Raw genomic sequence first — 451,807 nt, 5'->3', positions numbered from 1 at the left:
GATCGCCGAGGCCGAGGAAGGAAAGGGCAGCTTCGGTGAGGATCGCCGCGGCGACAATGATGGCCGATAGTGCCAGAACCGGTGGCAGGGCGTTGGGCAGGATTTCCCGGAAGGCAATTTCGGCCGGATGCATGCCGATCACCCGGGCGGAGGCGACATAATCCCGCTCGCGGATGGAAAGCACCTGCGCCCGCGTCAGCCGCGCCGGATCGGCCCAGGCGCCGAGCGCGATTGCCAGAACCACGACCGGCACCGAGGCGCCGATGACGCTGACGAAGGCGAGCGCCAGAAGGAAGCTCGGGACGATCTGGAAGGCATCGACGACACGCATCAGCCCCTCGTCGATCAGCCCTCCGGCAAAACCAGCCGTCAGGCCGACACAGAGCCCGATGGCAATCGCTGCCAAGGCCGCCGCAAGACCGACTGCCAGAGAGGTGCGGGTTCCGTGGAGAACACCGGCCAGCACGTCGCGGCCGAGCCGGTCGGTGCCAAGCGGGAAGGCGGGATCGGTGAAAGGCGGCAGCAGCGCCCGGCCGGCGATGTGCAGCGGATCGCCGGGGGACAAGGCGGGTGCAAACAGGGCCACGAGCACCAGAAGCGTCAGAATGCCGAGCCCGATCGCGCCTTCCGGCGCGCGGACGAGATCTCGAAGGAGCCTCATGCGCGCGCCCTCACGGTCGCTCTCTCGCGCCCTCTCATCGGTTGGGCTCCGAGGCGCCGACACGCGGGTCGAGTGCGGCATAAACGAGGTCGATGACGAGATTGACGGAGATCACCAGCACGGCGCTGACGACGATGATGCCCATCAGCAGCGGTGCGTCGCGGCCGCTGACCGCCTCCTGCGCCAGCCGTCCGAAACCTGGAATGGCAAAGATGCTTTCGATGACGACGCTGCCGCCGAGCATGGCGGCCGATTGCAGGCCGAGCATGGTGACGAGCGGGAGAAGGGCATTGCGCGCCACATGGCGCAGGACGATGCGGCTGCGGGAAAGACCCTTGGAGCGGGCGAAGAGCACGAAATCCAGCGTCCACGCCTGCGCCATGCCGGAGCGCATCACCCGCAGGAACAGTGCCATATAGATCAGCGCCAGCGCACCGACGGGCAGGACGAGATGCCTGGTGATATCGGCGGCGCGGGCAAGCCCCACCTTGCCGGAGGCGATGGTCTCGATGCCCGAGGTTGGCAGCCAGCGGAGCTGGACCGCGAAGACGATGCTGAGCACCAGGCCGAGCCAGAAGCTGGGGATCGCGTAGAGGATAAGAGAGCCGGTCGAAAGCACTCTGTCTCTTATGCTTTCCGGCTTTGAGCCGGCGACGATGCCGAGCGCCGAACCGAGCCCGAAGGAGATCGCTGTGGCGCTGCCCATCAGCAGCAGGGTATTCGGCAGGCGTTCGAGGATGAGTTCGAGAACCGGCCTTCCGAAGGCGACCGACCAACCGAGATCGAGCTTCGCCAGCGACGAGACATACAGCCACAGCCGGGCGAGCATAGACTGGTCGAGGCCGTAGGCCTGGCGCAGCGACTGGGCGACCGTCGCATCGCCGCCGCCGATCGACAGGAGATAGGCGTCCACCGCATCGCCGGAGGCGGATTCGAGCAGGAGGAAGGTCAGGACGACGACGATCAGCAGCACGGGGATGCTGCTGATCGCGCGACGTCGGATCAATCGAATGGCTCGGTTCACGCCGGAAAGCGCTCCTGAATCGGATAGTGCGGAGAGCCTATCACGATTTCAGCGCGGTATCCGACCAGTTCGATACGGCCCAGCGCGGATTGTTGGAGACGTTCTCCACCGTATCGCGCGCCACCGTGATAAAACCCCATTCGGCGACGTTGATCAGCGGCAGGTCGGTAGCGACGATCTGCTGGAACTGCTTGTAGAGTTCCGTGCGGGCCGCGGTATCGACCGTTTCCGCAGCCTTGGCGATGATGCCGTCGAGCTCCTTGTTCTCGTAGCCGCCCTGGTTGGAGAAGGGCACGCCGGCCGGAATGCCGGACCGGACGAGGATGGTCGTCGAGATCGCCGGGTCGCCACGGAAAACCGGCGGGCCGATGGCAAGATCGAAATCGTGATCCGTATAGACCGCCTTCTGGTGGGCGGCGGAATCGGCGTTGATGAGCTGCGCGTCGATGCCGACGGCTGCGAGCGCCTGGCGGAGATAGTCGCCGAACTGCTTCGTCTCGTTGAAATAGGGCGCCGGGCGCAGCTTCAACGAGAAGCGGGTGCCATTGGCGCCCTTCTTGTAACCGGCCTCGTCGAGCAGGGCATTCGCCTTGGCGGTGTCGAAAGCGTAGGTCGGCACGCTGGCGTCATAAAATTCCGGGGCGTTCTTCGGCACCGGTCCGGTCGAGGCGGCGGCGTAACCGAGGAAGATCGTGTCGACGACGAACTTCCTGTCGATCGCATGGGCGATAGCCTGCCGCACCTTGAGGTCGGCGAGCTCCTTGCGGCGATGGTTGATCTCGACCACGAGCTGATAGGTCAGCGCTTCGTAGCCTTTCGAGATCACCTTGATGCCCGGCACCTTGGAAATGCGGGCAAGATCGGTAAGCGGCACCGCCGAGAACGCGGCGAGCTGGATCTCTTCCGCTTCGAGCGCCGCACCCGCTCCGGCGCGATCCGGCAGGACGCGGAAGATCACCTCGTCGAGCTTCGGCTCGCCCTTGCCCCAATAATCGGCATTCCTGGTCAGGCGGTAATATTCGCCCGGCTTGTATTCGGTGAGCTTGAACGGACCGGTGCCGACCAGCTTCACATTGGCCGGATTCGTGGCGATGTCCGTGCCTTCGTAGAGATGTCTGGGCACGACGCTGCTGACGACCGGCAAAGCGTTGCGGATAAGCTGCAGCGGGGTCGGCTTCGAGAACTTGAAGACGGCGGTCGTCGCGTCCGGCGTGTCCACGGCTTCGAGATTGGCGAAGACGAGGCGGCCGAGATTCTGCAGCGGCTTCCAGATATTGAGCGCCGAATAGGCGACGTCGGCCGAGGTGAACGGCTTGCCGTCATGCCATTTCACGCCTTCGCGCAGCTTGAAGGTGACCGACTTGCCGTCCGCCGATCCCTCCCAGGACGTGGCGAGACGTGGTGCGAGGCCATCCTTGCCGTCGAAGGAAGCTTCCGCGAGCGGCTCGATCACCTTGCTGGCGATGAAGAACACGCCGTTCGAGGCGACGATCGCCGGGTTGAGGTTTTTCGGTTCGGAATCTGCGGCGACGATCAGGCGACCGCCGGCGGGGGCGCCTTGAGCAAGGGTGAAGGTCGGCAAGGCGGTCGAGGCAAGCAGCGCGCCGCCCGCCTGCAGAAGGGTCCGTCGAGATAGGTTGGCGATCGTCATTGCTCTCTCCTGCATCCAGCCATTTCTCACATATTGCCAGCGAAATCGCGGGCCGCACAGGCAGGAAATTCTTCATGGAGGCGTTCGGGAACAAATTCTGGGGTGCAGCCGGGCGGTGGGCGCATTTCCGTTGCGCCATAAGGGCTTAGTGCCTGGTCTCCAGCTCGTCGCGAAGGGCAGCAAGGATTTCCGCCGCAAGCGGCACATCGCCGACCGCGCGGGCGAGCGTCAGCCCACCGACCATCTGCGACAGGATGACGATCGACCTGTGGCGCCGATCCCCGTCGTCATTGCCATCAACGATCTCCTGAAGCAGCTGCAAATGGTTTTCGATGCCCTCGGCGAAGACGGATTGCACCGCTTCACCCTGGCGGGAGGCATCGGCGCAGAGCGAGGCGAAGGTGCAGCCCTTGGCCTTGAAGATCAGGTTCGGCCGGGACAGATACATGCCGGCAATCGCCTTGAGGGCCTTTTCACGGGTGCGGCCGATGGTCTCCCGCCAGGCAGCGGCATTGAGCGCCAGCGCCTGGCGCGAAGCCTCTGCCGCCAGATCCACCTTGGATTTGAACTGGCCGTAAAATCCCCCATGCGTCAGGCCCGCCGCCTTCATCAGGTCGGCAATGCCGATGCCGTCAAAGCCGTATTCGCGGAACAATTCGCCGGCTTTCAACACCACGCGACTGCGGTTCTCCTCGGCTTCCTGGCGGCTCACCTTCATCATCTTCTCCTTCGGACCATCTTGACTCTTATATTTTGATCGTCATGTAAAAGGAGATATATGATGATCAAAATTTAAATCGAGGTGAAACATGGCGGCAAGATCAGGCGCGGGAAGAGTGGGCGACAGGCCAGGCGACAGGATCGTGATCACCGGCATGGGCATGGTTTCGCCGCTTGCGAGCGGCGTGGAGGCCACCTGGAAGCGCCTGATCGAGGGGCGCTCCGGCCTGCGCCGGCTTGCCGACGACATGGTGCCGGATATCGATGCCAAGGTCGGCGGCGTCGTGCCCGGCATCGACGAGGACGAGTTCGGTTTCGATATCGATCTTGCGGTTCCGCACAAGGAGCGCAAGAAGATGGACCGTTTCATCGGGTTTGCGCTTGAAGCCTCGCGGCAGGCGCTGGAGCAATCCGGCTGGGTGGCCGATACCGACGACAAGCAGGATCGCACCGCGACGATCATCGCCTCGGGCATCGGTGGGTTTCACACGATCGCCGAGGCGGTGCGCACGGTGGATGGGCGCGGTGCCGGTCGGCTGTCGCCCTTCACCATACCGTCCTTCCTGGTCAATCTTGCGGCCGGGCATGTGTCCATCCGTTACGGCTTCAAGGGCCCGATCGGGGCGCCGGTAACCGCTTGCGCGGCAAGCGTGCAGGCGATCGGCGACGGCGTCAGGATGATCCGGAGCGGTGAGGTCGATGTCGCCCTCTGCGGCGGCACCGAGGCCTGCATCAACCGCGTGGCGCTTGGCGGATTTGCGGCGGCGCGGGGGCTTTCCACCGCGTTCAACGAGACGCCTGAAAAGGCTTCGCGGCCGTTCGACGCGGCACGCGACGGTTTCGTCATGGGCGAGGGCGCCGGTATCGTCGTCATCGAGACGCTCGAGCACGCGCTGGCGCGCGGTGCGACACCGCTGGTCGAAGTGGTGGGCTACGGCACCAGCGCCGATGCCTATCATCTGACGGCCGGTCCGGCCGATGGTTCGGGTGCCCAGAGGGCCATCCGGCGGGCGCTGCAGATGGCGGGCCTTCCGCCGGAAGCGATCGGTTATCTCAACGCGCATGCCACATCGACGCCGGTGGGTGACGCGGGCGAGCTGGCTGCCATCAAGACGATTTTCGGTACAGAAGGCGGTCCGGCGATCTCGTCCACCAAATCGGCAACCGGCCATCTGCTCGGCGCGGCGGGCGGCCTCGAAGCAATCATCACCGCGCTTGCGCTGCGCGACGGCATATTGCCGCCGACCCTCAATCTCGAAGACCCCGATCCGCTGGCCGAAGGCCTCGATCTCATCGGTCCGCATGCACGTCACGCCAAGGTCGAATACGCGCTGTCCAACGGTTTCGGTTTCGGTGGCGTCAATGCCAGCGTCATCCTGCGCCGCTTCGACGAAAACGCAATCTAGGGAGAGCCACCATGTCCGAAGTCGTCATCGTCCAGCCGGTCCGCACCGCGATCGGCAAATATAACGGTTCGCTCGCCGGCATCGCGGCGGTCGATCTCGGCGCCGCGGTGATCCGCGAAACCATCGCGCGATCCGGCCTCGACGCCGCCGAGGTGGCTTCGGTCACCATGGGCAATGTCGTGCAGGCCGGCAACAGGATGAACCCGGCGCGGCAGGCGGCGATCCATGGCGGCCTGCCGGTCTCGGTACCGGCCGTCACCGTCAACCGCGTCTGCGGCTCGGGTGCCGAGGCGGTCGCCAGCGCGGCCAAGGATATCTGGCTCGGCCATGCCAAAGTCGCGATTGCCGGCGGCATGGAGAACATGGACCGCGCGCCCTACCTGATGAGCGGCGGCCGCTGGGGTTACCGCATGGGCCATGCGGAGATCTTCGACAGCATGCTGCTCGACGGCCTTCACGATGCCTTCTCCGACAAACATTCCGGCTGGCACACGGAGGATATGATCGCCTCGCGAGAGATCAGCCGCGCGGACCAGGATCGCTGGGCGGCCCGTTCGCAGCAGCGCTTCAGCGCCGCGCAGGCGGACGGCAGGTTCGCGGCCGAGATCGTCGGCATCGATCTTCCGGTGAAGGGCGGCGTCAGGAGTTTTGCTGCCGACGAAACACCAAGGCCCGACACGACGGTCGAAGCGCTTGCGAAGCTGAAGCCGGTCTTCCGCGACGACGGCACGATCACCGCCGGCAATGCGCCCGGCCTCAACAGCGGCGCTGCGGCAATGATCGTCGCGGATCGGGGTTTTGCGGAAAGCAAGGGTCTGAGGCCGATGGCGAGGCTGGTGTCCTATGGCGTCGCCGCCGTCGAACCCGGCATGTTCGCGCTCGGGCCAATTCCAGCCGTCAACCAGGCGTTGGAACGGGCCGGCTGGACGATCGGCGACATCGAGCGGATCGAGATCAACGAGGCCTATGCGGCGGTGCCACTCGCGGTCCTCAAGGGGCTCGGCCTGCCGGAGGACATCGCCAATGTCGAAGGCGGGGCGGTTGCGCACGGCCATCCAATCGGCGCGACGGGAGCGATCCTGACGACCAGGCTTCTTTATTCGATGCAGCGCGACGGCCTGAAGCGGGGCGTCGTGACGCTCTGCATCGGCGGCGGTCAGGGCATTGCGCTGGCGCTCGAAATGATCTGATTTGCGAAGCAACGCCCGGCGAGGTTTTCCGCCGGGCTGGACCGGATCGGCGCTGGCCCGCCCTGTAGGCTTACGTTGCCTCGCGCCGTAGGTCGTCATCCTCGGGCTTGACCCGAGGATCCAGCATCCGCACCGCCAGCACCATGGATCCTCGGGTCAAGCCCGAGGATGACGTCGAGTGCGAGGATGACGTCGAGTGGAGGTGAGGCCGAGGGGAGAAGGGTCGGTGGGAGCAAGGCCTTGGGTAGCAAGGTTGGTAGGCGACGGTTGTCTGAGGATGCTCGAAGCCACCCGATGCCTATACACCGGGCCTTGGTCCGAATCCACGAAACCTGAGGTTCCCCTCAGATCTCAACCACGACATAGTCCTCGTCGATGGAGACCTGGAAGGTTTCGGCCTGATAGGGGCCTTCCGTCAGCGCTCCGCCCTTGGCGACGGAAACGTCGAAGCTTTTCACGCGGGTGCGGGCCGGGTCGCACCAGGATTTTCCGGTGCGGATGTCGAATTCCCAGCCGTGCCAGGGGCAGCGGATGAGTTCCCCGTGCCGCGTCATGCGGACCTTGCCGGGCTCGTCGGCTTCGGCAAGCCCGACCACCTGGCCGCGGCACAGGTCGGCACCTTCGTGCGGGCACCGGTTGGCGATGGCGAAGAACTCGCCCTTGACGTTGAAGAGGGCAATGTCGCGGCCTGCGACCTTCACCAGCTTGGACTTGCCGATGTCGAGTTCGTCGACCTTGGCGATGACGTGACGGGCCATTCTCTGTTCAATCCATCGATGTTGACTGCATTTTCCGGAGGAGCTGATGTTTGCACTCCGTGTTCAGGGCAGACGGTAGACGCTTTTTGCATTGTCGCGAAAGATCCTTGTGCGCTCCGTCGGCGACAGGGGCACCTTGAAGGCATAGCGCGGATCGTCGAAATCCCAGTGCGGATAGTCGGTCGAGAACATCAGCCGGTCGGTGCCGACCCAGCGCAGCGTGTCGAGCAGGTGGCGGTTGTTCTCCGGCTCCTCGATCGGCTGGGTGGTGAACCAGACGTTTTCGCGGATATATTCGGACGGCGGCCGCTTCACATGCGGCACCTCGGAGCGCATCCGCTCCCACTGCTTGTCGAGCCGCCACATCAGCGGTGCCGCCCAGGCGAAACCGCCTTCGACGACGACCAGCTTCAGCTTCGGGAAACGTTCGAAGACACCCTCGAAGACCATGCTGGTCACGACGCTCTGCAGGCTGTGCGAGAAGGCGTAGTGCTCCTCGATATAGAAATTCAGCCAGCCGGCGCCACTGTTGGTGTGCTGGCCGTAGGCGGCCGAATGCATGCCGATCGGCATGTCGTAATGTTCGGCAGCCTCGTAGATCGGCCAATAGCGGCGCCGGCCCGCCGGCTCGATGGTACGCGGCGGGATGGCGATCTGGGCAAAGCTCCTGTCGCCGATACGCGCCTCGATTTCGGCGAGGGCTGCCGGCACGTCTTCCTGGGTGACCGAGATGGAAGCTTTCAGGCGCGGATCGGGGCCGGTCCACTTGTCGAGCTGCCAGTCGTTGACGGCCGCGCACATGGCCGCGCCCAGTTCCTGGTTCAGCGTCGAGGAACCCGCCGCGAGCGGCTGCAGGATGCCGTATTCGATGCCGAGCGGGTCGAGCAGCTGCTCCTGCAGATAGGCAAGGTCGGAGGCCGGCGGCCCGCCGTTCGGGGGCCAGGCGTCGCGGCGCATGCCGTTGCCGGGCGTCATGCGCGGATAGGGCAGGGTGCCGACCACCGGATTGGCGCTGCGCTGGCCGTAATCGGCCAGATGGTCGCGCCAGCGCACGGGCAGGAATTTCGCAAGTTCGCTGGGCGAGCCGAAAGCCGGGTGAATATCGCAATCGACGATCCCGAGCCTGGTTTCGCTCCCTTTTTCGAAAGTGGTGTCCTTTTCCAGAACGGCCTGGCTCATGGCTTAGTCCTCCAGTCCTGAATTGCGGGGCAGTCGCGGATAGGTGGCGAGCGCATTCTCCCGAACCAGCCGGTCGATCAGGCGTTCCGGGAAACCAGCGGGGATCGCGGCCTCGCCCTCGAATTGCGCATGCGGATAGTCGGTCGAGAACAGCAGCATGTCGTCGCAATCGAGATGTTCGATGATGCGCTCCAGTTCGGCCGGGTCGCGCGGCGCGTCGAAGGGCTGCGTTGTCATGCGGATCTGGCGGCGGACGAGTGCCGACGGCGGTTCCTTAACCCAGGGGATCTCGATGCGGGCGCCGCGCCAGTCCTTGCTCATCCGCCACATCTGGCCGGGCAGCCAGGAGACGCCGGATTCGATCAGGACGATCTTCATGTCCGGGAATTTGCCGAGCACGCCCTCGGCGACGAAACTGCCGACCTGCGCCGCAAAACCCTGGATCTGATGGACATAATCCTCGGCGAGATAGGAGAGGAAGCCGCTCTGGCTCGGCGCGTGGCGATAGGCGCTGCCGGCATGCACGCCGAGCGCAAAACCGTGGCGCTGGGCAGCCTCGTAGATCGGCCAGTAGATACGGCGGCCAAGCGGCATTTCGCCCATGCAGAGCGCCAGGATCTGAACGAAGCGCTTGTCGTCGGCAAAACGCTCGATCTCCTCGACGGCGGCTTCCGGGTTCTGCCAAGGGAGCACAAGGGAGGCGCGCAGGCGCGGGTCCCGGTCCAGCCATTCCGCCTTCAGCCAGTCGTTGGTGGCGCGGCAGACGGCGGTTGCGAGATAGGGATCGTAGATCGCGTGCACGGCGGTCACGCAGTTCAGGATCGCATATTTGAGGCCGAACGGATCGAGCAGGTTTTTCCGCAGCTTCTCGACGCCCTTGCCCTCCGTCTTCTTCCAGTCCTCCCGGAAGAACGGCTTGGTGCGGGTCGGGAAGTTGGTGAGCTCGAGGCGGTCGACATCGCGCGTGGTGACGATCTCGCGCCAATATTCGTCGAAATAGGGAAGAAGATCCTCTCGCCCCGGTGCGTCCGGATGAACGTCGCAATCGATCGCGCCCAATTGCGAAAGCACAGGGCGCCGCTGGGCCACAGCAGTATCCACCGCTAAAACCTCCCTTGTCTGTCGGCCGAACCGCTCGTTTGGCGGCGGGCCACAACCTCACTCCCGGGCGGCGCGTCGCCAGACGGTCACCACCCCCGCATCAGCGATGCGTTTCCTCGATCCGGGAGGGTAAGGGCCGCCGGGGGCCAAGAGAATATGTTTTTTCATCGTAGCGGCTTTCTCGATTCGAGAAAGCCGAACCGCTTTCAGTTTTTCTCCAGGAGCAAAGGCGTGGCGCTCATGCTGCTCGATCACCCGGAACGAGAGCCGCGTGCATGTGAATGCGCAGCCATTCCATCAGCGCGCGTACGGTCGGTTTGCGCGCTTGGGTCTGAGGGATGAGCGCCTTCAGCCAAAGTTCCGCGACGGGATAGTCCGGCAGGAGTTCGATCAGCTTGCCCGTCCGGATGGATTCTTCCGCCACGTAGTTCGCCACCATGGCGACGCCACGGCCTCGCAGCGCCAGGTCGTGCAGGATCTGGGTATCGTTGGCGCTGAAGGCGGAGCGCACCTCGACATCGATCGGCCCGCCGGGGCTGCGGAACGACCAGGTCGAACCCGTCGCGTGAAACGTCAGACAGATATGATTGACCAGGTCGCGCGGATGTTTCGGCAGGCCGCGGTTCTCGAGATAGTCGGGAGCGGCGCAGAGTTTTCGCGGATAGGGGCAAAGCGGTTCGTCGACGACGTTGGAATAGGAGGCGGGCAGGGCGCCGAGCGCGATATCATATCCCTCTTCCGCCGGATTGACGGAACGATCGACCAGCGCAAGATCCATGGTGACGTTCGGGTTCTCTTGCTGGAAGTCGCTGAGGATGCGGGCGAGGAAGGCGATCGTCACCGTCGTCGGTGCCTTGATCCTCAGATGTCCTTCGATCCGCTGGGCGACGGCTGCCGCTCCGCTGATGGCATCGTCGATCTCCTTGACCAGGGATTGGTAGCGGGGCAGGTAGCGCTCGCCGATCTCCGTCAGGATGATCTGGCGGGTCGAGCGGACGAACAGTTTCACCCGCATCTGGTCTTCCAGCCGGCTGATGCGTTTGGTCACGACCGACGGTGCAACGCCGAGATGACGGCCCGCCGCCGAGAAGCTGCCCGACCGGGCAACCGCCAGGAACGTGCGGATATTGATAAGTGTATCCAATGTCTTAGGTCTCCCATGCCACTCTCCCAAGCGGCCCTCCGCGTCAACGGTAGCACAATTCATCTTTCTATTTTCGAGAAAAGTGAATGTAAAAAAATGGTGCTTTTCCCCTGCACGGGAAAAGGTCAATCTAACAGAAGAGGGAATTCCGGTGCCGGACAGCATCGCCGCGACTGGCAGGGAGAGCCGGCGCAGATCGGAATTCAGAAAAGGGAGTTTTCAGTTGGCCGAGGCCGATCCTGCCTGAACAGAAGGCCTGAATGATCCGCGTTCATGCGGTGCTTATCAGGGAACTTGCCAATCGCCGGGCGTGCGCCAGATCGTTTCAGGAGCGACAGTTCGGTTATTGGGATCGGGTAGCTGTTCGGGAAAACAGCACTGCTTGCGGTGAAAAGGGAGATCGCGGTCGGTGGCCGCAGAAATTTTGAGCGTCGAGTGCCGGGACCTAAGTCCCGGACGCGGCGTTCGATCGTCAGTTCCAGGGAGGAGAGACACGTGACGACAGACACATCCATGACTTCGGCCATTCAAAAATGGTCGCGCCGGTTTTTTATGGCGGCTGCGGGCAGCCTTGCCATTTCGGCAGCAGTCGGCATGCCCGCTTTCGCGCAGGATGCCGAGTGGCAGAAGGTGATCGACGCGGGCAAGAAGGAAGGTTCGCTTGTCCTCTATACCGCGCTCGTCGGCCAGCCGAGCACCAAGCAGATCGCCGAGGCCTTCACCAAGCAGTACGGAATTTCCGTCGAAGTGCTTGAAGCGCGCGCCTCGGAAATCCGCGAGCGCGTCCGCGTCGAACAGGCCGCCGGCCGCTTCGCCGCCGACGTGATGTTCACCAGCGAAGGGCAGACCATGCTCTACGACAAGGAGGACAAGTCCGTCGATCCGCTGCCGGCGACCCCGAATTCGCAGAAGATCGGCGACAAGTTCAAGCTCAAGGTGCCGATGGCCTCGGTCATGACCATCCCTTACGGGATCATGATCAATACCGGCCTCGTGAAGCCTGCCGACGAGCCTAAGAGCTGGAAGGACATTGCCGATCCGAAATGGCAGGGCAAGATCCTCTCCGACGACCCGCGGGCGATCGGCGCCGGTTACCTCTGGTTCTTCTCGACCTATGACAAGATCGGCGAAGACTATGTGAAGAAGGTTGCGAGCCAGAAGCTGGTCTTCACCCGCGACCAGCGCGAATCGCAGCGCCGCACGGCGCGCGGCGAATATTCGATCTACATGCCGGTCATCATGACCGACTTTTCGGACCTGAAGGGGCTGCCGGTCAAGTTCATCATTCCCGAGGAGGGCGTTCCTTACGTTCTCTACGGCAACGTGATGCTCAAGAAGGCTCCACACCCGAACGCCGCCAAGCTCTATCTCGATTTCATGCAGGGCCCGGTCGTGCAGAAGATCTATGCGAGCCTTGGCTACGGTCCCGTCCTTCCCGGCATGACCGAAGGCCTGCCGCCGGACGTCAAGGCGATTTCCGAAGCCAAGCTCTACGGCACGACGGACACGACCCGCCAGAACGAGATGCTGGCCAAGTCGAAGGACATCTTCAAGTAATGCTGCCAGCGCTGCCACGGGTGCTCCCCGTGGCAGCGCCGCTTTTTCCATCAAATGGAGCCGCGAGGAATCCATGACGATTATCCATAATCGCCCCCTAGACGATATCGCCGAAACTGCGCCGACACTGGGCGGCAACGCCTTTACGCGCGCCTTTTCCGGCGGTTCGCTATGGCGGCTGATCGGCATGCTGGTGCTGGTCCTGATCCTCGGCTTCCTGACGATCTATCCGCTCGCCATGCTGCTCTATGGCAGCCTGCATTCGACGCCGCCCGGCATGGCCGGCGAGTTCAACCTGAATGGCTATCGCTCGATCATGACCACCCAGAACCTCATCGTTCTGGCCAACACCATCGGCATATCGCTTGCGAAAACCATACCGTCGCTGACGATCGCGGTGTTTCTCGCCTGGATCGTGGCGCGCACCGACACGCCGTTCCGCGGCACGCTGGAAGTGCTGATCACGCTGCCCTTCTTCATTCCGCCGATCCTGACCGCCATGGCCTGGGGCATGCTCGCCAATCCGCAGGTGGGCGTCATCAACATGGTCTGGCGCTGGGCGACCGGCGCAACCGATCCGCTCGTCAACATCTATTCCTATGGCGGCGTCATCTGGCACATGTGCCAGTATTCGATCCCGTTCCTCTTCCTGTTCATGGTCGACGCCTTCCGGGCGATGGACCCGTCGCTCGAAGAGTCTAGTCGCATGTGCGGCGCCTCGCGCTGGACGACGTTTCGCAAGATCACGCTGCTGCTGATGCTGCCGGTTTTGACCAGTTCCTTCATGCTGAGCTTCATCAAGGGCATTGAGACCTTCGAATCGGCGCTGTTCTTCGGCCTGCCGGCGGGCATCAAGGTGATCACCACCGACATCTACGAGTCGATCAACCACCGCGCCACGCCCGACTACCAGTATGCGACCTCGCTTTCCTTCGCGATCATGGGGCTGATGTTCCTGCTCGTCGTCTGGCAGTGGTGGATGCTGCGCGGCAAGAGTTTCCAGACCGTTACGGGCAAGGGTTTTCGCCCGAGCGTCATGGAGCTTGGCCCCTGGCGCTGGGTGACCTTCGCCTTTTGCGCGTTGTTCTTCTTCATCACGGTGGTGCTGCCGATCGGGCAGCTGATGCTCGGTTCGTTCTTCCGTTTCTTCGGCTTCTACACCTACGACATGCTGACGCTTGAGCATTACAGGTCCGTCTTCGCCAACAGCGAGTTCTGGCGGGCGGTGCGCAATACGATGCTGCTCGGCCTACTCGGCGCCACCGCCACCATGGCGCTCGGCGCGATCGTCGCCTACATTTCGGTGCGCACCCGCTGGCGCGGCCGCAACCTGATCGACGGCATGGCCTGGCTTCCCTGGATGATGCCGGGCATGGTGCTCGGCGTCGGTTTCCTCTGGGCGTTTGCCATGCTGCCGGGGCCGATCCCGATCTACGGGACCATCTGGGCGCTGCTGCTCGCCTATATCGCGCTCGGCACGCCGGTTTCCGTGCGGGTGATGACCGGCGCCTATCACCAGCTTTCCTACGACCTGGAGGAATGCTCGCGCGTTCACGGCGCAAGCTGGTTCCAGACCATGTGGCGGATCATGGTGGCGCTCGCCTGGCCGGCCTTCGCCGTCGGCTGGGTGCTGACCTTCTTCGGCATCATGCGCGAACTGTCGGCGTCGATCCTGCTCTATTCGGTCGGCTCGGAGACGCTGGCGGTGGTGCTGATGAAGCTCTGGGCCAACGGCAATGCCGAACAGGTGAGCGTCATCGGCCTGATGATGATGCTTCTGGTCATCGTGTTCCGCTGGGTGCAGCTGAGCTTCATCAAGTCACGCATCAGCAAGCTCTAGGTCCTCGATTCATGCGGGCGGCTCGGCGCCGCCGGCAATGTCCCGGTTTCAATAAGCGGATCTTCAAAGATCCGTGTTCGACAAGGAAGAGAAATATGGCTTCGGTGACGCTCGAAAACGTGAGCCGCATGTATGGCGCGATAACCGCCGTGGACAACGTGAACCTGAAGATCAAGAGCGGCGAATTCGTCACGCTGCTCGGCCCGTCGGGCTGCGGCAAGACGACGACGCTGCGCATGGTGGCGGGCCTCGAAAAGAACACAGGCGGCCGCATCTCGATCGGCGACAATGTCGTGTCGGATTCGGAAAAGGGCTATTTCGTGCCCTCCGAACGCCGTCGCCTCGGCATGGTCTTCCAGTCCTACGCGATCTGGCCGCATATGACGGTGTTCGACAATGTCGCCTATCCGCTGCGCATCCGCCGCCGTCCCGACACGGAAATCCGGGACCGCGTCATGAACGCGCTGCGTCTGGTCGAGATGGAGCAATATGCCGAGCGGCCGTCGCCTGCGCTTTCCGGCGGCCAGCAGCAGCGCGTCGCGATCGCCCGCGCGCTGGTGTTCGAACCGGAAGTGCTTCTGCTCGACGAGCCGCTCTCCAACCTCGACGCGCGGCTGCGCACCCAGATGGGCGACGATTTTCGCGCGCTGCAGCAGCGCCTGAAGATCACCGCGCTCTACGTCACCCACGACCAGGCGGAGGCGATGGCGCTGTCCGACCGGGTCGTCGTCATGCATGGCGGCAGGATCCTGCAGGTCGGCGCGCCGGAAGAGATCTACCGCCGGCCGGAAAACCGCCAGGTCGCCGCCTTCTTCGGTACGCCAAACCTGCTCAATGCGACGGTCAAGGACTGCCGCCCGAATGGCGGTCAATATTACAAGCTGTCGGTCGAAGGCCAGGGCTGGGCCGGCGACTGTCATGCGGCAACCGAAATGCCGAAGGGCGCCGATGTCACCGTCATGGTTCGCCCCGAAAACCTGAATGTCCGCAATGCGGGCGAGGTGAACGGCGATCTTTCCTGGTCGGGCGAGGTGTCGCAGGCGATCTTCCGCGGTTCGCACCGCTCGATCATGGTCAAGACCGCGGCCCAGACGCTGCATGTCGAGGCATCGTCGCTCTCCGATGTGGATATCGGCCGCCCGGTCACGGTCGCCGCACCCGTGGAGGCCGCCTGGGCCGTACGGAACTGATCGTTGCCGTTGCCCCGGGCCCATCCGGCTCGGGTTTGGGCCGGCGATATGGAAAACTTGCGTTTTGTCGCAGATATTCAATATTGAAGCGATGTTCCCGCCGGCCGTTTCCCGTCCGGCGCGATCCGCATTTCGATATGGCGCAGGTGAGGCCCAAGCATGACCACAGGCACCCGAACTCAGAACACTGCCGGGCCTGAGAAGCAGGAAACCCGCCAGCAGCACGTGATCGACAAGCTCAGGACCTGGGCGAGCAACGGCACGATCGACCCGCGCAAGAAACTGTCCGAATCCGGTTTGGCCGAGGCGCTCGGCGTGTCGCGCACGCCGATCCGGCATGCGCTGGCCGTGCTCGTCGAAGAGGGCGTGCTGCAGCGGGTCGGTGCCCGCGGTTATCGCGTCCGGGCTTACAAGGTGGCCGACGTCATCGAAGCAATCGAGCTGCGGTCGATGATCGAAGGATATGCGGCCAAGAAGATTGCCAGCGAAGGCCCGTCGCCGACGCTGCTCTCCGAACTCAAGGATTGCCTGCGCGAGGGAGACGATATCTTCGAGAACGGCGGTATCGACGATCCCGTCAACGAGGAGCGCTACGCGGCGATGAACCTGCGTTTCCACACGCTGATCATCGAGGCGGCCGGCGGAAACCTGCTGCACCAGCTCACCAGCCTGTTCGACCGGGTGCCCTTCGGCGCCCCGGATTCGATCCGCTTCGACAATATTACCCGCAAGGAGCGGGCGCAGCACCTGCATTACGCGCACTGGCAGCACCACCACATGGTCTCGGCGCTGATCGCCCGCGACGGCGCGCGTGCCGAGAGCCTGTTCCGCGAACACGGCGAAGGCGTGAAGATCAGCCTCGGGATCAGCAAGGGGCTTTTTGCGATCGATGGTTCACGTATCCTGCCGATCGTCGATCTCGACAGCCCGGCCGAGCATATCAACGGCCTGATGCAGGACGAAAACGAGGATTAGGCCTACGTGTTGCGGATGCCGTGATGTTCGTTTGGGATCCCAAATATCCCAATTTCTCCTTGAAGGGCGACAATCTGGATCCGGTTGGTTTTTCCGCACTGCATCAATTATGACCGATATATTATAGAGGCTGCGCAATTCTAATGGGTTGTCGCGGCGCTTTTCGCCCCTGGGCCAAAATCGGGTATTGTATCCCAAATTCGATTGCTCTATGAATCGTTCCGACCGGGAGGAGGCCTCGATTTCCGCCAAGCCGTCGAGGCGAGGTTCGAGAACCGGGCTGTTTGAGAGGAGATGGCGGGAGGAGACCGCTGACCCTCGTTTGCATGAGACATCTTGAGACGATGCATATCGTATCCCGAACCGGTTTTGACCGGTGGAGCGACATGCAGGAGAGAACCCGAGGGAAGGTTAAGTAAATGGCTAAGAATCTGACCCAGATCCTGAAAGAGAAGGGCAATACTGTCGAGATGCTGCGCAATTCGCGCATCGGCATGTATATCTATCCGGTCGTCGCGCCGGAATTTTCCAACTGGCGCACCGAGCAGATGGCATGGCGCCACTCGGCGGTCCTGTTCGACCAGTCGCACCACATGGACGAACTGATCGTCGAAGGCCCGGATGCGGCGAAGTTCCTGGAAAGCCTGGCGATCAACAGCTTTGCGAATTTCGGCGTCGATCGCGCCAAGCATTACGTTCCGGTGACGCCGGCCGGACATGTGATCGGCGACATGATCATCTTCCGCGAAAGAGATGACAAATTCGTGCTCGTCGGCCGGGCGCCGACCGCCAACTGGCTGCGCTACAACGCCTCGCTCGGCAAGCACGACGTCAAGCTCACCCACGACCCGCGTTCGCCTTCGCGCCCGGACGGCAAGGAAGTCAACCGCGTTCACTACCGTTTCCAGATCCAGGGTCCGGACGCTCCGAAGATCTTTGAAAAGATGAATGGCGGCCCGATCCCCGACATCAAGTTCTTCCATGTCGACTGGATCAATATCGGCTCCAAGAAGGTCCAGGCCCTGCGCCACGGCATGGCCGGCGCTCCGGGTCTCGAAGTCTGGGGTCCCTATGCGGAGAAGGACGAAGTCCGCGAGATCATCGTCAAGGCCGCCAAGGATGCCGGCGTCGACCTCTACCTTGTCGGCGCGCGCGCCTATTCCACCAACACGCTGGAATCCGGCTGGATCCCGTCGCCGCTGCCGGGCATCTATACCGGCGCGGAACTGCAGGGCTATCGCGACTGGCTGACGGAAGACAGCTATGAGGCGACCGGCTCGATCGGCGGCAGCCTCGTCTCCGACAATATCGAGGACTATTACGTCAATCCGTACGAACTCGGTTACGGCATCTACATCAAGTTCGACCACGACTTCGTCGGCCGCGCCGCTCTTGAGGCCATGAAGGACAAGCCGCAGCGCAAGAAGGTTACCTTCGAGTGGAATGCGGAAGACGTCATGAAGGTCATCGCCTCGAACTTCGTGCCGGGCGGCGAGGCCTATAAGTGGATCGACCTGCCGCAGCCGAACTATGCGTCTTCCAGCGCCGACAGGATCATGCATGGCGACAAGGTCGTCGGCATGTCGATGTTCAACGGCTATAGCTACAACGAACGCTGCATGCTGTCGCTCGGCATCGTCGATGCCGACGTCCAGGAAGGCGACGTCCTGACGCTGATCTGGGGCGAACCGAACGGCGGTACTGAGAAGACGTCGATCGAGAAGGGCCACAAGCAGGCCGAGATCCGGGTTCGTGTCTCGGCAACGCCCTATGCCGCCGAAGCCCGTGAAAACTATGCGGAGAGCTGGCGCACCAAAAAGGCCTGATTGTCTCGCATTGCCTCCCAGGGCCGAAGACAAAAGCGGCGTCCGAGAGGGCGCTGCTTTTCGTTGCGTAAAAGCTGGAGCCTGGGCTTAGGTAGTGGTCCGCTTTCGGCCCTAAGCGGCCGTTGGTCCTCGCAAATGTCTGTCGCGAAACTTGGACCTTTGCGAAGGGGTTTTACGGCGGGCATGCCACGACCGGGTAGCTTTCTGCCCGATTCATGGGGCCCGATCCGGCAATATCAGCCGACCCTCATCACATGCAGAGCCGGAACATCGAAACTGCCGCAACCATTCGCCCGCGTGCATGTCCTCTGCTTCTACAATAAGCCGGTCCAATGCGAGAAGTGTCCGTTTTCTTGGGCAGACATGATCCTCTCACAAACTGTCTCCTATCCTACAGTTTACCTGAACAGCGGCCTATGCAATCAATAAGAGTATCGAGATTCGGGGCGGACGGATGATACTTACCTTGACCTGCCACGGGTAATTTCCTCCAGAATGGATTAGAGTCCGGCCCATAAAAGGACGGACGAATGAAGAAGCAGCGATTTACGGAAGAGCAGATTATTGCGGTGTTGAAGGAGCAGGAGGCAGGAGCGAAAGCGGCCGATCTCTGCCGCAAGCACGGAATTTCAGAAGCGACGTTTTATAATTGGAAAGCCAAATACGGCGGCATGGAGGTCTCCGAGGCGAAGCGGCTGAAGGCGCTTGAGGACGAGAACGCGAGGCTGAAGAAGCTGCTGGCCGAACAGATGCTGGATGCAGCCGCACTGCGCGAGCTTCTTGCAAAAAATGTATGGTCCGCCTCGTCCGTGCAAGAGTTCGCGACATCGCAAATGACGATTCCAGTTGCATAAATGTATCCGGCCTCTCGCGAGTGGACTGCGGTTGCAGCCAGGCCATGATGAGATCCGCACACGCCGTTCCCAATAAATGGTCCAGGCACGAAGCCCGCTTTTTTGCACAGGGCTTACGGCATGTTGATCCACTGTTTCGTCATCACTATTCCCGAGCCTTGCAATCGAGCTTGGATCCTCAGGTGAAGGCAGGGTCTCTGCGTTCGTAGAGCGCTCCAGGCCTGGTCAGGACGACCCAGACGATCCGGGCCATTTTAGCGGCAAGTGCGACGACAGCTTTGTTGGGGTGCATCCGAGCCTGAAGGCCATCCAGCCAGTTCCCCAATCGATCTCGTGTTCGGTCGAGGTGCCGAAAGCAGGATCGTGCTCCATGTACGAGGAGCTTGCGCACATAGCGGTTCCCCCGCTTGCTGATGCCGAGAAGCTTCTGCTTTCCTCCGGTCGAGTATTCCCGTGGCACAAGGCCAAGCCACGCTGCCAGATCGCGAGCTTTCTGGAATTGCCGGCCGTTTCCAATGGCAGCCAGGAGCGCAGTTGCCCCCAACGCTCCGATCCCAGGGATCGTCATGAGCCGTCTTGCGGCATCCTCTCGACTGGCTACAGCTTCGATCTCGCGTGTGACGTCGCCGATGCGTCGTTCCAACTGGCCTAGATCGGTGAACAAATCTGCAAGCAGCTTACGCATCGCCGACGAAAGGTCGTTTGACCGGTCCTCGATAACTTGCGGCAGGTCGAGCTTGAACAGGCCCGCGCCTTGCCGCAGGGCGATCCCGTATTCGAGGCAGAATGCTCGCATTTGATTGATCAGGCGTGTCCTTGTGCCGATCATCTGATCCCGCACCCGGTGCAAAGCCTGAAGATCGGCTTGTTCTTCGCTTTTGAGTGCTGCAAACCGCATCGTTGGTCGGGTCGCCGCCTCAGCGATCGCCTCCGCATCGATGATATCGGACTTGTTCGATTTGACGTAGGGCTTCACAAACTGTGCGGGGATCAAGCGTACCCTATGCCCGAGAGCCTGTATCTTCCTGGCGATCCACTGAGATCCCGCGCACGATTCCATCCCCACGATCGCCGGCGCCGCTCGTTCGAAGAACTGCAGCAGTGTGTCGCGTCGGAACCGAACCTTCTGGACGGGCACGCCATCGCTTCTGAGACCGACGACGTGGAATATGTTCTTGCCGATATCAATTCCGTAGACAGCCGCTGGGCGCGGCACATTGCGCTGTGGCATTGCAACCTCCTTCAGTTTGAAAGCCTCATGATGCGGCAGGAGGACGAGGCGGACCATCCCATTAATGGTAGGGCCTGCCGCCAAGCGTGACGCCGTCACGCATCTGAAGGCCGTGATGGGTCTTTCGGAACGGCGGGCCTGCCAGATCATATCCGCTGACCGCAAGATGATCCGCTACCGGTCGTGCCGACCGCCGGAGGTGGCGCTGCGAGCAAAGCTGCGCGACTTGGCCAATGAACGACGGCGCTTCGGTTATAGAAGGTTGTTCATCCTGCTCCGGCGGGACGGAGAGCGGTCTGGCGTCAATCGCATCTACCGGCTCTATCGCGAGGAAGGTCTTTCCGTCCGCAAGCGGAAAGCCAGGCGGCGTGCCGTCGGCACGCGTGCGCCGATCCTGGTCGAGGCGAAGGCCAATGCCCGCTGGTCGCTGGACTTCGTGCATGACCAGTTTGCCTGCGGCAGACGCTTTCGCGTGCTCAACATTGTCGATGATGTGACGCGCGAATGCCTGGCAGCGATCCCGGACACGTCTATCTCTGGTCGGCGGGTCGCCCGAGAACTGACGACGCTGATCGAACGACGCGGCAAGCCAGGAATGATTGTCTCCGACAACGGCACCGAACTCACGTCGAATGCCATCCTCGCCTGGTCGAAGGATCACAAGGTCGAATGGCACTACATCGCGCCAGGAAAGCCGATGCAGAATGGCTATGTCGAGAGTTTCAACGGGCGCATGCGCGACGAGCTGCTCAACGAAAGCCTGTTCTTCGGCCTCGATCATGCCCGCAGCGCCATTGCTGAATGGGCGGACGACTACAACCATTTCCGGCCGCACTCCTCGCTCGGATACCAAACCCCGGCAGATTTTGCCGGGACCATCGCCGCAACCGGCTCCAACGCTACGCAAGATGAAGGCTACGCGTTTCCGCCGGTTGCTCACACCGCGCCACTTGGCGTATTCAAAACCGCCGGGGCTCTAGTCGCCGCTGGATGAAAGTTCCATGGCAGGTCATCGCGGCTCTGAGACGTTTTTCAGCGGTTTCATTCCTGGCATATCAGGGATTCCGAATGTTGAGCAAAAAAACTCGAAGCGGGTTGTGCTGAAAGCTTGCTCATTCGGTGACTCCAACGTTTATCTCAGGAACGCTCTAGATCTTCTTTCGCCAGACGACTTAGCTCAGATCGAGGCATGGCTTGATCCGCTCTTGGGCCTAGTTAAGCTGAAGGTCAGGTTCAATGAGGCTACTGACTTTGATATTCATGCTGAGGCCGAGATTGATGGGCGGTCAACGCCACTTGAGCTACTTGGCACGGGATATCTCCAGCTTATACAGATCTTTTGCTATATCTTGTTGTTTAAGCCAAAGATTTTGCTGATTGACGAGCCGGACATTCATCTGCATCCGAGCGTTCAAGAGAAGTTGGCACAGAGCCTGCTACAAATTGCGGGTGCGCAAGGTATCAAGATCATCATGACCACACATTCCCCGTTCATCGTTCGTGGTGCACCGGCGGGTACTAAAGTTGTTTGGTTGGCAGATGGTCAGAAGAAGACCGACGATCGGACTGTAGTGGAGCTAGCTTTAGGCTGGGGGGCCTTTGGGAAGAAGGTAATCATAGTCAGTGAGGACGCGAAAAACGATTTGTTGAAAAAGCTACTCCGCCAGTGGCCGGACCTTGAGTCTGCGGTGACAGTGCTCCCCGGCAGAGGCTATAAACACCTTTTAACAAAGGACGAAGCGCAAGAACTCCGGTCGTCCCTCGGCAACAAGTTCAAGATCCTTGTGCACCGAGATCGAGATTCGCTCACCGATGACGAGATCTTAAAGCTGAAAAATTCCTACGAAAGTGACGGCATTCGACTGTGGTTCACTGACCAATCTGACCTTGAGGCTGAATTTTGCGATCCCGAGTTCTTAGCGGCGTTAACTGGTCAGCCGATACAGACGTGCGAAAACTGGCTGACAGAAATTTCAAATCAGAACCAAGTACCTATAAAGGAACAATTCGCCAGTCAGCGTGCTGCTCACAACGACGAATTGCACAAGGCTGGCGGCAGCCCTACGAACGATGACGTTTGGGCTGCGTTTCAAGAACGGACTCTAAAAGGAGCCAAAGGAAAATTTGTCTTCAAACAATTGAAGAACAAGGTTCCGGGCAACGCGTTCTCTGAGGCTACGGTTGAGTCCCTTGTCACTTATCCCGAGCGCGCAGCAAGCCTGAAGGCTAACCTTGAGGACTTACTTGCGTAGTGTCCCTCTGACTTTGGATTAAGCCCTTTCCGCTCCCATGAGGGAGTGGGTGGCGGTTCAATAAGCGTCTACAATGTGATTGATTGGCAGCCAAGCCATTATCGCGATAATCCCGATTAAAAAGGAATTGTTTCTAGCCTCAGGCAACGGCGTGCAATAGGTAGCTTTGCGGCGTGGAAAAGTCCGCTTTTGGCGCAAAGCGACCACCAATGCCCAAGTTCAGGGTGCGGTGTTCTTTGCTGCTTCTACTAGCCCTTCGCTTTGGCTCGGGACGTTCCTCGCTACAATCGGTTCACCGGATCGATCGGTCAGGCTTCGTCTCACCCCGCATCCCCCATCTTGCCCGGGTTCATGATCCCCTTGGGATCGAGCGCCTTCTTGATCTTCTTCATCACATCCACCGCCTTGCCGTGTTCCTTGCGCATGAATTTCAGCTTCGCGATGCCGATGCCGTGTTCGCCGCTCGCCGTGCCGCCCACTTTCAGCGCCCTTTCGACGACCCGGTCGGCCATCTCGTCGGCTTGCCTCAGGTGCTCCGGATTGTTCGGATCGATCAGGTAGGCGGTGTGGAAATTGCCGTCGCCGACATGGCCGATGATCTGGCCCTTCAGCGACGAGGCCTCGATATCGGCGCGGGCCGCGACGATGCTTTCCGCGAGCCGTGAGATCGGCACGCAGATGTCGCCGGTATAGAGTTCGTAGCCGGGAATGATCGCCTTGGTCGCCCAGTAGAGGTCGTGGCGGGCCTGCCAGAGTTTGGCGCGCTCGTCGGCATCCGCGGTCCAGCGGAATGAGATCGCGTTGTGGCCGCGGGTGATCTCCTCGGCGAGCTCGGCCTGTTCCTTCACCCAGGCTTCCGTCCCATGAAACTCGAAGAACAGCGTCGGGGCGACGGGCATGTCGAGCTTCGAATAGTTGTTGACGCCGGCGATCGCCACCTCGTCCAGGAATTCGACGCGGGCGACCGGGATGCCGTATTGCACAGCCTCGATCACCGCCTCCACGGCATTGGCGACGGTCGGGAACGGGCAGAAGGCGACCGACACCGCTTCCGGAATGGGGTGCAGGCGCACCGTCAGTTCGGTGATGACGCCGAGCGTGCCTTCCGAACCGACGAAGAGATGCGTCAGGTCGTAACCGGAAGAGGATTTTCGGGCTCGCGAACCGGTCCGGATGGCCTCGCCGTCCGGTGTCACCACGCGGAGAGCCAGCACGTTTTCGCGCATCGTGCCGTAACGGACTGCAGTCGTGCCGCTGCCGCGCGTCGATGCCATGCCGCCTATCGAGGCATCCGCTCCTGGATCGACTGAGAACATCAGGCCGGTTTCGCGTAGTTCGACATTCAACTGCTTGCGGGTGACGCCGGGCTGCACGACGGCCAGCAGGTCTTCCGGCCGGATCTCGACAATCCTGTTCATTTCGCGCGTATCGAGCGAGACGCCGCCGCGGACCGGGATCGTATGGCCTTCCATCGAGGACCCCGCGCCGAAGGGCACGACCGGAACGCCATGCGCAGCACAAGCCGAGACGATCGCCTGGACTTCCGCCTCGTCGCGCGGAAAGGCCACAGCGTCGGGCAGGTGAGGGGCAAGCCGCGAGGTGTCGTGGCTGTGATGTTCCCGCACGGAAGCGGAGGTCACGAGCCTTTCGCCGAGAATGTCCTTCAGTTTCGCAATCGCCTTGCCGACCGGCGTGACGAGATCATCCATTTTTCTTCCTCCCTGATGCCGCAATGATGAATTGAATAACCGTGGCCGAGGCTCGATCCGGCATTCGGATCCAAAGCAACCAGGGCCGGAAATCATGGTGCGTTCCGGCGTTTCCGCGGAACGGTTTTGGATGCCGATATCGTATCCCAACCGATTGGCCGGCGGATTCGTCCGGCCCGACATCCCTCCCCAGATCAGGGCCTCCCAGCCCCCGCTTCGTTGCCGCATTCATCCCTCCTTGTATGCATGGGATGAGTACCGCGACATTCTAGACGGTTTAAACCGCGGTTGAAGAGCCTATCGTAAAAATCTCAGGCCCCCTGACTTTTTGTATCCTAAAACGAAATGGAAGCTTGTCGTTTCGGCCTGGATGTGTTGAAATTCGGATGTTCGGGTAGGCGATGTCGAGAGGACGGCGTCGCCTTGGGAGACCGGGCATGGGAGGAAATCGATGTATACACAACTGGTCGGAACAGTTGCTTCTGCCGTAGACATGGCAGGTTCGGTTTCGGGTTCCGCGACGGCGTGCGACCGCGTCTTCCCTGATCCCCTGGCGCACCTTATGCCGGCCGTTTTTCCGCGTCCGGCGGTTGCGCTTCCTCGAAGAGTTTCCAACGACTTTGTCGATCCGCCCGGGATTTAATTCTCCGGGTGGATTGACCGCGATATTTGCTGGCCGCAACGGGGAGGGAGCCCCGCCGGTCTCTGATCTCAAAGGGAGGAGAACACATGAAACTGAAGGCATTGCTCGCTTCGGCCTGCCTCGCGGCGCTGACTGCACCCGCTCACGCCGCCGATGTGGAACTGACGTTGTCGCATTGGGTCCCCGCCACCCATGCGCTGCAGCCGGGCGGGATGGAGCCCTGGGCGAAATCGATCAAGGAAGCGTCCGGCGGGCGCATCAATATCACCATTTACCCGGCCTCTCAGCTCGGTGCCGCGCCTGACCACTACGACATGGCGCGCGACGGCATCGTCGATATCGGCTTCATCAATCCGGGTTATCAGCCGGGGCGCTTCCCGATCATCGCGGCGGGCGAAATTCCCTTCCTGATCGCCAATGCCAAGGGCGGATCGCGGGCGCTCGACGAATGGTATGGGCAGTACGCCCAGAAGGAAATGAAGGACGTCTACGTGTGCATGGTGCATGTGCATGACCCCGGCACGCTGCATGGCGTCAAGGGACCGATCCAGGTTCCTGCCGACCTGAAGGGCAAGAACATCCGCCCGGCGCACGCGACCATGGCCCGCATGGTGAGCTCGCTCGGCGCCGCATCGGTGCAGGTGCCGGCGGGCGAAATGCGCGAACTGATCTCCAAGGGAGGCGCCGACATGACCGCCTCGCCGTGGAACTCGATCTATACGTTCGGCCTGCAGGACGTCACCAAACATCATCTCGACCTGCCGTTCTACGCCACGACCTTCGCCTTCGTGATGAACAAGGCGAAGATCGACGGGCTTTCCGCCGCCGACCGCAAGGTGATCGACGATCACTGCACGCCCGAATGGGCCGAGAAGATGGCCAGCAAATGGGCGGACGCGGAAGCGGCCGGGCGCCAGAAGATGATCGATGCCGGCGGCCACACCCTCTACAAGCCGACCCCGGACGAGGTGGTTCTCTGGAAAAAGGCGACCGGTTCGCTGCAGGGTGAATGGGAGGCCGCGGCCACCAAGGCCGGCATTGACGCGAAAGCGGCCTGGGCGAGCCTGCAGGAGACGCTCAAGAAATACGGCGCAGACGTGAAGTAGCTCACGCGGGACCGTTCGCAGGCGGGTGCTGTCGCGGCGCCCGCCGTTTTCAATCCGTCCATCGAGTGCTGTCCATGAACCGCTATCTGGAACGCTTCTGCGACATGGTCGATCTTGTGGCAGGCATCCTGCTGGGGCTGTGTACCATCCTGATCGTCGCTTCCACCGTCGGCCGCTATGTCTTCGCGTGGCCGATACCCGATTCCTTCGATGTTTCGCGCTATCTGATCGGCGCCTGCATCATGTGGGGCCTGGCGTCGCTCGGCTATCGCGGCGGGCATATCGCAGTCGATCTGCTCTACGAGCCGATGGGGCCGCGGGGGCGCCGCGTCCTCAATTTCATCGCCTGGGCGCTGCTCCTCGCCTTCACGGCCATGCTTGCCTACATGATGTTCTTCCGCCTCGCCAGCGCCTATCGGAGCAATGAGGCGACGTTCGATCTGCGCATCCCCGTCTGGCCCTTGATGGGATTGATCTGGCTGGGCTGCGCTTCGGCCGTCGTCACCACCGCGATCTCGCCCTTCGTTCGGCGCGAACCTGAAGACATCGATCCGCTCGAGGGCGTTGGCGTATGAATACCGCTGATCTTGTGGCTATCGGCGGCTTTGTCGCCATGTTCGTGCTCATGGGCCTGCGCGTACCGCTCGGCGTTTCGATGGGGCTGGTCGGCATATTCGGCTTTGCAGCCATGCGCGGCATGTCGCCGGCGCTCAACCTTTTGACGACATCGCCGATCCGGGTGATTACCGATTTCAACCTGACGCTGGTGCCGTTCTTCATCCTGATGGGAGCCTTTGCCACCAATTCCGGCATGTCGCGGGAATTGTTCAGGACGGGCAATGCCTGGCTCGGACAGTTCCGGGGAGGGCTGGCCCTGTCCACGATCGGCGCTTGCGCAGGGTTCGCGGCGATCTGCGGCAGTTCGATTGCGACCGCCGCGACCATGACCCGCATCGCGCTGCCCGAAATGCGCAAGGCGAAATATGCCGATGCCACCTCGACCGGCGTTATCGCCGCGGGCGGCACTCTCGGCATTCTGATCCCGCCTTCGGTGATCATGGTCGTCTACGCCTTCCTGACGGAAACGGATGTCGCGCAACTGCTGATGGCCGGCATCATCCCGGGCATCATGGCGACCTTGATGTACATGGCGACCGTGCTGATCGCCCATGGCAAGCGCCTGCCGCCCGGAAAGCCGTTCGAGCTGAGGGAAGCTCTCGCATCGCTTCGTGATGTCTGGGCGGTCATGCTTCTTTTCATTTCCGTCATCGGGGTCATCTATCTCGGTATCGCAACCGCAACGGAAGCGGCGGCGGTCGGCGCCTTGATGACCATGGTCATCGGTGTGCTGCGTGGCCGGCTAAACTACCGCTCCATCATGGCGAGCCTCGTGGAGTCGCTCCGGACGTCGGTTTCGCTGTTCAGCGTGCTGATCGGCGCCATACTGTTCGGCTATTTCCTGGCGATCACCCAGTCGCCGCAGAAGCTGACGGCGCTGCTGGTCGGGATGGACCTGGGGCCATACGGAACATTGGCGCTGATCCTGGTCATTTTCCTGATCGCGGGGGCCTTGATGGACGAGATGGCGATGATCATCCTGCTCGTGCCGATCGTGTTCCCGGTCATCAGCCATCTCGGCTTCGACCCCGTCTGGTTCGGCATCATCATCGTCGTCGCCTGCCAGCTCGGCATGATCATGCCGCCCGTCGGCATCAATGTCTTCGTGATCAATTCGATTGCGAAGGACGTGAAGATCACCACGATCTATGGCGGCGTCATGCCGTTCATCCTGAGCGATATCGTCCGGCTTTTCCTGCTGGTGGCGTTCCCGGTGATCTCGCTCTGGCTACCGCAAACGATGAGGTAACGCAGATGATGGCACCGAGCCTCAGGCAGCTTTGCGAAATCCGCGCCGAACTCGGCGCGCCGATCGAGAAGGGAGGCGGCCCGGGCGGCCGCTGGCGGATTATCCCGATCATCGGTGGCGTGGTCGAGGGGGAACGCCTTTCCGGGCGCGTCCTCAATCTCGGCGCCGATTGGCAGAGCGTCTATGACGCCGGTTATGCGGAGCTCGATACGCGCTACGTGATCGAGACCCATGACGGGGCGATGATCGACATCCGCAATTTCGGTTTCCGGCATGGACCGCCGGAGGTGCTGGCGAGGCTGGCGGCCGGCGACACCGTCGATCCGGCGCTCTATTACATGCGCACCACGCCGCGCCTGCAGACGGGCGATCCGCGCTACGCATGGCTGAACCACACCATGTTCATCGGCACCGGCGAGCGCCTGGCAAATGCGGTCAGGATAGGTGTTTTCGAAGTGCTCTGATCCACCGGCCAAGTCGGCTCCGGACCTTCTGAGATATCAGAAGGTAGGCCACTTTGCCGTCATCCTCGGGCTCGACCCGAGGATCCAGCATCCGCAGTGCCAGGGGCGTGGATCCTCGGGTCGAGCCCGAGGATGACGACGAGTGGGGAGCCAGCCCTGACCGCAAATGGAAAGGCCGCCGGATCATCAACCCGGCGGCCTTTGTTCTCGATGAAACCCAGCCGGCCTTCAGGCCATATGGATCGTCTTGACCTCGAAATAGTTCTCGAGCCCTTCCGGGCCGCCTTCGCGGCCGATGCCGGACTGCTTGAAGCCGCCGAACGGATGATGGATGTCGACGATCATGCCGTTGACGGTCACGCTGCCGGTGCGCATGCGGCGGGCAAACGCATAACCGCGCTCCGGATCGGACGTGAACACCGCGCCGGACAGGCCATACGTGGTGTCGTTGGCGATCTTCGCCGCCTCGTCATCGTCCTTGTAGGTGATGATAGACACGACCGGTCCGAAAATTTCCTCCTGGGCGATCTTCATGTCCATCGTCACGTCGGTGAAGACTGTCGGCTCGATGAAGTAGCCCTTGTCGAGACCGGCCGGACGGCCGCCGCCGCAGGCAACCGTCGCTCCGCCTTCGCGGCCGGCGGCGATATAGCCTTCGACGCGCGCAAGCTGTCGCGCCATGGTGAGCGGGCCCATCTGGGTGGTCGGATCCGCCGGATCGCCGACCTTGATGTTCTTCACCGCGCCGACATAGAGGTCGATGAATTCCTGCTTGCGGGATTCCGGCACAAGGATGCGGGTCAGCGAGAAGCAGACCTGACCGGTGATCGGCATGGAATAAACCATCAGGGACGGCAGGGCCTTGGCGAAGTCGGCGTCGTCGAGAAGAACGGCTGCGGATTTGCCGCCGAGTTCGAGGCTGACGCGGGCGAGGCGGTCGGCGCAGGCGGCGGCGATCGTCTTGCCGGCGATGGTCGAGCCGGTGAACGACACCTTGTCGATGCCCGTGTGGCGGACGAGGTAGTCACCGCCTTCACGGCCGGCAGGAACGAGGTTGAAGACGCCCTTCGGAATGCCGGCCTGTTCGATGCATTCGGCCAGGAGGTAGGCGTCCAGCGGGGTCTCCGGCGACGGTTTGGCGACAACCGTGCAGCCGGCGGCAAGCGCTGCCGAGATCTTGTAGTTGAGGAGCACCATCGGCGCGTTCCACGGCGTGATCGCGGCGCAGACGCCGACCGGCTCACGCACGACACGCACTTCGCCGCCGTCGGCGCGCTTGCGCTGATCGACGAACTCGTCGTTCTCGATCAGGCCTGCATAGTAGTTGTAGAGGCCGGGGTTCTGGCCGACGAGCTTCTTGGTGAGGAAGATCGGCGCACCGACCTGGGTGGTCCAGGCATTGGCGATCTCGTCGAGGCGGGCGGTCAGGAGATCGGCGACCTTGCGCAGGTAACCGGCGCGTTCCTTGAAGGTCATGCGCGGCCACGGGCCGTTGTCGAAGGCATCGCGGGCAGCCGCCACGGCCTTGTCGATATCGGCGTTGCTGGCTTCGGGATAGCTCATCAGCACTTCTTCGGTCACCGGCGAGATGACGTCGAGCTTGTTGGTGCCGAGCGGGGCGACCCACTGACCGCCGATGAAGAACTTTTCCGGGGTCCTCAGTATCTGTTCGTTTCTGACAGCGACATTCATTTCAGTCTCCTCCTCCGATAGGATGATTTCCAAAAGCCGCGGCCCCTTCATCTTCAGAAGGTCCCGCAGGCAAGACGATAGTTCCTCGCCCTTTTCGCAGCGGACGGCCTTGCAGCCCTGCGCCTCTGCGATCTTGACGAAATCCAGGTGACCGATATCGACGCCGTCGATGCGGCCGGAGCCGGCCCGTTCGGCAATCGCCTTCAGCACCTTGTAGCCGCCGTTGTTGAGGATGACGATCATCAGATCGGCATCGTATTCGACGGCGGACCAGATCGACTGGATGGAATAGAGGCTGGACCCGTCGCCGATGACGGCGATGACCGGCTGTTCCGGCCTGGTCAGGGCGGCGCCGACCGAGCCGGGCAGGGCATAACCGAGGCCGCCGCTGGCGGTGGCGAAAAAGCCGCCGGGCCGTTCGATCGGGAAGAAGTCGTGCAGCGCATCACGCCCGCCCGGGGCTTCCTCGAAGACGATGCTCTCGGGCGAACGCACGTCGGCGAGCGTCTGATAGAAAAACTCCTGGGTGATACCCTTCGGCTGTTTCAGGCGCGGAATGGTGCGGGCCGGGCCGTCGGCGCGTTGCGTGCGGCAGTGCAGGCGGTAGACGAGGCTTTCGGTCGCAGAACGCAGGTTGGAGACCATCGCGTTGCCGACGATGGCGCTCGCCGCCTGGGCCGGATCGTCGGTGATCAGCCAGAGCTCCGCGCCCTCCGGAATATCCGGGCCGGAGCCGGCGAAATGATAGGTGAAGGCCGGCGCGCCGAGAACCAGAACGAGGTCGGCACCGGCAAGGCAGCTGGCGAGCTTCGGCTGGAAGGCGGGCAGGAAGCCGGCAAACAGCGGATGGCGCTCCGGAAAGCTGCAGCGCGACGAAAGCGGGCTCACCCAGACCTTCGCCTGCAGGATTTCCGCCAGCCGCACCGTGGCGTCCCAGGCATTGTCGAGATCGACGCCGGGGCCGACGACGAGCACCGGCTCGCGGGCGTCGTTCAGCCGGCGGGCGAGATCGTCGATTGCCGAGGCCGGCGCGCTGATCACCGTTTCCACGTCGCGGATGGCGATCGGGGCCGCCTCAGCCTGCCAGTCGCCCAAGGGGACCGACACCATGACCGGGCCGCGGGGCGCCTGCATCGCCATGTGGTAGGCGCGGGCAATCGCTGCCGGCACGTCTTCGGCGCGGGCCGGTTCGCAGGCCCACTTTATGTAAGGCTTCGGAAAGTCGGTCGGGCTTTCGGCAAACAGGAACGGATCATGCGGCAGCAGCTCGCGGCTCTGCTGGCCGGTGGTGATGATCAGAGGCGCGCGGTTACGGTAGGCCGTATAGATATTGCCAAGCGCATGGCCGAGACCGGCGGCCGAATGCAGGTTGACGAAGGCCGGCTTGCGGGTCGTCTGGGCATAGGCGTCGGCCATGGCGACGACGATCGATTCCTGCAGGCCGAGCACGTAGGAAAAGTCTTCCGGCACGTTGACGAACATCGGCAGTTCGGTCGAGCCCGGATTGCCGAAAATTCGGTCTATGCCCTTCTGCCTCAGAAAGTCGAAAACCGCCTCGCTTACGGTTTGTCCACGCAGCTTCGTGCTGCCGGACAGGAAATCCAGCGACATTCTGTTCATTGTTAGAGGCCTCCTCCCGGCCTTCAGGGCTCCCACCCCGAGCGCATATCCTGTCCGGGGAGTGTTGCAGATAGCACCTCCTCTTGGAATTGAAGAATTTCCAATAATCCATTACACCAAGGCATGACTTTGGATGTGCGCTCTGCTCAGATCGTTCTGGAATGCGCGCGGCGCGGCAGCCTTGGCGCGGCGGCGACGGCCTTGAACATGACGCAGCCGGCCATCACCCGCATGCTGAAGCGGCTTGAGGACAGCTACGGTGTTCCTCTCTTCGAACGAACCACGCGCGGCGTGGTGCCGACCGTGTTCGGCGATGCGCTGCTTCCCTATGCCAAGCTGGTGGTTTCCGAGATCGGCAATGCGACGGACGTCATCCAGCAGATGCGGGGCGCCAGCCGCGGCGTGGTCAGGATCGGCGGAGTGGCGAGCGTCGTCGGTGGCTTCATCATCGCCGTGATCGGCGAAATGCGCAAACAGCACCCGGAAGTGCAGTACCAAGTCATCGAGGATCTCGAGGACCGGGTGCTGGAAGGGCTGAAGGGCGGCACGATCGACATCGCAATCTCTCCCGAACCCTATCTCGACGACGACATCATCATGGCGACGCCTGATATCATGCATGACATGGTGTCGGTCTTTGCGAGGTCCGATCACCCGATCATCAGCCGAGAGCATGTAACGCTTGCCGAAGCGGCGGGGTTCGACTGGGCCATGCCTCCACCCGGAACGCCGACCGTCAGGGAGTGGCAGCGGCGGTTCCATGACAATGCGCTGGAGCCGAACGCGCCATCGATCATCTCCCGCTCGGTGCCGGTTCTGAAAGCCGCTGTTCTCTCGGAAGCGCTGTTCTGCTGGATGCCGCTGCCCCTGGTGCGCGAGGAGGTCGAACGGGGCGATATGGCGCGCGTCAACGTGCCCGAACTCGACTGGCAGCGTACGTTCCGTGTCTACCGCCGCAAGAAGGGCCTGATGACGCCGCCGACAGTCAATCTGCTGCGATGCATTCGCCAGATCAGCGAGACATGGTCAATGTAGGCGGCAGGGGCGATCAAGCCCTATTTCTGCTTGGCGCCTGCGCTCTTGCCGTCCGAACTTTTCGACCTTTCCTCGAAACGGTCGGCGCCCTTGGCGAGATCAGAACCCTTCTGGGCCTCGACCTTCTTCTCTTCCTTGCGGGTGCTCTGTTTCAGACCGCGGGCGGATTCCCGGCCCTTTTCGGTCGGAGCCTGTTCGATACCCATGATTTCTCCTCCAGCGCCCGATTGGCGCTGTGGTCGAACGGACGGCAGCAGAAGGCGTTCCCGCCATCCGCATCTTTTTGCAGATATCCGTGGGCAAGCTCGGTCAGCCGCCCGAGGTCGTCCGGAGAAATGGGCTGTTCGACGATGCGGGGCGAGGTCAGGCCGTTTGGCCGAGCCGTGGCAGCGACGCGAACTCCTTGAGATAGGCGCGCCAGCCGCCATAGGCGGTGATGTCGAGCGCGCCCTGAAGCGCGAACGGCTCGGCGAGGAAGCCCTTCGCCGATGTGCCGTCCGAGAGCGTGACGGTGCCGATGCCAAGTGGCGGCGGGATTGCCGCTACGAACAGGCCGAAGGCCGCCGGTGTCAGTTTCCAGATCTCAACCTCGATCTCGCCGCCTTCGCCTTCCGCCACGCGGACCATGCCGGGTTTCGGCGGTACGGTGCCGGCAAGCGCATAGAGCTTGTAGGCGGCCGACGTGCGGGCCGCGCGGGAGAAGGTACCGTTCAGATCGGTGAGCTGATGGTTGAGCGGCATGCCGGAAAGGTGTGCGCCGACCACGATCACGTCGATCAGGTCGTCGCCGGCGGAGGCAACGGGCGGTTCGGATGATGCCGGAAGCGGCCAGCCGGTGGCGCCGAGGGTGAGGCCGCTTGCCGCGTGCAGATCCCGGGCAAGCGATGCCGTGAGGCCGTCGCGGCCGAACGGGGCGAGCAGCGTCACGCTTGCCGGCAAGCCGTCGGCGCGGGTGCCGGTCGGCACGGCGATGCCGCACATGTCGAGCAGGTTGACGAAGTTCGTATAGGTGCCGAGGCGCGAGTTCTCCCGGATCGGCTCCGCCGCCAGGTCGGCGCGGGTATAGTGGGTCGGCGCGGTCGGCACGCAGAAGAGGTCTACCGAGGCAATCAGCGGCGCGAGCGTCTTCTTGAGCGTCTGCAGCGCATAAAGGCCGTTGAAGGCATCGGCTGCGGAGAGCAATTTGGCGCTGCCGTAGATCTTGCGCGTCACCGGGTGAAAACTATCCTCCTTCGCATCGAAAAACGCCTTCACTGCCGCATAACGCTCGGCCACCCAGGCACCTTCGTAGAGAAGGTTGGCGACCTTGTAGAAATCGCCGAAGGGCACTTCGACGATCCGGTGCCCCAATCTCGCGAGCATCGACACGGCATCGCCATAGGCGGCTTCCATCACCGTGTCGCCGAAGAATCGCAGGTCGGCCTTGGCCGGCACGCCGATCGTCAGCACCGCCGGCGCCGTGCCGAAACCGGTCGCCGGAACGACCTTCGAATAGGCGTCCGTCTCGTCGTATTTCGCAGCGGTGGAGAAGACTTTCCAAGCGTCATCGGCAGTGAGTGCGAAGATCGAGACGCAGTCGAGCGTGCGGCAGGCGGGGATGACCCCGGTGGTCGACAGCGCACCGACGCTCGGCTTCAACCCGACGATGTTGTTGAGGCCGGCCGGAATGCGCCCTGAGCCTGCGGTATCGGTGCCGAGCGCGAAGCTGACGATGCCCTGGGCCGTGGCGACCGCCGAGCCGGAGGAGGAACCGCCGGGCACGAGTTTCGGGTCGATGGCGTTTCTCGGGATCGGATAGGGCGAGCGGACGCCGACGAGCCCGGTCGCGAACTGGTCGAGATTGGTCTTGCCGATGACGAGCGCGCCGGCTGCCTTGAGCAGGCCAACCACGGTCGCGTCCCTCTCGGGCACATAGGCATAGTCCGGGCAGGCCGCCGTGGTCGGCAAACCGGCGACGTCGATATTGTCCTTGACGGCAAAGGGGATGCCGAACAGCGGTTTTGCCGGATCGAATGCGCCGAGTTTTGCCGCCTCCGCCAGCACCGCCTGTTTCTCCGCCAGATGGATGAATATGCCGGGATCGTTTACCTCGGCAATGCGTGCGAAAACCGCTTCGACGATCCGCACGACACTGCCGCCGCCTTGATAGAATGCGTGAAGCGAAGCGATATCGAAGGCTGGTGTCGCGATCATGCCATTTCCTCTTCCAGTATTTTCACCGGCCGGTCCCACTGGATCAGCACGACGCAGCCGGTATCGCTCCAGACGGAGTGTTCGGTCCCGGGTGCATTGACGATGTAGCTGCCGCGGCCGTAATCGCCAGCCTCGTCGGATTGCACGCCGTCGAGCACCAGGATGGTTTCAAGGCCCTCGTGGCGATGACGGGGAACGCCCGCGCCGGCCTCGTATTTCAGGAGCGCCACGCCGGGCTGGTCGCCCTCGAAGGGGCGAATCCAGTGGATCGTAACCTCGTCGCGGAAAGGCTCGAATTCCAGGTCTTTCCAGCCGCCTAGCGTCAGAAGTTCGCGAGTTGATTCAGGCATTGGTTATCCCCTTTGGCGCGAGCCCCTCCAGAATGTCGTCCACATGCGCGGTCCAGCCGACGATGGCGCCCTGGGCGCGGATCATGGCGATGGCGGCCGCCTTGAACTCGGGAAAATAGCTCTCCGTCGCTTCTTCGGCGAGCAGGCATTCGTAACCCCGGTCGTTCGCCTCGCGCATGGTCGTCTGGACACAGACCTCGGTCGTCACACCGGCGAAGACGAGCTGGCTGATACCCTTCGTCTTCAGCACGTCGCCGAGTTCAGTGGCGTAGAAGGCGCCCTTGCCGGGCTTTTCGATCACCACCTCGCCGTCGATCGGCGCGAGTTCGGAAATGATCGCCGTGCCCGGTTCTCCGGAAATCAGCACGCGGCCCATGGGGCCGACATCGCCGATCCGGAGTGTCGGGTTGCCGCGATCGCGCTTGGCGGGCGGCAGGTCGGAAAGGTCCGGCCTGTGGCATTCCATCGTGTGGATGACGGGCAGGCCGGCATCGCGAAATCCCTGGATCAGGCGTTTGACATCCGGCACGATCTTGGTGATCCGGCCGACGTCATTGCCGAGGCTCGCTCCGAAACCGCCGGGTTCGGCGAAATCGCGCTGCATGTCGATGACGATCAACGCCAGGGCCTCGGGTTTCGCCGGGAAGGCGAAGGGTTCTGCCGTGATCTCGACTATCCCCTCGGCCATCAGTGATGCCCCGCCATGTGGGCGCCGATCACGCCGATATCGGCTGCGCGGATCGGGGTTTCATAGACCAGCTTGCCCTCCGAGATCACCATGATGCGGTCCGACATTTCCAGCAACTCGTCGAGGTCTTCCGAGAGCAGCAGCACGGCAGTCCCTGAATTGCGGGCCCGCATGATGCGGGCGCGGATTTCCGCGACGGCGGAAAAATCGAGGCCGAAACAGGGGTTGGAGACGATCAGCAGATCGACATCGCCGGTGAGTTCGCGGGCGAGCACCGCGCGCTGCACGTTGCCGCCGGAAAGCGCGGCAATCGGCGAGGAGGAGGAGGCGGTCTTGACTTTGAAATCCGAGATCAGCGACGAGGCGCGTTTCTTCATCTCGCCCTTGTTCAGCCAGATCGCATCCTTGCCGTCGCCCTTCAGGTCGAAGGTGCGGAAGGCGAGATTTTCGCTGACCGTCATTTTTGGCGCGCAGGCGTTCTGCAGCGGTTCTTCCGGGATGAATCGGACATTGTTTTTGCGCGTCTCGGGCCGGGTCGCGCCATAGGTTTCGCCGTTGACGGTCACCGTGCCCCGGTCGGTCGGGCGCTGGCCGGCGAGGATTTCGGTCAGTTCCTTCTGGCCGTTGCCGGAAATGCCGGCAATGCCGACGATCTCGCCGGAACGGACCGTCAGGCTGTCGATCTCGATCGTCTTCAGGCCGGAGCGGTCCGGCGCCTTGACCTGTTCGACCTTCAGCACCGATTTCGCCGTCTCCGCCACGGGCAGGCGGCTGTCGAGTTCCGCGAGCTTGACGTCGCCGATCATCATCGCCGCCATCTCGGCGGTCGAAAGTTCGCCGACCTTGCCGGTTCCGACCAGCTTGCCGCGGCGCAGGATCGATACCGCATCGGCAAATTTCGTTACCTCGTGGAACTTGTGGCTGATCATCAGCACGGTCAGTTCGCCGCGCTCCGTCATGCCGCGCACGATGCCGAGCATCTCGTCGGCTTCGGCCGGCGTCAGCACCGAGGTCGGTTCGTCGAGGACCAGGAAGGAACGGCCGAGATAAAGCTGCTTGACGATTTCCAGCTTCTGCTTCTCGCCGGCCGCGAGCTCGCTGACCGGCCGTTCGAGCGGGATCTGGAAGGGCATGCGCTCCATGAAGGCGGCGAGATCCTTGCGTTCCTTCGCCCAGTTGATCACCGACGGCACGGAGGTGCGGCTGATCACCAGGTTTTCGGCGCCGGTCAGCGAGGGAACCAGCGTAAAGTGCTGGTAGACCATGCCGAGCCCGTAGGTGGCGGCATCCTTGGGCGAAGCGACCGAGACCTCTCGGCCATCGACCGAAAGCGAGCCCGAGGTCGCGTGGTAAAAGCCCATGATGCATTTGACCAGCGTCGACTTGCCGGCGCCGTTTTCGCCGAGCAATGCATGGAACGAGCCGGCCGGCACCGAGATCGAGACGTTGTCGAGCGCGGTGAACGAACCGAAGCGCATGGTCATGCCGAGCGTCTCGATGCCGACGGCCTTGCCGGCTTGGGGGAGCGGAGTGTCGCGGACGATGCTCATGGCAGCTGGCTCACCAGGTTCGAGGAGTTGGAGACGGAACCGAAGACGCCGCCCTGCATCTTGACCATCTTGATGGCGGCGAGATGGTTGCCATAGTCGGTGGCGCCGCAGCAGTCTTCGAGCATCAGGCATTCGAAGCCGCGGTCGTTGGCCTCGCGCATCGTCGTCGAGACGCAGACATCGGTGGTGATGCCGGCCAGGATGAGGTTCTCGATCCGTTTCTGGTTGAGGATCAGCTCGAGATCGGTGGCGCAGAACGAGCCCTTGCCGGGCTTGTCGATGATGACCTCGCCTTCGATCGGATAAAGTTCCTCGATGATGTCCCAGCCGGGCTCGCCCCTCGTCAGGATGCGGCCGCAGGGGCCGGGATCGCCGATGCCGGCGCCGATGCGCTGCGAGCGCCAGCGCTTGTTGGCGGGCAGGTCGGCGAGGTCGGGGCGGTGGCCCTCGCGGGTGTGGATGATGTGATAGCCCTTTTCGCGCATGGCGGTCAGCACGCGCTTGATCGGCTCGATCGGCGCCTGCACCAGCGACAGGTCGTAACCCATATGATCGACGTACCCGCCCTTGCCGCAGAAATCGGTCTGCATGTCGATGATGATCAGGGCGGTGTTTTCGGGTCTGAGATCGCCGTTATAGGGCCAGGCATAGGGATCGGCGTCGATATAATGCCCTTTGGTTTCAACCATCGCGTCCATCATTGTCTCTCCTATTCGCCAGCCAGCTTGAAAGTCTCGCCATAAGACCGCACGGGTTTGTCAAAGCCGCAGGAGGTGCCGTCGGTGACCTTCACCGCGTCCTCCCAGGGCAGCCTGTATTTCCCGGCAATCAGGTCGTGCATGTAGGTATAGGGCGCATCACCCGCGCCGCCGGATACCGCGACGTAGCCGCGATGGCCGAACTGGTAGATGTTGTTCTCGACGCCCCAGCCGAGCCGCGCCTCGCGCACCAGATCGGGGCGCACTTCGGCGGTGATGATCTCGTTGACGCGGCCGGACGTGCCGTGGGCGATGATCGTGCCGTCGAAATTGCAGACCATGCCTTCGCCCATGGAATCGAACGTGCCGTCGGTGCCGCACATGCAGACACTCGCCGTCACCATCAGGTTGCAGAAGGCGTTCGACTGGTTGGTGAATTTCCAGCTTTCGCGGATCGGCGCGGTGTAACCGGCGGTGCGGATCATGATCTCGGCGCCCTTGTAGGCGCATTCGCGGGCCATTTCCGGGAACATGCCGTCATGGCAGATGATCAGCGCCAGCTTGGCGCCCTTCGGCCCGTCGATGACCGGGATGCCGAAATCGCCCGGCTCCCAGGGTTCGACCGGTACCCAGGGGTGCATCTTGCGGTAATAGAGTTTCAGGTCGCCGCTATCGTCGATGACGATGCCGGAATTGTAGGGCATGCCGCCGGGATTGAGCTCCATGATCGAGAAGCAGCCCCAGATGGCGTTGTCCCGGCAGGCCTTGCGGAAGGCCGCGACTTCCGGGCCGTCCAGCGTGCACATGATCTCCGGATTGATATCCATCGAAAGCCCGTGCAGGGCGTATTCGGGAAAGACCACGAGATCCATGCCCGGCTGGTTGCGCCGGGCCTTGGCGACGAGATCGACGATGACCTGTGTCTGCCGGGCGAGGTCCGCCCGGGTGACGGTCACTGGAAGCTGGAGCTGGACGAGGCCGATACCGACGCCGTGCTCCGATTTGTTGAGGCCGCCCAATCCGTTCATGACTGGTCTCCCTTACTTGGTCAGCGACAGCGCGCCCGGTGCGCCGGCAAGCGCGCGGGTGGGCGAGGAGGTGGCAATCAGGATGATCAGGGTGAGCACGTAAGGTGCCGCGTAGAACAGGTAATAGCCTTGCGTGACGCCGACCGATTGCAGGGCGGGGCCGAGCGCGCCGGCGCCGCCGAAGAGGAGGGCGGCGAGAAAACAGCCGATCGGGTTCCAGCGGGCGAAGATGACCAGCGCCACCGCCATCAGGCCCTGGCCTGACGAGATGCCTTCGTTCCAGGAGCCCGGATAATAGAGCGACAGGTAGGCGCCGCCGATCGCGGCGAGCGAGCCGCCGACGGCGGTTGCAAGAAGGCGGACGCGGTCCGGGCTGATGCCCATGGCACGGGCGGCATCGGTGCTGTCGCCGACGACGCGCAGGATCAATCCCATGCGGGTGTTCCTGAACGCCCACCACAGGAAGAGGGCAAGTGCCGCGCCGATGAAGAACAGCACGTTGATGTTGAGCGCCGCCTGAACCTGGGGTGTTGCCGACCAGCCGCCGAGCGGGATGGAGGGCAGTTTCGGCGCGACCGGCTGGATGAAGGACTTGCCGAGGAAGAAGGCGAGCCCCAGGCCGAACTGCATCATGGCGATGCCGATGGCGATGTCGTTGACCTTCGGCCATTTGCAGATCCAGCCGTGGATGGTGCCGAACATGGCGCCGGTCGCCATCGCCGCCAGCACGCCCAGTGTCGGCGAGCCGGTCATCACCGCGACCGCGTAAGCCGTCATGGCGCCGAAGACCAGCGTGCCTTCAAGCCCGAGATTGATGCGGCCCGAACGTTCGGTGATCGTCTCGCCGAGCGAGACGAAGATGAAGGGGGTCGAGACGCGGATGGCGCCCGCGAAGATCGCCAGCGGCACGCCCCAGAGGCCGATACCTGTGTCTTCCATCGGTCAGCTCCTTTTCCAGAGGTCGGGATTGAAGATCTTGAAGCGGCCGTAAAAGGTCTCGCAGAACAGGATGACGATGAAGAGCGTGCCCTGCAGCACCAGAACGGTGGCGTCGGGAAGCCCCATCCGCCGCTGGATGAGGCCGCCCGAGGCGGAGATGCCGCCGAGCAGGATGGCGACCGGGATGATCGCCAGCGGATTGTGCCGCGCCAGGAAGGCGACGAGGATGCCGGTGTAACCGTAGCCGGCGGCGAGCGAGGCATTGGCGCTGCCCTGCACCGCGGCGACCTCGATCATGCCGGCGAGGCCGGCAAAACCGCCGGCAATCGCGGTGAAGCCGACGATCAGCCTGCCGACCGGCAATCCCTGTATCTGCGCGGCGCGGACATTGCCGCCGGCGATGCGGGCCGCAAAACCGAAGCTGGTGATCTCGATCAGCACCCAGGAGAGGATGCAGGCAACGACGCCGATGACGAGGCCCCAATGCACGTCCATGCCGGGGATCTGGCCGAGCATGTAATCCTTCGGCAGGGGTTTGGTGGACGGCTTGTTGAGGCTTGCCGGATCGCGCAGCAGCCCTTCGACGAACTGGTTCATCAGGGCAATCGCGATATAGGCCAGAAGCAGTGAGGAGATCGTTTCGTTGACGCCGCGGTAGTGGCGCAGGAGACCGGCAAAGCCGATCCAGATGCCGCCGACGATCATCGCGGCGATCGCCATGAATATGAACAGCACGATCGGCGGGACGATGCCGACGAAGGGCATGGCGCTTGCCGCCGCCGCGACGCCGCCGAGCACGACCGCGCCCTCGGCACCGATGATGACGAGGCCGAGCCTTGCCGGCAGCGCCACGCAGAGCGCCGTCAGCAAGAGCGGCGCGGCGCGGGAAAGGCTGTTCTGGATCGAGAACCAGCTTCCGAAACCGCCCGTGTACATGAGCTGGAAAAGGGTGATCGGCGACTTGCCGACCGCCAGGATGAAGAGGGAAAAAAGCGCCAGGCCGATTAGGATCGCCACGAGCCCGATCGCGACGGGCTCCGCCCGTCGCGCCAGCCATTCGAGGAGGAGGCGGAAGGACGCACTGCCCCCCGCCGTGATGGATAGTCCCGGATCGTTCGCTTCGACCGTCATGGCGCTTCTCCCTTGAGGTAGGGTTTGGGAACGTTGGGCCTTAGGAGGTCGAGCCGACCACGCCTTCGACCAGATAGCCCATGCTTTCAAGCTCGATCGCATCCTCCGCGAAGGCGGTGCCGGCGGTGACGACGACGTTGCCCTTGTTGTCCTTGATCGGGCCCTTGAAGACCGAGAACTTGCCGGACATGATCTCGGCAAGCGTCGCCTCGAACTTCTTGCGGCCCTCGGCGGAAACGGCCGGTCCGAGCGGGCTCATCTTGACGAAGCCGTCCTTCAGGCCGCCGCGGACGAAATTGCCGAGCTTGCCGCCGCTTTGGGCCGCCTTGATGAAGTTGGTGTAGACATTGCCCCAGGCCCATTCGGCGCCGGTCAGGTACTTGTCCTTGGCGAGCGCGCTCTGGTTGGCATGGTAACCGCAGACGAAGGCGCCGCGGCCGGCAGCCGTCTCGACCACGACCTTCGGGCTGTCCACATGGCAGGTGATGACGTCGGCGCCCTGGTCGACCAGCGCGTTGGTGGCTTCGGCCTCCTTGACGGCGAGCGACCACTCGCCGGTGAAGATCACCTGGCAGGTAATCGACGGATCGACCGAGCGGGCGCCGAGCAGGAAGGAATTGATGTTCTGGACCACCTGCGGGATGGGCTTGGCGGCGACGAAGCCGATCTTCTTGCTCTTTGTCGCGTAAGCCGCGGCGATGCCGTTCAGATACTGGCCCTGGCCGATATAGCCGAAATAGGAGCCGGTATTCATCGGGTTCTTGCCCTCCTGCCAGAGGCCGCCGCAATGGCGGAACTGGATCTTCGGGTATTTCGCGGCCATCGCCAGCATATGGGGGTCGAAATATCCGAAGGATGTCGGGAACAGCAGCGTGGCGCCATCGAGGTTGATCATCGATTCCATCGTCTTCTGGACGTCGACGGTTTCCGGGACGTTTTCCTCCTCGACCAGCGTGATGCCCGGCATCTTCTTGATGACGGCGGCACCCTCGGCATGCGCCTGGTTGTAGCCATAGTCGTCCTTGGGGCCGACATAGATGAAGCCGACGGTGAGGGCGGTCTGGGCAGCGGCCGGCGAGCCGATCAGGCCTGGGGCGACGCCAGCAGCCAAGCCGGCAGCGGAAGCCTGGAGAAAATTGCGGCGGTTCATGGAAAGGAGTTTGGTCATCGGAATGCTCCTTGCGGCGCTGGGCCGGTTTCGAACGGGTACGGTAAAGTGAATGCAATGCGCGTGCCAGAAATTAACGCGTTGTTATTGCGGTATAATTTTAACCGTCAAAAACTACGCCGCGAAAAGTGCATACAGATTCATCGCGTTTCCGCTTAAGAAATAATCAGGAGGCATTATTTGTTCAGCAATCCAGCGGACGGGGCAATACGGCAATTGCCGGTGCCGGTTTTCAAGCTTCGAAAATGTAAAATTACCAATATCTTGCACGGGTCATTTGACTTATGGAGTCCGGAACGGCATCTGTATGCAGGTTGTGAGAGTTAAGAATCGTCCCGTGAAGCAGGCCAGGCGCAGAGAAGTCATCCGTACCGGAACCACCGTCGAGCAGATGGTGCGGGCGATTGCCGACATGATCGTCACCGGCGCCATATTGCCGGGAGAGAAGCTCGACGAGATCTCGCTCGCCTCACGTTTCGAGGTTTCCCGCACGCCGGTGCGCGAAGCGTTGCGCGAGCTCGGGGCCATGGGGCTCGTCGGTCGCGAGCCGAACCGCAGCGCCGTCGTCACCAATGTCAGCGGGACCTATCTTCATTCGATGTTCGAGGCGATGGCCGAGCTCGAAGGTATCTGCGCGCGGCTGTCGGCGGAGCGCATGACGGTGGACGAGCGGCGGGCGCTGGAGCTCGAACATCGCGGCTCGATGCGGCTGGTGCATTCCGGCGCGGAAGAGGAATACGCCGCCCACAATACCGAATTCCACACAAGGCTTTATCGCGGCGCCCATAACGACCATGTGTTCGAGATGGTGACCCAGACACGGGCGCGGCTCGCACCCTTCCGCCGGGCGCAATTCCGCCTGCCGGGGCGGCTTGCGAAATCCTACGAGGAGCATGACCAGATCGTCACCGCGATCATCCGCGCCGATACGGTCGCGGCGGGGCAGGCGGCCTATGCGCATGTGGCGATCGTCAGCGATGCGAGCGCGGTGTTCGCGACGGCCGGGGAATAGGCGGCAGGTCCTCGTCGCGACCTCTTTTGCAGACAGCACTTTTGGCCGCGCGGATGAAAATCCGGCGGTTCCGTTCTGCGGGAATGGGGCAGGCGGGGTATTTCGGGGTATCGGGTATTCAGGCTTTCCGCCTGCCCCGGCCGATTTTCGCGTTTCCGGGGATTGTCAGGCCCCTTAAACCGCTTCCTCGACCGTCACCGGAAACCGGACCTTGCGAGCCGGATGATGCGGCCGGCTCGCGAACCCGGTTTCCCATCCGATGACGGGGAGATTATGCGGGTGGTTGCGAGATGCGGGGATGAAGGGGGAAGCGAAAGCGGCTAAGTGGCTGAACGGCGGCGGAGAATTTTTCGGGGGTGTCGAAAACGTCCCCGTTTTGGGCGGGATGCTTGTCGGAGCAATATGAGTGAGTGAGGCGCTTTCCGGGGGGCGCTTCGCTGCCGAGTTCTCGGTTTTACCACCCTCATTCCTGTGCTTGTCACAGGAATCCAGCCACGGCGCGTCTGCGCCGTGAGAGGAGTCTTTCGCACCCAAGGACTTGGGTGCACTGGATCCCTGTGACAAGCACAGGGATGAGGAACGTGTGGTGGCTGCTTGAACGACCGCGAACTCCGCACGTTGCCGGTCGGGCAGACCTATGAAATCACTGCCCCGCCGACCGTGCCGAAACGAACACCTGCGGCTCGAACGTGAAATCCTTGTCGAACGGGTAGGTCGGCCTGACCTTACGATGCCGCTCCAGGCGCTCGACGAACTGGTCGACAACGCCCGGCGACAGGGCCATCAGGTTGGGATTGGCGATCGGCGCCAGTTCCGGGGAGAGATAGCCGGACTTCACGACGATGATCTTTGCGCCGTTCGGGTCGAGACCGAGGCGGGTGAAGTCGGCGATGTAGTGGTAGGGGCGGCGCTTGGCCGAGAGGACCAGTTCAATGCCGCCGATGGCGACCACCGCCTGGCGGTCGGCGAGGTCGGTCGTCTCGTGGAGGAACTGGACCTTGACCCTCGCCTTGACCGGCTTGCTGCCGATCGTGTCGAGCGAGGCGCCGATCGAAAGATCGAGTTCGGCGCCGATACCGGCCGCATAGCAGGCCTCGGTCGCCGCCTTGTCGGCGATGCCGGCGAAGACGACGCCGGTCGCCTTCTTGGCGATCAGGTCGGCCAGCACCTCGGCGCGGTCGCCGACGCCGCCGCCTGTCGGGTTGTCGCCGGATTCGGCGAGCACGACCGGTGCGGTCTTCGAGGCGATCGCCCTGTCGACGCATTCCGGAATCGAGCCCGTCTCGCATCCGAACACGAATTTTTCGCGCGCGTCCCAATAGGCTTTTGCGACGCGCTTGGCTTGCCGTTCGAGGACGGCGCGGTCGGTGCCGGTCATGATCGCGGCGGCGGTGCCGCGCGGCTCGTCGGCCCAGACGTAACCGACCATCAGCGAGGCATCCCAGACGCCGTCGATCGCGTCGATTTCCGGCATCATCTCGTAGAGGCTCTTGGCCGGCTCATCGACCGTCGAAGTGCGTTCGCCGGGCAGCACGACCGGGATCGGCGCCCAGAGCAGCACCGGTTTGACGCCGGTCTTCAGGCTCTCGACCAGCATTTTTACCGAGCGGCGCATGGTTTCCTCGACGTCGATATGCGGCGCGGTGCGGTAGGTGGAATACATGTCGAGCGCATCGATGATCCGCTGGCTGACATTGCCGTGCAGGTCGTAGCTGGCCGAGACAGTGCAATCGGGGCCGACCAGGTCGCGGGCGGCGGTGATCCAGTCGCCCTCCGCATCTTCCATGCCCTGCACATACATGGCGCCGTGCATGGCCAGATAGAGGCCGTCGAGCGGCAGAAGCGGTTTCAGGCGGTCGAGGAACTCGGCCTTGAAACGCTCGTAGGTGGAGCGGGAGACCGGGCCGCCGGCAATCGCGCGGCAATGGATCGTCGGCAGGAATTCGGCGTCGTAGTCCTTGAGGAAGGCGAAATAGGGCGCTGCCGTCAGTTCCTCGCCGCGCACGACGCGAAAATCCTTCTCCTCGTTGAGGACCGGATTGTAGGTGCTGCATTCGATATGGATGCCGCCGACAGCGATGCGCAAGGACCTGGACATTCGGGGAAAAAACCTCAGTTGGAGTTGGGGCCGATCAGGAAATTATGGGCGGCGATGCTGGCGGCACCCCGCGCCCAGACATCGCCATCGACGCGCTTGATGCGGATCGGCGTCTGGCCGGCATAACGCGGCAGCACGTTGGTTTCGACCGCCTGGTTAACCACCGTGCCGAACAGGCCGTCGAAAGAACCTTCGACATGGGTGATCAGGATCATGCCGGGGTCGTTCATCTGGATCAGGTTGGCGATGGCAAGGCCGAGCGCGGAGCCGGCCCGGTGCAGGATGCGGATCGCGGCCGCATTGCCGGTCGAGGCCTCGCGTTCGATGTCGGAGAGCGACGTGCATTCCAGCCCTTCGGCGCGCGAAACTTCCTTGATCGCCTTCATCGACGAGACGGTGTCGAGACAGCCGCGCTTGCCGCAGCGGCAGGGGGAGCCGCCGGGCTCGATGGTGCAATGGGCGATTTCGCCGGCGCCGCCGTGATTGCCGCGATAAAGCTTGCCGTCGATGAAATGGGCGCAGCCGATGCCGTCCCCCAGAGAGACGACGCTGAAATTCTGGATTTCGCGGGCGCTGCCGAACAGCTTTTCGCTGACCGCGACGGCCTTGGCGTCGTTCTCGATGAAGGTCTCGATGCCGGAGCGCTCGCGGATGATCCTGGCGAGCGGCACGTCCTGCCAGCCGAGCAGAGTGGACTGCACGCAATTGGCCTGGGATTCGTCGACGAAACCGGAGAGCGCCACGCCAATGCCGGAAAGCTTTTTCCTGGCATCCGGATGGGCTTCCAAAAGGCCCGGCAGCCCTTCGGTGATCGCTTGGGCGATCACCTGCGGATCGCGCGACAGCGGCATCGACTGGCGGGCGATGATCTTGCCGTTCAAGTCGCTGAGGATCATCGGGGCCGGGTCCTCGAGCAGCGAGATACCGACGAAGAAGGCGCATTCCGGGTGCAGGTCGAGCCGCACGGACGGTCGCCCCTGGCCGTAGACGGTCTCGGTCTCGTGCAGCACGCCGAGGTCGATCAGTTCGCGGGCGATGCCGCTCATGGCGCCTTTGCTCAGGCCAAGCATGTTCGCCATCTCGGTCCGGCTGAGCGGGCCGGACGTGCTGATGACGCGCACGAGCTGGCGCTGGGATGAGGTGAGCAAGGCGTTCAAGGCAGTCGTTTTCTGTTTGTGAATGTGGCTTGACACTAAGTTCAGGAAATGAACAAATCAACGCCAATAAATTATAAAAATGATCTAAGGCGGCAATGTCCGCCCTCATGTCAACAAAACCAAGGGTGAACAATCATGACCATGTTCCTGAAAAGTCGTCATTTTGCGCTGGCCTGCGCGGTCGCGGGCAGCCTCGTGTTGCCGATCGCCGCCAATGCCGCGACACTCAACGTGATGCAGACCGAGGCCCCGCGTTCGATGGACCCGGGCGATCAGACCGCGACCTATACCGCCGCCCTGCTCGACCCGATGTATGAAGGCCTCGTCAAGCGCGATCCGGACCTGTCCCTGAAGCCCGCGCTCGCCACCGAATGGTCGGCGGATGCCTCCGGCCTCGTCTGGACCTTCAAGCTGCGTCCGGGCGTCAAGTTCCATGACGGCACGGCCTTCGATGCCGACGCGGTGGTCAAGAATTTCACCCGTCACCTCGACACCAAGCGCGGCCTTGCCGCCAGCGGGCGTCTGCGCACCTTCCTCGAAGGTGTCACCGCCGTCGATCCGATGACCGTGCAGTTCAAGCTGAAAACCCAGTATCCGGCTTTCATCGCGCTCCTTTCGACCGGTCCCTGCCTGATGGTCAGCCCGACGGCGGATGCGGCCGGCACGATCGGCTCGAAGGCCGTCGGCACCGGCCCCTACAAGCTGCAGGAATACAAGTCCGGCGAATACGTGATCCAGGCCAAGAACACCGAATGGTGGGGCGGCGCGCCGAAGGGCGAGGACCAGATCAAATGGACCTGGACCGCCGAGCCTTCGGTGATGAACATGGCGCTGCAGACCGGTGACGCCGACGTCATCAACCCGTTCCCGGCCGCCTTTGCGACACAGGTCAAGGCGAACCCGGAGATGAAGCTTTCGACCACCGACGGTTCTGCCGTGTTCTGGGTCTCGCTCAATACCAAGCTGAAGCCGCTCGACGACGTGCGCGTCCGTCAGGCGCTGAACTACGCGACCGACCGCGACGGCATCGTCAAGGCGTTCATGAACGGTTATGCGACGCCGGCCAACTCGCCGCTCGCACCGGTCACCCCCGGCTACGACAAGTCGCTCAATCCCTATCCGTACAATGTCGAGAAGGCGAAGCAGCTTCTGAAGGAAGCCGGTTATCCGGATGGGTTCTCCATGTCGACCATCGTGCAGGAGCAGGAATCGCGCATCGGCGAACTGCTGCAGGCGATGTGGGCCAAGGCCGGCGTCAAGCTGGAAGTGCGCAAGATGGAAGGCGGCGTCTGGTCGAAGGCGGCCTTCCAGGACCCGGCCGGCAAGGAGAAGGACAATATCGGTTCGTCCATCGCCTCCTGGTCGTCCGGCGTCAACGGCGCCGACCTGCAGTTCCGTCCGCTCTACTATACGAAGAGCGCGTCTCCAGCCGGCGCCAATCTCGGCTTCTTCTCGGACGCAAAGCTCGACGAGTTGATCGACAAGGCCGCTTCAACGCTCGACGAGAAGGCCCGCAACGCGATCTATGTCGATGCCCAGAAGCAGGTGAACGAGCAGGCTCCGCATGTGCTTCTCTATACGAAGCAGGACCTGTTTGCGACGCGCGCCAGCGTCAAGGGCGCCTGGGTCATTCCGGGTGGCCTGATCGTCGTCAAGGACGCGAAGAAGCAGTAGGACTTGCCTGTGAAGGTACGAGGCGGCAGGTTGTAAAGTCGCCCCTCACACTAGCCCTCTCCCCGCAGGCGGGGAGAGGGGACGTGGCCCACGCGGCGTTTGAGAGGGACGGAGAGGGTGCGGCATATCCCCTTCGCCCCGCATGCGGGGAGAAGGTGCCGGCAGGCGGATGAGGGGCAGCGCCCGATCCGATTGTCTTGCCGATATGCGGATCGATGCTCCGCTTCCCTCCGTGAACGAAATCTGGAAATAGAAGGCGGATGAAAGCCTATATCGTCAAAAAACTGCTGGCCCTGCCGCTGATCCTCGTCGGCGTGTCGCTGCTGGTCTTCGTGGCGATCCGCGCGCTGCCGGGCGATCCGGCGCGGCTGATGGCCGGACCCGAGGCGACGCAGGAAGCGGTCGACAACATGACCGTGCGGCTCGGCCTCGATCGCAGCCTGCCGGCGCAATACGCGTCCTTCGCTTATGGCGCGGTGAGGGGCGATCTCGGCACCTCGATCAAATCGAAGCTGCCGGTCGTTGCCGAAATTGCCGAGCGCCTGCCGTTCACCATCGGGCTGGCGATCACCGCCTATCTGATCGCCATCGGCATCGGCGTGCCGGCCGGCATGATCGCGGCGATCTACCGGCACGGCTGGCCGGACCAGTTCGTGATGATCCTTGCCATCGCCGGGGCGTCGATCGCCAATTTCTGGCTGGCCTTGATGGCGATGAATACGTTTTCCGTCCAGCTCGGCTGGCTGCCGCTGCTCGGCGCCGCGTCCTGGAAAAGCTTCATCCTGCCGTCGATCACGCTTGCGGTGCTGCCGACGGCGGTCATCGCCCGCATGACCCGTTCCAGCATGATCGAGGTGATGAGCCAGGACTATATCCGAACCGCCTATGCGAAGGGCGTGCTGCCGAGGAACATCTACTGGAGCCATGCGCTGCGCAACGCGCTCTTGCCGATCATCACCATCGTCGGCCTGAATTTCGGCAGCCTGATGGGTGGCGCTGTCGTGACGGAATCGGTCTTCAACTGGCCGGGGATCGGGCGGTTCCTTGTCGATGCGGTACGTTATCGCGACTATCCGGTCATCCAGGGCGTGACGCTGGTGGCGGTCACCGGCGTGGTGATGATGAATTTTCTCGCCGAGCTGCTGATCGCCATCCTCAATCCGAAGATAAGGTTCGACTGATGGCATTGCTCGACACCGATATGGCGCCGCGTCGGCCTGCCATCCTGCGGGGGCTGCGCTGGATGGCGACCCATCGCAGCATTACGCTCGGCGGACTGCTGATCGGCATCATTGTGCTCGCTGCGATCTTTGCACCGCTGATCGCACCTGCTGATCCCTATGTGCAGGACCTGCTTGCGACCATGGAGCCGCCGTCGCTGGCGCATCCGTTCGGCACCGACGACAATGGCCGGGACATCTTCGCCCGGGTGATTTTCGGGGCGCGCATCTCGTTGCTGGAAGTGGTTCTGGCCGTCGGGCTGGCGGTGCTCGTCGGCGTGCCGCTCGGCATTCTCTCCGGCATGAGCGGCCGTTATGTCGACCAGGCGATCATGTGGACGATGGACATCCTGTTTGCCTTTCCGGGCATCGTGCTCGCCATCCTGATCGTCAGCGTACTCGGCACCAGCCTGATCAACCTCCTGATCGCCATTGCCATCTTCTCCGTCCCGGTCTACGCCCGGCTCAGCCGCAACCTGACACTGGGCCTGAAGCGCATGGATTATGTCGAAGCCGCCATCTCGCTCGGCATTTCGCGCCGCCGCATCATGAGCCATTACATCCTGCGCAATGCGATCGGGCCGATCATCGTGCAGTCGACGCTGACCGCCGGCACCGTCATCCTGTCGGCCGCCAGCCTGTCGTTCCTGGGGCTCGGCGCCCAGCCGCCGCTGCCGGAATGGGGTGCGATGATGAGCGACGGTCGCAACTATCTCGGCCTCAACATCTGGATGTCGCTGTTTCCGGGCCTTGCGATCATGATTACCGTGCTCGGTTTCAACATCCTCGGCGACGGTCTTCGCGATCTTCTGGATCCGCGCAAATGAGTATTGCCGCCGTATCCCGCACACCAGGCCAGGCACCAATTGGCAGCACCGGGCCGGCAAAGCCGGTCTTCTGCGTCGATATCGGCGGGTCGTTCATGAAGTTTGCCGTCTCGCCGGCGCCGGGCGCGCTGGTGCCGCTCGAAAAGGTGGCGACCCCGGCTGCGAGCTGGGACGATCTTGCGGCCTCGCTCTCGGGCCTGATCGGCCGGCATGCGCAGGCGGGTGATCGGACTTCGCCGCTGGCGTTGTCGATTGCGGGTCTCATCGATCCCAGGAACGGCATTGCGACCTCGGCCAACATCCCCTGCATCACCGGACGGCGGATCGGCGACGAACTTTCAGGCATCCTCGGCCGTCCCGTGCTTGCCGCAAACGATGCGGACTGTCTGACGCTGGCGGAGGCCAACGAAGGCGTCGGGCGCGGCCATTCGGTTGTCTTCTGCGCCATCATGGGCACCGGCATCGGCGGCGGGCTGGCGATCGACGGGCGGCTGGTGCGCGGGGCAGGCGGTGTTACTGGCGAATGGGGTCACGGCCCGATCCTCAACACGACAGTCGTGCTGAACGGCGAGACGCTCCATATTCCGCGCTTCTCCTGCGGCTGCGGCCAGTCCGGCTGCGTCGACACGATCGGCGGGGCGCGCGGCATCGAGCGGCTGCATCATTTCCTGCATGGCTGCGAGGAAACGAGCTATCGGATTCTTGAGGATTGGCAGGCGGACGAGGCGAGGGCCGCAAGGACTGTCGCCGTCTATCTCGAACTGATCGCCGATCCGCTGGCGCTGTCGGTGAATGTCACCGGCGCTTCGATCGTGCCGGTCGGCGGCGGGCTCGCCTCCGTCACGCCGCTCATCGATGCGCTCGACCGGGCGGTGCGCAGGCGTATCCTCAACCGGTTCGATCACCAGCTGGTGATGCCTGCGCTTCGGCAGGAGGATGGCGGGCTGGTCGGCGCCGCCGTGCTCGGCCATCAGAGCGCCGTTTAGGGTTGCTAAGAGGCGGCCCAAGGTTACCGTGAGTGCCGGTCATCAAGGAGATTGATCCTGTCCATCCTGCTCGAAGTCTGTGTCGATAGTCCCGAAGGCCTGGCGGCCGCCATCGCCGGCGGCGCAAATCGGATCGAACTGTGCGCCGCGCTCGATGTCGGCGGCCTGACACCTCCGCCGGGCATGATCGCGCTTGCCTCCAGGGCGCCGGTCCCGGTTTATGCGATCATCCGGCCGCGCGCCGGGAGCTTCGTCTTCGACGCCGGCAACGAGGCCGCGATGATGGCCGATATCGACGCGGTGCGCGCGGCAGGCCTCGCAGGGGTCGTGATCGGCGCGAGCCGACCGGACATGGCGCTCGACATGCCCTTGCTTAAGCGGCTGATGGCGCAATCACAAGGCCTCGGCGTGACGCTTCACCGCGCCTTCGATCTGGTGCCGGATCCGTTTGAAGCCCTGGAACAGGCGATCGAGCTCGGTGTCCAGCGTGTCCTGACGTCCGGCCTCAAGGTCAATGGGCCGGATGGGATCGGGATGCTGAAGGTGCTGGCTGAGCGGGCAGGGGACAGAATGTCGATCATGCCCGGCGGCGGCATCAACCTCTCGACCGTCGAAAGCGTGGTGCGGGAAACCGGCGTGCACGAGGTACACAGTTCCTGCCGCCGGCGGGTCGAAGGCAGGGACGAGCGCGCCGTCGCCTTCGGTTTCCAGGCGCCTGTTTCGCACCAGACGAGCGGCGAGATCGTCCGGCAGATGCGCGGATTGCTCGATGAACTGGGGGCTGCGCGGGGCTGATGTTCCGGCGGCTGCCGATCGTCGGCCACGACTTTGCGGCAGGCCGTCCGGGGGAGGACGACCTGCCGCTCAGCAGCTAGGGAGGATGCTATGGAAATAAGGAGATAGGCACTTGCTTGGTCTACGGACGACCGCCGTTCGTCCGCTCATGCACTGCTATGCACTGTCATTCACTGTCAGGCGCAGAGGCTGCGGAGTGCTTCGTGCTTCTTGATCTCGATGCAACGAATGCTCCGCAGTTTGATAAGGCCGGCCGTCCGGAGTTTTGCGAAAACGCGCGACACCGTTTCGATGGTCAGGCCTAAATAGTCGGCTATATCAAGCCGGGTCATGGGTATGTCGAAGTGTTCCAGCCCGCCCTGGCGTTCCGCCATATCGACGAGGAAGCCGGCGATCCGTTCCACCGCCGTCTGGCGGCCGATCATCATGATATGTTCCTGGGCGCGCAGCATGCCGCGCAGCGCCAGAGAAAGCAGTTCCGGCAAGGCCTGATCGTTGGCGGCGCGGCTGATGGCGCGCACCCCGGTCGGAGCGATGGCTTCGGCGAAGAAACTATGGGTCCGGTCAGCCTCGAACCCGAAAGTTTCCCCGGCCAGATGGAAGGCGATGACCTGCCTTCTTCCGTCCGACAACAGGCGGTGGATCCGCACGGCGCCGAATTCGACGTGATAGAATGTTCCTGCCTTGTCGCCCGGGGCATAGATCTCGGCGCCGGCGTTGAAGGTCGTTACGGTATTGGCCCTGAGGAGACCCGCGGTCTGGGACGCGATCACGATCTGGCTCTTGGTGAGCTCCAACTTCGTGGCATGAGCGGCTGCGGTGTGCATCTTCACGTCTCCCCTTGCTGTAGGTTCAAGATGACAGAAGACGTGCAGGAGAAAAATTGGGTTGTATCACTAGGGGGATTTACGTAGGGGGCGCTTTGAGGCGGCTCAGGCCGTGAGTGCAAGGTTCTTGACGAGACCCAGAAGATCGGCGCCGTTGAACGGCTTGGCGAGGCTCAGGATCGGGCCGAGTTCGCCTTCGATGGGTGGAGACATGCCGTCGGTGAGCAGGATCACTGCCTGACCCGACTGGAGCAGGCGCTCCAGCGCATCGCTCGACGCGCGCAGTACCTGGTCGTCGATGATCATGCAAAGCGTCGGACCGAGGATGACGGTGTTCTTGCGCCAGGATTCATGGGCCTCGACGCGGTATCCCTCCACCTCGAGTGCGAATGTCAACGACTGCCTGAGACCAAGGTCGGGCGCGATGACGACTATGTTTCTCGCTTGTGATAACACCAAACTTCCCGCGCGGGTGGCGCAGCCGCAGAGCCGCTCAAATCAGACATCTAGTGCCTGCGTCGGGAGGAGCGCTTTGCGATAGATCAAGAAATTCCAATATTTTTCCAGTGTTCAATTGGGGCCGAAACCGGCGGCTATCGCCATGCGAACGAGCTGCGGCAGGCTTTTCGCCTTCATCTTGGCCATGACGTTGGCGCGATGCACCTCGACGGTGCGAGGACTTATGTCGAGATCGTAGGCGATCGACTTGTTCGGCAGGCCTGCGACCACGGCGGCCAGCACCTGCCTCTCCCGCTCGCTCAGGCTTTCCAGCCGCGTCTGGACCTCGGCCAGATCGTCCGTGTCGGGCATTTTGTCCGACAGCAGCTGGGCAGCCCGCTGGATCGCTTCGATGATGACGATGTCGCCGAACGGTTTCTCGATGAAGTCGATGGCGCCTGCCTTCATCGCCTCCACCGCCATCGGCACGTCGCCGTGGCCGGTGATGACGATCGAGGGAATACCGGTCCGGCCGGTGGTCAGCTTGCGGATCAATTCGACGCCGGTCATGTCCGGCATCCTGAGGTCGGTGACCAGGACGCCGTTTCGGACGCTCGGCGCGAACTGGAGGAAGGATGAGGCGGTTTCGTGCATGCGCACGGCAAAGCCGTTCATGGTCAGCATGAAGGCAAGGGACTTTCTGACCGGCTCCTCGTCGTCGACGATATGGATCGTATAGTCACCCGTCTGCATTCTCGCGTTCCTCCTTGTCGATCGGGAGTGTGAAACGGAAGGTCGCTCCTCCGGCCGCATTGCGGGTCACCGTCATCTCGCCGCCATGCGCCTCGACGATGCGTTTGGAAATCGAAAGCCCGATCCCCATGCCGCCGGCCTTTGTGGTGACGAAGGGTTTGAAAAGCTGCTCGGCGATCTCTTCGGGGATGCCAATGCCTGTATCCTGGACGATCACCTGAATCATGTCTTCGTCTTCCTGGAGGGTGCGGACGACCAGTTCCCGCCGCTGGCAGTCGCGCATCGCCTCTATGGCGTTGCGCATCAGGTTGGTGAGCACCTGCTGGACCTGGATGCGATCGACGATGACCATTTCCGGTCCTTGCGCGAATTCGAAAATCGCCCGGACGCCTTTTTCGCGTGAACCGACCAGCGCCAAGGCGCCAGCTTCTTCTATCAGGCGTCGAACGTTCTCCGGCGCCTTTTCAGTCTCACCCTTGGTGACGAATTCCCGCAGATGCTTGATGATCTGGCCGGCCCGGAGCGACTGGTTCGCGGTCTCCTCCAGAGCCTCGCGCATGCGCACTGCCACCGCTTCGTCCATGTCACGCAGGAGGCGTGCGCAGCCGTGCACATAATTGGCGATCGCCGAGAGCGGCTGGTTCAATTCGTGGGCGAGGGTGGATGCCATTTCGCCCATTTCGTTGAGGCGGGCGAGGCGGGCAAGCTCTCCCTGGATCTCCTGCAGGCGGGCAGCCGATTCCTCCCGTTCGGTCAGGTCGCGCACGAAACCGGTGAAGAAGGTTTCCCCGCCGGTATGGGTCTCGCCGACCGCCAGTTTCATCGGGAAGGTCGAGCCGTCCTTGCGCCGCCCGACGACCACGCGGTCCATGCCGATGATCCGTTTTTCGCCGGTCCTCAGATACCTTTCGAGATAGCCGTCGTGTTCGCGGCGGTAGGGTTCCGGCATCAGCATGCGCAGGTTCTGGCCGACCACCTCATCCTCGGCGTAGCCGAACTGGCGGATTGCCGCGGCATTGAAGGAGACGATCGTCCCGTCCCGGGTGCTGACGATGCTGGCATCGAGAACGGTGTCGAGGACGGAGCGAAGATGCGCTTCGCGGGAATCAGCCTTCGCCTGGGCTCTTTCGATCGCCTTGCGGGCGGAGTGAAGGATTTCGCCGACCAGCGCGATGACCACGCCGACGATGGCGATCGTGGCCATTTCCGAAAAATAGGCCCCCCGCGGCGTCAATTCCTTGATGATGTAGGCGGCCAGAACGGAAAGGGCGACTGCGAAAAGCGAGGCCCGCATGCCACCGATCAGGGCGGCGACGAGGATCGGCGGAATAAAGAACGTGAAAGGCGCCCTTTCGTCGAGGACGCCATGCAGCGAAAAGCGCAGCGCGAACGCGATCAGCACGGCGACGGTCGCAATGACATAAGTCTCGGCGGGGGAAAACCGACGGCTCAAGAATGCCTGAATATAGTCATCCTTCTTATCGGCGATCGTTTTGGAAGCCATGTCGCCTACCTGAAGCCGATCGTCTGCAAGAGGAACCTCATTCCCTTGTGCATATCAAACCTGACAGCATGTCCCTGAATTCGTTCTAGCACGGGCACGGATACCGCGTCCAACGGCGGAAGCGGTTGTAGCTTAAAAAGCATATACTTTTGCGCGTTTATTTATGCCGACATGCGGCGCGGGTGGCGGCACGAACGAAGCGGCGGCGATGCGCCGCCTGCGCAAATCCGGCGAACCTCCATGGGCCAGGGGTTCACTGTTGCGGGATATCGGCCACCCTGACGTAGCCGGACCGAGCCGCGCCCTCCTTCTTCCCACGGATGATCCTCTCTCGCGGTGAATACCGGTCGGGCGCACCTCGCCGACGCGACTTCATGCGATAATGTATAATTATATTTGATTTTATCAACTGTTCTGGATAGAAAACGTCCCACGCAGAAACGCGCTTTCGGGAGAGGAAGAATGACCGCCAATACGACCACGCAATCCGCCGCAGCGCTCGATCTCGACCGTTTCCGGCTGAAGAATTTCGTCGAGGGCCTGAGCGCCGACGAACTGGAAATCCGTGAGGAGAAGGTCGATCTGGCCGATGTCGCGGCCATCCTGCAGAACAACCCGAAGGCCGTCTGGTTCAAAAATGCCGGTCCCGAAGGCCAGCAGTTGATCGGCAACGTGGTCGGCAGCCGTTCCCGTCTCGCAAAGGCTTTCGGCGTGCCCGCCGGTGAGGTGGCGCTGGAGATGCGCCGCCGCCTGTCGCTGAAGCCGGAACTGGTGAAGCTCTCCCGGGACGAAGCACCCGTTCAGCAGGTCGTGCTGACCGGCACCGACGCAGATCTCCTCAAGCTGCCGGTCCACGTGCAGCACGCGCTCGACGGCGCGCCCTACATCTCGGCGACGATCGACTATACGATCGACCCGAAGGATGGCCGTTACAATTGCGGCATGCGCCGGCTGATGCTGCGTGGCCCGCAGGAAGCCGGCGTCGACTTGATTGCGCCGAGCGACCTTCGCGTCATGTACATGGCCGCTTCCGGGCGGGGAGAGCGGCTGAACGTGGCCTACGTGGTCGGCTGCCACCCGATCGACATGGTTTCCGCCACCATGAAGGAGCCGGTCGACGAACTGGAGCTGATCTCCTCCCTGCGCGGGGCGCCGCTGCCGGTCGTCAAATGCGTCACCAACGACATCATGGTCCCGGCCGATGCGGAAATGGTCATCGAGGGGTATTTCGACGAGCGCGGTTACGTGGAGAAGGAAGGCCCTTACGGCGAATATCTCGGCTATTACGGCGTCGTGAAGACCAATCCGGTCTTCCACGTCACCGCCATCACCCACCGCAGGGACGCGCTCTTCCAGACCGCGACCATCAGCGGTAACCGCATGGACTTCACCGATACCTCCAACCTCGAAGCGCTGCGCATGGAGATGAACGTCTGGAAGACGCTCGGCGACGTCGTGCGCCAGCCGGTCGCCGTTTACGCGCCGGTCGCCGCCGGCGGCTCGATGAGCATGCGCTTCTCCATCCGCCAGACCTATCCGGGCGAGGCCCGTTCGGCGCTCTATGCGGTTCTCGGCGCCGTCGGCGTCAAGAATGTCTTCGTCGTCGATCCGGATATCGACATCTTCGACGACAGCCAGATGGAATGGGCGTTCGGTACCCGTTTCCAGGCGGATCGGGATCTTGTCATCGCGACCGGCGTTCGGCTGTCGCCGCTCGATCCGTCGCTGCACGGTTCCCGTACCGGCGCCAAGGCCGGCTACGACCTGACCTGGCCGATGCAGCATGCCCAGAACTGGGAACTCGTGACCCCGCAGGCTCCGTCCTACCCGGGCGAACGGTTCCCCTCGCTGGAGGCGGCATTGAAGGATGGCGCCAAACATTTCGAGGAACTGATGGCCGCCGTCGGCAGCCGCGATGGCCGCGAGGTCGTCCGCGAACTCGACACCTTCCGCGCCAAGGGGCTGGAGCGCGACGAGCGCGGTCGCTACTACCTTCCCGGATAGGATGATCCATTTTGGGGCATTATGCCTTGCCCACGCAACCTCCCGGGTACAAATCCGGGAGGTTTTTCATTCTAAGTCGAAAAAGCTCTCTTCCTTCCTGCCGAATGGGCGGGGCCCCTGCCAAATACCATTCATTTCTTGGGGTCGCCCCGTTATGCTTTTTCTAATGGATGGATTTCTATGGTAGCGGCACTACCGCCCGCCTCTGGAGCAGAGATGTCTTACGCCGACAGCATCGATATTGCAGAGCGCAGACGGCTCGACGCTCTGGCGAATTACCGTATCTCGGGGTCCGGGCCGGAAAACCGCTTCGATCGTATCTGCCGTTTTGCCTCCGAGCTTTTTTCCACGCGCATGGCTTTCGTGACGCTGATCGAAGAGGATCGGCAATGGTTCAAGGCCTGTTCGGGTCTCGATATCAAGGAGACCCACCGATCCGAATCCTTTTGCGATCACACGATCCGCACGGACGATGTTCTGGTGGTGTCCGACGCGCGCCTGGACGCACGGTTCTCGAGCCTGCCCATCGTCACCGGGGAGCCATTCATCCGGTTTTATGCCGGCGCGCCGCTGATCTCGCCGGGCGGTTTCCGGCTCGGAGCGCTGTGCATCGCCGACACGCAGGTGCGGGATAGTTTCTCCGAGCGGGAAAGGCGGACGCTCGCGGGCCTTGCCGCAATGGTCATGGAGCATATGGAACTGCGTCGCGAGGGCATACCGCAGGCGACGGCTGCCAACTTCGCGGATGCCACCGATCTTTCGCTGATTACCGTCGATCCCACCGGCCGGGTCGAGTTCGTCAACCAGGCGGCGCTCGACATGTTCGGTTTCGGCCGGGAGGAGATGATCGGCAGCTCGCTCGATCTGATCGTGCCCGAACGCTTCCGCGCCGCTCACAATGCCGGTCGCGCGCGCGTGGCCGCGGGCGGCAGTTCCATGCTGAAAGGCAAGACCGTCGAGATTTCGGCATGCCGCAAGGATGGCACGGAGTTCCCGGTCGAGATGGCGCTTTCGATCTGGCGCGATCAGCGCGGCATCGGCATGGGCGCCATCATCAAGGACATATCCGAACGCCGCGACCGCGACGTCCGGCTCCTGAGGCTGGCAAGCCAGGATACGCTCACCGGCTTGTGCAATCGGCACCGTTTCGAAGACCTGCTTCGCGAGGAACTGGCCCGTAAACGACCGCTCGCCGTGCTGCTCTTCGACCTCGACGGGTTCAAGGATGTCAACGATCGCCTGGGGCACGGCATCGGCGATTCCCTGCTGCAGGCAATCGGCGTGAGGTTGCCAGCCGTTCTCGACCGCAACGTCACGGTCTCCCGGTTCGGCGGCGACGAGTTTGCTATTCTCATCCCCGGAACCGGGGACCCCCTTGTCGCCCAGAAGACCGCGAATGCGGTCATCGAAGCTTTCAAGATGCCGTTCGAGGTTGCCGGGCACACGTTCCGTGTCGGCGCGAGCGTGGGCTTTTCGCTCGCACCGAACCATGGCTCCGATTCCGAGGAGCTCATCGCCAGTGCCGACTTCGCGCTCTACCGGGCCAAGCAGGCCGGCGGCCGCGTCGTGCGCATGTTCGAACAGTCGATGCGCAACGAGACCCTGGCAAAGCGAATGCTGCGGGACGAGTTGCTGCGGGCGCTGAACCGACACGAACTGGTGCTGCACTACCAGCCGCAGGTGACGCTCGACACCGGTGAGGTATTCGGCGTCGAGGCGCTTATCCGCTGGCAGCATCCGGAACGCGGTCTCCTGTCACCGGCCGCTTTTCTCCCCGCTCTGGAGCAGAGTTCGATCGCGCTCGACGTCGGCTTCTGGGTGCTGGACGAGGCGGGCCGCCAGATGGCCGCCTGGGATGCGGCAGGGTATCCGCCGGTTAAGATGGGCATCAACCTGTTTCCCGCGCAGGTCCGGGCCGGCGATCTGGCGCGCAACGTGGTCGATCTGATTGCACGCTACTCCCTCGATCCGCGTTTCCTGGAGATCGAGATCACTGAAACCGTGACGCTCAACGACGACGACCAGTCGCTCGAATCGATCCAGGCGCTGCGTGAACTCGGCGTCGGCATCGCCTTCGACGATTTCGGTACGGGTTACGCGTCGCTCGGTTCGCTGCAGCGCTATCCGCTGACGACGCTCAAGATCGACATGGGGTTCGTGCGGGATCTCCTGACCAAGCCGCGCGACGCGGCCATTACCCGGGCCCTGATCACGCTCAGCAGGGAGCTGGGGTTGAAGACGATTGCCGAAGGCATCGAGACCGAGGAGCAGGAGGCGGCGCTTCGCCTGATGGGCTGCGAAGCGGGGCAGGGCTACCGTTACGGCAAGGCGATGCCCGCCGACGAGGTTGCCCGGCTTTTTGTCCAGCCGATCGAAACGCGGTGCATCCGAGCCAAGTAATTCGGCTTGGCCCCCAAGAGGCGGTGCCGGAACCGTAAGCAAAATCGGGGTGTTAAATATCTTTTAGTGTCTTGCGATAATCCCGTGGGAGATTTGCGGAACCCTCCTGATTTCAATTGTCAATAATCGCGGAAACCCTATAACTGAGGGCGCATTGGCATCAGGGACGGCGCATGTTCAGACTGACGGAGCTTTCCGAAATCGATCTGAATCAGTTGTTCAACCTCTCGCCCAATCCCTATGTCATACTCGACCGGGAATTGCGGCTTGTCGGAATGAACGACGCTTATCTGGCGGTGACGGGGCGTAGCCGTGAAGAGCTTGTCGGCCGCACCGTGTTCGACGCGTTTCCAAGCGAACCGGGCTCGGTTCCGGGCCGGCTGCTGCGCCAATCCTTCGCCAAAGTGCTTTCCACTGCCGAGGTGGATCACCTGCCGCTGATCCCCTATCCGATTGCAGGTCCCGATGGAGAGCTTGAGGATCGTTACTGGAGCGCAACCCATACGCCGATCAAGGACGAGGCGGGGCGGCTGATCTTCATCCTGCAGCATACGGTGGATGTGACCGAGCTTCACCTGTTGCGCGGCCGGTTCGCGGGCGATGGCGTGCTCAGGGTTCATACGGATCTGATGCGCCGGGCCGATGCCGTCCAGGGGCAGAATGCCGTGCTCGGCGAGGAGCGGGAATATCTGCGCATGCTGTTCGAGCAGGCTCCCGGCTTCATGGCCGTGCTGCGCGGTCCGGAGCATGTCTTCTCAATCGTCAACAGTTCCTACCGGGCGATCGTCGGCCGTGAGAACCTGATCGGAAAGACGGTGCGCGAGGCTCTGCCGGATATCGCCGGGCAGGGTGTTTACGAACGGCTCGACGAGGTCTACCGGACGGGTACGCCTTATAGCGCCTATGGCGCGCGCGTCGTTTTCCAGTCCTCCGAAAGCGCCGAGCCGGAAGAGCGCTTTCTCGATTTCGTCTATCAGCCGATCCGCGATCAGGACGGAATGGTCAATGGCATTTTCGTGCAGGGCCAGGACGTCACGGAGCTTCGCCGGGCGCAGGAGGCGGCCCGCGAAAACGAGGACCGTTTCCGGACGCTCGCCCAATCCTTGCCGACACATGTGTGGACGGCGACGCCGGATGGCCGGATGCAATGGTGCAACGACCAGATCTTCACCTATAGCGGCCTGGAATCCTTCTATTTCGACAGGGAGCGGCGCTCCGAGATGCTGCATCCGGACGATTCCCCCCGGATTGCCGCCGCCTGGGCCGAGGCCTTGCGCACCGGAAGCCGGCTGGAGACCGAAATCCGGCTTCGCCGCCACGACGGCGTCTATCGCTGGTTCATCAGCCGTGCGGTGCCGATCAAGAATGCCGAGGGCGAGATCACGCTCTGGGTTGCCACCAATACCGATATCGACGAGCAGAAGAAGACGGAATCGGAGCTGTCCAGCCTCGCGGAAACCCTCGGCCACCGTGTCGAGGAAAGAACGATCGAGCTCGAGCGGACCCAGGAAGTGCTTCGCCAGAGCCAGAAGATGGAGGCGATCGGCAATCTCGCCGGCGGCATCGCCCACGATTTCAACAACCTCCTGCAGGTGATTACCGGCAACCTTCAGCTTCTCGGCCGGGAGTTCGCGGGCAACGAAGTTGCCGAAAGGCGGTTGAACAGCGCGCTTGCGGGGGCTTCGCGCGGCGCCCGGCTTGCTTCGCAGCTTCTCGCCTTCGGCCGACGCCAGCCGCTTTCGCCGAAGGTTGTCAATCTGAGCCGCCTGATCCGGGAAATGGATCATCTCCTGAGGCGCAGCCTCGGCGAAGCGATCGAGATCGACACGATCGTCGGCGGCGGGCTGTGGAACACGCTGGTCGATCCGAGCAATGTGGAAAATGCACTGCTCAACCTCGCGATCAACGCGCGCGATGCGATGAACGGCCAGGGCAAGCTGACGATCGAACTGGGCAATGCCTTTCTCGACGACGAATATGCGCGCCACACGTTCGACATCGAGGCCGGCCAATATGTGATGCTCGCAGTCACCGATACCGGTACGGGCATGACGGCTGACATTCTGGAGAAGGTTTTCGATCCCTTCTTCACCACCAAGCCGGAAGGCAAGGGGACAGGACTCGGCCTGTCGATGGTCTACGGTTTCGTCAAACAGTCGGGCGGCAATATCCGCATCTACAGCGAGCCGGGAAATGGCACTACCGTGAGGATATATCTTCCGCGATCGATGGAGGACGAGGATATGGTCGCCGAAAATGCCGGCGGTGCCGCATTGGGCGGACACGAGACGATCCTGGTCGTCGAGGACGACGAAGCGGTGCGGGAAATCACCGTCAGCCTGCTTGCCGAACTCGGCTACCGGGTCCTGCGGGCGAAGGATGCCGACAGCGGGCTTGCGATCATCGAGAGCGGCGTGCCGATCGACTGCCTGTTCACCGACGTGGTGATGCCAGGCCGGCTGAAGAGCCGCGATCTCGCCAAAAGGGCCAAGGAGCGGCTTCCGCATCTCGGCGTGCTGTTCACCTCGGGTTACACCGAAAACTCGATCGTCCACGGCGGGCGGCTCGACCCGGGCGTCAATCTGCTGAGCAAGCCCTATACCCGCGAAGCGCTCGCCCGGAAGATCCGCCAGGTGATCGACCAGAATCGGCTGGCTCCGCAGCCGCGCTTGCCGGAAAGCCCTCCCGAGGCGGTTTCGGCCAAGCCTGCGGTCGAGCGACCGCCGGCGCCGGATCTGCCGATCGCCGTCCTGCTGGTGGAGGACGAAGCGCTGATCCGTATCTCGACGGCGGATTTCCTGCAGGATTCCGGCATGACCGTGATCGAGGCCGGGTCGGCCGCCGAAGCGATTGCCGCGGCCGCGAGCGATCCGATCGACATCCTCGTCACCGACGTGCATCTGCCCGAAATGAGCGGATTGCAGCTCGCCTTGAAACTGCGCGAAACGCTTACCGATCTGCCGGTGATCTTTGCGACCGGCGACCGCAACGTGCCGGGATCGGAGGGACTTGGCGATACGGCGCTCATCACCAAGCCCTATGACTACGACCAGCTGACCAGCCGTATCCGGGCGATGGTGAGTCCGCGGGCGGGCAGCTGAGCCGTCTTTTCGCTGAAGCCTTGCCGCTATTCCTCCTTCATGCCCGCGGCCACTTCGGTCTTGCGTAGCAGCCAGAGGATGATGATGCCGGCGCCGGTCGCTGCGATTGCCACGATCCACATGCCGAGGCCGACGCAGAGCCCGATCGCGCCGGACAGCCACATGCTGGCACCGGTGGTCAGGCCCTTCACGTTGCCGCGCATCTGGAAGACGACGCCGGCGGCGAGGAAAGCTATGCCGGCCGTGACCGCCTCGATCAGGCGGATCGGATCCATCTGGACCGTATCGGGCCGATTGCCGAATTCATGCATGATCTGCAGGCTGGCCAGAGTGAACACGGCGGATGCGAGGCCGATCAGCATGTTGGTGCGCAGGCCGGCGGAATTGTTGCGGAACTCGCGTTCCAGGCCGATCAAGCCGCAGAGGATTGCCGCGCCGATAAGTCTGACCAGAAGTACCTCGATCGCAACGGGGGCCTCGTGCGAAAATTCCTCGCCGAGAGTGCTGAGCATGGCCGCGATATCCCGATGTTACAAATTCATGACACCGGGAAACCGACGCGGGCCTGGATGGTTCCGTCACCGCAGGGTGACATCTGCACTGACGCCTCAGATGCGCCCTTCGGCCTCGGCGATAACCTTGGTCAGGCTGCCATCGGCCGGAAAGAGCGGGATGAGGCAGGCCTGCAGGGCGTGATAGATATCGCCCTTGCCGGGGAAGAGAGTGTGGGCCGGGGCGAGATCCTCGGTCAGTTCCTCGTGCCAGCCGCCGTTTTTGTGATCGATGAAGCGGTTGGCGATCGTGCCCCAGATGCGCCGGTAGCTGTCCTCGTAGAAGTCGTCGGCCGGCAGGTGCTCGTTGAGGAAATGCGCCGCACCCGCTGCCTCGCACATCGGCCACCAGAGCTTGTTGGTCTTGGCCGGCTTGTCATCCCAGTCGAGCGTATAGAAAAAGCCGCCCTTCTCCTTGTCCCAGCCGAGTGACATGGACTGGACGAACAGGGATTTCGCCGCGTCGGGCATCCAGCCGTGCTTCTTGCCGCCGAGCGTCCAGAGCTGCAGCAGCAGGCGCGACCATTCCAGCCAATGGCCGGGGGTGGTGCCGGCGGGGCGGAACATCTCGTCAGGATGGTAATAATCCTTGTCGATCGTCCAGTCGGGATCAAAATGTTCGGCGACCCGGAAACCGACGCTGCCGGCGGAACGGCGGATGACGAGGTCGGCGATGCTTTCCGCCTTGCCGAGATAGGCCTTCTCGCCGGTCGCTTCGTATGCGGCCATCAGCGCTTCGGTGAGGTGCATGTTGGAATTCTGGCCGCGATAGCCGCCGCCATCGATCGGCGACCAGTCGCGATTGAATTCTTCCGCGATCGCGCCATGGCGCGGTTCCCAGAAGCGGGTTTCGAGAATTTCGGCAATGTCGGCCAGCATCCGGTCGGCGAGCGGGTGGCCGGCGACCTTGGCCGACGCGGCGGCGAGCAGCACGAAGGCGTGCCCGTAACCCTGCTTGGCGGAATCGGCTGCGCCGTCGTCGTTGACCTGCCAGAAATAGCCGCCATATTCCGTATCACGATGGCGCTCCCACAGAGTGCGCATGCCGTGGTCGATGATATCACCGGAGCCGGGCCGGCCGAGCAGGTAGCCGATCGAGAAACAATGGACCATGCGCGCCGAGGCATGGATGCCCCGCGTCGGGTTGGAGCCACCGATCGGGGAACCCTGGTCGTCGAGATCGAAGAAGCCGCCCTTTGGGTTCGTCGCCCGGTACTGGAAAAAATCGAAGAGCCCGTCGGCCTCGTTCAGGAGCCAGCGACGATGGTAGGGAAGGCTCGCCCACTTGGCTTCTGTCTGACCGGTGTCGCTCATGAAAACCTCGGAATCGCTATGACGGGGGCATTTGGACCAGAACGCCTATAACGCCCGGCCGGTTTCATGTCATCGACTATTCGCGATCCAATTTCCTATCCGCTTCTATCTCCGAGACAGAGGTTATATATTGACATAAACATATCTTTATGCGGTTATTGAGCTATCTGGAAATGAGGAAGGGCTGTGCCATGTTCGACGAACTCTTTGGTCCCGAAGCCGCCGCGCGCGACGGCGCTGAGATTCTGGCGGCACTCAAGGCTGCGGCTCGTGAGCGCATCCTCATCCTCGACGGTGCGATGGGCACCGAAATCCAGGGGCTCGGTTTTGACGAGGGGCATTTCCGCGGCGAACGATTTGCCGGCTGCGCGTGCCACCAGCAGGGCAATAACGACCTTCTGATCCTGTCGCAGCCGCAGGCGGTCGAGGAAATCCATTACCGCTATGCCAAGGCCGGTGCCGACATCATCGAGACCAACACCTTCTCCTCGACCCGGATTGCCCAGGCCGATTACCAGATGGAGAACGCCGTCTACGACCTGAACCGCGACGGCGCCCGGCTGGCGCGGCGCGCGGTGCTGAGGGCTGAGAAGGAGGACGGCCGCCGCCGGTTCGTGGCTGGCGCCATCGGCCCGACCAACCGCACGGCCTCGATCTCTCCCGACGTCAACAATCCCGGTTACCGGGCGGTGACATTCGACGACCTGCGCCTTGCCTATGGCGAACAGCTGGACGGCCTGATCGACGGCGGCGCCGATATCATCCTGATCGAGACGATCTTCGATACGCTGAACGCCAAGGCGGCGATCTTCGCCTGTGCCGAGCGCTTCGAGGCGAAGGGCATCCGCCTGCCGGTGATGATTTCCGGCACGATCACCGACCTCTCCGGCCGCACCCTGTCCGGCCAGACGCCGTCAGCCTTCTGGTCTTCCATCCGGCATTCGAAGCCCTTCACCGTCGGTCTCAACTGCGCGCTCGGCGCCGATGCGATGCGGCCGCATTTGCAGGAACTGTCGGGCGTCGCCGACACGTTCATCTCCGCCTATCCGAATGCCGGCCTGCCGAACTCGTTCGGCGGTTACGACGAGACGCCTGACGACATGGCCCGCCAGATCGAAGGGTTTGCGGCAGAAGGTCTGGTCAACGTCGTCGGCGGCTGCTGCGGATCGACGCCGGAACACATCCGCGCGATTGCCGAGGCGGTCGCGCCGCACAAGCCGCGCGAAGTGCCCGAACACCGGCCGTTCATGTCGCTTTCGGGCCTCGAGCCCTTCGAGTTCACCAAGGACGTGCCGTTCGTCAATGTCGGCGAACGCACCAACGTCACCGGCTCGGCGAAATTCCGCAAGCTGATCACCGCAGGCGATTTTACCGCCGCACTGGCGATTGCCCGCGACCAGGTGGAAAACGGCGCTTCGGTCATCGACATCAACATGGACGAGGGCCTGATCGATTCGCAGCGGGCGATGGTCGAGTTCGTCAACCTGATCGCCGCCGAACCGGATATCGCCCGGGTGCCGATCATGCTCGACTCGTCGAAGTTCGAGATCATGGAAGCGGGCCTGAAATGCGTGCAGGGCAAGCCGGTCGTCAACTCGATCTCCATGAAGGAGGGCGAGGAGAAGTTCATCGCCCAGACGAAGCTCTTGCGCAATTATGGCGCCGCGGTCGTGGTCATGGCCTTCGACGAGCAGGGCCAGGCGGATACCTACGAGCGCAAGGTGGCGATCTGCGAACGCGCCTACAAGCTCCTGACCGAAGAGGCGGACTTCCCGCCGGAAGACATCATCTTCGACCCGAACATCTTTGCGGTGGCGACCGGCATCGAGGAGCATAACAGCTACGGTCTCGCCTTCATCCAGGCGACGAAGACGATCCGCGAGCGGATGCCGCTGGTGCATATTTCGGGCGGCGTCTCGAACCTGTCCTTCTCGTTCCGCGGCAACGAGCCGGTGCGCGAGGCGATGCATGCGGTGTTCCTCTACCACGCCATCCAGGCGGGCATGGACATGGGCATCGTCAACGCCGGCCAGCTGGCGATCTACGAGAACATCGATCCGGAACTGCGCGACGCCTGCGAGGACGTCGTTCTCAACCGTCGCGACGACGCGACGGAGCGGATGCTCGAAATCGCCGAGCGTTATCGTGGGACCGGATCGAAGGAAGCCAAGGAGAAGGATCTCGCCTGGCGCGAATGGCCGGTCGAGAAGCGGCTTTCGCATGCTCTCGTCAACGGCATCAACGAGTTCATCGAAGCCGATACGGAAGAGGCGCGCCAGAATGCGGAGCGGCCCCTGCATGTGATCGAAGGTCCGCTGATGGCCGGCATGAATATCGTCGGCGACCTGTTCGGCTCTGGAAAAATGTTCCTGCCGCAGGTCGTGAAGTCCGCTCGCGTGATGAAACAGGCCGTGGCCGTGCTTCTGCCCTACATGGAAGAAGAAAAGCGCCTCAACGGCGGCGACCAGAAGAAGTCGGCCGGCAAGGTGCTGATGGCGACCGTCAAGGGCGACGTCCACGATATTGGCAAGAACATCGTCGGCGTCGTGCTCGCCTGCAACAATTACGAGATCATCGACCTCGGCGTCATGGTGCCGGCGACGAAGATCCTGGAAACGGCGATTGCCGAGAAGGTCGATATCATCGGGCTTTCCGGCCTGATCACCCCGTCGCTCGACGAGATGGCGCATGTGGCGGCGGAAATGGAGCGCCAGGGTTTCGACATTCCGCTGCTGATCGGCGGCGCGACGACCAGCCGTGTCCACACGGCGGTCAAGATCCATCCACGTTACGATCGCGGCCAGGCGATTTACGTGACCGATGCCAGCCGTGCGGTCGGCGTCGTTTCGTCGCTTCTCTCCGAGGACGCAAAGCCGGGCTATATCAGCACGGTGCAGGCGGAATATGCCAAGGTAGCGGCCGCGCATGCCCGCTCGGAGGCGGAAAAGACCCGACTGCCGATCGCCCGCGCGCGTGCCAATGCCGAGAAGGTCGACTGGTCGTCCTACCAGCCCAGGAAACCGCAGTTCACCGGCACGAAGGTGTTCGAGACCTACGATCTCGCGGAACTCGCGAAATACATCGACTGGACGCCGTTCTTCCAGACCTGGGAACTGAAGGGCCGCTTCCCGGCGATCCTCGAAGACGAGAAACAGGGCGAGGCGGCGCGCCAGCTTTATGCCGATGCGCAGGCGATGCTCGACAAGATCATCGCGGAAAAATGGTTCCGGCCGCGGGCGGTGATCGGCTTCTGGCCGGCCAATGCGGTGGGAGACGATATCCGCGTTTTCGCCGATGAAAGCCGCGCTGAAGAACTCGCGACCTTCTTCACGCTGCGCCAGCAGCTTTCGAAGCGGGACGGCCGTCCGAACGTGGCGCTGTCGGATTTCGTCGCGCCGGTCGCGACCGGTCTCGACGACTATGTCGGTGGTTTCGTCGTCACGGCGGGTATCGAGGAAGTGGCGATCGCCGAACGGTTCGAGCGGGCGAACGACGATTATTCGTCGATCCTCGTCAAGGCTCTGGCCGACCGCTTCGCCGAAGCCTTTGCCGAATGCATGCACGAGCGGGTCCGCAAGGAATTCTGGGGGTATGCGCCGGACGAGAATTTCACTTCCGAGGAACTGGTCACCGAGGCCTATCACGGCATCCGCCCGGCACCCGGTTATCCGGCCCAGCCCGACCATACGGAAAAGGCGACGCTGTTCCGGCTGCTCGACGCGGAAGAGACGACCGGCGTCGTCTTGACGGAAAGCTATGCGATGTGGCCCGGCTCGTCGGTCTCGGGCCTCTATATCGGCCACCCGGCATCCTATTATTTCGGAGTGGCGAAGGTCGAGCGGGACCAGGTCGAGGACTATGCCAGGCGCAAGGGCATGTCGGTCGAGGAGGTCGAGCGCTGGCTCGGACCGGTCCTCAACTACGTGCCGTCGTCCGACCAGGATGCGGTGGACGACGCGGCGTGAGGTTTAATGCGTCATGTTCGTCCTCGGCTTAGCCGAGGGCGACATCAGCAATAGTTCGATGTGATCCCGTCGCTTCGATCCTTGGCTCAAGGCCAAGGATGACGGCGGAAGCGCGTCAGGCTTCCCAGCCAAAATCAATCCCGGATGATCAGGAAATCGTGGGCGTTGAAGCGCAGCGTCAGGGTTTCGCCCGGCTGCGGCAGGACCGCATCCGGCGAGTTGAACATGTCGAAGCAAATCTGGCTTCCGCCGACATCGAGCTTGGTGCGGATGACCGAGCCGAGGAAATGCGAGGAGATCACCTGGCCGGTCAGCGAGGTGTCGCCCTTGGCGTTTTCCAGCAGCGAACCCGCTTCCGGACGCAGTGCGATCGACAGCTTGTCACCGCCCTTTAAGGCTCCGATCGATTCACGCAGCCGGATGGTGTTCTCGCCGACCTTGACCGTGTTGGCTGACGGATCAATGACGGTCGCCTCGATGATGTTGAGCGTACCGACGAAGGACGCGACGAAGCGGGTGGTCGGACGGTTGTAGATTTCCGACGGCGTGCCGATCTGGTCGGCGCGGCCGGCATTCATGACGACGACGCGGTCGGAGATCGACAGGGCCTCTTCCTGGTCATGCGTCACGAAGACGGTGGTGATGCCGAGCTGGCGCTGGATTTCACGGATCTCTTCGCGCAATGAAACACGGATCTTGGCATCGAGCGCCGACAGCGGTTCGTCGAGCAGCAGGACCTGCGGCTTCGGCGCAAGCGCGCGCGCCAACGCCACGCGCTGCTGCTGGCCGCCGGACATCTGGTAGGGGTAGCGGTCGGCCAGATGGTCGAGGCTGATCAGCTTCAGCATTTCCTTGACGCGCGTTTCGATCTCCGTCTTGGACTTGCCGGCGACCTTCAACCCGAAGGCGACGTTGTCGAAGACGTTCATGTTGGGAAACAGCGCATAGGCCTGGAAGACCATGCCGATATTGCGCTGGTTGGTCTTCAGCGTGTTCTGGTTCCGGCCGTTGATCGAGATGGCGCCGTCGCTCGGGCTTTCGAAGCCGGCGATCATGCGCAGCACGGTCGTCTTGCCGCAGCCCGACGGTCCGAGAAAGGAGACGAACTCGCCCTTCTCGATGGACATATTGAAGTCCTTGACCACCTGAGTCGGGCCGAAACTCTTCTTGATACTTTCGAGAACGAGGAACGACATCAAAATTCCTTAAGGCCTGGAAGGCGTCAATTTGCTGAAGCGGGAAACGAGCTGGATCAGACCCATCGACAGCCAGGTGATCGCAAACGCGATGACGGCCAGCGCCGAAGGCTCGTAGGCCTTGTTGGCGCCGACGAGCTGGAGGTAGGGGCCGAAGGCCGGACGGTTGAGAAGCGCCGCCATGGTGAATTCGCCCATGACGATCGCAAACGTGATGAAGGCGCCCGAGAGCACGCCCGACATGACGTTCGGGAAGATGCAGCGGAACATGATCGTCGGCCATTTGGCGCCGAGGATTTCCGCGGCCTCGGTCAGCGTCCGCACATCGATGGTCCGCATCGCGGTATCGACCGAGCGGTACATGTAGGGAAGCGCCAGGGTCACGTAGGAAAAGGTCAGCAGGATGTTCGTGCCCTGCGTCGAGCCCGTGAACGGGATCCACGACGAGGAATTGTAGAGGCGCAGGTAACCGAACACGATGACGATCGCCGGGATGACGAGGGGCAGGAGGGTGATGAACTCGACGACCGGCCGCATCTGCGGCAGCCGCAGCCGCACCCAATAGGCCGTCGGCACGATCAGCAGCATGCCGACGACGATGGTCACCAGCGCCATCAGCATCGAGAAGCCGAAGGTCGCCCGGAACTGCGCGTCGGTGAAGACCGACTGGTAGGCGTCGAAGGAATAGGCGCCGCGCCGCATGCGCAGCGAGAACTCGAACGTGCCGATCAGCGGGATGAAGAAATAGATGGCGCCGATGGCGATCGCGATCCAGGCGAAGATCTTGTGCGCCTTCATTTCTGCCACCGTTCGGCGCGGGTGCGCAGCCAGATGTAGAGGATGTTGGAAATGCCGGTGATGACGATCATGCCGAGAGCGAGCGCATAGCCGAGGTTGGGATTATGCAGCACGTCGCCACGGATCTGGGCGTAGAGCAGGATCGGCACGATGTTGAGCGAGGCACCGGTCAGCGCAAAGGCGGTGGCGATTGCGCCAAACGCGTTGGCGAAGAGAAGGAGCGTCGCGCCCATCAGGCTCGGCCAGAGGATCGGCAGCACCACCATGCGCCAATATTGCCAGCTGGATGCCCCGAGAATCTCGGATGCCTCGCGCCATTCCTTCTTCAATCCGTCCAGCGCCGGGGTGAGGATCAGCACCATCAGCGGGATCTGGAAGAACATGTAGGTGATGGTCAGGCCGAAGAAGGAGAGAAGGTTGAAGCCCGTCGAATAGAGATTGAAGCCGAACCAGTCCCGCATGAAGACCGTAACCAGACCGGTACGGCCAAGCGTCGCGAGGAAAGCGAAGGCGAGCGGCACGCCGGCGAAATTCGAGGCAACGCCGGAAAACGTCAGCAGGCTGGAGCGGATCCAGGACGGCACGCCACCGAGCACGACCGCCCAGGCGAGGAAAAAGCCGATCAACGCGCCACCCAGTGCCGAGGCGACGGATATCCGGATGCTGATCCAGTAGGCGCCCAGGATGGAAGGCGAAAAAAGGTCGACAATGTTCTGAAACGTGAACTCGCCGGCCGGATTGAAGAAGGCGCCGACGATCAGATAGAGCGTCGGAACAATCAGGAAGGCGAGCGCAAATACCATGAACGGCACGATGCCGAGCCAGTCGATGACTGTCCGGCGATCGATGAATGACGTGGAAGCGGTGGTCATGAATGCTGGCCATCCAGGTGAAAACGGGAAAACTCCCGCGCCTGATGGCGCGGGAGCTCAGTCTTGTTCCTGTTACTTTGCGACGTTGGCGCCGACTACGCTATCCCATTTCTTGGTAATGGTTTCCTTGGCGGCGGCCTGTTGGGCGAGCGTCGGGAATACGGCCTTCTCATAGGCTGCTGCCGGGGGCAGGGCGTCGAGCAGGTTCTTCGGAATCTTGTTGTTCTTGGCAAGATCGTTGAAGCGGATCGGGTGGCAATATCCCTTCAGCCAGCCGAGCTGACCTTCGTCGGAATAGAGGTATTCCATCCACAGCTTCGCAGCGTTCGGATGCGGAGCGAAGGCGGAGATCGCCTGGACGTAGACGCCCGCGACGACGCCGCTTGCCGGGACGACGACCTCGAAGGGCGGGTTGCCCTTCAGGCTTTCGCCCCAGGAGAGCGCGTTATAGTCCCAGGCGATGATGATCGGCGTGGTCCCTTGCGCGAACGGCGCGGCCTTGCCGGTCACCGGAACGAAGTTACCCTTCTTGTTGAGTTCGGCGAAGAACTTCAGGCCTTCGTCGCCGGCCTTGGCGGAGTCGCCCTTGGCGCCGGAGAGTCCGGCAGCGTAAACGCCCTGGACGGCCTGGTTGGCGCTGCGCGGGTCGCCGGCGAGAGCGACGGCATTGGCATAATCGGACTTCAGGAGGTCGGGCCAGTCCTTCGGAGACGTCTTGACGAGGTCCTTGTTCACGAGAAAGGCCAGAACGCCGTAGTAGTCGCCGTACCAGTAGCCGTCTGCATCCTTGGCGTCGGCCGGGATCGAATCCCAGGTGGAGACCTTGTAGGGCTGGATCAGGCCTTCGGCCTTGGCGGACGGGCCGAACGACAGGCCGACGTCGATGACGTCGGGAGCCTGCGGGCCCTTGTTGCCCTTATTGGCCTTGATCGCTTCGATTTCGTCGCCCGAACCGGCATCCGGGTTCAACTCGTTGACTTCGAGGCCGTATTTCGCCTTGAAGCCGGCGATGACGTCGCCGTAGCCGCACCAGCTATGGGGCAGGGCGATCGTTGTCAGCGTGCCTTCCTTCTTGGCGGCAGCGATCAGCTCGGCGCTCGGCTCGGCGGCGGCGATGGCGGTGGAGGCGATGACGATGGCGGTCGTCAGGGAAAGAAGACGTTGGGTCTTGTTGAGCAAGGTATCCTCCTAAGGGTTCAGGTCGTGTAGTCCGGATCGGTTCGGCGCGACTCGTAGAGCCAGTTCATGTATCGTATGTGACAGCCCGGAGGATGAGCATTTGCTCATAAAATCCCCGGATTGCCGGCATATTCAGGGCCCCGACGGTCAGTCGGGACGACTCTGGCGGCCCGGCCGGCGGAACAGCATCGTCCGCTCGAAAAGACCTTCCAGAGAGTTCATGCGTTCGCGGGTCTCCTCCCAGGTCGCGCTCTGGACCGCCTCGATCAGCGCCTCGACGACGAAGAGAGTAATGACGGAGCTGTCCCAGGCCGACGGCGCTTCGATCCGCACCTTGAATGTATGCTGCGCATGCTTGGCAACGGGCGAGGCCCAGACGTCGGTCAACAAGATGATGACGACGCCGTTGGCCCGTGCGGCCTCTGCCAGCGTCGCCATCTCCTGCTCGTAGCGGCGGATGTCGAAGATCACCAGGACGTCGCCGGCGCTCATGTTGAGAACATGCTGCGGCCAGGAACTGGAATTGGTGGAGATCAGGGTCGTCCTGGGGCGGATGACCTGCATATGCGTGAAGAAGTATTCCGCCAGCGCCCCGGTGATGCGGCCACCGACGAAGTAGATGCTGCGGTCGCGATCACGCAGAAGTGCGGCCGCACCTTCAAAGGTCGTGGTGTCGAGAGCCGAAAGCGTGTCGCGCAGATTGGCGGTGATCGCGTCGGCGAAACGGTTGAGGATATGCGTTCCCGGCGCATTGGACGCCCAGCGGTCATGCTTGGCGATCGGGTTGGAGATGGTTGCCTCCAGCTCGTGGTGCAGATGCGACTGGAATTCCGGATACCCCTTGTAGCCGAGCTTCTGCACCATGCGCGCAACCGTCGGCGTGGAAACGCCGGCATTCTCCGCGATCACAGTGATGCTGCCGAGTCCCGACACCGGATAGTTCTCCAATAGGCTGTCCGCCAACTGTTTTTCCGCGCGCGTCAGGCTGTCGTAACGAACACGAATGACATCGGATACGGTGCGCGCAGTTAGTGGCACTAAAGCTGTTCCCTCCGGTCTTCGCCGGTTTGTGACACGAGTTAAAAGTACTTTTGTGACAGGTGTCAATGGAGCGGGTGAAGAGAAATTTTCAGAATCACGTTGACGGCGGCCGGAAAGTGAAGAATTCTCTTCTTAATCCAATTTAAACGATTTTTTCCGGAACGCGTTGATGCTGGTGCAGTCGGAATTCTTTACGGAGGCGGATGGCGAGCCCGTCGCCGTGGACAATCCCGGCGGTCGGGGAGAGGTGCTTCTCGTCTGCGAACATGCGTCGCTGCGCCTGCCGGAACGTTATGGCGATCTTGGGCTTTCCACGGAGGCGCTCACCTCGCATATCGCCTGGGATCCGGGGGCGCTCGCAGTCTCCCGGCTGATGTCGAAGAGCCTCGGCGCGACGCTGATCCACCAGCGCTTTTCGCGCCTCATCTACGACTGCAACCGGCCGCCGGAATCGCCCGCCGCCATCCGCGACGTGTCCGAGATCTTCCGGATCCCCGGCAATGAGAACCTGTCGGAGGCGGAGAAATCGCGCCGGACCACGGCACTCTACCTGCCGTTTCACGGCCGCATCCGCGAGGAGATCGCGGCGCGCCGGGCCAGGGGGCAGAAGACCGTACTGGTCACCATTCACAGCTTCACGCCGGTCTATTTCGGCAGGCAACGCCCGGTCGAGATCGGCGTGCTTCACGATACCGACAGCCGGCTCGCCGACCGGATGATGCAGGCAGCATCCGATACGCATCTCTACCGCGTCGAGCGCAACGAGCCCTACGGGCCGGCGGACGGCGTAACCCATACGCTGGAAGTCCACGCCCTGCCGGCTGGGCTTCTCAACGTCATGATCGAAATCAGGAACGATCTCATAACAGACGAAACCGGCCAGGGGGTCGTGGCCGATTTTTTGACAGGATTGCTGCGGGAAAGCCTCGCAGACATCCAAGGATAAGACCCGGGGAGCAGCAGCTCGCATGCCCGCGGTCGATTGCCGCGGGAAGGACAAACCGGATGGCCGCGATGGCGCGGTCTTTCTGCCAACAGGGGGAAGTCATGTCCGAGTATACCGAAGGCGACAAAAAGCAGGACATTCATATCCTGCATTCCATGGGTTATGCGCAGGAACTCGAGCGCCGCATGAGCTCGTTTTCCAATTTTGCAATTTCGTTTTCCATCATCTGCATTCTCTCCGGTGGCATCAACTCGCTGGGCCAGGCGACTGCCGGCGCCGGCGGCGCGGCGATCGGCATCGGCTGGCCGCTCGGCTGCCTGATCTCCGGCATCTTCGCACTCGGGCTGGCGCAGATCGGCTCGGCCTATCCGACGGCGGGCGGCCTCTATCACTGGGGATCGATCCTCGGCAACCGCTTCACCGGCTGGCTTTCCGCCTGGCTCAACCTGCTCGGTCTCGTCACCGTGCTCGGCGCCATCAATGTCGGGACGTTCTATTTCTTCTTCGGCGCCTTCGGGCCGGCTTTCGGCATCGAGGATACGCTGACGCACCGGGTCGTCTTCGTTGCCATCATCACCGGGCTGCAGGCCGGCATCAATCATTTCGGCATCGGCCTGACGGCTAAGCTCACCGACTTTTCCGGCTATCTGATCTTCGCGACCGCGATCCTGCTGACGATCGCATGCCTTATCGCGGCCCCCGGCTTCGATTTCGCACGGCTCTTCACCTTCGCCAACTATACAGGCACGGAGGGGGCGGCACTCGTCTGGCCGACCAGCGTTTCCGGCACGATGGCATTCCTTCTCGGCCTGCTCCTGCCGATCTATACGATCACCGGTTATGACGCTTCGGCCCATACATCCGAGGAAACCGTCAAGGCGGCGGAATCGGTGCCGCGCGGCATGGTCTCGGCCGTCGTGTGGTCTGCCGTGTTCGGCTACATCATGCTGTGCGCCTTCGTACTGATGATCCCCAACATGGACGATGCGGCCAAGCAGGGCTGGAACGTGTTCTTCTGGGCGATGGACGCGCAGATGAACCCGGCCGTGAAGGGCATCCTGTATTTCCTGATCTTCATTTCGCAGCTGCTTTGCGGCCTGGCTACCGTCACGTCGTTATCGCGGATGATCTTTGCCTTCGCGCGCGACAAGGGCCTGCCTGCGTCGTCCGTACTCGCCAAGGTCAGCCCAAAATACCGTACGCCCGTCGCGGCGATCTGGACCGGCTCCATCCTCGCCGTCCTGTTCGTCTGGTTCACCTCGGCGATCACCATTGCCGGCACGCCGGCCTATTCGATCGTCGTGTCCTGCACGGTCATCTTCCTGTTCCTATCCTTCGTCCTGCCGATCGCGCTCGGCCTGTTCACGATCGGCACGGCGAAATGGCCGAACATGGGACCCTGGAACATGGGTATTCCGGTCTACAGGCTGGTCGCTGTCCTCGCGATCATCTTGATGATCGTCATCTTCTTCATCGGTATCCAGCCGCCGAACGACTGGGCGCTGGAAATCACCGTCGGCTTCCTGGTGCTGACCGGGATCGTCTGGTTCGCCTTCGAGAACCGGCGCTTCATGGGGCCGCCGATCGGTGACGCCATCGCCAAGCGGCAGGCCGAGATCGCTGCTGCGGAAGCGGCTGTCGGAGAAACGTAAGCGCGACCGGGCTTGACGCCCCAATGATCCCACCGCCACGACACTCGAAAGGTTGTGGCGGTCCACCCTTTTGAAACGGATGTGAGGCATGACCCCGATTTATTCTTTCGACGATCTGAAACGCGATGTCGCCGATGGCCGCATCGATACGATCATCGCAGCCCAGGTGGACATGCAGGGCCGCCTGATGGGCAAGCGGTTCCAGGCGGAATATTTCGTCGAGAGCGCCTATCAGGAAACCCATAGCTGCAACTACCTGCTGGCAACCGATATCGAGATGGAGACCATTTCCGGCTACAAGGCGACCAGCTGGGAACAGGGCTACGGCGACTACACGATGAAGCCGGACCTTGCGACATTGCGGAAGCTGCCCTGGCTCGAAGGCACGGCGCTGGTGCTTTGCGACGTGCTCGACCATCACACCCATGCCGAAGTGCCGCATTCGCCGCGCGCCATCCTGAAGGCTCAGGTGAAGCGGCTGGAAGCGATGGGCATGTCCGCCTTTATGGCGACCGAACTCGAATTCTTCCTGTTCGACCAGACCTACGACCAGGCCCGCGAAAGCGGCTACCGCAACCTCAAGCTCGCGAGCGGTTACAACGAGGACTACCACATCTTCCAGACCACCAAGGAAGAGGAGGTGATGCGGGCGATCCGCACCGGGCTGCAGGGCGCCGGCATTCCGGTCGAGAATTCCAAGGGCGAGGCTTCTGCCGGCCAGGAGGAAATCAACGTCCGTTATGCGGATGCGCTGACCATGGCCGACCGGCACGTGATCATCAAGAATGCGGCCAAGGAAATCGCCTGGGGCAAGGGCAAGGCGATCACCTTCCTCGCGAAGTGGAACTATGCGGCCGCCGGCAGCTCGTCGCATATCCACCAGTCGCTGTGGAGCGCCGACGGCAAGACCCCGCTGTTCTTCGACAAGGACGGCGAGCACGGCATGTCGGAACTGATGAAACACTATATCGCCGGGCTGCTCGCCCACGCGGGCGAGATCACCTATTTCCTGGCACCCTATATCAACTCCTACAAGCGTTTCATGGCCGGCACGTTCGCGCCGACCAAGGCCGTCTGGTCGAAGGACAACCGCACGGCCGGTTATCGCCTCTGCGGCGAGGAAACCAAGGGCATCCGCATCGAATGCCGCGTCGGCGGTTCCGACCTCAACCCCTATCTCGCCATGGCGGCACTGATTGCCGCCGGCATCGACGGGATCGAAAAAAAGATGGCGCTGGAGCCGGCTTTCGTGGGGGATGCCTATGGCGGCAAGGGCATTCGCGAGATCCCGAAGACGCTGCGCGACGCGGTCGATCTATTGAACGGCTCGGAACTGCTGCGTTCCGCCTTCGGCAACGACGTCATCGACCATTATGTCCGCGCCGGCCAATGGGAGCAGGAGGAATACGACCGCCGCGTGACGGATTGGGAAGTGGCACGGGGATTTGAGAGGGCTTGAGATTATCACAACGGCGTTGCGCGATTGTTGCCTTCATCGCATCATGATATGGTTGCGAGGAAGGTAATGCGGAGGTGGCCATGGGAACGATCGACAGCGCCTGGTTTCATGAAAAGCTGGCCGAAAAAGGCAGTTCGTTGCGGGACATGGCGCGTTTCATGGAACTCGACCCCAGCGCAGTCTCGCGTATGCTGAGCGGCGAGCGGAAGATGAGCGCGGACGAGCAGGACCAGATCTCAGCCTTTCTTGGCATCGATCTCGACGAGATTGCAGCTCATCGACGCGGCGAGGCGAGAGGCTTTTCGGAAAGCAAACAGGCGGCCTATGAGCGTGAGTTGCTGCCGCCAGAACGTCATGTGAATATGTTTACGGAAGCCGATATCATCTACGAGGATGGCAAACGCTGGATGGAAAAGGAGGACGGCACCCTGATAGAATTGCATCCCGCCTACGGCTGCATGAAAGGTACGATGATCATCCCTCCGGATCTTGACCTTACAGCGCCTGCCGATCCCGATTGGGGTAAAGTCTACGAGGATGACTGATCGATATCTATTGGACACCTGCGCCGTCATCTGGCTTGCGAACGGTGCTCCGCTGGGTCGAGATGCCAATACGGTTCTCAGCGAAAATCGCGCTCGGAGTGGGGCTTTGGTTATTTCCTCGATGTCTGCATGGGAGATCGGAATGTTGGTAAGCAAGGGTAGATTGCCGACAACTAAAAATGCAGTAGCCTGGTTTAACGACGCGCGCGAGATGATTGGCGCTAATATCGTGGATATATCCCAATCGGCTTTGATCGAGGCCTCCTTCCTCCCGCAACCCATCCACAACGACCCCACGGACCGCATTCTGATTGCCACCGCCCGTGAAAACGACCTGACCATCATCACGCGGGATCGCGCGATCCTTGCCTATGGCGATATCGGCTATGTTCGCACTCTTGCCTGTTAAACCTTCAGGCCTGTTGAATTTCTGGAGTATGATTGAATGACAATGATCCAATGTATCTCGCCGGTCGACGGTTTGGTCTATGCTGAGCGTCCGGTCATGTCGCCGGAGGCGGCGGTGGAGGCAGTAGGCCGGGCTCGGCAGGCGCAGAAGGCCTGGGCGAAGCGGCCGCTCGACGAGCGCGTCCAGCTGGTGCTCAAGGGCGTTGCACGTCTTAACGAGATGGTCGACGAGGTGGTGCCGGAGCTTGCCTGGATGATGGGCCGGCCGGTGCGTTATGGCGGCGAGTTCAAGGGTTTCAACGAGCGCTCCAACTACGTGGCCTCGATCGCGGCCGATGCGCTGGCGCCGCTGCGGGTCGAGGACAGTGCTTCTTTCGAGCGGCGCATCGAACGTGAACCGCATGGTGTCGTGTTCGTCATCGCCCCCTGGAACTATCCCTATATGACGGCGATCAACACGATTGCTCCGGCTCTGATGGCCGGCAACGCGGTCGTCATCAAGCATGCCTCGCAGACGCTGCTGGTCGGCGAGCGGATGGTGCGCGCCTTCGTCGAGGCGGGTGTTCCGGAGGATGTCTTCCAGAATGTCTTTCTCGATCATGCGACGTCGGCGAAGCTGATTTCCGAGGGACTGTTCAACTTCATCAACTTCACGGGTTCGGTCGAAGGCGGACGGTCGATCGAACGCGCCGCCGCGGGAACCTTTACCGGGCTCGGTCTCGAACTCGGCGGCAAGGATCCGGGTTATGTGATGGACGACGCCGATCTCGACGCCGCCGTGGACACGCTGATGGATGGCGCGACCTACAATTCCGGCCAGTGCTGCTGCGGCATCGAGCGTATCTACGTGCACGAATCGCTCTACGATGCATTCGTCGAGAAGTCGGTCGCCTGGGTGTCGAACTACAAGCTCGGCAATCCGCTCGACAAGGAAACCACGCTCGGGCCGATGGCCAACAAGCGCTTCGCCAAGGTGGTGCGCCAGCAGATCGCCGACGCGGTGGCGAGCGGCGCCAGGGCTCTGGTCGATCCGAAGCTTTTCCCGGCCGATGACGGCGGCGCCTATCTTGCGCCGCAGGTATTGGTTGACGTCGATCACTCCATGGAAATCATGCGAGAAGAGACTTTTGGCCCGGCCGTCGGCATCATGAAGGTGAAGACCGACGACGAGGCGATCGGCTATATGAACGACAGCCGGTACGGGTTGACGGCATCGCTCTGGACGCCGGATGTCGATCGTGCCAACCGGATCGGCAGCCAGCTCGAAACCGGCACGGTGTTCATGAACCGCGCCGACTATCTCGATCCGGCGCTGGTCTGGACCGGCGTCAAGGAAACCGGGCGCGGCGGCTCGCTCTCCGTCCTCGGCTTCCACAACCTGACCCGCCCGAAATCCTACCACCTGAAGAAGGTCACGAAATGAATATCGTCGCGAACTGGAGCTATCCGACCGCCGTCAAGCTGGGCCGCGGACGGATCAAGGAACTGGCGGACGCCTGCAGGACGCTCGGCCTGAAAAAGCCGCTTCTGGTCACCGACCGGGGACTGGCCTCGATGGCGATCACCGGTCATGCGCTGGATGTACTCGAAGAGGCGGGCCTCGGCCGGGCGATCTTTGCGGATGTCGACCCCAATCCGAACGAGAACAATCTCGAAGCCGGCGTCAGGGCTTACAAGGACGGCGGCCATGACGGTGTCGTCGCCTTCGGCGGCGGTTCGGGCCTCGATCTCGGCAAGCTGATCGCCTTCATGGCCGGCCAGACTCGGCCGGTCTGGGATTTCGAGGATATCGGCGACTGGTGGACCCGCGCCGACGCTTCGAGGATCGCGCCGATCGTCGCGGTGCCGACCACCGCCGGCACCGGTTCGGAAGTCGGCCGGGCAGGGGTGCTCACCAATTCGGTCACCCATGTGAAGAAGATCATCTTCCACCCGAAACTGCTGCCGGGGGTCGTCATCTGCGATCCGGAACTGACGATGGGCATGCCGAAGGCGATCACCGTCGGCACGGGCATGGATGCCTTTGCGCATTGCCTGGAAGCCTATTCGTCGCCCTTCTACCACCCGATGTCCGGCGGTATCGCGCTCGAAGGCATGCGGCTCGTCAAGGAGTTCCTGCCTCGCGCCTACAAGGACGGAGCGGATCTGGAAGCGCGCACCAACATGATGTCGGCCGCCGCCATGGGCGCGGTCGCCTTCCAGAAGGGCCTCGGCGCCATCCATTCGCTGTCGCATCCGATCGGGGCGGTCTACAACACCCATCACGGCATGACCAATGCGGTCGTCATGCCGCCGGTGCTGCGCTTCAACCGTCCGGCGATAGAGGAGAAGATAGCCCGCGCCGCCGCCTATCTCGGCATCGCCGGCGGGTTCGAGGGGTTCTACGATTATGTCCTGTCGCTGCGCTCGGAACTCGGCGTGCCGGACAATCTGACGGCCATGGGAATCAGGCCGGACCGAATCGATGAGCTGACGGCCATGGCGATGGAAGACCCGAGCTGCGGCGGCAACCCCGTCGCCATGACGATGGAAAACACCAAGGCGCTTTTCCTCGACTGCTTTTAAGACTTCCGAATCCTCGCAGGATCCGCTTCAACGAAGGCCCGGAGGCCGAAACCTCCGGGCTTTTCCGCGTTTTAGAGCCAAAAGCTAAATCTCCTGAGTGATATTAATGGTGGCCAAATTTGCAATTCGTTAACCATGTTTGGAAAGGATGTGCCTATGACACCATGCTTCCCGGTGTCCTCGTGAGCGATGTGGCTCAAGACTTGTTCGAGGACCGAAAATGCCTGTAATTTCCTTTGCCAACGCCAAGGGTGGAGCCGGAAAAACGACCGCTGCGCTCCTGCTCGCCACCGAACTTGCCCATCAGGGTTTTCGCGTCACCGTCATCGATGCCGATCCACAGCGCTGGATCAGCCAGTGGTTCGAAACCTCAGGCACCGTGCGCAACATCGAGGTGGTATCGGAAGTAACCCTCGCATCGCTCCAGTGTCATCTCCGGGAAATGGCCTCGCGCACCGATTATTTCATCATCGACCTCGCCGGCGCCCGTGATGCGCTGGTCACCACCGCGATCGGGCTTTCCGACCATGTGATGATCCCGGTCCAGGGTTCGGCCATGGACGCCAAGGGTGCGGCGCAGATCCTCGACCTTCTCGCCTATATGAAGGAGAGGGCCAGCCTGGTGATCCCGCATTCGGTGGTGCTGACGCGTGTCACCTCGATGGTCACCACCAAGGCGCTCCTGACCATCAAGGGCCTGCTGGCCGCCCGCGGCGTGCATGTCCTCGATACGCCGATCGGTGAGCGGATCGCCTTCAAGGAACTGTTCGAGATCGGCGGGACGCTCCACACGCTGGATCCCGCCAAGGTCAGCAATATCGACAAGGCGAAAGAAAACGCCAGGTCCTACGCACAGGAAGTCATGCGCCTGATGCCCGTCAAGGTCACCCGGTCTGTAGCGTCGCGCCTCTTCGGATTGGGCCGCTACGCTGCCTGATCGCCATCAGGGCGATCCCAAGACTTCCCTTCAGAGGCGGTCGGTTCGAAAGAGCCGGCCGCCTTTGCATATGCGCTGGTCGCCCGGATGGCTGCGGTCGCAGTTGCGATCAGGTCCTGCTCTGCCTGATGGGCCGGAACGCTGCGCGCGGCAAAGCGGTCGGCAGCAGGTGCCGACGGCTGACATGTTGTTCCAGAAGCTTACTCGGTGAATTCCACCGTCGTGCCGGGCTTGACCATCTTGGCGAGTTCCCTCGCATCCCAGTTGGTCAGGCGCACGCAGCCGTGGCTGTTGGTCTTGCCGATCTTGGAGGGTTCCGGCGTGCCGTGGATGCCGTATGTGGGCTTCGAGAGGGCAATCCACACCGTACCGACCGGGCCGTTCGGCCCTGGCGGGATCTGCAGGATCTGGTCGTTGTTGCCCTGCTTGAAATTGATCTTCGGGTTGTAGGTGTAGCCGGGATCGAGCGCGATGCGTTCGACCGTATGGGTGCCTGTCGGAGAGGGCGTGTCGGTCGAGCCGATGGTTGCCGGATAGGCGGCGATCAGGCGCCCGTCAGCGCCGTAAGCGAAAACCTGTTTCCTTGCCTTGTCCGCGACGATGCGGGTGACCTGACCGGCCTTGGGCTGGCCGGGATTGATGACCTTGATGGTCGAGCCGGGAATGGTGAAATCGACGCCGGGATTGAGCGCCTTCAGATAGTTCTCGTCCATGTGGAACTGCTCGGCGAGCTTTTCCGTCACGGATGTGTAGGACATGGCCGGCAGTTGCGACTTGTGGGCATAGTCTTCCGGGATCGACGCGACATAGGGACCGGCCGCATCCGCCGGCGTGATCGTATAATCGACGATCGGCAGGCCGCCCGAATAGGTCAGCCGCTGCATGATGTCTTCGGAATTGTTCGGATCGAGCGTCTCGCCGGTCATTTCCTGCCAGGCGGCAATTGCCTTGTTGACGTTGTCGCCGAGGTGACCGTCGATGACGCCGGGCGAGATGCCCTCGCGATCGAGAAAGACCTGAAGGGCCGCGATCTCCGCCTGCGGTTTCCTGGTGACGGTGATGATCGGCTTCTGCGGCGAAAGCGTTTCCGCCGGTCGCCGGTCCGGTTCGATCGAAGCTTCCTGCGGATAGCCCAAATCGGCGTCCGGGAGGGGCTGATCGTCGAGCGGCATGCGGCTGACCGAGCCTTGACCGGGGATGCCACCGGTGATCGCCCCGGGTTCGCCCGGCCGGTATTCGCGGTAGTCGCGATAACCGCCTGCACCCTGCTGGTAACCGCCTGTGTCGCGCAGGGAGCGGTAACCACCCGGCACCGGCGGATATTCCTGCCTCCGGTTGGGGCGATAGCTTTCCTGGCGGATCTCGGTTGCGACGATATTGCCGAAATGGTCGATCAGAACGCGGCGACCCATGCCGTCGCGGCTGATAATGACGTCACGGCGATCCGGTTCATAGTCGAGAATCGAACCGTCGGGAGCGACGAGCATCGTTTCCGAAGGATAGCGACCATAGCGGTTCTGCGCCTCGGCTGAGGGAATTCCTTGTGCCGCGGTCAAGATCACCAGGCTTGCGCATGCAAAAAATAGCCGCTTCACGATGCCACCGACTTCCTTGTTTCCTACCTAAACGTAATCGGGAAATCGGACATTGGTTCCCGCCCGTTCGCCTGTCGCCACAGACAAGTTAAATTTGACCGTAGTGTGGAAAAAGTGAATTCGTCATGAACACACCGTTAAATTCGCCTCACGATCGGTTAGAAGTTCTGACGAAACCGTGAAGGGGATGATTATGAAGGCTTTTTCCGCCGCCAACGGACCGAGGATCTTCCTCGACGAGAGTTCCGTTCTCGACATCGGAGGCTGCTTTGTCGGCGATGTCGACCTTGCTCCGGGTCGGGCCATTCCGGACGACGGTGATCCGCGAATCGATCACTCGCTGGAAGGCTTTCTCTTCACCTGCGGGCCTGACCATATTCGTCACCCCGAGGCGATCGAAGGCGCCGCCGACGGCCGGAAATATCCGCTGCACGGATCCTTCTCCTCCCACCCCGCCGAAATCCTGTTCTGGGATGCGCAAGGGCCGGATGCGGAGTGCCGTGCCCGCGTGCCGCTGACCCTTGCGACCGGCGAGCCGGCTCTGCTGGAACGCCATTGGCGGATCGACGGCGCGACGGGCGAGGTCAGCCTGTCGGACAAGGTCACCAATACCGGTTCGAAGCCGTTCGCGCGGGTGCATATGTACCACATGAATATCGGCGCATGGCTGTTCGACGATCGGGTCCGGCTTGCCGGCAAGATGCTCGAAGGCGGCGGTTTGCCCTGGACGTTCGGGGGCGAGACAGGCGGCATATTCTGCGTCCCGGCGGCCGTCGAGGGCGAGCAGTGGGCCGAAATTGCGCTCGGTCCGATCGCCGCGATCGGTGGGCTGACGCTGAAGGTGAAATTCAGGACCGACACGCTCCCGCATCTGCAGGTCTGGCGTAACCAGAAGGCGCCGGCGCATGTGCTTGGGATCGAGCCGGTCTCCCATCGCCTCGCAAGCCGTCAGGAACTTGCCGGGACGGGAGAAATGGGGTGGATCAAGCCCGGCGAAAGTGCCGAATACGGCCTGCGCTTCTGTTTCGTTTGAGACCTGCTCGTGCGCAACTGACGCGGCAATTGACGCCCACGCGGCACCGTCGTAATGCTGGCGCCTCAATCAGAACGGAGGGCTGAAAGCCATGGATATCCGCCAGATCAACGACGAGTATTCCGTCACCGGCCAGATCACCGTCGAGGATCTCGACCAGATCAAGGCCATGGGGTTCAAGTCGGTCGTCTGCCATCGTCCTGACGACGAGGAGCCAGGCCAGCCGCATTTTGCGCAGATCGAAGCCCGCGCCAAGGAGCTTGGCCTCGACATCAGCCACATCCCGGTCGGCCGCATGGGCGTCGATGAACAGGGCGTCAGGGCGATGGTCGATGCGCTTGACGAATTCCCGCGCCCGATGCTCGGCTTCTGCCGCTCCGGCGCCCGTTCGACGGCGATTTATGAAAAAAGCCAGCATCTGCGCGGCTGAAGATTTTCCGCGGTCTCGTGCTTTTCGCGCGGGTCCTTTTCCCCCAAGCTCAATTTTTTGAGGAGAATTCCATGAGCATCCAGCGCATCGAGCCGGCCGCCCGCATGAGCGGCGCCGTCGTCCACGGCAACACCGTCTATCTCGCCGGCCAGGTCGGCGAAGGCGAGAGCGTTACCGACCAGTGCAAGGACGCACTCGCTGAAGTCGATCGCCTGCTGGCGGTCGCCGGCAGCAACAAGTCGAAAATCCTTCAGACGATCATCTATCTCTCGGACATGGCCTCTTTTGGTGAGATGAACGCAGTCTGGGAAGCCTGGATCGACCCGGCCAACCCGCCGGCCCGCGCCACCAGCGAAGCCAAGCTCGCTGCGCCGAAGTACAAGGTCGAGTTCATCGTAACCGCTGCGATCTGATCGCTGCCGATTCGAATCAAAAAGCCGGCCTATCGCTCTGACAGGCCGGCTTTTTCTGTTTTATGCCTTTTCCCGGATCTGCGTTAGTGTCCGCGTCGGCGTGATCGCTTCGGGATCCAGTCTCACCTCGATGATCGACGGCTTGCCGCTGGCGCGCGCCCGCTGATAGGCGGGGCCGAACTCTTCCGTTTTTTCCACCAGTTCCCCATGCCCGCCAAAAGCCTTGGCATAGGCGACGAAATCCGGGTTGACGAGGTCCGTGGCGCTGACGCGGCCGGGATATTCCCGCTCCTGATGCATGCGGATCGTTCCGTAGATGCCGTTATTGACCAGCACGGTGATGATCGGCAGACCGTAGCGGACGGCGGTGATGAATTCCTGCCCGTGCATCATGAAGCAGCCGTCACCGGCGAAGCAGACGACTTCGCGCTCCGGAAACAGCTGTTTTGCGGCAACCGCGGCCGGCAGGCCGTAGCCCATCGAGCCGGAGGTCGGGGCGGACTGGGTGTTGTATTTCCGGAAGCGGTGGAACCGGTGCAGCCAGGTGGCGTAATTGCCGGCGCCATTGGTGAAGATCGCGTCGTCGGGCACGTTCTCCTCGATCCATTGCATGATCGGGCCCATGTGCACCGCGCCCGGACCGGCCTCCGGCGGCGTCGACCACTTGAGGTAGGCGTCATGCAACGCCGATTTCCGCTCGGCCCAGATCGGCGCGGCAGGCGGTTCGAGATCCTTCAGCGCGGCGACGAATTCCGCGGGTGCTGCGCAGATCGCCAGGTCCGGCCGGTACATGCGGCCGAGTTCTTCGGGGTCGGGGAAGACATGGACGAGCGTCTGCTGGGGATAGGGGATGTCGATCAGCGTGTAGCTGGAGGAGGGCATTTCCGACATGCGGCTGCCGAGCAGCACCAGCAGGTCCGCCTCCTTCACCGCCTTGGCGAGCACCGGATTGATGCCGATGCCGACATCGCCGGCATAGGATGGGTGCAGATGATCGAACAGCATCTGGCGGCGGAAGGAGCAGCCGACCGGCACCTTGAAGCGGCTGGCGAAAGTCTGGAAGTCTGCAACCGCCTCTTCGCTCCAGCGGGTGCCGCCGAGGATGAACATCGGACGCTCGGCATTCTTGAGCATGGTTTCGAATGCGGCGATCTGGCTTTTGCCCGGATGGCTTTCGACCGGCATGTAGGCCCGGGCATCGACTGCTTCGACCTCTTCGACCAGCATGTCTTCCGGCAGCGTCAGCACGACGGGGCCGGGGCGGCCGGAGGTTGCGACCGCAAAGGCGCGGGTGACGAATTCGGGAATGCGGCGGGCATCGTCGATCTCGCCGACCCATTTGGCGAATTCGGTGAAGGCGCGGCGGTATTCGACCTCCTGGAAGGCCTCGCGCTCCTTCATGTCGCGGCCGATCTGGCCGACGAAGAGGATCATCGGAATGGAATCCTGCTTTGCGATGTGCAGGCCGGCAGAGGCGTTGGTGGCGCCGGGGCCGCGGGTCACCATGCAGATGCCGGGCTCGCCGGTGAGGCGCCCCCAGCTGTCGGCCATCATCGCCGCGCCGCCTTCCTGGCGGCAGACGAGCACCTCGATGCCGCTTTCATAGAGGGCGTCGAGCACGGCGAGATAACTTTCGCCCGGAACGCAGGAGATCCGCTTGACGCCGTTTGCCCTCAGCGCCTCGACGATGAGTTGCCCCCCGGTTTTCATGGCCGTCTTCATCTCTCGCTCCCCTCTTTTCTATTTTCTATTTGATCGAGTTCCGCCAGCACCTCGGCGGTATGTTCGCCGAGGGCAGGGCTCGGCCGGTGATAGGCAAGCGGCGTTTCCGACAGCACGATCGGGCTGCGCACGCCCGGAATGACGGTGCCGTCGGCGGCCTCGAGATCGATTCGGAGCTCGCGTTCCTTGACCTGTGGGTCGTCGAACATTTCGGCGATCGAATTGATCGGCCCGGCCGGAACGGCATTGTCGCCGCAGGCGGCGAGTAGTTCCGCCTTCTTCCATTTCGATGTCTGCGCGAGGATCAGCCGGCGCACCTCGACGCGGTTGGCGACGCGTGCCTTGTTGGTGGCGAAACGTTCGTCGTCGGCGACCCCCTCGATGCCGAGGATGCGGCAGAGGCGGCGGAACTGGCCGTCATTGCCGACCGCGAGAATGAGATGGCCGTCTTCGGTCGGGATGACCTCGTAGGGGCTGATATTCGGATGGGCGTTGCCGAGCCGCACCGGCGCCTCGCCCGAGATCAGGTAGTTCATGTTCTGGTTGGCGAGGATGCCGGCCTGGACGTCGAGCAGGGCCATGTCAACATGCTGGCCTTCGCCGGTCTTCATCGCATGGATCAGGGCGCCCTGGATGGCGGTCACCGCATAGATGCCGGTGAAGATGTCGGCGATCGCCACGCCCGCCTTCATCGGCTGGCCGTCCGGTTCTCCGGTGATCGACATGAAGCCGGACATGCCCTGGACGATGTAGTCGTAGCCGGCGAGATTGGCGTAGGGGCCGTTCTGGCCGAAACCGGTGATCGAGCAATAGATCAGCTTCGGATTGATCTTTTTCAGGCTCTCGTAGTCGAGGCCGTATTTGACGAGGCCGCCGAGCTTGAAGTTCTCGATCAGCACGTCGGCGCTGGCAGCCAGCCGGCGGACGATGTCCTGGCCTTCCTCGGTCTTCAGGTCGACGGCGATCGAGCGCTTGCCGCGATTGGTGGAGTGGTAATAGGCGGCAGACAGGTTTTCGCCGTTCTTGCCCTCCACGAAGGGGGGACCCCAGGCGCGGGTGTCGTCGCCGCCGTCGGGGTTTTCCACCTTGATGACGTCGGCGCCCATATCCGCCAGCATCTGGCCGGCCCAGGGACCGGCGAGCACACGGGCGAGTTCGATGACGCGGAAGCCGGAAAGCGGTGGTTTCTTGGGTGTCTGGGTCATGTCACGGGGTCATGGTTGATTTGGCGGAGCCGGTTACGGGCTTGGTGGAGGCGACCCGGCGTTCCCGCCAGATGATGTAGAGGCCGGAGCCGATGATGATCGCAATGCCAAGCCATTTGATCGGGTCGGGAAAGTCGCCGAAGACCAGCCAGCCGAACAGCGTCGCCGAAACGATCTCGAAATATTGCAGCGGCGCAATCACAGACGCAGGGGCGGCGCGATAGGCATAGACGGCAAGGACGCCCGAAAGTGCGGCGAACACGCCGACGCCGGCAAGCCATATCAGGGTCCTTCCGTCCGGCATGGAGGGCATCAGGAAGGCGATACCGGTCCGGTCGCCGACAATGAGGAGGATGGTGGAGATCGGAATGCCCCAGAGCGCCATCTGGAACTGCATCGACCACGGATCTTCGCGATGGGCCAGCGCCCGGGTCAGGAGCGCGAAGATCGCCACGCAGAAGGCGGTGACGATCGGCAGCAGCGCCACGAAGCCGATCTCCTGGAAGCTGGGGCGGATGACGATCAGGGCGCCGACGAAGCCGGTGGCGCAGGCGGTATAACGCCGCCAGCCGATGATTTCCTTGAGGAAGATGCTGGAGAGCACCGTGAGGATGATCGGTTCGACGAAGAAGATGGCGATTGCATCGGCCACTTCCATGACCGCCAGCGTCGCCACGAAACAGACCATCGAGATCGTGATGAGGGTCGCGCGGATCGCATGGAAGACGCTGAGCCGCCAGGCGAATGCCCGCCAGTAGCCGTTCCAGAGCACGATCGGCAGCATGCAGAGCGCCTGGAAGACGAAGCGGGCGGCGGTGATGAAGGTGGGCGATGCGGTATCGGTCGCAAGCTTTGAAAAGATGTCGATGAAAGGGGCGATCAGCATCGCGACGATCATCAGGCCGAGGCCGTTGACGATCCGGTTCGGGGCTGATGCGGCAACGCTTGCGGGCGACGAATTCATGGATTTCCTATAGCCGGGAGCGGCCCCGGAAGCACTTGATTAAATGTCATGAACTCATTCCGTTTGATGTCGAGGGGCCATTTGATGGTGAGGGATCGCTTGATGTCAGGGGCCGTTGATATGAGAGCGGTTTCAGATCGCGGCCGCGGGCAAGGGGAGGGCGGCCCTCGCCCAGGCGGCGAATTCGGCGGTGGCGCGCGCCCGCACCGTATCGTTGAGCGTCTCGTGGCGCGTGCCGGGCCAGACCTTGGTGGTGACATTCGAAAAGCCGCGGCTGTTGAAATGCTCCGAGAGCCACAGGATTTCGCGGCCGCCATTGGTTGCCGGGTCTTCCGCCCCGCCGATCAGGTGGATCGGCAGCTTCTTCGCCAGCCGGTCGATCATTTTTGGTGCACGGAAGGTGAGTTCGAAGAGATCGAGCCACAGCGAGACGCTGGCGTCGAAACCGCAGAGCGGATCGGCGATATAGGCATCGACGATATCCGGGTCGTGGCTCAGCCAGTCGAATTCGGTGCGGTGGCCCTGAATGGATCTTCCCCAGGCGCCAAACGTGAGTTTCGGCAGAAGCCCGCTCGGCACGTCCGAGCCTTTCAAGGCTTTTTCGATGCGCAGGATCACTTGGGCGGCGCGGCCGGCGGGGCCGGGATGGAAGTTGGAATTCCAGACTGCGACCGCATCGAAGCTTTCCGGATAATCGACGGCGGCATTGAGCGCGATCAGGCCGCCCATGGAATGGCCGAACAGCAGGACCGGCAGGCCCGGATGGACGGCTGCCGCCATGTCACGCATGGCTTTGACGTCCTCCAGCACCCGGCTGACGCCGTCGTGCCTGGCGAAGCGGCCGATCGGCGCATCCGGCGCGGTCGTCTCGCCGTGGCCGCGATGGTCGAAGGCGTAGACCTGGAAACCATGGCCGGCCATCGCCTCGGCGAAAGCCCTGTAGCGCCTGGAATGCTCGGCAAGTCCGTGCGAGATCAGCAGGATGGCGCTGGCCGGTTCCGCCGCCGGCTGGTAGTGATAGGCAAGGCTTGCGCCCGTCGGGCTCGTAAACCGCCTCGTTTCGTCGAACATCCTCGCTCCCTCGACCGTTCGCGCATTGCTCCCGGCTCCCAATTCGCCTACATAGCGGCAAACCGAAATTCCCCCCGGAGCACTTTTATCCATGGCACGTCAGTTCATCTATCACATGTCGGGACTCAACAAGTCCTACGGCGCCAAGAAAATCCTTGAGAACGTCAATCTGTCTTTCTATCCCGATGCCAAGATCGGTATCCTCGGCCCGAACGGCGCCGGTAAGTCGACCGTGCTGCGCATCATCGCCGGCCAAGATAAGGAATATACCGGCGAAGCCTGGCTCGCCGAAGGCGCGACCGTCGGTTATCTCGAACAGGAGCCGCATCTCGACGAGACCAAGACGGTTTTCGAGAACGTCATGGTGGGCGTCGCCAAGAAGACGGCGATCCTCGACCGCTACAACGAACTGATGATGAACTATTCCGACGAGACCGCGGACGAGGGCGCCAAGCTTCAGGACGTCATCGACAGCCAGAACCTCTGGGATCTGGAAAGCCAGGTCGAGATGGCCATGGAAGCCTTGCGCTGCCCGCCGCGCGATTCGGAAGTCACCAGCCTGTCCGGTGGTGAGCGCCGCCGTGTCGCCCTCTGCCGACTTCTCCTCTCGCAGCCGGACCTGCTGCTTCTCGACGAACCGACCAACCATCTGGACGCCGAAACCATCGCCTGGCTTGAAAAGCACCTGCGCGACTACCCGGGCGCCGTGATGATGATCACCCACGATCGCTACTTCCTGGACAACGTCACCGGCTGGATTCTCGAGCTCGACCGCGGCCGCGGCATTCCCTACGAAGGCAATTACTCGGCCTACCTGCTCGCCAAGGCCAAGCGCATGCAGCAGGAAAACCGGGAAGAGGCAGGCCGCCAGAAGGCGATCAGCCGCGAACAGGAATGGATCGCATCCAGCCCGAAGGCGCGCCAGGCGAAATCCAAGGCGCGTATCAAGTCCTACGAGCAGCTGGTGGAAGCCGCCGAGAAGCAGCGTCCCGGCGACGCGCAGATCATCATCCCGGTCAGCGAGCGTCTCGGCCAGGTGGTCATCGAGATGGAAGGCATCACCAAGGGCTTCGAGGGCCGCACGCTGATCAACGACCTGTCGATCAAGCTGCCGCCGGGCGGCATCGTCGGCATCATCGGCCCGAACGGCGCCGGCAAGACGACGCTGTTCAGGATGATCACCGGCCAGGAAAAGCCGGATGCGGGCTCGATCCGCATCGGCGAGACCGTCCATCTCGGTTATGTCGACCAGAGCCGCGATGCGCTTGACGGCAACAAGACCGTCTGGGAAGAAATCTCCGGCGGCGCCGAAATCATCAAGCTCGGCAAGTTCGACATGAACTCCAGAGCCTATTGCGGCGCCTTCAACTTCAAGGGCGGCGACCAGCAGCAGAAGGTCGGCAACCTCTCGGGCGGCCAGCGCAACCGCGTTCACCTCGCCAAGATGCTGAAGGCCGGCGGCAACGTTCTCCTCCTCGACGAACCGACCAACGACCTCGATACGGAAACGCTGGGTGCGCTCGAAAGCGCGCTTGAGAATTTTGCCGGCTGCGCAATCATCATCAGCCACGATCGCATGTTCCTCGACCGCCTGGCGACGCATATCCTCGCCTTCGAAGGCGACGGCCATGTCGAGTGGTTCGAAGGCAATTTCGAGGACTATGAGCAGGACAAGGTCCGCCGACTCGGTCCCGACGCCCTCAACCCCGGCAGCCAGGCCCACAAGCGTTTGACGCGTTAATATTTTTTAGCTTTGTCTAAGTTAGAACCCCGGCTTTGCCGGGGTTTTTGTTTGTGCGAAGTTAACAAAGGCTAAAATCAGAACCCCCAAAATTATGGGTATTTTTGACCTGACCCGATAAAGACAATCGCAAAGATTGCCGGCGCATTTTCCGGGCCGGGGAGACCATGTCTGCTTGGGTCTCGACGCTGTCATGATGACGGCCCGTTTCAGAGGGTTTTATTCATGCTGCATTTGATCGAACGTTTGCCTTTCCGTATGTCGTTGACGCTTCTCGCTTCCGTCCCGCTGCTGGCCGTGATCGGGCTCGGCGCGTTCGCAAGCTGGGAAGCCTACAACCAATACCGGGAGCTGAACCGTGCGATCGCTCTCGAAAGCCTGGCGCTTGCCGGCGGCGAGCTGATGAACGCCATCCCGGAAGAGAGTTTTGGTTCTCTGGCGCAGCGGCCTCAGGCCCGTGCGAGCGTGGATGCAGCGGAAAAGCGACTTGTGAGCCAGTATAAGGCGATCGACGCACAGGGTTACGGCGAGCCTGGTTTGCGCGAGCTGGTCGCCGCAGTCGATGAGCGTTTCCTGCGGATGCCGGAATATCGTGCCAAGATCGATAGCGGGGATACGAACCAGCTTCTGTCTGCGCAATACGTCACGCCGGTTTCCGAAAAGACGCTCGATATCATCGGCCTTGTCGGCGGACTGACGGAGGACCGGGCGCTTGCCCGCTACGTGGACGGCTTTCATGCGCTTGTCCAGCTCAGCAACGGCTACGTCATCGTCAACCGGATGGGGCAGCAGTACACCAAAAACGGTGCGTTGACCGTCGAAGAGGCCGCCCGTTTCATGCAGGGGCGACAGCAGGTCAGGCTCTATGAAAAGCCGATGCGCGCTTTCCTGTCCCCCAGGTTGATTGCGCAGTACGACGCTTATTTCCAGACCCCTGACGGACAGCTGATCACCAATACGCTGAAGGCGCTCGACAGCCTGAAGCCCTATACGCCGGCCGCAGACGACTTCAGCGCATGGGCGCGCGCCATGGAAAACCGCCGCGTGTTCACCTCCGGTATCATCGCCCAGGCCGCGAGCGAATTGAAACAGCTGGGCGATCAGAAATCTTCCGACGCTGCGTCCAGCCTGCAGGTTCTCTTTGCGTCGCTTGCGATCTTCATCGTGGCCGTCATTGCGCTCAGCGTGGTGATCGCGCGCAGCCTGTCCGGCTCGATCCGCAAGATCGGCGACCGGATGGCAAGCCTTGCCTCCGGCAATACCGAGGAGGCTATCCCTTATTCGGATCGCAAGGACGAAATCGGCGCCATGGCGCGTTCGGTCGAGGTTTTCCGCGAAGCCGCTATCCGCAACCTTCAGCTTGAAGCCGAGGCGGAGGCCACCCGTCGTCGCTCCGAAGCCGAGCGCCTCGAAATGCAGCGCCAGAGCGAGGCGGATGCGGAGGCGAAGCTGACCCAGGCGACCGGTGCGCTTGCCGCCAACCTCCGCCGTCTTGCCGCCGGCGACATGCTCTGCGAGGTGAACGAGGCTTTGGCGCCGCAGTTCGAAGGCCTGCGCCACGACTTCAACACCTCGGTCCGCCAGTTGCGCGACGCGCTGCTCAGCGTCGGCAATTCGGTCGCCACCGTCACCAGCGGTTCGAGAGAAATCTCCGACGCATCCGACAACCTGTCCAAGCGCACGGAGCAGCAGGCCGCCTCGCTGGAAGAAACGGCGGCGGCGCTCGAAGAGATCACTGCGAACGTTGTTTCGACCTCGAAGCGCACCGGCGAGGCTCGCGACGTCGTCCGTGACGCACGGACCCGCGCGGACCAGTCAGGTCAGGTCGTCCGCAATGCGGTCGCCGCCATGGAGCGGATCGAGAAGTCTTCGCAGCAGATCGGCCAGATCATCGGCGTGATCGACGAAATCGCCTTCCAGACCAACCTTCTCGCCCTCAACGCGGGCGTCGAGGCGGCACGCGCCGGCGAAGCCGGCAAGGGTTTTGCGGTCGTCGCGCAGGAAGTCCGCGAACTCGCGCAGCGTTCGGCAAACGCCGCCAAGGAAATCAAGTCGCTGATCTCCAACTCGGCGGTTGCCGTCGGCGAGGGTGTCAAGCTCGTCAGCGAGACGGGCGAGGGGCTCAGCGTGATCGAACAACTGGTTCAGACCGTCAACGGTCACATGGATGCAATTGCGACCGCGGCACAGGAGCAGTCGGTCGGCCTTGCGCAGGTCAACACCGCCGTCAACCACATGGACCAGTCGACCCAGCAGAATGCCGCAATGGTCGAAGAGATGAACGCCGCCGGTGCGGGCCTTGCCCAGGAAAGCGGAAAGCTCAGCGCTCTTCTCTCGCACTTCCAGCTCGGCGGCGGAGCCTCCGGCCAGCTTCGCGAAACGGCAAGCCGCATGCGTGCCCCGGCAGCTCCGGTCTCACGCCCGGTCGCTGCCGCACCGAGCCGTCCTGCGCCGTCGCGCGCTCCGGTTTCCCGCGGGAATACAGCGCTCGCGCAATCCGCCGACGAATGGGAAGAATTCTGATCCCGTATTCTGATCCCACAGGCACGAACAGAACCCAAGGGGGCGGCTTCGGCCGCCTTCTGCGTTTTGGTGGGGCCGGACCGGATCCATCAGTTGCCGCTTGCATAGGGTTGTAAAATCATATAAACATATCTTTATGTCTTGATTGCATAAGGACGCGGCTGAATGGGATTGGCGCTCGATACCCTGGTGGACGTACTGAAAACAGCCGGCGAGCCGACGCGCTTTCGCCTGCTCGCGCTTCTCGCTGCCGGGGACCTGACCGTCACCGATCTCACCGAAATCCTGGGTCAGTCGCAGCCGCGCATTTCACGGCATCTGAAGCTGCTTGCCGAAGAATCGCTGATCGATCGCTACCAGGAAGGCGCCTGGGCCTATTTCCGGCTGAAGCAGGAAGGCAAGGCGGCAACGCTGGTCAGGACGCTGCTCGCCGCCGCCTCGGAGGAGGATCCGGTCCTGCTCAGGGACAGCGAGCGGCTGACGACGGTCAAGCGGCTGCGTGCAGAACGCGCCCAGGCCTATTTCACGCGCAATGCGTCCGAATGGGATGAACTTCGCCGCCTGCATATCAGCGATGCGGCAGTCGAGTCGGCGCTGCTCAAGCTTATCGGCCCGGCGCCCGTCGATGCGCTTCTCGATCTCGGGACCGGCACCGGCTGGATCCTGCAGCTTCTGTCCAACATCTACCGTCGCGCCGTCGGCATCGATGCGAGCCGCGACATGCTGTCGGTCGCCCGCTCCAATCTCGACAAGGCCGGGATCGTCAAGGCGTCCGTCCGGCATGGCGACATTCTCAACCTGCCGCTCGAAGGGCAGGATTTCGACCTGATCACCGTTCACCAGGTGCTGCACTTCCTCGACCAGCCGGAACTGGCGATTGCCGAGGCGGCCCGGGTGCTGCGCCCGGGCGGTCGCCTGCTGATCGTCGATCTCGCACCGCATACGCTCGAATACCTGCGCGACGACCACGCCCATGTCCGTCTCGGCTTTTCCCATCAGGTGATGGCGGAATGGCTGGAGAAGGTGGGCCTGGAAGTCGAGCAGGCGATCGATCTCGGCTCCGGCAAGGAAGGGGGGCTGACTGCCACCGTCTGGCTCGCCCGCGACCGCCGCCTGCTGATCGCCGCCCATCATGCATCTGCCCAATCGCAAACCGTCCTTTAAGGGAGCTGAACCAATGACCGCCGATAGCGAAACTTTCAGCGTTTCCTTCGAATTCTTTCCGCCGAAGTCGGAAGAGATGGAGGGGCAGCTCTGGAACACGGTTGATGAACTGGCGCTCTGGGATCCGCGTTTCGTGTCCGTCACCTATGGGGCCGGCGGTTCGACCAAGGCGCCGACGATCAATACGGTGCGGCGCCTGGTCGGCGAGACCTCGCTTGCTACCGCCGCGCATCTGACCTGCGTGGACGCCACGCGCGAAGAGACGCATTCTGTCGTCGGCGAGTATCGCGCTGTCGGCATACGCCACATCGTTGCCCTGCGTGGCGATCCGGCGAGCGGTATCGGCACCGACTATCGCCCGCATCCGCAGGGTTATGCCAATGCAGCGGAGCTGGTGCGCGGCCTGACGGTACTCGGCGGCTTCGACATTTCCGTCTCGGCCTATCCCGAAAAACATCCGGAAAGCGCCGATCTTGGCGCGGATATCGAAATGCTGAAGCGCAAGGCGGATGCCGGTGCTGCCCGCGCGCTGACCCAGTTCTTCTTCGACAACGACGTCTTCGAGCGTTACCTCGAAAAGGTCCGGGCCGCCGGCATTGCGATCCCGATCGTGCCGGGCATCATGCCGATCCAGAACCTGACCCAGCTCAAGCGTTTCGCCGGTCGTTGCGGTTCCTCGGTTCCGTCCTTCCTGGATGCCCGTTTCGAAGGATTGGATGACAAGCCCGAGGATCGCGCGAGCGTGGCCGCCGATATCGCCGCCGAACAGATCGAGGACCTGATCCGCCGCGGCCTTGGCGATTTCCATATCTACACGATGAACCGTGCTCCGCTGGTATCCGCCGTCCTTCAGCGACTTGGCCGCCGGCAGATCCGCACACCCCGAATCGCCGCCGCCTGAGCGCGTTTTGAAAAAAAACGCATGCTCCTACGAAAGGAGCATGCGTCTTCACCGGAAGTGCTGGTTATCAAACGGTCGTGGATGCGATATTTGAACTGGTAGTGGAACTGGTGGCGCTCAAATGAAGAGCATGGATGCCACAAACACAAACGCTGCACCGACTACCAAGACATTGAGAGAGTATGTACGTCCCATGTCTGCCTCCTTGCGTTGACGGGCAGACTTTATGTCGGTTTTGTGCCGGTTGGGAAGCGTGTTTCGATGCTGCAGTGCCGCAGGCTTGTTATCCTTACGGCGTCGGTAATCTTATAAGATACTGATATTTTTAAATAAACCAACCGTTAATCTTAATTTATGCACGGTTAAAAAGTCGTGTACCGCTGTTAACTTCTGACATATTTCGTGATGGTTTCGCTCCGTTACGGTGCTCCGGTCGCCGAATTGCTGCGTCTGCGAAGGAGCCTTCCGTCCAGCAGCACGAGGCCTAAACCGATCAGCAGCATGCCGATCAGGTCGGTCGCCTCCAATCTTTCGCCGAGGAAAAGCGCGCCGAGCAGAATGGCGCTCGGGGGTACGACGAGCGTCACCAGAGAGGCGTTGGTGGCACCTGCGAGCCCCAGAATCCGGAAAAAGAGGAGATAGGCAAAGGCGGTCGATAGCAGCGCCAGGGCGAGGATGGCGAGGACGGCGTTCATGGATGGCGTCGGCAGCGCCCAGGGCTGGTCGGCGATCAGCGACACAGGCAGCATCATCAGGCTGGAGGCGGTGAGCTGTCCGGTGGCGCTGACGGGCGCGGGCAGGCTGCGGAAACGTTTGCCGTAGGTGCCGGCCACGCCGTACGAGATTGCTGCGAGGACCGGCAGGATCAGCGCCCAGAACGGCACGGAGGCGGCGGCCGTGATCCCGGGGCCGATCAGCACTGCCGTGCCGGCGAGGCCCGCCAGACAGCCGGCGATTTTCGCGTTCGTCAGTTTCTCGTCGGTCGTCCAGCGATTGGCGATCAGCACCGTCCAGATCGGGGTTGTCGCGTTGAGGATCGAGGCGAGGCCTGCGCCGATCTCGGTCTGGCCGAAGAAGATCAGCGTATGGGGCAGGGCGTTGTTGATGAAGCCCATGACCAGGAAGGAACGCCAGTGGGTGGCGAGTGTCGCGTAGAGCCCAAACCGGCCGTGCAGATAGATGTGCAGCGCCGCTGCTGCCAGGAACAGGCGCAGGAAGACGAGGGTAAAAGGCGGCACTTCCAGGACCGCTACGCGCGCGAAGAAGAAGGAACCGCCCCAGATCAGCCCCAGCAGCAGGATCATGGCCCAGGCGGCGGCGCCGGGCTTCGAAATGGCGGCGGTTGTCATGCGGTATCTCCCTCGCGGTCAAGGCGAGGGAATAACCCTATGGTGCGCGAGTCGCCACCCGATTTCGTTCGGATGGCGACGGTTGCGCTTTTTAAAGAGCAGACAGCAGAGACTGGGTCGGCCATCCGTCGGCCGGCAGGCCGAGGCGTGCCTGTTCCTTCTGGACGGCCTGGCGGGTGCCCGATCCGAGGATGCCATCGACCTTGCCGATATCGTGGCCAAGCGCTTCGAGCTTGGTCTGCAGCGCCTTCATGCCGCCATCGTCGAGGCCCTGTTCCGGCGTGCCTTTCTGATAGGTCGGAGCGCCGGCAAGCCGGGTCGCGAAATAGGCGGCCGAGGTCGTGTAGATGAACGACTGGTTCCATTCCAGATAGATGTTGAAGTTCGGGTAGGTCAGGAAGGTCGGTCCCTTGCGGCCCTGTGGCAGGATGAGGGCTGCCGGCAAGTTGCCAAAAGTGGTCACGCCGTCGCGCGGGGTGACGCCGAGCTTGAACCATTCGCTTGCCGGGATCTCGTTGCCGAGGCCCGACTTGTCCCAGGGGAGATTTTCCGGCAGCGTCACTTCCTGGATCCAGGGCTGGCCGGGCTTGAAACCCATGCTCTGGATGAATTTGGCGGCGGTCAGGATGGCGTCCGGTGAACTGGCCTTGACGTTGATATGGCCATCGCCATCGCCATCGACGCCGTGCTCGATAATATCCTCGGGGAGCATCTGCACCTGGCCGATCTCGCCTGCCCATGCACCCGTGTTGGTCGCCGGATTGAGGTCGCCGTGCTGGACCATCTCGATCAGGGCGATCAGCTGCGGGCGGAAAAGCTGCGGGCGGCGGCAGTCGTGCGAGAGCGTCACCAGCGCATTACGGGTGTTGAAGTCGCCCTGGACGGCGCCGAAATCGGTCTCCATCCCCCAGAAGGCGGTGATGACGCCGGGCGGCACGCCGAATTCCTTCTCGGCGCGTGCGAAGACGTCCGCATATTGCTTGATCTTCTGGCGGCCGATGTCGAGGCGCGCCTGGCTGACGGTGCGCTGCGAAAATTCGAGGAAGGTCTGGCGGAAGACGCCCTGGGCCCGGTCGCGTGACAGAACTTTCTGATCGATCTGGGCGCCGGCAAGCGCTTCATCCGCCGCACCTGCCGAAGCACCGCTGGAAATGGCTTCCGCTTTCACGCCGTTCAGGAAAGCGCCGAGATCGCCGCCGCAGGCAGGGGCCGGCGACTGGGCAAGCGCGGTGGAGGCAAGGCAGCCGGTGAAGACGGAGGCGAGGGCGAGGCGGCGGGCAAAGCGAGCGGACATTCGGCGTTCCTAGAATCTGAGTAAGCGCCGTCCGATCTCGGAAAAATTTGTGACCGAAACATGGGCGGCAGCCGTGTTGGCGCAGTTTTTATCGCAACTGCTCACACAATGCCAGACACCACTTCGCCAAGGGAACGTGGTTTACTTTGCGACTGCCGCAACCCAGCTATGCCAATTCTTGGACGTGCCCGCAAAGACGTTGATATCCATTTCGCCCTTGATGCCCGGCACGACGCCCGTTGAGGTATACTGCCAGAAAGCCCAACGTCGATCCGGGTAGATCTTGGTCGGATGCTGTGCCACGGCGCGGAGCCAGAAATGGTAGTTGCTGAAAGCGCCGACCAGATTGTCGCGATGGAAATCCACGGACGTGTAGATGATCGGCCGCTTGCCGTAATAGGCCTCGAGGCGGTCCATGAAACGCTGCATGGAGGCGCGCACCGTTTCGGGGTCCGGGCGGGTCTTGCAGGTCGGCGAGGACTGGTTCCATTCCATGTCGAGGACCGGCGGCAGCTTCACCGCGTCTTTCGGGACATTGTTGATGAACCAGTCGGCCTGTTCGTCGGCCGTCGAGCAGAAATAATAGAAGTGATAGGGCGCATAGGGGATGCCGGCCGATGCTGCGCCCCGCCAGTTCAGCTCGAAGGTCGGATCGATACGATCCTTGCCTTCCGTCGCCTTGATGAAGACGAAGGCGATGCCGGATTTCTTGACGGCGGGCCAGTCGATATCGGTGCCGTTCCACTTGGAGACGTCGATGCCATGGATCTCGTGCAGGCCCGGATGGTTCTTGCCGAAATCCTGCGGGTCACTGTCCTTGAACCGCATCTTCTTGACCGACGAGGTTTCCATCAGGTCATAACTTGAGGAGGTGCATCCCGTGGCAAGGAGCGCGGTCGCAAGGAGGGCCAGAAGAAGCCGAGGCATGAACATCCCGTGTGGTGTCGATGTGGAAGCCTCTTGCCCCGTTCAACGCAAAACAGGGAGGCATGAACCCCATATTCACCATAACGTCGTAAAAAATCGGTTAGGGCAAGAGGGTTTCCGGTCTGGAATGGCGGGAGGCGCGGGATTTTTAGCCGCGGCGGCGGATGACGGCATGCCAGGCATAACCCCGACCGATCTCCTCGAAGATCATGTCGGCATCGGCGCTTGCCAGCTTGCTCTCCAGCACTTCGTGCAGGTTTGGCCGCGGCGTGACGTGGAAACGCGTCAGCCAGGCCTTCAAAAACCGACCGAACCAGCCCGGCAGCCGTTCCTGCTGGCCGAAGTCGACGATATGCAGCGAACCGTGCGGTGCGAGCGCTGCAAGCGAGGCGTCGATCGCCTTTTCCCAGTCGGGAATCATCGACAGCGCGTAGGAGATGAGGATGCGGTCGAAGCCGGTCGTGCCGAATTCCTCCGCCTTGAAGTTCGTCGCATCGGCGACGCGGAATTCGGGCGTGACCGGCTTGCCGCGGAAATTGGCGCGTGCGCTTTCCAGCATCTCGGCGGAGATATCGAGGCCGTAGAGCTTCGCCGCCGGATAGTGGCGGTGGGCAAGCGCCAGGTTGCGGCCGGTGCCGCAGCCGACTTCGAGCAGCGAAGCGTTCGGCGGGACATTCAGTCCGGCAATCGCCCGGTCGCGGCCGAAGAGGTAATATTTGCGGGTGATGTCGTAGATATGGCGCTGATACCGGTACATCCGGTCCATGCGCTCGGCGTGGCCATTCGACAGGGGGCTGCTCGCCATATCCGTCGCCATCAGGATTTCTTCACATAGATATGGAAACCGCCGTAGATCGCCGAGCGATCCTCGAGGTTGAGTTCGTTGGAGCGTTCTTCCAGATAGGACCACTGGTCGAGCAGGGCGGAAGAAAGGCGGCCGTCGAGCACGCTCTTTTCGGCGGCGGTGCGGAAGATCACGCGGGCGCCGGGGGCGGCGGTACGGGTGATTTCCGACCAGACGTCGTTGAGCTGCTCGTCGTTCATCCAGTCCTGCGCGTCGAGCAGGACGTAACGATCGACCGAACCGGCGGCCTTCTGGGCCAGGAGCTCGGTGAAGCTTGCATGATGGACCGTGACGCGCTCGGCATTGTCGCGGATGGCGCGATAGTTTTCGGCCTTGAGGTAGGTCGGCAGCGTGCCTTCCTCCGGCTTCGGATAACGGCGCGCAAAGGCCTGCCAGGCGAAATAATTGTCGCGCAGCGGGAAGTGGCAGGCGAGCTTTTCGAGCCGCTGGCGGAGAACCGGGGCGATCGAGCCATCGGAGGCGAGGCTCGCCAGCTCGTCATATTGCTGCGGCGGAATGCCGAGGCCGAACAGCGAGCTCTTGCGGCTGGTGATCCAGCGGATCAGCGGCTTGTCGAACAGCGGCGCGATACGGTCGTCGAAGAACTGGCGCTGCTCGCGCAGCGACTTGGCATTGGCCATTTCGGTCAGATTGATGCCATGCAGGCGGGCGATCAGGTGACCGGCGCCGATGAAACGTCCGAGCAGGCCGGTCTTGTAGATGTTGCGGTCGAACACTTCGATCCGGCGGCGGCCGGCGAGCGAACGCTTGCCCCAATAGGAACGGGTCGCCGCATCGAGGTTCGGGGCGATGAAGGTGTCGTAGCTCCGGCTGTTGGTGCGGACGCCGTCCATTCCGAAATGGCGCACGACATCGCCATGGCCGGGCAGGTGGCGGAAGGCGGCGAGCTTCAGGCGGTTCAGCGCGACGTGATGCGGGTTCAGATCGACGACATCGATCTTTTTCGGCGATCGGGACAGATAGGCGAGCATGTTGCAGCCGCCGGAGCCGATGGTGACGATCGAATGCCGGTCGGAAAGCTCCATGGCGGTCATGTCGACTTCCGGGTCTTCCCAGATCTGCGGATAGACGAGGCCGGAGAACAGCAGGCCGAAAAGCCTTTCCGAGAAACCCTGCCGGGACAGAGCTTTATGCTGCAGAAGCGCGTCCTTCAGCTTCTGGTTTTTCCGAAAACCGGCTTCCTGTGCAATATCCGCCATGGTCGAGTCCCGCCTTGTCCAGAGTTTCAGGGCGTGTAAACCCGTCATGCTACAGATTGATGACGAGGCCTGTGGCCAGTCCCACTTCCAGGCGGCTGCGGCCGAACCCCCTCTTCCTTGCGCCCAGGAATCCTGATTGCATGCGGCCTCGAAATGGGAGGCAGGCATGCGGTTTTTGGTTCGGTTCGTAAAAGTCCTCTGCGTCGCCGTCGTCGCCGGCGTGATCGGGCTCGGGGTCTGGCTTTATACGTCGCCGCCGGAACTGCTGAGGGTGGGCAGCGGCTATTCCGCCAAGATCGTCTGCTCGAACGTCTTTCTTGCCGGTCGCGACAGCGGCGAGGTGCTTTCCGTCGATGTGCAGGCTCCGGGTCATCCGCTTCTCAGATTGATGCGGGTCTCCGTCGATCGAACGGAAAAGCGGGTTCATGCAGCACTGCTCGGCATTTTTGCCGGCAATGACGCGGTCTACCGCGAAGGGTCTGGCTGCACCGTGGTCCCCGATGAGACACCGCTGGCTGCCGTGGGCGTTCCGGTCCCTGCCGTTACGTCAGCGGATCAATCTGTGCTTTGGCCGGAAGGCGGAAAAATCGAATCCAACCCGTCGGTTGCGCGGGTTCTTTCAGACGCGGATCTTGCCGGTCCTGGCATGCGGGCGGTGGTGGTGGTCAAGCGGGGACGAATCGTCGGCGAGGCCTATTCGACCGGCTTTTCCAAGGATACGCCGCTGCTCGGCTGGTCGATGACCAAGACCGTGAACGCCGCGATCCTGGGCACGCTGATTCTCGACGGAAAGCTGTCGCTGGAAGACAAGGGCCTGTTTGCGCAATGGCAGGGCAACCAGCGCGGCGATATCCGAATTGCCGACCTCGCCGCCATGGAGAGCGGGCTCGCCTTCAACGAGAATTACGGCGCGGTCGCGGACGTGACGCGCATGCTCTACCTCGAGCCGGACATGGCGAGTTTCGCTGCCGACCAGCCGCTCGAGGCGGATCCCGGTTTGCGCTTCAGCTATTCCTCCGGCACGGCGGTGATGCTGTCAAAGATCTGGATGGACAAGATCGGCGGTGGGGCTGCGGCGCTTTCCTATCCCCGCGCCGCCCTGTTCGGTCCGCTCGGCATGCAAAGCGCCGTCATGGAGGCCGATGCGGCGGGCACCTTCGTCGGCAGTTCCTACATGTATGCGACGGCGCGCGACTGGGCCCGGATGGGACTGCTGCTTGCCCGAGACGGCGTCTGGAACGGCAGCCGGATTTTACCGGAAGGTTTTGTCGATTTGATGCATCAGCCGAACGCCACGTCGAACGGGCGTTATTCGAAAATGCAGACCTGGCTGCCGGGCAACAACAATCCCGACATGCCGGCGGATGCTTTTTTCCTGCAGGGGCATGACGGGCAGACGATTACGGTCATCCCGTCGCTCGATCTGGTGGTGGTGCGGCTGGGGCTGACACCGAGCTGGAACCGCTACGATCCGACCCGGCTTGTCGCCGAGGTGGTGAAAGCAACAACGGCGCCCTGAGGCGCCGCTGAACATTTTCCACCCAGGCATTTTCCAGCCCGGCTACTTCTCCAGAACGTCCAGCATGTTCTTGCGTTTGGCGTCATAATAATAGCCACGCGCATAGAGCTTGATGGCGTTGTCGTTTCTGTTATCGGCGACAAGCCAGGCGCCGCGCAGGTATTTGATTGCGTATTTCAGGTTGGTCTCGGCGTCGAGCAGGCCGGCCGGTGGGCCTTCGTAGCCCATCGACTTGGCGGTCGAATACTTGATCTGCATGAGGCCCCAATAGCCGTTCTTGTGATAGGCCTTAGGATCGTACTTGCTTTCCCGATGCACGACGCGATGCACCAGCGATTCCGGCACGCCGTACATGCCGGCGTAGCGCTTGATGAGCTTGTTCAATTCCGGCGGCGCATCGGATGCCGTGGTCGGCATCGGCTCGCCGGGGGCCGGAGGGAATTCCATGGCCGATAGTGCGGCTATGGCCCGAGGCTGCGATGCATAGGCAAGCGTCGCGGTGTCCGGGCGCGGAGTGGGAACGACGGTCTGCAGCGCGACCATGTCCGGTGTCAGTTCCCGTTCGTCGAGCGCGATCGCCGAGGCTGCCGCCGGCTGGATCTTACCTTCGCTGACCGCTGGCGCGATGGGCGGCGACACCAGTCGGCCGGCCTTCGGCATCGCGAGGTTGGCGGGCTGGGCGGAAGCGAGAATTGTCGATGTGGTCGGAGCAACGGGCGGCGGCATCATCGCCGGGCCGGGCATCGGGGCAAAGGCGACGATTGGGGCCATCGTGGGCGATGCCATCGCGGCCGACTGAACGGATATCGCATCGGCGGCGGCGGGCATTGGAATGGCAAGTCTTGTCGTCTTGGCGAGCGCCACGGTCGGCTGTGTGCCGGCTGCCGGGGTGGCCGAAGCAAGCTGAATTCCCGGAGGGGGCATCTGGCCGGCAACCTGCGGCCCGTATACGGGCAGGTCGGTCTTGTGGATCGTCGTCTGGCCATCCGCGGAGGCCGTCTGCACAGGTCCGGTCGCCTGGCCGCTGGTCGGGGCAGCTGTCTGCGTCGCTGCGAGATTCTGCTCGCGTTCGACGCTCGAACATCCGGCGAGAGCCGAAGAAACGGCGCACACCACAACCGTCCCGCGGCCGAGGAATCGGATTATCGCCATTGGGTCGCTTTCATGAAAAATTGGTTACCCCAGTCGCCCAAACGCCACCAAAAGAGTGTTTTGATTAACCTATTGGGCGGCGTCCGGCAAGACGGCGAACGTCAGGCGGCGATCCGGCGATAGCCGGCGGTGACGGCGCGGCGGGAAATGAAGCGGGTCTGGGGCTTGCGCGAGGCGGAGTTGAGGTTGGCCGGCTGGCGTCTGCGGCTGAGCACGCGGCGCGGAAAAAGCACGTGAATCCCGGCTCCAAGGGCTGCGCAGACAAGGAAGGTCGCCTGCATTTCGAGAAGCTGGGGCAGCAGCGCCCGATCGGGATCGACGAACTGGGCAAGCACCGCTGCAAGGACGAAGGCATAACGGGCCCGGAAGGCGGATTTGCCGAACAGGCATCCGAAGATTCGCGCCGCCCGGCATTCCGGCAGATTGTCGTTGTCGGCGATCGGGCCGGAGATTCGCGGGTCCTGGTAGGACCAGAGCACATAGAGCATCAGGTAGCCGAGCCCTGCCCAGGAAATCACGTCCATGAACTTGGGCAGGTATACGGCGATCAGGGCCATGGGGATCATCGCCACGATCAGGGCCGCGGACATTCCGGCGGCAAGCCCCGGGACAGTCGCGATCGCCGTACGGCGACCGCGCTGGAGTGAGAAACTGGCAGTCAGACAGGCGAGAGGGCTCGGAAGGAGGGCGAGGAAGATCGCGGTCGCAGCAAAAGCGAGCCAGATGTCAGCCGTCATTCCATTTCCTCCCGGACGCCGAGGGATGGCGCCCGCCAAATTTCCTGTCTCATGCCGTTTCGAAGGGCTGGCCGATATGATCCATCACTTCGCCGAACCATTTTGCCGTCAGATCGAAATGTTTTCCACCCTTGATTCTGGGAAATTCGATCGTGCGCAGTTTTCCGTTCTGATCCTCGTCGTGGCCGGTGACGCCCGAAACCTTGTTGAGCGCGCTTTCGACCGCCAGATCCACCATGCCCTGGATGAGGCGCAGGTCGTCGCCGTTTGCCGGCGCCGAGCGGGCGAAATAGCCGGACTTCTGCACCATCGAGCGATCGGCGCCGATCAGCGCCGCGAACTGCTTCTGGAACCAGCCGCCGACATTGATCGAGTCGATCTTAACATGGCCGAACGCGTCGCGCTTGACGGATTCGCCGGCGGCTTCCCGCTCGGCGACGATCGTATCGAGACCGGCACCTTCCGAAACGAACAAGGTCACGAAACCGCGCTTGTCCATGACGTCCTTGAGGCGCGCGGCCTCCTTGTCCAGGTCGAAAGCCATCTCCGGCAGGTAGACACCGTCGATGTTCTTCATCGCGCTGTTCATCATGAAGCCCTCGACATATTCATTGCCTTTGGTCTTCTGAATATAGGCCCGCGCGGTCGCGGCGGTAAGCCAGCCGCAGTGACGTCCCATCACTTCGTGAATCACAAATGTGCGAGGAGCGGCGCTCTGCTCGTTGGAAACGTTGTCAAAGAAGTATGCGCCGACTTCGGCAGCCGTCCAGGCGCCGAGCGACTGGCGGATCGGCACGATGTCGTTGTCGACGGTCTTCGGCAGGCCGACGACGGTCAGATCGTAGCCGTTGGCGCCGAGATAGGCGGCGAGGTCGGCGGCCGTCGTGTTGGTGTCGTCGCCGCCGATCGTGTGAAGGATGGTGATCCCATCGGCTGCCAGCCTGTCGGCGGCAACGCGAAGCGGGTTCTCGCCTTCCTTGACGAGGCCGCGCTTGACGCAGTCTGCGGCATTGGTGAGCTTGACGCGGCTGTTGCCGATCGGCGAACCGCCGTAGCGGTGAAGCAAATGGGCCTTTTCGCGCATGTCCCTGGTGATTTCGATGCGGTCGCCGAGCAGGACACCCTGATAACCGGAACGATAGGCGACCATCTCGATATCAGGCGCGACGTCGTTGTAGCGCTCGATCAGGCCTCCGACGGCGGAGGACAGACAGGGCGCGAGGCCCCCTGCGGTCAGCATTGCTACTTTCTGTTTGGCCATCGATCCTCCTTCACGCGCATGCCCGCGTACAGTTCAAAACCGCTGGAATGGATGCGACAGAGACCGGCCCCTGTAAAGTGAATTTCTCAAGAAAAACCGCAGCTTCGACTCTTTGGCACAGGAGAGCCTAATATAATCGATTCAACCGCCGCGGCGCCTCGGGTCCCGCCTGTGGAAAAGGAAATCCGGAGGCTTCCCAATTGTCCCGAAGCGCAGGGTAACCTGTCTGTGAGCGCCGGTGATTGTTCGGAAAACATGAACATAGTTTAATCTGAGACGGACCGTCGGTCGCCTTGCAATCCCAACTGTAATCTGGTCCACTGCGCTCATGATCTGGGATTTTGCCTGCCTTCACTTTTCCTCCCTCTGGGAACGGCTTCTCGGCGCCGTGGGCGACGCTGCGGGCAACGCGCTCAGCGGCGTCGTCGAGGCGATCCGCACGACGTTCGAGGGCGATCCGGAAACGCGCCGGCAGGTATCCTTCTCGGTCGCCATCATCGCGCTTTCGGCGAAGATGGCCAAGGCCGACGGTATCGTCAGCGAGGCCGAGGTGAAGGCCTTCCAGCAGATCTTCGACTTTCCCGACGAGGAAGCCCGCAACGTCGCGCGCCTCTATAACCTCGCGCGTCAGGACGTCGCGGGTTACGAAGCTTATGCGACGAAGCTGGCCGGCCTGTGCAGCCCGGGTGCCGGCAAGGCTCATAATTGCCCGATGCTGGAAAACGTCGTCGACGGCCTGTTCCATATCGCCAAGGCGGACGGCCTTGTGCATGAGGCGGAGCTTGCCTTCCTTTTCCGCATCGCCGAAATCTTCCACATCGACGAAGGGCATTTCCGCCGCATCATGGCGCGGCACGTGCATCTCGACGGCCGCGATCCCTATCTGGTGCTCGGCGTTTCGCCGGAAGACGATTTTGCAAAGATCCGCAAGCAGTACCGCCTGCTGGTGTCCGAGCATCATCCGGACAGACTGATCGCCCGCGGCGTTCCGGCTTCTCTGCATGCCGCTGCCAATGAACGCATGGCGGCACTCAACGCCGCATATTCGGCGATCGAGAAAGAGCGCCGCGCCGCATGACGTTCAACGCCGATTATGCCGGCGCGATGGTAAGGCCTTCCCCAAACCATGGTGAGCGTGCCGGCGGGCGCAGGCCCGACATGATCATTCTGCATTATACGGGCATGCCCAGCGGTGATCAGGCACTCTCCTGGCTCTGCAACGAGGAAAGCCAGGTCTCCAGTCATTATTTCATCCACGAGGACGGGCGCGTCGTGCAGCTCGTGCCGGAGGAGCGTCGTGCCTGGCATGCCGGCAAGAGCTCATGGGGCGGCGAGAGCGACATCAATTCCTGTTCGATCGGCATCGAGATCGCCAATCCGGGGCATCCCGGAGGCCTGCCGGAATATCCGTCCGTGCAGATCGAGGCGGTCGTCGAATTGTGTCGCGATTGCGGCCAAAGGTGGCAAATCCGGCCTGAAAGGGTGCTCGGGCACTCGGATGTCGCCCCGATCCGCAAGGTCGATCCGGGCGAAAATTTCCCCTGGGAAAAATTGCACCTTGACGGCGTGGGCCACTGGATCGATCCAGCGCAAATCGGCGGCGGGCGGTTTTTCCAGTTCGGCGAGAGCGGCCAACCCATCGAGGCATTGCAGTCGATGCTGTCGCTCTATGGCTACGGAATTGAAATCACCGGTAATTTCTGCGAGCGCACGAAGGGCGTGGTGGAAGCTTTCCAGCGCCATTTCCGGCCGCAGCTCGTGGATGGGATAGCCGATTTTTCGACGATCGACACGCTTCATCGGCTGCTCAAATCGTTGCCGAAATTCACCTAGTCCGAATGTCTCCCGAGACTGTTTGGTTCCGCGTTCAAATCGTAAAATTTTGCAGTGCCACATCATCTCCTTATTAGCCCGGTCTAAAGGACCCGCGAACGGCAGCCGCCATGTTGGACGGGGGTTGCAGAGATAAACGACCAGGATTCGTGAAACATCGCGCCGTCAATCCGGCGACGCGCTGAGAGGGTGTTTGCGTAACCACGCCCGCGGTTCCTGTTGGTCCGGAGACACTTCACCTACATGAATACTATGATTGTTGCTGTCGCGGCTGGCCTTGCCATGCTGGTCGCGGGAACCGAACTCGTGCGCGCTGAAGACGACAGCGTCAATGTCTATACCAAGCCCCTGATCATTCCATGGGAAACGCGCGAAACCGGTTTTGCCGCGCCCACGGACGAAGCAAGACGGCTCGTTCGGCAGCTTCATTATTCTCAGCTGATCTCGAAATATGCGGACGAATATGATGTTCCGGAGGAGATCGCATTGGCCGTGGTGCAGATCGAGAGCAATTTTCGGCCGACCGTCAAGGGCAGTGCCGGCGAGATCGGGCTGATGCAGATCAAGCCGGCTACGGCAAGGCTGATGGGGTACCGGGGACCGGACTACGGTCTCTACGATCCTGAGACAAATATCCGTTACGGCATGAAATATCTGGCCGGCGCCCATGAGCTCGGTGGCGGCAAGATCTGCGGCACCATCCTCAAATACAATGCCGGCCACGGCGCCAAGCGTATGAACCCGGTTTCCAAGCGTTACTGCAATCGGGTCCAGGCGGTCATCGAGACCGCCGAACAGACCGCCGAACAGACTGCGTCGCTTTCGCCTGTGGCATTCTGATTCCGAAAACGGCTAGAAGTGTCTCCAGGATAAGACATTTCGGCCGGTGGAATCGAAAGGCGAGGGCATGACGGAGCGGTTCAGATTTATCGTGATCGGGAGGGGCATGATGGGCGCTGCGGCGGCCCGCTACCTCTCGAAATGGACCGACGGTGTTGCGTTGGTCGGTCCCGGTGAGCCGGCGGACTACGGGCGCCATGACGGCGTCTTTGCCAGCCACTACGACGAGGCGCGCATCACCCGGACGATCGATCCCGATCCCGTGTGGGCGCGCCTCGCCAACCGTTCGATCGAACGTTACGGCGAGATCGCGCGCGCGAGCGGCGTGGATTTCTATTCCGAATCGGGTTGCCTGCTGGTTGGCCCCAAGCGCGGCGGCGGGCCGTCTTATGTCGGCAATGTCCTCGAGGCGGCGGACAAGCTCGGCGTTTCGACCGAGACGCTGTCGGATGCGGATCTTGGCGGCCGATTCGGCTTCTTCTCCTTCCCCAGGGAGAGCGAGGGCGTCTGGGAACCGAAGAATGCCGGGCACATCAATCCGCGCCGGCTGGTGAAGGCGCAGGCCCTGATTGCCGAGCGCCAGGGCGCGACGATCATTCCGGAGACGGTTTCCTCCGTGCGGCAGGACGGTGATTCCGTCACCGTCACGACCGCCGAGGGAAAGAGCTACTGCGCCGAAAAAGTGCTGGTTGCGGCCGGCGGATTCTCCATCAACGAGAATCTCCTGGGCGCGCGACTTGATCTGGAAGTCTACGCCCGGACCGTCGCCTTCTTCGAGGTCGACGAGGCGGCGATGGATGTCTGGGGCAGGGTGCCTTCGCTGATCTGGAAATGGCGCGAGGGCGAGGACGGCATCTACCTGCTGCCGCCGGTACGCTATCCCGACGGCAGGATCTACCTGAAGATCGGTGGCGATCCGGACGATCTGCTGCTGCCGACCGAGCCGGACATCCGCGCCTGGTTCCGCTCCGGCGGACGCGAAAGCACGCGGGCGCGGCTAACCGAGATCATGACGCGGCTGATGCCGGAACTCGATCTCTCCCGCTCCTCCATGGCTGCCTGCGTCACCTCGTTCACACCGAGCGGATATCCGGCGATTACGATGACCGGGGCCTCCCGGATCGGCGTCCTCAGCGGCGGCTGCGGGGCGGCGGCGAAGAGTTCCGACGAGATCGGCCGGCTCGGCGCCGAGTTGATCCTCCATGGGAAAATTCGGGACGACGCCTATCCGACGGATTTCCGGGCCGATTATCTCTGATCAATCAACCCTGGCCTATGGCTTTCGCTCCGCATGTCGGTTATGTGACCCCTGCCAGTTGGCCGGGCAGCCGCGCTTTACCAATGCCGAAAGGCGGTAGGGTGAGGAAAGTCCGGGCTCCACGGAAACACGGTGCCGGATAACGTCCGGCGGGGGCGACCCCAGGGAAAGTGCCACAGAAAGGAAACCGCCCCGCTTGCTGTACCGCTTCGACAAAGCGGCAGAGCTGGCGGGGTAAGGGTGAAAGGGTGGGGTAAGAGCCCACCGCGCTTCTGGTAACAGCGGCGGCAAGGTAAACCCCACCGGGAGCAAGACCGAATAGGGATGACGCGGGTCCAAGCGAAAGCGCGGGCTACAGCCTGTTTCCGGGCCAGTCATCCGGGTGGGTTGCGTGAGGCGATATGCAAATATCGTCCCAGATGAATGGCTGCCACGTTCCGGTGCTTGCACCGGGGCCATACAGAACCCGGCTTACAGGCCAACTGGCGTTTATCCCCCTCCTCGCGATTGTGTGTACGTCTACCCGATGCGGGGCGGGCGTGACGGGAGGCCGATTTCGCGCCTTGAGTTTTATTTGAGGCTTTCTGAAAGCTATTTTGTTTTCCGCAGCTTAATGGGTGTCCCAAACCGACTTGCCGGACACTGCCAAGGCGGTTTCTTCGCTTCTTCTAATAACCCTTTGTTAAACTTAACAGCTTATAAATAAATCCTGCTTGGGAGTGGCTAGCGGGGCTTCTCCCATTGACGCCCATATGGTCCCATGGTATCCCAAAATCGCACTGCACAAGGGCGAATGAGCGCCCGCCAATCCCAGAGTTTCGGTCGTCCAGCGGCCGGGCGGATATCCGCCCATCCGGAGGGCGAAGCTATGTTTGGTGTGGTGTCAACGGGTGGGCGGGCTTCCGTCCAGAACCATAACGGGGCGGATGTTTGGCGTGATGAGCCGCTTCCTGTCGAATGCGACGAACAGGATCGATGCGAAGGGGCGGGTCTCCGTTCCGGCGAGTTTTCGTGCGGTCCTTTCGGAGCGCGGGATCCAGGAGCTTTATTGCCTCCAGGATTTCACCTATCCGGCGATCAGCGTCGGCGGGCCGGATCTGCTCGATCGTTACGAGCGGCAGATCGCCTCCGTCGATCCGTTTTCGCCGGAAGCGAACCGGATGTCGCTGCTCGTTCACGGTGGCGGCGTCTTCATGAGGCTCGATGCGGAGGGCCGGCTGATGGTCACGGATTTCATCCGCGACTTCACGGGAATCAGCTCGGATATTACCTTCGTAGGGCGCTCGGATCATTTTCAACTTTGGCAACCGCAGGCGTTTCACGAGGCGCAGGCGGCGGCGAGAGAGGGGCGCTTCGGTTCGCGCCCCGCGTAAGACAGGGGAACGGAATGGCGGCGAATCCAGGCGACGGAACAACCGAGCCCGAAGGCGGACCGGTTCGTCACATTCCGGTTCTTCTGAAGGAAGTTCTCGAGGCACTCGAGCCCCGGGCCGGCAAGATCATTCTCGACGGCACGTTCGGGGCGGGCGGTTATACATCCGCGATCCTTGCCGCGGATGCCGAGGTGATCGCGCTTGATCGCGATCCGAATGCGATCGCCGCCGGCAAGGCGCTGGTCGATGCGCACAAAGGCCGTCTCCACCTCATTCATTCGCAGTTCTCCGAGCTTGCCGATCACGCTCCGGAAGGCGGGCTCGACGGTATCGTGCTCGATATCGGCGTCTCCTCCATGCAGATCGACGAGGCCGATCGCGGCTTCTCGTTCCAGCGCAACGGGCCTCTCGATATGCGCATGTCGGCGAGCGGCGTCTCGGCGGCCGATGTCGTCAATCGCGCCAAGGTCGGCGATCTCACCCGCATCTTCGGTTTTCTCGGCGAGGAAAAGCAGTCGGGCCGTATTGCCCGCGCCATCGAGAAGCGCCGCCTGACCGAACCGTTCACCACCACGCGCGAACTCGCCAACCTCATCGAGACGGTCAATCCGCGCAAGGCCAAAGACAAGATCCATCCGGCGACCCGCGTCTTCCAGGCGCTCCGGGTCTTCGTCAACGACGAACTCGGCGAGCTCGCTCAGGCGCTGTTCGCCGCCGAACGGGCGTTGAAGCCGGGCGGCCGGCTGGTCGTCGTCACCTTCCATTCGCTCGAAGACCGGATCGTCAAACAGTTCTTCGCCGATCGTTCCGGCAAGGCCTCCGGTTCGCGCCACCTGCCGATGGTCGAGGTCAAGCCCGCGATCTTCGACCCGCTCGGCAAGTCTATGATCTCGGCGAGCGACGAGGAGGCGGAGCTCAATCCGCGTGCCCGTTCCGCCAAGCTTCGCGCGGGCATCCGGACGGAAGCCCCGCCGAGGGCCGCCGACATGTCGATTTTCGATCTGCCCGATCTCGCCAGCCTCGCCAAGATGGGAGCCTGATACATGCTGCGTAGCTTCGATCTTGTCCTGATCGGCGTGATGACGGCAGCGGCCGTCGTCACCTATTCGATCAAGCACCGCGCCGACGAGAAGCTCAACGAGGTTCACCGGCTCGAAGCGGAAATCAAGCTGGAGAAGGACACGATCGACCTGCTCAAGGCCGACTGGGCCCTGCTGACCCAGCCGAACCGCCTACACCGGCTGATCAACGTCTACAATTCCGAGCTGGCGCTCGCGCCGACCGAGACGACCCAGCTTGCGATGCCGAAGGAGCTGCCGATGCCGAAGGCACGGCTTCCGCAGCCCGAGACGACCATCGAGGACATCATCGCCGGCAAGAACAGCGAGGTCGCCGCCGCGCTGAAGGGTGTTGCCGCCGCCAAGGCCAAGCCCGCCGTCAGAATTCCCGTGCCGCTGCGGCGAGGTCCCATCGAAGTCATTTCCACAGGATCGGTGAAACGCTGATGTCTTTCCTGTCCCGCATCATGATCGTCAAGAGCCGTGCGCATTTCTCGTCCGGCAGCCGTGGCCGCGGCTCCGAGAAGGCGTCCTTCGAAGGGACCCGCAAGCGCAAGTCCGCCCAGGCGAAAAACCGGGTCGGCCTGCTGATCGCCGGCTTCACGGCCTTCTACTGCGTTATCGGCGGCCGCCTGATGCAATATGGCGTGGCGCAGCCGATGACGACGTCGAGCATCCTGCCGGCGGACCGGCTTCTGGCTTCGCGTCCCGACCTCGTCGATCGCAACGGCGCGGTTCTGGCGACCGACATCCGCACGGTTTCGCTGTTTGCCGAGCCCAACAAGATCATCGATGCCGACGAGGTGATCGAGAAGCTCGGGACGGTGCTGAACGATCTCGACGTCAAGGGCACCTATTCGAAGCTCACCTCGAACTCGCGCTTCCAATGGCTGCGCCGCCAGCTGACCCCGAAGCAGCAGAGCCAGATCCTGGCGCTCGGCATTCCGGGCATCGGTTTCCGGCCCGAGAAGCGCCGCTTCTATCCGGGCGGCCCGACGGCCGCGCATGTCGTCGGTTACGTCAATATCGACAACCGCGGCGTCGCCGGCATGGAGCGTTACGTCGACAACCAGGGCCTTGCGGATCTCGCGGCCGTCGGCATGACGTCCAGCCAGCCGCTGGAGCCGGTCAAGCTGTCCATCGACCTGCGTGTCCAGTCGATCGTTCGCGACGTGGTGTCCGAGGCGATCGGTAAATACAGCTCGATCGGCGCGGGCGCGGTCGTTCTCGACGTCCATACCGGCGAAATCGTCGCCATGGCGTCAGCGCCCGATTTCGATCCCAACAATCCGGCCGAAGGCGGCGAGGAGGGCTGGTTCAACCGCATGTCGAACGGGACGTTCGAAATGGGTTCCACCTTCAAGTCCTTCACCATCGCCATGGGTCTCGATTCCGGCAAGGTGAACCTTCAGAGCACGTTCGATGCGCGGTTCCCGATCCGCATCGGCGGCTTCACCATCAAGGATTTCCACGGCAAGGGTCGCGTGCTGAGCGTTCCGGAGATCTTCCAGTATTCGTCCAATATCGGCACCGCCAAGATTGCCGATACGGTGGGCATCGAAGGCCACAAGGATTTCCTGACCAAGCTCGGCCTGCTCACGAAAATGCATACCGAGCTTCCGGAAGTCGCCACTCCGAGCCAGCCGCGCGAATGGAAGAAGATCAACTCGGTCACCATTTCCTTCGGCCATGGTGTCTCGACAACGCCGCTGCAGACGGCGGTTGCCGGTGCGGCACTCGTCAACGGCGGAAAATACATCCCGCCGACCTTCCTGCCCCGCGACCGCGCGGAAGCCGACAAGATCGCGACCCAGGTGCTCAAGCCCTCGACCAGCAAGGACATGCGCTTCCTGTTTGAATGGAACGGCGTCAACGGATCGGGCAGAAACGCGCGCGTCGCAGGCTTCAACGTCGGCGGCAAGACCGGGACGGCCGACAAGGTGGTCAACGGACGCTACGCCCATGACAAGAACTTCAACGCCTTCCTCGCGGCCTTCCCGATGGACAATCCGCAATACGTCGTCCTGACGTTCTGCGACGAACCGAAGACCGAGAAAGGCAATGGCGCGGCTCTTGCGGCGACATCGGCCGCTCCGATGGTCAAGGAGATCATTACCCGCGCTGCGCCCATTCTCGGTGTAAAGCCGAAATTCGGCAATGACGGTTCTGCCCTGCTTGTGTCTTATTGAACGATAACAACGTGAGCGGACGAATCGAGGGGACGACGCTCAGAATGGACAATCAGCTGATGAAATTGCGAGAACTCGCCGGAGGGGATTTCCCGGAAATATCCGACCTGATGGCCGGGCCCGCGGGCGATCTCGATGTGACCGGCCTCACTTCCGACAGCCGCAAGGTGACGCCCGGCATGTTGTTTGCCGCGCTCGCAGGCACCAGGGCGGATGGTTCGAGCTATATCGGCGATGCCGCCGCGCGAGGCGCGGTCGCGGCGATTGCGGGGCATGTGGCGGAGGCGGGCATTCCCGTCCTTGCTGTTTCCAATCCGCGCCGGCTGCTGGCGCTTGCCGCCGCCCGCTTCTACGGTGCACAGCCGGAAACCATGGTCGCCGTCACAGGCACCGCCGGCAAGACCTCCGTCGCGTCGTTCACCCGCCAGATCTGGGCGCATGCCGGCCATCCTGCTGCCCAGATCGGCACGACCGGCGTCGTCTCGCCCACGCGCAACGACTACGGAACGCTGACCACGCCGGATCCGGTCGAACTGCAGCAGTTGCTGGCGGAACTGGCTGCCGAAGGCGTTACCCATGCCGCGATGGAAGCTTCCAGCCACGGCCTCGACCAGAGCCGGATCGATGGCGTGCGTCTTTCCGCAGCCGGCTTTACCAATCTCGGCCGCGACCACATGGATTACCATCCGACGATCGAGAGCTACATGGCCGCCAAGATGCGGCTTTTCGATACGCTGATGCCGAAGGGCTCGCCGGCCGTCATCTTCGCCGATGACGCCTGGTCGGAAGAAGCGATGCGGGTGGCGACGGTTGCCGACCTCGACGTCCGCACGGTTGGCCGAAGGGGCGACTATCTCTGCCTCAAGCGGGTCGAGCATTTCCGCCACAAGCAGATGGCGGAGATCCACATCGGCGACCAGATCTTCGAAGTCGATATTCCGCTCGCGGGTGATTTCCAGGTGTCGAATGCGCTGGTCGCGGCAGGGCTTGCCATGTCGACCGGGGTTCCGGCCGCCGTTGCCATGTCAGCGCTCGAAAAGCTGGTCGGCGCCTCGGGTCGCCTCGAACTGATCGGCCAGACGAAGGACGGCGCGCTTGCCTATGTGGATTATGCCCACAAGCCCGACGCGCTGGAAAACGTGCTGGCTTCCGTCCGGCCCTTCACCACCGGCCGCGTCATCGTGGTGTTCGGCTGCGGCGGCGACCGGGACAAGGGCAAGCGGCCGATCATGGGCGACGTGGCGACGAGGCTCGCCGATATCGTCATCGTCACCGACGACAATCCGCGCTCCGAGGTTCCCGAAGTCATTCGTTCCGAAATCCTGGCAGCGGCTCCGGGCGCGATCGAGATCGGCGACCGGGCGAACGCGATCCGCGAGGCAGTCAGTATGCTGCAGTCGGGCGATACGTTGATCGTTGCCGGCAAGGGCCATGAACACGGCCAGACGATCGGCACGACGGTCCTGCCGTTTTCCGATCACGTCGAGGTCCGCAAGGCGCTGGAGGAGTTGAAACCGTGAGCTGGCTATGGACATCCGAGGATCTGACGGCTGCCATGGGTGGCCGCCCGATCGGTGCGCTTCCGGCGGGCATTACCGGCATCTCGATCGACAGCCGCTCCATCGGCCAGGACGAGGCTTTCTTCGCCATCAAGGGCGACCGCGTCGACGGTCATGATTATGCCAGCCTCGCGGTTGCGAACGGCGCGACGCTGATCGTCGTCAACGAGGCGAAACTGCCGGCGCTCGGCAAATTGACAGTGCCGATGATCGTCGTCGAGGACGTGCTTGCCGCGCTTGGAAAATTGGCGCTTGCGGCGCGCGAACGCAGCAGAGCCCGTATCGTTGCGGTGACCGGTTCGGTCGGCAAGACGACCACCAAGGAAATGCTGCGGCATGCGCTGGCGCCTTCCGGAAAGGTGCATGCCGCCGTCGCCTCGTTCAACAATCACTGGGGCGTGCCGCTGACGCTCGCCCGCATGCCGGAGGATACCGATTTCGGCGTCTTCGAGATCGGCATGAACCACCCGGACGAGATCCGCCCGCTGGTGAAGATGGTGCGCCCGCATGTGGTGATGATCACCACGATCGCGGCCGCCCATCTCGGCCATTTCAAGAACCTCGAGGAAATCGCCGCCGCCAAGGCCGAGATCTTCGAAGGCCTGGAGTCCGGCGGTTCGGCGATCCTCAACCGCGACATCAAGCAGTTCGGCTTTCTGCAGAAAAAGGCGCAGGAGGCGGGGGTCTCGCATATCCACACCTTCGGCCAGCATGCCAAGGCGGATTTCCGGCTGGCGGATTTCGAGGGCAATGCCGATAACTCGGTCGTCTGGGCGGTGCTGAACGGCGAGACGTCGGAAGTCCATATCGGCGCTCCCGGCCGGCATATCGCCGAAAACGCGATGGCGGTTCTCGGCGCCTGCCTGCTGGTCGGCGCGGACATGGCCGGCGCCATGGCGGCGCTTGCGGCGCTGAAGCCGGTCAAGGGCAGGGGCGAACGCCACCGGCTTGGCATCGGCGAAGGCCATCTGACGCTGATCGACGAGAGCTACAATGCCAACCCGGCCTCGATGCGCGCGGCGATCGCGCTGCTTGCCTCGGCTACGCCGGACCTGACCGGCCGGCGGATCGCGGTTCTCGGCGACATGCTGGAAATGGGCGAATTCTCCGCCAAGGTGCATGAGGAACTGGCCGGCCCGCTGCTTGCCGCCGGCATCGAGCATGTCTGGCTGGCAGGAAAAGAAATGGCGGCACTCAAGGAATCGCTGCCGGCAAACGTCCAAGTAACGTATTTCGAAAAAACGGCGGATCTCGCCGAATACGCAGTGCGCTCGGTGGTGCCGGGCGACGTGGTGATGGTGAAATCTTCGCTTGGCATCGGTTTCGGCAAGATCGTGGCCGCGCTTATTGACAACTACCCGGCATTCTCCGACACGGAACGCCACTAATTAAGACGCGGCTTCTAGAAAGGGCGCTGAATGCTGATCTGGCTTGTGGAACTGGCGGACAAAGTCCAATTTTTCAACCTGTTCCGGTATATCACCTTCAGGACGGGCGCTGCGCTCTTTACGTCTGCGCTGATCGTCTTCCTGTTCGGGCCGATGATCATCGCGTCGCTTCGCCTGCGCCAGGGCAAGGGACAGCCGATCCGCGCCGACGGGCCGCAGACCCATTTCAAGAAGGCCGGTACGCCGACCATGGGCGGCCTGATGATCCTCGCCGGCATCGTCGGCGGCTCGCTGCTCTGGGCCGACCTTTCCAATGTCTACGTGGTGGCAACCTTGCTCGTCACGCTCGGTTTTGGCGCGATCGGTTTTTATGACGACTATCTCAAGGTCACCAAGCAGACCGACAAGGGATTTTCCGGCAAGGCGCGTCTCGGCATCGAGTTCGTGATCGCCGGTATTGCGGTCTTCTTCATGATGCGGGTGGCGCTCGCCACCGGCCAGTCCAGCAATCCGACGCTCGGCACCTCGGTCGCCTTCCCGTTCTTCAAGGACCTTTTCATCAATCTCGGCGTCTTTTTCGTGCTGTTCGGCGGTTTCGTCATCGTGGCGGCCGGCAATGCCGTGAACCTGACGGACGGGCTCGACGGGCTCGCTATCGTGCCTGTCATGATCGCCGCGGCCTCTTTCGGCGTCATCGCCTACCTCGCCGGCAACGCGGTGTTTGCGGGATACCTGCAGATCAATTTCGTGCCCGGCACCGGCGAGCTTGCCGTCATCCTCGGCGCGGTGATCGGCGCAGGCCTCGGTTTCCTGTGGTTCAATGCGCCGCCGGCCGCGATCTTCATGGGCGACACGGGATCGCTGGCGCTTGGCGGCCTGATCGGCTCCGTCGCCGTCGCCACCAAGCACGAGATCGTCATGGCGATCGTCGGTGGCCTGTTCGTCATGGAGACATTGTCCGTCATCATCCAGGTCGGTTTCTTCAAGATGACCGGCCGGCGCGTCTTCCTGATGGCGCCGATCCACCACCATTTCGAAAAGCTCGGCTGGACGGAAAGCCAGGTAGTGATCCGCTTCTGGATCATCGCCGTCGGCCTTGCCATGCTCGGCCTTTCGACGCTCAAGCTGCGGTGACACGGCGATGATCGCGGTCACCACGTTCAAGGATAAACCCGTCGCGCTCTTCGGGCTCGGCGGCTCGGGGCTGGCGACCGCCAAGGCGCTCGTCGCAGGCGGCGCCAGGGTCGTCGCCTGGGACGACAATCCCGACAGCGTTGCCAAGGCCGCGGTCGAGGGGATAGCGACCGCCGACCTGCGCGGCATCGACTGGCCGGCACAGGCCGCCTTCGTCCTGTCTCCGGGCGTGCCGCTCACCCATCCAAAACCCCATTGGAGCGTCGATCTCGCCCACGCCGCCGGCGTGGAGATCATCGGCGATGTGGAGCTTTTCGTGCGCGAGCGCCGGGCGCATGCGCCGGATTGCCCCTTCATCGCGATCACCGGCACCAACGGCAAATCGACCACCACGGCGCTGATTGCCCATATCCTGAGATCCAGCGGCCGCGACACGCAACTCGGCGGCAATATCGGCACGGCGATCCTGACGCTCGATCCGCCGAAAGCCGAGCGTTATTTCGTCGTCGAATGCTCGTCCTACCAGGTCGATCTGGCGCCGACGCTCAACCCCAGCGCCGGCATCCTGCTCAACCTGACGCCTGATCATCTCGATCGCCACGGCACCATGCAGCACTATGCCGACGTCAAGGAACGGCTCGTCGCCGGCAGCGGCACGGCGGTGATCGGTGTCGATGATTCGTTCTGCGCCCTGATCGCCGACCGCGTCGAGCGGGCCGGCGTCAAGGTGCGTCGGATCTCCAAGCGGGTCGTCGTTGCCGACGGGCTTTATGCCGAGGGCAGCCGGATCATCGAGGCGCATGGCGGAGCTGCGTCGCTGCTCGTCGATCTCGACGGTATCGAGACGCTGAAAGGCAGCCACAACGCCCAGAACACGGCGGCGGCGATCGCCGCCTGCCTGGCGGTGGGCGTGTCGCGGGACGAGATCCGGGCGGGACTGAAATCCTTCCCCGGTCTGAAGCACCGGATGCAGCCGGTTGGCCGCCGGGTGCAGGTGGTATTCGTCAACGATTCGAAGGCGACCAATGCGGATGCGGCGGCACCGGCGCTCTCCAGCTACGACCGTATCTACTGGATTGCGGGCGGCCTGCCGAAGGAGGGCGGCATAGTCAGCCTCGCTCCACTCTTCCCGCGTATCGTCAAGGCCTATCTGATCGGAGAAGCCGCGCCGGCATTCGCGGCGACGCTTGGCGAGGCGGTGCCCTACGAGATTTCGGGCACGCTCGAAAAGGCGGTCGCTCATGCCGCGGCGGATGCGAGCGCCGATACCACGCCGTCCGCGGTGATGTTGTCGCCGGCCTGTGCCAGCTTCGATCAGTTCAAGAATTTCGAGGTTCGCGGCGATGCCTTTGTCGGCCATGTCGCGGGTCTCGACGGCGTCACGATGTTGATAGACTTGGGTTGATCGAGTTTGGATTGATCGAGACGGAAAAGGGGAACGACAGATGGTAAGCCGCGCAGACCGTGGGCCGCTCGCAGACTGGTTCTGGACGATCGACCGTTTCTTCCTCGTCGCCTTCGTGATGCTGATGGGGGTCGGCTTCATGCTCTCCTTCGCCGCCTCGCCGGCGGTGGCGGAACGGATCGGCCTCGACAGCTTCCATTTCGTCGAGCGGCATGCGCTGTTCCTGCTGCCGTCGCTGGTGGTGATGGTCGGCCTGTCCTTCCTGACGCCGCGGCAGGTGCGGCGGACCGCGATCGTGCTCTTGATCATCTCGCTGACGCTGATGGTGCTGGCGCTGTTCTTCGGCGTCGAGGTCAAGGGATCTCGGCGCTGGATCGGTGTCGGCATGTTCTCCATCCAGCCTTCGGAATTCATGAAACCGGCCTTCGTGGTCGTCTGCGCCTGGTTGTTCGCCGAGCACGCGCGGCAGCCGGAAATCCCCGGCAATCTCTTCGCCATCATCCTGTTCGGCATCGTCGCGGCCCTGCTCGTCGCCCAGCCCGACCTTGGCCAGACCATTTTGACGAGCGTCGTCTGGGGCGGCATGTTCTTCATGGCCGGCATGCCCTGGCTGTGGATCGTCCTGCTCGGGGGCGTCGGTGCCGGCGGTATCGTCACCGCCTATTACATGCTGCCGCATGTGACCGCGCGTTTCGACAAGTTCCTGACCGGCGAGGGCGACCGTTTCCAGATCGAGACGGCGCATGAAGCGATCCTGCAGGGCGGCTGGTTCGGCCAGGGGCCGGGCGAGGGAATCGTCAAGCGCATCCTGCCCGACAGCCATACGGACTTTGTGTTCTCGGTTGCAGCCGAGGAATTCGGCATTATCTTCTGTATGGCACTGGTGGCGATCTTCGCCTTCATCGTGCTGCGCGGCCTGAACCACGCCTTCAAGGAGCGCAACGACTTCAACCGGTTCGCGGTCGCTGGCCTCGTGCTGCAGATCGGCATGCAGTCGCTCATCAATATCGGCGTCAATCTCGAACTCATGCCAGCCAAGGGCATGACGCTCCCCTTGATCTCCTATGGCGGCTCCTCGATGATCGCGATCTGCATCACAGCAGGATTCATCCTGGCGCTCACCCGCCACCGTCCGGAGAAGCGAGCGCAGGAGCGGAGCCTTTTCCGGGTCGCCCAGGGCGTTCCCGCGGAGTAACGTTAAATGAGCAAGGGCATTATCCTGCTTGCCGCCGGGGGAACCGGCGGCCATGTGTTTCCGGCGGAAGCGCTGGGACACGAACTGAAGGCGCGCGGTTATTCCGTGCATCTCGTTACCGACAGCCGGGCCGAGCGTTATGCCGGCACGTTTCCGGCTGATGAGATCCATGTCGTGCCTTCCGCGACGTTCGGATCCAAGAACCCGATCGCGCTCGCCCGCACCGGCTGGAAGCTGTGGACGGGCCTGCGCGCCGCCCGCCGCCTGATCGGCCGGCTGAAGCCGCTCGCCGTCGTCGGTTTCGGCGGTTATCCGACCGTACCGCCGCTGATGGCCTCGACCGCCATGGGCGTGCCGACGATGATCCACGAGCAGAACGCCGTGATGGGTCGTGCCAACAAGGCGCTGGCCGCCAAGGTCCAGGCAATCGCCGGCGGCTTCCTGCCGGAAGGCAGCGGTGCCTATGCGGACAAGACCGTCACGACGGGCAATCCGGTGCGTCCGGCGGTGCTTGCGGCCTCGAATGTTCCCTATGTCGCCTCCCGTGGCGACGATCCGTTCCGCTTGGTCGTGTTCGGCGGCAGCCAGGGCGCGCAGTTCTTTTCCTCGGCCGTACCGACGGCGCTCAGCCTGCTCGACCAGGCCGAGCGTGATCGTGTCGTCGTCACCCAGCAGGCGCGTCCGGAAGACAAGGATCGCGTCAGTTCCTGCTTTGCGAAGCTGAAGGCGCCCGCCGATATTTCGTCATTCTTCTCGGACATGGCCGAACGGCTTGCGGCGGCCCACCTCGTCATCTGCCGCTCCGGCGCCTCCACCGTGTCGGAAATCGCGGTGATCGGCCGTCCGGCCATTCTCGTGCCTTACCCGCATGCTCTGGATCACGACCAGGCGGCGAATGCGCAGGCGCTGGTGGCGACCGGCGGCGCCAAGGTGGTGCAGCAGTCGGATCTTTCGCCGGAGAAGCTCGCCTCGATCATTTCCGGGGCAATGAAGGACCCGGAGAAGCTCGAGAGAATGGCGGCAGCCGCCAAGTCCGCCGGACGGCCGAATGCGACCGGCCTGCTTGCGGATCTGGTCGTGGCGATCGCCGAGCGGAAATCGATTTCGGAATTCAAGACACTGGCAGACAGGGGAGTGCATTCATGAAGATGCCGAAGGCCATCGGGCTCGTCCATTTCATCGGCATTGGTGGTATCGGCATGAGCGGTATCGCCGAGGTGCTGCATAATCTCGGCCACAAGGTCCAGGGGTCCGACCAGGCCGACGGCGCCAATGTCCAGCGCCTGCGCGACAAGGGCATTCCGGTGTTCGTCGGTCATCAGGCGGAAAACATCGGCGACGCCGAAGTGGTCGTCGTCTCCACCGCGATCAAGAAGAACAATCCGGAGCTGGTGGCGGCGCGCGAAAAATCGCTGCCGGTCGTCCGCCGCGCCGAAATGCTGGCCGAACTGATGCGCTTCCGCAATGCGATCGCCATCGGCGGCACGCATGGCAAGACGACTACGACCTCGATGGTCGCGACCTTGCTCGAGGCCGGCAATCTCGATCCGACCGTCATCAACGGCGGTATCATCAACGCCTATGGAACGAACGCCCGCATGGGCGAGGGCGAGTGGATGGTGGTCGAAGCCGACGAATCGGACGGCACTTTCCTCAAGCTGCCCGCCGACGTCGCTGTGGTCACCAATATCGATCCCGAACATCTCGACCACTACGGCAATTTTGATGCGGTCCGTGCCGCGTTCCGGCAGTTCGTCGAGAACGTGCCGTTCTACGGGTTCGGCGTGCTCTGCCTCGACCATCCGGAAGTGCAGGCGCTGGTCGGCCGCATCGAGGACCGCAAGATCGTGACCTACGGCGAAAACCCGCAGGCGGACGCGCGCTTCTCCAATGTGCGGATGGAAGGCACCAAGTCGATCTTCGACGTGGAGATCCGCCGCCGTCGCACCGGAAGGGTATTCCAGTTCAAGGACCTGGCGCTACCGATGCCGGGTCGCCACAATATTTCCAACGCCACGGCCGCGATCGCGGTCGCCAACCGGCTCGGCATTTCGGAAGAGGATATCCGCAAGGGGCTCGCCAATTTCAGCGGCGTCAAGCGGCGCTTTACCCTGACGGGGACCTGGAACGGCGTTTCGATCTTCGACGATTACGGCCACCATCCCGTGGAGATCAAGGCCGTGCTGCGGGCAGCCCGCGAATCCTGCCAGGGCCGAATCATCGCGGTGCACCAGCCGCATCGTTACACGCGTCTGTCGAGCCTGTTCGAGGACTTCGCCAACTGCTTCAACGATGCCGACAGCATCCTGCTGGCGCCGGTCTATGCGGCGGGCGAGGAACCGATCGAAGGGGCCAATTCGGAAACCCTGGTTTCCCGCATCCGGTCGGGCGGTCATCGCGACGCCCGATACATGGCATCGCCGAGCGAACTCGCTTCGATTGTATCGGGCATTGCGAAACCGGGTGATTTCGTGGTTCTTCTGGGGGCAGGTAATATCACGCAGTGGGCGGCGGCATTGCCGAAGGAACTGGAAAGCATATCGGGACGATAGGAAATGAAACAGGTGAACGGGGAAAAGCTTCTGGCGTCGTTGGGGGATGACGTCAACAAACTGCGCGGCAGGCTGACGCCGGACGCGCCGATGGATCGCGTCACCTGGTTCCAGGCCGGCGGGCTCGCCGAACTGATGTTCCAGCCCCATGACGTCGACGATCTCGTGACCTTCCTGCAAATCCTGCCGGAAGAGGTGCCGCTGACCGTGGTCGGCGTCGGTTCGAACCTGCTTGTGCGCGACGGCGGCATTCCCGGCGTGGTTCTGCGCCTCTCGGCCAAGGGGTTTGGCGGGGTGGACCTCGTCGGTGACAACCGCATCAAGGCCGGTGCGATCTGCCCCGACAAGCACATAGCCGCAATGGCGATGGACAACGGCATCGGCGGTTTCGCGTTCTATTACGGCATTCCCGGCTCGATCGGCGGCGCCCTGCGCATGAACGCCGGCGCCAATGGCGGCGAGACGGCGGCGCGGGTCGTCGAAGTCCATGCCGTCGATCGCAAGGGCGTCAGCCATGTCTTCTCAGGTGCCGAGATGGGCTACAGCTACCGCCATTCGTCGGTTCCGGCCGAGATGATCTTCACCCATGCGGTGTTTGAAGGTTATAGCGAGGAGCGGGCAAGGATCCGCGCCGAGATGGATGCCGTCCGTCAGCATCGCGAGACGGTGCAGCCGATCAAGGAAAAGACCGGCGGCTCTACCTTCAAGAACCCGGAAGGTCATTCTGCGTGGAAGCTGATCGACGAGGCAGGCTGCCGCGGACTGGTCAGCGGCGGAGCACAGATGTCGTCGCTGCATTGCAACTTCATGATCAATATCGGCCATGCCAGCGGCTACGACCTGGAATATCTCGGCGAGACCATTCGCCAGCGGGTCTTCGAACATTCCGACATCAAGCTCGAATGGGAAATCAAGCGCCTCGGCATCTTCATGCCTGGCCGCGAGGTGAGACCGTTCCACGGCATGACGAGCGAATGACGGGAAACCGGCCGACGGTCTGAGGCACGAAACACTCCGCCGAAGCATAATCACGCTTTTCCCGAGAAAATTTCGGGAAAGCAGGATTTTATGACGGTCCTCTCGCATCTGGGTTTCTCGGTCCCCTACCGGAAACCCCCGCCTTATTGTGAACGCGTTTTTCAGAATCTGCTTATTCATTGGGCATTCATGAGCGTGTATTGCATAATGACCCTGTTTTGAATGAGATTCGTGCCAGGAACCGGCGGGGTGCCGGTGGCGCGAGCAGGGGGATATCCGATGTTTAAAAAAATAGCGGCCGAGTTTTTCGGCACTTTCTGGCTCGTCTTCGGTGGATGCGGCAGCGCGGTTCTGGCTGCTGCATTTCCGGATCTCGGTATCGGCTTCGTCGGCGTTGCGCTTGCATTCGGCCTGACGGTACTGACCATGGCCTATGCGGTCGGCGGTATTTCCGGCGGGCACTTCAATCCGGCCGTCTCGGTGGGACTGACGGTTGCGGGCAGGTTTCCGGCATCAAGCCTCCTGGCCTATGTCGTCGCCCAGGTGGTGGGGGCGATTGTCGCGGCCCTGGTTCTTTATCTCATCGCCTCCGGCAAGGCTGGTTTCCAGCTCGGCGGCTTTGCGTCCAACGGCTATGGCGAGCATTCGCCCGGCGGCTATTCGTTGACCTCCGCGCTGTTGATCGAACTGGTTCTGACCGGTTTCTTCATCTTCATCATTCTCGGCGCAACCGGGCCGAAGGCGCCGGCCGGGTTTGCTCCGATCGCAATCGGCCTTGCGCTGACGCTGATCCATCTGATCTCGATCCCGGTCACCAACACATCCGTCAACCCGGCCCGTTCGACCGGCGTTGCGCTGATCGTCGGCGACTGGGCTCTCGGACAGCTTTGGCTTTTCTGGGTGGCTCCGATCGTCGGTGCCGTCCTCGGCGCGCTGGCGTGGAAGCTGGTGGACGATTCGGAAGGCCGGGCCGCGGCATGATATAGGCGGAACGACGCGTTCCGCAGAGGTAGAAAGCCCGCGAAGCAGAGTGCTTCGCGGGCTTTCTGTTGCCCTGATTTTGCCTGAGAGCTGGGGCGATCCATGGGGCTGGGCAACGGCGCGCTGAAATGGCTGACTGGTCAGGCCCGTCATGGTTGTCCGAGGCTTTGAGAATATTGGCGCCGGGTCTCGCGAATTCCGTATCGATTCGACCGACTCGCCTGTCGTTTTATCGTCGTCCCGAATGTCGCCTCAAACTCGGCGTTAATATCTGGCCAGTCGATTTTTCCTTTGTTTTCATGCTTTTGGCTGTCCGGGTTAATCAAGGTAAACGGTTTGTTAACTATATTCAGGCACTAATGCAGGCATGCCTAACGTCCGGCGGGAATCGTCCGGGTAAACAGGTTGGCGCAAGCGCCGCAGTTTAGAGTGAAGTCCTTTTGGCGGGAGTGATTGATGGGCGACAAGCACGTGGCTGTTTTGATGGGAGGGTTTTCCTCCGAGCGGCCTGTCAGCCTGTCCTCGGGCAACGCCTGCGCGGAGGCTCTCGAAGGCGAGGGCTATCGCGTTACCCGCGTCGATGTCGGCCGGGATGTGGCGGCCGTTCTCTCGGAGCTTCGGCCGGACGTTGCCTTCAATGCCTTGCACGGGCCTTTCGGCGAGGACGGAACGATCCAGGGCATCCTCGAATATCTCGAAATTCCCTATACGCATTCCGGCGTGCTTGCCTCGGCGCTCGCCATGGACAAGCATCAGGCCAAGCACGTCGCAAAGGCGTCCGGCATTCCGGTTGCGGAAGCCAGGGCCATGAGCCGATTCGATATCGGCAGCGCTCATCCGCTGAAGCCGCCCTATGTGGTGAAGCCGGTCCGCGAAGGGTCGTCCTTCGGCGTCGTGATCGTACAGGAGAATCAGTCGCATCCGCCGCAGGTCATCGGTTCATCCGAGTGGCGTTATGGTGATCGTGTTCTGGTCGAGCGCTATATCTACGGCCGCGAGCTGACCTGCGGCGTGATGGGCGATGTGGCGCTTGGGGTTACCGAAGTGGTGCCGGTCAGCCACGCCTTTTACGATTACGATGCGAAATATGCGGAGGGTGGTTCGAAACACGTCATCCCGGCGCAAATTTCACCGAATATTTACCAAAAGATTCAAACACTAGCGCTCAAGGCGCATCAGGCGATGGGCTGCCGTGGCGTCAGTCGCTCCGACTTTCGCTACGACGACCGGTTCTCCGAGAACGGCGAGGTTATCTGGCTGGAAATCAACACGCAGCCGGGCATGACCCCGACATCGCTGGTGCCCGAAATGGCCGCGCATGCCGGCCACTCGTTTGGTGAACTCGTCCGTTGGATGGTGGAGGACGCTACGTGTTTGCGTTGATCGGCAGAAAGGCGGGTGGACCGCGCGGCCGTTCTCAGGCTCTTTATCTCGGTGTCGAAGAGCGCCGGGTGCTTCCGCGTCCGCTTCGCCGGGTGTTCCGCTTCTGTGTGAGCCTTGCCACCGGCCGCATCCATATCCCGGCCCATGCCGGAACCGTTTCGGCCATCGGCTTCTTCGCTGCGGTCGGCCTCTACGGCATGTCGCTGGGCGGCCATGGCCAGGCGGTCGCCCAGGCGACGACGGCGGCTGTCGGTTTTGCGATCGAGGACGTCCGCGTCTCGGGCAACGATCAGACGTCCGAAATCGACATCCTGCAGCTTCTCGGCCTCGATGGCACCACGTCGCTTGTCGCCCTCGATATCGATTCGGCCCGCCGCAAGCTCTCCGCTCTTCCGTGGGTCCAGTACGCGGAAGTCCGCAAGATCTATCCGAAGACGATCGAGGTGATGCTGAAGGAGCGTCAGGCCTTCGGCATCTGGCAGCACGGTGCCGAGCTGTCGCTCATCGAAAGGAACGGCAGCGTCATCGCGCCGTTGCGTGACAACAAGTTCGCCTCGCTGCCGCTCTTTGTCGGCCGGGATGCCGAGACGGCCGCGTCCTCGTTCGAGGATGCCATGGCCGGCTGGCCGGAGCTGAGAAATCGTGTGAAGGCCTATGTCCGCATTGCCGGTCGCCGCTGGGATCTGCATCTCGACAACGGCGTCGTGCTGAAGCTGCCGGAAGCCAACGTCGCCAAGGCGCTCCGCGTGCTCGCGCGGCTCGAAAAGGAGCAGGGGTTGCTGGAGCGCGATGTCGCCGCGGTCGATCTGAGGCTTGAGGATCGTACCACCATCCAGCTCACTCCCGGTGCCGTGGATCGCCGCAAGGAGGCGCTCGAGGCACGGACAAAGGCCCTGAAGAAACTGGGAGAGCAGTCTTGAGCGTATTCGGTTCCTCCCATTTCGGCCTGCCGCGCATGAAGCCGCTGTCATCCAAGCGCAGCCACGTCGTCTCGGTCCTGGATATCGGCTCCACCAAGGTGGTATGCATGATCGCCCGGCTGACGCCGCGCCAGGAAAGCCAGGTCCTGCCCGGCCGCACGCACAACATCGAAATCATCGGCATCGGCCACCAGCGCTCGCGCGGCGTGAAGTCCGGCGTGATCGGCGATCTCGACGCAGCTGAAAGTGTCGTTCGTCTCGCGGTCGATGCCGCCGAGCGTATGGCAGGGCTTACCGTCGATAGCCTGATCGTCAACGTCTCCGCCGGCCGGATCACCAGCGACGTCTATACAGCGACGATCGATCTCGGCGGCCAGGAAGTGGAAGAGGCCGACCTCAAGAAGGTTCTGGTCGCGGCAAGCCAGCAGTCGCTGCGCCAGGATCGCGCCATCCTGCACTCGCTTCCGACCGGTTTCTCGCTCGACGGCGAACGTGGCATTCGCGATCCGCTGGCGATGTTCGGTGATACGCTCGGTGTCGACATGCACGTCGTCGCCGCCGAGCGCGCCACGCTGAAGAACCTCGAACTCTGCGTCAACCGCGCGCATCTCTCGGTCGAGGGCATGGTCGCGACGCCTTATGCCAGCGGCCTTGCGGCGCTTGTCGACGATGAAGTGGAACTCGGCTGCGCTGCAATCGACATGGGCGGCGGCACGACGACGATCTCGGTGTTCGCCGAAGGCAAGCTCGTCCATACGGATGCGATCAGCCTCGGCGGCCATCATGTGACCACCGACCTCGCCCGCGGCCTCTCGACCCGTATCGAGGATGCCGAGCGCATGAAGGTCGTGCACGGTTCGGCGCTCGCCAACGGCGGCGACGAGCGGGATGTGATCTCCGTTCCGCCGATCGGCGAGGATGATCGCGACCAGCCGACCCAGGTGCCGCGCTCGCTGGTCACCCGCATCGTGCAGGCGCGCATCGAAGAGACGCTCGAACTCATTCGCGACCGCATCCAGAAATCGGGCTTCAGCCCGATCGTCGGCAAGCGCGTCGTGCTGACGGGGGGTGCCAGCCAGCTTACCGGCCTTTCGGAAACGGCGCGCCGCATCCTGGCGCGCAACGTCCGGATCGGCCGTCCGATGGGTGTCTCCGGCCTGCCGACGGCCGCCAAGGGACCGGCCTTTTCGACGGCAGTCGGGTTGATGATCTATCCGCAGGTCGCGGACCTCGAAACACACGCTTCGCAGAGCGGCCTGATGGCCACGCTGGGAAGCGGCAATGGCAGGCTGGCCCGCGTGGGCCAGTGGTTGAAGGAAAGTTTTTGATGCGAGGGGCCTCGGCCCGCGCATCGGAGAAGAGTTGCAATGAATTGGCCGGCGGCGATGCGGCCAGCAAAAGAAGGAACTGGTGCAATGACCATCAAGCTGCAGAAGCCTGATATCACCGAATTGAAGCCGCGGATTACCGTGTTCGGCGTCGGTGGCGGCGGCGGTAACGCCGTCAACAACATGATCACCGCGGGCCTCGAAGGCGTCGATTTCGTCGTCGCCAATACCGATGCCCAGGCGCTGACCATGACCAAGGCCGAGCGCATCATCCAGATGGGTGCCAGGGTCACCGAGGGTCTTGGCGCCGGTTCGCAGCCGGAAGTCGGCCGCGCCGCCGCGGAAGAATGCCTCGACGAGATCGTCGATCACCTGCACGGCACGCACATGTGCTTCGTCACCGCCGGCATGGGCGGCGGCACCGGTACGGGTGCAGCGCCGGTCGTCGCGCAGGCCGCCCGCTCGAAGGGCATCCTGACCGTCGGCGTCGTCACCAAGCCGTTCCATTTCGAAGGCCAGCGCCGCATGCGCCTTGCCGAATCGGGCATCCAGGAACTGCAGAAGTCGGTCGATACGCTGATCGTAATTCCGAACCAGAACCTCTTCCGCATCGCCAACGACAAGACGACCTTCGCCGACGCGTTCGCGATGGCCGACCAGGTTCTCTATTCGGGCGTCGCCTGCATCACGGACCTGATGGTCAAGGAAGGCCTGATCAACCTCGACTTCGCCGACGTCCGCTCGGTGATGCGCGAGATGGGTCGCGCGATGATGGGTACCGGCGAGGCATCCGGCCCGGGCCGCGCCATGCAGGCCGCTGAAGCCGCGATCGCCAACCCGCTGCTCGACGAAACCTCGATGAAGGGTGCCCAGGGCCTCCTCATCTCGATCACCGGCGGTCGCGACCTGACGCTGTTCGAAGTCGACGAAGCCGCGACCCGCATCCGCGAGGAAGTCGATCCGGACGCCAACATCATCCTCGGCGCGACCTTCGACGAAGCCCTCGAAGGCCTGATCCGCGTGTCGGTCGTGGCGACCGGCATCGATCGTGCCGCCGGCGCCGTCGATATCCGTGCCGCCGAGATGCGCGCCGCTGCAAAGCCGATCATCCGCCCGTCGGCGGCCATCGCTCCGGCTCCGGTTGCCGCTCAGCCGGCTCCGGTCATGCAGGCAGCACCGGCTCCGAAGCCGGTCATCGACCCGATCGCCGAGACGATCCGCATGGCGGAAGCCGAGATGGAACGCGAACTGGCGATTGCAGAACCGCAGCAGCAGTATGCGGCACCGGCACCTCAGCCGGTCGCGCCGCAGCCGGTCATGCAGCAGCAGGAGGAGTTCCGTCCGCAGAGCCGCATCTTCGGTGCTGCTCCGGCCGAAGCTGCCGCACCGGTCATGAGCCGTCCGGCGCCTGCTCCGGTTCATCATCACGTGCAGCCGCAGCCTGCCCCGGTCATGAGCCAGCCGGCTCCACGCCCGCCGCAGCCGGTCTACCGCGAGCCGATCGCACCTTCGATGTCGCAGGTGGTCGAGCCGGTTCGCATGCCGAAGGTCGAGGATTTCCCGCCGGTCGTGAAGGCCGAAATGGATCGCCGCGCCCAGCCGGTGAGCCACGTGCAGGAAGAGCGCGGCCCGATGGGCCTCCTGAAGCGGATCACCAATTCGCTCGGCCGCAGGGAAGAGGAAGAGCCCGCCCACGTCGAGCCGGCGGCACCTGCTCCGGCCCCGCAGCAGCGTCGTCCGCTGTCGGCGGAAGCAAGCCTCTACGCACCGCGCCGGGGCAATCTCGACGACCATGGACGTGCGGTTCCGCAGGCTCATCACGAGGAAGACCAGCTCGAAATTCCGGCCTTCCTGCGCCGCCAATCCAACTGATCTGGCGAACTGATAAAGACGGTCATTAAATGTGAAGAAGGCCCGGATCACGCATCCGGGCCTTCGGTCGTTTTATCAATCAAGACGCAGAGTTAACAACGTAACAATCCGAAATGAACAGTGATTTGGATTGTGCCAAACGGCTGCGTATGAAAGACGCTAGGACACGCCAACAGAGACGACCGATTCACGCGATCGGTCCGAAGGCGCTCAAGAATATCGGATCCTTTTCGTTTACGGATCCGGCGAAAAGAAGGCAGCAGGAATGACCATCGGACTGTTCGGTTTCCAGACCACCATCGCCTCCCCGGTAACCCTGAAGGGGATTGGTGTTCATTCCGGAGCCCCCGTCAGCCTCACTTTCCAGCCTGCCGAAGCCGGCACCGGCGTGATCTTCACGCGTCTTCTGGACGACGGAAGCTCGGTCGAATATCGCGCCGTCTCCTCCCAGGTCGGCAATACCGATCTCTGCACCGTTCTCGGCACCTCGCTTTCCCGCTCCGTCGCGACGATCGAACATGTGATGGCCGCGCTCTACGCGCTCGGCGTCGACAATGTCATGGTCGAAGTCGACAGCGGCGAGATGCCGATCATGGACGGCAGCTCTTTTCCCTTCATCGAAGCGATCGAGCAGGTCGGCATCGTCGATCTCGGCATCAAGCGCCGCTACATCCGCGTGCTGAAGCCGGTGCGCATCGATAGCGGTGCTTCCTGGTCGGAGTTCCGCCCCTATGACGGCACGCGTTTCGAAGTCGAGATCGATTTCGCTTCGCCGCTGATCGGCCGCCAGAGCTGGAAGGGCGACCTGACGCCCGAGACCTTCAAGCAGGAACTTTCCCGCGCCCGCACCTTCGGTTTCATGCGCGACGTGGAACGTCTCTGGGCTGCCGGTTACGCACTCGGTTCCTCGCTCGAAAATTCGGTCGTCATTTCCGACGACGACTCGATCGTCAATGTCGAGGGCCTTCGTTACAAGGATGAATTCGTCCGTCACAAGACGCTCGACGCCGTCGGCGACCTGGCGCTTGCCGGCGCGCAGTTCATCGGTTGCTACCGTTCCTATCGCGGCGGCCACAAGATGAATGCCAATGCGCTGAAGGCGCTGATGAGCGATCCGACGGCTTATGAGGTCGTCGAGGCTCCGTCGTCGCGCGCCGCGCGAGTTCGGGCAAGGGAGTTCGTGCCGGTCAATGTGCCGGAGCTGGCGTCCTGGTTTGCCTGATAAAGTTGACCCAGTCGACTCGGCCGCTTCTCCGGAAGCGGCCTTTTTCTTTTTGTGAGACCGGTTCCGGATTTAACCTTGAAATGCCGTATTGCGGCGGCGTGCCACAAAAATGCATTAATGCCACAGCATTGCGTTGCTCTCCCTTTGCTTTTATGGCTAGAACGGCCTCTCTGGGCAGCGGGCTTCTCAGGCGCGGGACGATCAGGAACTGTCGAATGAACCATGTAAGGTCTGTTGGAATGCGTAAGACGGCAAGAGTAGCGCTTGTGTCGCTGGTGCTGGCCGGCGCCGGCTTTGGCATGACCGCCTGCCAATCGGATCCCGATATCGACATCACCAAGCTCGGTCTGGAAACGGACGCGCCGGAGACGCTCTACAACCAGGGTCTCGCCAACATGAAGGCAGGCAACCTTGCCGAGGCGGGCCGCAAGTTCGATGCGATCGACCGCCAGAATCCGTTCACCGAATGGGGCCGTAAGGCGCTCGTGATGAGCACCTTCACCAAGTACCGGCTCGGCCGCAACGACGAGGCGGTCGCCACCGGCAACCGTTACATGAGCCAGTATCCGCAATCGCAGGATTCGGCCTATGTCCAGTATCTCGTTGGTCTCGCCTATTCCAAGCAGATCGCCGACGTGACCCAGGACCAGCGCGCCGCCGTGCGCACCATCGATGCGATGAACAAGGTCGTGACCAATTATCCGAGCTCGGAATATGTCGAGGATGCGCAGGCCAAGATCCGCTTTGCGCGCGACCAGCTCGCCGGCAAGGAAATGCAGATCGGCCGCTACTATCTGGAGCGCAAGGAATATCTTGCCGCGATCCAGCGCTTCCGAAACGTGGTCGAGCAGTACCCGAACACCAATCAGGTGGAAGAGGCGCTGGCGCGCCTGACCGAAGCCTATTATGCGATGGGCATTACCGAAGAGGCGCAGACCGCTGCCGCCGTCCTCGGGCGCAACTATCCCGACAGCCAGTGGTATGCCGATTCCTTCAAGCTATTGAAGGGCAATGGCGTCGAACCCCGCGAGAATAGCGGCTCGTGGATTTCCCGCGCCGGGGCCAAGCTGATCGGCGCTTAAGGTCTCAAGACATGCTGATCCAGTTGTCGATCCGCGATATCGTTCTGATCGAGCGGCTGGATCTTGCCTTCGAGACCGGCCTTTCGGTGCTGACCGGCGAAACCGGTGCGGGCAAATCGATCCTGCTCGACAGTCTTTCGCTGGCGCTCGGCGGTCGCGGTGACGGCGGCCTGGTGCGTCATGGCGAGGACAAGGGCCAGGTGACCGCCGTCTTCGACGTATCCGGCAGCCATGGCGCGCGAAAACTTCTTCGCGACAACGGCATCGATGACGATGGCGACCTGATTTTCCGCCGCGTCCAGTCGGCCGACGGGCGCACCCGCGCGTCGATCAACGACCAGCCGGTCAGCGTGCAGCTGATGCGCCAGGCAGGCCAGCTGCTCGTCGAGATCCACGGCCAGCACGACGACCGGGCTCTGATCGACACGGACGCGCACCGCACGCTGCTTGACGCCTTCACCGGCCTCGGCGACGAGGCGTTGCAGCTGTCCACCCTCTACCGCTCCTGGCGGGATGCCGAGCGTGCCTTCAAGACCCATCGCGCCAAGGTGGAAGCCGCCGCCCGCGAGGCCGATTATATCCGCGCCTCGGTCGAAGAACTGGAAGCGCTTTCGCCGCGCGATGGCGAAGAGGACGAGCTTGCCGAGCAGCGCTCGCGGATGCAGAAGTCCGAACGGATCGCCGGCGACATTTCCGAGGCCTCCGAATTCCTCAACGGCAACGCATCCCCCGTGCCGCTGATCGCCTCGATGGTGCGGCGGCTGGAGCGCAAGAGCCACGAAGCGCCGGGCCTGCTCGAAGAGACGGTCGAACTTCTGGACCAGGCGCTCAACTATCTTTCCAATGCGCAGATGGAAGTCGAGGCGGCGCTCAGGCGCACCGAGTTCGATCCGCGCGAACTGGAGCGGGTGGAGGAACGGTTGTTTGCGCTCAGGGCGGCCGGCCGGAAATATTCGATCCCGGTCTCAGACCTGCCAGCGCTGGCGGAAAAGATGATATCGGACCTTGCCGATCTCGATGCCGGCGAGGAGAAGCTGGGCGAGCTGGAAAAACTGACTGCCGCCGCGAAGGCCGCCTACGATGAGGCCGCCGTCACCCTGTCCGGGAAGCGCCGGCATGGCGCCGAGGCGCTGGCCGAGGCCGTGATGGCCGAGCTGCCGGCGCTGAAGCTCGAGCGCGCCCGTTTCATGGTGGATGTGGCGAGCGATCCGGAAGCGGCAAGCGCCGAAGGCATCGATACCGTCGAGTTCCACGTCCAGACCAATCCCGGCACGCGTCCCGGCCCGATCATGAAGGTTGCTTCGGGCGGCGAGCTGTCGCGTTTCCTCTTGGCGCTCAAGGTGGCGCTCGCCGACCGAGGTTCGGCTCCGACGCTGGTCTTCGACGAAATCGATACCGGCGTCGGCGGCGCTGTGGCGGACGCAATCGGCCAGCGGCTGAAACGGCTGTCGGACAAGGTGCAGGTGCTCTCCGTCACCCACGCGCCGCAGGTGGCCGCGCGTGCCGCGACCCACTTGCTGATCTCCAAGGGCCCGGCCGGCTCGGGCACCGACAAGATCGCCACCCGCGTCGCCACCATGGAGCCGGAACACCGCACCGAAGAGATCGCCCGCATGCTGGCCGGCGCCTCCGTTACGGACGAGGCGAGGGCGGCGGCCAAGCGGCTGCTGGCTGGCGGCGGTTAAGCGGATTGAACGCCCGCCGGGGCAACGACTTGCCCTTGCCTTCAACAGGAAAATGAGTGGCTGCAGAGGCTAGGCCGCTTTCGAGATATCCGGAATATCGATGTGCACGTCGGCATAGGGAAAGATGACGCCGTCTTCAGCTCTATCGAGGAGGCCGATCTTTACGAGTGCCGTTATGTCTGCGTGAACGGGGCGGAAGTCGCGCTTTACGAGCCGAGACACTTCCCGCATCGTCATGCCACCCTTGTCTTTCATGGCGGCCAAAATCGCGACCCTATTGGGGGTCAGGGCAGAATGCAAAGCCTCCCATGTCGGAAAGCTGTAAATCGGTTCCCCGAGATGCCGGCCGGCCTCGAAATCGGCGATGATATCGTCTTGTGAAGCAATATTGATTCTAAGAGTTTTCATCGTCTTCCATCCTTTCGACTTCTGCGAAGAAATCCCGCAACAACGTCGATACGTCCCGAAACGAGTAGGGCGCCTCGACGAGGCCGATATGCTTGTGGTCTCCTTTTCCCGCCTCGTTGTCGTACCGCAGGACGCACACCTCATCGACGACATAAGCCAACCGATATTTGTAATTGTGTGAGCTGCCCTTGAGCGGAACGGGTACTTCGAAAACGGAGAGATCCACGAACGATCGCGACGTGCGTTCCTGCCGTCTTTTCAACAGGAGTTTTGCGTTTGCCATGATGACTTCAATATCATCAGCCGGTGATGACTTCAATAGCATCACCGGTCTTCCATGCTTCTTGACGCCTTGCGATGGGTGATCCTCTTCCCCTTGGGGAAATTTGCGCTACAAAACGACTCCTCGCTACCCGAGGAGTAGATCCGCATGCCCGCCGAACAGACGCCTGTCGAAAACCTGAGCGAAGAACAGGCCGCAGCCGAGCTCGCCTATCTGGCGGCCGAGATCGCCCGCAATGACGAGCTCTATCACGGTCAGGACGCGCCGCGGATTTCGGATGCGGATTACGATGCGCTGAAGCGGCGCAACGATGCGATCGAGAAGCGGTTTCCGCGGTTGGTCCGCGCCGACAGCCCGTCGATCCGGGTGGGTGCCGCTCCCCTGCCGACCTTCGCGGCGATCACCCATTCGCGGCCGATGCTGTCGCTCGACAATACCTTTTCCGACGAAGACGTGCGCGACTTCGTCTCGTCCGTCTACCGGTTCCTCGGCCAGCTTCCGGACGGTTCGATCGCCTTTACCGCCGAACCGAAGATCGACGGGCTGTCCATGTCGATCCGCTACGAGAACGGCCGGCTGGTGAATGCCGCGACACGCGGCGACGGCACGACCGGCGAGAACGTCACCGAAAACATCAAGACCATCAAGGAAATCCCCAATCGTTTGCCGGCCGGCGTGCCCGATGTCGTCGAGGTGCGCGGCGAGGTCTATATGACGAAAAGCGACTTCCTGGCGCTCAACGAGAAGATGGCGGCGGAGGGCAAGCAGACCTATGTCAACCCGCGCAACACCGCCGCCGGGTCGCTGCGCCAGCTCGACGCCAAGGTCACCGCCAGCCGCAACCTGCAATTCTTCGCCTATGCTTGGGGCGAGATGTCGGAAATGCCGGCCGATACCCAGATGGGCATGGTCGAGAAATTCAGGGAATGGGGTTTTCCCGTCAACCCGCTGATGAAACGCCTTCATGCGGTCGAAGACATCATCGCCCACTACAACGAGATCGGCCTCAAGCGCCCGGACCTCGACTACGAGATCGACGGCGTCGTCTACAAGGTCGATAGGCTCGACCTGCAGGCGCGGCTCGGTTTCCGCTCGCGCTCGCCGCGTTGGGCAACGGCCCATAAATTCCCGGCCGAACAGGCATTTACGCATGTCGAGCGCATCGACATCCAGGTCGGACGCACGGGAGCGCTGACGCCGGTCGCCCGCCTGACGCCGGTGACGGTCGGCGGGGTGGTCGTCACCAATGCGACGTTGCACAACGAGGACTATATCAAGGGGCTCGGCAATTCCGGCGAACCGATCCGCGAGCCGGATCACGATATCCGTGTCGGCGACACCGTGATCGTCCAGCGGGCAGGGGATGTCATCCCGCAGGTGCTCGACGTGGTGATGGAGAAACGCCCTCAGGAAGCCGTGCCTTACGAATTCCCGAAGAAATGCCCCGTCTGCGGCAGCCATGCGGTGCGGGAGCGCAACGAAAAGACCGGCAAGCTCGATTCGGTCACCCGCTGTACCGGGGGTTTCGTCTGCCGGGCGCAGGCGACCGAGCATTTGAAGCATTTCGTCTCGCGCAATGCCTTCGATATCGAAGGTCTCGGGTCCAAGCAGATCGATTTCTTCTTCGAGGCGGAAGACGAGGCGCTGAAGATCCGCACCGCGCCGGATATTTTTACGCTGAAGAGGCGGCAGGAGGGATCGACGCTCACCAAGCTCGAGAATATCGAGGGTTTTGGCAAGGTCAGCGTCAAGAAACTCTTCGATGCGATCGATGAGCGGCGCGAGATCGCCCTCCATCGCTTCATCTATGCGCTCGGCATCCGCCATGTGGGCGAGACCACAGCCAAGCTCCTGGCGCGCGCCTACGGTACCTACGAGGCGTTTGCGAAGGCCATGCAGGATGCGGCCGAGCTTTCCGGCGATGCCTGGGACGACCTCAACAATATCGAGGGCATCGGCGAGATCGTGGCGCGGGCCATCGTCGAGTTCTTCAAGGAACCGCGCAACGTCGAGGTCATCACCCGGCTTCTCGAAGAGGTGACGCCGCAGGCGGCCGAACAGATCGCCGCGAGCAACAGCGTGATTGCCGGCAAGACGGTGGTGTTCACCGGCTCGCTCGAAAAGTTCACCCGCGACGAGGCCAAGGCGCGGGCGGAAAGTCTTGGCGCCAAGGTGGCCGGATCGGTCTCCAAGAAAACCGACTATGTGGTCGCCGGCCCGGGCGCCGGCTCCAAGCTCGACAAGGCGAGGGAACTCGGCGTCCAGGTGATGGACGAAGACGAATGGCTGGCGTTTATCGGGTGAGGGCGGTCACGCCCTTAAGCCGCGCCATCGAATAGGCATCGACATATCGTCCTTCGCGGAAGGCGAATTGTTTGAAATGGCCATCCACCTCGAAGCCGAATTTTCGGTAGAGCGCCAGTGCAGCCTCGTTGTCGGTATAGACGGTCAGTTCGAGCCGGCGGATATCCAGCCAGTCGTCCGCCACCTGTACCATTTCGCCGAGCAAGGCGCCGCCTACTCCGCGTCCGACGAAATCGTCGTGTACGCCCATGCCGATGCCAGCCGCGTGGCTTCGCCGGCCCTGAAACCGATTGATGCCGCCGTTGCCGACGATCTGGCCCTCATAGTCGGCCACCAGTGCGATATTTCCAGGGGCCGGGCTCTCGACCCATTTTCGGGTCTCCTCCAGTCGTGCGTGCGGCAGACGCAGGGTTCCGTAGCGGAAACCGGGCATATTGGCCAAGGCGTTGACGGCCTCGGCGTCCGTTGTTCGTATGGCACGAATTTGAAGCCCTTCCAGTCTTGCCTGACGGGGCGGTTTTTCCTGGATGTCGTCGGTTATCTTCATCTTGCTCTCCTGGATCTTTTGCCGAGGCAGAGCGGAAACACCGGACCCTGCCATGTTGCGGCAGGGTTGGTGGACGGATGACCGGCTAACGCGCCAAAACCGCCACGCACCCTGCGGGGTGAATGGTCACGGTAAGATGCATGTGGGCGGCGAAACGGATCATGGCGGTCAAGGTCTCAAACATGCGCCAAGGCGTCAAGAGGGGTTACAGCACTGGCCGCCTTTGCCGAATCGAAGTCCCACCTGTAGAAGTTCTGCGACATTCACCCGGAACCCGCCCTTGAAAACCATCGCCATCGATTTCGAAACCGCCAACGAGCAGCGCGGCAGCGCCTGTTCGGTCGGGCTTGCATGGCTGGAGGGCGACGAGGTCGTGCGGGTGGAGGAACGCCTGATCCGGCCAAAGGACATGCGGTTTTCCTCCTTCAACGTGGCGATCCACGGCATCCGACCGGAACATGTCGAAGATGCCGGCGAGTTTCCCGAGGTGATGGACGAGTTTGCCGACGATTTTCGCGGCGCGACGATGATCGCTCACAACGCCGCCTTCGATTTCAGCGTCTGGCGGGCCTGCCTCGATGCCTACCGGCAGAGCTATCCGGAACTCTCCTATCTCTGCAGCGTGAAGATGTCGCAGAAGGTCTGGCCGCATCTCGGCTCGCACAAGCTCAACGTCCTTGCCCAGCATCTCGGTCTCCGGTTCGCCCATCACAACGCGGCAGAAGACGCCGCGGTCTGCGCGCGCGCGACGATCGCAATCGCCAAATCGCTCGCCGCGCCGCATGTCCGTGATATTCCGGCAATGATCGGCATGAAGGTCGGACGGCTGTTTTCCGGCGGCTATCAGCCCTGCACCTGCCGGCTGAAATAGGGGACTTTGCCGGCCCTGCTTGTTTCCGCTCCGGCAATCCTTATCTCAGATCACGGATCGTTTACCGGAGCCGCGCCCCCATGAAACAGCCCATCAACCGCTTTGCCTGCCTTGCATCTGCAGTCGCTCTCTCGCTGGGTGCGCTTGCCGCGCCCGTCTCCGCTCAGGTGGTCGGTGAAGTCGGCGTCGACTGGATCGGCAACGACATCATCGTCGAGGCGGTCGCCGATCCGCAGGTGAAGGGCGTCACCTGCCACGTGACCTATTTCGAGCGCGGCATCATCGACCGGCTGAAGAACGGCAACTGGTTCGAGGACCCGTCCAACAACTCCATCGCCTGCCGCCAGACCGGCCCGATCGAGATCGGCGAGATCGACCTTGGCAAGGCCGGCGAGGAGGTGTTCCGGCAGGGCCGCTCGCTGATCTGGAAGGACCTGCTCGTCAAGCGCATCTACGACAAGGCGAACGACACGCTGATCTACCTCGCTCACTCGCGGCAGGTGGTGGACGGCTCCGCCAAGATGGCGATCTCGACCATCCCGCTCTATAACCAGAACGTCGCCTGGAAGAACGGCAAGCCCAAGCCGTAAGCGGGTTCAGCCGAGGGCGGCCGCCGCCGCCCGGCCGGCATTGCGGCCGGAAAACAGGCAGCCGCCGAGGAAGGTTCCTTCGAGCGCCCGGTAGCCGTGCATGCCGCCGCCGCCGAAACCGGCGGCCTCGCCGACGGCATAGAGCCCGGGGATGGCTTCGCCGTTCTCTCCGAGGACGCGGGCCGAGAGGTCGGTCTCGATCCCGCCCAGTGTCTTGCGCGTCAGGATATTCAGCCTTACCGCGATCAGCGGTCCATGTGCCGGATCGAGGATGCGGTGCGGTTTTGCGGTCCGCACCAATTTTTCTCCGAGCGAGCGGCGGGCATTGTGGATGCCCATGATCTGCGCGTCCTTGGCAAAGGGATTGGCCACCTGGCCGTCGCGGGCCAATATTTCGCGCTCGATTTCTCCGATCTCCAGAAGATTGCTCCCCGCAAGCCGGTTCATGCCGGCTACCAGCTCGGCAAGGCTGTCGGCGATCACGAAATCCTCGCCATGTTCCTTGAAGGCCTCGACCGGCCCCGCCGCCTTCCTGCCGATTGCGCGCCTCGCCGTCAGCTTCCAGTCGCGCCCGGTGAGATCGGGGTTCTGCTCCGAGCCGGAGAGCGCAAATTCCTTGCGGATGATGCTCTGGTTCAGCACGAACCAGCTGTAGTCGTAGCCCGTCGCCATGAGGTGCTGCAGCGTGCCGAGCGTATCGTAGCCGGGATAGAAGGGGGCGGGCAGGCGTTTGCCGGTTGCGTCGAACCACAGCGAGGAGGGGCCTGGCAGGATGCGGATGCCATGGTTTTGCCAGATCGGGTTCCAGTTCCGCAGGCCCTCGGTATAGTGCCACATGCGGTCGCGATTGATCACCTGCCCACCGGCTGTCCGGGTGATGCCGATCATCCGTCCGTCCACGTGCTTCGGCACGCCCGAGACCATGAAGGCCGGCGGTCGCCCGAGCCTTGCCGGCCACATCTGCCGCACGAGATCCTGGTTGCCGCCGATGCCGCCGGAAGCGACGATGACGATCGGCGCATTGAGCTCGAAGTCGCCGGCCGGTGTCCTGGAGGTTTCCTCGCCGCGCAGCGCCGTGCTTGCCGCAAGGACCGTGCCGGCGACCCCTGCCACAGCCCTGCCGGTCTTCACCAGACTGTCGACGCGGTGCCGCCAGAGAAAACGTATCCTGCCGCTTTTCTCCGCCTCGCGCGCCCGTCGCTCGAACGGTTCGACGACGCCGGGGCCGGTGCCCCAGGTGGTGTGGAATCGCGGTACGGAATTGCCGTGGGACGTCGCCGAGCCGCCGCCGCGTTCCGCCCAGCCGACAATCGGAAAGATGCGGTGGCCCATCTGCCTGAGCCAGGCGCGCTTCTCGCCGGCCGCGAAGGCGACATAGGCTTGCGCCCACAGCCGCGGCCAGTGGTCCTCCTCGCGGTCGAAACCGGCGGTGCCCAGCCAGTCCTGCCAGGCGAGATCGAGCGAATCACGGATGCCCATCCGCCGCTGCTCGGGGGAATCGATGAGGAACAGCCCGCCGAGCGACCAGAATGCCTGTCCCCCAAGATTCTGTTCCGGTTCCTGATCGAGGATGACGACGGAGCGGCCAGCATCTGCAAGTTCGGTCGCGGCGACGAGGCCCGAAAGGCCGGCACCCACCACGATGACGTCAACTCTGTCGCTCAAGCGCGCTCCTCCCAAGGCGTGAAGATGCAAACCATGCTGCATCCTTACGGCGAATACAGTCATGCGGTGTAGTCGAGGTCAACGGTACAGCCGACAAAACGACGAAACCGGGCTCGGCGAACGAGCCCGGTTTCGAAGCGCCAGGAGGGCGGTGGCGAATCAGCGGACGTAGACGGTCCGGCTGCCGTCGGCGGCGGTGTCGATCGCCACGACGTTGTTGAGTTCGACATTCTGGCTCAGAAGATCGGCGCGCAACGCGCGATCGGTCTTCACCTCGTTCTGGGCCTTCTGGATGGTGGCCTGATCCGGATGGATGAGGGTGTCCGGAACGTCAAGCCGCTTGGCGCTATCGTCGAGTTCAGGGTTGGTAAAGACGATCGCGACGTCGCCGGCGGGTTTTGCCGTCATGCCCATATCGCGGGCATAGGCGGTTCCCACCGTGGCGGCGGACATCAGGACTGCGAGAGCAAAAGCCTTGTTCATGGTCGTTCTCCTATCTTGGGTAACCAGCCGAAGAGCTTTTGAAGCGGTCCGGTTGGGCGTTTGCGGCAGGAGAACTCGCAAGGTAGGTTCCGGTTCCGTCTTTGAACATTACAAATATGCAATAATTACAATAAGTTAATCTCCCGTCACATCTGCGTGTGACGGGAGATCCGGACATAGTTTCGGACTTTTTTGCGCCGTAATTTACGCGGCTTCGCGCGCGAGTTCGTCGGCAATGACGGTGTCGAGGTTCAGGAAGCAGACCATGGTCTTTTCGAGCGCGACGATGCCGCGGCAGAAGGCGCGCTGGGCTTCCGGGATGATTTCCGGGGCCGGCTGCAGGTCTTCCCCACGAATGGTCATCATGTCGGAAACCTGCTCGACCAAAAGGCCGACCAGCTTGCCGGCGATGTCGGTGACGATGATCGCCGAGCGTTCCGACGGTTCGGTCATCTTCATGCCGAGACGGCAGGCCATGTCGATGACCGGGATCACCGCGCCGCGCAGGTTGATCAGGCCGAGCACGTAAGGCGGCGTGTGCGGCATCGGCGTCACCGGCGCCCAGCCGCGGATTTCGCGGATCGCCATGATGTCGATGCAGAATTCCTGGTCTCCGAGATGGAAGGAGACGATTTCAAGGTAGGCGCCGGACTGCTTGATGGCATTGCTCATGTCAGAACTCTTCCCATTTGTCTGAGGATCCCACGGCCTTCGGCTTGGCGGAGGTGGGGCTATTGCTGAAGGCTCCCGCGAGCTTGTTCATCAAGTTGAGTGCGGGCGATGGTTTGGGTGGCGTGGAAGCGCCTGCTGCCTCGACGGCGCGCGGGCCATTGCCTCCACGGATCTGGAAATGGCTGATCAACTGGTTGAGGTTTTCGGCGTCGCTTGCCAGCGAATGGCTGGCGGCAGTGCTCTGCTCCACCATTGCGGCATTCTGTTGCGTTGCTTGGTCCATCTGGCCGATCGCGATATTGATCTCGGTTAGTCCGGTCGATTGTTCGCGCGCAGAAGTGAAAATCGCGTGAACGTGATCGTTGATTTTCAGCACGTCGTCACCGATCCGGGTCAGGGCATCGCCCGTCGCCTTCACCAGGTCTACGCCGGTCTTGACCTCGTGGTTCGAGCGGGTGACCAGGGCTTTGATATCCTTGGCGGCACCAGCGGCGCGCCCGGCGAGTTCGCGCACTTCCTGGGCGACGACGGCAAAACCCTTGCCGGCCTCACCCGCGCGGGCCGCCTCGACCCCGGCGTTGAGTGCCAGAAGATTGGTCTGGAAGGCGATTTCGTCGATGACGTTGATGATCTTGCCGATTTCGGCGGTCGCGTCCTCGATCCGCCCCATGGCGGCCGTGGCATCGCGAACCACGCCGGAGGACTGTTCGGTGTAGTCCTTGGCGTCGCTCACCATCTGGGTCGCCTCTTCGGCGCGGCTGGTGGCGTTGCGCACGGTCGAGGTGATTTCTTCAAGGGCTGCCGATGTTTCCTCGAGCGAGGCCGCCTGTTTCTCGGTCCGCTTGGCGAGGTCGTCGGCGGCGGAGCGCATCTGGTTGGCGTTGGCGCCGATGGAGCTGGAACTGTTCGCGACCTCGGTCATGATATGGCGCAGGCGTTCGACGACCCGGTTGAAGTCGGTGCGCAGGCGCTCGAGATCGCCCCGGAAGGGGCGGTCCAGGGCGGCCGCGAGGTCGCCTTCGGAAAGACGGTTGAGTGCGCCGGCCAGTGAATCGACGGCAAAGTGGAGCGCCTGGGCTTCGGCCTTCTGTTCCGACTCGCTTGCCTGCCGTTGGGTTTCGTTCCGGCGGCGCTCGTCCTCCAGGCTGGTCTCCAGGGTCTGGCGCTCGACTGCTGCAAGCCGGAAGATGTCGGTGGCGCGCGCCATCTCGCCGATCTCGTCGCCACGGTCGATACCGGGCACGGGGGTCCTGTAGTCGCCGCCGATGATCCGCTGCATGCTGGCGCGAACCCCGTCGATGCCGCGCCGGATGGCGCCGCCGTGAACGCTCTGCAGTATCGCCATGGCGACCAGTGCGATCAAGCCGCAGCCGAGCTGCACATAAAGCGCGTTCGAGGAAAGCGTGTTTGCCTCGTGGACGCGGTTGCTGACAAGCTTCTCGCCCGCGACAGCCGCTGTCTCGAGCGTTGTGCCGACCCGTTCGCCGGCACCGTCGATGACGTCGTCGATCCTGTCATAGGCGTCATCGGGCGCGCCCGTTTCGACCATTTTTCTGAGATCGACCTGGATCGCCGTCGAAACAGCCGCGAGATCCGTCTCAAAACTCGACACGAGGCCCGGATTGCCAGTTTCGGCCGCGAGTTTCTTCAGATCGCCCGAGGAAGTTTTCAGCTTGTCGATCGAGTCCGCCATCGCCTTCAGCCGGGCAGGATCGACGCGTTTGTCGTCGCGGTCAACGATCGTGTCCATCGCCGCCAGAACGAGTTCCAGGTTGGCGATGCGCATGCCGTTGACGGTATCCACGTGCTCCCGGACCTCGGTGGCGCGCTGCAGCGCGCCTTCGACCTGCCGCCCCTCGTACCAGCCGACAAGCAGCATGGCGCCGATCCCGGCAAAGGCGGATCCTGCCAGGGTCCATAGTCGGTGATTGACCGAGAGTGTCTTGCGAATGGATTTTGCCGTCATGCCGTTGAAATTCCTCCCGATGCCGGACGGGTCCGGCAGACTTTCGGATAGAGATGGAAACAGGGAGCGAGCCGATATCGGCGACGTCATGTCTTTGGTGGTCCTGGCGGTATCGCGGCCCTCAGTGCGATGCGTCCGCATCCTCACTTCCATCTTGCCGCAACGATTCGTGAACCATCTTCGCCTTTATAAGATCTCAGACAGGTATTAATCTTACGCTAAGCTTGTTTCGAGGTTGTGCCGACCTTTCGGAAAGCCGGAAAAGGTTGTAGATTGAGCGCCATGGATCGCACTGTCGAGGGTTCCCCCCTGCCGCTGATCACCGCCGTAGGCCTGCTTTTGCTCGGGCTTGGCGGCGTCGCCTTTTATGGCTGGCTTCGGTTCGGCTCTTCCATTCTGCTGACGCTCGGTGAAAACGGTCTTTCCTGGTGTTTCTGACCGCTGCCGTATCGTTGAGACAAATCAGCGCGATGTCTTTCGAAAACGACTTCTTGAATTGCGTGTCCGCCGGCTCGGGTCTATCGCTCCGTCAACCAGGCCTGAGCTGAAGAGATACCGATGAAGAGCTTTCGAATCGTTCTGTGGATCGCCGTCGTTGCATTGGCGGGCGTGCTGGTCACCCTCACGATGACGTTCACGCGTTCGAAACAGCAGCTTGCCGAAGGTCCCTTCGGCGTCCCGTTCCAGCTCGTCGCCCAAAACGGCCAGCCGATCACCGAGAAGGCGTTTCAGGACAAGCCGACGGCGCTGTTCTTCGGTTTCACCCATTGCCCGGAAGTCTGCCCGACGACGCTGTTCGAGCTTAACGGCTGGCTGCACAAGGTCGATCCGGACGGCACCAAGCTCAACGGATATTTCGTCAGCATCGATCCGGAACGCGACAGCCCTGAACTGCTCGGCCAGTATGTCTCCAATGTCACCGACCGGGTGAAGGGCATTTCCGGCCCGCCGGCCAAGGTCCAGGAGATGGCCAAGGGCTTCAAGGTCTATTTCAAGAAAGTGCCGGTCGACGAGAAGGATCCGAACGGCGATTACACGATGGATCATACGGCTTCGGTATTCCTGCTCGACAATGGCGGGCGCTTCGCCGGCACCATTGCCTACGGCGAAAACCCCGACGTCGCGGTCAAGAAGCTCGAAAATCTGATCAAGGGCTGATACGTTTGGCGTTGAAGCCGACACGGCTTCTGTGGCAATCCTCTCCGCCACAGATCAATAGCTGAGAGACCGTTTCCTTGAGCGAAATCCGCCTTTACGTCACGTCCACCGAAAAAGGTGCGACCGAGATCCTCGATATCCTGTCGGAGGTCTTCGGCGAGGAGGATTTCGCCATCGCCACCACCGAAGTCGATGAAAAGAAAGACATCTGGGAAGCCTCCGTCTACATGATGACCGAGGACGAAGAGGCGGTGCGCGAGCGTATCGCCGAGGGCCTTGCCCAAGCCTTTCCCGCCTTGGAAATTCAAAGGGAAGTCATTCCGGATATCGACTGGATCGCCAAGTCGCTGGAGGGGTTGAAACCGGTGAGGGCCGGGCGGTTCATCGTCCACGGCTCGCATGACCGCGACAAGGTGAAAGTCAACGATATCGCCATCGAGATCGATGCGGGCCAGGCCTTCGGCACCGGCCACCATGGCACGACTGCCGGCTGCCTCGAAGTGATCGAGGACGTGATGGGCACAAGGACGGTCCGCAATGCGCTCGATCTCGGGACCGGGAGCGGTGTACTGGCGATCGCCGTGCGCAAGCTGCGCAACATTCCGGTGCTCGCTACCGACATCGATCCGGTTGCTGTGCGGGTGGCCAGGGAGAATGTCCGCCGCAACGGTATCGCGACGGGCATCCGTCTGGAAACCGCGCCTGGATTTCATTCTCCGGCGTTCGGTCGCGAAGGGCCGTTCGATCTGATCATCGCCAACATTCTTGCGCGGCCGCTGATGAAGATGGCTCCACAGCTGGCGGCACATCTAGCCCCGGGCGGGTCGGTCATCCTGTCCGGCATCCTCGCAGGACAGCGCTGGAAGGTGCTGGCCGCCTATAGGGGCGTCCATCTCGCGCATGTCCGCACTATCTGGCGCAACGGCTGGGTGACGATCCATCTGCGCCACGAGTGATTTTTCGCATTGCAGCATTGAATTCCGCGCATGGTTGCTGATGCCAAGACAGCAAAAAGGCGGCACCGTTGGCGCCGCCTTGCGATCAGTTTGAGACTGATCGAACCCGCGAGCGTGAGGGAGGATCTGCTCGAGCGGGCCTCGTATTCTGGAAGCCGGGGCGGGTGAGGGAGGAGATCCCGCGCCAGCCGTAAAATCAGAATACGTAGCTTTGAGCGCCCTTGCGGCGCAGTTCTTCGCGGCTGGTGCCGAGGTCCTTCAGCGTTGCATCGTCGAGGCTCAGCAAAGCGCCGTTGATATAACGGGCAACCTGACGCTCGCGAGCTTCGACCACCCGGTTGAAGGCATTGCGGAAGAAAGAGTTGGCCATGGAAACGATCCTTTTGAAACGGGCCTTGTTTGGCGCCCGTTCGATGATGTGAATATAGCTATTGCTGCACTGCACAGTGAGAGGGCTTCTCTCATTGGTGGTATGCGTGCGCTGCATAGGACGATCAGATCTGCGCCACACCTGTTGAGCAGATGCACAATCGCCGCTCACGCGGCTCGGCTGGCGCGGCTCGGCTGGCAATGTCTGTCGAAGATCGGCTAACATGGTTTCAACCTCTCGGAATCAGGCAGCCCGGAAAACAACCCCATGTTCCAGTCCTTCGAAGTGAAGTCCGCCCCGCAGTTCGGCCGTGATCGCGTCAGTGCGCTCAGGACGAAATTCGCCGACCTCGGCATCGACGGTTTTCTCGTCCCCCGTGCCGACGAATATCAGGGCGAATACGTGCCGGCTTCCGCCGAACGCCTGTCCTGGCTCACCGGCTTCACCGGATCCGCCGGCATGGCGCTGGTCACGCAACGTGAGGCTATCGTTTTCGTCGATGGACGTTACGTTACCCAGCTTGCCGAACAGGTGGACGGCTCGGTCTTTACCGCCGGCGATCTCGTCAACGAACCGCCGCATGTCTGGCTGCCGCGCCACGGCGCTAAAGGTTTCCGGCTCGGCATCGATCCGTGGCTGCATGCGGGCGCGGAAGTGCGCCGGCTTGAAAAGGCGCTCGCCGGGATCGGCGGTTCGCTGGTGCTGCTCGACGCCAATCCGCTCGATGTGATCTGGACCGATCGGCCGGCCGAACCGCTCGGCGCCGTCTCTATTCAGAAGCAGGAGCACGCCGGCACTCTGGCGAGTGAAAAGATCGCGGCGATCGCCGCGCTGGTGAAGGAGAAGGGGGCGGCCGCGGTCGTCATCGCCGACCCGACATCGGTCGCCTGGATATTCAACATACGCGGCGACGACGTTCCGCACACGCCCTATCCGCTATCGCGCGCCATCATCCCCGCCGAAGGCAAGGCCGAGATCTTCCTCGACCAGATGAAGACCGGCATCGAACAGGCCGCCTATCTCGCCCAGATCGCCGTGCAGCGTCCGCCTTCCGAGTTCCTTTCGCGACTTGCGGCCTTTTGTGCGGACGGCGCAAAGATGCTGGTCGATCCCGACCTGACGCCGCTCGCGCTCACCAAGGCGATCGCGGCCGCCGGCGGCGAGGTGGTAGAGGGAACCGACCCGGCCAAGCTGCCACGTGCCTGCAAGAACCGCGAGGAACTCGAAGGCTCGGCAAAGGCTCATCTGCAGGATGGCGCGGCGATGGTCGAGTATCTCTATTGGCTCGACAGCCAAGCGCCCGGAACGATCACCGAAATCGACGCGGTCAAGGCGCTAGAGGCAACCCGCGCCCGGGTCGGCCAAAACATGCAGAACCCGCTGAAGGACATTTCCTTCGAGACGATCTCGGGTGCGGGCGAACATGGCGCAGTCATCCATTACCGCGTCACGACCGAGACCAACCGCAAGCTCGAAGCGGGCGAGCTTTTCCTCGTCGATTCGGGTGCGCAATACGTCAACGGCACGACCGACATCACCCGCACGGTCGCAGTCGGCGCCGTTCCGGAAGAGCACAAGCGATTCTTCACCCTGGTGCTGAAGGGCATGATCGGCATCAGCACGGCTCGTTTTCCCAAGGGCACGCGCGGCTGCGATCTCGATCCGCTCGCCCGCATCGCGCTGTGGAAGGCCGGCGGCGACTATGCGCATGGCACCGGCCACGGCGTCGGCTCGTATCTCTCGGTGCACGAGGGGCCGCAGCGCATCTCGCGGCTGGCGACCCAGGAACTGCTACCCGGCATGATCCTGTCCAACGAGCCCGGTTATTACCGTCCGGGCTCCTTCGGCATCCGCATCGAAAACCTCATCTATGTGACGGCGGCGGAAGAGATCGACGGCGGCGACCAGCCCATGCTCGCCTTCGAGACGCTGACCTGGTGCCCGATCGACCGCCGCCTGGTGCTGCCTGCGCTGATGACGGCGGAGGAACTCGGCTGGCTCAACGGCTACCATGCGGCCGTGCGCGAAAAGCTGCTGCCGCTGATCGACGACGAAGCCGTCAAGGCCTGGCTGGTGAAGGCGACCGAGCCGCTCTCCTGAATTAAAGGTTCTCTAACTCAGAAGCCCAGCAGGTGGCGGCAGAGCATCGCTGCCACCCAGCCGGCGCCGAGCAGCAGCAGGCCCGGATATCGGATGCCGACGACGAGTGCTGCAAGCATGGCGATCTTGACGTCCCAGCCGCCGTTGAAGAAGGCGGGGGCGACGAGCGTGGTCAGGACAGCGGCCGGCACGGCGTTGAGTGCCTGTTCCATGCGCGGCGGGATCGTCTTCATCCGGGTGATCAGCACATAACCGCCGATGCGGGTGAGGAAGGTCGCGACCGCTGCGGCGAGAATGAGAACAACCATGTCCATCGAGAGCTGGTCTGCCATATCAGCTCTCCGTCTCGGCGATGGCCGTCATCGGCGCGGGCTCGGTGGACAGCGGCAGGAAGGCGGCGGCGACCACGCCGACCGCAGCACCGATGCTGACATGCCAGGGCGAGCCGACAAAATGATAACCGAGCACGGAGCCGAGCGCGCTTGCCATCACTACCGGATAAAAACCCGGCTTGCGGCGAAAGCCGATAACCAGCCCGAGGAAATAGACCGGCAGCAGAACGTCGATTGCAAGCGCACGCGGATCGCCCATCATCCGCCCGAAAAACGCACCGACGACGCTGAAGAACAGCCAGGGGAAATAGATTGCGGCGCCGAAGCCGATATACCAGGGGAAGCTGACGCCCTGGCCGCTTTCGCCTCGCTTGACCGCTTCGGCAAATTGCGGATCGGTGAGCACGAAGAAGGTGAAGAACTTCTGGACCGGGGTAAAATGGGTAATGAACCGCGTCAGCGCCGCCGAATAGAGGATATGGCGGAAATTGACCGCGAATACGGAGAGCACGATCAGCCACGGAGCCACGTGGTGGCCGAAAAGCTCGATGCCGACGAGCTGGCTGGCGCCGGCGTAGACGGTCGCGCTCATCAGGCCCGCTTCCACGACCGAGAGGCCGTTGTCGCTCGCCACTGCGCCGAACAGTACCGCGAAAGGCGCCGAGGACAGGGCGATGATGAGGCCGCCCCTCAGGCCCTGGTTGAATTCGCTGCGATTCATTGACGAAATCCTTTTCGCACCGGCTTTAGAGCCCTGCGAGACCTCGCGCAATTCAATTGGGCTGATGGAACGATCGATTCCGCTGAACCATTGGGCTGTGCGGCCCCCAATTCGGGCGGTCAGGCGGCAAGGATGTCCTTGCTCGAAACGATGCCGATGCCTTTGTCCCTCATCTCGGCAATGGCGCTCTTCACGCCTTCCGGATCGATTCCACGACTGGCGTCCTCGATGAAGCGCACTTTTACGCCCGGCAGCATCTCGACGGCATCCAGAGCGGAGAATTTCACGCAATAATCGGTCGCAAGCCCGCAGAGATCGAGTTCGGTCACCTGCTGGGCTCTCAGATAACCGGCAAGGCCCGTTGTTGCGGCCTGGTCGTTGTCGCGAAAGGCGGAGTAGCTGTCGACCGCAGGGTTTTCGCCCTTCTGCTGGATATAGTCCACGGCCTCGACGTTGAGGTCAGGATGGAATTCCGCATCCGTCGTACCCTGGACGCAATGATCCGGCCACATGACCTGCTTCTGGCCGGATAACTCGCCCATGTCGAACGGCTTCTTGCCCGGATGCCGGGAGGCAAAACTACCGTGGTTTTCCGGGTGCCAGTCCTGCGAGGCGACGATGACGTTATAACCGCCGCCCTCGATCAGTTGGTTTGCGATCGGCACGATTTCATCGCCATGGGCGACGGGCAGGTTGCCGCCCGGACAAAAACCGTTCTGGATGTCGATCAGGAGCAGCGCTTTCATCGGTCGTCCTCCGGTTCCCGTATCGCTGGAGGATGCCAAGGGTGGAGGGCAGGATCAAGGGCGATATGTTTTTGCGGTGCAACGGTCGGTGAGCTTCCTCGGCATTCGCTGATCTCCATGGACCCGCATATCAACGATCATCCGGTCGTTTTATGGGTGCGGGAAAACGACCCGGAGAACGCGATCGTGGTGCGGCAGAACTAGGTCTCTGCAACGCTGTCGAGTATTCGCGGCTGACTGGCCATCGGGCTGTTTTCGGAGTTCGCGGCGGTCGGTGACGAGGGCCTGGTCTCCTGCTTCCAACTCCGGATGCGGGCTGTTGCGGAGATCTGGCTGATCACTCTGAACGGCTTCGGTATACACCTCGGGTCCGGGCTGTCATGGACGTCGCCAGGGCACTGCTGTCGGAACATGTGCCCGAGGAGCTGCGGCATGCGGGGAGGGAATTGGTATAAAATTCGTATCAAGCCTTGAAAGAATAAGATTTTGTGGCTAAACAGCAACGGTCGTTGGCTTGACTAGCCTCAATTACGCGCGGGGCGGACACCCCGTTGCCGCAATTTGGTTAAACTTCCGACGGCATGCGCTTTTATGTGCACCACCGAAACCAAATCGGGGCGACGTAAAGACATTGGTTACCATAATCGTTCATCCTCACATGCAGTCGATAGGCGGCAGTGAGCAAAATCTTCGTTTGCTCAGCGCTCGCCAGGGTTGTGTTGGCGGTCTCGCGGAAGCGATGCCCGCCGGTGTGAGTAACGGTTCGGGTAACGAGTGATGGCGCGTTCGGTCCAGACGTCGGTAAGTGGCAGGCAGGCAGGCAAAGTTCCGCAGCGCGGTAAAAAATCCCGCTCTCTCCTGGTCAATGTCACGGTCGGTTTCGGCCTGACGGTCGCCGCCCTGATGGGTGCGTCGATAGTTACCATGGCGACCGCGGTGAAGTCGGCTTCCGATGTAAAGTTCGAGACGGCGTTGGCAAAGCCGATCGCTCTTCCCGTTGCCGCAACACGTGAGCGCGAAATCGACGTTTCGAAATTCTCCCGCCTGCCGGGCAGCGCGCCCGCAGATCCGAAGGGCCGGCGCCTGGCTGGCGCCGAGGTGGCCGCTCTTGAAGCCCGCAAGCCCGATATTTCGAATGTCAGCCAAATGCTCAACGTGGCGATGGCCAAGGCCGCCCGGCATCAGGAACACGAGCAGCGGTTTGCCGCACTCGAAAAGGCCCGTCCGGACGCCAATGCCATCCGCGCCGTGCTCGGCTCAGCGATGGAAAGCCTCGTCGTCGTGGCGCCCCGCGCCGCCAGCGGCACCTTGCCGGATATGATCCAGGATGCCCAGTCGGTCACCACTGTTGCCGGGCTCAAGGACATGAAGCCGGTCGAAATGGCTGCGCTCGAAGAAACAGCCCTGGAAGAAGACGATGCCGACGAAAGCGAGGTCGCGGTGGTCGAGGAGGCCGTTCCCGCGGCGCCTTCCTATGCCCTGCCGAAGGCCGGTCCGCTGCCGGTGATCCGTCCGGGCTCTGCCGCCGACAAGCCCACCAAGCCGGCAGCCCTTGCAGCCATCGCCGCTGTCGCGCCGCAAAAGCCCGCCAAGGCGGATGACGGCGACGACAAGCCGACGGCGCTCGCCTTCGCCAAGCCCGACAACCCGATGCGTGAGGAACCGACCCGTCCCTCGCAGTCCGCGCCAGCCTGGCCCGGCATCGGCACGAAAGTCGCCGTCTACGATATTTCCGGCGGCATGGTCTATATGCCGAACGGCTCGAAGCTCGAAGCGCATTCCGGCATCGGCAAGATGCGCGACAACCCGGCCTTTACGCATGTGACGATGCGTGGCCCGACGCCCCCCGGCACCTATAGGCTGTCGATGCGCGAAAAGCTGTTCCACGGCGTTGCCGCGATCCGCCTGACACCGGTTGACGGCAAGGCGCCGCAGGGCCGCACCGGTCTGCTCGCCCACAGCTTCCTGCTGCGGGTACGGGGCGACTCGCACGGCTGCGTCGCCTTTGCCGATTACGACAAGTTCCTGAAAGCCTTCCAGCGCGGGGATATCACCCACATGGTGATCGTGCCCAAGTGGGATGGCAAGCGCCCCGGCCGCGGCACCAATGGCGGCTTCATGGCCAAGCTGTTCGGCAATAACGACGCCTGATCGGGACCCGATGACGTGACGCCGGACGAGAGGCGTCACCACCAGGACTTCAGCCCAGAATATCCCTCGCCACGCGCGTAAAAATCCTCGTGCCGATCGGGATCAGGTCGTCGGGGAAATCATAGTTCGGATTGTGCAGGTTCGGCATGTTTTCGCCGGCGCCGAGGAAGAACATCGCCGACTTCGAGACGCTTGCGAAGCGGCCGAAATCCTCCGAGCCGCGCATGGTCTCGCCGGCATCGTGGGGAACGCCTTCGGCATCCATCGCCACCCGCAACATCCCGGCGGCCTCGGCGTGGTTTTCGCAATGGCCGAAGATGTCGTGATAATCCATCTCGCATTCCAGACTGCCGGCGGCGGAGATCTCGCGAACCAGGTTTTCGGCCCGGGTCGTCAGCGCTTCCATCTGGCTGTCGGTCATCGTGCGCAATGTCACCCATACCTCGGCATGGCCGGGGGCGATGCCGAATGCGGGTTCGCCGATCGAGGCATGCGTCACCGTCGCGAGTACGAGGTCGCCCGTCGCGATCGAGCCCTGGCTGAGAGCGGTCAGCGCCGGCATCAGCGTTGCGACCGCCGGGACCGGCGAAATGCCCGTCTCCGGCATGGAGGCATGCGCCGTGCGCCCGGCCAGCGAGATCCGCAGGCCGCGCGAGGCGCAGTTGACGATCCCGTCCTTCAGCCAGGCATTGCCGAGCGGAAGGCCCGGCATGTTGTGCAGCGAAAAGCTGTAATCCGGCGCCATTTCCCTGAAATTCGCGTCGGCGACGACCGCCGCAGCGCCAGCGCCCGTCTCTTCCGCCGGCTGGAAAAGCAGGATGACGCGGCCGCGCTTCGGCCTTTCTCGTCCGAACTGCCGTCCGAGTGCCGCAAGCATGGCCATATGGCCGTCGTGCCCGCACATGTGGCCCTTGCCGGGGATTTTCGAGCGATGGTCCGGCGTGCCAACCTCCTCGATCGGCAGCGCATCCAGTTCGGCGCGGAACAGCACGGTCGGGCCGGGAAAGCCGCTGTCATAGACGACCGCGACGCCGGTGCCGCCGAGGCCGGTCACAACCCTGTCCGGCCCGGTATCGGCGAGAAAGCCTTGCACCTCTTCGGCCGTCGCGATCTCTTCGCCTGATATCTCGGGCATGGCATGCAGCCTGCGCCGCCATGCGGTGAGCTCGATGATATCCTGGTTGGTGAGAAACATGGGGCTGCTCCCTGATCGCCGGGTTTGTCCCGAGGTAACCGGGGCAGGGGTTCTCCGCAAGGAAAACCTCTCCCCGACCAATCACCACTCGATGCCGATCTTGCCGAAATGGCTGCCGCCCATCTCATAACGGAAGGCGTCGGCGAGTTTTTCGAGCGCGAACACCTTGTCGATCACCGGCCTGAAGAGGCCCGTATCGAGCGCCCGCACGAAATCCTGCTGCTGGCGGCGGCTGCCGACCAGAATGCCCGACAGCACCGCCTGCTTGCCCATCAATGCCGCGGTCGGCACTTCGCCGCGCGGGCCGGTCAGGACGCCGATCATGGCGATATGGCCGCCCATCTTCACGGCCTGGATGGACTGGCCGAGCGTCGCGGGACCGCCGACTTCCACCACATGATCGACGCCGCGGCCGCCCGTCCAGTCAAAAACCTGTCTGCCCCAGTCGGTTTGTTCCTTGTAGTTCACCGTAAACTCGGCTCCGAGTTTTTTGGCGCGCTCCAGCTTGTCGTTGGAGGAGGAGGTGATCGCCACCCGCGCGCCCATGGCTCTCGCGAGCTGCAGCGCATAGATCGAAACCCCGCCGGTGCCGAGCGCCAACACCGTCTCTCCGGCCTTCAGCCGTCCGAGTTCCACCAGAGCGCGCCATGCGGTCAGGCCCGCGGTTGTGATCGTCGCCGCCTCTACATGGCTGAACCCTTTCGGAGCCAGCGTGAAGGCGCAAGCCGGCCGCACCGCATATTCGGTCGCGAACCCGTCGATACCATCACCCGGCGTGCGCGAAAAACCGCCCGCGGGCGGAGGGCCATCCTGCCAGTCGGGGAAGAAGCAGGAGACCACACGATCGCCCGCCTTGAACTCGCTCACCCCTTCGCCGACCTCCTCGACCACGCCGGCCCCATCCGCCATCAGCACCCGTCCATCGGTCGGCGTCCTGCCGCTTGCGACGCTCAGGTCATGGAAATTGATCGAACTCGCATGCAGCCTCACCCGGATCTCGCCAAAGCCGGGTTCGCCCGGATCCGGCAGATCGACGAGTTTCAGGGCATCGAGGCCACCGGGGGCGGTGACGATGGCTTTCATGAATTTTCCTCCCTCTAAAATTCAAAATCTCCTGTGCGTGAGGTAGCGGGAGACAGGGAGGCTGACAAGGCCGTCACTTTGGCCGCAAATGCAATCTGGAACGGTGCGGGCTATCGTTGCAATTTTATGTGGAAGATGTCATTTCTAGTAGTACTTGGTTAAATGGGGGAGAACATGCGTACGGTCCTGTTTCCAGTTCTTATTTCCTTGGCAACACCACATGCTGCTTTTGCTGGAGAAAAGGCTGCTACCGCAGCAGTTCAAATCATAAGTGAATACGCAGATCGTATTTGTGGGGTAATGCCCGTTAACGGAGAAACCAGCAATCTTACCCTGGATGGTGAAACAGAAGCAAAGTTGAATGGACTTGTTTCAAAGTTAGCGGACCTGGGTATTAAGGGAACCGCAAAATATGAGTTTAAGAACTTTAAAAATGTTCTTCAGGCAGACCTTCCGAAATTAATAGAAAAGCAGGTCGAGTGCAAAAGTGCGGTAAGCGATAAGATGTCAGGCGCTATTCTCGATGCCTTTAAAGTCGATGATAACGACATAAAACAATCGACAGGCAATATCACTAACAACGGAGATGGAAATTTCAATAATACCGGCATTCAGAATAAAATAGAGATTAAATAATGCTATATAAATTTATGGTGTTATTTTTGGCAATTTTCGCATCGACAGTTTTTGCGCGTGCTCAGACCGGCGGAATCTCAAATAATGGAAATTGCAATATAAATATTACCGGAACCGGTAATAATGTTTCGGTTAATAACCCTTGCGGAAACACATCGTCCTCCAGTGATTTTCTTACTGTCTTTACTGGCAACGCCATGTATCCAATATTTGGATTGAATAATTATAACGTAAACTGGGCCATGAGTGACCTCACTCTAACTGTTGATGATAAAGTCATTATAAATCAAGATCTGGGTAGTGTCTTAAATCCCAAAAATAGAAGATTGAAAAAAGGAAGTCATTATTACGAAATAGAGATTTCCGTGTATTTTCTTAACGGAGTGAATTCCAGCGCGACTTGTGGTGGCATCATCAATTTACAAGCCGATGCTGTTCTCATGCCGCGAATTTCAGTGGTCGCGAACCCTGTCGGGCAACTTTTCTCACAGGGCTGTGGGTTTGAACTGCGTCCTTAGGTAAAGGGTGCAGGGCGATCTCACACCCGCTCCACAAACCCATCCAGCACCCGTTTTTCTCCGGCTCGGTCGAATTCGATGGTCAGCTTGTTTCCCTCGATCGCGGAAATATTGCCGTTCCCGAACTTGACATGGAACACCCGGTCGCCAACCGAAAACTGCGACGGCGTGTCCGCCACGGACTTGGCCACCAGCTCCCCGTCGATCGTCCGTGTCCGCGGGCCGCTTTCGCCGTAGCCGATGCGTTCCACGGCGTGGCCGGAGCGGGTGCCCCAGTTGTCGCGGGTGGCGTCGGTCTTGTTGGCCTGGGCGCGTTTCCAGCCGGGTGTCGAATAATTGTTGGTAAAGGGATCGGCCTTGTCGAAACGCGACTGGCCGTAGCCCCCGCGTCCGCCATAACCGCCGTAATTGCTGTCTGACGCCGCGACATCCACGTGGGCGGCCGGCAGCTCGTCGAGGAAGCGCGACGGCATGGTCGATTGCCACAGGCCGTGGATGCGGCGGTTGGAGACGAACCAGATATGGCAGCGGTGTTTGGCGCGCGTCAGGCCGACATAGGCGAGGCGGCGTTCCTCTTCGAGCCCCGAGCGGCCGCCCTCGTCGAGCGCCCGCTGGTGCGGGAACAGGCCTTCCTCCCAGCCGGGCAGGAAAACGGTGTCGAATTCCAGGCCCTTGGCCGAATGCAGCGTCATGATCGAGACGGCATCGAGGTTTTCGTTGGTCTCGGCATCCATGACCAGCGACACGTGTTCAAGGAAGCCACGCATGCTCTCGAAGGCTTCCATCGAGCGGACGAGTTCCTTGAGGTTTTCCAGCCGGCCCGGCGCTTCGGCCGTCTTGTCGTTCTGCCACATGGCGGTATAGCCGCTTTCGTCGAGGATCTGCTCGGCAAGCGTGGTGTGCAGGGTGTTTTCGAGCAGGCCCTGCCAGCGGCGGAAATCGGTGACCACGTCGAACAGCGCCTTGCGCGCCTTCGGCTTCAACTCGTCGGTCTCGATGAGATCGGCTGCCGCCTGCAGCATGGGGATGTCGCGGGCGCGGGCATAGTCGTGCAGGTAGCGCACGGTCGTGTCGCCAAGGCCCCGTTTCGGGGTGTTGACGATCCGCTCGAAGGCGAGATCGTCGGAAGGCTGGCAGACCATGCGGAAATAGGCCATGGCATCGCGGATCTCGAGCCGCTCGTAGAAGCGTGGGCCGCCGATGACGCGGTAGTTGAGGCCCAATGTCACGAACCGGTCTTCGAACTCGCGCATCTGGAACGAGGCGCGCACCAGGATCGCCATGTCGTTGAGCTTGTGCTTGCCGCGCTGTAGGTTCTCGATCTCCTCGCCGACAGCGCGCGCTTCCTCTTCCGAATCCCAGGCGGCATGCACCACCACTTTTTCGTCGTCGGGGTCGGAGCGGTCGGTGAACAGCGTCTTGCCGAGCCGGCCCTCGTTATGGGCGATCAGGTGGCCGGCGGCGCCCAGGATGTGTTCGGTGGAACGGTAGTTGCGCTCCAGCTTGATCACTTTCGCGCCCGGAAAATCCTTCTCGAAGCGCAGGATATTGTCGACTTCGGCGCCGCGCCAGCCATAGATCGACTGGTCGTCGTCGCCGACGCAGCAGACGTTCTGCGGGACGTCCTTCGGCCGCTGGGCGAGCAGCCGCAGCCACATATATTGTGCCGTATTGGTATCCTGGTACTCGTCGACCAGGATATAGCGGAATTTGCCGTGATATTCCTTGAGCAGATCCGGGTTCTTGCGGAAGATCGCGATCGGGTGCAGCAGAAGATCGCCGAAATCGCAGGCGTTCAGCGTGCGCAGACGGTTTTGGTAGGCGGCGTAGAGTTCGCGGCCCTTGCCGTTGGCAAAGGCGCGGGCATCGCCTTCCGGGATGTCGGCCGGCAGCAGGCCCTTGTTCTTCCAGGTATCGATCATGCCGGCAAACTGTTTTGCCGGCCAGCGCTTGTCGTCGAGGCCCTCGGCCTGGATGATCTGCTTGATCAGCCGCACCACGTCGTCGGTATCGAGAATGGTGAAGTCGGAGCGAAGGCTCGCGAGTTCCGCATGGCGACGCAGCAGTTTCACGCCGATCGAGTGGAAGGTACCCATCCAGGGCATGCCCTCGACAGCGCCGCCGACCAGAACGCCGACGCGTTCCTTCATCTCGCGTGCCGCCTTGTTGGTGAAGGTGACGGCAAGGATCTGCGAAGGGAAGGCCCGGCCGGTCGCGAGGATGTGGGCGATGCGGGTGGTCAGCACCCGCGTCTTGCCGGTGCCGGCGCCCGCGAGCACGAGAACCGGGCCGTCGAGGGTCTCGACCGCGTCGCGCTGTTCCGGGTTGAGGCCTGCGAGGTAGTCGGGCGCCCGGTGCTGGTCGCGGGCCGCCATGGCGCGCGCGGCGATGCCGAGGCCGCCATTGCCGGCAGCTTGCGGCGGGGCTTTACGCGGCGCCTGGGGGTGCTGCGGTTCTTCGTCGAAGAACGGAATGTCGTCGAAACTGTTCGTCATGCGGCCAATGTAGTGATTCGGACCTGAAAGACCAGAAAATGTTCTGCTTTCATTCCGACTGTTCACACAAGGCAAGGCCAAATTGTGAAGAGGCCGCCGGTTGCCCACTGCGAAAGCGGCGATTTTAGGAGTATATGTATGCTTCCGAGCTAACATATGCGTGAAATTTCGTGAGGTTACATTTTTGTAAGGTTGCCGAACACCCATTGCGTGAGCAGCCGCAAAAAAGGATAATCCCGGGCAATATGGCCTCTTGTTGCCGCCATCGGAGAATTGAATGCGGATTTGGAAACAGCTTCTGCTCTGTCTCGTAGTTCTGGCCGGAGCGCTCGGCCTGTGGGTCTACCTGGTGCCGAGCGCCGGCGGAACCCTTATAAAGATGGGTGTTCCCGGCGAAGTGATCGCCGCCGTCATTCCGAAATCAGCGGCCCAGCCCGCACCTGCTGCGGCGGGTGGTGCCGGCGGCAATGCCGCGGCGCGTTCGCAGGGCGAGGGCGGAGCACAAGGAGCCGCGCAGAATGGGCAGCGCGGGGCAGGCGGCCAAGGCGGCGGACAGGGTGGCGGCAATCGCGCCACGCTCGTCGTCGCCCAGCCGGTCGCGACCGGCACCGTCAACGACCGCCTCTCGGCGATCGGCAGCGGCGAGGCGATCCAGTCGGTCGTCGTCATGCCGCAGGCGTCCGGTACCATCAACGAGATCATGGTGACGTCGGGTCAGAAGGTCACCAAGGGCCAGGTTCTCGCCCGCCTTGACGACGAGGAGCAGACGATCGAGCGCGACAAGGCGCGGGTGGCGCTGACCAGCGCCCAGGAAAAATCCGCTTCCTACAAGAACCTTCAGTCATTCTCGCGTCTCGATGTTTTCGATGCGCAGATCGCCGAACAGGCCGCGAAGCTTGCGCTCTCCACCGCCGAACTCAATCTCCGGCGCCGCGATATCGTCGCACCGATCGACGGTATTGCCGGCATCGTCGCGGTCAATATCGGCGACAACGTCACTACCCAGACCAATGTCGTGACGATCGACGACCGCTCGGCGATCCTCGTCGATTTCTGGGCGCCGGAACGTTTTGCCGTCGCCATCGAACCGGGCCAGGCTGTCGAGGCGAGCTCGATCGCCCGTCCGGGCCAGGTGTTTTCCGGCAAGGTAGAAGCAATCGACAACCGCATCGATCCCGCCAGCCGCACGATGCGGATCCGTGCCCGGGTGGAAAATGCGGGGGACGTGCTGCGCGCCGGCATGGCCTTCAACGTCGGCATGCGCTTTGCCGGCGAAAGATATCCGGCGGTCGATCCGCTGGCCATCCAGTGGGATGGCGAAGGTTCGTATGTCTGGCAGGTCACGGACAATAAATCCGTAAAGACCCGGGTGCGCGTCGTTCAGCGCAATCCCGATGCAGTCCTCGTGGGCGCCGAGCTCAAGGAAGGCGACAGGATCGTGACCGAAGGTTTGCAGCGTGTGAGGGAAGGGGCGGCGGTCCGGATTTTCGGGGCGCCGGAAACGGCTGAGGTGGCGCGCCAATGAAGACGGAACTCCCAGGCGTTGGCCATGAGGACGACGGCAAGGCAGAGGCGGAGAAATCCGCGCAGAGCTTTACCGCCCTTTTCGTCCGCCGACCGATCCTTGCCGCAGTTCTGAACACGCTGATGGTCGTCGCGGGTCTTGCGGCGCTCGCCGGCGTCGAAGTGCGCGAACTTCCCGACGTCGACCAGCCGGTCATCACGGTGCGCACCAATTACGACGGCGCCTCGCCACAGACGATGGACCAGGAAGTTACCCAGGTCATCGAAGGCGCGGTCGCCCGCGTCTCCGGCCTCAAGGCGCTGTCCTCGCAGTCGCAGTTCGGCTCCAGCCGCGTGACGATGGAATTTTCCGACAGCGTCGATCTGTCGGAAGCGGCAAACGACGTGCGCGATGCGGTCGGCCGTGTCGTCAACCAGTTGCCGGACGATGCGGACGAGCCGCGCATCGTCAAGGCGGACGCCGATTCCGACGCGATCATGCGCCTTGCGGTCACCTCGTCGAAACTGTCGATGGAAGACCTCACCCAGCTCGTCAACAATGAGGTCGTCGATCGGCTCGCCGCCGTCGAAGGTGTGGCGGACGTCGATCTTTATGGCGACCAGGACAAGGTTTTTCGCGTCGATGTCAACCAGGCTGCATTGGCCGGCCGAGGGCTCACCGTCGCCGACGTCTCCAAGGCGCTGTCGAGCGCCGCGCTCGACGTCCCGGCCGGCTCGCTGAAGAGCACGACCCAGGATATCGTCGTTCGCGCCACCGCCAACCTCACCACGCCGCAGGATTTCGAAAATGTCCTGGTCGGCCCGAATGTCCGTATCCGTGATGTGGCGACCGTGGCGCTCGGCCCGGACGACGGCACGACCGTGCTGCGCGCCAATGGCGTCCAGGGCGTCGGCCTCGGCATCATCCGCCAGGCGCAGTCGAACACGCTCAACATCTCGAAGGGCGTCAAGGCCGCCGTCGCGGAGATGCAGAAGACTTTGCCGGAAGGCACCCGCATCGCGATTACCGGCGATGATGCGATCTTCATCCAGGGCGCGCTGCACGAGGTCGAGATCGCCCTGACCCTCTCGGCCACAGTCGTCGTGGTGGTCATCTTCCTGTTCCTGCGCGATTGGCGCGCAACGCTGATCCCGGCAATCACCATGCCGGTGGCGCTGATCGGCACGCTGGTGGCGATCTACCTCGTCGGTTTCTCGATCAACATCCTGACACTGCTCGCCATCGTTCTGGCGACCGGTCTTGTGGTCGATGACGCGATCGTCGTGCTCGAAAACATTGTCCGGCGCCGAGCGGAAGGCATGGGTCCGCGCGCCGCCGCCGTGCTCGGCACCCAGGAAGTGTTCTTCGCCGTCATCGCGACCACCGCGACGCTCGCGGCCGTCTTCATTCCGCTCTCCTTCCTGCCCGGCCAGATCGGCGGCCTGTTCAAGGAATTCGGCTTCGTGCTCGCCTTCTCGGTGGCCCTGTCGTCGGTCACCGCCCTGACGCTCTGCCCGATGCTCGCGTCGCGCATGCTGACCAAGCCGATGAAGGAAGACCACGGCCTGCTCGGCGCCTTCGGCAACCTGTTCGCCAGCGTCTATGCATCGGCGCTGCGGTTCTGCCTCAATGCGCCTCTGGTCGTCATCGTCGTTTCCGTGGTCTTCTCGATTGCCGCCTACAATGTCTTCGGGCTGGTCAAGAGCGAACTGACGCCGCGCGAGGACCGCGCCACGATCATGCTGCGCCTGACGACTCCGCAGGGCGTCAGCCTCGACTATACCCGCGACCAGATGCAGCGCGTCGAAGAGAACCTGAAGCCGCTGCGCGATTCCGGCGAGATCACCAATGTCTTCTCGATCTCGGGTTTCGGCAGCAATAACAATAGCGGCTTCATGGTGCTGACGCTGGCGCCCTGGGACGAGCGCACCCGCAGCCAGGACCAGATCGCCGCCGACGTCAACGCCGCGGCGCTCCGGGTTCCCGCCCTGCGCGGCTTCACCATGCAGGCGAACAGCCTGAAGATCCGCGGCGCCGGCAACGGCCTGCAGATGGCCCTGGTCGGCAACGACTACGACGTGCTGACCTCGACGGCCCTGAAGCTCGTGTCGCATATGGAAGGCGAGGGAGCCCGGTTCTTCGATACGCCGCGTCTCACCAACGAGCCGACCCAGGCGCAGCTTTCGGTCGCGATCGACCGCGAACGGGCCTCCGACCTCGGCATCGACATTACCGGCCTGTCGACCGCCATGCAGTCGCTGCTCGAAGGGCGCTCCGTCGTCGACGTCTTCGTCAACGGTGATGCGCTGCCGGTCAAGCTCACCTCGACCACAAGGCCGATCGACGACCCGACCGATCTCGAGAACATCTTCCTGAAGACCGGCGACGGCAAGATCGTGCCGATGTCGACGATCGCGACCTTGAAGGAAGGCGCCGTGTCGCCGCAGCTCAACCGCGAGGAACAGCTTGCATCTGTCTCGATCTCGTCGAACCTGCGCAACGGCGTGGCGCTCGGCGATGCGGTCAGGGAAGTCTCTGCGATCGCCCAGCCGTTGCTGCCGGCGGGCGTCCGGCTGGTGCCGATGGCGGAAGCCAAGACGCTCGGCGAAAATTCCAACGCCATGCTGATGACCTTCGGTTTTGCGATCGCGATCATCTTCCTGGTTCTGGCGGCGCAGTTCGAAAGCGTGCTGTCGTCGATCATCATCATGTCGACCGTGCCGCTTGGGCTTGCCTGCGCCGCCATCGCGCTGGTGCTGACCGGATCGAGCCTCAACGTCTACAGCCAGATCGGCCTCGTGCTGCTCGTCGGCGTCATGGCCAAGAACGGCATCCTGATCGTCGAATTCGCAAACCAGCTCCGGGATCGCGGGGCGAGCGTGCGCGAAGCGATCGAAACCGCCTGCGCGCTCCGCCTGCGCCCGGTGATGATGACGATGATCGCCACCGTCATCGGCGGCGTGCCGCTGCTGCTTGCCCAGGGCGCCGGTGCGGAAGCCCGTATCGCGCTCGGCTGGGTTATCGTCGGCGGGCTCGGCTTCGCGGTCATCGTGACACTGTTCATCACCCCGGTCGCCTACCTTCTGATCGCCGGTTTCGCCAAGCCGCATATGCACGAGGAAGCACGGTTCCATCAGGAACTGGCGCATGCCACGCAGCGCGGGCAGGAGAAGCAGGACAACGAGAAGGAAAAAGAGGAACAGCTGCTCGCTGCCGAGTGAGCCTGTTCGGGAGCGCCGGCGCAAGCCGTCGCTTCGCGTTGCAGCGGAGCCGATCCCCGGGGACTGTGGAAAGGACCCGTCTGCTCTACCGGCCGAGCAGCGCGTTCAGCTGGCCGGCAAGCTCGCCGCCACCTGCCCGATCATCGGCCATCTTCTGAAACAATCCGGCCATTCCCCTGAAGATCAGCGAGGCCGGATCGTCTTCGCCGAGGAATGCGGCGATCTCCTCCATTTCCGCCACCCAGCGATAGGCCTTGGCATACATGTCGGGAATGGCGCTTGAGAGTTTCCGGTCGAGGTCGGGGTTGCTTTCGGCCATCTCCTGCCTGAGGCTATGGTCCGCACCTGATCCGATCGCGGCAAGAAGCATGGCGGTGCCAAGGCCGGTGACGCCCTTGTTAATGCCGGCATAACACATCTTCAGCGCCGAGGCCGCCCCGACCGCGCCTTCGATCCGGCGGACTTGAAGCCCATGCGCGGCGAGGACGGCGCTTCTGTCCTCCCCGTCACCACTGATATAGAGCTTCGGTCCGGCTTTCCCCGGCTGCGGCGGCAGGCCGATGATCGAGCCGTCCAGGACGTTCGCCTGTCCGGGCCTGAAAGCCGCTGCAACCTGGCGCATCGTGTCTGGCGAGATCGCGTTGCAATCGATGAATGTCATCGGTGTCCGGCGTTCGCCGATCGTTGCCGACAGGCGTTCTGCGACGCCGATCGCTTCGGCGGGCGGGACGATCGACAGGACGATCTCGGCCTCGATGATCTCTTCCAGCGAGGCGGGCTCCATTCCCGCGGCCGTGGCGCGGGCTTGAGTGTCGGGCGAGCGGCCTTCCAGATAGGTCAGCACTTCGGCACCGCCGTCTGCCAGTTGACGGCCGATCCCGCTCCCCATCGCACCCGCTCCAATGATTGCAATCGTCGGCATCGTTGATTCTCCTGAGGCGTGAAAAGGCAGGAGCTGATTTAGAGCATCGATCGGTGACTTGCAGGTGAACTATTTGCGCCGCGACAAAAGATCTGCGGTGGCGCCGGCGCGAAAATTCCCGTTTCCGCATCATGCCGGCAGTCAAAGACCATGCCTGCGATTCGCGTCCGGCTCTTCGAAGCTCGTCATGTCCGGCCTGACGGACTCACCAGCGCGGGAAGTTTGACGGCAACATCCCGTTGTGGTGGTCTCTTTCGAGACTTCTTGTCGTCATGATGTCCACGACCGGGGCCTGTTAAACTTGCGGCAACCATGGGCGTGGCATGGCATATCTGGCCACGCAGCAGAAGGAGAGACGTATGGCACTGATCGGCTTCAAGAACACCCATAACCAGGCCGTATATATCAATCCCTCGCAGGTGCTTTATGTCACGACCTTCGAGGAGGAAGTCACGATTATCGCTCTTGCACTCGCCAGCAGCGGCGGCAAGCCCACGGCTGTGTATGTCCGCGGTCATGTCGACCAGGTGCAGCAGCGGCTGAACATGGCCGTAGCCGGCTAGGTTCCGCGTCCGTCATCCTCATATTCGGGTGCGTCTGGCAGTACCGTCGCGGGGACGTCCCAAGCTCTACCCGCACGTCTGCTCAACGACTTAATCCAGAGCCCCATCCCATTTCATCCCCGCCCTCCCGACCCGTGCCTAAATCCCCTCGTTCCGTCACGGATACACCGCAAGGTCTTGCGGCGAGGCAGGACCGGCGCGGGTCATTGGGAAACGGCACACATGGTGGCAAACCGGATGGCTTCGCCGGATTTCCATAAGTCCGTTCGATACGTTCGGCGAAACCAGCGGAGGCAGCTTTCAGCTCCCCCTCCGAAACAAGACCGAAATCGCCAAGGCCGGACATCGCCCGGTCGGTCCATCGCTGTTCCGTCTGGACAAACCTCGACCCGTCGCCTAACCAATCCCTTGAAAAGACAAGGAGGAGAATGGTCATGGCGGTCAAGGACGTGAAGGCGGGCCTTCGCAACGAAGAGGGCATCTCGACGGTCCTCGGCATCCTCAAGCAGTCCTTCGGTGAGCGTTTTCAGACCGGCCAGTCGTTTCGCGAACAGCATGCGCACACGACGACATATCTGCCGGCGCAATTGCCGGATGGCGTCGTCTTCGTCGAGAGCGCCGACGACGTCAAAGCCGTGGTCAGGGCCTGCGCCGAGCACCGCGTGCCGGTCGTGCCCTTTGGCGTCGGCTCCTCGCTGGAAGGCCAGGTAAATGCGCCGTCCGGCGGCATCTCGATCGATTTCAGCCGCATGAACAAGGTGCTCCGGGTCAGCCCCGCCGATCTCGACGTGACCGTGGAGCCCGGCATCACTCGCGAGGAACTGAACCGCGAGCTTCGCGACACCGGCCTGTTTTTCCCGATCGATCCCGGCGCCAACGCGTCGATCGGCGGCATGACCGCCACTCGCGCGTCGGGCACCAACGCGGTGCGCTATGGCACGATGAAGGACAATGTCCTGTCGCTGACCGTCGTCACCGCAGACGGCGAAGAAATCCGCACCGCGCAACGGGCCCGGAAATCCTCGGCCGGTTACGACCTGACCCGTCTCTTCGTCGGTTCGGAAGGCACGCTCGGCGTCATCACCTCGGTGACGTTGCGGCTGCAGGGCATTCCCGAAAAGATCGGTGGCGGCGTCTGCGCCTTCCCGAGCGTCAAGGCCGCCTGCGACGCCGTGATCATGACCATCCAGATGGGCATCCCGGTCGCCCGCATCGAATTGCTCGACGACGTGCAGATGCGGGCCTGCAACGCCTATTCCAAACTCTCCTATCCGGAAAAGCCGACGCTCTTCCTGGAATTCCACGGCACCGAGGAGACGGTGGCGCTGCAATCGGCGCAGTTCGCCGAGATTGCCGCGGAATGTGGCGGCGACGAATTCCTATGGACCGCCAATGCCGAGGAGCGGGCAAAGCTGTGGCACGCCCGGCACAATGCCTATTGGGCGAGCCGGGCGCTGGCCCCGGAACTCGACGGGCTGTCGACGGATGTCTGCGTGCCGATCTCGCGGCTGGCCGAATGCGTCGCCGAGACGCAAGCCGATATCGCCGAGCAGGGTTTGCTCGCGCCCATCGTCGGCCATGCGGGCGACGGCAATTTCCACGTCCTGGTGCTTTTCGACGGCAAGCACCCGGCCTCGGTCGACAAGGTCGAGGCGTTCATCGCCCGCCTCAACAACCGGGCGCTTTCCATGGACGGAACCTGCACCGGCGAGCATGGCATCGGCCAGGGCAAGATGTCGTTCCTGGAGGAGGAACTGGGCGGCGCCGTCGGCCTGATGCGGACGATCAAACAGGGCCTCGATCCGGATAATATCTTCAATCCGGGCAAGATATTCAGGATTGCCGAATGAGATGCTCCCGCAAGCTTGACTTGCCTGTGAACCCGATGGAACTAGTCTCTTAAGCAAGATCAGGGAGACGGATACCGTGCTCGGACGCATCCTGTTGGCATTCGGCGGATTGGTGGTGGTGGCGCTGTTCACAGCGCTGCTTGCGCCCGTCTTCGTCGACTGGTCGAGCCTGCGCGTCGGCTTCGAGGAACAGGCGAGCCGCATCCTCGGCAAGAAGGTCACCGTCCACGGCAATGTCGATGCACGTATACTGCCGTTTCCCTCAGTCACCCTGCATGACGTACGGGTGGGAGCCGATACGGATGGCGAGCCGCTGGTGCGGGTAGCCCGGTTTTCGATGGATATGGAGCTTGCGCCCTTCCTCTCGGGCGAGGCGCGCATTTTCGACATGCGCATCGAGGAGCCGAAGGCTCGGCTCCGGCTGTTGAAGGATGGCTCGCTCGACTGGATGCGCGGCAGCCGCGCCGCGATCCCGGCCCGCACCGTGGTCATCGAGGACGTGCATATCACCGGCGGCGAGATCAGCCTGATCGATGAACAGTCCGGCCGGTCGCGGCAGGTTACCGGCCTCGCAGCCGATTTTTCCGCAGGGTCGCTGCGCGGTCCGTGGCGCGGCGAAGGCAATGCGACGCTCGATGGTTATGAGACGCGGTTCAACCTGGCGAGCGGCACCGCGGATGCCGAGGGCAAGCGTATGCCGCTGCGCCTCAGGCTCTGGCCGGATGCGCAGCCCGTCGAGGTCAATCTCGACGGCGAGCTCACCGTTGCCGACAACAAGCCCGCCTATAACGGCAGCTTCACGCTCGACTTCCTGCAGGAGGAAGATGAGACCGAGCCGGTGACGCCGCCACCGCCCGGGCCGCGTCTCAAGGGCGGTTTCGAGGTTACCAACGAACGTATCCGCGTGCCCCAATACCGGCTGGAAGTCGGGGCGACCGACAACCCTTACGTGGTGACCGGCGAGGCGACGCTCGATACGGGCGGGAAGCCTGAATTCCTGCTGACCGCCGACGGCCAGCAGATCGATGTCAACCGGCTGGGCGAGGGGGCACGGGCCAAGACCGGCCGCGATGCCGCCGCCTCGGCGCAGCGCCGCATCAACAATTTCATCCGGCTCGCGGCATCGATCCCCATTCCGCAGGTGCCTGGCCGCGCCAGCCTCCGGCTGCCGGCGATCGTCGCCAACGACACGACCATACGCGATATCAGGCTCGACATACGGCCTGCGGGGCGCGGATGGACGGTGGACAACGTGGTGGCGACCCTGCCGGGCCGCACGCAGCTGGAGGCCAAGGGCAGCCTCGTGCTGCGCGACCGGACGTCCTTCGTCGGGGATATGCTGGTCGCCTCCAGCCAGCCATCCGGACTTTCCGACTGGCTTTCGGGCCGGGTGGCGCCCGAGTTGCGACAGCTCCGCTCCGCCGGCTTTTCGGCGAAGGTCAATCTGACGCCGGACCTGCAGCGGTTCGACAACCTCGAACTGGCGGTCGGTTCGGCGACGCTCAAGGGCCGCCTCGAACGCCAGTCCGCCCAGGGGCAGACGCCCAATCTTTCGATGAGCCTTGCCGGCAACGAGATCGATATCGATGCCATGCGGGCGCTCGCCTCGTTGTTGACCGGCGACGACGCCGGGCAGGACGTGCTCGACCATCGGGTTGCCGCGACGCTGAAGGCCGACCGATTCACCGCCCTGGGGGTCGCCGCCAACAACGTCGATACCGCCTTCACCCTCGCCGGTGGCGCTCTGTCGCTGGAGCGCCTGACGATCGGCAATATCGAAGGTGCCACGGTTTCGGCACGCGGTCGCATCGAAGGCTCGCTGCTTGCCTATTCGGGCAATGGCAGCGTCACCTTCCGTTCCGCCGATCCGACGGCTTTCCTGACCATGCTGCGCGATCGGCTGCCTCCACATCCGGCCCTGGCCCGGCTCGCGGCAAACGGCGCCTGGTTCGCCAATACGGATCTCGGTGGCAGCCTGACGGTCGGCGGGAGCTTGAACGGGGTTGAGGTCGTCGTCAAAGGCAAGACGAACGGCAGCGCGCTCAACGCCAACCTGAAGCTGCCCGGTCTTTTCGACCTGACGAGCGGCACCGACATGACGCTTGTCGCCTCGCTCGACAATCCCGATCCGATGGTTCTCCTGGGGCAGGCGGGTCTCGATCCCCTGCCTTTCAAGGGGGACGGTGCGGGCGAGCTGCTGCTCAACGTCCATCAGGGTCCGGATGCCGCGGCAAAGACTGGGCTGACGTTCACGACCGAAAACACCTCGTTGGACCTTAACGGCGATATCCGGATCGGCAGCGAGGGCTTTGGCGAGGGCAGCGGTCACGTCACGCTGAAAAGCGCCGACCTGGAGCCTTATCTGCTGATGAACGGCATCGGCCTGCCGCAGTTCGGGACAGGCCTGCCGGTCACGCTCGACGCGGATATCAGCATGACCCCTCAGGCCGTGAAGATCGCGGCCCTGAAAGGTGCGGCAGACGGCAATGCGATCAGCGGCGACATCGCCATCGACCGCAAGGCGCCGGGCATGCCGGCCACCGGTTCGCTCAGCGTCGACAGTCTTGATCTTGCCTGGCTCGGGGAGGCGATCTACGGGCCGGTCAGCGATCCACAGAGCGCGGCGTTTTCGTCCAGGCCCTTCGCCCGGCCGATCTTTTCCGGCGCGGATGTCGCTTTCGACGTCACGGCGCGAAGGTTCGATGCCGGCATGTTCGGGAATATCGGTAATTTTGCAGCCCGGGTCACCCACCGCAGCGGCGGCATCACCATCGAGAACGGCGCAGGCGACTGGCAGGGGGGCCGGATCGCCGGCCGGCTGCTGATGTCGAACGGCGACGGAACCGGACTTCTGCAGGCCCGGCTCTCTGCGGAAAACGCCGATCTTGCGCCCCTCGTCTGGAAGGCTGGCGGCAAGCCGGTCGCCAGCGGCAAGCTCGACTTCAACATGTCCGCCGAATCGACCGGCAAGACCCTGGCCGAACTCCTTGGTGCGACCAGCGGCTCGGCCGAATTGCGGCTGAAGGACCTGACCGTCGCCGGCATCAATCCCGATGCGATGAAGCCCTTGATGGCCGGGGTCGACAAGCTCGGCGGCGAGGTGACGGAGGCGCGGGTGCGGCCGATCGTATCCGGACTGCTGCATCAGGGAAATTCAGCGATCGGCAACGTGACCATTCCCGTCACCATCACGGCGGGCGAAGCGCGGGCACAGAACATCACGGCTGCCGCCGGCGCGACGAAACTGTCGGGCGAGGGTCGCTTCGACCTTCTGGACGATACCGTGAACGCAAATCTGGCGGTCACCTACGATGCCGGCGAGGAAGCGCTTGCCGGTGGCGATCCGACCATCCGGCTCGAATATTCGGGGGATCTCGCAGCACCTGCCAAACGGATCGATATCGCGGCGATGACGAATTTTTTGTCGCAGCGCGCCTTCGAGCAGCAGCGGCGGCGTGTCGAGACGCTGCAGGCGAGCGTGCTCGAAAAGCAGCGGCTTCGCCGCGAGGTGACGCTCTATAACTTTCAGGCGATCGAGCGGCAGGCGGCCCGCGACAGGGCGGCGGCCGAGGAGCGCGCCCGTCAGCAGGCAGCCGAGGCTGAACGCCAGCGGCAGGCGGTGGAAGCGGCAGCGCGTGCGGCGGAAGAGGTGCGTCAGCGCCAGATCAGCCAGCCGCCGCAGCTCATCGTGCCGCCGACCGACGGCGCGATCCGCCAGAATTTTCCGAGCCTTCCGCCCGCCGGCATTTCCAATATGCCGAGCCTGCCGGGGGTGCAGCAGTAGCTGCCCCGACGAGTTCGGGTCTGCCTTTGCAGGCGCGGTGCGTTTGCGTCGGGTTTATCCTGTCCGGCAGGGATCCAGGCTCGATATCGGCGGTGCCGGTTTCCATTCTATGAGGACTTGAGCCATGTCAGGACATGGACGCGCAACGCCGACGAGAGGTTGCTGTCGGCACCCCTTCGATCGTCGATCTCGGCGATCAGGGTTGCCAGGCTGATATCGCGTTGTGCGGCGATTGCCTTCAACTCCACCCAGAATTCGTCCTCGAGGGAAAAACTGGTGCGATGACCGTGAAGGGTTGCGGAATGTTTGCGTATCACGAAACTCTCCGGGCCTTCGGAACAAGCTCGCTTATTCAGACTGTGCTACTTCCCGCGTCAAGCCGATCGGCTCAAGCTTGGTTAGCGGGCCGTTAATATGCACCGGAAGGAAATTCAGTCGTCCTTTCCGGGCTTTTCCAGGCGGCTCTGGTCGAGCCCCTTCTCCGCCTTCTCGTTGCGTGCCTTGGTCAGAGACTTTTCGACCTTGGTACGGCCGAAGGTGAGGCGGTTCTGTTCCGCCTCCTTTTCCTTTTCGATCCGTTCCCTGGCTTTGCGGAACTGGCGAAGATTGACGATTTCGGCGCTCATGGCTGACGCGCCTCCCGGCGCTTACTGCTTCTTGCGGAAGGAATCGAGCGAGATGACCGAGCCGGGCTTCTTCTCTTCGCCGGGCTTGGCTTCGGTGTCGGCAGACTTGGAAACCGCGTCTACAGGAATGGCGGTGATTTCGGCGGAGGTGTTCTCGTCCTCGTCGGCGAGCGGTACTTCGAATTCAAGTTCGAAATTGACCGAGGGATCGTAGAAACCGCGAATGGCATTGAAGGGAACGACCAGGCGTTCCGGGGTGTCGGAGAAGGAAAGGCCGACCTCGAACTGGGTATCGGAAACCTTGAGATCCCAGAACTGGTGCTGCACGACGATGGTCATCTGTTCCGCATATTTCGCCTTGAGGTGCTGCGAAATGCGCACGCCCGGAGCGCCGGTGAGGAACGTGATGAAGAAATGATGGTCGCCCGGCAGACGGCCCGTGGCCGCAACCTCGGTCAAAACCTTACGGATGACGCCGCGCAAAGCGTCCTGCGCCAGAATATCGTAACGGATGTGGTCCTGCCCCATACGGTCCTGTCTTTCCATTCTCTCGTCTTTTAGTCAGACGCGTTATGCCATGCCGACCGGTTGCGGGGAAGCCCCGACGAGCATCCGAGTCAGTTCCATAGTATTCGACTGGGGAGCGAAGGTGAAGGCTTCTGTTGCCAGGTGCCTTCGGACCCCGCCTTAAAGTGCTACCTCCAAGGACTTAGTTCGGATTTCCCGCACCGCCATTAGGCAGCGAGAGCATAACCCTTAGCGTTGTTGTCGTTTGCAACTACACTTTTTGACCCGATAACGGTGGTATCATGCCGAGCAAAAGTTCGATCTTTAAGCCCTTGTCGATCCTATTTCGCCCCCATCAAAAGCCGGTCCGCAGGGTTTCCAATGCGACCGACCGGTTTTTGGTGGAGGCGCCGGGTACCGCCCCCGGGTCCAATAGGTTTATTACACCGACCGTTTATTGCCATAGCCGGACCGAAGTCCGGCAACCGTGATATAGGCGCTTCCTCCGCCGGTGAAAAGGGGTAGGAGCCGTGAAAGGCCCCGATAACCTCTCCTTACGATGATTTTTGCCTCTGGTCTGGGAAATCAGCGCCCGGCGGGCCGTTCCAGGTCATTCAGGCAGGATGTAGCGGCACCATCCGCGCCGCAGCCGGCCTCCCAGGCGGCAAGCCGCGCTCCCTTGAGGAAGCGCGGCCGCGATGTCACTTTACCTGCGTCACCGTCAGCTTGCCGTTGACGCGTTCAGCGACGAACTGCACGTTCGCGCCTTCCTTCATCTTCCCGAGCATCGCCTCGTCGGCCACGTTGAAGACCATGGTCATCGCGGGCATTTCGAGGCCCTTCAGCTCCTCATGGATGAGCGTCACCTTTTTGGCCTTGGCATCGACCTTCTTGACCGTGCCCTTGGTGAATTCCTGGGCAAACGCACCAGATACCGAGGTCAGGGCGAGCGCTGCGGCGAGAGCAAATTTGAAAACGCTTTTCATGGAATACTCCTTCCTTCTTACTTGTTGGCGACGGTGACGTCGCCGTGCATTCCGGCGTCGTAGTGGCCGGGAACGAGGCAGGCGATCTTGAAGACGCCGTCATTGGTGAATTTCCAGACGATATCGCCGGACTTGCCCGGCTTCAGGCGGATCGCATTCGGATCGTCATGTTCCATGTCCGGGAACTTCTCCATGACCGCCTTGTGCTCCATCACCTTGGCCTCCTGATCGAGGACGAACTCGTGGTCGAGTTCGCCTTCGTTCTTGATGGTGAAGCGGATGGTCTGGCCCTTGCGAACCTTGAAGTCGTTGGGCGTGAAGATCATCTTGCCGTCGGGTGTCTCCTTCATGCTGACGCGGATGGTCTGGCTGACCTTCGACTTGTCGCCGGGTTCGCCAACGGCCATTTCGCCATGACCGCCAGCGTGGCTGCCCGATGCCAGAACCGGCGTTGCGAGGGTGGCCAGGAGGAGGCCGAGGATTGCAGTTTTCATATTCATGTCCTTTGATTGTTTTGGGGGTATTCGATCAGCCGTGGTTCGAATGTTTCGAGGGCGGCTGTGTCTTTGCGTCTTTGGCCTTGGGGGCGTCGGGAAGGCTTCCCGTCCACTCCCAGGCCTGCGTCCCGGGCGGGTTCTCGTACCAGCCCGGATCGCTGTAATCGCCCGCCGAGATGCCCTCGCGGACCTTCACCACGGAAAACATGCCGCCCATCTCGATGGGGCCGTGAGGACCCCAGCCAGTCATCATGGGAACGGTGTTTTCCGGTATTTCCATGGACATCTCGCCCATATCCGCCATGCCGGCGGTTCCCATCGGCATGTACTCGGGACGGATCCGCCTGATCTTTTTGGCGACTTCCTTCTTGTCGACGCCGATGAACGTTGGGATGTCGTGGCCCATCGCATTCATCGTGTGATGCGACTTGTGGCAGTGAATGGCCCAGTCGCCGACATACTTGGCGTCAAACTCATAGGCGCGCATCGCGCCGACGGGGATATCGATGCTGACTTCGGGCCAGCGCGCCTCCGGACGGACCCAGCCGCCGTCGGTGCAGGTCACTTCGAAATCGTAGCCGTGCATGTGGATCGGATGGTTGGTCATCGTCAGGTTACCGACGCGGACCCGCACCCTGTCGTCCTTCGAAACCACCAGCGGATCGATGCCCGGGAAGACGCGGCTGTTCCAGGTCCAGAGATTGAAGTCAGTCATCTCCATGACGCGCGGCACATAAGTGCCGGGGTCGATATCGTAGCCGCTGAGCAGGAAGACGAAATCCCGGTCCACCGGCATGAACTTCGGGTCCTTTGGGTGGATCACGAAGAAACCCATCATGCCCATCGCCATCTGGACCATCTCGTCCGAGTGCGGGTGGTACATGAAGGTGCCGGACTTCACGAGGTCGAACTCGTAGACGAAGGTCTTGCCGACGGGAATGTGGGGTTGCGACAGCCCGCCGACGCCGTCCATTCCCGACGGCAGGATCATGCCGTGCCAGTGGACCGTGGTGTGTTCCGGCAGCTTGTTGGTGACGAAGATGCGAACCCGGTCGCCCTCCACCGCCTCGATGGTCGGACCTGGCGATTGGCCGTTATACCCCCACAGATAGGCGGTCATGCCTTCCGCCATCTCGCGTTCGACCGGTTCCGCGACCAGATGGAATTCCTTGACGCCGTTGTTCATGCGGAACGGCAGGGTCCAGCCGTTCAGGGTCACGACCGGATTATAATCTGCTCCGACAGAAGGGCGGACCGGTGTCTGGGTTGCGGGGGAATCCATGGCGGCTGCTTCCGGCAGACCCATGTTCGACGTCTGGCCCCAGGCCTGGGAGGAGACGAGTGCGGCACCTGCTCCGAGCAATTGTCTTCTATTGAACATTCTCGTTTCCTTTCTCAGTCTTCGGCTTGTTCAGCCGAAGCGACTTCGGTTTCTGCCGAGGCCGAACCGGTGCCGCCGCCATAGATGACGGGGGCAAGGTTCGCTTCGGCGAGCCAGAAGTCACGCTTGGCGTTGACGGCGAGGATGGTGGAGTCGATCTTCTCGCGGGTGTCGGCGATCAGTTCGAAGGCGCTGGTGATCATGCCGTTGTAGGTGAGGAGGGACTGTTCCTCGATGGCATTGCGCAACGGCAGGACGTTGTTGCGGTAGTGGCGTGCGATATCGTAGTTCGACTTGTAGGCCAGATAGGCAGAGCGGGCTTGTGAACGGGTGTTGACCGCAAGTTCCGCCAGCTGGTTGGCAGCTCGCATGTAGGCGAGCTCGCCCTTTCGCAGACGCGCCTGGCCGGAATCGAAGATCGGGATCCTGAATTCCAGTCCTGCCGTCTTCGACACGTCCGAAAGGATCTTGCCGTCCTCGCGCTCGCGTTCCTTTTCGTAAGTGCCGACCAGTTCGATGTCGGTGACGATGCGGGTGACATCTTCGAGCTTGTAGGACTGGGCGGTCGCCTGAAGCTCCAGGCGGGCGACCTGCAGATCCATGCGCTTGTGAATCGATTCGGCCTCGATGTCGTCGCGCTTGATCAATGCCTTCGGCAGTGAGGGCAGGCGGTTCGGAATCTGGAAATCGATGTCGGAACCGGTGAGGCCCATCAGCCTGATCAGCTCTTCCTTGGCCAGCCTTGCTTCAAGGCGGGCCTTCGCGGTTTCTCCAGTCAATTCGGCATAGAAGACGTGTTCACGAGCCTGGTCGGCCTTCGGCATCGACCCGGCTTCGCCGATCTTCTTGGCGAGTTCGGACGCGGCGTCGGCGGCGACCTTGGCCTGGTTGAGATAGGCGACGTTTTCCCATGCCGCTACGGCGTTGATCCACGCCCTGCGGGTATCGGCAGCCAGCGAGATCGTCGCGAGCGCCGCGTTGAGCTGGGCCTGACGGAACCGCGTGTCTGCCAGCTTGATGTTCTTGTCGTATGTCGCCAGAGTCAGAATATTGGTCGCGACCGCCCCTTCGAGAACACGATAGGCCTCAAGTCCGGGTGTGGCTATCCCGGTGAGGCCGACGGAAAAGGTCGGCAAGACCGAAAGCTGCGTCTGCCATGCGTCCGCCGCACTATCCCCGAGATCGGCATAGGAAGCCTGGAGGCCCTTGTTGTTCAGGAGAGCGACCTGGACGGCGGTCTCGACGTCGATGGTCTTCTTCGCCATCAGCGCCTTCACGCGGTCCCGGACAGCCTGAGCCTGCTGTCGGTTTTGGACCCACACGGTTTGCTTGCCGGTCGCCTCGCTGCTTTTCGACGAGGCATTCATGAAACCGGCGTCTTTGGCCGAGTAGTCCGTCGTAGCGCAGCCGGCGGCGACAAGCGGGAGCACGACGGCGGACACGAGCTTGATGTGACGTGCAATCATCGTGCTCATCCTTTTTTCGGAGCCTGGGCGTCGTTGAGACCGCGCCAGGGCTTCGGATCGACGGGCATGCGATGGGTGTAGCCGCCAACGGGGCTCTGATACCGGACGGGCCTGACGTCGGACACGGTGTCGGGGTGGTCCGTCGAAGCGACGACTTCAGGCAATGTGGATGCACATCCGCTCGCAAAAAGCGGAAGGGCAACCACCAGGAACAAACGTTTCATGGTGAAAAATCCGAGAATATGATCGCAATTGCGCCATGGCGCTCATTCGCGCACAGGCACAGCAAAACCCGCTCTACGGGTGCTGGTTCTCAGATGTTAGGTGGACGATGCAGGCTCGGCTTCTGACCGGCAGTATCCGTGTCGTCGATGAACTCGCGAATGGAGACCACGCGCGGATGGCTCATCGAGGAGCCGGAGCAGGTGATGGCCGCAACACCGCAATAATCCGTGCAGCAGGAACTCTTGGATTTTTCCGGGCTGCCGTGGTCGTGCTGGTTGCCGTGATGATCGGCATCGGCCATCGCGGCGCCGTCGTCGGTCTGGTGAGCGGCGTGACCATTTTCGACGTGCGAAACCTGGACGGAGCTTTCGGCCTGGGTGGAGCTTTCGGGATGCATCGCAGCGCTGACGGCAGAAAAGCTGTAGCCGGCCAGTGACACAATCATCACCAGTCTGAACATCAGTGCCATTGCTTTAGATGTGATTCGATACATCCCGCTCATGCCTATCAGGATCGCCAGAGCCTTCGAGCTTGTCAACCGCCGCCCCTTCAAACCATAGTTTCACGTTGTTTGTGTGGCATCGCAACAACGCCACGAAGGCAGGAAGGCAGGAAGGCCGACTTGCCGTATCGGAGGTCAGGGGGCGCCAATTGCATTGGTTTTAATTGGGCCGGTCCGAACCACCGTAGTAGTCGCCGCTGTTGGTGGTCCTCGGGGTCGTGTCCCAACCGTTGCGAAGCGCCGGATTGTTGATCGATCCGGTATATCCGTAGCGGGCGTCTCGGGCTGCAGATGCTTCGACCGGAGGGTTGCGGTCAGCCCCTTCGTAGTAATTACCTTCCTGGGCCTGTGCGGAGGCGCTCAGAAAAATTGCGGCCAGAAGCGCGGTAGCGGAAGCTGCTTTCATCATTGTAGATAATCCTTCAGAATTGCCGACCACTGGAGTTAGCGACCATGGTCGACGCGTTGCCGATGTCTTGAATGTCGGGCAGGAAATGCCGATCGACGGCAGTTGAAAACTCGTCTGCGCCGAATCGGGCGATGCCCAAGTTCAGCGGTTGTCGCGGGATTTATGGAGTTCAGCACGCGGATCGGTTACGGAAACGGTTCCGAACCGCTTGTTGGTGCGCTCAACGATGCCATTGTCGAGGACCCGGAACGTCACGTTCATATTTGACTTGGCAACGGCGGTTTCTCCGGGTTTGCCATGACCTTGAACAATAGCATCCACAGGAGACGCTCCGGAGGCCAGAGGACCGTTTGCCAGGGCGGGGACTGCGACGGCTGCGAAACCAACCGATAGGACTAGGAGCTTGGAATTCATGATATTTTCCTCGTTCGACTGCGTGGTGCAGCGTGAGGAAGTTACATCGTGGTTTTGTCGGCGGCCTTTCGCCAAGTTTACAAAATTGTAAGGTGGACCGGCTCGCCGCCACGGCTATCACGGGTCAGGCGGGGCTGATATCCTGCCGCAACAAAGCCTGGATCGTGCCGCTTGGAGCATCGGCGAGCGCGCGATCAAAATACTGCTCTACAGACCGGAAGCCTTATGAAGATCCTCCTGATAGAAGACGACAAGAAGACGGCCACCTATATCGTCAAAGGTTTTACGTCTGCTGGACATGTCGTGGATTGGGTTCTCGATGGCAGAGACGGGTTGGCGGCCGGACTCGATGCGTCCTATGACGTGATGGTCGTAGACCGGATGGTTCCAGCCCTGGACGGCCTCACGCTTGTAAAGAGCCTTCGCGCAGCCTCCGTCCGAACCCCGGTTCTTTTCCTTACGGCCATGAGCGGTGTCGATGACCGCGTCGAGGGTCTCGAAGCCGGGGGCGATGACTATCTCGTAAAACCTTTCGCCTTCTCGGAGTTGACGGCGAGAATCAACGCGTTGCTCAGGCGTCCGCCAATGACTGCGGAGAAGACGAAGCTGCGCGTCGGGGATCTTGAACTCGATCTGGTCAAACGAACCGCCGAACGAGCTGGAATGCCTCTGGAACTGCTGCCGAGAGAATTCACGCTGCTGGAGCTTCTGATGCGAAACGAGGGAAGGGTGCTCACCAAAACGATGCTTCTGGAGAGGATCTGGAACTTCAATTTCGATCCGCAGAGCTCCGTGGTCGAAACCCATATCAGCCGATTGCGGTCGAAGATCGATAAACCGTTCGACTTCCCGCTCCTGCACACCGTCCGCAACACCGGCTATAGCCTGCATGCGCGGCGGTAGCTTCTTCAAGAGCACGGCCGTCCGGCTTGCCTTCCTCTACATATCGCTGTTTGTCGTCTCCTACCTCGCGGCCAACGTCATCGCCTACCAGATGGTGTTGAACTTTCTCGACGACCGGCTCAATGCAAACGTTATGGAGCGATACAGGGAAATCGGGTCAGCCTACGAGGCTCGCGGCCTCCCAGGCGCGATCAGCATGATCAACAGCCATGGTCCGGCGATCCGAGGCGAAGAGACGATCTACACGCTCCGGAACTCATCCGGAGCTCTGATTGCCGGAAACGCTGAATTGAAAGGGGTTGCGGAAGGCTTCTCCACCCTAAGGCCGAAAGATCAGCATCAAAGCGACACGAACTATAAGCTGTTCCGGGGCCAGCTCGACGGGAACGACCTGACGGTTGGCATCAGCTACGGCGACACCGACGAGCTGGCACGGATCGTGCTGGTCAGCTTCGGGTGGGCCACCGCTATCGTATTTACTGTCGGATTAGGGGGAGCGGTCGTCCTGAGATATCGCACCCGCCGACGGATTTCCGAGCTGTCTCAAACCGCTCATGCCATCGGCCGCGGCGAGCTTGCGAGGCGACTGCCGGTCTCGTTGAGGATGGACGAGATCGACATGTTGTCGTCGGAGGTCAATGTTGCGCTGGAGCGTCTGGAGGCGAGCGTCGCCACCTTGAACCATGTAACGACGGACGTTGCCCATGACCTGAAAACGCCGATCGGTCGGACGTTTCTGATTCTGGACGATGCTCTGCAAGCAGAAACAATGGAAGAGGCCAAAAACGCGGTAGAAGCCGCTCTCGCTGAACTGACCGCGATAGCGAACACATTCGACGCACTCCTGAGGATTGCCCAGATCGAGGCCCGCAACAGGACGGCCCATTTCAAGTCAATCGATCTCACTGCGCTGGTCCGCGACATCTACGACATTTACGACGCGATCGTCGCCGAGGACGGCTACACGCTTCGCATACAGGAAGCGGGAGAGGAATGTCAGGTTCGCGCCGATCCGGACCTGATAAGGCAAATGTTGGCCAATCTGCTCGCCAACGCGCTCCGTCATACCCCGTCCGGCTCCACCATCACATTGGGCTTGACGCATCGTGGCGGCGCGATCTGCCTGAGCGTATCCGATGACGGCCCAGGCATTCCTGCGGAAGAGCGGGAGCGGGTATTCGATCGCTTCTATCGGCTGGAAAAAAGCAGAACCACCGTCGGATCGGGCCTTGGCCTCAGCCTCGTAAAAGCGATTGCAGAGCTTCATGGTGCAAAGGTCCAGTTGCTGGACAATGCGCCGGGGCTGTCTGTGGTTATCCTGTTTCGCAGCATCTGAAGACCGCAAATCAATGCTTCGCACCGGCGGCAGGCGTTCCTCGTCCGGGGCGCGCGTGACTACTGCACTCTCCTTGAAGCGGAGGCGGTGGCCGGTGGGGCGATCGGCGTTGACGGGCAGGCGGTGCCATGCTTGATCGTCGACCGGGAACGTCGCTGTCGGCCATGCCGGGTTCGCAACGGGTGTGCGGGCGATATAGTCAGCCGCGGCAAAGGCCGGATTGGATTTGAGGAGGCGCCATCATGGGCAAGCGGATCGTATTCACCGGCGGGAGCGGCAAGGCGGGGCGGCATGTCGTGCCGTATCTCGTAGGGCAAGGGCATGAGGTCTTCAACCTCGACCTGGTGCCGCTCGATTGCTCCGGCGTCAACACGCTGATCGCCGATCTGAGGGACGGTGGCGAGACCTTCAACGCGCTCTCCATGCATTTCGGCTTCCGGGGGCTGGAGAGCGGCAAAGGGCCTGCCCCGGTCGATGCGGTGGTGCATTTCGCCGCCGTGCCGCGCATCCTGATGCGCCCCGACAACGCGACCTTCTCGGCCAACACGATCTCTACCTACAACGTCATCGAGGCGGCGATGAAGCTCGGCATCCCCAAGGTGATCATCGCATCCAGCGAGACGACCTATGGGGTCTGCTTTGCCGAGGGGGACAAGGACTATCATTCGTTTCCCCTCACGGAAGACTACGATGTCGACCCGATGGACAGCTACGGCCTCTCCAAGGTCGTCAACGAGAAGACTGCGCGGGCCTTTGCCATGCGTTTCGGCGCGGACATCTACGCGCTTCGGATCGGCAACGTGATTTCGCCGGAGGACTACAGCCGCTTCCCAGGTTTCCTGGCGGACACGCCGTCGCGCAAGCGCAATGCCTGGAGCTATATCGATGCCCGCGATCTCGGCCAGATCGTGGATCTCTGCATCGAAAAGGACGGTCTGGGCTTCCAGGTCTTCAATGCGGTCAACGATACGATCACGGCGCTTGAGCCGACCCGGCCGTTCCTCGAGCGCTGGGCGCCCGGCACGCCCATCGTCGGCGAGATCGGCGAATTCGAGGCTCCGATCAGCAACCGCAAGATCAGGGAGGTGCTGGGTTTTTCCGAAAACCATAACTGGCGGAAATACGTCTCCCGATGATCTGCGGCATCCGGCCCTGCTAAAATTCGGGGAAAGATCTTCCTTGCGATTGGTTCATCCCTTCCATGCTATTATATTCCCGTGACGATGGAATCGGCGGCCTGACCCATGAAACAATATCTCGATCTTCTCCGGCATGTGATGGAAACCGGCACCGACCGCGGCGACCGCACCGGCAAGGGCACACGCTCGGTATTCGGCTACCAGATGCGCTTCGACCTCGCAGAAGGTTTTCCGGTCCTGACGACCAAGAAGCTGCACCTGAGATCGATCATCCATGAGCTCCTGTGGTTCCTGAAGGGCGATACGAATATCGCCTATCTCAAGGAAAACGGCGTCTCGATCTGGGATGAATGGGCCGATGAGAACGGCGAGCTCGGCCCTGTTTACGGCTATCAGTGGCGTTCCTGGCCCGCACCGGACGGCAGCCATGTCGATCAGATTTCGCAACTGATCGAGGGACTGAAGGTCAACCCCAATTCGCGCCGGCATATCGTGTCCGCCTGGAACGTCGGCCAGCTCGACGACATGGCGCTGCCGGCCTGCCATTGCCTGTTCCAGTTCTATGTCGCCGACGGCAAGCTCTCCTGTCAGCTCTACCAGCGCTCAGCCGACGTCTTTCTCGGCGTGCCCTTCAACATCGCATCCTACGCATTGCTGACGATGATGGTGGCCCAGGTGACCGGGTTGAAACCGGGCGACTTCGTCCACACGCTCGGCGACACGCATATCTATTCGGATCATTTCGAGCAGGCGGAGCTGCAGCTGACCCGTACTCCCAAGGCGCTGCCCACCATGCGCATCAATCCCGCCGTGAGGGACATCTTCTCCTTCCGCTTCGAGGATTTTGCGCTCGAAGGATATGAGGCCGATCCGCATATCAAGGCGGCGGTGGCGGTGTGAGCAAGCCGCGCCTCGTCATCATCGCGGCGGTGTCGCAGAACGGCGTCATCGGCCGGAACGGGGACATGCCCTGGCGGCTTTCGACCGATCTCAAGCGGTTCAAGGCGCTGACCCTGGGAAAACCGGTCATCGTCGGGCGCAAGACTTTCGACAGTTTCGGCGGAAGGCCTCTTCCGGGGCGGCCGCATGTGATCGTCACGCGCAACCAGGATTTCCGCTACGAGGGCGTCGATGCGGCCGTATCCCTCGACGCGGCTCTGGAGATCGCCGGTCGCAGGGCCGCGGAGGTTGGGGCCGACGAGATTTATGTGCTCGGCGGCGGTGAGATCTACGCTCAAGCGATCACGATCGCAGACATGCTGCGCGTCACCCATGTCGAGACCGATATCTTAGACGGCGATACGTTCTTTCCTGCCATTGATCCGGCAGCCTTCGAGAAGGTGGAAGAGGTTGCCGTTCCGGCCGGCGAAAGGGACAGTTATCCGACCCGTTTCACCACTTATGCCCGCCGAACCGCGACAAACTGAAACATTTCGTTACCGTTGAACGGGAAGTTATTGAACCCGCGTTGAAAGCGGGCTTCCCCATCCCTATAACGGGCAATAGCCAGACGGCTGCCACACGGTGGGGTCGAGGCTGGGAGCGAATACGAACAAAGAGGTTTTGATGCCCTGGAGCAATCAGAATGGTGGCGGCGGCGGCCCTTGGGGCGGCGGTGGCGGTAATAATCAAGGGCCCTGGGGACAGGGACCGAACCGCCCACGCGGCGGGGGGGGAGGCGGCGGGCCGCCGGATCTCGAAGACATCATAAGGCGCAGTCAGGACCGGCTGCGCAGCGTGATGCCGGGTGGCTTCAACGGCGGTGCCTTCGTGATCGTGCTCATCGTGATCCTCGCCTTCCTCGCCTTCCAGTCCGTCTACACGGTCCAGCCGGACGAGCGCGGTGTCGAACTGCGCTTCGGCCGCCCGAAGGACGAGATCTCCATGCCTGGCCTGCATTTCCATTTCTGGCCGTTCGAATCCGTCGAGATCGTCAAGGTCACCGAACAGCAGCAGAATATCGGCGCGGCCCGGGGCTCAAGCTCCAATGCCGGCTGGATGCTGACCGGCGACCAGAACATCGTCAACGTTCAGTTCTCCGTTCTGTTCACCGTGACCGATCCCAAGGCCTATCTCTTCAATCTGGAAGGCCCCGCCTCGACGCTGCAGCAGGTTTCCGAAAGTGCCATGCGCGAAGTCGTCGGCCGCCGTCCGGCGCAGGACATTTTCCGCGACAACCGCGAAGGCATCTCGACCGAAGTGCGCAACATCATCCAGGGCACGATGGATACCTACGGCTCCGGCCTTTCCATCAATGCCGTGCCGATCGAGGATGCCGCGCCGCCGCGTGAAGTGGCCGACGCCTTCGAAGAAGTGCAGCGTGCCGAGCAGGACGAAGACCGTTTCGTCGAAGAGGCGAACCAGTATTCCAACCAGAAGCTCGGCCAGGCCCGTGGTCAGGCAGCCCAGGTTCGGGAAGAGGCATCCGCTTACAAGGACAAGGTCGTCAACGAAGCGCAGGGCGAGGCGCAACGCTTCGTCTCGATCTACAACGAATATGCCAATGCGCCCGAAGTGACGCGCCGGCGCATCTTCCTCGAAACCATGGAAGCCGTCCTGAAGAATTCCAACAAGATCATTCTGGATAGCAAGGACGGCGTCGTTCCCTATCTGCCGCTCAACGAGATGATAAAGCAGCCGACGCCGCGTGGAGGCACCCGATGAACTCCAATCGACTCCCAGCATTTCTGATCGGCCTCGCCGTTCTCCTCGTTCTCATCTATTCGTCGGTCTTCGTGGTCAACGAGCGCGAGCAGGCGATCGTTGTCCGCTTCGGCGAAATCCAGGATGTCAAGCGCGAGCCGGGCATCTATTTCAAGCTGCCTTTCGCGTTCATGGATGCCGATCGTGTCCAGTACGTCGAGGACCGGGCATTGCGCTTCGATCTCGACAATATCCGCGTCCAGGTGCGCGGCGGTGCCTTCTATGAAGTCGATGCTTTCGTCGTCTATTCGATCATCGATCCGCGGCTCTTCCGGGAGACGGTGTCGGGTGATCGCGAATCGGCCGAATCGCGCCTTCGCACCCGCCTCGATGCGGCCTTGCGCCGAGTCTACGGTCTGCGCAATTTCGACGCGGCGCTTTCCAACGAGCGCTCTTCGATGATGCAGGAAGTTCGCGCCGACCTCAGCGCGGCGGCGGAAACCCTCGGGCTCACGATCCGCGACGTTCGTATCCGTCGGACCGACCTCACCCAGGAAGTGTCGCAGCAGACCTTCCAGCGCATGAAGGCGGAGCGGCTTGCAGAAGCTGAACTGATCCGCGCCCGTGGTAACGAGCAGGGCCAGCGCCGTCGCGCCATAGCCGACCGTCAGGTCGTTGAGTTCGTCTCCGAGGCACAGAGGGATGCGGAAATCCTGCGTGGTCAGGGCGATGCCGAACGCAACAAGATCTTCGGCGAAGCCTTCCAGCGGGACCCGGCCTTCTTCGAGTTCTACCGCACCATGCGGGCCTATGTGGCGGCACTTGCCGACAACGGCACGACAATGGTGCTGTCGCCGGATTCGGAATTCTTCCGGTTCTTCAACTCGTCCGCAGGTCAGGCACTTGCGCCGGTGCAGCCCCCGGCACCGCCTGCCGCGCCCGCGGCGCCGGCGAACTGATCCGACAAACCTGGGGCGGCGCTAAGCCGCCCCTTTCACGACAAGACCATCCACAGGCGTGAGGGGCGCAGCGTGCAATCCTCACGAAAAGGTAATTTCCACAGTCGTCATTCCGCCTTATGCTCTGCCGAAACTCCGCCCGATTCAAAGGTTCCTATAGCCTGCCCGGATAGGGACCGCTCTTCAGGGGCGATGCGGACAATCCAACAGCGAGGACGCCAGATGGCCCATTCGGTTCGATCGACCTTCAAGCGCACCGTCACGCTTGCGGCAACTTTTGCCCTGCTGGCGGCGCCCTTGCAGGCGATTGCCCAGACCCCGGTCCCTGCCGCTCCGGGGCAGAATGCCAATCCGCCGGCCGCCGGTTCTCCGGGCGTCATGCTGCCGGCCCCCCCGACACCGTCTCCGAGCATCAATCCCCCTCCGGCTCCAGGGCCGATGGCAGGCGGCGGTCCGGGGTCGATCGCCGATCTCGCGGAGGGTCTGCTCGATGCCGTGGTCAACATCTCCACCTCCCAGAGCGTCAAGGACCAGGGTGCCGGCCCGCAGCCCCAGATTCAGGAAGGCTCGCCATTCCAGGAGTTCTTCGAGGATTTCTTCGACGGCCAGGGCAAGAACGGCAACCAGAAGGTTTCTTCGCTCGGCTCCGGCTTCGTGATCGATCCTTCCGGCTACGTGGTCACCAACAACCATGTCATCGAAGGCGCCGACGACATCGAGGTGATTTTCCCGAACGGCATGAAGCTCAAGGCCAAGCTGGTCGGCACCGACACGAAGACCGACCTGTCGGTCCTGAAGGTCGAGCCCAAGGCGCCGCTGAAGGCCGTGCGCTTCGGGGATTCCCGCCGCATGCGGATCGGCGACTGGGTGATGGCGATCGGCAATCCGTTCGGTCTGGGCGGATCCGTCACGCTGGGCATCATCTCGGCCCGCGGCCGCAACATCAATGCCGGCCCCTATGACAACTTCATCCAGACCGATGCGGCGATCAACAAGGGCAATTCGGGCGGCCCGCTGTTCAACATGCGCGGCGAGGTGATCGGCATCAACACCGCGATCATTTCGCCGTCCGGCGGTTCTATCGGCATCGGTTTCGCCGTGCCGACGGAACTCGCTGAAAATGTCGTCCACCAGCTGACCGAATTCGGCGAGACGCGCCGAGGCTGGCTCGGCGTGCGTATCCAGCCGGTCACCGACGACGTGGCGGCAAGCCTCGGCCTCGACAAGGCGCGCGGCGCCCTGGTATCCGGCGTCGTCAATGGCGGGCCGATCAAGAACGGCGAGATCAAGGCCGGCGACGTGATCCTCACCTTCGACGGCCAGTCCGTCAACGAGATGCGCGACCTGCCGCGCATCGTCGCGGAAAGCCCCGTCAACAAGGAAGTCGACGTGGTGATCCTGCGCGACGGCAAGCAGCAGACCGTCAAGGTGACGCTCGGCCGCCTGGAAGACAGTGCCGAGCCGGAGGAGGAAGACGACCAGCCGGCCTTGCCGGAAGGCCAGGGCGAGAACAAGGCGCCGGACAACAATGCGCCCGGCGACCAGAAGGGCGAACTAAACCAGGACCCTGCCGCCGCCTTCGGCATGACGCTCGCCGTGCTCGACGAGGACCGCCGCAAGAGTTTCAGCATTGTCGAAAGCGTCGAAGGGGTACTGATCACCGCCGTCGCGCCGAACTCGCCGGCCGCCCAGAAGGGGCTGAAGGCCGGCGAGGTCGTGGTCGAAGTGGCGCAGGATTTCGTCGAAAGCCCGGCCGACGTCGTCAAGCGGATCGCGGTCCTGAAGTCCGAGGGTCGGCGCAACGCGCATGTGATGGTCTCGGATCCTTCCGGAAACCTGCGTTTCGTGGCGCTGCCGCTGGAGTAAATCGAAGCAAGGCGGTCAGCCGGTACGTCCCGAGGCCGCTCCCTGGCGCAGCCATTCGTCGCGCGTGACCGCATAGACCACATGCGGTTTCAGATGCGGATGGGTATCCGGCACCCGTGGATGATCAAAATCCATGCCGGCGATCCGGTGTAGGCCGAGCCGCGTCATCACCGCGGTCGATCGCCTGTTTTCGCCGACCGCGAAGGAGACGACCGCGTCGAGATGCTTTTCGCCGAAGGCGAAGTCGAGGAGCGCGCGGGCTGCTTCGGTGACATAACCATTCCCCCAGAACCGGGTCGCCAGCCGCCAGCCGATCTCCACCGTTTCCACCGGAAAGATATCCGGCATGCTGGCGAGCGACAGGCCGCAGAACCCCATGGACTCCCGGGTTTCCTTCAGTTCCAGCGCGAAGAAGCCGAGCCCGGTCTCGGTGATCGCATCGTTGAGCTTGGCGAGGAAGGCATCCGCCTCTTCGTGGGTGCGGCGGAACGGAAAGAACTGCATCACCTTCGGATCGGAATTGATCTCGCGAAAGAGATCGCGATCGCTGTCGATCCAGCTTCTGAGGCGCAGGCGTTCGGTTTCGAGGATGATCATGGGATCGCGCGTCGTCGATATTGGTGGCATTGCTTTACGACGCTTTCGCGGAGGATTTCGGCTTTTCGAAACGGATGCGCAGCTTCGTGCCGGTTGCATCGGCAAAACGCTGCAGGGTCCGGGTCGAAGGCATGGAGCGTCCGCTCTCCAGCCGGGCTATCGCCGCCTGCGTCGTGCCCATGACCCTGGCGACGTCTTCCTGCGTCATGGAGGCCTGGGCACGCGCCTTGATCAGCGCTTCCGCGAGGGCGAACTCCTCCTCGAGCGCATCATAGGCCGCAACGAATTCGGGGTCCTTGAACCATTCCTTGGCGGCTTCGCTTACCAGGAGGCTTTTCTTGGTCATCTCACATCCCTTGCCCGTCTCAGCGCAATCTCGATATCGCGTCTGGGCGTTTTCTGCGTCTTCTTTCGGAAGACATGCAAAACCACGATCCGATGGCCTGAAACCGTTACATACGCTGCCCGGGCTATCCCATCGCGACCGCGCATTCGCATTTCCCAAATCGGCCCTTCCAGGTGCTTCACGTAGGGTTCATGGACCTTGGTGGGTCCCTCCAGCTCGATCAGCCTCACGATGCGCAGAAAGCTGGCAACAATATCCGCGGGAAAAGCTTCGAGTTCGACTCTGATGCGATCGTTCAGAAACTCCATCTTCCAATGCATTGAATATACCATTTTTGCAATGATCTTCAATACGCATGATGCAATGCGGATTTCAATCCGTCAAACGCTTAGGTTGTGTCAGGCCGTCGTGAAATCCGTTTTGCGATAACCCTGGATGTAAAGGAGGGCGGTCAGGTCGCCGTGGTCGATGCGCATCTTGGCCTGGGCGGCGACGGTGGGCTTGGCGTGCAGTGCCACGCCGGAGCCGGCGATGCCGAGCATGCCGAGATCGTTGGCGCCGTCGCCGACGGCGATCGTGTCTTCCGGCGAGATTTGAAGCTTTGCCGCGATGGCGAGCAGCGCGTCCACCTTGGCCTGCTTGCCGAGGATGGGTTCGGCCACTTCGCCGGTCAGGATGCCGTCTTTTTCGAGAAGGATATTGGCGCGGTTTTCGTCGAAGCCGAGGGTCGCGGCGATGCGGCTGGTGAAGACGGTGAAGCCGCCGGATACGAGGGCGGCGTAGTAGCCCCTGGCCTTCATGGTGGCGATCAGTTCCGGCCCGCCCGACGTGAGCGTGATGCGCGTGGCGATGACGTCGTCGACAACGGTGATCGGCAAGCCCTTCAGCAGGGCGACGCGTTCGCGAAGGGCGGGTTCGAAGGCGATCTCGCCGTTCATGGCGCGGGCGGTGATCGTCGCGACCTTGTCCTTCAAGCCCACCACATCGGCAAGCTCGTCGATGCATTCCTGGCCGATCATGGTCGAATCCATGTCGGCGATCAGGAATTTTTTCCGCCGCGTATCCGCGTCCTGGATGACGAGATCGATCGGGGCGCTTCCGATGACGGCCCTCATGTCGGCCTCGACGTCCTCGATATCCGAACCGTCACGGAGCGCGATGTCGCAGGCGATCCCGTCCGCCAGCCAGTAGAGGCCCGAGGCTTTCACTGCCTCCGCCGCTTGTTCTCCGAGCGTTGAGTTGAGAACGGGGTTTGACGGATGGGCAATGAGCGTGGCAACGAAAGCCATATGAGCGACCTTATCGACAATTTTGATGCGATCCTGATAACCGGGCCGACGGCCAGCGGCAAGTCGGCGCTTGCATTGCGCCTGGCCCGCGAGAGAAACGGCGTTGTGATCAATGCCGACAGCATGCAGGTCTACGACACGCTCAGGATCCTGACGGCGCGACCGGCCGAGGACGAGATGGACGGCGTGCCGCATCTGCTCTACGGGCATGTGCCGGCGACGAGGGCTTATTCCACCGGCGAGTGGCTGCGCGACGTGACGGCGCTTCTGCCGGAATTGAAGCGCGAAGGCCGGCTGCCGGTGTTCGTCGGCGGCACCGGGCTTTATTTCAAGGCGCTGACGGGCGGCCTTTCCGATATGCCGGAAATATCGCAGGAGATCCGCTGCGAGGTTCGGCTGCGTCTGAAGGAGGAAGGGCCGGAGGCGCTGCATGCGGAGCTTTCGGCACGCGATGCGGCGGTGGCGGCAGGCCTCGAACCGAAGGACGGGCAGAGGATCGTGAGGGCGCTGGAAGTTCTGGCCGAGACCGGTCGTTCCATCGCCGAGTTTCAGGGCAGGCAGGGGCCGATGGTGATCGATCCTTCGCGTGCGAGGAAGATCGTCGTGCTGCCGGATCGAAAAATCCTGCACGGGCGGATCGACCGGCGTTTCGCGACGATGCTGGAGACCGGGGCCGTGGACGAGGTGAGGGCGCTGCTGGCGCTCGGCCCTTCACCCGACCTGCCTGCCATGAAGGCGATCGGCGTCACCCAGATCGCCGAGATGCTGGAAGGCCGCATGAGCCGGGAAGATGTTATCGAACGCGGGTCCGCACTGACGCGGCAATATGCCAAGCGCCAGATGACCTGGTTTCGCAACCAGATGGACGAAAGCTGGGAGCGGCTGGCCTGAGGCCGGCTCAATCCTTGTCGTAAAGGCTGCTCAGCGGTTTCTTGAGCAGGCTTTCGCGCAGCGATCCTTCGCGCTTGAGCAGCGGATTCGGACGTGGCGCGCCTTCGGGCGTCGGCGGACGCTGGAACGTCGGAGGCGCAGGCTGATACGCAGGCGGCTCGGGCGGGCGTTCGCGGCGCAGATCCGCGAAACGGTCGGGGCGGGGCGCTGTGGGCAGTCCAGGCGCGGCAGCGCGCGGCAGCATGTCCGGCCGGTAGGGCTCCGGCTGCGGGTTGCCTGCCATGGGCGGTGCCGGATTGATCGTCACATGGCCCGTTGAGCGGATCTCCCGGTTCCAGCGATCGAGCTCGGCATCGCCTGCCGGCGGGAAATCATCATCCGTGTCTTCCTCGGCACCGGAAGCGCCCTCCGGGAAGGGTGCCGCCGCGGTGGAGTAGCTTTGCTGGAAGGCGGAAATATCCGGGCCGCTGACGGCGCGCATGCGGGCGATCACCGTGCGCAGATCGACGGTGTCCGGCGTATCCTCCGTGCCCTTGTCGACAACGCCGTTGGCCTTCGGCAGGTATTTCTTCTCGACGCGGGCAAACCGCATGCGCATCGGCACGGAAATCGCCTCGCCGAAGGCGATCGCTTCTCCATTGCCGATCGACGATAGAAAGCTGGTGGTGGAGATCGACGAGTTGGGGATCGCCGACTTGATGATTTCCTGGTCGCGGTCGTTGGACAGCCGCATCGCAAATACGGTCGAGCATTGCGACAGGATCGTCTGGTCGAGTTCGCCGGGGCGCTGGGTGATGACGCCGAGCGAGACGCCGTATTTGCGGCCTTCCTTGGCGATGCGCGAAATGGCCTGTCTCGTTGGGAAGAAGCCGAGTTCGCGGTCGGCCGGCACGTAGCGATGCGCTTCCTCGCAGACGACGAGCATGTGGATGGCGCCATTGCTCCAGAGCGCCAGTTCAAACGCCATGCGGCAGAGGATCGAGGCGACGGAATTGACGACTTCGGACGGGATGCCCGCGAGCTGGAAGGTCGAGATCGGCCGGTCGCCGCCGGGGATGCGGAAGATATAGGCGATCGTCTCCATGATCGTGTCGTTGATCGTGTTGTTGGAGAACATGAAGTGGTAGCGCGGGTCGTTGATCGCCGACATGATGCGCATCTTCAAGGAGCGCAGGAAGGGCTTCTCGCCGCGGCCTTCCAGGCGACCGATTCGCTCGTCGATCAGCGCCAGCAGGTCCGCCATGCGGTAGGGTACCGGCGTATCGGCGGTGACCGAGCTTTTTTCGGTCGAGCGGCGCATCAGCGAGGTTTCATTGCCGCGGAAGGCGCGTTTCGCCTCCGGGATCAGGTCGCGCAGGATGTCGAGTTCTTCCGCCACCGCCGGACGGCCGCGAAAGACCACTTCGGAGAACTCCTCGAGCCGCATCAGCCAGAAGGGCAGGTCGAGCGTTTCGGTATCGATGACGACCGCATGCTCGGGGAAGGCGGCGGCAAACTCGTTGTGCGGATCGAGGATGAGGACGCGCAGCTTCGGGTCGGTCTCGATCGCCTTGTGGAGGAGCAGGGAGACGGCGGTCGACTTGCCGACGCCCGTCGAGCCGACGATGGCGAAATGTTTCGACAACATCGACGGGATATGGATCGTCGCGTCGATCGTTTCATCCTGGGTCAGCTTGCCGACCACGCAGGTTTCGTTCTTGCCGGTATCATAGATGCGCAGAAGGTCGGCGGCACGGATGCGGTGCGCGACGGCGCCGAGATAGGGATAACAGGAGATGCCGCCGGTGAATTCGTCGCGGCCGTCCGGTCCCTTGCGCACCTCGCCGAGCAGCTCGGCCTCGATGTGGAAGTTGGTGTTGCCGCCTTCGCTCCACTCCTTGCCGCCGGTCTGCATCGCATAGGCGAGCGCCACGACACGGTTTTCGCCGACGCTGATGGAGATCAGCCGGCCCACCGACCAGAGTTCGGTAAGATCGGTCTCGCCCTGTTCGGCAACGGCGGAAATGGTGGCGTGCGAGCCGTTGCAGGCGACGACGCGGCCAAGCATGCGGTTGCCGGGCTTCTGGACGTCGCGACGATCCTGCTCTCCTGCAGACGTGGAACGGTGCAGATCGTTGTTCAACAAACTCGGGCCCCTATCATTGGGGTGGCGGATCGGGTCATGGCTCATCCGTCGGGTCACCGCCCTCCAAACGCCGGGACTATATTGTGCCGGGCTTAACAACTCGTGTAGGAAATTGCGTCACTGGTGAGTGGATACGAAGCAGCAAAATCAGTCCGATGAGGATTTTTGGTGCATGCCCACGTTGACGAACGACATTTATCTGGCTAACACTTCGCGCCATGAAGATTTCGATCGCTCTTATTGTGGTGGGAACGCGCATGGGCAGGACGGTGTAACCGTCCGGCGACAGCCACCCATGCGCGGAAAGACAGGCTCCTCCAGGGGGCCTTTTTTTATGCCTTCAATCCGGCTCGGAGGAGCCGCCGGTAAAAATCCAGCAGCGAATGGACCAAGACAATGACGGATACGAACAATCAGCAGCCAGGTAACCAGATGCCAGATAACCAGATGACTGGCGCTGAGATCGTCCTGAAGGCTCTGAAAGACAATGGTGTCGAGCATATCTTCGGATATCCGGGCGGCGCCGTCCTGCCGATCTATGACGAGATCTTCCAGCAGGACGACATCCAGCACATTCTGGTGCGCCACGAGCAGGGCGCCGGCCATGCGGCCGAGGGTTATGCCCGCTCCACGGGCAAGGTCGGGGTCATGCTGGTGACCTCCGGTCCAGGCGCTACCAATGCCGTTACCCCGCTGCAGGATGCGCTGATGGATTCGGTCCCGCTGGTCTGCCTGTCGGGCCAGGTCCCGACGACGCTGATCGGCTCGGACGCTTTCCAGGAATGCGATACCGTCGGCATCACCAGGCCCTGCACCAAGCACAACTGGCTGGTCAAGGACGTCAACGAGCTCGCCGGCATCATCCATGAGGCCTTCCGCATCGCCCAGACCGGGCGGCCGGGGCCGGTCGTCGTCGATATCCCGAAGGACATCCAGTTTGCGACCGGCACCTATACGCCGAAGCCGAAGGTCGCCCAGAACACCAGCTATCAGCCGCGAACCCAGGGCGACATCAATGCCATCCAGGCGGCCGTCGAGCTGATGGCCTCGGCGCGGCGACCGATCCTCTATACCGGCGGCGGCGTCGTCAATTCCGGTCCGGAAGCCTCCCGCCTGCTGCGCGAGCTGGTCGAGCTCAGCGATTTCCCGATCACCTCGACGCTGATGGGGCTCGGCGCCTATCCCGCTTCCGGCAAGAACTGGCTCGGCATGCTCGGCATGCACGGTTCCTACGAGGCGAACATGGCGATGCACGACTGCGACGTCATGGTCTGCATCGGCGCCCGTTTCGACGACCGCATTACCGGTCGCCTCAACGCGTTTTCACCGAATTCGCGCAAGGTCCATATCGATATCGACCCGTCCTCGATCAACAAGAACGTGCATGTCGATATCCCGATCCTCGGTGATGTCGGCAGCGTTCTCGAGGACATGGTTCGCCTGTGGCGGGCTCTCCCGAAAAAGCCGGCCAAGGCGCAGACCGAGGAATGGTCGAGCCAGATCAACCGCTGGCGGGCGCGCAAGAGCTTTTCCTACAAGCATTCCAACGACGTCATCATGCCGCAATATGCGCTGCAGCGCCTTTTCGAGGCGACCAGGGGGCATGATACCTACATCACCACGGAAGTCGGCCAGCACCAGATGTGGGCGGCGCAGTTCATCGAGTTCGAAGAGCCGAACCGCTGGATGACTTCGGGCGGTCTCGGAACGATGGGTTATGGACTGCCGGCGGCGATCGGCGTTCAGGTCGCCCATCCGGACGCTCTGGTCATCGACGTCGCCGGTGACGCATCGATCCAGATGTGCATCCAGGAAATGTCCTGCGCCATCCAGCATAACCTGCCGGTCAAGATCTTCATCCTCAACAACCAGTATATGGGCATGGTCCGCCAGTGGCAGCAATTGCTGCACGGCAACCGCCTGTCGAATTCCTATACGGAAGCGATGCCCGACTTCGTGAAACTCGCGGAAGCCTATGGCGCCGTCGGCATGTATTGCGACGATCCGAAGGAGCTGGACGGCAAGATCGAGGAAATGATCGCGGTCAAGAAGCCGGTGATCTTCGATTGCCGTGTCGCCAATCTCGCCAACTGCTTCCCGATGATCCCCTCGGGCAAGGCGCATAACGAGATGCTGCTGCCGGACGAGGCCACCGACGAAGCGGTTGCCAATGCCATCGATGCCAAGGGTCGCCAGCTCGTCTGAGACGAGCTGCCATCCCTTCAACAAAATTCTGAGGAAATGGACCCAAGACCATGAATGCGCATCAGCAACCGACCGGTTCCGCCTATTTCATCGCGCCCGAGACGGCAAAAGCCGAAAGCCACACGCTTTCGGTTCTCGTCGCCAACGAACCGGGCGTGCTCGCACGGGTGATCGGCCTGTTTTCCGGTCGCGGCTACAATATCGAAAGCCTGACTGTTTCGGAGACGGAACACGAAGCGCACCTATCCCGCATCACCATCGTGACGCGGGGCACGCCGACGGTGCTCGAACAGATCAAGGCGCAACTCGAGCGGATCGTGCCGGTGCATCGGGTCGTCGACCTCACGGTGCGCGCCCATGCGCTCGGCCAGGAGCGGCCGATCGAGCGGGAAGTGGCGCTGGTCAAGGTCGTCGGCCAGGGTGACCGCCGCGCCGAGACGCTGCGGCTTGCGGACGCCTTCCACGCCAAGGTCGTCGATGCCACCGTTGAGCATTTCATCCTGGAAATCACCGGAAAATCTTCCAAGATCGACCAGTTCGTGGCGATCATGAAGCCGCTTGGCCTGGTCGAGGTGTGCCGCACAGGGATCGCGGCGATGAACCGCGGTCCGCAGGGAATGTAAACGGCTCCGGCGGAGATCGGTGTCTTCCGGGCGGTCGAGATGCTGGCGGGGTGTCGGACGCACGATCTCCGCTAGATCATCTCCAACGGCGCCTTGCGCGACGGCGGTGGGAAGGCGGCGTCGAGGGCCGTCCAGTCCGCTTCGCTGAGATCCAGATCGACCGCTTCGGCATTTTCCGCCACCCGGTCCGGATTGGCGGACTTGGGAATGGCGATGACGCCGTCGCGTTCCAGGAGGAAGGCCAGCGCCACCTGCGCCGGCGTCGCCTGATACGCCTTGGCGATGCGGATCAGCTCGCCGCTTCTGGCAAGCCGGCCCTGCTCGATCGGCGAATAGGCCATGACCGGGATGCCGCGCTCCTGGCACCAGGGCAACAGATCGTATTCGATGCCGCGGCGGGAGAGGTTGTAGAGGACCTGGTTGGCGGCGCACATTCCGCCATCCGGCACCTCCATCAGTTCCTGCATGTCGTCGAGATCGAAATTCGAGACGCCCCAGGCGCCGATCTTGCCGGCCCGGCGCAGTTCCTCGAAGCCGGCGACGGTTTCGGTCAAAGGATGTTCGCCGCGCCAATGCAGGAGATAGAGGTCGAGGCGGTCGGTCTTCAGCCGGTCGAGGCTGCGTTCGCAGGCATCGACGACGCCCTTTCGGCTGGCATTCCAGGGATAGATCTTGCTGACCAGAAACACCTCGTCTCGCCGGCCGGCAATCGCTTCGGCGGTGATTTTTTCGGCGCCGCCTTCGCCATACATTTCCGCCGTGTCGATCAGGGTCAGGCCGAGGTCGAGGCCGCGCTTCAGGCTCTCGATCTCAATGCCGGCCTTGCGGGCATCCTCGCCCATCTGCCAGGTGCCGAGGCCAAGCGCCGGGACGGAAATGCCGGAGGGCAGGGTGACTGTCGGGATATCGGACATGGCGGGTCTCGATCTGTTGCTGCTGGAAAATCCATCCTACTCAGATATGGCTTCGATTGAAGCTGCCAAGTTCCGCTTGAAGATCGTCTCCAACGATCCTATCACCGGAACAACAGGCCGTCCGCGAAACGAGGCGGTCGAGGCAGCCGGGGCGGATTGGCGCTAGGAGAAAATATGTCGCTGGAAACCTTTCTGGCCCTGATCCTGTTCGCCTTTACCACCTCGATCACGCCGGGGCCGAACAATATGATGCTCTTTGCGTCGGGCGTGAATTTCGGCTTTACGCGGACCATTCCCCACATGCTCGGCATCGGTGCCGGTTTTCTGTCGCTGCTGATCGCGGTCGGCCTCGGCCTCGGCGCGCTGCTGCACTCGGTGCCGGTCGTCTACACAGCACTGAAATTCGCCGGCGGCGCATATCTGCTCTGGGTCGCCTGGAAGATCGGCACGTCGCGCAGCCTGTCGGACGGCAGGACCGGAGCGCAGCCGATGACATTTATTGGCGCGGCGGTCTTCCAATGGGTCAATCCGAAGGCCTGGGTCATGGCGGTCACCGCAATGGCGACCTATACGGACCCGGAATATTACCTGCCGACCGTGATGCTCGTGGGGTTGGCGTTCGCGGCCGTCAACCTGCCGAGCGTGTCGACCTGGGCCGGTTTCGGTTCGGCGCTGCGCGAATGGCTGTTGGTGCCGGCGCGGCTGAAATGGTTCAACATCACCATGGCGCTCTTGCTTGTCGCGAGCCTCTGGCCAATGCTGAAGTAAGGGAGACCGCCATGTCTGAGGATCATCATCACCACGATCACGACCACCACCATCACGGCCATGGGCATGACCACGCCCACGACAATCGCTACAGCGATATGCAGGCACGCGTCAAAGCGCTGGAGACGGTGCTGACCGAAAAGGGATTGATCGATCCGAAGGCGATCGACGAGATCGTCGAGACCTATGAGACGAAGATCGGCCCCCGCAACGGTGCCCGGGTGGTCGCCAAGGCCTGGAGCGATCCAGACTTTGCCGAATGGCTGAGGACGGACGCGACGGCGGCGATAGCGAGCCTCGGCTATACCGGCCGGCAGGGTGAACATATGCGGGCGGTGTTCAATACGCCCGACACTCATAACCTCGTCGTCTGCACGCTGTGCTCCTGTTACCCCTGGGCGGTGCTCGGGCTGCCGCCGGTCTGGTACAAGGCGCCGGCCTATCGGTCGCGCGCGGTCATCGATCCGCGCGGCGTGCTTGCGGAATTCGGCGTCACGCTGCCGGAGACGAAGAAGATCCGCGTCTGGGATTCGACTGCGGAACTGCGCTATCTGGTGATCCCGGAGCGTCCCGACGGCACGGACGGCCTGAGCGAGGAACGGCTTGCCGACCTCGTCAGCCGCGATGCGATGATCGGCACGGCGATTGCGGGGCCGCAGCCATGAACGGGCCTCACGATCTCGGCGGGCAGATGGGTTTCGGGCCTGTGGCGCCGGAAAAGGACGAGCCTTATTTCCATGCCGAATGGGAGAAGCGGGCGCTTGGGTTAACGCTGTCGGGCGGCGCTCTCGGTGCCTGGACGATCGACGAAAGCCGCCACGCGCGCGAAAATATTCCGCCCGCCGAGTATCTGGGCGCGAGCTACTACGAGATCTGGACGCGGGCGCTGGAAGTGCTGCTCGAACGCCACGGCTTTGTGACGCGCGCGGAAATCGATGCGGGGCACAAGCAGATGGAACCGGCCACCCCAAAACGCATCCTGAAGGCGGATATGGTGGCGGGTGTGCTCGCCAAGGGCGGACCTTGCGACCGGCCCGTGGAGGCCGAGCCACAGTTCCAGCCGGGCGACCGGGTGCGGACGCGCAATTTCAATCCGGAGACCCATACCCGGCTGCCGCGCTACGCCCGCGCCAAGACCGGTGTGGTCGAAGCGGTGCAGGGTTCTTTTGTGTTTCCCGACGACAATGCCCATGGCAAAGGCGAGAACCCGCAATGGGTCTATACGGTCGTGTTCGACGCCGCCGAGATCTGGGGCGAGGAGGCAGACCCGACGCTCACGGTTTCGATCGATGCCTGGGAGAGCTATCTTGAGCACGTGTGAGGTCCCGTCGCCGCTGGCACAATCGCCTGGCCTGCCGAAATCACCGGAGGGTGACCCGGTGTTTCCGGAGCCTTGGGCGGCAGAGGCCTTCGCGATGACCGTGCATCTGCACGAGCGCGGCCTGTTCACTTGGAGCGAATGGGCGGAGGCGCTTTCGGGCGAGGTCCACAAACCCGGCCGGGCAGAGGACGGCAGCGACTATTTCGACTGCTGGGTGGCGGCGCTCTCCGCGCTGCTGGTCGGCAAGGGCATCGCGGACGGCGAGACGATCCTGGCGCTGCAGCGGAGCTGGCAGCGCGCCGCCGAGGCGACGCCGCATGGCCGGCCGATCGAGCTTGCCAACGATCCGCTGCGCTGAAGCTTCAGCTCGGAAACTGCTTGTAACATTCCTCGGCGACCCGGCGCAGCATCTCGCGGGAGATTTCGCCGGTGACGGCATAACCGAGTTCGCCGTCGATCCAGTAGAAGGTCTCGACGGTGTTGACGGAGGCGAAGCGGAAGCTCGTTGTCCGGTTTTCCTTGTTCCGGCCGACCAGCACCGTCAGGCGCTGGCCCGTCTGGTCTTCGTACATGAACAGCGCGCCCGGTTTGCCGCCGACCGGCAGGAGGCGACCGCCGACCAGCTTGAAACCCTGTGCCTGCAGGTTCGGAACCTTGAGATTGGCGATCGACAGCCGCTTGCCGAGCCAGTTGGCGAGATGCGTCTCCTCGTTGGCGAAGACCTCGACCGGATGGCGCACTTCGCTTGCATAGACGAGGAAGGCGTTGCGGGCTTCGCGGGGCAGGATTTCCGTATAGGCGAGTTGGATGTCCGGACGTTGGAAAAGACGCGGGCCGTAGTGGCCGCCGAGCGCGCCGGCTGCGAAGATGAGCACCGCGGCTGCGGCGAGCGCGAGCCGGCGCGGCGGCCGGGTGCTGGCGCGTCCCAAGCCGCCGGTGAGAAGCTGGATATCGGAGGGTTTCGACCGTTCATGACCGGCGAAGGCGGCGCGCAGTTCGTCGTTCTGCTCCTGCCAGTCGGCCACCATCTGCGCGGCGTCCGGGTTTTCAGCCAGAAAATCCTGCACGCGGGCGCGATCGGCCTCGTCGAGGAAGCCGTCGGCATAGGCGTGCAGTTCCGCTTCGGATACGGTTCCGGCCTCGGTCATCGTGGTCTCCGCAATGGTATGACGTTTTCCTCCCGCATTTTTTCCCGCAGGGCCTGGCGTGCCCGCGACAGGCGCGACATGACGGTGCCGACCGGTATCTCCAGCATGTCGGCGACTTCTTGATAGGCGTAACCTTCGACGACCACCAGCATCAGCACCGCGCGCGCCTCCTTCGGCAGCGTTTCCAGCGCCTGGACGAGCCGGTTCTTTTCCAATGGATCGCCGGCGCTCGTGCTTGCAGCCAGGGTCTCCGCCTCCTCTATGCCGACGGATGGGCGCCGCGCCACCGCGCGGCGGGCGTTGAGGTGAAGATTGGTCATGATCCTGTAGGTCCAGGATTTGAAATTCGCGCCGCGCCACTGGCCACGGCTGACCAGCGCCTTTTCGACGCAATCCTGCAACAGGTCCTCGCTCTCCGTGTCCGAGCGCGTCAGGCTGCGTGAATAGCGCCTGAGAGCGGGCAGGAGCGCGAGGATCTGTGCCTCGAAGGAAAGCGGCGCGGGAGCCTGTGCCTCGCGCGCCGTTCCGGAAGTGGATTGATCAGGGCTTTGCGACATCCCAAACGCCGTTCACGCCGTCACCGGTGGTGTCGCCTTCCTTGGTATCCTTGACCCAGTAATAGAGCGGCATGCCATCCTTCGCCCACTGCTTAGCCCCGTCCTTGCGGGTGACGATGGAGTATGCACCATCGGCCTTCGCTTCGGAAGCGGCCATGACCGGCGGCCAGTTGGTGGCGCACTTGTCGTAGCAGTTGGAGGTGCCGGGCTTGTCGTTCTTGAAGGTGTAGAGCGTCATGCCCTTTTCACCGGCAAGGACGTCGCCCTTGGTGGAGGTCTTAACGGTCTTGAACGGACCGGCGGCAAACGCCACCGAGGTCAGCGCTGCAAGCGCGAAAGGCACGAGAATGAAGGTCTTCATGGATCGTCTCCCTGGTTGAGTGGCGGCCTCACATCGGCCACCGAAATCAAGACACCGGCAGAGCCGGATTTATTCCGTCGATCCGCAAAGATTTTTCGAGAAGGCGAGTTCAGCCTAGTGTTCCGAGTTGATGCTTCGCATCATGGAGACTTGGACGTCAGAACAGCGGGATATCCGGCTTGGTCAGCATCAGCCAGAAAATCGCGATGACCGCGACGAAGGCAGGAAAGCCGCAGGCAAACCAGATCCGATAAAGCCGGTACCATTCTGATGGCAGCGGCTTGGAGTTCTTGCAGGCGATGCGGGCGATATCGCGCAGCCGTATCTGGATCCAGACCACAGGCAGCCAGAACAGTCCCGTCACCACGTAGAGAATGAGCGAAAGGGCGATCCAGCCATCCGTCAACGACCAGCCGATGCTTCTCGCCAGCAGGTAGCCGGTGATCGGCTGCAGGACGACGGCGGTGGCGGTGAAGACGGTATCGGCAAGCACGACTGTGCCGGCGGTATGGGCGATCAGTTTCGGATCTTCCGTCCGCCGGGCGATCACCATGAAAAAGGCGATGCCGGCGCCGGTTCCGAGCAGCACCGCGGCGCCGACGACATGGAGGAGCCGCAACAGGCTTTCGGCATCCATCAGCGTTCGTCCAGAATGGCGAGGGAGACAAGGGTGAGAGCGATCGACGGCAGGACCTTTACGAGGGGCCCAAGCGGATCGAGCCACAGTTGCGGTTCCAGGATCGTGCCGCCGGCGAGGTAGGCGAGGCTGGTGAAGATCATCCCAAGCATGGCCTTGCGGGCATGGGAATGGACGAGGACGGCGGATCCGAGCAGGATATCGAGGAAGCAAGTCGCAACTGTCATCGCCACGGCCAAAGAGACCGGCATGGCGGGTGGGAAATGCGCGGCCGCTGCCTTCACGTCGAGGAGCGGGATCAGGCCGGACAGCAGCCAGAACAGCGACAGCGCGAGGATGATCACGGGTTTCAAAAGATAGAGCCGGGCGAACCAGAGGTCCTGGACACCGCTCGGATAGGCGGCAAGCGTCTGCGCGGCATCTTCCAGGAGGAGGCCGGGTGGTTTCGGCCTCGAGCTCCTGACGCCTTCCGACATCACCGTCATCGCCGTCGAGCGAAGCGGCGAGCGCCAGCCGAGCCGTCCGGCGAGGTCGGCGGCGCAGGCGACGGGTTTGGCGAGCGGCGCCGGCAGCGCAACGGCCGGGGCGGCAGGCAGGCCGAGCCAGGCGCGATGACGCTGGACGAGGTCCGACAGTGTCATGGTTTGTTCTGCCGCAAGGTCGAGATCGCTGCCGGCCGGGATCTTGCCCTCAACTGCAAAGGAAACGGCGGCGGCGACATCGTCGAGCGAGACGGTCTCGACCGGGCTTTCAGCATGGATCAGCGGCATCGGGCCGGGAAAGCTGGCGAGCGACCGCAGTAGTGCGGTGCCTCCATGGGCATTGCGACCAATGACGAGCGCCGGGCGCAGAATGACGAAGGGCAGGCCGCTTGCCGCGAGTGCTTCGTCGGCCCGGCGTTTGGTGGCGAGAAAGGGCAGGCCGGCTGCTGCGCCGTCGGTGCGGGCGGAAATCTGGACGATACGTCTGCCGCCGAGGGCCTGTGCCGCTTCGTAGAGCGACAGCATCGCCTTTTCCTGGGTGGCCGCAAGATCATCGGAAAGACCATCTTGCAGAGCGCCGGCACAATTGACGACGACGTCCTGGTCCTCGATCAGCGGGGCCCAGGCGGCGGCTGACAATTGCGCGAGATCGGCTCTTACCCAGCTGATTGCAGGCCATTTCCGGCGAGCCTTTTCCGGATCTCGCCCGAGGCCGGTTATCCGATGGCCTTCGGCGGCGAGCCTTTGCAGGATCGCCGAGCCGATAAAGCCGGTTGCGCCGAGAATCAGGATTTTCATGCGGCGATCATAGGGGGCGACGATGAAAACTGAACAGCGGCAATTCCTGCAGGGCGGATAGGCGGGCGGGAAGGTGACCGATGGTCCCAGGGAGACAGAGCGTGGCGTTCATCCCAGCCTTTGATTCATCTTTCGTTCTTTTTCAGTTGCGCTTGCCTTCAGAATCCTGCCAAGTCCCGCCATGCAATTTGCACCGCAACAGGACGAGGCCCTCAAGGCCGTTTCGCAATGGCTGAAAGAGGGGCGCAGCCAGGTCTTTCGGCTGTTCGGTTATGCGGGCACCGGCAAGACCACGCTTGCCAAGCATTTCGCCGAGAATGTCGATGGCGAGGTGCTGTTTGCGGCCTTCACCGGCAAGGCGGCGCAGGTGCTGCGCTCGCGCGGCGCGCGCAATGCCAAAACGATCCATTCGCTGATCTACCGGCCGCGCGGCGAGGAGGCGGTCGAGGACGATGCCGGCAAGACTTCGATCGCGCCGATGTTTTCGATCAACCGGCAGAGCCCGGTCGCCAAGGCGGCGCTTATTATCATCGACGAATGTTCGATGGTGGACGAGGCGCTCGGCAAGGACCTGATGAGTTTCGGCACGCCGATCCTGGTGCTCGGCGATCCGGGCCAGTTGCCGCCGGTGACCGGCGGCGGGTTTTTCACAGAGCAGGAGCCCGATTACCTGCTGACGGATATCCACCGCCAGGCACGCGACAACCCGATCATCCAGCTGGCGATGAACGTGCGCGAGGGCAAGGAGATCATGTATGGCGACTACGGCACGGCGAAGGTGATTTCCCGCAACGAGGTGACGCAGCCGCTGGTGATGGAGGCGGACCAGGTTCTGGTCGGCACCAACAAGACTCGCAAACGCTACAATCAACGGCTTCGGGAACTCAAAGGCTTTACCGCGGACTATCCGCAATCCGGCGACAAGCTGGTATGCCTGCGCAACGATCCGGCCAAGGGCCTGCTCAACGGCTCGCTCTGGCAGGTGATGAGTTCCTCGCGCGAGACGGTGAAGCCCGGCATCAACCTGATGATCCGGCCGGAAGACGACGACATGGATCGCGGTGCGGCCAAGATCAAGCTTCTGAAGCAGGCGTTCGAGGAGCAGGAGGGTGAGATCCCCTGGACGACCCGCAAGCGTTACGACGAGTTCGACTACGGTTACGCGCTGACCGTCCACAAGGCGCAGGGGTCGCAGTGGAACAACGTCGTGCTGTTCGATGAAAGCTGGGCGTTTCGCGACAGCCGGGAGCGCTGGCTTTATACCGCCATCACCCGCGCCGCCGAGACGCTGATCATTGTGCGCTGAGAAAGCGGGCGAGCGCTGAAAGATCGTCAGCCGATCAGTTCGGCACGAAACCGAGCAGCATCGCCTTGGCGACCGCCTGGAAGCGGTTGGTGGCCTGGAATCTCTGGATGATGTCATCCTCCATCCGGCGCAGGTCCTCGAATTCGAGGTTGAGGGCGCGGGCAAGCCGCGGCGCCGAATACCCTTCGGCCATTAGCGCCAGGCACTGTTTCTCGATGTCGCTGAGGACCAGGGACATGGGCTTGGGAGTAACAACCGCCTGGTCTTCCTCCTCCGCCACGAGCAGGCTTTCGATCTGCTGCATCTGCCGGCGGATGTTGGAAATGTCGGCCGTGAGCTCCCGTTTGCGACGCGCCAGCATGTCGTGGAACATTTCGTCCGCTTCCGCCTCCGACGTGGCACCGGCAAGCTCTTCCATCAGTTCCTGGATGACCGCAACCGGAATGCCGATTTCGCGGCAGGCATTGATGACCGCCATGCGATGGACCTGAACCCCGTCATAGACCCGCATGCTGCCGGAGCGGCGGGCGGTGATCAGGCCCTTTTCCTCGTAGAAGTGAAGGGTGCGGTGGGTGACGCCGAAAAGATCCGCCATTTCGGCGATCGCCACCGGCTGGGTGGGCATTTCAAAAGGAAGAGAAACCTGGGGGAGGTAAGGGAAATGACGGGCCGCTCCCGCAAGGGGCGAATTTTCGGTCATGGCCTGCATGCTATCGCTTCGCATCGAGTCCCCTTGCGCCTGAGTTTGGCGTCGTGGTCGAATATGCATCCAAGGGTTGCGACTTTGCGTCGGGCCTCTGGATGGAACCTCGGTACTGAAAATGCGGACCCGATTAAAATGGATGGCAGAATTCGCTGTTCAAACCGTATTCCGCCGCCTTTTGGCCTGCCCGGCGAACTCTGTTGTATATAGATTAGCTAAAACTTTAGGAAATGGTAGCCCCGGTTGCCTCGTGAATTCTCGTCCATCAAAACTCTTTATAGGTGCATTTTCCCAAACCTGGTGGCATTGCGACGGTGCATGGCCTAAAAGCGGATCGATTTCTCAAAGACCGGGTATTGCCATGCCGACCAAGCTTTCCGTGAACCTCAATGCCATCGCCATGTTGCGCAACCGCCGCGATCTTCCCTGGCCGAGCGTCGAAGCGCTGGGGCGCATCGCGCTTCAGGCGGGCGCGGCCGGCCTGACGGTGCATCCGCGCCCCGACCAGCGCCATATCCGCTTCACCGACCTGCCGGTGCTTCGGGCGCTGATCGACGACGAGTTTCCTGAAGCCGAGTTCAATATCGAGGGATATCCGAGCGAGGATTTCCTGGCGCTCTGCGAAGCGACCCAGCCGGAGCAGGTGACGCTGGTGCCGGACGATCCGGCCCAGGCGACCTCGGATCACGGGTTCGATTTCCGCGCCACCGGCGAGATGCTGAAGCCGATCGTGGCGCGGCTCAGGAAGGGCGGCATGCGGGTGTCGCTGTTTGCCGATGGCGACGGCGATATCGAGGCGGTAAAGCTTGCCAGGGCAACGGGTGCCGACCGTATCGAACTCTATACCGGTCCCTATGGCGGCTGTTTCGACGAGCCGGAGTTTGGCGCGGAGATCCTTGAAAAGCTCGGCCGGACGGCGGACGCGGCCTTTGCCGAAGGGCTTGGCGTCAATGGCGGCCACGACCTGACGGTCGCCAACCTGCCGGCGTTGGTGAAGCGCATCCCGAAGATGGCAGAAGTCTCGATCGGCCATGGCCTGACGGCGGACGCGCTGGAATACGGCATGGCGGAAACCGTGCGCCGCTTTCGCCGCGCCTGCGGACAGACGGTCTAGTTCGACGACGAAAGCTTTGCCTCGCAGAGGTCCAGCACCCAGGTCTGGCCGGTGCATTCCGGCCCGAACATGTGGTGCTTTTCCTCCGCGACCAGCTTGAAGCCGGCCGTTTCGTAGATGCGGACTGCGGCCGTCAGGATATCGTTGGTCCAGAGAGACAGCTTCTTGTAGCCCGCTAGCGTCGAGAATTTGATGCATTGTTCGACCAGCGTCCGGCCAAGGCCGAGGCCGCGGGCGGCCGGATCGAGATAGAGGAGGCGGAGCTTGGCGGTGTCGCCGCCGCCGTCGGCCACGACCACCGAGCCGACCCGTTTGCCGCCGCGTTCGGCGATCCAGCAGCGTTCTCGTTCCGGGTTGAAGTTGGCGATGAACTTGCCGGCGACCTCGGCGACCAGGCCCTCGAACTTGTCGTTCCAGCCGTATTCCCGCGCGTAGGCAATCGCCTGGGCTTCGATGAGCCAACCCATGTCGCCGATCCGGTGCGGACGGATGACAACCGGTGGGTAGGGCACGGTCGATTGCGGATCGAGAACGGTGCGGATCGCCCGCATGGAGTCGATCAGCCTTTCATGGCCCAGCGCGTCCACTCCCTTGAGATCGTTCGCAATCTGACGGCGGGAGCGTTCGCCCAGCGTCTCATATTCGGCTTGTCCCTTGCTGGTGACGGTCAGGATTTGACTGCGCTTGTCCTGCGGATCCGGCTCGCTGTCGATAAAGCCGGCCTCACGGAATTTCTTCAGGAGCCGGCTAAGATAGGCCGGATCAAGGCCGAGATCGCGGTTGAGTTCTGTCGCAGACACCCGTTTGCGGGCGCCTATTTCATAGAGAATGCGCGCCTCTGTCAGCGTGTAGTCGGTGTCGAGATAGCCCTTGGAGAGAATGCCGAGCTTGTTCGTGTAGAAACGGTTGAAGGCGCGGACGGCGTCGAGAACGGCAGGATCGGTCATCGGCAGAATCTCCTTTGCGAAGATTCTGTCCAATATTTACTGGACTGAGTCAAATAAATTTATGCCGCCGCCTGTTTTGCCGGCGACTGGCCGAGGGCGAAATCGACCGCGGCCATGGCGTGTACGGCGGTTGAATCGACGCCAGGGAGCGGCAGGTCGGAGGGGTCGAGGAGGAGGCAGATTTCCGTGCAGCCGAGGATGATGCTGTCGGCGCCTTCAGCCTTCGCCTTCTCGATCATGGCGATGGCCCGGGTGCGGGAGGTGTCGAGAACCGTGCCGGCGCAGAGTTCGTCGAATATGATGTCATGGATATCGGTTCGGTCTTCCGCGTCCGGCACCATGGCATCGACGCCGAGCATCTTCATGCGCTCGATATAAAAGCCGTGCTCCATCGTATAGCGGGTGGCAAGCAGGAGCGGGCGGTTCAGCCCTTTCGACGTCAACACCTTGGCGGTCTCATCGATGACATGGATGAGCGGAATATCGACCGCGGCCTGCACCTCCGGGGCCACGAGGTGCATGGTGTTGGTGCAGATCAGCACGCATTCCGCGCCGGCCGCCTTCAATCCGCGGGCGCTTCCCGCAAGATGCTCGGCCGCCAGATCCCAGCGGCCGGCCTTCTGCATGTCGACGATCTCGGCAAAGTTGACGGAATGGAGCAGGAGATCGGCCGACGCAAAACCACCGAGGCGTTGGCGCACCATCTCGTTGATCAGCCGATAATACACGGCGGTGCTTTCGAAACTCATCCCGCCAATCAAGCCGATCTTGCGCATTTTTTCTCCACACGAGATGGAATTTGGCAACTCCATCTCATTATCGCGAAATTTGGAGGGCCGCAATCGGCGAGAGGCTAAGCGGTGAGGGCGGCCTTCTGTGTCTCGAAATAGTCGGCGAGCGTCTGCGGCTTCCGGCCGGTCAGCATCTCGTAGTCTCCCGTCAACTGTTCGAAATTGCCGGCGCGGATATTGGCGTCCGCCGAGACCAGCATGGCGACGACGAAGCCGGGCAGGCCGGCGCCGGTAAGGCCATGCGTCAACTGTTCGTCCGTGACGTCGACGACGTCCAGCGGCTTACCGGCGGCGGCAGATGCACGGGCGGCGATTTCTGCGGCCGTCAGGGATTCCGGGCCGGTGAGGGTGAGGATGCGGCTGCCTGCTGGCGGATTGGCAAGCGCTGCGGCTGCGGCACGGGCGCAGTCGTCGCGGCTGAGCGTCGTAATCTTGCCGGTACCCACGGACGTGTACCATTTGCCGACCTGAAGATTGTGCGGCATGCCCATCAGATAATTGTCGTGATACCAGGAATTGCGCAGGATCGTGTAGGCGACGCCACTTGCCTTGATGGCCTCTTCGGTGCCGAGATGATCCGGTGCGAACGTGACCAGCGACTTGTCCGGATTCGGCAGGGACGTGTAGACGATGTGCTTCACGCCGGCCTTCGCGGCGGCGGAAACGGCGTTCCTGTGCTGTGTGATACGCTTGCCGGGCGTTGCCAGTTCGTCGGTGGAGATGATCAGCACGCGATCGACGCCGGTGAACGCCTTGACGAGGCCGGCTTCGTCGTCGAAATCAGCCTTGCGGGTTTCCAGCCCGATGGCGGAAAGGTCTGCGAGCTTGTTCGGATCACGGCTGGCAGCGACGATGTCGGCGGCGGCGACCCCGGATGTCTCCAGCAGGTGATGCAGCACGGCGCGGCCCAGATGGCCGGCGGCGCCGGTGACGAGAAGTTTGGTCATGAGGCCTTCTTTCCTGGCAATGGCCGGCCTGCCGGCGCGGCAATGATTATTAGTCTCAAAAAGAGACTAGCACTAGAATAAGAATTGACTTCAATCTGTAAAGGGGGCAGTTTCGAGGGAGATCGTTACTTCAAGGGAACCACCTGCATGGGCCTCAACGCAAGTCGCAAGCCAGTCCTGGACGGCAAGGAATGCGATGTGTCCGCATGGGACATGGGCAACTGCCCGGTCCGGGACGTTCTCGACCGGATCGCCGGCAAATGGTCGACTTTGCTTCTCGAAGCCTTGGCGCGCCAGCCCTATCGCTTCGGCGAGCTTCGCCGGCTTGTGCCGGATATCTCGCAGCGGATGCTGACCCAGACGTTGCGCGACCTGCAGCGCGACGGCTATATCGAACGCGAGGTGTTTCCGACCAAGCCGCCGAGTGTCGAATACCGGATGACCGATCTCGGCCGTTCGCTCTTTGAGCCGCTTTCCAAGGTGTTGCGATGGGCGGAAGCCAATCACCCGTCGGTCAAGGCCGCGCGGGTGAAATACGACGAGAGCGAGTTGGCCTGATCGGATGGGCTCCGGCTGGACATGCCGCTGATACGGTGCGGTAGCAACCGGACCAGACCCGATCCGTGCTCGAAACATATCCCATGAAGATGGCCGCACCGGTTTCGATGCGGCCATCCGAGTGATTTGGTCTGCTTCTCACGCAGGTTGTCGGGCGACCTTTTTGTTTCCGGCGAACATAAGGCGTTTATCGCGCTTCAATCATCTTGCTGTTATGAAGCGCCAAAATGCCTGAGAAGGAGAAACCCTCATGAGCCGTTCCTGCCTTGCCGTCATCCTCGCCGCCGGCGACAGCACGCGCATGAAGTCGTCGATGTCGAAAGTGCTGCATCCGATCGCCGGTCGGCCGATGATTGCTCATGTGATGGCGGCGGTGGCATCGACGGGCGTCACCGAAGCGGCTCTGGTGGTCGGCCGCGATGCGGACGGGGTTGCCAGGGCCGGCGCGGTCGAGGGTGTTTCGGTTCAGGCCTTCCTGCAGACCGAACGTCGCGGCACAGGCCATGCGGTCCTGATGGCGAAGCAAGCCATCGCCGGCGGTTACGATGACATTTTGGTTGCCTATGGCGACGTCCCGCTGGTCACCGCCGGTTCCTTCGCCAAGGCCCGGGAAAAGCTGGCCGCCGGAGCTGACGTGGTGGTGATCGGTTTTCATGCGGACAGGCCGACCGGTTATGGCCGGCTGCTGGTCGAAAACGGCGAACTGATCGCCATCCGCGAAGAGAAGGATGCGACGGACGAAGAACGCAAGGTGAGCTGGTGCAATAGCGGGCTGATGGCGATCAACGGCCAAAAGGCGTTGTCGCTTCTGGAGGGCATTACCAATCAGAATGCGAAGGGCGAGTTTTACCTGACCGACATCGTGGAGATCGCGCGCGCGGCAGGCGGCAAGGTCGTGGCGGTCGATGCGCCGGAAACCGAGGTTGCCGGCTGCAACAACCGGGCCGAATTGGCCATGCTCGAAAAGCTCTGGCAGGAACGCCGACGTCATGAATTGATGATCTCGGGCGTCAGCATGATCGCGCCGGAAACCGTCTTCCTGTCCTATGATACCGAGATCGGCCAGGACGCGCTGATCGAGCCGAACGTCGTTTTCGGTCCGGGCGTCAGGATCGACAGCGGGGCGGTGATTCACGCCTTTTCCCATATCGAGGGCGCGCATGTGAGCGGCGGCGCGACCGTCGGACCTTTCGCACGGCTCCGCCCCGGTGCCGATCTTTCCGCGGGCTCCAAGGTCGGCAATTTCTGCGAGGTCAAGAATGCCAGGATAGAGGAGGGGGCCAAGGTCAACCACCTCACCTATATCGGCGACGCGTTCGTCGGTGCGCATTCCAATATCGGCGCCGGCACGATCACCTGCAACTACGACGGCGTCAACAAGCACGAGACGCGCATCGGTGCCAATGCCTTTGTCGGTTCGAACTCGTCGCTCGTCGCCCCCGTCTCGATTGGCGACGGTGCCTATGTCGCCTCGGGAAGCGTCATCACCGAAAATGTGCCGGCCGACGCGCTGGCGCTTGGCCGTGCCCGCCAGGAGGTGAAGCCGGAGCGCGCGAAAATCCTGCGCGAGCGGGCGCTCGCCCTCAAGGCCGCCAGGAAGGCACAGAAGTAGCGCGGCTATTAACATTTGCGCGTTACCTTCCGACATCGAAAGTGACCGGCGGGCCGATTGCGCAAAACCTGCAATCGGCTAGGAATTCGCCCGGGTTTCAGGAAGCGTGCCACGAAGCGAAAAGGGTCTTTCATGTGCGGAATTGTCGGGATCGTCGGAAGTTCGCCGGTGGCGGCGCGTCTGGTCGATGCGTTGCGAAGGCTCGAATACCGCGGTTATGATTCCGCCGGCGTAGCGACCATCCACGAAGGCCGCATGGATCGCCGCCGCGCCGAGGGCAAGCTCTTCAATCTGGAAAAGAGGCTCGATGCCGAACCGCTGCCCGGCACGATCGGGATCGCCCACACCCGTTGGGCGACCCATGGGGTCCCGAACGAGACCAATGCCCATCCGCATTTCGTCGAGGGCGTCGCGGTCGTCCACAACGGCATCATCGAGAACTTTTCCGAGCTGAAGGACGAACTGCTGGCCGAGGGCGCGGTCTTCGAAAGCCAGACCGATACGGAAGTCGTCGCACACCTGCTTGCCAAATATACCCGCCAGGGCCTCGATCATCGCGCCGCCATGCTGGCGACCCTCAACCGCGTTTCCGGCGCCTATGCGCTGGTGGTGATGTTCAAGGACGACCCGGGCACGATCATGGCCGCCCGTTTCGGGCCGCCGCTTGCGATCGGCCACGGCCACGGCGAGATGTTCCTGGGCTCCGACGCGATCGCGCTGTCGCCGTTCACCAATGAGATCACCTATCTGGTCGATGGCGATTGCGCCGTCATGACCCACAAGGGCGCCGAGATCATCGATTACGACGGCAAGCCGGTGAAGCGGCAGAGCCAGATTTCCCAGGCCTCGGCCTTCATGGTCGACAAGGGCAATCACCGCCATTTCATGGAGAAGGAAATCTACGAGCAGCCGGAGATCATCTCCCACGCGCTCGGCCACTACATCGACTTCGCCGCCAATACGGTGAAGGCGAACGATACCGCGATCGATTTCGGCAAGGTCTCCAGCCTTGCGATCGCCGCTTGCGGCACGGCCTATCTGTCCGGCCTGGTCGGCAAATACTGGTTCGAGCGTTATGCGCGCCTGCCGGTCGAAATCGACGTCGCCTCCGAATTCCGCTACCGCGAACTCCCGCTGTCGCCGTCTCAGGCGGCGCTGTTCATTTCCCAGTCGGGCGAAACCGCCGATACGCTCGCCTCGCTGCGTTACTGCAAGGACAACGGCCTCAAGATCGGCGCGGTCGTCAACGTCCAGGAATCGACCATCGCCCGCGAATCGGACGCGATCTTCCCGATCCTCGCCGGCCCGGAAATCGGCGTTGCCTCCACCAAGGCCTTTACCTGCCAGCTCGCGGTGCTGGCGGCACTCGCAATCGGCGCCGGCCGCGCCCGCGGCACGGTGACGGCGGGTGACGAGAAGGCGATGGTCAGGCATCTCGCCGAGATGCCGCGGATCATGAGCCGGGTGCTGAACGACATCCAGCCGCAGATCGAGGCGCTGTCGCGCGAGCTGTCGCGCTTCAAGGACGTGCTTTATCTCGGCCGCGGCACGAGCTTCCCGCTCGCCATGGAAGGCGCGCTGAAGCTCAAGGAAATCTCCTATATCCACGCGGAAGGTTATGCCGCAGGCGAACTGAAGCACGGCCCGATCGCGCTGATCGACGAGCATATGCCGGTGATCGTTATTGCGCCGCACGATCGCTTCTTCGAAAAGACCGTTTCCAACATGCAGGAAGTGGCGGCCCGCGGCGGCAAGATCATCTTCATCACCGATGAGAAGGGTGCGGCGGCGTCCAAGCTTCCGACCATGGCGACGATCGCGCTGCCGAATGTCGACGAGATCATCGCGCCGATGATCTTCTCGCTGCCGATCCAGCTTCTCGCCTATCATACGGCGGTGTTCATGGGGACCGATGTCGATCAGCCGCGCAATCTGGCGAAATCCGTCACGGTGGAGTGATATCCACCGGCTTTTCCTTGCATCGCAACATCGCATCCGGCATTGTCGCATCAATGATTGCAGCAATGCTTAGCGTATGCAGGGAAACCGAATGAGCGACAGTCCAGAGCGAATATCGCTGGCCGGCCGTCTCAGGAACAACTTCCTAACCGGCCTTATCATCTGCGCCCCGCTGGCCATCACCATCTGGCTCACTTTCACCTTCATCGACTGGGCGGATAGCTGGGTGACGCCCTATATTCCGCAGCGCTACGACCCCCAGTATTATTTCAACATCACCATTCCCGGCACCGGCCTGCTGATCGCCGTGGTGTTCATCACCATCATCGGTTTTCTCGGCAAGAACCTGATCGGCCGCTCGATCGTCAAGTTCGGCGAATCGATCCTCCATCGCATGCCGCTGATCCGCAGCATCTATAAGAGCATCAAGCAGATCTTTGAGACGGTCCTGAAGGAACAGTCTACCTCCTTCAAGAAATGCGGGCTGATCGAGTTTCCGAGCCCCGGCATGTGGGCGCTGGTCTTCATTTCCGGCGACGCGCAGGGAGAGATCGCGGCAAAGCTGAATGCGGACGGCGAGGAGATGGTCGCTGTCTTCCTGCCGCCAACCCCGGTTCCGACCGCGGGTTTCCTGATGTTCGTGCCGAAGAGCAAGATCATCATGCTCGACATGACGCCGGAAGAAGGGGCCAAGCTGCTGATCTCGGGCGGCCTGATCGCTCCGGACTACAAGCCCGTTCCCGGCGTGCCGACCGCGGTCCTGCCGGCCCCGAAAATGCAGGCCTAGCCGGCTCTCAGGAAGCGGATCGCCTCGTCGCGGCGATGCAGATAGAGCAGCACGCGCATGTTCTGGCCGCGCTCGCTGGTGAGTTCCGGATCCCGCTCCAGGAGATAGGCTGCATCCTTGCGGGCGATCTCCAGCAGGTCCGCATGCGCTTCCAGGCTGGCGATCCGGAAACCCGGCGTGCCGGACTGGCGGGTGCCGAGCAGCTCGCCTTCGCCGCGCAGCTTCAGATCCTCTTCGGCGATCAGAAAACCATCCTCGCTGTCGCGCAGGATCGAAAGCCTGGCATGGCCGGTTTCGCTGAGCGGCCCCTTGTAGAGCAGGATGCAGGTCGAAGCCTCGTCGCCGCGCCCGACGCGGCCGCGCAACTGGTGGAGCTGGGCGAGCCCGAATCGCTCCGCATGCTCGATCACCATGATCGTCGCGTCCGGAACATCGACGCCGACCTCGACCACGGTTGTGGCGACCAGGAGCCGCAGTTCGCCGGCCTTGAAGGCGGCCATCACCGCATCCTTCTCCGGCCCGCTCATGCGGCCGTGGATAAGGCCGACATCGCGGCCAAGCTCCCTGGCGAGCACCGCATAACGTTCCTCCGCCGACATCAGGTCGGAAACGTCGGATTCCTCGACAAGCGGGCAGATCCAATAGGCTTTTTTTCCTTCGCCGATCGCGCCCCTCAGCCGGGCGACGATATCGCCGATCCGCTCGGTGGGGATGGTGACGGTCTGGATCGGCTTGCGGCCGGCCGGTTTTTCGGTGAGCTTGGAGACGTCCATGTCGCCGAAGGCCGCAAGCACCAGCGTGCGGGGAATGGGCGTCGCGGTCATCACCAGCATATGCGGGGAAATGCCCTTGGCGGTCAGCCGCAGGCGCTGGTGCACGCCGAACCGGTGCTGTTCGTCCACCACAGCAAGCATCAAATTGTGATAGTTGATCGCATCCTGGAAAAGCGCGTGGGTGCCGATGACGATCTGTGCTTCGCCGGAGGCGATCCGCTCGATGATCTGGTCGCGCTCGCGGCCCTTGGTGCGGCCGGTCAGTACCTCGACCGTCACGGCGGCAGCACCGGCAAGCTTCGAGATTGTCGCAAAATGCTGGCGGGCGAGGATTTCGGTCGGGGCCATCAGCACCGCCTGGCCGCCGGCCTCGACGGCCGCGGACATGGCGAGCAGCGCCACCAGCGTCTTGCCAGCCCCGACGTCGCCCTGCAGCAGGCGCAGCATGCGGTCTTCACCGGCCATGTCCTTGACGACGTCCTCGACGGCCGTTCTCTGGCTCGGTGTCAGCGAAAAGGGCAGGTTGGCGATGATCCTTGCGGCGAGATCGCCCTTCACCCGGATCGGCTGGCCCGGAACCTTGCGCACCTTCTGGCGCACCAGCGACAAGGATACCTGGCCGGCGAGGAATTCGTCATAGGCGAGCCGTCTGCGGGCAGGGGATTGCAGATCGATATCCGCCGCATCGCGGGGATCGTGCAGCCTGCGAAAGGCCTCCGCCACGGAGGGAAAACCCTGACGTGAGGTCAGCGCCGCATCCGCCCATTCCGCGAGTTCCGGCAGACGGGCCACGGCGCCATCCACGGCCTTGCGCAAAACCTTGGGCGTCAGGCCGGCCGTCATTGGATAGACCGGCTCGACCAGCGGCAGGTTTTCGGCTTCCGAGGCTTTCACGATGAAATCCGGATGCACCATCGAGGGGCGGCCGTTGAACCAGTCGACCTTGCCGCTCACCATCACCCTCTCGTCGATCGGCAGCGATTTTTCCAGCCAATTGCCCTTGGCGCGAAAGAAGGTGAGCGCCAGTTCCCCGGTATCGTCATGCAGGAAGACGCGATAGGGCATGTTTGATTTGCCAGGCGGCGGCGGCTGATGCCGGTCGACGCGGCCTTCGATCGTCACGATCGCCCCTTGCGGCGCAAGTGCGATGCCCGGCCGGTTGCGCCGGTCGATCAGCGACGAGGGGGCATGGAACAGCAGATCGACGACGCGGCAGTCGTCCGGGTCCTCGCGGCCGGTGACGCGGGCGATCAGTTCGGCGAGCTTCGGCCCGACGCCGGCAAGCGAGGCGACGGGCGAGAACAGCGGATCGAGTATGGCGGGACGCATGGCGCGCAAAATGCGATGGATTTTGCCCATTTGGCAAGGTGACGAGGGCGGAAAAGCGTCCTATATGAACGGCAAAACAAGGACACCGCCATGACAGGACTATCCCGCACCAGCGCGGATCTCGACCCGCGCCGCCGGCGCATCCTCTACCGCTGCTGGCATCGCGGCATAAGGGAGATGGATCTGGTTTTCGGCAGCTTTGCGGAAGCCGAGATCGCCAACCTTGGCGAAGCGGAGCTCGACGAGTTCGAGGCGATCATGGGCGAGGACGATCACGACCTGCATGCCTGGATCACCGGTGCGCAGGCCTTGCCGGAAAACCGCAATACGCCGCTTTTCGCGCGCGTTGCCGCCTACAAGCCGGACTTCGATCCCGTCACCAAGGCCTCCCTGGAGCTAAGGCTCGGACATACGATATGAATTCTGGCCAGATGATCCCCGGCTTCGACGCAAAGAGGATTGCGGCGGTGCAAAACCCGCTGACCATAGGCAACGTGCCGCCGGGCATGGAGCCGCTGATCCTGGCCGAGCTCGCTCGCGCCGGTCAGGCGGTCGCCTATGTCATGTCGGACGGCCAGCGCATGCTCGATCTGGAGCAGATGCTCTCCTTCGTGGCGCCGGAAATCCCGGTCCTGACGCTGCCCGCCTGGGACTGTCTTCCCTATGACCGCGTCTCCCCAAGCGCCGATGTCTCCGCCCGCAGACTTGCGGCCCTTTCCGGCCTGATCTCTCATCGCAAAAAGCCGCATTCGGCGATCGTGCTCGTCACTGTCAATGCGATGCTGCAGAAGATCGCGCCGGCCGAGATCATCGAGAGCCTGGCGTTCTCGGCCAGGCCCGGCAACCAGATCCGCATGGACGATATTGCGGCGCGGCTGGAGCGCAACGGTTTCGAGCGCGTCGCGACGGTGCGCGAAGTTGGCGAGTTCGCGGTTCGCGGCGGCATTCTCGATGTCTTCGTGCCGGGCACGGAAGAACCGGTGCGCCTGGATTTCTTCGGCGACACGCTGGAATCGATCCGCTCCTTCGATCCGGCCAGCCAGCGCACGACCGGCCAGGCGCGCGCCCTCGACCTCAATCCGATGAGCGAGGTGACGCTGACGCCGGATACGATCAGCCGCTTCCGCAAGAATTACCTGTCGCTCTTCGGGGCTGCGACGCGCGACGACACGCTCTATCAGGCGGTCTCGGAAGGCCGGCGTTATCCCGGCATGGAGCACTGGCTGCCGCTGTTCTACGACGGGCTCGAAACTGCTTTCGACTACCTCAAGGGTTTCCGGGTGGTCACCGACCATACGGCGCGTGAGGCGGCCAACGAACGCTCGAAGCTGGTCACCGACTATTTTGAAGCACGGCGCGATTCCGGCGCCCACGGCAAGGGCGCTGCGGCGCAGGCCGCTCCCTACAAGCCGGTTTCTCCGGGCCAGCTCTATCTCGACGGCAAATCCTTTGCCGCAGCGCTCGACGCCGTTAACGCGCTGCGCCTGACGCCGTTCAACGAGATGGATGCAGAAGGTCGCCGGGTGGTGACTTTGGATGCGCATGCCGGTCCGCGCTGGGCGAAAAACCAGACGGAGGAAAAGGATCGCGACGAACGCGTCAACGTCTTCGACCTCGTCGTGAAGCATATCGCCGACAAGCGTGCCGAAGGCATCAAGGTCCTCGTCACCGGCTGGTCGGCCGGCTCGCTCGACCGCCTGCTGCAGGTGCTGGATGAGCGCGGCCTGAAGCGCATCCGGCAGATCGACAAGCTCGCCGATCTCGACACGCTTGAGAAGGGTGAGGCGGCGTCGGCCGTGCTCAGCCTCGAAGCCGGTTTCGAGACGGACAGGATCGCCGTCATCGGCGAGCAGGACATCCTCGGCGACCGCATGGTCCGCCGCGGCAAGCGCCGCAAGCGCGGCGCCGATTTCCTCACCGAAGTCGCCGGTCTCGACGAAGGGTCGCTGGTCGTCCATGCGGAACATGGCATCGGCCGGTTTGTCGGCCTGGTGACGATCGAGGCGGCCGGGGCGCCGCGCGCCTGCCTGGAACTGCATTACGCCGATCAGGCAAAACTTTTCCTGCCGGTCGAAAACATCGATCTCCTGTCGCGTTACGGTTCGGATGCTGCCGAGGCCCAGCTCGACAAGCTCGGCGGCGGCGCCTGGCAGGCCCGCAAGGCCAAGCTCAAGAAACGCCTGCTCGACATGGCGGACGCGCTGATCCGCATCGCCGCTACCCGCATCACCCGTCGCGCGCCGGTGCTCACCACGCCGGAGGGGCTCTACGACGAATTCGCTGCCCGCTTCCCCTATGACGAGACCGAGGATCAGGCGAACGCCATCGATTCCGTGCGCGACGATCTCGGCGCCGGCCGGCCGATGGACCGCCTTGTCTGCGGCGATGTCGGGTTCGGCAAGACGGAAGTAGCCTTGCGCGCGGCCTTCTTCGCGGCGATGAACGGCGCGCAGGTCGCCGTCGTCGTGCCGACCACGCTTCTCTCCCGCCAGCATTTCAAGACGTTTCGCGAGCGTTTCCGTGGGCTGCCGATCAAGGTCGAGCAGGCCTCGCGGCTGGTCCCCGCCAAGGAACTGGCGCAGACCAAGAAGGATTTGGCAGAAGGCAAGGTCGATATCGTCGTCGGCACCCATGCGCTGCTCGGCGCCGGCATCCAGTTCGCCAATCTCGGCCTGCTGATCATCGACGAGGAACAGCATTTCGGCGTCAAGCACAAGGAGCGGCTGAAGGAGCTGAAGAGCGACGTCCACGTTCTGACGCTGTCGGCAACGCCGATCCCGCGCACGCTGCAGCTCGCCATGACCGGCGTGCGCGAACTGTCGCTGATCACCACGCCGCCGGTCGATCGCATGGCGGTGCGCACCTTCATCTCGCCCTTCGACCCGCTGGTCATCCGCGAAACGCTGATGCGCGAACATTATCGAGGCGGCCAGAGCTTTTACGTCTGCCCGCGGCTCGCCGACCTGCCGGAAATTCAGGCCTTTCTCCAGTCCGATGTTCCCGAGCTCAAGGTCGCGGTCGCCCATGGCCAGATGGCGGCGGGCGAACTCGAAGACATCATGAACGCCTTCTACGACGGCAAATACGACGTGCTGCTGTCGACCACGATCGTCGAATCCGGCCTCGACGTGCCGACCGCCAACACGCTGATCGTCCACCGCGCCGATATGTTCGGGCTTGCGCAGCTCTATCAGCTGCGCGGTCGTGTCGGCCGGTCCAAGGTGCGGGCCTTCGCGCTGTTCACCCTGCCGGTCAACAAGACTTTGACGACGATGGCGGATCGGCGCCTGAAGGTGCTGCAGTCGCTCGATACGCTCGGCGCCGGTTTCCAGCTGGCGAGCCACGACCTCGATATCCGCGGCGCCGGCAATCTGCTCGGCGAGGAACAGTCCGGCCATATCAAGGAAGTCGGTTTCGAACTCTACCAGCAGATGCTGGAAGAGGCCGTGGCCGAAGTGAAGGGCGACGACGAGATCACCGATACCGGCTGGTCGCCGCAGATCTCCGTCGGCATCACCGTGATGATCCCGGAAACCTATGTGCCCGACCTGCATCTGCGCATGGGTCTCTACCGCCGTCTCGGCGAACTCACGGAACTGTCGGAGATCGACGGATTCGGCGCGGAAATGGTCGATCGTTTCGGGCCGATGCCGACCGAGGTGCAGAACCTCCTGAAGGTCGTCTACATCAAGTCGCTGTGCCGCAAGGCCAATGTCGAGAAGCTCGACGCCGGCCCGAAGGGCATCGTCGTCACCTTCCGCGACAAGCAATTCCCGAACCCGGCAAATCTCGTCGGTTATATCGCCAAGCAGGGGACGCTTGCAAAGATCCGCCCGGACCACAGCGTATTCCTGACCCGCGACCTGCCGTCGCCTGAAAAGCGGCTGTCGGCCGCGGCCCAGGTGATGACCCAGTTCGCGGAACTGGCAAAAACGTGATCATCTATCGGATTGGGGTTCTGGCTTTGTAACGCCGGCGGCCTGCGGATCGGTCGCGACGGACGCGGGCAGGGGCACGTCGCGTGCCCGCTCGCGCGCCAGCGTCAGAAGGCCGGAGCCGATAATCAGTACTATGCCGATCAGCATCGGCAGGTCGATCTTGTCGCCGAAGATGAGATAGCCGAATAGGATCGCCCAGAGCATCTGGCTGTACTGGGTCGGCCCGATCACGGCGGCGGGCGCATGGTTGGCGGCATACATCAGCCAGACGGTGGCCAGCGCTCCAAGCAGGCCGTAGCCTGCCAGCATGGCCCATTGCGGCAGGGTCGGCCAGTGGAAGTCCGGGATCATCAGCACGCCGAGGATGACGAGGACGCCAAGCACGCCGGCGCCGTAAAGCGAGATGTTCTTCTCCGACGGCCCGATGGCGCGATAGACGATGATCGAGATTGCCCCGGAAAGCCCCGCAAACACCGCACCGACATGGCCGACCGAAAGCTCGCGAAAACCCGGGCGCAATATCACCAGAACGCCGATGAAGCCGATGATCACGGCGCTCCAGCGCCGGATGCCGACCGTCTCCTTGAGGAACAGCACCGACATGATCGTCACGAAGGAAGGCAGCAGGAAGATCAGCGCGAAGGCTTCCGCCATCGACAGATAGGTGAAGGCCGCGACGCTGCCGACCGTTCCCATCGCGGCGGAGAAGAAGCGCAGCACCCATAACGGCCGATTGGTGCTTCTCACCACGTCGAGCCAGCTGTCCCCCGGCTTCATGAGATAAGGAAAGCCGGCGAGCATGAAGACGGCGCCGAAAAAGCCCATTTCATAGGGCGTCAGCGCGCCCTCGATCATCTTGACGCTGGCATCGCTCCAGGAATAGGCGGCAAAGGAGGCGAAGGCGAGAAGAACGCCTTTCAGGGTCTGGTCGGTACGCACGCGGTCTGTCCGTTCTCAGATCATGCCCTTGCGGGCTTCCGCCTTCAGCTTGGCGATCTCACGCAGCGCATTGGCAAACACATCCGGCGTCTGGGCGCCGCTCACCGCATACTGCCCGTCGATGATGAAGAACGGCACGCCGGTCACACCCATTTTCTGGGCCGCGTCGATTTCCCCAAGGACGGTATCCTTGTCGGCGTCGCTTGCCAGGAGGTTCTCGATGACCTTGCGGTCGAGGCCGGATTTTTCGGCAATGTCGGCGAGCACGGCGTGGTCGCCGACATTGTGGCCTTCCTCGAAATTCGCCTTGAACAGCGCGTTTGCAACCTTGTCCTGGATCTCGCGGCTTTCGACGATCGCCCAATGCAGCAGGCGATGCGCATCGAGCGTATTGGGACCGATCTTGATCGCCTCGAAATTATACCTGATGCCGACCTCTTCGCCGAGTTTCTTCAGCATGTCGTGGGCGCGTTCGACAGCGTCCTTGCCGCCGAGTTTTGCCGCGAGGTCGGCCTGGTGATCGACGCCTTCGGGCGGATGGTCCGGATTGAGCCGGTAGGGGCGCCAGTTGATATCGACGCCGACCTCGTCCTGAACCTCGGCGATTGCCAGTTCCATCCGCGCCTTGCCGAGATAGCACCACGGGCAGACGATATCCGAAACGATGTCGATGGTTACGCGCTCCATGGCGGCGTCCTTTCCTCGGTAACCGAAAGAGACTGGATTATTGCGCGCGTTTATCCCACCAGGTGTTGAGCTGGTAGCCGTAAAGCGGCAGTTTCTCCGGATAACCGATATGCTTGCGACGCGCCACCCATTGATCGGGGATATGATAAAGCGGCACGAGATAGTGACCGGAAATCAGCATGCGGTCGTAAGCCCGCACCGCGGCCTCGAAATCCTCCTTGCTGCGAACCGTCAGCATCGTCTCGATCAGCTTGTCGAGGTCGGGATCCGCGGTGCCGGCAAAGTTGAAACTGCCGTCGCGATTGCGGGAATCCGATCCCCAGCGTCCGATCTGTTCGATGCCGGGCGACAGTGATGCGGGATAGGATTTGACGATCATGTCATAGTCGAAATTGCCGGACCGGGCCTGGTACTGCGCATCATCGACGGTGCGGATCGACATGTCGATACCGATCATCTTCAGCGTCCGCTGATAGGCGATCGCAAGCTTTTCCTGGTCCTGGCTCTGGGTCATGACCTCGAAGGTCAGCGGTCGGCCGGACGCGTCCGACATCCTGCCGTTCTTGATCGCATAACCGCCCTTCTTGAGAAGATCGACCGCGTCGCGCAGCACTTTGCGATCTGCACCGGAAGCGTCGGTCTTCGGCAGATGGTAGCTGCCGTTGAGCACCGCCGGCTCGATCCTATCCTTGATCCCCCCGAGAATCCTGAGCTCCCGCTCGTCCGCCGGCTTGCCGAGTGAGGAGAGGGGCGAGTTCTGCCAGAAGCTCTCTGTGCGGGTATAAGCGCCCTCGAACAGGTTCTTGTTGGCCCATTCGAAATCGAAGGCGAGCGACAGGCCGGCGCGCACGTTCACGTCGGCGAAGATCGAACGTCTCGTGTTGAACACGAAACCGAGCATGCCGGTCGGCAGCTGCGGCTTGAACGCATCCTTGATCACATCGCCGTTCTGGACCGCCGGGAAATCATAGGCCCGCTCCCAATGTGTCGGGCTGCCGTCGGGATAAATGTCGATTGCGCCCTTCTTGAAGGCCTCGAACAGCGTGTTGTCCTGCAGGAAATATTCGACGCTGATCTGATCGTAGTTGTCGAAACCCACCTTGGCCGGAATATCCTTGCCCCAGTAACCCGGATCTCGCTCATAAACGATGCGCTCTCCGGGGGAAATGGATTTGATCCGATAAGGGCCCGAGCCGACCGGCGGCTTCAGCGTCGACTGATCGAAGGTGGCCGGATCGGTTGCGTGTTTCGGCAGGATTGGGGTGCCGGTGGCGAGAATCAGCGGAAATTCCCTGTCTGCCTTTTCGTTGAAGGTCAGACGGACGCCGTGCTCGCCGATCTTCTCCATCTTCGCGACGGGCGCCAATCGGGAAGAGAAGGGAATGCGGGCCTTGTCGCGCAACAGTTCAAACGAGAAGATCACATCATCTGGGGTAACGGGTTGGCCATCCGACCATTTGGCCTTCGGATTGAGATTGAACTGGATGAAGGTCCGGTCGTCATTCCACTCGACGCTCTCGGCCAGCAGCCCATAGAGCGTGAACGCCTCGTCGCTGGAACGCGTCATCAGCGATTCAAAGATAAGATTGCCGAAAGCCGGGTCCCAGATGCCGCGCGCCGAGGTGCGCATGCTCTTGAGGATGAACGGGTTGAGGCTGTCGAACGTGCCGACGACGCCATAGGTGATCTTGCCGCCCTTCTTCACATCCGGGTTCACGTAGGGAAAGTGCTTATAATCGGGGGCGAGCGCCGGGCTGCCGTGCATGGCGATCCCGTGGACCGGCTCGGCGAATACCGGGGTGCCGATCAGAAACGCGGCGATGAGGGGAAGAAAGCGTCGCATGGGACCCATGGCGGTGAAATCCTCGCTGATTCGCCTGCAAAATAGCGCATGCCATCAGGCCCACCAACCACCGCCATGTGCAAAAGATTGATCGCCGACGTTAACTCCTTGTCAAAAAATACGAAAGAGGGACTGGATATCGATGTCTGCCCGATGTAACAGGTTGGCCACACGGGCGGGTCATTCAAATGCCTCATTTGACCCACAGGTCACGGGGCAGTAGGACACCCCGAGGGAGTTGACGGCGTCTGCCGTACCCAGCGGATTTCAGGAGACGGATCTCGTTATGATGCTTAAGGCAACCCAAGTTCTGCGGACGGCGATGTCCGCTCTCGCTCTTTCGGCCGGCGCAATGGCGCTGCCGGTTGCAGCTACTGCCCAGGATGCTCCGGCCGCGGCCGCTCCTGGTGCGCCTCCGCTCGGCTGGTTCAAGACCTGCACCAAGCAGGACGACAGCGATCTCTGCGTCGTGCAGAACATCATTGCCGCCCAGAACGGCCAGCTCATCACTGCCGTCGGCCTGATCACGGTCGAAGGCAAGGTCAACCGCAAGATCATGCAGGTTTCGGTACCCACCGCACGCCTGGTGCCGCCCGGCATCGTCATGCAGATCGATGGCGGCAAGGGCCAGAAGCTCGATTACATCGTTTGCCTTCCGGACAAATGCACTGCCGAAGTGCCGCTGACCGACGCCATGATCGCCAGCCTCAAGAAGGGCGGCGAGGTGGTCTTCACCTCGATCAACTTCCGCCGCGCCCCGAACCCGATCAAGGTTCCGCTCACCGGCTTTACCGGCGTCTTCGACGGTCCGGCCATGCCCCAGGAACAGATCGCTCAAAGCCAGCGCAGCCTCGAAGAAGGCATGCAGCGCAAGGCGGAAGAGACCCGCAAGAAGCTGGAAGACGCCCAGAACTCTGCAAAGCAGGGTCAGTAAGTTCCAGTCGGAACCACACAGCTTGAAGCCCGGCCATGTGCCGGGCTTTCTGATTCCGGTCATTAAAAAAGCGCCGGCAGAATGCCGACGCCTTTTCCGGGTGTCGCGAATAGGGGTTAGTGGGCCAGTATGATCTTGGGCTTCAACTGACCGGACGGACCGCGATCGAAGATCTGGTAGACCTGCGGGTTGCGCAGCGGCGCGTCGTTCTCGTCATGTTCCAGGTTCTGTTCCGAAACATAGGCGACATACTCCGTCTCGTCATTCTCCGCGAGGAGATGATAGAAGGGCTGGTCCTTGCTCGGCCGGATTTCTGCGGGAATGGAATTCCACCATTCGTCCGTATTGGCGAATTCCGGATCCACATCGAACACGACGCCGCGAAACGGAAAGACCTTGTGGCGAACCACTTCTCCGATGGTGAATTTAGCGTTGCGTTGTTTCATGGTGCGATGTCCTTTCGCATCCTAATGTGGGAATAAAATTCTCCGACATCAAGAGATTAATGCAGACGGCCCCTTATCGTTCCACGGGATAGACTTAAGGCTTAGTAAGCCTCCGCGGTCCGCTCGTCGCCAGAACTATACCGCCGAGCACCAGAACGATGCCGACTGCGTGATATGTTTCAAAAGTCTCGCCGAGAAATATTACCGCCATGATGATCGAGACAGGCGGCATCAGGTAGAGCGTTATTCCGGCCGTCGCCGGGCCGAATATCCTCACCGTGTGCTGGAAGCAGAAGAACGCTGCGAGCGAGGCGAACAGGATGATGCCGGCGATCTTCGACCAGGCCGAAAACGTCGTCGGCAGCAGCCCGCCATGGAACAGTTCCCAGAGCGCCGGAGGCAGGAGGAGGAGCGAGCCTGAAAAGCCGATCAGCCCGAACAGCGTGAATGGCCGGATCCTCTGGGCCGCCGGGCGGCGCAGGAGGATCGAATAGATCGCAAAGGCGATCGCCGCTACCAGCATGCCGAGGTCGCCGACATTGAAATTCATGTGCGCCAGGGCGCGGAGATCGCCGCGCAGGACGATCGCCGCCACGCCGGCGAATGCGACCGCCATGCCCAAGAGCTCGCGGCTGCCGATCCGGCGGCCGGAAAACCGCCACTCGAAGAGGATGATGAACAGCGATGAGGTCGTGTAGATCAGCGTCGCATTCGAGGCCGTCGTCAGCGTCAGCGCCCAGTATACGAAGCCGCCGCTGATGCCGATGCTCAAGAAACCCAGCCACAGCCAGAGCCAGGTATGCCGGCGCACAAAGGTCCAGGCCGCCGGCCAGTCGAGATACAGCAGCGGCACGATGATCAGCGTCGATCCGGCCCAGCGGATGAAGGCCGTGATGAACGGCCCGATCTCGCCGATCACGCCGCGCCCGAAGATCAGGTTGCTGGAAAAGAACACGGGCACAAGCGAGAAGATCACCCAGTCGATCGGGCGCGGTCTTGGAGAATTGGGGGAGGTCATCTGTACACCGGCAACGGGGGCGCAAGCTCAAGGCTAGGCGGAACGGAAAACGGCGGGCTTGCGGCCCGCCGTCTCCAAGGCAAAAGGCGCTGATCGGATCAGGCCGAATAATACATGTCGAATTCGACCGGATGCGGCGTCATTTCGAAGCGCATGACTTCCACCATCTTGAGCTCGATATAGGCGTCGATCTGGTCGTCGTCGAACACGCCGCCGGCGGTCAGGAACTTGCGGTCGCGGTCGAGGTTTTCGAGCGCTTCGCGCAGGGACCCGCAGACTGTCGGTATCTTCTTCAGTTCCTTCGGCGGCAGGTCGTAGAGATCCTTGTCCATGGCCTTGCCGGGATGGATCTTGTTCTTGATGCCGTCGAGGCCGGCCATCAGCATGGCGGCAAAGGCGAGATAGGGGTTTGCCAGCGGATCCGGGAAGCGGACTTCGACGCGCTTCGACTTCGGACCGGTGCCGAAGGGAATGCGGCAGGAAGCCGAACGGTTGCGGGCCGAATAGGCCAGCAGAACCGGCGCTTCATAACCCGGGACGAGACGCTTGTAGGAGTTCGTCGTCGGGTTGGTGAAGGCGTTGATCGCCTTGGCATGCTTGATGATGCCGCCGATATAGAAGAGGCAGCTCTCGGAAAGGCCGGCATATTCGTCGCCTGCGAAGGTCGGCTTGCCGTCCTTCCAGATCGACTGGTGTACGTGCATGCCCGAACCGTTGTCGCCGAAGATAGGCTTCGGCATGAAGGTCGCGGTCTTGCCATAGGCGTTGGCGACCTGGTGCACGACGTATTTGTAGATCTGGATCTTGTCGGCGTTGCGCACCAGCGTGTCGAACTTGACGCCGAGCTCGTGCTGGGCGGAGGCGACTTCATGGTGATGCTTTTCGACGACCACGCCCATTTCGGCGAGCACGGTCAGCATTTCGGAGCGCATGTCCTGCAGGCTGTCGACCGGCGGAACCGGGAAATAGCCGCCCTTGACGCGCGGACGGTGTCCGAGGTTACCGGTCTCGTAGTCGGTGTCGTCGTTGGACGGCAGTTCGGAGGAGTCGAGCTTGAAGCCCGTATTGTAGGGGTCGGCTTTGTACTTGACGTCGTCGAATACGAAGAATTCCGGCTCCGGGCCGACAAAGACGGTATCGCCGATGCCGGATGCCTTCAAATAGGCTTCGGCCTTCTTGGCCGTGCCGCGCGGATCGCGGTTATAGGCTTCGCCCGAAATCGGATCGAGAATGTCGCAGAAGATGACCATGGTCGACTGCGCGAAGAACGGATCCATGTGGACCGTCGCCGGGTCGGGCATCAGCACCATGTCCGACTCGTTGATGGCCTTCCAGCCGCCGATCGAGGAGCCATCGAACATGACGCCGTCGGCGAACATGTCCTCATCGACGCAGACGACGTCCATGGTGACATGCTGCAGCTTGCCCTTGGGGTCGGTAAAGCGCAGGTCCACGAACTTGACGTCGTTTTCCTTGATTTGTTTCATGATTTCGCTTGCGCTCGTCATATGACCTTCCTCGATGTACGATGACGATGAGACCCCGGCCTTTGGCCTTAGGGCGTTTATTGGGGGCGTTTAGATGGCGTCCACGCCCGTTTCACCGGTACGGATGCGGATGACTTCCTCCACGTTGGAAACGAATATCTTGCCGTCTCCAATCCGTCCAGTCTGTGCCGCATTGCGGATGGCCTCGATGACCGCATCCGCGTTCTCGTCCGCCAGGACGACCTCAACTTTGACCTTCGGCAGAAAATCGACGACGTATTCTGCGCCGCGATAGAGCTCGGTATGGCCCTTCTGGCGGCCGAAACCCTTGGCTTCGGTCACTGTGATTCCCTGCAGGCCGACTTCCTGAAGGGCTTCCTTCACTTCGTCGAGCTTGAAAGGCTTGATGATCGCTTCGATCTTTTTCATGAGAAACTCTATCTCCGCTTCTCTCTTGAAGCAGGCCGTTACCCGCTCGCCCATGCCAATGCAGGTATCGTGCCAAACTCAGACGAAACTTTCAAAAAAATAATGCGGTTTTGCACGAATTCCCGACAAAACAGCGTGTTCAGCGACAAAATAGCTACCGTTTCTCTCAAAATTTGTGCATTGCGGCACAAGAATTGGAGTTTTTTGTAGTTTTTCCGGTAGTTAAGCGTTGTCGAATGTATTGAAGGTGACGGTATAAAAATAGGCATTTGCCTAATTATTATGCTTATTTGAGCGAGGAAAGGGCGCTTGTTTTCTGATCATCTTTCCGTTCAATTGCGCCTATGGACGCTTCGATTGTCTCACTGCTTCTGACGCCCGACGAGATGGCGGCGGCCGACGCCGCCTCTGCCCGATCCGGCATCCCGTCCTTCGATCTGATGGAGCGGGCAGGGCAGGCGGTTGCGGCGGCCGCACTTCGGCAATATCCGGGAGCCTTGCGTTTCGTTGTGCTCTGCGGCCCCGGGAACAATGGCGGTGACGGATATGTGGCGGCCCGCGCGCTTGCCGAAGCTGGAGCGGTCGTCGCTGTCCATCATCTCGGCGACCCGCGGAAACTGACGGGTGATGCCAGACATGCCCGCGAACTCTGCCGTCCGCCATCAACGCCGCTGGAAGCGTACCTGCCGACGACCGGTGACGTGGTGGTCGATGCCTTATTTGGCGCTGGCCTCACTCGCAACGTGCCCGACATTGTCGCGGATGTGATCCGCAGGGTATCCGAGGCACAGGTACCGGTCGTCGCCATCGACCTGCCGTCCGGTCTCTGCGGAAGGCGCGGCGTACCGCTCGGCGCCGCCTTCAAGGCCGCCCATACGGTTACCTTCATGACCCGAAAGCCGGGTCATGTGCTGCTGCCGGGCAGGTCTCTTTGCGGTGACATCCAGGTTTTCGACATCGGCATTCCGGCCCGTATCATCGGCGAGGTTGCGGGGGAGATAAGGGAAAACCGACCGGAACTGTGGCGCAGTCTCCTGGTCGAGCCGGGAAGCGAGACCCACAAATATCGTCGCGGACATCTGGCTGTATTTTCCGGCGAGGCTGGCAAAACCGGGGCGGCCCGGCTTTCGGCGACCGCCGGCTTGAAAGCCGGGGCAGGGCTGGTGACGGTCGGTTCGCCAGGCGATGCCATGCCGGTCAACGCGGCCTCGCTGACTGCTATCATGCTGCATCGGATCGACACGCTGAAAGATCTGAAAGACTGGCTGGATACGGCAAAACTTGCCGCTTTCGTGCTTGGACCGGGCTTCGGCATCGGCAAAAAGGCACGGCAATTCGCGCTTGCGCTGAAGGATCGGCCGCTGGTGCTCGACGCCGACGGGATCACCTCCTTCAAGGAAAAGCCTTCGGAACTGTTCGATGCCTTTGCCGGCGGAGAGCCGCACCTGGTGCTGACGCCGCACGAGGGAGAATTCGCCCGCCTGTTTCCCGATATTGCTGCGGATGACAACCTGAGCAAGGCGGAAAAGGCGGTGAGCGCCGCCACCCGCGCCCATGCCGTCATCGTCTATAAGGGCGCAGACACGGTGATCGCCGGTCCCGACGGACGCGCCTATGTCAATACCAACGGACCGCCATGGCTGGCCACCGCCGGTTCCGGCGACATTCTGGCCGGCATGATCGGTGCGCTGCTCGCCCAAGGCATGCCCGCGTTCGAGGCAGCCGCGGCGGGCGTCTACCTACATGGCGAAGCCGGCAAGCGGGCGGGCAGGGGCATGACGGCCGATGACCTCGCCGTCCATGCCGGCGTGTCGCTGGATCCCTAGCTGCGGCTTTCCAGGAGTTCGCGCATCGCCATCGCGCCATAGGGCGCGTTCACCTTGCCCTCGTGGATGAAGAAGGCGAAGACGTCGCGCGGCTCCTTCTTGACGTCACGCTTCTCGTCAATCAGCGGCAGGTCGTCTGGCACGCCGCCCTCAGCCCAGGTTTCCAGCCTTTTCGCCCAGGCTTTCATATCCGCTTCCGCATAACAGGTCTTGATGTCGTCCGACCCCTTCTGCAGGCGCGCGTAGACGAAATCCGCCGTCACATCCGCGATCATCGGATAGTCGAAATGGTCGGCGCAGACGGGCGCGATATTGTATTTCGCCAGCAGCGCGATGAATTCCGGTACCTTGAATGTGTCGTTGCGGACCTCGACCACATGGGTCAGCTTCAGCCCATCCAGCTTGTTCGGCAGCAGTTTCAGGAAGGCCTCGAAATCATCCGCTTCGAACTTCTTGGTCGGCGCGAACTGCCAGAGCAGCGGCCCGAGATGATCGCCGAGTTCGGTCAGGCCCTGGGTCAGGAATTTCTCGATCGACTCTCCCGCCTCGGCCAGGACCTTGCGGTTGGTGGTGAAGCGGCTCGCCTTCAGCGAAAAGATGAAGCCGTCCGGCACTTCCGAAGCCCATTTGGCGAAGGTCTCGGGCTTCTGCGACCCGTAATAGGTGCCGTTGACCTCAATGACCTTCAGCTTGCTCGCGGCATATTCGAGCTGTCTCTTCTTCGCCAGTTTTTCCGGATAGAACGTGCCTTCCCACGGCTCGAAGGTCCAGCCGCCGATGCCCGTGCGGATAGTGCCGGCTTTGGTCATGAATTACCTCCCTTGTGCGGAGGTTCACTCCGCCGCTTCCACCTTCTTGACCGGCCGGCGCTCCAGCAGTTCCTTCAGGAAGTGGCCGGTATAGGACCGCTTTTCCTTGACGATCTGCTCGGGCGTGCCGGCCGCGACCACTTCGCCGCCGCCGGTGCCGCCTTCCGGGCCGATGTCGATGATCCAGTCGGCCGTCTTGATGACCTCGAGATTGTGCTCGATGACCACCACGGAATTGCCCTGGTTCACCAGTTCGTGCAGCATTTCCAGCAGTTTGGCGACGTCGTGGAAATGCAGGCCGGTCGTCGGTTCGTCGAGGATGTAAAGCGTGCGCCCCGTCGAACGTTTCGACAGTTCCTTGGCTAGCTTGACGCGCTGCGCCTCGCCACCCGAAAGCGTATTGGCCTGCTGACCGACCTTGATATAGCCGAGGCCGACATCGAACAGCGATTGCAGCTTGTCGCGAACCGCCGGCACGGCCGAAAAGAATTCGACGCCTTCCTCGACCGTCATGTCGAGCACGTCGGCGATCGACTTGGTCTTGAACGTCACGTCGAGCGTCTCGCGATTGTAGCGCTTGCCGTGGCAGACGTCGCAGGTGACGTAGACGTCCGGCAGGAAGTGCATCTCGATCTTGATGACGCCGTCGCCCTGGCAGGCTTCGCAGCGGCCGCCCTTGACGTTGAACGAGAAACGGCCCGGCTGGTAGCCGCGCGCCTTCGCCTCCGGCAGGCCGGCGAACCAGTCGCGGATCGGCGTGAAGGCGCCGGTATAGGTCGCCGGGTTGGAGCGCGGCGTGCGGCCGATCGGCGACTGGTCGATATCGATGACCTTGTCGATATGCTCGAAACCGTCGATCCGGTCGTGCTCGGCCGGGATTTCGCGGGCGCCCATGACGCGGCGCGCGGCGGATTTATAGAGCGTCTCGATCAGAAACGTCGATTTACCACCGCCCGACACGCCCGTGACGGCGGTGAACACACCGAGCGGAATGGCGGCCGTAACATTTTTCAGATTGTTGCCGCGTGCGCCAAAAACCTTGATTTCCTTGCCCTTCTTCGGCTTGCGGCGTTCCATTGGCACCGGCACCCCGAGCTCGCCCGACAGATACTTACCCGTCAGCGATTTCGGATTGGCCATCACCTCGTTGGGCGTGCCTTCGGCCACCACCTGTCCGCCATGGATGCCGGCCGCAGGGCCGATATCGACGACGTAGTCGGCGCTCAGGATCGCATCCTCGTCATGTTCGACGACGATCACCGTATTGCCGATGTCGCGCAGGTGTTTCAGCGTATCGAGCAGGCGGGCATTGTCGCGCTGATGCAGGCCGATCGATGGCTCGTCGAGCACGTAGAGCACGCCGGTCAGGCCGGAGCCGATCTGCGAGGCGAGCCGGATGCGCTGGCTTTCGCCGCCGGACAGGGTCCCGGAATTACGCGACAGGCTGAGATAGTCGAGGCCGACATCGTTCAGGAACCGCAGGCGCTCGCGGATCTCCTTCAGAATGCGCACCGCGATCTCGTTCTGCTTGGCGCTCAGCTGCTGCGGCAGCATTTCGAACCAGTCGCGGGCGAGGCGGATCGACATGTCGGTGACCTGCCCGATATGCAGCTTGTTGATCTTCACCGCCAAGGCTTCCGGCTTCAGGCGAAAACCGTTGCAGGCGGGGCAGGGGGCCGCCGACATGTAGCGTTCGATCTCTTCGCGCGCCCAGGCGCTATCGGTTTCCTTCCAGCGGCGTTCGAGGTTCGGCACGATGCCCTCGAAGTTCTTGACCGTCTTGTAGGAACGGGCGCCGTCGGCATAGTGGAACTCGATCTTCTCCTCGGTGCCTTCGAGGATGGCCTTCTGGGCCTCGGCGGACAGTTCGTTCCAGCGGCTGGAAAGCTTGAAGCCGAAAACCTTGCCCAGCGCCTCGAGCGTCTGGTTATAATAAGGCGAGGTGGACTTCGCCCAGGGCGCGATCGCGCCGTCGCGCAGCGTCCGGGCGGGTTCCGGCACGATCAGCGCCTCATCCACCTTCTGCTGCGAGCCGAGACCGTCGCAGGTCGGGCAGGCACCGAAGGGATTGTTGAACGAAAACAGCCGCGGCTCGATTTCCGGAATGGTAAAACCGGAGACCGGGCAGGCGAATTTCTCAGAAAACAGCACCCGCTCGTGCGTCTCGTTGAGCGACTTGTTGGCGGATCCGCCGGCAGCGGTATCCTCGGCCCGCAGCGGCTTGTCGGCGAATTCGGCGATGGCCAGCCCATCGGCCAGCTTCAGCGAGGTTTCGAGACTGTCGGCCAGGCGTGCGGAAATGTCGGGGCGCACCACGAGGCGGTCGACGACCACGTCGATATCGTGCTTGTATTTCTTGTCGAGCGCCGGAACATCGGCGATCTCGTAGAACTGGCCGTCGACCTTGACGCGCTGAAATCCCTTTTTCATCAGGTCGGCGAGTTCCTTCTTGTACTCGCCCTTACGACCGCGGATCATCGGCGCCAGGATATAAAGACGCGTGCCTTCCTCGAAAGCGAGGATTCGATCGACCATCTGACTGACCGTCTGGCTTTCGATCGGCAGGCCCGTCGCCGGCGAATAGGGCACGCCGACGCGGGCAAAAAGCAGGCGCATGTAGTCGTAGATCTCGGTGACCGTGCCGACCGTCGAGCGCGGGTTGCGCGAGGTGGTCTTCTGCTCGATCGAGATTGCCGGCGAGAGCCCGTCGATCTGATCGACATCCGGCTTCTGCATCATCTCCAGGAACTGGCGCGCATAGGCCGAAAGGCTTTCGACATAACGCCGCTGGCCTTCCGCATAGATCGTGTCGAAGGCGAGCGACGACTTGCCCGAACCCGACAGGCCGGTCATGACGATCAGCGAATTGCGGGGCAGATCAAGATCGATGCCCTTCAAATTGTGCTCGCGCGCACCACGTATTGAAATGCTCTTCAGTTCGCTCATCTGTATGCTCTCGGGAGGATTGAAGCCCTTATGTAGTGATTGATCCGCGGCTGTCGAGACGAAACTGTCGCGATGCAGCGCCGTTCCCTGAGTCGGTTGACAGCACTATAGGAATAAACTAGAACAAATAAAGAACAAATTTGCCTGTGGATTAAATATCGCAAAAACCCAATGGCCGAGCCCGATGGGCTAAAGTACCGCGATTGATTTTGGTGCCGCCGGCCGGGCGGCAGATGAGGTGACGAATATGGCTGGTAGTGTGAACAAGGTAATCCTGGTGGGGAATGTGGGGGCTGATCCTGAAATCCGCCGGACGCAGGACGGCCGGCCGATCGCCAACCTTCGCATCGCCACGTCCGAAACCTGGCGCGACCGCAACAATGGCGAACGCCGCGAGAAGACCGAATGGCACACCGTCGTGGTCTTCAACGAAGGCCTCTGCAAGGTTGTCGAGCAGTATGTGAAGAAAGGCGCCAAGCTTTATATCGAAGGCGCTCTGCAGACCCGCAAGTGGCAGGACCAGACCGGTAACGATCGCTATTCGACGGAAATCGTGCTGCAGGGCTTCAATTCGACGCTGACCATGCTGGATGGTCGCGGCGAAGGCGGCGGCGACCGCGCAGGTGGTGGTTTTGGCGGCGGTAATCGCAGCGGCAATGACTTCGGCGGCAATGATTTTGGCGGCGGTGACGATTACGAGCGCCGTCCTTCCGGCGGTGCGAGCCGTGGCGGCCAGTCCTCCGGCGGTCAGCCGGCAGGCGGCAATTTCTCGCGCGATCTCGACGACGACATCCCGTTCTGATCGGTCGATCGGCATCGATTTCTGAAACGGCAGCTGCCTGGATTTTCGCTCAGGCGGCCGCCTTGTCGGCGAGCATCGCGACCAGCACGTCCGATTGCGACAGAATGCCGACCAGTTTGTTGTTTTCCCGGGTGACCGGCAGGTAGTGCAGCCCCTCTTCGGCAAAGATGACGATGGCATCGGCGATCGGCGTGTCCGGGCCGACGGTTTTGACCGGCGTCGTCATGATGTCCTTGACCGTGTCGTTCGGTGCGCTGGCGCCTGACAGAACGAGGCGCAGGCGCTGGGCAAATCCGATCTTTGGCCGGCCTCTCGTCCAGTTCGCCTTGTCGAGGAAATCGGTCTGGGTGACGATGCCCACCACTTCCGCCCTGTCGTTGGTGACGGGCAGGGCCTTGAAATGGTGGACGCGCATCAGATCGTGCGCTTCCTTCAGCGAATTGTCGGGAGCCACCGCCACCACATCGCGTGACATGATGCTGGCGCAATCGAGGTGGCCGGCGCGCCGACGATATGACCGCAATTCGGTCCGCCTGAGGATCGTTTCGAGGTCGTCGCGATCGATATCCAGGAACTCGTCGTATTCTTTCAGGACATGGTCGAGGTCGGCGGAGGTAAATCCGATGCGCTGGATCGAGGCGGGATCGGTCGTGCCGTGATCGGCCGTCGGCGGCTTGGCCGCGTGCGGGTAACGACGCCCCGTCAGATTGTTGAAGACCAGCGCGATCAGCAACAGGACCAGCGAATTGCCGATGACGGGCCAGATGACGAAGCCGTAGCCGAGTTCGTGGATCGCCGGCCCGCCGAGCACGGCGGTCAGCGCGATCGCGCCGCTCGGGGGATGCAGGCACCGCAGCGTCATCATTGAGGCGATGGCGACCGCGATTGCCGCCGCCGAGGCCAGGAACGGGTCGGCTATCAAAAGAGCGGTGGTCACTCCGACGAGGGCCGCGACGATATTGCCGCCCAGGATCGACCAGGGCTGGGCAAGCGGGCTGGAAGGCACCGCAAACAGCAGCACCGCCGACGCTCCCATCGGGGCGACCAGTGCCGGAAGCGTTGCATCGGCCTTCAGGGCCAAGCTTCCCAGCAATCCCGTCACCAGAATTCCCGCAAGTGCGCCAAATGCCGCACGCAGTCTTTCCTTGGGACTGACGGGAGTGGCTTCCGGCAGGAGCCGGCGCAACAGACGGCGCATCATGGAGACTTCCGATCGAGGTGGGCTTGGATCGCGTTCTAGCAGAAAATTCCGTTCTGTCGCGCGGGGCCTACCCAAATATGGACGGCCTAAAGGCTGAAGGCCGAGCGGACGCCGTCGACGACGAACTGGACGGAGAGCGCCGCGAGAATAACGCCGAGCAGACGGGTGAGGATCGCCCTTCCGGTGACGCCGAGAAAACGGTCGAGCCGTTCGGCGACCAGAAGCGTCGCATAGACCAGCAGCATGATCAATGCGATGACGCCGATGAAAAGCGCGCGGTCCAGTATGCCGGGCAGGGTGCCGGAAAGCAGGACTGTCGCCGAGATCGCGCCCGGTCCGGCAATCAGCGGCAGTGCCAGCGGAAACACCGCTATATTGTGGATATGGTCGATGGTGATCGCCGCCTGGGACGTCTTTTCCTTCCGCTCCTGGCGTTTCTCGAACACCATTTCAAAAGAGATCCAGAAGAGCAGCAGGCCGCCGGCAATGCGGAAGGCGCCGATCGAGATGCCGAGCAGCCCGAGCACGCTCGAACCGAACAGCGCGAAGACAGCCAGAATGCCGAAGGCGATCAGCGATCCGCGGAAGGCGACCTGGCGGCGCTGGACGGCCGTCATGCCGACGGTCAGGCCCAGGAAGACGGGCGCCAGCCCGGGCGGGTCGAGTGTCACGAGCATCGTGGTCAGGGCATTGACCAGCATATCGGGGGTCGCCATATCCTCTCCCTGTCAGGCTGCAATCCTTGCAGTCGCATGCGAAGATTGTTAGGACAGGCCGGCAGCGAAAGAAAGCCCACCCCGTCTGCATCGCGGCATGTTTTCGACCTTGTTCAAAAGCCGTGTTAAAGCCGCAAAAGCTGTTCAAAACCATTGTGGAAATTGGCGCTCGGAACCGCTTTCCGCTATAAAAAAGAAACTGATTCCGAACAGAGATCGTGATCCGATTTGACTGAGCAAAGCACACCCGGCGGCGGAAAGCTGCCTCCAGGCATCGAACCCATTTCCATCATGGAAGAGATGCAGCGGTCCTACCTCGATTACGCCATGAGCGTCATCGTCAGCCGCGCCCTTCCTGACGTCCGCGACGGACTGAAGCCGGTTCACCGGCGCATCCTGTACGGCATGTCGGAACTCGGCATCGACTGGAACAAGAAATACGTCAAATGCGCCCGCGTGACCGGGGACGTGATGGGTAAATTCCATCCGCACGGCAACTCGGCGATCTATGACGCGCTGGCGCGCATGGCGCAGGATTGGTCGCTCCGCCTGCCGCTGATCGATGGTCAGGGCAATTTCGGCTCGATCGACGGCGACCCGCCGGCGGCCGAACGTTACACCGAGTGCCGTCTCGAGAAAGCGGCACACGCCCTGCTCGACGATCTCGACAAGGAAACCGTCGATTTCCGCGACAACTATGACGGCACGCTGTCCGAGCCTGTCGTGGTGCCGGCGAAATTCCCGAACCTTCTGGTCAACGGCGCAGGCGGTATCGCCGTCGGCATGGCGACCAATATCCCGCCGCACAATCTGTCGGAAGTGATCAACGGCTGCATCGCCCTGATCGACAATCCGGCGATCGAACTGCCGGAAATGATGGAGATCATCCCCGGTCCGGATTTTCCGACAGGCGCCCTGATCCTCGGGCGAGCCGGCATCCGTTCCGCCTACGAGACCGGTCGCGGCTCGGTCATCATGCGCGGCGTTGCGGCGATCGAGCCGATGCGCGGCGATCGCGAGCAGATCATCATCACTGAAGTTCCCTTTCAGGTGAACAAGGCGACGATGGTCGAGAAGATCGGCGAACTGGTGCGTGAAAAGCGCATCGAGGGCATTTCCGACCTGCGCGACGAATCCGACCGCCAGGGTTATCGCGTCGTCATCGAGCTGAAGCGCGATGCCAATGCGGACGTGATCCTCAACCAGCTCTATCGCTACACGCCGCTGCAGACCTCCTTCGGCTGCAACATGGTGGCGCTGAACGGCGGCAAGCCGGAACAGCTCGCGCTGCTCGACATGCTGCGCGCCTTCGTGTCCTTCCGTGAGGAAGTGGTTAGCCGGCGCACGAAATACCTGCTGCGCAAGGCTCGCGAACGCGCCCACGTCCTGGTGGGCCTGGCGATCGCGGTCGCCAATATCGACGAGATCATTCTCCTGATCCGTCGCGCGCCCGATCCGCAGACGGCTCGCGAGCAGTTGATGACCCGTCGTTGGCCGGCTCAGGACGTCGATGCGCTGATCCGCCTGATCGACGATCCGCGCCACAAGATCAACGAGGACGGCACCTATAATCTCTCCGAGGAACAGGCCCGCGCCATCCTCGAACTGCGTCTCGCCCGCCTGACGGCACTCGGCCGCGACGAAATCGCCGATGAACTGAACAAGATCGGCGCCGAGATCAGCGACTATCTCGACATCCTCTCGTCGCGCCTGCGCATCCAGACGATCGTCAAGGACGAACTCGCCGCCGTGCGCGACGAATTCGGCACCCCGCGCCGCACGCAGATCCTCGATGCCGGACTCGAAATGGACGACGAGGATCTGATCGCCCGCGAGGACATGGTCGTCACCGTGTCGCATCTCGGTTATATCAAGCGCGTCACGCTCGGCACCTATCGCGCCCAGCGTCGCGGCGGCAAGGGCCGCTCCGGCATGGCGACACGCGACGAGGATTTTGTCACACGCCTGTTCGTGGCCAATACCCACACGCCGGTGCTGTTCTTCTCCTCGCGCGGCATCGTCTACAAGGAAAAGGTCTGGCGCCTGCCGATCGGCACGCCGCAGTCCCGCGGCAAGGCGCTGATCAACATGCTGCCGCTGGAGCCCGGCGAGCGCATCACTACGATCATGCCGTTGCCCGAGGACGAATCGACCTGGGAGAACCTGGACGTGATGTTCTCGACGACCCGCGGCACCGTTCGCCGCAACAAGCTGTCGGACTTCGTGCAGGTGAACCGCAACGGCAAGATCGCCATGAAGCTCGAGGAGGAGGGCGATGAAATCCTCTCCGTCGAGACCTGCAAGGGGCCGAACCTCGACCTCAATGAGCCGGGCGACGACGTGCTTCTGACGACCGCGCTCGGTCAGTGCATCCGCTTCCCTGTAGACGATGTGCGCGTCTTTGCCGGCCGCAATTCGATCGGCGTCCGCGGCATCTCGCTCGGCGAAGGCGACCGTATCATCTCGATGACGATTGTCGGCCACGTCGATGCTGAACCCTGGGAACGCGCGGCGTACCTCAAGCGCTCGGCGGCCGAACGGCGTGCCGCAGGCGTCGACGAGGAGGATATCGCGCTGGTCGGCGAGGAAGTCACCGAAGAGGGACAGCTTCCTGACGATCGCTACGAATATCTCAAGCAGCATGAGCAGTTCGTGCTGACGGTCTCCGAAAAGGGTTTTGGAAAGCGCTCGTCGTCCTACGATTTCCGCACCTCGGGCCGCGGCGGCAAGGGCATCCGCGCCACCGACACGTCCAAGACCGCGGAGATCGGCGAACTGGTCGCCGCCTTCCCGATCGAGGACAACGACCAGATCATGCTGGTCTCCGACGGCGGGGTGCTGATCCGGGTTCCGGTCAACGGTATCCGCATCGCCAGCCGCGCCACGAAGGGCGTCACCATCTTCTCGACGGCCAAGGACGAGAAGGTTGTTTCGGTCGAGCGCATCAGCGAGCCGGAAGGCGACGAGGAGAACGGCAATGATCTGCCCGAGGAAATCGTCAGCGCGACCGGCGATCTCGGAGCCCCGGCCCCGGAATCCGGACCGACGAATGAGGGTGCGGCGGAATAAGCCGCACCTCAATTACAAACCGGGCAAAATAAAAAGCCGGAGGATGAAAATCCTCCGGCTTTTGTTTGAACCGCTTGCGACGGGAGTCTGCGTGAACGCGGTTCGCTACCGTTAAGTCATCGAATTCGCAAATTCTCAGAATGCGCTGTGGCGGCGCGCGAAATCCCTGAAATCCTTCATGTCGGCGCGTTCGCGCCGGAGCTCGGAAATGGTTGAGGCCACGGAAGCCACGAACATGATGCTGATCAAGCCTGCAAGTACTGTCAACGTCACGAACATGGGATTCCTTTCTCGTCCGTGTATCCGCCTCAGTAGTAAGAGAGATCGCTATAACGTCCCGTTACCTGCGGATAATTCAGATCTGCCAATTGGGATTTATCTTGATAAAGGGTTACCGTTGCCGTCAACATCACCGCAATCATGGCCGTCCAGACCAGGTTGATCATGGTGATCTTGTCCAGCATGATCGTTTTCCTTCTCGCGATCATCGCCATCTGTCCTTCTTGTTAGCCTGAACGCGCATCGCGCAAACAGGTTCCACCGCATTTTGAGGGATACTTAACCTTGTCGCTCTGAAGCCTCCTTGAATGCTCTGTTCATCTGGCGTTCAGAATTCGAAGTCTTTCAGGCTTCCTCCGGCCCGAAGGCGACAATGAAGGCCTCCAGTGCAAAAGCGAGAACCACGGCTCCCAACACCATCAAAGCCAGCATTTTTGGTCGTTTCTCCCGAGATCAGGACGGGTCTTGCGCCCGCCACGATCGTCATCAGACCACAGCGCCGCTGAAACGCCCTTGAACGGGCCATTCATCTTTCGTTCAGAATTGGGGAGAAGCTTGCGGTTGGGCGGCTTCCATGACAAAAGGCGTCAAAATTTTGCTTAAACAGGCCCGGACCTCGGCATGACCACTGCTTTCTATCCCGGTTCTTTCGATCCGATGACCCATGGCCACCTGGATGTTCTCGTCCAGGCGCTCAATGTGGCGGACAAGGTGATCGTCGCGATCGGCATTCATCCGGGCAAGGTGCCGATGTTCACCTTCGAGGAGCGGGCGCAGCTCATCAGCGAGTCGCTCACCGAGGCGCTGCCGGGCAGAGCCGGGCACGTCTCCGTCGTTTCCTTCGACAAGCTGGTGGTCGATGCTGCCCGCACCAATGGCGCCGGCCTGTTGATCCGCGGTCTGCGCGATGGCACCGATCTCGACTATGAAATGCAGATGGCCGGAATGAACCGACAGATGGCGCCGGACATCCAGACCGTTTTCCTGCCGGCGGGCACCGCGTCGCGGCCCATTACGGCCACATTGGTCCGGCAGATCGCGGCAATGGGCGGCGACGTCAGTGCCTTCGTGCCTGCTGCGGTCCTCAAGGCCCTGAACAACAAGCTGAAACGCTGATCGTTTCCGAACCCCGGAGTTCTTTCCATGAAACTGCTTCGTCTTGCCGCTGCCGGCGCTTTCGCCCTCGCGTCTATGATCCTGCCGGCTCTCGCCGCGCCCGATGATATCCTGACCATTCAGCTGAAGGATGGCCCGGTGGTGATCCAGCTGATGCCGGAAGTCGCGCCGAAACACGTGGCCCAGATCAAGGCGCTCGCCGCCAAGGGCGAATACGACAATGTCGTCTTCCATCGCGTCATCAATGGCTTCATGGCCCAGACCGGCGACGTCCAGTTCGGCAAGCAGGGCGGCAAGAGCTTCAACCCGGCTCGCGCGGGCATGGGCGGCTCGGAAATGCCCGATATTCCGGCCGAATTCTCGAAAGTACCGTTCGAGCGCGGTATCGTCGGCATGGCGCGGTCGCAGGATCCGAATTCCGCAAACTCGCAATTCTTCATCATGTTCACCAAATATCCGAGCCTGGACGGCCAGTACACCGCGGTCGGCAAGGTCGTGTCGGGCATGGAATTCGTCGACAAGATCAAGCGCGGCCAAGGCGGCAATGGCGAGGTCACAGACCCCGATAAGATGATCAAGGTCACCGTCGGCAAGAAGTAAGCGCCCCCAAGAGGGCTAAGAACTAAACGAAGGGCGCCCCGTCGCGGACGACAATCGGGCGCCGTACCAAGGAGAAAGCCTATGGCCGAGATCAAGGATCCGGAAAACACCCTCATCATGGAAACCACCAAGGGCAAGGTCGTCATCTCGCTGCTGCCGGACTTGGCGCCGGGCCATGTCGCCCGCATCAAGGAACTCGCCCGCGAAAACGCCTATGACGGCGTCGTTTTCCACCGCGTCATTCCCGATTTCATGGCCCAGACGGGTGACGTGAAGTTCGGCAAGCAGGGTTCCGAGAGCTTCAACCCGGCCCGTGCCGGCATGGGCGGTTCCGAGAAGCCGGACCTGAAGGCTGAATTCTCCGCCCTTCCGCATGTGCGCGGCACCTGCTCCATGGCCCGTTCGCAGAGCCCGAACTCGGCCAATTCGCAGTTCTTCATCTGCTTCACCGACGCGCCGTGGCTGAACAAGCAGTACACCGTCTGGGGCCAGGTCATCGAAGGCATGGACTTCATCGACCAGATCAAGAAGGGCGAGCCGGTCAAGGATCCGGACTCGATCGTTTCCGTCCGCGTCGCCGCCGACGTCTGATCTCACTTAAACGAATGGCCCGCTCCGTCTGTCGGCGGGGCGGGTTTCTTATTTCTGGAAAATCCATGCGCGTCGATCTCTTCGACTTCGATCTGCCGGAAGAAAACATTGCGCTGAGGCCCGCAAGCCCGCGTGACAGCGCCCGGCTGCTCGTCGTCAGGCCGGGAAGCGTGCCGGTGCTTGCCGATCACCGCGTCTGCGATCTGCCGGGCTTTCTGAGGCCGGGTGATGCGCTGGTCTTCAATGACACCAAGGTCATTCCTGCACAGCTCGAGGGCGTCCGTCACCGGGAAGGGGCGGGCGGACAACAGGTTTCCGCGACGCTGCACATGCGCGTCGCCCCGGATCGCTGGAAGGCCTTCGCCAAGCCCGGGAAACGTATCAAGGTCGGCGATCGCATCGAATTCGGCGACAGTGGCAATGCCTGCCTGATCGGTTCGCTTGCGGCAACGGTCGAAGACAAGGGCGAGGGCGGCGAAGTCACGCTGCGCTTCGATCTTTCCGGCCCGGCGCTCGACGAAGCGATCATGGCGGTCGGGTACATTCCGCTGCCACCCTATATCGCTGCCAAGCGCCCGGAAGATGCGCAGGATCAAAAGGACTACCAGACCATTTATGCCCGCGAGGAGGGCGCCGTCGCGGCGCCGACCGCCGGGCTGCATTTCACGCCGGACCTGTTCGCGGCCCTCGATGCCGCCGGCATCGAACGCCATTTCGTCACGCTGCATGTCGGCGCAGGCACCTTCCTGCCGGTCAAGGCGGACGATACCGCCGAGCACAAGATGCATCAGGAGATCGGCCATGTCAGCGCCGAGACCGCCGCGCGGCTGAATGCGGTCAGACGTGCCGGCGGCCGTATCGTCTGCGTCGGCACCACGTCGCTCAGGCTGATCGAAAGCGCCGCGGCCGATGACGGCTCGATCAAACCCTGGAGCGGTGCGACCGGCATCTTCATCACGCCCGGTTATCGCTTCAAGGCGGTCGACATGCTGATGACCAATTTCCATCTGCCGAGATCGACGCTGTTCATGCTCGTCTCGGCCTTCTCAGGCCTGGAGACGATGCGGGCGGCCTATGCCCACGCCATCAAAACCGGCTACCGCTTCTATTCCTATGGCGATTCCAGCCTGCTTTTCCGGGACGACCGATGACCGAGACTTTCCAGTTCAATCTCAAGGCCACCGATGGCGGCGCGCGGCTCGGCGAAATCACCATGCCGCGCGGAACGATCCGCACCCCGGCCTTCATGCCGGTCGGCACGGTCGGCACCGTCAAGGCCATGTATCTCGACCAGGTGCGCGATACCGGCGCCGATATCATCCTCGGCAATACCTATCACCTGATGCTGCGGCCGGGTGCCGAGCGCGTTGCGCGGCTTGGCGGCCTGCATGAACTGATCCGCTGGAAACATCCGATCCTGACCGATAGCGGCGGTTTCCAGGTCATGTCCTTGTCGGGTCTTCGCAAGCTTGACGAGAAGGGGGTCACGTTCAAGAGCCATGTGGACGGCAGCCTGCACCACATGTCGCCGGAGCGCTCGATCGAGATCCAGGGCCTGCTCGGCTCCGACATCCAGATGCAGCTCGACGAATGCGTGGCGCTGCCGGCCGAACCGAAGGAGATCGAGCGGGCGATGGAACTGTCGCTGCGCTGGGCCGAGCGCTGCCGCGTCGCCTTCGGCGACCAGCCCGGCAAGGCGATGTTCGGCATCGTCCAGGGCGGCGACCAGCCGGAGCTTCGCATCCGCTCCGCCGAAGGCCTGAAACAGCTCGACCTGAAGGGTTATGCGGTCGGCGGCCTTGCCGTCGGCGAGCCGCAGGATGTCATGCTGAAGATGCTGGAGACGACGCTTCCGGTCCTGCCGTTCGAAAAACCGCGCTACCTGATGGGCGTCGGCACGCCGGACGACATGCTGAAATCGGTGGCGCGCGGCATCGACATGTTCGACTGCGTCATGCCGACCCGTTCCGGGCGCCACGGGCTTGCCTTCACCCGCCGCGGCAAGGTCAATATCCGCAATGCCCGCCATGCGGAGGACATGCGGCCGCTGGACGAGGAATCGAACTGCCCGGCTGCCCGAGACTATTCCCGCGCCTACCTGCACCATCTCGTGCGCGCCGACGAAGCGCTCGGTGGCATGCTGTTGTCCTGGAACAACCTGAACTACTATCAGGACCTGATGAAGGGCATCCGCCAGGCGATCGCCGAGGGCCGGTTCGCAGATTTCTACGCCGAAACCCAGGAAATGTGGGCGAAGGGCGATATCGATCCCGTCTTATAAAGGCTGTCAGATACCCTGGCTGGCGGTGTTGCGGATCATCCGCACACCGTTGACCTTGTAGGATCCGTCGTCCATCAACCGCATCTCGTAGATCGCCGTCCAGTCCTTGCCTTCCCTGGCGCTGATCATCACTTCCTGCAGCACCACTTCGCCGCCGCCGATCATCTTCGAGCGGCCGAAGGCATAGTTGCCGGCGTGATAGACCGGCTCGTAAGTTTTCCGCACCATATCCAGGAACCGGTCCTTGTTGGGATAGAGGCTGCGGATCCCGGGCGAGGCGAAGGAATAGGCCTTTTCCGCGTCATCTTCCATGAGCGCGGCGATCTGGCCGGAAATCACCGCCTGGGCGTTGGCGACCGGATCCTCGGCCTTGACGGAGGTAAAGGAACAGAGAGCGAAACAGAGAACGACTGCAAGATATCGAACCAGCATCGGGCTTTCTCCAAGGGCGGTACCACAAGGCTAGCGCCTTCAGGCGCAAGGAGAAGATGACGCCTGCGAGTTTTTTGCGCAACGCCTTTCTTGAAGGCAACCGAATCTGAATGATTACAGAATGATGACGCGTTGAAGCAGCCGGCGCCTTTATCCGCACATTTTCGTGATATTCCGTCCACCGGTGGCGCAGGGCAGGGTCCCGTTATCGCGGCTTGTCGCTATCGGCCGACGCTGTCAGGAATGCGACGGGAATTTTGATTCGCCCGGACTTGCAATTTCGATGAAAAACCTTTTACCGCCGGCCCTGCTTTATTTCAGCAACGCCATCCTGTTCATTTCGCTGTTCACGCGGTTGCCGGCTATCCAGGCGTCGCTGGGGATCGACAAGGCCGCTCTCGGTCTGGCGCTGCTGAGTGCCCCTGTCGGCACTTTTCTGGCGCTACCGCTTGCCGGACGCATCAACGACCGCTTTACGCCGCGGCTGACGGCACTCGTCACTCTGCCGATCTGCGCCATGCTCACCCCGGCACTGACCGTCCTTCCGGTCGTGGGATTTGTGATCTGCTTCTTTCTCTTCGGTTTCTTCCGCACGATTTTCGATGTCGCCGCCAACATGATCTCCGCCGGCATCGAACAGCGCACCGGCCGGAAGGTGTTGTCGCGCAGCCATGGTTTCTGGTCGGTCGGCCTGCTGGTCGGATCCTTGTGTTCCGGATTCCTTGCCGAAAAGGCGGTGACGCCTTTCGTGCAACAGACCATGGCCGCCGGTTTCGTCATTGCCGCCTGCTTATTTGTCTTCTGGGTTACACCGAAGGACCCGGCACCGGAGACGCCGCCCGACCGCAAGGGTTCGGCCTACGTGCTTCCCGACCGGACGATCCTGCTGATCTGCGTGATGGTTTTCGGCCTCTGCATCGTCGAGGGTGCGATCTACGATTGGGGCATCTTTTTCCTGCGCGAACAGTTGAAGGCCGATCCGGCAATCGCCGGCATGCTCTATGCCACCTTCACCATCGGCATGGGCTTGACGCGGCTGTCGGGCGACATGCTGCGCGACAGTTTTGGTCCAAGGGTGCTGGTCAGGGCCTCGGCCGTTTCGGTCGCCGCCGGGGTGACGCTTCTGGTGGCGACGCCGGATCTGATGCTTGCGGGCGTCGCACTTTTCCTGATCGGCTGCGGGGTGGCGCTTGCCTTTCCGCTCGCGGTCTCGACGACGATCGCGCTCGGCAAGGGCAAGCCCTCGGAAAATCTTGCGGCGCTGTCGCTGACGCTGATGCTGTCGACGATCGGCGTGCCGCCGCTGCTCGGCTTCATCGCCGAACATGTCAGTCTTGTCGCGACCTTCCTCGTGCTTTTGCCCTGCGTGCTGCTGAGCTTCCTGATGGCGCCCGTCGCCGAGGGCCGCCGTCTGTCTTGGCCGCGCCGGCGACCACGGCCGGCTTGACTGCCCTGTGGGAAAATCCTGCAAGGGTGAAGGCTGCCCATAATTGGCCACAAGAGTCGGTGAGGGGTTGAGACCGCTGACCTTAGCCGTTAGACAATGAAACCGGATTTGCCGAAAACAGGTGACACTGTGATCGACCCTTATGAGATGCTTGGTGTTTCGCGCGAGGCGGATGGCGTAGCCATCAAGTCGGCCTATCGCAAACGCGCGAAAACGGTTCATCCGGATGCCGGCGGCGACGTCGATACATTCGGAAAGCTGACCGTATCCTATGAACTGCTCTCCGATCCGGTACGCAGAAAAGTCTATGACGATACGGGCTACGACCCCGAACTCGCCGACACAAAGGACCTGCAGGGGCTGGTAATTCTCGAAACGCTGGTCAACGAGATCATTCTCGACGAGCGCGAGCCGGGAAGTTTCGATCCGGTCGCCGCCATGCGTCGCAAGCTGACCGACAAGATCGTCAATGCCCGCTTCCATATCCTGGAGATGGAGCGCCACCGCGCCCGCATCCGCAACCACATCGACCGTATCGGCCGCAAGCCCGAGACGGACGTTCTGGGCCGCATGCTGAAATCCCGGTGTGAAGCGATCAACGACGCGATCGGCAAGGCCGAGACCGAGATCGGCAACATCGAGCAGGCCTACGGCATGCTGGACGGTTATTCCTACGAGGTCGAGGTGATCGAGATCAAGACGGCGGCCGAGTGAGCATCCTAACCCGTCTCTTGACACCGAAGTCCGCTTCAAGACATAGCTTCAGCCCATTCAATTCACAGGGTTTTTCGATGGCATTGACCATACGTGAGGCCGTCCGCGGGGATGCGGCGGCGCTGCTCGGTTTCATCCGCGAACTGGCGATCTACGAAAAGGCCGAGCACGAGGTCGCGGCCACGGTGGAGACGATCGAAAGCTCCATTTTCGGCGAGGCGTCCGTGACCAGGGCGCTGGTCTGCGAGCAGGACGGCGTACCTGTCGGCATGGCGATTTGGTTCTTCAGTTATTCGACCTGGCAGGCGAGAAACGGGCTTTATCTCGAAGACCTCTATGTGACGCCGGCGGCACGCGGGCTCGGCGCCGGCAAGGCGATGCTGAAACGGCTGGCGCAGATCGCCGTCGAGAACGGTTGCGGCCGGTTCGAATGGAGCGTGCTCGACTGGAACGAACCGGCAATCCGGGTCTATGAGGCGATCGGCGCCGAGCCGATGAACGAGTGGATACGCTATAGGCTTTCCGGCGAGACGCTGAAGAGCTTTGCCGAGGGCTGACGGGGCAGGCGAGGTCGACGCTGGGAGCGTGATTGCGTCTATGGAAGCGCGGATGTCGCTCCTATGGCTTTTGACGTTCCATGCACGCGACGAGAGCTTTTCCTGCTTTGGTCGAGCCGCGGGCAGTCAGCAGGTGCGGTCGATCTGAAATGCCGTCCTTGATTGCGATCTGTTTGGTGGCCGCGGAGAATGTCGTGGCAAAGGATTTTGCGTTGTCTGGCGAAAGCATCGTCTGAGAAACGGCCAGATTGTCGCCGACTGCACCAGTTTCCCCATCCTGACCAAATAACAGTTTGCCGTCTATCGCGATTTCGATCTTTGGGACAATACCCTTGAGGATTGGTTCGTGAGCAAATCCTGGAATAGCTCGGATCAACAAGCCGGATTCTGCGCTATCGCAGATGAACAATACCCCAGAGCGAAGTGACGACATAAAGTCTACCGTCACGCGGGTGCCTTTGGAAAAGGGATCATCCTCTGAATCGACAGTCCAAGCCTGAAAGCCTGCGTCTACCACACCGGCCGAGACCGCAACGAGGCCCAAAGCAACCCAAAATGCACGCATAGCTTCCCCCCTTTACTTCGGGGTAATGCTTGCAAGCCACTCATACGGAAGTCAACTCTCTGTTGTATCTTTACTCAGAAACCTATCGGATGCCCAAGGAGCAAGAGGAGGCGACAGAGACCTTCCGGTTTCGCGCTGCGGATATTGAAAGGTAAGGTTCACTCGGCAATTAGGACTACGTTGGACCTTCATCCCGATATGACGCCGGGCACGCAGGCGAATGCGGCCGAGCAAGTTGACGCTGGGATCAAAGCTGCTAAAAAGCCAGCCAACGAGTGATTGGGTAGCAAATCGGTGGCAACTGCCGTTTTGGAGAATCAACAGAAAGTGGATTTTTCAGCCTTTTCAAGCGCACAGGGAAGAGTGTCCGAGTGGTTTAAGGAACCGGTCTTGAAAACCGGCGTGCGGGAAACCGTACCGTGGGTTCGAATCCCACCTCTTCCGCCAGCCCTCCCTGCCCGGCCTGAGAGATAGGTGCCATTTCGTACCGGAGACATGGGTTACACTTTTCGATTTTTATCGGGAGGTGTGGATGCCGTGGAGAGAGACTTCGGTCATGGATGAGCGTCTTCGATTTGTCGCCCGTTTGCTGGAGGGCGAGAGCATGAGCGATGTGTGCCGGTCGTTCGGTATTTCGCGCAAGACCGGCTACAAGATTTTCAATCGCTACAAGGATGAAGGGCTCGAGGCGCTGACGGATCGGTCGCGACGGCCTGTGCGCTACGCCAACCAGCTGCCCGAGCCGGTGGAAGCGATGATCGTGCGGTGCAAGAAGGAGAAGCCGCACTGGGGCGCGCGCAAGATTCGCGAGTTGCTGGTGCGACGGCTGGCCGGCGACATCCACATTCCGGCCAGGAGCACGGTGCATGCGGTTCTGGACCGTTACGGCCTTGTGAGCCAGGCCCGCAAGAGGAACCGCGCGAACAAGGCCGTTGGCACGCAACTGTCGGCAGCGCCTGGTCCGAACGATCTCTGGTGTGGCGATTTCAAGGGCGAGTTCAGGCTAGGTGACGGCAGATACTGTTACCCCCTGACGATCACCGACCAGTTCTCGCGCTATCTTCTCTGCTGCGAGGCCTTCGAATCAACGCGCGAGCGCGGCGTATCCTGACCCCACGGTGATATTTATTCCCCCTCTCACCGTGGCTCCACCGACAGGCTCAGGTACATCGGATCGAACTCGGCCACCTCCTTCAATCGTTCCCAGTCAAGGATGGTGATCGTCTGGTTGGACCAGGAGATCAGGCGTTCTCGCCTGAGCGTCTGGATGACGCGGTTCATGTGGACGAGCGACAATCCCAGCACGTCGGCCATCTCGCCCTGCGAGAGCGGAAAGTGAAAGGCCCAGCCGTTGGTGCGGCGGACCACTCCAAGCCTGACATAGAGTTCGCAAAGAATGTGGGCGAGATGCGAAACTTTGGAGCGCCGCCCCATTGCAACGATCCAGGCGCGATGGATCGAGCCGTGGATCAGCGTATCGAGCCACAGCATGCGGGTGAGGTGCGGATGCTGTTCTGTCACCTGCTTCAGGTCGGCATGGTCACTAAAGGTGACATGGCATGGAGAAAGCGCGACAACGCCGTGATCCATGGTTTTCAGCAGGAAGGCATGTAGATCGACGAAGTCGCCGGCGACGTGGATCGCAGTGATCTGCCGCGTGCCTTCTGCGGTGAGTTTGTACCGGGCCGCGAAGCCATCCACCAGCAAGCTGCTGTAGCCGGGCCTCGAACCCTCGACCACCAAATCTTCTCCCGCCAGAAAACGCCTTTCGCGCCCCCCGATACGCCTGAGGATGTCGCGCTCCTCATCGGTGATGATGTCGTGCTGCTCGAGGTTGAGAAGTAGGGAATCGATCACGGGTATCCTCTGCGGGTTCAATATCCGGGAGAAGAACGGATGAGGAGGCTATATAGATCCCTCGAAACTCGACACTTCGCGGGAACAAATGCCGGCAAAGGAAATTTGGTCGATAAATAATCAAGGCAGCGAGCAAGGCATGGCGCGATATTTCTTCGATTTGAGCAATGGCGATGGGCCCGTGCGTGACAATGAAGGTCAGGAAATATCGACCCGAGAGCAGATCAGCCGGGAGGTGAGCCGGATATTGGCGGACATCGCCCGCGACGAATTCCCCGAGCGGGAGAAGGGTTCGATCTCTGTCGAGGTGCGTAACGAAGAGGGGCAGTCGGTATTTTCCGGCCGCCTGTCTTTCCAGACACGATGGCATGATGATCCGGGTTCTTGAATGTGTAACGCCTTGCTTTCCGCGAGTTGAGCTTGGCTCGGAGCAACCGTTGTTAACGGACGATTAACTATACCAAATACAATTTTATCTTTTCCCCCGTTTTCGTTCGCATTTTTGCCGCGATGCTAGCAAAAGTTCGTTTCCATTGTGTCCGTCGGCATAGGGGTATGTCCCGGACCGGTTCAATGGCTGTGGAAGGCGGTGCGGTCGCGAGGACCGCTCGCAGCCTGTTGCAGTGAAGGCGGCATGGGACGGATGAGTTTGGGTTTGAGTGGCGGCAAGCTTTCGCTGGGTGCGAGATGGCTCGGGATAACGATCGTCTGCGTGGGGATGGCATCCTGCGCCACGACCGAGGCACCGAAGTCTGGTAAGCCCAGAAGCAAAGAATATTTTTCCGAAAAGGAATATGGCGTTAAGGCCAGCCCGCGCGTGGTCGGCGACGGTCGGCCCGTGCCGAAGGGCGGCGGGCGCTTCATGGTCGGCCAGCCCTACGAGGTCAAAGGCCAGACCTACGTTCCGAAGGAAGATCCGAATTACAACAGGAGCGGCCTTGCCTCCTGGTACGGTTCGGCGTTTCACGGCCGCCTGACCGCCAATGGCGAAGTCTATGACAGCGATCATCTGTCGGCCGCGCATCCGACCTTTCCGCTGCCGAGTTATGCCCGCGTGACCAACCTCGACAACGGCACCTCGGTCATCGTGCGGGTCAATGACCGCGGCCCGTATCATCCGGGCCGCATCATCGACGTTTCCGACAAGACGGCCGAGATGCTCGATATGAAGCGGATCGGCACGGCCAAGGTCAACGTGCAATATGTCGGCCGCGCGCGCATGGACGGCAAGGACATGCCGTTCCTGATGGCATCGTATATCCGCAAGGGTGATCGCCTGCCGTCGATCCGGCCGGAGGGCCAGATCGCCACCGGCGTCATGGTCGCGTCGAACCAGACGCTGGGCGACCAGCTTCAGAGCTACGGCTCGGCCATGCCGCGTCCGATCGCGCTTGCCGGCCGCACCCCGAGCGCGCCGGCGGCGGCTTCCGCGCCTCAGGCCTTCGAGGCTTTCGAGAATTTCTCGATGTTGCCGCAGCTCGGACCGCTTCCGATGGAGCGGCCGGTTGCCGGGGGTGTTCCCCCGCAGACCCGGCAGGTTGCTTCTTCCTACCAAGTCGAATCTCAGGCGCGGCCCTTGCAGGGGCGAAGCCTGGAATCCGCCTATTCATCCGCGCCCCAGGCGAAAACACCTCAGGTCGTGTTCGGTAACATGGTGCTGGAAGGTCCCAAGGCCGCTCAAAAGCCCGTGCGCTAGTTGATGGGCGATTGCAGGGTGCAATCGCCGCTGCTACGCATAGGTCGGACGGTTCGTGGGGTGATCATGCGGCGCCTGCTGATTCTAATTTGCCTGGCACTGCTGCAGGTATTCCTGCAAGCCGGGTTGCCTTTGGGAGCCGTCAAGGCGCAGGAGACGCCGCCCGCATTCGTGACCAAGGCGAAGCAGGTTTATATGGTCGAGGCGAAGACCGGCACCGTGCTGCTCGCCTCCAATGAAAACCAGGGCTTTCCGCCGGCTTCGCTTGCCAAGCTGATGACCATGGAAGTGGTTTTCAGTGCGCTGAAACGGGGCGAGATCAGCCGCGACACCATCTTCCCCGTCACCGAATTCGCCTGGCGCACCGGTGGGGCGCCCTCGGGCACCACGACGATGTTTGCGGCGCTGAAATCCCAGATTCGTGTCGAAGACCTCGTCAAAGGCGTCGTCGTCCAGAATGGCAACGATGCCTGCATCGTGCTGGCGGAAGGCATTTCCCATTCCGAACGCGAATTTGCGGCCCGGATGACGGCGCGCGCCAAGGATCTCGGGCTCGGCCGCTCCGTCTTCGGCAACTCCACCGGCCTGCCGGACACGGAGAGCCGCACGACCGCGCGCGACCTTGTCGAACTCTCCCGCCATATTTTTCGGGAATATCCGGAATTCTATCCGATCTACGCCCAGCCGGATTTTACCTGGAACAAGATCTTCCAGCGCAACAAGAACCCGCTCTTTTCGCTCAATATCGGCGTTGACGGCCTCGGCGCCGGCTTTGCCGAAGGTTCGGGATACGCGCTGGTGGCGTCGGTGGCACGCAACGGCACGCGGCTCTTCCTCGCCATGGGCGGGCTTGCGAGCGACAAGGAGCGGCTGGAGGAGGCGAGGAGGGTGCTCGAATGGGGCTTGTCCTCGTTCGAGACCAAGGTCCTGTTCAAACAGGGCGAGGTGATCGGCCAGGCGAGCGTCTATGGCGGCACGTCGAGCCATGTCGACCTCGTCGCCCGGGAGCCGGTCGATATCTACCTGCCGGCCAATAATCCCGACCGCCTGTCCGGGCGAATCGTCTATCGCTGGCCATTGCGGGCTCCGGTGACGGAAGGCCAGGATGTCGGCGTGCTGAGGATTTTGGCGGGCGACCGGGTGGTTCGCGAAGTGCCGCTGGTAACAGCCAAACCAGTCGGAACGGGCAGCCTCGTCAGCCAGGCAACGGACGCATTGCTCGAACTGATGTTCTTCTGGCTTTGACAAGACGATGTTTCGCAGCGCACCCATATGCGTTATAACCGAAGCCTGAAATGAGTGCGGAAAGACGCGTGGCAGAACATTCCGGATTGTTCGTAACTTTCGAAGGCGGCGAGGGGGCTGGCAAATCCACCCAGATTCGCCGGCTGGCGGATCAGCTGCGCCGCCGCGGCCATGATGTGCTGATGACCCGGGAGCCTGGCGGCTCGCCGGGGGCGGAGGCCGTGCGCCACGTTCTGCTCTCGGGCGCTGCGGAAGAGTTCGGCGTGCGGATGGAGGCGATCCTGTTTGCCGCCGCCCGCAACGACCATGTCGAGGAAGTGATCCGGCCGGCGCTCGAAAGCGGCGCCATCGTGCTCTGCGACCGGTTTATCGATTCCTCGCGCGTCTACCAGGGCGTCACCGGCAATCTCGAACCTGACTATATCGAGGCCCTGCAGCGGGTGGCGATCAACGGCGTGGTGCCGGATTGCACGCTGATCCTCGACCTGCCGGCCGAAATCGGCCTGAAACGCGCCCGCAAGCGCGGCGCCGACAGCGCGCCCGACCGCTTCGAGCGCGAGGAGATCGAGACCCACGAGAAACGCCGCGAGGCCTATCTCGAAATCGCCGAGGCGGAACCGGAACGCTGCCACGTGGTCGATGCCGAGCGGTCCGAGGACGAGATCGCCTCGAAGATCTTTGCGATCGTCGAGCCGCTGGTGCGAGAACTGAGCTTTACCCAGAAGAGCAGCGCGGAATCCGTCGGATGAGCGAGGAAGCCGCCGGCATTCTGGAGGGCGCCGTGCCGCCGGCGCGCAATCCGCATCTCTACGGCCATCATGCCGCCGAGGATTTTCTGGCGCGCAGCTACCGTTCGGGCAAGGGCCATCACGCGATCCTGATCGAAGGGCCTGAAGGTATCGGCAAGGCGACGCTCGCCTTCCGTTTCGCCAACCACGTGCTTTCGCATCCGGATCCGGCAACGGCGCCCGATCATCTCGCCGACCCCGACCCCAACTCGCCCGTCAGCCGGCAGATTGCATCCGGCGCCTCGCATAACCTGCTGCATCTCTCCCGCCCGGTGGACGAAAAGACCGGCAAGACGAAAACGGCGATTACGGTCGACGAGGTCCGCCGGGCCGGGCATTTCTTCTCCCAGACGTCAGGCACCGGCAACTGGCGGATCGTCATCATCGATCCCGCCGACGACCTCAACCGCAATGCGGCAAACGCCATCCTGAAGATCCTCGAGGAACCGCCGCGGCGGGCGCTCTTCCTGGTCCTGTCGCATGCGCCGGGCAAACTGCTGCCGACGATCCGCTCGAGGTGCCAGTCGCTGCGGTTGTCGCCGCTCGGTGACCAGGACCTTTCGAAGGCGCTCGCAGGCCTTGGCACTCCGCTTGACGGCGGCAAGACGCAGGAGATGGTGCTCGGCATGTCCAAGGGCAGCGTCTCGCAGGCGCTGAAGCTCCTGAACTATGGCGGCACCGAGATCATCTCCGCCTTCGAGGAGGTGGTTGCGGCCGACGGTCCCACGGCCCGCAAGGCGATGCACCGGTTGGCGGACGTGCTGTCCGGCAAGGACAGCGAAGTGATCTTCGGCTTTTTCCTGGAGCATTTGAGCGATCACCTGATCGACAAGGCGCGCAGTGCAGCCCTTGCCGGCGATCTTTCGACGGCGGACCGGCAGGCGAAACTCGTCAGCGACATGAACGAGAAGATCACCATCGCGCAGGCGTATAATCTCGACCGCAAACAGACGATCCTGTCGATCCTCGACGCTGCGCGGCGCTGACCCAGAGGGCGGGGGCGGGAACTGCATAAGGAACTTTGTGTTTCGCATCCGCGAAACATGCGCTAAGAGCGGCATGATCCAAATCCAAGTGCCCCAAATCCCAAGTGCACGAGTGCCCCGATGTCCGACAAGACGCCCTATTACATCACCACCGCGATTTCCTACCCGAACGGCAAGCCGCATATCGGCCATGCCTATGAGTTGATCGCCACGGATGCCATGGCGCGCTTCCAGCGCCTCGACGGCAAGGATGTTTTCTTCCTGACCGGTACGGACGAGCACGGCCAGAAGATGCAGCAGACGGCGCGTGCCGAAGGCATTACGCCGGAAGCGCTTGCCGAGCGCAATTCCGGCGAATTCCGGGCGATGGGCAAGCTGCTCAATGCGTCCAACGACGATTTCATCCGCACCACCGAGCCGCGCCACCACGAAGCCTCCAGGAACATCTGGAACCGGATGGCCGACAATGGCGACATCTACAAGGACACCTATGCCGGCTGGTATTCGGTGCGCGACGAGGCGTTTTATGCCGAGGACGAAACCTCGGTGCGCGATGGCGTCCGCTACGGACCGCAGGGCACGCCGGTGGAATGGGTGGAGGAGTCCAGCTACTTCTTCAAGCTCTCCGAATACGGCGACAGGCTGCTGAAACATTACGAGGAAAACCCGGATTTCATCGGCCCCAACGAGCGCCGCAACGAGGTGATCTCGTTCGTGAAATCCGGCCTGCGTGACCTGTCGGTATCGCGTACGACCTTCGACTGGGGTATCAAGGTACCGAACGATCCGGCGCATGTCATGTATGTCTGGGTCGATGCGCTGACCAACTACATCACCGCGACCGGCTACATGGAAGACCCGAACGGCCCGCGCGCCAAATACTGGCCGGCGGACGTGCATGTCATCGGCAAGGACATCATCCGCTTCCACGCGGTCTACTGGCCGGCCTTCCTGATGTCGGCCAAGCTGCCGCTGCCGAAGCGCGTCTTTGCCCACGGCTTCGTGCTGAACGCCGGCGAGAAGATGTCGAAGTCAGTCGGCAATGTCGTCGATCCGTTCGAGCTTCTGGAGAAGTTCGGGCTCGACTATGTGCGCTACTATCTCTGCCGCGAGATTTCCTTCGGCCAGGACGGCAATTGCAACGACCAGCTGATCGCCACCCGCGTCAATGCGGATCTGGCCAACGGCATCGGCAACCTTGCCAGCCGCTCGCTGTCGATGATCGTCAAGAATTGCGACGGCCACGTTCCGGAACCGGGCGAGCTCACCGACGCCGACAAGGAACTGCTTGCGGCCGCCGACGGCCTGATCGCCGTCTGCCGCGAGGAAATGGACAAGCAGCTCATCAACCGTGCTCTGGCCGCGATCATCGGCATCGTTTCCGAGACGGACCGTTATTTCGCGGCGCAGGCCCCGTGGGTGCTGAAAAAGACCGATCCGGCCCGCATGGGCACGGTGCTCTACGTGACGGCGGAAGTCGTGCGCCAGATCGCCATTCTGCTGCAGCCGTTCATGCCGGACTCGTCGGCAAAGCTGCTCGACCTGGTGGCTTCTGCGGCCGATAAACGGGATTTCGCGGCGCTCGGCGAGGCCGGCCGCCTGAAGCCCGGCACGCCGCTCGAAGCGCCGGCGCCGGTCTTCCCGCGTTATGTGGCGCCGGAAGCGAGCGCATAAGGCCTGACCCATGCTGATCGATACCCATTGCCACCTGGATTTTGCCGATTTTGCCGCGGAGCGCGACGCGATCGTGTCGCGAGCCCATGAGGCGGGCGTCCGCCAGATGGTGACGATTTCGACGCGCGTGCGAAAACTCGACGGGCTGCTGGCACTCACCGAGCAATATCCCTCGGTCTTCTGCTCGGTTGGCACGCATCCGAACAATGCCGGCGAGGAACTGGACATCCAGACCGAAGACCTGGTTCGGCTGGCCCATGCGCATGAAAAGATCGTCGCGATCGGCGAGGCCGGGCTCGACTATTTCTACGACACGCAGACACCGGCCGACCAGAAGACCGGGCTGATCCGCCATATCGCGGCGGCCCGCGAAACCGGGCTGCCGCTGGTCATTCACAGCCGCAGCGCCGACGATGACATGGCCGAGATCCTGACGAGCGAAAGCGGGAAGGGGGCCTTCCCTTTCATCCTTCACTGCTTCTCGTCGGGTGCCGACCTTGCCCGGATCGGTGTGGAGCTCGGCGGTTACGTCTCGTTCTCCGGCATCCTGACATTCCCGAAATCGGAAGACCTGCGCGCGATTGCGAAAACCGTGCCACTCGACCGGCTGCTGGTCGAGACCGACGCACCGTATCTGGCGCCAAAACGTTGGCGCGGCAAGCGCAACGAGCCTTCCTATGTGGTCAATACCGCAGAAGTGCTCGCCGAATGCATGGGCGTCACTTATGAGGAAATCGCCCGGATCACCACGGAGAACGCGTTCCGCATCTTCTCCAAGATGCCGAGGCTCTGACCTGTGGCGAGGTATAGGCGGCGCTTCACCATTCTTGGCTGCTCTTCGTCGCCGGGCGTGCCGCGGCTGAATGGCGACTGGGGCGCATGCGACCCGGCAAACCCGAAGAACCGCCGCACGCGTGCCGCCTTCATGGTCGAGCAGATCGCGCCCGACGGCGGCAGCACCGTGGTGGTGGTCGATACCGGCCCGGATTTTCGCGAGCAGATGATCGCCGCCAATGTGCAGCGCGTCGATGCCGTTCTTTATACCCACGCGCATGCGGACCATCTGCACGGCATCGACGATTTGCGCGGCTATTTCATCCTGCAGCACCATCGCATCCCGATCCATGCCGATCCGTTCACCATGGACCGGATCCGCCAGGGGTTTGGCTATTGCCTGGAAACGCCGCCCGGCGGTAATTATCCGCCGATCGTCCGGCCGTTCCTGATCGAGACCATGGACGAGCCGATCGTGATAGACGGGCCGGGTGGTCCGATCCGTTTCCTGCCGCATCTGCAGGTGCATGGCGACATCCATTCGCTGGGTTTCAGGATCGGCGACGTGGCCTATTGCAGCGACGTCAGCGATTTTCCGCCTGAGAGCGTATCGAGGCTCGGCGGGCTCGATATCCTGATCATCGATACGCTGCAATACAGATATCACCCGAGCCATCTGTCGCTCGAACAGGCGCTCGAATGGATCGCGAAATTGGCGCCGAAGCACGCTGTTCTGACACATATGCATCTTCCGCTCGACTACGACACGGTGATGGCGGAAACGCCGCCGCATGTCGAACCGGCCTATGACGGTCTGGCATTCGAGATTGCCGTCGATCTCTGATCGCGAGCGGAGTGGTGGAGCGGTCACAAATCCCCGGTTCGCAGGGTTTCCCGTAAATCGAATAGTTCCATAATCTATCTTATGCAATTTTTGTGTGTGGCCGCAAAGTTAAAGTGTCCTGTGTCTGCAAAGTTGGAATGTCACTCTCCCCGGGTCTGAACGATGTCTGGGAGATTGCAGATGGGATTGATTGCGATCAGCGAGCGCGACCTGCATAGCCGTTTTTTTAGGGAACGTTACCGACGGAGGCCCGTTCCCTCTCGCTGAGGCATCCTAAACGGCGTGCCTCTTTGTCAAGCCCGGCGCAAGCGAGCGTCTCTAACGTCGGCCTCATCCGGAATGATTCCGGTTCAGACTGAGGACAATGATATGTCGAACGAAGCCAATACCCACCAGCCGTCCGAACAGTCGCTCGCGCTGTTTCTCCAGGACAACGATGCCGACAAGTTGACCGATATCCTGGTCGAGGCGCTCTATGAGGCCTTCCGCATTCTGGAAGAAGAAGTCCGCCCCGAAACACTTCACTAAATCCTGCCGTGCCGTCCTGGCGCCCGGACATGAAGGCTGGCGCGCTGGGACCTTGCGAAGACGTGCGGCAATCTCGTGACCCTCGTGCAGCGGCATTCTAGCTGCAATCCGGCTTGAAAAGTTCAAGCAAGCGAAGGCGTCGTTCCCAAGCCTATCTTTGCAGCGAACGCTCGTCGAGACGCACTGCCTGCCGCGAAATCGCAGCCGCAGTCCGACATCGTCCGAGCCTCTCGCGCGCTTGCCCGTCAGCACCCTACCCAACCAGCCGGCTTGTGTTTGTCGTGCGAACGTGCTTGCCGTAGCGCATCAGCAGCCCTCACGGATTCTCCCATCATGTTCGCAAGCGCCACGCCCCTCCTCACCATCGGCCTTCTCATTCTGTCCAACGTCTTCATGACGTTCGCCTGGTATGGGCACCTGAAATTTGAGAGCAAGCCGCTTTATCTGGTCATCCTGGTAAGCTGGGGCATCGCCTTTTTCGAATATTGTGCCCAGGTGCCGGCCAACCGTATCGGCTACGGCTATTTCAACGCCGCGCAGCTGAAGACCATTCAGGAAATCATCACGCTCTCGGTGTTCGTGATCTTCTCCGTGCTGTATCTCGGCGAGCCGATCCATTGGAAGCAGATCGTCGGCTTCGGCTTCATTGCGCTCGGAGCCTTCTTCATCTTCACGAAGTAAGCCTATTCCGGAACCACCGCTCTGCGAATCTATTCGGATCACCATGACATCAGGTGGTGCGATGAAGAAGCAGTCGGGCGATATCCGGATCGGCATTTCAGGCTGGACCTACAAACCCTGGCGCGGCGTGTTTTATCCCGAAGGACTACCGCAGAAGCAGGAGCTGGCCTATGCCGCCGAACATTTCCGCTCGATCGAGATCAACGGCACCTTCTACGGGCTTCAGCGGCCGCAGAGCTTTGCCGCCTGGTACGACGCGACGCCCGACGACTTCGTCTTCGCCGTCAAAGGGTCGCGCTACATAACCCATATGCGCCGCCTCACCGACATCGAGACGCCGCTCGCCAATTTCCTGGCGTCCGGCGTCCTCAGGCTCGGCAAGAAGCTCGGCCCGATTCTCTGGCAGTTTCCCCCGCGGATAAAATTCTCGCCGGAACGTTTCGAGCCCTTTCTGAAGCTGCTGCCGAAGACCACGGGAAATGCCGCGGAACTCGCCGGACGCCACGACTCGCGTCTTAACGGTCGCGCCCATGTCGAAACCGATGCGGACCGCCCGATCCGCCACGCGCTGGAAATCCGCCATGACAGCTTTCGCTCGCAGGATTTCATCGACCTGTTGCGTCACTACAAGGTCGGCCTTGTCGTTGCAGATACGGTCGAATGGCCGCTGCTGATGGATCTCACGGCCGATTTCGTCTATTGCCGCCTGCACGGTTCCGAACAGTTGTATGTCAGCGGCTACGATGACGAGGCGCTCGACCGCTGGGCGCAGCTCATCCGTCAATGGGCGAAGGGCCGTGACCCGAAGGAAGCCGAACGTGCCGGGCCACCCTCACCGTCGCGCGCGCATGGCCGGGATGTCTACGTTTACTTCGACAACGATGTGAAGGTACGCGCGCCGCGGGACGCCAGAGCCTTGGCCGAGCGGCTGGATGCGGGGCCGACTTCGTCAATTGTGAAGACCGCCAGACGCGCCTGAACGAGAGGTTTTCGCTTTTCCGCCGGCATGCCTTCATTTCTATCTCGGTTTGATTTAGAGACAGTCCTTCAATCCGCCTTTTCCGGGCGGCAGGACTGTTCGCAAGGTATGTTGATCGATGCTTGATTCCCTCAGAAACGCCGCCCGCTCCTGGGTTGCCAAGTCGCTTCTCCTGCTTCTGGTTGCCTCGTTTGCCATCTGGGGTGTTTCTCACTCGCTGGTGACGACCGGCGGCAACACGGTGATGACCGTCGGGGAGCAGCAGATTTCGAGCGAGGAATTCCGCCTTGCCTACCAGCGGCAGATCGCCAATCTCAGTCGCCAGTTCGGCACGCAGCTGACGGCCGAGCAGGCCCGCGCCTTCGGCATCCAGAACGAGGTCTTCACCCAGCTCGCAGCGGGTGCCGCACTCGATCAGCTTTCCGACGACATGAATCTCGGCCTTTCGGAGGACCGCCTCGCCAACCTGATCGCCGAGGATCCGGCCTTCAAGGGCGTCAACGGCCAGTTCGACCGGAACCTCTTCACCTCTCGCCTGCGCAACGCCGGTATCCGCGAAGACGACTACATCAAGGAGCGCAGCAAGGTCGCGGTCCGCAGCCAGATCGTCGAGGCGGTTTCGGACGGTTTTCAGCCGCCGAAGGTGCTGGTCGATGCCTTGAAGAGCTATCGCGACGAAACCCGCACGATCGACTATATCCTTCTGTCCAACGCCAATATCGATCCGGTCAAGGCGCCGGCAAACGATGTGCTCGCTGCCTGGTTCGAAGGCGTGAAGACCCGCTACCGCGCACCTGAATACCGCACCTTTGCCTATGTGAAGCTGCAGCCGGGCGATATCGCCGACGCGTCTTCGATCACCGACGAGGCAGCGCGCGCCGATTATGAAAAGCGCAAGGACAGCTTCAAGACGCACGAGACGCGCACCATCGAGCAGCTCCCCTTCCCCAACAAGGAAATGGCGCAGGCGGCCGCGACGCAGCTGAAGGACGGCACCGCCACGTTTGACCAGATCATCAAGGATCAGGGCAAGACGGCAACGGACGTTCTGCTCGGCGATTTCACCAAGGAGAATGTGCCCGATCCGGCGTTTGCCGAACCGGCCTTCAAGGTCGCTGCCAGCGGTGGCACGACGCCTGTCATCGACGGCACTTTCGGCCCGGTGATCCTGCGCGTCACCAATATCCGCCCGGAGACGACGCGTTCCTTCGACGAGGTCAAGGAAGATATCCGCAAACGGCTTGCCGTCTCTTCCGCGTCCCAGGAGGTCCTGAGCGTTCACGACCGTTTCGAGGACATGCGCAGCGGCGGCACGTCGCTCGAGGAAACCGCCAAGGCGCTCAACCTCAAGGCCGTCACCGTGACATCGGACGCCTCCGGGCGCGACGAAAAGGAGCAGCGCATCACCGAACTGCCGGCTTCCAACGCGCTGCTCGGCGATGTTTTCCGGACCGAGCCGGGCGTCGACACCATTCCGGTCAGCCTTGGCAATGACGGTTATGTCTGGTTCGAAGTGCGCAACATCGTGCCCGAGCGCGACCGCCCGCTCGCCGAAGTGCGCGACAAGGCCGTTGCCGACTGGACCGCCGAACAGCAGCGCCAGGCGCTTGCCGCCAGGGCGACCGAACTCAAGGGCCGCCTCGACAAGGGCGAGACGCTTGCCGCCATCGCCGCCGAACTCGGCGTTGCGGTCGAGAACAAGCAGGGTCTGCGCCGTGGAGCCGAGGATGCGATCTTCGGCAACGAGGCGATTTCGGCGGCCTTTTCCGGGCCGGTCAACACCACGGCGACCGCCCTCGGTTCCGACAGTGAAAGCCGCCTTCTGATGAAAGTGGTTGCCGTTGACCAGGCGACGACGGACGCGGTTTCCGGCGACCAGCAACTGCAGCAGATGGCAAACGCTGCCGGTGACGACATGCTCGATCAGATGGTCAACAGTCTGAAGGACAGCTACGGCGTGTCCGTGAACCAGACCGTCGTCGACCAGGCCATGCTCCAGTAAACCAGAGGGATGGTCGACCATGTCTGAGCTGAAACCCCTGCTTGCCAAGGTTGCCAATGGCGAGAGCCTCACTCACGAAGAGGCGCGCGGCGCTTTCGAGATCCTGATGTCCGGCGAGGCGACGCCGTCGCAGATCGGCGGCTTCCTGATGGCGCTGCGGGTCCGCGGCGAGACGGTTGCTGAGATCACCGGCGCCGTCGAGACGATGCGATCGAAGATGCTGCCGGTCTCCGGACCCGCCGATGCCATCGATATCGTTGGTACCGGCGGCGATGGCCTCGGCACCTACAACATCTCCACGCTGGCATCCCTGATCGTCGCCGGCTGCCGCGTTCCGGTCGCCAAGCACGGCAACCGGGCGCTCAGCTCGAAATCCGGCACGGCCGATACGCTTGGCGTTCTCGGCGTCAACCTGGAAATCAGCCCCGACCAGATTTCTCGCTGCATCAGCGAGGCCGGTATCGGCTTCATGTTCGCCTCCATGCATCATGCAGCCATGCGCCATGTGGGGCCGAGCCGTGTCGAGCTCGGCACGCGGACGATCTTCAACCTGCTCGGTCCGCTTTCCAACCCGGCCGGCGCCAAACGCCAGCTTCTCGGCGTCTTCGCGCCCAAATGGCTCGGCCCGATCGCCGAAGTCCTGCGTGACCTCGGTTCGGAGACGGTCTGGATCGTGCATGGCGACGGCATGGACGAGATCACCACCACGGGCGTTACTCAGGTAACGGCGCTGGAAGACGGCAAGATCCGTTCCTTCGAACTGACCCCGATGGATTTTGGCGTGCAGCCGGCAACGCTCGACGAGCTCAAGGGCGGCGACGGCATTCACAATGCCGCTGCCTTGCGGAGCGTGCTCGGGGGTGCCAAGAATGCCTATCGCGATATTTCGCTCTGCAACGCGGCTGCCGCGCTGGTCGTCGCCGGCAAGGCGGAGACGATTGCCGACGGAATGAGGCTTGCCACCCGCTCGCTGGACGGCGGCGAAGCGGCTGCGGCCCTCGACCGTCTGGTCGCCGTCTCGAACGACAAGGATTGAGGCCATGACGGATATCCTCAAGAAGATCGAAGCCTATAAGCGCGAGGAGATCGCGGCCGCGAAGGCGAGCGTGCCGCTTGCCGAATTGAAGGCCCGCGCCGCAGACCAGCCCGCCCCGCGCGGCTTCCATCGCGCGCTGAAGGCCAGGCAGGATGCCGGTGCTTTCGGCCTGATCGCCGAGATCAAGAAGGCAAGCCCGTCCAAGGGCCTGATCCGCCCGGATTTCGATCCGCCGTTGCTCGCCGAGGCCTACGAAGCCGGTGGCGCTACCTGCCTCTCCGTTCTCACTGACGGGCCGAGTTTTCAGGGCGCGCCGGAGTTCCTGACCGCTGCCCGCAACGCCTGTTCGCTGCCGGCGTTGCGCAAGGATTTCATGTTCGAGACCTACCAGATCCACGAGGCCCGCGCCTGGGGCGCCGATTGCATCCTGCTGATCATGGCCTCGCTTTCCGACGATGAGGCGCGCGCGCTTTATGACGTTGCCACCGAGCTCGGCATGGATGCGCTGATCGAGGTGCATGACGAGGAAGAGACCGAGCGGGCATTGAAGCTCCCCTCGCCGCTCATCGGCATCAACAACCGCAATCTTCGCACCTTCGAGCTCAGCCTCGAGACGAGCGAGCGGCTGGCGCCGATGGTGCCGTCCGACCGCCTGCTCGTCGGCGAAAGCGGCATCTTCACGCACGAGGATTGCCAGCGCCTGAAAAAGGTCGGCATCAACACTTTCCTCGTTGGCGAAAGCCTGATGCGCAAGGACGACGTGGCCGCCGCAACCCGGCTTCTGCTGACGGGCGAGGCCGCGGCCCAGGCGGCGGAATAATGACGGGCCTCACCCATATCGGCGCTTCCGGCGAGGCGCATATGGTCGATGTCGGCGACAAGGCCGAAACCACCCGCTCGGCGACCGCGCAAGGTTACGTGCGGATGCTGCCGGAGACGCTGGTGCTGATCCGGGAAGGCAATGCCAAGAAGGGCGATGTGATCGGCACCGCCCGGCTCGCCGGCATCATGGCCGCCAAGAAGACCTCGGATCTCATCCCGCTCTGCCATCCGCTGATGCTCACCAAGGTGGTCGTGGACATAACCGAGGACGAGACCCTTCCAGGGCTCAGGGTGACCGCCACCGCCAAACTCACCGGCAAGACCGGCGTCGAGATGGAAGCATTGACGGCCGCCTCGGTCGCCTGCCTGACCATCTACGACATGGCGAAGGCCGTCGACCGGGCCATGGAGATCGGCGGCATCCGCCTTCTCGAAAAGACCGGCGGCAAATCCGGAACCTACCGCGCGGAGGATTGAGACATGGCGCTGCTGCCCGTTTCCGAAGCGAAGAGCCGCCTTCTCGGCAATGCAAGCCCGATCGAAGCGGTGGAAACCGTCGCCCTCGGTGAGGCGGACGGGCGCGTACTCGCCGCCGAGCTGATCGCCCGCCTCACCCAGCCGCCCTTCCATGCTTCGGCGATGGACGGTTACGCGCTTAACGCGGCGGATGCCCCGTCGATCGGCTCCGAACTGACCGTGATCGGCACAGCCGCCGCCGGCCACGCTTTCGAAGGCTCGCTGAACAGGGGCGAGGCCGTGCGTATCTTCACCGGCGCGCCGGTACCGGAAGGCGCCGACTCCATCCTCATCCAGGAAGATGCGGAAAAGCTTGAAGGCAACCGGATTCGCACCAAGTTCGAAGTGGTCAAGGGCCGGCATGTCCGCCCCCGCGGCCAAGACTTTGTCGAGGGCGAAGCGGTCCTGCCGTCCGGCACGGTGCTCGACTTCTCGCATCTGACGGTTGCCGCTGCCATGAACCATGCCGCGCTCCCCGTTTACCGCCGTCCGCGCGTGGCAGTCCTTGCAACCGGCGACGAGCTTGTTGCGCCCGGTGCGACACCCGCAGCAGCGCAGATCATCGCTTCCAACACGTTCGGCGTTTCCGCCCTGGTGCGCGACAATGGCGGCGAGGTACTCGATCTCGGCATCGTCCGCGACGGGCCCGAGGATATCACCGCGGCGATCGACAAGGCCCGTGCTGCCGGGGCCGACGTGCTGGTGACCCTCGGCGGCGCCTCGGTCGGCGATCACGACCTCGTGCAGGCGACGCTGAAAGCCGCCGGCATGGAGCTGGATTTCTGGCGCATCGCCATGCGTCCGGGAAAACCGCTGATGGTCGGCGCTCTGGGCAATATGCACGTCCTCGGCCTGCCGGGAAATCCGGTCGCAAGCCTCGTTACCAGCCTGCTCTTCCTCGAACCCCTGATCCGCAAGCTCGCGCATCTGCCGGAAAGGCGCCGGGAGGTAGAGGGCGTCACGGCACACAGGCTGGCCGCCAACGACCAGCGCCAGGACTATCTGCGCGCCAGGCTGACGAGGGACCGCGACGGCAATCTGGTCGCCGAGGCGTTCGAGAAGCAGGATTCGTCGATGATGAAGATCTTCGCCCAATCCGATGGCCTCATCATCCGGCCGGCGCATGCGCCGGAACTGCCGGCCGGCGCCCCCTGCCCGATCCTGCTGATCCGCCCCTGACGGTGATCCGATCCTTTTTGAGATACGTACCTTGGGGCAGCAAATGCCCTGGACGGAGAAGACCGTGTCTCTTGAAAAACCGGCCCCGGCCCTCCTCTGGTTCCGCAAGGATCTGCGGCTCGATGACAACCCGGCGCTACACGCCGCGATCGAGGCCGGCGGTCCGGTCATCCCGGTCTATATCCGAGAACCGGAACATCTGAACATCGGGCCGCTCGGTGCCGCGCAGGCCTGGTGGCTGCACCACTCGCTTGCAGCGCTCAGGTCATCGCTGAAGTCCCTGGGCAGTGACCTCATCCTTGTCTCCGGCAAGGCCGAGGACGTGCTCGCCGATCTCGCCCGCAGGACCGGGGCGAAAACCGTTTTCGTCAACCGCGCCTACGAGCGGACGCTGGTCGATCGAGCCATTGCCGTCGAACTGAAGAAACACGATATCGCCATCCGAGCCTTCCACGGACAGCTCCTGCACGAGCCAAAGTCCATCCGCACAGGTGCCGGCAACCCCTTCAAGGTGTTTACCCCGTTCTGGAATGCGCTCCAGAAGGCCGGCGAGCCGACCGAACCAATCGACGCGCCGACGAAAATCCCCTCATCCGAGCATTTGCCCCCTTCCGAAAACCTCGACCACTGGGCTCTGCTGCCGGAGCAACCCGATTGGGCTTTGGACTTTGGGAGAATGTGGACGCCGGGCGAAGCGGGGGCGCGGGAAAGGCTCGCGGATTTCGTCGATCGCGACCTGCATGACTACAAGCGCGGCCGCGATCTGCCGTCGGTCGATGCCACCTCCCTCCTCTCGCCGCATCTGGCGTTGGGAGAAATCTCGCCGGCCCGCATCTGGCATGCCGTCCGGGGCCTGCATCTCAGGGCTTCGGAGGATGTTCTCCATTTCCGCCGAGAACTTGCCTGGCGCGACTTCTGCTACAATCTGCTGACCGAATTCCCCGAACTTCACGACAGGAACTGGGACGACAGGTTCGACGGCTTCAAATGGGAATACGACGCCAGCGAATACCGTGCTTGGACGAAGGGCCTGACCGGCTATCCGATCGTCGATGCCGGCATGCGCCAGCTCTGGCGCACCGGCTTCATGCACAACCGCGTCCGGATGATCACCGCGTCCTTCCTGATCAAGGACCTGATGATCGACTGGCGCAAGGGCGAAAGATGGTTCCGCGACACGCTGGTGGATGCGGACCCGGCCAACAATTCCGCCAACTGGCAATGGGTCGCAGGCTCCGGCGCGGATGCCTCGCCGTTCTTCCGGATCTTCAACCCTGTCCTGCAGGGCGAGAAATTCGATCCGGATGGCGATTACGTTCGGGAACATGTGCCGGAACTGGCAAGGCTGGATCGCAAATACGTCCACAAGCCTTTCGAAGCGCCGGAGCATGTGCTGGAAAAGGCGGGCATCGAGCTTGGCAAGACCTATCCCAAGCCGATCGTCGATCATGGTTTTGCCCGTGGCCGGGCACTTGCCGCCTACCGTGACATCCGTTGATCGAGCCGAGCTGCCAAGACGAAACTATTCCTCGTCCTGCCCGCGCTCGATCAGCACCCAGACATGGCCTGCGGGATCGAAGATAGACGCCACCTGACGGCCGTTCATGTCCGTCTGGATCCGGTCGCGCATCATGCCGCCGAATTCGAACGCCGCCTCGACGACGCCTTCGACATCCGGCACGGTCAGCTGGAAGATGGTGCTGACGGCACCGTCGTTTTTTGGATGGTAAGGCCCCTGATAGGAAGGCGCCGACTCTCTTTCAGGGTCGGATCCGCAGACGACGATGCCGATCGATCCAAGCTGCAGCTCGATCATCGTCAGCCGCAGCATTTCATAGGAATTCGTTTCCGTGGCACCGAATACGTTCTTGTAGAACTCAGCGGTTGTCCGTTCGCGGCCCTGCGCCACGAAAAGGCTCAAACTCAAGCTAAAATCGCTGCCCAACATTGCGGTGCCCATCCTGATTCGCATGCGAGAATAGAAGAGTTTCCGTCACACTGTCATGGCGGCATGAAAGACCGTCAGCTTTTGCGGCCGGCTATACACCGGAATCGCCGCCCGGCCCGGCATAGCGGGCCCTCGGCCGGATCAGGTGTCCGCTTTCGACCTGCTCCATGGCATGCGCGAGCCAGCCAGCAGTCCGGGAAAGCGCGAAGATGACGAGCGGTGCGTCTTCCGGAAGCTCGAAGGTCGCGGCAAGTGCTGCCAGCGCGAAATCGATATTGATCGGTTCGCCGAGCAGGTCCTCACCAGCCTCCGCAAGCAAGCCATAGAGCTGCGGCGCTTCGAAACTCGCCATCAGCGCCCGCGCCCGTGGATCGCCGTGCGGATAGAGCCGATGGCCGAAGGGCCTGACGACGCCTTCCGAGGACAGCATGCCGCGGATCGCCTCGCGCACCCCGACCGATGCCGCCTTTTCCACGAGCGTCGTGACACTGATCCACGCGCCGCCATGCCGCGGGCCCGTGAGTGTTGCAAGGCCCGAGAGCGCCGCGGCAGAGAGTGCGGCGCCCGACGACGCCGTCACGCGCGCCGCAAAGGCTGAAACATTGAGCTCGTGTTCGGCCGCCAGCACCAGTGCCTTGCGGATCGGCTCGGCCGCATCGGGACGCCGCCAGCCGAACGCCAGCCGCTCATGCAGCGGCAGCCGCTCCGGCCAGGGCGCGAGCGCCATGGCTGCGGTCGAGAGCACGTCGGCTGCTTCGGCGCGCAGGATGAAAGGTTTCCGGTGGAGCGCCGGCAGGTCGCCCATGACGCGGGCCGCAAGCCCGGCAAAGGCGGCCGACATGCGGGTGGATTCGCCTTGCCCTGCCCCGCCCGCCGCGACGTGCACGCTTTCCGTGTCCCAGAGCAGCGCGGCCACCTCCTCCAGCGTCGCATGCCCGCAAAGCTCGACAGCGTCGCGCCCGCGATAGAAAAGCTGTCCGCCCGAGATCGTCGAGATTGCCGTCGGCAGGACGGGATCACCCCAGCGGATCGCGTCTGCCGCCACCGCCGCCGATTGGCGTCGTCCGGCATGGCGTTCCGCGAGACGCTTGACGTCGTCGGCCTGGTAGAGGCTGCGGCGCGGGTCGGCCGGATCCGCCTTCGCCCGGATGCGGCCTCGGCTGACATTGGCGTAGAGCGTCTGCGGTTTGGTCCCGAGGAGGGAAAGCGCCTCTTCGGCTGTGATCCAGAGCATGTTCATATTGATCGATTGCATCAAGATTGACGTCAATAAGACTAAGTCCGATCATCCTTCAGGTAAAGGAGAAACACCCATGAAAAACAACGGACTTGAAGATGTCATCGCCGCCGAGACCCGGCTTTCGGACGTGGACGGGGAAGCGGGCCGCCTCGTCATCCGCGGCGTCTCTCTCGACCTGCTCGTCTCGCACGCGACCTATGAAGGCGTTGCCGTACTGCTGCTGGATGGCCTGCTGGAACAACCCGTCACCCCGGCCGATCTGAAGATCCGCCTTGGCGAGGCCCGCGCCGAGGTTTTTTCGCATGTGGGTGCCGCGGATGATGCGCTTTTGAACCTGCCGCCGGTCGATGCCATGCGCGCCCTGATCGCGCGGCTGCCGGATGGCGAGAATCTCGAAACGGCCCTGCACCTGCTCGCCGCTCCTGCCGTCTTCCTGTCGGCCGTGCTGAGGCTCCAGAAGGGGGAGACACCCGTGGCGCCGAGGCCGTCACTCTCGCAGTCCGCCGATATTCTCGCCATGCTGAATGACCGCCTGCCGACGCGGGAACAGGTCGCAGCGCTCGACGCCTATCTGGTGACGATCTCCGACCACGGTCTCAACGCCTCGACCTTCGCCTCGCGCGTCGTCGCCTCGACCAAGGCGGGCCTTACCTCCAGCGTGCTTGCGGCGATCAGTGCGCTGAAAGGCCCGCTGCATGGCGGCGCGCCTGGACCCGTACTCAACATGCTGGATGCCATCGGCACGCAGGAGAACGCCAAACCGTGGCTTGCCGATGCGCTCGACCGCGGCGAGCGGCTGATGGGCTTCGGCCATCGCATCTACCGCGTTCGCGACCCGCGCGCCGATGCGCTGAAACATGCTTTGCGACCGCTTGTCGCCACCGGTCAGGTGGATCTCGATCGGATCCGGCTTGCCGAGGCGGTGGAACAGGCAGCGCTTGCCATCCTCAGGGAGCGCAAGCCCGACCGGCCGCTCGACGTCAACGTGGAATTCTACACCGCCCTGCTGCTCGACGCGCTGAAATTCCCGCGAGAATCCTTCACCGGTGTCTTTGCCATCGGCCGCACGGTTGGCTGGATCGCCCACGCGCGCGAGCAGGCGCTGGAAGGCCGGCTGATCCGCCCGCGTTCGGTCTATGTCGGCCCGCTGCCGCGGGCGGCGTGACCTGCGATCACATCTGTATCGACATGCCGCCGTCGATGGTCAGCACATGGCCGTTGACGAAGGAGCCGGCGTCGCTTGCCAGGAACAGCGCGGCACCGGCGATTTCTTCGGGCTTGCCCCACCGCTGTAGCGGCACGCGCCGGCGCATGAAGGCGATCATCTCGGGATCTGCGGAAATCCCCGCATTGGTCTCGGTGGCGAACATTCCCGGCGCAATCGCATTGCTGGTGACGCCGAACGGGCCGTATTCGGCCGCAAGGCTCCGGACCAGACCGGTCAGCCCCTGTTTGGCGATGGGATAGATGGCGTCGCCCGGGCGTGCCATGCTGCCGATGATCGACGTGATCGAGATGAGACGGCCATGGCCCTGCGCCTTCATGATGTCAGCGGCACCGCGAGACAGGGCAATCGCGGAGAGCAGGTCGGTCTGGATCAGGTCCAGGATTTCGGCATCGCTGAACGCCGCAAACACACGCCGGTCGCGGGCACCGACATTGTTGATCAGGATATCCAGCCGGCCATGATCCGCGTGAAGCCTGGCGATTACCTCCCGTCCGGCATCGAGATCCGCGACATCGAAGGCGGCGGCACTCGCCTTGCCGCCCGCGCTGGCGATCGAAGCCACGGCCCGTTCGAGCGTGTCGCTCGATCGGCCGCTGAGCACGACATGCGCGCCGGCCTCCGCCAGGGCCTTCGCCATCTGCAGGCCAAGCCCGCGACCGTTGCCGGTGACGAGCGCCACGCGCCCCTCAAGAGAAAATCTGTCAAAAATACCCATGTCGCACCGCTGAAATGAAAAGAACAATTCCGGCGAGCATAGGGGATGTCGCAGCAATGCCGCCAGTGCGAAAAACGGAACATCTCCGCCCGATAGCAAAAAGGCAGGGTGCGTGACCCTGCCTTTTGTCGGATGTCCTCAAACGAGGCGGCTCTGTTCCAGCGCCGCTTCGATGAAGCTTGCAAACAGCGGATGCGGATCGAGCGGCCGGCTCTTCAGCTCCGGATGGTACTGGACGCCGATGAACCACGGATGGTCCGGATATTCGATCGTCTCCGGCAGGACGCCGTCCGGCGACATGCCCGAGAAGACCAGGCCGCAATTTTCCAGCCGGTCCTTGTAGTCGATATTCACCTCGTAACGGTGACGGTGACGCTCGGAAATATCGGTCGAGCCGTAGATCTCGGCGATCTTGGTGTCCTTCTTGAGCGCCGCCTTGTAGGCACCGAGGCGCATCGTGCCGCCGAGGTCGCCGGCCGCCGAGCGGACTTCGAGCTCGTTGCCCTTCACCCATTCGGTCATCAGGCCGACCACCGGCTCCTTGGCGGGGCCGAATTCCGTCGACGATGCCTTCTCGATGCCGGCTAGGTTGCGGGCTGCCTCGATGACCGCCATCTGCATGCCGAAGCAGATGCCGAAATACGGCACCTTGCGCTCGCGCGCAAAGCGCGCCGCATGGATCTTGCCCTGCGAACCGCGCTCGCCGAAACCGCCCGGCACCAGGATGCCATGCACCTTTTCGAGCCAGGGCGCCGGATCTTCCTTCTCGAAGATCTCCGATTCGATCCACTCGAGGTTTACCTTGACATGGTTGGCGATACCGCCGTGGTGCAGCGCTTCGATCAGCGACTTGTAGGCGTCCTTGAGGCCGGTGTACTTGCCGACGATCGCGATCGTCACTTCGCCTTCCGGCGTGCGGATGCGGTTGCAAACCTCTTCCCAGGCTTCGAGGCGCGGCTTGGGGGCCGGCTCGATGCCGAAGGCGGCGAGCACCTCGTTGTCGAGGCCTTCCTTGTGATAGGCCATCGGCACGTCGTAGATATTGGCGACGTCGAGCGCCTGGATGACGGCGGACGGACGCACGTTGCAGAACAGCGACAGCTTGCGGCGTTCGGCTTCCGGGATTTCCCGGTCGGCCCGTACCAGGAGGATGTCGGGGGCGATCCCCATCGCCTGCAGTTCCTTGACGGAGTGCTGGGTCGGCTTGGTCTTCAGTTCGCCGGCGGCCGGAATGAACGGCATCAGCGTCAGGTGGAGGTAGATCGCGGTGCCGCGCGGCAAATCGTTGCCGAGCTGGCGGATCGCCTCCATGAACGGCATCGCCTCGATATCACCGACCGTGCCGCCGATCTCGCAGATGACGAAATCGTAGTCGTCATTGCCTTCGGTGACGAAATCCTTGATCTCGTTGGTGACGTGCGGGATCACCTGGACAGTCGCGCCGAGATAGTCGCCGCGGCGTTCCTTGTCGATGATGTTCTTGTAGATGCGACCCGTGGTGATGTTGTCGGTCTTCGTCGCCGAACGCCCCGTGAAGCGCTCGTAATGACCGAGATCGAGGTCTGTTTCCGCCCCGTCGTCGGTGACGAAAACCTCGCCATGCTGCGTCGGGCTCATCGTGCCCGGATCGACGTTGAGATAAGGATCGAGCTTCCTCAGCCGAACCCGGTAACCTCGTGCTTGTAACAAAGCTCCGAGTGCCGCGGCCGCAATTCCTTTTCCGAGGGAAGAAACCACGCCGCCAGTTATGAATACATATCGCGCCATGGGATTCACCGGATACCTTTTCATTGGTGATTCCGCCAGCCCAAATCGTCTGCTTTATAAAAACGGCTGTGGAATCTTCACAAAATAAAACCGGCAGGCTTTTGGCCTGCCGGAGCTTGAAACGTTGGTCGAGCCTTACTGGCCGGTCGGAACACCCGTCGGCGCAGCCGGAGCGGCGGGGGCCGAACCGGTAGCGGGGGCCGCAGGAGCGGGCGTTGCAGGGGCAGCACCGGTCGCCGGGGTTGCCGGAGCGGATGCGCCGGAACCGGACGGAACGCCGTTGCCTGCCGGAGCGGGTGCCGGTGCCGGGCCGAGCTGGTCGAGAATGCCGCCGCCCGTGCCCTGCAGGCTTTGCGGGATGCGGTTCAGGATGTCGCTCGGGCGGGATTCGTACCGGGCCAGGATACCGAGTGCCAGCGAGGTGATGAAGAACAGCGTCGCGAGGATGGCGGTCGTGCGGGTCAGCGCATTGGCGGTGCCGCGTGCCGACATGAAGCCGGAGCCTCCGCCGATGCCGAGCCCGCCGCCTTCGGAGCGCTGGATCAGCACGACGCCGACGAGCGCCAGCACGATCATGAGATGAATAACGATCAGAACGGTCTGCATGAATTAAAGATCCCTGCCCCTCGACGAGGCAATAGAAGAAGATTGGCGGCTCTTTACATGAGGCTCGCGTGCATTCCAAGCCCTTATCAAAAAGCTTTAGGCCGTCAGTCCCTCATAGACCCGATAGATGGCGAGAAAGTCCTCGGCTTTCAAGCTCGCGCCGCCGATCAGTGCGCCATCGACATTCTCGACGCCCATCAACTGCCGGGCATTGCCCGGCTTCACGGAACCGCCATAGAGGATGCGCATCACCCTGCCCTCGTCGCCGAACCGCTTGATGAGTTCTGCCCGCATGAAGGCATGGGCGATTTCGATGTCCTCGACTGTCGGCGTCAATCCCGTGCCGATCGCCCAGATCGGTTCATAGGCGACAACGGTGTTTTCGGAGTTTGCCGACTGGGGCAGCGAGCCGAAAATCTGGCGTTTCAGGATGTCGAGGGTCTGGTAGGCGTCGCGTTCGTCACCGGTTTCGCCGATGCAGACGATTGCAGTCAGGCCGGCCGCATAGGCGGCCTCCGCCTTGGCGCGGACCAGATGGTCGGTCTCGGCATGGTCCGCACGGCGTTCGGAATGTCCGACGATCACATAGGTGCCGAAGCAGTCGGCGATCATCTCCGCGGAAATGTCACCGGTGTGGGCGCCGCATGGGTTCTGGTGGCAGTCCTGGCCGCCGATCTCCAGCGGGCTGTCGGTCGACAATGCGGTTGCGACATAAAGCAGCGTCGCCGGCGGGCAGATCAGCGTATCGACCTTCTCCGACAACGGCCCCATCACGCCGTCGGCAATGGTTTTGATTTCGGTCAGGAACTCGCGGGTGCCGTTCATCTTCCAGTTTCCGGCAACGAGCGGGCGCACATCAGGCGTCATCGGCAATTATTTCCTCTCCGTTCGGTTCCGACCAGCAAAACCGAAGCCTCCTTGTATTCGCGAAACTGTTTTTAGACATATCCTGCATGAATTGGTATGCAAAAGACAGGTTTTGGTTCAGGACCTTGGTTAACAGCCGGCAGCTCAGCGGCTGGTCAGCAGAAAATTCAGGACCTTCCTCCAATCGACCATCCGGATCGGCGTGCCGTGGCTGCCGGTGGCGAACAGCGTGAACCGGGTCGGATAGCGGGCGGCCTTCAGCTTGCGGTAGACCGCTTCCTGATCCTCGGACCTGTAGACGCTGTCATTGCCGCCATGCGCGAAATAGATCGGCAGCCTGCGCTTGGCGAGCGCCGATTTCGGCAATCCCGGGTCCGGCGGGCCACCGAGCAGCGCGACCCCCTTCAGATACCGCACGGCCTGCTTGTCCCGGCTGATGCCCTGGCAGATGAACCCGCCCATAGAGGCGCAGGCGAGGATCACCGGCCGTCCGGAGGACTGATCAGACGCGTAGCGGATCAGCGCCGCGATATCGGCGACCCCCTTGTCGTCGAATGACGTGACGCTCGGCGAATAGTAGGTGCCGCCATTGCCGGTGGCGAGGTTCTTCAGCCGGTTGAAATTGCCGCCGAACGTGTAGTCGTTGACGCCGAGCCGGCGGTCGCCGCCGCGACCATGGATGAAGATCACCGTGAAGGCGGCGTCCTCGGCCTGTCCCACCCTGGTGACATCGAGCCGGCGCCCGGCAAGGTTAAGCGTCTCGTTCTGCTGGTCGCGCCTGACGCCCAGGGAAACATACTCGTCCTTGACGCGCCGTTCCGGCTCGCGGTCGCGGCCGTTGATGTCGCGCATTTCCTGGTAGTCGATCACCTCGTGGGCGCCGCCGTCCGAGGATTGGAGCACCGTCATGCGGGAAAACAGCTCGTCCTTGAAGGGCTTGATCGGCCCTTCCTGCGCGTTTGCCGGCATGGCGACAAGAGGGACGAGAAGAGCAAGAACCGTGCCGAAAACGAAATGAACTGTGGACATGCTTGGTTTCATCAGGTTCCCTCAGCCTCGCAAGCTTGCCATGGCCCGATCGGCGCAGCATTGGTGAAAAACGACCGTTTCCATGCGGCATCGCGAAAAAGCCGGGTTTCTGGCAGAATCGCGAGTGATTCGAAACAGCACGAGATGGGTATGGCTTCCTCTTCCGCACCCCGACAGGTAGTACCGACGCAGCCGATGGATGACAATAACGACCTTTTTGCCGATTTGCCGGTGACAGCCAAGGCGGTCGCCGTCGAACCCGCGCCCGCCCTCAAGGCGGAGCCCTCGACGCCGCGGCCTGCCCCCGCGACCTTGTCCGGCGACGACTACGGCGCCTCCTCGATCCGCGTGCTCGAAGGCCTGGAACCGGTGCGCATGCGCCCCGGCATGTATATCGGCGGCACCGACGAAAAGGCGATGCACCACCTCTTCGCCGAAGTCATCGACAACTCGATGGACGAGGCGGTTGCCGGCCATGCGGACTTCATCGACGTCCATCTCGATGCCGAGGGTTTCCTGACCGTCACGGACAACGGCCGCGGCATCCCGGTCGAGAACCATCCCCAGGTGCCGGGCAAGTCGACGCTCGAAGTGATCATGACCAAGCTGCATGCCGGCGGTAAGTTCGACGGCAAGGCATACGAGACATCGGGCGGTCTGCACGGCGTCGGCGTTTCCGTCGTCAACGCGCTGTCCGACCTTCTCGAAGTCGAAGTCGCCCGCAATCGCAAGCTCTACCGCCAGCGCTTTTCGCGCGGCGTGCCGCAGGGCGGCCTCGAAGAACTCGGTGACGTCCACAACCGCCGCGGCACCAGGGTGCGCTTCCATCCCGATCCGCAGATATTCGGCGACCACGCGAAATTCGATGCCGGCCGCATCTTCCGCATGGCGCGCTCCAAGGCCTATCTGTTCGGCGGTGTCGAAATCCGCTGGAGCTGCGATCCGGGCATGGTTCCCGCCGGCGGCGACATCCCGGAAAAGGCGGTCTTCCACTTCCCCGGCGGCTTGAAGGATTATCTTTCCGCTACGCTCGGCAAGGACTTTACGGTCACCCGCGAAATCTTTGCCGGTCGCACCGAAAAGACCGGCGGCCACGGCGCGATGGAATGGGCGATCACCTGGTATGGCGGCGATCCGGAACTGCATTCCTATTGCAACACCATCCCGACCCCTGAAGGCGGCACCCACGAGGCGGGTCTGCGCATCGCGCTCACCAAGGGCCTCAAGAACTATGCGGACCTGACCCAGAACAAGCGTGCGAAGGACATCACCACCGACGACGTGATGATCTCGGCGGTCGGCATGCTCTCGGTCTTCATCCGCGAGCCGGAATTCGTCGGCCAGACCAAGGACAAGCTCGCGACCGTCGAAGCCCAGCGCATCGTCGAAAATATCCTGCGCGACCCCTTCGACCACTATCTTGCCGGCAATCCGGCCGAGGCGGCGAAACTCCTCGAATGGGTGATCGAACGCGCCGAAGAGCGCCTGCGCCGCCGCAAGGAAAAGGAAGTCAACCGCAAGACGGCCGTGCGCAAGCTGCGGCTGCCCGGCAAGCTCGCCGACTGCTCGCAGAACACCGCTGAAGGTGCCGAACTCTTCATCGTCGAAGGTGACTCGGCAGGCGGTTCCGCCAAGCAGGGCCGCAACCGTGCCAACCAGGCCATCCTGCCGCTACGCGGAAAAATCCTCAACGTCGGCAGCGCCAGCCGTGAAAAGCTCTCCGCCAACCAGCAGATCGCCGATCTCATCCAGGCGCTCGGCTGCGGCACCCGGACGAAATACCGCGAGGAAGACCTTCGCTACGAGCGCATCATCATCATGACCGATGCGGACGTCGATGGCGCCCATATCGCCTCGCTACTGATCACCTTCTTCTACCAGGAAATGCCAGAACTCATCCGCGGCAACCACCTGTACCTGGCGGTGCCGCCGCTCTACGTGCTGCGCCAGGGCGGCAAGACCGTCTATGCGCGCGACGATGCCCATCGGGCGGAGCTGATGGACACGGTGTTCAAGGGCAAGAAGGTCGAGATCGGCCGCTTCAAAGGCCTTGGCGAAATGATGGCGGCGCAGCTGAAGGAAACCACCATGGATCCCGCCCATCGCACGCTGCTGCGCGTTTCGATCGACGACGTGGATTTCGAAGGCACCCGCGAAGCGGTCGACAACCTGATGGGCACGAAGGCGGATGCCCGCTTCCGTTTCATCCAGGAGCGTGCCGCGTTCGCCGAAAACCTCGATATCTGAGCCGGATTTCCGGCTCGCATACCCCCGGCATGGCCATGAATGTCAGCTCCGTTCGCCGAGCACCTTAGTAACGGCGCCGATCAAGGCCGCCGCCTCATAAGGCTTGAGCACGACCGGAGCCGAAAAATTTGCCTGTACGATCGACTTGTCGCTGTAGCCGGTCGCGAAAATGAAGGGGATGTCCCGGCGGATCAGTTCCTCGGCGATCGGCAGCGATGTGCCGGAGCCGAGATTGACGTCGAGGATTGCGACATCGAACGTAAGTTCCTTGAGCTTGCGGAAAGCGTCCGCAACCGAGGGCGTCGTCGTCACCTTGTCGATGCCATGCTCGGCAAGCATCGCTTCCACATCCGCGGCAATCAGCATCTGGTCCTCCACCAGCAGAAATTCGAGGTCCTGAAGCCGGGGCGCGGCTTTGCCTTGGCCAACGGCGCTGCTGTGCTCCTCGACTTCGGCTTCCGCCAACTCCTCGTCGCCGTGGATGTGTTTCGACGGCATCACGAAGCGCGCCGTCACCCCTTCGGGCGGATACTCGATCTTCGCCTCGCCCTCCAGCTCGTAGGGTACGCTGCGGTTGATCAGGACGCTGCCAAAACCGGCGCGTGAGGGGAGGCTTACCGGCGGCCCGCCATTTTCGGTCCAGACGAGTTCGCAATCATTGTTGGCAAGCCGTCGCCACTCGACATCCAACCGTCCGCCGTTGACGGAGAGCGAGCCGTATTTTGCTGCATTGGTCGACATCTCGTGCAATACCAGCGCCATCACGGAAAAGGCGCGGCTGTCGAGCCAGATACGCGGCCCCTTGAGCGTAACGCTGCGCGTTCCTTCCCTGTAGGGCTTCAGCTCCGCTTCGAGAAGATCGGATAGCACGCCGCCGTCGCCGCCGCGCACGACCTGGTCATGGGCAAAGGCAAGCGCCTGGATGCGTCCCTTGAGCGAGCCGACATAGTCCTTGAGGCTGACCTCCGCATCGACCGAATGCCCGATCAGCGCCTTGATCACCGCAAGGATGTTCTTGACCCGGTGGTTGAGCTCCTCGTTCAGCATCCGCTGGCGCACGTCCGCCTTGCCGCGTTCGTCGGCCAGCAGTTCGTTGTGATGGAGGACCACCTCGACAAGCACCGCACGGATCGCATCGGCGATCTCGCGGTCGCCATCGGTCCAGGGCGACGCCTGCTGATGCACCATCTCCTTCCAGATGGCGAAACTGCTGCGCGGCGTCAGCCGGTCTCCGAGCGGCCCCGTCTCGTAGGTTTTTTCAGGATTGCCCGCCCAGTTGAGCGTCTGCACCATTTCCCGGCGGAAGAAGAACAGGTAGTCGCGCGGTCGTTGCGAGAGCGGAATGGCTAGCACGCCGCAGATCGTCTCCGGAGAAATGTGCAGCCCCGGCAGATCCACGGAAAGCTGGAAACTGGACCAGATCCTGCCGCCTGCGACACCGCCGACCAATTCCGCGAGCTCTGCTATCAGGCTCTGCGGCGGCACCGCCCCTTCGCCGGTCCATACGCCGTCGAGCAGCAGGCCGACGCCGTCGCAGGCCAGCATCTGGCTGAATTCGCCAAGCGAATTGCGCAGCAACCCGGTAATGTTCGCATGGTGGGAGGCTGCCTGCAGGAAGCGGTCGAGCGACCGTCGCGCCTGTCCCGCCGTCTCCATGAGCTGCCGCTGCTTTAATGCGCTCAGATGCAGCGAGAAGAACTCTCCAAAGGTCTCCGCCGCCACCCGCTGCGGCATCGAAAGCACTTTCGGAGAATAGTGGTGGCAGGCGATCAGGCCCCAGAGCTCGTCGTCCACCACGACCGAAATCGACATCGAAGCTGCGACGCCCATGTTGCGCAGATATTCGCAATGGACTGGCGAAACGCTGCGCAGGTGCGCGAAGGACAGATCGAGCGCGCCGCCTGCCTCGTCGGTTTCCGGCACGATCGGGATGCGCGGGTTGCTGGCGTCGGAAATCACCCTGACGGTGTTCTTGACGTAAAGCGCGCGGGCCTGTTTCGGGATGTCCCCGGCCGGGAAATACTGGCCCTTGAAGCTTTCGAGGTCGCGCCTCTTGTATTCGCTGACGACTTTTCCGGAACCGTCCTCCTCGAAACGATAGATCATCACCCGGTCGTAACCGAGCATCGCATAGATCAGTCGCGCCGAGCTTTCGATCAGCCGGTCGAGGCTGGCGACGTTGCGGATGCGGCTGATCAGCATGCGCGCCACTTCGAGCGGCTGGTCGGAATCCGTCGATGCCGGCTCGAACTCCAGGATCACCTTGGACTCGAAACGATGGATCGCGACGTCGAAAGCGGCCCCGGAGGCAAACCTGAGACCATGCCGAAGCGCCGGCCTCGCCGGGTTGTCGGATGTGGCGAGCGCATTGCGCAATGTATGCGCCGCCTCCCCGCCGACAATCTCCTCCAGCCGCCGGCCGTTGATGTCTCCCGTGATCGAAAGCATGTCCGCCACATTGGCGGAGTGTTGTACGATCTCCGCGCCTGCGGCGTCGCAAGCGATAAGGCATCCATGAGGTTGAATGCTGCCGGGGATATGGATCGGCTCTCGGTCGCAATTGCTAAGATCGACCGCATCCCTGTGAGGCATATTACAAGTCCCTGAAGACAGTCCGACCAATAGAATGAGGAGAGCAGACGCTTCGGCATCCCTAAGGTTGGGAAAACTTCATCAAGAAGGTTTGCATCATACTTCCGGCTCTGCCGGAAGGCGATTTCATATTTCTATCGCATCTGCCGTCTAGGGCAAGGAGTAAGCTTCCTTTTAATGGATGACGCATTAGTCTTGTACCGGGGAACCTCATAAGCCATATGATGGGGAAAATGAAAAAAGGAAATTCGGTGAGCGGAAATAACGATCGCAAAGGCCCGAAAGAGCCGCGCTGGCTTGGGCCGGTCGCACCGAGCAGGGTCGCGCTCATTCCGCCGATCTCCGCTGCTCGCTGGCTGCTCGTGCTCGTCGCCGCTGCCGGCATCTATTTCTTCCACGGCTTCCTGGTCCCGGTTCTCGCCGCCCTTGTCATCGGCTTTGCGAGCTGGCCGCTCTATCGGGAACTGCTGCGCCGTACCGGCGGAAACACCACGATCGGCGCCTCGCTCGCCATCATCTTCATCCTCACCTTCCTCATCGTGCCGATCGGCATCGCGATCTCCTATACGATCGGCGAGGTGCGTCAGTGGATCGTCTGGGCGGCCGAAGTGAACCGTTTCGGCGCCCCGCCGCCGGCCTGGATCACCGGCCTTCCCTGGGTAGGCGAATGGCTCGGCATCCAGTGGGTCCAGCATGTCGGCTCGCCCGGTGCGGTCGGCGAACTCATTCAGATCGTCTCGGGCGCCAATATCGGCAATATCTACCGCGCCATCGTGGCGGCGGGCGACGGCGCCTTCCATCTCGTGCTGACGCTGCTCTTCATGCTGATCGCGCTGTTCTTCGTCTATCGCGACGGCGGCTCCTTCAGCGAGCAGATCGACCTTCTCGGCGAGCGCATCCTGCCGACCCGGTGGGAGCGGATTTCGCGTGTCGTTCCAAGGACGATCAGTTCGACCGTGACCGGCCAGACGCTGATTGCAATCGGCGAAGGCATCGTGCTCGGCATCGCCTACTGGATCGCCGGCGTCCCCTCGCCCGTCACGCTCGGTGTCCTTACCGGGCTGATGGCGCTTATTCCGGGCGGTGCGCCGCTGTCGTTCACGCTGATCTCGTTTTATCTGGTCGCCAACGGCGCCTATGTCGCCGGCGGCGGCCTTTTCCTCTGGGGCACGGTCGAACTCTTCATCGTCGACAAGACGCTGCGGCCGCGCCTGGTCGGCGGCCCGATCAAGCTTCCCTTCCTGCCGACCTTTTTTGGCCTCGTCGGCGGTGTCAGCACCATGGGTTTCCTCGGCCTGTTCATCGGCCCGGTCCTGATGGCGCTGCTCGTCTCGATCTGGCGCGAATGGATCCGGGAAGTGAAGATGGCCGATGTGACCGAGGTCGAATCGGCCGACCTGGCCAAAGGGCCGGCGGCATCCCCGGACCTTCCGCCCGATCTTCCCGTGGTCAGGAAAGTCTCTTCTCCATGAAGATGCTGAGCGGATCGGGCCGGTAGTTTGAAAACGGCCCGATCTCTGAAAAGCCACAGGCGCGATAAAGCCCGATCGCCTGCGGTTGATGAATGCCTGTCTCCAGCCGGATCACCGACAGGTGAAGCTCTGCGCCGTGTTCCAGGATCGCATCCATCAGTCGCTTGCCGAGTTTCAGCCCCCGCGCCGCCTCATCGACGAACATCCGTTTGATCTCGCCGGTGCCGTCACCCGCCTTGACCAATGCGCCGCAGCCCAAAATCGTGTCTCCATCGCGCGCCACGAAGAAGGAAACGTCGGGTCCCTCGAGTGTCGCGACGTCCACCATGTGATTGCTCTCAGCGGGATAGAGCGAGGCCGCATAGGCGTCGGAGAGTTCAAGAAGCTTCAGCACGCCCGCCTGGCGCGGCGGTTCGATCGCAATCTTGACGGTCATTTCGGCCTCCGGGAGCTTTGGCATGAGCATGGCTTAGCGGATGCGGCATGCCCGCGAAACCTGCCTTGGTCGGGTCAAGATTGTCCGATTTAGATCATCCACCACATTCAAGGGGACGAGATGAATTCCGCACTGATTGTCATGACCATTCTCGGCTGCAACGACGCCGGAACGGATTGCCACTATATCGCCACCGCTGAAAACCGCTGGCCGAGCATTGAAATGTGCAATTCGGTGTCGGAGCAGCAGCTGTCCGGTTATGCCAGCCAGCCCTATCCGATGTTGATCGCCGTGTGCCAGAAGCCGGAAGCCGTGGAGATCGCCAATGCCCCGACGCCGCAGGCTCGACCCGAGACGCCGCCCGCACCAGCCGGTCAACCCGCCGCGGTGCCTGCCCAGGAACCGGTGACGCAGCAGGAGAAGGAAACGCTTGCGGGCCGCGCCATCCAACGGGTCAGGACCGTGCTTCCGACCACCGAAGGGGTGAAGACGCTGATGACCAGTCCGGTGCGGCTGGTCGAGAACGGCTATTCCTGGGTCGCCAAGAAATTCCAGCGCTGAGCCGGCAGTTAAGCCGCCAGCGACACTTCGTTGGCGTATGACCGCGCACTGAGCCGGACTTCCAGCCGATGCAGCTTCTCGATCATGTCGAGGAGGTCCGACACCGGCGAAAGCTGCATGTCCGGCCGCTGGAACTTTTCGAGCAGCAGGCCGGCGATATTGTCGAGCGCGCCGTTTGCCGCAGCCTTGCGCCAGAGGAAGACCGCTTCGACGAAGACGGCAGCGATATCCCGCCCGAGGCCGCAGGCTTCGAAGAGCGCCCGAACCGCGTGCATACGGCCGGTCGCAAGGATCGCCCGCACACGGCGGTCGTCGAGCCCGGACAGCGAAACCATCGCGCCGGCGAAAAAATCCACCTTGCCGCTGCAGAGCGCGTGGATGAGGAAGGCGGGCGTCAGCCGTCCGGCGGTGCGCAAATGCTCGACCAGGCCGGGGATTTCCTCCTGCGGCACGGTGCCGGCAATGGCGACGGCCGCTGCCTCTCCCGCCTCGCGGGTCATGTGCTCGATCCGCGCCGGCGCCATGCTGGTCCGCACCAGTCCGGAGCCCGCAAGTGCCGCGGTGATGTGATTGACGAGCATGTGACGGGCATCCGCCGGCAGCGCGTCGCGCTCCAGCAGCAGGTTGCGGATTTCGCAGCAATGCCCGAACCGCTCAGCTATCCGCCGGAGCGAAACCCGGGTGACCGAGGCGGTGTCGTTTTCCAGCAGGATAGTGACTTCGCATTCGTCGCCGATCTCGGCGATCGCGGCTGCAACCCCGCGCGAAAGGTTCGGCCTCGCGGCGATCATTCCACGGGTGAGACTGTCGCTGCGCCCGGCAAGATCGACGAGGTCGCTTTCGGTGAGCACGGGCGAGCAGGCGATGACCGTGCAGGCGATCTCCGGCTGGTCTTCGGCAAGGCACACGATGACGGCGCGCGGCGCATCGGGGGAATCCGCCAGCGCCTCCGCCAGCGCCAGTCGCACGTGCGGCGAGGGATCGTCGAGGAGATAGGTCATGGCAAGCGCCGCGGCCCGATGCTGCTCGCCACCCATGGGTGAGCGAAGATAGGCCCGGCCGAGAGCATTGGCCGCCTTCGCCCGCTCGCCTGTTCTTGCTGTTTCAGCCCAACGAAGAAATGCCTGTACGATCACACTCGGCCTCGACTACACATGCCAGTTCGGATCTGGCTGGCTTGATCAGTTACGCTAGCGCCAAAAAGTTTAAGATTGGTTCACCACGTTCCTTAACCATGGCGAAGTCCTTGAAAATACGGTCCTGGTATATCGTCGATCCCGCCGCAAAGCCCGAAGCGATCCATTCGGCGGGGGCGGATCTGACCGTGCTCGACCTCGCTGATGCCCCTGAGTCGTGGAATGCGGTTGGGGACTTTTGCAGGGGATGGGCCGGCCTGGCGCCGGCCGCGGACCTGGCGTTCCTCCTGCCGGTTTTCTCTTCGGCACGGACGGAGGCGGCTGTCGATCTCGCCATCCGGCATGGCGCCGCCTCGGTCGTGCTCCGGGGCGCCCGCAACGGAGCCAAAGTCCAGAGGCTCGACATGGCGTTGCGTGTATCGGAAATCCGCTCAGGGCTGGCGCCGGGCATGACGCGGATCGTCGCGCTTGCCGATGCGGCCGGCATCCTCGCGGCCTCCAGCTTCGAACGCTGCAGCAATCGTCTGGTGGCCCTCGGCTGGGAAGGTGGCTACGGCCCCTCCTCCGACACCGCGTATTTTGCCGCTGGAACCGTCGCGCTCGCTGCCGCTGCTACGGGTATAGCCGCCATCGACGCCGTCTCGCCCGCGGGGGACACGGCTCCCCTCCAGTCTGATTGCGAAAGAGCAAGAGCGAACGGTTTCTCCGGCAAGTTCTGCCGCCGTCCCGATCAAATTCCGATCATCAATCGGATTTTCAGTTTTTAGGATCGGCGCCCGCCGGTCGGGTCATTTCGAACACGTCAGCCCCGCCGTCGGAATAGTCGCGATAGCCCATGCGGGCGATCGGCCGGGCGAGCCCCATGTCGATCCGCCCGTTGCGGAGAATCTCCTCGCTGATATGGATGCCGACCACCTGGCCGAAAACCACGTAGGCGTCCGCCGGCACGCCGTCCAATCCCACCGGCTGGATCACTTGCGTGACGCGGCATTCCAACGCCGTATAGGCTTCCGCGACGTAGGGCGCGTCGATGAGTTCCGCCATCTTGGCGGTCAGCCCCGCCACCTCGAACTCGTTGACGCCGTAGGGCACGGCCTCCGACGAGGCGTTCATCTGCGCGGCCAGATGACGGCTTGCGAGGCTTGCGGTGAAGACGCCGGTTTCCTCGGCGTTCTTCAGGCTGTGCTTGCGGCCGCTGGACGAGAACATCACCAGTTTGGGGTTGTCGGAGATGGCGTTGAAGAAGGAGTAGGGAGAGAGGTTCATCGACCCATCCCTGCCCTTCGTGCCGATCCAGCCGATCGGGCGCGGGGCGACGATCGCCTTGAAGGGATCGTGCTTCAGTCCATGCTGGTTGGTATCGGTGGAGTAGAACATCGAAAATCCTATTCGGCGTAGCTGACGATCTGCGACAGTTCCGGCCGCGGCCGGTCGGGCGTCGGGAAGTCGCTCGAACCGATATGGATGAACCCGGCGACCTTTTCGCCCGGCTTGATGCCGAGGAGAGCCAGCGCCTCGTCGTCGTAGGCGACCCATTCCGTACGCCAGTTGGCGACGTAGCCGTGCGCGCTTGCGGCCATCAGCATGTTGAAGCAGACGGCGCCGGCCGAGAGTACCTGTTCCCATTCGGGGATTTTCGGATGCGGTGCCGCGGTGCTGACGATGGCGACGACCAGCGGGGCGCGTGTGAAGCGCGTCAGTTCGGCCTGCCGGGCGGCGTCGGCCATGTCGGGTGCCTTCCTGAGCGACAGGGCCAGAAACTGCTCGCCGAGCGTCCTGCGCACGTCGCCGCGATAGACGATGACGCGCCAGGGAGCCAGCTTGCCGTGATCCGGGATGCGGGTTGCGAAGGTGAGAATCGCCTCCAGTTCCTCCTGCGAAGGAGCCGGCTCCTTCATTTGGGCGACCGGCGTGGAATGCCTGTCGCGCAGGAAATCGATGAGTTTAATATCATTTTGCATGGTCAAAGCTTTCATTTGGAGCTGGCGTCGTGGGAAGGTCTTGAAATTGCCTTGTCATTGGTCTTCAAGTGACGTCTCGGAAAACAAGAGTCAACCGGTACGACAAATGGCAGGCACTTCCCTTGCGGCACGCTGGTTTCTCGCCGGAGCGATGGCTCTCGGCTCAGCTTTCAGCGCATCCGCTCAGGAAGACGCCTTCAAGAATTTTCGCGCGCTTGACAGCACGGCGAAGATGCCCAAGCTGAACGCCTTCTCGGCCTTGCCGGGCGGCCCGCCCGGCGCGCTCTCGAGGGACGTGCAGTTCGATGCCAAACTGACGTCCGACGGCCAGCCCATGCAGGAAGGCCTCACCTGGCGCGTTTTCAGCCCGATCGCCGGCGAAGACGGGAAATTGCCGCTGGTGGCCAGTTCCGAAGGCGGCTCCGCGTCGTTCCAGCTCGCACCAGGCGACTATTTCGTCAACTGCGCCTTCGGCCGCGCCGGCGTTACCAAGAAACTGAAAGTCCCCGAAAACGGCAACATGCCGAAACAGACGCTGGTGCTCGATGCTGGCGGTTTCGTCCTCAATGCGGTTGCCGGTACCGACCAGCGCATCCCGCCCAAGGAGCTGAGCTTTTCGGTCTATTCCGCCGAAGTGCGCGACAACGGCGATCGGGCGCTGGTGATGTCGGACGTGAAGCCGAATACTGTCGTGCGACTGAATGCCGGCACCTATCACGTCGTCTCGGAATATGGCGACGTCAATGCGGTAGTGCGGGCCGATATCCAGGTGGAGGCCGGCAAGCTCACGCAGGCCGTTCTGCAGCATCGTGCCGCCCAGATCACCCTGAAGCTGGTTTCCCAACCGGGCGGGGAAGCGATTGCCGATACGGCCTGGTCCGTCCTGACCGCCGCCGGCGACGTCGTCAACGAAAGCGTCAGCGCCTTCTCGACCATGGTGCTGGCTGAGGGCGAATATCTCGCCGTCGCCCGCAACAAGACCAAGATCTACCAGCGGTCGTTCACCGTCAAAGCCGGCCGCAATACCGAGGTCGAGGTGCTGATGCGCGATACGCCTCAGATGGCTGGCGCGGTTGCCAACGACCGGAACTAGCCGCTTCGAGCCCGGCAACATCCTTTTGCACCGACATTGCTGTTTTCTGACAGCGCCTGCTTCCACAGGCGCTGTCAGGGATTGGATCAGGGGATCGGATCAGGCGGCTGCCTTTGCCGCCTTCCTGGCTTCGAGGCGACGCAGCACGTCCGGCGGCGTTGCTTCATGCGACAGCGAGGCGATCGCTTCGTCCAGTGTCATCGAGGTCTGGGCCTGCGAGCCGAGACGGCGGATATTGACCGAACGCTCCTCGGCTTCCTTTTTGCCGCAGACGATGATGACCGGCACCTTGGTGACCGAATGCTCGCGGATCTTGTAGTTGATCTTCTCGTTGCGGAAATCGGTCTCGACGACCATGCCCGCATCGCGGAGCGCTTCCGCCACCTCGCGGCCGTAATCGTCGGCGTCCGAGGTGATCGTCGCCACCACCACCTGCATCGGGGCGATCCAGAGCGGCATGTGGCCGGCGAAGTTCTCGATCAGGATGCCGAGGAAACGCTCCATCGAGCCGCAGATGGCGCGATGGATCATCACCGGCTGGGTCTTTTCCGAGTTCTGGTCGATGTAGAACGCACCAAACCGTTCCGGCAGGTTGAAGTCCACCTGGGTGGTGCCGCACTGCCATTCGCGGCCGATCGCGTCCTTCAGCGTATATTCGAACTTCGGCCCGTAGAAGGCGCCCTCGCCCGGCAGGATGCCGGTCTTGATGCGGCCTTCCGACTGCGCCTCGATCGTCTTCAGCACATCGAGCATGACGGATTCGGCACGGTCCCAGAGTGCGTCGGTACCGACGCGCTTGTCCGGTCGTGTCGAGAGCTTGACCACGACTTCCTTGAAGCCGAAATCCTCGTAGACCGACAGGATCAGGTCGTTGATCCGCAGGCATTCGGCGGCCATCTGCTCGTCGGTGCAGAAGACATGAGCGTCGTCCTGGGTGAAGCCGCGGACGCGCATCAGACCGTGCAGTGCGCCGGATGCTTCATAGCGATGCACGAGGCCGAATTCCGCAAGCCGGATAGGCAGTTCGCGATAAGACTTCAAGCCATGCTTGAAGATCTGCACGTGACCTGGGCAGTTCATGGGCTTTAGCGCAAAGACGCGATTGTCCGCTTCCTTGTCGTCCGGATGCGTGAAGGCATAGGCAGACTTCACCGCGAACATGTTCTCCTGGTACCAGCCCCAGTGGCCCGACGTCTCCCAGAGCGAGGCATCGAGAACCTGCGGTGCGTTGACCTCCTCATAGGTGCCGGCCAGCCGGCGGCGCATATAGGCGGTCAGCGTCTGGAACATGCGCCAGCCCTTGCCGTGCCAGAACACGACGCCTGGACCTTCTTCCTGGAAATGGAAGAGGTCCATTTCCCGGCCGAGCTTGCGATGGTCGCGCTTTTCGGCTTCGGCCAGCACATGCAGGTACTGGTCGAGTTCTTCCTGGGTCGCCCAGGCGGTGCCGTAGATGCGGGTCAGCATGGCGTTGTTCGAGTCGCCGCGCCAATAGGCGCCGGCAACCTTCATCAGCTTGAAGGCCGTGCCGATCTGGCCCGTCGAGGCCATATGCGGACCGCGGCAGAGGTCGAACCAGTCGCCTTGATAATAGATCTTGAGATCCTGGTCCTCCGGGATCGCATCGATCAGCTCGACCTTGTAGCCCTCGCCCTTCGCGGCGAAGACTTCTCGGGCCTTCTCACGAGACCAGACCTGCTTGGTGAACGGTTTGTTGCGGCCGATGATTTCCTTCATCTTCGCCTCGATCTTCGGCAGATCGTCGGGCGTGAAAGGCGCGTTGCGGGCGAAATCGTAATAGAATCCGTTCTCGATCACCGGGCCGATGGTGACTTGCGTGCCGGGCCAAAGCTCCTGCACGGCCTCCGCCATCACGTGGGCGGCGTCGTGGCGGATAAGCTCCAGCGCCCGGGCGTCGGTGCGGGTGACGATCTCGATCTTTCCGTCAGCCACCGGCTCGGCAAGGTCCTGCACGGTGCCATCGATGGTGACGGCGACCGCCTTCTTGGCGAGCGACTTGGAAATGCTCTCGGCCACGTCACGGCCGGTCGTGCCTGCGTCGAAAATGCGGACGGAGCCATCGGGAAATGTAAGGGAAACGGATTGGGACATGTCTTCTCCTGTCCAGTCCCGCCAACGAATGCGGGTGGTGTTGGAATAAATGGCGGTTCGCCGTTGGAGCGCAGCCGGCGTGGCTGATAAATGTTTTTGGCGTTTTAGTAAAGGCGAGCGGCCGATCAGCCGATCATTTCGGCCAGTCCGGCGACCGTATTGGCATTGCGGATCGTACCGATGCCGAGTTTCTTGGTGGTCATCGCCGAGAGCAGCCGCGTCTCGCTCGCCCTGCCGCCGAAATCCACCCAGAGATCGCCGTCGACGATCGAAATCTTCTCCTCGCCGCGGTGGCGTTCGAGCAGGTCGAGGACGCTGTCGTCGAGCGGCTTTCGCATCACCCGCACGCCGACCTCGGAACCTTCTCCCGACGGAAAGGGATTGCCGGCCGCGAGCTTCAGCCAATCCGCACCGGTCCTTGCGATGATATCGACATGTTTGGCGAACCGCTTTTCGAAAGCCGTCTCCAGTCGCTGCTCGATATCGCCGATCGACGACCTGCCCGTTTCGAAGACGAGGTTGCCGGTCGAAACCAGGGTCCGGCAGTTCCGGTAACCGAGCTCCTCCGCCATGGCACGCAGATCCGCCATGATGACCCGCCTGCCGGGTGCGAGGACGATGCTGTGCAGCAGTGCGACATAGATCATCGCGGGATCATCATGCCTGCGATACTGGTGGGGCGCGACGACGCCAGTATCTCCACGGCGTCCACCAATGCTGCCGCCCTTCGAGCGCGTCCGGCACCGGATCGAGCCCGCCGGTACCGCCCGGCCCGCAGCGCGCCACCCGGAACAGCGTCATCCAGCCGCCCGGCCACAACCCGTGGCGGGCGACCGCCTCGTAGCCGAATTCCGAACAGGTGGGGATATGCCGGCAGGAATTGCCGATGAAGCCGGAAAGCGTCAGCTGGTAGAAACGGATCAGCCCCATGCCGAGCAGCCGGCCCGGCGTCTTGGCGAATGGGCCGGACCAGTTGCGGGAGCGGCTCGCCTTCGGTCGGGATTCGGAATGCTGGCATTCGGGAGCGTCGCACATCGGATCAGACGGTGGCCGCTTCGGACCGCTCCTTCGCCTCTATCTGGTCGATCGCATCGACGACCGCCTCGAAGGTCAGCATGGTGGAGGCATGGCGGGCCTTGTAGTCCTTGACCGGCTTCAGGTAGCGCATCTCCTCGAACCGGCCGTCAGGCCCCTCACCGCCTTCCTTCAGCATGGCGAGCATGTCCTGGCGCGCCCTGCGGATTTCGGCGGTCGTTGCGCCGATCACATGACGTGCCATGATCGAGGACGAAGCCTGGCCGAGCGCGCAGGCGCGCACCTCATGGGCGAAGTCCGTAACCCGGTCACCGTCCATCTTCAGATGCACGCGCACCTTCGAGCCGCACAGTTTCGAATGTTTTTCGGAGCTCGCATCCGCATCGGGCAACACGCCCGCATGGGTAATATTGCCGGCGAATTCGAGGATCTTGCTGTTATAGATGTCGTCCATCAAGGCTCGCTTTGAAACCGCCGTCGCTCGTTGAACACTGCGTCACGTCCGGCGGGCTACCATAAAAGGGTTCCTGCCATTATATGTGATGTCCGTGCGAGATCATCAAGAAAGGATGTTTTCACGAAATCCTACCGAAAACGGAACAGGATATCTTGTAAAAATGTTCGCCGAAGGTCAGATATCGCCGGATTGCCCAAAAAATCAGCCGCCGGTGCTCAGCGGCTGGTCAGTCCGTGAGTAACGCCAGTCGGATGCGGCCTTGAACCGCATCAGGAGACGATAGATGGATGCCATAGTGAAGAATTTTCCGGCTTCGAAAGAGAAGCAGGTCCGCCCGTCGCAGCAGGAAGCCGAAGAAGCCGTGCGCGTACTGCTGCGCTGGGCCGGTGACGATCCGGCCCGCGAAGGCCTGCTCGATACCCCGAAGCGCGTTGCCGCCGCCTACCGCGAGCTGTTCGGGGGTTACGAACAGTCGCCGGAAGACGTGCTCGGCCGCACCTTCGAGGAAGTCTCGGGTTATGACGATATCGTGCTGGTGCGCGACATCCCGTTCTTTTCCCACTGTGAACACCATATGCTCCCGATCATCGGCAAGGCACATGTCGCCTATCTGCCGAACGGCCGCGTCCTCGGTCTCTCGAAGATAGCCCGTGTCGTCGAAATCTTCGGCCGTCGCCTGCAGACCCAGGAAAACCTGACGGCGCAGATCGCCAATGCGATCGAGGAGACTTTAAAGCCGCGCGGCGTTGCCATCATGATCGAGGCCGAGCACCTGTGCATGGAGATGCGCGGCGTGCAGAAGCAGGGCTCGCATACGATGACGACGACGTTTACCGGAGAGTTCAAGGCGAACGCCGCCGAACAGGCCCGTTTCTTCACGCTGGCCCGCAACCGCTGACCCGCGGTTGTCCGGGCGGAGTTTCCTGATGCCGTTTTCTTTCGACCAGCCTTCCGCCGACAAGGCGGAACTCGAAGGCGCTGGCGCCTTCACGCCCCGTTTCGATCAGAACGGTCTCGTCACCGCCGTCGTCACCGACGTGCGCGACGGCGAACTGCTGATGGTCGCGCATATGGACGCCGAGGCGCTGGCGCTGACGGTGGAGACCGGCATCGCCCACTATTACAGCCGCTCGCGCGCCAAGATCTGGAAAAAGGGCGAGTCGTCCGGCAACCTCCAGACCGTTCATGAACTGCGCACCGACTGCGATCAGGACGCCGTCTGGCTGAAGGTCTCGGTCGCCGGGCATGACGCCACATGCCATACCGGCCGCCGCTCCTGTTTCTATCGGGTTGTAACCCAAAGTGATGGCCGGGCGGTTCTTGAAATCACCGACGATACGCGTCATTTTGACCCGGGTGTCGTCTATTCAGATCAAGGAACCATTTAGGCATCTGCCCCGTTTTTCGGCATGTCTCGCCTGAATAAACGATTTCGAAACCTGTCGGTGCGTTAATCGGCAGACCGGGGTTTGTTCAGCTGTGGAGGGTGTTTATCGATGCTGAACTGGAGTTGGAACCGTACCGATCCGCTTGCGGCACCTGCCGATGGCGGTGAAGCGAAAGTCCTAGAACCTACCCCCCCTCCCATCATAGAATCCCCCAAAAAAGCAAAACTCGCCCTCGCCCTTGGCGGCGGTGCTGCGCGCGGCTGGGCGCATATAGGTGTCCTCAGGGCACTTGACGAAGCCGGCATCGAGGTCGGCATGATCGCCGGCACTTCGATCGGCGCTCTGGTCGGCGGGTGTTATCTTGCCGGCAAGCTCGACGAACTCGAAAGCTTCGCCCGATCGCTCACGATGCGCCGGATCGCCGGCCTGCTCGATCTGACGATCGGCGGCGGCGGCCTTCTCGGCGGCATGCGGTTGACCAAGCGCATGCAGGAACACCTCGAGGGCCTGTCTATCGAGGAGCTCGATCGGCCTTTCGTATCGGTTGCGACCGAACTTCACACCGGCCATGAAGTGTGGATCTCCAGCGGCTCGTTGATTACGGGGCTTCGTGCTTCCTACGCCCTGCCGGGCATTTTCGAACCGGTGAAATGCAACAACCGGACGCTGGTCGATGGCGCCCTCGTCAATCCTGTGCCGACCTCCGTCTGCCGCGCTTACGAGCAGCCACTCGTGGTCGCCGTCAACCTGAACTACGAGATTTTCGGACGGTCGGCTGTCGTCAAGCACAATGCCAGCGTCCAGGCGATCGATGACGGCCGCAAGAAACCCCAGGACGTCCGCGTCGGCCTGACCGGCACCATGGTGCAGGCTTTCAACATCATCCAGGAACGCATTTCCCGGGCGCGACTGGCGGGCGATCCGCCGGACCTGGCGTTGCATCCGCGGCTTGCCGATATCGGACTGTCCGAATTCCACCGTGCCGGCGAAGCGATCGACCGCGGCTATACGGAAACGATGGCGCAGATTTCGGCGCTGAAACGCATGCAGGAAGTTTTCGCTCGCTAAGGTGGCGGATGCCGCATTAGCGAGCGAGGCGCAGCCGAAACGGCTCAGCCGGCGATATAGGCCTTGATCTGTTCGGCCTCGATCTCGATCTCGCGGATACGCGACTTCACCACGTCACCGATCGAGATGATGCCGGCGAGCTTGCCGTCCTGCTCGACGGGCACATGGCGGAAACGGCCGGAGCTCATCATTCCCATCAGTTCGTCGACGGTCGTTTCATCCTTGCAGCGCTGCACCGAAGTCGTCATCGCCGATTTGACCGGTTGATCGAGCACGGCGGCACCCTTGCCGGCGACGGCGCGCACCAGGTCGCGTTCGGTAAAGATACCGGCGATGCGGCCTTCCATGCCGGTCACGACGACGGCACCGATCTTCTTGTCGTTGAGGATCCCGGCGACTTCGAGCAGCGTTTTGTCGGGACCGACGGTCACCACGTCACGCCCCTTTGCATCCAGCATGTTCTTGACGATTATTGCCATGGCTCTCTCCTCGCAACCAGTTCGGCTTGGACATCGTCCGTTCCCGAAAAGCAAAGCGCCCGGGTGGAGGAACCGTCCCTGCACGTCCGCGGAAGTGTAGAGCGAGGCGGGAAAGAGATCAAGAAAGAGATCAAGGGCGCGGGAGCGTCATGACCCGGCGTGGCAAAGGATCGAAAAGGCCGAACAGCAGGAAGCCGAACAGGAAGCCGCCGATATGCGCGTCCCAGGCGATCGGTCCCATGTCCGCGCCGAACAGCGTCACCCCGAAGGCGATCAGCAGGTTGCCGGCGAACCACATCGCGGTGAAGATCACCACGGTGCGGTTGCGGAAGGAGCCGAGGATCGACTGGCGCGGATAAAGATGACCGTGTGTCCGGTCATAGCCCCGGCGTTCCGGGAAGGCGAAACGGCAGGCGGCCCCCATCAGCGCCGAGACGACCCCCGAGGCACCGATCAGCAGCGTCTCGTTGCCCCAGTTGAGCGCGGCATGGAAGAAGGCGGCAGCCACCGCCGAGAGGATCCAGAAGATCACGTAGCGCAGGGTGCCGATCCGCCGCACGACCGGCGCGCCGAAGGCCATCAGCCAAAGCGCATTGAAGAGGATGTGTTCGACGCCGCCGTGCAGAAGCGAATAGGTGACCGGCGTCCAGGCCCATGCAAGATCCTGGTCGCCGAGCGGATAGACGTAACGCAACGGCGTGAATGCCAGGTTCACGACCATATAGGCGCGCATATCCTCGTCCAGCAGGTAGTCCTGCACGATGTAGATGACCGCAAGCAAGGCCAGCGTCACGACAAGGCTCCGCGGAAGATTGAAAATTGGCTGCGAGCGCTCGGCGCCGTCATCCGCCTCGGGCTGCTCGTTTGCCATATCCGGCCCGTCGTTCATGCCAGCCCCTTCTGTATCTCATTGCCCTGCCGAATGGCCGACAGCCATATAGGAGCGGCCGTTCAAAGGAAAGCGCACCGGGATCACAGTAACGCCAGCGCATCGGCCGGTGATGGATCGTTAACCATCAGTCCTTTGCCGTGGCATGGATTTCGCTGCTGGAAGAGGACCGGCCGCGCATGAAGCGCGGTTTGTACCGAAATGTAACAGGTAGGATGAATGCGGAACCAGGCCAGCCGGGCGATCTTCGACTACTGGGTCAATCTCAAGCAAGACGGGGCGGCTCCCCTCAAGACCGAGATCGACCCCGCCGCCTTGCGTCATCTTCTGCCGCATCTTTTCATGGCCGCCATGGATCCTGCCGGCACGGTGGCATTCCGCCTGGCGGGCACCCGCATCTGCGACCTGTTCGACCGTGAATTCCGCGGCAAGGCTTTCGCGGATCTCTGGCTACAGACAGATTACCGGCAGCCGGTGGAAATCGCCCATAACGTCATTCATTCGCAACAGCCCGCGCTTCTGGACGTCCTCGCCTCGAATGGCCATATCCGCCATGCCTATGAGATGCTGCTTCTGCCGATCCGGTCGGTGGAGACGGCGGCGAGCGACCGCATCTTCGGTGCCCTCCTGCCCCGGCTCTCTCCCTATCCCGTAGCGGCAACGCCTGTCGCCTTCCTGACGCTCGAGAACTGGACGTTCCTGACCGGCAGCGGTTCGCATTTCGGTGTGCCGGTCACCGGCGATCACCGCAGTTTCTCCGATAGACCCGATCGGCTTCCGGCCGGCCGGCCTCCGTCATGACAACGAATACCCATCCCGGCGGGTGTTGGCGACGCGGCCTTCCAAAACCTTCTGTTAACCGCCGCGCGCTAATACTCTTAACGATAGACTTAGAAGAGAAAAGCTCTCTCAAATGTATTCATTTCAGCCGGCTCATAATCCATCGACACCCAGCGTTCCCGCGCAGCGCTCCTTTCAGCGCGTGTCCGTCAATATCCCAGGACGGCTGATGCTGGCGACGCATGAGGAATTCCCCTGCAACGTCGTGGACATGTCGCCGGGCGACGTCAGCTTTGCCTGCGTTGGTCGTCCCCTCGTTGGCGAACGGGTGATCGCCTATCTCGATCATATCGGCCGGCTGGAAGGCATGGTCGTCAGCCTGTCGGGCACCGGCTTCGTGATGTCGATCAACGCGACGGACCGCAAGCGCGAGAAACTGGCCGCCCAGCTGACCTGGATCGCCAACAAGCATGAACTCGGGCTGCCGGAAGATCGCCGCCATGATCGCCTGGCGCCGCGCAATACCCGCACGGAGATCACCCTCGACGACGGCCGGCGTTATGCCTGCCGCATCGTGGACCTTTCGCTGTCGGGCGCCGCGATCGATATCGATATCCGCCCGGCCCTCGGCACCCCGCTCCGGCTCGGCAACATGCGCGGACGTGTCGTGCGCCACTTCATGGAAGGTGTGGCGATCGAGTTCAATTCGGTGCAGTCGCGCGAAACGCTTACCGAATTCCTCTAAAAGCGTTCTTGCCACCACCACCATCCTGAAGCGTCCCATCCGGGGCGCTTTTTTTGTTGTCCATCCTCCGCCAACCAGCCTGTTTCATTGCCGGACAGGCCGGGAAACGGTAGCGGACTGTGCCGAAACGAACTTTTTTTCAAAAAAATGTCCCCTTTCGGCACTTTTTTTGAGCCGGGAATCGGCCTCGTCAGGTCCCCTTTGACTGTGTTGCGCCTCGACTTCTCACCTCCCCATCCTGATCGAGCACGGCCAACCGTCGTCATTTCCAGCCTTTCGAGGCTACGTCGGCTATTTTCGCCGATCGCCGAAAATCCTTGAATTACAGTTGGATAATGGCAAAGCGGCAATGTCGGCCGATGCCGATGGCGCCCATTTTATGAAAACCAACGGCAAATTCGTCTCTAATTTTATGAAAGATCGAGATGTATTTGAGCCATGTTTTAGACGAATTGAATTCAAATAAGATATTGATTTTACTTCGATATTTTCCTGTCAATCAAGCCCTGTCTGGCAGTGTTCTTCCCACAACGGGGAGACATAAAAATGAAGTACAGCAAGGGACTGGGCCTCGCCGCCATCACCGCCGCCATCGCAGTTTTTACCGCCGGAAGTTCGTTCGGCATGCCAGCTGGCAGCGTGCGTGTTCTCGGCCAGGCCAATCCGCCGCTCGGCCACTATGAGTTTTGCAAGACCTATGTCAGCGAATGCGCCGCGACCTACAAGGACGCCGGGCCGCTGGCCCTGACTGAAGACAAGTGGCGTACGCTTCTGGATGTCAACTACACGGTCAATTCCTCGATCACGCCGATGACCGATCAGGAAATCTACGGCGTCGAAGAACGCTGGGCCTATCCCCGCACCGTCGGCGATTGCGAAGACTTCGTGCTTCTGAAGCGCAAGATGCTGATGGCGAAGGGCTTTTCGCCGTCAGACCTGCTGATTACCGTCGTCCTGCAGCCGAATGGCGAAGGTCACGCGGTCCTGACGGTCCGCACGGATCGCGGCGACTTCGTGCTCGACAACATGCGCAACAAGGTCATGGTCTGGTCGGATACCGAATACACCTTCCTGAAGCGCCAGGCGAATGACGACCCTGCCCGTTGGGTAAAGCTGCAGGACGGTCGCGCCACCGCCGTGGGCTCCGTCGGCCAATAGTCCGCCAGTCCCGGGGCTGGAAGACCGCGGCGACCCGAGCCGCGGTCAATGTGCGGGACCGCACATCCGCAGGCATGCCGAACTGTCCTCGACCTGACCTGCTTTACGAAGCGTTAACCATAACGATCCAGACTGCCGCCAAATCGTTTGGCCCCTCTCCGTATTCCTGTCCCATTCCGGCGCCGGCGAATTCCCTCTCGAACGAGAACATGGAGCGCGCGTCATGACAGGTCCGGCCCGGAACGTCCCGGCTGCAGAAGAGGCGCCGCTCCTTTCCAATCGCTTCGTCTATCGACTGACCGTCGTCATCGCCGTCCTTGCACTGTTGACGGCGGGGATCAGCATCAGTGGTCACTGGTTCGGCCAGCGTATCGCGCTTGCCGGCCATACCGACAGTACCGAGAAATTCCTGATCCGGATCGGCCAGGACAAGCTCGAGCTTTCGGCCAACACGATTCGCTTCCGCGACCAGCGCCGAGCCGGCATCACCGAGCGCGTCGATCTTTACCTCACATGGCCGGAGCTCGAGGGTTACAGCACCGACCTGCGGTCCCGTTTCGATGATATCGGCCAGTCTTCCTCGTTGATTTTCCTGCAATTGTCGCAGAGCACGATGTCGCGTGACATGTCCGGGCGGCTGGAGCCGATATACTCGAAACTTTTCGACGGCGCGCCGCAGCAGGCGGCGTTCGGATTGACGCTCCACCGGCTGCGCGCCGACTCGGGTTATGGCAGCGAAGTCGTACTGACGGGGCAGCGCTCCGGTGCGCCGGACTATGTCGTGCGTTGCGTCCTGCCCGCCGCCGGCGACAGGCCCACCAGCGGCGATTGCCAGCGGGATATCCACATCGGCCAGGACCTGACGATACTTTATCGCTTCTCCAGCGCGCTTTTGAAGGACTGGCAACATATTGATGCCGCAGTTCGCCTCTTTGTCGAAAACCGGCTGGCGAAATAAGCGGCCACGGACGGGTCGGGGTCCAAGCCTGAGTTGATGTCTAAAATGCAGCATATCTAAGCAAGCTGCTGTTCATCATAAACCTCTTGGTAACGCTAATCCCCTAGATTGACGGGCAACGGTCGTGGCGGGGGCGCGTCCGGATATGACGAATGTGATGCAAGCGATGAGTGCGGCAGTGTCGAAAAAAATGTTCTCTGCATCCCTTCCGAAGGGTGATGCGACGGCTCCGGGGCGGTTCCTCGGTTTTCTCTTCACATTGGCTGTGGCGATTTCAATGTTTTCGACGCCGGCGGCTGCCGGTCCGAAATACGCCGGTATCGTAGTCGATGCCAAGACCGGCAAGGTTCTCTATTCGGAGGATCCGGACGGTCTGCGTTATCCCGCGTCGCTTACCAAGATGATGACGCTTTACCTGACCTTCGAGGCGCTCGAATCCGGTCGAATCAGTCTCGATACGCAGGTTCCGGTCTCTGCCCACGCCGCGTCGGAGCCGCCTTCCAAGCTCGGCGTTCGCGCTGGCGGTTCGGTCTCGGTCGATCAGGCCATTCGCGCACTCGTCACCCGCTCCGCCAACGACATTGCCACCGCTCTCGGTGAATTCATCGGCGGCTCCGAAGATCGCTTTGCATCGTTGATGACCGGCAAGGCGCGTGCGCTCGGCATGACCCGCACCACCTATCGCAACGCCAACGGCCTGCCGAACACCGCGCAGATGACAACGGCACGCGATCAGGCCCGTCTCGGCATGGCGCTGCGCCAGCATTTTCCGCAGTATTACGGTTATTTCTCGATCCGCAGCTTCAACTTCGGCAAGCAGACGATCGGCAATCACAATCGCCTGGTTGGCAACGTCAAGGGCGTCGACGGCATCAAGACCGGCTACACCCGGGCCGCCGGCAGCAATCTTGCGACCTCGGCCCAGCTCGACGGGCGTTCGATCGTCGCCGTGGTGCTCGGTGGTCGCTCCAGCGCTGCCCGTGACGCAACGATGCGCAAGCTGGTCGCGGAATATCTTCCGGAGGCATCTCGCGGCGGCAATGGCAACTTGATCGCCCAGGCAGCGCCCGTCGCTCCGGTTGCGCCTGCTCCTTCTGCGCCTGTCAGGTCCGCGCCGTCGGTTGCCGCGACGCAATCCGACGTCCGCCAGATGGCCGCCCTCGACCTGCCGCCGAGCGGTCCGCTGCCGGGCGCCCGTTATGGCGAGCAGCAGGCTGCAACCATGGCTCCCGCTGCCGCATCGGCCTATGCCGCAGAACCGGAACAGAAGAAAGTCATCACCCAGGCGATGAACTCGGCAATGGCCGGCGTCTCCGCCGTCCCGACGCCGGCGCCGGAATACATGCCGGCCAGGACCGAGGTGGCGGTGGCGCACCGGACCGGTCGCTCGACCGTCGATGAGGTGACGACCGCGTCCACCAAGGCCTCCGCGGTATCTGCAAAGCCCGCTCAGGCCGCGGAAGTGGCGATGGCGTCGAACGGCTGGGTCATCCAGATCGGCGCGTCGCCGAACCAGAAACAAGCTCAGGATCTCCTGCAGAATGCGCAGGATAAAGGCGGCAAGGTATTGCGTTCCGCCAAACCCTTCACTGTCGCCTTCAGCAACAATGGCGAACAGATCTACCGTGCCCGCTTCGGCGGCTTCGATGACCAGAAGACGGCGATCGATGCCTGCAACCTGCTGAAGAAGAAGGGCATCAGCTGCTGGGCGTCTCTTCAGTGAGAGACGACGCCGACGGCGATCAAGGAAATACCCGCGCCGGCCTTCCGGCGCGGGGGGATCTCGAAAGTAACGAGTAGACGGGGTTTCCGATGGCAATGAATGAAAACAGCGCAGAACTGGCCTTCAAGCCGGCGCAGAATTCCAGGGCGAAGGGCGCTGCCCTCAATCCGCTTCACGAGGCGGCCATGCGGCTCGCCGGTCTCGGCTTGAACCGTTCCAAGGAAAAGACCCGCGACTTGGTCTCCATGCTGCTCAGCCACGCCGCCCGCGCCTGGCGTCATTCCCAGCCGGAGGCCAATGTCCATCTGCATATCGGCATCCGCGCCGGCCGTGCGCCGGTTCGCATCAAGCTTCGCTGAGCGCAAGCTTTCCGGTTACAGAAGTCCAAGCTCGGCGAGTTCCCGCCGCAGATCTTCCGGAAGCGCCGCCACGTCCTCGCCGAGTTTGCCGAGGTCGCGCGGCGCTTCTTCGGTTTTCAGATACCGCCATCCCTGGAAAGGCCGCTTCGGCTGCGGTGCGGTCTCGATGACCTCGGGGCCGAGCACCAGCTGGCAGCGCTGGATACCGTCTCCGCCCGTAACCGTGCGGATATCGAGCAGCTTCTGCCGCGCCATCACCTGCCCCTTGATCACCCAGTATAGCGATCCGTCCTCGAGCAGTTCCTCCATGCGCTTCGGCGCCATGCGGGTCGTATGGACGCTGTGCGGCTCGAGGCCGGCGGCCATCGCGTTGAGCGACCGCTCAGCGACCCAATCCTGAAGATCCTGGATCGAATCGGCGCCGACGCAGAGTTTGATGAGATGTAGAGCCATGGTTTCGTTGAAGACCCATCCGGATGCGAGGTCAAGCGTTTGCTCGGCTCACTCCACAGCGGTGCGACGACTCAGCACTCCACGACGTTGACCGCAAGGCCGCCGGTCGAGGTTTCCTTGTATTTCTCGCTCATGTCGTTGCCGGTCTGGCGCATCGTCTCGATACAGGCGTCGAGCGGCACGAAATGCGTCCCGTCGCCCTTGATGGCGAGCGAGGCCGCCGTGACCGCCTTGACGGCCCCAAGCGCGTTGCGCTCGATGCAGGGCACCTGAACGAGGCCCGCGATCGGGTCGCAGGTCATGCCGAGATGGTGCTCCAGCGCGATCTCGGCGGCGTTCTCGATCTGCTCCGGGGAGCCGCCCATGACGGCCGCAAGCCCCGCCGCTGCCATGGCGGCGGCCGAGCCTACCTCGCCCTGACAGCCGACTTCGGCGCCCGAGATCGAGGCATTGTGCTTGATGATGCCGCCGATTGCGGCAGCCGTCAGCAGGAAATTATGAATGTCCGCCTGGGTCGCATCGTCGTGGAAATGCAGGTAATAGCGCACCGTCGCCGGAATGACGCCGGCAGCCCCGTTGGTCGGCGCCGTGACGACGCGTCCGCCGCCGGCATTCTCCTCGTTGACTGCCATGGCGTAGACGGAGAGCCAGTCGTTGGCGAGCAGCGGGTTCAGCCGGTTGCTGCGCCATTCCTCGTTCAGCTTGTCGTGGATCGCCTTCGCCCGGCGCTTCACCTTCAACCCGCCAGGCATGATGCCGTCGACCTTGAGGCCACGGTCGATACAGCTCGACATCGCATCCCAGATCCGGTCGAGACCGGCATCGAGCTCGGTGGAGCTCATCTTGGTTTCTTCGTTGGCGCGCTTCATCTGGGCGATCGTCAGGCCCGAACCGCGCGCCATGTCGAGCATCTGCCTGGCGGAGGCGAACGGATAGGGAATGCGCGCGGCATCACCTGCCGATTTCTTGGGGCTGCGCATGGCCTCCAGCTCGGTATCGGTCACCACGAAACCGCCGCCGATCGAATAGTAGATGCGCTTCAGGAGAAGCCGGCCGTCGCGGTCTAGGGCGGAGAAACTCATGCCGTTGGCATGGCCCGGCAACGGCTGCTTCTTGTCGAAGATCAGATCGGTCTTCGGCTGGAATTCGTAAGTCGGATGGCCAGGCGGCGTGACGCGGCCGCTGCGCTCCACTTCGCCGATGATCCCGTCCATCCTATCCGGATCGACGGCGTGCGGCTCCTCGCCGACCAGGCCCAATATCACCGCCCTGCCCGTCCCGTGCCCGATCCCGGTAAATGCGAGGGATCCGTGCAGGCTCACCTTCAGCGCTGCGACATGCGCACCGGTCGGCCTGGGCCAGTCGTTGGAGAGAATGAGCTCCAGGAAGCGGTTGGCGGCCGACATCGGTCCCATCGTGTGGGAACTCGACGGGCCGATACCAATCTTGAAAACGTCGAAAACGGACAGGAACATGTGAATCCGTGTGGTACGAGGATGGCCAAGCCTATGTCAGAGTGCCGCCGTGGCTTGGCGGTTGCCCGACATCGGGTGAACCGGCCGCGACATGGTCCTAAAATAGAAACGGCGCGGTACGAATACCACGCCGGGGACCGAAATTCCGGAATTCCAGTGAGATCGTCAGATGGCGCCGAAAATATATGCGAGGGCCAAGACACCTGCAAATCCTACGAGCGCCTTGAAAGTCACGCCCCAGCAGGACTTCTGAACGGTATCTTCCATGTCGTCTCCAGGTTCTTGCAGCATTGATGAACGTCCGCCTCGGGTCGTCATGGCTAATGGTCTATTAAAATCCTGCCGCCTCCGCAATGCAAAAATGGCGGAAGCATGGCGAGGTAGCGTTTGCAACGCCTGCCCGGCCCGAATCGTTCCCTTCCCCGCGCGGGAGGCTTGCCGCCGAAACCGAAACAAAGCATGACGAGACGGATCAAGACCGATTCCCAACGGTGAGGCCCCATGACGAACGCTGATTATATTGCGCTTGCCCTCTTTGCCGTGCTTTGGGCCGTTTATTCCTGGGTGACCGCCGGCGCGGGCTCGCGGCTGTTTCCGCGCGCCAGCCTCAACCGGGCGATGGCCGAACGGCGGAAGGACTGGATCTACAATTCGCTCCGCCGCGACCTGAAAATGATCGACACGCAGATTTTGGCGGGTCTGCAGAACGGTACCGCCTTCTTCGCCTCGACGTCGATCTTCGCGATCGGCGGCTGTTTCGCTCTGCTGGGCGCCACCGAACAGGTGGAAGCGGTCTTCCAAGGCCTGCCCTTCGTCGCTTACGGCGGCCGCACGGCCTTTGAACTGAAGGTGGCCGGCCTCACATTCCTGTTCGGCTATTCCTTTTTCAAGTTCGGCTGGTCCTACCGGCTGTTCAACTACTGCACCATTCTCTTCGGCGCCCTGCCTATGATGCACGACACCCACGCCGACCGGGCGGCGGCCGAGCGTGCGGCCGATCAGGTGGTGCGGATGAACACGATTGCGGCCGGCCACTTCAATTCCGGCCTGCGCGCGCTGTTTTTATCGATCGGCTATCTCGGTTGGTTCATCGGGCCCTATATGTTCATCGCGATGACCGTCGTCGTGATTGTCGTGCTCGTCCGCCGCCAGTATTTTTCCGAGGCCCGGCTGGCGATCATGGATCGTGGGACGCCCTGAGATTTGATCCGGAAAGACAAGCAGTGACCGTTGCCGAGACCCCGAACCCCGCCCCGCGCAGACACCGCATCACGCTGATCGATACGCTGCGTGGCGTCGCCCTCATTGCGATGGCGACCTACCACTTCACCTGGGATCTCGAGTTTTTCGGCTATCTCGATCCGGGCACGGCGACTCAGGGCGTGTTCAAGGTCTATGCCCGGGCGATCGCCAGCTCGTTCCTGTTCCTGGCGGGTGTCAGCCTTGTCCTTGCGCATTTTCCAAAGATCCGTTGGCAATCCTTCTGGAAGCGTTTCGCGATGGTCGCAGGCGCCGCGGTGGCGATCAGCATCGCGACGCGGATCGCCTTTCCGGGTGAATGGATCTATTTCGGCATCCTGCACAATATCGCGCTGTCGAGCCTGATCGGCCTCGCCTTCCTGCGCCTGGCCCCGTTGCTGACCGGTGCCGTCGTCGTCCTCATCGCTGCCGCGATGATCATCGACTACGGTCTTTTGCCCGGCGCGTTGGATTGGGCTTCATTCAACGCCCGTTACCTGAGCTGGCTCGGTTTTGCAGAAATCCCGCCGCGTTCAAACGACTACGTGCCGCTGTTTCCCTGGATCGCGGCGCTTCTGGCCGGAGTGGCGGTCGGGCGGCTCGCGCTATCTCAAAACTGGCTTCCCAGGCTCGCAGCGGTCCAGACGCGGCAGAACCTTCTCTCGAAGGCCGGAAGACACAGTCTTATCATCTACCTCGTCCACCAGCCGGTGCTGATCGCGCTCGTCTACCTCTTTTCGCTGGTGCATCCGGCTCCGCCGCCGGACCCGCGGATCGGCTATGTCAGAAGCTGCGAGGCCGGCTGCACGGGCCAAGGCAACGACGCCGGCCTCTGCCAGAAATTCTGCGGCTGCACCGCCGACAAGCTGATCGCCCAGTCTCTGATGACGCCACTGCAATCCGGCGCCATCGCTCCGCAGGACGACCGCGTGCAGTCGCTCGCCGAACAGTGCTCGATCGAGGCGCAGTAGCGCCTTTCGAAGGTCAGGTGCCGACGCCGATTTCGGCGAGCCGGGTCAGGCAGGCTTCCTCGACATTGTCGAGTTCCGTCAGCGTATCGTCGATATCCTTGCGCTTCTGGCGCAGGTCGTTGCGCTTTTCGTCGATACGCGTCATCAGGAGCTTGAGCTGCCCAAGCTCGCCCGGAGGCTCCTTGTAGACCTGGATGATCTCGCGGATCTCGGCGATCGTGAAGCCGATCCGGCGACCGCGCAGGATTTCCTGGATCAGCCGGCGATCCGTCGCCCGGAAAAGCCGCGTGCGGCCCCGGCGTTCCGGGTGGATCAAACCCTCGTCCTCATAGAAGCGCAGCGTGCGGGTCGATACCCCGAATTCACGCGTCAGCTCCGTAATGCTGTAATACTTGTTCACGATCATGTCCTGCTACTCGTCAGCCAAACTAATTGACTTTTACGTAACAGTCAATTTTCGCGCTCAGCGCAGCATGAACCACCATGTCGAGAGCCCGAGGAACGAGAAGAAACCGGTCGTATCGGTAATCGCGGTCACGAACACGGCGGACGATACCGCTGGATCCGCCCCGGCCCGGTCGAGCAGCAGCGGGATCATGATGCCGGCCATGGCGGCCGCAAACATGTTGATCAGCATGGCGGTGGCGATCAGCCCGCCGATATGGACGTCGTGGAACCACAGGCCGGCCACCATGCCGACGAGACAGCCGATCACTACCCCGTTGATCAGGCCGACGCCCGCCTCGCGTCGCGCGACGCGCCAGGCGTTGTGAATGTCGAGATTGCGGGTCGCAAGCGCGCGCACCGTCACGGTCATGGTCTGCGAGCCGGCATTGCCGCCCATGCCGGCGACGATCGGCATCAGGATCGCAAGCGCCACCACCTGTTCGATGGTTGCCTCGAAGAGCGAGATTACCGACGCCGAAATGAAGGCGGTGAACAGATTGACCAGCAGCCACGGAACCCGCGACCGTGAAGTCTCCCGGACCGAGTCGGACAGTTCTTCGTCGCCGACGCCCGAGAGGCGCATGATGTCCTCTTCCGCCTCTTCCTGGATGACATCGACGACGTCGTCGATGGTGAGCACGCCGACCAGCCGGCCGTTCTCATCGACGACGGCGGCCGAGAGCAGGTCGTATTGCTCGAAGAGCTGGGCCGCCTCTTCCTGGTCCATGTCGGCCGGGATGGGGTAGTTCGTCTCCCGCATGATCGTCTCGATCTTCACCTGCCGCTTGGCGCGCAGGATACGGTCGAGGTCGAGCACGCCGAGCAGCTTGAAGGTCGGGTCGATGACGAAGATCTGGGTAAAACTCTCCGGCAGGTCCTCCTCGTCGCGCATGTAGTCGATCGTCTGGCCGACGGTCCAGAACGGCGGCACCGCGACGAATTCCGTCTGCATGCGGCGGCCGGCCGATTGTTCCGGGTAATCGAGCGCGCGCCGAAGCCTCACCCGCTCGGTGAACGGCAGCTGCGCCAGGATTTCCTCGCGGTCCTCGTGGTCGAGGTCTTCGAGAATGTAGACCGCGTCGTCCGAATCGAGTTCGCCGATCGCCGCCGCGATCTGCGCGTTGGGCATCTGGTCGACGATCTCCATTCGGATGTTTTCGTCGACTTCGGTGAGTGCGGTGAGGTCGAAATCGTCGCCGAGCAACCGCACGAGCGCATGGCGCTGGTCGGGCAGGATGGCTTCGAGAAGGTCGCCGAGTTCCGATTCGTGCAGGCGCGCCACATGGCTGCGCAGGAAAAGCGTGTCGCGATCGGCGATTGCGGCGCCGACCATCGCCAGGAAATCCGCGCGGATCGCCCCGTCCTCGGAATAGATGTCGTCACCGGCATCGTCGGTTTTTGTGCGCAGGCGGTGATCCTCGCCGATATCGCTCATCTGCCGCCCTCGCTGCTGGTCTTTGACAAAAGGAGAATGGCGGCAAAAAACATATTGTCAACAACCGGATAGCTGCGTCCGGCGCTATTGCTCATGCCACCGGTTTTCCTGCTAGAACAATTGCCGTTCCGGGTCCAGAGCGCAGGGCGAAACGATGCGGAAAAACCCGCGAGTGAGTAAGAGGAGTTCGAAAAATGGCGATCCGAACCATCCTGAAATATCCCGATCCGGGCCTGTCCAAACGTTGCGAACCGGTCACGGTCTTCGACGCGACGCTGACCTCGCTCGCCGATGACCTTCTCGATACGATGCGGGCGGCACCCGGCGTCGGCATCACCGCCGCGCATGTCGGCGTCTTCACCCGGCTCGTGGTGCTGGAATTGTCGAAAGAGACCGGTCCGCGCTTCTACGTCAATCCGGAAGTCCTCAGCACCTCGGACGAGCGCATGCGGCATATGGAAGGCAGCGTCTCTATGCCCGGTGCAAACGACGAGGTCGAGCGCCCGAAAAGGATCCGGTTTCGCTATCAGGATCTCGACGGTGCCGTCCACGAAGAGGACGTTGAGGGTTTCCATTCCATCTGCATGCAGCACGAGATCGACCAGCTCGACGGCGTCTTCTGGCTAAAACGGCTGTCTCGCCTGAAGCGCGACCGGCTGCTACGCAAATGGGACAAGGGAAAATAAATCGCACAACCGAACCAAATCCGCGTTCGTCCGTTATCAGGTCGCAACTCAGCGAGGAGCTACGACCGTGAATGCGACAGCAGACAAGACCGCAGCCGAACTCGAGCAAAAAGTATCAGAGCGTCTGGCCGCCTTGCCGGACGTCGATTCATCGACGATCGAACCGCATGCCGAGGGAACCAAGGTTACCCTCAAGGGTTCCGTCGATACCGTGTTCTCGGCCAGGAAGGCCGTATTGAGCGCGGAGAAGGCCGTATTGAGCGCGGAAACCGTGGATGGCGTACATGATGTCGAAAGCCACCTGACCCTGACGGGTAGCAAGAACGGCGCATCCACGAGCCACTGAAGCGAAAACCCGGCGCACCAGCCTTTTTCGTGAACAGGGGGTGCGCCGGGTCCATTTTGAAATGACAGGAGGCGGTCGTGCCGGGCAAGAAGAAAGCTGACGATATTTCCCGCGAGGAAGATTTTCGCGATTATGATGACCGGAATATCGACGAAGGCTGGCCCTATGACGATGCGGCCGGCGCCCGTCCCGTCGATAACGCTGCCTACGGCGATCCCAAGGCCAATTTCGATACGGACCGCAATCGGGGCTATCAGGTGGACAGCGCCGAGCGCGACGGATCGGAAGAGCGGCTGGTCGATAGCATTCGTCCCGCAACGAAGGGTATCGAGGAGGCAGACGACCTCGAAGAACGGATCACCGACGCCATCGAGGACTTGGACATGATCGACATGGCGTCGATCGACGTGCATGTCGAGGACGGAACCGTTACGCTGAAAGGCGCCGTCGATGATGCGGCGACCTCGCGCAGGATCGTCCGCCGGATCCAACGGGTCGCCGGTGTCCGCGAATTGGTCAACAACCTTCGGCTCGAGGGCGTCGATAGCCACATCCCCGACGACGATTGAGGCCTGACGACTACTAGGCGCTCGTCAGCACGATATCCGGTGTATTTTTCAGCGTATTGCTGACGGTGCAGATGTCCTCGGCCATGTGGGCGATCTGACTTTTCTGTTCGTCGTCGAAGTCCCCTTCGACGCGGAAATCCACGATGAATTTGGTGATCCGGGACGGTCCTTCATGGGCCTTTTCGCCGGTCACATGCACCCTCACCTCGCTCAGCCTGTCGAGGATGCCGAGCTTGCTCGCGGCGATCCGGCCGCTGAGCACGAGGCAGGCGGCGAGCGACGAAAACATCAGGTCGAGCGGATTGAACCCCGGCTCGGAAGCGCCCGTGACCACCTCAACCTGGCCACCCGTCTCGCTTGTCACCTGCGGGTGACCGAGGCGCCCGAGGACGGCGGTCGCACCGATCGGCCGTGTCTTTACTTTCAGTTCAACCATGGCCTTGTCCTTCGCTTGCTGCATATGCACCGGGATCAGTCCATCAGATAGGCCTGCAATTTCAAAGTCGCATTCGGACTTTTGTCGCTATAGCCGATGATGTCGCAATTCGTCTTGCTGCGGAGCGGCGCCTTGCCGTGCAGGAAATAGGTGGATGTTTGGGCGTGGTAATAGCCGATCACGAAATAGGGTGCCGGTTCGCAGCCCTTCTTGAACGTGTAGGCGACGCCGATCGCTTCGCCCATATGCTCGATCCTGCCTTGGAACAGCAGCGTGTTGGGCGGGATCGTACCGGCGATAGATGGTTTCGGATCATGATAGGTGATGAGCCCATACCTGTAGCTGACATGCATGAACGAGTCGTTGTGGATGAACGGCTCGATATTCAGGCTGTTGTTGAGCGGGTGGTCCGTGTCTTTGGTGGAGGCGAGCGCGAAATCCCGCTTCTTGACATACGGGTTGAATTCCGTGTCCAGGGTGGGAAAGCCCTGCGGGCAAAGCGTTGTCCAGAGATGCGCCAGGGTAAGCCCACCTGCCGCATTGTTGGGCTCAACGATCGTGCCGGTTTCGTCCTTGAAACGGAACCGTCCGGGCGCTCGAATATCGTCGTGTTTATCCCAGGCCCCGGCAAAGGTAAATTTTCGCCCGCGAGGGTCGGTGAGTGAGCCGGCATCGCAATCGGCGCTTATCTCCGCCTTGGTATTGTCACCGTCCAGGCTGGTCTTGATGCAGTCGTTGATCACCGCCTTGCCGCGCCCTAGAAACCAGTTCGAGCAATAGTCGCTGGCGTCCTTGCGCGTCATCTCGGCGAGGATATGGGCATTGGCCGTACCGATCCCCTCCGCCGCATTCACGGAAAGCTCCGGCGAATGAGCCTCTATGGAAATCGTCTCGGCGGAAACGGCGACTGTCGTTGCCAGAAGGCAGGCGAATGCCTTTGGAAAAATGAGATTGTTCATGTCTTTCCCCAGATGTCCCGATCGACTGGATTAAGGGGAAAATCTAAAAGGAACGCGAGCTTGGCCGCTAAATTTTTACCGGCCGGTTCTGTCCGTCGTGATCCGGGCAACAAAAAACCCGCCGAAGCGGGTTTCTTATTTTGGTGCGGTCGAGAAGACTCGAACTTCCACGTCTTGCGACACAGCGACCTCAACGCTGCGCGTCTACCAATTCCGCCACGACCGCATCGTGGTAGAGCCGACTTGCGCCGGCGGGGCTGCATGTAGCAAAAGCATTTGGGGTGCACAAGTGCGCCGTGACAGATTTTTGAAGGATAAAAATTCTTCGTCCGAATGCCTATATAAACCGGGCCGAAACCGGCCCCTTGCCGCACCCTTTTGTTTTTGCCAGAAGAATTTCCATGCTGACACGCACCGATCTCAATCTGTCCATGCTGCCGCAAACCGGCGCCCCGCCGGTGCGCTGGCGAATCTCCGATGGCCTGGTTCCCTACGAGGAGGCGGTGGCCGAAATGGAACGGGAGGTGGTGGCGATCGCCGATGGCCGCGCCGACGAACTGGTCTGGCTGCTCGAACACCCGCCGCTCTATACGGCCGGCACCAGCGCCGACACGGCCGACCTGATCGAGCCGGACCGGTTCCCGGTGTTTTCTACAGGCCGCGGCGGCGAATACACCTATCATGGTCCCGGCCAGCGGGTGGCCTACGTGATGCTCGACCTCAAACGCCGGCGCCAGGACGTGCGCGCCTATGTGGCGGCGCTCGAGGAACTGGTGATCCGCACCCTCGGCATGATGAACGTGCGCGGCGAGCGGCGCGAGGACCGCGTCGGCGTCTGGGTGCGCCGGCCGGAAAAGCCGCTGCTGCCGGATGGCTCGATGGCGGAGGACAAGGTTGCCGCGCTTGGCATTCGTCTGCGCCGCTGGGTCAGCTTCCACGGCCTGTCGCTCAATGTCGATCCAGACCTGACGCATTTCACCGGCATCGTGCCCTGCGGCATCAGCGCCTATGGCGTGACGAGCCTCGTCGATCTCGGTCTTCCCGTGATGATGGCCGATGTGGACATGCGCCTGCGCGAAGCCTTCGAGGAAATTTTTGGAGCCACGGCTTCCGATAGCGCCTCATCCTGATCACGCCTTGAACATTGCCAAACGCTGTGGTTGAAGAACCCGGTTCCACGAAAGTGCCGGGCATGCGCTCTTCCACATCTGAAAATCCGCTGAAGGGCATGGCCATCATGGCCACCTGCATGGTCATCCTGCCGCTGATGGATGCCATCGCCAAATACATGGCGACCTTCGAGGCGATGTCGCCCGGCCAGGTAACCTTCTACCGGTTCTTTTTCCAGCTCGTCTGTATCCTGCCGCTCGTCGTCTTCACCGGGGCCGCCATCTTCCGGCCAAAGCGTCCTTGGATGAACCTGCTGCGCGGCGTGCTGCATGCCGCGGCCAGCCTGATGTTCTTCGCGGCGGTCAAATACATGCCGCTCGCCGATGTCTTCGCCATCTATTTCGTCGAGCCCTTCATGCTCACCATGATGTCGGCGATCTTCTTGCGGGAGAAGGTCGGCTGGCGGCGGTGGCTGGCGATCGTCGTCGGGTTCGGCGGTGCCATGATCGTCATCCAGCCGAGCTACGCGATCTTCGGCTGGACGGCGCTACTGCCGGTCGCCTGCGCCTTCCTCTTCACACTCTACCTTTTCCTCAACCGCGCGATCGGCGAAGCCGATTCGCCGCTCGTCATGCAGACCATGGCGGGCGTCGGAGGAACGCTGTTCATGGCCGCAGCCCTGGTGATCGGGGATAGCGCGGGGGCTGAGGATTTTACGCCGTCGCTGCCCGCCTCCTGGCTCGGTCTCGTCCTGCTGCTGCTGCTCGGCTCGATCTCGGGCTACGCGCATCTGCTCGTGGTTCGGGCCTTCCGGCTGGCTCCGCTTTCACTGCTAGCGCCCTTCCAGTATTTCGAGATCATCTCGGCGACGGTGCTCGGTTACGCCCTGTTCGGCGATTTCCCGACCGCTTCCAAATGGCTCGGCATCGCCGTCATCGTCGCCTCCGGCCTGTTCATCATCTGGCGGGAGCGTTCCAAATCGAAGCAGCTGGAGACGGTTTGACGGCCCTGTTTCCTGCCCGTTAACCCCGCTTCTTTGCTGCCCCTCAACTTCTCTCATTTATCCCCCACATTCAGTTTCATGATGAAACGGAGAAATGAAGATGAGCGGATTCCGCTTTTCTTTTCCGGCATGTGTCATCGCCGGGAAGGGTCGGATTGTGGCCGACGATATACTGATGCTGCGCAAATACGCGTTCCCGGATGGCATTTGCTCCTCCGAAGATGCGCTCGCCCTTCTTGCGCTGAATGATTCCTGTTCCGAACAAAGCCCCGAATGGTCGACCTATTTCGTCGAAAGCCTGACGGCATATCTCGTGCGTGGCACGAAGCCGCCGGGACGCATCGACGACGCGAAAGCCAGCTGGCTGATGCGCACGATCGCCGCCGATGGCGTCGTTCATTCTGCCGTCGAACTCGAACTGCTGCTGCATGCCATGGAAGTCGCGTCCGAGGTGCCGGAAAGCCTTTCGGCCTTTGCCCTCGACCAGATTCGCCTGGCCCTCGAGCCGGGTGCGCGCGGCGCCTACCATGCCACCCGCCCGGCCTGCGCCGGCATCACCGCCTTTGATCTCGCCTATGTCTTGCGGGTGTTGCGCGGCGCGATGGAGCGTGGCCGGCTGATGCTTTCGCCGCTCGAAGCGCGGGTCCTGCGCGAGATCGACGAACTGGCCGATCCCGAGGCCAATCACCCCGCCTGGCGGGAGATGATCGCGGCGGTGGCGACCTATGAAAGGCCGAGGGAGGTGCTGCGCGCCGCTCCCTGGCTGGTGACCGATGCCGGGCATCGCCTGACGGAAGAGGTGGCGGCCTGACGAACCGTCGGGTCGCAACGCCTCGCACGGCGGCTCGTTTGCATTTTAGCGATTGGCTAAACCCCGTGGAAAATCAATCGGCCTAATGATGTCTGTGATGATCGGCCAAGACCAAGCCGACAGGCTCCGGAGGTCGATATGACGCCCATTGTTTCAGCCATCTTGCTGCTGACGATCAATCTCGGCCTTCTCTGGCTGCTGATGGCGGCACCCGTCGGCCGCCGCACCATCACGCTGCGCCGGACGCTCGAAATCTCCCCGGAGCGCCTGTGGGGAGCCTTTCACCCGGGTGGCGAGGAGGCGAGCTGGAACCCTTCGGTCCTCTCCTCCGGGTTGGAGCAGAACTGCGGCGGCATCGAGATCGCCTACAGCCATCCCGACCGCCACGGCGCGCCGATCCGGCGGGTCTTCAAGGTGGAGGAGAATGTCGATCGCTTCGGCCACAGTTACGAGAGCCGCGCACGCGTGATCGACGATACGGCGCTCGATATTTCCTTCTGGCGCAATTTCGAGGAATATCGCGCGGTGTCGGCGGCGGCGGGCGGCTCGACGCTCACGCTTGCCCAGACGGATACCTATCGCGGACTGGCGGTCTACCTGTTTCGCTATTTTATGATCCGTCGCGAGCTTTCGTCGCTGACCGCCTGGCTGAAGAGCGGCCGGCCGAAGGCGGGCGGCATGATCGAGCATCCCATCACCCAGATATGCCTGGCCGTCCTGTCCACGCTGCTCCTCTGGCCGTTTTTCGGGCTCACTGCTGCCGGCCTGACGATCTCGGTCATCCTCACCCTGGTCATCGTGCTGCACGAACTCGGACATATGGCGGCCTATCGTGCCTTCGGGCACGAGACGGTCAGGATGATCTTCGTGCCGCTGCTGGGCGGCCTGGCGATCGGCGGGCGACCCTACAAGAGCCGATTCGAGGTGGCGACCTGCGCGCTGATGGGCGCCGGCATGTCGGCATTCCTGGTCCCGGTCGTGGTGTCCGCTTGTGACCTGGCAAACAGCCGCGTACTGCCCGTGGCGTTGCGGGAACCGGCGCTGGTTTTCCTGCTGATCCTCGGGGCCTTCAACCTCCTCAATCTTCTGCCCATGTACCGGTTCGACGGCGGCAGGGTGCTGAGACAGATCTTTCCGACCCGCAGCCTGCTCGTCGCCGGCAGTTTCGGTATCACGCTCTTGATGCTCTGGGTCGGTTACCGGATCGGGCTGTCGCCGACCGCCCTGGTCGCGGCACTTGCCGTTTTCACGCTGATGAGCCTGATGGGCTTTTCGTCGGTCAAACCGCGCGAAAGCCTCGACCCCATGCATCCGGGCGAGCGGCTGATGGCGGGACTTGGCCTCTATGCAGCCGTCGCCATCCATTCCTACGGTATTATATACGCCTGCGACCGCCTTTTCGGCTGATCGCCTGCTCTCGGTATCACTTGCCATCGACGTCTCCGCCCATTGACATCAGCCCGCCAAGCGGCTCCAAAGGTTGCATGAAAAGCGAAAACCCCACTCTACCATCCGGCTATTCCGCCGTTCCCCCAGGCAAGATTGCGACCGTCGTGACCTGCCTCGAAATGCTGGGCAGGCCGCGCAGGAAAACCACGCCCGCGCCGGACACCCTCGTGCTGGAACGCTGGCAGTCTCCCGCACTCGACGAATACCGCGCGCTGTTTCGGGCGGTCGGCGAGAACTGGATGTGGGTCTCCCGGCTGGTCATGGGGGATGACGAACTTGCCTCGGTCCTCAATGATCCGCGGGTCGAGATTTACGTGCTTCTCGACGGCGGCCGCCGCATCGGCCTGCTGGAGCTCGATTTCCGGGAAAAGGACGAATGCGAACTCGTCTATTTCGGTCTCGTCGCCGGTGCGATCGGCAAGGGCGCCGGCCGCTTCATGATGAACTGGGCAATCGAGAGGGCCTGGGCGCATCCGATCCGCCGTTTTTGGGTGCATACCTGTCATTTCGACCACCCCGCTGCCATGCAGTTCTACCAGCGCTCCGGGTTCACGCCCTACGCCCTGATGGTCGAAGTCCTCGACGATCCACGCCTGACCGGCCTGACGCCGCGTACGACCTCGCCGCAGGTGCCCCTCATCGGACTTTGATCCGCTGACCGAAATGCGACCGCGAACGGCCGGTTCCGGCTTGAGCCGGTCCCCTCGCCTGTGCCAAGGTCGCGCCGAATCTATAAAGCCTCAAGGGAGAACATCATGGATGTCCGCGCCGCCGTCGCCGTTCAGGCTGGCAAACCGCTCGAAATCATGACCGTGCAGCTCGAAGGCCCCCGCGCCGGTGAGGTGCTGATCGAGGTGAAGGCGACCGGCATCTGCCATACCGACGATTTCACCCTGTCCGGCGCCGACCCGGAAGGCCTTTTCCCGGCAATCCTCGGCCATGAGGGCGCCGGCATCGTCGTCGATGTCGGCCCCGGCGTCACCTCGGTGAAGAAGGGCGACCACGTCATCCCGCTCTACACGCCCGAATGCCGCGAATGCTATTCCTGCCTGTCGCGCAAGACCAATCTGTGCACCGCGATCCGCTCCACCCAGGGCCAGGGCCTGATGCCGGACGGCACCTCTCGCTTTTCGATCGGCAAGGACAAGATCCACCACTATATGGGCTGCTCGACCTTCGCGAATTACACCGTGCTGCCCGAAATTGCGCTTGCCAAGGTCAATCCGGCCGCTCCCTTCGACAAGATCTGCTATATCGGCTGCGGCGTCACCACCGGCATCGGTGCGGTCATCAATACTGCCAAGGTCGAAATCGGTTCGACCGCCATCGTCTTCGGCCTCGGCGGCATCGGCCTCAACGTGCTGCAGGGCCTGCGCCTTGCCGGCGCCGATATGATCATCGGTGTCGATATCAACAATGACCGCAAGGCCTGGGGCGAGCGCTTCGGCATGACCCATTTCGTCAACCCGAAGGAAGTCGATGGCGACATCGTCCCCTATCTCGTCAACATGACCAAGCGCAATGGCGACATGATCGGTGGCGCCGACTACACGTTCGACTGCACCGGCAATACGAAGGTGATGCGCCAGGCGCTCGAATCCTCCCATCGCGGCTGGGGCAAGTCGGTGATCATCGGCGTTGCCGGCGCCGGTCAGGAAATCTCCACCCGTCCGTTCCAGCTCGTCACCGGACGCACCTGGATGGGCACGGCCTTCGGTGGCGCCCGCGGCCGCACCGACGTGCCGAAGATCGTCGACTGGTATATGGAGGGCAAGATCGAGATCGATCCGATGATCACCCACACCATGCCGCTCGAAGACATCAACAGAGGTTTTGAGCTGATGCATGGCGGCGAATCGATTCGCAGCGTAGTGATTTATTGAGCGATGTTCCAACACGCTCCGATACTGCGAATAGACCTAGGATTTAACTCCGTTTAATGTGAGGGACGCAGAGATGTACAAATTCGAAATCTACAAGGACAAGGCCGGGGAATACCGTTTCCGCTTCAAGGCTGCGAACGGTCAGACGATGTTCTCGTCCGAAGGCTATTCGGCGAAGGCTTCGGCCGTTTCGGCCATTGAATCCATCCAGAAAAACGCGCCCGGCGCAGCGATCGACGACCAGACGACCGCCGTAGCCTGAGGCGGCTTCCTGCACGTAGCCCGCCCTGTCGGGCTGCGTGGCTTCCCGCCGCTTGAGGCGCCGACCGGGCTGGGGCCGGAATATTCATCCATGATCTATGTCGACGCCGATGCCTGCCCGGTCAAGCCGGAGATCCTGAAAGTGGCTGAACGCCATGGCCTGGAAGTGACCTTCGTCGCCAATTCCGGCCTTCGTCCATCCCGTGACCCGATGGTCCACAACGTCATCGTCTCGGCCGGTTTCGATGCCGCCGACAACTGGATCGCCGAACGCGCCGGACCCGCCGACATCGTCGTCACCGCCGATGTTCCGCTCGCCGTGCGCTGCGTTGCCGCCGGCGCGCTGGTGACAGGCCCGACCGGGCGCGTCTTCGACGAAACCAATATCGGCATGGCGAGCGCCATGCGCGACCTCGGCCAGCATTTGCGGGAAACCGGCGAGAGCAAGGGCTACAACGCCGCCTTTTCGCCGCGCGACCGGTCGAAATTCCTGGAAACGCTGGACAGGCTCTGCCGCCGCGCCAAATCATCCACGTGAGCGATCGGAAACGCGGATGGCGAGCCCTTGGCACAGACTGAACTATCACAGGCATGGACCGTTCTTCGCCGGCACGATCGCCGCGCTTGTCTGCCTGCCGTTCCTGATCTTCTACGTGCCGGAGCTTTCAGCCGGCATCGCGGTCGTCGTCTTCTTCCTGGTCTACCTCGTCATGATGGCCGTGCGCATTCCGAAACTCGATGGCGGCACGCTGCGAGGCAAGGGACAGAACGATGACGAACCGGCGCCGGTGATCCTCGCGGTGACCTTGCTTGCGGTTGCCGCCGCCATCGTTTCGCTGTTCGAGGCACTGAACCGCTCGCAACCTGCGGGCCTTGCCGCCGTCTCCCTCGCCTTCGCATCGGTGGTGCTCGGCTGGCTGACGATCCACACCATGTTCGCCATGCACTATGCCCATCTGTTCTGGCGACCGGACGAGCAGGCGCAAGAGAACGAGGCGCGACGGGGCGGCCTGGATTTCCCGGAAACCGACGAGCCTGGCGCCTACGATTTCCTGTATTTTTCCTTCGTCATCGGCATGACTGCCCAGACCTCGGACGTCCAGATCACCACGACCGCCATGCGCCGCATCAACCTCCTGCATGCGGTCGTATCGTTCTTTTTCAACACCGTCCTTGTCGCCGCGGCCGTCAATGCCGTCGTGTCGATGGGCAACTGATATCTTTCGAGGAGCACCGATGAAGGTCCTTTCCCAGAACACCGCCTTCGGCGGCATGCAGGGCGTGTTCATGCACCCATCCGAGGCCTGCAAATGCGAGATGACGTTCGCCGTCTTCGTGCCCCCGCAGGCGATCAAGGAGCCCTGCCCGGTTGTCTGGTATCTGTCAGGCCTCACCTGCACCCATGCCAACGTCATGGAAAAGGGCGAATACCGGCGGATGGCCGCCGAGCTCGGCCTCATCATCGTCTGCCCGGATACCAGCCCGCGCGGCAATGACGTGCCCGACGAACTCACCAACTGGCAGATGGGCAAGGGCGCCGGCTTTTATCTCGACGCCACGGAAAAGCCGTGGGCCGAACACTACCAGATGTACACTTACATCACCGAGGAACTGCCGAATTTCGCCAGCCAGCATTTTCGCATGGACATGGACCGCCAGGGCATTTTCGGCCATTCCATGGGCGGCCACGGCGCGATGACCATCGCGCTGAAGAACCCGGAGAGGTTCAGGAGCTGCTCCGCCTTCGCGCCGATCGTCGAGCCTTCCACCGCCGACTGGTCGGCCCCCGCCTTCGAGAAATATCTTGGTTCCGACCGCGCCGCTTGGCGCCAATACGATGCCTGCGCGCTGGTCAAGGATGGCGCCCGCTTCCCGGAATTCCTGATCGACCAGGGCAAGGCGGACGGCTTTCTGGAAAACGGCCTGCGCCCCTGGCTGTTCGAGGAGGCGGCGCATGGAACCGGGATCGACGTGACGCTGCGTCTGCACGAACGCTACGACCACTCGTATTATTTCATCTCGACCTTCATGGACGATCACCTGCGCTGGCACGCGGAGCGGCTTGCCTGACTCTCACTGAAACAGCGCGGTTGCCATGGTCGGGCGCCGTGTCCCGTCGAGGCGGAATTCGCTTGCGATGCGGTCGGCGATCTTTTCGGCGAGGTCACGGTCCGCGGTGTCCGCGTCCAGCAGGTAGATCGAGGTCTTGAACGTTCCCCTGGCGATCGGTTCGCCGCTGCTGACCGAAATCGCCTGCACCGTCACCTTCGCCGCGTGGCGGCTGCCGATCAGCATCGGAACGTGCGACATCTCGTCGATCCGCACCGAGATGATCGTTCGCGGCAGGGCGATCGATCTGGTGGTTGCCCGGATCGCCTCGTCGACCAGCATGTCGGTGGCGATCACCAGTCCCTTCGGCACGTCGGGCCGTGCGGTCACGAAGGCGCCGCGCACGTCATAGAGGAGTTTTTCCTGCGCCGTGTTTGCCTGTTCCAGACGGAACGACATCAGCGGCAGGGCCGTCAGCACAATAAAAGCGAAACGAAACAGGCGACGGAACATGAACGGACCCGGAAAACGGCACGTCCCGATGTTCCAACGAACAGGGTTATAGAAGCATTAAACGGCGGGCTTCAAAGCAAGAAAAGTTTCGGTTGCCGCCCGCATTTCCTCAAGCCGCTTGGCTCGACGATGTTCGGCTTCGGCGTCCGTGCCCCAGTGCTCGTTGGTCCAGTCCTCGTCGAGATGGGCGAGCGCCCAGGCCTCTTCGGCGGTGAGCCGGCCTTCCGCGAAGGCAAGCGCCAGGATTGCCGAACCGGTGAGCGTCGTCACAGTATGCAGGACGGCCAGCTCGATCGGCGTATCGTATTTTTTCAGCGTCACCGCAAATGCGGCAGTTGCCTCCTTGGGCTGCTCCTGCGGCATCACCCCTTCGATCAGGATGAAGCGCGCGCCGAGGTCGTTCGCGGCCCAGTCGATGATCGGGTCCCAGAGGTCGCTCTGGCGTGTGACCAGGTTTTCCGGTGCTTCGGCGCGGTAGCAGAGCATGTCGCTCGAGGAGAACCGCAGGATATCCTCGAACACGGCCTGCGGATCGGTGGCGATGCCGTCGATCGCCGTGTTGACGAGCCGCGTCACCGGCATGGTGCCCGGATCGATCACATCGACCTGGTTGGCCCATTCGTCGCGGATCAGTTCGGCAAGACGGGCGGTCGGAGCGACCAGCCCGTTCTTGGCCGGCGTCCTGACCGGCCGGCCATCGAGATGGATGGCGTGGCCGCCCTCGCCTTCGGCAACCGATACTTCGTTGTAGAAGCGTTTCGGCAGGGGCTTGTGCATCTGGATCTGCGCCCGCCGCGTCGGGTCCGGATGGCTCAGCGCTTCGGATGGATCGGGAAACATGTCACGCATGGAAATAAAACCTCAGCCGATATGGCTCAGCAATTCGCTCGGATGATGGACGATCACGTCGGCTCCGGCCTTGTTGAGTTCGTCCACCGAGGCATAACCCCAGGAAACGCCGATCGCCGTAGCGCCGGCCGCCTTCGCCATCTGCATATCGTAAATGGCGTCGCCGATGACAAGGGTATCGGAAGGCTCGATGCCCGTCTGGTCGCAGCATTCGGTCGCCATGGCCGGATGCGGTTTCGACGGGCAGTCGTCGGCGGTGCGCGACACGACGAAATATTTGTCGAAACCGTGCGTCTCCATGACCAGCTTCAGCCCGCGCCGCGATTTTCCGGTGACTGCGCCGATCACCAGATCGTCGCGCGGCCCGATCGTATCGATCACCTGCCGGATACCGTCAAACAACGGTTCCTTGAAATCCAGGTCCTGGCGCACGACGGCAAACAGCGTCTTGTAATAGGCCATCATCTCGACAGCCTCCTCGTCCGCATGCGGCTTGCCCTGCATGCGGGCGATCGCGATGTCGAGCGTCAGCCCGATGATCGCCTTGGTGTCTCCCACCCTGGGCTCCGGCTTGCCGAAATGGGCAAAGGTGCGGCGCATGGTTTCGTGGATCAGGCCGGCGCTATCGACCAGCGTGCCGTCGCAATCGAAAAGAACAAGTTTCATTCGTCGTCTTCGTCCCTGCGGCCGTTTTCCATGTCGAACCCGAGAAGGTTCCAGCTCTGCACCATATGCGGCGGCAGCGGTGCCGTGACCTTCAGCCGCCCGCCGTTCGGGTGCGGAATGTCGATATGCCGCGCATGCAGATGCAGCTTCTTCTGGATACCGCCCGGGAAATCCCAGTTGTGGTCGTCGTCGAAATATTTCGGGTCGCCGATGATCGGATGGCCGATATGCAGGGCATGGACGCGCAGCTGGTGGGTGCGGCCGGTATAGGGCTCCATCTCCAGCCAGCAGAGCGTCTGTGCCGCCATTTCCAGCACACGGTAGTAGGACACCGCGTGGTCGGCGCCATCCTCGCCGTGTTTGGCGATCCGCATGCGGTCGCCATCCGGCGTCTGTTCCTTCACCAGCCAGGTGGAGATCTTGTCCTCGTGCTTGCGCGGCACGCCCTTGACCAGCGCCCAATAGGTCTTCTTGGTGTCCCGTTCACGGAAGGCGGCGGTCAGCTTCTGCGCCGCGCCGCGCGTGCGGGCGATCACCAGCACACCGGACGTGTCGCGGTCGAGCCGGTGGACGAGCCGGGGCTTTTCGCCCTTCGGGCTTATCCAGCTGTCGAGCATCTGGTCGATATGGCGTGCGACGCCGGATCCGCCCTGCACCGCAAGGCCGGCCGGCTTGTTGAGCACGATGACCTTCTCGTCCTCGTGCAGGACCATCCGCGACAAGAGCTCGAAATCGCTGGAATGCTTGAGGTCCTTGCCGGCGATCGGCCCCGCCTTCTTCGCATCCACATCCAGAGGCGGAATGCGTACCGTCTGTCCCGGCTGCACGCGGGCGTCTGATTTCACCCGTCCGCCATCGACGCGCACCTGTCCCGAGCGCAGCAGCTTCTGCAGCGGCCCGAACCCTAGGCCCGGGTAGTGAATCTTGAACCAACGGTCGAGCCGCATGCCCGCCTCGTCCGCTTCGACGCGGATATGCTCGATGCCTGCCATCAAAGCTCTTTCATATCTGGATGTGGGCCAAAGGCCCTTTGCCCGGTCTTTAGAGCATTGCCCGCCCGAGCGCCAGTCCGGCAAAGACGGCGCCGAGCGAGATCGCCACGCTCGCGACGATATAGGTGACGCCCGCCATGGTCGCGCCCCGCTCCAGCAGCGACAGGACATCCAGCGAAAAGGCTGAGAACGTCGTGAAGCCGCCGAGAAAGCCGGTGATGATCAGCAACCGCATCTCGGGCGACGCATCGAACCGCCGGACGATGAGTTCGGCGAAAAAGCCGATCGCGAACGAGCCGATGATGTTGACGGCGAGCGTTCCCCAGGGAAAGGCAGCCCCCCACAGGCGCAATGCCCATAACCCGACGAGATAGCGGCAGACGGAGCCGGCCGCCCCGCCGATGGCGACAAGAAGCATGTTGTTCATGGAACTTTCCCTAGGACAGAAATGAGAATCGTCAAATCCATAAAATGCCGTCGTTTTATTTAAACGGGAACAAATCAGGGTCGCCGTAATTATCATATTCTGAGAAAATGGTGACAGGCGACATGACACAACTGGTCAGCATATCGGCGAGTACCGCCGCACTCGCGATCGAGGCCTTGAAGCCTGGCCGGCGTATCTCAGCCAAGGACCAGGTCAAGGACATCAAAGCCGATGCGGACCGCAACCAGCGTCGCGCTGAAAATGCTGGCGATCCGGGCGATACCGAATTCATGATCCCCGCCACCACCGTTTCGCTCGACATGCTCACCGCCGACCAGAAACCCCGCCAGCAGGTCACGTTCCGCCAGGCCGAATCGGCCTACCGCGATCTGGAAGACTGATCTCATCCGGCCGGCCCTCAGGCCGCCACGCACCGGAAATTCTCCCGCCCGCTCTCCGAGCGGGCTTTTGCATTCCGGTGATAGTCGATGAAATCTGCGGCCGGCAGTGGTTTCGAAAACAGCCAGCCTTGGCCGAAATTCACGTCGTGAGCCTTCAGGTAGTCCGCCTGCTCTTCCGTCTCCACGCCTTCGGCGACGATCTGCAGGTCGAGCGTCTTCGCCATTTCGATGATGTGACCGGTGACCGAGCTGGTGGCGCTGTTGCGGCCGATCGTGTCGATGAAGGACTTGTCGATCTTCAGCGCATCCATGGGCAGCCCCTGCAGGTATTGCAGGCTGGAATATCCCGTGCCGAAATCGTCGATCGCCACCGAGTGACCTCTCTGCCGGGCCTCCGTCAATGTCGTTCGCGCAGCCTCGATGTCGATGAAGCCGCGTTCGGTCGCCTCCAGCCAGATCTGCCCCGCCGCGATCTCCGTCTTTGCGAGTTTCCTGTCGAGCACGTCGAGAATGCGGCCGGAGGTGACATCGGCGGCAGAAAGGTTGACGGCGATATGCAGCGAACTTTCCGCCCTCAGCAATCCCTCGAGATCGGTAATGATCGCTTCGATGACCTGGTCGGTGATTGGCTGAATGAGCCCGCTCTCCTCGGCAAGCGGAATGAACAGGTCCGGGCGCACCAGCGAGCCATCCGGCCGCCGCCACCGCACCAGTGCCTCGGCGCCGATGCAGATGCCGGTCTTGAGCTCGATGATCGGCTGGTAGTGGACGATGAATTCGCGCTTGCGCACCGCGATCGCCAGTTCACCGAGCGGCGACAGCCTTTTCTTGGACAGCCAGACTATCACGCCGACGACGAAGATGGCGACGAAGGCGCCGACCGGCAGCAGCAGGAATTGTTCCTCCCGCAGCCTGCCGGTCAGGTTGGAGCGCGGCTCCATCGCGATCGCGATCAATCCCTTGTCGTGCGCCACCGCATAGAGCGTCGATGAGGTCATGCCATTCTTCGGCTCGTCGATCAGCGCCTTGACGAGGCCCGTTTCGGGCGAATTGAGTTCGTTGATCAGCATGCCCTGCCGGTTGGCGAGCGCCAGCGAGATGTCTGCGTCCACCAGGATATCGACGAAACGGGCCGGATCGACCAGTACGTTATAGGCGCCGTAATGGAGCGCCATCATCGGATTGCCCATACTGACCGCCGGCTGCGCGCGGGTGGCGACCTCCACACCGTCAGGCGTCATGTAGTCGATCCACGGCCTGTCGACCTTGCGCTCCTCGATCCCCCAGGAGGTGCATTTCAACAGGCCGTTCTCGAAATAACCGACTTGCTTGACCGAGGGCGTATTGAAGGCGATCACCCGCATGCGGGCGATATGCTGGTCTGAGCAGGGCACCAGGCGCGGATAGGCGAGCGAATCGAGCGCCGCCCGTGCGTCCTCGAACGTCCTGCTCGCACGCACGATCGTCTGCTGCGCGATCCGTTCGAGATTGTTCTGCTGTTTCTCAACCGTGATGATCCACGAAATATAAACCATCGCGGCAATCGGAATGATCGCGCCGAGCAGGCCGAGGAAAACGGCCGCCGCAATCACCCGAGAACGTCGCAGTTCCATTGCCGAAACCTTTGATGAGAGGTCTTGGGCCTATTCATCGCGGACTTCTGTTAAGATTCATTGATGCAACTCGATCAGGTTGTATCGAAGCAATCTCTAAAACCGTGCCGGTTGCGCACCATCCGTGCAAGTCGGGCTGGACAGACATCTCCGCCCGGCGGACCCGAAGGGGATTTTTATGTCCGGCGCTCTGCGAAACGCCAGCGGAGATCGGGTCAGACGAGCTGCATCTTGCCCGCGAGCGCCCGATTGCCCTATCGAATTCACTTGTGTACGTGGCTGCCCGGCCCCGCTGCCTCGACCGGCAATGCGATATCAACCTTGCCGGCTTTCTCGAAGGTCAGCGTCACCGGGACTTTGCCGCCCTGCTTGAAGGGTTCCTTGACCTTCATGAACATCAGATGCAGTCCGCCGGGCGTCAGTTCGACGGTCTTGCCCGCCGGGATGGCTATGCCGGTATCGAGCTTGCGCATTTTCATCACCTCGCCTTGCATCGCCATCTCGTGCAACTCCACGGTGCCCGAGGCCGGCGACGAGACCGACACCAGCACGTCGTCGGACTTGCCGGTGTTGCTGATGGTGAGATAGCCGCCGCCAACCGGTTGGCCGGGCAGCATCGCCTTGGTGAAGGCGCCGGTGATTTCCAGGTCGGCGAGCTTGGCGGGCGCATCTTGAGCGGCCGTGGCGCCAGCAATAACAATGCCGGTCGCAGCGAAAATGCCGAGGAAAGCGAGTTTGGTCAAAGTTTTCATGGAATATCCCCATACGGTGACAGCATCTGTGCCGATCGACCGCGATTGATCTGAGCAGGTTGGAGGATCAGATAGAAACCGGGGGCGCGCGTGATTTCGGCTGTAAAACGGCGGTCGTACCAAGCGCTTCGGGAAGCTGGCCGAGCGGATTGGCAAGCGAGGCGTGCTCGCCGGCAAGCCACGCCTCGTCGTCCGGCGGCGGCAGGATGACCGATGCAGCCAGCAGGCAGATTTCGCAGAGCGGTCTTGCCGCCGGCATCCGGTGACCACGGTTGCCTTCCGAGCAGATGTCGGCAAACGTGCCGTCCGGCAGCCGATAGGCTTCGCCGTAGGAAGCGAGTGGCGCCGCCGCCTGTACCGGCTGATGGGCAAACCCCAGAAAAAGCAGCAGCATCGCGCAGAAAATGCGCGTCCAGCTCGCTGCCATGTCCAGTTTTGCCGTCATTGTTTCGCCTGTTCGACCAATGCGGGAATAACCCAGATCACGACAAAGCGCAAAAGCCCTTTTGTCGCGTGATAGCGGGCCGCCGACACCCCGCATTGCATTAGATCAAATCGCGTTTGTTGCGCTGCGACAAAAATCTTGGCACCCGCGACATCGGGGGCTTGCCAAACCGTCATCGAGGTCGATAATACCGCCCAGACTCGCTGGGAGAAGCCGCTTCAATGCGGTGCCGAAGGAGCAACCGCCCCGGAAACTCTCAGGCAAAAGGACCAGCAGTCGACCGACAGGAACTCTGGAGAGAAGCCCGAACAGGGCTCGCCGAAGGGATAACAATCTCAGGCAAAAAAGACAGAGGGGGCTCATAAACCGGTGCGTCACTGCGCCTGAATCTGAGCCGGCGCTTGAAAGGCGCCAACCCTGGAGGCGTCCTTGGACGATCAGACCGTTCTCAAGACAACCCCGCTTCACGCCCTCCACCTGTCGCTCGGCGCCAGGATGGTGCCCTTTGCCGGCTACGACATGCCGGTGCAATATCCGGCGGGCGTGCTGAAGGAACATCTGCACACCCGCACCGCGAGCGGCCTGTTCGACGTCTCCCATATGGGCCAGGTCGTCATCCGCGCGAAATCCGGCGCTTACGAAGACGCGGCCCTTGCGCTCGAAACCCTGGTGCCGGTCGATATCCTCGGCCTGAAACCCGGCCGCCAGCGTTACGGCTTCTTCACCGACGACAATGGCGGCATCCTCGACGACCTGATGATCACTAACCGCGGCGACCACCTGTTCGTCGTCGTCAACGCCTCCTGCAAGGACGCCGACCTCGCGCATATGAAGGCGCACCTGGCCGGCTGCGAGGTCGAACTGCTCGAAGACCGGGCTCTTCTCGCCCTCCAGGGTCCCCGCGCAGAAGAGGTGCTGGCGGCGCTCTGGCCGGATGTGGTCGAGATGAAGTTCATGGACGTCCGTGACGCGCTTCTCCACGACGCGCCCTGCATCATCTCCCGGTCCGGGTATTCCGGCGAGGACGGGTTCGAGATCTCGGTTCCGGCGGACCAGGCCGAACAGATCGCCAAGGCGCTGCTCGAAGACCTGCATTGCCAGCCGATCGGGCTTGGCGCCCGCGATTCGCTGCGGCTCGAAGCCGGCCTCTGCCTCTACGGCAACGACATCGACACCACCACGTCGCCGATCGAGGCGGCCCTCGAATGGGCGATCCAGAAGCCCCGCCGCGCGGGTGGCCACCGCGCCGGCGGCTTTCCGGGTGCTGCCCGCATTCTCGACGAACTGGCGAACGGCACCGCGCGCCGCCGCGTCGGCCTGAAGCCGGAGGGCAAGGCGCCCGTCCGCGCCCACGCAAAACTCTACGCCGATCCCGAGGGCCGCACCGAACTCGGCGAAGTGACCTCAGGTACTTTCGGCCCCTCGGTCGAAGCCCCGGTCGCCATGGGCTACGTGCCGACCCGCTACGCCGAACCCGGCTGCCAGATCTTCGCGGAGGTGCGCGGCAAATACCTGGCCGTCACGGTCACGGCACTCCCCTTCATCACCCCCACCTATAAGCGGTAGTCAGCGATGGTCGAGCCAGCCGCCACCCCATGCGCTGCGCGCCCTAATTCAATCAATTCATCCCCAGAGAGGACCTCCCAATGTTGAAATTCACCGCCGAACACGAATGGCTGAAGCTCGAGGACGGTGTCGCGACCGTCGGCATCACCTCGCACGCAGCCGAGCAGCTCGGCGATCTGGTGTTCGTGGAATTGCCGGAGGTCGGTGCCGAGCTTTCGAAGGATGGCAATGCCGCGACCGTCGAAAGCGTCAAGGCCGCCTCCGACGTCTATTGTCCGCTCGACGGCGAAGTCACCGAGGTCAACCAGGCGATCGTCGACGACCCGTCGATCGTCAATTCCGACCCGCAGGGCAAGGGCTGGTTCTTCAAACTCAAGCTGAAGAACGCCTCCGACGCCGACGCGCTGCTCGACGAGGCCGCCTACCAGGACCTGATCGCATGACCACCGACTCGACCGATTTTCATTTCACCGATTACCAGCCCTACGATTTCGCCAACCGCCGCCATATCGGCCCCTCGCCGGCCGAAATGGCCGAGATGCTGAAAGTGGTCGGCTATATCAGCCTCGACGCCCTGATCGACGCCACCGTGCCCGCTTCGATCCGCCAGACGGCACCGCTTAGCTGGGGACCGGCGCTGACCGAACGCGAGGCGCTCGACAAGCTGCGCGACACCGCCAACCGCAACAAGGCGCTCGTCTCGCTGATCGGCCAGGGTTATTACGGCACGATCACCCCGCCGGTCGTCCAGCGCAACATCCTTGAAAACCCCGCCTGGTACACCGCCTACACGCCCTACCAGCCGGAAATCAGCCAGGGCCGCCTCGAAGCCCTCCTCAATTTCCAGACGATGATCTGCGACCTGACCGGCCTCGACGTCGCCAACGCCTCGCTGCTCGACGAGGCGACCGCCGCTGCCGAGGCGATGGCGCTCTGCCAGCGCCAGGCGAAATCCAAGGCGTCGGCCTTTTTCGTCGATGCCGCCTGCCACCCGCAGACCATTGCGCTGATCGAAACCCGCGCCGCCCCGCTTGGCTGGAGCGTGATCATCGGCGACCCGATGACCGATCTCGACCCGGTCGACGTGTTCGGCGCGATCTTCCAGTATCCCGGCACCAACGGCCATGTTCGCGATTTTTCAGGCCTGATCTCCCGCCTGCACCAGACCGGCGCGGTCGCCGCGATAGCAGCCGATCCCCTGGCGCTGACGCTTCTGAAATCCCCCGGCGAAATGGGCGCCGACATCGCCATCGGCTCCTCCCAGCGGTTCGGCGTGCCGGTCGGTTACGGCGGCCCGCATGCTGCCTATATGGCGGTCAAGGATGCCCACAAGCGCGCCATGCCCGGCCGCCTGGTCGGCGTTTCGGTCGATAGCCGCGGCAACCGCGCCTACCGCCTGTCGCTGCAGACCCGCGAACAGCATATCCGCCGCGAAAAGGCGACCTCGAACATCTGCACCGCCCAGGTCCTGCTCGCCGTGATGGCCTCCATGTACGGCGTCTTCCACGGCCCGGACGGGCTCAAAGCCATCGCCCAGCAGGTCCACCGCAAGGCCGTGCTGATGGCCAAGGGCCTCGAAAAGCTCGGCTATGTCATCGAACCCGACACCTTCTTCGACACCTTCACCGTCGAGGTCGGCCACATGCAGGGCCTGATCATGCGCGCCGCCGTCGCCGAGGGCGTCAACCTCCGCAAGGTCGGCGAAACCCGCATCGGCATGTCGCTCGACGAGCGCACTCGCCCCGCCACCCTCGAAGCCGTCTGGCGGGCTTTTGGAGGCAATTTCAAGGTCTCGGATTTCGAGCCCACGTGGCGCCTACCGGCCGCGCTGCTGCGCAAGTCAGACTACATGACCCACCCGATCTTCCACATGAACCGCGCCGAAAGCGAGATGACCCGGTATATCCGAAAACTTTCGGACCGGGATCTGGCGCTTGACCGGGCAATGATCCCGCTCGGTTCCTGCACCATGAAACTCAACGCGACGGCCGAAATGCTGCCGATCACCTGGCCGGAATTTGCCGACATCCACCCCTTCGTGCCGGCCGACCAGGCGCTCGGCTACAGGGAAATGATCGACGACCTGTCGCAAAAGCTCTGCCAGATCACCGGCTACGACGCCTTCTCCATGCAGCCGAATTCCGGCGCTCAAGGCGAATATGCGGGGCTCCTCACCATCCGCAACTACCACATCGCCAACGGTGATACCCACCGCGACGTCTGCCTGATCCCGACCTCCGCGCACGGCACCAACCCGGCCTCGGCCCAGATGGTCGGCATGAAGGTCGTGGTCGTCAAGGTCCGCGACAATGGCGATATCGACCTCGACGATTTCCGCGCCAAGGCCGAACAGCATGCCGCCAACCTCTCGTGCTGCATGATCACCTACCCCTCCACGCACGGCGTCTTCGAGGAGACGGTGCGCGAGATCTGCGAGATCACCCACAAGCATGGCGGCCAGGTCTATCTCGATGGCGCCAACATGAACGCCATGGTCGGCCTTGCCCGCCCCGGCGACATCGGCTCCGACGTCAGCCACCTCAACCTCCACAAGACCTTCTGCATCCCGCATGGCGGCGGCGGCCCCGGCATGGGCCCGATCGGCGTCAAGTCGCACCTCGCCCCGCACCTCCCCGGCCATCCGGCGAGCGACGGGCGTGAAGGCGCGGTCTCAGCCGCCCCCTTCGGCTCGCCGTCGATCCTGCCGATCTCCTGGTCCTACTGCCTGATGATGGGCGGCGAAGGTCTGACGCAGGCGACCAAGGTGGCGATCCTCAACGCCAACTACATCGCCGCCCGCCTGAAGGGCGCCTACGACGTGCTCTACAAGTCTGAGGCCGGCCGCGTCGCCCATGAATGCATCATCGATACGCGCCCGCTCAACGCCTCGGCCGGCGTTTCCGTCGACGATGTCGCCAAGCGCCTGATCGACTGCGGTTTCCACGCGCCGACCATGAGCTGGCCGGTCGCCGGTACGCTGATGATCGAACCGACCGAATCGGAAACCAAGGCCGAGATCGACCGGTTCTGCGATGCGATGCTGGCGATCCGCGAGGAAGCCCGCGCTATCGAGGACGGCCGCATGGACCGCACCAACAACCCGCTGAAGAACGCCCCGCACACGGTGGAAGACCTAGTCGGCGAATGGGACCGCCCCTATAGCCGCGAACAGGCCTGCTACCCGCCGGGCGCTTTCCGCGTCGACAAATACTGGTCCCCGGTCAACCGCGTCGACAACGTCTATGGCGACCGCAACCTCGTCTGCACCTGCCCGCCGCTGGAGGCCTACGCGGAGGCAGCCGAGTAGTTGCTGTCCCGACGGTCACCTAGCCTTAGGGTTGACCCTGGGACGTCAGGAGGGTCGCGAACGCCTATCTCTCGCCCTTGCGGGCAGCGCGATCGCATATGGGACGCGAGGCGGTGCGACACTCCTAACCCTGCCCCTTGTGGGGAGGGTGGCCGGCAGGCGGGAGGGGTTTTGATGCGGAGCAAAGGCCCCTCCCCAACCCCTCCCCACAAGGGGGAGGGGCTCCACGCATCGCCCCCCGCCCCGTTCCGGCACATCTGTGCCGCCCCGCGCTACACTTCCCTTACCCTTCCCGTTCAGCCTTCCTTGAAGCTCTTGCTCTAAAACATCTGCCATCGGTTTTTGGGGATGCTGATCATGGGTCTGTCGGCGGTGATGAACATTGCGGTTTCGGGCATGCAGGCCCAGGCCAGACGGCTTGCGACCGCCGCCCACAACATCGCCAACGCCGATACGTCCGGCTACAACCGCCTCGACACCCAGGTCTCGTCCCTCCCCAACCCCGGCGGCGTCACCACCACCGTCACCCCCTCCACCTCGGTCACCTTCCCCGACAGCTCGAATGTCGACATGGCCAGCGAAATGCTCGACGCCATCACTTCGGCGCAAGGGTTTGCCGCGAATGCTGCGGCGTTCGAGACGGGCGCGGATATTTGGGACGTGTTGATGAGCATCAAGCGGGATTGAAAACTCCAGCGGCGTCCGAGGGTTTTTCAAAAACCCGGATTGCGCGGCGCAGGTGGAAGACGATGCCGGGCGGCGGTCATGGCCTGCGGCATCGTGGTCTGAGAGCGTGCATGACGCCCTCTTTGGAGGGGCCCGCAACCGTTCCCACAACCCCCGTCATCGCAGAGGGACCGCAGTCGCGGGCATAACCCGCCGAACGGGGCGCTGAGAGGTGTCACTACTTACTTACCTTACGAGGCAACTTTCAGCGCCCCGTCCGATCTTCGGGTCTCGCTTTGCTCGCCCGGGGATGACGAAAAGAAACCGAGGTCGCCAAGGGGGAGTATGTCCAACGACCGCGATGTGGCCCTCACCCCGCCAGCTTCCTCTCTTCGGCTTGAACCCGCGGACCGGCGTCGATATCCACCGCGGCAAAGGCGGCCGCGATGACCTCCGGCCCGGCGCCCGGCCGGGTGGCGTCGGTGGAAAGGATCTGGCGAAACCGCCGCGCGCCGGCAAAACCCTGGAACAGCCCGACCATGTGCCGGGTGACGTGATGCAGCCGCCCGCCCCGGCCGATCAGTTCCGCCGCGTAGTCCATCATCGTGTCGCGCAGCGCCGGCCAGTCGACAGCCGGGGTTTGCGCTCCTCCGGAACCGTTATCCGCCAGAAGCGGATCCACTCCGGCCAGCAATCCGGTATTGTGATAGGCGGCGCGGCCGAGCATCACCCCGTCCATGTGGGCAAGATGCCGGGCCGCCTGTTCCAGATCGGCGATGCCGCCGTTGATGCCCATGAACACGTCCGGGTTTTCCCGCTTCACGGCATAAACGAGGTCGTAGTCGAGCGGCGGGATCTCGCGGTTTTCCTTCGGGGACAGCCCCTGCAGCCAGGCCTTGCGGGCATGGATCCAGACACCATCGGCGCCGGCGCCGATCACGTGGCCAAGGAAATCCGGCAGGACTTGCGCCGGCTCCTGGTCGTCGACGCCGATCCGGCACTTGACGGTGACCGGCACGCGCGACACCCGCTTCATCGCCTCGACAAGCGTTGCCACATGCGCCGGATCGCGCATCAGGCAGGCGCCAAAGGTGCCCGACTGCACCCGGTCCGACGGGCAGCCGACATTGAGATTGATCTCGTCATAGCCGAAATCGCCAGCGATCCGCACCGCCTCGGCAAGCTTTGCCGGATCCGAACCGCCGAGCTGCAGCGCGACGGGATGTTCCTGCGGCGAATAGGACAGGAGCCGGTCGCGCGGCCCATGAATGATCGCATCGGCCACTACCATCTCGGTATAGAGCAGCGCCGACTTCGACAATTGCCGATGCAGGAAACGGCAATGCCGGTCCGTCCAGTCGATCATCGGCGCGACGGCGAAGACAGGAGCCTTGAAATATTCAGCCTTTTTAGCTGTTTGCGTCACTTTCTTCACCGTCTTCTTCACGCGCGTCTTCGCCCGGATCCGCCGTTTAAGCCCTGTATCCGGCGCAATCCGGCAAGTGGAATTGCCGTGTGCCAAACCAGCAAACGGTCGTCGGCACCACTGCGTCCGAGCCAACGCAGGATAAGGCGTCGGCTTTCCCTACTCCATCGACCCTGTCGGGGTCAATTTCCGAGCTGCGGGAGAAATCCGCGGAGGCGGTGGTATGATCGGCGGCAAGATACATGCGAGAGGCCATTGCCCTCGTCAGGCACCCGAAATGCCCTCCTCCTCGACGAATATTCCCCAGGCGGCGATGAAGAGAGCGGCTACGAGCGGTCCGATAACGAACCCGTTGATACCGATCAGAGAGATTCCGCCGATGGTGGAAATGAGGATGACATAGTCTGGAAGCTTGGTTTCCCTGCCGACCAAGCGCGGTCTCAGAAGGTTATCGACAAGACCGATGACCAGGGCGCCGACCGCGACCAGCACGATCGCCTTCACCCAAAAGCCGGCAAGCGCCAGGTAGACGGCCGTCGGCATCCAGATCAATGCAGCACCGACCGCCGGCAGCAGCGACAGGACGCTCATCAGAACGCCCCACAGCAAGGCCGGCTCCACCCCGAGCGCCCAGAACGCGATGCCGCCGATCGAGCCCTGGATGATGGCGATGATGATATTGCCCCGAACGGTGGCGTGGATGACGGCGGTGAATTTGGAGGTGAAGCGACGGGTATGCGTATCGCTGAGAGGCAGCGCTGTTCTGATCGTGCGGGCGAGCACCCGCCCGTCCCGGAACATGAAGAACAGCAGATAGAGCATCACTCCGAAGGCGACGAAGAACTGCAGCGTGTTCTGGCCGAGGCTCAGGGCGCGTCCGGCAAAGAAACCACCGCCCTGCATCAGCGCGCCGGAGACGCGCTCCCGAAGCGTGTCTAAACCCTCCAGCTCGATCCGCTCGATCCAGCCGCGGACGAAGAGGGGCAGCGTCTCCTGCAGTTCCTGGAAAAACCTCCGCACATCGATCTCGCCGTTGTCGATACGCGCATAGAGGAGGTTGCCCTGCTGGACGAGCGAGCTGAGGACGATCAGCCCTGGAATGATGACGACGCAAAGGCAGATCAGGACGGAAAGCGCCGCCGCGATATTTCTCCGCCCACCCAGCCAAGCCTCGATGCGAGCATGAAGGGGGAAGAAAATAATGGCAAGCACGATCGCCCAGAATATCGCCGAATAAAACGGCAGGACGACTGCGACGAACGCAATGGTCACGAGGACCAGAAGCACATAGAAACCGACACGCTGAAGAGGCATTCGACCTTTCCGCCTTGGGACCGCTGCAATGGTAACACAATACGGCCGCGGCGTGGCCTCCGGTCTATACCCCACTGTCCGGTTTTGCACGCCCGCCTCGACGACCACCGCATAAGCGGTGACCGCGGGCTGAGGCCGTGCAAAAGCGATTGTTCAAACCCTCTCAGCCAAAGGCGATTTCTTCGGCGGAACGTTCCATATCCTGCCGGCGATGCCTTTTGGCACGCCCCTTCCCGGCGAGAATGAAATCCAGCCCGGCCGCGGACGATCCGAACCGGTCGATAAGACGCTGCGCTTCCTGCGCACTCAGGCCATAGTTCTTGACGAGGTCCTGCGGCGCATATTTCCGTCTCCGATGCGGATCGGGATCGGGGGCTTCATCCTGCGGACGATCGGATCGCGCTTCGGAGGGCGGAACCGGATTGGATCGCGCCGGCGCGGGAGGCTGCCGGTCGGGGACGGATTTCATCGGTGGCTGTTGCATGACTTCCTTCTCTTTCGGAATGTCAACAAGGCAGGCCTGCGTTGGTTCCCGGATCAACGTTTGGGCGAGTTCCACCGGAGCTCAATTTGGAGTGAACGCCACCGGCATGGCGATCCCGACGTCATCCACGACGAGAACCGGATCGGGTTGGAAACACAGGTAACCTGCGTCTCGCGCCGGATCGCGAAAGGTCGCTGACGCGATCCGGTCTCCCGGCTTTGCGCCGTGATATAGGTTATTCGTTGATCTCGGGCTCGACGACCTTGGCCAGGTTCCGCAGCGACTCCTGCCAGCCGAGATAACAAGCCTCGGGCGGGATGACGTCCGGCACGCCTGCCTGGGTTATGTTCACCTCGGTGCCGACCGAAACCTTCTTCAGCGTTACCGTGACTTCCATCTCGCCCGGCAGGTTGGGATCGTCGAATTTGTCGGTGTAACGGACAAGTTCGCCCGGGACGAGTTCGACAAATTCGCCGCCGAAGGCATGGCTGTTGCCCGTCGTGAAATTCCTGAAGGACATCCTGAACTTGCCGCCGACTGTGGGCTCCAGGTGATGTACAGTGCACAAGAAGCCGTTGGGCGGAAGCCATTTGGCGAGCGCATCAGCCTCGATGAACGCGCGATAGATCTTCTCCGGGCTGGTCGCCAGAACGCGATGCAGGCGTATGGTGTTCGGCATGGCCGTGATCCTTCCGATGTGGTGAATAGACTACCCCAGGACGAACGAGACTTTGCCGATCCGACATCCTATCGTCTCGTTTCTAAAAAAATGTTCCGCATTGCGGGAATACCGGACGGTGGCCCGTCAAATATCTACCGGTCAAACCTCAGCCTTGAAAAAGCGATAGATCCCGGCAACTATGTTAGCTGGCTAACATCTGGCGCCGCCCGTTCGATTCTCCGTCCGGCTGATTATTTACGGAACTAGCATGCCCTTCATCATAGCAATCATTACCCTTGCCGGACACATAGCCCTCCTTTTATGGGGGACGCGGATGGTGCAGACTGGCATCCAGCGTGCTTTCGGCCCCAATCTCCGATCTTTTCTCGGTCGCGCGCTGAACAACCGGATAAAAGCCTTTCTGTCCGGACTGGGCGTCACCGCAATTCTCCAGAGCAGTACGGCGACCGGGCTGATGGCATCGGGGTTCGCGGCCGACGGGCTGGTCGATCTAGTCCCGGCGCTTGCCGTCATGCTGGGCGCCAATGTCGGCAGTACGCTCATCGTGCAGGTCCTGTCCTTTGACGTGGCCGCCGCGTCACCGGCTCTGGTTTTGCTCGGCGTCCTGATGTTCCGCCGCACCCAAAATCCGCAGGTCCACGACCTCGGTCGTGTGTTTATCGGCCTTGGCTTCATGTTGCTTGCCCTACATCAACTGCTCGGCGTGCTGACGGAATATGCCGATACGCCGGCCTTCGCCGCGGTTCTTTCAGCCATATCGACCACGCCGCTCCTCAGCCTTCTGCTCGCCGCCGCACTGACCTGGGCCGCCCATTCGAGCGTCGCGGTGGTCCTGCTTGTCATGTCGCTTGCGAGCCAGGGGCTGATCGATCCCTATCAGGCTTTCGCACTGACCCTCGGCGCCAACCTGGGTACGGCGATCAATCCGGTCGTCGAGGGGCAGTCCGCAAATGATCTTTCGGCCAGACGGCTTCCGATCGGCAATCTGATTACCAGAATTCTGGGCGTTTTGGCGGCGTTTGCGCTGCTCTCCCCGATTACGGCGCTGATGATCCAGATCGAGGGCGACGGTGCCCGGTTGGTCGCGAATTTTCACACGGCATTCAACCTCGTGGTCGCGGTCGTCTTCATGCCGTTCCTCTCGCCGTTCGCAAACGCTCTCGTCAGGCTGCTGCCGCGGCGGATCGACGAGAGCGATCCTGGCCATCCGCGATATCTCGATCCGTCAGCGAAGGAAACGCCGGTCGTCGCGCTGCAGGGCGCGGCGCGGGAAGTTCTGCGGCTGGTCGATGTGCTGGAGGAAATGCTGGCGGGAACCAAGGCTGCCCTGACGAGCACCGATCGCCGCGCCCTGGCGGAATTGCGACGGAAGGACAATGTCCTCGACCGCCTGAATACGGCAGTCAAACGATATCTCACTTCCATCGACCCGGAGGAACTCAGCGATATCGACCGGAGACGCCTCGACGAGATTCTGCTGTTCTCGACCGGCCTGGAACACGCAGGCGACGTCATCGACCAGAACGTGCTTCCCCATCTTGTCAAAAGACTGCGCCGGGGAATGACCTTCTCGAAGGAAGTCCAGCAGGAACTGAGCGGCCTGCTGGACCGCCTCTCCAACAATCTGCGCACCGCTGCTGCCCTTTTCATGTCGCAGGACGAGCGGGTTGCACGCATGCTCGCCGACGAAAAAATCGCCTTCCGGCGGGCCGAGCGCGACGGAACCAACGTTCATTTCAAACGGCTGCGCGAGGGCGATGTCGATACGGCGGAGACCAGCTCTCTGCACCTGGACCTGTTGCGGGATTTCAAGCAGATCAATTCGCACCTCGTCGCAGCGACGGCCTATCCGGTCCTGGAGCGGCAAGGTGAACTGCTGCAAAGCAGGACCACCTACCAAAGCGTCGGCGACCAGGTTCAGAATTAGCCGCGATTGCGCTTCTTGCGACCCTGCGGCTCAAATTCGACGAGCAGCGACTTGAGCTCGATCTCGCGAACGCGCCGCGCCGCTTCATCGGTGCTGACCCATTCCAGAACACGCTGCCCCCGTTCCTTGAAGGCACCAGCGACATCAGTGACCTCGATCTGGAATACGTCCACGATACAGGGGACCACATCGCCGTTGTCCAGTTCTTTCAGATAGGTATAGCGACCGACCGGTTTCTTCTTCACCGCCCCGCTCACGCCCGCTTCCTCCCAGGCTTCGGTCGCCGCCGCCTCGAATGGCTTTTTCCCCTTCATCGGCCAGCCTTTCGGGATGACCCACCGCCCGGCCTCGCGTGAGGTGATCACCAGGATTTCAACCTGGGGGCCGTCAGCCCGATATCGAAAGCACAAGGCGCCATATTGTTGGCGAAACGCGCCGGCGAACAGGCTGCCGGGAACTGCCGCGAGTTGCTTGAGCAGCGTCTGGGATCTGTCCGGTCGCGGCTTGCCGCGTTTTTTTGTGGATTTCATGCGGATCAAACTGTCGATTTTGCTTGTTGCTTCAAATGCGCGAGCGTGTTTATGACACATTTATGACAGTCAGCCGTATGGAAGGTCGCATGGTATGATGGGTATTTTTCGGAAGCTGATGCCGCGTGAAGACAGATTCTTCGAAATGTTCTGCCGGCACTCGGAAACAGTCGTCGCGGCAGCCCACGCGCTTGACCAGCTTCTCAAGGGCAATGAGGTCGAGAAAAATTGCGAGCTGATCGTCACATTGGAGAATGACGCCGACGACATCACCCGGGACGTCCTTCTTGCCGTGCGGCGGAGCTTCATCACGCCCTTCGATCGCGGCGATATCAAGGATCTCATCCAGTCGATGGATGACGCGATCGACATGATGCATAAAACGGTCAAAACGATCAGGCTGTTCGAGCAATCAGGCTTCGATCCGCTCATGCAGCAGATGGGCGGCGAAATCGTCAAGGCGGCGAACCTCATTTCGGAAGCAATCCCCCTTCTCAACAAGGTTGGTTCGAATGCTCAACGCCTTGCAGCGATCGCCGAGGAGGTTACCCGCGTGGAAGGCCGCTCGGACGACCTTCATGATCAGGGCCTGAAGGACCTCTACCGGCGTCACGGCGCAAGCGGCGATGCGATGGCCTACATGATCGGCAGCGAGATCTATGGCGAGTTGGAAAAGGTTGTCGACCGTTTCGAGGACGTTGCCAACGAGATCAGCGGCATCGTTATCGAGAACGTTTGATGGATATGTCTCTCGCCTTGCCGCTCCTCTTCGGCCTGATCGCACTCGCTCTGTTCTTCGACTTTCTCAACGGCCTTCATGACGCGGCCAATTCCATCGCGACGATCGTATCGACCCGTGTCCTGCGGCCGCAATATGCGGTCGCCTGGGCGGCGTTCTTCAATTTCATCGCCTTCCTTTTCTTCGGCCTGCACGTGGCGGAAACGCTCGGCACGGGCATCATCGATCCTGGAATCGTTTCGCCCCAGGTGATCTTTGCCGCCCTCATGGGGGCAATCATCTGGAATATTCTCACCTGGATTTTCGGAATACCGTCCAGTTCCTCGCATGCGCTCGTCGGCGGACTGGTGGGCGCCGGTCTTGCAAAGGTCGGCTTGAGCTCGATTGTCTGGAGCGGTCTCGGGAAGACCATCGGAGCGATCTTCCTGTCGCCGGCCATCGGCTTCCTGCTGGCGCTGCTGCTCGTGCTCCTCGTGTCCTGGCTCTTCGTTCGGCAAACGCCGTTCGCGGTCGATCGGACATTTCGCGTGATGCAGTTTATCTCCGCGTCGCTCTACTCCCTCGGCCACGGCGGCAATGACGCGCAGAAAACGATGGGCATCATCGCGGTGCTTCTGTTCAGCCAGGGATATCTCGGTTCGACCTTTTACGTGCCCTTCTGGGTGGTGCTTTCCTGCCAATCCGCAATGGCGCTCGGCACTCTCTTCGGGGGATGGCGGATCGTCCATACCATGGGCTCGAAGATCACGAGGCTCAACCCGATGCAGGGTTTCTGCGCCGAGACGGGCGGAGCGTTGACACTGTTCGGCGCGACCTGGCTCGGCATTCCCGTTTCCACGACCCACACGATCACAGGCGCGATCGTCGGCGTCGGCGCCGCGCGCCGGGTCTCGGCGGTGCGTTGGGGTCTTGCCGGCAACATCGTGATCGCCTGGATCGTGACGATGCCGACAGCTGCGGCGATATCGGCGGCGTTCTACAGCTTCGCGGATTTGCTGCAATAAATACACCGCTGCCGAGGACCCGCTTGCCGCGGACGGGTTCCGCGGCAAGCCGGTTCGCGGCGATCTTGAAAGATAGTCGGCGCCGGCGTCAGCCAGCCAGTGCCACGGCGTCGGCGCCGGCAGGAATGCGAGCCGGTGACGACGGGTCGGTCGCCGCAAGCCAGACTGCCTCGGCCACATCGAGTGGCCGGGTGACAGCCGACTGCTGCTGCTCCCAACCGGCGAACACCCTCTGTACCAGACCGGCATACGCCTCGGGGAAGCCGCCCTGACCGTGCATTCGCGACCGTGCGTTTTCTCCGAACCGGGTGTCGGGCGCCCTTCCGGGCTGTACCAGGCGCACTCGCACATCGAACTCCTGGAGTTCCAGCGCCAGAACCTCTGTGAAGGCATCCACCGCAGCCTTGCTCGCCGTATAGACCGAAAGAAGAGGAAGTGGCTTCAACGTCACGCTCGACGCCACATTCACCACGACGCCGGTTCTCCGTTGCCGGAATTGAGGCAGTACCGCCTGTGTCACGGCCATCGTCCCGAGGGTGTTCGTCTCGAAGATTTCGCGAGCGGTATCCATCGATGTGCCTTCAAGGGCATTCAGCCAGCCGATGCCTGCATTGTTGACGAGGACGTCGATTGGTCCGGCGTCATCGATGGCTCGACGAATGCTTTCCGGATCGGTGACGTCGAGGGCGAGTATCCGGAGGTGCTCGGAGGAATGCAGAATATCCTCGCGCGGCGAACGCATCGTGGCGATGACTTTCCAATTGCGGTCGCGGAAATACCCGGCGATCTCCAGACCGAATCCGGACGAGCAACCGGTGATGAGGACGGTTTTCATGGCGGCTCCTTCTTGTGTTTTGCAGCGCCTGAAATCTAGACCGCCGAGATTGGACTTACTATAATCAGAAGTCCGGTTCTCATTCGTGAAAGTCCCGATATGGTCGATCCATTCGCCGAAGTGGTGACGTTGCTCAAACCCAGTGTGCCATCGACGAAGCTCGTCAGTGGCGCGGGGGCCTGGTGTGTTCAGCGTCTGGAATCGGGACAACCCTTCTACTGCGTGATCCTCGAAGGTTCGTCCCGCCTGACCGTCGATGGGCAAGACGCAATCGATCTGAGGGAGGGTGACTTCGTTCTGATCCCGTCGGCCTATGGCTTCACCATGTCGAACCTGGAACCAGCGCCGTCGGCGGGCGTGGATCCGTTGACCGTCACCAGGTTCGCGGACGAGATAAGACATGGCAATCCGGATGGGCCGCCCGACGTCCGGCTGATGGTCGGCCATTTTGTCTTCGGTTCGCCGGACGCCGCCCTGCTGGTTTCACTCCTGCCGCAACTGGTGCATGTTCGCGGCGAGAGACGGCTTGCGACCCTTGTAAAGCTGGTGCGGGAAGAAGCTCGCGAACAGCGGCCTGCGCGCGACATGATCCTGGCGCGCCTGTTGGAGGTGCTGCTCATCGAGGCACTCCGGTCCACGGCGGGCACCGCAGCGCCGCCCGGGCTTCTGCGCGGACTGGCCGATGGACGGCTCGCGGCCGCCATCCGTCGGATGCACGAAGATCCGACCCTGGACTGGACGGTGGAGCAACTGGCCCAGGAAGCCGCCCTCTCCCGTTCCGCCTTCTTCGATCGGTTCCGCCGCGCCATGGGCGTCACCCCGATGGAGTACCTGCTTTCGTGGCGCATGGCCCTGGCGAAGAACCTTCTGCGGCATGGCGACGGCGGCATGAAGGAGATTGCCGAACGTGTCGGATACGGTTCCGCAAGCGCGTTCAGCGTCGCATTCACCCGTTTCGTCGGATTGCCGCCGACGCGCTATGCGCGCGAAATGATCCAAACATAAGGCCGCAAAACGGTGCTCTGATCGGGGACCCCGGCGATCTTCGGGTTGTCGCATGTCTATTCCCTGGCATCCGGGATCGTTGCCCGGAGAGCCTCCGAAAGCTGCCGGAGACTGTAGGGTTTTGGCAAGATTTCCACGCCTTCCGCGGTCGCGGCGCTCTTGAGCACGTCCGCATAGCCCGATGTGAGCAGGATTGGCAGTTTTGGATGTCTCTGCTTGACCTCCTTTGCGAGGTCCACCCCATTGATGCCGCCAGGCATCATGATGTCGGAAAACATCAAATCCGGCTCGGCATCGGACGCGAGTGCGGTCAGCGCAGCGGCCGCCCCATCGACGCGGGTTACGGAATAGCCAAGCTGGTCGAGCATGTCGTTGACCAGCATGGCGACGCTGTCGTCGTCTTCCACGACCAGGATTTTTCCGGCGATACTCCTGTCCGTCTCGCCGTGGGCGCTGGACGGATGGTTGCCGCTCGCCTCCGATGATGCCTCCATCGACCGGGGAAGCCAAAGGTCCACGGCCGTTCCGACCCCTGGTTCGCTGTTGATCTCGACCGATCCGCCGGAGGCCTCGACGAACCCGTAAACCTGCGCGAGCCCCAGTCCTGATCCCTTGCCGACTTCCTTCGTGGTGAAAAACGGCTCGAACACCCGCTTGAGAACCTCGGGCTGCATTCCGATGCCGCCATCGGCGACGGTGATCTTCACGACGTCACCCTTTTTGCCCGACGCATCGACGATGGAATTGGAAGCGCTGATGACGATCGTCCCGCCCGCCGGCATTGCGTCGCGCGCATTGACGCAAAGGTTCAACAGCACGAGCTCAAGTTCGGACGGGTCGGCCTGTACCGGCCACACGCCCGTATCGACATCGACGTCGACAGTGATGTCTCCGCCAAGCGTCCGGTCGAGAAGTTCGCGCATCTGGAAAATCTGGTGGCGAAGATCGACGGGCTGCGGCTTCAATGGCTGCCGTCGCGCGAAGGTCAGCAATTGCCTGGTGAGCGACGCTCCACGATTGACTGCCTGCAGCATGCCGCTTTTGATCCGCTCCCGCCGCACCGGATCGTCGCGTTTGTCGAGGACATCCAATCCACCGGAGATGACCATCAGGAGGTTGTTGAAATCGTGCGCGACACCGCCGGTGAGCTGACCGATCACCTCCATCTTCTGGGCCTGGCGCAGCGTTTCCTGCGTCTTCCTCAGTTCGTCGTCGCGCGTCTTGTGGTCGGTGACGTCGCGGGCGCTGGAATAGAGCTTGTCATCGACGACGACAGCCACCCAGGAGAGCCAGCGATAGTCACCTTCCCGGGTCAGGCATCGGTTTTCGAAGTGAAGCACGGGCATGCCGCGTTGCGCCGCCTGCAGCGCAGTTTCGCTCGCGACAACGTCGTCCGGATGAAGCAGCGCCCGCAACGGCGTGCCCAGAAGTTCCTGCTCCTCCAAACCGAGGGTTTTCTTCCAGGCGGGGTTGGTCTTTTCGAATACGCCTGTTTCGAAGTCGATCACCGAGAGCAGGTCCGGACTATATTGCCACGTCCGCCCCCGCTCTCGCGAATGTTCAAGAACGCGGCGCTCCAGATCCGCATTCAGCTCATGAAGGCGCGCGGCAGTTTCTCTCAGAAGCATTTCGCGCCGATCCCGCGATAGCCTGATCAACGCCGCAATGCGCGCCACCAGTTCGCGAGCCGAAAAAGGCTTCACCAGGTAATCGTCTGCGCCGGCGCCGATACCCTCCAGCCTTGCCTCTTCGCCGGCACGGGCGGACAGCAGAATGAAGGGCGTGTCCTTGAGTTCGCCATCCGTCCGTATCCTCGACAGCAGACCAAAGCCGTCGAGCCCAGGCATCATGACGTCGGAAACGATGAGGTCCGGCCGCCTGAGACGCGCTACGGCGAGCGCCGCCTCTCCATCACCCGCTGTCTCGACCGTAAAGCCGGATATCGACAGAAGCCGCTCCACATAGGCACGCATATCCGCATTGTCGTCCGCCAGCAGGATATGCCCGGTCGGAGCAAGCGTCTCGGCCGCCTCGGTGCTCCCGGCCGGCGACATCGACACGGCACTCGCAGCAGCGCCTGCCGAGAGCCACGACATCGCTTCATCGACGAAAGCCTGGCGTCTGCCGACATTGCTCTCGATCGGCTGGGAGTTTCGCATCTGTTCCGGAGGGATATGCGCCTTTCCGAAGGGTATCGAGATCGAGAAGGACGTGCCTTCGCCAAGCCGGCTTTCGGCACGGATTTCCCCGCCCTGGAGATGCACCAGCTCCAGCACCAGGGCGAGGCCGATGCCGGAACCCTCGAACGACCTTCCTTTTGCACCCTCGATGCGGTGAAAGCGTTCGAACAGGCGCGGTAATTCTTCGGCGGCTATTCCCGTGCCGGTGTCGCGGATCGTGACTTCGACACGTTCCATGTCGTCCGACGGCCGAACGGCTATGCGTATCTCTCCGTCGAACGTAAATTTGAACGCGTTGGAAAGCAGGTTCAGGACGATCTTCTCCCAGAGATCCCGGTCGAGATAGACCGGCTGGGGCAAGTCGGCGATTTCGACAACCAGCCTCAGCCCGGCATGTTCGATCGCGGATCTGAAATTCGATGCCAGCTCGGCGGTCAGGCTGCCGATATCGACCGGTTCGAAGGACGCCTGCACGCGCTGCGCCTCGATCCTCGAAAAATCCAGCAGCGTGTTGACCAGTTTCAACAGCCGGTGGCCGTTGCGCTGGGCGACAAGAATTCGCTGCCTGTCTTCGAAGGAAAGCCCCTCGGACTGTTGGAGCACGTCGGCAAGCGGCCCGAGCATCAGCGTCAACGGGGTGCGGAATTCATGGCTGACGTTGGAAAAGAACATGGTCTTGCTGCGGTCGATTTCCGCCAGCGCCGCGGCCCGCCGCCGCTCGTCCGCTCGTGCACGCACGGCGCTGACTGCGGCGGAAATCGCGGTCGCAAGCAGCTCGTAGAAGCCCATATAGGTGTCGTCGAACGGCAGCCGTGGCGATGCTCCCGCCACCACGAACACCGGAGGCAGGTCCAGGCCGGGGACGGCGATGGGAAGAAGGAGCGCTCGATCGGGAGGCTCCTCGTAAGGCCCCGCACCTTCGAAGAGACCGGAAAACATGGCGATCCCCAGAGGGCCGCCTGTGGCCAGCGCCTTCTCCATCGGCCAGGGCGCGCTCGAGTGCGCGTCGATGGTGGTCATGGATGCGAGGCCTCGTTCCGGCAGACCATACTGCGCCGCCAGCGTGTAGCTGCTCCCATCCGGAGACAGATGATAAAGAAGAAGAAGCGGCAGATCGAATTCGAACTGGGCAAGCACTTCGACTATGCGCCGCGACAGGTCGTCCATGTCTTCTGCCGAAGCCAGGCTGGCGTTCAGATCCCGCAATGCGCGGGTTCGTCGTTCCGACAGCATGGTCGCAGTCGTCTCCGTCACCGGATGGAACAGGCCGCCGATCTCGCCCGTCTCGTCCCGGATCGGGGAAAGCGAGAAGGTGAAAAACGTTTCCTCCAGATAGCCGTTGCGGGTCAGAAACATCCGCTGGTTTTCGAGGAATGACGTATTGCCCTGGCGCGCCTGCCGAAATGGTTCGCCGATCGCCGGCCAGGCGCTTGACCAGGTGACGCTGTAGTCCTCCCCGAGAGCCCGGGGGTGAGCCTCACCGCATACGGTGCGATACCCGTCGTTGTAGATCTGGACGTTTTCGTCGCCCCAGATCACGTTGATCGGAAAATTCGAAGCGAGACAAAGGCTGACGGTTGTCTTGAGGCTCTGGGGCCACCGATCGATCGGCCCGAGCGGCGTGCCGCTCCAGTCCTTTGTCCGAACCAGCTCGGCCATTTCGCCGCCGCCGGCCAGGAAGTCACCGGTGAGTATCTGCTGTGTCGACAACCAGGTAGCCCCATTCTGGCACCGGCTTGGGAACCTAACGCTTTGTACAATGAGCCCCTCAGCTCAGCCGTTGTAATTCCGTTTGGGTTCGTGAAGCCGCCTCAATGCCCCGGATCCATGGCACTCTTCGTGACGAGAGAGGTCGCGGAACGGCCCGGACGACTAATAAACGAATCACTGAAACAGCCTAGCATGAACCATCATGGGTTGAAATTACGCTTCATGAGTGTCGTCTTGCGAAGTCAGAAGGTCAGGCCACCTCACGCCGGAATACCATTGCTGAAGGCCGGCGTCGATTGCGAAAGCGCGCGGTCCATCCTTCGCCGACTTTTCTTGCTGCCTCGAAAAAGTGCTAGGATTAACCGGTAAATTGGGAGACAAAGGGCACCGTCTTTATCGGCCCCGTGCCCCGCAGTTTTCCAGGATGCCTTCCATGCTCGCGACCGTGATCCCCGCTCCCGAAACCGTCCTTCTCGACATCGAGGGCGTCGCGGAACAATTCCCGGTGCGCCGGGTCTATTGCGTCGGCCGCAACTATGCCGACCACGCGATCGAGATGGGCGGCGATCCGTCGCGCGAGCCGCCGTTCTTTTTCCAGAAGAATGCCGACAACATCTATAACGGCGAAACCTTTCCCTACCCGCCGCTTTCCTCCAGCGTCCATCACGAAGTGGAACTGGTCGTGGCCCTGTCCGGCGGCGGCGCCGATATTCCGGTCGAGGACGCGTTGTCCAGGGTCTACGGCTATGCCGTCGGCATCGACTTCACCCGCCGCGACCTGCAGGACGTGGCCAAGAAAATGAGCCGCCCGTGGGAGGCCGCCAAAGCCTTCGAGAAATCGGCTCCCGTCTCGGCCCTGGTCCCGGCCGCGAAGATCGGCCATCCGTCGGCAGGCGGCGTCTGGCTCGACGTCAACGGCGCTCGCAAGCAGTCCGGCGATCTCAATCAACTGATCTGGAAACTGCCGGAGATCATCGCCGAACTGTCGAAACTGTTCGTGCTCGCCCCCGGCGACGTGATCATGACGGGCACTCCCGCCGGCGTCGGCGCGGTGGTGCGTGGCGACAAGGTCACCTGCGGCATCGAGGGCGTCGGAAAGCTGTCGCTCACGGTCGCCTGACGAAGCCGGCCAGGGAGGAAACCATGCCCATCTATGCACTCGGAGAATTCGAACCGAAAACGCCCGGCCCCGACCGCTTCTGGCTGGCGCCGGATGCGACCATCATCGGCAAGGTCGAACTCGGCGAGGATGTCGGCATCTGGTTCGGCTCGGTGCTGCGCGGCGACAACGAGCCGATCGTGGTGGGTGCGGGGACCAACATCCAGGAAGGCGTGATGATCCACACCGATCCGCGCTATCCGGTGACATTGGGTGAAAACTGTACGATCGGCCACCACGCGATCATCCACGGCTGCAGGATCGGCGACAATTCGCTGGTCGGCATGGGGGCGACGATCCTCAATGGCGCCAAGATCGGCCGGAACTGCCTGGTTGGCGCCAATGCGCTGGTGACGGAAGGCAAGGAATTTCCCGACAATTCGCTGATCGTCGGCTCGCCCGCAAAGGTCATGCGGGTGCTCGACGATGAGGCGGTCGAGAAGCTGAAGCAGTCGGCAGTTCGTTACGTCGCCAACTGGAAGCGGTTCGCTCGCGACCTGCGGCTGCTTTAGGCGGCGCAGGCGCCGCACAGCCCGCGGATTTCGATCGTCGTCTTGGCGGGTTTGAATTTCTTCGCCTTCGCCCAGTCGCTCAGGCGGTGATCGACCTCGTGGTCGTGGAATTCCGACACATGACCGCAACTCTCGCAGATCGCAAAGGCGACCGTGCCGTGCCCGTGGCCATGTCCCTTGCCGCAGCATTCGCTTTCCGGATGGGCGCAGGCGACGAAGGCGTTGAGGCTTTCGAGCCGATGCACCATCCCGAACTCCAGCAGCTTGTCGAGCGCCCGGTAGACCTGAAGGGGCGCGCGAAAACCGTGGTCGCGCAGCCGGTCGAGGATCGTATAGGCGCTCATCGGCGCATCGGACCGGGTCAGAACGTCGAAGACGAGCGACTGGTTCTTGGTCAGCGCCGGAGCGGAGGTCGGTGTCGAGACTGGTGCGTTCATCATCGCACTCCTTGGTTGCCGGCCTTCTCGGCCGTGTTTTTACGCGCTGCCGGGAGCAGGCTTAGTATGAAAAGTAAGAGCGCCGCCACCACAATGGAAGGGCCGGACGGCGTATCGTAGTGCAGCGAGCCGAACAGGCCGCCGATCACGGCGAGCGCGCCGATCACCGAGGCGAGCACCGCCATCAGTTCCGGGCTTGCCGAAAACCGCCGGGCGGTCGCCGCCGGGATGATCAGAAGCGCGGTGATCAGCATGATGCCGACGATCTTCATGGCGATGGCGATCACCAGCGCCATCAGGAGCATGAAGAGCAGCCGCGTCTGCGCCGGCTTCATGCCTTCCGCCTCCGCCACGTCCTCGCTGACGGTGGAGGCGACCAGCGGCCGCCAGAGCCAGACGAGCGCCGCCAGCACCAGCACCCCGCCGCCCCAGATGAGCGCGATATCGGTGCGCGTCACGGCGAGGATATCGCCGAACAGGAAGGCAATGAGGTCGATCCTGACCCAGGTCATGAAGGCGACGAGCACGAGGCCGATCGCCAGAGCCGAATGGGAGAGGATGCCGAGCAGCGCGTCCGCCGACAGCGACTGGCGCCGTTGCAGCGCCAGAAGCAGCAATGACACGACGACGGCGACGCCGAAGACGGCGATCAAAAGGTTGATCTGGAAGAACAGCGACAGCGCCACGCCGAGCAGTGCCGAATGCGCCATCGTATCGCCGAAATAGGCCATCCGCCGCCAGACGACGAAACAGCCGAGCGGCCCGGCCGTCAATGCGACACCGATGCCGGCGACAAGGGCGCGGGTGAAAAAATCGTCAAACACGGCCCTCTCCCTTCACCTCGGCATGAACGCCATGATGGTGGTGTGAATGGTCGTGATCATGCGCATGGCCGTGTGCATCCTGATGATGGTGCCCGTCATCGGGATGGCAGTGATCGGTGACCGAACCGTCGCCATGCATCACCCGGCCGTCCGGCAGATGCGTGTGATCGTGATGATGGTTGTAGACCGCCAGCGACCGCGAATTGCCGAAGAGTTTCAGGTAGTCTGCGCTCTGGCTCACCACTTCCGGCGTGCCGCGGCAGCAGACATGGCCGTTGAGGCAGATGACCGTGTCGGTACCGGCCATCACCATATGCAGGTCGTGCGAGATCATCAGGATGCCGCAGCCGGTGGAATTGCGGATCGAGCGGATCAGATCGTAAAGCGCGCTCTCGCCGGCAAAATCGACACCCTGCACCGGCTCGTCGAGCACCATCAGATCCGGCTTGCGGGCAATCGCCCGGGCAAGCAGCGCCCGCTGGAACTCGCCGCCGGAGAGGTGCCGGACCTCGGCATCGATGAGGTGGGAAATGCCGGTCGATGCGAGCGCCGCCAGAAGACCGGCGTCGTCAAGCGGGCCGGTCAGCCGCATCAGCCGGCGCACGGAGAGCGGCATGGTCCAGTCGATCGACAGTTTCTGCGGGACATAGCCGACGCGCAGGCCGGACAATCTTGCCACCGATCCTTCGTCAGGGCGCAGCACGCCGATCGCCAGCTTTGCGGTCGTGGACTTGCCGGCGCCGTTCGGGCCGATCAGCGTCACCACCTCGCCGCGACGTATCGAGAAATCGACGCCCCGCACCAACCATCGGCCATCCCGGCGGATGCCGGCATCGGCAAGCGATACCAACTGGTTTTCGGTTCTGGGGGCGCGAGCCCGATTGGACATCAGCATGTTTTTCCGGATTCCCTGTTGTCAGTGGCTATGCCACACGTTATAGCATAACGCAATTGATGTAATAACATTACGATGCAATGCAAGGATACGACATGAAGCCGGCTTCGATTTTCGTCCTCTCCGCCGCGGTGTTTTCCGTGGGCGCCGGCCCCGGCTTTGCAGCGCCGGACGTGGTGGTTTCGATCAAGCCGGTCCACTCGCTCGTCGCCTCGATCATGAAGGGCGTCGGCGAGCCGAAACTGATCGTCGATGGCGCCGCTTCGCCACATACTTTCTCGCTAAAACCCTCCAATGCAGCCGCCATCGAAGGCGCCGACGTCATCTTCTGGGTCGGCCCCGGGATCGAGGCCTTTCTCGAAAAGCCCCTGGACGCGCTGGCGGCCTCGGCAACGGTGGTTGAGCTGGAGGATGCACCCGGACTGCAAAAACTGCGCTTCCGCGAGAGCGGCGCCTTCGAGGCCCATGACGATGGGCATGAAGGCGGAGAAGCGAAAGACCATGACGACCATCAACATGGCGACCATGACAAACCCGCCGACGACCATGCGGACCACGACGATGACCATCATGATCACGGCGGTTTCGACACGCATCTCTGGCTCGATCCGATGAATGCCAAGGCGATGACGGCGGAAATCGAAAAGACGCTGGTCAGTGCCGACCCGGCGAATGCCGCCGCCTATCAGGCAAACGGCGCCGCGCTGATGAAGGACCTCGACGCACTCGACATCGAGCTCAAGGCGACGATCGCTCCGGTCAAGGACAAACCCTTCATCGTCTTCCACGATGCCTATCAATATTTCGAGCATCGTTATGGAGTGAGCGTCGCGGGGTCGATCACCGTCAGCCCGGAGACCATGCCCGGGGCCGAACGCGTGGACCAAATCCGCAAGAAGGTGAAGGAAGTGGGCGCCACCTGCGTCTTCGCCGAACCGCAGTTCGAACCGAAGCTTGTGGCGGTCGTCACCGAAGGCACGCCTGCCCGCTCGGGCACGCTCGATCCGGAAGCAGCGACGCTGAAGTCGGGTCCCGGCCTTTATTTCGAGCTGATGCGGGGACTTGCCCGCTCGATGAAGGAATGCCTGTCGCAAGGGACCTGAGATCGGCACCGAGAAACACGATCGCCGGTCGCATAGCGGCGAATGTGTGAGGCCTGCGGGAGGGAAGGCAAATACCCCCGCAGGCCGATCTTTCTCAGCGAGCCGCGATGAAGCTCGAAATCACGCCGCTTGCAACGCCGACCAGCAGGAAGTCGTTGTCGACTTTGACCCAGTGATAACCGCGCGGCGGAGCCGACAGGCGATAACGGCGGTAATCCCGGATCTCGGCCATGCGGCGACGCTCGGCGGCCGTCATGCGATGCCCCTTCGACCAACGCGGCTTCACGACCACGACCTTCTTCTGAACCGTCACCGTGCGGTTCACGGTCCTGCTCCGGTCCGGACCGGAATGGCGATCCTGCGCCTGGGCGGCAAGCGGAGCGAAAAGCACGGTTGCGGAAAGAAGGATTGCAAAAAACTTTTTCATCAGGTGTCTCCTCGTGTTGACCACGCCTGGAAACTAGGACCCGAATGATGAACCCCATCTGAATTTAAGCATTACATTTTCGTAATGAAATTAATGTGTTCTGCTAATTTCCTCAGATTCAATATTTACTGTATTAGCATATTTGAAATTGAATCCGCTTGATGCTGTTCACAAGAACGGATTGATGATCGTCAAATTCTCGATCCGCTGACCATGAGACAAATCCTCGGAAAACAAAATCTCGCACTCTGCAAGAAGTGCTGCCGCAATGATGAGGCTATCCCAAATGGAGAAGCGGTAGCGTTCGACGATATCCAGGGCTCTCGTAAGGACTACGAACGTATTCTCCTGGATTGGAAATCTCTGCCAGCCGTGAAGCAACTCCAGTACCGTTTGGTGACCAAGCGCGCCGGGACGGCTGGCCCTTGTCATCTGGGCGTAGAATTCTTGCAGCACCTGAACGGATATGACGCAATCCTCACGTCGAAGAATCTCGTCCGCTCTTTCCCGTTTGGCGGATTCTGTTGAATCGGATGAAATGGAATAGATGAGGATGTTCGTGTCGAGAAATACCGACACGTCCTTCAGCGCCTTCTATGCAATTCGTCGCGGGAAAGGTTGTCCTTGGCGCTGATACCGACAATCCGCTTGCGCAGTTCTTCCTCGCGTTCCAGGCTTCTCTGGAATTCCTCCGGACTAAGGGGGCGTTTGCCCTCCATCTGACGGATCAGGGAAGCAATCAGCGAGGACACAGATGTATTCTTCTCGGCGGCACGGGCTGCAGCGAGTTCATAGACCTCGTCATCGAGAGCGATCGTCACATTCTTCATGGCATCAAAATAACACGAATTGCATTGGGCTCAAACTACAGTGCCTCATAAACGAAGTGATCGAAATCCGCCGCCTTTCCCCGCCCCGAGGTGTCGAAGGCAAACATGCCGGCGAATGCGCCGGTGAACGAGCCGTGTTCGCCGCGGCCGCCCTCGTCCGAGATGACGCCGGCATCGAGTTTGGGGCCGAGCGCCTGCCAGTCGCTGGAGCCGCCGGCGCGCCAGAGGAACTGCAGGTCGTTGTCACGGATCTCCATGGCGAGATGCACCGGACCCTGAGGGACGGAAACGCCGCTTCCCACCGGAAAGCTCATGCGCCCATGGGGGAAATCGCCGGGACAGGAAAAGATCGTCACGACCCTGCCGAGCTTTTCGTGCAGGGTCACCACCAGCGAATGGAACTTGTGGCGATTGTAATAGTGGGTCAGGCCCGCGACCTGCTGATAGGTGTCGGGCGAGAAATCGACCACCGTCTCCGCCCGGAAGGAATGATGTTCCTGACGGCGGGCGACCAGCGATTGCTCGAACCAGGAACCGATGCTTTCGCGGCCGAAAAGGCGCAGTTGGCCGGGACGCTCGGTGAGGCTGAACAGGCGTTCCGGATGCGGCGTGCGCAGCCACTGGAATTCCGGCGGCAGGACCTCGTCGTCGAATAGGCGCTCTATGCGGGCGGGCTGTTCGATGCGCCTGGCGTCGCCCGGGGCCGGCACATCGACGTCCGGCACGACACCGCCCTGGGCGAGATAGAGCCAGTCGTCCTCCCAGATGCACTTCTGCAGCGCCGTCTCGCGGCCGAGCGTGCAGCGGCGTTGCGGGGCGAGCGGCCGGCCGCAGAGATGGGTGTGATATGCTGCACCATCCGGCGTCTCGACATACTGGCCGTGGCCGGCGCGTTGCAGAATGGCCTTCGGGTGATCCTTCGAGGTGATCAGATGCGTCTGCGGATGCATCTCGTAGGGGCCGTCTATCGAGCGTGAGCGGGCCATGGTGACGGCATGGTCGTAACCGGTGCCGCCCTCGGCGGTGGTAAGGTAATACCAGCCGTTGCGCTTGAACACATGCGGTCCCTCGACCAGGCCGAGCGAACTGCCGGCGAATATGTTCTTAATCGGGCCTTTGAGCGCTCTCGCCTTAAAATCCCATTCCTGCAGCAGGATGCCGTCGAATGCCGGGTGTTTCGGCGCGCCGCCGTAGCTCTCGGTGCGGTGGTTCCACTGCATGTTGAGGAACCACTTGCGTCCGTCGTCGTCATGGAAGAGCGAGGGATCGAACCCGGACGAATTGACATAGATGGGATCGGACCACTCGCCTTCGATGGTCGCCGAGGTGACGATGTAATTGTGCGCGTCCTTGAAATTGCCGTCGAAGCGTTTGACGTCCGTGTAGACGAGAAAAAACAGCCCGTCGGAATAGGAGAGGCATGGCGCCCAGATGCCGCAGCTGTCGGGATTGCCGCGCATGTCGAGCTGGCTCGCCCGCTCCAGCGGCCGGCGTACCAGCGTCCAGTTCGCCAGGTCGCGAGAATGATGGATCTGGACGCCGGGATACCATTCGAAGGTCGAGGTGGCGATATAATAATCCTCGCCGACGCGGCAGATGGACGGATCGGGATTGAAGCCCGGCAGGATGGGGTTGTGGATCATGTTCTCCTCCCAAAAGATATGCACCGGATGCCCCTCATCCGGCTGTCGCCAACTTCTCCCCGCGAGCGGGGAGAAGGATGCTGGAGCACCGCCTCGCCACAACACCCTTCTCCCCGCTTTACGGGGAGAAGGTCCCGGCAGGGGGATGAGGGACAGCTCCAGCCCCCAGTTTAGTTTCTCAACGCGATGGCCCCGCCCGCTCGGCCGACTTGGCCCAGAGGTTGATGTCGGCGTCCTTGGCATAGGTGTCGATCTCGGCGAGCTCGGCTGCCGTGAACTCCAGATTATCGAGCGACCTGACGCAATCCTCGACCTGTTCCGGGCGGCTGGCGCCGATCAGCGCCGTGGTGACCCGGCCGCCGCGCAGGACCCAGGCAAGCGCCATCTGCGCCAGCGTCTGGCCGCGCTTTTCGGCGATGGCGTTGAGCGCCTTGAGGTTGGCGATGTTCCGGTCGTTGAGGAAGGCCGGGCGCAGCGACTTGCCCTGCGCGGCGCGGCTGCCGTCCGGAATGCCGCTGAGATACTTTGAGGTCAGCATGCCTTGCGCGAGCGGCGAAAAGACGATCGAGCCGATGCCGAGGTCTTCCAGCGTGTCGAGCAGGCCATCTTCCTCGACCCAGCGGTTGATCATCGAATAGCTCGGCTGGTGGATGAGAACGGGCGTGCCCAATTCCTTGAGGATCGCTGCCGCCTCCTGGGTGCGCTTCGAGTTATAGGACGAGATGCCGACGTAGAGCGCCCTGCCCGAGCGCACGATATGATCGAGCGCGCCGCAGGTCTCCTCAAGCGGCGTGTCCGGGTCGAAGCGATGCGAATAGAAGATGTCGACATAATCGAGACCCATGCGCTTCAGGCTCTGGTCGCAGGAGGAGACCAGGTATTTGCGGCTGCCCCATTCGCCATAGGGGCCGGGCCACATGTTGTAGCCGGCCTTCGACGAGATGATCAGTTCATCGCGAAAACCCCTGAAATCCTCGCGCAGGATCTGGCCGAACGCGGTCTCGGCGCTGCCGGGCAACGGGCCATAGTTGTTGGCGAGGTCGAAATGGGTGATGCCGAGGTCGAAGGCCTTTCGGGCGATCGCGACCTTGCGGTCATGCGGCGTGTCGTCGCCGAAATTGTGCCAGAGGCCGAGCGAGATCGCCGGGAGCTTCAGTCCCGAACGGCCGCAGCGGTTATATTTCATGGTTTCGTAGCGGTTGGACGCTGGTTGCCAGGTCATGATCGAAATCCTCCGAATGAAATGCGGCGCGACCGATGTCTCAAGGGGTGCGCGCCGCATTCATAGCCGATCAGCGCAGAAGCGCCAGCGCCTCGTCGATGCCGAGTGCCGCCGGCTGGGTGCAGGTGGTCGAAAGCTCGATGAACCGTCCTTCCTCACCGGATTTCAGGATCGAGGCCATCACGTCGATGCCGTGGAGCGTGCGTTCCAGCGAGCAGCGGGCATCGCGGCCTTCGATCAGCGCCATCGCCATGTCCGCAAGACCCGCCGTGCGATAGTTGGCGCGCGGTCCCTGCGGATGTTCCTGGTTGTCGATGCCAAAGGGATGGTTCCAGGGCTCCAGAGGCCGGATATCCTTGTTGCGGCCGCTCGCCTCGACGGTGCCGCCGAAGAAGTTCGGGTCGGGCACGAAGATCGAACCCTCGGTGCCGTAGAGCTCCATATTGGCATGGCGGTGCGACCAGACATCCCAGCTGGCAGACAGCGTGATCGTCGCGCCACTGACGAATTCGAGCAGCGCATGGATGTTGGTCGGTGTCTCGACCGGGATCGATTGTCCCTTGAACGGTCCCTCGCTGGTGACATCGCGCGTCGGGCTCGCCATGGAGGTGAGTGCGCCGACCCGCTTCACCGGACCGATCAGGTTGATCAGGTTGGCGATGTAATACGGCCCGAGATCGAGGATCGGCCCGCCGCCTTCCAGGAAGAAGAAGCCGGGATTGGGATGCCACATTTCCATGCCGGGGCTCATCACATGGCAGGTGCCGGAGGTGATGCGCCCGACGCCGCCCTCGTCGATATATTTGCGGGCAAGCTGGTGTGCGCCGCCGAGGAAGGTGTCCGGCGCGCAGCCGACCGACAGGCCTTTCTCTCTGGCGAGCGCCTGCAGCGCCTTGCCTTCTTCGAGCGTGATGACCAGCGGCTTTTCCGAATAGACGTGCTTGCCGGCTTCGAGGATCGCCTTGGAGACGGCAAAATGCGCCGCCGGAATCGTCAGGTTGACGATCACGTCGAGCTCGTCATTGGCAAGCAGTTCATCGATAGACTGCGCCTTGACGCCGTATTCCTCGGCACGCATTTCCGCCGCCTGCTCGTTGATATCAGCGCAGGCGAGCACCTTGAGGCCTTTGAAAAGCGGCGACAGCTTGAAGTAGGTGGTGGAAATATTGCCGCATCCCATGATGCCGACGCCAAGTTCCTTGGGCATGGAAAACTCCAAAAATGCTGTGATCAATAGGTCTTGAAGGAGGCGATCGAGCGGGTCAGCAGCCGGTCGAGATCGTTCGGATTGTCGTGTTCGAGGACGTAGTGCTTGGCGGACGTCTTCTTGAGCGCCGCCATCAGGTCCTTCCACGGGACGGTGCCATGGCCGACATCGGCCCAGCCGTCCTCATCCTTGTTCTCGCCGGCCGGCGCGATGTCCTTGACGTGGACGGCGGTGATCCGCTTGGCATAGCTCTCGATCCAGGCGAACGGATCGGCACCGCCGCGGATCACCCAGGCGATGTCCGCTTCCCAGGCAAGATCCGGCCCGCCGGCAAGAAGCTGTTCCTGCGGCGTCGAACCATCCGCCAGCGTCTTGAACTCGAAGTCATGGTTATGCCAGCCGAATGTGTAGCCGGCATCCCAATACCGCTTGCCGATACTCTGCAGCCGCTGTCCGAAGGCGAACCATCCGGCGGCATCGGCCGGCCGCTGGTCGGCCATCAGATGCGGGCAGTAGATCGCCTGGACGCCGAGCGTCTTTGCGATCAGCAGCGCCTGTTCCGGCTCCTTTTCGAGAAGATCGATGCCGAAATGGCCGGTCGGCATGGTCAGGCCGTTGGCATCGAGATCACCCTTGAGCGCCTTCAGGCCCGCCTCGTCGAGCGTCGCATAGATGCCGCCAAAACCCTCCACCTCGGTATAACCCGCCTGGGCGACCTTCTTCAGGACATCGGAAAGCGGCGGGAAATTGCGGGCGCAATAAAGCTGAAAACCGAGTTTCGTCATGGTGTTCCTCCTTGATAGAGACCTCAGCCAGAAGCCTGGCAGGAATAGAGGTCGTAGATGCGGAATTGCGGGGTCGCGTCCGTCGGTCCGGCGGGCGTGAAACGGATGCTGCGGCTTTCGCCGGCGGCGAGATCGAAGGCGTTGTCGGAATAACGTCCCGGCATGCCGCTCTCGACCAGCACGAAAAGGGCAAGCCCCTGGGCGGTGATCCTGAGGTCGAAGGCACCGTCACCGGACGGAGACACGGAAAGCTCGAGGCCTGCCGGTTCGAGCTCCAAGGCCTTGTAGCTGCCGGGGACATGATGCCCCTCGCCGCCCATGCCGTTCGATGCGGTGAAGGTCCACGCGAGGATCGTGCCATCCGGAATTTTCGCGGCAGGCAGTGCCAGCACGGTCACCGCCGCATCCGGCGTACAGGCGGCCTCGACGCTCCGGAGCGCGGTGCGTTCGCCCGTGAGCGTGAGGAGCGACAGATCGAGCGTCACCGCTACATCTTGCGCCGTGTCGTTGACGAGCGAGAAGCGGATTTCCTGGCCATCATCCGATGGGATCGCGGCAATCGCGACCGGCTGGAAGAAGCGCCGCGCCATATAATGCAGCGCCTTCCAGCTGCCGCCGTAATCGAGGCTCGACCAGGAGGCGACCGGCCAGGTGTCGTTGAGCTGCCAGTAAAGCGCACCCATCGTATGCGGTTTCAGCGACCGCCAGAAATCGACGGCGGTCTTGATCGCCAGCCCCTGCTGCACCTGGCTCAAATAGACGAAATTGGCGAAATCGACCGGGAAACGGAAATTGCGGAACATGGTACCGGCAATGCGCTCGTTGCCGCCGGCATTCTTCTGGTGGTGCTCCATGACCGGCGAGGCGATGTTCATGTCCTTGGCAGCGGCATAGGTCGCGACGACCGGCAGCGAGGCATAGGACTGGAAGCCGAATTCCGAGCAGAAGCGCGGCCGCACCGAACGATAGTTGTCGAACGGCTTGTTCTCATGCCAGACCGACCAGTAGTGCATGTCGCCCGAACCATCCGCATGCCAGGCATCGCCGTAGTCCAGATAGCCGGATGCGGGGCTCGAAGGCCACCAGATGGCGTCGGGCGCGGCCTTGTCGAGCGCCTGTTCGATGACACGGTTCAATCTGTCGTAGGAGACGAGGTAACGGTCGCGGTTCTCACGCGATTCCGGAAACCATGTCAGTGCGCCGACCAGTTCGTTGTCGCCGCACCAGAGCACGATGGACGGATGCGAGATCAGCCTGCGGGCCTGATAATCGATTTCCGCCGCGACGTTTTCGAGGAAATCGGGCGTAGACGGATAGAGGTTGCAGGCGAACTGAAAATCCTGCCAGACCATCAGGCCAAGCCGATCGCAGAGATCGTAGAACCAGTCCTGCTCGTAGAAGCCGCCGCCCCAGACACGGATCATGTTCATATGGGCATCGACGGCGGAGCGCAGCAGGTCCTCGGTCTTTTGCAGGCTCGACAGGGAAAACAGCGCGTCGGCCGGGATCCAGTTGGCGCCGCGGCAGAAGATTTCCCGACCGTTGATGCGAAAAGCGAAACGGCTGCCGGCCTCGTCGGGATCGGTCAGCAGTTCGACGGTCCTGAGACCGATCTTGCGGGTGACGGATTCGGTCGGGGTGCCGACCTTCAATTCGTACAGGGCCTGTTCGCCGCTGCCCGAAGGCCACCAGAGTTTCGGGTTCTCGACATGGAAGACGTGGCTGATGACCGTCTCGCCGGCACGCACGCCACAATCGAGCCGGACCCGCTCGTCGCCGAACGAAAAGAACACCGGCAGCACGCCCTGCCCTTCGGCAAAAAGCGTAACCGTGACGATGAGATCGACTTCGCCGGCCTCATGTCTCTGACTGGTGACAACGTGTTCGATGCGGGCGGCCTCGAGCTTCTTCAGCGAGATTTCGCCGTAGAGGCCGATCGGCGCCAGCGCGATATTCCAGTCCCAGCCGAAATGGCATTGCGGCTTACGCAGCATGTTGCCGTTCGGGATCGGTGAATTACCCGTGGAATAGGGAATATAGAATGGCTGGCGCGCCTGCCGCTCCGCAGCTTCGGCGATACTGGAGCGGAAGAGGATGCGGATCGTGTTCTCGCCGGATTTGAGCGCCTTCGATACGTCCGGGCGGTAACGGCGAAAGCAGTTGTCCGCCTGCAGCACCGGGATATCGTTGACGAAGGCGGTCGCGACCGTATCGAGATAGGTGATGTCGAGATACCAGGAGCCGGCCGGATCATCGAGCGTGAACTGGCGTTCGACCACCCAGTCCGTATTCGCGACCCATTGGACATCGTTCTCGTTGCGGCCGAAATATGGATCCGGAATGATGCCGGCAGTCTTCAGCGCGGTGTGCACGTCGCCCGGTACCGGCATCCCGGTGCGATGTCTTCCGTCGGCAGAGGCGAGCTGCCAGGGGCCGGATAGGTTGAACGTGGTCATTGCACCGGTCCGCAAAATTTACGACGTGCCGTACTGGCCCCCCTCTGTCCTGCCGGACATCTCCCCCTCAAGGGGGGAGATTGGCTGGGCGCACGCGAGCCTCTCCTCATCGTAAGTCCTGCAAGCAGTGTGGGCGGCTGTAGGGTGATGGTTCGGCCATTTGGAATCTCCCCCCTTGAGGGGGAGATGGCCTGCAGGCCAGAGGGGGGTACCGCCTGCCGCGACGGCAGACGACTCGGGCGTGGTCGGCCCCCATCGAACTGGCTCGGCGAAAACATCAGATCCGCTCTTCCGTTCCCGCGTCGAACAGCGAGGCCATGCTCATGTCGAAGGCGAGGCGCACCTTGGCGCCGACGGCGTAACGCCTTGCCCCGCCGATGCGGACCGACATCACGTGGCCGGCATGTTTCAGCCAGAGCAGGTTGTCGGCGCCCATGGGCTCCTCGATATCGACCACCGCCTCATGCACTTCGCCGCCGCCGATGTCGCCGTCTACCTTGATGTGTTCGGGACGGACGCCGAGGATGACCTTACGTCCGCCCTTCAGTGGCCCGTAAGCATCATAACCGTCGAGCGAGAAGCTGATGCCATTGGTCTTGAAGACGGTACGATCACCCTCCTCCGCCAGTTCGCCGGTCAAAAAATTCATCGACGGCGAGCCGATGAAGCCGGCGACGAAACGGTTCTTCGGCCGGTTGTAGATGGTCACCGGATCGTCGAGCTGCTGGATGACGCCGCTCTTCATGATGGCGATGCGGTCGGCAAGCGTCAGCGCCTCGATCTGGTCGTGGGTGACGTAGATCATCGTGTTCTTCAGCGCCTGATGCAGCCGCTTGATCTCGACGCGCAGTTCCGAGCGCAGCTTCGCATCGAGGTTCGACAACGGCTCGTCGAACAGGAAGACATCGACGTCGCGCACCAGGGCGCGACCGATCGCGACGCGCTGGCGCTGGCCGCCGGAGAGTTCGGAGGGCTTGCGCTTGAGGAGCGGCTCGATCTGCAGGATGCCGGAGGCGCGCGCCACGCGGCGGTCGATCTCGTCCTTCGGAACCTTGGCGACCCGCAGGCCGAAGGAGAGGTTCTTTTCGACCGTCATCTGCGGATAGAGCGCATAGGACTGGAACACCATGCCGATGCCGCGGTCCTTGGGCTCTTCCCAGGTGACATTCTTGTCCTTGATGAAGATCTGCCCCTCGGTCGGCTCCAGAAGCCCGGCGATGCAGTTCAAAAGCGTGGACTTGCCGCAGCCGGACGAGCCGAGCAGGACCAGGAACTCGCCGTCCTGGATGTCGAGGTTAAGGTTTTCCAGAACCTTCACCGAGCCGAAGGACAGCGACAGGTCGCGGATGGAAACGCTGCTCTGAGTGCGCGCGGAAACATTGTTGAGCATCAGGCTTACCCTTTGACTGCGCCGGCCGCGATGCCGCGGACGAAAAGCCGGCCGGAAACGAAATAGACGATCAGCGGAACCGCACCCGTCAACAGCGTCGCCGCCATGTTGACGTTGTATTCCTTCACGCCCTGAACCGAGTTGACGATGTTGTTGAGCTGCACGGTCATCGGATAGGTATCCGGCCGGGTGAACACCACGCCGAACAGAAAATCGTTCCAGATGCCGGTGGTCTGCAGGATCATCGAGACGACGAAGATCGGCAGCGACATCGGCAGCATGATCCGGAAATAGATCTGCCAGAACCCTGCCCCGTCGATGCGCGCCGCCTTGAACAGTTCCTCCGGCAGCGAGACGAAATAGTTGCGGAACAGCAGCGTCTGGATCGGCATGCCGAAGATCGAATGCACCAGGATGAGGCCGTAAAGCGAGCCGTAGAGACCGATTTCGCGCAGGATGATGACGATCGGATAGATCATCACCTGATAGGGGATGAAGGCGCCGACGATCAGGATCGTGAAGAAGATCTCCGAGCCCTTGAACCGCCAGTTGGCGAGCGCATAACCGTTCACCGAGGCGATCGCGATCGACACGATCACCGAGGGCACGGTGATGCGGACCGAATTCCAGAAGCCGCGCGAAAGGCCGTCGCAGTTGAGGCCTGTGCAGGCCTGCGCCCAGGCTTTCACCCAGGGCTCGAAAGTGATCTCCATCGGCGGCGAGAAGATGTTGCCGAGGCGGATTTCCGGCATGCCCTTCAGCGACGTGACGACCATCACGTAGAGCGGCACGAGATAATAGAGCGCCGCCAGTCCAAGCGCACCGTAGACGATGATATTGCGCGACGAGAGCACCTTGCGGGGGCGTTTCCCCTGCGGACCGGCTTCCAGCCGGGAGCCGGCCGGATGGGAGATGACAGGCATCGTGAGCGATTTATCCACGCTTGCGTCCTCCGAATTCGAGATAGGCCCAGGGCACGATGATGATGGCGACGGCGAGCAGCATCATCGTCGATGCCGCAAAGCCCTGGCCGAGGTTCTGGGCGAAGAACATGTAGTCGTAGACATATTTGGCAGGCACGTCGGAGGCGATGCCGGGGCCGCCGCTCGTCTGCGCCACGACGAGGTCGTAGATCCTGACGATGCCGCTGGCGATGATCACCAGCGTGGTGACGAAGACCGGCCGCATCATCGGGATGATGATGAAGAGATAGGTCTTCCACATCGGGATGCCATCGACGCGCGCGGCCTTCCAGATGTCCTCGTCGATGCCGCGAAGCCCGGCGAGCATCAGGCACATGACGAGCCCCGTCCCCTGCCAGAGTGCGGCGATCAGGATGCCGTAGATGACGATGTCGGAATTGTAGAGCGGATCGAAGGTGAAGCTCGTCCAGCCGAGAGAGCGCACCACCGACTGCACCCCGAATTCAGGGTTGAGGATCCACTGCCAAACAAGGCCTGTGACGATGAACGACAGCGCAAAGGGATAGAGGAAGATCGTCCGGAACGTATTTTCGAACCGGATCTTCTGGTCCATCAATGCGGCCAGGAGGAAACCGATGGTCAGGCTGAAAACGAGCGAAAAGCATCCGTAGGTCGCCAGATTCTGGATCGAGACGATCCAGCGCGGCGTATCCCAGAGCCGCTCATACTGTTCCAGGCCGACGAAGGACAGGCGCGGCAGGAGCTTGGAATTGGTGAAGGAATAAACGACGGTCCAGATCGTGCCGCCGAGGAAGATCACCACGGCCGTCAGCATCATCGGGATCGAGGCAATCTTCGAATTGAGATTGCGGAACAACTGGTTGGGTCGGCCGGGCTGAGTGTGCGCCGCCATGGTCAACTCCTCTGGATAGCAAGGGCTGCCGGAAGCGAGCCGCCACCGGCCCCGCCCCTTTCGGGCGCGGAGCCGGCTGCTGGATCGCTGTCGGTCGGATCAACCGGCTTTGGAGAAAATAGCGACGAAGCGCTTCTGGGCCTCCTCGGCCGTGATCGACGTATTGGCGAAGAATTGCGACATGAGGTCTTCCAGCTGCTTCTGCGTATCCTGCGTGATCAGCTGGTCGGTGCTGGTGACGACATTGCCCTTGGCAAGGATCTCGAGACCCTTCTTCATGCAGTCGTTGGCGGCCGCAAGATCGACGTCGCCGCGCACCGGCAGCGAGCCCTTCTTGAGGTTGAAGGCGACCTGGGTCTTGGCATCGAGCAGAGTGGAGGCGAGCGCTTCCTGGGCCTTGGTCTTCGCCGCGTCCTTGAGGACCGGGAAGTAGAAGGCGTCGCCCGCCGTCGAGATGATCTCGTTGACGCCGAGGCCCGGCAGGCAGGTATAATCGACACCGGCCTTCTTGCCGGCCAGCTGGAATTCGCCCTGCGCCCAGTCACCCATGATCTGGCCGCCGGCCTTGCCGGTGATCACCATGTTGGTGGCCTGGTTCCAGTCCTGGACGTTGGTGCCCTTCGACATTTTGCGGGCATCGTCGGCCGCCTTGAAGACCTTGGCCATTTCCGGACCGGCCGCGACCTTCGCGTCCTTGTCGCCATAGACCTTCTGGTAGATCTCCTTGCCGCCGATCGCGACCGTCAGCACGCTGAACAGGCCGGTCGACTGCCAGGCCTGGCCGCCGACCGCCAGCGGTATGATGCCGGCCTTTTCAAGCGCCGGAGCCGCAGCGACATACTCGTCCCAGTTCTTCGGAACCGCAACGCCCGCCTTCTTGAAGGCGTCGTTGGAGAGCCACAGCCACTGCCAGGAATGGATGTTGAGCGGCACGCAGTAGATCTTGCCCTCGAAAGTGCAGGATTTCAGCAGGCCGGCAGGGCGGACGATCTTGTCCCAGCCTTCCTTCTTGGCGAGGTCGGTGAAATCGCGCATCAGGCCGGCCTGGACCAGTTCCTCGGCCTGGCGGCCATGGTTAAACTGAGTGGCCGCCATCGGATCGCCACCGGTGATACGGCTGATCATGATCGGACGAGCGGTGCCGCCGGAGCCTGCAATCGCCCCGTCGACCCATTTGTTGCCGGTTGCGTTGAAAGCCTTGGCGAGTTCCGCGACGGCGGCAGCCTCGCCTCCGGACGTCCACCAATGGGTGACTTCGAGATCGGTGGCGTGAGCCGCGCCTAGCGGCAGCACCACGGTTGCGGCCAATACCGCCGCGAAAGCACGAATATTCATGAGTCTCCTCCCTCACTGAAACGTTGCCGTAAAAACCTAGGCCAATCCCCCATGTCACGCAACCCGTTCTGCGAGAAAAAATTCTGGAGTCGAGAAAATACAATCCTAAGAAGAATACAGTGAAATGTCGGCGTCACCCAGGCCCGATCAATTTCCAGCGATTTTGCCCGAAATGTCCGACATAACAGGCAATATCAGGAGCCCAGCATTCGCGCCTGCACAAATCCATTTCGCATATGCGTTGTACAACCCAAGGATAGGTAATTTTGGCATTGATCAAAATTCCACTCGACTTTTTACCTGTATCGTTTCAGTTATTGATTTCGAGTGGAGGACAAGGGAGGTGTCGCGACGTTTCCGGGCAAGCTTCAGCCCTTTATAGTGGCCAACTGACTCGGGCAGCGACGGCAAACAATGGACGACAGCGGAAGACCAAAGACGGGCGGAACGCAGATGGCGGTCCGCGAGCGTCCTACCTTGAAGACGATCGCCTATATGACGGGCCTCGGCATCACCACGGTCTCGCGCGCGTTGAAGGACGCGCCGGATATTGGGGCGGACACCAAGGAACGCGTCCGCCTCATCGCCAACCAGCTCGGCTACCAGCCGAACCGCGCCGGGGTGCGCCTCAGAACCGGCAAGACCAATGTCATTGCCCTGGTGCTCAGCATCGACGAGGAGCTGATGGGTTTCACCAGCCAGATGGTGCATGGGATTTCCGAAGTGCTGGGCGGCACGCAATATCACCTTGTGGTGACGCCGCATTCCTTCCAGAAGGATCCGATGGTGCCGGTGCGCTATATCCTCGATACCGGCTCGGCCGACGGGGTGATCATCTCCCGCATCGAGCCTGACGACGCGCGGGTAAGGTTGATGACGGAGCGAAACCTCCCCTTCGTCACCCATGGCCGCAGCGACATGGGGATAGTCCATCCCTACCACGACTACGACAACGAGGCTTACGCCTATCAGGCCGTCCAGAAGCTGGTGGAAAAAGGTCGCCGGCGAATAGCCTTCCTGTCTCCGGGAAGCCGCTTCTCGTTCTACGTCCACAGCCGCATCGGCTTCGAACGCGGGCTTGCCGATTTCGGGGCGACCGAAGTGCCCATGGGCCGGGTGACAAGTGAGACGCCGCTGGACGAGATCCGCGCCTATGCGGAGCGCATGATGCGCTCGGTCGAGCCACCGGATGGCATCATCTCGATCAGCGGCTCGGCGACGATCGCGCTGGTGGCCGGACTGGAGGCGGCGGGCAGGAAACTCGGGCACGACGTCGACGTGGTATCGAAACAGTCGGCCGATTTCCTCAACTGGATCCGACCGGAGATCTATACGGTCAGCGAGGACATCCGCCAGGCCGGGCGCGAGCTCGCCAAGGCCCTGATGGCGCGCATCGACGGCGTCGGCCCGGAACTGCTGCAGAGCGTCGCAAGGCCGGTCTGGTCGAAGATGGCGCCGAAGGACTGAAACTCCCCTCAGAGAGGGATGATGAGCCCGTCGCGCCCGACGATGAGTTCGCCGGAAAACGTCTCGCCAAGCGCCGCGCGCCAATCGCTCTCGCCGAAGGCCGGATCGTCGGCGGGAATGAGATGGTTGAGGGCAAGCCGCCGGACGCCTGCGGCCGTCGCGATCCGCCCAGCATCGGCCGCGAACGTGTGCGACGCGATCAGGTGTTCCCTCAGCCTTGCACCATTTCCTGTCCGCGACACGATGCTTTCGACACCCTGAGGCAACATCGCTTCATGCACGAGGATGTCGGCGCCCGAGGCGAAATCCGCCAGGGGTGGAAAATAGGCCGTGTCGGCGGAAAACACGACCGCGCGGCCCGAGCCTTCGAATTTCAGAGCGAAACAGTTGGTCACCGGCGGGTGATCGACACGCAGCGCCGTCGCGCTCAGCCCGTCCGTTTCCAGAACGAGGCCGGGGCCGTATTCGTGGATGGTCACCAGGCTTTCGAGATCCGGCCGCCCCTCGTCCGCGATGCGGGTCGCAATGTCATAGGCCAGCGAGCCGAGAAACCCCTGCCACACGGCTCCGATGCCGCCCGGACCATAGACCGTCACCGGATGGTCCAGACCGGCCGTCCAGGCCGTATGGATCAGCGGCCCGAGTTCCAGCACGTGGTCGGAATGCAGGTGGGTGATGAAGATGAGGTCGAGTTCGCGGAGCGGCATGCCGGCTTCCACAAGTCCGCGAGAGACCCCGAGACCGCAGTCGATCACGATGCGACGGCCGCCAAGATCGAGCAGCGTGGAAGTCGGGGATGGACCGCCCGGCCGAATGGCCGGGCCGCCTTTGGTTCCGAGAAGGACAAGCCGATCAGGCAAATTCGCTAAGCCCGCTGCCCCACGGGCCATGGTGCTTGTCGACGCCGTCGAGGCGGTCGAAGCCGTGGGCGCCGAAGAAGTCGCGCTGTGCCTGGATGAGGTTCGCCGTGCCGCGGCCTCGGCGATAGGCGTCGAAATAGGAGAGTGCCGAAGCGAGCGCCGGAACCGGCAGGCCGGAAAGTGCGGCGTAAGAAACGACGCGACGCAGCGGAGCGTCGGTATCCTTGACCATCTGTGCGAATGCCGGCGTGACGATCAGGTTCGCCACATGCGGATCCTTGGTGAAGGCCGAGGTGATCTCGTCGAGGAAAGCCGAGCGGATGATGCAGCCGGCGCGCCAGATCTTGGCGATGGTCGGCATCGGCAGGTTCCAGTTATATTCGGCGGAGGCTGCCGACATGACGGCGAAGCCCTGCGCATAGGCGGCGATCTTGGCGGCCAACAGCGCGCTTTCGAGATCGGCGATCAGGGCCGCCTTGTCCTTCGGGGCTTCCACCACCTTCGGCAGGCCGAAGATCTTCTCGGCAGCGAGGCGTTCGGTCCTCTGCGACGACAGGATGCGGCCGGCGACGGCGGCTTCGATGGCGGTCGCGGCGACGCCCATGTTCTGGGCTTCGATGACCGACCACTTGCCGGTGCCCTTCTGGCCGGCAGCATCGACGATGAGATCGACCATCGGCTTGCCGGTGATCGGATCAGAGGCTTTCAGAACGGTCTGGCTGATCTCGATCAGGTAGGAATTGAGGCGGCCTTCGTTCCACTTGCCGAATACGTCGCCGATTTCAGATGCGCTCATGCCGAGGCCGTCGCGCAGGATGCCGTAGATTTCGGCGATCATCTGCATGTCGGCATATTCGATGCCGTTGTGGATGGTCTTGACGAAATGGCCGGCGCCGTTTTCGCCGAGCCAGGCAACGCAGGGCTCGTTATTGAACTTGGCGGAGATCGAGGTCAGCACCTTCTCGACGCGCTTCCAGCTGTCCTCGGTGCCGCCGACCATGATCGACGGGCCGTGGCGCGCGCCTTCTTCACCGCCGGAGACGCCCATGCCGATGAAGGTCAGGCCGCTATCCTTGAGATTGTCGAAGCGCCGCATCGTGTCGCGGAAATTGGCGTTGCCGGCATCGATCATGATATCGCCGGCCGACAGGTAAGGCTTCAGAAGTTCCATCTGCTGATCGACCGGATCGCCGGCCTTGATCATGATGATGATCGGCCGCGGCGGGCGAATGGAGGCGACGAATTCTTCCAGCGTCTCGCAAGGAATAAGCTGGCCCTGCAGTTCGCCGGCCTCGGCGTAGAACTTGCGGGTCGCTTCCGGAGACCGGTTGAAGACGGCGATCTTGTTGCCTTTTTCGGCAATGTTGAGGGAGAGGTTAGAGCCCATGACGCCGAGCCCGATAAGGCCGATTTCTGCCTGTTCCACGGATGTGCCTCCATATTGAGATTCGAGGGTGTTGTCGCATTCATATAGGCCAACGGCAAGGCGATGGCGACGCTAAACGATTAAATTTCCATGACACTCCGTCTTCTCCTGGCAGGGGCAGCGACCTGTTTTTTTCGCAAGGGACCGCGTCTTGCGACTGCCGGATTCGGATGCGACAAGGAGGATATGAATACGGCCGAAAATATGTGCAGGGATTTGCCGATGCTGGCTATGCGCGCCGGCACTTACCGAGAGCGGCCGGCGACCGGGCCGCTTTCGAGACTGTTTTGCCGTGTCTGGTCCCATCACCTGCCGCGGGAATTCGAGGGGCAGATTGCCGTCGTGCCGGACGGTTGCTCCGACCTGATCTGGGCCGGCGACCGACTGGTGGTGATCGGCCCCGACCGCACCGCCGCGTTCCCTGCCCTCCCCGCCGGAGAAACCGTGCTTGGCCTGCGGTTCAGGCCCGGCGCTGCTCTGCGCTGGCTCGATGTGCCGTTGAGCGGGCTGGTCGGGCAGGCCGTGCCGCTGCGGGAACTGCGGGATGACGTCCGGACGATAGAGGAGCGGCTTGCCGGAGAGCATTGCTCGGCCGCGAGGCAGGCTCTTTTCCGGATGTGGGCCGAAAACGAGGCTTCGGCCGCCGCCGATCCGCAGGGCGACATGGAGGCGCTCTTCGCATCGCTGGGGGTCGGCGCATCTCCAGAACCATCCGCGCGAAAAACCTTCGGCGAACGCACGCTGCGCCGGCACAGCCACGATCACTTCGGGTATGGGCCGAAGACGCTCGAGCGCATCCTTCGCCTGCAGCGCTTTCTTCACCTGGTGCGCCGGCCCGCATCCGGAAACCTCGCTGTCCTCGCGCTTGAAGCCGGTTATGCCGATCAGGCGCATATGACGCGCGACGTGAAGGATCTGACCACTTTGACGCCGAGAGAGATTCGCGGACAGCTTTGCGGCTGATTGTCCGTTTTGTTCAAGAACCGCTGTTTCTCATCGGATAGACCGAGGAAAAATCGAGGATCCCACCATGACCACCCTGCCCGCCCGTATCATCCATGTCGGCATCGAGAGACCCTGGCAGCATGTCTACGCCTTCGCGAGCCGGCCGGAAAACATGCCGCTCTGGGCATCCGGCCTTGCAGCCGGGCTGACCCGCGACGGCAACGACTGGATCGGTGACGGCGGGCCGGTCGGCCTGGTGCGCGTGCGTTTCACCTCCGACAATCCATTTGGCATCCTCGACCACACGGTGACGATGGAAAACGGACTTATCGTCGAGAATCCGTTGCGCGTCGTGCCCAACGGCGATGGCGCGGAAGTCATGTTCACGCTTTTCCAGCGCCCCGAGCTTGACGACGCAGCCTTTGAAGTGGACGCCGCTCATGTGCGCAAGGATCTCGGGGCACTGAAAAGGCTGCTGGAAGACAAGAAATAGGAGGGCCCGATGGGCACCAAGGGAGCCGATCGCAAGATCGACTACATCGAATTCAACGTGAAGAATATCGAAGACGCCAAGGCGTTTTACGGTTCGGCCTTCGGCTGGACTTTCACGGACTATGGACCGGACTATTGCGAATTCCAGGACGGAAGGCTGACGGGCGGCTTTGCGAAGTCGACAGAGGTAGCAGCCAAAGGCGGCCCGCTCGTCACTCTCTTCGCGGACGATCTGGACGATGCTCTGGCGCGGATCGGGAAAGCCGGCGGCCGGATCGTCAAGCCGATCTTCTCATTCCCCGGCGGGCGGCGATTCCACTTTGCCGATCCGGAAGGCTACGAGCTGGCCATCTGGTCCGACAAATAACGGTCAGGCCGCGGGGCGCCGGCGCCGGTCAGCGGTTTCCTGCATCACCAGCAGCGCGCCGATCAGCTGCGAGGAGCCCGAAACGCAGGGAGACATGCGGCAGCGAACGACGACCGTCTGGCCATCGACCTGATCGGCGTAAGTCAGCGATATGCTCTCGCCCGCAAAACAGCGATCGAGGTTTGGCTTGAATTCGTTCTTGAAACGATGAAGGCCAACGAATTCCGCGAAATGCCGGCCGATCAGCGCGTCGCGGGCGAGATCAAGACGGCGGGCGTTGGTCTCGTTGGAATAAAAGATCCGATAGCCCGGAGCGATCACCACGATCCGGTCGGAAATCCGGTTGAGCAGAGCGTCGTCGAGAAACCCGTCGGCGGTCGCATCGGCGATCACCGCGTGCTCGTGCACTTCCGGCTCCGGACGGCGATTGGCCGACAGGCCGGCCTCCGGCACCACGTAGCGCTCCACAAGCATCTGCAGGAGATGTCCGTTGCGACGGACGCAGCCACGGTCGTCTGCCTCTTCGTTCAGGAGGTCGAGCGCGAAGCGGAATTGCGCCTGGATGCTGGCCGGATCCTTGCTCTGGCTGGAAAATACAGCGAGCAGGAGAGGATCGAGTTCGCGATCGAGCGAAGCGGTCGCAGAGACGTCATTGCGCTCGACCGCCTGCCGAAGGTCGGCGTATTTTGACCAGAACAGATCGATCAACGCTTCCAAAATGCCCTCCCCCTCGTCCCGGAGATATCGCCGATCCTTTCTCCAGGATCAACGCCTCCGATAGTCAACGCGATTCAGATTAATTTATCCCTCAAAAAGCAGAGCCAATATTTGGTCGGTGACTTAACGTAGAAGCGATGAAATCCGATATATTATCGGATTACAGATACCGCTTGATATGCCAACGGTCGTGGTACCAGAGCCACTGTTCTGGATATTCGCGAACCCAGCTTTCCACCTTGTCGTTGAGGAGCTGCCCGGTGGCCTGGAGATCCAGTTTGCCGTTCGTATCGCGGGGCAGTTCGATCTTCGGTTCGATCTCGAGCCGGAAGCGGTTTCCCGGCAGTCGGATGCAGCGGGCCGGATAAACTTCCGCATCGAACTGCCGGACCAGCTTTGCGAGCAAGGGGCTCGTCTGGACGGGCTGCCCGAAAAAGCTGGTCTTGAGACCCTTGCGGAATTTCTGATCCACAAGGACGCCGACGCCGCCGCCCGTTTCGAGCTTGCGCGCCAAGGCAAAGGACGAGCCGGCATGCGAAGGCACGAGCTGCCCCATACGGGCGCTGCGGAAGGCGAAGACCTTGTCGGCGATGTAAGGATTGTTCGGCGGTCGGAAGAGGACCGTCACTTCTAGGCCGAATGCATTGCCAGCGACCGGCAACAATTCAAAATTGCCCGTATGGGCCGTGAAGACGATGAACGGCCGCGGATTGTCGCGCAGGTCCGCGAAGATCGGAATGCCCGAGACTTCCACCCTGCCCGGCTTGTCCTGTTCGGGATCGAAATCGAACAGCCTGTCGAGGAAAACATACTCGGCGGCGAGCCGGCCCATATGGCCCCAGCTCGCTATGGCGATCTCTTCGAGTTCCTCGTCGGTCTTTTCCGGATAGGCATTGCGCAGGTTGACGAGCATCAGCTTGTGGCGGCCGAGCTTGGGTCCGATGCGACGTGCCATCCGGTCGGCGAACCGGATGCCCGGGTCGGCCGGAAAGATCTTCAGGAAATTGAGGAGCCCGAACGCGCTCTGCGCCACCAGCCATTGCTGGAAGTGCAGGAGCGCCAGGGCGATCCGGGTCAGGAACATCTTCACGGGCGGGTGCCTTAGTCCATCCGGAGGACGATCTTGCCGAACACCTGGCGGGTTTCCATCCGCTCCAGCGCCTTGTCGATCTCGCCGAAGGTGACCTCCGTGTCGATCACCGGATGAACGATGCCCTGCGCCATCTTCTGCATGGCATTCGCCATGTTCTCCATGCGGCAGCCGAACGAGCCGAACAGTTTCAGCTGCTGCTGGAACAGCATCATCAGGTTCATGTCGGTCGATACGCCGGACGTCGAGCCGCAGGTGACAAGGCGTCCGCCGCGCTTCATGCACAGCATCGAGCCGGCCCAGGTATCCTTGCCGACATGTTCGAAGACCACGTCGACGCCCTTCTTCTTGGTGAGCTTGCGCACGACGCCCTCGAAGCGGTCGGTGCGGTAGTTGATGACGTGATCGGCGCCGAGCGCCTTGGCCCGTTCGATCTTGTCGTCCGAGCCGACTGTCGTGATGACGGTGCAGCCGATCTTCTTGGCGAGCTGGATCGCCGCCGTGCCGATGCCCGAGCCGCCCGCATGGACGAGAATGGTTTCGCCCGGCTGCAGCTTTGCATTGTCGAACAGCATGTGCTCGACGGTGCCGAAGGTGACCGGTGCGAGCGCCGCGGCGACCGCATCGACGCCCGGAGGGGCCGGCACCAGCAGGCGGGCCGGCAGGTTGGCCTTTTCCTGTGCAAAGCCGTCCAGATGGAACCCGTGCACGCCCGAAACGTGTTCACAGAGATTGTCGCGCTTCTCGCGGCAGGGCTTGCAGAGACCGCAGGTGCGCGCGCCGTAGATCGACACGAGCTGGCCCGGCAGGACGTTCGAGACGCCCGGCCCGATCGCTTCGACCACGCCGGAGGCTTCCGCCCCGATCGTCAGCGGCATCTTGCGCTTGGCGAACGCCATGCCGCGCCAGCCCCAGACGTCGATATGGTTGAGCGCGACCGCCTTGACCCGCAGCGTTACCTCCCCCGGGCCAGGAGCTTCCGGTTCCGGAATATCGACCGCTTCGAGCTTCCGGTCATCGATCAGTTGCAGAGCGCGCATAACAGGTCTTCCTTCGCTCGGAGGCGTCCAATTCGTCAAACGTGATTGGCGACGGTCTCTAAGCCGGTTCCAGCGTCATGACAAGGCTGGCGTTCTGTCCGCCGAAGCCGAATGAGTTGGAAAGCACCGCCTTCGGCTGCCCGTCCCGCTTCTTGTTCGGCACGACATCGAGCACGATCGTCGGATCGGGGTTGGTATAGTTGATGGTCGGCGGCAGGGTTCCGGTCAGCATCGTCTGGATCGAGAAGACGGCCTCGACTGCGCCGGCCGCGGTCAACGTATGGCCTATCATCGACTTGTTGGAGGAAACCGGGATTTCCTTCAGCCGGTCACCGAAGACGGCGAGCATCGCACCGTATTCCATCTTGTCGTTTTCCGGCGTCGAGGTGCCGTGGGCGTTGATGTAGCCGATGCCGCTTTCGTCCATGCCGGCATCCGCCAGCGCAGCACGAATCGTGGCGATCGCCGGGCCGCCGTCCGGCGAGGAACGGGTGCGGTGGAAATGGTCGGCCTTTTCGCCGCAGCCCTTCATGATGCCGAGCACCTTGGCGCCGCGGGCGATCGCCGATTCGAGCGATTCGAGCACCAGCGTCGCGGCACCTTCGGCGATGACGAACCCGTCGCGGTCCTTGCTGAACGGCTTGGAAGCCTTTTCCGGCGGATCGTTCTGGGTGGAGAGCGCCGAGAGCAGCGAAAAGCGGATCAGCGCTTCGGCGCTGACCGAACCGTCGGTCGCGACGACCAGAGAGCGGTCGGTGCGCCCCTGGCGGATCGCTTCGACGCCGAGCTGGATGGCGGTGACGCCGGATGCGCAGGCCGTCGAGAGCGTCACCGGCAGTCCGCGTGTGCCGAACTTGTCGGCAAGGCGTTCGGAGATCGAGCCGAACTGGACGGCTTCGAGGAAGACCGGATCCGGACGTTCGCGCATGGCGGCGAGGAAACGGTCATAGGCATCGCCTTCGGCCTTCGACGGCGGAGCGCGGTCGGCAAGCGCGAAACGATCGCTCCATTCCGGCTCGACCGGCGGTGCGGCAAGGAACAGCGGTCCGTCGAAATCGCCGGAAAGGCCCGACTGGGCGAGCGCCTCGGTGGTGGTCTCGCGGGCGAAGGCGAAGGAACGTTCGACGGAGTTTTCGGCCGGGACGGCGATGAAATCCACCGTGCCGCTGATCCGCGTGGACAGGCCCTCCGTCGGAAAGCGGGTCACCTTGTGGATGCCCGATGTGCCGGAGGTCAGCGCCGCCCAGTTGTCGGCAAGGCCCTGGCCGAGCGAAGTGATGACGCCCATGCCGGTGATCGCGATGATCGGACGGCCGAGATGATCCTTGAAGCGGTTGTCGCTCATCAAAATCTCCTTTACGCGGCCGAGAGGACGGCAAGGCCCTCGCCGCGCGTATAACCGACGGTCGTCACCACGGCGTGCTTCGCCGGCGCCGCCATCGGCGTCTCGTTCTCGGCATCGAATGTGGGTACTGTGGAGGCGCCGTCCAAGGCCAACGCCGCGAGCGCCAGACCGAGCGGGAACTGGGCTTCCATGCCGTGCCCGGTGACACCGCCAAACCCGCGGATCGCCGCTCCGGGGAATTCGGTCTCCAGCGCCGCCTTTTCCCGCGTCGTGAGATCGACGACGCCGCTCGCGCCGGAAAACACGACCGTATCGGCCTTGGAAATGCCCGAGGCATGACCTGCAAGACGGGCCAGACGCTTTTCAAGCCGGCCCTCGTCGCGATTGCCGCGATCGCCCTCGATTGCATCGATGACGGCGTAGATATGGGCGCCGCGGGCTTGCGCATGGGCGCGCGATTCGAGCACCAGGAAGGCCCCGACCGTGCCCATGATCATGCCGCCGCCATTGTCGGCGGAACGCGACCAGAGCGGATGCCAACCGCCCGTCGCATGCGCCTGGATGCCTTCGACCAGAAGGATGATGTCGGCGCGTTCGGCGACGAAGGCGCCGCCGACCAGGCTGTGGGTGGATTGGCCGGCCTTGATGCGGTGGAAGGCGGTCTCGACGGCGGAGATGCCGGCCGCCTCTTCGCCCATGAAGGTGCGCGACGAACCGGTGACCTTGTGGACGATCGAGATGTTACCGGCAACCAGGTTGGAAAGCTGGGCGAGAAACAACGTCGGCCGGAGCTCGGTGGTGAGCTTCTCGTTCAAAAGCATTTCGCGGTCGTTGCGCTTCAGGGCTTCGTCGACGATCAGCGAATCGACCTTGATGTCGCGCTCGCCGCCGCCGGCGGCGACGATCATGTCCATGGAAGCGCAGGCTTCCGCGTCCGTCTTGAGGCCCGCGTCGTCGAGCGCGAGACCGGCCGAGAACACGCCGAGCCGCTGCCAGTTCTCCATCTGGCGCTGGTCGCCGCGCTTGGCGATCTGCGCCGACCAGTCGATCTCCGGCATCGGATGCACCGGATAGGGCGCGAAGCGGTCGGTTTCGACTTTCGGGGCGCCGGCTCCGGTCGCCGACAGGAGCGCGATATGCGGCTCCTTGCCAACGCCCTGGCTGGTGACGATACCGATACCAGTGATCACGACATCATTGTCAGACTTCATAATGTCCTCTTTGACCCACCGGCTTGAACGGGCGGGCTTTTATGCGCTTGCGGCAATCGCATCCATCAGGCCGACCTCTTCCGCGCGCTTGCGGATGACCGGCGCCAGCGGGATTTCGCTGAACGGCATGGTGCGCAGTTTGAGCTGCGCGTCACAGACCTTCTTGCCGTTACACGTGATCTTTGCCTTGGTCACCGCGTAACCGGACCCCTCATGCTCCAGAAACGCCTCGATGTCGAGAACCGCGTCGGGCTCCACAAAGGCGCGCATCTTGGCGCCATCGACCGACATCAGGAACGGCATGGCGGCGAAATCGGTGGCGGCAAGCACCAGGAAACCGGAGGCCTGCGCCATGGTCTCGATCAGGAGCACGCCCGGCACCAGCGGCATTCCGGGAAAATGGCCTTCGAAGACAGGGCTTTTGGACGGTACGACAGACCGCGCCTTCAACACCTTGGCCCCAAGATCGACCGCTTCGACGCGGTCGATCATCTGGAAATATTCGAGCAGCATAAGTTTGCCGGCCGGGGATGATCGGAGACGATCAGCCCTTGGCCGCCTTCAGCTCGTCGATCTTGGCACACAGGTTCTTCAGAACGAAGTATTCTTCGGTCGAAACCTTGCCTTCGTTCACTTCCTGGGTCCACTGCTCCAGCGGAATCTTGATCCCGAATTCCTTGTCGATGGCGAACACGATATCCAGGAAGTCCAGGCTGTCGATGCCCAGGTCATCGATCGTGTGGCTTTCCGGCGTGATGGTTTCGCGATCGATTTCGCTGGTTTCAGCGATGATGTCGGCAACTTTATCGAATGTAGCTGTCACGCCCATGTCCTTTGTCGAATATCAAAATCAAGGTTCCACATAGGGAAATCGATCACAAATGCCAATGGCCTCGTGTTCCCGCATGAAAATTTGCACCGGAACTGTTGCCTAAACAGCAATCGCCTAGGCTCCGGAGGCCCGGCTCTCGACCAGCGCGGCCCGGATCACCTCGAGAATCTCGCCCGATCGGACATCCGTGCAAACCCACTGGCTCGGCTGGCCGTCCCAGGCCGTGCCGACGAACTTGCGGGCGTTGTCAGGGGCCTGGATGGTTTCGCCGTCGGCAATGCCGCCGCAGACGACTCGCACCGGACCGGTGCGGAGGATGAAGAGATCAGGCCGTACCAGATAGACGCAGGCCGTGCTGTCATGCACCGCCATCCCGGAAATGCCGACACGGCTCTTGTAGAACTCGATGTAATATTGCGACAGGTCGGAGAGCAGCCTCACCGACTTTTCGCCCGACTTGGCCATGTCGGCGAGATACTCCCCCGTCATGATCGTCTTCATCGTCACGTCCAGACCGACGATCGTCACCTTCCACGGCGTGGTGAATATGATGTCGGCGGCTTCCGGATCGCCATGGATATTGGCTTCCGCTGCCGGCGTGACGTTGCCGTTGACATCGAAGGCGCCGCCCATGACGATGACTTCCTTGACGAGACCGGCGAAATCCGGATCGGCCTGCAGCGCCAGCGCCAGGTTGGTCATGCGGCCGACGGCGATCAGCGTCACCTCCCCGGGATTGTCGCGGACGGTATCGATTATGAACTGGTAGGCGGGACGCGGATCGAGCGGCCAGTCGATCGTCTCCGGCACGCCGATATTGCCGAGACCGTCGAGGCCGTGCACGACGGAAGCGGCGCGATCGTCGTTGCGCAACGGATCGATCGTCCTGTCGGCACCTTTGGCGATGGGAGCTGAAATCCCCCATTCCTGATGCAGGAACTGCGCATTGCGGGTGGTGAGATCGAGCGGAACATTGCCGAAAACGGTCGTCACGCCAAGAAGATCGATCTCCGGATGCCGGTGCAGAAAGAGCAGCGCCATTGCGTCGTCAACGCCGGGATCCGTGTCGAAAATCACCTTGTGCATATGCTTTTCCTCATTTCGGCTCTTCGAAAGCGGCGCACAATAGCGCCAAACCGATGATGCGCAATCCCGGAAGCGACATGGCTGCAGTTCGCGGAAGGCGGTTGCGGCGACGACGGTTCGATGCGAAAAACCCGCCGTGCCCGCCCGGGTGCGCTTACGCTTACAGAGTCTCCTCCCTTGACCGACCTCGCATTCCAATTCCTCTTCCTGCTGTTTCTTGCCGCGATTTTTGCCGGCCTGGTCGATTCGATTGCCGGCGGTGGCGGGCTCATCACCATCCCGGTCATGCTGATCGCCGGCATTCCGCCGCTCGAGTCGCTTGCCACCAACAAACTGCAGTCGCAGTTCGGGTCCGCGTCAGCGACGATCGCCTATGCGCGGCGAGGTCACGTGAACCTCAAAAGCCAGTTGCCGATGGCGGCAATGTCGCTGATCGGCGGGGCCATCGGCGCCACCCTCGCGTCGCTGGTGCCGGCGGGCTGGCTTGCGGCGGCGATCCCGTTCCTGCTGATCGCCATCGCGCTGTTCTTCGCGATCAAGCCCAACCTCAACGACGTCGACAGTCACCGGCGGGTGACGCCGTTCGTGTTCGGCGTGACGGTCGTGCCGTTGATCGGCCTCTACGACGGGATATTCGGGCCTGGCGCAGGCTCGTTCTACATGCTGGGTTTCGTGCTGCTTGCGGGCTTCGGCATGCTGAAGGCGACCGCTCATACCAAGCTGATCAATCTCGGCTCGAATTTCGGCTCGTTCCTGGTCTTTGCGGCAACCGGGTCGGTGCTGTGGAAGATTGGCCTGATCATGGGCGTTGGCCAATTCCTCGGCGCCCAGGTGGGTTCGCGGCTGGCCATGAAGAACGGCGCGAAACTGATCAAGCCGCTTCTGGTCGTCTCCTGCCTGGCGCTGGCGCTGAAACTGCTCGCCGATCCGGCCCATCCCGTCAGGGTCTGGCTCGGCTTCTAGCCCTTCATCCTGAGGGGCAGGCCGGCGGCGATGAAGAACACCTCGTCGGCCGATGCCGCGATCCGCTGATGCAGCCTGCCGGCATGGTCCCTGAACTCCCGCGCCATCCTGTTGTCCGGCACGATGCCAAGGCCGACCTCGTTGGAGACGATAATCAATTTCGCCGAGAGGCTTTCGGACTGCCGTACGAGTGCGGTCGCGGCAGTGTCGATATCGCGCTCGTCCATCATCAGGTTGGTGAGCCAGAGCGTCAGGCAATCGACGAGGACGACCCTGCCCGGCGCATCGATGTCGCTCAGTCGCTGCACCAGATCGAGCGGCACTTCATGCGTGGTCCAGCCGTCTCCGCGATCGGCACGGTGTCGGGCGATGCGCTCGCGCATCTCGTCGTCATAGGCACGACCGGTGGCGATGTAGTGCCGTTCCAGGCCGCTCTCCTTCGCAAGCCTTTCCGAAAAGCCGGACTTGCCCGAGCGGGCGCCGCCGAGGACGAGGGTAACGTGACCGTTGCGTGTCATGGAGAAAATGGCCTGAACCAGAGGGGACCGGACGATTCGTAGACAGGAGGCGTCCGGCCCTGTTGGTGATGATGTCTCTGGATTCGCATTACACGGTAAATGGTGCAGCGATATACGCGAAGTGTCAACCAACACCCGGCTGACCCTCGCTCGACGTTATCGAAGATGGCAGCCTCGGCTGACCGGGTCCGGCCAGCCGATTTCGGCCGCAAATCCGCATATCTGGCAAAAGGAGGCAGTGGCCCCGTATTTGCCGGTTGCGAGTTTGACAATGATCGGAAGATGAGGTGTCCGCGGGCCAACAAACGAGGCCTGCCATCGGACGGCAAGGGCGACCGGTACGCACTACCTGATCCGGCGCCAAGCGCGAGCTAACCGCCCGCATGAAAAGCAATAACGCCACATTCTTACCGGATGGTTAGTGAACTCCGTAAGTTACGCGTTTTTCTGCCTTTCCTTGCGGTTACCCAAGAAAGGGTCATCGACAAATCCGCCAATCATCGACGGGTGACAGATTTGGCGCGAAACCGCTCCCCTGTCGGAGTGCGAAAAAAGAGGCTTCTCCGGCTCGAACGACTGACGCCGGCCAGATTACGCCGAGCGGTTAGTGTTGATTTCTGACGAGGAAACCGTACCGTGATTTGAGCTGACATATAAATGCGCAGTATCTGTGAAAAGCTGCCGCAAATGCGGATGTGACAGATCTTTCCCCGAGGTTGCATGGCCGCTTCCATCGGTTGACCACCGTCTCGCACGCCACTGCAATGACACTGAAAGGAAAAGGCCGGGAGGTCCCTGAATGAAAAAAATCCTCGCTTCCATGGTCTTCGCCGGCGGTCTTTACGCCTTCGCAGGTTCGGCACATGCCGATTGCGGCTCGATCTCGATCGCCGAAATGAACTGGGCATCGGCCGGTGTTGCGGCCAATCTCGACAAGATCATCCTCGAACGAGGTTTCGGCTGCACGGTCCAGCTCGTCGCGGGCGACACGCTTCCGACCTTCACTTCCATGAACGAAAGAAGCCAGCCGGACCTCGCGCCGGAATTCTGGATCAATTCGGTTCGCACCTCGCTCGACAAGGCTGTTGCCGAAGGCCGTCTGGTCATCGGCGCCGAAATCCTGTCCGACGGCGCCGTCGAAGGCTGGTGGATCCCGAAGTTCCTTGCCGACGCGCATCCGGATATCAAGACGGTCCCGCAGGCGCTCGCCCACCCGGAACTCTTCCCGGGTCCGCAGAAGTCGGCCAGAGGCGCCGTCTACAACTGCCCGTCCGGCTGGAGCTGTCAGGTTTCGACGGCCAACCTTTTCAGGGCGCTCGGGGCCGAAGAGAAAAATTTCGACCTGATCGACACCGGCACCGCTGCTGGCCTTGACGGATCGATCGCCACCGCCTTCGAAAAGAAGACCGGCTGGCTCGGTTACTACTGGGCGCCAACCGCTTTCCTCGGCAAATACGAGATGGTGAAACTTTCCTTCGGCGTGCCGCACGACAGGGCCGATTGGGACGCCTGTACCGCGGTGCCCAACTGCCCGAACCCGAAGGTGAACTCCTATCCGACGTCCCAGGCCTTCACCCTGGTGACCAGGCAATTCGCCCAGAAGGCCGAGGTGGCGACGGATTATATCAAGAGGCGCAAATGGACCAATACGGCGGTCAACAGCGTGCTTGCCTGGCAGGAGGCGAACAAGAGCACCAACGAAGCTGCCGCCAGACATTTCCTCGAAAGCAGTCCGGATATCTGGACCAAGTGGGTTGCTCCCGACGTCGCCGACAAGATCAAGGCATCGCTCTGACGCGATTGTTCGAACCGGCGTTGCTGAAGCCGCCGGCGTCGCGAAGAGGCATGTGGCCGCGAGTTGCAATCATATAAAGGTTTCTTTATATGATATTTCCATTGCAAGGAGCGCCGCCATGCCGACCGCCAACGCACTGACCGAACTTCTGGCCGAAAAGGGCGTGCTGCTGGCCGACGGCGCGACCGGCACCAATCTCTTTGCCATGGGCCTTGAAGCCGGCGAAGCGCCTGAATTGTGGAACGAGGCCGCACCCGAAAAGATCGAGAAACTGCATCAGGATTTCGTCGATGCGGGCGCCGACATCATCCTGACCAATTCCTTCGGCGGCACGCGCCAGCGGCTGAAGCTGCACAAGGCGGAAGGCCGGGTGCACGAGCTCAACAGGCTTGCCGCCGAGATTGCCCGCAAGGTGGCAGACGGAGCTGGCCGCAAGGTGATCGTCGCGGGTTCGGTCGGACCGACCGGCGAGCTGCTCGTGCCGCTCGGTGCCATGACCTATGAGGATGCAGTCGCCGCCTTCGCGGAACAGATCGAAGGCCTGAAGGCCGGCGGCGCCGATATCGCCTGGATCGAAACCATGTCCGCGCCGGAGGAAATCCGCGCGGCCGCGGAAGCCGCCGTCAAAGTAGGGTTGCCCTATACCTATACCGGCTCTTTCGACACGGCCGGCAGGACGATGATGGGCCTTGATCCCAAGCAGATCCACGGCGTTGCCAAGGACGTCGGCGAAGGTCCAGTCGCGGTCGGCGCCAATTGCGGTGTCGGCGCGTCCGACATCCTCTCCAGCCTGCTCGACATGACAGCGGCCGATCCCGATGCGGTCACCATCGTCAAGGGCAATTGCGGCATCCCGGAATTTCGCGGCTCCGAGATATTCTATTCCGGTACGCCGCCGCTGATGGCCGAATATGCGAGGCTCGCCCGCGACGCCGGCGCAAAAATCATCGGCGGATGCTGCGGCACGTCCTGCGAACACCTGGCCGCCATGCGTACAGCGCTCGACGACTACTCCCCTCGGCCGCGACCGACGATCGAGGAAATCATCGACAAGATCGGCCCGCTGCGCAATAAGACAGCCAGTGAATCGGGCGGAGATTCCGGCCGGGAAAGAAGACGCCGCCGCGGCTGACGCGTTGGGCTGAAGGACACAGACATGGCAAATATATCCCCGATCGGCAGCCGGGAAACGGTAGCGGAAAGCCTTTCGAGTTTCTCGGCCGAGAACCAGTCCTGGCTGACGCTGCTGATGGGCAATCCGACATCCGACGAGCTGTTGCTCGACGGCCTGCATCTCTATCTCGACCAGGCTTCGGAAGCAAAATTCCTGAACTCGCTGAAGCTGCAGAAGTGCGGCGAATGGATCGGCAACGCCGCCCCTGCCCGGCTGCAGATCCGGCTGATGGAAGCGGCGAAGTCCAGCCAGCATCCGGCCTATTCGGCGTTTCGTGACGGCCTGGCCCGCTCCGGCGGCCTGGAGCGGGCCTACCCGAAGGCCTGATTTATCGGCGGTCAAGGGTCTCGGCGAGCCGCACCAGGTCGAGGAAGCCGCCGCGATATCCGAACGCATCCTCGCCGCGGGCATTGCGCGCCATGTCGAGGATCAGGCGGTAGGGATAGGCATCGAGCGCATCGGTGCCGCGCAGTTTCTGGCCGAAGGCGGCGACCGCCGTGGCGAAACGCACGTCCTGCGACGCCGCCGAGAAGTCGCGCACCGCATTCATCTCGGTGACAACGGTGGTGATCAGCTTGCTGGTGTCGCCATCCGGCTGCTTGTAGCGGATTTTGACGAAGGCCATTTCATCGGAGAGCGGGATTGGCGCCGACGCTGCGGCTGGACCGTAACGGAGCGGGTCGTTGAGCGCCGAGGCACTGCCTTTCGGCGTCACCTCGTAGATCGCCGTCACCGCATGGCCGGAGCCGATATCGCCGGCATCCACCCGGTCATTGTTGAAATCCTCGCGTTTCAGCGCCCGGGTCTCGTAGCCGACCAGGCGATATTCGGAAATCTGCTGCGGATTGAACTCGACCTGGATCTTGACGTCCTTGGCGATCGGGAAGAGCGTCGAACCCGCCTCCTCGACCAGCGCCTTCTGCGCCTCCGCAAGCGTATCGATATAGGCGGCCGTGCCGTTGCCGTTCTGGGCGAGCGTCTGCATCAGGCTGTCGTTGAGATTGCCCTTGCCGAAGCCAAGGACCGATAGAAAAATGCCGTCCTTGCGGCGCTGCTCGATGATCCGCTTGAGCTCTTCGTCGCTGGAAGCGCCCACGTTGAAATCGCCGTCGGTCGCCAGCATCACCCGGTTGACGCCGCCCTGGATGAAGGCCTGGCGGGCCAGCCGATAGGCCGCATCGATCCCGTCCGCGCCGGCAGTCGAGCCGCCCGGCCTCAGATTGTCGATCGCGGCGAGGATCCTGTCGCGTTCGCGGGCGGACGTCGGCTCCAGCACCGTCCCGGCATTGCCGGCATAGGTGACGATCGAGACCTTGTCCTCCGGTTTCAGTTTGCCGACCAGCAGGCGGAAGGCGCTTTTCAGGAGCGGCAGCTTGTCCGGCGCGTTCATCGAGCCCGAGACGTCGATCAGGAAAACGAGATTGGCGGCAGGCTGCGAGGCCGATGCTGTCTCGAAACCCTTGATCGCCACATGCATCAGCCGCGTACCGGCATTCCACGGTGTCGGCGTGACGGTGACGGTGGTGCGGAACGGCTCTTCAACCGTCTGCGGCCGTGGCCAGTCATAGGGGAAGTAATTGATCATCTCCTCCACGCGCACGCTGTCGGGATCGGGCAGCCGCCCTTCCATCAGCGAGCGGCGGACGAAGGCATAGGACGCCGTATCGACGTCGACGGAGAAGGTCGAGACCGGATCGGTTGCGGCATTTTTCAACGGATTGGTGTCGACATTGGCGAAGCGGTCGCGGCTTTCTTCGAGCGGCGGCAGGATTTCGCGCTCAGTGGGCGCATAACGGGGAGCGGCGACCAATGGCACCGCACGCTCAGCCATGATCGGCGGCGGCGCCATGGGAGCGGGCGTAACCGCCTGAGCGGGCGCCACGCCTCGTTGGGCCGCGCCACCGCTGGCCTCCTGCTTGTTTATCAGCCGGGCAACATCCGAGTCGTTGAAATCGCTTTGCCTGGAGGATTGAGCCGTTTGCGAAGCGTCGTTCCCTCGTCCCGCTTCCTGCCGCCGCGGTTCAGCCGGCTTCGCGACTGATGGCACCGGACTTCTTTCCACGGTGGGCTTCGGCGCATCCAGGACTTGCGGCAGAGCGAGCTGGCCTGAGTTCGGCAAGTTTCCGCGGGTCAGCTCGAAGGTCAGCAGTGCGGCTGCAGGAATGATCAGCATCGTCGCAAGCGCCGAGCCGGCGAGATAACGGTGTTGGGTGAACATGCGGGTGCTCCAGATCCGGTTGAGAACGGAGTTTTGACGCTGCCACCAGGAACTTCCTTTGCTGCGCGCTGCATTTTTTTCCGTCTCGTCGAACGCCTGCATTGCGGCAGCAAGCGCACGGGCGCGGGCCGTGCCGGAAGCGCGGGGCGCCGGGGGGAGTTTGCCGAGCTGGTCGAATTCGTCCGTCATGGTCAGACCGCCTCCTTCTTCAGAAGGTCCTTCAATCGTTTGCGAGCCTCGTGCAGATGCCAGGAGACCGTATTTTCGCTGCAGTCGAGAATGCCCGCCGCAGCCGCATGGGACAGTCCCTCGCTATGAACCAAGAGGACCGCATCCCGCTGCTTTTCCGGCAGGCGGCGCACCGCCGCCCACAGCCAGTCGCCGCGGTCGTCTTCCTCCTGCCCCAGATGCGAAAAGAAGATCGGGTCGTTTGCGAGCCGGTCATGGTCGCGCCGCTGCCGGGATAACCGGCGCTGATGGTCGCGCACCGCATTCAGTGTCAGCGTGTAGAGCCAGGTGCGGAACGCGGACTGTCCCTTGAAGCTGCGGATCGCCTTGCCAAGACGGATGCAGACGTCCTGGGCAATGTCCTCCGCATCGCTTTGCGTGCCGCACCAGCGCCAGGCGACGGCGTGAATGAAATCGTAATGCGTCTCGACAAGCGCTGAGAACGCATTGCGATCGCCCTTGCATGCCTTATCGAGGATTTCCGCGCTCACTTATCCGCCCGCTTTTCCGTCGCTCAGAGCTTAGACGTTTCGCTCGGGGAATTCCTTGGGAGGTCCAGAAAAAATTTCAAGTTCAGCGCATCAGCGCTTCCATATGGAATTCGAGCTGCTTCGGCGGGTAGCGATACCTTGCACCGACCGGACAGGCATTGCGGGCGACACAGCCGGAAACCATGCACGTCGCCTTGCCCGCGTCGCTGGCAAGATAGGCTCGGCATCGAGGAATGTCGAAGCCCGACAGGCTGACCGCATTGACGGGACAGGCCGACAGGCAGGGCTTATCCGCGCAGCTCTCGCAAGGATGCTCGGCTCCATCAGGCGAATTCTCTATCGCATACGGAAAACCGAGAGCACCGCGATAGCCGTGCCAGAGCCCGAATTCCGGATGGATGAGGATGCCGAGCGGCGACGATTTCAAGCCTTCGGCCTTCATCGCCCATTGCTGAAACGGCTGCCAGGGCGGATCGGACGGAAAATAGGCGGCGGCTCCGAGCAGTTCCGCGAGCGGCCGGATCAGCGTCTTCGACCATGTGTCGAGGGGATCGGGACCGTCGTGGGCTTTTCGCCATTCCGTAAATGCCGGCCAGATCGAACCGCCGACATTGCCAAGCAATACGACGGCCCGGGCAAGGGAGCCATCGCCCAGCAACGGCCCCTCGCCCGGTCCGAAATTCACCACACCGCGGATCAGGATGCCGTGCTCTTCAAGCGACGCGGCAATCCCATCGAGAACCGGTGAAGGCGGCCTCACCGAGGCCCCTGGTATCTGTAATGCGGTCGCCAGACCCCCTCCTGGATAAAATCGGCGACCAGTCTGGCGCCGCCTTGCTCCCTGGCGGCATCGGGCTCTCTTCAGGTGAAGGCGTCGGGCATCGAATCCTTGCGATCCTTGATGAAGGCGAGCAATGCCTCGTCGATCGCGGGATCGAGCGGCGGCGCTTCGTAACTGTCGAGCCAGGAACGGCAGAGCGCGTTGGCGCGCTGTTCGATCCGCTTCTCGCCCTCGATCTCCCACTGTTCGAAGGAGTTGTTGTCCATCAGCGCCGAACGATAGAAGGCCGTCTGGAAATGGGCCTGCGTGTGGGCGCAACCGAGATAATGGCTGCCCGGACCAACTTCGCGGATGGCATCGAGCGCCTGGCCTTCTTCGGACAAATCGATGCCCTGCGCCATCTTCTGCATCATCCCGAGCTGGTCCTGGTCGATCATGAATTTTTCGTAGGACGACACCAGCCCGCCTTCCAGCCATCCTGCGGCATGCAGCACGAAATTGGTGCCGGCAAGCAGCGTCGTGTTCAGCGTATTGGCCGATTCGTGGGCCGCCTGCGCGTCCGGAACCTTGGAACCGCAGAGCGAACCGCCGGTGCGGAACGGTAGGCCCAGACGACGCGCAAGCTGGGCTGCACCGTAAGAGACCAATGACGGTTCCGGCGTACCGAAGGTCGGGGCACCCGACTGCATCGAGATCGACGCTGCGAACGTGCCGAACAGAACCGGCGAACCCTTGCGGATCAGCTGGGTCAGCGCCGCGCCGGCCAGCACTTCGGCCAGGATCTGCGTCAGCGTGCCGGTCACCGTCACCGGGCTCATTGCGCCGGACAGGATGAAGGGCGACACGACGGAGGCCTGGTTGTGCCGCGCATAGACCTTCAGCGCGCCGAGCATGGTTCCGTCGAACACCATCGGCGAGTTGGCGTTGATGAGGTTCAGGGTGACGCAGTTGTTCTCGACGAATTCGTCGCCGAACACCAGCTTCGCCATGGCGACCGTGTCCTCGGCGCGCTCCGGCGCGGTCACCGATCCCATGAACGGCTTGTCGGAATATTTGATGTGACTGTAGACCATATCGAGATGCCGCTTGTTGACCGGCACGTCGACCGGCTCGCAGACCGTGCCGCCCGACGAATGCATCGACGGCGCCATGTAGGCGAGCTTCACGAAATTGCGGAAATCCTCGATCGTCGCATAACGGCGCTTGCCGTCGAGGTCGCGCACGAAGGGAGGGCCGTAGACCGGCGCGAACACCGTCGCCTTGCCGCCGATCTGGACATTGCGCTCCGGGTTGCGGGCATGCCAGGTGAATTCGCTCGGTGCAGTCTTCAGGAGCTCGCGGCAGAGGCCCTTGGGGAAATGCACCCGGTGGCCCTGGACATCCGCCCCCGCCTTGGCCCAGAGATCGAGCGCTTCCTCGTCCTCGCGGAATTCGATGCCGATCTCTTCGAGGATGAGATCCGCATTGCGCTCGATGAGAGCCAGACCCTCCTCGTCCAGCACTTCGTAGACGCCGATTCTCCGGGTGATATAGGGCAAGGAAAGACCGGGACCGTTGCCTGCGCGGGCCGCGCGGCGGCCCGCCGCTCCCCGCTCGCCGCGACCGCGTCTAGCCCCGCTGCCTGCCGGTTCCGTTTCTGGGGTCAAATCGTCCATGATGTTCCTCGCCTCCGCTTTGAAAAAGCGCCTCAAGCTTTTTGATGCGTCATGCTAGGCTCAAGCGCAAGCACAGCCCCGCCTTTCTGCGTCACGGGTTTGTACAGGACAGACATCACGCCGTGATCTTGCGTCGTTTTTCCGACGCGCCGCTGTCGCATACGAAAGAAATTGCCAAGCGAAATAAAGGTACAGATAGTCGGGACGGTAAACGTCTGATTTGCCGGCCTTCGAACCGGCCCCTCGAACGAAGGGAAGCATTGCATGTCCGACGATGAAATCATCCTGGCGGAACTTTCAGACGAGGAACTCGTGCAGCAGATGCACGACGATCTTTACGACGGCTTGAAGGAGGAGATCGAGGAGGCGACCAATATCCTGCTCGCACGCGGCTGGACGCCATATGACGTCCTCACGAAGGCGCTGGTCGAAGGCATGCGCATCGTCGGCATCGATTTTCGCGATGGCATCCTGTTCGTGCCGGAAGTGCTGCTATCGGCGAATGCGATGAAGGCCGGCATGTTCATCCTGCGTCCGCTTCTGGTCGAGACCGGCGCTCCGAAACTCGGCAAGATGGTGATCGGCACCGTCAAGGGCGACATCCATGACATCGGCAAGAACCTCGTCGGCATGATGATGGAGGGTGCGGGCTTCGACGTCGTCGATCTCGGCATCAACAATCCGGTCGAAAACTATCTCGAGGCGATCGAGCGGGAACAGCCGGATATTCTCGGAATGTCGGCACTTCTGACCACGACCATGCCCTATATGAAGGTCGTCATCGACACCCTGAAGGAAAAGGGCATGCGCGACGACTACATCGTGCTGGTCGGCGGCGCGCCGCTCAACGAGGAATTCGGCAAGGCGGTCGGCGCCGATGCCTATTGCCGCGATGCGGCGGTCGCCGTCGAAACGGCAAAGGAATATATCCGCCGCAAGCACAACAGCCTTGCCGCCGGCGCCTGAGGCGCCGAACGGCCTGCTGACGGCGGCGTCCTAGCGCGCGGCGCGATCGACCCGGCGGCCCGCGTCCTGCGTGGCATTGACGGTATTGGCCGCATCCTGGCCCATGCCTCGAATGGTATTGCCGCAGGAAGTGAGTGAAACCATCGTCGCGAGAAGAGCGGCGATCACCGTGACTGTCTTGGCCGTCATGATAGAATACTCCGATGGAGAGAGATGAGATTGTGACGGAAATGGAATTTCCGGCAAAGGAACGTCCAACTCGCGAAAAAGTTCACGTGATCGCGTGCGGGGCGATCGCCAGGGAAATCCTTGCCGTTTCCAGGCAACAAGGCCTCGGTCATATCGATCTCAACTGTCTGCCGGCGATCTGGCACGCCTATCCGCAGAAGATCGTGCCGGGGCTCGAAAAGGCTGTCGCCGAAGCGCGGGAAGCCGGCTTCGAAAAGATCTTTTTCGCCTATGCGGATTGCGGAACCGGCGGCGACATCGACCGGCTCTGCGAGCGCGAGGGCATCGCCCGCATCGAGGGCCCGCACTGTTATTCGTTCTTCGCCGGAAACGACGCCTTTGCCGCGAAAGCCGACGACGACCTGTTCTCCTTCTTCCTCACCGACTTTCTCGCCCGCCAGTTCGAGGCCTTCGTCATCGAACCGCTCGGCCTCGACCGCCATCCGCAGCTGAAGGACGTGTATTTCGGCAATTACCGAAAGCTCGTCTATCTCAGCCAGGAGGAAGACAAGGTCCTTCAGGAAAAGGCGCGTGGGGCCGCCGAATATCTCGGCCTGGAATACGAATATCGCTTCACCGGCTACGGCGACCTCACGCAGGCGTTACGCTCGGTTTAACCGTTTCTTCGGGCCTTCGGCGGAAGAGTGCGGCCCTGCGCTTTTTGCGGAGGGATCGATGCAGGACCGGAATTCTCGGATCGTGGTGATGACGTCAGGCGGCGTGAACCCGCAGGTGATGATCAACGCGTTGGCAAAACACTTTCCCGACCTGCATGTCATCGAGGAGCCGCCGGAATCGAAGGGCACGCTCTTGAAGCGTCGCGCCAAGCGGTTCGGCTGGTTCACCGCGCTCGGCCAGCTCGCGACGATGATCGCCTCGCGGCTGACCAAGAGCGTGGCGGCAAGGCGCTCCGCCGACATCATCCGCGACTACGGCCATTCCGTCGAGCAGAACCCGGCCATCCCCGTGACCCATGTGCCATCGCTCAACGACACGGCCTGTCACGCGGCGGTGACAAGCCTGAAGCCGGCCGCGATCTTCACCATATCCTGCCGCATCCTGTCGCCGGCAACCCTTGCGGCAATGCCCTGCCCCGTCATCAACTTCCATGCCGGCATCAATCCCATGTATCGCGGTCAGATGGGCGGCTACTGGTCGCGCGTCGAAGGTGACGAGAAGAATTTCGGCGCGACCGTGCATCTGGTCGACAAGGGCATCGATACCGGCGGGACACTCTACGAGAACCGCGTAACGCCGTCGCGCGCCGATACGCTCGCCACCTATCCGCTGCTGCTGACCGCTTCATCCGTCGACATCAGCGTCCGCGCACTCAGGGACGCCATCGAAGGCACGCTCATGCCGTACCAGCCGCAGGGCCTCTCGGCACTCCGCTTCCCGCCGCCGGTCTGGACCTGGGTCTACCACGGGCTGACCCGAAACATCTGGTAGGCGCATCTGGTAAAGCACCTCCGGCCTTCCACGTCGTAATTGGCCGTGTGCGACGTCGTGGCAAGCGCAGTCCTGCCCGCCGCGCCCGTGCATGCTGCGCCTCAACACGGAGGAGTTCATGGCCGACCGAATCGTCGTCTTCTGGCGGGATATTCCGGCGCAGGTGATCATCAAGAAGGGCCGCCATACCGCCAAGCGGGAACTGTCGCTGCGCTTCACCGAGGCGATCGACATGTGCGCGATGCGCAGCGGCGCGGCGGGCACCGATGACTACCTCGCCGAATGGCGCAAGGCCGAGCCAATACCCGTTTCCGACGACCTCGAAGCTGAGGCCGACAGGGCGGCCGCCGAGCTCGAAACAGCCTACGACAGGGAAAAACTCGTCGCGCTGGTCAAGGCCGGCGGCCGCGATAACGCCTGACGTTCAGAAAAGCACATCGTTTGGCGCCGCGTCGCGCGCCTGGAGGAAGACATGACCCGCACCATCGTCGCATCCGCAACCCGGGAGATCGTGATCGGCTTCGACCAGCCCTTCTGCGTGATCGGCGAACGCATCAACCCGACAGGCCGCAAGAAGCTCGCGGCCGAGATGGTCGAGGGCAATTTCGACACGGTCATCAGGGATGCGCTGGAACAGGTCGCGGCCGGCGCCACCATGCTCGACGTCAATGCCGGCGTCACCTCGGTCAATCCCAACGAGACCGAACCGGGGCTTCTCGTGCAGACGCTCGAAATCGTCCAGGGCCTCGTCGACGTGCCACTGTCGATCGACAGTTCCGTGACGGCGGCGATCGAGGCGGCGCTGAAGGTCGCCAAGGGACGGCCGCTCGTCAACTCGGTGACCGGCGAGGAGGAAAAACTCGAGGCGATCCTGCCGCTCTGCAAGAAATACGACGTGCCGGTCGTAGCGATCTCCAACGACGAGACCGGCATTTCAATGGATCCGGATGTCCGTTTCGCGGTCGCCAAGAAGATCGTCGAGCGCGCCGCCGACTACGGCATCAAGTCGCACGACATCGTCGTCGATCCGCTTGTGATGCCGATAGGCGCGTTGGGCGATGCCGGGCGCCAGGTCTTCGCGCTGCTGTATCGCCTGCGAAACGAACTCAAGGTCAACACCACCTGCGGCCTTTCCAACATCTCCTTCGGCCTGCCGCATCGCCACGGCATCAATGCCGGCTTCATCCCGATGGTAATCGGCGCCGGCATGACCTCGGCGATCATGAACCCCTGCCGGCCGCAGGAGATGGAAGCCGTGCGCGCCGCCAACGTCCTGAACGGCACGGATCAGAATTGCGGCAACTGGATCATGACCTATCGGGACTACAAGCCGGCCGAGGCTGGCGCGGCGGCAGCCTCACCGGCAACGTCGGCGGCAAGCGGCCGACGGGGCGGCCGGGCGGCGCGCGCCGGCGCCGGAGCGCGGACGGAGTAACCACAGCTGAACTCTTTACATTTGTATATACAAAAGCATATATGAAAGTATAGCGCATGCGCGGGATTTCAGGCTTTGATTGGGATGACGGCAATTGGCCGAAATGTGCCAGGCACGGCCTCAGCAAGGATGAGATCGAGAGTGTGTTTGAAAACGCTCCCGCCGTTCACCGGGATCCCGAAGAGAGCGAACAGCGGATGCGCGCCATCGGAATCGCGGAAAGCGGCCGCTACGTATTCGTCGTGTTTGCGCTCCGGGAAATCGACGGGAGAGCCTACATACGACCGATCAGCGCCCGATACATGCACGAACGGGAGATAAGACGATATGAGCAAGGATGACCTTAAGAAGATGCCCGTCTTCCATTCCGACGCGGAAGCCGAGGCCTTCGTCGATGCGGCTGACCTGTCCGAATACGATCTCTCCGGTTTCAAACCGACGCATTTCGAATTCGAGAAGAAGTCCGCCCAGCTCAACATGCGGCTGCCGGAACCTCTTCTGCGCGCCGTGAAGGCCAAGGCCAAGGAACGGGGTATTCCCTATACGCGACTGATCCGCGAAGCGCTCGAACAGACTGTCCGCAAATAAACTCATACCCCTTGAATTGTAGCCCTTATGACCGCTGATCCCCTCGTCCTCTTCATGCCATCCGGCAAGCGCGGCCGGTTTCCGGCCGGCACGCCGGTGCTCGATGCCGCGCGCCAACTGGGTGTCTACGTGGAGAGCGTCTGCGGCGGGCGGGCGACCTGCGGGCGATGCCAGGTCTCCGTGCAGGAAGGCAATTTCGCCAAGCACGGCATCACCTCGTCCGATGATCATCTCTCGCCCGTCGGCCCGAAGGAGGAGCGTTACGACCGCGTGCGCGGGCTCCCCGAGGGGCGCCGCCTCTCCTGCTCCGCCCAGATCCTCGGCGATCTCGTCATCGACGTGCCGCAGGATACGGTGATCAATGCGCAGGTGGTCCGCAAGGCGGCCGACGAGCGGGTCTTCGACCGCAATCCGGCGATCCGCATGTGTTATGTCGAGGTGGAAGAGCCCGACATGGAAAAGCCGCTCGGCGATCTCGACCGACTGAAAGCGGCGCTTGCCAGCGAATGGCATTTCGACGATCTCGACGTCGATTTCCATCTGATTCCGAAAGTGCAGCAGATCCTGCGCAAGGGCGAATGGAAGGTCACGGCGGCAATTCACAAAGACCGGGACGACGAACGCGCCCGCCTCGTCGCGCTCTATCCCGGCCTGAAGAACGAGGCATACGGGATTGCCTGCGATATCGGTTCGACGACGATCGCCATGCATCTGTCGTCGCTGCTGTCGGGTCGCACCGTGGCGTCTGCCGGCACGTCAAACCCGCAGATCCGCTTCGGCGAAGATCTGATGAGCCGTGTCTCCTATGTGATGATGAACCCGGATGGCCGCGAGGCGATGACATTGGCCGTGCGCGAGGCGCTGAACGGGCTGATCGACAAGGTCTGCATTGAAGGCGGCGTGTCGCGCACCGACATCCTCGACAGCGTCTTCGTCGGCAATCCGATCATGCACCACCTCTTCCTCGGCATCGATCCGACTGAACTCGGCGGAGCCCCCTTTGCGCTTGCCGTTTCCGGCGCGGTCGAAGTCAAATCCTCCGAGATCGGCCTGTCGATGAACGAAGGCACGCGGACCTATCTCCTGCCCTGCATCGCCGGTCATGTCGGCGCGGATGCCGCGGCGGCAGCCCTGTCGGAAGGGCCGCATCGGCAAGACGAAATGATGCTGCTGGTCGATATCGGCACCAATGCGGAAATCTTGCTCGGCAACTCGGCCCGCGTCGTCGCCGCCTCTTCGCCGACCGGTCCCGCCTTCGAAGGCGCCGAGATATCATCCGGCCAGCGCGCCGCACCCGGCGCCATCGAACGAATCCGCATCGATGCCGCGACCCTCGAACCGCGCTTCCGGGTGATCGGCGTCGAACCCTGGTCCGACGAGCCGGGTTTTGCGGAGGCTGCAGCCGCGACCGGCATCACCGGCATCTGCGGCTCGGCGATCATCGAAGTGATTGCCGAAATGTACCTTGCCGGATTGATTTCGGAGGACGGCGTCGTGGACGGCGCAATGGCTGAGCGCTCGCCGCGCATCCTGCAGAACGGCCGGACCTTCTCCTATCTCGTGCATGACGGCGAGCAGCGCATCACCGTGACCCAGAACGACGTGCGGGCCATCCAGCTCGCCAAGGCGGCTCTCTATGCCGGCGTGAAGCTGCTGATGGACAAGCAGGGGATCGGCCATGTCGATCGTATCGGGCTTGCCGGGGCTTTCGGCACGTTCATCGATCCGAAATATGCGATGGTGCTGGGTCTCATCCCGGATTGCGACCTCTCCCGCGTCAAATCGGTCGGCAATGCTGCCGGAACCGGCGCGCGCATGTGCCTGCTGAACCGCGGCTACCGTCGCGAGATCGAGGAGACCGTCCGCAGGATCGAGAAGATCGAGACGGCACTCGAACCGAAATTCCAGGAGCATTTCGTGCATGCCATGGCTCTGCCGAACAAGGTCGATCCTTTCCCGCAGCTGGCATCGGTCGTGACGCTGCCCGAGCGCAAGGCGCTGGCCGAAGCTTCGGGGGATGGCAGCCGCAGACGTCGCCGCGGCCGCGAATAACATCAGGCCGCAGCGGCGACCATGGACCCGAACGCCTCGCGGATGCTTTCCGCCACGGCCTTGCCGGGTACGGAAAGCTGCGGCGCGGTCAACAGCCGGATATCGAAATTGATCAATTCCGGCAGGCCTTCCTTCGCGCCGAGTATCTGCATGTCCTCGGTCACATAGGAGCGCGGGAACGGCGCAATAGCGAGATCGGACAAAACGGCGGCGCGCTGCGCCATCGTATGGGCGCTCGCATAGGCGATCCGATAGGTCCGCTTGTGCTTCTCGAGCTGGGCAATCGCATCCTGTCGCCAGACGCAGCCGTCCTCCCAGACCGAGATCGGCAGCGGATCGCGCAGATAGGCGGTTCCGCATTTCGCGCCGGCCCAGACCAGTCGTTCCGTATGGATCATCTCACCGGCCGTCGAGAAAGGCCGGGTGGCACAGTTGATCAGAGCAAGATCCAGCCGCTGCTCGTCCATGCGCTTCCTGAGCGCCAGGCTCATGTCGACGGTGACATCGACCATGATGCCCGGAAAGCTCTCGCCGAAGTCCTTGAGGACCTTCGGCAGCAGGCGTTCGGCGATATCGTCCGGCGCACCCAGGCGGACCACGCCGGAAAGTTCCGGCATGACGAAACGTGAAACGGCTTCGTTGGAGAGCGCCAGCATGCGCCGTGCATAGGAGAGCAGCATCTCGCCGTGCTGCGTCAGCGACACCGAGCGGGCATCGCGCAGGAAGAGCGTCGTCTTCAACTGCTCTTCCAGTTTCTTGATCTGCATCGAGACCGCCGACGGCGTGCGCAGAACCGCTTCGGCCGCGGTCGAAAAATTGCCGGTTTCGGCAATCGCCACGAACGTGCGCAGTACATCGTTATCGAGCAACGGAAGCGGCGGGCGGAATGGAACAGTCATGTCAGCCTCTATCAATAATTCTGAACTTAAACACCATATCATTTCGTTTGATTGAATGTCAAACGAGCGGCATAGTCAAAAACATCGGAAGCGAGCGTCGATACAACACAGAATTTCATGAGACGCATAACACGCATCCGATTGATTGATGGATTGACGGCGTTCATTGTCCCGATTGAGCGTTGTTCCATGAGACACCCAAGGAGAACCGACATGACTATGATTACTTATCAGGAGAGCGATCGCTCCCGGTTCCGGCCGTCATCGTTCGCCTCGCTCATCCGCCCTGCCCTGACTGTGGCGCTAAGGCTTCGCGATCAATGGCGTCGCCGCCAGACCGAAAGAATGCTGGAAGGTTTGCCGGCAGAAATCCGCAAGGACATCGGATGGCCGACGACAAATGCCGCACCGCATCGCCGATAACCCTCCCGCCCCATGGCCCGCCCTCGCATCAGTGAGGCGGGCCGCCTTGTCTGCGACACGCTTTTAGCCCGCTCCCTCCGGCAATTACGTCTGCGACCCATCCATGTCGCAAAAATGTTATGAGCCTGTCGTCAAAAGCCCTTCTCCGCCGACTTTGCCCGTGCCAATGTCGCTTTTGAAGAAAAGCGGGCCGCAATGTACGGTCACGAACAAGGGGAATGACGGCATGAATGTGATGACCAAAAGCCCGGCAGCGAAGCGCTCTCTCGTCTTTTTTCTTGTTCCACATTTCACCATGCTGCCTTTTGCTGCGGCGGTGGAGACGCTGCGAATCGCCAACCGCATGCTCGGCTACTCGGCCTATACCTGGCGGCTCTGTTCCGCCGATGGCGAAAAAGTCTACTCCTCGAGCGGCATCGGCATCGAGGTGAACTCCTCACTCGCCGAAGAACGTCGCAACCTCTCCGGCGAAAACCGTCCCAACATGGTTCTGGTCTGCTCGGGCGTCTACGTCGAGGAATTCAACAACAAGTCGGTCAACGCCTGGCTGAGAGAAACCTATAACCGCGGCATTGCCGTCGGAAGTCTCTGCACCGGGGCGCACGTGCTCGCCCAGGCCGGGCTGCTGAACGGCAAGCGCTGTGCGATCCACTGGGAGAACCTGCCGGGCTTTGCCGAGGCATTCCCTCAGGCGGAAGTCTATGCGGATCTCTACGAAGTCGATTCGAACCTCTATACCTGCGCCGGCGGTACAGCCTCGCTCGACATGATGCTCAACCTGATTAGCCAGGATTTTGGCGAGAACCTCGTCAACCGGGTGTGCGAACAGCAGCTGACGGACCGCGTCCGCAACCCGCACGACCGACAGCGCCTGCCGCTGCGGGCCCGCCTCGGCGTCCAGAACGCCAAGGTCCTGTCGATTATCGAGGTCATGGAAAACAACCTCTCCGAACCGCTGTCGCTGGTGGAGATCGCCGACGATGCGGGCCTCTCCCGGCGCCAGATCGAACGCCTGTTCCGCCAGGAAATGGGTCGCTCGCCAGCGCGCTATTATCTGGAGATCCGGCTCGACCGGGCGCGGCACCTGCTCGTACAGTCATCGATGCCCGTGGTCGAGGTGGCGGTTGCCTGCGGGTTCGTCTCCGCGTCGCATTTCTCGAAATGCTATCGCGAGGTCTATAACCGTTCGCCGCAGCAGGAACGGGCCGAGCGCAAGCTGAATATGAATACGTCGCGCACCGGGGTCGTGGCCTGAGCCGTGGGATTGCGGCGGGTCAGCCTGCCGCCTGCAGCACGATCGTATAGTCCGAAAACACTCTATTCCGGCCATGGCTTTTCGCCATGAACAGGAATTGTTCTGCGGCATTCAGGTAATTGTCGAACGTTTCCGGGCCGCCGACTTCCGCCAGTCCGATCGAAGCGGTAATCGAAAAATCGATATCGCCGAAAAGGATCCGGATGCCGGCGATCTCCAGCCTCAGCTTCTCGCACAACTCCGTCGCGGCGGCTCCGTCGAGACCGAGCAGCAGCATGCCGAACTCTTCGTCACCCAGCCGGGCAAGAAGATGCCCCTTGCCGCCGCACGCGGAACTAAGCCTAGCGGCGGTGGCCTTGAGGACCTGAGCGATGGTTTCCTTGCAATGAACATCCTTCAATCGCCGGAAATGGTCGATGTCCACGATCGCGACGGCGCAGGATATTCCCTCGGAAAGGCATTTGCTCACCAACGGTTCGCCAAGCCGGTAAAACTCCTTCAGGCTGGCAAAACCGGTCAGCGGATCAGCAGCCAGACCGACCGCCTCCATCTGGATGCGCGACGGCGCCGCCAAACCGTGGGTCGGGCGTCCCTTCTCCCGGAAATGCTGGCTCAGAAGATATGGCATGCGGAATCCCCTAGGGATCAGGCGACGTTCTTCACCGCCGTCTCCTGACGTCTTGCCTGCATGGATCGGATCTGGATCAGCGTATCCAGGTTCTGGTTGACGCGGCAGTAAAATTCCTCGTCGATGAAGGGGCGCAGCATGAAGTCGTTGCCGCCGGCCTTCAGGAAACGGGCCGAAAGCAGCCGGTTCGACGAGGACGAAACGCCGATGATCCTGAGTTCGTGCGAGCCGCGCACCGAACGGATGCGGCGGGTGAGTTCGAAACCGTCGATATCGGGCATGTTGTAGTCGGTGACGACGAGGCCGATATCCGAGTTCTTCTTGAGGATATCCAAGGCCTTGGCACCGTTCTCCGCAACGCTGACACGGAAATTGTAGCGCTTCAGACGGCTCGAGAGCAGCGCCCGCGCAGTCGGGCTGTCGTCAACGATCAGCACGTGGTGGCGATGATTGGTGAGGAACCGGCAGACCGATTCGGCCAGCATCTCGACTGCGAAGACGTTATCCTTGAGGATATAGTCGACGATGTCCTTGGTCAGCAGCTTGTCGCGGGTTTCTTCATGGAAGGTCCCGGTAAACACGATTGTCGGGATCGACAGATCGACGAGATACTCCAGCGCTTCGCCGTTTTCCGCGCCTGGCAGATTGATATTGGAGATCGCCAGCATCACCGGCTCGGCGGAGCGGTCATAGGCGAACTGCAAGTCCTCGAAGTTGCGGCAGATCTCGACCTCGATGCCGAACAGCTCCTTGAGCCTGGTCCCGATCATCGATGTAAACACGTTGGAATCTTCCGCAAGCAGGATGCGGGAATTTGCCAGTGATTGGCCGGAATACTGCATCCCGGAGATACCGAGGAATGTCATGGTGCCCCTTATCGAATAAGATATTATCCCCTCTGATAACATCCGTAGTCGAAACGGTTTGCAGAACCGTTAATCGGAGCGGCGCTACGGTATCAAAACGGGACGGGCGGCCCGAGGACCGCCCGCTAACGTCAACGACTTCTTACTTTCAGCCGGTTTTCAGGCCCGCAGCGCGGTATTGTCGCCGTCAAACGGGCTTTCCGGCACGACGCTGGCATTGTAAAGGCTGCCGAGAATCTTGATCTTGAGCCTGGTGCCGGTCTCGGCATAGCCCGGCTTGACCATCGCAAGCGCCAACGACTTGCCGATTCGCCAGCCGTAGGCGCCATTGGTGGCACGGCCGATCAGTTCGCCCGATTCGTTGTAGATCGCCTCCGACCCGCGGGCATCGACATCATTGGCGCCCTCGATGACCAGCGTGCAGAAATTCCACTTCAATCCCTTCTCCTTGTAGGAGAGCAGGCCTTCTCTGCCGAGGAATTGCTTGTCGGTCTTGATGAACCGGTCGAGGCCGGACTCATAGGCATTGTATTCGATCGACATTTCGCGCGGGATCAGCCGGTAGGATTTCTCGACCGACATGGAGAGCATGGCGCGGATGCCGAAGGGTTTGATACCGAATTCGGCACCGGCTTCCATCAGCTTGTCGAAGATGTAGTTCTGCATCTCGATCGGGTGGTGCAGTTCCCAGCCGAGTTCCCCGACGAAGTTGACGCGCAGCGCATGGGCGGACGCCATGCCGACGGAAATCTCCTTGCCGGAAAGCCAGGGGAAATCCTTGTTGTCGAGGCTGGTGCGGGTGAGCTTCTTCAGAACCTGCCGGGACTTCGGGCCGGCCAGAACCAGAACGCCGAACTTCTGGGTGATCTGAGTGAGCTTGACCGAACCATCTGTCGGCGCGAGTTTACGCAGGTAATCCTGGTCATGCGCCTCATAGGCTCCCGCCGACACGAGATAGAAGCGATCGGGCGCCCATTCGTAGACGGTGAATTCGGAGCGCACCCCACCCTGTTTTGTCAGAAGGTGGCAGAGAGCGATACGGCCGCGCTTCTTCGGGATGGCATTGGCAAAGATCGAGTCGAGGAAAGAACGTACGCCGTGGCCGGAGACTTCCATCTTGGCGAAGGCCGACATGTCGAGTACGCCGACATTCTCGTGGACGTTCCTGACCTCGTTGCCGACATGGTCGAAATAGTTCGAGCGACGGAAGGACCATTTTTCGACGATCCGGCCATCTTCCAGCGCCGGCGCGTGATTGTGGCCCGTCAGCACATCGGCGCCGACGCCGAGGTCTTCCGCGGGCACCTGATAACCTTCCGGCGCGAACCAGTTGGCGCGTTCCCAGCCGTAGACGGAGCCGAACACGGCACCCATATTCTTCAGCCGGTCATAGACCGGCGTCGTCTTCAAGGGACGCGCGGCGGAACGCTCTTCATCCGGATAATGCATCGTGAAAACATTGGCATAGGCCTCTTCGTTCTTCTCGATGAGGTAGCCTTCCGTTGCGTAAGGCCCGAAACGGCGCGGATCGACGCCCATCATGTCGACGGTCGGCTCGCCGTCTACGATCCATTCCGCGAGCTGCCAGCCGGCACCGCCGGCGGCGGTGATGCCGAAGGAATGGCCTTCGTTCAGCCAGAAGTTCTTGAGGCCCGGAGCCGGGCCGACGATCGGCGATCCGTCCGGGGTATAGGCGATCGCGCCATTGTAGACCTTCTTGATGCCGACCTCTCCGAATGCCGGCACCCGGACGATGGCTGTCTCGATATAGGGCATCAGCCGGTCGAGTTCCTCGTTGAAGAGCTCGTATTCGCTCTCGTCGGACGGACCATCGACGTAACAGACGGGCGCTCCGACCTCGTAAGGGCCGAGCAGCAGGCCGCCATTTTCCTCGCGCATGTACCAGGATGAGTCCGATTCGCGCAGGACCCCCATTTCCGGCAGGCCCTTGGCCTTGCGTTCCTGGATCGCCGGATGCGGCTCGGTGACGATATACTGGTGTTCGACCGGGATGACCGGGATGTTGATGCCGACCATCTCGCCGGTCTTGCGGGCGAAGTTGCCGGTGCAGGAAATGATGTGCTCGGCCGTGATCTCGCCCTTGTCAGTCGTCACCTTCCAGAGCCCGTCCGGCTGTTGTTCGATGGCGGTGACCGTCGTGTTGCGATAGATCGTGGCGCCGAGGTCGCGCGCACCCTTGGCGAGCGCCTGGGTAAGGTCGGCCGGTTGGATATAGCCGTCGTCCGGATGCTGGATGGCGCCGAGAATGCCGTCCGTTTCGCAGAGCGGCCAGATCTCCTTCACCTGTTCCGCCGTCAGGATATTGACCTTGACACCGATCGTCTCGGCGATCCCGGCATAATACATGTACTCTTCCCAGCGGTCCTTTGTGCGGGCAAGACGGATGTTCGAAACTTTCGAGAAACCGACATTCATGCCGGTCTCTTCCTGCAGTTCCTGATAGAACCGCACCGAATATTTATGCAGCTGGCCGACCGAATAGGAAAGGTTGAAGAGCGGCAGAAGCCCCGCCGCATGCCAGGTCGAACCGGAGGTCAATTCCTTGCGTTCGATCAGGACCGCGTCGCTCCAGCCCTTTTTCGCCAGATGATAAAGCGTCGAAACTCCGACCACGCCGCCGCCGATCACCACCGCCCGTGCATGTGTCTTCATGGAATGAACCCCTCTTCGGCCTCGTGCGGCCTTTTCGCAAACTGCAGGGACTATGCAATTCCGGCAGGCGGGCCAAACGCCTGATTACGACATGGCAAGAGCCAGCCCGCGACGGCCATCAGAATGGCCGCGCGGGCTCGAGCGGAGGGACGGTTATGCGCCCCCTCTTGCGTCGCTCTCCGCCGGCAGGATGGGCTTGCCGCGATGAAAGATGATTTCCTGCTGCGGGAACGGTATCTCGATCCCCTCCTCCCTGAACCGCCTGAGGATGGCGATCCTGAGATTGTTGCGGATTCTCAAGCCCTCGCCCATGTCGGCCAAGTGGAACCTGAGTTCGAAATTGAGCGACGACGGCCCGAAGCTCAGGAACTCCACGTGCGGTTCCGGATTGCGCAGCACTTCCGGCACCTGATCGACCAGTTCCAGAAGGATATCCATCACCTTCTGCGGATCGGCATTGTAATTTACCCCGACCGGCACTTCGGAACGCCCGATCCTGTTGCGATGCGTCCAGTTGCCGACCGGCGAGTTAATGAGGTCGGAATTCGGCACGATGATCGACTGCTTGCGGAACGTCTCGATCTCTGTGGCGCGTACCGAAATGCGCTTGACGATACCCTCCGTCGCCCCGGTCACCACATGGTCGCCCACCTTGAACGGCCGTTCGACGAGCAGGATCAGGCCGGACACGAAGTTCGAGACGATATTCTGGAGACCGAAACCGATGCCGACCGACAGGGCGGACGCGACCAGCGCGAAGCTCGAGAGATCGATGCCCGCGGCCGAGACGCCGACGATGACCGCAAGCCCGATGCCGAGGTAACCGATGCCGGTCTTGACCGAATTGCGGACGCCGAGATCCACCTGGCTGCGCGCCAGCACGTTGCCGTCGATCCACTTCTGTATCCAGCGCGTGACGACGAAACCGAGACCGAAAAGCAGAATGCCGCCGAGAATGCCGACGATCGAGATCGAGATGTTGCCGATCCGGATCTGCGTGAAGAAGCTGTAGATCCAGGCTTCGATATCGGCGATCTGGAAACCCCAGGTCAGCAGGATGAGGGGAATGCCGAGGATCAGCGCAAACGCATAGATGCCAAGTCCCGCGACAAGCCCGGCCTGGTCGAGCGAAACCTCGCCGAAATTGAAGCGCTCGGCGAGCCGGCGCCCGACAGCCGTGTCTGTGAACGCCCCCTGTTTCGAAATCGCCCTGCCCGACAGGAGCCCGATATAGATCAGCACGATCACCGCACCGGTCAGCACGATCTGGGTCGAGGCGAACCGGGCAAGCCCCACATATCCCGTCAGCACCGACAGGATCAGGAGCAGGCCCATGATGCGAAGGGACAGCGGAAAGAAGCGCGGCCACCGATGCCCGGGCCCATCGGGATCCTCCCCCTCGACAAGCCGCGGCTGGACGAAGGAGATGGCGATCAGGATCAGGCCGATGATCACCGACGCGAGCAGGCTCTTGACGATGGTCAGAACCAGCGGCGAATTCAGCGCCTCGCTGATCGCGCCGAGCAGATAGTCGAGCCCGTTGACGATCGCCATGGCGAGTACGGCGAGCGTCAGCAGGCGGGCGCCGCGATTGGTGATGCGGACGAGTCGCCATTCCGGCTCGCCCGGCGCCAATACGCCATAGGTGAGCTTCCAGACGAAATTGACGAACCAGACGAAGCCGAAGAAGGTCACCACGATCGGCGTGATGTCTGTGCGCAGGACGTTGAAACCGTCGAGGAACAGGAAGGAGGCGACCAGGAAAGCCGCCAGAGACACGGTCTGGATGACCGTCGACCAGAACGCCACCGACAAACGGCGAATGTAGGAAGGATGCTCACTATCGTTTCGCCGGATGAAGCGCCCGAACAGCCGGTATCCTCCGGACAGGAAGAGCATGGCCGCGCCGAGCGACAGCGCCAAGGCTCCCAGCAGCTGCAGCTTCTTGAATTTCCAGACGAAACTGATCCAGCCGCTGAATGTGGAGCCGAAATTCCGGACTTCGGCGACAAAAGCGTTGCCGGCATCGGCGAACAATTCGCCGGATAGCTCGGTGTGGCGGAACAGCGTCTGGGTAAACAGCGTGCGGCGCAGATTGGTGATCGTGTTGGCGACCTGGTTGGCGCTGTTGGAAAGCTGGCCGGCGTCATCGACGATAAGATTAAGCTCCGAGCGCTCGTTCAGCAGCCGATTGCGCTCTTCAACGACCGCGGGCGCTTCCGCAGGCTGGCCGGCTGCCGGCGGCTCGCCAAGGCTCTTGAGGCGGGCCTGGATCTGTTCGACGCGGGTGCGCATGGCATCCGACGCCGAGCGCATTTCGCCGACGATCGTTTCCGCCTGGACCCTGAGTTCCGCAAGACGTGCATCGTCGTCGGCGTCGCTTTGGATCCGGTTGCGGAAGCTGTCGAGCTGCTGGCGGATCGTGTCGAACTTGCCCTTCATGTCCGAATTGATCGAATCGAGCGTGACGTCCGGCGGCACCTGCTCCTGGCGCTGTCCCTGCGCCTGCTGTTGCGTCTGGGCGAACACATGCGATGACGCGCCCAGCTGAGCAGCGGCGATCATGAGCGCTGCGACCAGCACGCGCGTCATCTGTCGAATGGTTGAAGGGCCGGTCGTGGGAAGCTCTGTCAAATGTCTGCTCTTTTGTCTTTCGATCGGATTCGCGCGCGAAAATAGAGTGACTTCTGGGCGAAGAAAAGGAATGCTGTGTTCCAGGTTCCAGGAAGTGGAACAATTCCTGGAACCTGGACCATTTCTTCGCGTTTCCCCGTCCCACCAATCACTGAGGGTAAATCATGGAACAGGCAGGTATCGGCTGGATCGCAGCCATCATCATCGGCGGTTTTGCCGGCTGGCTCGCCGAAAAGTTCATGAAAAGCGACATGGGCTTGATCATGAACATCATTCTCGGCATCGTCGGCGCCATCATCGCCAATGCCATTCTCGGCGTCTTCGGCGTCGTGCTCGGCGGCTGGATCGGCTACCTGATCGCCGGCTTCATCGGGGCATGCATCCTGATCGCCGTCGCACGCATGTTCCGCCGATAGTTGCTTGACGATCAGAAACCGGCGCCGGGCTTGGCCAGATATTCGAGCTCGGCGGCGGTCGATTCCCGGCCCAGCAGCGCATTGCGATGGGGGAAACGGCCGAATTCGCGGATCACCGCACGGTGACGTTCCGCATAATCCAGATAATCCGCATCACCCAGCAAGGCGAACAGTTCCACCGACCGATCCTGATCGGCGAGCGTTTCCGAGTGTTCGAAGGGAAGGTAGAAAAAGCCACGCTGCTCGGCCGGAACCGCCATGTCCGCGCCCTCCTCGATCGCCAGCCTTGCCTCACGCAGAGCCAGCCAATCCGTTGCGAAGGCCAGCGGGGTGCCGCGATAGAGGTTGCGGGAAAGCTGGTCGAGTACGATCACCGCCGCGAGGCGATCTTCCGGCGACGTCCGCCAGGCATCGAGCTCGCCGCGGGCGAGCGAAAGATGAGTAGCCGCGAAATGCCTTCGCATCGCCTCGTCCAGCGCCTCGTTCTTTTCGAACCAGTCCTTGCGGGTCAGTTCCTTGAACCAGAAGGTGAAAACTTCCTCGGGTTTCTTTATGTCGGCTTGCGCCATAGCATATCTCCTTAGCCGAGACGGAGTGTGGAGATATCCTTGCCGGTCATCCGGGCAAGGGCTTCTACCACCATGTTGTGATCCTCGCGCTGCGGCAGGCCGGACACCGTCACCGCCCCGATGCAGCCGACACCGGCGACCTTGATCGGAAAGCTGCCGCCATGCGGCGCATGGTCCGCCGAGGAAATGCCGTATCGGTTTTCTACCGTATCGCCCTGGAGCTCGAGCTTCCGTCCGATCCCGTAGCTCGATTGGAAAAACCGGAGCACCAGATTGCGCTTGCGGCGTACCCAGTTTTCGTTGTCTGCGGTCGTGCCCGGCAATGCCGTGTAGAAGGCCGGCATCGAATGCAGCCGCACGTCGATGACAACGCCCAGGCCCTGCTCGACAGCCCTATGGCGAAGCAGCGATCCAAGATCCCAGGCAGTGCCCAGGTCGAACCGGTCGAAGACAAGTGCCCTCTCCTGTTCCGCGATCTTCGCAATGTCTTCTTCGATCGTCATGCGCTCTCCTCCGGATTGAGATGGCGGGGATTGATGACGACAAATCCGGCGAAAGTAAAGTTGCCCGGCGGCGGCGAGCTCCCGGACGGGACCTGTTGCTGCAAGGACTCGTCAGCATCTGGAAGTTCCTCCGGTTGATCGAACGAGACAACCGGAAGCCGTGGCACCTGGTTCCGCCGTCCCCCCTCGGCCCGGCAATGTTCAGCCCGGCATCATCTCGTGAATCGAGGACAGCAGCATGTCGTGCTGATAGGGTTTGGGCAGGAACACCGTGTTGGCCGGCAGAAGCATCGGATCCAGGCTGACAACGCCCGAGGTGATGATGATGCCGATGCTCGGGCGAATTGCCCGGATGCGCTGAGCAAGCTGAATGCCGTCCATGGACCCGGCCATGTTGACGTCGGTGAAGACTATGTCGATATCCTCGCGGTTGCGGAACAGCACCATTGCCTCGTCGGCATTGCCGGCTTCCAGCACGTAATGCCCGACCTCTTCCAGCGCATCGAGCGTGGTGAAACGGATCAGCGGTTCATCCTCGACGACAAGCACAACGGCCTTCTGCGCCATCAACGTCTCCTTCACCTTCGGACCTTGCCCCACAGCTTCCAAAGCCGCAACCGCGCCGTGAGTGGCAGGTTGGGACCCGCTCCGCCGTGAGGCCATATAGGAGGCAGGTGAGTCGCGGCAAGTGGAGGCGAAGCCTGGGAAGGCCGTTCCTCGCCTGCGGCCTTCTTCAACAACCGGATTTTTCAATAATGGACAATGCCGTTTGACAGAATGCAGAAAATGGGCTTGCCAAGCGCGACGAAATATCCTGTACCAATCTGCACAAACGTGGCTGCAGATCAGCACGGCCCCATATCTCATCCAATCCCGATTCAGGTTCACGCTTCATGATGGAACTCTTCACCGCGGCCGGCTTTGCGGCTCTCCTCGAGGTCATTGCGATCAACCTCGTTCTTTCCGGCGACAATGCCATCGTCATCGGCCTTGCGGCCGCCGGCCTTCCTGCAGCCCTCCGCAAGAAAGCGATCCTCTTCGGCATTTCCGCCGCCACCGTGCTTCGCCTCGTCTTCGCCGTCGTCGCCACCTATCTTCTGGCGATCAAGGGGCTCCAGCTGGCGGGCGGCCTGCTGCTCGGTTGGGTCTGCTGGAAGATGTGGAGTGAACTACGCGAAGACCAGGGCGGCGATGCGCATGCCGCCGCCGAGGCGAAACAAAAGGCCGCCAACAAGACGTTTTTCCAGGCCGCCACCCAGATCGTCGTCGCCGACGTATCCATGTCGCTCGACAACGTGCTGGCCGTCGCCGGCGCCGCCAAGGAGCACTCCACGGTGCTGATCATCGGCCTGGTCATCTCGATCGCACTGATGGGCGTGGCGGCCAACTTCGTCGCCCAACTGCTCTCCCGCTTCCGCTGGATCGCCTATGTGGGCCTGGCCGTCATCGTCTATGTGGCGCTCGACATGATCTACGCGGGATCGATCGAAGTCCTGCCGCTGATCCAGGGCGTTTAACGCTCCTTCGCAGGATCGACTTCGGCGGCGACGGCTGACGCGGCCCGGGTTGCAACCGGTAAGCGGCTGTTCGATCCGCCCCTCACGCGGGAGAGGTCAAGGATGGCCATGCGAGCATGGCAGTGCGTTGATTTGAAACAGGAAAGTTATAATTTCCTCACCAAGTCTTTGACATTTGGGGCGTTCCCATTGATCATGCTCGTCAAGCAAAGCTACGTGGCCTCCAGCCGGCATGACGCCGGTCAGGGGCTCGCGGACCCCCTACTCGCAAGAGTTGGTGAGCCCCGTCCTAGTCAATGAGAGCAGATCTTGAGCCATAGCCACAACGATCATCACCACCCTCATGACAATGACCATGACGGTCATTCCAGCGTCGATTGGCGCGAGCACGGCGTGAAGGTCATTCCCGGCAATTCGCTCGATCCGAACACCGCCCAGACCCCGGGCATGAACCGCGCGACCGCGATCAACAACGCCCGCGCGGGCGCCGAGAAGATCTGGGCCGGCACGGTGACCATCCATGCCAACGCCAAGACCGGCGCCCATCACCACGGCGATCTCGAAAGCATCATCTATGTGCTGAAGGGAAAGGCGCGGATGCGCTGGGGCGACAACCTCGAATTCGTGGCGGAGGCCGGACCCGGCGATTTCATCTATGTTCCGCCCTATGTGCCGCACCAGGAGATCAATGCCAGTCCGGACGAAACGCTGGAATGCGTGCTCTGCCGCTCCGGCCAGGAGCCGGTCGTCGTCAATCTCGACATCGAACCCATCGAGAAGCCGGAAGAGGTCCTGTGGAAGGACCCGATTCACAAATAGAGGCCGCGTCTTCGTGGTCTCGTGCAGGCAGATCCGCAAAATCGCCGATTTCAGAGACGCGATGCCGTGATCGGCGCAAATGCCGCCGCAATCTGCCGCTACGCTCCCGGCCTACTGGAGATTGACCGCCTCGAACCACTCCTTTAGAAGGCGGCATTCCGTTCCGAAGCACAAGACTTCGGGATTTTTAACGCTCCGGAGCTGATGCGGATGGCGCTGTTTCCGCAGGACAAGCGGATGAGAGACGGACGTGAACAGGAAAACCACCTGTCGCGCTGGCCGGTTTTTGCCGCCGCCCTGCTGATCGCCGCCCTGTTCGGCCTGCTGTCGAGTGTCGTCAAGGACGTACAGTTCCCGCGCGGCATTCTTTCGGCCGACAGGACCAGCGACACTCCGCACCTGACCAAGCGAGAGCCTTTGCGCGCACTTGCGGCCATGGACCGCAAGGACGCAACGGGCGCCCATTGGCACACCGGCGGCGGTGCGCTGGAAGCCAGCGCCATCGGGATCAGTTTCCCGATTTTCGCCCCGGCCTTTGCCTCGAAGCCGTCTTCCGACCCGGCAGCCTCCCCGTTCTGGCATGGTTCGCTGCCCCGCGCGCCGCCGGCCCGCGCCTGAGATATCGCGCCTCATGGCGCCCGCCTGATCACCCATTAAAGACCACCCATGCCGATCGTCTCGCGCGCGCCATGGGCTCAGCAGGATTAGAAATATGAGAAATTCCCCGTGGCTGGTGACGACCTATCTCGTCATCATCTTCCTCGGCATTCTGGTGGCGCTGCCGAACGTCATTCCGCAGCCGACGCTTGACCGCCTTCCCGCCTGGCTGCCGCACAGCCGCGTCTCGCTCGGCCTCGACCTGCGCGGCGGCTCGCACCTCGTGCTGGAAGTCGACCGTGGCGACCTGATCAACGAACGGGTCCAGAGCCTGCTGCAGGAATCCCGCCGCGTATTGCGTGAAAAGAACATCACGACCACAGCCATCCGCCGCACGGGCGACACGGTGACGATCGCCCTGCGCGACGCGGCCCAGCGCGGTGCAGCCGTGACCGAACTCCAGACGCTGGCCAACCCGGTCAACTTCGGCACGACCGTCGGCGCCAGCGACCTCGCCATCACCACGCCTTCCGACAACACGATCTCGGTCGCCCAGACCGAAGCCGGCATCAATTCGCACATCACCGCCGCCGTCGATCAGTCGCTTGAAATCATCCGCCAGCGCGTCGACCAGGTGGGCGTCGCCGAACCGACCATTCAGCGCATCGGCTCCGACCGCGTTCTCGTCCAGCTTCCGGGCGAGCAGGATCCGACCCGGCTGCGCCAGCTTCTCGGCTCGACCGCCAAGATGAGCTTCCATCTGCTCGGCCAGCAGGGCGAGGCCGGCGTCACCATGCTTTCCGACGAGCGCGGCAACCAGTATCCGGTCCTCGACCGCGTCGAGCTTTCCGGCGACCGGCTGACGGACGCCCGCGCCGCCTTCGACCAGCAGACCAACGAGCCGGTCGTCAACTTCCGCTTCGATTCTGCCGGCGCCAACCGCTTTGCCCAGATCACCCAGCAGAATGTCGGTCGTCCCTTCGCGATCGTGCTCGACAACAAGGTGCTGAGCGCGCCGGTCATCCGCACGCCGATTACCGGCGGTTCGGGCCAGATTTCCGGCGGCTTCTCGGTGTCGGAAGCCAATACGCTGTCCGCGCTGCTGCGCGCCGGTGCACTGCCTGCCAAGCTCACCGTCATCGAAGAACGCACCGTCGGCGCCGACCTGGGTGCCGATGCGATCCAGATGGGCCTCTATTCCGGCCTTGTCGGCTTCGTCCTCGTCGCCGTCTTCATCCTGGTGCTCTATGGCACCTGGGGCCTGTTGGCGAATCTCGCACTGCTGGTCCACACGATCCTCACCTTCTCCGCGCTGACGCTGGTCGGCGCGACGCTGACCCTGCCCGGCATCGCCGGTATCGTGCTCGGCATCGGCCTCGCCGTCGACGCGAACGTTCTCATCAACGAGCGCATCCGCGAAGAAACGCGCAAAGGTCGCGGCGCCTTCGCGGCCATCGACGTCGGCTTCAACCGCGCCTATTCGACCATCGTCGACGGCAACATGACCGCGCTCATCGCCGCGGCCATCCTGTTCTACTTCGGCTCCGGCCCGGTGCGCGGCTTCGCCGTCACCATGGGTCTCGGCCTGATCATCTCGATGTTTACCTCGGTCGCATTCGTCCGCGTCACGATGATCGCCATCGCGCGCCGCTACAAGCTGAAGGTCATCAACATCCAGTCGATGTTCCGGTTCAGCCCCTACGACAAGCATATCCAGTTCATGAAAGCGCGGTTCTTTGGTGTAGCGGTCTCCGCTATCCTGTCGATCGCCTCGGTCGGCCTGTTCTTCTATCCGGGCCTGAATTACGGCGTCGATTTCCGCGGCGGCATCCAGATGTCGGTCAAGACTCAAGGGCCGGCTGACCTCGCCAAGTTCCGCGAAGGTCTGAATACGCTCGATCTCGGCGAAATCACGCTGCAGTCCTTCGGCGATCCGAACACCATCCTGGTCCGCGCCCAGCGGCAGGAGGGCGGCGAAGAGGCGCAGACGGCGGCCGTCACCAAGCTGAAGGACGAGGTTGTCAAGATCGATTCGACCGCCACCGTCCAGGGCACCGACGTCATCGGTCCGAAGGTTTCCGGCGAACTTGCCATTGCCGGCTTCCTGTCGGTCTTCATCGCCAGCGTCGCGATGCTGATCTACATCTGGGTGCGGTTCGAATGGCCGTTCGCGGTCGGCGCCATCGTCACCCTTGTGCTTGACGTCACCAAGCTGGTGGGCTTCTTTGCCATCACCGGCCTCGACTTCAATCTGACGGCGATCGCAGCGGTGCTGACGATGGTCGGTTATTCGGTCAACGACAAGGTCGTCGTCTATGACCGCATGCGTGAAAACATGCGGCTCTACAAGTCGATGCCGCTGCGCGAGCTGATCGACAAGTCGATCAACGAAACGCTGGCTCGAAGCCTCTACACCAACGCCACCGCCTTCCTGTCGCTTCTGCCGATGGCGATCTGGGGCGGCAGCGCGGTGGAAAGCTTCGCGGTGCCGATGGCATTCGGCATTCTCGTGGCCGGCGCGTCCTCGGTCTTCATCGCCGCGCCGATCCTGCTCTTCCTTGGCGACTGGCGCACCCGCCACAAGGCGCAGGCCGAAGCCGCCGGCGAAAAGGCCGTCGGCGACGGCGAGCGCCCAAGCCAGGCCTGAGCCTGCTTGTTATAAAAACGGAAAAGGGCGGATTTTCATCCGCCCTTTTTCATTTGGCTCCGCTATAGCTCCATCATGTTCGATTTCGCCGCCTATGCGGGACTGTTCTCCGCCGCGTTCATTGCCGCCACGATCTTTCCGATGCAGTCGGAGGCGATCCTGGTCGGCCTTATCCTGGCCGACCGGTACTCGCTCGTCGGTCTGCTGCTGGTTGCTTCGGTCGGCAACACGGCGGGCGCTGCGGTCAACTGGCTGCTCGGCCGGGGCGTCGAGCGGTTTCGGGACAGCCGCTGGTTTCCGGTCAGCGAGGAAAAGCTGGACACAGCTCAGGCCTGGTATCGAAAATATGGAAAATGGTCGCTGTTGCTGAGCTGGCTGCCGATCGGCGGCGACGCCATCACGGTCGCGGCGGGCGTGCTAAAGGAACCGCTCCCGACTTTCCTGATCCTGGTTTTCATCGGCAAGGCGCTGCGCTACGTGGTGCTCGCTGCGGCGACGCTCAGCTTGATCTGATCAGGAAACCCTGCCCTCGTTGCCGAAATCGGCAAGCGCCTTCCAGAAATCGCCGAAGAACTGATGCGCGAAGGTTTCGAGCGAAGTGCCAGGCTGTTGCTCGTTCCAGATCTCCCCGCCGGCCCGCAGGGCGCCCATCACGACGGCGGCCAGCAACCGCATCCGAAACCGCTCTTCGTCGCTCCGGCTTCGAGCCTTGAGCGCTTCCGTGAGCTTCAGCTCGAGCTTGGCATATTTGAGCTGGTCGCGGGCCTTCAGCGTCGGCGTGCGACGGATCAGTTCTCCGAGCGCCATCGCTCTTTCGTCGGCTGCCGAGACGATGGCGCTGACGAGGCCGTGCTGCACGGCCTTGACCGCCGGCTCGTCAGCCGGTCGCGATGCGATGGCCGCCATCAGATGGTCGGCAAAACCGTCCTGCCAGGCGAACACGACCTCTTCCTTGGACGGGAAATAGTCGAAGAAACTGCGTTTCGACACCTCGGCGCGCTCGGCAATTTCCTCGATGGTCGTGGCGTCGAAACCGCGCTCGAGGAACAGGCTCATCGCCGCTTCCTCGATGCGTTGCCGGGTTTGCCGACGCTTGATTTCCCGCCGGCCTTCCCTGGCGCCATCAGTCGTCCTGGTCATGGCATCCGATTTTGTTCAGCCGTCCGCTTCGTCGGCATTGTGGACCGGACCGGCCTCTGCCTCGGCACGATATCTGGAACGCTCCCGCGTCAAGTCCAATGGCTTGCGGCGGGAAATCCGGTAGACGGCGGCCGGTGGCAGGTTGCGCACGGTGTGGCCGATATGCACGGCCTTCAGACCCAGCCGGTCGAGGATCGGCCGCGGCACCGGGCAACGCGGACCGTAGGTGAACTGATAGAATGAACCGCCCGGACGGATATAGGTAAAGGCGCCGCCGAGGATGGCGGTAATCTTGCGGGGCGACATGGAGAGCAGCGGCAGGCCGCTGATGACCGCGCCAACCGGTTCGCCCTCGAAAATATCCTCATGGGCGAGCTTCGCCGCATCCATCTGCAGCACCCGTGCCTCCGGAAACCGCCGCTGCAGGCCGGGAACGAATTCCGGACCATATTCGATCAGCGTGAGGTCGGACTGGGCAACGCCGCGCGCCAGCAGCGCGCGGGTGAAAACGCCGGTGCCCGGACCGAGTTCGATGACCGGACCATCGAGGGGAGCGATCTCCTGGGTCATCAGCCGCGCGAGCGAATCCCCCGAGGGCGCCACCGCCGCAACCCGCAATGGATTGCTTATCCAGGAACGGAAGAAATGCAGGAAATCGGAGAATGCGGCATCTGCTGTCATGGTCAGAGACTCACCGGTTTGAAAATGCAATCGAGTATTGCGCCGACCTTCACAGCCCGCGTGGCAATTCCAAGGCATGAGGAGCCTCCGCTCCGGAAAGATTTGCAATCGACTGCAGAATTGTGCGGTGCAGCCCCTACACAGTCACACTTAGGATATATTTGCACCAAGTGCAATATTTTAATGAAAATTTCCCGTGACGCGTTCGGGCGGAAGGCGGAACGGCCTGAAACCGCAGCATTTTTCTCGGGAACAACCGGGGCTTGTTCTCATTGAACAGCTGCGGTTAAGGGAAACGACAATATCAGGAGGAACTTATGAAAGAGCCTGTCGCGGAATTGGGCGAACAGAAGGCGGAACTCCAACGGGTCATGGGGCCTGGATTGCTGCTGCTGTTCATCGTGGGCGATATTCTCGGCACGGGCATCTATGCGCTGACCGGTCAGGTGGCCGCGCAGGTCGGAGGGGTCGTCTGGCTGCCCTTTCTGATCGCCTTCCTCGTCGCCCTCCTCACCGCTTTCAGCTATCTCGAACTGGTCACCAAATATCCGCGTGCGGCTGGCGCGGCGCTTTATACCCACAAGGCCTTCGGCATCCACTTCGTCACCTTCCTGGTGGCCTTCGCGGTGATGTCGTCGGGCATCACCTCGGCGGCGACCGCATCGCGTGCCTTCGCCTCCAACTTCGCGACCTCGCTCGGCCTCGAGCTCGGCGCCTGGGGCGTACCGCTGATCGCGGTCGGTTTCATCGCTCTGGTTGCCGCCATCAATTTCCGGGGCGTCGGAGAAAGCGTCAAGATGAACGTGCTGCTGACCGTGGTCGAACTGACCGGCCTGCTGATCATCATCGGGATCGGCTTCTGGGCGATCGCCGGCGGCCAGGGTGACGTGTCGCGCGCCTGGACATTTGCCGCCCCGGGAAATGGCGGCGTCTTCTGGCCGGTGATTGCCGCCACCACCCTTGCCTTTTTCGCCATGGTCGGCTTCGAGGACTCAGTCAACATGGCCGAGGAATGCAAGGAGCCGAGCCGCATGTTCCCGAAGGTACTTCTGACCGGCCTGGCGGTAACGGGCCTGATCTACGTGCTGGTGGCGATCTCGGCGATCACGCTGGTACCGGCCAATGAACTCGGCCAGGGGGAAACGCCGCTGCTGAAGGTCGTGCAGGCCGGCGCGCCGGGCTTCCCGATCGGTATCTTTGCCGTCATCACCATGTTCGCGGTGGCCAATTCCGCACTGATCAACATGATGATGGCGAGCCGCCTGATCTACGGCATGAGCCGCGAGAGGGTCCTGCCGCCGGTGCTCGGCAAGGTCCATCCCGGCCGTCGCACGCCCTATGTCGCGATCGGTTTCACGTCGTTGCTGGCGGTCGCGCTGATCCTGTTTGCCGGCGGTGTGCCGGCGCTCGGCGGCACCACGGCGCTGCTGCTTCTCTGCGTCTTCGCGATCGTCAACGTCGCGGTGCTCGTCCTGCGCAAGGATAGGGTCGAACACAAGCACTTCCGCACGCCGACCGTTCTGCCCATATTGGGCGCCATCTCCTGCGCCTTCCTGGCAGGCCCGTGGACCGGCCGCGATCCGGTCCAGTATCTGATCGCCGCCTGCCTGCTCGGCCTCGGCGTCGTATTGTGGCTCGCAACGGTCAGCATCATGCGGGCTTCGACCCAGCCCGCCTGATGCCTAGCCCTTGAGACGGACCGAAAGCCGTCCGTCCTCGCCGATATGCGCGACCACATCGAGATAGCCGGGCATCTTGGAATGCCCGGTTTCAATCGGGTGGGAGTGGGTGGCGGTGATGACCATGACGTCGGCGCCTGCCGCCTCGCCCGCCTGGATGCCGGCAGGCACGTCCTCGAATACCAGCACGTCCGACGCCCGGACGCCGAGCCGTTCCGCACCCATGATGTAACCCTGCGGGTTGGGCTTCCCCACGGTGACGTCTTCAGCGGTTACCATGTAGCGCGGCTGCGGAATGCCCGCCGCGGCAAGCCGCACTTTGGCGAGTTCGATCGGAGAGGACGTGACGATCGCCCAACGCTCCGGCGGCAGCGCCGACAGGAATTCCACCGCGCCGGGGATAGGCACGACCCCTTCGACATCCTCGATCTCGCCGCGCAGGATGCCCTCCGCCTCGGCGGCCGGATCGATGCCGGGCAGGTTCAGTGCGCTGATCGTGTCGATCCCGCGCTTGCCATGCATGGTCGGCAGGAATGCCTCCACGTCGAAACCCATCTTCGCCGCCCAGCGTCCCCAGACACGTTCGGCGGATGCGATCGAATTCAGGATCGTGCCGTCCATGTCGAACAGGAAAGCGGCATAGGTCTTTTCGGGAAGGGAGAGTTCGGAGGCAGGAAGAGGCACGGGAAATTCCTTTGGCGTCGCATTCCGACTCGCGAGATGGCCGGAACTGCGCCCTTTCCGAGTAGATGCAATGATGCGGAAAGGCAATTCCCGGCAAAGGACCTCCGATCTGGTTGACGCTATTTCGATCGCGAACGCAGGAACTGGGAGACGGCGACGCCGATCGCGATGCCGACGGCAACGCCGATACCAATGTTGTCGAAAACGGCTGTCCCGAGCACTGTGCCAAGCCCGACGCCGACGGCTATTCCTGTCGCAATGGTCATGGCTCGACCATCGCGTCTTCAGATGGCGAGAGTTTGTCGGGCGTCCTTGTCTTCACGCCTCGAAGCGTTAGAACTTGGCGTCCAAGCCGGGCAAGGAGGGTGTTTTGGCCGAGATTTCCATGACGCACACGGACCTCGCCGATCGTGGCGTGCTGATCACCGGGGGCGGTTCAGGCATTGGCGCCGCCCTGGTGGAAGGTTTTGCGGCACAGGGCGCCAAGGTCGCATTCATCGATATTGCCGACGACCCCAGCCGCGAATTGGTGGAACGTCTTTCCGGGGCCGCCCGGCATCCCGTCGTCTACCTTAAAGCCGATCTGCGCAACGTCGCGCAAACGAAAGCCGCCGTCGCCGGGGCTGTGCAGGAACTCGGGTCGCTCTCGGTGCTGGTCAACAATGCCGGCTGGGACGACCGCCATGACTTCGAGACGGTGACCGAGGAATACTGGGATAACGCCCAGGCGATCAACATCAAGCAGATGTTCTTCGTCTCCCAGGCCGCGGTGCCGCACCTGCGCAGGACGGGCAGCGGTGCGATCGTCAATTTCTCCTCGATCGCCTACCTGCTCAACATGGGCGGACTGCCCGCCTATGCGACCGCCAAGGCAGGGATCATCGGCCTGACCAAGAGCCTCGCCGGAAAGCTCGGGCCGGAGAACATCCGCGTCAACGCCATCCTGCCGGGCATGATCGTCACCGAACGGCAGAAGAAACTCTGGCTGAATGACGACAGCATCGCTGCGATGGTCGCGCGCCAATCCCTGAAGCGGGTGCTGGTGGCTGAAGACCTGGTCGGGCCCTGCCTGTTCCTCGCGTCGAACGCCTCCGCCGCCATGACGGCCCAGACCCTGATCATCGACGGCGGTGCTCTCTGACGCATGTCGCGCAAAGCGCCTGCGGTTCTGCAATAACGACGTGTAAAACAACGATCCAAAAAAAATGGTCGAACGCATCCTTTTGGGATGCGTTCGACCATTTTGGAAATACCGCGCGGGTTCCCGGTGGAAAGAACCCGCGCGGCGCCGGAGGTAGACCTTACTCCGCTGGAGAGAGAGCGGGAGCCGCCTCCTCCGTACCGTGCTGCCGCAGAGGACGGCTGCCGGTAAGCAAACGTGCCAGCATGTAGAAGACCGGCGTCATGAAGATGCCGAAGAACGTCACCCCGATCATGCCGGAGAACACCGCGATACCCATGGCGGAGCGCATTTCCGCGCCCGCACCGGTTGATACCACGAGCGGTACGACACCCATGATGAAGGCCATGGACGTCATCAGGATCGGACGCAGCCGCAGCCGGCTTGCCTCGACCGCCGCCTGGAACGGCGTCCTCCCCTCGAACTCCAGTTCCCGGGCGAATTCCACGATCAGGATCGCGTTCTTCGCCGAGAGACCCACAAGGACCACGAGCCCGATCTGGGTGAAGATGTTGTTGTCTCCACCGGTGAGCCAGACCCCGGTCAAGGCGGCAAGGACACCCATCGGCACGATCATGATGATCGCGAGCGGCAGCGTCAGGCTCTCATACTGGGCAGCGAGCACGAGATAGACGAGCAGCAACGCCAGCGGAAAGACCACGATGCTGGAATTGCCGGCGAGGATCTGCTGGTAGGTCAGGTCCGTCCATTCGTAGTCGATCCCCGAAGGCAGCGTCTCCGCGAGGATCTTTTCGATCGCGGCCTGCGCCTGGCCTGACGAGAAGCCCGGCGCCGGACCGCCGTTGACATCGGCGGCGAGGAAGCCGTTGTACCGCGTCGTGCGTTCCGGGCCGGTCTGCGCGTCCACCTTCAGGAGGGCCGAAAGCGGGATCATCTGGCCGGACTGCGAACGGACTTTCAACTGGCCGATATCTTCCGGCTTGGCGCGGAACTGTGCATCCGCCTGCACCCGGACGCTATAGGTGCGGCCAAAGGCGTTGAAGTCGTTGACGTAGAGCGAACCCAGATAGACCTGCAGGGTTTCGAAGACGTCGGTCACCGAGACCCCGAGCTGTTCGGCCTTGGCGCGGTCGAGATCGGCATAGAGCTGCGGCACGTTGATCTGGAAGCTCGAGAAGATGCCGGCGAGTTCCGGCGTCTGGTAGGCCTTGGCGATGACCGCCTTGGCCGCCTCGTCCAGCGTCTGGTTGCCCAGGCCGGCGCGATCCTCGATCTGCAGCTTGAACCCGCCCGTCGTTCCGAGGCCGTTGACCGGCGGCGGCGGGAACATGGCGATGAACGCATCCTGGATGCCGGCATATTTCTGGTTCAGCGCCATGGCGATGGCACCGCCCGAAAGCTCCGGCGTCTCGCGCTTGTCGAAATCATCGAGCACCGCGAAGACGATGCCGGCGTTCGAGCCGATCGTGAAGCCGTTGATCGACAGGCCCGGGAACGCGATGGCGTGCTCGACACCCGGCTGTTCCAGGGCGATGTCGCTCATCCGCTTGATCACCTCTTCGGTGCGGTCGAGGGTCGCGCCGTCAGGAAGCTGAGCGAAACCGATCAGGTACTGCTTGTCCTGCGCCGGCACGAAACCGCTCGGCACCGCGTTGAACATGCTGTAGGTCATCGCCACGAGCGCCAGGTAGATGATCATCACCAGGCTCTTGCGGGACAGCAGCCCGCCGACGGTGCGGCCGTAGCCGTTCGAGGCGGCCCCGAATGCGCGGTTGAAGCCGCGGAAGAACCAGCCGAAGATCGCATCCATGAAGCGCGTCAGCCAATCCTTCTTGGCGTGATGGTCCTTCAGCAGAAGGGCTGCCAGCGCCGGCGACAAGGTGAGCGAGTTGATCGCCGAGATGACCGTCGAAATGGCGATCGTCAGCGCGAACTGCCGGTAGAACTGGCCGGACAGGCCGCTGATGAAGGCGAGCGGCACGAAGACGGCGACCAGCACCAGTGCGATCGCGATGATCGGGCCGGACACTTCCTTCATGGCGCGATAGGTCGCGTCCCGGGGACTAAGCCCGTTCTCGATGTTACGCTCGACGTTTTCCACCACGACGATCGCGTCGTCGACAACGATGCCGATCGCCAGCACGAGGCCGAAAAGCGTCAGCGCGTTGATCGAGAAACCGAATGCGTACATCACCGCAAACGTCCCGATGATCGAGACGGGAACGGCAATCAGCGGGATGATCGATGCCCGCCAGGTCTGCAGGAAGAGGATGACGACGAGAACGACGAGCGCGATCGCTTCAAGCAAGGTCTCGATGACCTTCTCGATCGAGGCGCGCACGAACTTGGTCGTATCGTAGACGATCTCGTATTTGACCCCTTCCGGCATCGCCTTCTGAAGTTCGTCCATCGTGGCGCGGACGTTGTCGGCGATTTCGATCGCGTTCGAACCGGGCGCTTGAAGAACGGCAACGGCGACAGCCGGCTTGCCGTCGAGCAGCGAGCGCAAGGTATAGTCGGCCGCACCGAGCTCGATACGGGCGACGTCGCGCAGCCGCGTGATCTCGCCGTTTTCACCGCTCTTGACGATGATGTTGCCGAATTCCTCCGGCGTGCGCAGACGCCCCTGGGCATTCACGTTGAGCTGCAGGTCGACACCGGGCCGGCTGGGCGATGCGCCGATAATGCCGGCGGCCGCCTGGACGTTCTGGCCACGGATCGCGTTCGAGATGTCGCTTGCGGCAAGCGAATGTTCGGCAGCCTTCTGCGGATCGATCCAGACGCGCATGGAATAGTCGCCGGCGCCGAAAACCTGAACCTGTCCGACGCCCTGGATGCGGGTGAGCCGATCCTTGACGTTCAACGTCGCGTAGTTGCGCAGGTAGGTGATGTCGTAGCGGTCGGAGACGAGATTGACGACCATGATGAAGTCGGGCGAGCTCTTGACGGTCGTGACGCCGAGTGCACGTACTTCCGCCGGCAGTCGCGGTTCCGCCTGGCTGACGCGGTTCTGCACCAGCTGCTGCGCCTTGTCGGGGTCGGTGCCGAGCTTAAACGTCACAGTCAGCGTCAGCACGCCGTCTGACGTCGCCTGGCTCGACATGTAGAGCATGTCCTCGACGCCGTTCACCTGCTCTTCGAGCGGCGTTGCGACGGTCTCGGCGATGACGGTCGGGTTGGCGCCAGGATAGACGGCGCGCACCACGATAGATGGCGGCACGACTTCCGGATATTCGGAAATCGGCAGCGACCGCATGCCGATAAGGCCCGCGATCACGATGAGGATCGACAGCACGGCCGCAAAAACGGGCCTGTCGACGAAAAACCTGGAAATATTCATGTCAAAGCCCTCTCTCCGGGGTTGAACAAGAGGCGAAACGGCCCTGGCTCGCGGCCGACAAGGCCGCAAGCTCCACGAACCGGAACTGGATGAGTGTTGGAAAAACGGCGGACTAGCCGCCGCTTAGAGCATTACTTGTTGGCGACCTTCGCCTCTTCCTCGGGCTGGACAACGGCGCCCGGACGGATCCGCTGCAGGCCGTTGACGACAATCCGGTCGCCCGGATTGAGGCCCTTTTCGACGATCCGCATGCCGTCCACTACCGTGCCCAGCTCCACCTGCCGGTACGCAACGGTATTGGCAGCATCGACCACGAAGACGAACTTCTTGTCCTGGTCGGTGCCGACGGCCTTTTCACTGACCATCAGGTGATCCTGCGCCTTCGGCTGGCCCATGCGGACCCGCACGAACTGGCCGGGGATCAGCTTGCCACCGGGATTGTCGAAGACGGCCCGCACACGGATCGTGCCGCTCGAAGCATTCACTTCGTTGTCGATGAGCTGCAGCTTGCCGCGGATCGGCGTGCCATTGGCGGCAAGCGTGTTCACCTCGACCGGTACCTGATCGATCGCCGGCACGCCGTCGACGAGCGGAAGGTCGGCGAGTGTACGCGACACCAGTTCTTCGCCGGCGTCGAAGCTCGCATAGATCGGATCGGCGGAAACCAGCGTCGTCAGCGGGGCGGACGAGGCGCCTGCCGCTACCAGGTTGCCGACGGTGATCTCCAGCCTGCCGGCCCGACCGGCGATCGGTGCCCGGATCTCGGTATAGTCGAGATTGAGCTGCGCCGTCTTCAATGCAGCCCTGGCGGACTGGAGATTGGCCAGCGCCTCGCTCTGGGCGCTCTGGCGCTGGGCGAGATCGCTCTGTGAGATAGTGTTCTTGGAGACGAGGTTATTGCCGCGATCGAGTTCGGTATTGGCAAGTTCGACCCTCGCCTGCGCCGAGGCCACCTGGCCTTCGGCCTGAGCGACCGCCGCCTGGTAGGGTTCCGGATCGATGCTGACGAGCAGGTCGCCCTGCTTCACCAGTCCGCCTTCGCGGAAATGCACCGACTGGATGGTGCCGGTGACGCGCGGCCGGATCTGGACGCGATCGACGGCTTCCAACCGCCCGGAGAATTCCTGCCAGGTGGAAACGCTGTGCGGCTCCATGGTGGCGACCGTCACCGGGACGGCCGGAGCCGCGGCGGCTGCCGTCGCAGGCGCGGCATTGGCGCCCTGCGGCAGATCGAGATAGACCGAAGCGCCGGCGATCAGTGCAGCCGTGCTCAGTCCAGTGCCCCAAAGGGCCCAGCTTTTGATCTTCGATGTCATCTGTAGTCTCCTTACGGCCTTGGGAGTTAGCCGTTATTTGCCTTCAAATATGCTATGCTTCGAACTTAATTCTTGGACGAAATCGGTGAATTCGGCGCAGAGCGTCTTCATCCACTTGCCGTCGCCTTCTCTATAAATGCCCGTCCAGCCGCAGCTGGCCGGGAAAATCTTCCGCCTGACCGAAACGCCGGCCTCACTCAGACGAACCGCATAACCGAGCGCTTCATCGCGCAGCGGATCGTCCTCCGATGTAACGATGAGTGCCGGTGCGACACCCGAAAGCCGCGAACAGAGGCAGGGTGCCGCATAAGGATGCTGGAACCCGCAATGGGAACCGAGATAATGGCTCCAGCCTTCCGCCCAGCGTTCACCCATGCCGATCGCATCCGCCTTGCGGAAGGACTGCGTCGTCATCATCGGGTCGATCATCGGCGACAGCAGGATCTGGCCGCTGAGCTCGCCCGGCATCAGGTCACGCGCCTTCAGCGCCACGCCCGCCGCGACATTGCCGCCCGCCTCGTCACCCGCGACGAAAAGCAGGGACTTCGCGCTGCCGAACTGCTTACGCCGGCCGGCAAGGCACTGAAGCGCCGCAAACGCGCATTCCATCGCTTGCGGAAACATGTTTTGCGAGACGCTGCTGTAGTCAGCTTCGAGTACGACGGCCCCGGATTCGGCCAGTGCTTTTGCAACCGGACGTTCGTTTTCGCCGCGCTGCTCATTGAGAAACGCCCCGCCTCGCAGATAAAGAACCAGCGGCGGCGCCTTGGCCTTGGCAGCTCCTTCATAGACGCGCATCGGCACAGCCGGCATGGCCGACTTGTCAATCACGATGTTTTCCCACTGCGCGGTCATTGAAAAATCCTCGGACAAACCCCTAGTAAAAGCGGGGTACTTGCCGTCAATCTTGAACCTGATATTATTATTCGGGCGAAAACACACAAGCTCACGGCATTCGACAACACTATTCCATATTTCGGAACAATGTTGCGGCGCAGCAGGAATCAGGACAATGGATCAGCTTTCAGCAATGCGGGTGTTCGTCCGCGTCGTGGAAACCGGCAATTTCACCCGGGCTGCGGCAACCCTCAACATGCCCAAAACGACGGTGACCAATCTCGTCCAGAGCCTCGAGAGCCATCTGCGCACGACGCTGCTCAACCGGACGACCCGCAAGGTGATGGTGACGACCGACGGGGCACTCTATTATGAGCGCGCAATGCAGATCATCTCCGAACTCGACGAACTCGACGGCAGCATGTCGAATTCGCAAAGCCAGCCGTCCGGGCGGCTGCGGGTGGAAATGGCCGGCGCCTTTGCCGATTTGCTGGTCATTCCGAATTTGTGCGACTTCCATACCCGTTTTCCGCAGATCAGGCTCGATATCGGCGTCGGCGACCGGCTGGTCGACTACATCGCCGAAAACGTCGACTGCGCCTTGCGCGCCGGCACCCCGACCGACCAGTCGCTGATTGCCCGCAAGGTCGGCGAGATCAGCATGTCAGCCTATGCGGCCCCGCTCTACATCCGCAAATTCGGCGCACCGGAACGCCCGCAGGATCTGGAGGAAGACCATCTAGCGGTCGGTTACCTGAATGCCCAGTCCAGCCGGATAAGATCCATGGAATTCCATCGCGACGACGAAAACGTGGAAATCACACCCCGTTACGTTGTCTCCGTCAACGATTCCCGAACCTATGTGAACGCGGCCGTATCCGGCATGGGCATCGTGCAATCGCCGCGCTTCATGGTCAGGGAAGCGGTAGAGAAGGGCGAACTTGTCGAAGTGCTCTCCGACTGGCGCTGCGGATCCCTGCCCCTCTACATCGTCTATCCGCAGACGCGCCACCTTTCCAACAAGGTGCGGGTCTTCGTCGATTGGCTCGCCAAGCTGGTCCAGAACCTCAAGGTCGAGGAAAGCCGCGAGCAGATGCGCAAGGCAGGTTAGACGCGACTTACGAATGAGGCGGCGACGGCCTTCGGAACCGCCCGGCGGGTACGCAGTTCTTGAGCGGCCCGCCTCGAGCGACGAGAATTCCGCCGGGGCGGTGGAGCGGCCAAAAAATCATGCCTTCCGCGAAGGAATTTATGCCTCGACACGCAAGGGGATGATAAAGCCTTCGCAGGTTTGTTCGATGATTGGAATATAGGCAGCATGACGCGTTGGGGACATGTCACGATCGCCGTTCTCGGCGGTATCGCCGCAGCCCTGCATGTGGGCAAGGTACCGCCCGCCATCCCCCTGCTGCGTTCCGAACTCGGCATCGATCTTGTGGCCGCCGGCTGGCTGATGGGGCTTTCAAGTGCTCTCGGCGCCGCCTGCGGCATTCTGATCGGCCGCTTAACCGATTACCTCACCCATCGGCGCGCCATGATCCTTGGTCTTGCCCTGCTGATCGCCGGCAGCCTCACCGGCGCCTTCACCCATTCGGAAACCGTGATCTTCGCCAGCCGCGTGCTCGAAAGCGTCGGTCTGATCATGGTCTCTGTCGCGGCCCCCGGGCTGATCGCAGCCTCGGTCGAGCCGCGCGACACCGGCCTTGCCTTTGCGCTCTGGGGTATCTGGATGCCGGTCGGCGTCGCGGTGATGATGATGATCTCGCCTTTCCTGCTGCCGAGCTTCGGCTGGCAGGGCTCATGGATTTTCGCCGCCATGCTGAGCCTCGTCCCGCTGGTCACGCTGTTGACGATGAGCGTGCCGAAACCGCAGGTTCCAGGACACCCGACAACCTCGTTGCTGACGGCCGTCAGCCTCACTGCCTCCCGGCCGATGTCATGGATACTGTCAGGTATTTTTGCCGCCTACAGCGCCAGCTTCATGTCGGTCTTCGGTTTCCTTCCGACGCTGTTGATCGAAGAAATGGGGATCGGCCTCGCGGCCGCATCCATCATGACTGCGTTCGCAGTGCTCGCGAACGGCGTCGGCAACGTAGTCGGCGGCGTTTTCGCACGTTGGGGCGCCCCGCGTTGGGTACTGATCGCCGGCCCCTGCGTGATGCTGACGCTGACTGCCTTCGTCGTCTTCGGCCACAGTTTCCCGCTCTGGACGCGCTACGGAGCCTCGGTGCTCTATGCGGTGTCTGGCGGCGTCCTACCCGCCACCATCATGGGCTCGCTGCCCGTCTATGCGCCGCGCCGCGACCTCGTCGGCACGTTCAGCGGCTTCGTCATGCAGGGGTCCAATATCGGCCAGGTCTTCGGACCGATGCTGCTCGCCTCGATCGTTGCGGCATCCGGCTGGCAAGGCGCTCCGTTCTACATCGCCGCCGCGACCGGCCTCGGCCTCGTCCTGGCGCTCTGCCTGCGCCAGACCGAACGCCGCATCGCGGCGACGGGGCCGGAAACCGCCAGAACGGTGTAAGAACGACCGATCCGACAGACCAGGCTTCGGGGGCAAGCCGGGCTGGATTTGCGGACTGGCGCGCACAGCAAAATCGGCTAGTCTCTCGTCTGACAAAACAAGAGAGCCAGTCATGAAACATCACGTCTCCGCCTCCTCCAAAACCTGCGCCTGGGGTTATTTCGATGCTGCCCGGGAGCCGGTGCTGACCATCGACAGCGGCGACACAGTGGTGATCGATTCAGTATCCGGCCCTGCGGAAGTTCTGCCCGGGGAAGGGTTCACCATTCTTCCCGAACATCTCGAGATCCACGAAAACTGCCGGCCGATCATGCAAGGGCATATCCTGACCGGGCCCGTGGCCGTGCGCGGCGCCAAGCCCGGACAGGTCCTGGAGGTGAAGATCCTCGATGTCGAGCTGCGCCAGGACTGGGGCTACAACGTCATCCGTCCGCTTGCCGGCACGCTCCCTTACGATTTCGAGACGCCGCGGATGATCACCATCCCGCTCGACAAGCAGAGGAATGTCGGCCGCCTGCCCTGGGGCCTCGACCTGCCGCTGGCGCCCTTTTTCGGGGTCATGGGCGTCGCTCCGCCGCCGAACTGGGGCCGCATCACCTCGATCATGCCGCGTTCGCACGCCGGGAATATCGACAACAAGGAACTGGTCGCCGGCACCACGCTCTATCTGCCGATCTTCAACGAGGGCGCGCTGTTTTCCTGTGGTGACGGCCATGGTGCGCAGGGCGACGGCGAAGTCTGCATCACCGCGATCGAGACGGCATTGCGCGGGACATTTCAGCTCACCGTGCGCGACGATCTCGATTTCGTCTATCCACGGGCGGAAACACCGACGCACTACGTCACCATGGGCATGGATCCGGATCTCGACCAATGCGCCGTGATGGCACTGCGCGACATGATCGTGCTGCTCGGCGAAAAAGGCGGCCTGTCGAGGGAAGACGCCTACACGCTCTGCAGCCTTGCCGGCGACCTTCGCATCACCCAGACCGTCAACGGCTGCAAGGGAGTGCACATGATGATGGCGAAGAACCTCGTCGAGCGCGCGGCCTGAATTGGTGATCAGCCGAACGGCGATTGGCATTGGCGGCGCGGACCGCCGGCGAAGGGCTGATAGCTGTTGTCCTCGGCCTGGTACGACCGGTAACGGTCAAAACACCATTCCTGGTGGGATCCGGCCGCGGTGTCGGCATCAATCGCCCGCGACGGTGCATAGCCTGCCGCGCCGTCATCAGCCTGTTGACTGACGCGAGCCGTCAGTTTCTCCGGAAGCGGCTGTAATTCATCCTCAATTTGCAGGGCTTGCGAAGGCGCCGGGTCGGCGGCAACGGTCTCCGTCACCGCAGCGCCTGGTGCCTGGCACTGGCGACGAGGGCCGCCGCTGAAGGGCTGGTAGCTGTTGTCTTCGATGCGGTAGGACCTGTATCGCGCGAAGCACCAATCAGCCTGCGCGGGATCGACCATGGCTTTCCTCTCTGCCTGCGGCTGCGGCACCGAGGCCGGCTGCTGCGGATTGATCGAGGCGGTCACGGTCTTGTCCACGGATACGCCCGCGGAGGCCTGACGGACGGCGGGCGTTTCCTGCTTATCGGCGGCAAGTGAAGCCGGCGGCATCGCACCGGGCAGTCGCTGGTAATTCTGCTTGACGGTGTCGACGGCCTTCGGCTGGGAGGTCCAAAGGTCCGGCGTATCCATATGGGCGAATTTATGGGGTTCAGGTTCGGCGATCACATTTGCGGTGATGATCACGCCGCTCAGGAACACCATAACGACCAGGACAAGACTCCCCAAAAGCAAAAGAATTGGCTTCATGCCGCGCTCCCATTTCGTATTGCACTCCAAATGCCGATCAGGCTCCGGAGTTCCCGTCGAAGGCGCAAAAGAAACAGGATTGGAGATCACGGATGTTGAAAGGGCGACATGCGCCCGTCTTCGTCCAACTCTTCGAAAGAGGAGATGGTGGGTGATGTAGGGCTCGAACCTACGACCCGCTGATTAAGAGTCAGCTGCTCTACCAACTGAGCTAATCACCCAAGAACCGGCTGTGCGAGGCGTGCTCGCCAGCGGTGTGAGGGGCGTATAAAGGGGATCGTTCGGCTTGTCCAGCGGCTCGGCGAAAATTATTCGTCTGACGGGGCAAAAAATCCGTCGGGGCGGATTCTGCGCCGGACTGAAACCTTCCGCGACCGAACAACCGGGGCAAAAACGAAAAATTTCAAAGTCTTAGTGCGTCATAATATCGCAATCTTCGACAAACCGCGAAATTCAGAGATAGAGCGTGCCTTCCGCGACCTTGACGGCCTGGCCGCCGATGCGGGCCCTGGCGATCTCTCCCTCCTTCACGTCGATATGGAGATGGATCAAGGATGGCCGTCCCATCTCCACCCCCTGCTCCACCAGCACCGGGTGATGACCGTCCGGGAGCGCATCGAAATGCCGGATCGCGCCGGAGAGTGCGGCAACGGCGGCGCCCGTGGCGGGATCCTCCGAAATCCCCATGTCCGGCGAGAACATCCGGGCATGGAATTTCGCCTGATGGTTCACGCCGCTGCGGCAATAGACGTAAGCCGACGCAAGCGAGCCCTCGACGAACGGCGCTGCCTTTTCCCACAAGGTCGTGTCGAATTCGAGGTTCTGCACCGTCGCCAGATTGTGCAGCGGAATCATCAGGAACGGCACGCCGGCGCTCCAGATGGAGGCGGCATGATTCTCGAAGCCGATATCCGTGGATTTTACGCTCAGCGCATCGGCGAGCCCCTGCCGGTCGAGCGGAAGCTCGATCTGCACCGGCTTTCTCGGCAGGTCGAATTCGGCAAATCCCGCCTCGCCGGCACGCAGCCGCACGGCGCAGCGCACAGGCCCGACATTTTCCTCCAGCACGCAGACAAGATCCATGTCGGGCTGCCCTGCCCCGGGCCCGCATCTGTGATTGAGTTCGGCGAGCGCCACCGCCGTTCCGACAGTCGGATGCCCTGCAAAAGGCAATTCGCGGCCCGGCGTGAAGATGCGCAGACGGGCTGCATAGGCGGCGTTCGCGGAAGACTGAACGAACACCGTCTCGGAGAGATTCATCTCCTTGGCGATCGCCTGCATTGTCTCGTCGGCAAGGTCGTCTCCGTCGAGAATCACCGCCAGCGGATTGCCGGCAAGTCGTCTGTCGGTGAAGACGTCATAGATGTTGTAGCGACGGGCCAACCACACCTCCCCGTGTTTCGATGGCGCCAAACTGCCCGACCGGTCGGCTCAAAGCAACCCCTGTTCAGCGCATCGAAGGGCCGAAAAACAGGTCGAGAATCGGGAACATCAACGGGCTGTAGGGATGCGCGCCGCGAGCAGCCGAGCGGATCGCCACCGCGCCGGCAATCTCCTTTTCCTCGTCATGCACCATATGGTCGGCGATGCGCGCCAGCATCTCCTCCGCCGTGAGGTCGAAACGGTAGAACCGGAAACCGACGACCCGGTGCCTGCTGTAGCTGGCGAAGAGCTGCGGATCCGCCTTCGCGTCGGTGAGATCGAGGCCGGTTTCTTCGCGCACTTCACGGCGCATATTGGCCTCCAGATCCAGCTTGCCGTCGGTTATGTCCAGAAGATCGAGCGAGCCGGCGGCACAATAGACCTGGCCGGGATTGGCAGTCCTTTCGCTCATCCGGACGGCGATGATCGCCCCATCGGACGAGACGGGCACGCCGAAGCCGAACAGATGGAAGGCGCCGACCGGATCGGGCTGTCTGCGCCACCACAGGAGCGTCGAATAGGGAATGACATGAGCTTCCCCGATGATCACGCCGTCCCGAAACGAAAGCCTGTTCTGCAGCACCATCTGGCCGTTGAAGAGATGCGGATTGGCCGCCGCTTCCCGCAACCAGTTCTCCTCGATCTCGTCCCGGTGGGCGACATAGAGGGGATGCGCTCCGGGCAGGACCGAAAGATCGAAGGCCTCGACCTCGAAGACGGTATTTTCGGCGGGCCAGCCGCTGATTGTCTGGATGGTCATCGAAGCTCCAGCGACATCACGACGGGGCAGTGGTCCGATGCCTTTGGCCGGTCCCAGCCGATGCGCGGAAACCGCTCGACCTCCTGTCCCGGCGGAAAGACGGTGCGATAGGGCTGACCGCCGCGGACGATCTCCGGCACGCTGTCCCGGTTGTGCTCGGCGAGCGCCGGCGACAGCCAGATATAGTCGAGCTGGCAGAGATGCTGCTCCTCCGGCCCGCGTGCGTGATAGAGCGTCCAGCGATCCATGACATCGCGGCGCTCGGCCGGGTTCAGCACAAACCCGTCATCGGTGAAGACGTTCAGCGCGCTCACCTCTTCGCGCCGCGGCTCGAACCGGTAGCCTTCGCGGCGGGTGCCGATCACCTGCACCTTTTCCTGATAGTCGTTCATGTCGCCGCAGATGGCGAAATTCTTGTCAGCCGTCCGGCCCTCGCCGAAGCGGCGCTCGACGATCTGGCGCACCGCTTTCGCCTCCGCCATGCGGATCGCCATCGTGCCGGTGCGGCCGTCCTGGCCGTCGCGGGCATTGCCCATGGATTTGAAGTGCACGACGAACAGCGAGAAGGGCTTACCCCCGACCGTGAGCTCCAGTTCAAGGCAGTCGCGCTTGAAGATCTTGTCATGCGCCTGGTTGCTGAGCGCCAGTTCGTCGTTGAAAAGCCCGAGGTCCTGGTAGGTCAGCATCGCGTGGCTGCGCACGTCCTGCACCTCGATCTTCTCGCCGCTGCGGGTCTCCTCGCGCATCAGCACGGCAACATCTATGCCGCGCGAATCATTACCCTCGACCAGATATTTCTGGCGATATCCGTTGCCGACCATGCGGTAGAGATAGCCGTATTCGAAGGCCTGCAGCGCCGGCATGTTGTCGACCTCCTGCAGGCAGAGGATGTCGGCGTCCGCTTCCGCGATCGCGAGCGCCGAAAGCTGCCGCGTGTCGTCGGTCTCGGCGATCATCCGGGCCTGTTCGAGCTGCTGGTAGACCGCCTTGTCCTGCACGTCGTAGAGCCTGAGCACCCGGTCCTGCCGGAGCTGGTTGCGCCAGCCGGAGAAATCGAAGCGCGTCATCAGGTTTTCGATGTTGAACGTGCCGAGACGCAGCGACATGGGAGGGATTCCTTTTTTCGCCAGTACCATAACCATGGCGACGCCTAGCTACAATCTCCAGGCGGCGCGGATCAAGATCGACAGACGATCACCGACCTTGACCGGCTGGCGGCTGAAGGCGCGCAATGCCTGTCCGTCCGGCAGGGCAAGACGCAACGCATAACGTTCGCCCTCGAACAGCACCGAGAGGACGGTGGCCACCTGTCCTTCCGCCGCGATTTCGACGTCCTGCGGTCGGACGAGGATATCGGCGCGCGGTTCCTGTGCGGGTCCGGCAAGGATTTCCCGCATCGCCGGCCAGTCGAAAAGCCGCTTGTCACCGAGCGGCGACGGAAGCGAGAGGATCGCCCCCTGCCCCACGAGGCCGCCGACCAACCGACCTTCCGGGCGCGCATAGATTTCCTCAGGCGTCGCCACCTGCAGCAGCCGTCCCTCGGACATCACGGCAACGTCGGTCGCAAGCGCCATCGCTTCCGACTGGTCATGGGTGACATAGATCATCGTCGCACCGGACCGGGCATGGAACTCGCGGAACGTCTCTTCCATCTCCTGGCGCAGGTGCCGGTCGAGATTGGCGAGCGGCTCGTCGAGCAGCACGACATCCGGTTCGGTGACCAGGCAGCGCGCAAGCGCGACGCGCTGACGCTGGCCGCCGGAAAGGTCCGCAGGGCGGCGGTCCGCATAGGTTTCGAGGCGGACGGCGGCAAGCGCCTCCCTCACCTTGCGCGTACGTTTCTCGCCCGAAATGCCGCGCACCTTCAAAGGATAACCGACATTTTCCGCGACGCTCATATGCGGCCAGAGCGCATAGGACTGGAAGACCATCGCCATGTTGCGGTGTTCCGGCGCCACCATCTCGCTTGCGTCCGCCAAAACGCGCTCGCCGAGCAGGATCGAGCCGTCGCTCGGCTGTTCGAAACCGGCGATCATCCTAAGCACCGTCGTCTTGCCGCAACCGGAAGGGCCGAGCAGCGCCAGGAAGCCACCTTCGCGCACCGTCAGCGATACGTCGTTGACGGCCGCACGACCGCCGATGTCGAATGTCTTGGAGAGGCGGTTGAGGATCAGCTTCGCCACGGGACCACACCTTTCGGCAGACGTTTCGCCATCAGTTCCAGCACCACCATCATCGCGATCACCATGATGACGACGAGAACGGAGAGCGCGGCGGCGATGTTGAAACTGCCGCTGTCATCGAGATTGTAGATCAGCACGCCGAGCGTCTGGGTGCCGGCCGACCAGAGCAGCGCCGAAACGGTCAGCTCGTTGCAGGCGATCAGGAATACGAGGATCACCGAGGCGCCCGCGGCCGGCGCCACCAGGGGCACGAGAATGTCGGCGAGCCGGCGCGCGAATCCGGCGCCGGAAAGCCGCGCCGCCTCTTCGAGCGAAGGATCGAGCTGCCGGAAGGCGCTGACCACCGGCTTGAGGCTGACGGCGAAGAAGCTCGAGAAATAGGCGATCAGGATGATCCAGATCGTCCCGTAGATCGAGATCCCGATCACCGGAATGGGCGCGGCGAACAGAAGGATGAAGGCGACGGCCAGAACGATGCCCGGCAGCGCATAGGGGATTTCCGCCAGCGCCGAAATGAGTCCGGTCAAGCGGCTCTTGCTGCGCACCAGGAAATAGCCGGTCAGCACCGTCACCACCAGGAGACCGAAGGCGGTGGCGAGCGACAGCGAGAGGGAATTGGTAAAGGCGGTGCGCGTCGCCGCCTGGCGGAAGAGGATTTCCCCATAGGCTTTTATGGTGACGGTCGCCGGGCTGAGCGGCACGCCATAGGCAGGCGCCAGCGAGCTTGCGACGAGAGCGATGAGCGGCATGACAAGGATCAGGAAGATCGTCGCCCACAGCAGGAGTTCGGCAAGCCAGCGCCATGCGCCGAGCCGGAACACCGCCACCTGGCCCGACAGGCCGATGACGCGGTAGTCGCGGCCGCGCAGCACCCGTGCCTCGACCATCAGGCCGATCACCGACAGAATGGCGATCAGCCCGGACAGAACCGAGATATCCGCGAATGTGCGGGGCCCGAAAGCCGCGAATTTCGAATAGATCAAGGTCGGCAATGTGTAGATCCCGGCCGGGATGCCGAGGATCGCCGGAATACCGAAATTGCCGACGCAGGACACGAAGGCGATCGCCGCCCCGGCTGTTAGACCCGGCAGGGACAGCGGCAGGATGACATCCTTCAGGACCAGCCAGGACGACGCTCCGGAAAGCCTCGCCGCCTCGACCGCATCGCGCGGCAGCGCCAAAAGCCCCGCCCGCAGCGACAGGTAGACGAGCGCGGCGTTCTGGACGCCGTAGAGCAGCGCGATCCCTCCGATGGAATAGAGCGGCTGCGGCGAGCCGAGCGGCGGCGCGAGCCCCACCGCCTTCAGGAGCGCGCTGGAAGGTCCGGTCATGCCGATCCATGCAAGTGCCGTCACCTGCGGCGGGATCATCGTCGGCAGCATGAACAGGAAACCGAGCAAAGCCTTGCCGCGGATGTCGAACAGCGTCAGCAAGAGCGCAAATCCGCCGCCGAGCACGACGGCGGCGATCATGCCGAAGAACGAGGTGGACAACGTGTCGTAGACCGACCGCCACAAGCCCGGGTCTGACAGGAGTTCGCTCGCCCCGCCACGAAAGGCGGACATGATTCCGGTCGCGGCAAGCCGGCCGAGGGGCAGCACGCTCAGGCAGAAGATCACGGTTACGACAAAAGGAAACAGCCAGCGTGGCTGGCTGTTTCCCCGATTTCGAGATTGTCTCATAAGGCGCTTATATCAGCCTTTGATGCCGAAGATATCCGCGAAGCCCTTGACGTCCTTCTCGGAATTCTTGAGCGCCTCGGGAGCGTTGATCGGCAGAACCTTGATCGTCTCGCGCGCCGGGAAGCCGGCCGGTACGGCCATGCCGTTGCGGGCTGGAATGTAACCGAGCTTCAGGAAGCCTTCCTGGCCCTTCTGGGAGAGCACGTAGTCGATGAACTTCCTGGCATTGTCCGCATGCTTGGTGGAGGCAAGGATTGCTGCCGGTTCGGTGACGGCGGATACGCCTTCCTTCGGGAAGACGAACTCGACGGGCGCGCCCTTCGCCTTTTCGCGGATCGGCAGGTAATCGACGACGAAGCCGTAGGCCTTCTCGCCAGAAGCGACGGACTTCAGGATCGCGCCGTTGCCACCGGCTGCCATCGCGCCGTTTGCCTTGAGGTTCTTGTAGTAGTCCCAGCCGAGGCTGGGGACGCCGGAGAGCGTCTGTGCGTGGATGAGGGCCGCACCCGAGGCGAGCGGGCTCGGCATGGTGACGAGGCCCTTGGCTTCCGGCTTGGCGAGGTCCGCCCAGCTGGTCGGCTTCATGGCGGCCTGGGTGTTGTAGACGATGCCGGTGGTGATCAGCTTGGTCGAATAGTAGAAACCGTCGGCGTCGTAGAGCGCCTTATCGTAGTTGACGGCTTCCGGCGACTTGTAGGCCATCAGCTGGCCGGCCTGCTTCATGCGCTCCAGCGTCACCGTGTCGGCGATCAGGAGAACGTCGGCGGCCGGATTGCCGGCCTGGATCTCGGCATTGAGCTTGGCCATGATCTGCGGCGTCCCGTCACGCACCCACTGCACGTCGAGCCCCGGATTGGCAGCCTTGAAACCATCGACGGTCGCCTGGGCGTCCTCGTTCGGCTGGCTGGTATAGAGCACGAGATCGGCAGCCTCGGCGGCGCCGGCAATCATGCCGAAGGCCACGAGGGCTGTGAAAGCGGAGAGAAGGTTCTTCATCGGAGCGTCCCTGTTCGAACAAAAGCTGCGGACGATAAGCATTCCTGCTTGACAGCCATGTGACAGACTGGAGGGCAACGCCGATCTTCCGGCATGTTTTACCAGCGGTCACCGAAATACGAAGACTAAATTTACTGTTATCCGATCATTCCCGCACAGTGGCACCGCCGACCCCCTCTACTTCAATTGTTTCGCAACCTAATCCTGCCATCTCGTGCTCCAGGGTATATTTCGGGGGCACAGGATGAAAAACCGGGACAACTGGGGCGCACGACTGCGCTATGGGTTCGACAAGAGCATGGCGGGCGGCGCGATCGCGCTGATCGGCTGGCTGGCGCTGATATCGTTGGTCGTGATCATGATCGCCGGCGCGATACTCGCCGTAACCGGCATCGCGCCGGAAGGTGCCGAGTCGCTCGGCTTCATCGAAGGCACATGGGAATCCCTGATGCGCACCTTCGATGCCGGCACCATGGGCGCCGACCAGGGCTGGAGCTTCCGCATCATCATGCTGCTGGTCACGCTCGCCGGCATCTTCGTCTTCTCCGCGTTGATCGGCGTCATCTCGTCCGGCCTCGAGGAAAAGCTCGACGAGCTGCGCAAGGGCCGCTCGCGGGTGCTCGAAGCCGAACACACGATCATCCTCAACTGGTCGCCGTCGATCTTCGACGTCATCTCGGAACTCGTCATTGCCAACCAGAGCCGCCGCAATCCGCGCATCGTCATCATGGCGAACAAGGACAAGGTGGAGATGGAAGACGAGATCGCCACCAAGGTGGTCGATCGCAAGAACACCAGGATCATCTGCCGCAGCGGTGATCCGACCGATCTCTACGATCTCGGCATCGTCAATCCGCAAACCTCGCGGTCGATCATCGTCCTGTCACCGGAAGGTGAGGACGCCGACCCGCAGGTGATCAAGACCGTACTGGCGCTGGTCAACGATCCGAACCGGCGGCCCGAGAAATACATGATCGCCGCGGAAATCCGCGACGCCGACAATGCCGAGGTGGCCAGGATCGTCGGCGGCGGCGAAATGCAGCTGGTCCTCGCCGACGATCTCATCGCCCGCATTGTGGTCCATACCAGCCGTCAGGCGGGCTTGAGCGCGGTCTATTCCGAACTGCTCGATTTCGACGGCTGCGAGATCTATACGCTCGAACAGCCCGGCCTCGTCGGAAAGTCCTTCGGCAATGCGGTGCTGGCCTACGAGAACAGCACCCTTATCGGCCTCTGCGACAAGGACGGTGCAATCCGGCTCAACCCCGACCCGAACCAGGTGATCGTCGCCGGTGATCGCGCCGTCATCATCGCCGAAGACGATGACTCGATCAAAACCTGGTCCGGCGACATGGGCATCGACAAGAATGCCATCAAGGCGATCGTCAAGCGCGGCAAGACTGCCGAGCGCACCCTGATCCTCGGCTGGAACCGCCGCGGCCCGATCATCGCGACGGAACTAGTCCGTTACGTGGCCCCCGGCTCGCGGCTCACGATCGCCGCCGACACCCCGGAATTCGAAGGGGAAGTCGAAGCACTCAACCTCGACAAGGCTCTGCTTGCCGTCGATCACCGGGTGATCGATACCAGCAGCCGCTCGGCGCTCGACGCGCTCGACATCCCCTCCTACGACCATGTCCTGGTTCTCGGCTACAGCGACAGCATGATGGCCCAATCGGCCGACACCCGCACGCTGATCACCCTTTTGCAGCTTCGCAAGATCGGCGAAAAGGCCGGCAAGCATATCAGCGTCGTCAGCGAGATGATCGACGTGCGCAACCGCGAGCTTGCAGAAGTCACCCGCGCCGAGGATTTCGTCGTCAGCAACAAGCTGGTCAGCCTGATGCTCGCCCAGGCCTCCGAAAACGAATCCATGGCGGCGATCTTCGACGAACTTCTGGATGAGGCCGGTTCCGAGATCTACATGCGGCCGATGAGCGACTATGTCGATATTTCAAAGCCGGTGAATTTCTTCACGGTGGCGCTCGCGGCCCTTCGCCGCGGTGAAGTCGCCATCGGCCACCGCCGCCAGCGGCCGGGCGATGCGGATGTCAGGAACCTCGGCGGCGTGGTCGTCAATCCGCCTCGCTCCGAGAAGACCAGCTATGCCGACGGCGACATGCTTATCGTGCTTGCAGCTGACTGAGCGACCGGCTCCGCGTCAAGATAAAGGTGCCGACCACCTGTCCGTCATGCTCGGGCTTGACCCGAGCATCTGCCGCCGTCCGTTCTTTCCGATACGCAGCAGATCCTCGCGTCAAGCTCGAGGATGAGGTCGAGAGGATGCAAGGTTCACGAACAGTATGAGCCTGCCATTTCGCGGCAGGCTTTCCGTTTCATAGCAGTTAACTCAGGCGGCAGCCTTGATCGCGTTGGAGATCAGGCGGCCGAGCCGCTTGATGCCCTCGTCGATCATCGCCTCGTCGGCGCAGGAGAAGCTCATGCGCAGCGTATTGGCATTGCTGCCGTCCGCATAGAAGGCCTTGCCGGGAACGAAGGCGACCTTTTCCGTGGCGATCGATTTCGCCAGCAGTTCGGCGCCGTCCATGCCTTCCGGCAGGGTCACCCACACGAACATGCCGCCTTCCGGACGCGTCCAGGTGGCGTTCTTCGGCATGTATTTGTCGAGTGCCGAAAGCATCGCATCGCGGCGCTTGCTGTAGACAGCCTTGATCTTGGCGACCTGGGCATCGAAACCGCGCGAGGCGACATGCTCGATGGCGATCTGGTTGATGGTCGAGGAATGCAGATCGGCGGCCTGTTTCATCAGCACCAGCTTGCGGATGACCGGCATCGCCGCAACCACGAAGCCGACGCGCAGGCCCGGCGCCAGCGTCTTCGAGAAGCTGCCGCTGTAGATGGTGCGCGTGTTCTCGATACCGCCCCGGCGGGCGATGTCGAGCGCCATGATCGGCGGAATGGCCTCGCCGTCATAGCGCAGATGCTGATAGGCCGCGTCCTCGAGGATTGCGATATCGAGTTCGTCGGCAAGCGCCAGCAGCTTTTCGCGGGCCGCAAGGTCGATGGTCTCGCCTGTCGGATTGGAGAAATCCGCAGACAGGTAGGCGAATTTGACGCTGCCGCCGGTCTTGGCCGCGGTGTCGCGATAGGCCTCCGGCGTACGGTTGCCGTTCAGCGACAGCTGATCGTAGTTCGGCTCATAGGCATTGAAGGCCGACAGCGCGCCGAGATAGGTCGGCCAGGTGACCAGCGCCGTGTCGTTCGGCGACAGGAACAGCTTGCCGAGATAGTCGAGCGCCTGCTGCGAACCCGACGTGATGAAGACGTTGTCGGGCGTGCAGTCGATGCCGATCTTCGCCACGTCGCGGGCGATCCACTCGCGCAGCGGCTTGTACCCCTCGCTGACGGAGTATTGCAGCGCCGAACCGACCTGAGCGCTGGAAAAAATGTCCGAATAGGCTTCCTTGAACGCCACATCCGGGAAAAGTGCCGGATCCGGAATGCCGCCCGCGAAAGAGATGATATCGGGCTGGTCGAGCAGCTTCAGCAGTTCGCGGATTTCAGAGGCGCGCATGCGGCTGGAGCGCGTCGCAAAGATTTGTTCCCAATCAAGCACGGGATGTTTCCTCTTATTTCAATTTTCTTTGTCGGAACTTTACACAAAGATCGATAGGTCAGCAAGACTGACCTATCGGGTTGCGCCGGATTTTTTCGCCTTTGATTTTGTCCGCAACGACGCTATCTTACACATAGTCTATCGATCCGCAGAAGGTAAGATCATGGCCACTGCAACCTTATCCTCGAAATTCCAGATTTCCATACCCAAGGAAATCCGCGAAAAGCATAATTGGCAAGCTGGGCAGCAATTTGCTTTCATCCCGCAAGGCAAAGGGGTCATTCTCGTGCCGGTGCCGACCCGCGAGGAACTTTACGGCATGGCCGAAGGCGCCGATACCTCGAATTACCGCGACAGGAACGATCGATACTGATGGCTCGCGTCATCGACAGTTCGGCATGGATCGAGTGGCTTTCCAAGACCGCTACCGGCATTCAGATGAATGCCCAGATCCCTCAGATTTCCGACTGCATAGTGCCGACAATCGTCCAGTTGGAGGTCTTCAAATGGCTGGAGCGGGAGCGCAACATGGGCGAGGCCCAAAGCTTCCTGGCCTATACGACATTTGGGCAAGTCTTCGTCCTGGATACGAATATAGCCAAGGAAGCTGCAAGGTTGTCGGCGGAATTCAAGCTGTCGACAGCCGATGCGATCATTTATGCGACCGCCCGTCTCAGCGATTCAGACCTTCTGACCTGCGACAAGCATTTTGAAGACCTGCCGCATGTCGTCTATGTTCAAAAGCCGGGAGCGGAGCATTAACTCCGCCCCCGAACTTCAAAAGCTTAGTTGACGCTCTTGTCGACCAGCTTGTTCTTGCCGATCCAGGGCATCATGCCGCGCAGCTTGGCGCCGACTTCCTCGATCTGGTGGCTGTCGTTCATGCGGCGGATGCCCTTGAAGCGCGAGCCGCCGGCACGGTATTCCTGCATCCAGTCCGAGGTGAACTTGCCGGTCTGGATGTCTTTCAGGACGCGCTTCATCTCGGCCTTGGTTTCTTCGGTGATGATGCGCGGACCGGTGACGTATTCGCCCCATTCGGCCGTGTTGGAGATCGAGTAGTTCATGTTGGCGATGCCGCCTTCATAGATCAGGTCGACGATCAGCTTCACTTCGTGCAGGCACTCGAAATAGGCCATTTCCGGCGCGTAGCCGGCTTCGGTCAGGGTTTCGAAACCAGCGCGGATCAGCTCGACGAGGCCGCCGCAGAGAACGACCTGCTCGCCGAAGAGATCGGTTTCGCATTCTTCGCGGAAGTTGGTTTCGATGATGCCCGAACGGCCGCCGCCGACGCCGCAGGCGTAGGAGAGCGCGAGTTCAAGCGCGTTGCCGGAAGCGTTCTGGTGAACGGCAACCAGGCAGGGAACGCCGCCACCCTTCTGGTATTCGCCGCGAACCGTGTGGCCCGGGCCCTTCGGGGCGATCATGACGACATCGACCGAGGACTTCGGCTCGATCAGGCCGAAATGGATGTTGAGGCCGTGGGCGAAGGCGATGGCAGCGCCGTCGCGGATATTGCCGGCGATTTCGGCCTTGTAGATGTCGGCCTGCAGTTCGTCCGGGGTCGCCATCATCATAAGGTCGGCCCACTTGGCGGCTTCGGCGACGGTCATCACCTTGAAGCCGTCGGCTTCAGCCTTCTTGATGGTGCCGGAACCGGCCTTCAGCGCGATCACGACGTTCTTGGCGCCCGAGTCCTTGAGGTTCAGCGCATGCGCACGACCCTGGCTCCCGTAGCCGATGATGGCAACGTTCTTCGCCTTGATGAGGTTGATATCGGCATCCCGATCATAATAAACGCGCATCGTATTTTCCTTCCCTATGCGTGAGGTCTGTTGATGATTGTCATCGTCCAGCGGAGACGCCGAGCGCGTCCGCCGATTGTTTTTGCGTGCCGTGCAGGGTGAGGAAGGCTGCAACAGCCTTCTCCGCCTGGCGCGCATTGTCCTTGAGACCCGGCTCGCCGAGCAGCATGCGCACATGCAGGTCGGAAACGATCAGGCCGTAAAGCGTGTGATAGGCAGCATCCGCATTGTCGAAGCGCAGCAGCCCTGCCCTTTTTCCCTGGTCGATCAGCGCCATCGCGCGGCGGTCGATCTGGCGGCGACCGTGTTCGAGCAGAAGCTTCCCGAGCTTCGATCCCTCGCGGGTCGCCTGGCCGATCGCCAGACGATTGAGCGCCAGCGACACGTCGCCGGCCAGAACCTCCAGCAGATCGCGGGCAAAAAGTTCCAGATGGTCACGCAGGAGATCTGCCGTCAGCCGCTCGCCCGAACGCTCGAAGGTGCGCACCTTGGCCGCCTGGTGGGCGATCATCGCCGCCAGCAGGCCCTCGCGGTCGCCGAACCACTTGTAGAGGCTTTCCTTGGAGCAATTGGCGGCGCGGGCCAGACCGGAGGTCGTCAGCGCCTTCTCGCCGCCTTCCACGAGCAGCCGAAGCGCCTGTTCCAGAACAGCGTTCTGGCGCGGCGAAAATTCGGGCATGTCGGTGGTATCGGCTCTCACGGTTCTCAATCCTTTTGCGTACCGTACGGTACGGTTCCGCTCGTATAAAGCATCCGCCGCCGCCGTCAAGTCCGTTCTTCGCTGTTGTGCGCCAGGGACCAAGCTGGTCATCAGGCATGAAGGATTCTACGCTAGGACTTCCGGAGGGCGATGCAATTGCCCGAACGATCAGGGGGACCTTCATGAACCGGATATACGGCACGATTGCCGCCTTCGCCTTCCTTGCCTTGCCCGTTCTCGCCCAGGCTGCCGAAAACCGCTGCGGCTGGCTCCAGAACCCCACGCCGGGCAACTGGTGGCTGGATGACGCCGAGGGCAACTGGCCGATCCGATCGCAGGGAAGCGAGGATGAACCCGAAGGCATGGACCTCATCCCCGACATTTCCGAACGCGACTATGTCAGGACCAATGGCAGCTACGGTTACGCCTGCGCCTGTATGAAGGTCGATACGGATGACGAGCGGATCACGAAAATCTATTCGTTCAAGCAGCTCAAGCTCGCCCAGTGCCGCAATGACAAGGCGCTGACGGTCCCGGGCTGACCGCCGGTACCCGGTTACTCTGCCGCAAGGATGGCGTCCACGTCACGCAGCGGCGACACGCCGTAGAGACGGCTGTATTCGCGGCTGAACTGCGACGGGCTCTGATAGCCGACCCGGTGGCCGGCGCTGCCGACATCGAGCCCTTCCAGCAACATCAGCCGCCGCGCCTCGTGCAGGCGCAGCTTCTTCTGGAACTGCACCGGCGTCATCGCCGTCACCGACTTGAAATGGTGATGCAGCGAAGACGGGCTCATGCCCACATGGTCCGCCAGATCCTCGATCCGCAGCGTGCGATGGAAATTCGTCCGTAGCCAGGCGACGGCGCGGGCAATCCGGTTGCTGCGGCTTTCCGATGTGGCGATATGCAGGAGCCGTGCGCCGTCCGGCCCAGAGAGGACGCGGTAGAGGATTTCCTGCTCGATGAGCGGCGCCATGGCCGCAATATCCGCCGGCCGGTCCAGGAGCCGAAGCAGCCGCGTGGCGGCATCGAGCAGTTCGGGCGGCGCGACATTGGAGACGATGCCACGCATCGCATCGGTATCGGCACCCGGCCTCGGAACGTCGACACGTTCCAGAAGGGCGGAAAGCCTGTCCGGATCGATGGCGAGAACGAAGCACAGATGCGGCATGTCCGGACTTGCGGCCGTGACCCGCGATGTCACCGGCAGTTCGATCGAGGTCAGAAGATAGTCGCCGACGCCGTAGTCGATCACCTCGTCGCCGAGCTTGACGCTCTTGGTGCCCTGCAGGACCAGGCCGATACAGGGCCGATAATCCATGTAGAGCGGCGCGGTCGGGATCGACCGTCGGCTGAGCACGAGATTTCCGATGACCGTGAACACTTCCCCATCCTTCTGAACGTGACGAGCAGCGATTGAAGCCGCCTCGTGATAGGGATTGAAGGGCAAAGTCATGGAGCCTCCGGAATGATCAAGCGAGCGCTTTTCCTATGCCGACTTGCCCCCGAAACCAACAGGCAAGCCATCACTTTTGCAGGATCGTGCAAAAAGCTCGCAGGATCGCTCTAACGCTGTTGCGGGGCCTGGAGGCATAGTCCGCCCGTCCAATTCCCTCCCAACCCAGCAGATGAATGGAGCTCCCATGGCTATTGCAAAAGGCTATGCCGCGACCGACGCGTCGAAACCGTTGACGCCTTTCACCTTCGAACGCCGCGAACCGAATGCCGACGACGTCGTCATCTCGATCCAGTATTGCGGCGTCTGCCATTCCGACATCCACCAGGCCCGCAACGAATGGGGCAATTCGCGCTTTCCGATGGTGCCAGGCCACGAAATCGTCGGCACGGTGACGGCCGTCGGCTCGGCGGTCTCGAAGTACAAGATCGGCGACAAGGTCGGCGTCGGCTGCTTCGTCGACAGCTGTGTCGGTTGTGCGATCCGCGACCTCGACAACGAACATTACATGCCGGGTCTCGTGCAGACCTATAACGACGTCGAAGGCGACGGCACGACGCCGACCTATGGCGGGTATTCCGACTCGGTGGTCGTCAAGGAAGGTTATGTCCTGTCGATCCCGGACAACCTGCCGCTGGACGCCGCAGCCCCACTGCTCTGCGCCGGCATCACTCTCTACTCGCCGTTGCGCCACTGGAATGCCGGCCCCGGCAAGAAGGTCGCGATCGTCGGCATGGGCGGGCTCGGCCATATGGGCGTCAAGCTGGCGCATGCCATGGGTGCCGACGTGACCGTCCTCAGCCAGTCGCTGTCGAAGAAGGAAGACGGCCTGAAGCTCGGCGCCGACGCCTATTACGCGACCAGCGATGCCGAGACCTTCACCAAGCTCGCCGGCACGTTCGACCTGATCATCTGCACGGTCGGCGTCGCGATCGATTGGAACGCCTATCTCGGCCTCCTGAAGGTCAACGGCTCCATGGTACTCGTCGGCGTTCCGGAACATGCCGTGCCGGTGCACGCCTTCTCGCTCATCCCGGGCCGCAAGAGCCTGTCCGGCTCGATGATCGGCTCGATCAAGGAAACCCAGGAAATGCTGGATTTCTGCGGCAAGCACAACATCGTTTCGGAAATCGAGACGATCAGAATCGATCAGATCAACGAAGCCTATGAGCGCGTGCTGAAGAGCGACGTGCGCTACCGCTTCGTCATCGACATCGCCTCGCTGTCGGCCTGAAGCCGATAGTATTGAAAACAGAAAGGGCGGTCCACGGACCGCCTTTTTTTTCCATGCCGGCCATTGCCGGCGCTGAGATGCCGGCGCTCGCCGCTTGAACCGATTCCGTGATCGTTTCCTCGGCTGCGCCGGCCGCTTCGCTTTACTTCGGCAGCTTGTCGTCCACGCCTTCGATGTAGAAATTCATGCCGAGCAGAACGCCGTCCTGTGCCTTTTCGCCGGCGGCCAGCCACGCCGTGCCGTCCTGCTTGTTGATCGGGCCGGTGAACGGATGCAGTTCGCCCGACTTGATCTTGGCTTCGGTCTCTTCGGCCATCGCCTTCACGTCGTCCGGCATGTTGGTATAGGGCGCCATGGTCAGGATGCCGTCCTTCAGGCCGTCCCAGATCTGCTCGGACTTCCAGGTGCCGTCAAGCAGCGCCTGTGTGCGCTTGATGTAATAGGCGCCCCAGGTATCGACGATGGCGGTCAGCTGCGTCTTCGGGCCTGCCGCGATCATGTCGGAGGCCTGGCCGAAGGCGAGGATGCCGCGCTCGGCGGCGACCTGCATCGGAGCGGTGGTATCGGTGTGCTGGGTCAGGATATCGACGCCCTGGTCGATCAGCGCCTTGGCGGCGTCGGCTTCCTTGCCCGGATCGAACCAGGTATTGGCCCAGACGACCTTCAGCTTGAAGTTCGGGTTGATCGACTTGGCGCCGAGTTCGAAGGCGTTGATGCCCATCACCACTTCCGGGATCGGGAAGGAGGCGATGTAGCCGGCGACGCCCTTCTTCGACATTTTCGCGGCGATCTGACCCTGAATATAGCGGCCTTCGTAGAAGCGCGAATTGTAGGTCGCAAGGTTCGGCGCAGCCTTGAAGCCGGTCGCATGCTCGAACTTCACATCGGGGAACTTCGCAGCGACCTTGACCGTGGCATCCATGAAGCCGAAGGACGTGGTGAAGACCAGCGAGCAGCCGGAGCGGGCCATGCGTTCGATGGCGCGTTCCGCATCCGGGCCTTCCGGCACGTTTTCGAGGAAGGGCGTTTCGACCTTGGCGCCAAGTGCCTTGTCGAGCTGCTGGCGACCGAGGTCATGCGCCTGCGTCCAGCCACCATCCGTCTTCGAACCGACGTAGATGAAACAGACCTTCTTCTTCTCCTGGGCCTCGGCGCCGGTCGAAAAACCGCCCATCAGGGCGGCCGATGCGGCAAGGGCGATAATCAGCTTCTTCATTTCCTAACCTCTATTGGCTTGAAGACGTTTTGTTTTTGGTTCCGCGGTCACCGGTCCGGGACAAAGGGTTTCCCGAGCGCGGCCGGCGTATTGATGAGCGTCGTGCGACGATTATGCGAAATGATGATCAGCACCACAATAGTCGCCGCATAAGGAAGTGCGGACAGGAACTGCGACGGGATAACGATGCCGAGGCTCTGCGCCACGATCTGCGCGTGCAGCTGGCCGATCCCGACGGCGCCGAAGAGGTACCCGCCGGCCAGAACCCGCCATGGCCGCCAGGAGGCGAAAACGACGAGCGCGAGCGCGATCCAGCCGCGGCCGGCCGACATGTTCTCCACCCATTGCGGCGTGTAGACGAGCGAAAGCTGAGCGCCGGCAAGTCCGGCACAGGCGCCGCCGAACATGACTGCCAGATAACGGGTGCGGATGACGTTGATGCCGAGCGCATGGGCGGAGGCATGGCTGTCGCCGATCGCCCGCAGTTTCAGTCCGGTCCGGCTCCTGAACAGGAACCAGCTGATGCCGACGACAAGCGCGATCGATACGTAGAAGATCAGGTCCTGGCGAAAGAGGACGCGACCGAAAAACGGGATGTCCGAAAGCAACGGAAAAACGATCGGCTGCAGCTTGATGCCCGGCTGGCCGACGAAGGCCTCGCCGATCTGGCCGGAGAGCCCGAGACCGAGGATGGTGAGCGCAAGGCCGGTCGCGACCTGGTTGGCCACCAGCGTCAGCGTCAGGAAACCGAAGAGCAGCGAGAAGATCCCGCCCCCCAGAATGCCGGCGAGGATGCCGATATAAGGGGAGCCCGTCAGTTGCGCGGCCACGAAGGCGCAGGCGGCACCCATGATCATCATGCCCTCGACGCCAAGGTTCAGCACGCCGGAGCGCTCGGTCACCAGTTCGCCGAGCGCTGCGAGAACCAGCGGCGTCGATGCGGTGATGACGGTGAGAAGGATGGCCTCGAACATCAGCCCCTTGCCTCCGCCGGTTTCGTGCCTGCGAAGATCAGCCGGATCCTGTAGTGGATCAGCGTATCGCAGGAGAGCACGAAAAAGAGCAGCAGCCCCTGGAAGACGCGGCTGACCTTGTCTGAAATGCCGATCGACAGCTGCGCCGCCTCGCCGCCGAGATAGGTCAGCGCCAGCACGAGGCCCGAGGCGATGATACCGAGCGGGTTGAGCCGCCCGAGGAACGCAACGATGATCGCGGTGAAGCCATAACCGGGCGATATGACCGGCTGGAGGTGGCCGATCGAGCCGGAAACCTCGGAAATCCCGGCAAGCCCGGCAAGCGCGCCCGACAGCAGCATCGAGAACCACACCATGCGGCGGGCTGAGAAGCCCGCGAAACGCCCTGCCCGCTCCGACTGGCCGAGCACCGAGACCTCGAAGCCCTTCAGCATGAAGCGCATCATGAACCACAGCGCCACGGCTGCCACGATCGCAAAGATGAATGCCCAGTGGGCACGGCCGGACGAAGACAGAATTTCCGGCACGACGGCTTCGATCTGAAACGTCTTGGTGATCGGGAAATTATTGCCCTGCGGATCGCGCCAGGGACCGCGCACCAACCAGTCGAGATAGAGTTGGGCAATATAGACCAGCATCAGGCTGGTCAGGATCTCGTTGGTGTTGAAACGGGTCTTCAGGAGCGCCGGGATGCCGGCGTAAAGCGCGCCGCCCGCCATGCCGAGGATCAGCATCAGCGGCAGGATGATCGGCGAATGCCAGGTGGGATACAAAACCGGCAGGATCGAGCCGGTGATCGCGCCGATGGTGAACTGGCCTTCGGCGCCGATATTCCAGTTGTTCGACCGGTAGCAGACCGACAGGCCGACCGCGATCAGGATCAGGGGTGCGGCCTTGATCGCCAGTTCGTGCAGCGACCAGACTTCCAGCAGCGGCTCGACGAAGAAACTGTAAAGCGCGCTCACCGGGTTCTTGCCAAGCAGCCAGAACATGACGGCGCCGAAGGCGAGCGTCAGCGCGAGCGCCAGCAGCGGCGACAGGACCGAGAACAGCGTCGAGACGCGGGCGCGCTTCTGGAGTTCAATGCGCATGCGCCGCCTCCGGAACAGAGTGGCTTTCATGGACGCCGCCCATCAGCAGACCGATGCGTTCCAGCGTCAGCGTGCCGGCCGGATAGGCCTCGGAGAGACGGCCTTCCGAGATCACGGCGATATTCGTCGCCACCTCGAAAATCTCGTCGAGGTCTTGGCTGATCACCACGACCGCCGAGCCCGACCTGGCAAGATCGATCAGCGCCTGGCGGATGCGGCTTGCGGCACCGGCATCGACGCCCCAGGTCGGCTGGTTGACAACGAGCACGGAGGGCTGCCGGTCGAGCTCGCGCCCGACGATGAATTTCTGGAGATTGCCGCCCGAGAGCGAGCCTGCCTGCGGATTCTCGCCGCTCTTGCGGACATCCATCGCCTCGCAAATGCGGCGGGTGGCGGAGCGGATCGCATCGAAGCGGATGACGGAAAAGGCGCCGCCGGACAGGAAGGCCTTCTTGTCCGACTGGCTGCGGGCGAGCAGGAGATTGTCCGAAAGCGCCATGGCGGAAACGGCGGCATGTCCATGACGCTCTTCCGGCACGAACCCGGCGCCAAGCAGGCGGCGGCCGTTGATGCCGGTGCGGCCGACCGCCTTGCCCCGGATGCGGATCGCCTCGTCTTCGGCGACCGGATATTCGCCCGAGAGCGCATCGAAGAGTTCACCCTGGCCATTGCCGGCCACGCCGGCAATGGCCAGCACCTCTCCGGCACGGACCTTCATGGTGATGTTCTTGAGCGATACGGCAAAGGGCGTGCGCGCCGGAACCGAAAGATTGCTGACCTCGACGCCGATATCGCCGAGTGCCGCCGCATTGTCCCGATGGACTTCGGCGACGTCGGAGCCGACCATCATGCGGGCGAGCGAGGCCGGCGTTTCCTGTCCGGGGTCGCAGGCGCCGGTGACCTTGCCATGGCGCAGGACCGTGGCCCGATCGCAGATGCGGCGCACTTCCTCGAGCCTGTGGCTGATATAGAGAACCGACCGGCCCTCGGCCTTCAGCTTGAACAGCGTCTCGAACAGCCGGTCGGCCTCCTGCGGGGTCAGGACCGAAGTCGGCTCGTCGAGGATGATCAGCTTGGGGTTCTGAAGCAGCGCCCGGACGATCTCGATGCGCTGGCGCTCGCCGACGGACAGGTCCGCCACATGCGCCTGGGGATCGAGCGGCAGGCCGTATGCCTTGGAAAGCGACGCCGCCTCGTCCGATATCCTGGCAAGCGAAATCTTCGGGTCGAGCGACAACGCAATGTTCTCCGCGACCGTCAGTGCCTCGAAGAGCGAGAAATGCTGGAAGACCATGCCGATGCCGAGGTGGCGGGCCTCGCCCGGCGAGGCGATCGTCGCAGGCGAACCCTGCCAGAGGATCTGGCCGGCGCTTGGCTGCAGTACGCCGAAGAGCATTTTTACCAGCGTCGACTTGCCAGCGCCGTTTTCACCGAGCAATGCATGAATTTCACCGGGGGCAATATCCAAATCGATCGCGTTGCAAGCCGCGAAGCTGCCGAAAAGCTTGGTCAAACCTCGAACCGACAGAAGCGGAACGGTCGCCGGACCCTCGGATAACGTCACTGAACCCCCTCGTTCACTGCGGGCCTACCTTCTTCGAGGTTTTTCAGGGCGACGCAGCGTATTGACCTTTGACGACATCCGGCGATCACTCCGGACATTCGACTGATATTGATACCGTTTTTGTTGCTTCGCACAACATTAAAAAAGGGGGTTTCCTGAACGCCCAACTATTTTCCAAGACTGGGGAAAAGCTGCAGAACACCGCCAATGCAATAGAGGTAGATGCCGCTCAATACGACACCGTAGACGACCCAGTCGGGTGTCTCGAAATGCAGGAGCAGCGAGTAGCCGCCGAGCGCGCACCAGATGAGGCAGATGGCCAGATTGAGCGGTCGGAGCCGCTTGACGCGGACGGGATGCAGGAAATTGATCGGCAGGAAGGTCAAGACGACCGATACGGAGACCAGCACCAGAGCCGCCGTCGCGCTCGCATCGATGACGAACAACGTGAACACGACCATGTTCCAGACCACCGGAAAGCCGGAGAAAAAGTATTCGTCCGTCTTCATGCCCATGTCGGCATAATAAACCGCGCTCGATACGACGATCGCGCCCGCGGCCACGAAGGACCAGGGCTCGCCGATCATACCGCTCTGGTAAAGCGCAAACGCCGGCAACAGCACGTAGGTCACGTAGTCGATGATGTTGTCGAGCGTATCCCCGGACCAGTTGGGCAGAACCTCCTTGACCCGCACCTTGCGGGCAATCGGCCCGTCGATGCCATCGACGAGGAGCGCCAGCCCCAGCCACCAGAACATGTCGACGAAGCGATGCTCGGCTGCCGCGACGACCCCGAGAAAAGCAAGGAACGAACCGGATGCCGTCAGGAGATGAACCGAGAAAGCACGAATTTCAGCATACGGAACTTTTCTGTAATTGAAGATTCGTCTGATCACGCGTCAGTCCCGCCTTTCCTACATCCGGCGAGGTATGCGGCCAATCACCGCGCATTGCAACCGGCTTGGCCCCGCCGCAAGGCATAAAGCATTGCTTTTTCTATGCTGCGCTGCCGTGCCCCATGGATATGCCCGCCGCGAAGCTCTAGATAATCGAGAGTACATTTTGAAAGAGCGGGACGACGGACATGCAGCATTTCGAGATCGCCGTGGTGGGCGGGGGACTGGCCGGATCGGTTGCCGCACTGGCGTTCGCGCGCGCCGGCCGCAAGGTGGCGATGATTGCACCTTCCTTCGAAAAAACCGACGAGCGCACCACTGCGCTGATGGACCAATCCATTCGCTTTCTCGAACGACTTGGCGTCTGGGAAGGCATAGCGCCTTTCGCCGCGCCGCTTTCGGTCATGCAGATCGTCGATGGCACCAAACGGTTGCTGCGCGCGCCAACGGCGCAGTTCCGGGCGCAGGATGTCGGCCTCTACGCCTTCGGCTACAACATACCGAACCGGGCACTGTCGGAAACGCTGGATGCGGCGGTAGCAGCGGAACCCAACGTTACCAACGTCGCTCAAACCGTGGAAACCTTCGATTTTTCGGCCGAAAGAGTGATGCTGACATTGGCGGACGGCACGATTGCCAGCGCCGATTTCGTCGTCGGTGCGGACGGACGTCAGTCGAAGGCTCGGGAAACGGCCGGCATCGGCGTGCGCCGCTGGTCCTATCCGCAGTCGGCGGTGGTCTTGAACTTCGCCCACACCCTGCCGCACGGCAATGTCTCGACCGAAGTCCATACGGAAAGCGGACCGTTCACCCAGGTTCCCCTGCCCGGCCTGCGCTCCAGCCTTGTCTGGGTGGTGAAGCCGGAGGAAGCCCACCGTCTCGTCGAGCTTCCAACCGAGGACTTGTCGCGGCTGGTCGAAGACCGCATGCAGTCTATGCTCGGCAAGGTGAAGGTCGAAGGCAAGGCACAGGCATGGCCGCTTTCCAGCCTGATGGCGGAGCGGTTCGGCAAGGGCCGGCTGGCGCTGATCGGCGAGGCCGCACATGCCTTCCCGCCGATCGGCGCGCAAGGCCTCAACCTTTCACTCCGCGACATCATCGCGCTTTCGGAACTGCTCGCCGCAACCGGCGACCGTCCGGTCCCGGCGGATGCAGGCGACCGCTTCAACCGGCAGCGCGGCCCGGACATCGTCAGCCGCACAGTCGGCGTCGATCTCCTCAACCGCTCGCTGCTGTCGGATTTCCTGCCCGTCCAGATGCTGCGTGCCGCCGGCCTGCACATCCTCACCAGCGCCCCGCCGCTTCGCAACCTGCTGATGCGGGAAGGGATCGAGCCTGGCCGCGGCCTGCGCGCCGTCGTCGATGCCTTACGGAAAGAGATCCGGCGGTAACGCGCCGGAATTGATGAGGTAAAGCAGCGCCGGCAGGGTTGCCACCGATGCGACCGTGATGATCAGGATGCTCGCCGACGCCCTCTCCTGCCAGACGCCGTATTGCTGACTGATGACGAAAACGTTGGTCGCCGTCGGCAGCGCCGACAGCAAAGTCGCAGAATAAATCCAGACGGGATCGAAATTGCCGATCAGCGACAGGACGGCGTATGTGGTCATCGGCAGCACGATCAGCTTCGAGACCGCGATATAGCTGATCTCCACCGGCACGCGCTTGATCGGCCGCAGCGCCAGCGTCACCCCCATGGCAAACAGCGCGCAAGGGGCCGCAGCCTGGGCGAGGTAGTCGATGAGCCGCTGGAATGCCGCAGGCGGCTGCACGGCAAATGCCGCAAAGCAAAATCCGAGCGCCGTCGAGATGATGAAGGGATGCAGCACGACTTTCCGGACGATATCGGCCGCGACCTGGGTGGCTGGGCGCTTGTCGCCCCCGGCCACCGCCATCATCGCAGGCGCGACAATGAAATGCGCGGCGTTCTCGAAGCAGACGATCAGCGCCACCGGCACCGCCGCCGCCTCGCCGAAAGCGAGCAACGCCAGGCCCGGCCCCATATAGCCGATGTTGCCGTAGGAGCCGGCAAACGACTGGATGGTGCAATCGGCAAACGAATTGCGGCGGAAAAAGAAGCCGATCAGGAATAGCGCGAAGAAGACCAGATAGGTCGCGCCGATCTCGCCGAAGATGAAGTCGGCCCGGGTCAACTGCTCGACCGGGGTACGGGACACAAGTTTGAAGAAGAGCGCCGGCAGGGCCGCGTAGATGATGAAAGTATTCATCCAGCCGAGCGCCTCGGCCGGCTGCCTGGTTACCCTCGCGGCCAGATAACCGATGAAGATCAGCCCAAAGAAGGGCAACAGCAATGCAATGATATCGGCCATCGGTTCCCTGCCCGAATGACCGGGCCGTATTGGAAGACGCTTTCCGTTAGCCGATTTGCATCAGGATTGGAAAGGTCTGCTGGAACCAGATCGCGGCCGAAGTGACGAAACCGAAGATGAAAGCGAGCCCGGTCAGAATCAGGAAGACGCCCATGACCTTCTCGACCATGCCGAGATGGCGGCGGAAGCGGGTCAGGAACCGCATGAAGGCGCCCGAAAAGCCGGCGGCGATCCAGAACGGCACGGCAAGGCCGAGCGAATAGATGGCGAGCAGCGCCGCCCCCTCACCGACCGTATCGCGGGATGCGGCAACGCCGAGGATGGCGCCGAGCACCGGGCCGATACAGGGTGTCCAGCCGAAAGCGAAGGCAAGCCCCATGACATAGGCGCCCGAGAGCGTCGCCGGCTGGCCGCCGCCCTGGAAGCGCGCCTCACGGGCGAGAAGGCCTATCCGGAAGACACCCAGAAAATTCAGGCCCATGACGATGATGATCAGGCCGCCGAGCTTCGACAGGAGATCGAGATGCTGACGCAGGAGCACGCCGATCGTCGAGGCGCCGGCCCCGAGCGCCACGAAGACGGTGGCGAACCCGAGGGTGAAGAACAACGCCGACTTGAGCACCGCCCGCCGTGTTCCGCCTCCCGAATCGATGACCGCTGCCCCTCCGCCACCGCGGAACTGCTCCACCGAGATGCCCGCCATATAGCAGAGGTAAGGCGGCACCAGCGGCAGCACGCAAGGAGAGAGAAACGACAATGCACCGGCAAGAAGCGCGCTCAGCAGGGAAATTTCGGCAATCGACACGTGTGGCTCCGGATGGCGGGCCTTTCCGGGAGCCCGCGTCTTACGCTTGAGGTAATGGCCGGACGCGGCGAATGCCAATCACCTTTTCGCATAGCCGCAGAAAAGCGGCAGATAGCCGCATTTTTGCTGTTTTTGCGGGTTGACCGCAAAGGGGCACCTGCCTATGTTCCGCGCACTTTCAAGGACGCGCTTACCCGCGGCCGCGGGAGAGCGTAGCTCAGTCGGTAGAGCAACTGACTTTTAATCAGTAGGTCCAGGGTTCGAATCCCTGCGCTCTCACCATTCTGCAATTAAATCATACACTTAAACTGACACCAATGCGATCGCGGTGGGTTGATGCGCATAGGCCGAGGCTCCGGGTGCTGTGTCGTTCGCAGTGTCGGGCAGGCTTGCTGCGCCCGCTTCGTCACAATGTGGGTGGACGAAATCCCGCCCGTCTGTCAAAAGCCGATCCGGACGCGACTGCCGTTAGCTTTAGAACGGGGTCGGGCGACCGATTGACGTCACGTCGCTGCCACGAGATCACGTCGGCCGTCCATTCTAGATCCGGCATGCGAAACCGCATCGCCAAAAGCCTCCCGTATCCATTACAATTTGCTCATCTTCGGGGCGGACGCCATTCATTACAGCCAAGTCACGTTTGCGGCGGCAAAATGCGGACGGGTGAAAATCCGGAGCGTGGTCTCAAGCCATTGAGATATCTATTCTTCGCGAGATGGTGGACATCCGGGGAAGCCAGGATTTGGCCGAAAATTCGGCAGATGAGGCTCCCCAAACCTTATTTATAATTAAGCTGACCTTCGCCGCTTCGGGGCGTATTGCTGTCTTCAAGACTGAATGATGCCGACGGTCGGAAATGCCGCGACGGCAGAGCCAGTTTCAGAACCGTTCGCGGAAGGTGGAGCTCAGATATGCGCTCGATAGCCCCAATGAAACAGCAATCCCCGGTGCCGCCGGCACCCTGCCCGGTCATGCACCTCACCGGACCGCCCGGCAATCGACTTCGATAGTCAGGCGTTCGAAGCCGCTTCACCCCGCCTCCCGGTGAACCGGTTCCTGAAGCAGCAGTTTCCCCAAACGCCGGCTTTTCAGCCTCGTCAATCTCTAGAACCCCATCGATCGGCCGTGCTCCCTCGCGCGGCCCGGATCCTCTTCGCCCAATGCGCCGCCTCCCGGCGTCGGGGCTGCAGATTTGAAAGGAAGACCTCCATGTCCAATATCCTTCGCAGACATCGGATCGCGGCACTCATCGGCGCCGCCATCATCGCGGTTCCGCTCGCCGTACCGGTCGTTCTCGGCACCAATGCCGCGCATGCCGCAACCATGGCAACGGCTGCTACCGGTTCCGTTCCGGGGATCGTCGCTCCGGGTGGTTCGTTCGCGCCGATCGTTTCGGCCGACAAGCCGGCCGTCGTCACCATCACCACCACGATGAAGGCTCAGAACGTCGCCTCGGACGACAGCTCGCCCCTCGACGACAATTCGCCGTTCGACGAGCAGTTCCGGCAGTTCTTCGGCCAACAGGGCATTCCCATACCGCGCCATATGCCGCAGCAGCGCCAGGCCCCCAGAACCGAAGCCCTCGGGTCCGGCTTTGTCGTCACGGCCGACGGTTACATCGTCACCAACAACCACGTGATCGACAACGCGATCGATATCAAGGTGACCCTCGACGACGGGACGGAAGTCCCCGCCAAGCTCGTCGGGGCCGATCCGAAATCCGATCTCGCCGTCATCAAGATCAACGCGCCGAAGCCCTTGGCGACCATCGCCTGGGGCGATTCGGACAAGCTCAATGCCGGCGACCAGATTCTCGCGATCGGCAATCCGTTCGGCATCGGCACGACCGTCACCGCCGGCATCGTTTCGGCCCGTGGTCGCGATCTCCACAGCGGTCCCTATGACGATTTCATCCAGATCGACGCGCCGATCAATCACGGCAATTCGGGCGGCCCGCTGGTCGATCTCGAAGGCAAGGTCGTCGGTATCAACACGGCGATCTATTCCCCGAACGGCGGCAGCGTCGGTGTCGGCTTCGCCATCCCGTCCGACCAGGCTCAAAAGGTCGTCGCCAAGCTGATGAAGGACGGTTCGATCGAACACGGCTTCATCGGAGTACAGATTCAGCCGGTGACGGCGGATGTGGCAGGCGCCATCGGCCTCGACAAGCCGGAAGGCGCGCTGGTTGCCAATGTCAACGACGACACGCCGGCTGCCAAGGCCGGCATCCAGACCGGCGACGTCATCACCGCGCTCGGCGGACAGGCGATCAAATCTCCACGCGATCTGTCGCGCATGGTCGCCGATCTAACGCCCGGCGCCAAGGAAGGCCTCACCGTCTGGCGTCAGGGTCAAAGCCGGAATCTCAGCATTACGGTCGGAGGCAACGAGCCCGACCAGCAGCAGGCTTCCGCCGGCAATGACGACAAGTCCGCGCAGGATGCCCAGCGCGTTCCGACGATCGGTATCGGCCTAGCGGACATTTCGCCGGATATCCGCCAGGCCCTCAACCTGCCGCGCCGGGAAAACGGCGTGGTGATCGAGAGCGTCGCTCCCGACAAGCCGGCTGCCGACGCCGGCCTGCAGCCAGGGGATATCATCGTCTCGATCAACCAGCAGTCCGTGAAGTCTGCCCGGCAAGCCAAGGCGGCGGTCGCGGAAGCCGGCAGATCCGGGCGCAAATCGGTCCTGCTCCTGATCCAGCGTGGCGAAAGCCAGACCTTCGTCGCGGTCCCCTTCTCGATCGGCTGAACCTCACCTCGCCTTATCTTCTCGGCGCCGCCCGGTCACGTGAACCGGGCGGCGAGCGTTTTGCTCCGCCCGTGTTCCGCGAGCCCTCCAGCGCGGCAACGAGTTCCGCGAATCTCGCCCTTGCCCGAGCAAGCACCAATGAATGGGCGATCGGTTTGTCCACCACGTCCTCCAGGGCCCGCACCACCCGGCGGGCCGCTCTCTTCAATTCGCGGGAGGCAGATTCGCTGCCCAGGATCTCTGCGGCGAGGACATACATCCGCCGATAGCTCCTGGCTTCGGCGGCGGTCCTTGTCCACGCCCTATGGAATTCAATCATGCGGGCTTAGATGGGAGCCGCCCATCGAAAGTCAGGCGCGCGATAACGGTAGAGTCAATCTCGCCTTAACCAAAACTTAAGCGCGAATTACCGTCTTCTGATGAAATCGCCATCGGAACCTTCATCGACACAAGGCGTTTGCCCGGCCGAAGGAGCGTCTCTATGCGCATTATATTCGTAGTCATGATCGTTTCGGTGCTCAGCATCCTGGCATTCAAATATGCCGACCAGTCGCTTGGCGGTGGCGAAATACTGGCCTCTCCCATGGAGCTCTCAGCTCAGAACTGACAGCGTGAGACAGCGTCAGGCGGATGATGTTTTTCGCGTGCCCCCCGGATCGGCTTGACCGCCCCGGTCTCACCGCAATATTCCTGCGGTCCCGCCCAATCCATTTTCCAAACACGAGAGGTTTCCATGGCCAAGCCAAAGATTGCGATCATCATCAGCAGCACACGCGACGTGCGGTTCGGCGACAAGCCGGCACAGTGGATCTATGATACGGCATCCAAGCGCGACGACATGGAATTTGAGATCGTCGACCTACGCGATTTCCCCCTGCCGTTCTTCAATGAAAAGGCTTCAAACGCCTGGGTCCCCACCGAAAACGAAGTCGGCCAGCGCTGGCAAAAGAAGGTCGCCGAATTCGACGGCTATATCTTCGTGATCGCCGAGTACAACCGCTCGATCACGGCAGCGCTCAAGAACGCGCTCGACTATTCCTACCCGGAATGGAACCGCAAGCCGGCGGCAGCCGTCGGTTACGGCAGCGTCGGCGGCGCCCGTGCGGTCGAACACTTCCGCACGATCGCGGTCGAACTGCAGATGGTTCCGACCCGCCCGGGCGTTCACATCCAGGGCGCCGACTTCTTCGCAGTCTGGCAGCAGGGCAAGGCGCTCTCGGAACTCACCCATCTGGAACCCGGCGTGAAGACGATGCTGGACGACCTTTCCTGGTGGGCCACCGCCCTCAAGACGGCCCGGGAAAAAGCCTGATTGGCCGTCGCGCCAAGTTGATCTCAAGGCTCCGGTGCCGGCCGGAACTTTCCGGTTTTCCGGGTGTTGTCAGGCTATAGAGGAGCTGTTGCCATGAGCGCCCAAAATGTCCTGATTGCCTTGGGATCCGCCATTGCGGGCGGCCTTGTCGTCGCCCTTCTGATGCATCCGGCCGGACCGACCGCCACGACGAAATCGGATCGCCTCGGCGGCCCTCCGGCG

General features: G+C 62.3%; 420 protein-coding genes, 4 tRNA genes, 2 other RNA genes, 3 pseudogenes and 2 riboswitches (2 of these 431 cut by a window edge). Of the genes and pseudogenes, 218 read left to right on the top strand and 211 right to left on the bottom strand.

Annotated features, from left to right (window positions below; translation table 11 throughout):
• The 4 genes from ACSQ8R_RS10370 to ACSQ8R_RS10355 form a co-directional block, all read right to left on the bottom strand.
• Positions 1-661, bottom strand: partial view of an ABC transporter permease gene (locus ACSQ8R_RS10370; RefSeq protein WP_436253264.1) — the 5' portion only. It extends 170 nt beyond the left edge of the window; only the first 661 of its 831 coding nucleotides appear in the window; its start codon is at positions 659-661; its stop codon lies beyond the left edge, outside the window.
• Positions 662-695: 34 nt separating this feature from the next.
• Entirely contained in the window at positions 696-1,685 is a 990-nt protein-coding gene (locus ACSQ8R_RS10365) for an ABC transporter permease (RefSeq protein WP_436253263.1), read from the bottom strand.
• 40 nt (positions 1,686-1,725) lie between these two features.
• Positions 1,726-3,336 carry an ABC transporter substrate-binding protein gene (locus ACSQ8R_RS10360; protein WP_436253262.1) on the bottom strand — a complete coding sequence of 537 codons (1,611 nt, stop codon included), beginning with the start codon at positions 3,334-3,336 and terminating at the stop codon, positions 1,726-1,728.
• Between the two features lie 145 nt (positions 3,337-3,481).
• Entirely contained in the window at positions 3,482-4,057 is a 576-nt protein-coding gene (locus ACSQ8R_RS10355; RefSeq protein WP_436253261.1) for a TetR/AcrR family transcriptional regulator, read from the bottom strand.
• An 88-nt stretch (positions 4,058-4,145) separates the two neighbouring features.
• Between ACSQ8R_RS10355 and fabF the strand changes: the two genes are divergently transcribed.
• Positions 4,146-5,462 (top strand): beta-ketoacyl-ACP synthase II, encoded by a 1,317-nt coding sequence (gene fabF, locus ACSQ8R_RS10350; protein ID WP_436253260.1) that lies wholly within the window; start codon positions 4,146-4,148, stop codon positions 5,460-5,462.
• Positions 5,463-5,473: 11 nt separating this feature from the next.
• Positions 5,474-6,652 (top strand): thiolase family protein, encoded by a 1,179-nt coding sequence (locus ACSQ8R_RS10345; protein WP_436253259.1) that lies wholly within the window; start codon positions 5,474-5,476, stop codon positions 6,650-6,652.
• A gap of 344 nt (positions 6,653-6,996) precedes the next feature.
• Here the strand turns inward: ACSQ8R_RS10345 and ACSQ8R_RS10340 are convergent, their stop codons facing one another.
• The 4 genes from ACSQ8R_RS10340 to ACSQ8R_RS10325 all read right to left on the bottom strand — a co-directional run bounded on the left by ACSQ8R_RS10340 (position 6,997) and on the right by ACSQ8R_RS10325 (position 10,834).
• A complete protein-coding gene (locus tag ACSQ8R_RS10340; protein ID WP_436253258.1) occupies positions 6,997-7,410 on the bottom strand; it encodes a Rieske (2Fe-2S) protein in 414 nt (137 codons plus the stop codon).
• A 63-nt stretch (positions 7,411-7,473) separates the two neighbouring features.
• Positions 7,474-8,589, bottom strand: coding sequence for an amidohydrolase family protein (locus tag ACSQ8R_RS10335; protein WP_436253257.1), 1,116 nt, complete (start codon positions 8,587-8,589; stop codon positions 7,474-7,476).
• A 3-nt stretch (positions 8,590-8,592) separates the two neighbouring features.
• Complete coding sequence (locus tag ACSQ8R_RS10330; protein WP_436253256.1) at positions 8,593-9,690, bottom strand: amidohydrolase family protein; 1,098 nt, start codon at positions 9,688-9,690, stop codon at positions 8,593-8,595.
• A 238-nt stretch (positions 9,691-9,928) separates the two neighbouring features.
• On the bottom strand, positions 9,929-10,834 hold the full coding sequence (locus ACSQ8R_RS10325; RefSeq protein WP_037083326.1) for a LysR family transcriptional regulator: 906 nt from the start codon (positions 10,832-10,834) through the stop codon (positions 9,929-9,931).
• 495 nt (positions 10,835-11,329) lie between these two features.
• Here ACSQ8R_RS10325 and ACSQ8R_RS10320 point away from each other — a divergent pair, with 495 nt between their 5' ends.
• The 6 genes and pseudogenes from ACSQ8R_RS10320 to ACSQ8R_RS10295 all read left to right on the top strand — a co-directional run.
• Positions 11,330-12,391, top strand: a complete 1,062-nt coding sequence (locus ACSQ8R_RS10320; RefSeq protein ID WP_436253255.1) for an ABC transporter substrate-binding protein — start codon at positions 11,330-11,332, stop codon at positions 12,389-12,391.
• A 73-nt stretch (positions 12,392-12,464) separates the two neighbouring features.
• On the top strand, positions 12,465-14,231 hold the full coding sequence (locus ACSQ8R_RS10315; RefSeq protein ID WP_436253254.1) for an ABC transporter permease: 1,767 nt from the start codon (positions 12,465-12,467) through the stop codon (positions 14,229-14,231).
• 95 nt (positions 14,232-14,326) lie between these two features.
• Entirely contained in the window at positions 14,327-15,421 is a 1,095-nt protein-coding gene (locus tag ACSQ8R_RS10310) for an ABC transporter ATP-binding protein (RefSeq protein ID WP_436253253.1), read from the top strand.
• A gap of 159 nt (positions 15,422-15,580) precedes the next feature.
• Positions 15,581-16,396, top strand: coding sequence for a GntR family transcriptional regulator (locus tag ACSQ8R_RS10305; protein WP_436253252.1), 816 nt, complete (start codon positions 15,581-15,583; stop codon positions 16,394-16,396).
• 419 nt (positions 16,397-16,815) lie between these two features.
• Positions 16,816-18,222: a vanillate/3-O-methylgallate O-demethylase gene (gene ligM, locus ACSQ8R_RS10300; protein WP_436253251.1), complete on the top strand. Its 1,407-nt coding sequence runs from the start codon at positions 16,816-16,818 to the stop codon at positions 18,220-18,222.
• Between the two features lie 530 nt (positions 18,223-18,752).
• A pseudogene (locus ACSQ8R_RS10295) lies at positions 18,753-19,016 on the top strand (transposase); the annotation flags it as partial.
• Between the two features lie 238 nt (positions 19,017-19,254).
• Here the strand turns inward: ACSQ8R_RS10295 and ACSQ8R_RS10290 are convergent.
• Entirely contained in the window at positions 19,255-20,307 is a 1,053-nt protein-coding gene (locus ACSQ8R_RS10290) for an IS110 family transposase (protein ID WP_436251768.1), read from the bottom strand.
• 64 nt (positions 20,308-20,371) lie between these two features.
• Here ACSQ8R_RS10290 and ACSQ8R_RS10285 point away from each other — a divergent pair.
• Together ACSQ8R_RS10285 and ACSQ8R_RS10280 are read left to right on the top strand one after the other, a co-directional pair.
• Positions 20,372-21,301: pseudogene (locus ACSQ8R_RS10285) on the top strand (IS3 family transposase); the annotation flags it as partial.
• A gap of 7 nt (positions 21,302-21,308) precedes the next feature.
• On the top strand, positions 21,309-22,559 hold the full coding sequence (locus tag ACSQ8R_RS10280; protein ID WP_436253250.1) for an ATP-dependent nuclease: 1,251 nt from the start codon (positions 21,309-21,311) through the stop codon (positions 22,557-22,559).
• Between the two features lie 320 nt (positions 22,560-22,879).
• Here the strand turns inward: ACSQ8R_RS10280 and ACSQ8R_RS10275 are convergent, their stop codons facing one another.
• On the bottom strand, positions 22,880-24,268 hold the full coding sequence (locus ACSQ8R_RS10275) for an FAD-binding oxidoreductase (protein ID WP_436253249.1): 1,389 nt from the start codon (positions 24,266-24,268) through the stop codon (positions 22,880-22,882).
• Between the two features lie 729 nt (positions 24,269-24,997).
• Between ACSQ8R_RS10275 and ACSQ8R_RS10270 the strand changes: the two genes are divergently transcribed.
• From ACSQ8R_RS10270 to ACSQ8R_RS10255, 4 genes are all read left to right on the top strand, one after another.
• Positions 24,998-26,017, top strand: coding sequence for a TRAP transporter substrate-binding protein (locus ACSQ8R_RS10270; protein WP_436253248.1), 1,020 nt, complete (start codon positions 24,998-25,000; stop codon positions 26,015-26,017).
• Positions 26,018-26,091: 74 nt separating this feature from the next.
• Positions 26,092-26,592 (top strand): TRAP transporter small permease, encoded by a 501-nt coding sequence (locus tag ACSQ8R_RS10265; protein ID WP_436253247.1) that lies wholly within the window; start codon positions 26,092-26,094, stop codon positions 26,590-26,592.
• Entirely contained in the window at positions 26,589-27,884 is a 1,296-nt protein-coding gene (locus ACSQ8R_RS10260) for a TRAP transporter large permease (protein ID WP_436253246.1), read from the top strand. The genes ACSQ8R_RS10265 and ACSQ8R_RS10260 overlap by 4 nt, the downstream gene beginning before the upstream one ends.
• A gap of 5 nt (positions 27,885-27,889) precedes the next feature.
• Complete coding sequence (locus ACSQ8R_RS10255) at positions 27,890-28,348, top strand: DUF3237 domain-containing protein (protein ID WP_436253245.1); 459 nt, start codon at positions 27,890-27,892, stop codon at positions 28,346-28,348.
• Positions 28,349-28,576: 228 nt separating this feature from the next.
• Here the strand turns inward: ACSQ8R_RS10255 and mdlC are convergent, their stop codons facing one another.
• Entirely contained in the window at positions 28,577-31,660 is a 3,084-nt protein-coding gene (gene mdlC, locus ACSQ8R_RS10250; RefSeq protein WP_436253244.1) for a benzoylformate decarboxylase, read from the bottom strand.
• Positions 31,661-31,795: 135 nt separating this feature from the next.
• Between mdlC and ACSQ8R_RS10245 the strand changes: the two genes are divergently transcribed.
• The gene (locus ACSQ8R_RS10245; protein ID WP_436253243.1) at positions 31,796-32,695 is read left to right on the top strand and encodes a LysR family transcriptional regulator; all 900 of its coding nucleotides are present in this window, start codon (positions 31,796-31,798) and stop codon (positions 32,693-32,695) included.
• Positions 32,696-32,715: 20 nt separating this feature from the next.
• Here the strand turns inward: ACSQ8R_RS10245 and ACSQ8R_RS10240 are convergent, their stop codons facing one another.
• The 10 genes from ACSQ8R_RS10240 to ACSQ8R_RS10195 form a co-directional block, all read right to left on the bottom strand.
• Entirely contained in the window at positions 32,716-32,901 is a 186-nt protein-coding gene (locus tag ACSQ8R_RS10240; protein WP_436253242.1) for a hypothetical protein, read from the bottom strand.
• Positions 32,902-33,058: 157 nt separating this feature from the next.
• Complete coding sequence (gene atzF, locus ACSQ8R_RS10235; RefSeq protein WP_436253241.1) at positions 33,059-34,888, bottom strand: allophanate hydrolase; 1,830 nt, start codon at positions 34,886-34,888, stop codon at positions 33,059-33,061.
• Entirely contained in the window at positions 34,885-35,238 is a 354-nt protein-coding gene (locus ACSQ8R_RS10230) for a cupin domain-containing protein (protein ID WP_436253240.1), read from the bottom strand. The genes atzF and ACSQ8R_RS10230 overlap by 4 nt, the downstream gene beginning before the upstream one ends.
• On the bottom strand, positions 35,231-35,914 hold the full coding sequence (locus tag ACSQ8R_RS10225) for a cysteine hydrolase family protein (protein ID WP_436255436.1): 684 nt from the start codon (positions 35,912-35,914) through the stop codon (positions 35,231-35,233). The genes ACSQ8R_RS10230 and ACSQ8R_RS10225 overlap by 8 nt, the downstream gene beginning before the upstream one ends.
• An 11-nt stretch (positions 35,915-35,925) precedes the next feature.
• A complete protein-coding gene (locus ACSQ8R_RS10220; RefSeq protein WP_436253239.1) occupies positions 35,926-37,476 on the bottom strand; it encodes an ABC transporter ATP-binding protein in 1,551 nt (516 codons plus the stop codon).
• Positions 37,473-38,174, bottom strand: a complete 702-nt coding sequence (biuH, locus tag ACSQ8R_RS10215) for a biuret amidohydrolase (RefSeq protein ID WP_436255435.1) — start codon at positions 38,172-38,174, stop codon at positions 37,473-37,475. The genes ACSQ8R_RS10220 and biuH overlap by 4 nt, the downstream gene beginning before the upstream one ends.
• 11 nt (positions 38,175-38,185) lie before the next feature.
• Positions 38,186-39,202 carry a formamidase gene (locus tag ACSQ8R_RS10210; RefSeq protein ID WP_436253238.1) on the bottom strand — a complete coding sequence of 339 codons (1,017 nt, stop codon included), beginning with the start codon at positions 39,200-39,202 and terminating at the stop codon, positions 38,186-38,188.
• 12 nt (positions 39,203-39,214) lie between these two features.
• A complete protein-coding gene (locus ACSQ8R_RS10205) occupies positions 39,215-40,141 on the bottom strand; it encodes an ABC transporter permease (protein ID WP_436253237.1) in 927 nt (308 codons plus the stop codon).
• Positions 40,142-40,144: 3 nt separating this feature from the next.
• On the bottom strand, positions 40,145-41,272 hold the full coding sequence (locus tag ACSQ8R_RS10200; protein ID WP_436253236.1) for an ABC transporter permease: 1,128 nt from the start codon (positions 41,270-41,272) through the stop codon (positions 40,145-40,147).
• A gap of 40 nt (positions 41,273-41,312) precedes the next feature.
• On the bottom strand, positions 41,313-42,440 hold the full coding sequence (locus ACSQ8R_RS10195; protein ID WP_436253235.1) for a BMP family ABC transporter substrate-binding protein: 1,128 nt from the start codon (positions 42,438-42,440) through the stop codon (positions 41,313-41,315).
• Between the two features lie 337 nt (positions 42,441-42,777).
• Here ACSQ8R_RS10195 and ACSQ8R_RS10190 point away from each other — a divergent pair, with 337 nt between their 5' ends.
• Positions 42,778-43,452: a GntR family transcriptional regulator gene (locus ACSQ8R_RS10190; RefSeq protein ID WP_436253234.1), complete on the top strand. Its 675-nt coding sequence runs from the start codon at positions 42,778-42,780 to the stop codon at positions 43,450-43,452.
• A gap of 643 nt (positions 43,453-44,095) precedes the next feature.
• On the opposite strand, the gene ACSQ8R_RS10185 is transcribed toward ACSQ8R_RS10190, so the two are convergent.
• Together ACSQ8R_RS10185 and ACSQ8R_RS10180 are read right to left on the bottom strand one after the other, a co-directional pair.
• Positions 44,096-45,538 (bottom strand): M81 family metallopeptidase, encoded by a 1,443-nt coding sequence (locus tag ACSQ8R_RS10185; RefSeq protein WP_436255434.1) that lies wholly within the window; start codon positions 45,536-45,538, stop codon positions 44,096-44,098.
• A gap of 26 nt (positions 45,539-45,564) precedes the next feature.
• Positions 45,565-46,707 (bottom strand): ROK family transcriptional regulator, encoded by a 1,143-nt coding sequence (locus tag ACSQ8R_RS10180; RefSeq protein WP_436253233.1) that lies wholly within the window; start codon positions 46,705-46,707, stop codon positions 45,565-45,567.
• Between the two features lie 135 nt (positions 46,708-46,842).
• Between ACSQ8R_RS10180 and ACSQ8R_RS10175 the strand changes: the two genes are divergently transcribed.
• The 5 genes from ACSQ8R_RS10175 (at position 46,843) to ACSQ8R_RS10155 (ending at position 52,209) form a co-directional block, all read left to right on the top strand.
• Positions 46,843-48,381, top strand: a complete 1,539-nt coding sequence (locus tag ACSQ8R_RS10175; RefSeq protein WP_436253232.1) for an ABC transporter substrate-binding protein — start codon at positions 46,843-46,845, stop codon at positions 48,379-48,381.
• A 260-nt stretch (positions 48,382-48,641) separates the two neighbouring features.
• A complete protein-coding gene (locus ACSQ8R_RS10170) occupies positions 48,642-49,562 on the top strand; it encodes an ABC transporter permease (RefSeq protein ID WP_436253231.1) in 921 nt (306 codons plus the stop codon).
• On the top strand, positions 49,562-50,428 hold the full coding sequence (locus ACSQ8R_RS10165; protein ID WP_436253230.1) for an ABC transporter permease: 867 nt from the start codon (positions 49,562-49,564) through the stop codon (positions 50,426-50,428). Before ACSQ8R_RS10170 ends, ACSQ8R_RS10165 begins: the two co-directional genes overlap by 1 nt.
• Positions 50,425-51,414, top strand: a complete 990-nt coding sequence (locus ACSQ8R_RS10160; RefSeq protein WP_436253229.1) for an ROK family protein — start codon at positions 50,425-50,427, stop codon at positions 51,412-51,414. Before ACSQ8R_RS10165 ends, ACSQ8R_RS10160 begins: the two co-directional genes overlap by 4 nt.
• Positions 51,415-51,471: 57 nt before the next feature.
• Complete coding sequence (locus ACSQ8R_RS10155) at positions 51,472-52,209, top strand: copper homeostasis protein CutC (protein ID WP_436255433.1); 738 nt, start codon at positions 51,472-51,474, stop codon at positions 52,207-52,209.
• Positions 52,210-52,385: 176 nt separating this feature from the next.
• Here the strand turns inward: ACSQ8R_RS10155 and ACSQ8R_RS10150 are convergent, their stop codons facing one another.
• The 4 genes from ACSQ8R_RS10150 to ACSQ8R_RS10135 all read right to left on the bottom strand — a co-directional run bounded on the left by ACSQ8R_RS10150 (position 52,386) and on the right by ACSQ8R_RS10135 (position 55,731).
• Positions 52,386-53,036 carry a helix-turn-helix domain-containing protein gene (locus ACSQ8R_RS10150; RefSeq protein ID WP_436253228.1) on the bottom strand — a complete coding sequence of 217 codons (651 nt, stop codon included), beginning with the start codon at positions 53,034-53,036 and terminating at the stop codon, positions 52,386-52,388.
• Between the two features lie 105 nt (positions 53,037-53,141).
• The gene (locus ACSQ8R_RS10145) at positions 53,142-53,432 is read right to left on the bottom strand and encodes a transcriptional regulator (RefSeq protein ID WP_436253227.1); all 291 of its coding nucleotides are present in this window, start codon (positions 53,430-53,432) and stop codon (positions 53,142-53,144) included.
• Positions 53,433-53,606: 174 nt separating this feature from the next.
• Positions 53,607-54,227 (bottom strand): response regulator FixJ, encoded by a 621-nt coding sequence (fixJ, locus tag ACSQ8R_RS10140; protein WP_436253226.1) that lies wholly within the window; start codon positions 54,225-54,227, stop codon positions 53,607-53,609.
• A complete protein-coding gene (locus ACSQ8R_RS10135; protein WP_436253225.1) occupies positions 54,214-55,731 on the bottom strand; it encodes a PAS domain S-box protein in 1,518 nt (505 codons plus the stop codon). Before ACSQ8R_RS10135 ends, fixJ begins: the two co-directional genes overlap by 14 nt.
• 462 nt (positions 55,732-56,193) lie before the next feature.
• Between ACSQ8R_RS10135 and ACSQ8R_RS10130 the strand changes: the two genes are divergently transcribed.
• The 3 genes from ACSQ8R_RS10130 to ACSQ8R_RS10120 all read left to right on the top strand — a co-directional run bounded on the left by ACSQ8R_RS10130 (position 56,194) and on the right by ACSQ8R_RS10120 (position 63,236).
• The gene (locus tag ACSQ8R_RS10130) at positions 56,194-57,735 is read left to right on the top strand and encodes a UbiD family decarboxylase (protein ID WP_436253224.1); all 1,542 of its coding nucleotides are present in this window, start codon (positions 56,194-56,196) and stop codon (positions 57,733-57,735) included.
• A gap of 216 nt (positions 57,736-57,951) precedes the next feature.
• Complete coding sequence (locus ACSQ8R_RS10125; protein WP_436253223.1) at positions 57,952-60,135, top strand: putative bifunctional diguanylate cyclase/phosphodiesterase; 2,184 nt, start codon at positions 57,952-57,954, stop codon at positions 60,133-60,135.
• 173 nt (positions 60,136-60,308) lie between these two features.
• On the top strand, positions 60,309-63,236 hold the full coding sequence (locus tag ACSQ8R_RS10120) for a PAS domain-containing protein (protein WP_436253222.1): 2,928 nt from the start codon (positions 60,309-60,311) through the stop codon (positions 63,234-63,236).
• Between the two features lie 26 nt (positions 63,237-63,262).
• Here ACSQ8R_RS10120 and ACSQ8R_RS10115 read toward each other — a convergent pair whose 3' ends face one another.
• The gene (locus ACSQ8R_RS10115) at positions 63,263-63,748 is read right to left on the bottom strand and encodes an MgtC/SapB family protein (protein WP_436253221.1); all 486 of its coding nucleotides are present in this window, start codon (positions 63,746-63,748) and stop codon (positions 63,263-63,265) included.
• A gap of 96 nt (positions 63,749-63,844) precedes the next feature.
• The gene (locus ACSQ8R_RS10110; RefSeq protein ID WP_436253220.1) at positions 63,845-65,101 is read right to left on the bottom strand and encodes an AGE family epimerase/isomerase; all 1,257 of its coding nucleotides are present in this window, start codon (positions 65,099-65,101) and stop codon (positions 63,845-63,847) included.
• Between the two features lie 191 nt (positions 65,102-65,292).
• On the opposite strand from ACSQ8R_RS10110, the gene metH reads away from it, so the two are divergent.
• Positions 65,293-69,066, top strand: a complete 3,774-nt coding sequence (gene metH, locus ACSQ8R_RS10105; protein ID WP_436253219.1) for a methionine synthase — start codon at positions 65,293-65,295, stop codon at positions 69,064-69,066.
• Positions 69,067-69,200: 134 nt separating this feature from the next.
• Here the strand turns inward: metH and ACSQ8R_RS10100 are convergent, their stop codons facing one another.
• The 5 genes from ACSQ8R_RS10100 to ACSQ8R_RS10080 all read right to left on the bottom strand — a co-directional run bounded on the left by ACSQ8R_RS10100 (position 69,201) and on the right by ACSQ8R_RS10080 (position 74,149).
• On the bottom strand, positions 69,201-70,262 hold the full coding sequence (locus ACSQ8R_RS10100) for an ABC transporter ATP-binding protein (protein WP_436253218.1): 1,062 nt from the start codon (positions 70,260-70,262) through the stop codon (positions 69,201-69,203).
• 9 nt (positions 70,263-70,271) lie between these two features.
• Positions 70,272-71,060, bottom strand: coding sequence for an ABC transporter permease (locus ACSQ8R_RS10095; RefSeq protein ID WP_436253217.1), 789 nt, complete (start codon positions 71,058-71,060; stop codon positions 70,272-70,274).
• Complete coding sequence (locus tag ACSQ8R_RS10090; protein WP_436253216.1) at positions 71,057-71,932, bottom strand: ABC transporter permease; 876 nt, start codon at positions 71,930-71,932, stop codon at positions 71,057-71,059. The genes ACSQ8R_RS10095 and ACSQ8R_RS10090 overlap by 4 nt, the downstream gene beginning before the upstream one ends.
• A gap of 72 nt (positions 71,933-72,004) precedes the next feature.
• Positions 72,005-73,111, bottom strand: coding sequence for an ABC transporter substrate-binding protein (locus ACSQ8R_RS10085; RefSeq protein WP_436253215.1), 1,107 nt, complete (start codon positions 73,109-73,111; stop codon positions 72,005-72,007).
• A gap of 147 nt (positions 73,112-73,258) precedes the next feature.
• Complete coding sequence (locus ACSQ8R_RS10080; protein ID WP_436253214.1) at positions 73,259-74,149, bottom strand: MurR/RpiR family transcriptional regulator; 891 nt, start codon at positions 74,147-74,149, stop codon at positions 73,259-73,261.
• 172 nt (positions 74,150-74,321) lie between these two features.
• On the opposite strand from ACSQ8R_RS10080, the gene ACSQ8R_RS10075 reads away from it, so the two are divergent.
• The 8 genes from ACSQ8R_RS10075 to ACSQ8R_RS10040 all read left to right on the top strand — a co-directional run bounded on the left by ACSQ8R_RS10075 (position 74,322) and on the right by ACSQ8R_RS10040 (position 82,664).
• Positions 74,322-75,098 (top strand): N-formylglutamate amidohydrolase, encoded by a 777-nt coding sequence (locus tag ACSQ8R_RS10075; protein ID WP_436253213.1) that lies wholly within the window; start codon positions 74,322-74,324, stop codon positions 75,096-75,098.
• 101 nt (positions 75,099-75,199) lie between these two features.
• A complete protein-coding gene (locus ACSQ8R_RS10070; RefSeq protein WP_436253212.1) occupies positions 75,200-76,750 on the top strand; it encodes an amino acid permease in 1,551 nt (516 codons plus the stop codon).
• 88 nt (positions 76,751-76,838) lie between these two features.
• Entirely contained in the window at positions 76,839-78,209 is a 1,371-nt protein-coding gene (locus tag ACSQ8R_RS10065) for a glutamine synthetase family protein (RefSeq protein WP_436253211.1), read from the top strand.
• A gap of 80 nt (positions 78,210-78,289) precedes the next feature.
• On the top strand, positions 78,290-78,754 hold the full coding sequence (locus ACSQ8R_RS10060; protein ID WP_436253210.1) for a helix-turn-helix domain-containing protein: 465 nt from the start codon (positions 78,290-78,292) through the stop codon (positions 78,752-78,754).
• Positions 78,747-79,163 carry a type II toxin-antitoxin system VapC family toxin gene (locus tag ACSQ8R_RS10055; protein WP_436253209.1) on the top strand — a complete coding sequence of 139 codons (417 nt, stop codon included), beginning with the start codon at positions 78,747-78,749 and terminating at the stop codon, positions 79,161-79,163. The genes ACSQ8R_RS10060 and ACSQ8R_RS10055 overlap by 8 nt, the downstream gene beginning before the upstream one ends.
• Positions 79,164-79,199: 36 nt before the next feature.
• Positions 79,200-80,585: an aldehyde dehydrogenase family protein gene (locus ACSQ8R_RS10050; RefSeq protein ID WP_436253208.1), complete on the top strand. Its 1,386-nt coding sequence runs from the start codon at positions 79,200-79,202 to the stop codon at positions 80,583-80,585.
• Positions 80,582-81,727, top strand: a complete 1,146-nt coding sequence (locus ACSQ8R_RS10045; RefSeq protein ID WP_436253207.1) for an iron-containing alcohol dehydrogenase — start codon at positions 80,582-80,584, stop codon at positions 81,725-81,727. The genes ACSQ8R_RS10050 and ACSQ8R_RS10045 overlap by 4 nt, the downstream gene beginning before the upstream one ends.
• Positions 81,728-81,947: 220 nt before the next feature.
• Positions 81,948-82,664 (top strand): AAA family ATPase, encoded by a 717-nt coding sequence (locus ACSQ8R_RS10040; protein ID WP_436253206.1) that lies wholly within the window; start codon positions 81,948-81,950, stop codon positions 82,662-82,664.
• 200 nt (positions 82,665-82,864) lie between these two features.
• Here ACSQ8R_RS10040 and ACSQ8R_RS10035 read toward each other — a convergent pair whose 3' ends face one another.
• Positions 82,865-84,259, bottom strand: a complete 1,395-nt coding sequence (locus ACSQ8R_RS10035) for a L,D-transpeptidase (RefSeq protein ID WP_436253205.1) — start codon at positions 84,257-84,259, stop codon at positions 82,865-82,867.
• A gap of 193 nt (positions 84,260-84,452) precedes the next feature.
• Between ACSQ8R_RS10035 and ACSQ8R_RS10030 the strand changes: the two genes are divergently transcribed.
• From ACSQ8R_RS10030 to ACSQ8R_RS10020, 3 genes are all read left to right on the top strand, one after another.
• Entirely contained in the window at positions 84,453-85,292 is an 840-nt protein-coding gene (locus ACSQ8R_RS10030) for a DUF4432 family protein (protein WP_436253204.1), read from the top strand.
• Between the two features lie 91 nt (positions 85,293-85,383).
• Positions 85,384-85,722 (top strand): TIGR01244 family sulfur transferase, encoded by a 339-nt coding sequence (locus tag ACSQ8R_RS10025; RefSeq protein ID WP_436253203.1) that lies wholly within the window; start codon positions 85,384-85,386, stop codon positions 85,720-85,722.
• 71 nt (positions 85,723-85,793) lie between these two features.
• Positions 85,794-86,135, top strand: a complete 342-nt coding sequence (locus ACSQ8R_RS10020) for a RidA family protein (RefSeq protein WP_436253202.1) — start codon at positions 85,794-85,796, stop codon at positions 86,133-86,135.
• 60 nt (positions 86,136-86,195) lie between these two features.
• Here ACSQ8R_RS10020 and ACSQ8R_RS10015 read toward each other — a convergent pair whose 3' ends face one another.
• The 4 genes from ACSQ8R_RS10015 to ACSQ8R_RS10000 all read right to left on the bottom strand — a co-directional run bounded on the left by ACSQ8R_RS10015 (position 86,196) and on the right by ACSQ8R_RS10000 (position 91,097).
• Positions 86,196-87,857, bottom strand: a complete 1,662-nt coding sequence (locus tag ACSQ8R_RS10015; RefSeq protein ID WP_436253201.1) for a thiamine pyrophosphate-binding protein — start codon at positions 87,855-87,857, stop codon at positions 86,196-86,198.
• Positions 87,854-89,062: a CaiB/BaiF CoA transferase family protein gene (locus ACSQ8R_RS10010; protein ID WP_436253200.1), complete on the bottom strand. Its 1,209-nt coding sequence runs from the start codon at positions 89,060-89,062 to the stop codon at positions 87,854-87,856. Before ACSQ8R_RS10010 ends, ACSQ8R_RS10015 begins: the two co-directional genes overlap by 4 nt.
• A gap of 1 nt (position 89,063) precedes the next feature.
• Positions 89,064-90,026 (bottom strand): DMT family transporter, encoded by a 963-nt coding sequence (locus tag ACSQ8R_RS10005; RefSeq protein WP_436253199.1) that lies wholly within the window; start codon positions 90,024-90,026, stop codon positions 89,064-89,066.
• Positions 90,027-90,158: 132 nt separating this feature from the next.
• The gene (locus ACSQ8R_RS10000; protein ID WP_436253198.1) at positions 90,159-91,097 is read right to left on the bottom strand and encodes an alpha/beta fold hydrolase; all 939 of its coding nucleotides are present in this window, start codon (positions 91,095-91,097) and stop codon (positions 90,159-90,161) included.
• A 91-nt stretch (positions 91,098-91,188) separates the two neighbouring features.
• On the opposite strand from ACSQ8R_RS10000, the gene ettA reads away from it, so the two are divergent.
• The 4 genes from ettA to metF all read left to right on the top strand — a co-directional run bounded on the left by ettA (position 91,189) and on the right by metF (position 97,426).
• A complete protein-coding gene (ettA, locus tag ACSQ8R_RS09995; RefSeq protein ID WP_436253197.1) occupies positions 91,189-92,838 on the top strand; it encodes an energy-dependent translational throttle protein EttA in 1,650 nt (549 codons plus the stop codon).
• 225 nt (positions 92,839-93,063) lie between these two features.
• Positions 93,064-95,361 carry a methyl-accepting chemotaxis protein gene (locus tag ACSQ8R_RS09990; protein ID WP_436253196.1) on the top strand — a complete coding sequence of 766 codons (2,298 nt, stop codon included), beginning with the start codon at positions 93,064-93,066 and terminating at the stop codon, positions 95,359-95,361.
• 165 nt (positions 95,362-95,526) lie between these two features.
• Positions 95,527-96,525: an ArsR/SmtB family transcription factor gene (locus ACSQ8R_RS09985; protein ID WP_436253195.1), complete on the top strand. Its 999-nt coding sequence runs from the start codon at positions 95,527-95,529 to the stop codon at positions 96,523-96,525.
• A 13-nt stretch (positions 96,526-96,538) separates the two neighbouring features.
• Positions 96,539-97,426, top strand: a complete 888-nt coding sequence (metF, locus tag ACSQ8R_RS09980) for a methylenetetrahydrofolate reductase [NAD(P)H] (protein ID WP_436253194.1) — start codon at positions 96,539-96,541, stop codon at positions 97,424-97,426.
• A gap of 419 nt (positions 97,427-97,845) precedes the next feature.
• Here the strand turns inward: metF and ACSQ8R_RS09975 are convergent, their stop codons facing one another.
• The 5 genes from ACSQ8R_RS09975 to ACSQ8R_RS09955 all read right to left on the bottom strand — a co-directional run bounded on the left by ACSQ8R_RS09975 (position 97,846) and on the right by ACSQ8R_RS09955 (position 103,060).
• Entirely contained in the window at positions 97,846-98,775 is a 930-nt protein-coding gene (locus ACSQ8R_RS09975; RefSeq protein ID WP_436253193.1) for a DMT family transporter, read from the bottom strand.
• Between the two features lie 91 nt (positions 98,776-98,866).
• Positions 98,867-100,069, bottom strand: a complete 1,203-nt coding sequence (locus ACSQ8R_RS09970) for a lytic murein transglycosylase (protein ID WP_436253192.1) — start codon at positions 100,067-100,069, stop codon at positions 98,867-98,869.
• A gap of 141 nt (positions 100,070-100,210) precedes the next feature.
• A complete protein-coding gene (locus ACSQ8R_RS09965; protein ID WP_436253191.1) occupies positions 100,211-100,996 on the bottom strand; it encodes a glycoside hydrolase family 25 protein in 786 nt (261 codons plus the stop codon).
• A 148-nt stretch (positions 100,997-101,144) separates the two neighbouring features.
• Complete coding sequence (locus tag ACSQ8R_RS09960) at positions 101,145-101,813, bottom strand: class I SAM-dependent methyltransferase (RefSeq protein ID WP_436253190.1); 669 nt, start codon at positions 101,811-101,813, stop codon at positions 101,145-101,147.
• Positions 101,813-103,060: a DUF3419 family protein gene (locus tag ACSQ8R_RS09955; protein ID WP_436253189.1), complete on the bottom strand. Its 1,248-nt coding sequence runs from the start codon at positions 103,058-103,060 to the stop codon at positions 101,813-101,815. Before ACSQ8R_RS09955 ends, ACSQ8R_RS09960 begins: the two co-directional genes overlap by 1 nt.
• A gap of 166 nt (positions 103,061-103,226) precedes the next feature.
• On the opposite strand from ACSQ8R_RS09955, the gene ACSQ8R_RS09950 reads away from it, so the two are divergent.
• Entirely contained in the window at positions 103,227-104,579 is a 1,353-nt protein-coding gene (locus ACSQ8R_RS09950) for a serine hydrolase domain-containing protein (protein ID WP_436253188.1), read from the top strand.
• A gap of 42 nt (positions 104,580-104,621) precedes the next feature.
• Here ACSQ8R_RS09950 and ACSQ8R_RS09945 read toward each other — a convergent pair whose 3' ends face one another.
• The 3 genes from ACSQ8R_RS09945 to ACSQ8R_RS09935 all read right to left on the bottom strand — a co-directional run bounded on the left by ACSQ8R_RS09945 (position 104,622) and on the right by ACSQ8R_RS09935 (position 107,729).
• Positions 104,622-105,731 (bottom strand): transglycosylase SLT domain-containing protein, encoded by a 1,110-nt coding sequence (locus ACSQ8R_RS09945; RefSeq protein ID WP_436253187.1) that lies wholly within the window; start codon positions 105,729-105,731, stop codon positions 104,622-104,624.
• A 101-nt stretch (positions 105,732-105,832) separates the two neighbouring features.
• A complete protein-coding gene (locus tag ACSQ8R_RS09940) occupies positions 105,833-106,468 on the bottom strand; it encodes a LysE family translocator (protein WP_436253186.1) in 636 nt (211 codons plus the stop codon).
• Positions 106,469-106,517: 49 nt separating this feature from the next.
• Entirely contained in the window at positions 106,518-107,729 is a 1,212-nt protein-coding gene (locus tag ACSQ8R_RS09935) for a pyrophosphate--fructose-6-phosphate 1-phosphotransferase (protein ID WP_436253185.1), read from the bottom strand.
• Positions 107,730-108,057: 328 nt separating this feature from the next.
• Here ACSQ8R_RS09935 and ACSQ8R_RS09930 point away from each other — a divergent pair, with 328 nt between their 5' ends.
• The 25 genes from ACSQ8R_RS09930 to recN all read left to right on the top strand — a co-directional run bounded on the left by ACSQ8R_RS09930 (position 108,058) and on the right by recN (position 136,967).
• Positions 108,058-108,807 carry a TerB family tellurite resistance protein gene (locus ACSQ8R_RS09930; protein WP_436253184.1) on the top strand — a complete coding sequence of 250 codons (750 nt, stop codon included), beginning with the start codon at positions 108,058-108,060 and terminating at the stop codon, positions 108,805-108,807.
• Positions 108,804-109,562 (top strand): N-acetylmuramoyl-L-alanine amidase, encoded by a 759-nt coding sequence (locus ACSQ8R_RS09925; protein WP_436253183.1) that lies wholly within the window; start codon positions 108,804-108,806, stop codon positions 109,560-109,562. Before ACSQ8R_RS09930 ends, ACSQ8R_RS09925 begins: the two co-directional genes overlap by 4 nt.
• 243 nt (positions 109,563-109,805) lie before the next feature.
• Entirely contained in the window at positions 109,806-110,402 is a 597-nt protein-coding gene (locus tag ACSQ8R_RS09920) for a lytic transglycosylase domain-containing protein (RefSeq protein WP_436253182.1), read from the top strand.
• 67 nt (positions 110,403-110,469) lie between these two features.
• Positions 110,470-111,660 (top strand): NAD(P)/FAD-dependent oxidoreductase, encoded by a 1,191-nt coding sequence (locus ACSQ8R_RS09915; RefSeq protein ID WP_436253181.1) that lies wholly within the window; start codon positions 110,470-110,472, stop codon positions 111,658-111,660.
• 54 nt (positions 111,661-111,714) lie between these two features.
• Positions 111,715-112,150, top strand: an RNA gene (rnpB, locus tag ACSQ8R_RS09910) — RNase P RNA component class A.
• 448 nt (positions 112,151-112,598) lie between these two features.
• The gene (mraZ, locus tag ACSQ8R_RS09905) at positions 112,599-113,033 is read left to right on the top strand and encodes a division/cell wall cluster transcriptional repressor MraZ (RefSeq protein WP_436255432.1); all 435 of its coding nucleotides are present in this window, start codon (positions 112,599-112,601) and stop codon (positions 113,031-113,033) included.
• A gap of 14 nt (positions 113,034-113,047) precedes the next feature.
• Positions 113,048-114,073: a 16S rRNA (cytosine(1402)-N(4))-methyltransferase RsmH gene (rsmH, locus tag ACSQ8R_RS09900; RefSeq protein WP_436253180.1), complete on the top strand. Its 1,026-nt coding sequence runs from the start codon at positions 113,048-113,050 to the stop codon at positions 114,071-114,073.
• A 3-nt stretch (positions 114,074-114,076) separates the two neighbouring features.
• Complete coding sequence (gene ftsL / locus ACSQ8R_RS09895) at positions 114,077-114,538, top strand: cell division protein FtsL (protein WP_436253179.1); 462 nt, start codon at positions 114,077-114,079, stop codon at positions 114,536-114,538.
• Positions 114,538-116,280 (top strand): peptidoglycan D,D-transpeptidase FtsI family protein, encoded by a 1,743-nt coding sequence (locus ACSQ8R_RS09890; protein WP_436253178.1) that lies wholly within the window; start codon positions 114,538-114,540, stop codon positions 116,278-116,280. The genes ftsL and ACSQ8R_RS09890 overlap by 1 nt, the downstream gene beginning before the upstream one ends.
• 59 nt (positions 116,281-116,339) lie before the next feature.
• A complete protein-coding gene (locus tag ACSQ8R_RS09885) occupies positions 116,340-117,800 on the top strand; it encodes a UDP-N-acetylmuramoyl-L-alanyl-D-glutamate--2,6-diaminopimelate ligase (RefSeq protein ID WP_436255431.1) in 1,461 nt (486 codons plus the stop codon).
• Positions 117,797-119,227 carry a UDP-N-acetylmuramoylalanyl-D-glutamyl-2,6-diaminopimelate--D-alanyl-D-alanine ligase gene (locus ACSQ8R_RS09880; protein WP_436253177.1) on the top strand — a complete coding sequence of 477 codons (1,431 nt, stop codon included), beginning with the start codon at positions 117,797-117,799 and terminating at the stop codon, positions 119,225-119,227. The genes ACSQ8R_RS09885 and ACSQ8R_RS09880 overlap by 4 nt, the downstream gene beginning before the upstream one ends.
• 30 nt (positions 119,228-119,257) lie before the next feature.
• The gene (mraY, locus tag ACSQ8R_RS09875; protein WP_046633517.1) at positions 119,258-120,361 is read left to right on the top strand and encodes a phospho-N-acetylmuramoyl-pentapeptide-transferase; all 1,104 of its coding nucleotides are present in this window, start codon (positions 119,258-119,260) and stop codon (positions 120,359-120,361) included.
• A gap of 7 nt (positions 120,362-120,368) precedes the next feature.
• A complete protein-coding gene (murD, locus tag ACSQ8R_RS09870; protein WP_436253176.1) occupies positions 120,369-121,766 on the top strand; it encodes a UDP-N-acetylmuramoyl-L-alanine--D-glutamate ligase in 1,398 nt (465 codons plus the stop codon).
• Positions 121,767-121,806: 40 nt separating this feature from the next.
• The gene (gene ftsW, locus ACSQ8R_RS09865; RefSeq protein WP_436253175.1) at positions 121,807-122,961 is read left to right on the top strand and encodes a putative lipid II flippase FtsW; all 1,155 of its coding nucleotides are present in this window, start codon (positions 121,807-121,809) and stop codon (positions 122,959-122,961) included.
• A 6-nt stretch (positions 122,962-122,967) separates the two neighbouring features.
• Positions 122,968-124,107, top strand: a complete 1,140-nt coding sequence (gene murG, locus ACSQ8R_RS09860) for an undecaprenyldiphospho-muramoylpentapeptide beta-N-acetylglucosaminyltransferase (RefSeq protein WP_436253174.1) — start codon at positions 122,968-122,970, stop codon at positions 124,105-124,107.
• On the top strand, positions 124,104-125,513 hold the full coding sequence (gene murC / locus ACSQ8R_RS09855) for a UDP-N-acetylmuramate--L-alanine ligase (protein ID WP_436253173.1): 1,410 nt from the start codon (positions 124,104-124,106) through the stop codon (positions 125,511-125,513). Before murG ends, murC begins: the two co-directional genes overlap by 4 nt.
• Positions 125,514-125,516: 3 nt before the next feature.
• Positions 125,517-126,491 (top strand): UDP-N-acetylmuramate dehydrogenase, encoded by a 975-nt coding sequence (gene murB, locus ACSQ8R_RS09850; protein WP_436253172.1) that lies wholly within the window; start codon positions 125,517-125,519, stop codon positions 126,489-126,491.
• 279 nt (positions 126,492-126,770) lie between these two features.
• Positions 126,771-127,472, top strand: coding sequence for an aquaporin Z (aqpZ, locus tag ACSQ8R_RS09845; protein ID WP_436253171.1), 702 nt, complete (start codon positions 126,771-126,773; stop codon positions 127,470-127,472).
• 456 nt (positions 127,473-127,928) lie between these two features.
• Positions 127,929-128,855 carry a D-alanine--D-alanine ligase gene (locus tag ACSQ8R_RS09840; protein WP_436253170.1) on the top strand — a complete coding sequence of 309 codons (927 nt, stop codon included), beginning with the start codon at positions 127,929-127,931 and terminating at the stop codon, positions 128,853-128,855.
• Positions 128,843-129,775 carry a cell division protein FtsQ/DivIB gene (locus ACSQ8R_RS09835; protein ID WP_436253169.1) on the top strand — a complete coding sequence of 311 codons (933 nt, stop codon included), beginning with the start codon at positions 128,843-128,845 and terminating at the stop codon, positions 129,773-129,775. Before ACSQ8R_RS09840 ends, ACSQ8R_RS09835 begins: the two co-directional genes overlap by 13 nt.
• Entirely contained in the window at positions 129,772-131,103 is a 1,332-nt protein-coding gene (gene ftsA / locus ACSQ8R_RS09830; protein ID WP_046633535.1) for a cell division protein FtsA, read from the top strand. The genes ACSQ8R_RS09835 and ftsA overlap by 4 nt, the downstream gene beginning before the upstream one ends.
• Before the next feature lie 87 nt (positions 131,104-131,190).
• Positions 131,191-132,975 (top strand): cell division protein FtsZ, encoded by a 1,785-nt coding sequence (ftsZ, locus tag ACSQ8R_RS09825; protein WP_436253168.1) that lies wholly within the window; start codon positions 131,191-131,193, stop codon positions 132,973-132,975.
• 265 nt (positions 132,976-133,240) lie between these two features.
• Positions 133,241-134,197, top strand: coding sequence for a UDP-3-O-acyl-N-acetylglucosamine deacetylase (gene lpxC, locus ACSQ8R_RS09820; protein ID WP_436253167.1), 957 nt, complete (start codon positions 133,241-133,243; stop codon positions 134,195-134,197).
• Between the two features lie 242 nt (positions 134,198-134,439).
• Positions 134,440-135,282, top strand: a complete 843-nt coding sequence (locus ACSQ8R_RS09815; RefSeq protein ID WP_436253166.1) for an outer membrane protein assembly factor BamD — start codon at positions 134,440-134,442, stop codon at positions 135,280-135,282.
• An 11-nt stretch (positions 135,283-135,293) separates the two neighbouring features.
• A complete protein-coding gene (recN, locus tag ACSQ8R_RS09810; RefSeq protein WP_436253165.1) occupies positions 135,294-136,967 on the top strand; it encodes a DNA repair protein RecN in 1,674 nt (557 codons plus the stop codon).
• 69 nt (positions 136,968-137,036) lie between these two features.
• On the opposite strand, the gene ACSQ8R_RS09805 is transcribed toward recN, so the two are convergent.
• Together ACSQ8R_RS09805 and ACSQ8R_RS09800 are read right to left on the bottom strand one after the other, a co-directional pair.
• Positions 137,037-137,375, bottom strand: coding sequence for an HVO_A0114 family putative DNA-binding protein (locus ACSQ8R_RS09805; protein ID WP_436253164.1), 339 nt, complete (start codon positions 137,373-137,375; stop codon positions 137,037-137,039).
• Positions 137,362-137,700, bottom strand: a complete 339-nt coding sequence (locus ACSQ8R_RS09800; protein ID WP_436253163.1) for a toxin-antitoxin system TumE family protein — start codon at positions 137,698-137,700, stop codon at positions 137,362-137,364. Before ACSQ8R_RS09800 ends, ACSQ8R_RS09805 begins: the two co-directional genes overlap by 14 nt.
• Before the next feature lie 105 nt (positions 137,701-137,805).
• On the opposite strand from ACSQ8R_RS09800, the gene ligA reads away from it, so the two are divergent.
• Complete coding sequence (gene ligA / locus ACSQ8R_RS09795; protein ID WP_436253162.1) at positions 137,806-139,962, top strand: NAD-dependent DNA ligase LigA; 2,157 nt, start codon at positions 137,806-137,808, stop codon at positions 139,960-139,962.
• On the opposite strand, the gene ACSQ8R_RS09790 is transcribed toward ligA, so the two are convergent.
• A complete protein-coding gene (locus tag ACSQ8R_RS09790; protein WP_436255430.1) occupies positions 139,952-140,503 on the bottom strand; it encodes a GNAT family N-acetyltransferase in 552 nt (183 codons plus the stop codon). The genes ligA and ACSQ8R_RS09790 overlap by 11 nt on opposite strands.
• Positions 140,504-140,789: 286 nt before the next feature.
• Between ACSQ8R_RS09790 and ACSQ8R_RS09785 the strand changes: the two genes are divergently transcribed.
• Together ACSQ8R_RS09785 and ACSQ8R_RS09780 are read left to right on the top strand one after the other, a co-directional pair.
• A complete protein-coding gene (locus tag ACSQ8R_RS09785; RefSeq protein ID WP_436253161.1) occupies positions 140,790-141,380 on the top strand; it encodes a 3'-5' exonuclease in 591 nt (196 codons plus the stop codon).
• A gap of 80 nt (positions 141,381-141,460) precedes the next feature.
• On the top strand, positions 141,461-141,970 hold the full coding sequence (locus tag ACSQ8R_RS09780; RefSeq protein WP_436253160.1) for a CreA family protein: 510 nt from the start codon (positions 141,461-141,463) through the stop codon (positions 141,968-141,970).
• Between the two features lie 6 nt (positions 141,971-141,976).
• Here ACSQ8R_RS09780 and ACSQ8R_RS09775 read toward each other — a convergent pair whose 3' ends face one another.
• The 4 genes from ACSQ8R_RS09775 to ACSQ8R_RS09760 form a co-directional block, all read right to left on the bottom strand.
• Entirely contained in the window at positions 141,977-143,635 is a 1,659-nt protein-coding gene (locus ACSQ8R_RS09775) for an FAD-binding dehydrogenase (protein WP_436253159.1), read from the bottom strand.
• A gap of 159 nt (positions 143,636-143,794) precedes the next feature.
• Entirely contained in the window at positions 143,795-144,118 is a 324-nt protein-coding gene (locus tag ACSQ8R_RS09770; protein ID WP_046633548.1) for a hypothetical protein, read from the bottom strand.
• Between the two features lie 204 nt (positions 144,119-144,322).
• On the bottom strand, positions 144,323-144,790 hold the full coding sequence (locus tag ACSQ8R_RS09765) for a chemotaxis protein CheW (RefSeq protein WP_046607492.1): 468 nt from the start codon (positions 144,788-144,790) through the stop codon (positions 144,323-144,325).
• A gap of 1 nt (position 144,791) precedes the next feature.
• Positions 144,792-146,756: a methyl-accepting chemotaxis protein gene (locus ACSQ8R_RS09760; RefSeq protein WP_436253158.1), complete on the bottom strand. Its 1,965-nt coding sequence runs from the start codon at positions 146,754-146,756 to the stop codon at positions 144,792-144,794.
• Between the two features lie 282 nt (positions 146,757-147,038).
• Here ACSQ8R_RS09760 and ACSQ8R_RS09755 point away from each other — a divergent pair, with 282 nt between their 5' ends.
• The 3 genes from ACSQ8R_RS09755 to ACSQ8R_RS09745 all read left to right on the top strand — a co-directional run bounded on the left by ACSQ8R_RS09755 (position 147,039) and on the right by ACSQ8R_RS09745 (position 148,870).
• Complete coding sequence (locus ACSQ8R_RS09755) at positions 147,039-147,194, top strand: hypothetical protein (protein WP_436253157.1); 156 nt, start codon at positions 147,039-147,041, stop codon at positions 147,192-147,194.
• Between the two features lie 120 nt (positions 147,195-147,314).
• Complete coding sequence (locus tag ACSQ8R_RS09750; RefSeq protein WP_436253156.1) at positions 147,315-147,914, top strand: SCO family protein; 600 nt, start codon at positions 147,315-147,317, stop codon at positions 147,912-147,914.
• A 77-nt stretch (positions 147,915-147,991) separates the two neighbouring features.
• Complete coding sequence (locus ACSQ8R_RS09745) at positions 147,992-148,870, top strand: 50S ribosomal protein L11 methyltransferase (RefSeq protein ID WP_436253155.1); 879 nt, start codon at positions 147,992-147,994, stop codon at positions 148,868-148,870.
• 196 nt (positions 148,871-149,066) lie between these two features.
• Here ACSQ8R_RS09745 and ACSQ8R_RS09740 read toward each other — a convergent pair whose 3' ends face one another.
• A complete protein-coding gene (locus tag ACSQ8R_RS09740; protein ID WP_436255546.1) occupies positions 149,067-149,465 on the bottom strand; it encodes a hypothetical protein in 399 nt (132 codons plus the stop codon).
• Between the two features lie 42 nt (positions 149,466-149,507).
• On the opposite strand from ACSQ8R_RS09740, the gene ACSQ8R_RS09735 reads away from it, so the two are divergent.
• A complete protein-coding gene (locus ACSQ8R_RS09735; protein ID WP_436253154.1) occupies positions 149,508-151,340 on the top strand; it encodes an aminopeptidase P family protein in 1,833 nt (610 codons plus the stop codon).
• A 17-nt stretch (positions 151,341-151,357) separates the two neighbouring features.
• Here ACSQ8R_RS09735 and ACSQ8R_RS09730 read toward each other — a convergent pair whose 3' ends face one another.
• From ACSQ8R_RS09730 to pncA, 3 genes are all read right to left on the bottom strand, one after another.
• Positions 151,358-151,672: an AzlD family protein gene (locus ACSQ8R_RS09730; protein WP_436253153.1), complete on the bottom strand. Its 315-nt coding sequence runs from the start codon at positions 151,670-151,672 to the stop codon at positions 151,358-151,360.
• 1 nt (position 151,673) lies between these two features.
• A complete protein-coding gene (locus ACSQ8R_RS09725; protein ID WP_436253152.1) occupies positions 151,674-152,393 on the bottom strand; it encodes an AzlC family ABC transporter permease in 720 nt (239 codons plus the stop codon).
• 119 nt (positions 152,394-152,512) lie between these two features.
• Positions 152,513-153,139: a bifunctional nicotinamidase/pyrazinamidase gene (gene pncA / locus ACSQ8R_RS09720; RefSeq protein WP_436253151.1), complete on the bottom strand. Its 627-nt coding sequence runs from the start codon at positions 153,137-153,139 to the stop codon at positions 152,513-152,515.
• Positions 153,140-153,916: 777 nt separating this feature from the next.
• Here pncA and ACSQ8R_RS09715 point away from each other — a divergent pair.
• Positions 153,917-155,290, top strand: a complete 1,374-nt coding sequence (locus tag ACSQ8R_RS09715; protein ID WP_436253150.1) for a DUF2778 domain-containing protein — start codon at positions 153,917-153,919, stop codon at positions 155,288-155,290.
• A 49-nt stretch (positions 155,291-155,339) separates the two neighbouring features.
• Here the strand turns inward: ACSQ8R_RS09715 and ACSQ8R_RS09710 are convergent, their stop codons facing one another.
• Positions 155,340-156,485, bottom strand: coding sequence for an amidohydrolase (locus ACSQ8R_RS09710; RefSeq protein ID WP_436253149.1), 1,146 nt, complete (start codon positions 156,483-156,485; stop codon positions 155,340-155,342).
• Between the two features lie 81 nt (positions 156,486-156,566).
• Positions 156,567-157,568, bottom strand: coding sequence for a zinc-dependent alcohol dehydrogenase family protein (locus ACSQ8R_RS09705; RefSeq protein WP_436253148.1), 1,002 nt, complete (start codon positions 157,566-157,568; stop codon positions 156,567-156,569).
• A gap of 174 nt (positions 157,569-157,742) precedes the next feature.
• Between ACSQ8R_RS09705 and ACSQ8R_RS09700 the strand changes: the two genes are divergently transcribed.
• Positions 157,743-158,204 carry a hypothetical protein gene (locus tag ACSQ8R_RS09700; protein WP_436253147.1) on the top strand — a complete coding sequence of 154 codons (462 nt, stop codon included), beginning with the start codon at positions 157,743-157,745 and terminating at the stop codon, positions 158,202-158,204.
• Positions 158,204-158,722, top strand: coding sequence for a hypothetical protein (locus ACSQ8R_RS09695; RefSeq protein WP_436253146.1), 519 nt, complete (start codon positions 158,204-158,206; stop codon positions 158,720-158,722). Before ACSQ8R_RS09700 ends, ACSQ8R_RS09695 begins: the two co-directional genes overlap by 1 nt.
• Positions 158,723-158,742: 20 nt before the next feature.
• On the opposite strand, the gene ACSQ8R_RS09690 is transcribed toward ACSQ8R_RS09695, so the two are convergent.
• Positions 158,743-161,217, bottom strand: coding sequence for an ATP-dependent helicase (locus tag ACSQ8R_RS09690; RefSeq protein ID WP_436253145.1), 2,475 nt, complete (start codon positions 161,215-161,217; stop codon positions 158,743-158,745).
• Positions 161,218-161,494: 277 nt separating this feature from the next.
• Between ACSQ8R_RS09690 and ACSQ8R_RS09685 the strand changes: the two genes are divergently transcribed.
• Positions 161,495-162,742, top strand: a complete 1,248-nt coding sequence (locus tag ACSQ8R_RS09685) for an efflux RND transporter periplasmic adaptor subunit (RefSeq protein WP_436253144.1) — start codon at positions 161,495-161,497, stop codon at positions 162,740-162,742.
• The gene (locus ACSQ8R_RS09680) at positions 162,739-165,942 is read left to right on the top strand and encodes an efflux RND transporter permease subunit (protein WP_436253143.1); all 3,204 of its coding nucleotides are present in this window, start codon (positions 162,739-162,741) and stop codon (positions 165,940-165,942) included. Before ACSQ8R_RS09685 ends, ACSQ8R_RS09680 begins: the two co-directional genes overlap by 4 nt.
• An 85-nt stretch (positions 165,943-166,027) precedes the next feature.
• Here the strand turns inward: ACSQ8R_RS09680 and ACSQ8R_RS09675 are convergent, their stop codons facing one another.
• Positions 166,028-166,864, bottom strand: a complete 837-nt coding sequence (locus ACSQ8R_RS09675) for a DUF1932 domain-containing protein (protein WP_436253142.1) — start codon at positions 166,862-166,864, stop codon at positions 166,028-166,030.
• A 359-nt stretch (positions 166,865-167,223) separates the two neighbouring features.
• On the opposite strand from ACSQ8R_RS09675, the gene ACSQ8R_RS09670 reads away from it, so the two are divergent.
• The 3 genes from ACSQ8R_RS09670 (at position 167,224) to ACSQ8R_RS09660 (ending at position 173,061) form a co-directional block, all read left to right on the top strand.
• The gene (locus tag ACSQ8R_RS09670) at positions 167,224-167,427 is read left to right on the top strand and encodes a hypothetical protein (protein WP_436253141.1); all 204 of its coding nucleotides are present in this window, start codon (positions 167,224-167,226) and stop codon (positions 167,425-167,427) included.
• Positions 167,428-167,861: 434 nt separating this feature from the next.
• Positions 167,862-169,277 (top strand): FAD-binding oxidoreductase, encoded by a 1,416-nt coding sequence (locus ACSQ8R_RS09665; RefSeq protein ID WP_436253140.1) that lies wholly within the window; start codon positions 167,862-167,864, stop codon positions 169,275-169,277.
• A 76-nt stretch (positions 169,278-169,353) separates the two neighbouring features.
• The gene (locus ACSQ8R_RS09660) at positions 169,354-173,061 is read left to right on the top strand and encodes an AsmA family protein (RefSeq protein ID WP_436253139.1); all 3,708 of its coding nucleotides are present in this window, start codon (positions 169,354-169,356) and stop codon (positions 173,059-173,061) included.
• A 107-nt stretch (positions 173,062-173,168) separates the two neighbouring features.
• On the opposite strand, the gene ACSQ8R_RS09655 is transcribed toward ACSQ8R_RS09660, so the two are convergent.
• The 12 genes from ACSQ8R_RS09655 to ACSQ8R_RS09600 form a co-directional block, all read right to left on the bottom strand.
• Positions 173,169-173,378, bottom strand: coding sequence for a ribbon-helix-helix domain-containing protein (locus ACSQ8R_RS09655; RefSeq protein WP_436253138.1), 210 nt, complete (start codon positions 173,376-173,378; stop codon positions 173,169-173,171).
• Positions 173,379-173,492: 114 nt separating this feature from the next.
• A complete protein-coding gene (locus ACSQ8R_RS09650; protein ID WP_436253137.1) occupies positions 173,493-173,687 on the bottom strand; it encodes a DUF4169 family protein in 195 nt (64 codons plus the stop codon).
• Between the two features lie 21 nt (positions 173,688-173,708).
• Complete coding sequence (locus tag ACSQ8R_RS09645; protein WP_436255429.1) at positions 173,709-174,215, bottom strand: SspB family protein; 507 nt, start codon at positions 174,213-174,215, stop codon at positions 173,709-173,711.
• A 120-nt stretch (positions 174,216-174,335) separates the two neighbouring features.
• Positions 174,336-174,716: a transfer-messenger RNA gene (gene ssrA, locus ACSQ8R_RS09640) on the bottom strand.
• A 179-nt stretch (positions 174,717-174,895) separates the two neighbouring features.
• Entirely contained in the window at positions 174,896-175,180 is a 285-nt protein-coding gene (locus ACSQ8R_RS09635) for a copper-binding protein (RefSeq protein ID WP_436253136.1), read from the bottom strand.
• Positions 175,181-175,197: 17 nt separating this feature from the next.
• Positions 175,198-175,674, bottom strand: a complete 477-nt coding sequence (locus ACSQ8R_RS09630) for a cupredoxin domain-containing protein (RefSeq protein WP_436253135.1) — start codon at positions 175,672-175,674, stop codon at positions 175,198-175,200.
• A gap of 34 nt (positions 175,675-175,708) precedes the next feature.
• Positions 175,709-177,058: a multicopper oxidase family protein gene (locus tag ACSQ8R_RS09625; protein ID WP_436253134.1), complete on the bottom strand. Its 1,350-nt coding sequence runs from the start codon at positions 177,056-177,058 to the stop codon at positions 175,709-175,711.
• Positions 177,059-177,072: 14 nt separating this feature from the next.
• Positions 177,073-178,524, bottom strand: a complete 1,452-nt coding sequence (locus ACSQ8R_RS09620) for a TolC family protein (RefSeq protein WP_436253133.1) — start codon at positions 178,522-178,524, stop codon at positions 177,073-177,075.
• 5 nt (positions 178,525-178,529) lie between these two features.
• Complete coding sequence (locus ACSQ8R_RS09615) at positions 178,530-178,748, bottom strand: hypothetical protein (RefSeq protein ID WP_436253132.1); 219 nt, start codon at positions 178,746-178,748, stop codon at positions 178,530-178,532.
• 89 nt (positions 178,749-178,837) lie between these two features.
• Entirely contained in the window at positions 178,838-179,287 is a 450-nt protein-coding gene (locus ACSQ8R_RS09610; protein ID WP_436253131.1) for a hypothetical protein, read from the bottom strand.
• 124 nt (positions 179,288-179,411) lie between these two features.
• Positions 179,412-179,660 carry a hypothetical protein gene (locus tag ACSQ8R_RS09605; protein WP_436253130.1) on the bottom strand — a complete coding sequence of 83 codons (249 nt, stop codon included), beginning with the start codon at positions 179,658-179,660 and terminating at the stop codon, positions 179,412-179,414.
• 141 nt (positions 179,661-179,801) lie between these two features.
• Positions 179,802-180,074 carry a hypothetical protein gene (locus tag ACSQ8R_RS09600; protein ID WP_436253129.1) on the bottom strand — a complete coding sequence of 91 codons (273 nt, stop codon included), beginning with the start codon at positions 180,072-180,074 and terminating at the stop codon, positions 179,802-179,804.
• A gap of 225 nt (positions 180,075-180,299) precedes the next feature.
• Here ACSQ8R_RS09600 and ACSQ8R_RS09595 point away from each other — a divergent pair, with 225 nt between their 5' ends.
• The 8 genes from ACSQ8R_RS09595 (at position 180,300) to ACSQ8R_RS09560 (ending at position 188,920) form a co-directional block, all read left to right on the top strand.
• Positions 180,300-180,977, top strand: a complete 678-nt coding sequence (locus tag ACSQ8R_RS09595) for a winged helix-turn-helix domain-containing protein (RefSeq protein ID WP_046633601.1) — start codon at positions 180,300-180,302, stop codon at positions 180,975-180,977.
• The gene (locus tag ACSQ8R_RS09590) at positions 180,964-182,313 is read left to right on the top strand and encodes an ATP-binding protein (protein WP_436253128.1); all 1,350 of its coding nucleotides are present in this window, start codon (positions 180,964-180,966) and stop codon (positions 182,311-182,313) included. Before ACSQ8R_RS09595 ends, ACSQ8R_RS09590 begins: the two co-directional genes overlap by 14 nt.
• 242 nt (positions 182,314-182,555) lie before the next feature.
• On the top strand, positions 182,556-183,449 hold the full coding sequence (locus ACSQ8R_RS09585; protein ID WP_436253127.1) for an NAD-dependent epimerase/dehydratase family protein: 894 nt from the start codon (positions 182,556-182,558) through the stop codon (positions 183,447-183,449).
• 108 nt (positions 183,450-183,557) lie between these two features.
• Positions 183,558-184,352: a thymidylate synthase gene (locus ACSQ8R_RS09580; protein WP_436253126.1), complete on the top strand. Its 795-nt coding sequence runs from the start codon at positions 183,558-183,560 to the stop codon at positions 184,350-184,352.
• Positions 184,349-184,879, top strand: coding sequence for a dihydrofolate reductase (locus ACSQ8R_RS09575; protein ID WP_436253125.1), 531 nt, complete (start codon positions 184,349-184,351; stop codon positions 184,877-184,879). The genes ACSQ8R_RS09580 and ACSQ8R_RS09575 overlap by 4 nt, the downstream gene beginning before the upstream one ends.
• Positions 184,880-185,018: 139 nt before the next feature.
• Entirely contained in the window at positions 185,019-186,116 is a 1,098-nt protein-coding gene (hflK, locus tag ACSQ8R_RS09570; protein WP_436253124.1) for an FtsH protease activity modulator HflK, read from the top strand.
• Entirely contained in the window at positions 186,113-187,054 is a 942-nt protein-coding gene (gene hflC / locus ACSQ8R_RS09565) for a protease modulator HflC (RefSeq protein ID WP_436253123.1), read from the top strand. Before hflK ends, hflC begins: the two co-directional genes overlap by 4 nt.
• Before the next feature lie 222 nt (positions 187,055-187,276).
• Positions 187,277-188,920 carry a Do family serine endopeptidase gene (locus tag ACSQ8R_RS09560; RefSeq protein WP_436253122.1) on the top strand — a complete coding sequence of 548 codons (1,644 nt, stop codon included), beginning with the start codon at positions 187,277-187,279 and terminating at the stop codon, positions 188,918-188,920.
• A gap of 15 nt (positions 188,921-188,935) precedes the next feature.
• On the opposite strand, the gene ACSQ8R_RS09555 is transcribed toward ACSQ8R_RS09560, so the two are convergent.
• The 4 genes from ACSQ8R_RS09555 to serB form a co-directional block, all read right to left on the bottom strand.
• Complete coding sequence (locus ACSQ8R_RS09555; protein WP_436253121.1) at positions 188,936-189,517, bottom strand: GNAT family N-acetyltransferase; 582 nt, start codon at positions 189,515-189,517, stop codon at positions 188,936-188,938.
• Positions 189,518-189,551: 34 nt separating this feature from the next.
• On the bottom strand, positions 189,552-189,863 hold the full coding sequence (locus ACSQ8R_RS09550; protein ID WP_436253120.1) for a helix-turn-helix domain-containing protein: 312 nt from the start codon (positions 189,861-189,863) through the stop codon (positions 189,552-189,554).
• Positions 189,860-190,171 (bottom strand): type II toxin-antitoxin system RelE/ParE family toxin, encoded by a 312-nt coding sequence (locus ACSQ8R_RS09545; protein WP_436253119.1) that lies wholly within the window; start codon positions 190,169-190,171, stop codon positions 189,860-189,862. Before ACSQ8R_RS09545 ends, ACSQ8R_RS09550 begins: the two co-directional genes overlap by 4 nt.
• 90 nt (positions 190,172-190,261) lie before the next feature.
• Positions 190,262-191,152, bottom strand: a complete 891-nt coding sequence (gene serB, locus ACSQ8R_RS09540) for a phosphoserine phosphatase SerB (protein WP_436253118.1) — start codon at positions 191,150-191,152, stop codon at positions 190,262-190,264.
• On the opposite strand from serB, the gene miaA reads away from it, so the two are divergent.
• Positions 191,153-192,043 carry a tRNA (adenosine(37)-N6)-dimethylallyltransferase MiaA gene (gene miaA, locus ACSQ8R_RS09535; protein ID WP_436253117.1) on the top strand — a complete coding sequence of 297 codons (891 nt, stop codon included), beginning with the start codon at positions 191,153-191,155 and terminating at the stop codon, positions 192,041-192,043. It begins immediately after the preceding gene.
• 7 nt (positions 192,044-192,050) lie between these two features.
• Here the strand turns inward: miaA and ACSQ8R_RS09530 are convergent, their stop codons facing one another.
• On the bottom strand, positions 192,051-194,168 hold the full coding sequence (locus ACSQ8R_RS09530) for a helicase HerA domain-containing protein (protein WP_436253116.1): 2,118 nt from the start codon (positions 194,166-194,168) through the stop codon (positions 192,051-192,053).
• 396 nt (positions 194,169-194,564) lie between these two features.
• On the opposite strand from ACSQ8R_RS09530, the gene ACSQ8R_RS09525 reads away from it, so the two are divergent.
• Both ACSQ8R_RS09525 and ilvN read left to right on the top strand, forming a co-directional pair.
• Positions 194,565-196,373: an acetolactate synthase 3 large subunit gene (locus ACSQ8R_RS09525; protein ID WP_436253115.1), complete on the top strand. Its 1,809-nt coding sequence runs from the start codon at positions 194,565-194,567 to the stop codon at positions 196,371-196,373.
• 50 nt (positions 196,374-196,423) lie between these two features.
• A complete protein-coding gene (gene ilvN, locus ACSQ8R_RS09520) occupies positions 196,424-196,996 on the top strand; it encodes an acetolactate synthase small subunit (RefSeq protein ID WP_024164177.1) in 573 nt (190 codons plus the stop codon).
• A gap of 71 nt (positions 196,997-197,067) precedes the next feature.
• Here the strand turns inward: ilvN and ACSQ8R_RS09515 are convergent, their stop codons facing one another.
• Entirely contained in the window at positions 197,068-197,910 is an 843-nt protein-coding gene (locus ACSQ8R_RS09515) for an aldo/keto reductase (RefSeq protein ID WP_436253114.1), read from the bottom strand.
• On the opposite strand from ACSQ8R_RS09515, the gene ACSQ8R_RS09510 reads away from it, so the two are divergent.
• From ACSQ8R_RS09510 to ACSQ8R_RS09490, 5 genes are read left to right on the top strand one after another with little or no spacing between them, the layout of a single operon-like run.
• A complete protein-coding gene (locus ACSQ8R_RS09510; protein WP_436253113.1) occupies positions 197,909-198,076 on the top strand; it encodes a hypothetical protein in 168 nt (55 codons plus the stop codon). The two genes, ACSQ8R_RS09515 and ACSQ8R_RS09510, sit on opposite strands and share 2 nt — an antisense overlap.
• Before the next feature lie 8 nt (positions 198,077-198,084).
• Entirely contained in the window at positions 198,085-198,678 is a 594-nt protein-coding gene (locus tag ACSQ8R_RS09505; RefSeq protein WP_436253112.1) for a LysE family translocator, read from the top strand.
• A gap of 11 nt (positions 198,679-198,689) precedes the next feature.
• A complete protein-coding gene (gene nthA / locus ACSQ8R_RS09500; protein WP_436253111.1) occupies positions 198,690-199,343 on the top strand; it encodes a nitrile hydratase subunit alpha in 654 nt (217 codons plus the stop codon).
• Positions 199,340-199,999, top strand: a complete 660-nt coding sequence (gene nthB, locus ACSQ8R_RS09495) for a nitrile hydratase subunit beta (protein ID WP_436253110.1) — start codon at positions 199,340-199,342, stop codon at positions 199,997-199,999. Before nthA ends, nthB begins: the two co-directional genes overlap by 4 nt.
• Entirely contained in the window at positions 199,986-200,357 is a 372-nt protein-coding gene (locus tag ACSQ8R_RS09490) for a nitrile hydratase accessory protein (protein WP_436253109.1), read from the top strand. The genes nthB and ACSQ8R_RS09490 overlap by 14 nt, the downstream gene beginning before the upstream one ends.
• A gap of 4 nt (positions 200,358-200,361) precedes the next feature.
• Here the strand turns inward: ACSQ8R_RS09490 and ACSQ8R_RS09485 are convergent, their stop codons facing one another.
• From ACSQ8R_RS09485 to ACSQ8R_RS09465, 5 genes are all read right to left on the bottom strand, one after another.
• A complete protein-coding gene (locus ACSQ8R_RS09485; protein WP_436253108.1) occupies positions 200,362-201,147 on the bottom strand; it encodes an anti-sigma factor family protein in 786 nt (261 codons plus the stop codon).
• Positions 201,144-201,704, bottom strand: a complete 561-nt coding sequence (locus ACSQ8R_RS09480; RefSeq protein WP_436253107.1) for an RNA polymerase sigma factor — start codon at positions 201,702-201,704, stop codon at positions 201,144-201,146. The genes ACSQ8R_RS09485 and ACSQ8R_RS09480 overlap by 4 nt, the downstream gene beginning before the upstream one ends.
• Positions 201,688-202,065: a COG4315 family predicted lipoprotein gene (locus tag ACSQ8R_RS09475; protein ID WP_436253106.1), complete on the bottom strand. Its 378-nt coding sequence runs from the start codon at positions 202,063-202,065 to the stop codon at positions 201,688-201,690. Before ACSQ8R_RS09475 ends, ACSQ8R_RS09480 begins: the two co-directional genes overlap by 17 nt.
• Positions 202,066-202,222: 157 nt before the next feature.
• Positions 202,223-202,702: a DUF2269 family protein gene (locus tag ACSQ8R_RS09470; protein WP_436253105.1), complete on the bottom strand. Its 480-nt coding sequence runs from the start codon at positions 202,700-202,702 to the stop codon at positions 202,223-202,225.
• Positions 202,702-203,982: an SDR family oxidoreductase gene (locus ACSQ8R_RS09465; RefSeq protein ID WP_436253104.1), complete on the bottom strand. Its 1,281-nt coding sequence runs from the start codon at positions 203,980-203,982 to the stop codon at positions 202,702-202,704. Before ACSQ8R_RS09465 ends, ACSQ8R_RS09470 begins: the two co-directional genes overlap by 1 nt.
• Positions 203,983-204,163: 181 nt before the next feature.
• Between ACSQ8R_RS09465 and ACSQ8R_RS09460 the strand changes: the two genes are divergently transcribed.
• Positions 204,164-205,288 carry an ATP-dependent DNA helicase gene (locus ACSQ8R_RS09460; RefSeq protein WP_436253103.1) on the top strand — a complete coding sequence of 375 codons (1,125 nt, stop codon included), beginning with the start codon at positions 204,164-204,166 and terminating at the stop codon, positions 205,286-205,288.
• A 34-nt stretch (positions 205,289-205,322) separates the two neighbouring features.
• Here ACSQ8R_RS09460 and ACSQ8R_RS09455 read toward each other — a convergent pair whose 3' ends face one another.
• A complete protein-coding gene (locus ACSQ8R_RS09455; RefSeq protein WP_436253102.1) occupies positions 205,323-206,012 on the bottom strand; it encodes a MerR family transcriptional regulator in 690 nt (229 codons plus the stop codon).
• A gap of 340 nt (positions 206,013-206,352) precedes the next feature.
• Between ACSQ8R_RS09455 and ACSQ8R_RS09450 the strand changes: the two genes are divergently transcribed.
• Positions 206,353-207,105, top strand: a complete 753-nt coding sequence (locus ACSQ8R_RS09450) for a pyridoxine 5'-phosphate synthase (RefSeq protein WP_436253101.1) — start codon at positions 206,353-206,355, stop codon at positions 207,103-207,105.
• Here ACSQ8R_RS09450 and ACSQ8R_RS09445 read toward each other — a convergent pair.
• The 3 genes from ACSQ8R_RS09445 to ACSQ8R_RS09435 all read right to left on the bottom strand — a co-directional run bounded on the left by ACSQ8R_RS09445 (position 207,102) and on the right by ACSQ8R_RS09435 (position 209,790).
• Entirely contained in the window at positions 207,102-208,052 is a 951-nt protein-coding gene (locus ACSQ8R_RS09445) for a bifunctional helix-turn-helix transcriptional regulator/GNAT family N-acetyltransferase (protein ID WP_436253100.1), read from the bottom strand. The two genes, ACSQ8R_RS09450 and ACSQ8R_RS09445, sit on opposite strands and share 4 nt — an antisense overlap.
• Before the next feature lie 59 nt (positions 208,053-208,111).
• On the bottom strand, positions 208,112-208,828 hold the full coding sequence (locus ACSQ8R_RS09440; RefSeq protein ID WP_436253099.1) for an aspartate/glutamate racemase family protein: 717 nt from the start codon (positions 208,826-208,828) through the stop codon (positions 208,112-208,114).
• Positions 208,829-208,905: 77 nt separating this feature from the next.
• Positions 208,906-209,790: an SDR family oxidoreductase gene (locus ACSQ8R_RS09435; protein WP_436253098.1), complete on the bottom strand. Its 885-nt coding sequence runs from the start codon at positions 209,788-209,790 to the stop codon at positions 208,906-208,908.
• A 147-nt stretch (positions 209,791-209,937) separates the two neighbouring features.
• On the opposite strand from ACSQ8R_RS09435, the gene ACSQ8R_RS09430 reads away from it, so the two are divergent.
• The 4 genes from ACSQ8R_RS09430 (at position 209,938) to ACSQ8R_RS09415 (ending at position 214,706) form a co-directional block, all read left to right on the top strand.
• The gene (locus ACSQ8R_RS09430) at positions 209,938-210,348 is read left to right on the top strand and encodes a winged helix-turn-helix transcriptional regulator (RefSeq protein WP_436253097.1); all 411 of its coding nucleotides are present in this window, start codon (positions 209,938-209,940) and stop codon (positions 210,346-210,348) included.
• Positions 210,349-210,598: 250 nt separating this feature from the next.
• On the top strand, positions 210,599-211,960 hold the full coding sequence (gene glmU, locus ACSQ8R_RS09425) for a bifunctional UDP-N-acetylglucosamine diphosphorylase/glucosamine-1-phosphate N-acetyltransferase GlmU (protein WP_436253096.1): 1,362 nt from the start codon (positions 210,599-210,601) through the stop codon (positions 211,958-211,960).
• Positions 211,961-212,092: 132 nt separating this feature from the next.
• The gene (gene glmS, locus ACSQ8R_RS09420) at positions 212,093-213,919 is read left to right on the top strand and encodes a glutamine--fructose-6-phosphate transaminase (isomerizing) (RefSeq protein WP_436253095.1); all 1,827 of its coding nucleotides are present in this window, start codon (positions 212,093-212,095) and stop codon (positions 213,917-213,919) included.
• A 91-nt stretch (positions 213,920-214,010) separates the two neighbouring features.
• On the top strand, positions 214,011-214,706 hold the full coding sequence (locus tag ACSQ8R_RS09415; protein ID WP_436253094.1) for a DUF502 domain-containing protein: 696 nt from the start codon (positions 214,011-214,013) through the stop codon (positions 214,704-214,706).
• On the opposite strand, the gene recG is transcribed toward ACSQ8R_RS09415, so the two are convergent.
• Entirely contained in the window at positions 214,703-216,808 is a 2,106-nt protein-coding gene (gene recG, locus ACSQ8R_RS09410) for an ATP-dependent DNA helicase RecG (RefSeq protein WP_436253093.1), read from the bottom strand. The two genes, ACSQ8R_RS09415 and recG, sit on opposite strands and share 4 nt — an antisense overlap.
• Before the next feature lie 90 nt (positions 216,809-216,898).
• Between recG and ACSQ8R_RS09405 the strand changes: the two genes are divergently transcribed.
• Complete coding sequence (locus ACSQ8R_RS09405) at positions 216,899-217,228, top strand: succinate dehydrogenase assembly factor 2 (protein WP_436253092.1); 330 nt, start codon at positions 216,899-216,901, stop codon at positions 217,226-217,228.
• Positions 217,229-217,239: 11 nt separating this feature from the next.
• Complete coding sequence (gene mfd, locus ACSQ8R_RS09400; RefSeq protein WP_436255428.1) at positions 217,240-220,746, top strand: transcription-repair coupling factor; 3,507 nt, start codon at positions 217,240-217,242, stop codon at positions 220,744-220,746.
• Here the strand turns inward: mfd and ACSQ8R_RS09395 are convergent, their stop codons facing one another.
• Genes ACSQ8R_RS09395 through ACSQ8R_RS09385 form a run of 3 tightly spaced genes read right to left on the bottom strand, consistent with a single transcriptional unit; the run spans position 220,747 to position 224,215 of the window.
• Entirely contained in the window at positions 220,747-221,685 is a 939-nt protein-coding gene (locus ACSQ8R_RS09395; protein WP_436253091.1) for a DMT family transporter, read from the bottom strand.
• Between the two features lie 15 nt (positions 221,686-221,700).
• Positions 221,701-222,372 (bottom strand): DsbA family oxidoreductase, encoded by a 672-nt coding sequence (locus ACSQ8R_RS09390; protein WP_436253090.1) that lies wholly within the window; start codon positions 222,370-222,372, stop codon positions 221,701-221,703.
• Positions 222,373-222,409: 37 nt separating this feature from the next.
• Entirely contained in the window at positions 222,410-224,215 is a 1,806-nt protein-coding gene (locus ACSQ8R_RS09385; RefSeq protein WP_436255427.1) for an extracellular solute-binding protein, read from the bottom strand.
• 286 nt (positions 224,216-224,501) lie between these two features.
• Here ACSQ8R_RS09385 and ACSQ8R_RS09380 point away from each other — a divergent pair, with 286 nt between their 5' ends.
• The gene (locus tag ACSQ8R_RS09380) at positions 224,502-225,149 is read left to right on the top strand and encodes an invasion associated locus B family protein (protein WP_436253089.1); all 648 of its coding nucleotides are present in this window, start codon (positions 224,502-224,504) and stop codon (positions 225,147-225,149) included.
• 116 nt (positions 225,150-225,265) lie between these two features.
• On the opposite strand, the gene hspQ is transcribed toward ACSQ8R_RS09380, so the two are convergent.
• From hspQ to ACSQ8R_RS09360, 4 genes are all read right to left on the bottom strand, one after another.
• Positions 225,266-225,595, bottom strand: coding sequence for a heat shock protein HspQ (gene hspQ, locus ACSQ8R_RS09375; RefSeq protein WP_436253088.1), 330 nt, complete (start codon positions 225,593-225,595; stop codon positions 225,266-225,268).
• Between the two features lie 94 nt (positions 225,596-225,689).
• Complete coding sequence (locus tag ACSQ8R_RS09370; protein WP_436253087.1) at positions 225,690-226,613, bottom strand: DMT family transporter; 924 nt, start codon at positions 226,611-226,613, stop codon at positions 225,690-225,692.
• A 98-nt stretch (positions 226,614-226,711) separates the two neighbouring features.
• Positions 226,712-228,121 carry a type I glutamate--ammonia ligase gene (gene glnA / locus ACSQ8R_RS09365; RefSeq protein ID WP_037087011.1) on the bottom strand — a complete coding sequence of 470 codons (1,410 nt, stop codon included), beginning with the start codon at positions 228,119-228,121 and terminating at the stop codon, positions 226,712-226,714.
• A gap of 69 nt (positions 228,122-228,190) precedes the next feature.
• Positions 228,191-228,529 (bottom strand): P-II family nitrogen regulator, encoded by a 339-nt coding sequence (locus ACSQ8R_RS09360; RefSeq protein ID WP_007753933.1) that lies wholly within the window; start codon positions 228,527-228,529, stop codon positions 228,191-228,193.
• Between the two features lie 344 nt (positions 228,530-228,873).
• Here ACSQ8R_RS09360 and ACSQ8R_RS09355 point away from each other — a divergent pair, with 344 nt between their 5' ends.
• A complete protein-coding gene (locus ACSQ8R_RS09355) occupies positions 228,874-230,355 on the top strand; it encodes an NAD(P)H-hydrate dehydratase (RefSeq protein WP_436253086.1) in 1,482 nt (493 codons plus the stop codon).
• Here ACSQ8R_RS09355 and ACSQ8R_RS09350 read toward each other — a convergent pair.
• Both ACSQ8R_RS09350 and uvrA read right to left on the bottom strand, forming a co-directional pair.
• Positions 230,352-231,164: a DUF72 domain-containing protein gene (locus ACSQ8R_RS09350; protein WP_436253085.1), complete on the bottom strand. Its 813-nt coding sequence runs from the start codon at positions 231,162-231,164 to the stop codon at positions 230,352-230,354. The genes ACSQ8R_RS09355 and ACSQ8R_RS09350 overlap by 4 nt on opposite strands.
• A 24-nt stretch (positions 231,165-231,188) precedes the next feature.
• Positions 231,189-234,110, bottom strand: coding sequence for an excinuclease ABC subunit UvrA (gene uvrA / locus ACSQ8R_RS09345; RefSeq protein WP_436253084.1), 2,922 nt, complete (start codon positions 234,108-234,110; stop codon positions 231,189-231,191).
• Between the two features lie 247 nt (positions 234,111-234,357).
• On the opposite strand from uvrA, the gene ACSQ8R_RS09340 reads away from it, so the two are divergent.
• The gene (locus tag ACSQ8R_RS09340; RefSeq protein ID WP_436253083.1) at positions 234,358-234,912 is read left to right on the top strand and encodes a single-stranded DNA-binding protein; all 555 of its coding nucleotides are present in this window, start codon (positions 234,358-234,360) and stop codon (positions 234,910-234,912) included.
• A gap of 49 nt (positions 234,913-234,961) precedes the next feature.
• On the opposite strand, the gene ACSQ8R_RS09335 is transcribed toward ACSQ8R_RS09340, so the two are convergent.
• Together ACSQ8R_RS09335 and ACSQ8R_RS09330 are read right to left on the bottom strand one after the other, a co-directional pair.
• Entirely contained in the window at positions 234,962-236,110 is a 1,149-nt protein-coding gene (locus ACSQ8R_RS09335; protein WP_436255426.1) for an HPP family protein, read from the bottom strand.
• Positions 236,111-236,199: 89 nt separating this feature from the next.
• Positions 236,200-236,829 (bottom strand): MarC family protein, encoded by a 630-nt coding sequence (locus tag ACSQ8R_RS09330; protein WP_436253082.1) that lies wholly within the window; start codon positions 236,827-236,829, stop codon positions 236,200-236,202.
• Between the two features lie 228 nt (positions 236,830-237,057).
• Here ACSQ8R_RS09330 and gyrA point away from each other — a divergent pair, with 228 nt between their 5' ends.
• A complete protein-coding gene (gyrA, locus tag ACSQ8R_RS09325) occupies positions 237,058-239,898 on the top strand; it encodes a DNA gyrase subunit A (RefSeq protein WP_436253081.1) in 2,841 nt (946 codons plus the stop codon).
• Positions 239,899-240,033: 135 nt separating this feature from the next.
• Here the strand turns inward: gyrA and ACSQ8R_RS09320 are convergent, their stop codons facing one another.
• The gene (locus tag ACSQ8R_RS09320) at positions 240,034-240,171 is read right to left on the bottom strand and encodes a hypothetical protein (protein WP_210010112.1); all 138 of its coding nucleotides are present in this window, start codon (positions 240,169-240,171) and stop codon (positions 240,034-240,036) included.
• Between the two features lie 35 nt (positions 240,172-240,206).
• Complete coding sequence (locus tag ACSQ8R_RS09315) at positions 240,207-240,362, bottom strand: hypothetical protein (RefSeq protein WP_155414821.1); 156 nt, start codon at positions 240,360-240,362, stop codon at positions 240,207-240,209.
• Between the two features lie 436 nt (positions 240,363-240,798).
• Between ACSQ8R_RS09315 and coaD the strand changes: the two genes are divergently transcribed.
• The 5 genes from coaD to tgt all read left to right on the top strand — a co-directional run bounded on the left by coaD (position 240,799) and on the right by tgt (position 244,765).
• A complete protein-coding gene (gene coaD, locus ACSQ8R_RS09310; RefSeq protein ID WP_436253080.1) occupies positions 240,799-241,293 on the top strand; it encodes a pantetheine-phosphate adenylyltransferase in 495 nt (164 codons plus the stop codon).
• Positions 241,294-241,320: 27 nt separating this feature from the next.
• Positions 241,321-241,893 carry a peptidylprolyl isomerase gene (locus tag ACSQ8R_RS09305; protein WP_436253079.1) on the top strand — a complete coding sequence of 191 codons (573 nt, stop codon included), beginning with the start codon at positions 241,321-241,323 and terminating at the stop codon, positions 241,891-241,893.
• A gap of 81 nt (positions 241,894-241,974) precedes the next feature.
• A complete protein-coding gene (locus ACSQ8R_RS09300) occupies positions 241,975-242,484 on the top strand; it encodes a peptidylprolyl isomerase (protein ID WP_436253078.1) in 510 nt (169 codons plus the stop codon).
• A 65-nt stretch (positions 242,485-242,549) separates the two neighbouring features.
• The gene (gene queA / locus ACSQ8R_RS09295) at positions 242,550-243,635 is read left to right on the top strand and encodes a tRNA preQ1(34) S-adenosylmethionine ribosyltransferase-isomerase QueA (RefSeq protein ID WP_436253077.1); all 1,086 of its coding nucleotides are present in this window, start codon (positions 242,550-242,552) and stop codon (positions 243,633-243,635) included.
• Positions 243,632-244,765: a tRNA guanosine(34) transglycosylase Tgt gene (gene tgt / locus ACSQ8R_RS09290; protein WP_436253076.1), complete on the top strand. Its 1,134-nt coding sequence runs from the start codon at positions 243,632-243,634 to the stop codon at positions 244,763-244,765. Before queA ends, tgt begins: the two co-directional genes overlap by 4 nt.
• 6 nt (positions 244,766-244,771) lie before the next feature.
• Here the strand turns inward: tgt and ACSQ8R_RS09285 are convergent, their stop codons facing one another.
• Complete coding sequence (locus tag ACSQ8R_RS09285) at positions 244,772-245,197, bottom strand: DUF4864 domain-containing protein (protein WP_436253075.1); 426 nt, start codon at positions 245,195-245,197, stop codon at positions 244,772-244,774.
• 283 nt (positions 245,198-245,480) lie between these two features.
• Here ACSQ8R_RS09285 and ACSQ8R_RS09280 point away from each other — a divergent pair, with 283 nt between their 5' ends.
• The 3 genes from ACSQ8R_RS09280 (at position 245,481) to ACSQ8R_RS09270 (ending at position 247,915) form a co-directional block, all read left to right on the top strand.
• Positions 245,481-246,644, top strand: a complete 1,164-nt coding sequence (locus tag ACSQ8R_RS09280; RefSeq protein ID WP_436253074.1) for an MFS transporter — start codon at positions 245,481-245,483, stop codon at positions 246,642-246,644.
• Positions 246,645-246,773: 129 nt separating this feature from the next.
• The gene (locus ACSQ8R_RS09275) at positions 246,774-247,358 is read left to right on the top strand and encodes a J domain-containing protein (protein ID WP_436253073.1); all 585 of its coding nucleotides are present in this window, start codon (positions 246,774-246,776) and stop codon (positions 247,356-247,358) included.
• 77 nt (positions 247,359-247,435) lie between these two features.
• Positions 247,436-247,915 (top strand): N-acetyltransferase family protein, encoded by a 480-nt coding sequence (locus ACSQ8R_RS09270; RefSeq protein ID WP_436253072.1) that lies wholly within the window; start codon positions 247,436-247,438, stop codon positions 247,913-247,915.
• A 61-nt stretch (positions 247,916-247,976) separates the two neighbouring features.
• On the opposite strand, the gene ACSQ8R_RS09265 is transcribed toward ACSQ8R_RS09270, so the two are convergent.
• Positions 247,977-248,480 (bottom strand): hypothetical protein, encoded by a 504-nt coding sequence (locus tag ACSQ8R_RS09265; protein ID WP_436253071.1) that lies wholly within the window; start codon positions 248,478-248,480, stop codon positions 247,977-247,979.
• Between the two features lie 357 nt (positions 248,481-248,837).
• Between ACSQ8R_RS09265 and ACSQ8R_RS09260 the strand changes: the two genes are divergently transcribed.
• Together ACSQ8R_RS09260 and ACSQ8R_RS09255 are read left to right on the top strand one after the other, a co-directional pair.
• A tRNA-Ser gene (locus ACSQ8R_RS09260) sits at positions 248,838-248,927 on the top strand.
• 85 nt (positions 248,928-249,012) lie between these two features.
• Positions 249,013-249,585: pseudogene (locus tag ACSQ8R_RS09255) on the top strand (helix-turn-helix domain-containing protein); the annotation flags it as partial.
• A gap of 32 nt (positions 249,586-249,617) precedes the next feature.
• Here the strand turns inward: ACSQ8R_RS09255 and ACSQ8R_RS09250 are convergent.
• Positions 249,618-250,337, bottom strand: a complete 720-nt coding sequence (locus ACSQ8R_RS09250) for a Crp/Fnr family transcriptional regulator (protein ID WP_436253070.1) — start codon at positions 250,335-250,337, stop codon at positions 249,618-249,620.
• Positions 250,338-250,425: 88 nt separating this feature from the next.
• On the opposite strand from ACSQ8R_RS09250, the gene ACSQ8R_RS09245 reads away from it, so the two are divergent.
• The 17 genes from ACSQ8R_RS09245 to ACSQ8R_RS09165 all read left to right on the top strand — a co-directional run bounded on the left by ACSQ8R_RS09245 (position 250,426) and on the right by ACSQ8R_RS09165 (position 267,585).
• Positions 250,426-250,725: a DUF6894 family protein gene (locus tag ACSQ8R_RS09245; RefSeq protein WP_436253069.1), complete on the top strand. Its 300-nt coding sequence runs from the start codon at positions 250,426-250,428 to the stop codon at positions 250,723-250,725.
• 255 nt (positions 250,726-250,980) lie between these two features.
• On the top strand, positions 250,981-252,033 hold the full coding sequence (locus ACSQ8R_RS09240) for a septal ring lytic transglycosylase RlpA family protein (protein ID WP_436253068.1): 1,053 nt from the start codon (positions 250,981-250,983) through the stop codon (positions 252,031-252,033).
• A 66-nt stretch (positions 252,034-252,099) separates the two neighbouring features.
• Entirely contained in the window at positions 252,100-253,278 is a 1,179-nt protein-coding gene (locus tag ACSQ8R_RS09235) for a D-alanyl-D-alanine carboxypeptidase family protein (protein WP_436253067.1), read from the top strand.
• 50 nt (positions 253,279-253,328) lie between these two features.
• A complete protein-coding gene (gene tmk, locus ACSQ8R_RS09230) occupies positions 253,329-254,027 on the top strand; it encodes a dTMP kinase (protein WP_436253066.1) in 699 nt (232 codons plus the stop codon).
• A complete protein-coding gene (locus ACSQ8R_RS09225) occupies positions 254,024-255,052 on the top strand; it encodes a DNA polymerase III subunit delta' (RefSeq protein WP_436253065.1) in 1,029 nt (342 codons plus the stop codon). Before tmk ends, ACSQ8R_RS09225 begins: the two co-directional genes overlap by 4 nt.
• A gap of 120 nt (positions 255,053-255,172) precedes the next feature.
• Positions 255,173-256,726, top strand: a complete 1,554-nt coding sequence (gene metG, locus ACSQ8R_RS09220; protein ID WP_436253064.1) for a methionine--tRNA ligase — start codon at positions 255,173-255,175, stop codon at positions 256,724-256,726.
• 10 nt (positions 256,727-256,736) lie between these two features.
• Positions 256,737-257,519 carry a TatD family hydrolase gene (locus tag ACSQ8R_RS09215; protein WP_436253063.1) on the top strand — a complete coding sequence of 261 codons (783 nt, stop codon included), beginning with the start codon at positions 256,737-256,739 and terminating at the stop codon, positions 257,517-257,519.
• Between the two features lie 3 nt (positions 257,520-257,522).
• Complete coding sequence (locus ACSQ8R_RS09210) at positions 257,523-258,344, top strand: MBL fold metallo-hydrolase (RefSeq protein ID WP_436253062.1); 822 nt, start codon at positions 257,523-257,525, stop codon at positions 258,342-258,344.
• A gap of 369 nt (positions 258,345-258,713) precedes the next feature.
• Complete coding sequence (locus ACSQ8R_RS09205; RefSeq protein WP_436253061.1) at positions 258,714-258,872, top strand: hypothetical protein; 159 nt, start codon at positions 258,714-258,716, stop codon at positions 258,870-258,872.
• 333 nt (positions 258,873-259,205) lie between these two features.
• Positions 259,206-259,553, top strand: a complete 348-nt coding sequence (locus tag ACSQ8R_RS09200; RefSeq protein ID WP_210009460.1) for a DMT family protein — start codon at positions 259,206-259,208, stop codon at positions 259,551-259,553.
• Between the two features lie 61 nt (positions 259,554-259,614).
• Positions 259,615-260,532, top strand: a complete 918-nt coding sequence (locus ACSQ8R_RS09195; RefSeq protein ID WP_436253060.1) for a DUF72 domain-containing protein — start codon at positions 259,615-259,617, stop codon at positions 260,530-260,532.
• A 118-nt stretch (positions 260,533-260,650) separates the two neighbouring features.
• Positions 260,651-262,534: a SurA N-terminal domain-containing protein gene (locus ACSQ8R_RS09190; RefSeq protein ID WP_436253059.1), complete on the top strand. Its 1,884-nt coding sequence runs from the start codon at positions 260,651-260,653 to the stop codon at positions 262,532-262,534.
• Between the two features lie 19 nt (positions 262,535-262,553).
• Positions 262,554-263,570 (top strand): anthranilate phosphoribosyltransferase, encoded by a 1,017-nt coding sequence (gene trpD, locus ACSQ8R_RS09185; protein ID WP_436253058.1) that lies wholly within the window; start codon positions 262,554-262,556, stop codon positions 263,568-263,570.
• A 4-nt stretch (positions 263,571-263,574) separates the two neighbouring features.
• Positions 263,575-264,390 (top strand): indole-3-glycerol phosphate synthase TrpC, encoded by an 816-nt coding sequence (gene trpC, locus ACSQ8R_RS09180; protein ID WP_436253057.1) that lies wholly within the window; start codon positions 263,575-263,577, stop codon positions 264,388-264,390.
• The gene (moaC, locus tag ACSQ8R_RS09175) at positions 264,390-264,869 is read left to right on the top strand and encodes a cyclic pyranopterin monophosphate synthase MoaC (RefSeq protein WP_436253056.1); all 480 of its coding nucleotides are present in this window, start codon (positions 264,390-264,392) and stop codon (positions 264,867-264,869) included. Before trpC ends, moaC begins: the two co-directional genes overlap by 1 nt.
• Positions 264,870-264,872: 3 nt before the next feature.
• Positions 264,873-266,087: a molybdopterin molybdotransferase MoeA gene (locus tag ACSQ8R_RS09170; protein ID WP_436253055.1), complete on the top strand. Its 1,215-nt coding sequence runs from the start codon at positions 264,873-264,875 to the stop codon at positions 266,085-266,087.
• A gap of 64 nt (positions 266,088-266,151) precedes the next feature.
• Positions 266,152-267,585: a cryptochrome/photolyase family protein gene (locus ACSQ8R_RS09165; RefSeq protein WP_436253054.1), complete on the top strand. Its 1,434-nt coding sequence runs from the start codon at positions 266,152-266,154 to the stop codon at positions 267,583-267,585.
• A 24-nt stretch (positions 267,586-267,609) separates the two neighbouring features.
• On the opposite strand, the gene ACSQ8R_RS09160 is transcribed toward ACSQ8R_RS09165, so the two are convergent.
• Complete coding sequence (locus ACSQ8R_RS09160; RefSeq protein WP_436253053.1) at positions 267,610-268,014, bottom strand: VOC family protein; 405 nt, start codon at positions 268,012-268,014, stop codon at positions 267,610-267,612.
• Positions 268,015-268,126: 112 nt separating this feature from the next.
• On the bottom strand, positions 268,127-269,269 hold the full coding sequence (locus ACSQ8R_RS09155; RefSeq protein WP_436255425.1) for a citrate synthase: 1,143 nt from the start codon (positions 269,267-269,269) through the stop codon (positions 268,127-268,129).
• A gap of 79 nt (positions 269,270-269,348) precedes the next feature.
• On the opposite strand from ACSQ8R_RS09155, the gene ACSQ8R_RS09150 reads away from it, so the two are divergent.
• Positions 269,349-270,440 (top strand): citrate synthase/methylcitrate synthase, encoded by a 1,092-nt coding sequence (locus ACSQ8R_RS09150; RefSeq protein ID WP_436253052.1) that lies wholly within the window; start codon positions 269,349-269,351, stop codon positions 270,438-270,440.
• A gap of 7 nt (positions 270,441-270,447) precedes the next feature.
• Here the strand turns inward: ACSQ8R_RS09150 and ACSQ8R_RS09145 are convergent, their stop codons facing one another.
• The 5 genes from ACSQ8R_RS09145 to ACSQ8R_RS09125 all read right to left on the bottom strand — a co-directional run bounded on the left by ACSQ8R_RS09145 (position 270,448) and on the right by ACSQ8R_RS09125 (position 275,487).
• On the bottom strand, positions 270,448-271,218 hold the full coding sequence (locus tag ACSQ8R_RS09145) for an SDR family oxidoreductase (protein WP_436253051.1): 771 nt from the start codon (positions 271,216-271,218) through the stop codon (positions 270,448-270,450).
• Between the two features lie 138 nt (positions 271,219-271,356).
• Entirely contained in the window at positions 271,357-272,985 is a 1,629-nt protein-coding gene (locus tag ACSQ8R_RS09140) for a CTP synthase (protein ID WP_436253050.1), read from the bottom strand.
• A gap of 135 nt (positions 272,986-273,120) precedes the next feature.
• Positions 273,121-273,591, bottom strand: coding sequence for a preprotein translocase subunit SecG (gene secG, locus ACSQ8R_RS09135; protein ID WP_436253049.1), 471 nt, complete (start codon positions 273,589-273,591; stop codon positions 273,121-273,123).
• Between the two features lie 96 nt (positions 273,592-273,687).
• Positions 273,688-274,458 (bottom strand): triose-phosphate isomerase, encoded by a 771-nt coding sequence (gene tpiA, locus ACSQ8R_RS09130; RefSeq protein WP_436253048.1) that lies wholly within the window; start codon positions 274,456-274,458, stop codon positions 273,688-273,690.
• A gap of 144 nt (positions 274,459-274,602) precedes the next feature.
• Complete coding sequence (locus ACSQ8R_RS09125; protein ID WP_436253047.1) at positions 274,603-275,487, bottom strand: alpha/beta hydrolase; 885 nt, start codon at positions 275,485-275,487, stop codon at positions 274,603-274,605.
• A gap of 195 nt (positions 275,488-275,682) precedes the next feature.
• Between ACSQ8R_RS09125 and parE the strand changes: the two genes are divergently transcribed.
• Positions 275,683-277,734: a DNA topoisomerase IV subunit B gene (gene parE, locus ACSQ8R_RS09120; protein WP_436255424.1), complete on the top strand. Its 2,052-nt coding sequence runs from the start codon at positions 275,683-275,685 to the stop codon at positions 277,732-277,734.
• A 42-nt stretch (positions 277,735-277,776) separates the two neighbouring features.
• On the opposite strand, the gene ACSQ8R_RS09115 is transcribed toward parE, so the two are convergent.
• Entirely contained in the window at positions 277,777-280,326 is a 2,550-nt protein-coding gene (locus tag ACSQ8R_RS09115) for an HWE histidine kinase domain-containing protein (RefSeq protein ID WP_436253046.1), read from the bottom strand.
• Between the two features lie 251 nt (positions 280,327-280,577).
• On the opposite strand from ACSQ8R_RS09115, the gene ACSQ8R_RS09110 reads away from it, so the two are divergent.
• Complete coding sequence (locus tag ACSQ8R_RS09110; protein ID WP_436253045.1) at positions 280,578-281,798, top strand: AI-2E family transporter; 1,221 nt, start codon at positions 280,578-280,580, stop codon at positions 281,796-281,798.
• Here ACSQ8R_RS09110 and ACSQ8R_RS09105 read toward each other — a convergent pair.
• Positions 281,776-282,234 carry a GNAT family N-acetyltransferase gene (locus ACSQ8R_RS09105; RefSeq protein ID WP_436253044.1) on the bottom strand — a complete coding sequence of 153 codons (459 nt, stop codon included), beginning with the start codon at positions 282,232-282,234 and terminating at the stop codon, positions 281,776-281,778. The genes ACSQ8R_RS09110 and ACSQ8R_RS09105 overlap by 23 nt on opposite strands.
• Before the next feature lie 120 nt (positions 282,235-282,354).
• Between ACSQ8R_RS09105 and ACSQ8R_RS09100 the strand changes: the two genes are divergently transcribed.
• Positions 282,355-282,795 carry a hypothetical protein gene (locus tag ACSQ8R_RS09100; RefSeq protein ID WP_436253043.1) on the top strand — a complete coding sequence of 147 codons (441 nt, stop codon included), beginning with the start codon at positions 282,355-282,357 and terminating at the stop codon, positions 282,793-282,795.
• Between the two features lie 8 nt (positions 282,796-282,803).
• Here the strand turns inward: ACSQ8R_RS09100 and ACSQ8R_RS09095 are convergent, their stop codons facing one another.
• The gene (locus tag ACSQ8R_RS09095; RefSeq protein ID WP_436253042.1) at positions 282,804-283,931 is read right to left on the bottom strand and encodes a DUF2336 domain-containing protein; all 1,128 of its coding nucleotides are present in this window, start codon (positions 283,929-283,931) and stop codon (positions 282,804-282,806) included.
• A 41-nt stretch (positions 283,932-283,972) separates the two neighbouring features.
• Here ACSQ8R_RS09095 and ACSQ8R_RS09090 point away from each other — a divergent pair, with 41 nt between their 5' ends.
• Complete coding sequence (locus tag ACSQ8R_RS09090; RefSeq protein ID WP_436253041.1) at positions 283,973-284,698, top strand: hypothetical protein; 726 nt, start codon at positions 283,973-283,975, stop codon at positions 284,696-284,698.
• Here ACSQ8R_RS09090 and ACSQ8R_RS09085 read toward each other — a convergent pair.
• Together ACSQ8R_RS09085 and ACSQ8R_RS09080 are read right to left on the bottom strand one after the other, a co-directional pair.
• Entirely contained in the window at positions 284,688-285,308 is a 621-nt protein-coding gene (locus tag ACSQ8R_RS09085; RefSeq protein WP_436253040.1) for a flavin reductase family protein, read from the bottom strand. The genes ACSQ8R_RS09090 and ACSQ8R_RS09085 overlap by 11 nt on opposite strands.
• A gap of 8 nt (positions 285,309-285,316) precedes the next feature.
• On the bottom strand, positions 285,317-285,892 hold the full coding sequence (locus ACSQ8R_RS09080; RefSeq protein ID WP_436253039.1) for a nitroreductase family protein: 576 nt from the start codon (positions 285,890-285,892) through the stop codon (positions 285,317-285,319).
• Positions 285,893-285,998: 106 nt separating this feature from the next.
• Here ACSQ8R_RS09080 and ACSQ8R_RS09075 point away from each other — a divergent pair, with 106 nt between their 5' ends.
• Positions 285,999-286,985, top strand: a complete 987-nt coding sequence (locus ACSQ8R_RS09075; protein ID WP_436253038.1) for a hypothetical protein — start codon at positions 285,999-286,001, stop codon at positions 286,983-286,985.
• A 99-nt stretch (positions 286,986-287,084) separates the two neighbouring features.
• Here the strand turns inward: ACSQ8R_RS09075 and thrS are convergent, their stop codons facing one another.
• The 4 genes from thrS to ACSQ8R_RS09055 all read right to left on the bottom strand — a co-directional run bounded on the left by thrS (position 287,085) and on the right by ACSQ8R_RS09055 (position 290,586).
• Positions 287,085-289,097, bottom strand: a complete 2,013-nt coding sequence (gene thrS / locus ACSQ8R_RS09070) for a threonine--tRNA ligase (RefSeq protein WP_436253037.1) — start codon at positions 289,095-289,097, stop codon at positions 287,085-287,087.
• Positions 289,098-289,222: 125 nt separating this feature from the next.
• On the bottom strand, positions 289,223-289,744 hold the full coding sequence (locus tag ACSQ8R_RS09065) for a DUF1697 domain-containing protein (protein WP_436253036.1): 522 nt from the start codon (positions 289,742-289,744) through the stop codon (positions 289,223-289,225).
• Positions 289,745-289,754: 10 nt separating this feature from the next.
• Complete coding sequence (gene yidD / locus ACSQ8R_RS09060) at positions 289,755-290,132, bottom strand: membrane protein insertion efficiency factor YidD (protein ID WP_436253035.1); 378 nt, start codon at positions 290,130-290,132, stop codon at positions 289,755-289,757.
• A 4-nt stretch (positions 290,133-290,136) separates the two neighbouring features.
• Positions 290,137-290,586, bottom strand: coding sequence for an iron-sulfur cluster assembly scaffold protein (locus tag ACSQ8R_RS09055; protein ID WP_436253034.1), 450 nt, complete (start codon positions 290,584-290,586; stop codon positions 290,137-290,139).
• Between the two features lie 286 nt (positions 290,587-290,872).
• On the opposite strand from ACSQ8R_RS09055, the gene folE reads away from it, so the two are divergent.
• The 3 genes from folE to ACSQ8R_RS09040 all read left to right on the top strand — a co-directional run bounded on the left by folE (position 290,873) and on the right by ACSQ8R_RS09040 (position 293,045).
• Positions 290,873-291,487, top strand: a complete 615-nt coding sequence (folE, locus tag ACSQ8R_RS09050) for a GTP cyclohydrolase I FolE (RefSeq protein ID WP_436253033.1) — start codon at positions 290,873-290,875, stop codon at positions 291,485-291,487.
• 28 nt (positions 291,488-291,515) lie between these two features.
• The gene (gene hisI / locus ACSQ8R_RS09045; protein ID WP_436253032.1) at positions 291,516-291,977 is read left to right on the top strand and encodes a phosphoribosyl-AMP cyclohydrolase; all 462 of its coding nucleotides are present in this window, start codon (positions 291,516-291,518) and stop codon (positions 291,975-291,977) included.
• A gap of 108 nt (positions 291,978-292,085) precedes the next feature.
• Entirely contained in the window at positions 292,086-293,045 is a 960-nt protein-coding gene (locus ACSQ8R_RS09040; protein ID WP_436253031.1) for a patatin-like phospholipase family protein, read from the top strand.
• A gap of 44 nt (positions 293,046-293,089) precedes the next feature.
• Here ACSQ8R_RS09040 and ACSQ8R_RS09035 read toward each other — a convergent pair whose 3' ends face one another.
• The gene (locus ACSQ8R_RS09035; protein WP_436253030.1) at positions 293,090-293,524 is read right to left on the bottom strand and encodes a CBS domain-containing protein; all 435 of its coding nucleotides are present in this window, start codon (positions 293,522-293,524) and stop codon (positions 293,090-293,092) included.
• A gap of 130 nt (positions 293,525-293,654) precedes the next feature.
• Complete coding sequence (locus ACSQ8R_RS09030; protein ID WP_436253029.1) at positions 293,655-294,413, bottom strand: rhomboid family intramembrane serine protease; 759 nt, start codon at positions 294,411-294,413, stop codon at positions 293,655-293,657.
• A 219-nt stretch (positions 294,414-294,632) separates the two neighbouring features.
• On the opposite strand from ACSQ8R_RS09030, the gene ACSQ8R_RS09025 reads away from it, so the two are divergent.
• The 6 genes from ACSQ8R_RS09025 (at position 294,633) to ACSQ8R_RS09000 (ending at position 300,136) form a co-directional block, all read left to right on the top strand.
• On the top strand, positions 294,633-295,214 hold the full coding sequence (locus ACSQ8R_RS09025; RefSeq protein WP_436253028.1) for a PAS domain-containing protein: 582 nt from the start codon (positions 294,633-294,635) through the stop codon (positions 295,212-295,214).
• 112 nt (positions 295,215-295,326) lie between these two features.
• On the top strand, positions 295,327-295,938 hold the full coding sequence (locus ACSQ8R_RS09020; RefSeq protein WP_436253027.1) for a PilZ domain-containing protein: 612 nt from the start codon (positions 295,327-295,329) through the stop codon (positions 295,936-295,938).
• A gap of 546 nt (positions 295,939-296,484) precedes the next feature.
• Positions 296,485-297,096, top strand: a complete 612-nt coding sequence (locus tag ACSQ8R_RS09015) for a transglutaminase-like cysteine peptidase (protein WP_436253026.1) — start codon at positions 296,485-296,487, stop codon at positions 297,094-297,096.
• 223 nt (positions 297,097-297,319) lie between these two features.
• Positions 297,320-298,054 carry a hypothetical protein gene (locus ACSQ8R_RS09010; RefSeq protein WP_436253025.1) on the top strand — a complete coding sequence of 245 codons (735 nt, stop codon included), beginning with the start codon at positions 297,320-297,322 and terminating at the stop codon, positions 298,052-298,054.
• 157 nt (positions 298,055-298,211) lie between these two features.
• A complete protein-coding gene (locus tag ACSQ8R_RS09005) occupies positions 298,212-299,777 on the top strand; it encodes a D-alanyl-D-alanine carboxypeptidase (protein WP_436255423.1) in 1,566 nt (521 codons plus the stop codon).
• 89 nt (positions 299,778-299,866) lie between these two features.
• Positions 299,867-300,136 carry a hypothetical protein gene (locus ACSQ8R_RS09000; protein ID WP_436253024.1) on the top strand — a complete coding sequence of 90 codons (270 nt, stop codon included), beginning with the start codon at positions 299,867-299,869 and terminating at the stop codon, positions 300,134-300,136.
• 15 nt (positions 300,137-300,151) lie between these two features.
• Here the strand turns inward: ACSQ8R_RS09000 and ACSQ8R_RS08995 are convergent, their stop codons facing one another.
• Together ACSQ8R_RS08995 and ACSQ8R_RS08990 are read right to left on the bottom strand one after the other, a co-directional pair.
• Complete coding sequence (locus ACSQ8R_RS08995; protein WP_436253023.1) at positions 300,152-300,589, bottom strand: DUF1489 family protein; 438 nt, start codon at positions 300,587-300,589, stop codon at positions 300,152-300,154.
• A 71-nt stretch (positions 300,590-300,660) separates the two neighbouring features.
• Positions 300,661-302,064, bottom strand: a complete 1,404-nt coding sequence (locus tag ACSQ8R_RS08990; RefSeq protein ID WP_436253022.1) for an L-serine ammonia-lyase — start codon at positions 302,062-302,064, stop codon at positions 300,661-300,663.
• A gap of 501 nt (positions 302,065-302,565) precedes the next feature.
• On the opposite strand from ACSQ8R_RS08990, the gene ACSQ8R_RS08985 reads away from it, so the two are divergent.
• Both ACSQ8R_RS08985 and ACSQ8R_RS08980 read left to right on the top strand, forming a co-directional pair.
• Positions 302,566-303,264 carry a DUF599 domain-containing protein gene (locus ACSQ8R_RS08985; protein WP_436253021.1) on the top strand — a complete coding sequence of 233 codons (699 nt, stop codon included), beginning with the start codon at positions 302,566-302,568 and terminating at the stop codon, positions 303,262-303,264.
• A 23-nt stretch (positions 303,265-303,287) separates the two neighbouring features.
• Positions 303,288-304,274, top strand: coding sequence for a DUF1624 domain-containing protein (locus ACSQ8R_RS08980; RefSeq protein WP_436253020.1), 987 nt, complete (start codon positions 303,288-303,290; stop codon positions 304,272-304,274).
• Between the two features lie 13 nt (positions 304,275-304,287).
• On the opposite strand, the gene ACSQ8R_RS08975 is transcribed toward ACSQ8R_RS08980, so the two are convergent.
• Both ACSQ8R_RS08975 and mgtE read right to left on the bottom strand, forming a co-directional pair.
• Positions 304,288-304,680, bottom strand: coding sequence for a MerR family transcriptional regulator (locus ACSQ8R_RS08975; protein WP_046626288.1), 393 nt, complete (start codon positions 304,678-304,680; stop codon positions 304,288-304,290).
• Between the two features lie 57 nt (positions 304,681-304,737).
• Positions 304,738-306,156 (bottom strand): magnesium transporter, encoded by a 1,419-nt coding sequence (gene mgtE, locus ACSQ8R_RS08970; protein ID WP_436253019.1) that lies wholly within the window; start codon positions 306,154-306,156, stop codon positions 304,738-304,740.
• A gap of 194 nt (positions 306,157-306,350) precedes the next feature.
• Here mgtE and ACSQ8R_RS08965 point away from each other — a divergent pair, with 194 nt between their 5' ends.
• The 3 genes from ACSQ8R_RS08965 to ACSQ8R_RS08955 all read left to right on the top strand — a co-directional run bounded on the left by ACSQ8R_RS08965 (position 306,351) and on the right by ACSQ8R_RS08955 (position 307,757).
• Positions 306,351-306,842 carry a peptide deformylase gene (locus ACSQ8R_RS08965; protein WP_436253018.1) on the top strand — a complete coding sequence of 164 codons (492 nt, stop codon included), beginning with the start codon at positions 306,351-306,353 and terminating at the stop codon, positions 306,840-306,842.
• Between the two features lie 67 nt (positions 306,843-306,909).
• Complete coding sequence (locus ACSQ8R_RS08960) at positions 306,910-307,188, top strand: BON domain-containing protein (protein WP_436253017.1); 279 nt, start codon at positions 306,910-306,912, stop codon at positions 307,186-307,188.
• A 77-nt stretch (positions 307,189-307,265) separates the two neighbouring features.
• Complete coding sequence (locus tag ACSQ8R_RS08955; RefSeq protein ID WP_436253016.1) at positions 307,266-307,757, top strand: BON domain-containing protein; 492 nt, start codon at positions 307,266-307,268, stop codon at positions 307,755-307,757.
• A 13-nt stretch (positions 307,758-307,770) separates the two neighbouring features.
• On the opposite strand, the gene ACSQ8R_RS08950 is transcribed toward ACSQ8R_RS08955, so the two are convergent.
• From ACSQ8R_RS08950 to ACSQ8R_RS08940, 3 genes are all read right to left on the bottom strand, one after another.
• Entirely contained in the window at positions 307,771-308,193 is a 423-nt protein-coding gene (locus tag ACSQ8R_RS08950) for an OsmC family protein (RefSeq protein WP_436253015.1), read from the bottom strand.
• 35 nt (positions 308,194-308,228) lie between these two features.
• Positions 308,229-309,152 carry a hypothetical protein gene (locus ACSQ8R_RS08945; RefSeq protein WP_436253014.1) on the bottom strand — a complete coding sequence of 308 codons (924 nt, stop codon included), beginning with the start codon at positions 309,150-309,152 and terminating at the stop codon, positions 308,229-308,231.
• A 141-nt stretch (positions 309,153-309,293) separates the two neighbouring features.
• A tRNA-Leu gene (locus ACSQ8R_RS08940) sits at positions 309,294-309,378 on the bottom strand.
• A gap of 175 nt (positions 309,379-309,553) precedes the next feature.
• Between ACSQ8R_RS08940 and lipB the strand changes: the two genes are divergently transcribed.
• The 10 genes from lipB (at position 309,554) to fghA (ending at position 317,739) form a co-directional block, all read left to right on the top strand.
• On the top strand, positions 309,554-310,282 hold the full coding sequence (gene lipB / locus ACSQ8R_RS08935; RefSeq protein ID WP_436253013.1) for a lipoyl(octanoyl) transferase LipB: 729 nt from the start codon (positions 309,554-309,556) through the stop codon (positions 310,280-310,282).
• 62 nt (positions 310,283-310,344) lie between these two features.
• Positions 310,345-311,265 carry a DMT family transporter gene (locus ACSQ8R_RS08930; RefSeq protein ID WP_436253012.1) on the top strand — a complete coding sequence of 307 codons (921 nt, stop codon included), beginning with the start codon at positions 310,345-310,347 and terminating at the stop codon, positions 311,263-311,265.
• Between the two features lie 157 nt (positions 311,266-311,422).
• A complete protein-coding gene (locus ACSQ8R_RS08925; RefSeq protein WP_436253011.1) occupies positions 311,423-312,076 on the top strand; it encodes a hypothetical protein in 654 nt (217 codons plus the stop codon).
• Positions 312,077-312,214: 138 nt separating this feature from the next.
• A complete protein-coding gene (locus tag ACSQ8R_RS08920) occupies positions 312,215-313,483 on the top strand; it encodes a hypothetical protein (protein ID WP_436253010.1) in 1,269 nt (422 codons plus the stop codon).
• Between the two features lie 77 nt (positions 313,484-313,560).
• On the top strand, positions 313,561-314,175 hold the full coding sequence (locus tag ACSQ8R_RS08915) for a GNAT family N-acetyltransferase (RefSeq protein ID WP_436253009.1): 615 nt from the start codon (positions 313,561-313,563) through the stop codon (positions 314,173-314,175).
• 105 nt (positions 314,176-314,280) lie between these two features.
• Positions 314,281-315,408: an S-(hydroxymethyl)glutathione dehydrogenase/class III alcohol dehydrogenase gene (locus tag ACSQ8R_RS08910; protein ID WP_436253008.1), complete on the top strand. Its 1,128-nt coding sequence runs from the start codon at positions 314,281-314,283 to the stop codon at positions 315,406-315,408.
• Positions 315,409-315,481: 73 nt separating this feature from the next.
• The gene (locus tag ACSQ8R_RS08905; RefSeq protein WP_210009530.1) at positions 315,482-315,670 is read left to right on the top strand and encodes a YegP family protein; all 189 of its coding nucleotides are present in this window, start codon (positions 315,482-315,484) and stop codon (positions 315,668-315,670) included.
• A gap of 90 nt (positions 315,671-315,760) precedes the next feature.
• Positions 315,761-316,207 carry a YaiI/YqxD family protein gene (locus ACSQ8R_RS08900; protein WP_436253007.1) on the top strand — a complete coding sequence of 149 codons (447 nt, stop codon included), beginning with the start codon at positions 315,761-315,763 and terminating at the stop codon, positions 316,205-316,207.
• A 16-nt stretch (positions 316,208-316,223) separates the two neighbouring features.
• Positions 316,224-316,886: a DUF1345 domain-containing protein gene (locus ACSQ8R_RS08895; protein WP_436253006.1), complete on the top strand. Its 663-nt coding sequence runs from the start codon at positions 316,224-316,226 to the stop codon at positions 316,884-316,886.
• A gap of 19 nt (positions 316,887-316,905) precedes the next feature.
• Positions 316,906-317,739 carry an S-formylglutathione hydrolase gene (gene fghA, locus ACSQ8R_RS08890; protein WP_436253005.1) on the top strand — a complete coding sequence of 278 codons (834 nt, stop codon included), beginning with the start codon at positions 316,906-316,908 and terminating at the stop codon, positions 317,737-317,739.
• Between the two features lie 3 nt (positions 317,740-317,742).
• On the opposite strand, the gene ACSQ8R_RS08885 is transcribed toward fghA, so the two are convergent.
• From ACSQ8R_RS08885 to crcB, 5 genes are read right to left on the bottom strand one after another with little or no spacing between them, the layout of a single operon-like run.
• Complete coding sequence (locus ACSQ8R_RS08885) at positions 317,743-318,231, bottom strand: hypothetical protein (RefSeq protein WP_436253004.1); 489 nt, start codon at positions 318,229-318,231, stop codon at positions 317,743-317,745.
• 57 nt (positions 318,232-318,288) lie between these two features.
• Entirely contained in the window at positions 318,289-319,080 is a 792-nt protein-coding gene (locus tag ACSQ8R_RS08880) for an ATP12 family chaperone protein (RefSeq protein WP_436253003.1), read from the bottom strand.
• A gap of 12 nt (positions 319,081-319,092) precedes the next feature.
• Complete coding sequence (locus ACSQ8R_RS08875; protein WP_436253002.1) at positions 319,093-319,746, bottom strand: HAD-IA family hydrolase; 654 nt, start codon at positions 319,744-319,746, stop codon at positions 319,093-319,095.
• Positions 319,743-320,738, bottom strand: coding sequence for an RluA family pseudouridine synthase (locus ACSQ8R_RS08870; protein WP_436253001.1), 996 nt, complete (start codon positions 320,736-320,738; stop codon positions 319,743-319,745). The genes ACSQ8R_RS08875 and ACSQ8R_RS08870 overlap by 4 nt, the downstream gene beginning before the upstream one ends.
• A 49-nt stretch (positions 320,739-320,787) precedes the next feature.
• On the bottom strand, positions 320,788-321,165 hold the full coding sequence (gene crcB, locus ACSQ8R_RS08865; RefSeq protein ID WP_436253000.1) for a fluoride efflux transporter CrcB: 378 nt from the start codon (positions 321,163-321,165) through the stop codon (positions 320,788-320,790).
• A gap of 122 nt (positions 321,166-321,287) precedes the next feature.
• Here crcB and ACSQ8R_RS08860 point away from each other — a divergent pair, with 122 nt between their 5' ends.
• Positions 321,288-321,566, top strand: coding sequence for a hypothetical protein (locus ACSQ8R_RS08860; RefSeq protein ID WP_436252999.1), 279 nt, complete (start codon positions 321,288-321,290; stop codon positions 321,564-321,566).
• A gap of 17 nt (positions 321,567-321,583) precedes the next feature.
• Here ACSQ8R_RS08860 and ACSQ8R_RS08855 read toward each other — a convergent pair whose 3' ends face one another.
• From ACSQ8R_RS08855 to ACSQ8R_RS08845, 3 genes are all read right to left on the bottom strand, one after another.
• Positions 321,584-323,179 carry an EAL domain-containing protein gene (locus ACSQ8R_RS08855; protein WP_436252998.1) on the bottom strand — a complete coding sequence of 532 codons (1,596 nt, stop codon included), beginning with the start codon at positions 323,177-323,179 and terminating at the stop codon, positions 321,584-321,586.
• A 263-nt stretch (positions 323,180-323,442) separates the two neighbouring features.
• Positions 323,443-323,931 carry a copper chaperone PCu(A)C gene (locus ACSQ8R_RS08850; RefSeq protein WP_436252997.1) on the bottom strand — a complete coding sequence of 163 codons (489 nt, stop codon included), beginning with the start codon at positions 323,929-323,931 and terminating at the stop codon, positions 323,443-323,445.
• Between the two features lie 67 nt (positions 323,932-323,998).
• Positions 323,999-324,376: a hypothetical protein gene (locus tag ACSQ8R_RS08845; protein ID WP_436252996.1), complete on the bottom strand. Its 378-nt coding sequence runs from the start codon at positions 324,374-324,376 to the stop codon at positions 323,999-324,001.
• A gap of 194 nt (positions 324,377-324,570) precedes the next feature.
• A riboswitch (glycine riboswitch) is annotated at positions 324,571-324,658 on the top strand.
• Positions 324,659-324,738, top strand: a riboswitch (glycine riboswitch).
• A 67-nt stretch (positions 324,739-324,805) separates the two neighbouring features.
• On the opposite strand from ACSQ8R_RS08845, the gene gcvT reads away from it, so the two are divergent.
• The 4 genes from gcvT (at position 324,806) to ACSQ8R_RS08825 (ending at position 329,936) form a co-directional block, all read left to right on the top strand.
• Positions 324,806-325,942, top strand: a complete 1,137-nt coding sequence (gcvT, locus tag ACSQ8R_RS08840) for a glycine cleavage system aminomethyltransferase GcvT (protein WP_436252995.1) — start codon at positions 324,806-324,808, stop codon at positions 325,940-325,942.
• An 80-nt stretch (positions 325,943-326,022) separates the two neighbouring features.
• Positions 326,023-326,385: a glycine cleavage system protein GcvH gene (gene gcvH, locus ACSQ8R_RS08835; RefSeq protein ID WP_436252994.1), complete on the top strand. Its 363-nt coding sequence runs from the start codon at positions 326,023-326,025 to the stop codon at positions 326,383-326,385.
• Positions 326,382-329,249 (top strand): aminomethyl-transferring glycine dehydrogenase, encoded by a 2,868-nt coding sequence (gcvP, locus tag ACSQ8R_RS08830; RefSeq protein WP_436252993.1) that lies wholly within the window; start codon positions 326,382-326,384, stop codon positions 329,247-329,249. Before gcvH ends, gcvP begins: the two co-directional genes overlap by 4 nt.
• Before the next feature lie 357 nt (positions 329,250-329,606).
• Positions 329,607-329,936 carry a flagellar basal body protein gene (locus tag ACSQ8R_RS08825; protein WP_436252992.1) on the top strand — a complete coding sequence of 110 codons (330 nt, stop codon included), beginning with the start codon at positions 329,607-329,609 and terminating at the stop codon, positions 329,934-329,936.
• 349 nt (positions 329,937-330,285) lie between these two features.
• On the opposite strand, the gene dusA is transcribed toward ACSQ8R_RS08825, so the two are convergent.
• The 4 genes from dusA to ACSQ8R_RS08805 all read right to left on the bottom strand — a co-directional run bounded on the left by dusA (position 330,286) and on the right by ACSQ8R_RS08805 (position 333,818).
• A complete protein-coding gene (gene dusA, locus ACSQ8R_RS08820; protein WP_436255422.1) occupies positions 330,286-331,341 on the bottom strand; it encodes a tRNA dihydrouridine(20/20a) synthase DusA in 1,056 nt (351 codons plus the stop codon).
• A gap of 264 nt (positions 331,342-331,605) precedes the next feature.
• On the bottom strand, positions 331,606-332,655 hold the full coding sequence (locus ACSQ8R_RS08815; RefSeq protein ID WP_436252991.1) for an AI-2E family transporter: 1,050 nt from the start codon (positions 332,653-332,655) through the stop codon (positions 331,606-331,608).
• 163 nt (positions 332,656-332,818) lie between these two features.
• Positions 332,819-333,139 (bottom strand): hypothetical protein, encoded by a 321-nt coding sequence (locus ACSQ8R_RS08810; protein ID WP_436252990.1) that lies wholly within the window; start codon positions 333,137-333,139, stop codon positions 332,819-332,821.
• Between the two features lie 235 nt (positions 333,140-333,374).
• The gene (locus ACSQ8R_RS08805) at positions 333,375-333,818 is read right to left on the bottom strand and encodes an SRPBCC family protein (protein WP_436252989.1); all 444 of its coding nucleotides are present in this window, start codon (positions 333,816-333,818) and stop codon (positions 333,375-333,377) included.
• 250 nt (positions 333,819-334,068) lie between these two features.
• Between ACSQ8R_RS08805 and ACSQ8R_RS08800 the strand changes: the two genes are divergently transcribed.
• Positions 334,069-335,748: a Na/Pi cotransporter family protein gene (locus ACSQ8R_RS08800; protein ID WP_436252988.1), complete on the top strand. Its 1,680-nt coding sequence runs from the start codon at positions 334,069-334,071 to the stop codon at positions 335,746-335,748.
• On the opposite strand, the gene ACSQ8R_RS08795 is transcribed toward ACSQ8R_RS08800, so the two are convergent.
• Positions 335,745-336,278 carry an NUDIX hydrolase gene (locus ACSQ8R_RS08795; protein WP_436255421.1) on the bottom strand — a complete coding sequence of 178 codons (534 nt, stop codon included), beginning with the start codon at positions 336,276-336,278 and terminating at the stop codon, positions 335,745-335,747. The genes ACSQ8R_RS08800 and ACSQ8R_RS08795 overlap by 4 nt on opposite strands.
• 94 nt (positions 336,279-336,372) lie before the next feature.
• On the opposite strand from ACSQ8R_RS08795, the gene ACSQ8R_RS08790 reads away from it, so the two are divergent.
• The gene (locus tag ACSQ8R_RS08790) at positions 336,373-337,017 is read left to right on the top strand and encodes a DUF47 domain-containing protein (protein WP_436252987.1); all 645 of its coding nucleotides are present in this window, start codon (positions 336,373-336,375) and stop codon (positions 337,015-337,017) included.
• Positions 337,017-338,021 (top strand): anion permease, encoded by a 1,005-nt coding sequence (locus tag ACSQ8R_RS08785; protein WP_436252986.1) that lies wholly within the window; start codon positions 337,017-337,019, stop codon positions 338,019-338,021. Before ACSQ8R_RS08790 ends, ACSQ8R_RS08785 begins: the two co-directional genes overlap by 1 nt.
• A gap of 88 nt (positions 338,022-338,109) precedes the next feature.
• On the opposite strand, the gene ACSQ8R_RS08780 is transcribed toward ACSQ8R_RS08785, so the two are convergent.
• Positions 338,110-338,856, bottom strand: coding sequence for an SDR family oxidoreductase (locus ACSQ8R_RS08780; RefSeq protein ID WP_436252985.1), 747 nt, complete (start codon positions 338,854-338,856; stop codon positions 338,110-338,112).
• Positions 338,857-338,955: 99 nt separating this feature from the next.
• On the opposite strand from ACSQ8R_RS08780, the gene ACSQ8R_RS08775 reads away from it, so the two are divergent.
• A complete protein-coding gene (locus ACSQ8R_RS08775) occupies positions 338,956-339,861 on the top strand; it encodes an AraC family transcriptional regulator (RefSeq protein ID WP_436252984.1) in 906 nt (301 codons plus the stop codon).
• Positions 339,862-339,917: 56 nt separating this feature from the next.
• Here the strand turns inward: ACSQ8R_RS08775 and ACSQ8R_RS08770 are convergent, their stop codons facing one another.
• Positions 339,918-343,751 carry an ATP-binding protein gene (locus ACSQ8R_RS08770; RefSeq protein WP_436252983.1) on the bottom strand — a complete coding sequence of 1,278 codons (3,834 nt, stop codon included), beginning with the start codon at positions 343,749-343,751 and terminating at the stop codon, positions 339,918-339,920.
• A 433-nt stretch (positions 343,752-344,184) separates the two neighbouring features.
• Here ACSQ8R_RS08770 and ACSQ8R_RS08765 point away from each other — a divergent pair, with 433 nt between their 5' ends.
• On the top strand, positions 344,185-344,871 hold the full coding sequence (locus ACSQ8R_RS08765; protein ID WP_436252982.1) for a fumarylacetoacetate hydrolase family protein: 687 nt from the start codon (positions 344,185-344,187) through the stop codon (positions 344,869-344,871).
• A gap of 23 nt (positions 344,872-344,894) precedes the next feature.
• On the top strand, positions 344,895-345,422 hold the full coding sequence (locus tag ACSQ8R_RS08760) for a gamma carbonic anhydrase family protein (RefSeq protein ID WP_436252981.1): 528 nt from the start codon (positions 344,895-344,897) through the stop codon (positions 345,420-345,422).
• Here ACSQ8R_RS08760 and ACSQ8R_RS08755 read toward each other — a convergent pair.
• The 3 genes from ACSQ8R_RS08755 to ACSQ8R_RS08745 are packed head-to-tail and all read right to left on the bottom strand — an operon-like array spanning position 345,419 to position 347,578.
• Positions 345,419-345,859 (bottom strand): Fur family transcriptional regulator, encoded by a 441-nt coding sequence (locus tag ACSQ8R_RS08755; RefSeq protein WP_436255420.1) that lies wholly within the window; start codon positions 345,857-345,859, stop codon positions 345,419-345,421. The genes ACSQ8R_RS08760 and ACSQ8R_RS08755 overlap by 4 nt on opposite strands.
• A complete protein-coding gene (gene znuB / locus ACSQ8R_RS08750) occupies positions 345,859-346,683 on the bottom strand; it encodes a zinc ABC transporter permease subunit ZnuB (protein ID WP_436252980.1) in 825 nt (274 codons plus the stop codon). Before znuB ends, ACSQ8R_RS08755 begins: the two co-directional genes overlap by 1 nt.
• Entirely contained in the window at positions 346,676-347,578 is a 903-nt protein-coding gene (locus ACSQ8R_RS08745) for an ATP-binding cassette domain-containing protein (protein ID WP_436252979.1), read from the bottom strand. Before ACSQ8R_RS08745 ends, znuB begins: the two co-directional genes overlap by 8 nt.
• 95 nt (positions 347,579-347,673) lie before the next feature.
• Between ACSQ8R_RS08745 and ACSQ8R_RS08740 the strand changes: the two genes are divergently transcribed.
• Positions 347,674-348,681 carry a zinc ABC transporter substrate-binding protein gene (locus ACSQ8R_RS08740; RefSeq protein ID WP_436252978.1) on the top strand — a complete coding sequence of 336 codons (1,008 nt, stop codon included), beginning with the start codon at positions 347,674-347,676 and terminating at the stop codon, positions 348,679-348,681.
• Positions 348,682-348,775: 94 nt separating this feature from the next.
• On the opposite strand, the gene ACSQ8R_RS08735 is transcribed toward ACSQ8R_RS08740, so the two are convergent.
• The 12 genes from ACSQ8R_RS08735 to ACSQ8R_RS08680 form a co-directional block, all read right to left on the bottom strand.
• Complete coding sequence (locus tag ACSQ8R_RS08735; protein WP_436252977.1) at positions 348,776-349,108, bottom strand: RcnB family protein; 333 nt, start codon at positions 349,106-349,108, stop codon at positions 348,776-348,778.
• 168 nt (positions 349,109-349,276) lie between these two features.
• Positions 349,277-349,687 (bottom strand): PIN domain-containing protein, encoded by a 411-nt coding sequence (locus ACSQ8R_RS08730; protein WP_436252976.1) that lies wholly within the window; start codon positions 349,685-349,687, stop codon positions 349,277-349,279.
• Between the two features lie 5 nt (positions 349,688-349,692).
• A complete protein-coding gene (locus ACSQ8R_RS08725; RefSeq protein WP_436252975.1) occupies positions 349,693-349,938 on the bottom strand; it encodes a hypothetical protein in 246 nt (81 codons plus the stop codon).
• Between the two features lie 35 nt (positions 349,939-349,973).
• Positions 349,974-351,581 carry a glycoside hydrolase family 43 protein gene (locus ACSQ8R_RS08720; RefSeq protein ID WP_436252974.1) on the bottom strand — a complete coding sequence of 536 codons (1,608 nt, stop codon included), beginning with the start codon at positions 351,579-351,581 and terminating at the stop codon, positions 349,974-349,976.
• 178 nt (positions 351,582-351,759) lie between these two features.
• Positions 351,760-352,803: an L-glyceraldehyde 3-phosphate reductase gene (gene mgrA / locus ACSQ8R_RS08715; RefSeq protein ID WP_436252973.1), complete on the bottom strand. Its 1,044-nt coding sequence runs from the start codon at positions 352,801-352,803 to the stop codon at positions 351,760-351,762.
• 70 nt (positions 352,804-352,873) lie between these two features.
• Positions 352,874-354,010: a Gfo/Idh/MocA family protein gene (locus ACSQ8R_RS08710; RefSeq protein WP_436252972.1), complete on the bottom strand. Its 1,137-nt coding sequence runs from the start codon at positions 354,008-354,010 to the stop codon at positions 352,874-352,876.
• A 23-nt stretch (positions 354,011-354,033) separates the two neighbouring features.
• Entirely contained in the window at positions 354,034-354,795 is a 762-nt protein-coding gene (locus tag ACSQ8R_RS08705; protein ID WP_436252971.1) for a sugar phosphate isomerase/epimerase family protein, read from the bottom strand.
• 23 nt (positions 354,796-354,818) lie between these two features.
• The gene (locus tag ACSQ8R_RS08700; protein WP_436252970.1) at positions 354,819-357,251 is read right to left on the bottom strand and encodes a beta-mannosidase; all 2,433 of its coding nucleotides are present in this window, start codon (positions 357,249-357,251) and stop codon (positions 354,819-354,821) included.
• A gap of 277 nt (positions 357,252-357,528) precedes the next feature.
• Positions 357,529-358,641, bottom strand: coding sequence for an ABC transporter ATP-binding protein (locus ACSQ8R_RS08695; RefSeq protein ID WP_436252969.1), 1,113 nt, complete (start codon positions 358,639-358,641; stop codon positions 357,529-357,531).
• A gap of 5 nt (positions 358,642-358,646) precedes the next feature.
• On the bottom strand, positions 358,647-359,564 hold the full coding sequence (locus tag ACSQ8R_RS08690) for a carbohydrate ABC transporter permease (protein ID WP_436255419.1): 918 nt from the start codon (positions 359,562-359,564) through the stop codon (positions 358,647-358,649).
• A 10-nt stretch (positions 359,565-359,574) separates the two neighbouring features.
• Positions 359,575-360,477, bottom strand: coding sequence for a carbohydrate ABC transporter permease (locus ACSQ8R_RS08685; RefSeq protein ID WP_436109785.1), 903 nt, complete (start codon positions 360,475-360,477; stop codon positions 359,575-359,577).
• A gap of 99 nt (positions 360,478-360,576) precedes the next feature.
• Entirely contained in the window at positions 360,577-361,812 is a 1,236-nt protein-coding gene (locus ACSQ8R_RS08680) for an ABC transporter substrate-binding protein (protein WP_436252968.1), read from the bottom strand.
• 414 nt (positions 361,813-362,226) lie between these two features.
• Here ACSQ8R_RS08680 and ACSQ8R_RS08675 point away from each other — a divergent pair, with 414 nt between their 5' ends.
• Complete coding sequence (locus tag ACSQ8R_RS08675; RefSeq protein ID WP_436252967.1) at positions 362,227-363,279, top strand: LacI family transcriptional regulator; 1,053 nt, start codon at positions 362,227-362,229, stop codon at positions 363,277-363,279.
• An 8-nt stretch (positions 363,280-363,287) separates the two neighbouring features.
• On the opposite strand, the gene ACSQ8R_RS08670 is transcribed toward ACSQ8R_RS08675, so the two are convergent.
• Both ACSQ8R_RS08670 and gndA read right to left on the bottom strand, forming a co-directional pair.
• On the bottom strand, positions 363,288-364,139 hold the full coding sequence (locus ACSQ8R_RS08670; RefSeq protein ID WP_436252966.1) for an MBL fold metallo-hydrolase: 852 nt from the start codon (positions 364,137-364,139) through the stop codon (positions 363,288-363,290).
• Positions 364,132-365,565, bottom strand: a complete 1,434-nt coding sequence (gene gndA / locus ACSQ8R_RS08665) for an NADP-dependent phosphogluconate dehydrogenase (protein ID WP_436252965.1) — start codon at positions 365,563-365,565, stop codon at positions 364,132-364,134. Before gndA ends, ACSQ8R_RS08670 begins: the two co-directional genes overlap by 8 nt.
• 222 nt (positions 365,566-365,787) lie before the next feature.
• Between gndA and ACSQ8R_RS08660 the strand changes: the two genes are divergently transcribed.
• The 3 genes from ACSQ8R_RS08660 to ACSQ8R_RS08650 all read left to right on the top strand — a co-directional run bounded on the left by ACSQ8R_RS08660 (position 365,788) and on the right by ACSQ8R_RS08650 (position 367,369).
• A complete protein-coding gene (locus tag ACSQ8R_RS08660; protein ID WP_436252964.1) occupies positions 365,788-366,528 on the top strand; it encodes a helix-turn-helix domain-containing protein in 741 nt (246 codons plus the stop codon).
• Between the two features lie 67 nt (positions 366,529-366,595).
• A complete protein-coding gene (locus tag ACSQ8R_RS08655) occupies positions 366,596-367,003 on the top strand; it encodes an SRPBCC family protein (protein ID WP_436252963.1) in 408 nt (135 codons plus the stop codon).
• A gap of 9 nt (positions 367,004-367,012) precedes the next feature.
• Positions 367,013-367,369, top strand: coding sequence for a VOC family protein (locus ACSQ8R_RS08650; RefSeq protein ID WP_436252962.1), 357 nt, complete (start codon positions 367,013-367,015; stop codon positions 367,367-367,369).
• Between the two features lie 3 nt (positions 367,370-367,372).
• Here ACSQ8R_RS08650 and ACSQ8R_RS08645 read toward each other — a convergent pair whose 3' ends face one another.
• The 8 genes from ACSQ8R_RS08645 to ACSQ8R_RS08610 form a co-directional block, all read right to left on the bottom strand.
• Positions 367,373-368,086, bottom strand: coding sequence for a PAS domain-containing protein (locus ACSQ8R_RS08645; RefSeq protein ID WP_436252961.1), 714 nt, complete (start codon positions 368,084-368,086; stop codon positions 367,373-367,375).
• Positions 368,087-368,246: 160 nt separating this feature from the next.
• A complete protein-coding gene (locus tag ACSQ8R_RS08640) occupies positions 368,247-369,176 on the bottom strand; it encodes a lipid A biosynthesis lauroyl acyltransferase (RefSeq protein ID WP_436252960.1) in 930 nt (309 codons plus the stop codon).
• Positions 369,177-369,187: 11 nt separating this feature from the next.
• Entirely contained in the window at positions 369,188-370,216 is a 1,029-nt protein-coding gene (locus ACSQ8R_RS08635; protein WP_105430290.1) for a zinc-binding dehydrogenase, read from the bottom strand.
• Positions 370,217-370,274: 58 nt separating this feature from the next.
• The gene (locus tag ACSQ8R_RS08630; RefSeq protein WP_037082205.1) at positions 370,275-371,561 is read right to left on the bottom strand and encodes a beta-ketoacyl-ACP synthase; all 1,287 of its coding nucleotides are present in this window, start codon (positions 371,559-371,561) and stop codon (positions 370,275-370,277) included.
• A gap of 11 nt (positions 371,562-371,572) precedes the next feature.
• On the bottom strand, positions 371,573-372,772 hold the full coding sequence (locus ACSQ8R_RS08625) for a beta-ketoacyl-ACP synthase (RefSeq protein ID WP_436252959.1): 1,200 nt from the start codon (positions 372,770-372,772) through the stop codon (positions 371,573-371,575).
• A gap of 39 nt (positions 372,773-372,811) precedes the next feature.
• Positions 372,812-373,285 (bottom strand): 3-hydroxyacyl-ACP dehydratase FabZ family protein, encoded by a 474-nt coding sequence (locus tag ACSQ8R_RS08620; RefSeq protein WP_037082199.1) that lies wholly within the window; start codon positions 373,283-373,285, stop codon positions 372,812-372,814.
• A 31-nt stretch (positions 373,286-373,316) separates the two neighbouring features.
• Positions 373,317-373,601 (bottom strand): acyl carrier protein, encoded by a 285-nt coding sequence (locus tag ACSQ8R_RS08615; RefSeq protein WP_092662234.1) that lies wholly within the window; start codon positions 373,599-373,601, stop codon positions 373,317-373,319.
• A 117-nt stretch (positions 373,602-373,718) separates the two neighbouring features.
• Positions 373,719-374,690, bottom strand: coding sequence for a nucleoside hydrolase (locus ACSQ8R_RS08610; RefSeq protein WP_436252958.1), 972 nt, complete (start codon positions 374,688-374,690; stop codon positions 373,719-373,721).
• A 177-nt stretch (positions 374,691-374,867) separates the two neighbouring features.
• On the opposite strand from ACSQ8R_RS08610, the gene ACSQ8R_RS08605 reads away from it, so the two are divergent.
• A complete protein-coding gene (locus ACSQ8R_RS08605; RefSeq protein ID WP_436252957.1) occupies positions 374,868-375,653 on the top strand; it encodes a TSUP family transporter in 786 nt (261 codons plus the stop codon).
• On the opposite strand, the gene cobU is transcribed toward ACSQ8R_RS08605, so the two are convergent.
• Positions 375,650-376,171 (bottom strand): bifunctional adenosylcobinamide kinase/adenosylcobinamide-phosphate guanylyltransferase, encoded by a 522-nt coding sequence (gene cobU, locus ACSQ8R_RS08600; RefSeq protein ID WP_436252956.1) that lies wholly within the window; start codon positions 376,169-376,171, stop codon positions 375,650-375,652. The genes ACSQ8R_RS08605 and cobU overlap by 4 nt on opposite strands.
• Positions 376,172-376,970: 799 nt before the next feature.
• On the opposite strand from cobU, the gene ACSQ8R_RS08595 reads away from it, so the two are divergent.
• From ACSQ8R_RS08595 to ACSQ8R_RS08585, 3 genes are all read left to right on the top strand, one after another.
• The gene (locus ACSQ8R_RS08595) at positions 376,971-377,966 is read left to right on the top strand and encodes a glycine betaine ABC transporter substrate-binding protein (protein ID WP_436252955.1); all 996 of its coding nucleotides are present in this window, start codon (positions 376,971-376,973) and stop codon (positions 377,964-377,966) included.
• 118 nt (positions 377,967-378,084) lie between these two features.
• The gene (bmt, locus tag ACSQ8R_RS08590) at positions 378,085-379,098 is read left to right on the top strand and encodes a betaine--homocysteine S-methyltransferase (protein ID WP_436252954.1); all 1,014 of its coding nucleotides are present in this window, start codon (positions 378,085-378,087) and stop codon (positions 379,096-379,098) included.
• A 24-nt stretch (positions 379,099-379,122) separates the two neighbouring features.
• Positions 379,123-379,467, top strand: coding sequence for a hypothetical protein (locus ACSQ8R_RS08585; RefSeq protein WP_436252953.1), 345 nt, complete (start codon positions 379,123-379,125; stop codon positions 379,465-379,467).
• A 1-nt stretch (position 379,468) separates the two neighbouring features.
• On the opposite strand, the gene ACSQ8R_RS08580 is transcribed toward ACSQ8R_RS08585, so the two are convergent.
• From ACSQ8R_RS08580 to ACSQ8R_RS08565, 4 genes are all read right to left on the bottom strand, one after another.
• Entirely contained in the window at positions 379,469-381,553 is a 2,085-nt protein-coding gene (locus tag ACSQ8R_RS08580; RefSeq protein ID WP_436255418.1) for a vWA domain-containing protein, read from the bottom strand.
• Positions 381,550-382,077, bottom strand: coding sequence for an RNA polymerase sigma factor (locus ACSQ8R_RS08575; RefSeq protein WP_436252952.1), 528 nt, complete (start codon positions 382,075-382,077; stop codon positions 381,550-381,552). Before ACSQ8R_RS08575 ends, ACSQ8R_RS08580 begins: the two co-directional genes overlap by 4 nt.
• 82 nt (positions 382,078-382,159) lie before the next feature.
• Positions 382,160-382,837, bottom strand: coding sequence for a ferredoxin (locus ACSQ8R_RS08570; protein WP_436252951.1), 678 nt, complete (start codon positions 382,835-382,837; stop codon positions 382,160-382,162).
• A gap of 101 nt (positions 382,838-382,938) precedes the next feature.
• Positions 382,939-384,513: a trimethylamine methyltransferase family protein gene (locus ACSQ8R_RS08565; protein ID WP_436252950.1), complete on the bottom strand. Its 1,575-nt coding sequence runs from the start codon at positions 384,511-384,513 to the stop codon at positions 382,939-382,941.
• Between the two features lie 264 nt (positions 384,514-384,777).
• On the opposite strand from ACSQ8R_RS08565, the gene ACSQ8R_RS08560 reads away from it, so the two are divergent.
• A complete protein-coding gene (locus tag ACSQ8R_RS08560) occupies positions 384,778-385,479 on the top strand; it encodes a corrinoid protein (protein ID WP_210009604.1) in 702 nt (233 codons plus the stop codon).
• A 30-nt stretch (positions 385,480-385,509) separates the two neighbouring features.
• Here ACSQ8R_RS08560 and ACSQ8R_RS08555 read toward each other — a convergent pair whose 3' ends face one another.
• On the bottom strand, positions 385,510-385,668 hold the full coding sequence (locus ACSQ8R_RS08555; RefSeq protein WP_436252949.1) for an entericidin: 159 nt from the start codon (positions 385,666-385,668) through the stop codon (positions 385,510-385,512).
• A gap of 14 nt (positions 385,669-385,682) precedes the next feature.
• Between ACSQ8R_RS08555 and ACSQ8R_RS08550 the strand changes: the two genes are divergently transcribed.
• The 7 genes from ACSQ8R_RS08550 to ACSQ8R_RS08520 all read left to right on the top strand — a co-directional run bounded on the left by ACSQ8R_RS08550 (position 385,683) and on the right by ACSQ8R_RS08520 (position 391,231).
• On the top strand, positions 385,683-386,324 hold the full coding sequence (locus ACSQ8R_RS08550; RefSeq protein ID WP_436252948.1) for a DUF1638 domain-containing protein: 642 nt from the start codon (positions 385,683-385,685) through the stop codon (positions 386,322-386,324).
• Between the two features lie 58 nt (positions 386,325-386,382).
• A complete protein-coding gene (locus ACSQ8R_RS08545) occupies positions 386,383-387,156 on the top strand; it encodes a formyl transferase (RefSeq protein ID WP_436252947.1) in 774 nt (257 codons plus the stop codon).
• Positions 387,157-387,274: 118 nt separating this feature from the next.
• Entirely contained in the window at positions 387,275-387,577 is a 303-nt protein-coding gene (locus tag ACSQ8R_RS08540; protein ID WP_436252946.1) for a virulence factor, read from the top strand.
• Positions 387,578-387,628: 51 nt separating this feature from the next.
• Positions 387,629-388,591 carry a methyltetrahydrofolate cobalamin methyltransferase gene (locus ACSQ8R_RS08535; RefSeq protein ID WP_436252945.1) on the top strand — a complete coding sequence of 321 codons (963 nt, stop codon included), beginning with the start codon at positions 387,629-387,631 and terminating at the stop codon, positions 388,589-388,591.
• Positions 388,592-388,647: 56 nt separating this feature from the next.
• Entirely contained in the window at positions 388,648-388,932 is a 285-nt protein-coding gene (locus ACSQ8R_RS08530) for a BrnT family toxin (RefSeq protein WP_436252944.1), read from the top strand.
• Positions 388,919-389,179, top strand: a complete 261-nt coding sequence (locus tag ACSQ8R_RS08525; RefSeq protein ID WP_436252943.1) for a CopG family antitoxin — start codon at positions 388,919-388,921, stop codon at positions 389,177-389,179. The genes ACSQ8R_RS08530 and ACSQ8R_RS08525 overlap by 14 nt, the downstream gene beginning before the upstream one ends.
• Positions 389,180-389,206: 27 nt before the next feature.
• Positions 389,207-391,231, top strand: coding sequence for an ASKHA domain-containing protein (locus tag ACSQ8R_RS08520; protein WP_436252942.1), 2,025 nt, complete (start codon positions 389,207-389,209; stop codon positions 391,229-391,231).
• 2 nt (positions 391,232-391,233) lie between these two features.
• On the opposite strand, the gene ACSQ8R_RS08515 is transcribed toward ACSQ8R_RS08520, so the two are convergent.
• Positions 391,234-392,172 carry a LysR family transcriptional regulator gene (locus tag ACSQ8R_RS08515; RefSeq protein ID WP_436252941.1) on the bottom strand — a complete coding sequence of 313 codons (939 nt, stop codon included), beginning with the start codon at positions 392,170-392,172 and terminating at the stop codon, positions 391,234-391,236.
• A gap of 171 nt (positions 392,173-392,343) precedes the next feature.
• On the opposite strand from ACSQ8R_RS08515, the gene ACSQ8R_RS08510 reads away from it, so the two are divergent.
• Together ACSQ8R_RS08510 and ACSQ8R_RS08505 are read left to right on the top strand one after the other, a co-directional pair.
• Positions 392,344-392,553: a hypothetical protein gene (locus tag ACSQ8R_RS08510; protein WP_436252940.1), complete on the top strand. Its 210-nt coding sequence runs from the start codon at positions 392,344-392,346 to the stop codon at positions 392,551-392,553.
• A gap of 235 nt (positions 392,554-392,788) precedes the next feature.
• Positions 392,789-393,808 carry a GlxA family transcriptional regulator gene (locus tag ACSQ8R_RS08505; RefSeq protein ID WP_245363193.1) on the top strand — a complete coding sequence of 340 codons (1,020 nt, stop codon included), beginning with the start codon at positions 392,789-392,791 and terminating at the stop codon, positions 393,806-393,808.
• 19 nt (positions 393,809-393,827) lie between these two features.
• Here ACSQ8R_RS08505 and ACSQ8R_RS08500 read toward each other — a convergent pair whose 3' ends face one another.
• The 4 genes from ACSQ8R_RS08500 to ACSQ8R_RS08485 all read right to left on the bottom strand — a co-directional run bounded on the left by ACSQ8R_RS08500 (position 393,828) and on the right by ACSQ8R_RS08485 (position 400,609).
• A complete protein-coding gene (locus ACSQ8R_RS08500) occupies positions 393,828-394,436 on the bottom strand; it encodes a GGDEF domain-containing protein (protein ID WP_436252939.1) in 609 nt (202 codons plus the stop codon).
• 17 nt (positions 394,437-394,453) lie between these two features.
• On the bottom strand, positions 394,454-395,302 hold the full coding sequence (locus ACSQ8R_RS08495) for a response regulator (protein ID WP_436252938.1): 849 nt from the start codon (positions 395,300-395,302) through the stop codon (positions 394,454-394,456).
• Between the two features lie 159 nt (positions 395,303-395,461).
• Positions 395,462-397,975, bottom strand: a complete 2,514-nt coding sequence (locus ACSQ8R_RS08490) for a GcvT family protein (RefSeq protein WP_436252937.1) — start codon at positions 397,973-397,975, stop codon at positions 395,462-395,464.
• A gap of 153 nt (positions 397,976-398,128) precedes the next feature.
• Positions 398,129-400,609 (bottom strand): mechanosensitive ion channel domain-containing protein, encoded by a 2,481-nt coding sequence (locus ACSQ8R_RS08485; protein WP_436252936.1) that lies wholly within the window; start codon positions 400,607-400,609, stop codon positions 398,129-398,131.
• A gap of 164 nt (positions 400,610-400,773) precedes the next feature.
• Between ACSQ8R_RS08485 and ACSQ8R_RS08480 the strand changes: the two genes are divergently transcribed.
• Positions 400,774-401,025, top strand: coding sequence for a GlsB/YeaQ/YmgE family stress response membrane protein (locus tag ACSQ8R_RS08480; protein ID WP_436252935.1), 252 nt, complete (start codon positions 400,774-400,776; stop codon positions 401,023-401,025).
• 11 nt (positions 401,026-401,036) lie between these two features.
• Here the strand turns inward: ACSQ8R_RS08480 and ACSQ8R_RS08475 are convergent, their stop codons facing one another.
• The 3 genes from ACSQ8R_RS08475 to ACSQ8R_RS08465 all read right to left on the bottom strand — a co-directional run bounded on the left by ACSQ8R_RS08475 (position 401,037) and on the right by ACSQ8R_RS08465 (position 402,664).
• Positions 401,037-401,594, bottom strand: coding sequence for a DUF924 family protein (locus ACSQ8R_RS08475; RefSeq protein ID WP_436252934.1), 558 nt, complete (start codon positions 401,592-401,594; stop codon positions 401,037-401,039).
• 11 nt (positions 401,595-401,605) lie between these two features.
• Entirely contained in the window at positions 401,606-402,097 is a 492-nt protein-coding gene (locus ACSQ8R_RS08470) for a heme-degrading domain-containing protein (protein WP_436252933.1), read from the bottom strand.
• Between the two features lie 201 nt (positions 402,098-402,298).
• Positions 402,299-402,664: a response regulator gene (locus tag ACSQ8R_RS08465; protein ID WP_436252932.1), complete on the bottom strand. Its 366-nt coding sequence runs from the start codon at positions 402,662-402,664 to the stop codon at positions 402,299-402,301.
• Positions 402,665-402,993: 329 nt separating this feature from the next.
• Here ACSQ8R_RS08465 and ACSQ8R_RS08460 point away from each other — a divergent pair, with 329 nt between their 5' ends.
• The 5 genes from ACSQ8R_RS08460 (at position 402,994) to ACSQ8R_RS08440 (ending at position 408,190) form a co-directional block, all read left to right on the top strand.
• Positions 402,994-403,614, top strand: a complete 621-nt coding sequence (locus ACSQ8R_RS08460) for a YjbE family putative metal transport protein (RefSeq protein WP_436255417.1) — start codon at positions 402,994-402,996, stop codon at positions 403,612-403,614.
• Positions 403,615-403,923: 309 nt separating this feature from the next.
• Entirely contained in the window at positions 403,924-404,433 is a 510-nt protein-coding gene (locus tag ACSQ8R_RS08455; protein WP_436252931.1) for a cupin domain-containing protein, read from the top strand.
• A 237-nt stretch (positions 404,434-404,670) separates the two neighbouring features.
• On the top strand, positions 404,671-405,051 hold the full coding sequence (locus tag ACSQ8R_RS08450; RefSeq protein ID WP_436252930.1) for a hypothetical protein: 381 nt from the start codon (positions 404,671-404,673) through the stop codon (positions 405,049-405,051).
• A 94-nt stretch (positions 405,052-405,145) separates the two neighbouring features.
• Positions 405,146-407,677 (top strand): protein translocase subunit SecD, encoded by a 2,532-nt coding sequence (gene secD / locus ACSQ8R_RS08445; protein WP_436252929.1) that lies wholly within the window; start codon positions 405,146-405,148, stop codon positions 407,675-407,677.
• 75 nt (positions 407,678-407,752) lie between these two features.
• Positions 407,753-408,190, top strand: coding sequence for a YqaA family protein (locus ACSQ8R_RS08440; protein WP_436252928.1), 438 nt, complete (start codon positions 407,753-407,755; stop codon positions 408,188-408,190).
• On the opposite strand, the gene ACSQ8R_RS08435 is transcribed toward ACSQ8R_RS08440, so the two are convergent.
• Both ACSQ8R_RS08435 and ACSQ8R_RS08430 read right to left on the bottom strand, forming a co-directional pair.
• Positions 408,191-408,817, bottom strand: coding sequence for a TetR family transcriptional regulator (locus tag ACSQ8R_RS08435; RefSeq protein ID WP_436252927.1), 627 nt, complete (start codon positions 408,815-408,817; stop codon positions 408,191-408,193). It abuts the gene before it with no gap.
• A 15-nt stretch (positions 408,818-408,832) separates the two neighbouring features.
• Positions 408,833-409,498, bottom strand: a complete 666-nt coding sequence (locus ACSQ8R_RS08430; protein ID WP_436252926.1) for a class I SAM-dependent methyltransferase — start codon at positions 409,496-409,498, stop codon at positions 408,833-408,835.
• A gap of 317 nt (positions 409,499-409,815) precedes the next feature.
• Here ACSQ8R_RS08430 and ACSQ8R_RS08425 point away from each other — a divergent pair, with 317 nt between their 5' ends.
• Positions 409,816-411,177 carry an APC family permease gene (locus tag ACSQ8R_RS08425; protein WP_436252925.1) on the top strand — a complete coding sequence of 454 codons (1,362 nt, stop codon included), beginning with the start codon at positions 409,816-409,818 and terminating at the stop codon, positions 411,175-411,177.
• A 3-nt stretch (positions 411,178-411,180) separates the two neighbouring features.
• On the opposite strand, the gene ACSQ8R_RS08420 is transcribed toward ACSQ8R_RS08425, so the two are convergent.
• Both ACSQ8R_RS08420 and ACSQ8R_RS08415 read right to left on the bottom strand, forming a co-directional pair.
• On the bottom strand, positions 411,181-411,861 hold the full coding sequence (locus tag ACSQ8R_RS08420) for an HAD family hydrolase (protein ID WP_436252924.1): 681 nt from the start codon (positions 411,859-411,861) through the stop codon (positions 411,181-411,183).
• Between the two features lie 119 nt (positions 411,862-411,980).
• Positions 411,981-412,127 (bottom strand): hypothetical protein, encoded by a 147-nt coding sequence (locus ACSQ8R_RS08415; RefSeq protein ID WP_345921709.1) that lies wholly within the window; start codon positions 412,125-412,127, stop codon positions 411,981-411,983.
• A 119-nt stretch (positions 412,128-412,246) separates the two neighbouring features.
• On the opposite strand from ACSQ8R_RS08415, the gene ACSQ8R_RS08410 reads away from it, so the two are divergent.
• Positions 412,247-413,002: an SDR family NAD(P)-dependent oxidoreductase gene (locus ACSQ8R_RS08410; RefSeq protein WP_436252923.1), complete on the top strand. Its 756-nt coding sequence runs from the start codon at positions 412,247-412,249 to the stop codon at positions 413,000-413,002.
• 160 nt (positions 413,003-413,162) lie between these two features.
• Here ACSQ8R_RS08410 and ACSQ8R_RS08405 read toward each other — a convergent pair whose 3' ends face one another.
• The 3 genes from ACSQ8R_RS08405 to ACSQ8R_RS08395 form a co-directional block, all read right to left on the bottom strand.
• Positions 413,163-416,342, bottom strand: coding sequence for an efflux RND transporter permease subunit (locus tag ACSQ8R_RS08405; protein ID WP_436252922.1), 3,180 nt, complete (start codon positions 416,340-416,342; stop codon positions 413,163-413,165).
• Between the two features lie 131 nt (positions 416,343-416,473).
• Positions 416,474-417,658: an efflux RND transporter periplasmic adaptor subunit gene (locus tag ACSQ8R_RS08400; RefSeq protein WP_436252921.1), complete on the bottom strand. Its 1,185-nt coding sequence runs from the start codon at positions 417,656-417,658 to the stop codon at positions 416,474-416,476.
• 33 nt (positions 417,659-417,691) lie between these two features.
• Positions 417,692-418,513 carry an alpha/beta hydrolase fold domain-containing protein gene (locus tag ACSQ8R_RS08395; RefSeq protein ID WP_436252920.1) on the bottom strand — a complete coding sequence of 274 codons (822 nt, stop codon included), beginning with the start codon at positions 418,511-418,513 and terminating at the stop codon, positions 417,692-417,694.
• A 157-nt stretch (positions 418,514-418,670) separates the two neighbouring features.
• Here ACSQ8R_RS08395 and ACSQ8R_RS08390 point away from each other — a divergent pair, with 157 nt between their 5' ends.
• The 3 genes from ACSQ8R_RS08390 (at position 418,671) to ACSQ8R_RS08380 (ending at position 422,073) form a co-directional block, all read left to right on the top strand.
• Positions 418,671-419,606: a LysR family transcriptional regulator gene (locus ACSQ8R_RS08390; RefSeq protein WP_436252919.1), complete on the top strand. Its 936-nt coding sequence runs from the start codon at positions 418,671-418,673 to the stop codon at positions 419,604-419,606.
• Between the two features lie 207 nt (positions 419,607-419,813).
• The gene (locus tag ACSQ8R_RS08385) at positions 419,814-421,019 is read left to right on the top strand and encodes an MFS transporter (protein WP_436252918.1); all 1,206 of its coding nucleotides are present in this window, start codon (positions 419,814-419,816) and stop codon (positions 421,017-421,019) included.
• A 112-nt stretch (positions 421,020-421,131) separates the two neighbouring features.
• Positions 421,132-422,073 carry an acetamidase/formamidase family protein gene (locus ACSQ8R_RS08380; RefSeq protein WP_436252917.1) on the top strand — a complete coding sequence of 314 codons (942 nt, stop codon included), beginning with the start codon at positions 421,132-421,134 and terminating at the stop codon, positions 422,071-422,073.
• A gap of 8 nt (positions 422,074-422,081) precedes the next feature.
• Here the strand turns inward: ACSQ8R_RS08380 and ACSQ8R_RS08375 are convergent, their stop codons facing one another.
• From ACSQ8R_RS08375 to ACSQ8R_RS08340, 8 genes are all read right to left on the bottom strand, one after another.
• Complete coding sequence (locus tag ACSQ8R_RS08375; RefSeq protein ID WP_436252916.1) at positions 422,082-422,831, bottom strand: BA14K family protein; 750 nt, start codon at positions 422,829-422,831, stop codon at positions 422,082-422,084.
• 145 nt (positions 422,832-422,976) lie between these two features.
• Positions 422,977-423,052, bottom strand: a tRNA-Lys gene (locus ACSQ8R_RS08370).
• A gap of 232 nt (positions 423,053-423,284) precedes the next feature.
• Positions 423,285-424,214 carry a PhzF family phenazine biosynthesis protein gene (locus tag ACSQ8R_RS08365; RefSeq protein WP_436252915.1) on the bottom strand — a complete coding sequence of 310 codons (930 nt, stop codon included), beginning with the start codon at positions 424,212-424,214 and terminating at the stop codon, positions 423,285-423,287.
• A gap of 64 nt (positions 424,215-424,278) precedes the next feature.
• Positions 424,279-425,013 (bottom strand): NUDIX domain-containing protein, encoded by a 735-nt coding sequence (locus ACSQ8R_RS08360; protein WP_436252914.1) that lies wholly within the window; start codon positions 425,011-425,013, stop codon positions 424,279-424,281.
• Positions 425,010-426,119 carry an endonuclease/exonuclease/phosphatase family protein gene (locus tag ACSQ8R_RS08355; RefSeq protein WP_436252913.1) on the bottom strand — a complete coding sequence of 370 codons (1,110 nt, stop codon included), beginning with the start codon at positions 426,117-426,119 and terminating at the stop codon, positions 425,010-425,012. The genes ACSQ8R_RS08360 and ACSQ8R_RS08355 overlap by 4 nt, the downstream gene beginning before the upstream one ends.
• A gap of 48 nt (positions 426,120-426,167) precedes the next feature.
• The gene (locus ACSQ8R_RS08350) at positions 426,168-427,196 is read right to left on the bottom strand and encodes an ABC transporter ATP-binding protein (protein ID WP_436252912.1); all 1,029 of its coding nucleotides are present in this window, start codon (positions 427,194-427,196) and stop codon (positions 426,168-426,170) included.
• Positions 427,184-428,878, bottom strand: a complete 1,695-nt coding sequence (locus ACSQ8R_RS08345) for an ABC transporter permease (protein WP_436252911.1) — start codon at positions 428,876-428,878, stop codon at positions 427,184-427,186. The genes ACSQ8R_RS08350 and ACSQ8R_RS08345 overlap by 13 nt, the downstream gene beginning before the upstream one ends.
• A 12-nt stretch (positions 428,879-428,890) precedes the next feature.
• The gene (locus ACSQ8R_RS08340; RefSeq protein ID WP_436252910.1) at positions 428,891-429,874 is read right to left on the bottom strand and encodes an ABC transporter substrate-binding protein; all 984 of its coding nucleotides are present in this window, start codon (positions 429,872-429,874) and stop codon (positions 428,891-428,893) included.
• A gap of 244 nt (positions 429,875-430,118) precedes the next feature.
• Between ACSQ8R_RS08340 and ACSQ8R_RS08335 the strand changes: the two genes are divergently transcribed.
• Positions 430,119-432,020, top strand: a complete 1,902-nt coding sequence (locus ACSQ8R_RS08335) for a CASTOR/POLLUX-related putative ion channel (protein WP_436252909.1) — start codon at positions 430,119-430,121, stop codon at positions 432,018-432,020.
• 204 nt (positions 432,021-432,224) lie between these two features.
• Here ACSQ8R_RS08335 and ACSQ8R_RS08330 read toward each other — a convergent pair whose 3' ends face one another.
• The gene (locus ACSQ8R_RS08330; RefSeq protein WP_436252908.1) at positions 432,225-433,451 is read right to left on the bottom strand and encodes a PLP-dependent aminotransferase family protein; all 1,227 of its coding nucleotides are present in this window, start codon (positions 433,449-433,451) and stop codon (positions 432,225-432,227) included.
• A gap of 163 nt (positions 433,452-433,614) precedes the next feature.
• Here ACSQ8R_RS08330 and ACSQ8R_RS08325 point away from each other — a divergent pair, with 163 nt between their 5' ends.
• Positions 433,615-433,824, top strand: a complete 210-nt coding sequence (locus tag ACSQ8R_RS08325; protein WP_436255416.1) for an AbrB/MazE/SpoVT family DNA-binding domain-containing protein — start codon at positions 433,615-433,617, stop codon at positions 433,822-433,824.
• The gene (locus tag ACSQ8R_RS08320; RefSeq protein WP_436252907.1) at positions 433,824-434,213 is read left to right on the top strand and encodes a type II toxin-antitoxin system VapC family toxin; all 390 of its coding nucleotides are present in this window, start codon (positions 433,824-433,826) and stop codon (positions 434,211-434,213) included. Before ACSQ8R_RS08325 ends, ACSQ8R_RS08320 begins: the two co-directional genes overlap by 1 nt.
• A gap of 23 nt (positions 434,214-434,236) precedes the next feature.
• Here ACSQ8R_RS08320 and ilvC read toward each other — a convergent pair whose 3' ends face one another.
• Entirely contained in the window at positions 434,237-435,256 is a 1,020-nt protein-coding gene (ilvC, locus tag ACSQ8R_RS08315) for a ketol-acid reductoisomerase (RefSeq protein WP_436252906.1), read from the bottom strand.
• 40 nt (positions 435,257-435,296) lie between these two features.
• Complete coding sequence (locus tag ACSQ8R_RS08310) at positions 435,297-435,935, bottom strand: TetR/AcrR family transcriptional regulator (protein WP_436255415.1); 639 nt, start codon at positions 435,933-435,935, stop codon at positions 435,297-435,299.
• A gap of 203 nt (positions 435,936-436,138) precedes the next feature.
• Between ACSQ8R_RS08310 and ACSQ8R_RS08305 the strand changes: the two genes are divergently transcribed.
• Positions 436,139-436,498: a DUF4087 domain-containing protein gene (locus ACSQ8R_RS08305; protein WP_436252905.1), complete on the top strand. Its 360-nt coding sequence runs from the start codon at positions 436,139-436,141 to the stop codon at positions 436,496-436,498.
• 14 nt (positions 436,499-436,512) lie between these two features.
• Here ACSQ8R_RS08305 and ACSQ8R_RS08300 read toward each other — a convergent pair whose 3' ends face one another.
• Positions 436,513-437,412 carry an AraC family transcriptional regulator gene (locus ACSQ8R_RS08300; protein ID WP_436252904.1) on the bottom strand — a complete coding sequence of 300 codons (900 nt, stop codon included), beginning with the start codon at positions 437,410-437,412 and terminating at the stop codon, positions 436,513-436,515.
• A gap of 187 nt (positions 437,413-437,599) precedes the next feature.
• Between ACSQ8R_RS08300 and ACSQ8R_RS08295 the strand changes: the two genes are divergently transcribed.
• Positions 437,600-438,646 carry an NAD(P)-dependent alcohol dehydrogenase gene (locus ACSQ8R_RS08295; RefSeq protein WP_436252903.1) on the top strand — a complete coding sequence of 349 codons (1,047 nt, stop codon included), beginning with the start codon at positions 437,600-437,602 and terminating at the stop codon, positions 438,644-438,646.
• Between the two features lie 142 nt (positions 438,647-438,788).
• Here ACSQ8R_RS08295 and ACSQ8R_RS08290 read toward each other — a convergent pair whose 3' ends face one another.
• The 5 genes from ACSQ8R_RS08290 to pcsA form a co-directional block, all read right to left on the bottom strand.
• Positions 438,789-439,862, bottom strand: coding sequence for a BMP family ABC transporter substrate-binding protein (locus ACSQ8R_RS08290; protein WP_436252902.1), 1,074 nt, complete (start codon positions 439,860-439,862; stop codon positions 438,789-438,791).
• Positions 439,863-439,909: 47 nt separating this feature from the next.
• Positions 439,910-440,836, bottom strand: coding sequence for an ABC transporter permease (locus ACSQ8R_RS08285; RefSeq protein WP_436252901.1), 927 nt, complete (start codon positions 440,834-440,836; stop codon positions 439,910-439,912).
• Positions 440,836-441,927: an ABC transporter permease gene (locus tag ACSQ8R_RS08280; protein WP_436252900.1), complete on the bottom strand. Its 1,092-nt coding sequence runs from the start codon at positions 441,925-441,927 to the stop codon at positions 440,836-440,838. Before ACSQ8R_RS08280 ends, ACSQ8R_RS08285 begins: the two co-directional genes overlap by 1 nt.
• On the bottom strand, positions 441,917-443,491 hold the full coding sequence (locus ACSQ8R_RS08275) for an ABC transporter ATP-binding protein (RefSeq protein WP_436252899.1): 1,575 nt from the start codon (positions 443,489-443,491) through the stop codon (positions 441,917-441,919). The genes ACSQ8R_RS08280 and ACSQ8R_RS08275 overlap by 11 nt, the downstream gene beginning before the upstream one ends.
• Positions 443,492-443,658: 167 nt before the next feature.
• Positions 443,659-444,387 (bottom strand): phosphatidylcholine synthase, encoded by a 729-nt coding sequence (pcsA, locus tag ACSQ8R_RS08270; RefSeq protein WP_436252898.1) that lies wholly within the window; start codon positions 444,385-444,387, stop codon positions 443,659-443,661.
• Between the two features lie 188 nt (positions 444,388-444,575).
• On the opposite strand from pcsA, the gene ACSQ8R_RS08265 reads away from it, so the two are divergent.
• Positions 444,576-445,778 carry a UbiH/UbiF family hydroxylase gene (locus tag ACSQ8R_RS08265; protein WP_436252897.1) on the top strand — a complete coding sequence of 401 codons (1,203 nt, stop codon included), beginning with the start codon at positions 444,576-444,578 and terminating at the stop codon, positions 445,776-445,778.
• On the opposite strand, the gene ACSQ8R_RS08260 is transcribed toward ACSQ8R_RS08265, so the two are convergent.
• Positions 445,755-446,717, bottom strand: a complete 963-nt coding sequence (locus tag ACSQ8R_RS08260; protein WP_436252896.1) for an AEC family transporter — start codon at positions 446,715-446,717, stop codon at positions 445,755-445,757. The genes ACSQ8R_RS08265 and ACSQ8R_RS08260 overlap by 24 nt on opposite strands.
• A 46-nt stretch (positions 446,718-446,763) precedes the next feature.
• Positions 446,764-447,522 carry a cytochrome c biogenesis CcdA family protein gene (locus ACSQ8R_RS08255; protein WP_436252895.1) on the bottom strand — a complete coding sequence of 253 codons (759 nt, stop codon included), beginning with the start codon at positions 447,520-447,522 and terminating at the stop codon, positions 446,764-446,766.
• 206 nt (positions 447,523-447,728) lie between these two features.
• On the opposite strand from ACSQ8R_RS08255, the gene ACSQ8R_RS08250 reads away from it, so the two are divergent.
• The 5 genes from ACSQ8R_RS08250 to ACSQ8R_RS08230 all read left to right on the top strand — a co-directional run.
• Positions 447,729-447,804, top strand: a tRNA-Lys gene (locus tag ACSQ8R_RS08250).
• A gap of 927 nt (positions 447,805-448,731) precedes the next feature.
• Positions 448,732-450,273: a DegQ family serine endoprotease gene (locus tag ACSQ8R_RS08245; protein WP_436252894.1), complete on the top strand. Its 1,542-nt coding sequence runs from the start codon at positions 448,732-448,734 to the stop codon at positions 450,271-450,273.
• A 481-nt stretch (positions 450,274-450,754) separates the two neighbouring features.
• Positions 450,755-450,880 (top strand): hypothetical protein, encoded by a 126-nt coding sequence (locus ACSQ8R_RS08240; RefSeq protein ID WP_436252893.1) that lies wholly within the window; start codon positions 450,755-450,757, stop codon positions 450,878-450,880.
• Between the two features lie 126 nt (positions 450,881-451,006).
• Positions 451,007-451,585, top strand: coding sequence for an NADPH-dependent FMN reductase (locus ACSQ8R_RS08235; RefSeq protein ID WP_436252892.1), 579 nt, complete (start codon positions 451,007-451,009; stop codon positions 451,583-451,585).
• Between the two features lie 93 nt (positions 451,586-451,678).
• A protein-coding gene (locus ACSQ8R_RS08230; protein ID WP_436252891.1) for a hypothetical protein crosses the window boundary here: on the top strand, positions 451,679-451,807 show its 5' portion. The gene runs 51 nt beyond the window's last position; 129 of the gene's 180 nt are visible here — the first part of the coding sequence; its start codon is at positions 451,679-451,681; the stop codon falls past the right edge of the window.

The organism is Neorhizobium sp. LjRoot104, assembly GCF_964253725.1.
In the GTDB taxonomy this organism is placed as follows: domain Bacteria; phylum Pseudomonadota; class Alphaproteobacteria; order Rhizobiales; family Rhizobiaceae; genus Neorhizobium.
Note: the sequence above shows the minus strand (reverse complement) of the source record. Positions and strands in the feature narration are given on the sequence as shown.

What these genes read in the sequence shown, in the direction of transcription:
- gcvP (WP_436252993.1), top strand. Translation starts at nt 326,382, where the DNA reads ATGACCACCGACTCGACCGATTTTCATTTCACCGATTACCAGCCCTAC.
- mfd (WP_436255428.1), top strand. Translation starts at nt 217,240, where the DNA reads ATGATCCCCGGCTTCGACGCAAAGAGGATTGCGGCGGTGCAAAACCCG.
- ACSQ8R_RS09750 (WP_436253156.1), top strand. Translation starts at nt 147,315, where the DNA reads ATGAAGAGCTTTCGAATCGTTCTGTGGATCGCCGTCGTTGCATTGGCG.
- ACSQ8R_RS08705 (WP_436252971.1), bottom strand. Translation starts at nt 354,795, where the DNA reads ATGACGAAACTCGGTTTTCAGCTTTATTGCGCCCGCAATTTCCCGCCG.
- hflK (WP_436253124.1), top strand. Translation starts at nt 185,019, where the DNA reads ATGCCCTGGAGCAATCAGAATGGTGGCGGCGGCGGCCCTTGGGGCGGC.
- ACSQ8R_RS09385 (WP_436255427.1), bottom strand. Translation starts at nt 224,215, where the DNA reads ATGCGACGCTTTCTTCCCCTCATCGCCGCGTTTCTGATCGGCACCCCG.
- ACSQ8R_RS08280 (WP_436252900.1), bottom strand. Translation starts at nt 441,927, where the DNA reads ATGCGCATTGAACTCCAGAAGCGCGCCCGCGTCTCGACGCTGTTCTCG.
- ACSQ8R_RS09920 (WP_436253182.1), top strand. Translation starts at nt 109,806, where the DNA reads ATGAATACTATGATTGTTGCTGTCGCGGCTGGCCTTGCCATGCTGGTC.
- ACSQ8R_RS08895 (WP_436253006.1), top strand. Translation starts at nt 316,224, where the DNA reads ATGGCGAGCCCTTGGCACAGACTGAACTATCACAGGCATGGACCGTTC.
- ACSQ8R_RS08745 (WP_436252979.1), bottom strand. Translation starts at nt 347,578, where the DNA reads ATGCTGATGTCCAATCGGGCTCGCGCCCCCAGAACCGAAAACCAGTTG.
- ACSQ8R_RS10040 (WP_436253206.1), top strand. Translation starts at nt 81,948, where the DNA reads ATGCCTGTAATTTCCTTTGCCAACGCCAAGGGTGGAGCCGGAAAAACG.
- ACSQ8R_RS08795 (WP_436255421.1), bottom strand. Translation starts at nt 336,278, where the DNA reads ATGAAATCCACAAAAAAACGCGGCAAGCCGCGACCGGACAGATCCCAG.
- ACSQ8R_RS09105 (WP_436253044.1), bottom strand. Translation starts at nt 282,234, where the DNA reads ATGACCGTCAAGATTGCGATCGAACCGCCGCGCCAGGCGGGCGTGCTG.
- ACSQ8R_RS10120 (WP_436253222.1), top strand. Translation starts at nt 60,309, where the DNA reads ATGTTCAGACTGACGGAGCTTTCCGAAATCGATCTGAATCAGTTGTTC.
- secD (WP_436252929.1), top strand. Translation starts at nt 405,146, where the DNA reads ATGAGAAATTCCCCGTGGCTGGTGACGACCTATCTCGTCATCATCTTC.
- ACSQ8R_RS09040 (WP_436253031.1), top strand. Translation starts at nt 292,086, where the DNA reads ATGCTGAACTGGAGTTGGAACCGTACCGATCCGCTTGCGGCACCTGCC.
- metF (WP_436253194.1), top strand. Translation starts at nt 96,539, where the DNA reads ATGACCGCCGATAGCGAAACTTTCAGCGTTTCCTTCGAATTCTTTCCG.
- ACSQ8R_RS10280 (WP_436253250.1), top strand. Translation starts at nt 21,309, where the DNA reads ATGGCAGGTCATCGCGGCTCTGAGACGTTTTTCAGCGGTTTCATTCCT.
- ACSQ8R_RS09515 (WP_436253114.1), bottom strand. Translation starts at nt 197,910, where the DNA reads ATGTCCGATATCCCGACAGTCACCCTGCCCTCCGGCATTTCCGTCCCG.
- ACSQ8R_RS10160 (WP_436253229.1), top strand. Translation starts at nt 50,425, where the DNA reads ATGAGTATTGCCGCCGTATCCCGCACACCAGGCCAGGCACCAATTGGC.
- ligM (WP_436253251.1), top strand. Translation starts at nt 16,816, where the DNA reads ATGGCTAAGAATCTGACCCAGATCCTGAAAGAGAAGGGCAATACTGTC.
- hspQ (WP_436253088.1), bottom strand. Translation starts at nt 225,595, where the DNA reads ATGAAACAACGCAACGCTAAATTCACCATCGGAGAAGTGGTTCGCCAC.
- ACSQ8R_RS08535 (WP_436252945.1), top strand. Translation starts at nt 387,629, where the DNA reads ATGACCCGCACCATCGTCGCATCCGCAACCCGGGAGATCGTGATCGGC.
- ACSQ8R_RS09605 (WP_436253130.1), bottom strand. Translation starts at nt 179,660, where the DNA reads ATGATGAAAGCAGCTTCCGCTACCGCGCTTCTGGCCGCAATTTTTCTG.
- ACSQ8R_RS08515 (WP_436252941.1), bottom strand. Translation starts at nt 392,172, where the DNA reads ATGATATGGTGTTTAAGTTCAGAATTATTGATAGAGGCTGACATGACT.
- ACSQ8R_RS10095 (WP_436253217.1), bottom strand. Translation starts at nt 71,060, where the DNA reads ATGAAGGCGCACAAGATCTTCGCCTGGATCGCGATCGCCATCGGCGCC.
- ACSQ8R_RS08440 (WP_436252928.1), top strand. Translation starts at nt 407,753, where the DNA reads ATGTTCGATTTCGCCGCCTATGCGGGACTGTTCTCCGCCGCGTTCATT.
- ACSQ8R_RS09885 (WP_436255431.1), top strand. Translation starts at nt 116,340, where the DNA reads ATGAAATTGCGAGAACTCGCCGGAGGGGATTTCCCGGAAATATCCGAC.
- ACSQ8R_RS08755 (WP_436255420.1), bottom strand. Translation starts at nt 345,859, where the DNA reads ATGAACGCACCAGTCTCGACACCGACCTCCGCTCCGGCGCTGACCAAG.
- tgt (WP_436253076.1), top strand. Translation starts at nt 243,632, where the DNA reads ATGACCGAGACTTTCCAGTTCAATCTCAAGGCCACCGATGGCGGCGCG.
- ACSQ8R_RS09545 (WP_436253119.1), bottom strand. Translation starts at nt 190,171, where the DNA reads ATGGAGTTTCTGAACGATCGCATCAGAGTCGAACTCGAAGCTTTTCCC.
- ACSQ8R_RS09480 (WP_436253107.1), bottom strand. Translation starts at nt 201,704, where the DNA reads ATGTCGCAAAGCCCTGATCAATCCACTTCCGGAACGGCGCGCGAGGCA.
- ACSQ8R_RS09470 (WP_436253105.1), bottom strand. Translation starts at nt 202,702, where the DNA reads ATGGATGCCGAAAGCCTGTTGCGGCTCCTCCATGTCGTCGGCGCCGCG.
- ACSQ8R_RS09715 (WP_436253150.1), top strand. Translation starts at nt 153,917, where the DNA reads ATGGCGCGTTCGGTCCAGACGTCGGTAAGTGGCAGGCAGGCAGGCAAA.
- ACSQ8R_RS09615 (WP_436253132.1), bottom strand. Translation starts at nt 178,748, where the DNA reads ATGAAACGTTTGTTCCTGGTGGTTGCCCTTCCGCTTTTTGCGAGCGGA.
- ACSQ8R_RS08680 (WP_436252968.1), bottom strand. Translation starts at nt 361,812, where the DNA reads ATGAATATTCGTGCTTTCGCGGCGGTATTGGCCGCAACCGTGGTGCTG.
- ACSQ8R_RS10050 (WP_436253208.1), top strand. Translation starts at nt 79,200, where the DNA reads ATGACAATGATCCAATGTATCTCGCCGGTCGACGGTTTGGTCTATGCT.
- ACSQ8R_RS09550 (WP_436253120.1), bottom strand. Translation starts at nt 189,863, where the DNA reads ATGACCAAGAAAAGCCTCCTGGTAAGCGAAGCCGCCAAGGAATGGTTC.
- metH (WP_436253219.1), top strand. Translation starts at nt 65,293, where the DNA reads ATGTTCGACGAACTCTTTGGTCCCGAAGCCGCCGCGCGCGACGGCGCT.
- ACSQ8R_RS08965 (WP_436253018.1), top strand. Translation starts at nt 306,351, where the DNA reads ATGGCGATCCGAACCATCCTGAAATATCCCGATCCGGGCCTGTCCAAA.
- ACSQ8R_RS09670 (WP_436253141.1), top strand. Translation starts at nt 167,224, where the DNA reads ATGGCACTGATCGGCTTCAAGAACACCCATAACCAGGCCGTATATATC.
- ACSQ8R_RS09025 (WP_436253028.1), top strand. Translation starts at nt 294,633, where the DNA reads ATGCGGAACCAGGCCAGCCGGGCGATCTTCGACTACTGGGTCAATCTC.
- ACSQ8R_RS09725 (WP_436253152.1), bottom strand. Translation starts at nt 152,393, where the DNA reads ATGAATCGCAGCGAATTCAACCAGGGCCTGAGGGGCGGCCTCATCATC.
- ACSQ8R_RS08740 (WP_436252978.1), top strand. Translation starts at nt 347,674, where the DNA reads ATGAAGCCGGCTTCGATTTTCGTCCTCTCCGCCGCGGTGTTTTCCGTG.
- ACSQ8R_RS08530 (WP_436252944.1), top strand. Translation starts at nt 388,648, where the DNA reads ATGCGCGGGATTTCAGGCTTTGATTGGGATGACGGCAATTGGCCGAAA.
- ACSQ8R_RS09235 (WP_436253067.1), top strand. Translation starts at nt 252,100, where the DNA reads ATGCGGCGCCTGCTGATTCTAATTTGCCTGGCACTGCTGCAGGTATTC.
- ACSQ8R_RS08390 (WP_436252919.1), top strand. Translation starts at nt 418,671, where the DNA reads ATGGATCAGCTTTCAGCAATGCGGGTGTTCGTCCGCGTCGTGGAAACC.
- ACSQ8R_RS08780 (WP_436252985.1), bottom strand. Translation starts at nt 338,856, where the DNA reads ATGAAAACCGTCCTCATCACCGGTTGCTCGTCCGGATTCGGTCTGGAG.
- ACSQ8R_RS09620 (WP_436253133.1), bottom strand. Translation starts at nt 178,524, where the DNA reads ATGATTGCACGTCACATCAAGCTCGTGTCCGCCGTCGTGCTCCCGCTT.
- ACSQ8R_RS08885 (WP_436253004.1), bottom strand. Translation starts at nt 318,231, where the DNA reads ATGTTCCGTCGCCTGTTTCGTTTCGCTTTTATTGTGCTGACGGCCCTG.
- ACSQ8R_RS08380 (WP_436252917.1), top strand. Translation starts at nt 421,132, where the DNA reads ATGAAACATCACGTCTCCGCCTCCTCCAAAACCTGCGCCTGGGGTTAT.
- ACSQ8R_RS10205 (WP_436253237.1), bottom strand. Translation starts at nt 40,141, where the DNA reads ATGGAAGACACAGGTATCGGCCTCTGGGGCGTGCCGCTGGCGATCTTC.
- ACSQ8R_RS10175 (WP_436253232.1), top strand. Translation starts at nt 46,843, where the DNA reads ATGACCATGTTCCTGAAAAGTCGTCATTTTGCGCTGGCCTGCGCGGTC.
- ACSQ8R_RS10005 (WP_436253199.1), bottom strand. Translation starts at nt 90,026, where the DNA reads ATGAATTCGTCGCCCGCAAGCGTTGCCGCATCAGCCCCGAACCGGATC.
- ACSQ8R_RS10210 (WP_436253238.1), bottom strand. Translation starts at nt 39,202, where the DNA reads ATGAACGGATTGGGCGGCCTCAACAAATCGGAGCACGGCGTCGGTATC.
- crcB (WP_436253000.1), bottom strand. Translation starts at nt 321,165, where the DNA reads ATGAACAACATGCTTCTTGTCGCCATCGGCGGGGCGGCCGGCTCCGTC.
- rsmH (WP_436253180.1), top strand. Translation starts at nt 113,048, where the DNA reads ATGGCGGCGAATCCAGGCGACGGAACAACCGAGCCCGAAGGCGGACCG.
- ACSQ8R_RS08675 (WP_436252967.1), top strand. Translation starts at nt 362,227, where the DNA reads ATGGACGACAGCGGAAGACCAAAGACGGGCGGAACGCAGATGGCGGTC.
- trpD (WP_436253058.1), top strand. Translation starts at nt 262,554, where the DNA reads ATGTCTGAGCTGAAACCCCTGCTTGCCAAGGTTGCCAATGGCGAGAGC.
- ACSQ8R_RS08260 (WP_436252896.1), bottom strand. Translation starts at nt 446,717, where the DNA reads ATGGCCGATATCATTGCATTGCTGTTGCCCTTCTTTGGGCTGATCTTC.
- ACSQ8R_RS08300 (WP_436252904.1), bottom strand. Translation starts at nt 437,412, where the DNA reads ATGACTTTGCCCTTCAATCCCTATCACGAGGCGGCTTCAATCGCTGCT.
- pncA (WP_436253151.1), bottom strand. Translation starts at nt 153,139, where the DNA reads ATGAAAGCGCTGCTCCTGATCGACATCCAGAACGGTTTTTGTCCGGGC.
- ACSQ8R_RS08495 (WP_436252938.1), bottom strand. Translation starts at nt 395,302, where the DNA reads ATGACATTCCTCGGTATCTCCGGGATGCAGTATTCCGGCCAATCACTG.
- ACSQ8R_RS10010 (WP_436253200.1), bottom strand. Translation starts at nt 89,062, where the DNA reads ATGACCCAGACACCCAAGAAACCACCGCTTTCCGGCTTCCGCGTCATC.
- glnA (WP_037087011.1), bottom strand. Translation starts at nt 228,121, where the DNA reads ATGACGAGCGCAAGCGAAATCATGAAACAAATCAAGGAAAACGACGTC.
- ACSQ8R_RS08700 (WP_436252970.1), bottom strand. Translation starts at nt 357,251, where the DNA reads ATGACCACGTTCAACCTATCCGGCCCCTGGCAGCTCGCCTCTGCCGAC.
- ACSQ8R_RS08310 (WP_436255415.1), bottom strand. Translation starts at nt 435,935, where the DNA reads ATGCCCGAATTTTCGCCGCGCCAGAACGCTGTTCTGGAACAGGCGCTT.
- ACSQ8R_RS10030 (WP_436253204.1), top strand. Translation starts at nt 84,453, where the DNA reads ATGAAGGCTTTTTCCGCCGCCAACGGACCGAGGATCTTCCTCGACGAG.
- ACSQ8R_RS08860 (WP_436252999.1), top strand. Translation starts at nt 321,288, where the DNA reads ATGACACAACTGGTCAGCATATCGGCGAGTACCGCCGCACTCGCGATC.
- ACSQ8R_RS08945 (WP_436253014.1), bottom strand. Translation starts at nt 309,152, where the DNA reads ATGAACAATCTCATTTTTCCAAAGGCATTCGCCTGCCTTCTGGCAACG.
- ACSQ8R_RS09170 (WP_436253055.1), top strand. Translation starts at nt 264,873, where the DNA reads ATGGCGCTGCTGCCCGTTTCCGAAGCGAAGAGCCGCCTTCTCGGCAAT.
- ACSQ8R_RS08460 (WP_436255417.1), top strand. Translation starts at nt 402,994, where the DNA reads ATGGAACTCTTCACCGCGGCCGGCTTTGCGGCTCTCCTCGAGGTCATT.
- ACSQ8R_RS10100 (WP_436253218.1), bottom strand. Translation starts at nt 70,262, where the DNA reads ATGTCGTTCCTCGTTCTCGAAAGTATCAAGAAGAGTTTCGGCCCGACT.
- ACSQ8R_RS09930 (WP_436253184.1), top strand. Translation starts at nt 108,058, where the DNA reads ATGATCTGGGATTTTGCCTGCCTTCACTTTTCCTCCCTCTGGGAACGG.
- ACSQ8R_RS10200 (WP_436253236.1), bottom strand. Translation starts at nt 41,272, where the DNA reads ATGACGGTCGAAGCGAACGATCCGGGACTATCCATCACGGCGGGGGGC.
- ACSQ8R_RS09585 (WP_436253127.1), top strand. Translation starts at nt 182,556, where the DNA reads ATGGGCAAGCGGATCGTATTCACCGGCGGGAGCGGCAAGGCGGGGCGG.
- ACSQ8R_RS09950 (WP_436253188.1), top strand. Translation starts at nt 103,227, where the DNA reads ATGCGGTTTTTGGTTCGGTTCGTAAAAGTCCTCTGCGTCGCCGTCGTC.
- ACSQ8R_RS09245 (WP_436253069.1), top strand. Translation starts at nt 250,426, where the DNA reads ATGCCGGCAAAGGAAATTTGGTCGATAAATAATCAAGGCAGCGAGCAA.
- ACSQ8R_RS09665 (WP_436253140.1), top strand. Translation starts at nt 167,862, where the DNA reads ATGGCGGTCAAGGACGTGAAGGCGGGCCTTCGCAACGAAGAGGGCATC.
- ligA (WP_436253162.1), top strand. Translation starts at nt 137,806, where the DNA reads ATGCCCGCCGAACAGACGCCTGTCGAAAACCTGAGCGAAGAACAGGCC.
- ACSQ8R_RS08985 (WP_436253021.1), top strand. Translation starts at nt 302,566, where the DNA reads ATGACGAACGCTGATTATATTGCGCTTGCCCTCTTTGCCGTGCTTTGG.
- ACSQ8R_RS09055 (WP_436253034.1), bottom strand. Translation starts at nt 290,586, where the DNA reads ATGGACGACATCTATAACAGCAAGATCCTCGAATTCGCCGGCAATATT.
- ACSQ8R_RS09525 (WP_436253115.1), top strand. Translation starts at nt 194,565, where the DNA reads ATGACGGATACGAACAATCAGCAGCCAGGTAACCAGATGCCAGATAAC.
- murD (WP_436253176.1), top strand. Translation starts at nt 120,369, where the DNA reads ATGATCGCGGTCACCACGTTCAAGGATAAACCCGTCGCGCTCTTCGGG.
- ACSQ8R_RS08880 (WP_436253003.1), bottom strand. Translation starts at nt 319,080, where the DNA reads ATGCGTGACATGTTTCCCGATCCATCCGAAGCGCTGAGCCATCCGGAC.
- fixJ (WP_436253226.1), bottom strand. Translation starts at nt 54,227, where the DNA reads ATGCAGACGGGTGACTATACGATCCATATCGTCGACGACGAGGAGCCG.
- ACSQ8R_RS09770 (WP_046633548.1), bottom strand. Translation starts at nt 144,118, where the DNA reads ATGAACAAGGCTTTTGCTCTCGCAGTCCTGATGTCCGCCGCCACGGTG.
- ACSQ8R_RS10230 (WP_436253240.1), bottom strand. Translation starts at nt 35,238, where the DNA reads ATGCCTGAATCAACTCGCGAACTTCTGACGCTAGGCGGCTGGAAAGAC.
- ACSQ8R_RS08975 (WP_046626288.1), bottom strand. Translation starts at nt 304,680, where the DNA reads ATGATCGTGAACAAGTATTACAGCATTACGGAGCTGACGCGTGAATTC.
- glmS (WP_436253095.1), top strand. Translation starts at nt 212,093, where the DNA reads ATGTGCGGAATTGTCGGGATCGTCGGAAGTTCGCCGGTGGCGGCGCGT.
- ACSQ8R_RS09430 (WP_436253097.1), top strand. Translation starts at nt 209,938, where the DNA reads ATGGGCCTCAACGCAAGTCGCAAGCCAGTCCTGGACGGCAAGGAATGC.
- ACSQ8R_RS09405 (WP_436253092.1), top strand. Translation starts at nt 216,899, where the DNA reads ATGACAGGACTATCCCGCACCAGCGCGGATCTCGACCCGCGCCGCCGG.
- ACSQ8R_RS10310 (WP_436253253.1), top strand. Translation starts at nt 14,327, where the DNA reads ATGGCTTCGGTGACGCTCGAAAACGTGAGCCGCATGTATGGCGCGATA.
- ACSQ8R_RS10065 (WP_436253211.1), top strand. Translation starts at nt 76,839, where the DNA reads ATGACCCCGATTTATTCTTTCGACGATCTGAAACGCGATGTCGCCGAT.
- ACSQ8R_RS09475 (WP_436253106.1), bottom strand. Translation starts at nt 202,065, where the DNA reads ATGAAGACCTTCATTCTCGTGCCTTTCGCGCTTGCAGCGCTGACCTCG.
- ACSQ8R_RS08800 (WP_436252988.1), top strand. Translation starts at nt 334,069, where the DNA reads ATGCCCTTCATCATAGCAATCATTACCCTTGCCGGACACATAGCCCTC.
- ftsL (WP_436253179.1), top strand. Translation starts at nt 114,077, where the DNA reads ATGCTGCGTAGCTTCGATCTTGTCCTGATCGGCGTGATGACGGCAGCG.
- ACSQ8R_RS09315 (WP_155414821.1), bottom strand. Translation starts at nt 240,362, where the DNA reads ATGCTGGACAAGATCACCATGATCAACCTGGTCTGGACGGCCATGATT.
- ACSQ8R_RS09455 (WP_436253102.1), bottom strand. Translation starts at nt 206,012, where the DNA reads ATGCGAAGCGATAGCATGCAGGCCATGACCGAAAATTCGCCCCTTGCG.
- queA (WP_436253077.1), top strand. Translation starts at nt 242,550, where the DNA reads ATGCGCGTCGATCTCTTCGACTTCGATCTGCCGGAAGAAAACATTGCG.
- ACSQ8R_RS08385 (WP_436252918.1), top strand. Translation starts at nt 419,814, where the DNA reads ATGACGCGTTGGGGACATGTCACGATCGCCGTTCTCGGCGGTATCGCC.
- ACSQ8R_RS10115 (WP_436253221.1), bottom strand. Translation starts at nt 63,748, where the DNA reads ATGCTCAGCACTCTCGGCGAGGAATTTTCGCACGAGGCCCCCGTTGCG.
- ACSQ8R_RS09035 (WP_436253030.1), bottom strand. Translation starts at nt 293,524, where the DNA reads ATGGCAATAATCGTCAAGAACATGCTGGATGCAAAGGGGCGTGACGTG.
- ACSQ8R_RS09300 (WP_436253078.1), top strand. Translation starts at nt 241,975, where the DNA reads ATGGCCGAGATCAAGGATCCGGAAAACACCCTCATCATGGAAACCACC.
- ACSQ8R_RS10070 (WP_436253212.1), top strand. Translation starts at nt 75,200, where the DNA reads ATGTCCGAGTATACCGAAGGCGACAAAAAGCAGGACATTCATATCCTG.
- ACSQ8R_RS08305 (WP_436252905.1), top strand. Translation starts at nt 436,139, where the DNA reads ATGAACCGGATATACGGCACGATTGCCGCCTTCGCCTTCCTTGCCTTG.
- metG (WP_436253064.1), top strand. Translation starts at nt 255,173, where the DNA reads ATGTCCGACAAGACGCCCTATTACATCACCACCGCGATTTCCTACCCG.
- ACSQ8R_RS08475 (WP_436252934.1), bottom strand. Translation starts at nt 401,594, where the DNA reads ATGGCGCAAGCCGACATAAAGAAACCCGAGGAAGTTTTCACCTTCTGG.
- mdlC (WP_436253244.1), bottom strand. Translation starts at nt 31,660, where the DNA reads ATGAACAGAATGTCGCTGGATTTCCTGTCCGGCAGCACGAAGCTGCGT.
- ACSQ8R_RS08395 (WP_436252920.1), bottom strand. Translation starts at nt 418,513, where the DNA reads ATGACCGCGCAGTGGGAAAACATCGTGATTGACAAGTCGGCCATGCCG.
- ACSQ8R_RS09205 (WP_436253061.1), top strand. Translation starts at nt 258,714, where the DNA reads ATGTCGAACGAAGCCAATACCCACCAGCCGTCCGAACAGTCGCTCGCG.
- ACSQ8R_RS09955 (WP_436253189.1), bottom strand. Translation starts at nt 103,060, where the DNA reads ATGGCGGATATTGCACAGGAAGCCGGTTTTCGGAAAAACCAGAAGCTG.
- ACSQ8R_RS09100 (WP_436253043.1), top strand. Translation starts at nt 282,355, where the DNA reads ATGAATTCCGCACTGATTGTCATGACCATTCTCGGCTGCAACGACGCC.
- miaA (WP_436253117.1), top strand. Translation starts at nt 191,153, where the DNA reads ATGAGCGACCTTATCGACAATTTTGATGCGATCCTGATAACCGGGCCG.
- ACSQ8R_RS08790 (WP_436252987.1), top strand. Translation starts at nt 336,373, where the DNA reads ATGATGGGTATTTTTCGGAAGCTGATGCCGCGTGAAGACAGATTCTTC.
- bmt (WP_436252954.1), top strand. Translation starts at nt 378,085, where the DNA reads ATGCCGACCGCCAACGCACTGACCGAACTTCTGGCCGAAAAGGGCGTG.
- secG (WP_436253049.1), bottom strand. Translation starts at nt 273,591, where the DNA reads ATGCAGACCGTTCTGATCGTTATTCATCTCATGATCGTGCTGGCGCTC.
- ACSQ8R_RS08375 (WP_436252916.1), bottom strand. Translation starts at nt 422,831, where the DNA reads ATGAAGCCAATTCTTTTGCTTTTGGGGAGTCTTGTCCTGGTCGTTATG.
- ACSQ8R_RS08735 (WP_436252977.1), bottom strand. Translation starts at nt 349,108, where the DNA reads ATGAAAAAGTTTTTTGCAATCCTTCTTTCCGCAACCGTGCTTTTCGCT.
- ACSQ8R_RS08565 (WP_436252950.1), bottom strand. Translation starts at nt 384,513, where the DNA reads ATGGACGATTTGACCCCAGAAACGGAACCGGCAGGCAGCGGGGCTAGA.
- ettA (WP_436253197.1), top strand. Translation starts at nt 91,189, where the DNA reads ATGGCACGTCAGTTCATCTATCACATGTCGGGACTCAACAAGTCCTAC.
- ACSQ8R_RS09735 (WP_436253154.1), top strand. Translation starts at nt 149,508, where the DNA reads ATGTTCCAGTCCTTCGAAGTGAAGTCCGCCCCGCAGTTCGGCCGTGAT.
- ACSQ8R_RS09505 (WP_436253112.1), top strand. Translation starts at nt 198,085, where the DNA reads ATGTCGCTGGAAACCTTTCTGGCCCTGATCCTGTTCGCCTTTACCACC.
- ACSQ8R_RS09730 (WP_436253153.1), bottom strand. Translation starts at nt 151,672, where the DNA reads ATGGCAGACCAGCTCTCGATGGACATGGTTGTTCTCATTCTCGCCGCA.
- ACSQ8R_RS10340 (WP_436253258.1), bottom strand. Translation starts at nt 7,410, where the DNA reads ATGGCCCGTCACGTCATCGCCAAGGTCGACGAACTCGACATCGGCAAG.
- ACSQ8R_RS09815 (WP_436253166.1), top strand. Translation starts at nt 134,440, where the DNA reads ATGCGTAAGACGGCAAGAGTAGCGCTTGTGTCGCTGGTGCTGGCCGGC.
- ACSQ8R_RS09590 (WP_436253128.1), top strand. Translation starts at nt 180,964, where the DNA reads ATGCGCGGCGGTAGCTTCTTCAAGAGCACGGCCGTCCGGCTTGCCTTC.
- biuH (WP_436255435.1), bottom strand. Translation starts at nt 38,174, where the DNA reads ATGGACGCGATGGTTGAAACCAAAGGGCATTATATCGACGCCGATCCC.
- lpxC (WP_436253167.1), top strand. Translation starts at nt 133,241, where the DNA reads ATGACCATCGGACTGTTCGGTTTCCAGACCACCATCGCCTCCCCGGTA.
- ACSQ8R_RS09965 (WP_436253191.1), bottom strand. Translation starts at nt 100,996, where the DNA reads ATGCCTCGGCTTCTTCTGGCCCTCCTTGCGACCGCGCTCCTTGCCACG.
- ilvN (WP_024164177.1), top strand. Translation starts at nt 196,424, where the DNA reads ATGAATGCGCATCAGCAACCGACCGGTTCCGCCTATTTCATCGCGCCC.
- ACSQ8R_RS09630 (WP_436253135.1), bottom strand. Translation starts at nt 175,674, where the DNA reads ATGAAAACTGCAATCCTCGGCCTCCTCCTGGCCACCCTCGCAACGCCG.
- thrS (WP_436253037.1), bottom strand. Translation starts at nt 289,097, where the DNA reads ATGTCCCAATCCGTTTCCCTTACATTTCCCGATGGCTCCGTCCGCATT.
- ACSQ8R_RS08765 (WP_436252982.1), top strand. Translation starts at nt 344,185, where the DNA reads ATGCTCGCGACCGTGATCCCCGCTCCCGAAACCGTCCTTCTCGACATC.
- ACSQ8R_RS10240 (WP_436253242.1), bottom strand. Translation starts at nt 32,901, where the DNA reads ATGGGTATCGAACAGGCTCCGACCGAAAAGGGCCGGGAATCCGCCCGC.
- hflC (WP_436253123.1), top strand. Translation starts at nt 186,113, where the DNA reads ATGAACTCCAATCGACTCCCAGCATTTCTGATCGGCCTCGCCGTTCTC.
- ACSQ8R_RS08615 (WP_092662234.1), bottom strand. Translation starts at nt 373,601, where the DNA reads ATGGGCGTGACAGCTACATTCGATAAAGTTGCCGACATCATCGCTGAA.
- ACSQ8R_RS08915 (WP_436253009.1), top strand. Translation starts at nt 313,561, where the DNA reads ATGAAAAGCGAAAACCCCACTCTACCATCCGGCTATTCCGCCGTTCCC.
- coaD (WP_436253080.1), top strand. Translation starts at nt 240,799, where the DNA reads ATGACCACTGCTTTCTATCCCGGTTCTTTCGATCCGATGACCCATGGC.
- ACSQ8R_RS08415 (WP_345921709.1), bottom strand. Translation starts at nt 412,127, where the DNA reads ATGACCATTGCGACAGGAATAGCCGTCGGCGTCGGGCTTGGCACAGTG.
- ACSQ8R_RS08775 (WP_436252984.1), top strand. Translation starts at nt 338,956, where the DNA reads ATGGTCGATCCATTCGCCGAAGTGGTGACGTTGCTCAAACCCAGTGTG.
- ACSQ8R_RS09460 (WP_436253103.1), top strand. Translation starts at nt 204,164, where the DNA reads ATGCAATTTGCACCGCAACAGGACGAGGCCCTCAAGGCCGTTTCGCAA.
- ACSQ8R_RS09005 (WP_436255423.1), top strand. Translation starts at nt 298,212, where the DNA reads ATGCAAGCGATGAGTGCGGCAGTGTCGAAAAAAATGTTCTCTGCATCC.
- ACSQ8R_RS09990 (WP_436253196.1), top strand. Translation starts at nt 93,064, where the DNA reads ATGCTGCATTTGATCGAACGTTTGCCTTTCCGTATGTCGTTGACGCTT.
- ACSQ8R_RS09945 (WP_436253187.1), bottom strand. Translation starts at nt 105,731, where the DNA reads ATGGCGATAATCCGATTCCTCGGCCGCGGGACGGTTGTGGTGTGCGCC.
- ACSQ8R_RS09435 (WP_436253098.1), bottom strand. Translation starts at nt 209,790, where the DNA reads ATGACCAAACTTCTCGTCACCGGCGCCGCCGGCCATCTGGGCCGCGCC.
- ACSQ8R_RS09010 (WP_436253025.1), top strand. Translation starts at nt 297,320, where the DNA reads ATGACAGGTCCGGCCCGGAACGTCCCGGCTGCAGAAGAGGCGCCGCTC.
- ACSQ8R_RS09355 (WP_436253086.1), top strand. Translation starts at nt 228,874, where the DNA reads ATGGACGCTTCGATTGTCTCACTGCTTCTGACGCCCGACGAGATGGCG.
- ACSQ8R_RS08785 (WP_436252986.1), top strand. Translation starts at nt 337,017, where the DNA reads ATGGATATGTCTCTCGCCTTGCCGCTCCTCTTCGGCCTGATCGCACTC.
- ACSQ8R_RS09985 (WP_436253195.1), top strand. Translation starts at nt 95,527, where the DNA reads ATGGGATTGGCGCTCGATACCCTGGTGGACGTACTGAAAACAGCCGGC.
- ACSQ8R_RS08690 (WP_436255419.1), bottom strand. Translation starts at nt 359,564, where the DNA reads ATGCCTGTCATCTCCCATCCGGCCGGCTCCCGGCTGGAAGCCGGTCCG.
- ftsW (WP_436253175.1), top strand. Translation starts at nt 121,807, where the DNA reads ATGGTAAGCCGCGCAGACCGTGGGCCGCTCGCAGACTGGTTCTGGACG.
- ACSQ8R_RS10275 (WP_436253249.1), bottom strand. Translation starts at nt 24,268, where the DNA reads ATGGATGATCTCGTCACGCCGGTCGGCAAGGCGATTGCGAAACTGAAG.
- recG (WP_436253093.1), bottom strand. Translation starts at nt 216,808, where the DNA reads ATGCGTCCCGCCATACTCGATCCGCTGTTCTCGCCCGTCGCCTCGCTT.
- ACSQ8R_RS10270 (WP_436253248.1), top strand. Translation starts at nt 24,998, where the DNA reads ATGAAACTGAAGGCATTGCTCGCTTCGGCCTGCCTCGCGGCGCTGACT.
- ACSQ8R_RS09270 (WP_436253072.1), top strand. Translation starts at nt 247,436, where the DNA reads ATGGCATTGACCATACGTGAGGCCGTCCGCGGGGATGCGGCGGCGCTG.
- ACSQ8R_RS08355 (WP_436252913.1), bottom strand. Translation starts at nt 426,119, where the DNA reads ATGTCGCTGCGTCTCGGCACGTTCAACATCGAAAACCTGATGACGCGC.
- ACSQ8R_RS09360 (WP_007753933.1), bottom strand. Translation starts at nt 228,529, where the DNA reads ATGAAAAAGATCGAAGCGATCATCAAGCCTTTCAAGCTCGACGAAGTG.
- ACSQ8R_RS09700 (WP_436253147.1), top strand. Translation starts at nt 157,743, where the DNA reads ATGCGTACGGTCCTGTTTCCAGTTCTTATTTCCTTGGCAACACCACAT.
- ACSQ8R_RS09925 (WP_436253183.1), top strand. Translation starts at nt 108,804, where the DNA reads ATGACGTTCAACGCCGATTATGCCGGCGCGATGGTAAGGCCTTCCCCA.
- ACSQ8R_RS08480 (WP_436252935.1), top strand. Translation starts at nt 400,774, where the DNA reads ATGGAACAGGCAGGTATCGGCTGGATCGCAGCCATCATCATCGGCGGT.
- ACSQ8R_RS08400 (WP_436252921.1), bottom strand. Translation starts at nt 417,658, where the DNA reads ATGACATCGAAGATCAAAAGCTGGGCCCTTTGGGGCACTGGACTGAGC.
- lipB (WP_436253013.1), top strand. Translation starts at nt 309,554, where the DNA reads ATGCTGACACGCACCGATCTCAATCTGTCCATGCTGCCGCAAACCGGC.
- ACSQ8R_RS10150 (WP_436253228.1), bottom strand. Translation starts at nt 53,036, where the DNA reads ATGCACACCGCAGCCGCTCATGCCACGAAGTTGGAGCTCACCAAGAGC.
- serB (WP_436253118.1), bottom strand. Translation starts at nt 191,152, where the DNA reads ATGGCTTTCGTTGCCACGCTCATTGCCCATCCGTCAAACCCCGTTCTC.
- ACSQ8R_RS08500 (WP_436252939.1), bottom strand. Translation starts at nt 394,436, where the DNA reads ATGCCATATCTTCTGAGCCAGCATTTCCGGGAGAAGGGACGCCCGACC.
- ACSQ8R_RS08290 (WP_436252902.1), bottom strand. Translation starts at nt 439,862, where the DNA reads ATGAAGAAGCTGATTATCGCCCTTGCCGCATCGGCCGCCCTGATGGGC.
- ACSQ8R_RS10220 (WP_436253239.1), bottom strand. Translation starts at nt 37,476, where the DNA reads ATGAGCATCGTCCGCGACACTCCGCTCCCCCAAGCCGGCAAGGCCGTC.
- ACSQ8R_RS08555 (WP_436252949.1), bottom strand. Translation starts at nt 385,668, where the DNA reads ATGACGGCCAAGACAGTCACGGTGATCGCCGCTCTTCTCGCGACGATG.
- ACSQ8R_RS08950 (WP_436253015.1), bottom strand. Translation starts at nt 308,193, where the DNA reads ATGGTTGAACTGAAAGTAAAGACACGGCCGATCGGTGCGACCGCCGTC.
- ACSQ8R_RS09970 (WP_436253192.1), bottom strand. Translation starts at nt 100,069, where the DNA reads ATGTCCGCTCGCTTTGCCCGCCGCCTCGCCCTCGCCTCCGTCTTCACC.
- murG (WP_436253174.1), top strand. Translation starts at nt 122,968, where the DNA reads ATGAGCAAGGGCATTATCCTGCTTGCCGCCGGGGGAACCGGCGGCCAT.
- ACSQ8R_RS09145 (WP_436253051.1), bottom strand. Translation starts at nt 271,218, where the DNA reads ATGGGTATTTTTGACAGATTTTCTCTTGAGGGGCGCGTGGCGCTCGTC.
- uvrA (WP_436253084.1), bottom strand. Translation starts at nt 234,110, where the DNA reads ATGAGCGAACTGAAGAGCATTTCAATACGTGGTGCGCGCGAGCACAAT.
- aqpZ (WP_436253171.1), top strand. Translation starts at nt 126,771, where the DNA reads ATGTTTAAAAAAATAGCGGCCGAGTTTTTCGGCACTTTCTGGCTCGTC.
- ACSQ8R_RS08720 (WP_436252974.1), bottom strand. Translation starts at nt 351,581, where the DNA reads ATGATCCACAACCCCATCCTGCCGGGCTTCAATCCCGATCCGTCCATC.
- ACSQ8R_RS09935 (WP_436253185.1), bottom strand. Translation starts at nt 107,729, where the DNA reads ATGGCCAAACAGAAAGTAGCAATGCTGACCGCAGGGGGCCTCGCGCCC.
- ACSQ8R_RS08620 (WP_037082199.1), bottom strand. Translation starts at nt 373,285, where the DNA reads ATGCTGCTCGAATATTTCCAGATGATCGACCGCGTCGAAGCGGTCGAT.
- ACSQ8R_RS10125 (WP_436253223.1), top strand. Translation starts at nt 57,952, where the DNA reads ATGTCTTACGCCGACAGCATCGATATTGCAGAGCGCAGACGGCTCGAC.
- ACSQ8R_RS09765 (WP_046607492.1), bottom strand. Translation starts at nt 144,790, where the DNA reads ATGAGCAATGCCATCAAGCAGTCCGGCGCCTACCTTGAAATCGTCTCC.
- ACSQ8R_RS09805 (WP_436253164.1), bottom strand. Translation starts at nt 137,375, where the DNA reads ATGAAAACTCTTAGAATCAATATTGCTTCACAAGACGATATCATCGCC.
- ACSQ8R_RS09140 (WP_436253050.1), bottom strand. Translation starts at nt 272,985, where the DNA reads ATGGCGCGATATGTATTCATAACTGGCGGCGTGGTTTCTTCCCTCGGA.
- ACSQ8R_RS08405 (WP_436252922.1), bottom strand. Translation starts at nt 416,342, where the DNA reads ATGAATATTTCCAGGTTTTTCGTCGACAGGCCCGTTTTTGCGGCCGTG.
- nthB (WP_436253110.1), top strand. Translation starts at nt 199,340, where the DNA reads ATGAACGGGCCTCACGATCTCGGCGGGCAGATGGGTTTCGGGCCTGTG.
- ACSQ8R_RS09465 (WP_436253104.1), bottom strand. Translation starts at nt 203,982, where the DNA reads ATGAAAATCCTGATTCTCGGCGCAACCGGCTTTATCGGCTCGGCGATC.
- ACSQ8R_RS09760 (WP_436253158.1), bottom strand. Translation starts at nt 146,756, where the DNA reads ATGACGGCAAAATCCATTCGCAAGACACTCTCGGTCAATCACCGACTA.
- ACSQ8R_RS08760 (WP_436252981.1), top strand. Translation starts at nt 344,895, where the DNA reads ATGCCCATCTATGCACTCGGAGAATTCGAACCGAAAACGCCCGGCCCC.
- mraY (WP_046633517.1), top strand. Translation starts at nt 119,258, where the DNA reads ATGCTGATCTGGCTTGTGGAACTGGCGGACAAAGTCCAATTTTTCAAC.
- ACSQ8R_RS09200 (WP_210009460.1), top strand. Translation starts at nt 259,206, where the DNA reads ATGTTCGCAAGCGCCACGCCCCTCCTCACCATCGGCCTTCTCATTCTG.
- ACSQ8R_RS08240 (WP_436252893.1), top strand. Translation starts at nt 450,755, where the DNA reads ATGCGCATTATATTCGTAGTCATGATCGTTTCGGTGCTCAGCATCCTG.
- ACSQ8R_RS10090 (WP_436253216.1), bottom strand. Translation starts at nt 71,932, where the DNA reads ATGACCACCGCTTCCACGTCATTCATCGATCGCCGGACAGTCATCGAC.
- ACSQ8R_RS08695 (WP_436252969.1), bottom strand. Translation starts at nt 358,641, where the DNA reads ATGCTCAACAATGTTTCCGCGCGCACTCAGAGCAGCGTTTCCATCCGC.
- glmU (WP_436253096.1), top strand. Translation starts at nt 210,599, where the DNA reads ATGAGCCGTTCCTGCCTTGCCGTCATCCTCGCCGCCGGCGACAGCACG.
- ACSQ8R_RS08410 (WP_436252923.1), top strand. Translation starts at nt 412,247, where the DNA reads ATGACGCACACGGACCTCGCCGATCGTGGCGTGCTGATCACCGGGGGC.
- ACSQ8R_RS09015 (WP_436253026.1), top strand. Translation starts at nt 296,485, where the DNA reads ATGAAGTACAGCAAGGGACTGGGCCTCGCCGCCATCACCGCCGCCATC.
- ACSQ8R_RS08510 (WP_436252940.1), top strand. Translation starts at nt 392,344, where the DNA reads ATGACTATGATTACTTATCAGGAGAGCGATCGCTCCCGGTTCCGGCCG.
- ACSQ8R_RS09675 (WP_436253142.1), bottom strand. Translation starts at nt 166,864, where the DNA reads ATGCCGACGATTGCAATCATTGGAGCGGGTGCGATGGGGAGCGGGATC.
- ACSQ8R_RS09370 (WP_436253087.1), bottom strand. Translation starts at nt 226,613, where the DNA reads ATGACCTCCCCCAATTCTCCAAGACCGCGCCCGATCGACTGGGTGATC.
- ACSQ8R_RS09710 (WP_436253149.1), bottom strand. Translation starts at nt 156,485, where the DNA reads ATGTTTCTCACCAACCAGGATATCATCGAGCTCACCGCATGGCGGCGC.
- ACSQ8R_RS08490 (WP_436252937.1), bottom strand. Translation starts at nt 397,975, where the DNA reads ATGAAGACACATGCACGGGCGGTGGTGATCGGCGGCGGCGTGGTCGGA.
- ACSQ8R_RS09650 (WP_436253137.1), bottom strand. Translation starts at nt 173,687, where the DNA reads ATGAGCGCCGAAATCGTCAATCTTCGCCAGTTCCGCAAAGCCAGGGAA.
- ACSQ8R_RS08295 (WP_436252903.1), top strand. Translation starts at nt 437,600, where the DNA reads ATGGCTATTGCAAAAGGCTATGCCGCGACCGACGCGTCGAAACCGTTG.
- ACSQ8R_RS09635 (WP_436253136.1), bottom strand. Translation starts at nt 175,180, where the DNA reads ATGAAAAGCGTTTTCAAATTTGCTCTCGCCGCAGCGCTCGCCCTGACC.
- folE (WP_436253033.1), top strand. Translation starts at nt 290,873, where the DNA reads ATGGATGCCATAGTGAAGAATTTTCCGGCTTCGAAAGAGAAGCAGGTC.
- ACSQ8R_RS08505 (WP_245363193.1), top strand. Translation starts at nt 392,789, where the DNA reads ATGACCAAAAGCCCGGCAGCGAAGCGCTCTCTCGTCTTTTTTCTTGTT.
- ACSQ8R_RS08630 (WP_037082205.1), bottom strand. Translation starts at nt 371,561, where the DNA reads ATGAGCGACAACCGCTTCAAGGATCATCTCGGCCGTCCGATCATCGCG.
- ACSQ8R_RS09285 (WP_436253075.1), bottom strand. Translation starts at nt 245,197, where the DNA reads ATGCTGGTTCGATATCTTGCAGTCGTTCTCTGTTTCGCTCTCTGTTCC.
- ACSQ8R_RS08520 (WP_436252942.1), top strand. Translation starts at nt 389,207, where the DNA reads ATGACCGCTGATCCCCTCGTCCTCTTCATGCCATCCGGCAAGCGCGGC.
- mraZ (WP_436255432.1), top strand. Translation starts at nt 112,599, where the DNA reads ATGAGCCGCTTCCTGTCGAATGCGACGAACAGGATCGATGCGAAGGGG.
- ACSQ8R_RS09215 (WP_436253063.1), top strand. Translation starts at nt 256,737, where the DNA reads ATGCTGATCGATACCCATTGCCACCTGGATTTTGCCGATTTTGCCGCG.
- ACSQ8R_RS09555 (WP_436253121.1), bottom strand. Translation starts at nt 189,517, where the DNA reads ATGATCATCCTCGAAACCGAACGCCTGCGCCTCAGAAGCTGGATCGAC.
- ACSQ8R_RS09915 (WP_436253181.1), top strand. Translation starts at nt 110,470, where the DNA reads ATGACGGAGCGGTTCAGATTTATCGTGATCGGGAGGGGCATGATGGGC.
- ACSQ8R_RS09390 (WP_436253090.1), bottom strand. Translation starts at nt 222,372, where the DNA reads ATGGAGCGCGTAACCATCGACATCGTTTCGGATATCGTCTGCCCGTGG.
- ACSQ8R_RS08545 (WP_436252947.1), top strand. Translation starts at nt 386,383, where the DNA reads ATGCAGGACCGGAATTCTCGGATCGTGGTGATGACGTCAGGCGGCGTG.
- ACSQ8R_RS09780 (WP_436253160.1), top strand. Translation starts at nt 141,461, where the DNA reads ATGAAACAGCCCATCAACCGCTTTGCCTGCCTTGCATCTGCAGTCGCT.
- ACSQ8R_RS08595 (WP_436252955.1), top strand. Translation starts at nt 376,971, where the DNA reads ATGAAAAAAATCCTCGCTTCCATGGTCTTCGCCGGCGGTCTTTACGCC.
- tpiA (WP_436253048.1), bottom strand. Translation starts at nt 274,458, where the DNA reads ATGACGCCTGATGTGCGCCCGCTCGTTGCCGGAAACTGGAAGATGAAC.
- ACSQ8R_RS08320 (WP_436252907.1), top strand. Translation starts at nt 433,824, where the DNA reads ATGGCTCGCGTCATCGACAGTTCGGCATGGATCGAGTGGCTTTCCAAG.
- ACSQ8R_RS10045 (WP_436253207.1), top strand. Translation starts at nt 80,582, where the DNA reads ATGAATATCGTCGCGAACTGGAGCTATCCGACCGCCGTCAAGCTGGGC.
- ACSQ8R_RS08930 (WP_436253012.1), top strand. Translation starts at nt 310,345, where the DNA reads ATGCGCTCTTCCACATCTGAAAATCCGCTGAAGGGCATGGCCATCATG.
- ACSQ8R_RS09440 (WP_436253099.1), bottom strand. Translation starts at nt 208,828, where the DNA reads ATGCGCAAGATCGGCTTGATTGGCGGGATGAGTTTCGAAAGCACCGCC.
- ACSQ8R_RS08625 (WP_436252959.1), bottom strand. Translation starts at nt 372,772, where the DNA reads ATGAAGTCTGACAATGATGTCGTGATCACTGGTATCGGTATCGTCACC.
- ACSQ8R_RS09225 (WP_436253065.1), top strand. Translation starts at nt 254,024, where the DNA reads ATGAGCGAGGAAGCCGCCGGCATTCTGGAGGGCGCCGTGCCGCCGGCG.
- ftsZ (WP_436253168.1), top strand. Translation starts at nt 131,191, where the DNA reads ATGACCATCAAGCTGCAGAAGCCTGATATCACCGAATTGAAGCCGCGG.
- ACSQ8R_RS10345 (WP_436253259.1), top strand. Translation starts at nt 5,474, where the DNA reads ATGTCCGAAGTCGTCATCGTCCAGCCGGTCCGCACCGCGATCGGCAAA.
- ACSQ8R_RS09195 (WP_436253060.1), top strand. Translation starts at nt 259,615, where the DNA reads ATGAAGAAGCAGTCGGGCGATATCCGGATCGGCATTTCAGGCTGGACC.
- ACSQ8R_RS08285 (WP_436252901.1), bottom strand. Translation starts at nt 440,836, where the DNA reads ATGTTCGAGGCCATCCTTCTCACCGTCATCACCGCATCGACGCCGCTG.
- ACSQ8R_RS10025 (WP_436253203.1), top strand. Translation starts at nt 85,384, where the DNA reads ATGGATATCCGCCAGATCAACGACGAGTATTCCGTCACCGGCCAGATC.
- ACSQ8R_RS09265 (WP_436253071.1), bottom strand. Translation starts at nt 248,480, where the DNA reads ATGCGTGCATTTTGGGTTGCTTTGGGCCTCGTTGCGGTCTCGGCCGGT.
- ACSQ8R_RS10260 (WP_436253246.1), top strand. Translation starts at nt 26,589, where the DNA reads ATGAATACCGCTGATCTTGTGGCTATCGGCGGCTTTGTCGCCATGTTC.
- ACSQ8R_RS10055 (WP_436253209.1), top strand. Translation starts at nt 78,747, where the DNA reads ATGACTGATCGATATCTATTGGACACCTGCGCCGTCATCTGGCTTGCG.
- ACSQ8R_RS08525 (WP_436252943.1), top strand. Translation starts at nt 388,919, where the DNA reads ATGAGCAAGGATGACCTTAAGAAGATGCCCGTCTTCCATTCCGACGCG.
- ACSQ8R_RS09705 (WP_436253148.1), bottom strand. Translation starts at nt 157,568, where the DNA reads ATGAAAGCCATCGTCACCGCCCCCGGTGGCCTCGATGCCCTGAAACTC.
- ACSQ8R_RS09580 (WP_436253126.1), top strand. Translation starts at nt 183,558, where the DNA reads ATGAAACAATATCTCGATCTTCTCCGGCATGTGATGGAAACCGGCACC.
- ACSQ8R_RS10135 (WP_436253225.1), bottom strand. Translation starts at nt 55,731, where the DNA reads ATGGCTTCCAAAACGATCGCCGATAAGAAGGATGACTATATTCAGGCA.
- ACSQ8R_RS09600 (WP_436253129.1), bottom strand. Translation starts at nt 180,074, where the DNA reads ATGAATTCCAAGCTCCTAGTCCTATCGGTTGGTTTCGCAGCCGTCGCA.
- murC (WP_436253173.1), top strand. Translation starts at nt 124,104, where the DNA reads ATGAAGATGCCGAAGGCCATCGGGCTCGTCCATTTCATCGGCATTGGT.
- ACSQ8R_RS09155 (WP_436255425.1), bottom strand. Translation starts at nt 269,269, where the DNA reads ATGCTCTGGATCACAGCCGAAGAGGCGCTTTCCCTCCTCGGGACCAAA.
- ACSQ8R_RS08900 (WP_436253007.1), top strand. Translation starts at nt 315,761, where the DNA reads ATGATCTATGTCGACGCCGATGCCTGCCCGGTCAAGCCGGAGATCCTG.
- ACSQ8R_RS08920 (WP_436253010.1), top strand. Translation starts at nt 312,215, where the DNA reads ATGACGCCCATTGTTTCAGCCATCTTGCTGCTGACGATCAATCTCGGC.
- moaC (WP_436253056.1), top strand. Translation starts at nt 264,390, where the DNA reads ATGACGGGCCTCACCCATATCGGCGCTTCCGGCGAGGCGCATATGGTC.
- ACSQ8R_RS10315 (WP_436253254.1), top strand. Translation starts at nt 12,465, where the DNA reads ATGACGATTATCCATAATCGCCCCCTAGACGATATCGCCGAAACTGCG.
- ACSQ8R_RS08910 (WP_436253008.1), top strand. Translation starts at nt 314,281, where the DNA reads ATGGATGTCCGCGCCGCCGTCGCCGTTCAGGCTGGCAAACCGCTCGAA.
- tmk (WP_436253066.1), top strand. Translation starts at nt 253,329, where the DNA reads ATGAGTGCGGAAAGACGCGTGGCAGAACATTCCGGATTGTTCGTAACT.
- ACSQ8R_RS10265 (WP_436253247.1), top strand. Translation starts at nt 26,092, where the DNA reads ATGAACCGCTATCTGGAACGCTTCTGCGACATGGTCGATCTTGTGGCA.
- gcvH (WP_436252994.1), top strand. Translation starts at nt 326,023, where the DNA reads ATGTTGAAATTCACCGCCGAACACGAATGGCTGAAGCTCGAGGACGGT.
- ACSQ8R_RS08235 (WP_436252892.1), top strand. Translation starts at nt 451,007, where the DNA reads ATGGCCAAGCCAAAGATTGCGATCATCATCAGCAGCACACGCGACGTG.
- fabF (WP_436253260.1), top strand. Translation starts at nt 4,146, where the DNA reads ATGGCGGCAAGATCAGGCGCGGGAAGAGTGGGCGACAGGCCAGGCGAC.
- ACSQ8R_RS08540 (WP_436252946.1), top strand. Translation starts at nt 387,275, where the DNA reads ATGGCCGACCGAATCGTCGTCTTCTGGCGGGATATTCCGGCGCAGGTG.
- ACSQ8R_RS08465 (WP_436252932.1), bottom strand. Translation starts at nt 402,664, where the DNA reads ATGGCGCAGAAGGCCGTTGTGCTTGTCGTCGAGGATGAACCGCTGATC.
- ACSQ8R_RS09695 (WP_436253146.1), top strand. Translation starts at nt 158,204, where the DNA reads ATGCTATATAAATTTATGGTGTTATTTTTGGCAATTTTCGCATCGACA.
- ACSQ8R_RS10110 (WP_436253220.1), bottom strand. Translation starts at nt 65,101, where the DNA reads ATGAGCGACACCGGTCAGACAGAAGCCAAGTGGGCGAGCCTTCCCTAC.
- ACSQ8R_RS08340 (WP_436252910.1), bottom strand. Translation starts at nt 429,874, where the DNA reads ATGAAGAACCTTCTCTCCGCTTTCACAGCCCTCGTGGCCTTCGGCATG.
- ACSQ8R_RS08685 (WP_436109785.1), bottom strand. Translation starts at nt 360,477, where the DNA reads ATGGCGGCGCACACTCAGCCCGGCCGACCCAACCAGTTGTTCCGCAAT.
- ACSQ8R_RS08450 (WP_436252930.1), top strand. Translation starts at nt 404,671, where the DNA reads ATGAGAGACGGACGTGAACAGGAAAACCACCTGTCGCGCTGGCCGGTT.
- ACSQ8R_RS08845 (WP_436252996.1), bottom strand. Translation starts at nt 324,376, where the DNA reads ATGACGGCAAAACTGGACATGGCAGCGAGCTGGACGCGCATTTTCTGC.
- trpC (WP_436253057.1), top strand. Translation starts at nt 263,575, where the DNA reads ATGACGGATATCCTCAAGAAGATCGAAGCCTATAAGCGCGAGGAGATC.
- ACSQ8R_RS09030 (WP_436253029.1), bottom strand. Translation starts at nt 294,413, where the DNA reads ATGAACGACGGGCCGGATATGGCAAACGAGCAGCCCGAGGCGGATGAC.
- ACSQ8R_RS08435 (WP_436252927.1), bottom strand. Translation starts at nt 408,817, where the DNA reads ATGACCAGGACGACTGATGGCGCCAGGGAAGGCCGGCGGGAAATCAAG.
- ACSQ8R_RS08560 (WP_210009604.1), top strand. Translation starts at nt 384,778, where the DNA reads ATGTCCGACGATGAAATCATCCTGGCGGAACTTTCAGACGAGGAACTC.
- ACSQ8R_RS10290 (WP_436251768.1), bottom strand. Translation starts at nt 20,307, where the DNA reads ATGCCACAGCGCAATGTGCCGCGCCCAGCGGCTGTCTACGGAATTGAT.
- murB (WP_436253172.1), top strand. Translation starts at nt 125,517, where the DNA reads ATGAAACAGGTGAACGGGGAAAAGCTTCTGGCGTCGTTGGGGGATGAC.
- ACSQ8R_RS08335 (WP_436252909.1), top strand. Translation starts at nt 430,119, where the DNA reads ATGAAAAACCGGGACAACTGGGGCGCACGACTGCGCTATGGGTTCGAC.
- nthA (WP_436253111.1), top strand. Translation starts at nt 198,690, where the DNA reads ATGTCTGAGGATCATCATCACCACGATCACGACCACCACCATCACGGC.
- ACSQ8R_RS09890 (WP_436253178.1), top strand. Translation starts at nt 114,538, where the DNA reads ATGTCTTTCCTGTCCCGCATCATGATCGTCAAGAGCCGTGCGCATTTC.
- ACSQ8R_RS09485 (WP_436253108.1), bottom strand. Translation starts at nt 201,147, where the DNA reads ATGACCGAGGCCGGAACCGTATCCGAAGCGGAACTGCACGCCTATGCC.
- ACSQ8R_RS10165 (WP_436253230.1), top strand. Translation starts at nt 49,562, where the DNA reads ATGGCATTGCTCGACACCGATATGGCGCCGCGTCGGCCTGCCATCCTG.
- ACSQ8R_RS09020 (WP_436253027.1), top strand. Translation starts at nt 295,327, where the DNA reads ATGTATTCATTTCAGCCGGCTCATAATCCATCGACACCCAGCGTTCCC.
- yidD (WP_436253035.1), bottom strand. Translation starts at nt 290,132, where the DNA reads ATGTGCGACGCTCCCGAATGCCAGCATTCCGAATCCCGACCGAAGGCG.
- ACSQ8R_RS08815 (WP_436252991.1), bottom strand. Translation starts at nt 332,655, where the DNA reads ATGCCTCTTCAGCGTGTCGGTTTCTATGTGCTTCTGGTCCTCGTGACC.
- ACSQ8R_RS09800 (WP_436253163.1), bottom strand. Translation starts at nt 137,700, where the DNA reads ATGCTATTGAAGTCATCACCGGCTGATGATATTGAAGTCATCATGGCA.
- ACSQ8R_RS10305 (WP_436253252.1), top strand. Translation starts at nt 15,581, where the DNA reads ATGACCACAGGCACCCGAACTCAGAACACTGCCGGGCCTGAGAAGCAG.
- ilvC (WP_436252906.1), bottom strand. Translation starts at nt 435,256, where the DNA reads ATGCGCGTTTATTATGATCGGGATGCCGATATCAACCTCATCAAGGCG.
- ACSQ8R_RS10170 (WP_436253231.1), top strand. Translation starts at nt 48,642, where the DNA reads ATGAAAGCCTATATCGTCAAAAAACTGCTGGCCCTGCCGCTGATCCTC.
- ACSQ8R_RS08360 (WP_436252914.1), bottom strand. Translation starts at nt 425,013, where the DNA reads ATGACCATCCAGACAATCAGCGGCTGGCCCGCCGAAAATACCGTCTTC.
- ACSQ8R_RS09000 (WP_436253024.1), top strand. Translation starts at nt 299,867, where the DNA reads ATGGCAATGAATGAAAACAGCGCAGAACTGGCCTTCAAGCCGGCGCAG.
- ACSQ8R_RS09755 (WP_436253157.1), top strand. Translation starts at nt 147,039, where the DNA reads ATGGATCGCACTGTCGAGGGTTCCCCCCTGCCGCTGATCACCGCCGTA.
- ACSQ8R_RS08585 (WP_436252953.1), top strand. Translation starts at nt 379,123, where the DNA reads ATGGCAAATATATCCCCGATCGGCAGCCGGGAAACGGTAGCGGAAAGC.
- ACSQ8R_RS09330 (WP_436253082.1), bottom strand. Translation starts at nt 236,829, where the DNA reads ATGGCGACCCCCGATATGCTGGTCAATGCCCTGACCACGATGCTCGTG.
- ACSQ8R_RS09690 (WP_436253145.1), bottom strand. Translation starts at nt 161,217, where the DNA reads ATGACGAACAGTTTCGACGACATTCCGTTCTTCGACGAAGAACCGCAG.
- ACSQ8R_RS08325 (WP_436255416.1), top strand. Translation starts at nt 433,615, where the DNA reads ATGGCCACTGCAACCTTATCCTCGAAATTCCAGATTTCCATACCCAAG.
- ACSQ8R_RS08905 (WP_210009530.1), top strand. Translation starts at nt 315,482, where the DNA reads ATGTACAAATTCGAAATCTACAAGGACAAGGCCGGGGAATACCGTTTC.
- ACSQ8R_RS08825 (WP_436252992.1), top strand. Translation starts at nt 329,607, where the DNA reads ATGGGTCTGTCGGCGGTGATGAACATTGCGGTTTCGGGCATGCAGGCC.
- ACSQ8R_RS09680 (WP_436253143.1), top strand. Translation starts at nt 162,739, where the DNA reads ATGAAGACGGAACTCCCAGGCGTTGGCCATGAGGACGACGGCAAGGCA.
- ACSQ8R_RS09115 (WP_436253046.1), bottom strand. Translation starts at nt 280,326, where the DNA reads ATGCCTCACAGGGATGCGGTCGATCTTAGCAATTGCGACCGAGAGCCG.
- ACSQ8R_RS08245 (WP_436252894.1), top strand. Translation starts at nt 448,732, where the DNA reads ATGTCCAATATCCTTCGCAGACATCGGATCGCGGCACTCATCGGCGCC.
- ACSQ8R_RS08265 (WP_436252897.1), top strand. Translation starts at nt 444,576, where the DNA reads ATGCAGCATTTCGAGATCGCCGTGGTGGGCGGGGGACTGGCCGGATCG.
- ACSQ8R_RS08855 (WP_436252998.1), bottom strand. Translation starts at nt 323,179, where the DNA reads ATGGAACTGCGACGTTCTCGGGTGATTGCGGCGGCCGTTTTCCTCGGC.
- ACSQ8R_RS08610 (WP_436252958.1), bottom strand. Translation starts at nt 374,690, where the DNA reads ATGCACAAGGTGATTTTCGACACGGATCCCGGCGTTGACGACGCAATG.
- ACSQ8R_RS09380 (WP_436253089.1), top strand. Translation starts at nt 224,502, where the DNA reads ATGATGCTTAAGGCAACCCAAGTTCTGCGGACGGCGATGTCCGCTCTC.
- recN (WP_436253165.1), top strand. Translation starts at nt 135,294, where the DNA reads ATGCTGATCCAGTTGTCGATCCGCGATATCGTTCTGATCGAGCGGCTG.
- ACSQ8R_RS10060 (WP_436253210.1), top strand. Translation starts at nt 78,290, where the DNA reads ATGGGAACGATCGACAGCGCCTGGTTTCATGAAAAGCTGGCCGAAAAA.
- ACSQ8R_RS09350 (WP_436253085.1), bottom strand. Translation starts at nt 231,164, where the DNA reads ATGACCAAAGCCGGCACTATCCGCACGGGCATCGGCGGCTGGACCTTC.
- ACSQ8R_RS09445 (WP_436253100.1), bottom strand. Translation starts at nt 208,052, where the DNA reads ATGACCGATCCTGCCGTTCTCGACGCCGTCCGCGCCTTCAACCGTTTC.
- ACSQ8R_RS08995 (WP_436253023.1), bottom strand. Translation starts at nt 300,589, where the DNA reads ATGGCTCTACATCTCATCAAACTCTGCGTCGGCGCCGATTCGATCCAG.
- ACSQ8R_RS09280 (WP_436253074.1), top strand. Translation starts at nt 245,481, where the DNA reads ATGAAAAACCTTTTACCGCCGGCCCTGCTTTATTTCAGCAACGCCATC.
- ACSQ8R_RS10075 (WP_436253213.1), top strand. Translation starts at nt 74,322, where the DNA reads ATGCTGGTGCAGTCGGAATTCTTTACGGAGGCGGATGGCGAGCCCGTC.
- ACSQ8R_RS09685 (WP_436253144.1), top strand. Translation starts at nt 161,495, where the DNA reads ATGCGGATTTGGAAACAGCTTCTGCTCTGTCTCGTAGTTCTGGCCGGA.
- ACSQ8R_RS10255 (WP_436253245.1), top strand. Translation starts at nt 27,890, where the DNA reads ATGATGGCACCGAGCCTCAGGCAGCTTTGCGAAATCCGCGCCGAACTC.
- mgtE (WP_436253019.1), bottom strand. Translation starts at nt 306,156, where the DNA reads ATGAGCGATATCGGCGAGGATCACCGCCTGCGCACAAAAACCGACGAT.
- ACSQ8R_RS08850 (WP_436252997.1), bottom strand. Translation starts at nt 323,931, where the DNA reads ATGAAAACTTTGACCAAACTCGCTTTCCTCGGCATTTTCGCTGCGACC.
- ACSQ8R_RS09975 (WP_436253193.1), bottom strand. Translation starts at nt 98,775, where the DNA reads ATGACAACCGCCGCCATTTCGAAGCCCGGCGCCGCCGCCTGGGCCATG.
- ACSQ8R_RS10020 (WP_436253202.1), top strand. Translation starts at nt 85,794, where the DNA reads ATGAGCATCCAGCGCATCGAGCCGGCCGCCCGCATGAGCGGCGCCGTC.
- ACSQ8R_RS09645 (WP_436255429.1), bottom strand. Translation starts at nt 174,215, where the DNA reads ATGGGGCAGGACCACATCCGTTACGATATTCTGGCGCAGGACGCTTTG.
- hisI (WP_436253032.1), top strand. Translation starts at nt 291,516, where the DNA reads ATGCCGTTTTCTTTCGACCAGCCTTCCGCCGACAAGGCGGAACTCGAA.
- ACSQ8R_RS09125 (WP_436253047.1), bottom strand. Translation starts at nt 275,487, where the DNA reads ATGTCCACAGTTCATTTCGTTTTCGGCACGGTTCTTGCTCTTCTCGTC.
- ACSQ8R_RS08430 (WP_436252926.1), bottom strand. Translation starts at nt 409,498, where the DNA reads ATGACAGCAGATGCCGCATTCTCCGATTTCCTGCATTTCTTCCGTTCC.
- ACSQ8R_RS10130 (WP_436253224.1), top strand. Translation starts at nt 56,194, where the DNA reads ATGACCGCCAATACGACCACGCAATCCGCCGCAGCGCTCGATCTCGAC.
- ACSQ8R_RS09940 (WP_436253186.1), bottom strand. Translation starts at nt 106,468, where the DNA reads ATGACGGCTGACATCTGGCTCGCTTTTGCTGCGACCGCGATCTTCCTC.
- ACSQ8R_RS09450 (WP_436253101.1), top strand. Translation starts at nt 206,353, where the DNA reads ATGCCGACCAAGCTTTCCGTGAACCTCAATGCCATCGCCATGTTGCGC.
- ACSQ8R_RS08550 (WP_436252948.1), top strand. Translation starts at nt 385,683, where the DNA reads ATGGAGAGAGATGAGATTGTGACGGAAATGGAATTTCCGGCAAAGGAA.
- ACSQ8R_RS09415 (WP_436253094.1), top strand. Translation starts at nt 214,011, where the DNA reads ATGAGCGACAGTCCAGAGCGAATATCGCTGGCCGGCCGTCTCAGGAAC.
- ACSQ8R_RS08345 (WP_436252911.1), bottom strand. Translation starts at nt 428,878, where the DNA reads ATGAGACAATCTCGAAATCGGGGAAACAGCCAGCCACGCTGGCTGTTT.
- ACSQ8R_RS09065 (WP_436253036.1), bottom strand. Translation starts at nt 289,744, where the DNA reads ATGATCTATGTCGCACTGCTGCACAGCATCGTCCTCGCACCCGGCAGG.
- ACSQ8R_RS08875 (WP_436253002.1), bottom strand. Translation starts at nt 319,746, where the DNA reads ATGAAACTTGTTCTTTTCGATTGCGACGGCACGCTGGTCGATAGCGCC.
- ACSQ8R_RS08635 (WP_105430290.1), bottom strand. Translation starts at nt 370,216, where the DNA reads ATGCGCGCTCTGCAACTGATCGATGACCGGAAGCTCGAAGCGGTCGAT.
- ACSQ8R_RS09960 (WP_436253190.1), bottom strand. Translation starts at nt 101,813, where the DNA reads ATGGCGACGGATATGGCGAGCAGCCCCCTGTCGAATGGCCACGCCGAG.
- ACSQ8R_RS10195 (WP_436253235.1), bottom strand. Translation starts at nt 42,440, where the DNA reads ATGACCAAACTCCTTTCCATGAACCGCCGCAATTTTCTCCAGGCTTCC.
- ACSQ8R_RS09595 (WP_046633601.1), top strand. Translation starts at nt 180,300, where the DNA reads ATGAAGATCCTCCTGATAGAAGACGACAAGAAGACGGCCACCTATATC.
- ACSQ8R_RS10360 (WP_436253262.1), bottom strand. Translation starts at nt 3,336, where the DNA reads ATGACGATCGCCAACCTATCTCGACGGACCCTTCTGCAGGCGGGCGGC.
- ACSQ8R_RS09080 (WP_436253039.1), bottom strand. Translation starts at nt 285,892, where the DNA reads ATGCAAAATGATATTAAACTCATCGATTTCCTGCGCGACAGGCATTCC.
- ACSQ8R_RS08990 (WP_436253022.1), bottom strand. Translation starts at nt 302,064, where the DNA reads ATGTTCCTGTCCGTTTTCGACGTTTTCAAGATTGGTATCGGCCCGTCG.
- ACSQ8R_RS09840 (WP_436253170.1), top strand. Translation starts at nt 127,929, where the DNA reads ATGGGCGACAAGCACGTGGCTGTTTTGATGGGAGGGTTTTCCTCCGAG.
- ACSQ8R_RS08470 (WP_436252933.1), bottom strand. Translation starts at nt 402,097, where the DNA reads ATGACGATCGAAGAAGACATTGCGAAGATCGCGGAACAGGAGAGGGCA.
- ACSQ8R_RS08870 (WP_436253001.1), bottom strand. Translation starts at nt 320,738, where the DNA reads ATGGCAGGCATCGAGCATATCCGCGTCGAAGCGGACGAGGCGGGCATG.
- ACSQ8R_RS08425 (WP_436252925.1), top strand. Translation starts at nt 409,816, where the DNA reads ATGAAAGAGCCTGTCGCGGAATTGGGCGAACAGAAGGCGGAACTCCAA.
- ACSQ8R_RS10355 (WP_436253261.1), bottom strand. Translation starts at nt 4,057, where the DNA reads ATGATGAAGGTGAGCCGCCAGGAAGCCGAGGAGAACCGCAGTCGCGTG.
- ACSQ8R_RS09075 (WP_436253038.1), top strand. Translation starts at nt 285,999, where the DNA reads ATGGCAGGCACTTCCCTTGCGGCACGCTGGTTTCTCGCCGGAGCGATG.
- ACSQ8R_RS08655 (WP_436252963.1), top strand. Translation starts at nt 366,596, where the DNA reads ATGACCACCCTGCCCGCCCGTATCATCCATGTCGGCATCGAGAGACCC.
- ACSQ8R_RS09085 (WP_436253040.1), bottom strand. Translation starts at nt 285,308, where the DNA reads ATGTTCTACTCCACCGATACCAACCAGCATGGACTGAAGCACGATCCC.
- fghA (WP_436253005.1), top strand. Translation starts at nt 316,906, where the DNA reads ATGAAGGTCCTTTCCCAGAACACCGCCTTCGGCGGCATGCAGGGCGTG.
- parE (WP_436255424.1), top strand. Translation starts at nt 275,683, where the DNA reads ATGGATGACAATAACGACCTTTTTGCCGATTTGCCGGTGACAGCCAAG.
- mgrA (WP_436252973.1), bottom strand. Translation starts at nt 352,803, where the DNA reads ATGACCTGGCAACCAGCGTCCAACCGCTACGAAACCATGAAATATAAC.
- cobU (WP_436252956.1), bottom strand. Translation starts at nt 376,171, where the DNA reads ATGACACGCAACGGTCACGTTACCCTCGTCCTCGGCGGCGCCCGCTCG.
- ACSQ8R_RS08805 (WP_436252989.1), bottom strand. Translation starts at nt 333,818, where the DNA reads ATGCCGAACACCATACGCCTGCATCGCGTTCTGGCGACCAGCCCGGAG.
- ACSQ8R_RS09625 (WP_436253134.1), bottom strand. Translation starts at nt 177,058, where the DNA reads ATGTTCAATAGAAGACAATTGCTCGGAGCAGGTGCCGCACTCGTCTCC.
- ACSQ8R_RS09560 (WP_436253122.1), top strand. Translation starts at nt 187,277, where the DNA reads ATGGCCCATTCGGTTCGATCGACCTTCAAGCGCACCGTCACGCTTGCG.
- ACSQ8R_RS08650 (WP_436252962.1), top strand. Translation starts at nt 367,013, where the DNA reads ATGGGCACCAAGGGAGCCGATCGCAAGATCGACTACATCGAATTCAAC.
- ACSQ8R_RS09305 (WP_436253079.1), top strand. Translation starts at nt 241,321, where the DNA reads ATGAAACTGCTTCGTCTTGCCGCTGCCGGCGCTTTCGCCCTCGCGTCT.
- ACSQ8R_RS09240 (WP_436253068.1), top strand. Translation starts at nt 250,981, where the DNA reads ATGAGTTTGGGTTTGAGTGGCGGCAAGCTTTCGCTGGGTGCGAGATGG.
- ACSQ8R_RS09510 (WP_436253113.1), top strand. Translation starts at nt 197,909, where the DNA reads ATGGCGGGTCTCGATCTGTTGCTGCTGGAAAATCCATCCTACTCAGAT.
- ACSQ8R_RS09335 (WP_436255426.1), bottom strand. Translation starts at nt 236,110, where the DNA reads ATGCGCCGTCTGTTGCGCCGGCTCCTGCCGGAAGCCACTCCCGTCAGT.
- ACSQ8R_RS09340 (WP_436253083.1), top strand. Translation starts at nt 234,358, where the DNA reads ATGGCTGGTAGTGTGAACAAGGTAATCCTGGTGGGGAATGTGGGGGCT.
- atzF (WP_436253241.1), bottom strand. Translation starts at nt 34,888, where the DNA reads ATGATCGCGACACCAGCCTTCGATATCGCTTCGCTTCACGCATTCTAT.
- ACSQ8R_RS08710 (WP_436252972.1), bottom strand. Translation starts at nt 354,010, where the DNA reads ATGCCCAAGGAACTTGGCGTCGGCATCATGGGATGCGGCAATATTTCC.
- ACSQ8R_RS08660 (WP_436252964.1), top strand. Translation starts at nt 365,788, where the DNA reads ATGCTGGCTATGCGCGCCGGCACTTACCGAGAGCGGCCGGCGACCGGG.
- ACSQ8R_RS09150 (WP_436253052.1), top strand. Translation starts at nt 269,349, where the DNA reads ATGAAAAACAACGGACTTGAAGATGTCATCGCCGCCGAGACCCGGCTT.
- ACSQ8R_RS10000 (WP_436253198.1), bottom strand. Translation starts at nt 91,097, where the DNA reads ATGTTCGACGAAACGAGGCGGTTTACGAGCCCGACGGGCGCAAGCCTT.
- ACSQ8R_RS08725 (WP_436252975.1), bottom strand. Translation starts at nt 349,938, where the DNA reads ATGAAGAATGTGACGATCGCTCTCGATGACGAGGTCTATGAACTCGCT.
- ACSQ8R_RS10335 (WP_436253257.1), bottom strand. Translation starts at nt 8,589, where the DNA reads ATGAGCCAGGCCGTTCTGGAAAAGGACACCACTTTCGAAAAAGGGAGC.
- ACSQ8R_RS09190 (WP_436253059.1), top strand. Translation starts at nt 260,651, where the DNA reads ATGCTTGATTCCCTCAGAAACGCCGCCCGCTCCTGGGTTGCCAAGTCG.
- ACSQ8R_RS10015 (WP_436253201.1), bottom strand. Translation starts at nt 87,857, where the DNA reads ATGAAGACGGCCATGAAAACCGGGGGGCAACTCATCGTCGAGGCGCTG.
- ACSQ8R_RS08810 (WP_436252990.1), bottom strand. Translation starts at nt 333,139, where the DNA reads ATGCAACAGCCACCGATGAAATCCGTCCCCGACCGGCAGCCTCCCGCG.
- ACSQ8R_RS09740 (WP_436255546.1), bottom strand. Translation starts at nt 149,465, where the DNA reads ATGTTAGCCGATCTTCGACAGACATTGCCAGCCGAGCCGCGCCAGCCG.